Here is a 382,932-nt window from a genome sequence, read left to right as displayed (position 1 = left end):
GGGCGACGAGGGTGCGGACGGCCTCTCGGACGGAGGAGCGGGATACTCCTAGGTCGGTGCACAGCTGGGACTCCGTGGGCAACGCGTCACCCATCTGCAGACCGGAGCGCAGGATGTAGTTCTTGATCTCCGCCATCGTGGCTTCCGCCTGGGTAGTGGGCGACGCCATCAGCGTGGAGTAGGGGCCATGAGGGATGATCGGCTCATCGACTGTGGGCGTGAGGTTCATCTCTTTTCCTGCAGTGGTGGGTGCTTGCGGTGCGGAGGCTCTGTTCATGATGCTGCTCTTCTTGGTGTCGGCCACGGTTCTTGCCCTGTCAATCATTGTTGGTCACTACGATGTGATTCCGCTCGTCGAACGACTCGCCCCAGCGGTGGGGCGGCAGTCCGCGAACGCCTTGTCTGCGAGGTCGTGAGTGGTCTGGACGCCCTGACCTCTGCTACAGTCATCCTACCAACGTCAGACATAAGACGTCAGACATCAGGAGAGAATCAATGGCGATCACGACTCCGGCCGGCTCCAGCCGCCGGGACTTCATCAGGCTGACCGGCACCCTCGGAATGGCTGCTGGTCTGGCTGCCAGCCTTGCGGCCTGCGGCGGTAAGGGCAAGACCGCAGGTGGCGCAAAGGCCAGTGGTATGGCTACCGATCAGGAAGTCACTCACAAGGACGGTGTCATCACCGCAGGTATTTCCTACGAGCTGGGCACCAACGGCTACGACCCGATGACGACGTCGTCGGCTCTGACGGTCGCTGCCAACTGGCACACCCTGGAGGGGCTCACCGAGCTTCACCCGGCCACCCGCGAGGTGTACGCGGCTCTGGCGGCGGAGATGCCCAAGAAGGTGGACGACACCACCTATGAGGTCGCGCTGCGTAAGGACGCGAAGTTCTCCGACGGCTCGGCCGTGACTGCCGACGACGTCGTCTTCTCCTTCACGCGCGTCCTCGACCCGGCCAACAAGTCGCTGTACTCGCAGTTCCTTCCCTTCATCGACAAGGTGGAGGCCAAGGACGCAGGCACGGTGACCATCAAGCTCAAGTACGCCTTCTCCCTGGTGGCCGAGCGTCTGAGCGTCGTCAAGATCGTCCCCAAGGCGGTTGTCGAGGCGGACGCCAAGAAGTTCGACATGAACCCCGTCGGAAGCGGTCCGTACAAGATGACCGACAACGGTGCCGCCAGCCAGAAGCTCGTCTTCGAACGCAACGACAAGTACAACGGTCCTCGCCCGGCGCTGGCCAAGTCCATGACCTGGCAGGTCCTGCCTGACGACACCACTCGCACCAACGCGATGACCTCTGGCTCCGTGCAGGCCATCGACGCCGTCCCGGCGGCCAACCTCAAGACGCTCAAGGACCCGGTCAAGGTGGCGGCGCAGCAGGGCTTCGGACTGCTCTTCGCCATGTTCAACAACACCACCTTCTCCAATGTCAAGGCGCGCCAGGCGGTGCTCTACGCGCTGGACTACGCCAAGATCTGCGACACCGGCATGGCCGGTCTGGCGACGCCGGCTACCTGCTTCGTTCAGGACGGGCACCCCGCGTACAAGAAGGCCAAAACGGTCTACTCCAAGGACGCGGCCAAGGCCAAGTCGCTCCTGTCGGAGGCCGGCATCACGACCATCAACCTGCTGTGCACGGACCACGGCTGGTTCTCCGCCGTCAGGCCCATCATCCGTGAGAACCTCGAGGCCCTGGGCGTGACGGTCAAGTACGACGAGAAGAAGTCTGCGGACACCTACTCCTTCATCGACTCCGGGCAGGGGGCGTGGGACGTGCTCATCGCTCCTGGGGACCCCTCGGTCTTCGGCAATGACGCGGACCTGCTCATGCGCTGGTGGTACAGCGGTGACGTGTGGACCGAGAGTCGGATGCACTGGAAGGGCTCGGAGAGCCAGGTCGCGGTCCAGAAGCTGCTCGATGAGGCGGTCAAGCTGGAGGGTGACAAGCAGGTCTCCAAGTGGCAGGAGATCTTCGACAAGCTCTCTGAGGACGTTCCGCTCTACCCGATCTTCCACCGCAAGGCTCCGACGGCCTACGACTCGACGACGTTGGAGAACTTCAAGCCGATCGCGCTGACCGGCCTGTCCTTCGTGGGGACGGGTTCGACCAAGTCCTGAGACTCGCGTGCGGGCGGTGTGGCAGTCGCTGGAGGTTGCTGCACCGCCCGTGTCGTGCTCGGGGTGTCAGTGTGTCCGAGGCGAAAGCAACGGACTTGCAATCTGACGTCAGACGTCAGACAATCGGAATGGCGGCTGGCTCTGCGGCTGCCACGTGACCCAGCCGCCCTCCAAAGGCGGCAGGACGCTAACGCAAAGGAGCATTTCAGTGTCCAACCTCATCCGCCTGATCGGACGGCGCTTGGTCGCGCTGCCGGTCATGGTGCTGGGCGTGACGCTGCTCGTCTTCATCGTCATGTCGTTCTCCTCGGCAGACCCGGCGCGTCTTGCGCTGGGTGAGTCGGCCACGCCAGACGCCCTCGAGCAGTACCGAGCCGCCCATCATCTCAACGACCCTCTTCTCAAGCGGTTCTGGGAGTACCTCCTGGGCCTCATCCATGGTGATCTCGGCACCTCCTTCACTGGAGCCAAGATCTCCGACATGGTGGCCGCGGCCTTCCCGATCACGCTCCAGCTGACCTTCATTGGAATCTTCGTGGCCGTCATCCTGGCTACGATCCTGGGAATCATCGCAGCCCTCTACCGCGACAAGTGGCAGGACCAGGTCATCCGCGTCATCTCCATCGCGTGCCTGGCCACCCCGTCCTTCTGGCTCGCCCTGCTGCTCATCCAGTGGTTCTCCGACATTCCGGGCGGAACGGGGGCCTTCCCCGCGCTGGTATCCGAGTGGGTTCCCTTCAGCGAGGATCCCGGAACGTACCTCAACCAGATCTTCCTGCCGGCACTGGCCATCGCGGTTCCCAACACCGGTTCGCTCACCCGCGTGGTGCGTACTGCCATGGTTGAGGAGCTCGACCGCGACTACGTGCGCACCGCTATCGGCGGCGGTGTTCCCAAGAACGTCGTCGTGGCCCGCAACGTGCTGCGCAACGCGCTCATCACGCCGCTGACTGTGCTGGGCCTGCGCATCGGCTACGCCATGGGAGGCGCCGTCGTCATCGAGATGATCTTCAACATCAAGGGGATGGGACAGCTCATCTTCCAGGGCATCACCCGTAACGACGTGAACATCGTCCAGGGCGTCTCCATCACGGTGGCACTGGCCTTCATCATCATCAACATCGTCGTTGACATGCTCTACGTCCTCGTCAACCCACGAATTAGGAGCATCTGATGCTGCACCGCTCCACACTGGATAAGGCCTCGCGGCCCGGGCTGCGCTTCCAGGGCTGGAAGGCGCTGCCTGTCGGCTCCAAGATCGCCATCATCGTGCTGGGCCTCATCGCCCTGATCGCCATCCTGGCTCCCGTCATCGCCCCCTACTCTCCCGGTGCTACCGGGCTGGCGGAGACCAAGACGACCTCCTACATCGAGGGCGTCGGTGAGGTGACCTCCTCCGATCCGGTCGTCGCCCCCTCCGCGTCCCACCTGTTCGGGACGGACGGCACCGGTCGTGACATCTTCTCCCGCGCCGTCTACGGCGCCAGGGTCTCGCTGGTCGTGGGCCTGACGGCCACGGGCCTGGCCCTGGTGGTAGCCTCGGTCCTCGGGGCCGTCGCCGCCACGTCGCGCAAGTGGATCGCTGAGACCCTCATGCGCGTGCTCGACGTCGTCATGTCCTTCCCCGGCATCGCTCTGGCGGCCGTCCTCGTCTCGGCGATGTCGACCCGCCTGCCGATGCTGCCGGTCATCATCGTCTCCATCGGCATCCTCTACATCCCCCAGCTCACCCGCGTGGTGCGTGCCAACATCATCTCCCAGTTCGGGGAGGACTATGTGGCCGCCTCCAAGGTGATGGGGGCGCCGGTGCCGTGGATCCTGCTCAAGCACGTGGCCCGCAACTGCATCGCCCCGATCATGGTCTTCGCAACCGTCCTGGTGGCCGACGCGATCGTCTTCGAGGCCTCGCTGTCCTTCATCGGTGCGGGCATCAAGTCCGTCAACACCCCGACCTGGGGCAACATGCTCTCCGAGGGCAAGGAGCTGCTCCTGTCGGGCCACTGGTGGCCGACCTTCTTCCCCGGCCTGCTCATCCTCATCACCACCCTGTGCCTCAACGTCCTGTCCGAGGGACTGACCGATGCGATGGCCTCGCCGCGCATCAAGGCCAAGCCCGATGTTCAGGCCGATGAGGAGGCCATGGAGGCTCAGGAGACCCTGAACGCCTGGGACGACGCCGCTGAGGCGGTGGTCGCCAACGCCTCCGTCGCCGACGGGGACGACGCCACGAATGGGTTCAGCTCACTGACCGGCGTCGCCGCCCCGGCAACCGAGGATGTTCCTCTGTCTGAGCGGCTCAGCTCCCTGCGGGTGGCCGAGCTCGCCCGGCGAGACCGCCTGGTTTACGAGGACACCGGCGAGGACCCGGTTCTGGAGGTCAAGAACCTCACGATCGCCTTCCCCGAGCAGCATGGTGAGGTCAACATCGTCGATGGCGTCTCCTTCTCCGTGCGTCCGGGCGAGACCATGGGCCTGGTGGGGGAGTCCGGCTGCGGTAAGTCCATCAGCTCGATGGCCGTCATGGGGCTGCTGCCTCCCTCGGCCCGTATCTCCGGTGAGATCCTCTTCAAGGGACGCAACATCCTTGAGATGACGCCGGCCGAGCACAACGCGCTGCGTGGTCACGAGATGAGCATGGTCTACCAGGATGCTCTGTCCTCACTGAACCCCTCCATGCTCATCCGCACCCAGATGGCCCAGCTCAGTGCGCGCGGAGGCACTCGCAGTGCCGAGGAGCTGCTCGAGCTGGTGGGACTCGACCCCAAGCGCACGCTGCGCAGCTACCCGCACGAGCTCTCCGGCGGCCAGCGTCAGCGCGTCCTCATCGCCATGGCGCTGACCCGAGACCCCTCCCTGGTCCTGGCCGACGAGCCGACGACCGCGCTGGACGTGACCGTTCAGAAGCAGGTCATCGACCTGCTCAACGAGCTGCGTGAGAAGCTCGGCTTCGCGATGGTCTTCGTCTCGCACGACCTGGCCCTCGTGGCCAAGCTGGCACACCGGATCACCGTGATGTACGCGGGCCAGGTGGTTGAGCAGGCGCCCACCAGCGAGCTGCTGGCCAACCCGGTTCACGAGTACACCCGGGGCCTCCTCGGCGCGGTGCTCTCCATCGAGTCCGGCTCCAAGCGACTCCACCAGGTGCGAGGGGTCGTCCCCTCACCCAGCGAGTTCGTCAAGGGCGACCGGTTCGCTCCGCGATCGTCCCACCCGACGGTTGGACTTGAGACCCGTCCGGTGCTCAAGCCCGTGCCGGGCACGACGGAGCACAGCTACGCCATCACCCCCGAGCTCGAGGCTCTGCTCGCGAAGGAGAAGCACTGATGTCCCCCAACACGTCTGCATCGTCCTCATGGAGCAAGGACCAGCCGGTCGTCGAGCTCAGGAATGTCAATGTCATCCACAAGTCCCGCACCGGTGGCCTGTTCCACCCGGACACGGTTCACGCGGTCAACGACGTCTCGCTGAGCGTCAAGCGCGGAGAGACGCTGGGACTCGTGGGGGAGTCGGGTTGCGGCAAGTCCACCACGGCCCGAGTCATGGTGGGTCTGCAGCCGGTCACCTCCGGTGAGGTCATCTTCAAGGGGCGTCCCTTGGGGCGCTCGGCCTCGGACCGTCGCGATCTGGGACGCAGCATCTCGGTGGTCTTCCAGGACCCGGCCACGGCCCTCAACCCGCGCATGATCGTGCACGACGCGCTCATCGACCCGCTCAACGTCCACGGAATCGGGTCGCCCAAGGAGCGTGAGGCCAAGGTGCGCGACCTGCTCCACCTGGTCGGGCTGCCCCCCAGCGCACTCAACGTGCTGCCTCGGCAGATCTCCGGTGGTCAGCGCCAGCGCGTCGCCATCGCCCGAGCGCTCGCCCTGGACCCCGACATCATCGTGGCCGACGAGCCCACCTCCGCCCTGGACGTCTCGGTGCGCGCCCAGGTGCTCAACCTCCTCCAGGACCTCAAGGCATCCTTGGGACTGGGGCTGGTGTTCATCAGTCACGACATCAACACGGTGCGCTACGTCTCGGACCGGATCGCCGTCATGTACTTCGGCAAGATCCTCGAGCTCAACACCACTGAGGAGATCTTCAACAATCCTCAGGAGGAGTACACGCGCACTCTGCTGTCGGCAGTGCCCTCGCTGCTCGATGTCTGAGTAGCCGGCTCCGGCCGCTGCCGGCGCCAGCACCTCCAGGTGAGGGGCGGACCCACTCGGGTCCGCCCCTCACCGGTACATACGGTCGCTAGGAGACCCGGGCACCGGGGTGGCGTCAACCGGGAGCATCTGCAACAATACCTCGTGACGTCAGATGTCAGACGTCCGATAACCTTTCAATGAAGAGAGTCACCACAATGGACAACCGTTTCACCGGCGTCATCCCGCCGGTCGTCACCCCTTTCACCGCCGCGGGCGAGGTTGACTTCGACAGCCTGGACAAGGTCGTCGAGCACCTCATCGCCGGTGGTGTCAACGGCCTGTTCGCCCTGGGATCATCCGGAGAGGTCGCCTACCTCACCGACGCCCAGCGCGACGCCGTCATCGAGCGAGTCGTCAAGACCGCGGCAGGACGCGTCCCGGTGCTTGCCGGTGCCATCGACACCACCGCCCACCGGGTCATCGACCAGGCTCGTCGGGCGGCCGCCCTCGGTGCCGAGGCGATCGTGGCCACCTGCCCGTTCTACGCGCTCAACGACGCCGAGGAGATCAAGGCTCACTTCCGCGCCATCGCCGCGGCCATTGACGTGCCCGTCTTCGCCTACGACGTCCCTGTGCGCCTCGGTGGCGCCAAGCTCGGTTGCGAGCTGCTCGTCGAGCTGGGCAAGGAGGGCGTCCTGGCCGGTGTCAAGGACTCCTCCGGCAACGACGTCGCCTTCCGCAGGCTGGTGGCCGCCAACGAGGCCGCGGGCCACCCCCTGGCCCTTCTGACCGGCCACGAGTGCGTCGTCGACGGCATGCTGCTGCTGGGCGCCGACGGCCTCGTCCCCGGATACGGCAACGTGGACCCGGTCCGTTACGCCGAGATGTGGAAGGCCTCCCGCGAGGGGTCGTGGGACGAGGTGCGCCGCCTTCAGGACGAGGTCTGCGCCGGCTTCGAGATCGTCTTCGTGCCCCAGGGGCGCTCGGCTGACGCGACCGGCATCGGCGCCTTCAAGACCGCCATGGAGGCGATCGGGATCATCGCCACCAACGAGATGGCCTTCCCTGTCAAGGCTCTCGAGGGGGAGACCAAGGAGCGGGTCCTGGAGATCGTCAAGGCTCAGGGCCTCATCTGACGTCCCGGCGGCTGCATGCCCGGTGCTCGAGTCATCGAACGGTCCGGGCATGCAGCCACCATGGCAGGGGCGAGGCGCTGAGACTCGCTCCAGGCGGCCTCCTGCGGCTGCCCCCTCATTCATTCTTCACCCCGGTGCGCCAGCGCCCAGCATCCCGTCGGAGAGCCTCATGAGTCAGGATGTCCTCCCATCCACCCCCCTTGCCCCATCATCATCGTCGTCCGGTCAGGCCCCGCTCGTCGTCGGACTCGACCTGGGGGGCACCAAGATGGCTGCCGCGCTGGTCGACTCCGGCGGAACCCTGCAAGGACCGGTGAGCTCCTGCCCGACCCCGGCTCACGAGGGGCCTGCCGCCATGCTCGATGCCATCAGCGGCCTGATCTCGACGGTCGTCGAGACCGGAACGCACCAGGAGCCCGGCAAAGCCGCGGCGATCACGGCGGTCGGGATCGGCACGGCCGGCGTCGTCGACGTCGAGCGAGGGACCATCCTGTCAGCCACTGACGCCATCACCGGATGGGCCGGCACGCAGGTCGCCGCTGGCGTTCGCGAGCGGCTCGCCGCCCAGGGGCTGGGTGAGCTGCCGATCCACGTCGAGAACGACGTCGACGCCTATGCCGCCGGAGAGGCCTGGCTCGGTGCCGGCACCGGGGCCGAGGTCGTCCTCATGGTGGCGGTGGGCACCGGGGTCGGCGGAGCCCTCGTCCTCGATGGGCGAACCCGCAGAGGCGCCCACCACGTGGCCGGCGAGATCGGCCACGTCCCCGTCCCCGGGGCCCAGGGCGAGCTCTGCACCTGCGGCAGGACGGGGCACCTGGAGGGCATCACCGCCGGACCCCAGATCCACCGCCGCTACCTGGCCAAGGGGGGAGACCCCGACGTCCCCGACGCCCGCGGGGTCGAGGAGCGCGCCGCTGCCGGGGATGACATTGCCGCGGAGGTCTACCGCGACTCGGCCACCTGCTTGGGCAGGGCACTGGCAGGACTGGTCACCGTGATCGACCCCGACGTCGTCGTCGTCTCCGGCGGCCTGGCCCGCGCCGGTGACCTGTGGTGGGAGCCCCTGCGGCAGACCTTCGCCGCAGAGATCATCGACCCCCTGGCCCCCATCAAGATTCTTCCCGCCACCCTGGGGACCACCGCGCCGATCGTCGGTGCGGCACGCGGCGCCCTCGCCCTGGCCGCCAGCAACGACAACCACCGCCCCTAGCCTCACGCCTCGGGCTCCATCAGACAGGACACACCTATGACCGAGCAGTCACCCTCACAGCCGTCAACGCAGACGCAGGCCGCCTCCGCGGGGATGCACCCCGTTCTGGAACGCCTCAAGGGAGGACTCATCGCCTCCGCCCAGGCCTACCCGGGAGAGCCCATGCGCGACCCCCGCACCATGGACCAGGTGGCCCAGGCCTGCGTCGCCGGCGGCGCCGTCGGCATCCGCGCACAGGGGCTGGCGGACCTGGCCCTCATCTGCCAGCACGTCGACGTCCCCGTCATTGGCCTGTGGAAGGACGGCCACGACGGCGTCTTCATCACCCCGACCCTCACCCACGCCATCGCCGTGGCCGCCACCGGAAGCCAGATCGTGGCACTGGACGGCACCCGGCGCCCCCGCCCCGACGGGCTGAGCCTGGCCCAGACCGTCGAGGGGCTGCGAGCGGCCCGCCCCGAGGTCCTCATCATGGCCGACTGCGGCTCCCTGGATGACGCCAAGGCCGCACAGGACGCGGGGGTGGACATCCTGGGGACCACCCTGGCCGGCTACACCGGGGAGCGTCCCAAGACCGACGGGCCCGACCTCGAGCTCGTCGACCAGGTCGCCGGCATCGCGGAGGTCCCGCTGGTGGTGGAGGGCAGGGTCCACACGCCCGCGCAGGCGGCCGCCGCCATGGAGCACGGCGCCTTCGCCGTCGTCGTCGGAACCGCCATCACCCACCCGACGACCATCACCTCGTGGTTCGCCAGCGCGCTGCCCGGTGCCCTGTGGAAGGAATGAGCGGAAGGGCGCAAGGAAACGGCGTCGTTCCGCGACTCGCTCCGTGTGTGACGGATGTGACTGTTGTGGTGCAAATGTGCGAATTGTTACTCGCTACCCAGCGCGACACTCCGGTCCGACCTGACAAACCCAAGGTTTTATGCGTAGCGTTGCCAGAAGTGGCACCACACAAGGGTGTCCGTCCACGATCGAGAGGGAAGACATGTCCGTCAACCGCACCGAGCTCATCGCCGCCATCGCCGAGAAGGCCGGCCTGACCAAGACCGACGCCGACGCCTTCCTGGGAGCCTTCCAGGATGTCCTCGTTGAGAACGTCGCCAAGGGTGAGGCCGTGAAGATCACCGGCCTCATGGGTATCGAGCGCGTCGAGCGTGCCGCACGCACTGGCCGCAACCCCCGCACCGGTGAGGAGATTCAGATCCCCGCCGGCTACGGTGTCAAGGTCACCGTCGGCTCCTCGCTGAAGAAGGCTGTCGCCGAGTGATACGTGGGGCCGCGCCCCTAATGTCCTGATTCCGGCCCGTTGCCGCCCGGTCGAGGCGTGGCAACGGGCCGAATCGTGTTCTCTTGCGGTTCCCTCCTCATCGGGCTGATGAAGTTCAGGGCGGTTCTCCGGGAGGATGTCGGGATCAGTGATCTCCTCCCTGCGGCGGAGGGCTGAATAGGATAAGGCTTTTACAGTGGAAACATGTCTGCTTCCACATTCGCGGTGAGCTCGCCCGACGGCACAGACGCGGTTGGCGCACTGGCCGGGGCCTCGCCCGCTCCTGCCTCCGTTCCGGCACTTCAGATGAGGGGGCTGGTCAAGGCCTTCGATCGCAAAGTCGCGGTGGATCGGTTGAGCCTCGACATTCCCGTGTCCAGCTTCTACGGCATCGTCGGCCCCAATGGAGCGGGCAAGACGACCAGCCTGTCGATGGCCACCGGCCTGCTGCGACCCGACGCCGGTCAGGTACTCGTTCATGGCGTCGACGTGTGGACGCAGCCTCAGCGGGCCAAGACCCTTCTGGGGGTCCTGCCCGACGGGCTGCGCACCTTCGACCGTCTCAACGGTCTTGAGCTCGTCACCTACTCCGGACTCCTGCGTGGGCTCGAGCGCGACGTCGTCGTGCCCCGGGCGACCGAGCTGGTCAAGGTACTGGGGCTGTGGGATGCCGGAACCACCCTGGTCGCCGACTACTCGGCGGGTATGCGCAAGAAGATCCACCTGGCCTGCGCCATGGTGCACTCGCCCTCCATCCTGGTCCTGGACGAGCCCTTCGAGGCCGTCGACCCGATCTCCGCCCAGACGATCCAGGCGATCCTGCGGGACTACGCCGCCGCCGGCGGCACGGTGGTCATCTCCAGCCACGTCATGGCCACGGTGCAGCGCCTGTGCGACCACGTGGCCATCATCAATGCCGGCAGGGTCGTCGCCGCAGGCACGACGGAGCAGGTCGCCGCCGGCGCGGACCTTGAGCAGCGCTTCACCGAGCTGGTGGGGGGCCACGTGCGAACGGAGGGGCTGTCATGGTTGCGACCCTCGTCAAGCTGAAGTGGCGTCTGACCCTCAACGCGCTGACCAAGAACATCTGGGCCATCATCGGGACCGTGTTCGGGGCCCTCTACGGTATCGGGGCGCTCGTCATGGTGCTGGTAGGCGCCGTCGGGCTGGGGCTCAAGGCCGCCCCTGACGTCATCGGGCTGGTTCTCGGGGCTCTCGGGGCGCTGCTGGTGGCCGGTTGGGCCGTGGTGCCACTGCTCGTCACCGGGGTCGACTCCACCCTGGACCCCCGCGCCATGGCGGCTTGGGCCGCTCCGTCCAGAGGGCTGGCGCTCGGCCTGGTGGCCGCCGGCGCCCTGGGGATCCCCGGTTGCATCACGGCTGCCGTCTGCCTCATCCCGGTTCTCACCTGGCTGCTGGCGGGCCAGCTCGCGGCGGCGCTCCTGGCGCTGCTGTGCGCTCCGGCCGCCCTGGCCGCCTGCGTCCTGCTGTCCCGGATCATCGTGACGGCCGCAGGCATCTCCTCCTCGCGCCGTGGGCGTGAGACGACGGCGATCATCGCCTTTGTCGCCTTCTTGGTGGTGACGCAGGCACCGAATCTCATCCCCCGGATCCTCGGGGACGATCCCACCGGCTTTCTTCAACAGCTCCGGACCCTGGCCAAGGTCATGGGCCTGAGCCCCTTCGGGTGGGCCTTCGCCGCCCCGGGACTCATGGCCACCGGTTCCGTGCTGCCGGCACTGGCGCTGGCGGTCGGAGCATGGATGCTCCCCGTGGTCCTGCTGCCCCTGTGGCAGCGTGTGGTGGGCAAGGTGATGACCTCTCCGGGAACGTCGCACACCCGGACGCGGGCCTACGCAGCCGGTAGTGCGGACTCCGAGGCGCGGAATCAGGGCCTGCCCGACGTGCTGCCATGGGCCCGCAGGCTCGGCGCCGCCCTGCCCGCGCCCGCCGCCGCCGTGGCGGCCCGCAGCCTGCGCTACTGGCGCACCGATCCCAGGTACCTGGTTCAGTTCCTGTCCGCCCTGCTCCTTCCCGTTGTGATCGTTCTGGGGCCTGCTCTCAACTCCAGTCGGTTCTCCGGCAGCGTCAACGGCCAGCCGGTCGACATCAGCTTCGCCCTCGGGCATGCACCGGCCCCGCTGCTGTTCATGGCTCCCGCCCTGGCCGTCTTCATGGGATGGGCGATCCACGATGACCTCGGCCTGGACTCCACCGCCCTGTGGAGTCATATCAGCGCCGGGATCCGTGGGGCCCACGACCGTCTGGGGCGGGTGGTCGGGGCGGCCGTGTGGCAGGTTCCCGCGCTGGTCGTCATCGACCTGCTCATGGTCGCGTGGACAGGGCGATGGGAGGCGCTGCCCGCCGTCACCGGCGCCTGCCTGGCGCTCTACGGCTGTGCGCTGGCCTGGTCCTGCCTCGCCAGCGTCCTGCTGCCCTACGAGACGCTCGCCCCCGGGGACAGCCCCATGCGTTCACGGACCTCGGGGACGGCCTTCCTGGCCGCGCTCATTCAGATGGCGGCGATCCTGCTTCTGCTGGCCGTGTGCTCCCCGGTCCTGGGTGTGGCGGTCTACGGCGTCGTCCAGGGGGCGCCGGTGTGGGGCTGGGCGGCGCTCGTCGCGGGGGTCGTGTGGTGCGGTCTGCTGCTGTGGGGCGGAGTCGTCTTCGGCGGGCGGGTGCTGGATCGGCGAGGACCTCAGGTTCTTGCGACGATCCGCACCTGGCCGGGACACTCCCAGCCGGTGTGATCGCCCTGGTCACACCACAACGGGATGATTGATTCTGATGATTCGGGGTAGGATTGCTTTAAAGTCGCTCACTCAGTGAGCGGCTCTCAGAGATCTGTGAACCCCATACCACCAGTTTTTGTGTCAGAGAGGACATCACCGTGCAGCTTGTCATTCTGGATTCCGCGCAGGCGATCGCGCAGCGGGCGGCCGACGAGATCGAGGCGCTGCTCAAGGACAAACCAGCAGCCGTGCTGGGAACTGCGACGGGCTCCTCGCCTCTGCCCCTGTACGACGAGCTCACTGCTCGCTGCGCCGCCGGCCGCCTCAGCTTCGCCGAGGTCACCGGATTCATGCTCGACGAGTACGTCGGCCTGCCCGCAGGCCACCCGGAGCGCTACGCCACCTTCATGGAGACCAACCTGCGCTCCCGCGTCGACATGCGCCCCGGCGCCCTCCACGGCCCGGACGCGCTGAGCGAGGACCTCGAGGCCGCCTGCCGGGACTACGAGGCGCAGATGGCTGCGGCCGGATACTGCGACCTGCAGATCCTCGGCATCGGCTCCGACGGGCACATCGGGTTCAACGAGCCCGGCGGCGCCCTCGACTCGCGCACGCACCTGGGCGAGCTCCACGAGCAGACCCGCCGGGACAACGCCCGCTTCTTCGGCGGCGACGTCGAGGCCGTGCCCACCCAGTGCATCACCCAGGGGCTGGCCACCATCATGGAGGCCCGCAAACTGGTCCTCATCGCCACCGGCGAGGGCAAGGCCGAGGCCATCGCCCAGCTCGTCGAGGGAGAGGTCAGCGCCCAGTGGCCGGCGACCGTCATGCAGCGTCACGACGACGCCCTCGTGCTGGTCGATCCCGCCGCCGCCAGCCGGCTCACCTCGACGCACTGACGACGGCGCAGGCTCTCCTCAAGGGAGAGCCTGCCCACAGGGGTGGGGCGGGCGACTGCCGGTGCGCGCTGTCCGACCTACACTGGGCGGCATGACAGACGTCCTCGCCAGTGCCGATCCCGGATCGTCCGGAGCCCCGACAGACCCGGCCGCCGAGCCCACCCAGGGCGTCGGTACGGCTGTCCTGGAGCGCGAGGAGCTCCAGTCGACCGATGACGGCGACGCCGACCGCTTCGCCCACTACGTCCGCAAGGACAAGATCGCCGCGGCCGCTGTCACCGGGCGTCCCGTCGTCGCCCTGTGCGGCAAGGTGTGGACGCCCGGGCGCGACCCGTCGAAGTACCCGGTGTGCCCCACTTGCAAGTCCATCTACGAGGAGATGCGCAACGGGGAGGGCTCCGGCGACGGCAAGGGGCCTCGCTTCCCCCGCTTCCCGTTCGGGCGAGGCGGTCGGTGAACGCCGCCCGCGGCGGCCAGGCGACCCATCCCACCCCGACGCGAGCCTCGACGTCGGCGGCCCAGAACCTCTCCCCGGCCTACCCGCGCCGCGCCGCCTGGGGAACAGCAGGTTCACTGCGCGCCTGGCAGGCCGCTGCGCTCGGGCAGTACCTGGAGACGATGCCCCAGGACTTCCTGGCGGTGGCCACCCCTGGGGCCGGCAAGACGACCTTCGCGCTGCGGGTGGCCACCGAGCTGCTCAGCTCCGGAGACGTCCACAAAGTGACGATCGTCTGCCCCACTGAGCACCTCAAGTACCAGTGGGCCGAGGCCGCCGCCCGCGTCGGCATCCATATCGACCCCTCCTACTCCAACTCCCAAGGGGCACTCGGCTCGCGCTTCGACGGCGTCGCCCTGACCTACGCCCAGGTGGCAGCCAACGCCAACCTGCACCGCGCCCGCACCGACCAGGCCCGCACCCTGGTCATCCTCGACGAGATCCACCACGGGGGAGACGCCCTGAGCTGGGGAGACGCGATCCGGGAGGCCTTCACTCCGGCACGGAGGCGACTGGCCCTGACTGGAACGCCCTTCCGCTCCGACACCTCCCCGATCCCCTTCGTGCGGTACAAGGAGGACGCCTCCGGGGCGAAACGCTCCCAGGCGGACTACTCCTACGGCTACTCCGACGCCCTGCGCGACGGAGTCGTGCGCCCGGTGATGTTCATGTCCTACTCGGGGCAGATGCGGTGGCGCACCAAGGCCGGCGACGAGGTCGCGGCGCGCCTGGGCGAGCCCCTCACCAAGGACCTGGAGTCCCAGGCCTGGCGCACCGCGCTCGACCCGGCGGGGGAGTGGATCCCCGCGGTCCTGGCCGCCGCCGACCAGCGCCTGACCGAGGTGCGCCGCCAGGTCCCCGACGCCGGAGCCCTCGTCATCGCCTCCGACCAGGCCAAGGCCCGCGCCTACGCCAAGCAGCTGCGCGCCATCACCGGCGAGGCCCCCACCGTGGTCCTCTCCGACGACAACGGCGCCTCCAGCCGCATCGAGGCCTTCTCCGCCTCCACCGACCGCTGGCTGGTGGCCGTGCGCATGGTCTCCGAGGGAGTGGACGTGCCCCGCCTGGCCGTGGGCGTCTACGCCACCTCCACCTCCACCCCGCTGTTCTTCGCCCAGGCCGTGGGGCGCTTCGTGCGCTCGCGGGCGAGGGGGGAGACCGCCTCGGTGTTCCTTCCCTCGGTCACGCCGCTGCTGGCCCTGGCCGGGGAGATGGAGGTCGCCCGCGACCACGTCCTGAGCCGCCCCGACTCTGCGGCGCAGGAGGACGCCCTGTTCAGCCCCGAGGACCGGCTCCTCGCCGAGGCCAACAAGACTGAGAACGCCTCGGCCGAGCTGCTGCCGGGCTTCGAGGCCATGGATAGCCAGGCCGAGTTCGACCGCGTGCTGTTCGACGGCGGCGAGTTCGGCACCGGTGCCATGGTGGGCAGTATCGAGGAGCAGGAGTACCTGGGGCTGCCCGGTCTGCTGGAGCCCGAGCAGGTGACCGCCCTGCTGCGCCAGCGCCAGGACAAGCAGATCGCCTCCCAGAAGAAGCAGGCCGCCGCTGAGGCGCAGAGGCGGAAGAACTCAGGCGTCGACGACGCCCGGCGGCGGGCAGCGGCCCGTAAGGAGCTCTCCCAGCTGGTGGCCGCCTGGGCCCGCCGCTCGAGCCAGCCCCACGGCGTCGTCCACAACGAGCTCAGGCGCGTGTGCGGGGGACCGGAGGTCGCGGCGGCCTCCACCGAGGAGATCGAGAAGCGCATCCAGACCCTGCGGCGCTGGTTCGTCGGCAAGCGCTGACAACGCTGATAAGGCTGAGGACACAACGCCGACAACGCTGATAACGCCGATAACTCTGACAACGCTGACAAGGAGCGCCGGCCAGGGGCGGGATGCGCCCCTGGCCGCCGGTCAGCGTCGGGTGGCGCCTCGCCCGTCGAGGTCGACGTGACGGGTCGGCAGCGCCGACTCGCCGTCGCTCAGACGCCAGGCGTCGTAGGGGAGCTCGGCGCGCGACGCCCGGTGCCGCTCCGCCGCGGCGCTCAAGGCCTCCTTGCCGCGGTGCTCCTCGATGATCCGGCCCTCATCGACCAGGAGCACCTGAAGCGGCCGGGCACCGGCCTGGCTCAACGCCGACATCCCCTCGTCCTGCGAGCTGGAGGCGACCACCAGCTCCTCGGCGGCCGTGCCCTCGGGACTGAGGATGCGGCCGGCCCACTTGCGGCCGCCCACGGTGGACTTGCCGCCCGAGGAGAACTTGGCGACCTCCTCCATGGTGCCGTCGGCGCCCTCGCGCTCCACCAGCTTGTAGACGAGCGCCGCGGTCGGGCGCCCCGAGCCCGTGACGAGCTTGGTGCCTACACCGTAGGAGTCCACGGGGGCTGCCCCCAGTGCCGCGATGGCGTGCTCATCGAGGTCGTTGGTGACGGTGATTCTCGTCGAGGTCGCCCCCAGGGCGTCGAGCTGGGCGCGCACCTTGAAGGCCTCGGCCACCAGGTCACCGGAGTCCAGGCGTACCGCCCCGAGCTCACCGCCCGCGGCGCGGGCCGCCTTGACCGCCCGCTCCACGCCGGTGGCGATGTCGTAGGTGTCCACCAGGATCGTGGTGCTCGGTCCGAGGCTGGCCACCTGCGCCGCGAAGGCCTCCTCCTCGGTGTCGTGCAGGAGGGTGAAGGAGTGGGCCGAGGTCCCCACGGTGGGAATGCCGTAGAGGAGCCCCGCCTCCAGGTTGCTCGTCCCCACGAAACCGCCGATGACGGAGGCCCTGGCGGCGGCGACGGCTGCCTGCTCGTGGGCTCGGCGTGCCCCGAAGTCCACGCAGGGGCGCCCGTGGGCGGCGATGGTCATGCGGGAGGCGGCTGCGGCGACGGCGCAGTCGTAGTTGTAGATCGACAGGGCCAGGGTCTCCAGGATGCAGGCCTCGGCGAAGGTGCCCTCCACGGTCAGCAGCGGGGAGCCGGCGAAGTAGCACTCGCCCTCGGCGTAGCCGCGGATCGTCCCGGTGAAGCGGTAGTCGCGCAGGAAGTCCAGGGTCTCGTCGTTGACGACCCCGGTGCGGTGCAGGAAGTCGATCTGGGCGGGGGTGAACGTGAAGGCCTCGATGGCGTCCAGCAGCCGGCCGGTGCCCGCCACGACGCCGAAGCGGCGTGACCCGGGGAGCCTGCGGCCGAAGAGCTCGAAGACGCTGCGCCGTGAGGCGGCCCCCGATGCCAGTGCTCCCTGCAGCATCGTGAGCTCGTACATGTCGGTCAGCAGGGAGGTTGAGGCCGTGGACACGTCCATGTGGGCGGCGGTGGAATCGGCAGAGGGCACGTAGCTGTTCACGGGAACAGCCTATCGCGGCTCACCGCTACCCTGGTGGTATGAGCACCTCGTTGCCCGTTGCGGAACCGGAGATCCTGGAGGAGTCGCGCGTCCGTGCCCAGCGCCTGTGGTGCACCGTGGTCCACGACGACCCGGTCAACACGATGAGCTATGTGACCTGGGTGTTCCACTCCTACTTCGGTTTCTCGCTGCCTGTGGCCGAGGCGCGGATGATGCAGGTGCACACCACCGGCCGCGCCGTGGTCTCCCAGGGAGCCCGCGAGCGCATGGAGGTCGATGTCACGGCGATGCACGGATACGGCCTGCGCGCCACCATCGAGCCCATGGGCGACGACGCCGACGCCGGGGCTGACGACTCTTCAGGAGGGCGCTGATGCGAGCCTTCCGCCGAGTCCCCGAGGGGCTGGTCTGCGGTCTTGACGACTGGGAGCGCGAGCTCCTGGCCAGGCTGGCCCTGGAGGTGAGGGCCCTTCTCCAAGCGGATGCTCCCCCCACTCCGGGGCCCGGCCAGTCCGAGACCTCCTCTTCGTCGCGCCCCGACCCGGTGCGCCCGGGGGAGAGCGAGCGGGACCGCGAGGTCCTGGAGGCCCTGGACTTCGACCTCGATCCGCCGACCAACCGCGTTCACTCCGGCCGCCCGAACACGGACCCCGTTATCGCCGTCCTGCTCCCGCAGGCCTCGGAGGATCCCATCACCGCGATGGAGGTCAGCAGCCTGACTCGTGCGCGCCTGCGGGGTGACAAGGTCGACCGCCTGGCGAGCCTGGCCGCCGAGCTGCGGGCGCCGTCGGGCCCTGAGGGGACGGTGCTCGTGGCCCCGGGCCAGGAGTCCGACTGGCTGGGGGCGAGCAATGACATCCGGCTCGTGCTGGCCCAGCGTCTGGGCATCGAGTCGGCTCAGGACGCCGAGCACGTCCACGCAACCGCCTTCCAGGAGGCCCCCGAGGAGGAGACCTCTCGCGAGCAGTGGTACCGGGGGACGGCGCTCGTCTACGACATGGTCACCTGGTGGCAGGAATCACTGGTATCCGCGCTGTTCGGGGGCACAGGGCCCGCATAGTCTCGCGGTGTGAATGATGCTCCGATCGGGATGTTCGACTCTGGGGTCGGTGGCCTCACCGTCGCCCGTTCTGTCCTCGACCAGCTGCCCCATGAGCAGGTGCTCTACATCGGGGACACCGCCAACAGTCCCTACGGTCCCAGGGACATCGCCGAGGTCCGGTCGCTGGCTCTGGGCATCATGGACGAGCTCGTGGACCGAGGGGTCAAGCTGCTCGTCATCGCCTGCAACACCGCCTCGGCGGCCGTCCTGCACGATGCGCGGGAGCGCTACACCCTGGGGCGGGGCGTCCCGGTCATCGAGGTCATCCACCCGGCGGCACGTACCGCGGCCCGAGTGACCCGCAACGGCAAGGTGGGGCTGATCGCCACCCGTGGGACGGTCGACTCGCGCGCCTATGACGATGCCCTCCAGGCCGTTCCCGGCGTCGAGCTCGTCTCACAGGCCTGCCCGCGCTTCGTCGAGCTGGCCGAGCGGGGGGTGACCACCGGCCCCGAGGTGCTCGACGTCGCCGAGGAGTACCTGGCCCCCATCAAGGCCGCCGGTGTGGACACCCTCATCCTCGGCTGCACCCACTACCCGCTGCTGGTGGGGCCGATCTCCTATGTCATGGGGCGAGACGTGACCCTGGTGACCTCTTCGGACGAGACCGCCAAGGACGTCTACCGGGCACTGGCCGGCAAGAACCTTCTGCGCGGGCCGGAGGCCCCCGAACCGCGCCATGACTTCGCCTCCACCGGCGACCCGGAGGCCTTCTCCGTCCTGGCCCGGCGCTTCCTGGGCCCCGAGGTCACCGCCGTTGAGCATGTCGCCTTCGCCCCTGGGGCAGCCGGCGCCCCTGCCGGGCTGCCCCACCCTCCCTCACCTCCCACCTCCCACCAAGGATCTGCATGAGACTCACGATTATCGGCTGCTCCGGCTCCATGTCGGGCCCCCAGTCCTCGGCCTCCTCCTACCTGGTGCAGGCCGAAGGAGTCGACGCCGACGGCGCGGTGCGCACCTACTCGATCGTGCTGGACCTCGGGCCCGGGTCGATGGGGCAGCTGCTGCGCCACCTCGATCCCGCCGAGCTCGACGCCATTGCGATCTCCCACTGCCACGCCGACCACATGGTGGACCTGGTGGGCATGCACGTCTACCGGCGCTGGCTGCCCACCGGGGCTCTCGGGCCGGTGGCCTGCCTGGGGCCCTCGGAGCTGCTGGAGCGTCTCCAGGGGGTCGACGGCGTCCCGCCCAGTGAGCGCTACGCCACGGAGTTCGGCTTCGTCACCGCCGTGCCCGGCAGGTCCTACAGCGTGGGCCCCCTGGTGATCTCCCCCTTCGAGGCGCTCCACCCCGTGGAGGCCTACGGCTACCGGATCGAGGGCCCCAGCGAGGAGGACCCCTCCCGTCGGGTCAGCCTGGCCTTCACCGGGGACACGGACATCTGCCAGACGATGAGCGACATGGCTCAGGGAGTGGACCTCCTCCTGGCCGAGGCGGCCTTCGTCGAGGGCCGCGACACCGTGGGCGGCATGCACATGACGGGGCGTCGCGCCGGCGAGCTTGCCGCCCAGGCCGGTGCGGGGCACCTGGTCCTCACCCACATCCAGCCCTGGACGGATCCGGCTGTGCCCCTCAAGGAGGCCGCAGCCGTCTACTCCGGCCCGTTGGAGGCGGCGACGGCGGATGCCGTCTGGGAGCTGTGAGCGCTGACGGGCACGATCGCCCCGCCCCGCGCAGAACGGTCTCCTTCACTCCGGCTCTTCCCGACGGGGTGGACTGCCCCTGGACCCGGGGGAGACGGACTCGCTGGTGGCTGGTGGTTCCCGCCGACCTGGTGGCGGCGGCCCTCGTGGCCCTGTTCGGTGCCGCCTCCACCCGCAGCCTGGGGGAGGTTCCCGCCTCCCTGTGGCAGGCGGGCGTGGCCCTCCTCGTCGCTTGGGGCGTGACCTGGCTCGTGCAACGCTCCCGCCCCGATCACCTGGAGATGGCGCTGCCCGAGGGGCTCATCGTCGTGGGGATCAGCTGGGTGGTCTGGACCGCGTTGCGCCAGGCGGCATCCGCATTCGACAACGTGTCCGCCATGGCCTCCTGGGCGGTGATGACCGGGGCCTTCCTCCTGGTGTTCCTGGGCGGATGGAGATGGCTCTACGGCTACGTGCGGGCCCACGACTCCCTGACCCCCAAGCCCGTGGCGCGGCGCCTCGCCGAGCAGGAGAGGGAGGGCACCTAGCCCCGCGGTGGTCGGCCCGGACTGGTTCCGGTATCAGGTCGCTTGTCTTTATGGAATGACAACCCGGTCATTCGTACCTTGGCGCCATGCAGCACTGCGCCAACCGACGTCGACCGCATCGGTGGGTCGGCGTCCTGATCGCCGTCTGCCTCATCCTGGGAGGAACGGTGGGCGGTTCGGTCGTCTACCTCCACAGGCACGAGGGGCGGGCTCCGCGCGGAACCATCCTCATGGGCCAGGACGTGACCGGAATGGACCGGTCGACCCTGACCGCGCTCGTGCTTCAGCGGGCCGCGTCGGCGTCACTGACGCTGACAGTCGACGGAACCCCCACCACCATTCCGCTGGCCCAGATCGCCCAGGTCGATGCCCGAGCCACCGTGGAGGCCGCCGTGTCCGGGGCGGGGTCACTGGTGACCCACCTGCACGGCGTCGTGGGGACACGGCAGGTGGCGGTGCGGTACGTGGTCAACAAGGAGGCCCGCGCCGCACTGGTGTCGCAGCTGAGCAGCACGCTGCGCGACCACGTCGTCGAGCCGGCCGTGACCTGGAATGAGGGCAGCGGCGGCTTCACCGCCTCATCGGGACGATCCGGCAACGCCATCGACCCCGCTGATCTCGACTCGGCGCTCGACGTCGCCGCACGCGAGCTGGCGAAGAACCACACCGCGCCGGTGTCGATCCGCCGGGCCGAGCCCACGGTGAGCGCCCAGGAGGCGAGTACGGTCGCACAATCGGCAATCGCGCTGCTGGACGCCGAACTCCAGCTGACGGTCGACGGCGCAGCGCACGCCGCCTCCAAGGCTCAGAAGGCCTCATGGATCGACTTCCCCGTCAAGGAGGGCCGCATCGTGCCGACGGTCTCCCAGGAGAGAGTCAGGTCCTGGGTGACCTCACTGAGCACGCCGGAGGAGCGCACACCGGTCAACGCCATCAACGACGTCGACTCAGCCGGCACGGTGCTCCAGCTCGCCCGCCCGGGCAAGGCCGGAAGGAAGGCCGGCAACATCGAGCCGGTGACGACAGCGCTCGTTCAGGGGCTCGGTCAGGGCCGGAGTGTCAGCCAGCAGATCAGCTGGAACGAGCTGCCCCACTCCACCGAGAACCGGGTGGTGCCCAACGGGCCGGAGCGCTTCGCCTACCAGGCCAAGGCGGGGGAGAAGTGGGTCGATGTCAACCTCACCGACTCAACGCTGACCGCCTACGAGGGCCAGAAGGTCGTCTACGGGCCGATTCTCATCAACCACGGCGGTGTCGGGCACGAGACCGTCACCGGCACCTACAAGATCTATCTGCGCTACCAGGCGCAGGACATGGGCTGCACCCCCGAGTGGCCCTACTGCGAACGAGGGGTCCCGTGGGTGAGCTACTGGCACGACAGCTACGCTCTCCACGGCGCCCCCTGGGTCAAGGAGTTCGGTATCGGGACGGATGAGTCCTCGCACGGCTGCATCAATATCCCGGTGCCGGATGCTCAGGCGATCTGGCAGTGGTCCGAAATCGGTACTACCGTGGTGACGCACTACTGACGGCGTTTCAGTGGCGGCGCCCTCGCGGGCTCAGCCGGCCAGGACCTCGGCCAGGACTGGCGCCAGGGCGCGGAAGGCCTGTCCCCGGTGGGAGATGGCGTGCTTCTCCTCAGGCGTCATCTGGGCGGTGGTGCGGCCCCGACCGCCCGGATCATCCTCCTGGACGGGCACGAAGATCGGGTCGTAGCCGAAGCCCCCCTCACCCTGAGGAGCCTGGATCAGGCGCCCCTCCATGGAGCGCTCGATGGTCGTGACCTGCTCCGCCTGCCCGCCGGAGGCCGGCTGGACCAGGACCGCGGCGCAGGTGAAGCGGGCGCCGCGGTGTGGGTCGGCGACGTCGGCCAACTGGTCCAGGAGCAGTTGAAGGTTCGCGGTGTCGTCCCCGTGCCGGCCGCTCCAGCGCGCCGAGAAGATCCCCGGCGCCCCACCCAGGACATCGACGCACAGGCCCGAGTCATCGGCGACCGCGGGCAGGCCCGTGGCCCGGGCCAGGGCGCGGGCCTTGAGCAGGGCGTTGTCGGCGAAGGACAGGCCATCCTCCACCGGCTCAGGCGCCTGGAGCGATGCGGCCGAGATGACGGATTCGGGCACCAGCCCGGGCACGAGCGGCGTCAGGATCTGTCGCAGCTCGGCCAGCTTGCCGGCGTTGTGGGTGGCCAGGACGAGGCGGGCTCCAGCGGGCACCTGGACCCGGTTCGTGAGCGGGGCGCCGTCGGCGTCTGATGAGGCACTCATGGCTCAGGCCTGCGTGGACTGGTGCGAGGAGTCCGCCGAGGACACGGTGAAGGGCTCACCGCTGGGGCCGGCCAGGGCCTGGCGCTGGAGCGCCGCCAGGCGGCTGTTGCCGGTAGCGGCCAGGTCGAGCAGCTCTCCGAGCTCGGAGCGATCGAAGGGGGCGTGCTCGGCGGTGCCCTGAACCTCGATGAAGCGCCCGTCCCCGGTCTGGACGACGTTCATGTCGGTCTGGGCGCGCACGTCCTCCTCGTAGGGCAGGTCGAGGCAGGGAACGCCGTCGATGATCCCCACCGAGATGGCCGACAGGGAGTCGGAGAGCACCGGCTTGCCGGGGCGGGCCTTGATGAGGCCTCGCTGCGTGCCCCAGGCGACGGCGTCGGTCAGGGCCACGTAGGCGCCGGTGATCGCCGCGGTGCGGGTGCCGCCGTCGGCCTGCAGCACGTCGCAGTCCAGGGCGATCGTGTTCTCACCCAGTGCGGCGACGTCGATGATGCCGCGCAGGCTGCGGCCGATGAGGCGAGAGATCTCGTGGGTGCGGCCACCGACCTTGCCCCGCACGGACTCCCGGCCGGAGCGCTCCGAGCCGGCCCGGGGGAGCATGGCGTACTCGGCGGTCACCCAGCCCTCGCCACTGCCCTTGCGCCAGCGCGGGACGCCCTCAGTGAAGGAGGCGGCGCACAGGACCCGGGTGCGCCCGAAGGTCACCAGGACCGATCCCTCGGCGTGGTCGAGCCAGTGGCGGGTCATGGTCACGGGGCGCAGCTCGTCGACGGCGCGGCCGTCCTTGCGGGTGAAGGGGGCAGTTGTCATGGGCTCAGGCTACCCGGCGGCCATCCGGTATCGGGGCGGCTCAGCACCGCGGGATGCTTCATGTCTGTAGTCCGCACCGGTGGTCAGGCGGTAGCGTTCGTTGAGATATCTGCTTGCGGCCGTGAGCCGACGGAGACACAGAGGAGAGCACCTATGACCTATGTCAACATCACCGCACTGACCTTCCCCGAGGGAGCCCAGGCCGAGATCGAGAAGCGCTTCGCCGCCCGGAAGCGAGGCGTTGACACCTCACAGGGCTTTCAGGGCTTCGAGCTGCTGCGCCCGCTGGTCGGAGAGGACCGCTACTTCGTGGTGACCCGCTGGGACAGGCGCGAGGACTACGAGCGCTGGAGCGCGGCGCGGCCCGCCGGCGGGCACGAGGACGACAAGCGCCGGGGCATGAGCGTGGAGGTCCTCGGCTTCGAGGTCGTCCAGCACGAGGAGTGACTCAGGACGTCGCCGGGCGTAAGTGCGGTGATGGGGAGGGAAGCGATCACTGCGTCATAGCCCGGCGCCTCCGCCTCCCGGGACTGGAGGCGGTAATCAACTCTTCGGGTGAATTTCTGGTCGGATATGGCCCCTCACCATCGTGAGGTCACTAGGGTGGGGGTGCGTATCCGTCGTACCGATGAGGAGTAAGGAGACGAGTCACGTGGGAGTCGATACCGGACGAGTTCGCCAGATGAGCGAGCAGCTGCGCAGCACCGGGATGCTCGTTATTCCGGAGTCTCCGATGCGTCTCTGGGGAAGCCTTCTGGGCTGCATCGGCTTCACCGCGCTGGGGGTTGGGATCATTCTGATCGCGAATCAGTCGAGCTCCCCGCTCCTCTATATGCTGGCTGGTATCGCCTGTATCGGTTTCTTCGGCATCATCGGTATCCCCGGCATGATGAGGAAGATCATCCTCCGCAGTCGACTGGTGGTGACGCCTGAAGGGCTGCGCCTGGAACGGCGCAACATCGTCAATGAGTCCGCACGCTGGTCGGATATCGCCGAGTTCTTCGGGCAGGAAGTCACTCCCGACAGTGGCACACAAGCACAGCTGGTGATCGGCTACACCCTGACGCCGTTGGGACAGCAGATGCGCCGTCAGGACGCGACCACCGCCCAGCTGGGCCAGCAGATCAATGAGGTTGCCGACCGTGGGATGGGCAGGGAGGAGCGCGTCTACCTTCCTGGCACCTTGGAGGGCAGTAAGGAGGACCTGCTGGTCCTGCTTCAACAGGCGCACCAGTTCTACGGCGCACCGGGTGGTGTCTAGTCCCCTCGGCTGCTGGGAGACCGCTCCCGGCTTTGTCCACCACGCATTGCGCCTGCGGCCCGACGGGTGAAGGGCGGCTCAGGGAGCCGGGGAGGGGGCCGTGACGAAGACCGACGCCGGTACCCCGCACCGGGAGTAGACGAGCTGGCAGGAGTGGCAGGGGCCGAAGGCCTTGGTCGGGGTCTGGATCTTCACCCGGGTGACGGTCTCGGGGAGGCGATCGACGCCGAACTCGGCGGCGCTCTGCTCGAGCATCTTGTAGGCGGCATCGACCTGGTAGGACCACCGCCCGAAGGAGCCGCCGCCGCGGATGGCGTGGTCGAGCCAGGCCTCGTACCAGGAGATGAAATTCGGGGCCACGCGGGTGAAGCCGTCGTCGCAGGCCCGTGAGTCCAGCCAGACGCTGCCGTCGTAGGGACTCATGCGCCACTCGGCGCCGCAACCGGCGTCGGCCAGGTGGATGCCTCCGTCATCGGCCGGGTAGACGTCCAGCCCGTAGCCGGGGCCGGCGCCCGAGCCCGCGATGGTGCTGAGGAACCAGCGCAGGTCCTCCGGCAGGGAGAGTCCCGCAGGAAGGCTCGGTGGCCCCAGCCTCATGCCGTGGTGGCGGCTGCCGAGCCAGCCGGCTTCGCTGCCGGGATCGTAGGAGGTCGCGGCGATGAGGTTCAGGGTGTGCTGGAGCCCGTCCCTGGTCAGGGGTGGTGCGGGTTCCAAGGGCATGAGTATCGACCACTCCCGGAGCATGCGATGGCCACCGGGCTCAGGCGGGATCGCGTCCAGGACGCTGCGTCCCGCGGGCCAGTCGGCGCCGGCGAGCTTGAGCTCGGTGATCGAGTGGGGGCCAATGCCCGCATAGCAGCCCAGTGCCACCGGCTCATTGGAGCGAGTGGCGGGAATCAAGGGACTGGCGAGTACCCGGTCGGTCAGGGCGCGGGGGCCACCCAGCCGCCGGCGGTAGGCCTCCACCTCCTCGATCGGCATGTTCATGCTGCGGTCGAGATGCCCGGTGGTCACCCGGTAGCGTCTGCCTCCCACCGTGGCTTCGAATAGCTCGACGTCGGGATTGTCAGAATCAATGAGGTCCGGGCGGCCGACTCCGGTCAGCAGGACAGGGCCGAAGGCACAGGCCCAGTTGCAGCCGGCAGTGACCACCGACGCCAGCTGGCTGGAGCCGTAGCCGCTGGCCGTGACCAGGACCGGTCTGCCCCCGAAGGCGCCTCCACTGATCTGAAGGAAGAGGAACGCGCCGTATGGCTCGTGGTCCTGAATCTCGTCAATGAAGCACTCGATGGTGGGCAGGCCCTCGCCCAACCGGACCGTCTGGGCATCGTCGATGGTCTCGGTCGTGGCGCCGCGGAAGTGTCTGGCGATCGTCTGCGCCAGCATGACGTCGAGTGCGGGGGTGCCCGAATCGAAGGAGTTCTCTTTCATCGATGCCTCGGAACAAGTCAGTGGAAGCGGCAGGTGTCGGAGCATGCGAAGAAAACGATCCCGTTCGTCAGAGCACGCAGGCTCTGGCGTCCTAGGAATCTGAAATCTGTGCGCGAGAAGGGACTCGAACCCTCACGCCCGAAGGCACCAGGACCTAAACCTGGGGCGTCTACCAATTCCGCCACTCGCGCTGTGCGGCGCCTACTCTACCGACCCGGGTCCCGGATAGCAGAATGCGGCGACCGCTGCTGTGCTCATATCAGTCCACTCAGTCCACGCCCAGTGCGGCGCGCAGCCGCTTGACGTGACCGGTGGCTCGCACGTTGTACTGGGCCAGCGTCACGGTCCCGTCAGGGGCCACGACCACGGTCGAGCGGATGACACCGGTGTAGACCTTGCCGTAGTTCTTCTTCTCGCCCCACACGCCCCAGGCCTCCATGACGGCGTGGTCGGCGTCCGACAGTAGTGGGAAGGGCAGGTCGTGGCGGTCGGAGAACTTGGCCTGCGCGCTCTCAGGGTCGGGGGAGATGCCGACGACGGCATAGCCGGCCGCCTCGAGTGCTTCCAAGGAGTCCCTGAAGTCGCACGCCTCCTTGGTGCATCCCGGAGTGCAGGCCTTGGGGTAGAAGTAGACGATGACGCCCTTGTCCGTGCTGGCGCAAAGGTCGCCAAGGGTCACGGTGCGGCCGTTCTGATCGGGCAGGGCGAACTCCGGGGCTCGGTCACCGGCGGCGAGCTGGGTCATGGGTCCTCCTCGGGCTCCTGGGCGGATGCGTTTATCCTCGCATCGCCTCCGGTACCTGTGGCAGTGGATTCGAGGACTTACTTTCGTGATCTGGCAGACGTTCAGCACGTCAGTCGCCCGGGACCTCTGACCCGGCTCCGGGTGGGACCTCCGGGTCAGGCGGCCTGGGCGAGCACTCGCCGTGAGGCCTGCTGCGCCGCCTCCAGGCGCTCCAGCGCCCGCTCGAGGCGCGAGGGGGAGGCGGTTGCCCCCAGAGAGGCGAGCTCCGCGCGGGCGGCGAAGAGCTCCCTGATGGCGGCCTCGTCGGCCAGGGCGTCAGTGGCTTCCGGCCCGGTGGCCGGAGTCGTCATGCTGGTCATGGTGTGGATGTTGCGTGTCATACGTATCTCCTCATCTTCCTTCAACGTCGTCGGCCCAATGGGGCCTGGGGTCGCAGCACGTGCCGAAGCGGGGACGTACCTGCCGAGCCGGCGTGCGCGGGTCAAGACTCCTGGCACGGCGGCCGGTTGCGCCGCTGCAGACAGTGGTCACGAGGGCGTAGGAACCGATGAAACGGTGGCATCCTGAGAGTTTCTCAGTGCGGAGGCGGTTGTCTTTGACCGTCGTCATGCGCCTCTGCTGTGCCTTCGGGATCATCCCGGGCGAAGCGCGTGCCCTTCGTGGTACACCGCCAGGGACTTGAACCCTGAACCCGCTGATTAAGAGTCAGCTGCTCTGCCAATTGAGCTAGCGGTGCTCGGTCAGTTTGTGACCAGCTCTTCCGGCCCCGAGGGCTGGAAGGCTCGTACACCGCCAGGGACTTGAACCCTGAACCCGCTGATTAAGAGTCAGCTGCTCTGCCAATTGAGCTAGCGGTGCTTTCACCACAGCGATGTCATTCGACGTGGCTCGCTGGGCGACGGAGGAATACTTTACGGATGGAGGAGGGCTTCGTCCAGTCAGGATCCGTGAAACCAGGCGATTGTGCGGCAAGTCTCAAGGATGCGGTGGGGTTGGGGGCCGCGTTGCCGCTGCGTGCTGCCCGGTGTCCCCGTTCAGTGCGATGAATGGCCCTCGCGGCCTTGCCTGCGACGGCGCACGTCGGCGGCACGGGCGCGGTCGCGTTTCGACATCGCACCGGTCGAGGAGGACCCCCTCGACGGCGCTGCCTTCGATGCGCCAGCGCCATTCCGCCCGCTGCGGCGATGGCCGCTCCGCCCGGCGGAAGTGCGCTTGGCGTCGTCGTCCTGCTCGATGCGGCCGGTGCGAGACCACTGGTGGTACTGCTTCAGCGTGGCCGCCTGCTCCTCGGTGAGACGGTGCCACAGGGGCAGGTCGAGCTTCTTTCGGTCGCGCACCCGGGTGCCGAGGGTCCAGCCCGCCAACATGACCAGTGCGACCACCATGCCGCCCCACATGCTGCTGCGGCCAGCGCGGGCGCCGGTGAGTATCGAGACGGTTCCTCCGAGCAGGCCCGCGGCAAGAATGGTCACGACGACGATGGCGGCCATGGATGCCCAGTAGCGCTGCGCGGCGGTGATGCGCGGCTTGCGGGATTGAGAAGTCACCTCGGCATTGTGACACCCTCGCGCGCGCGGGCTGAGCAGCGAGCGGGTGTCGAAAGGTTGCGGAACGGAGACCTGCTGGTCGCCCCAACCGGTAGGTAGTCATGTTCGCTGGTGCGGGCGCGGTTCAGTGTCACATGTCGGTGGCTCTCGCCGCGGTGCTGCGCGCGGTAGCGTGGGCCGCATGAGCGACCCGATCGTGACGCTGGCGACCTGCGCCGACTTCCCTCACCTTGATGACGATGACCGTGGCCTGCCGGATGCCCTGCGTGCGCGTGGCATCGAGCCGCGGGTTGCCGTATGGGACGACCCCGACGTCGACTGGAGCCAGTCCGGCACGGTCGTGCTGCGCAGCGTGCGCGACTACGCCACCAAGGGCAACTACTCCCGGTTCCTCCAGTGGGCCCGGTCAGTGCCCAGGCTCGCCAACCATCCCGACGTCGTCACCTGGAACTCGGACAAGCACTACCTCACCCGGCTCAGCGAGTGGGGGGTCCCCATGATCCCGACGATGTGGCTGGAGCCCGAGGCCGGATACTCCAAGCACCAGGTTCACACCCGCTTCCCGGCCCATGGTGACTTCGTCGTCAAGCCGGCCGTCTCCTCGGGCGGGCGCGGCACCGGGCGATACACCGCCACCGACGCCGCCTCCCGGTCTGCGGCGATCAATGACGCCATGCACCACCTGCGCCGCGGGCGCACCGTCATGGTCCAGCGCTACCTCGAGGAGGTCGACCGCAAGGGCGAGGTCTCCCTGGTCTACTTCAACGGCGTGCTGTCCCACGCGGTGGAGAAGGCCCCGATGCTCCACCCCTCCTTCAAGTCCACCGACGAGATCCACGAGGAGATCGTCACGGCGCGCGAGCCCAGTGAGCAGGAGTGGCTCTGGGGTGAGCGGGTGCGCAAGGCCATCCACACGCTGATTAAGGAGGTCTCCGGTCGCGACATCCAGCTCCTGTTCAACCGTGTCGACGTCGTCGGGGACGGTCAGGGCGGTTTCTACCTCATGGAGGTCTCGCTGATCGATGCGGGCCTCTACCTCGGGGCGGCACCGGAGGCGCTGGACAACTTCGCCGACGCCATCGCTCAGCGCATCTTCTGGTGACCGCGCGGGCGCGGGCGTCCCGAGGTGCCCGGATGTGGTAGATAGGTGCCATGCGCACGCTGCTCAACATCATCTGGGTCGTCTTCGGCGGGTTCTGGCTCTTCCTCAGCTACCTCTTCTTCGGAGTGATCGCCTGCCTGTTCATCGTCACGATCCCCGCGGGCGTCGCCTCCTTCCGTATCGCCGCCTACGTCCTGTGGCCCTTCGGGCGTGAAGTGGTTCCAGCCCTCGGGGCCGGCGCCATGAGCGGGATCAGCAACATCATCTGGTTCCTGGTCGCCGGGCTCTGGCTGGCCATCGGCCACCTCACCACCGCCGTAGCGCAGGCCATCACCATCATCGGGATCCCGCTTGCCGTGGCCAACATCAAGCTCATCCCCGTCACCTGCTTCCCCTTCGGCAAGCAGATCATCGAGACCCGTTAAGACCCCTCGGGCGCCGGACCGCCAGCGGCTCACAGACTGACGCGGCGGTTGACTCCCCAGTAGCCCACGTAGCAGACCATGAGGAAGACGGCGGTGATCGCCAGGCCGGCCCGCTGCTCGGGGTCGAAGACGATGAGCAGACACGAGGCCATGGACAGCATCAGCGCCGCGATCGAGACCCACGGATACCCGGGAGCCCGGTAGGCCAGGTCCTCAAGGCTGCGGCCCTCAGCGAGCCAGCGCCGTCGGAAGGACAGGTGGCACGCTGCAATCACCACCCAGACCAGGACGACGGCGAGACCGGAGACTGACACCAGGACCAGATAGACCGTCGAGGCCGCATAGGTCGAGGTCAGCAGCGAGGCCAGCCCGCCGACCATGGACAGGCCCATCGCCAGGGCTGGCACCCCGAAGCGATTGGTGCGTGCCAGGACCTTGGGCAGAGTGCCCTCGTTGGCCAGCGACCACAGCATGCGGGTCGAGGCGTAGAGCCCCGAGTTCGCCGCCGACAGGATCGCGGCCAGAATGACGATATTCATGAGGACCCCGGCGTAGGGCACGCCGATTCTGGACAGGACCGTCACGAAGGGACTCTCCTCGACTCCGGCCCTCTCCCACGGGATCAGCGCTGCGATGACGATGATTGAACCGATGAAGAAAATGGCCAGGCGGGCCAGGGTCGCCCGGATCGCGCGCGGAACAGTGGTGCCCGGGTCCTCGACCTCCCCGGCGGTGATGCCGATGAGCTCGGTGCCGGAGAAAGCGAAGTTGACGGCCAGGATCGTGGTGAACACCGCGCCGAAGCCGTTGGGGAAGAGACCGTCCCGGTACAGGTTGGTCAGCCCCAGGAACGAGCGGTGCCCCTCGTAGGGCAGCAGCCCGACGATCGCGGCCGTGCCCAGAGCGATGAACACGATGATGGCCGCCACCTTGATCCCGGACAGCACGGTCTCCGCCTCGGCGAAGACCCTCACCGAGACCATGTTGAGCACAAGGACCAGGACGATGAAGGCGGCCGCCCACACCCATACCGGAACGCCCGGGAACCACCCGTACATGATGATCGCTGCGCCGGTGAACTCACTTCCCAGGGCGACCGTCCACGTGAGCCAGTACAGGACGGCAGTGACGAAACCCGTGGCCGGCCCCAGGTACTGGCGGGCGTAGACATGGAAGGCGCCGGTGAAGGGCATCGCAACGCTCAGCTCTCCCAGGCACAGCATGACCAGGTAGACGATGACTGCGCCGATGGAGTAGGCCAGCACGGTCCCCAAGGGGCCGGCCTGGTGGATCGTGTTGCCGGTCGAGAGAAACAGTCCCGTGCCGATGACTCCGCCAAAGCTAATCATCATGAGGTGACGTCGGTTCATGCGGCGTTCCAGCGCGGTGACACGCCCCCGGCTGTCATGGTCTCCCCGACCTTCGGGGCCGTCGTGGTGGGGCCGAGGGGGAGGGGCGGGTGACGTATCCGATGCGGTGGCGGGGGCTCGGTGATGTGCAACCGGGTCCATGCCTGAGACGCTACCGGTGCCGTCTCGAGCCATTCGATACCGTGCCGCAATGCGAACGTCCTCGGTACCCGCCACGTCCTTCGGGCGAGAGCCGGTCCGGTTGTCTGATCTACTGGACCGAGGTCCGGTCGTCCTCGATGGAGCGATGGGGACCGAGCTCGACGCCCGCGGAGTCGACACCCGCAACGCGCTGTGGTCGGCGCGCGCGCTCACCACGGCGCCCGACGTCGTGCGCGAGGTCCACTCCGACTACCTGGATGCGGGGGCTCGCGTCATCACCACCAATACCTACCAGGCCACGCTCCCGGCGCTGGTCCGTTCCGGGGAGGATGCCGCCGGAGCAAGGCGGGTCATCGCAGCCGGCGCCCGCCTGGCCAAGGAGGCGGCCCGCCAGTTCGGCAAAGAGCACCCCGAGGAGCCGGTGCTCGTCGCCGGAGGACTCGGACCGTATGGGGCCTATCTGGCCGATGGCAGCGAGTACACCGGCGCCTACGGCATCGACATCCTTGAGGACCCCGATTTCCAGGAGGTTCACCTGCCGCGCATCGAGGTGCTGGTGGGGGAGGGGATCGACCTGTTCGCCCTGGAGACGCTTCCGCGTCTGGATGAGGCACAGGCGCTCGTCGCCATGGTCAAGGGCCTCGCCCCTCAGGCCGAGTGCTGGGTCTCCTTCCAGGTGCGCCCCGACGGCGCCACTCTTGCTGACGGTACGCCGCTGGCTGAGGCGGCGGCCTGGGTGGCGCAGGAGGAGATAGTCGTCGCGGTCGGCATCAACTGCGTGGCCCCGAGCGTCGTCGCCCGCGCGCTGCCGGTACTGCGTGCGGCGACCGGCAAGTCGCTGGTGGCCTACCCCAATGCGGGCGATCTCTACGACCCGGCGACCAAGACCTGGCAGTCCACAGGTGACGGGGCTGGACTCCCGGAGCTGGCGCCGTCGTGGATCGACGCCGGGGCCTGTCTCGTCGGCGGCTGTTGCCGCACCCGGCCGGCCCAGATCCGCCAGCTCGCCCGCGCGGTCTGCCCGTAACCGAGAGTCCTTCGACCTCGCCGCTCCGGTCAATCAGCCCGGTAACCGACTTGCCCACCATTACTCTAGTGCTAGAGTAATGGTATGTCCTCCGACGCCGACATCGTTCTCCTTTCGCTCCTTGCTGAGCAGCCGCGCCATGGTTACGACCTTGACCGGGTCATCGAGCAGCGCGGCTACCGCCAGTGGACCTCCTTGGCCTTCTCCTCCGTCTACTACCTCCTCAAGCGTCTGTCGGAGCGGGGGCTCCTCGAGCCCGACGAGGGATCTCAGGGGCGGCGCACCGTCTTCCGCGTGACCGAGGCTGGGCGCCGTGAGCTGAGACAGGCCGCCGGTGAACGTGTCCTCGCCCCGGCCCCGCCCAGTGCCGGCGTGCTCCCGGCGCTCAACGCCTATAGCCGGCTCGACGATCCTGCGCTCGCGGCCCTCCTCGCGCGTCGCGCCGAGGCGCTCCTCGGCAGGCTCGACGAGCTGCGCGCCCTGCGCACCCAGGTCGACGAGGAGCACGCCCTGGCCATCTTCGACTATGAGATCTTGCGCCAGGAAGCGGATCTCGCCTGGACCCGATCCCTCCTCAAGAAAGCAGACAGTGATGAGGACTGACATCAAGAAGGACCGCAAGGACCTGTACCTGCCGGGCAAGGCCGACTTCACGGAGGTGGACGTACCGGCCATGACCTACCTGGCCATTGACGGCCATGGCGACCCCAACGCCTCACCGGCCTACGCCACCGCGATCCAGGCGCTCTACGCGGGCGCCTACGCGATCCGCGCCGTGCTGAAGAAACGAACCGGCGATGACTTCGTCGTCGGCCCCCTGGAGGGACTGTGGACGAGCGCCGACAATGCGGCCTTCGTCGCCGGTGACAAGGGGGAGTGGGACTGGACCATGATGATCCCCCTGCCCGAGGCGGTCTCCTCGCAGGACATCGCCGAGGGGCTGGCGCAGGCGGCGCGCAAGAAGCCGGAGCTGCCCGTCTCCGCTCTCAAGGAGCTCTCCCTGAGCGAGGGCAGGTCGCTGCAGATCCTCCACGTGGGCACCTACGACGACGAGGCCCCCACCCTGGCGCGCCTGCACGACGAGATCATGCCGGGCCTCGGCCTCACCTGGAACGGGCCCCACCACGAGATCTACCTCAGCGACCCCAGGCGCGTGGCACCGGAGAGGATGAAAACCGTCCTGCGCCAGCCGGTGAGGCCCGTCGCGGAGGCCAGCGAGGCGGGCTAACCCTGCTGCGGGCCCACGGACAGAAGGTGGACGACCGCGCGTCCCTCCCGGTCGCACTCAGCCAGATCCACCAGGGCCGTCAGCCGCCAGTCGTGATCGCCGTCGGGGTCCTCCAGGACCTGCGTGGCCAGCCACACCTGCTTGCCGGAGGCCTCCAGGGCCTCGCGCAGGCGCTCACTGACCCCGGCGGCCGCCAGGGCCGTCTCATCGGGGGCCTCGTCGAGCGGCGCCAGTGAGATCGCCCGAGCCGAGGTGTCGGTGCCGATCCAGTCGTACTCGTCCCAGTAACGGCCCAGCACCTCGTCCCAGCGGTCCTCGCCCCAGCCGGAGGAGGCGTCCAGACGGCCCAGGGCCTCGACGTCGTCGCGCGCCATGAGCTCCACGCGCCGGAACATCTCCCGGCGCACCGCCACCCGGAAGGCGTGACGGTTGCGAGTGAAGGCCACCGTCCCGTCCTCGTCCGCGCCGAAGGCCCGCTCCACCCCGGATGAGTCGTCCGCGCCGGGACGGTCTCCCTCCAGCAGGCCGGCGGCCTCGCCGGCCTTGCCCGCCTGCGCCTGACCGAGCGCCTCCCACTCATCGAGCAGGGAGGAGTCGACGGCGCGCACGAGCGCCCCCAACCAGTCGATGAGCTCGACCACCTCAGGAGTGCGGTGCTCCTCGGGCACGACCTGGCGCAGCGCCCGGTAGGCGTCGGTCAGGTAGCGCAGCACCACGCCCTCGCTGCGGCCCAGCTCGTAGCGGGAGATGAGGTCGGAGAAGGTCATCGCGTTCTCCACCATCTCGCGCACCACCGACTTGGGCGCCAGCTCGTGCTCGGCGATCCACGGGTTGGCCTGCTTGTACATCTCCAGAGCAGGAGTGAGTAGCTCGGCCAGCGGCTGGGGCCAGGTGACCTCCTCCAGGGCGGCCATGCGCTCCTCGTAGTCCATCCCCTCGGCCTTCATCGCGGCGATCGCCTCACCGCGGGCGGCGCGCTGCTGGGCGTAGAGCAGCGGTCGCGGATCGTCCAGGGTGGCCTCGACGACGCTGACGACGTCGACCGTGTGCTCCGGGGCCTCCACGTTCAGCAGGTCCATGGCCGCCAGGGCGAAGGGCGCCAGAGGCTGGTTGAGGGCGAAGTCGGCCGGCAGGTCCACCGCCAGGCGCAACCGGGGGCGCCCATCGGCGGCGGCCTGGGCGCTGGAGACATGCGTGAGGACCCCCGCCGTGCGCAGGGACAAGTAGATCTCCAGGGCGCGTCGCACGTGGCGACGCCGCTGGGCCTCGGGCTCGTGGGCGCGCTCCAGCAGTTCCGCCATCGCCGCCACCGGGTCGCCGGCGCGCTCCATGAGGTTGAGCACCATGGTGGTGGTGACCTGGAACTGGCTGGTCAGTGTCTCCGGGGCCGCGTCGCGTAGCCGCTCGAAGGTCTTGTCCGTCCAGTTGACTCGCCCCTCGGGGGCCTTCTTGCGCACGATCTTGCGGCGCTTGCGCTCGTCGTCGCCGGCCTTGGCCAGCGCCTTGGCGTTCTCGATGACGTGCTCGGGGGCCTGGACGGAGACGTAGCCGCGGGTGTCGAAGCCGGCGCGCCCGGCTCTCCCGGCGATCTGGTGGAACTCGCGGGCGGTGAGGTGGCGCTCCTTGGAGCCGTCGAACTTCACCAGGGAGGTCATGACCACCGAGCGGATCGGCACATTGATCCCCACCCCGAGCGTGTCCGTGCCGCAGATGACGGACAGCAGGCCCTCGCGGGCCAGGCGCTCCACCAGCCGCCGGTAGCGCGGCAGCATGCCCGCATGGTGCACGCCGATCCCGGCGCGCAGCAGCCGCGAGAGCGTGGCCCCGAAACCTCCCCCGAAGCGGAAGTCGCCGAGCGCCTTCACGATCTCGGCCTTACGGGACTTGGACGCCAGATCCACGCTCAGCAGGGAGGTCGCCCGCTCCACCGCCTCCTTCTGGGAGAAGTGGACGACATAGACCGGCGCCTTGTCCTGCCCCACCAGGCGCTGAAGCAGCTCACCGATCGGCTCGACGACGTACTCCATCTCCAACGGAACCGGCCGCACGGCGTCGTCGACGACGGCGACCTCGCGGCCCGTGCGCTCGCGCAGGTCCCGCACGAAGAAGGAGACGTCGCCCAGTGTGGCCGACAGCAGCACCATCTGCGCCTGGGGCAGCTCCAGGAGGGGCACCTGCCAGGCCCAGCCGCGCTGCGGGTCGGCGTAGTAGTGGAACTCGTCCATGATGACGCAGTCCACGTCCATGTCCTCGCCCTCGCGCAGGGACTGGTTGGCCAGGATCTCCGCGGTGCAGCAGATGATCGGGGCGGCGGCGTTGATGGAGGTGTCCCCGGTGACCATGCCGACGTTATCGGCCCCGAACAGGCGCACCAGCTCGAAGAACTTCTCACTGACCAGGGCCTTGAGGGGGGCCGTGTAGTAGGAGCGGCCCCCGCGGGCCAGGGAGGCGGTGTGGGCGGCCAGCGCGATCATCGACTTGCCCGAGCCGGTCGGGGTGGCGGCGATGACGTGGCGGTCCTCCAGGATCTCCGACAGCGCCTCGTCCTGGTGCGGGTAGAGGGGACGGCCGGTCGTCTCCGCCCAGCTTGAGAAGGCCAGGTAGACCTCCTCGGGCTCGGGGACGCGCTCGGGATCGTCAGCCGGAATGAGGGCATCGAGCATCGCGTTCAGTGCAGGGGCCGTCATGGCGACATGCTCTCATGGAGGTGCCGCGATGGCGGGGCAAGACCCCAGGAGGCAGGCATACAGTGTGAGTGCCCCACACCGGCCGACCGTCGCCGCGCCGGCGTTCACGAACATACCAACAAGTGACATCCGGCTGCTCCCAGGAGGAGACTATGACGCGAACCGTGCCCACCTACCAGCGGACCTACCCCGTCTCACCGGACGGGAACCCGTTCGTCCACAACGACCTCGGCCTCTACACCCAGAACCACCCCGTGCCGCCGGCCGATATTGCCGATCGCAGGGCCTACCTCGTGGGCTCGGGCATCGGTGCCCTGCTGGCCGCGGCCTTCCTCATCCGTGACGGGCGCATGCCGGGGTGCAACATCACCGTCCTGGAGCAGCTCGCCGTCCCCGGAGGCTCATTCGACGGCGCCGGGGACACTGACAAGGGCTTCATTGCCCGCGGGGGCAGGGAGATGGGCCAGCACTTTGAGTGCTTCTGGGACATCATGCGTGAGATCCCGGCGCTGGAGATGCCCGAGCCCTACACCGTCCTCGACGAGTTCCGCACGGTTAACGAGAACGACCCCAACATCGACCCCTGCCGGGTGATCCACCACCGCGGGCGTCGTCGGGACACCTACAAGATGGGGCTGAACAAGAAGGGCCAGCGTGCAGTCATCAAGCTGCTGATGGCCAAGGAGGAGGCGACCTACGGCAAGACCATTGAGGACTGGTTCGACGCCGATTTCCTCGCCTCGAACTTCTACACGCTGTTCAAGACCATGTTCGCCTTCCAGCAGTATGAGTCCCTCACCGAGATGAAGCGGTACATGCACCGCTTCCTTCAGTACTTCCCCGGGTTCTCCGATCTGTCCTGCCTGCGCTTCTCCCGTTATAACCAGTTCGAGTCCTTCGTCCTGCCGCTGACCCGGTGGCTGAAGGACAAGGGCGTGGTCTTCCAGTACGACACCTGTGTCGACGACCTGGAGATGATCATCACCTCCGGGCGCAAGGTGGTCACCGGTATTCGTTTCCATCGAACCGACGGGCAGGAGGGAACCATCGACGTCGCCGAGAAGGATCTTGTCCTGGCCACCATCGGCTCGTGCACCGAGTCCACCGGCTACGGCGATATGGACACCGTTCCTCCCTTCCTCACCGACCAGCCCGGAGGCGCCTGGACACTGTGGCGTAACCTCGCGAAGAAGTCAGCGGTCTTCGGCCGCCCTGACGTGTTCTGCTCCGACCCCCACAAGACCGTGTGGGAATCCGCCTCCTTCAGCTTCATCGGCGCCGACCACCCCTTCCTGAAGAGGATCCATGAGCTCACCGGCAACGATCCCCTGTCGGGCCGCACGGTCACCGGAGGCATCATCACCGCGGAGGACTCAGGCTGGTGCCTGTCACTGACCATGAATCGTCAGCCCCAGTTCCGGGCTCAACCGAAGGACTGGGGCGTGGCCTGGGCCTACGGTCTCTATCCGCACGCCCTGGGAAACTGCGTGCGTAAGCCGATGATCGAGTGCACCGGTGAGGAGGTCCTGAAGGAGTACTGCTACCACTTCGGCCTGATCGGTCAGTTCGAGGAGATCAAGAGGCGCACCAAGGTTCGCCTGGCGACGATGCCCTACATCACCTCCTTCTTCATGCCTCGACGTGCTGGGGACAGGCCCGAGGTGATTCCGGATGGCTGTGTCAATCTCGGTCTTCTCGGGCAGTTCGTTGAGACGCCCGATGACTGCGTCTTCACAACCGAGGGATCGGCACGCACGGCGATGATGGCCGTCTACGGGCTGCTCGACCTCGACCGAGACGTTCCTCCGATCTGGCCCGCTCAGTATGACGTCCGTGCACTGCTGGCGGCTGCGAAAACGATGAATGACGGCAAGCTCCCCGGCGAGAAGGTCCTGAACCGGTTCCTGCGAGGCACGTACTACGAAGACATCCTTCCCTGATCGGGCCGGGCGGGGACGGCTCGGCAGGACGGCGGTCAAGGGCTCGCTGTGAAGGGGGCGCGGTCGGCCTGTGGCATGCTGGGCACCTACCGTCCGTCCAGTCTGCCGTAGGAAAACGATGGACCCTCGTGCCCGCATCGAGGCCTTCCTCGCCGGCTACGCCGCTGCCCATGCCGAGGTCAAGCCGCTCTTCGACAACAAGGAGAAGGGGACGTCACTTGCTGCTTTCGATGCCTGGAGGGAGAAGCTGCGTGAGATCGACGTCGCGCACAGGAATGGCGAGTTCTACCGCCAGTACGCCCTCAGCTTCGGTAGTTCTCCCGAGTTCAGCCCGGATGCCGTTGAGATCGAGAAGATCGAGGTCTACGGCAACATGGCGAGGGCGAGGCTCGCACGAGACTCCCGTGCCTATGGGGACCCCATGATCGAGATGATGCTGGTTCGCGTCGGCGACGACTGGCGGATCGATACCATTGACGACTACGACGAGGAGCCGAGCTCCCCACTGGTGGATAAGGACGTGCTCGAAGCCTGGAAGGCCGCCGCCGACAAGACGAGTCCCATGGAGGCCCAGCACAAGGAGGACATGCCCGACCCCGCGGCCGTGTTCTCCGCATCCTGGGCCTGCGAGGCGCTCAGCGAGGACTACGTCGAGGACTTCCTCAGCGACACCATGGAGTGGCGCGAGGAGGACGGGGATGAGAACGACCCGGAGACCTACGCCGCCGTACACGCCAGGGCCGTCGCCGAGGTGTACCGCAATGCTGAGGTTGGACCGGTCGAGATTCAGGAGATCGGTCAGTTCCCGCACGGCAGCTACCTGGCGGTGGGAGACCCCTTCGGAGAGATGTGCCTGTGCGCCCTCAGGATCGATCCCGGCGTGGCGCGGGCTCAGGCCCTGCTCACCACGCTGGGTGGCGAGCGGTGCGTGGCCGCGCTGCGCGTCATCCTCGCGGACCGCGAGCCGGTGCAGTGGAAACATGCGATCGTCGTGGAGAGGCCGGTGCGCTCCATGGACTTCTGCTCGTGGCATGAGCTGTCCACCAGGTCGGGCAACGGCACCATCGCCGACGCCGACGCCTACTTCGGCATGACCCACCGGCAGTACTCCAGGGTGGAGCGGCAGGTGGAACAGACCTTCCTCATGGATCCGGGGTCGGGGCCCATCGGAGCCTCGACCTCGGCCGGCCGGCATCCCGGCGCCGCTCAGGCCTACTGGGGCCTGGATGAGGACGGCCGGCCCGTCCAGCTGGTGCTCGACCACCAGGAGCTCTGGGCGCCCGCCGACCCGCCCGAGGCCCCGGCCGGGGCCTGAGCCGTGCGACGTCGGCCCGCGCCCGCATCCTGAGGAACGACCGCACTATGTCCCGGGCGGCGATTCATGAGAGCATGCGGGCCGTCCCCACCTGTCGCGACACCGTGAAAGGCTGAATCTCCCATGGATGCCCTCGCCGCTCAGCTCGAGGCCGTCTCGGACTGGATCACGCTCCACATCACCATGTGGGTGCTCGTCGGTACCGGGATCCTGCTGACCGTCCGCACCGGTTTCGTGCAGCTCCGCCGCCTGCCGGACATGTTCCGCCAGGTGGCCGGGTCGCGTTCCGGGGCTCAAGGAGGCATCTCCTCCTTCCAGGCCTTCACGATCTCCCTGGCCGCCCGCGTGGGCATCGGCAATGTCTTCGGAGTGGCCGCCGCCCTCATCCTGGGCGGCCCCGGTGCGATCTTCTGGATGTGGGTGGTCGCCCTGGTCGGGATGGCCACCGCCTTCTTCGAGGCGACCCTGGCCCAGATGTTCAAGGTCCGCCACACCGACGGCTCCTTCCGCGGCGGGCCCGCCTACTACATGGCGCGCGGGATGCGCAGCCGCTCCCTGGGTGTCGCCTTCGCGGGACTGACGATCTTCACCTGCGGCTTCTCCATCATCATGGTCCAGTCCAACGCCGTCGCCGGGGTTATCGGCCCTGACTCCCCGCTGCACCTGCCCCCGAGCGCCGCCGCCGCGGTGCTGGTGGGGCTGTCCGCCCTGGTCATCCTGGGGGGAGTGCGCCGGGTCGCCCGCGTCACCGAGTGGATGGCGCCCATCATGGCCCTGGTCTATGTGGTCATGGCCGTTGTCATCGTCGCCCTCCACATCACCCAGCTCCCGGGGATTATGGTCACGATCATCTCCTCGGCCTTTGGACCGGCGCCCTTCGCCGGAGGGATGACCGGCGGCATCATCGCCGCCCTGACCAACGGGACCCGCCGCGGCCTGTTCTCCAATGAGGCAGGACAGGGCACCGCCCCCTTCGCCGCCGCCACCGCCACCGTGGCCCACCCGGTTCAGCAGGGGCTCATTCAGTCCCTCGGCGTGTTCGTCGACACCATCATCGTGTGCACCGCGACCGCCTTCATCATCCTGGTCTCCGGCATCTACAGCCCCGCCCTCGTCCAGGCCGGCACGCTGACCCCCAAGGCCGCGGGCACCTTGACCTCCGACGCCGTCGCCGCCACCCTCGGCAACTGGACGGCCGTCCCCATGGCCATCGTCATCTTCGTCCTGGCCTTCTCCTCCATCATCGCCGCGGCCACCTACTCCGAGGTCTCCATGACCTTCATCTCCGAGCGGCCCGAGTGGCGCTGGCTGCCCCGGCTCGTCTCGGTGGTCTCCACCGGGCTGGGGGCGCTCGCCTCTCTGACCGTCGTATGGAACACCGTCGACATCACCATGGCCGTCATGACCCTGACCAACCTGGTCGCCCTCATCTGGCTCGCCCGCTGGGGAGTGGGGGCACTCAGGGACTGGGACGCACAGCGCGCGGCGGGACGAGTCGCGCCCCTGTTCAGCGGCGTGGGCAACCCCTACCTGCCCGGCGACCTCCCCGGTGACGTCTGGACCGGCGAGAGGACCCACCTGGCCGAGGCGGACAGCACCGCTGACGACGGCGTTCCCGCAGCCACCCCGGCCAGCAGCCAGCCCGCCGCCTCGACAGGAGCCGACGCATGAACCTCACCAGTATCGAGAACCTGCTTAACTCCGTCGACGACTTCTTCTACACCTATCTTCTGACCGCCCTGCTCATCCTGGCCGGCATCTACCTGACCGCACGTAGCCGTCTGGTTCAGCTGCGCCACTTCGGCACCATGATCAACTCGCTGTCCGGGTCCCGATCCGGTGCGCAGGGCGGTATCTCCTCCTTCCAGGCCTTCGCCGTAGGACTGGCCGCGCGCGTCGGCATCGGCAACATCGCCGGAGTCGCCCTGGCCATTGTGGCCGGCGGGCCCGGTGCCCTGCTCTGGATGTGGGTCGTCGCCCTCATCGGCATGGCCACCAGTTTCGTGGAGTCCACACTCGCCCAGATCTTCAAGGAGCGCGGCCGGGACTTCACCTTCCGCGGGGGCCCGGCCTACTACATCAAGAACGGTCTGGGCTCGCCCCTGTGGGGCAAGATCTTCGCCGCCATCTGCATCGTCTCAGTCGGCGTGACGGTGGTCATGGTGCAGACGAACTCACTGGCCCAGGTCATCACCGCCACCGTCCCCAGCGTCTCGGCCTGGATGGTCGGGGTCTTCCTCGTCCTGCTGACTGCCCCCGTGGTCCTGGGCGGGGTCCGGCTCGTGGCCCGCGTCGCGGAGTGGCTGGCCCCCATCATGGCGCTGGCCTATGTGCTCATGGCCTTGGTGGTCATCATCCTCAACATTGGCAGGCTCCCGGAGGTCCTGGGGAGCGTCTTCGAAGGGGCCTTCGGTCTCAACCAGGCCCTGTTCGGCACCGCCGGAGGAGTCCTCGCGGCGCTGCTCAACGGCGTGCGCCGCGGGCTGTTCTCCAACGAGGCCGGGCTCGGCACCGTCCCCAATGCCGCCGGCACCGCGACCGTCGCCCACCCTGTGCGACAGGGCCTCATCCAGTCCTTCGGCGTCTTCGTCGACACGATCCTCGTGTGCACGGCCACCGGCCTGCTCATCCTCCTGACCACCGAGACCTATCACCCCGGCGACGGCTCCCTGGTCGGAGCGATCCTCACCCAGCAGGCCGTTGCCGAGCACCTGGGTGCCTGGACCACCTGGCCCATGGTGGTGCTCATCTTCGTCCTGGTCTTCTCCACGGTGCTCGGCTGCTACTCCTACGCCCAGGTCAACGTCAACTTCCTGGGCGGAGAGCGCCGGTCCGAGCAGATCTTCGGGATCGTCCTGACCGCTGCGGCCTTCGGTGGCACCGTCCTGACCCTGCCCGTCGTCTGGGCCCTGTCCGACATCGCCCTGGGGCTCCTGGGCGTGCTCAACCTCGTCGTCATCATCCGGCTGGCCCCCTGGGTCATCGGAGCCCTGCGGGACTTCGAGTCCCAGCGTGCCCGGGGCATCACCGAGCCCGCCTTCGTGGGCCACGGCAACTCCCTCCTGCCCGGAGACGTGGTCCCCGGCATCTGGGAGCCCGACGACGTGGCGAAGCGGGGCTGATTCTCATGGCACCTCTGGGGCGCATCTCATGGATGGGCCAGGTCGATGCCGTCCTGGCCTCCGTCTCCGACATGCTCTACTCCTGGGGCCTCATGTGGCTCCTCATCGGGGCGGGCGTCTTCTTCACCGTCAGGACTCGGGGCGTCCAGGTGCGGCACACCGACGCGATCGCCGCCTCAGTGATCGGCTCCCGCGACGGCAGCCACGGCGGCATCACCTCCTTCCAGGCCTTCGCCGTCGGACTGGCCTGCCGGGTGGGGACCGGCAATATCGTCGGGGTCGCCTTGGCGCTCATCCTGGGCGGGCCCGGAGCCGTGCTGTGGATGTGGCTCGTGGCGATTCTTGGAACCGCCACCGCCTTCAGCGAGGCCACGCTCGCCCAGCTGTTCAAGGTGCGTCGCCCCGACGGCACCTTCCGCGGTGGTCCCGCCTACTACATCTCGCGAGGACTGGGGCTGCGGATCCTGGGCGGGGTGTTCGCCGTCGTCTTCCTCATCGCCAACGGCCTGGTCATGCCCATGGTGCAGGCCAACGCCATCACCGCCTCCCTGCAGGGGGCCGGAGGGCTCTCACCGAGTCTGGGAGCCGTCCTCGTCGTGGCCCTGACCGCGCCGGTCCTCCTGGGAGGCCTGCGCGCCATGGCCCGCGTGGCGGAGTACCTGGCCCCGTTCATGGCGCTGGCCTACCTGGTGCTGGTTCTGGCCATCCTCCTGACCCACCCCGTCCAGGCCCTCGAGGCGGTGCGCTCCATCATCGAGGGCGCCTTCGGCCTGCGCCAGGGGCTGGGCGGCCTGGCCGGCGGGGTGACCGCCGCGCTGCTCAACGGCGTGCGCCGCGGCCTGTTCTCCAATGAGGCGGGACTCGGAGGGGCCGCCTGCGCCGCGGGCTCGGCCACCGTGAGCCACCCCGTCCAGCAGGGATTCATCCAGGCCTTCGGGGTCGTGGTGGACACCCTGTTCGTCTGCACCGCGACGGCGCTGGCGATCCTGGTCGCCGGTGCGGACGTCCTCCAGCCCGGGGCGAGCGCCAAGGAGAGTGCGGGAACCCTGACCCAGGACGCCATCGCCCACCTCGTGGGGGAGTGGAGCCGCTGGCCCATGGCGCTGCTCGTCGTCGTCCTGGCCTACACCACCATCATCGGGGCCTTCTCCTACGCCCAGGTCTGCCTCGACTACCTCACCGATCGTCCCTGGGTCGCGCGTGCGCTGCAGATCGGCGCCGTCATCTGCGCCGGCATCGGCAGCGTGCAGCAGCTGACCACCGTGTGGACCCTCGCGGACGTGCTCCTGGGGCTGGGCGCCATCATCAACCTCGTGGCGCTGGTGCTCCTGAGCCGATGGGTCGTCGGAGCGCTCAGGGACTGGGAGGCCAGGCGGGGCACGTCAACGGCGGAGGGCGACAAGTCGGTCTTCCGCAGGGACTCCGAGTACCTTCCGGCGCCTCTGCCGGAAGGCGCCTGGGAGGGGGGCAGGTAACCGGTAGATGGGCGGTGTCGCGCACAACGCACCACGCGCCTCGCGCACGTGCGGCAGCGATGCCACAGGGCCGTCACCGAATCGAAACACTGTATCCGTAGCCTTCGCGAATACGGTGCCCTCCCTCCCGAAGGAGGGGGACGTGGGCAGGACGTGTATCCCGGACCGCTCCCGTGCTGGTTCGCGCGCCCGACGCCCACCTCGCCCGCGCCGTCGTCCCACCCCTACGGAGGATCTCACGTGCAACCGGTTCTGGCTTCCCTGACCAGTGCGGCATCCAGCGCAGGCAACAGCTGGACCGCATCCTTGGAGCGCTTCTTCAACGATGGCGCCAAGATCCTCGATGATGCCGCCGGGTACCTGTTCCTCTACCTGCTCGCCTGGCTGCTCGTGCTGGGGGGCCTGTACTTCACTGTGCGGACCGGATTCGTGCAGCTGCGGCTCTTCCCCTACATGGTGCGGGCCATCACCTCCTCCCGTGACAGCAAGGAGGGCGGGATCTCCTCCTTCCAGGCCTTCGCCGTCGGGCTGGCCTCCCGCGTGGGCACCGGCAACATCGTGGGTGTGGCCATCGCCATCACCATGGGTGGCCCCGGTGCCGTGTTCTGGATGTGGATCGTGGCGCTGGTGGGTATGGCCACCGGATTCATCGAGGCCACCCTCGCCCAGCTCTACAAGGTCACCCACCCCGACGGCACCTTCCGCGGCGGCCCGGCCTACTACATCCAGCGCGGCCTGGGCTCCAAGCCCGCCGCCAAGCTCTTCGCCGTCGTCATCACCTTCGTCTTCGGCTTCGCCTACGAGGCCACCCAGGCCAACACCATCGCCGCCACGATGGAGAGCACCTTCCACGTCGAGCCGTGGATGACTGCCGTTGCTCTGGTCGTCATCACCACGCCGATCATCTTCAAGGGCATCAAGTCGGTCGCTGCCGTCTCGGAGTGGCTCGTGCCGATCATGACGGTGGTCTACGCCCTCATCGCCGTGGCCATCCTGGTGCTGCACGTCACCGCGATCCCGGGAGCGATCTTCTCCATCTTCGAGGGCGCCTTCGGAGTCGACCAGGCCTTCGCCGGGACCGCCGGGGGATTCACCGCCGCACTTCTCAACGGCACCCGCCGAGGCCTGTTCTCCAACGAGGCCGGTGAGGGATCGGTCCCCAACATCGCAGCCACCGCCACCGTCCCCCACCCTGTCCAGCAGGGATTTGTGCAGTCCCTGGGCGTCTTCGTCGACACGATCGTGGTCTGCACTGTCACCGCCCTCATCGTCCTGCTCTCCGGGGTCTACGACCCGGTGGCCGCTCAATCCGCCCCAGAGGTTGCCAATGGCGCCGCCAACACCCTGACCTCGGCATCGGTCACCAACGTCCTCGGTGGCTGGGCGCAGTACCTCATGGCCGTCATCATCTTCGTCTTCGCCTACTCCTCGCTCCTGGGTAACTACACCTACGCACAGGTCAACATGGACTACCTCCAGGGCAAGCAGCACAAGCACTACGCCCTGCGGGCCATGATTATCGTGGCCACCGCCGTCGGTTCCCTGTCCACCCTCACCTTCGTGTGGAGCCTGTCCGACCTCGTCATGGGGGCCATGACCGTCATCAACATGGTCTCCATCCTCGCCCTGGGAGGCTGGGCCTTCGGGGCCCTGCGCGACTGGGAGGCCCAGCGCCGCGCCGTCGAGGCCGGTGAGAAGGACGAGATCCGCTTCATCGCCACCGACAACCCCTACCTGCCCGGCACGCTTCCCGGGGACATCTGGGCCGTTGACGGTGCCGCCCATGCCGCCATCACGGAGCGTCGCGCCGCGCTCGAGGAGGCCTCGGGCAGCTGAGCCCAACAGCGCTAGGCTGAGGCCCATGAAGATCGCGCGCTTCTCCACCGGTGACGAGCCCCGCTACGGCATCGTCCAGGGCCTGCCCGAGCATGAGGTCGCCTCGGGCGAGTCCGAGGGGCACCTCCTGGTCCTCAAGGGAGACCCCCTCTACTCCCTGCCCGAGGCCACCGGGGAGGTCGTCGAGCTGGGCGAGGTCCGGCTCCTGTCGCCGGTCATCCCGCGCTCCAAGGTTGTGGGGATCGGGAAGAACTACGGGGGCCACATCGCCGAGATGGGTGAGGACGAGCCGCCGCGCGAACCGGTGGTCTTCCTCAAGCCCAACACCTCCGTCATCGGACCGGACGCTCCCATCGTCCTGCCCGCCTGGAGCGAGGAGGTTCACTACGAGGCCGAACTCGCCGTCGTCATCAAGACCCTCGCCAAGGACGTCCCCGTGGAGCACGCCGACGACGTCATCCTGGGGTACACGGTCGCCAACGACGTCTCGGCCCGCGACCGCCAGCGCGCCGAGCCGCAGTGGGTGCGGGCCAAAGCCTTCGACACCTCCTGCCCCCTGGGGCCGTGGATCGAGGTCCCCGAGCCCGGCCGCGAGCCGCTCTTCTCACCCGGAGACGCGGTGGTGCGAGCCCGGGTCGACGGCCGCCTCGTCCAGGAGGGGTGCACCGCTGACATGATCCGCTCGATTCCCGAGCTGGTTGCTTACGTATCGACGATCTTCACTCTTCTTCCCGGTGACGTCATTCTCACCGGCACGCCGGCGGGAGTCGGCGAGATCCGAGCCGGTCAGCGCGTCGAGGTCGAGGTCGAGGGCATCGGCTCCTTCTCCAACCCGGTGGTTCGCCGCTGAGTCGACGCGGCTAGCCCCACGGAGCTTAAGTCCTTGTCCCGACGACGACGGGCGGGACTCCCGGGGCGTGTCCTGAGAATCCCGCCCATCGGCGAGTGCTGGTGCTGCTCCTCGGCTGTTGCTGCTCGGTCGTGGGGAGCCGAGGCAGGCTCAGGTGTCCTTGGGTGAGCCGCCTGAGCCCTTCTCGTCGCTCTTCTTGTCGTCGCTCTTGGAGTCCTTGCCCGCACCATCGCCGGATGCGCCCTCATCCATGTCGGCCGGGCCCGGGTCGGTGACGGTCGTGTCCTTCATGAGATCGTCAAGAACAGCGGTGGAGTACTTGTCCTTGGGACAGATGAGAGTCGCGGTGAGCATGGTCGGCCTCTTGATGGTCGAGAATGCCCTGATGAACTCAGTGGCTTGGTATTCCTTGCCGTCCTTGCCGGTGTAGGTCCAGTCCAGCCTCTTGGTCTCAATGGCGTTTCCAGAGGCGTCTTTGACGGAGGTCGAATCATCCTGTGCGGGTTTGAAGCTCACGTGGGTGACACCCTGAGAGAACTTCTGCTGCTCGTTCGCCGCGTGGGTATCTGTGTCCTCGCGGTCAGTGGAGAGCTGTCCGTTGAGGAGGTTCTGCGTCGTCACGAACTGGCAGCCGTCGTCGCTGACCAGCTCATTGACTCCTCCGGTATCGCGCTTCGTGTTGGTCCAGCCCGGTGCTGACACGATGATGTGCCAACCGGCTGCTCCTCCATTGACCTCCGTACCCTTCGTACTGCCGGAGTCGGAGGGCTTGTCCGAGGACTGCGACGAGCTCTTGCCTGATGAGGTGCTGGAGCGCGCGGGGCCGGACTCGTCCTGACATGCAGCGAGAACCGGGATCGCCAGGGCGAGACTGAGACCGGCGACAAGGGGAAGCCTGAGAGCCGATCGGCGGCGGCTGGTGGAACGTGCCGCGGGATGTGGGGACGGGGACATGAGGCCTCCAAGGAACGATGAGTCGGGAGTCTTCCCGAACGGATTGGAGATGTCATCACCTCTGGTGGGAGCCGCGAGAACTTCCTGGCGGCGACATCATGATCTCACGGGTGCCACGTTAATTCGCCTGTGTGCGCAGAGCGATGGGGCAAGTTCCCCATCCCTCGTAGTCGAGGTCGAATACTCCAGGTGAGGGACCCCCTCATAGTGTCCCCGTGTCCGATGATGAATTCGGGCAGCACATGATCGTCAGCACATGTTGACGCAAGAAAAGGAAGTCGTGACCATGAGGACACTGCCTGCTCGGCATAGTGCCGCAGGGGCCTCAGTGCTGGTCATGGCCGCTGGAACGTTCACGGTGCCGGCGGCGGCCAGCGTGGCCGGGGGACCCCGCCCGAGGGGCCCGACCTGTTCCCTGGGTGGCGTCAGAGGGGACTATCCTGGCCTCATCATGCCTGAACTCAGTGATCACTCATCCGCTTTCCGTCCTGAGCCCACCAGCGCCTCCGGTATCCCGGAGCAGGGCTCATCGTCCGTGCGCGTACGTTTCTGCCCCTCACCCACGGGAACCCCTCACGTGGGCATGGTGCGCACCTGCCTGTTCAACTGGGCTTACGCCCGCCACACCGGCGGAACCTTCGTCTTCAGGATCGAGGACACCGACGCCGCCCGTGACTCCGAGGAGTCCTTCGACGCCATCCTGGACTCCCTGACCTGGTTGGGCCTGGACTGGGACGAGGGCGTGGGTAAAGGGGGCCCTCATGAGCCCTACCGCCAGTCCCAGCGCATGGACCTGTACAAGGAGGTGGCCGCCGAGCTGCTGTCGGCGGGCTACCTGTACGAGTCCTTCTCCACCCCCGAGGAGATCGAGGCGCGCCACCGTGAGCGTGGCAAGGACCCCAAGCTCGGCTACGACGGCTTCGACCGTAATCTGACCCAGGAGCAGAAGGACGCCTTCCGCGCCGAGGGTCGCCTGCCCGTCCTGCGGATGCGGATGCCGGACGACGACATCACCTTCACCGACCTGGTCCGCGGCCCCATCACCTTCAAGGCCGGCAGCGTGCCGGACTACGTCGTCGTGCGCGCGGGCGGTGAGCCCCTCTACACCCTGGTCAACCCCGTTGACGACGCCGCGATGGGCATCACCCACGTTCTGCGCGGTGAGGACCTGCTGTCCTCCACCCCGCGGCAGGTGGTCCTCTACCGGGCCCTCATGGACATCGGTCGGGCTCAGGTCATTCCCGAGTTCGGGCACCTGCCTTACGTCATGGGGGAGGGCAACCGGAAGCTGTCCAAGCGGGACCCCCAGTCCAACCTCCTCATCCACCGCTACCGCGGCATGATCCCCGAGGGTCTCCTCAACTACCTGGCCCTCCTGGGGTGGTCACTGAGCGCGGACCGCGACGTCTTCTCAGCCGCAGAGATGATCGAGGCCTTCGACGTCCATGACGTCAACCCCAACCCGGCCCGCTTCGACCCCAAGAAGTGCGAGGCCATCAACGCCGAGCAGGTGCGTGCGCTGGGGGAGACCGACTTCCGGGACCGGCTGGTGCCCTACCTCGTCGACGCCTACCCCGACCCGACCGGTGAGACCGCTCAGGTGCCACTGGTCTCAGCGGAGGCCTTCGACAAGCTCACGGCGCGCGAGCAGGAGATCCTCAACGCGGCGGCCCCCCTTATTCAGACGCGGATCCAGCTGCTGCGAGAGAGCCGCGACATGCTCGGCTTCCTCTTCGTGTCCGACGACGATCTCGTCGTCGACGACAAGGCTCTGTCCAAGCTCAAGGCATCGGCCGGAGACGTGCTGGATGCGGGCATCAGCGCCCTGGAGGGGCTCAACCCTGAGCAGTGGGACAAGGATCATCTGGAGGAGGCCCTCAAGACCGCCATCGTCGAGGGGCGGGGCATGCCCGACGGCGAGGGGATCAAACCGCGTCTGGCTTACGGCCCGTTGCGTGTCGCGGTGACCGGGCGACAGGTCTCTCCGCCCCTGTTCGAGTCCATGGAGATCCTCGGACGCAGCTCCACCCTGGCCAGGCTGAAGGCTCTTCGGGCCCGGCTCGGGTGAGACTGCACGACGAACTGAGCCGGTGGGGCCGGGGCGCGGCGTTGAGCGTGTGCGTCCCGGCCCCACCGGCCAGTGAATGCGGAGCTGAGTACAGGACCGCACCAGCCGTCCCGCTCTTCTGTGGGCCGCGCCGGCCGATTACATGGCTCCAGCGTCGATTCCCTGGAGCCGGATGCCTCCCAGAATCGTGTGCCACTGATCCAGCCCGATGAGGGAGCCCTGGGGGCACAGCAGCATGACCTCGACAGCGAACCCCTTCTCTCCCACTCGCCTGTCGAAGCGATACCCATCCATGGGAGTGTTGGGGGCGTCCGAGAAGTTGACCGTCACGGAGAAGGTCTCCTCATAGCCCGGGAGGGTCCCGCTGTCGTCCCGGACGGCCTCCACCGGGTTCGGGCCCTGTGTCGTCTGATAACCGGAAAAGATCGTCTGCTGACTCTTGAGAGCCGCCTTGGACTGAATGTCGTCCCCGACTCCTCGGAGGCTGTAGTACCTCTCCTCGGCGCTCGTGGAAACATAGCCGAAGCAGGCGGGGTTGGCGTTAACCGTGTATCCGTCAATAGTCCCGTTAGGGCCGGCCGAGTCCTTCTTGATGCGCTCGTCGTCGTGCGTCCAGACCGACGAGTCCTCACTGGAAACCGTCACACTCGGTGCCGTCCATGTCGTTGCCGAGGGGGAGGGCGTCGACGCCGAGGCGGTTGGGCTCGGTGACTTGGACGGTGTGGGTGAGCTGGATTCGCTGGCCTCGGCACTGGCCTCGGCGGAGGCGTCTGCTGGCTCGACCTTCAGCTGTCCCTTGTGGGCCGGGCCGCAGGCGCTCAGCGCCAGACTGGCTGCGAGGCACATCCCCAGGGCCAGGCGACGAGCTCTGGAGGGGGTACGGGCGAGGAGCATCTGGTGGTGGTGCGGTGCTGGATGAGGCAATGCGGCTCTCCTGGTGGTGAGGAAGGAGGAAGGGTGGTGGTGTGGCTCGGTACTGGAACTCATCTATCCCATGACCCCAGCATCGAGTCCCGCCACTCGTGTCGAGGACAGGAACTGATGCCATGCATCGGTGGAGGCGAGCTCGTCGGTATGGTTTCGACGGGAGTCGGCCCTGAGGTCACCACGAAAGAGGTGTGGTTGGACATCGTCTGCCGTACCTTGATGGAAGAGATTGCGTTGTCTCCACCCCTTTTTCTTTCGCTGTCGATCGACGGATCTGCGTCGTAGAAAATAATGGCTGGACATCCTCCTGCGTCGAAGTCGTAGGCCTGGCCGATTTCTGTCGACGTCGTGACCGGTTGCTTGAGTATGTCGTCCTGCCGGAGCCACGTGCCGGCCCGGTCGTGGGAGATCGTGACGTTCGGGGCCGTCCGGGCGGTTGCGGAAGGTGTTGCCGACGGCGTCGAGGGCGGTGTTGTGGACGGCGCTGGTGAGCCGGAGGGGACGGTCTTGGTAGAGGCGCCGGTGGGTTCGACGCTCAGCTGTCCTTCGTGTGCGGGGCCGCAGGCGCCCAGGGGGAGGGCGGCGATCCGGGTCGGTCCAAGGGCGCGGAGGCGAGTGTTGCAGGGGCCGTGACCTAGGCGGTGACGGTGCCGCAGGTGGGTGGGCATATTGCCTCCCAGAAGGGTGGGGTGGGCAGGAACTAGATGGGAGTGTAGGGGATGCCTCTGGAGCTCCGCTTGGTTGTGAGCGCTCAGGAGGGGCTGCGGTGCTGGTTGCCAGGGTCCTGTGAGGCGGCGAGTGGGAGGATGGAGGGGGACGATCCCGAGACGTCCGTTGTGTGTCGGTCTTCACCTCCTAGCGATTTGATGGGCTGAGGGCGGGCGTGTAGATTACTGCCCGCTGCCTCGGACGTGATCCGTTCCGGGGTGAAGCCCCTTGGGGTATGGTGTAATTGGCAACACGACTGATTCTGGTTCAGTTATTCTAGGTTCGAGTCCTGGTACCCCAGCGGATCTCATGATCTGTGGCCCCCATCGTTTAGTGGCCTANNGAATCCGGCTGGGGGTACGAGGGTCCGGTTGCCGATTGCGGTATTCGGACTGTCATATGCCCCCATCGTTTAGTGGCCTAGGACACCGCCCTCTCACGGCGGCGGCGCCGGTTCGAATCCGGCTGGGGGTACGGATCAAGCAGTCCGATCAGGTCTGCTGGTTCACAACTCCATAGCATGCCCCCATCGTTTAGTGGCCTANNGAATCCGGCTGGGGGTACGAGGAACAGGCGCCCGCTCCACCGCACGGTGGAGCGGGCGCCTTGTGTACTCGCCCATCTGTTCGCCCCATGCCGCCGCGGTGAACCGCGCTCATGCCGGTGAGGGTTCCTCAGCCGTCCATCAGGCGGAGGCCAGCAGGTCGCTGCCCGTCGTGACGGTGAGCCCTCGCTCCAGCAGTGAGCGCAAGCCTCCTTCCAGGGCGGAGAACAGGCCCTCGGAGGGCTGCGTGCGCCCGTCGTGGCACAGCACCACCGATCCGGCGCCGGCAACGTCCTTGACAGCGTCGGCGGCCGCCGCCGATGGCGTGTGAACGCTCCACAGCAGCAGGTCCATCCTCTTGAGCGAGGCAACCATCATGGCCGGCGCGTCAACCCGGCCGTAGGGAGGCCGCCACAGGCGCGGAGATGGGGCGCCTGCCGCCACGATCGCCTCACACGTGCGGTCCACCGAGTCGCTCAGCTCGGAGAAGCTCACACCGTAGACATCCGTGTGCACCCAGTTATGGACCCCGACCTCGTGTCCTTCGGCGACCTGTCGCGCGATCAGCTCGGGGTGGGCCTGCACCGCGGAGCCCAGAACGAAGAAGGTGGCCCGCACGTGCAGCCTCGCCAGCATGTCGAGCACCCGTGGAGTCCAACGGGGGTCCGGCCCGTCGTCGAAGGTCAGCGCCAGCTTTCCGGACTTCCCGTCGGTCTGGAAGACCACTCGCGTACCGAGCGCGCTGCCGGGGCCCGCCGGGCGAGGGGCGGTTCTGGCGGTGGGGGAGAGGTGGGTCTCCCGCCAGTGAGTTGCTCCTGCGCCGGCGCCCGCGCCGAGCACGCCCGCCGTCGTTGCCAGGGCGGCTCTTCCCAGGAAGCCTCGCCGGCTCTCACGAGGAGCGGGACTCGGCTGTGACTCGGTTGACGAAGAGGGAGCGGTGTCCCTGGCTCCGTCATCCGGCAGGCTCGTGGTCGTCACCGGCATATCGTAGAGCGAACCCGGCAAGCCCCTGAAGTCGCCGTCGGAACGTTGCAGAACCACGACGGCGTCGAACTGCCTCGCGCCGTATCAATCGATATCCGAGACATCCTCGGTAGGATGCCCGCGTGACGAACTTTCCCGCGCTGAAGACCCCCGGCCCCCTCGCTGATGGCGCCATGCGCATCACTCCCCTGGGGGGCCTGGGCGAGGTCGGCCGCAACATGACCGTCTTCGAGCTGGACGGCAAGCTGCTCATCGTTGACTGCGGTGTGCTCTTCCCCGAGGAGGACCAGCCGGGCGTCGACCTCATCCTTCCCGACTTCTCCTCCATCGAGCACCGCATCGACGACGTCGTCGCCCTGGTCCTGACTCACGGGCACGAGGACCACATCGGGGGTGTGCCCTACCTGCTGCGCCTGCGTGACGACATCCCCCTGGTGGGAAGCGAGCTCACGCTGGCCTTCGTGGAGGCCAAGCTCAAGGAGCACCGTATCCGCCCGGTGCTGCGCCAGGTCATCGAGCACGAGGAGGTCTCCTACGGCCCCTTTGACCTGGAGTTCGTGGCCGTCAACCACTCCATCCCCGACGCCATGGCCGTCATGATCCGCACCGATGCCGGCAACGTGCTGGCCACCGGTGACTTCAAGATGGACTCCCTGCCCATCGACGGGCGCATCACGGACCTGCGCTCCTTCGCCCGTTTCGGTGAGGAGGGCGTGGACCTGTTCTGCGTGGACTCCACCAACGCCGAGGTCCCGGGCATGGTGGGCCACGAGGGCGAGATCGGCCAGGTCCTGGACAACGTCTTCGCCGACTCCGACGGGCAGATCGTCGTGGCCTCCTTCGCCAGCCACGTCCACCGCGTCCAGCAGGTCCTCGATGCCGCCGCCCTGCACGACAGGCGGGTCGCCCTCGTGGGGCGCTCCATGGTGCGCAACATGGGGATCGCCGCCGAGCGCGGCTACCTCAAGGTCCCCGCCGGCGTCCTCATCGATGCCCGGGACATCACCTCGCTGCCCCCGCACGAGAGAGTCCTCATGGTCACCGGCTCTCAGGGAGAGCCCATGGCGGCCCTGTCCCGGATGGCCCACTCCGAGCACCGCAGCGTCACCATCGAGCCCGGGGACACCGTCATCTTCGCCTCCTCCCTCATCCCCGGCAACGAGAACTCCGTCTTCCGGGTCATCAACCAGCTCATGAGGCTGGGGGCACGCGTGGTCCACCAGGGCAACGCCAAGGTCCACGTCTCCGGGCACGCCTCCTCCGAGGAGCTGCTCCACGTCTACAACATCGTCCAGCCCCGCAACGTCATGCCCATTCACGGTGAGATTCGTCATCTGGTGGCCAATGGTGGGCTCGCCGTCAAGACGGGAATCGCCCCGGAACGGGTCATGCTGTGTGAGGACGGCGTGGCCGTCGACCTGGAGGGTGGAGTGGCCCGTATCGCCGGCCAGGTGCCCTGCGGCTACATCTACGTCGACGGCTCCTCGGTGGGGGAGATCGACGAGGCTGAGCTCAAGGACCGCCGCATCCTGGCGGAGGAGGGCTTCGTCTCGGTCTACGCCGTGGTGGAGACCACGACTGGCACGATCCTGGCCGGCCCCCACATCCAGGCGCGGGGCGTGGCGGAGGACGACTCGGTCTTCGAGGAGATCCTTCCCGATGTGACCGAGGCCCTGTCGGCTGCGCTGGAGACCGGGAAGGCGGACGCCTACTCCCTCCAGCAGGTCATGCGCCGCACCCTGGGGCGCTGGATCGGGCGCCGCCTCAGGCGCCGTCCCATGATCGTCCCGGTCGTCATCGAGGCATAGCGGGAGGGCGCTTACTGCATGACTCTCTTCCGGCCCGCGTGCTTCATATCCACCGGATCCATCCTCATTGACATCCCCCTCCACGTCAGCCGTGTGCCGACGCCGGGAGGGGCGATCACCGGGGCGTCGTCGGGTCCGGTCGTCGGTGGCGGGTACACCGTGGTCTCGGCCGCAGCCCGGCAGGGTGTACCCACGGCCCTGGCCGCCACCCTGGGAACCGGACCCAACTCCGCGCGGGTGCGCGAGTCGATGCGGCTGGACCGGGTGGAGCTGCTCGTCGAGGAGCTCGTCGGGGACATCGGCACCTGCACCACGCTCATCGAGCCCTCCGGCCGACGCACCTTCATCACCACCGCGGGTGTTGAGGGCGAGCCTCAGCGTGAGGATCTCGAGAGCATCGACCTGAGGGCCGGGGACTGGGTCTACGCCACGGGCTACGACCTGGCCCACTACACGAGCCGCGGCATCCTGGCCGACTGGCTCCTGTCGATCCCCGACGGCGTCGGGCTGGTGATCGACCTCGGCCCGGTCCAGCCCGACATCCCCGACCAGGTGCTCCTTCCGCTGCTGAGGAGGGCGACGATACTGACCGGGAACGACCTGGAGATGGGGCGCCTCGAGAAGCGACTGGGCGGCACCGGTGCCATCCGGCAGGCCTGCCCTGAAGCACTGATCGTCCACCGAACCGGCATGAACGGCTGTGTTCTCCACCCGGTGGGCGGCGAGCCGATCGAGGTACCCGGTTTCGTGCGTGAGGTCGTGGACACGACGGGAGCGGGAGACACGCATACCGGTGTCCTGGTCGCCGGCCTCCTGGGCGGGCTCGACGTCGTCGAGGCGGCCAGGCGAGCCAACGCGGCCGCCGCCCACGCCGTGGCCCGCAGTGGCCCGGCCCAGGCCCCGCTGTGCGAGGAGATCGATGAGTTCCTCCGCGCCGACGATGAGAGGTCCTGACGGGGGCCCGGGGCGCGCCCGCCTCTGCCCTCAGGGGATGAGTCCCCGTACCGGGCCGCGGCACCGAGAAGGTGACGTGTCTCCGGCCGGGGCGGGCGGCGTGGCAAGGTCAATGACACCGAGAATCCGATAGTTTCTAGGGCATCATGGCCAATCGTCGCACCACGAGAACAGCTGCGCCTTCACCGGGAACCGGCAGAGGACGTAATCGAGGCGGTTCCGCTCCAGGAACCGCACCCTTCTCCGCGCCCGGAACCGGGCCCTCGGGCGGACGCTACCGCCGTACCGGCTGGGCCTTCCTCATCCTGGCCCTCGCAGCGGTGCTGGCACTGCGCGAGTGGTTCGGGATCTCCGGTGCCGCAGGCGATCTCCTGCACCACATCGCCGCGGGTCCCGTTGGCGTCCTGGGTGTCTTCGTACCCCCGCTCCTGGCGGCGCTGGGCATCGCCATGCTGCGGGTCCACAGCCTGGGGGCGGTGCACGCACGGGTCTCCGTGGGCTGCCTGGGGCTGCTGACCGCTCTGACCGGAATGATCCAGGTCGGCAGCGGCAACCCGGTCCTCAAGGGCAACATCGACGGCCTGGAGAGGGCCGGAGGGCTGCTGGGGTGGCTGGTGGGCTACCCGCTGGCGGCACTGTTCTCCTCCGTGGGGGCCTTCATCCTGTTCCTCCTCCTGACCGCGTTCTCCGCACTGGTCCTGTCCGGCAAGACCGTTGCCGAGATCCGTGACCTACTGGATCAGTACCGGGCCGCGGACGGTGACGGAGCCTCCCAGGGCGCCGATGGATCGGGTGACTCCCTGGCCCGGCGCCTGCTGGGGCGGGTCCGCGGAGGCTCTGAGCGGGCCGGCGCCTCGGGCGCGGACTCGGATCAGACGGCGCTCCTGGACTCCTATGACGGCGACGAGCCCTTCCGCTCCGCCCTGGAGGTGGAGGAGTCGGCCTCACGTAAACGGGGCAGTGGCCGCCGTAAGCGCTCGGCCGACCGGCAGGCCCAGCAGACGACGATCACCGAGCTCTTCGAGCCGGGCGCCGATCACGGGTCCTACTCCAAGGGCGAGGACTTCGTCATCCCGGACGTGGGCGAGGAGACTGATGTCATCGCCTCCCCGGCGCCCTCAGCCTCCTCTCCCGCCCGGAGCAGGCCCGCCGGCCCGGCAGGTGGCTCCGTGGCCTCCGGCCCGGCCGCAGGAGGGCAGCGCAAACCCTCATCCGCCAAGCGCAGCGCACCGCAGTCGCCCTCCGGTTTCGACGCCGTCACTGAGGAGACCCCCGAGGTCGCGCTGGAGGAGCCCGACCTCGCCGACCAGATCGCCATGAGCGACATGGCTCTGCCCGACGGATCGACCTACACCCTGCCCGATGACGCGCTGCTCGGTCCCGGCCCGGGCCACTCCACCCGCACCCCCGCCAACGACGCCATTGTGGAGTCCCTGCAGAACGTCTTCGCCGAGTTCAACGTGGACGCCACGGTCACCGGCTACACGCGCGGCCCCCAGGTCACCCGCTACGAGGTTCACCGGGGCCGGGGGGTCAACGTCTCCCGGATCACGGGGCTGGAGAAGAACATCGCCTACGCGGTGGCCTCCGACGAGATCCGTCTGCTCACCCCTATTCCGGGTAAGAGCGCCATCGGAATCGAGATCCCCAACAGCGACCGGGAGATGGTCAAGCTCGGCGACGTCCTGCGCTCCCAGGCCGCGCGAAAGCAGGCGCACCCGCTGGTGGTCGGGCTGGGCAAGAACGTCGAGGGCGACTACGTCGTCACCAACCTGGCCAAGACCCCGCACCTGCTGGTGGCCGGGCAGACCGGTTCGGGTAAGTCCTCCTTCGTCAACTCGATGATTACCTCGATCATGATGCGTGCCACCCCCGAGGAGGTGCGCATGGTGCTGGTGGACCCCAAGCGGGTGGAGCTGACCATCTACGAGGGCATCCCCCACCTCATCACCCCGATCATCACCTCCCCGAAGAAGGCGGCAGAGGCCCTGGAGTGGGTGGTGCGCGAGATGGACGCCCGCTACGACGACCTGGCCTCCTTCGGCTTCAAGCACATTGACGACTTCAACAAGGCGGTGCGCGCAGGCGAGGTCCAGCCCCTGCCGGGATCCCAGCGAGAGCTGAGCCCCTACCCCTACCTCCTGGTCGTCGTCGACGAGCTCGCCGACCTCATGATGACCGCCCCCAAGGACGTGGAGGCCTCCATCCAGCGCATCACCCAGCTGGCCCGCGCTGCCGGGATCCACCTCGTGCTGGCCACCCAGCGTCCCGTCGCCCAGGTGGTCACCGGCCTCATCAAGTCCAACGTCCCCTCGCGCCTGGCCTTCGCCACGGCCTCCCAACTGGACTCCCGGGTCATCCTCGACCAGAACGGGGCCGAGACGCTCACCGGCCAGGGTGACGCCCTCTACCTGGGCCCGGGCGCCTCCACGCCAGTGCGTATCCAGGGCTCGTGGGTCACCGAGTCCGAGATCCGCTCCGTCGTCGAGCACGTCAAGTCCCAGCTGACGCCCGAGTACCGCGAGGACGTCGTCGTCCCGGAGGTCAAGAAGCAGATCGACGAGGAGATCGGTGATGACATGGACCTGCTCCTGCAGGCCGCCGAGCTCATCATCTCCAGCCAGTTCGGCTCCACCTCCATGCTCCAGCGCAAGCTGCGGGTCGGCTTCGCCAAGGCCGGACGCCTCATGGACCTGCTCGAGTCCCGTGAGGTCGTCGGCCCCTCGGAGGGGTCCAAGGCCCGCGATGTCCTCGTCCAGCCCGAGCAGCTCGAGGAGACCCTGGCCTGGATCAAGGGCGAGGGGGGTGCGCCGGGAAGCGCGGAGAGCCCCGAGGCCCCTGACGCGTCTCAAGGCGAGCCCGACTCCGAGGCCCCCTCGGCTCCTGCCGCGAACGAGCCCCGTACTGCGGTCATGCCGTCGAACCGCTACAGCACGGACCCCTTGGAGGTCGCCTCCAGCCTGCCGGAGTCGGAGTCTTGGGACGACACCTCCGCCGATGAGGACTCCGAGGACGCCTGGTCGCTCACTGGCCGCGGCTCATCGTGGTGAGGCGGAGGCCGACGCCGCGCCCTGCGGGGCCGGGTGTGCCCCTGCCCGTGTGATGACCTTTTCCCGACTGGGAATCGTCGGAGCCGGTCCGGTGGGCTTGGGCGGTGTGGTGGCCATGGTCGAGGTGTCCTTGACCTGAGAGGTCAGCAGGCTCCAGCGCCGGTCGATCTGCTCTTTGCTCAGCCCCAGGCCGGCAGGCTGCTCGCCGTTGTGAAGCGCCGCCAGGTCCCTGATCTTGTGGCCGCCGGCGAGATCCATGGTGAACGGGTGCCAGTTCAACTTGTCCACGCTCACTGAGCCGTCGGCGTGGGAGGTGACGTCGGCCCAGACCAGCTGACCGACATCGGACAGCGGGGCGCAGCAGTCCTCATCCTGGTTCGAGATGTAGTTGCCGGCCGAGTACGACACCCACATCCCCTTGCCCCCGACTCCTCCGGAGAGCTTCTCGGCGGGCTGAGGCACATGGGGATGAGCGCCGAAGAAGATGTCGACCTGCCCGGTGTCGGCCAGGGACTGGGCGTAGGAGACCTGCTTGTCGTTGGGCGTGGTCTCGTACTCCTCACCGAGCTGGGAATGGACGACGACGAGATCGGCACCCGCCGCACGGGCCGACTTCGCCGCCTTCGTGATGGCGCCGACGTCGTTGAGCGACACGGAGTATCCGGTGGGATCCTCCAGGCCGTTGAGGTCCATGGTCGTGGAGATCTGGGCGACGGTCACGGTACGCCCGCCCCGCTCCAGCTCGTAGAGCGCGAAGGGCACCGAGGCGTCCTGCTGGCTCCGGTAGGTGCCCGCGTGGCCCAACCCGTGAGCGTCCAGCGCGTCCAAGGTGGCCACGACGCCGGCCTCCCCCCGGTCCGCGGCGTGGTTGGAGGCGGTCGCGCAGCCGTCCCAGCCGGATCTCGCCAAGGCGGCCACAACCTCGGTAGAGGTGCCGAAGGCGGGGTAGCCCGAGTAGACCCCGTCCGGAGCGACAGGCACCTCCATCCCGCACAGGGCCAGATCCAGGCCCTCGACCCAGGGGGTCTCAGCGGCGATGTTGGCGGTGATATCCCCTGAGCCTGCCGGAGTGGACTCCATCACCGGCATATGCATGAGGACGTCGCCGGCGTAACCCACGGTGAAGTGGACGTCCTGCGAGCCGCCGACGCTGGCGGAGGCGGACGGAGTCGGCGATTGAGCCGGCACAGCCTGATCGGAACTCGTCGAGCAACCGTTCATGGCGACGGATGCGGTGAGAACGACGGCGGTCAGCAGGCCAGGACCCCGTGACCTGCGGGTGAGGCCGGCGGAGTCCGGTGAAGTTGAGGGGAGAAGAGTGGAGGGGTGCATGATGATGAACGTATGAAGTGAACCTTAAGAGTGTGTGCGCGGTTCGTGCTCGTTCCAGTGGTGCAGGGGAGGCTCCCGGATGTCGGCGTGAACCGTGGGTGAGAACGGATCTTATGCCGCGTGTCGTCTGCAATGGGGCATAGCGCGTAGGGTGCAGGCATTCGGATGCGAGGCCGTTGAAAAGATGGATCGAGGTTTCTGCGTCGGTGGGAGGTCGTCCGCGACTAGGCTGGACCTGATGAACGCCCCGACCGCCCCGGATGGCGCCGCACCGTCAGAGCAGGCGCCGCTGCTCAACATCGCCAACGTCCTGACGGTGCTGCGCCTGCTGCTCGTGCCCGTCTTCATCTGGCTCGCCCTGCTGCCCGGGGACCGGGCCAGGCTCGCCGCAGTCGTGGTCTTCGTCGTCGCGGCCTTCACGGACCGCCTGGACGGCCAGCTGGCGCGCTCGTGGGGGCTGGTGACCTCCTTCGGCAAGATCGCCGACCCGATCGCGGACAAGGCGCTGACTCTGTCCGCCTTCGTTCTGCTGAGCGTCAACCAACGACTGTGGTGGTGGGTCACCATCCTCATCATCGTGCGTGAGCTCGGCATCACGGTTATGCGCTTCTTCATGCTGCGCCGTGCCGTCATGGCGGCCTCGCGCGGCGGCAAGATCAAGACGGCGCTGCAGATGGTGGGGCTGGTCGGGCTGCTCACGCCGTGGTCCATGCTCATGCTGCCCGCGGGGCCGGCCGCGTTCCTGACCAAGGCGGCCTACGTCATCGTGGCTGCGGCGCTCATCGTCACAGTGGTGACCGGCCTGGACTACGTCCGCGAGGCGATGCTGCTGAGCCGTCAGAACGGGCGGGGCGGCCGGTGACCGCCCGGGGGCCGTGGTGATCGAGGGGGCGTCCGGCGCCGAGGACCGTGTCCGCGTGGCGAGGGCTCTCCTGCAGTCCGCAGAGGAGCGCGGAATGACTCTGGCGATCGCCGAGTCGTTGACGGGTGGGCAGGTTGCCTCCAGTCTGGTGGAGGTTCCCGGCGCCTCCCGTGTGCTCGTGGGGGCGGTCGTGGCCTACGCCACCCGGATCAAGGCGCAGGTCCTCAGGGTCGATGCTGCGCACCTGGAGCTAACCGGGCCGGTGGACCGCGATGTCGCCCTGCAGATGGCGCATGGAGTGCGTCGGCTCCTCGGGACCGATCTGGGACTGGCGACCACCGGGGTGGCCGGGCCGGGGCCGGCCGACGGACATCCGGCCGGAACGGTCCATATCGCCGTCGTCGCTCCTTGGGGGCAGAGGCACCGCGAGCTGCACCTGAGCGGTGATCGCTCGCAGATCCGGTGCGCCACCGTGATGGAGGTGTGTGAGCTGGCCATCGGCTTCCTACAGAAGGACGAGTGTGGGCCGCAGCCCTGATTGCTTCTCAATGACGACTGACCAACTACAGACCGCAGACTAAGACGTATTTCAGATTTCTCTCAGGAATGCCGGTAGAGTGGTTCTCAACGTCACCGGAGCCGGAGAGCTGGCCCCACGTGGCGGGAATGAATCCACGACGTGAATGGTTGTGCTAGACGATGAACAACACGACTCACCCCCGCACCACTCGCCCGATCAACAACCGGATGCCGATGCGCCAGGGACCCGGGGCAGGGTACGGTGTGTCCGTGGACACCCCGAAGCACGAGAATGTCGTCCTACGCCGCGAGATCGGAGAAGTCCTGCGCGGCGTCCGACAGCACCAGGGACGCACACTGCGCGAGGTCTCCTCGCAGGCCCGTGTCTCCCTGGGGTACCTCTCCGAGGTCGAGCGCGGCCAGAAGGAGGCCTCCTCCGAGCTGCTCGCCTCCATCTGCCAGGCGCTTGACGCCCCCCTGTCCATGGTGCTGCGTGAGGTCTCCGACCGCATCGCCCTGACCGAGGGCGTCATGATTCCGGACACGGTTCCCGATGAGCTCGTGCGTCAGCAGGGGGTCGCCCTGCGGTGACCATCCGCTGACGCTCCGCGTGCGCCGCTCTTGTGGCGCGCAGATCGTTGCCAGTGAGCCGACCTTCCCGGCGGTGGGGCCACAATGAGTGGACTCGCCGCCGGGTTGCCTGTTGACAAAGGGGGAGTGGTGAAGCACTCGGAGTTCTGGAACGCCGTCGAGACGGTCTTCGGTCCGGCCTACGGCCGGTCACTGGCCCAGGATCTGGTTCTTCCAGGGCTGGGGGTGACCTGCGTGCAGGCGCTCGACGACGGTGTGGCCCCGGAGCAGGTCTGGGGCCTGCTGTGCGAGGAGACCGAGCGCTCGGATGCCGAGCGATGGATCTTCCGCTCGGATCCGCGTCGCTGAGCCCAGGTGACGAGGGCGGATGCGGGGGACAGGTGTGGAGCCGCCGACACGCGCGTGACGATGATGTCACGATCGAACAGGTGTTCGGGTACTGTTCTCCACGAACGACGACGACGCCCCCTGAGTCCACAGGGCTGATGCGGGGCGGAGATAGATGTCAGTGGTCAGGCATACCGTCGTTGGTGAGCCCCGGAGAGGGGACCTCGCCGAAGTTGACCAGCCATGCCCGCCGCGGCTGCGCGCCGCCCTGAGAACCGAGGTAGAACAATGCCTGCTGCCAGCCAGACCCAGGACCGCTCCAAGGCCCTGGCCACAGCCCTCGCCCAGATCGACAAGAGCTTCGGTAAGGGATCCGTCATGCGCCTGGGGGACGAGTCCCGTCCTCCGGTCTCCGTCATCCCGACGGGGTCGGTCGCCCTCGACGTGGCTCTGGGAGTCGGAGGGCTCCCGAGGGGACGCATCGTCGAGGTCTACGGGCCGGAGTCCTCCGGAAAGACCACCGTCGCCCTGCACGCCGTGGCCAGCGCGCAGAGGGCCGGCGGGAACGCGGCCTTCATCGACGCCGAGCACGCCCTCGACCCGGTCTACGCCAAGGCCCTGGGCGTCGACATCGACAACCTCCTGGTCTCACAGCCGGACACCGGGGAGCAGGCCCTGGAGATCACCGACATGCTGGTGCGCTCAGGCGGCCTGGACATCATCGTCATCGACTCCGTGGCGGCCCTGGTCCCCAAGGCTGAGATCGAGGGGGAGATGGGGGACTCCCACGTCGGTCTCCAGGCCCGCCTCATGAGCCAGGCGCTGCGCAAGATCACCGGTGCGCTGTCCTCCACCGGCACCACGGCCATCTTCATCAACCAGCTGCGCGAGAAGATCGGTGTGTTCTTCGGCAACCCGGAGACCACCACCGGAGGGAAGGCCCTGAAGTTCTACGCCTCCGTGCGCCTGGATGTACGCCGTATCGGCGGCCTCAAGGACGGGGACCAGCCTGTGGGCAACCGCACCCGGGTCAAGGTCGTCAAGAACAAGATGGCGCCGCCCTTCAAGCAGGCCGAGTTCGACATCCTCTACGGCCAGGGCATCTCCCGCGAGGGCAGCCTGCTGGACCTGGGAGTGGACAACGGCGTGGTGCGCAAGTCAGGGGCCTGGTTCACCTATGGGGAGGACCAGCTTGGTCAAGGCAAGGAGAATGCCCGCAACTTCCTCAAGGACAACCCGCAGCTGGCTGCCGAGATCGAGGAGAAGATCCTCGCCGCCCTGGGCATCGGTGAGCCCGGCCGCAAGGCCCGGGAGGCTGAGGAGCTCGCTGCTGCCGAGGCCGCCGTGGCCGCGGCAGCCGTCCCGGTGGAGAGCGCTGACACCGCCGCCACGAGCGCGGTCAAGACCGCCCGAGGGCGCGGGAAGAAGGCCACCTCCACTGCTAAGACCTCCAAGAGCGTGAAGACTCCCAAGGAGGCGTCGGCGGATGAGTCGGACACCATCTTCGGTGAGGAGGCCGGCGGGTTCTGATGCCCTGGCTCATCCCTGACGCCCATGCGCAGGCGGTCGAGGCGGCGCGGGAGATCGTCCTGCGCCGCCTGGACCGCAGCGCGGCTCCTCGCGCCGCCCTGGCCGAGCTCCTCGAGCGCAAGGAGGTGGACCCCCGTGTAGCCTCCGAGGTTCTTGACCGTCTGGAGGCCGCCGGAGTCATTGACGACACCGCCTACGCGGCCCGCCTCGCGCGCACCCGCTTCGCGGAGAAGGGGGCGGCCAGGCGAGCGATCGCCGAGGAGCTGCGGCGCAAGGGGCTGGGGGAGTCGGACGTCGCCGAGGCCCTCGAGCAGATCAACTCCGAGGACGAGGACTCAGCGGCGCTGGCGCTGGCTCGCAAGAAGCTCTCCGCCACCGGCCACCTGCCCTGGGAGGTGCGCCGGCGTCGCACCGCGGCCGTGCTGGGGCGCAAGGGCTACAGCCGGGACGTGACCATGCGGGCCATCGCTGCTGCTCACGCTGAGGAATTGGAATGAGGACGGGACTGCTTGTGGGGCGTCAAGAGCCTGAGGCCTGTGTGCCGGCCGACTAGGCTTCGTCCATGACCCAGGTGATTGCGGCCACTGACGGCTCAGACGCTCCGATCGACCTCCACGCGCTGGCGGCATCAGCGGGAATAGCTGCTGAGCACGTCATTCCCTATGGCCGCGATGTGGCCAAGATCGACCTGCGGGCGCTGGAATCCAGCCAGCACGTGAGCGGCGGTGGGGCGAGTACCTCTCGCTACGTCGTCGTCACTGCGATCACGCCGACGCCTTTCGGGGAGGGCAAGACCACCACGGCCATCGGACTGGCCCAGGGGCTCGCTCGCCTGGGAGAGCAGGCGGTTCTCACCCTGCGCCAGTCGGCCATGGGCCCCACCTTCGGCATCAAGGGCGGAGCCGGAGGATCCGGTGGCGCCCGCATCCTGCCGGCAGAGCGGATGAACCTGCACCTGACCGGCGACTTCCACGCCATCACCGCCGCCCACAACCTCCTGTCGGCGATGATCGACAACCACCTGCACCACGGCAATGAGCTCGACATTGACGAGCGCACCATCACCTGGCCCCGGGTGCTGGACGTCAACGACCGCGCCCTACGCCATATCGTCTCCGGCCTGGGGGCCAAGATCGATGGAGTCACCCGGCAGGCCTCCTTCGACATCACCCCGGCCAGCGAGCTCATGGTCATCATGTCGCTGGCCACGGACCTGGCCGACCTGCGCAGGCGCCTGGGGCGCATCGTTATCGGCCGAAGCCGCAGCGGCGAGTGGATCAGCGCCGAGGACCTCAAGGCGGCCGGGGCCATGTGTGCCGTCCTGCGCGACGCGCTCGAGCCCAATCTCCTGCGCACCGGCGAGGGCACCCCAGTCCTGGTCCACACCGGCCCCTTCGGCAACATCGCCACCGGATGCTCCTCGGTCATCGCCGACCGCGTCGCCGCGGCAGGAGCTCGCGACGGCGGCTACATCCTCACCGAGGCCGGCTTCGGATCCGACATGGGCCTGGAGCGCTTCATCGACCTCAAGTGCGCCGTCTCCGGGATGCACCCGAGCGTCGCCGTCGTCGTGGTCACCATCAGGGCGCTCAAGGCCCACAGCGGACGCCACCGCCTCGTCAGCGGCAAGGACCTGCCCGAGGAGATGCTCCAGGAGAACGTCGATGACGTGCGCGACGGCGCCGCCAACCTGCTCAAGCACCTGCAGATCGTGCGGGGCTTCGGCATCACCCCGGTCGTGGCCGTCAACGTCTTCCCCACCGACCACGATGCCGAGATCGAGGAGGTGACGCGTATCGCCGGTGACGCCGGAGCCCGGGTCGCGGTCTGCCACCCCGTCACCAGGGGAGGCGAGGGCTGCCTCGACCTGGCCGGAGCCGTCGTCGAGGCCTGCCAGGAGGCGGGAGAGCCGGCCAGCAGCCGACCCGCCTACGAGCCGCAGGACGACCTGCGCACCAAGATCTCCAAGCTCGCCGACCTCTACGGCGCCGACGGCGTGGACTACACCCCCGCCGCGAGCAGACTGCTGGAAGCCTACGAGCAGGCAGGCTTCGGCCACCTGCCCGTCATCGTCGCCAAGACCCCGCTGTCCCTGTCCGCTGAACCCGGCCGCAAGGGCGTGCCCACCGGGTGGCGCCTGCCGGTGCGCGAGGTGCGCCTGGCCGCGGGGGCCGGCTACGTCTACGCGATCTGCGGCAGCCTGTCGACCATGCCGGGGCTGCCGAGCCGGCCCGCCGCCGAGCGCATCGACGTCGACCTCGACACCGGCCAGATCGTGGGGCTGCGCTGACGACGCACGGGCCCCCGAGAACCCACTGTGACGGGAACCATGCCTAGGAACTAGGTCCCAACGTGGTGCCGGACTAAGGGCACCCTTAGATTGTGCCCATGAGTCGTCGCACCACCATTGCCCTGTCGACCGCCGGCCTCCTGGCCGCCGGAGCCGCCCTCGCACTGGCCGTACGTCCGGCCCGCCACGACGTCCCCGACGTCGCCGCCGGCACGGGCAGTCGCCGTCCGCCCCGCGTCGTCATCGCCGGTGGCGGCTACGTCGGCTTCTGTGTCGCCCGGGCCCTTCGCGCCCAGCTCAACCTCGACCAGGTCGAGATCGCCATCATCGACTCGCGCGCCTACATGACCTACCAGCCCTTCCTGCCGGAGGTCGCGGCCGGCTCCATCCAGCCGCGCCACGTCGTCGCCCCCCACCGCCGTAACCTCGACGGCGTCACCATCATCACCGGCGCCGTCACCGCCATCGACCACGCGGGCCGCACCGTCACCGTGCGTCCCCCGACCCCTCAGTCCACGCACGAGCGGGTCGAGCCCTACACCCTGACCTATGACCACCTCGTCATCGCCCTGGGCGCTGAGGCCCGCACCCTGCCGATTCCCGGCCTGGCGGAGCAGGCCATGGGCTTCAAGCAGGTCGAGGAGGCTACCGCCCTGCGCAACCGGGTCCTCACCCGCATCGAGGACGCCGCCTCCACCTGGGACACCGAGCGCCGCAGGCGCCTGCTCACCTTCGTCTTCGTCGGAGGAGGCTTCGCGGGCGTCGAGGCCATTGCCGAGCTGGAGGACATGGCACGCGCGACCGTGCGCACTATCCCTTCCATCGAGCAGCGCGACGTCCGCTTCGTCCTCGTCGAGGGCTCGCGCCGCATCCTGCCCGAGCTCACCGAGGAGCTCTCCGGCTACGGGCTCCAGCAGCTGCGCGAGCGTGGCATCGACGTGCGGCTCAACACCTTCCTCAGCTCCTGCGTCGACGGCCACGTCGTCCTGTCCGACGGCACCGAGTTCGACGCCGACACCATCGTGTGGACCGCCGGCGTCAAGGCCGCCCCGGTGCTGCAGACCGCCTCCGACCTGCCCATCGATGCCCGCGGCCGTGTCACCGCGCTGCCCACCCTCCAGGTGGCGCGCGACGGCGCGCCGGTCGAGGGAGCCTGGGCCGCCGGCGACTGCGCCGCCGTTCCTGACCTGACCTCCGAGGACCCCGAGGCCACTTGCGCCCCCACCGCCCAGCACGCGGTGCGTCAGGCCAAGCTGCTGGCCGACAACCTCGTGGCCGTCCTCGCCGCCGGGGACGAGAACGGTGTGCCTCTGAAGTCCTACGCGCACGCGAACTTGGGCACCGTGGCCTCCCTGGGCATCGGCAAGGGCGTCGCCCGCATCATGGGCCGGGACCTGCGCGGCTTCACCGCCTGGACCGCTCACCGCGGCTATCACGTCTACGCGATGCCGACCCTCAACCGGAAGGTGCGCATCATGATGGACTGGCTGGCCGCCGTCGTCTTCCGTCGCGACCTGGCCTCCTTCGGCTCCATCGCCGAGCCCGGCGCGGCCTTTGCCACGGCGGCCCGTCACGACGCCGACCTCGCTGCCCGCCGCAAGGCCGCCGACAGCGGGTCCTGAGTGCTCAGCCGTCGACGACGGCGTCGAACTTGTCTGCGTAGTCCTGGGCGCTGAGCAGATCTCCCTCAGCGCTGACCGTCACCGTGAACAGCCAGCCGGCACCGTAGGGGTCCTCGTTGATGGTGCCCGGCTCGTCGACGACCGCCTCGTTGACGGCGACGACGGTGCCGCTCACGGGCGAGACGAGGTCCGAGACGGACTTGGTCGATTCGAGCTCGCCGCAGGGCTCGCCCGCCTCGACCTGGGCGCCGACCTCGGGCAGGTCGACGAAGACGACCTCACCGAGGGCGTCGGCGGCGACGGTGGTGATGCCCACGCGTGCGGGCTCACCGTCCTCCAGCCACTCGTGGTCGATGCTGTAGCGCAGGTGAGCGCGCACGCTCTGGGCCATGATGGGGTCCTTCCTGTCAGGAGGTGGTGGGTGGTGCGGGACGCCTTATCGGGTCCGCTTGTAGAAGGGGGAGTCGACGACCGTGACCTCCAGCGGCCTGCCGCGCACGTCAGCGACGAGCGCCGTGCCCACGGGCCAGGCGGGGGCGTCCTCACGCCAGGGACGCAGGAGCGCCAGGGCCACGGGGTGACCCAGGGTGGGTGACAGCAGGCCGGAGGTCACGGTACCGAGCACCTCGCCGTCGTCGCCCAGCACCGGCGCACCGGCCCGGGCCGCACGCCGCCCCTCAGCGATCAGGGGAACCAGCACCGAGGTTCCCTCGGTGCCCTCCTGCTCGGCCCGGGCGGCCAGGGCGTCACGTCCGATGAAGTCGCCCTTGTTGAGCCGCACCACCATGCCCAGGCCGGCGTCGTAGGGCGTCATCCCCTCGTGGAGCTCGTGCCCGTACAAGGGCATCCCGGCCTCCAGTCGCAGGGAGTCGCGCGCCGCCAGCCCGCAGGGGGTCAGCGCCGGCACCGGCTCGCCGTCGATGACGGTGGGCTCCAGGGCCGCCGCGGCGCTGGTGATGACCGTCCACAGGTCCACGGCGTCCTCCGCGCCGCAGAACAGCTCGAAGCCGTCCTCACCCGTGTAGCCGGTACGGGCCAGCAGCACCGAGTGCCCCGCCGCCGTCGCCCTGACGGCAGCGTAGAAGCGCAGGCGCTCCAAGAGCGTGGGACCGCACAGCACATCCGGTCCGCAGTCTTCCTCCTCCGAGCCCTCAAGGGGCCTGAGGGCGCCGGGCATGGCGGCACCGGACTCGACGACGCCGACGAGCACCTCCTGCGCCCGCGGCCCCTGGACGGCGATGAGGCAGGTGCGCAGAGAGATGTCCTCGACCGCGCAGTCGAAGCCCGCGCAACGGGCGACCAGCTCGGCGGCGACGCGCTCGCGGTTGCCGGCGTTGGGCACCACGAGGTACTCCTCGTCGCCCACGTGGTAGACGATGAGGTCGTCGATGACCCCGCCGGAGGGCGAGACGATCATCGTGTAGCGGGCGCGCCCCACCGCCACGGCCGACAGGGCCCCCACGAGCGCGTGGTCCAGGGCGGCCCCCGCCTCGGGGCCGGCGACCTTGACCTCACCCATGTGGGACAGGTCGAAGATCCCCGCGCTGCGGCGCACCGCGTGGTGCTCGGCCAGGTCAGAGGTGTAGCGCAACGGCATCTGCCAGCCGCCGAAGTCGGTGAAGGACGCGCCCAGGGCCGTGTGCACGCGGTGCAGGGGCGTGGTGCGCAGGACGGCTGCGCTGGTCTCGGTGTGCTTGCTCATCGCTGTCTCCTCGTCAGACGTGGTCTCGGCTCAGGCCTCGTGCGCCTCGAAGGCATCGGGTGGCGGGCAGGTGCACATCAGGTGGCGGTCGCCCCACGCGTTGTCCACCCGCGAGACCGGGGGGAAGTACTTGTCCGTCTCCATGCCCGCCAGTGGGAAGGCCGCGGTGGCGCGCGAGTAGGGCCGCTGCCAGGGCTCGGCCGTGACGGCCGCCAGCGTGTGCGGCGAGCGGCGCAGCACTGAGTCCTCCAGCGCCACGGCCCCTGAGGCGACCTCGTCGATCTCGGCACGGATCGAGCGCATGGCCGCGATGAAGCGGTCCAGCTCTGCCAGGGGCTCGGACTCGGTGGGCTCGACCATGAGCGTGCCGGCCACGGGGAAGGAGAGGGTCGGCGCGTGGAACCCGTAGTCGATGAGCCTCTTGGCCACGTCCTCGGCGGTCACGCCGGTGGCGGCGGTGAGCGCACGCAGGTCGAGGACGCACTCGTGCGCCACGTGCCCGCGGTGGGTGTACAGGGTGGGGAAGACGTCGGCGAGCGCCTGCGAGAGGTAGCTCGCGTGGGCCAGCGCCGTGAGGGTGGCCCGGCGCAGATCGGCGTCGGTGAGCGTGGCCAGGTACGTCCAGGCCAGCGGCATGACCCCCGCCGAGCCGAAGCGGGCCCCCATGGCCGCTGCTCCGCCGAAGCCCCGGTCATGGTCCTCGTCCGTCGGGAGGGCCGATCCGGCGGGGCCGGCCGGAAGGTAGGGGGCCAGGTGCTCCTTGACGACGACGGGGCCCACGCCCGGACCGCCGCCGCCGTGAGGGATGGCGAAGGTCTTGTGCAGGTTGAGGTGGGACACATCGCCACCGAGGTCACCCGGGCGCAGCAGCCCCGTGAGGGCGTTGAGGTTGGCGCCGTCGATGTAGACCTGGCCACCGGCGTCGTGGACGAGGGCGGTGACCTCAGTGACCTGCGGCTCGAAGACGCCGTGGGTGGACGGGTACGTGAGCATGATGGCCGCGACGCGCTGACCGTACTCGGCCAGGAGCTCGCGCAGATGGTCGACGTCGATGGATCCGTCCTCGGCGGTGGCGACCACCGTGACGCTGAAGCCGGCGCCGGCGGCCGAGGCGGCGTTCGTGCCGTGGGCGCTGGCGGGTACCAGGACGAGGTCGCGTTGCTGCTGCCCGGTGGCCCGGAGGTAGCCGCGCACCGCCAGCAGGCCGGCGAGCTCGCCCTGGGCGCCGGAGGCCGGCTGCAGGCTGCACCGGTCGTAGCCGGTCAGCCGCGCCAGCCGGTCGGCGAGACCGTCCAGCAGCAGGCGCCAGCCGCGCGTCTGGGACGTGGGGGCGTAGGGGTGGATGCCGGCGAGCCCTGGGCTGAGCCACACGGCCGACTGCGCGGCCGCGTTGAGCTTGAGGGTGCACGAGCCCAGCGGGATCATCGTCCGGTCGAGGGCGAGGTCGCGGTCCGCCAGCCGCCGGATGTAGCGCACGAGGGCGGTCTCGCTGCGGTGGCGGTGGAAGCTCGGGTGGGTCAGGAAGGTGCTCGTGCGCGCCAGTGACGCGGGCAGAGGGAACCGGGGGGCGCCGTCGGTGCCCGGGGCGGGATCCTGCGCGGCGCGGGGCAGGGCGTCGGCGAGCGCCCGCAGGACCGTGGTGACGTCGTCATCGGTGGTGGTCTCGTTGACACTCACGCCCACGTGGTCGGCATCGAGCAGGCGCAGGTTGTAGCCCAGCGCCTCAGCACGCTCGATGGCCCGGCGGGCGGCGCCGGGCAGGCGCACGCTCACCGTGTCGAAGAACTCCTCGTGCTCGAGGCCGAGCCCGAGCGCGCAGGCGCCGACGGCCAGGTGCTCGGCCCGGCGGTGCACGTGCTCGGCGATGGACACCAGGCCCTCGGGACCGTGGTAGACCGCGTAGAAGGCCGCGACGACCGCCAGCAGGGCCTGCGCGGTGCAGATATTCGAGGTGGCCTTCTCCCGGCGAATGTGCTGCTCGCGGGTCTGCAGGGCCAGGCGGTAGGCCTCACGGCCCTCGGTGTCCCGGGAGACGCCGACGACGCGTCCCGGCAGCTGGCGCCGCAGCGCCTCGGTGACGGACATGAAGCCCGGGTGGGGGCCTCCGAAGAACAGGGGCACCCCCAGGCGCTGCGCGGTACCGACGGCGATGTCCGCGCCGACGGCGCCCGGCTCGGTCAGCAGCGTCAGGGCCAGCGGGTCGGCATCGACTGCCACCAGGCCGCCGCGGGCGTGGACGGCCGCGATGGCACCGGCGAGGTCCTGGACGAGTCCGCGGCTGGTGGTGTGGGCGAGGACCGCCCCGGTCAGGGGCGCGCCGTCGTCGGTGATCGTGGAGAGGCAGGCGACCTTGACGTCGATGCCCAGGGCCTCGGCCCGGGCCGAGGCCACCTCGATGAGCTGGGGGTGCAGGCCGGAGTCGAGGAGCACGGGGGCGTCGGGGCCGCGGTGCGCGCGCGCCATGAGCAGGACGGCCTCGGCCACGGCCGTGGCCTCGTCCAGCAGGGAGGTGCAGGCCACCGGCAGGCCGGTGAGATCGGCCACGACGGTCTGGAACAGCAGCTGGGCCTCCAGGCGCCCCTGGCTGATCTCCGCCTGGTAGGGGGTGTAGGCGGTGGTCCAAGCGGGATTGGACAGGACGTCGCGCACGATGACGGCGGGGGTGATGGTGGGGTGGTAGCCGCGCCCGATCATCTCGGTGTGCGGGTCGTTGAGGGCGGCCAGGGACCTGAGCGCGCCGACGGCCTCATCCTCGCTCAGCCCGCCGACGACGGCATCGGGTCGCTCGGGCTGCTGCGGGGGGTCGAGGACGGGCAGGGTGGTGGGAACCACCCGGACGGCCAGGTCCTCCAGGCTCCGAGCACCGATGCTGGTCAGGACCGTGTCCAGGTCCGCTCCCGTCGTGCCCAGGTGCCGGTCCAGGAAGCGCGGGGGTGTGTGGGGCGCCGTCATAGCCCTCCCTCTCATCGTGTGGCGCGTCACATCCTAGTGAAGGAGTCCGCATCCGCGCAGCAGAATGGAAGCGGCGCTCCGTGAGGCACAGGTCGAGGACCGTCAGCCGTGCATCTGGTCACGACACTGCGCCAGGGCTGGGGCGGGGCCCCGCCGCCACCTACACTGCTCGGCGATGACCACGCTGACCACCTCCGCCCCCGTTCTCGACGCCCGAGGCGGCCTGCCGCGTACCTACCACGTGCGCACGCTCGGCTGCCAGATGAACGTCCACGACTCCGAGCACATGGCGGGACTGCTGGAGAGGGCCGGCTACCTGCGCGTCGAGGACGTGCCCGAGGCCGCCGCCCGCGCCACCGACGCCGGTGACGGCGGGGCCGACGTCGTCATCATCAACACCTGTTCGGTGCGTGAGAACGCCGCCACCCGGCTCTTCGGCAACCTGGGCCAGCTCGCCGCCGTCAAGCGCGAGCGCCCCGGCATGCAGATCGCCGTGGCCGGGTGCCTGGCCCAGCAGATGGGGGAGGGGATCGTCGAGCGGGCCCCCTGGGTCGACGTCGTCTTCGGCACCCACAACCTCGACGTCCTGCCCGCCCTGCTCGAGCGCGCCCGGCACAACTCCGCGGCCGCCGTCGAGCTCGAGGAGTCCCTCAAGGTCTTCCCCTCCACCCTGCCCACCCGCCGCGAGTCCTCCTACGCCGCCTGGGTCTCCATCGCCGTGGGCTGCAACAACACCTGCACCTTCTGCATCGTGCCCTCCCTGCGCGGCAAGCAGCGCGACCGCCGCCCCGGCGACGTCCTGGCCGAGGTCGAGGCCGTCGCCGCGCAGGGCGCCATCGAGGTGACCCTCCTGGGGCAGAACGTCAACTCCTACGGGGTCGGCTTCGGGGACCGCGGCGCCTTCGCCAAGCTGCTGCGGGCGGCCGGCTCAGTCGAGGGCATCGAGCGCGTGCGCTTCACCAGCCCCCACCCCGCCGCCTTCACCGACGACGTCATCGACGCCATGGCCACCACCGAGGCCGTCATGCCCAGCCTGCACATGCCCCTGCAGTCCGGCTCGGACCGGGTGCTGCGCGCCATGCGCCGCTCCTACCGCACCCAGCGCTTCCTGGGCATCCTGGACAAGGTCCGCGCCGTCATGCCCGAGGCCGCCATCACCACCGACATCATCGTCGGCTTCCCCGGCGAGACCGAGGAGGACTTCCAGGCCACCCTCGACGTCGTCGAGCAGGCCCGCTTCGCCTCGGCCTACACCTTCGAGTACTCCCCGCGCCCGGGCACTCCCGCCGCCGACCGCGACGACCAGGTCCCCACCGAGGTCGTCAAGGACCGTTACCGGCGGCTCGACGCGCTCGTGCGCCGCATCGCCCACGAGGAGAACGAGCGCCAGGAGGGGCGCGTCGTGGAGGTGCTCGTCGCCGAGGGCGAGGGGCGCCGGGATGCGGTCACCGCCCGCATCTCCGGTCGTGCCGCCGACAACCGCCTCGTCCACGTCGCCCTGCCCGAGGACCTGGCCGAGGACGACTACGCCGGCGGGGCCCCGCGCCCCGGCGACATGGTCACCGTGCGCGTCACCCACGGCGCCCCTCACAACCTCATCGCCGACTCCGCCCGCTGCGGACGCGAGCTGGACCCGCGCGCCGCGGCCGCCAACGAGGCCCTCAAGCCCGGCGACCGCCTCTGGCTCGACGACGGCCCCGCCCTGTTCCAGGTGCGACGCACCCGCGCCGGAGACGCCTGGGAGCGCCGCCAGGCCGAGGCCTGCGCCACGCCCGAGCCCGACACCGCCCCGGTGAGCCTGGGCCTGCCCACCCTCCGCGTGGGCGCACCGGCCTGAGGCGGACCACGGCTGATTGCGCTGACGGTGGAGCGGGCCGGGCTGCGCTGGGGAGCACCCCGCAGGCCCCGCTAGGCTGGGAAGCATGCCCAGCTTCGACGCCAGCTCTGCTGCCGCCGCCACGGTCCCCAGGCCCGTGGACGTCGACCGTATCCACGAGTGCGTCAAACGACTGGGACTGCGCTACTTCATCGACGACGAGGGCGACATTGGCATCCCCTGGCGCTACGTCACCGTCCACGCCATCTTCCAGGACACCAGGGCCGTCCAGATGCGCGGAATCTGGCACCGCATCGCCGACACTGAGCACCTGACTCAGTTGCGTGCCCTGGTCGAGGACTGGAACACCACCCGCATCGGCCCCAAGGCCTACCTCACCGTCGCCGACGGCGGAGTCGTGCGTCTTCACGGTGAGTACACCTACCCCCTCGAGGCGGGAATGACGGACCGACAGCTCGAGGACTTCGTCTTCGGCGGCTGCCGGCTTATCGTCGCCCTCATGCACGAGGCCGAGGAGCAGTTCCCCGACGAGCTGCGCGGAAGCCTGGAGCCGTGATGCCCAGACTGCAACGCCTCACCGACTTCATCGCGCGCCTCCTGGGCAAGGAGTGGGACGTGCGGGCGCTGGACCGTCAGCGCAGCAGCCGGCCGGGCGACTCCCACGCCGGGCCCGACGAGGTCCCGCCCATCTCGCCGTACGTCACAGGTCACGTGGAACCCTCAGCCTCAGGCGAGTCAGCCGACTCAACCACCCCGGCCGACTCCGGCGGCACATCGGAGCCGGCCAGGACAACTGCGTCGGCGCAGACCCTGGACGCCTCACGCAGCTGGTCGAGCACATCGGGCCGGTCGGAGGAGGAGCCGGCAGCGGGAGGACAAGGCGCCGGCCGCTCTTCGGACCTGGAGCCGGCCGACGAGGAGCCCCAGGGGCTGACCCTGGCCCGGATCGAGTCCATGCTCACCGGCCCGATGGAGTACAACGTCCAGCTGACCGAGGACCGCGAGCACCCTTGTCTCCTGGGAACCTGGGACTCCTTCCCCTTCGTCATCGAGATCCCTGAGGGGCATGACGGCTGGCTCCTGGTCTCCGGGGACTGGGAGGAGGCAGCCCCCGCCTCCCAGAGGGACGAGATCGCTGCCAGCGTCAACGACTGGAACCGGGACAAGTTCTTCCCCACCGTCGGCGTCATCGACACCCCCATCGGTCCGCTGGTGCGCGCCACCTACCTCACCGACCTGTCCGCCGGGGCTACCGATGCCCAGCTGCGTCTCCACCTGGACACGGCGTTGTCCGCCTGCACCCAGGCGCTCAGCCTCGTGGGTCCTCTCCTGCCGGAGATCTGAGCCCCATGAGCCCCAAGGCTGCCAGCGCCCCCTGCCTGCCCAGACTCGTCGTCGTGGGCCCCACCGCCACCGGCAAGTCGGCCCTGGCCCTCGACCTCGCCGAGAAGATACGAGCCGACGAGCCGGCGACCCGCGCCGAGATCATCAACGCCGACGCCTCCCTGCTCTACCGCGGCATGGACATCGGCACCGCCAAACCCAGCCCCGCCGAGAGGGCCCGCGTCCCCCACCACCAGATCGACGTCCTCACCGTCAGAGACCGGGCATCCGTGGCGGCCTTCCAGCGCAGCGCCCGCGGCGACATCGACGCCGTCGAGTCACGGGGCTACCTGCCGATCATCGCCGGAGGCTCCGGCCTGTACGTGCGGGCCCTGACCGACGACCTCGACTTCCCCGGCACCGACCCGGCCGTCCGCAGCCGCCTGAGTGAGCGCGCCGAGCGGGAGGGGACCGCCGCCCTCCGCGCCGAGCTGGCCCGGCTCGACCCGGTCGCCGCCGAGCGCGTGGAGGCCTCCAACATCCGCAGGATCGTGCGGGCCCTGGAGGTCATCGAGATCACCGGCCGTCCCTTCTCCGCCTCCCTGCCCCGCTACGAGGACATCGCCCCCACCGTCCACATCGCCCTGCGCTGCGAGCGCCGGCTCCTGGATCAGCGCATCAACGAGCGGGCCCGCGCCATGTTCGACGGCGGCCTCGTCGAGGAGGTGGAGGCCCTCGTCGACCAGGGCATCCGGGAGGGGGAGACCGCCCCGCGCGCCATCGGCTACGCCCAGGCGCTCGCGGTCATCGACGGGACCATGAGTGTGCCCGAGGCGGTCGACTCCACCGCCCTGGCCACCCGCCAGCTCGCCTCCCGCCAGATCAAGTGGTTCCGGCGTGACCCACGGCTGCACTGGATCGACGTCGCCCTCACCGAGACCGGGCAGTGCACCGACTCCGAGCGCTCCCGGTTGACCCGGCAGGCATGGGAGCTCGTCTGCACGCGTCGTGGCGTCGCTTAGGCTAGGGACCATGCCGCACTCGACAGGTCTTCGCGGTCGTGAGCTCATCAAGGGCCACGCGACCCTCAACGACTTCCTCATGCTGGTCGACCCCGGCTGCGAGGTCGCCATCAGCGGCGCCGACATCGCGGCGGTCTGCGACCGCCACCGCGGTATCGGTGCCGACGGCTTCGTGCGCGTCGTACGGACCACCGCCCTGCCCGGAGCCGGAGCCTTCGCCGCCTCCGTGCCCGAGGCCGAGTGGTTCATGGACTACTACCGCGCCGACGGAACCGTGGCCGAGATGTGCGGCAACGCCGCACGCCTGTTCGCCCACGTCCTGGACCGTGAGGGGCTGTGCCCCATCGCCGACGGCGAGTCGGTCACCATCGGCACACGCGGCGGGGCCCGCACCATCACCCGCCTGGGCGAGCTGTGGACCGTGGACATGGGGCCGGCCCGCCTGACCAGCCCCGAGGAGGCCGACGACGAGGGCTGGGACACGGCCGTCGTCGTCCCTGGCCTGGACGGGCCGCGGGCCGCCCTGAGCGTGGAGATCGCCGGCCCCCACACCGTCGTCGCCCTGGGGGAGGAGGGCGAGCTCGAGGCGGCCGCCTTCGCCGGGCTCACCGACTCCGCGGACCCGGTCGCCTACGAGCCCGCCCCCGAGGTCGGCACCAATCTTGAGCTCGTCGTGCCGCTGGGGGAGGAGACCGACCCCGACACCCACTCTTCGGTGGGTGTCGCCCGTATGCGTGTCCTGGAGCGCGGTGTGGGGGAGTCCCTCTCCTACGGAGCGGGGTGCTGCGCCGTCGCCGTTGCCCTGCACGCCTGGACCGGTCCGGGCGCTCCCGAGGACTACCGACTGCTCGTTCCCGGCGGAGAGATCGGGGTCCACGTGGGCGCCGACCCCCTGGGTGAGGACAGCAGCGTGCTGCTGACCGGCCCGGCCACGATCACCGGGCGGATCACCGTCGCCTGAGGCCCCTCAGCCCCGCCGCCATCCGCACTGCTCCCGGACGTCGCACCGACGCCGCATCCGAGAAGAGAAACCGACCACCACTATGAGCCAGCCATCCACACGCACCGCCGTCGGCGCCATCCTGCCGACCGGCCTGATGCTCTTCGCCCTGTTCTTCGGGGCAGGCAACCTCATCTTCCCGCCCCTGCTGGGGGCCGCCTCCGGCAGGTCCTTCATTCCGGTCATGGTGGGCTTCCTCGCCACCGGGGTGCTCATGCCACTCATCACCGTTGTCGCCGTCTCCACCTCCGGTGAGGGGATCCTGGGCCTGGCTCGCAGAGTGGGACCCCGATTCGGCACCGTCATGCCGCTGGCGGTCTACCTGGCGATCGGCCCGCTGTACGCCATCGCCCGTGTCACCACGGTCGCCTACGAGCTGGCGACCCGCCCGGTACTCGAGCTGCTGGGAATTCAGGACTCCCGCCTGGCCCTGCTGGTGCACGTGACGGTGTTCATGGGGGTGTCCTTCAGCATCGCCCGCAGCCCGAGCCGCCTGGCCGACCGCGTCGGGCGCTGGCTCACTCCCGCCCTGCTGGCCCTACTGGCCCTGCTGTGCGGGGTCACCATCGCGATGTCCCCCAGGGTGGAGCGCGAGGCCATCGAGCCCTACGCGAGTGATCCTCTGACCAATGGGCTGACTCAGGGCTACCTCACCATGGACGTCCTGGCGGCCACCGTCTTCGGCATCGTCGTCATCACCTCTCTGCGCGAACGCGGCCTGACCTCTCCCCGCGCCCTGGTGCGCGGCACGGTCCTGTCCGGTGGTATCGCCGCTGTGCTCCTGGGGCTGGTGTACGTCGGCCTGGCCGTCCTGGGGACGCGTACCCGCGGGCAGATCACCGTCGACACCAAGGACGGCACCGCGCTGCTGCGCAACGCGGCCTCCTCGACGCTGGGGACCTCGGGAGTGGTCATCTTCGCCGCCATCGTCATCCTGGCCTGCCTGACCACCGCCGTGGGCCTGATGGCCTCCTGGGCCGGCTACGCCTACACCGCCTGGCCGGCCGTCTCCTTCAACCGGCAGCTCGCCGCCTGCGCGATCGTTTCCTTCACCCTGGCCAACCTGGGCCTGAGCGCCATCCTCAAGATCGCGGGACCCTTGCTGTTCCTGCTCTACCCCCTGGCCATCGCCCTGGTCGCCGTGACCCTGGTCGACGCTGTGGCACCGGGACGGCTCAAGGCCGCCTACCTGTGGTGCGTGAGCACGGCCGGGATTCTCGGATCCGTGCCGGCCATCACCGCCGCCGGTTGGGATGGCCCCAGCAGGCTGCTGGCCAGCACCGGCCTGTGGAGCGACTCCACCGGATGGATCCCTCCGGCACTCCTCGCCCTGGGGATCGGCATCCTCCTGGACATCCGCTCCGGAGCCTGGTCCACGCCCGCCCCCGGGGAGCCTCCCAGCCGGGTCCAGCAGGACGTCGAGCACGCCGCGGCCTCACAGCTGTGAGCGGTCCGGCACGCGATAGCCTCACGACGTGCCCACGACTCGCCCCCGCGACCCAGCCCAGACGCCGCCTCCGAACCATGAGCGGCTTCTGCCGACACTGCTCATCCCCGCCTTTGTCACGCTGCTGGCCGTCTCCTCGGTCAATGTCATCCTGCCGGCGGTCTCCCACAGCCTGAGCGCCGGCACCGCCGGGCTCCAGCTCGTCGTCTCCGGTTACGCCCTCGTCTTCGGGGTCGTCCTGGTCCCGGCCGGCCGTGCCGGCGACGTCATGGGGCGGGGGCGGCTCTTCGTCATCGGCATGCTCCTGTTCGGTGCCGGTTCGCTCGCCTCTGGCCTGGCTCCCGACGTCGCCACCCTCAACCTGGCCCGGGTCGTCATGGGAATCGGCTCAGGGCTGCTCAACCCGCAGGTGACCGGCATGATCCAGCAGTACTACTCCGGTGAGGCCCGAGGACGCGCCTTCGGGCTCTTCGGCGCCGTCATCGGGGTCTCGGTGGCGCTGGGGCCGGTGCTCAGCGGCGGGTTCATCGGCTGGCTCGGGGACGACTGGGGCTGGCGCGCCTCCTTCCTCATCAACGTCCCCCTCACCCTGGCTGGCGTCTGGGCCGCGCGCCGCTACCTGCCGGCCTCCGCCTGGCAGCGGGGGAGCGACACAGGTCAGACGGAACAGGCGGACAGCCCTGACGCCGCCGGGAGTGCCGGTGCCGGGGCCGCCCACCGCGGCCGGGTCGATCTCGACCCGGTGGGGATGGGGCTGCTCGCCGTCGGCACGCTGCTCATCATGATCCCCTTCATGGAGGCCTCGGCCGGCACCTGGATCTGGGGCCTGGAGGTCGCCGGCATCGGCGTCATCGGCGCCTGGGTGGCCTGGGAGAAGCGCTACCGGGCCAGGGGCGGTGCCCCCATGGTGGACCTCAGTCTGCTGGCTATTCCCTCCTTCGCCTACGGGAGCCTGGCCATCGCCGTGTACTTCCTGGGCTACACCAGCGTGTGGATCATCGTGGCCCAGTACGTCCAGGCCGGCCTGGGATCCACCGCCCTGGCCAGCGGTCTCATCGGAGTCCCCTCCGCCCTGGCGGGATCGATCACTGCCGCCGTCGCCGGCCGCCGGGTGATCCGGGTGGGACGGGTCATGGTGCTCGGCGGCATGGTGCTGGGCATGGTGGGGCTGCTGGCGAGCATCGGCATCATGTACATGCACGCGCGCGCGGGGTGGAGCCCCTGGTGGCTGACTCTCACGCTGCTGGTGCTCGGAGTGGGGCAGGGCCTCGTGGTCTCCCCGAACCAGACCCTCTCCCTGGCCGACGTCCCCCTGGAGTACGCCGGGGCCGCGGGCGGCATCCTCCAGACCGGTGAGCGCATCGGGGCCTCCATCGGCATCGCCGTCATCACGGGCCTGACCTTCCGCGTCTCGCACTCCTCGGGCTGGGAGGTTGCCGCTCAAGCCGGCCTGCTGGCCGTCGTGGCCACCATCGCCGTGGCCGCGGGGGTTGCCGCCATCGACCTGCGCCTGGCGCCCCGCCGTCGTGTCAGCGGCGCACCCGCAGGACCCTGAAGCCCTTTGAGGAGGCCGTTCGGCTCACGTCCCAGCCCTGGTCCCTCAGCCAGGCCGCCAGGGAGTCGGCTCCCAGGTTCTTGAGCACCACCAGCCAGGCCTCGCCGTCGTTGGACAGCAGCGCCAGCCAGTCCAGCAGCAGGGCGTGCAGGGCCTCCTTGCCGATGCGCACCGGTGGGTTGGACCAGATGAGGTCCACCGTTCTGGAGCTCTCTCGCAGCTCGGCCAGCAGCGCGTCGGCCGGGGCGGTCCGCACGTTGTCCAGGCCTGCGGCAGCGGCGTTGCGAGCGGTCAGGGCCAGGGAGCGCTCGTTGACATCAGTGGCCAGGACCCGCGCCTGCGGAGCGGCCCCGGCCAGGGCCAGCGTGATCGGGCCCCAGCCGCATCCCAGGTCGAGGAAGGTCCCGGTCTCGGGCGGATCGGCGACGTGGTCGAGGAGGACCTGTGTGCCCTTGTCGAGGCGGTCGGCGCTGAAGACGCCCGAGGCCGTGACCACCGTGTGCTCGACGCCGCGGATCGAGAACCGGTGAGTGCGTTCCTCAGCCTCGACGGCGGGGGAGGCGGTGAAGTAGTGCTCGCTCACACCCGTCAGGCTACCCGCGTACTCTGACGGGCATGACCGCCCCGCCCAGCTCCTCGAGCAGTCCGTCGATCGGGGCGCTCCTGGGCTCGCGGGCGGGGCACCTGGCGATGGCGGTGCTCGTCGTCGAGCTGCTGGCGGGCATGCAGGTCTACCTCAACCAGACGGTTCTGCCGCTGCTGGCCACCGAGATGGGCGCCCGCAACACCTACGGTCTGGTGACCGCCGCGGCCCAGGTCCCCGCCTTCCTCACGATGCCGCTGGGCGGGGCCATGCTCACCCGGTGGCGGCCGGCCCGCCTCATGACCGCGCTCACCGTCCTGCTGGTGGTCGGCGCCGTCGTCGGAGCCCTCGCCCCGAACGTGGGGGTGTACGTCCTCGGGGAGATCCTGCGGGGGCTGGCAGCCGGGGCTCTGGCGACCGCGACCATGGGGGTCATGGTTGCCGGCCTGCCCGATGCCTGGAGACGACTGTGCCTGGCGGCGGGCTCGGGCATGTGGGTCGTGGCGGCCCTGGCCGGCCCCGTCTACGCCTCCGGCGTCAGCGCCTCCTGGGGCTGGCGCTGGGCCCTCGTGGCCTACCTGCCCGTGCTCATCGCGGCCCGGGCCGTCATGGCCACCCAGATCCGCGACCTCAGCCTGGATGAGGAGACGGGGCGCGACGAGGCGGTGCCATGGCTGCCCGCCCTGGCTATGGCCGCGGGCGTGGCGCTCATCGGTGCGCTGCGCGCCTCCAACCCCTGGTTCTGGCCCGGCGTCGCCATCGGCACCGCCCTGGTGCTCTGGTCCTGCTCACGCGTCCTGCCGGCCGGGACCCTGCGCCTGGTACCCGGCCGGCGCGCGGGCATCGCCACCTTGCTGTGGGTGTGCGCCTTCTTCCTGACCCTGGACTTCCTGGTGGCCCCCAGCGCCCACGACGTCTTGGGCATGACCCCGACCCAGACCGGCTGGGCGCTGACCGCCGGCGGCGTCGGCTGGTCGGTCGTCGCGATCGCCTGCGGGGCCCGCCCGGCGCGAGAACCGGAGGCCTACCGACGCCGCACTACGCTGGCCGCGGTCTTCTTCGTGGTCGGAGCCACGCTGATGGTGATCACGGTCCTGGGCCGACCGCACTGGTGGGGGCTGCCCGTGGGATACGGCGTGGCCAGCATCGGCATGGGCCTGACCCACCTGGACACCATGAACCGAATCGTCACCGATCCCGCCCGGCCCGACGGCATCACCCACGCCCAGGCCGCCACCGCCGTGACGATCGCCGGTGCGGCCGGCGGTGCCGTCCTGGGGACGGCCGCCACGGCCTTCGTCGCCCCCACGGCAGCCGGTGTCGAGACGGACCGGCTGTGGCCGACGCTCGTCATGCTCGCCGTGGGGCTCCTCCTCACCCCGCTTCTGGCCCGACGCGCCGCTTGAGCGCGCAGGTGGCCTCGCGCGCCCGCGGGCAGTAGCATCGCCCCCATGTGGATCCTTCGTATGCGCTGAAACGGCGGCCGGCGCCGCTCCCCGCCAGAACCATCGCGCCCCATCGGAGGGGCGCAGGCATACGACAAAGGACATTTTGTGACCCAGCACCACTCCACCACCCCCTCCACCCCCGAGGACGCAGCAGACTTGCGCGACACCCGCGACGCCCATGAGGGCCGTGACGTCCGTGACGTTCACGACGTCCATGACGTTGTGGCCCGGGTCCTGTCCCGGACCGGAACCGCCCTGGCCTCCACCGCCGCCCAGCACGAGCACGCTGATGGCTACGAGGACGGCCTCGACGACGGCGCCCTGGAGCGGGAGGCCCGCGCCGCCCGCCGCCGTGTGGCTGGCCTGTCCACCGAGCTGGAGGACGTCAGCGAGGTCGAGTACCGACAGGTCCGCCTGGAGAAGGTCGTCCTGGTCGGCCTGGAGCTGCCCCGGCCCCACGGCCCGGCCACCGGCGCACCGGGCGGAAGCGGCCAGGTGCGCGACACCCAGGACGCCGACACCTCCCTGCGCGAGCTGGCCGCCCTGGCCCAGACCGCCGGCAGCGAGGTCCTCGACGCCCTCATCCAGAAGCGAGACCACCCCGATCCCGCCACCTACCTGGGCAGCGGCAAGGCGCGCGAGCTGGCCGACGTCGTGGCCGCGGCCGGAGCCGACACGGTGATCGTCGACGGCGAGCTCGCCCCCTCCCAGCGCCGCGCCCTGGAGGACGTCGTCGGCGTCAAGGTCGTCGACCGCACCGCCCTCATCCTGGACATCTTCGCCCAGCACGCCAAGTCCCGTGAGGGTAAGGCCCAGGTCGAGCTCGCCCAGCTCGAGTACCTCCTGCCGCGCCTGCGCGGATGGGGCGAGTCCATGTCCCGACAGGCCGGAGGCCGCGTGGCCGCCGGTCAGGGCATCGGCTCGCGCGGCCCCGGAGAGACCAAGATCGAGCTCGACCGGCGCCGCATCCGCCAGCGCATGGCCCGCCTGCGCCGCGAGATCCAGGCCATGGCGCCCTCACGCGAGACCAAACGGGGCTCGCGCCGACGCGGGGCCATCCCCTCGGTGGCGATCGCCGGCTACACCAACGCCGGCAAGTCCTCCCTCATGAACCGCCTCACCGAGGCCGGCATCATGGTTGAGGACGCCCTGTTCGCCACCCTCGACCCCACCGTCCGGCGGGCCGAGACCTCCGAAGGACGCACCTACACCCTCACCGACACCGTCGGTTTCGTGCGCAACCTGCCCCACGAGCTTATCGAAGCCTTCCGCTCCACCCTGGAGGAGGTCGCCGGGGCCGACCTCGTGCTGCACGTCGTCGATGCCGCCCACCCCGACCCCCTCAGCCAGGTGGCGGCCGTGCGCACCGTCCTGTCCGAAATCCCCGGAGCCCTGGACGTGCCCGAGCTCATTGTCCTGAACAAGACCGACCTTGCCGACGCCGTCACCCTGGCCGCGCTGCGCACCGGCCTGCCCGGGGCGGTCGCGGTCTCGGCCCGCACCGGGGAGGGGATCGAGGAGCTGCGCGCCCGCATCGAGCAGATGCTGCCCCACCCGCAGGTGAGCATCGACGTCGTCGTGCCCTACTCCCGCGGGGACCTCGTCTCCCGGGTCCACGCCGAGGGCGAGATCGACACGGTCGACTACGTCGAGTCGGGCACTCACGTCGTCGCGCGCGTCGGCGCCGCCCTGGCGGCCGAGATCGAGGGCGCCGCCGCAGGCGTCACCGTCGACTGAGAGGCGCCGTGACCCCGAGCGAGCCGAGCCGGACGGAGCGGCCTGACACTGATGGCGCCGGCGACCGCCGGGTCCTGGACGTCCTGGACGCCGCGGTGAGTTCCATGGGAGGAAGCCCCCGCCAGGGGCAGACCACCATGGCCCGGGAGGTCGCCCAGACCCTGGCCGACGGCACCCACCTGCTGGTGCAGGCCGGCACCGGGACGGGAAAGTCGCTGGGCTACCTGGTGCCCGCCATGGTCCACGCTGTGCAGGCCGGGGCCCGGGTCGTGGTCTCCACCGCCACCCTGGCCCTGCAACGGCAGATCCTCACCAAGGACGCACCCCTGGCAGCCGACGCCGTCGAGCAGGTCACCGGCACCCGCCCCGAGGTGGCCCTGCTCAAGGGCTGGCAGAACTACCTGTGCCGGCACCGGCTGGACGGCGGCTACCCGCAGGAGGAGGACGAGTCCGCCCTCTTCGGCGTCGGGGAGGCCATCGCCCAGCCGGCCGCCGGGCACGGGAGCGACGCGAGCCTGGGCGAGCAGGTGGTCCGCCTGCGCGAGTGGGCGGCCAGGACGGACACCGGCGACCGCGACGACCTCGTCCCCGGCGTCTTTCAGCGTGCCTGGGCCCAGGTCTCCGTCTCGCGGGCCGAGTGCCTGGGGCAGTCCTGCCCCCTGAAGTCCGAGTGCTTCCCCGAGCTGGCGCGCGCCGCCGCCTCCCGGGCCGATCTCGTGGTGACCAACCACGCCATGCTCGGCGTGGTCGTGGCCGGCAACCCCGGGGTCCTGCCCGACCACCAGGTCCTCATCGTCGACGAGGCCCACGAGCTGGCCGACCGCATCCGCTCCCAGGGCACCATCGCCCTGTCGGCGGCCGCCGTGGCGCGCACCGCCGCCACCGCCCGCAAGCACGCCTCCGTGCTGGTCAGCGAGCTGGAGTCCGCGGGCCAGACCCTCCAGCTCGCGCTGGCTGAGCTGCCCGACGGCCGCCTGGAGGCGCCCCTGCCCACCGCCCTGCACGACGCGCTCGTGCTCCTGGACGGCGCCGCCCGCCAGGTCGCCTCCGACGTGCGCGACCAGGCCCGCGCCCTGGGGCGCGACCGCTCCAGCGAGGCCGCCGGGGGCCTGGCGGTCGCCCGCACCGCTGTCGCGGACCTGGTCGACGCCCTGGACCGCATGACCTCGGACTCGGTGGCCCAGGGACGCGACGTGGCCTGGATCGAGCGTCCCCGCATGGGCGCCGAGCCCCCACGCCTCCTCCTGGCCCCCATCGAGGTCGCCGGATCGGTGGCCGGCCACCTGCTCAACGGCCGCGCCAGCGTCATGACGTCGGCGACCCTCGCCCTGGGGGACAGCTTCGATCCCATGGCCCGCTCCCTGGGACTGACCCTGGCCGAGCAGCCCTGGAGAGGCCTCGACGTCGGCTCCCCCTTCGACTACCCCCGTCAGGGCATCCTCTATGTGGCCGCCCACCTGCCCCGCCCCGGCTCCGGCATTTCCGAGGCGGCCCTGGATGAGATGCTCGCCCTGGTCGAGGCCTCCGAAGGCGGCATGCTGGGCCTGTTCTCCTCCCGGCGCGCCGCCCAAGAGGCCGCCGAGGTGCTGCGCGGAGCCACCGACCTGCCCGTCTACGCCCAGGGCGACGACCAGCTGCCCACCCTGGTGCGGGCCTTCGCCGAGGACGAGGCGGCCTGCCTGGTGGGCACCCTCTCGCTGTGGCAGGGCGTGGACGTGCCCGGGCGCACCTGCCGCCTCGTCGTCATCGACCGCATCCCCTTCCCCCGGCCCGACGACCCGGTCGCCCAGGCCCGCACCGACGCCGTCGTGGCCTCCGGCGGCAATGGCTTCATGAGCGTATCGGCCACCCACGCGGCCCTGCTCCTGGCCCAGGGGGCGGGGCGTCTCATCCGCCGCAGCCAGGACCGCGGCGTCGTCGCCGTCCTGGACTCGCGTCTGCGCACGGCGCGCTATGGGGGCTTCCTCACCCGCTCCATGCCCGCCCTGTGGCCGACGACGAAGCCCGATGTAGTCCGTGCCGCTCTGAGGCGTCTTGCTCTCCGTTCCGATGCCCCGGGGGAGGAGTGAACCCGTCGGCTGGGCCTTTGGGTATGTGCCCCTCGGGAGGATATGCACGTAGGCTTGGCGCGAGCGGGTGCTCGCGCCCCTGCGGTCCTGCCCAGCAGATCCCATTGAGGAGAAGAACGTGTCAGACCACATCACCACTACCGCTGAAGGCTCCTACCCCACCAACCGTTCCGGCCGCCCCTCCAAAGTCGCTGTCATCGGTGCCGGGGCCGTCGGCTCCACCCTCGCCTACGCCTGCGTGACCAAGGGCGTTGCCCGCGAGGTCGTGCTGCAGGACATCGTCAAGGAGAAGGTCGAGGCCGAGGCCCTCGACATCGCCCAGGGAATCCAGTTTACCTCCGCCGGCTCCGTCTCCGGCTCCGACGACCCCGAGATCTGCCGCGACGCGGACGTCATCGCCATCACCGCCGGCGCCAAGCAGAAGCCCGGCCAGTCCCGCCTCGAGCTGGCTGGCGCCACCGTCGGCATCATGGAGAAGATCCTCCCCAAGCTGGTCGAGGTCGCTCCCAACGCCATCTTCGTCCTCGTGGCCAACCCGGTGGACGTGGTGACCTACTGCGCCAAGAAGATCACCGGTCTGCCCGAGAACCAGGTCTTCGGCTCCGGCACGGTGCTGGACACCGCCCGGATGCGGTACCTCATCTCCCTGGAGACCGGCACGGCCGTCCAGAACATCCACGGCTACATCGCCGGTGAGCACGGCGACTCCGAGGTGCCCCTGTGGTCCTCCACCGAGATCGGCGGTGTGCCGATCACCCAGTGGGGCACCACCCTCGACGGCGGCGTGTTCGACGAGTCCAAGCGTGAGCGCATCGCCCACGACGTGGTCCGCTCCGCCTACCGCATCATCGAGGGTAAGGGCGCCACCAACTACGCCGTCGGCCTGGCCGTGCAGCGCATCATCGGCGCCGTCCTCAATGACGAGCAGCGGGTGCTCACCATCTCCCCGCTGCTGGACAACTGGCACGGCATCTCCGACGTGTGCATGGCCGTCCCCACGATCGTGGGACGTGAGGGCGCCGGGCGTCGCCTCGAGCTGCCCCTGACCCCCGAGGAGAAGGAGCGCCTGACCGCCTCCGCCGACCGCCTGCGCGAGGTCGCGCGCGGCCTGGGCTACTGAGCCACTGGTCTGAAACGCGGAAGGACCGCCCCGGTCAACGGGGCGGTCCTTCCGTCATGCGGGCCTGGCGTGCCTACAGGGCGCGCAGCACCGTCACCACCTTGCCCATGATCGTGGCCCGGTCTCCGTCGATCGGGGCGTAGCTGGAGTTGCGGGGAAGCAGCCACTGGTGGCCGTCGCGTCGCGAGAGCACCTTGACCGTGGCCGAGGCACCGTCGACGTCCTCGATCATGGCCGCCACGATCTCACCGTTGGCCGCGTCGGGCTGGGAGCGCACCACCACCCAGTCACCGTCACAGATGGCGGCCTCGATCATCGAGTCCCCGTGCACCTCCAGCATGAAGAGCTCGCCCTCGCCGGTCAGGCGGCGAGGCAGGGCCATGACATCGGTGACCTCCTGCTCCGCCAGGATCGGGGCACCGGCGGCAATCCTTCCCACCAGCGGAACGGCGACCGCCTCCCCGTCCTCGACGCCGGGGACACTGGGGGAGTCAAGTGAGGTGACGTGAGCGCTGCCGGGGGTGGCCGCGCGGCCGCTCGGTGCGCTGTCGGCGCAGACGACCTCCATCGCCCGAGGCCGATTCGGGTCTCGGCGCACCAGGCCCAGGCGCTCGAGCTTGTCCAGCTGGTGCTTGACGGAGGAGGGGCTGGTCAAGCCCACCTGCTCACCGATCTCACGCAGTGAGGGCGGGTAGCCGTGGGTGGCGATGGCCGCGCGGACGGCCTCATAGACCGCGCGGGCGCGCTTGTCGAGGTCGTTGATGACCTCCGTGACCGCCGCTGCGCTGATCTGCTCAGCATCGCCGGCTCCGGCGTGCGGCATCGGGGTCGATGAGTCGCCCTGGCGTGCTGTGGTGCTCATGGTCCTGGCCCTCCCTGCCGGACGGCCCTCAGGCCCGGGGGCGTCAAGGGCTCGGAATAGATGTCGGTGGTCCGTGATCGTCTTGGACATGACCAGCCTACCGGCGACGCGACCACGATTCAAACACATGTTCGAAGACATGCTGGACGTGTTGCCTCTCAGGCGCTAATGTATCGAACAAGCGTTCGTCGAACATGTGTTCAGGAGGTTGCCGTGAGTGCCATCGCCATCCCGCTCCCGTCCCGTCAGGCTTCTCGGGCTCGGAGTGATGAGCCCGTCGCCGGGCCGGCCAGTGGCCGGGCCGGCGGGCAGTCCTCCCGTCGGCCTCGGTTGAGGCTGGTCACTGACGACTTCGTCCCCGAGGCTCCTGTGGGGCGTAGTGTCGAGGGCGCGCAGCGCCCCGGGGTCGCATCCGCTCGTGTCGCGGCGCTGCCGGCAGCGCCGCCAATGCGTCGCCCCGCGGCGCCTGCTGCACTGCGGGGTCGTCGCTCGGAGCTGGAGAGGCTGGCCCCGCAGCACCCGGCGGTGCGTGCCGCTGGGCTGCGACGTAGCGCCCTGCAGGAGGAGGGCCGGAGAGGCGGCGCCGCTCAGCGTCCCGGCAAGGGGGAGCCCGTCCCGTCCCGCCCGCAGGAGGCGGTGGAGACGGAGGTGCGCTCCCCAGGTGGACTGCGGCTTCTTCGTGGCGGTCTTGCGGTCATCGCCGCGGCCCTCGTGCTCGCATGCAGCGGACTGGCCATCGGGGCCCTGGCGGGCATGGCCTGGGCGGGCCCCGCTACGGCGGTTGCGCAGGTGCAGGCGGATACCACCACCACGGTGGTTCGTCCCGGTCAGTCCCTGTGGGACATCGCCGAGGCGAGCGGGACCGCGGACGTCCCGGGGATGGTGGCCCAGATCGCCGAACTCAATGACCTGAAGGGAACGACCATCCGTGCCGGGCAGACGCTGGAGATCCCTGCGGCGTGAGAACTCGTGCACGGATCGCACCGTGAGGCGGGCTTGCGGGGCGGCCCGCCGGGCGTTTACTCTCCGATGGACTGACACGTAGTCCAGTGAGTTCGGAGGTTGTAGGCGTGCACTGCCCCTTCTGTCGTCATGACGGCTCGCGCGTTGTCGACTCCCGGACCGCTGAGGACGGCACCTCCATCCGTCGTCGCCGTGAGTGTCAGCAGTGCGGGCGCCGATTCACCACATTGGAGACCGCCAGCCTGTCGGTCCGCAAGCGCTCCGGCGTCGTCGAGCCCTTCCGCCGGGACAAGGTCGTGGTCGGAGTCAGGCGCGCCTGCCAGGGGCGCCCCGTGTCCGACGATCAGCTCGCGCTCCTGGCGCACCAGGTTGAGGAGGCCATCCGCGCCGGAGGCCAGGCGCTCGTCGACTCCCACGACGTCGGACTGGCGATCCTGGGCCCCCTGCGTGAGCTGGATCAGATCGCCTACCTGCGCTTCGCCTCGGTCTACTCCTCCTTCGACTCCCTGGAGGACTTCGAGAAGGCCATCGCCGAACTGCGCAGCGCCGAGGCGACCTGCTGACGTCACCGGCCGACGAGGGCCTGCGCGGTGTGAGGGTTCCGTCAGGGACGTACGCCCAAGCAGGACGTGGCAGACTTGAAGCCATGCGCGTCCTCATCGTCTCCGACTGCTATGCGCCCAGGCTGGGCGGCATCGAGACTCAGGTGCGGGATCTCGCCCGCAACCTGAAGCTGGCCGGCCACGAGCCCGCCGTCGTCACCGCCACGCCCGTCGGTGACGGTCGTGGCCGCAGCGTCGAAAGGGCTGACGGCTTCCCTGTCTACCGCACCACCGCGCATCTGCCCAGTGAGCTGCCCGTTCATCCTCGAGCCGGCCGCGAGCTCGACGACCTCCTGTCCCGCCTGCGCCCCGACGTCGTTCACGCCCACGTCGGCGTCGTCTCACCCTTCGCCTGGTCCGGCATCGCCGCCGCCCGACGAGCGCGGCTCCCGCTGGCCGTCACCTTCCACTGCGTCCTGGGACCCTGGGCGCGCGTGGCGGGAGCGCTGGGGCCCGTCAGTCCCGTGCGGCTGTGGCAGCGCGGCGGCGCCGACCTGACGGCCGTGTCCTCCATGCTCGCCGCCCAGGTCCGCCGCGCCGGCGCTGGCGACCCCGTCACCGTTCTACCCAATGGCATCACCGTCGAGGACTGGCACCTGGAGCGCCCCGGCCCCCAGGAACGACGGCCTCACCGGCCGGTCACGGTCGTGGCCTCTCTGCGATGGGTTGAGCGCAAGCGCCCCCTGCAGGTCGTGCGCGCCTTCGCTCAGGCGGTCAGGAGCACCCCCGGCACCGATGCGATCCTCAAGATCTACGGGGACGGCCCGCTGCGTGAGCGACTCACCCGGGAGGTTGCCGAGTCCGGCCTGGCCGACCGCATCGAGCTCGTGGGGCGCGTCGAGCGCACTGAGCTCGCCCAGGCCTTCACACGCGCAGACATCTACCTGCAGACCTCGCCCGCCGAGTCCTTCGGCATCTCCACCCTGGAGGCCCGCAGTGCGGGGCTGGCCGTCGTCGCTATGCGCTCCAGCGGGGTGCGCGACTTCATCGCCGACGGCGTCGATGGCCTTCTTGCCGACGATGACGCCGATCTGGGCCGCGAGCTCGCCAGCCTCCTGGGGGACGACGAGCTGCTCGAGCGCATCAAGACCCACAACTATGAGAACGTCCCCTTGCCCGAGTGGGGCACTGTGGTGCAGATGCACGTCGATGCCTACCGGCGTGCCATCGCCCTGGTCGGTGCCTGAGGGCCTGAGGGGCGGTGGGGTGCCGCAGTCACCGCGAGGGTGGGAATGAGGTGCGACCTCCGTCAGACGGTACTGGTGTCGGTGAGCACCTCGGAGAGCCGACGCGCCGCGGCCATGACCACGTGTCCGTGAACCCGGCCGGGCTGACGCCCCATCCGCTCGATGGGTCCTGAGATCGAGATCGCGGCCACGACCTTGCCTCCGGGACCGCGTACCGGCGCCGAGACGGAGGCGACCCCGGGCTCGCGCTCCCCAACTGACTGAGCCCACCCCCGACGTCGGACCGCTGAGAGCATGGTGGCGGTGAAGCGGGCTCCTACCAGGCCCCGGTGCAGGCGGTCGGGCTCCTCCCAGGCGAGAAGCACCTGGGCCGCCGAGCCGCCCTGCATGGACATGGTGGCGCCCACGGGAATGGAGTCACGCAGCCCGATCGGGCGCTCGGCATTGGCCACGCAGATGCGCACGTCCCCCTGGCGGCGGTAGAGCTGCGCCGACTCGTGGGTCTTGTCGCGCAGAGCCGCCAGCACCGGCCCGGCGGCGGACAGGAGATGGTCCTCTCCTGCGGCGCTGGCCAGCTCGGTGAGCCTGGGGCCCAGAATGAAGCGTCCCTGGGAGTCGCGGGTGACCAGGCGGTGGAACTCCAGGGCGACCGCGATGCGGTGAGCCGTGGGGCGGGCCAGGTGTGTGGTGGACACGAGCTGGGCCAGGGTCGCCGGCCCCGACTCCAGTGCGCTCATCACGAGGGCCGCCTTGTCGATGACGCCGACGCCGCTGCTGTCGTTCTCCGGGGAGTTCTCTGAGGGGCTGTCCATAATCTGATACTGGCATTTCAAGGTATGAGATTTCAAGTTAGGGTCCGCCAGGGAAGCGGCGCAGTGTCAGCATCCTTCAGGCCAAGGCTATGGCCTCGGATGCGGCGCGGCCCCGCCTCGTGCGGTCTGCGCGAGTCAGTGGCGTCGTCGGGCGCTGCTGAGTGCGGGCGGATCGGGAACACTGTTGCTGAGAGGATGAAGTCGATGGGAATGACTCTCGCCGAGAAGGTCTGGCGCGATCATGTGGTGTCCAAGGGTAGCGATGGCGCCCCCGACCTGCTGTACATCGACCTTCACCTGGTCCACGAGGTCACCAGCCCCCAGGCCTTCGAGGGGCTGCGACTGGCCGGGCGCCCGGTGCGTCGTCCCGACCTGACGATCGCCACCGAGGACCACAACACCCCCACTGTGGACATCGACCTGCCGATCGCCGACGTCACCAGCCGTGCTCAGATCGAGACCCTGCGCGCTAACTGCGCCGAGTTCGGGGTACGGCTGCACTCCCTGGGGGATGCCGACCAGGGGATCGTCCACGCCGTCGGTCCGCAGCTGGGCCTGACCCAGCCCGGCATGACCGTGGTCTGCGGTGACTCCCACACCTCCACTCACGGCGCCTTCGGGGCCCTCGCCTTCGGTATCGGTACCTCCCAGGTCGAGCACGTCCTGGCCACCCAGACCCTGCCCATCGCCCCCTTCAAGACGATGAGCGTCACCATTGACGGGGACCTGCCCTCGGGCAGCGGGGCCAAGGACATCATCCTGGCCATCATCGCCAAGATCGGCACCAACGGGGCCCAGGGGCACGTCATCGAGTACCGCGGGCGGGCCATCGAGCAGCTCTCGATGGAGGCCCGGATGACGATCTGCAACATGAGCATCGAGGGTGGGGCCCGGGCCGGCATGATCGCCCCGGATCAGACCACCTTCGACTACCTCAAGGGCCGTCCTCACGCCCCCGTCGGCGAGGACTGGGACGCCGCCGTGCAGTACTGGTCCAGCCTGCGCACCGATCCCGACGCCGTCTTCGACACCGAGGTGGTGCTGCAGGCCGAGGACATCGAGCCCTTCGTCACCTGGGGAACCAATCCCGGACAGGGTCTGCCGCTGTCCGCGCGGGTCCCCGACCCCGAGGACATCGCCGACGCCACCGAGCGGCTGGCCGCCGAACGGGCCCTGGAGTACATGGACCTCGTTCCGGGAACGCCTCTGCGCGACATCAAGGTCGACACCGTCTTCATCGGCTCGTGCACCAACGGCCGTATCGAGGACCTGCGGGCCGCCGCCGAGGTGGTGCGCGGGCGCAAGAAGGCCGAGGGGCTGCGCATGCTCGTGGTACCGGCCTCGGCCCGAGTGCGTCTGCAGGCCGAGGCCGAGGGCCTGGACCGGGTCTTCACGAGCTTCGGTGCCGAGTGGCGCAACGCCGGTTGCTCCATGTGCCTGGCCATGAACCCCGACAAGCTCTCCTCCGGGGAGCGTGCGGCCTCCACCTCCAACCGCAACTTCGAGGGGCGTCAAGGAAAGGGTGGACGAACCCACCTCGTCTCGCCTGTCGTCGCCGCGGCCACCGCCGTGCGCGGGGCGCTGTCGGCCCCGGGAGACCTGCCGCCGCGTCCTGAGGCCACGCAGGACTCGGGCGATATCCCGACGGTCCCGGCGATTGCGCCGGTCTCCGCCGCGCCTGAGGCAACCGTCCAGTAGGGGCCGGCGTGCAGGAGATGAAGGCATACAGGCGAGGACAGGCCCGGTAGGGCCGAGTAGAGGCAAGGAGCTCAACGACCGTGGACAAGTTCATCCGACACACCGGCATCGGCGCCCCGTTGCGGCGCAGCGCCGTCGACACCGACCAGATCATCCCGGCGGTGTATCTCAAGCGCATCACCCGCACGGGCTTCGACGACGCCCTGTTCGCCTCCTGGAGGGCCGGTGAGCCCGACTTCATCCTCAACCAGGAGGCCTACAAGCGGGCCTCGGTGCTCGTCGCCGGTCCTGACTTCGGTACGGGCTCCTCGCGGGAGCATGCCGTGTGGGCGCTCAAGGACTACGGCTTCAAGGTCGTCCTGGCGCCCCGCTTCGCCGACATCTTCCGCGGCAATGCAGGCAAGCAGGGGCTGGTGGCCGGCGTGGTCTCCCAGGAGGACTGCGAGCAGCTGTGGAAGATCCTCGAGACCGAGCCGGGCACCGAGGTGACGGTGGACCTGGAGAACCGCACGGTCGAGGCCGGTTCCTTCCGGTGTGCCTTCTCCATCGACGACTACGTGCGCTGGATTCTCATGGAGGGACTCGACGATATCTCCCTGACCCTCACCCAGGAAGACGCCATTCGAGCCTACGAGGAGGCCCGCCCGGCCTTCAAGCCGCGCACCCTGCCGGCCAAGCACCTGCCGGCCCAGGAGGTCGTCTCGGCGCGGGCCGCGGATATGCCCCGGCCCTGAGTGGGGCCGGGAGAGCCGGCAACGGGAGCACGGACAAGCTCGTCCTGCGAGTTTCATCGATATTGGCACGGAGTTGGGTGGGATTAATCGGCGCTTTCTGTGAGTCGAAGGCCACCTGATACGGTCCTGAAAAAGGTCCTGGGAGCCCCTTCGGTGCGCTTATGCTGGGACGGCCTCGCGCGCCTGCGCGGGGATGGGTGAGCGGCTCACGCGCGCGGCACGCCCAGATGACGTCATGGAGGTGTGCATGGTCGACGGTCTGCTCCAGGTCGAGGGTGGTCGCCCGCTGACTGGTGAGATCACCGTCCGCGGAGCCAAGAACCTGGTTCCCAAGGCGATGGTGGCGGCGCTGCTGGGGTCGACTCCCTCAGTGCTGCGCAACGTCCCGCTCATTCGTGACGTCGACGTGGTCTCGGGGCTGCTGAGCCTGCACGGCGTGAGCATCGACTACGACCAGCGCGAAGGCGTCCTCCAGCTGGACCCGTCCAAGGTCGAGTCGGCCCACATGGCCGACATTGACGCGCACGCCGGCTCCTCGCGCATCCCGATCCTCTTCTGCGGTCCGCTCCTGCACCGCCTGGGGGAGGCCTTCATCCCCGACCTGGGCGGGTGCCGCATCGGTGACCGCCCCATCGACTTCCACCTGGAGATCCTGCGCCAGTTCGGCGCCGCGGTCGACAAGCAGGCCCAGGGCATCCGGCTCACCGCGCCACACGGTCTCAAGGGAACCGTCATCGAGCTTCCCTACCCCTCGGTCGGAGCCACCGAGCAGACCCTGCTCACCGCTGTGCGCGCGCACGGACTGACCGAGCTGCGCAATGCCGCCGTCGAGCCCGAGATCATGGACCTGGTCGACGTCCTGCAGAAGATGGGCGCCATCATCTCGGTGGACACCGACCGCACCATCCACGTCGAGGGCGTCGACGAGCTGTGCGGCTACACCCACTCGGCCCTGCCGGACCGTATCGAGGCCGCCTCCTGGGCCTCGGCCGCCCTGGCCACTCGCGGGGACGTGTTCGTGCGTGGAGCCCACCAGAGCCACATGACCACCTTCCTCAACACCTTCCGCAAGGTGGGGGGCGCCTTCGACGTCACCGATGAGGGCATCCGCTTCTACCACCCCGGCGGTGACCTGAAGTCGATCGTGGTGGAGACCAACGTCCACCCCGGCTTCATGACCGACTGGCAGCAGCCCCTCGTCGTGGCGCTCACCCAGGCCCAGGGCCTGTCCATCGTCCACGAGACCGTCTACGAGAACCGCTTCGGCTTCACCGGTGCCCTGTGCAAGATGGGGGCCACCATCCAGGTCTACCGCGAGTGCCTGGGCGGTACCGAGTGCCGCTTCGGCCAGCGCAACTTCTACCACTCCGCGGTCATCTCCGGGCCCACGCCGCTGACCGGTGCCGACATCGTCGTGCCCGACCTGCGCGGCGGCTTCTCCCACCTCATCGCGGCCCTGACCGCCGAGGGCACCAGCCGGGTCGAGGGCGTCAACCTCATCGACCGCGGCTACGAGCACTTCATGTCCAAGCTGGAGTCCCTCAACGCCGCCGTCACCCGCCTGGCCTGAGGCAGGCCGGTCCCTGCCCGAGGATTCGCGAGGCCAGGGCAGTGCGGGCCGAGGGCCCGGCTCGGACGGCCGCGTTCAGAGCGCTGAAGCGGATAGAGTTCACCCGTGCCTGCAACACGTCCCATGACCCCGTTCTACCGCTTCGCCGCGCGCGGGGCGATCATCCCGTTCCTCAAGATGGTCTCCCGGCAGTCGGTGAGCGGCCTGGAGAACATCCCCCGCGAGGGCGGCTTCATCGCCGTGGCGAACCACCTGACCGACCTCGACTCGCTCACGGCCATGCGAGCCCTGGTCGATGCCGATGTCCCCGTCTACTCGCTGGCCAAGTCCACCCTGTTCAAGGTGCCGGTGCTCGGCTCCATCCTGCGGGCCGGCGGCCAGATCCCGGTCCAGCGGGGCACCCAGAACGCGGCCACGGCCCTCAAGGCCGCCAGTGAGGTCCTGGCCGACGGCGGCGCCATCATGATCTTCCCCGAGGGCACGCTCTCCCGCGACCCCCTCAAGTGGCCGATGGTGGCCAAGACCGGGGCGGCCCGGCTCGCCATGACCAGCGGCGCTCCCGTCCTGCCCATGGGGCAGTGGGGCGCTCACGAGATCCTGGACACTTACGGGCGTTCCTTCCACCCCTTCCCCCGCAAGGACGTGCGCGTCACCATCGGTGAGCTCATGGACCTGTCCCACTTCGGGCAGGACACCCAGGACCGCGAGGCCGTGCGCGCCTGCACCGCCGAGATCATGCGTGCCATCACCTCCCTGGTGGAGGAGCTCCGCGGGGAGAAGGCCCCCCGTCCCTTCGACATGCACTACGACGGCGACCCCGGTAAGGGGAAGATCGGCGTGCGCCGCCCCGACCCGTTGCCTGAGGCCGACACTCGGGAGGAGGGGCAGTGAACGGCGTCGAACCCGCATCGAGTGCGCCGCTGCGCCCGGCCGCGGCCGTCATCGGTTCAGGAGCCTGGGGCACCACCTTCGCCAGCCTCCTGGCCCAGGCCGGTACGCCCACGACGATCTGGGCCCGGCGCCGGGAGGTGGCCGAGGAGATCAATGCCGGCACCAACGAGCGCTACGTCCCCGGTCACCGTCTGCCGCAGGGCCTGAATGCGACCACCGACCTGGCCCAGGCCGTCACGGGGGCGAGCATTGTCGTCGTGGCCGTGCCCTCCCAGGAGGCCCGGAGGGTCCTGGAGCCCCTCAGGGGCGCCCTGGCCGACGACGCCGTGGCCGTCTCCCTCATGAAGGGCATCGAGCTGGGTACCGGGCTGCGCATGAGCGAGGTCCTGGCTGAGGCCCTGGGCATCGACTCCTCCCGCGTTGTGGTCGTCTCCGGCCCCAACCTCGCCGACGAGATCGCTGCGGGCCAGCCCACCGCCACCGTCGTGGCCGCCGACGACGAGCAGGTCGCCGCCCGGATCGCCTCACTGTGCGCCACCGGCACCTTCCGTCCCTACACCAACACCGACGTCCTGGGCGTCGAGCTGTGCGGGGCGGTCAAGAACGTCATCGCCCTGGCCGTCGGCGCGGCCGCGGGCCGGGGCCTGGGGGACAACTCCAAGGCCACGATCATCACCCGGGGCCTGGTGGAGATCACCCGGCTGGGCCTCAAGCTCGGGGCTCGCCCGGAGACCTTCTCCGGGCTGGCCGGCATGGGGGACCTGGTGGCCACCTGCTCCTCGCCCTTGAGCCGCAACCAGACCTTCGGCCGCCACCTCGGCGAGGGGATGAGCGTGGCCGAGGCCGCTGCGGCCTCCCGGGGCGTGGCCGAGGGCGCCAAGTCGGCCCGCGCCGTCCTGGACCTGGCCCGGGCCCACGGCGTGGACATGCCCATCACCGCCGGGGTCGTCACCGTCGTCGAGGGCGCCGCCAGCGTTGCGCAGGTCACTGACGCGCTGTTGGCTCGTCCCCGCAAGTCCGAGGGCGTGCACGCGGCACCGTCGCAGGCCTAGCCTCCCAGGGGTGTGGAGGCCTGCTTTATCCCGGGTTCGTTGTGCATTATCAGTATGTCGGGCGCAGCGCGGTAGCGTGGGACCTATGACAGCCCTCCAGGAAACCGGCCCCTCCGTGCCCAGTTCTGACAAGTCCACCGTGCGTGTTGCCGTCGTCTTCGGCGGACGCAGCGGTGAGCACACGATCTCCTGCGCCACCGCCGCCGGTGTCCTGTCAGCCATCGACCGCGACCGCTACGAGGTCCTTCCGGTGGGCATCACCCCCGAGGGCCAGTGGCTGCTCGTCGAGGATGATCCGGCCGCCCTCGAGCTCAGCGACAACCGCCCCCCGGTGACCATCACCGCCGAGGGCCTGGGACGCGGGAGACTCACCGCACCCCTGGGAGGCGGCGAGCTCACGGTGCTCGGCCCCACGGGGCCTGAGATCCTGGGGCGGGTCGATGTCGTCTTGCCGCTGCTGCACGGGCCCTACGGCGAGGACGGGACCATCCAGGGCATGCTGGAGATGATGGGCATTCCCTACGTCGGCTGCGGGGTGCTGGCCAGTGCCGCGGGCATGGACAAGCAGGTCACCAAGGTGCTCCTGGGGGCCGCGGGCATCGCCACGGCGCCGCACGTCGTCGTCGGCCCCCATGCCTGGAAGCGCGACCCCGAGGCGATCCTGGAGGCCTGCCGGTCCCTGACCTACCCCCTGTTCGTCAAGCCCGCCCGCGCCGGCTCCTCCCTGGGCATCAGCAAGGTCGACCGCCCCGAGGACCTGGCCGGGGCCATCGAGGCGGCCCGCGCGGTCGACCCCAAGGTCCTCGTGGAGAGCGGCATCGTGGGACGCGAGGTCGAGGTCGCCGTCCTTCAGGGCCGCGGCGACGACGCCCCCCGGGTGGCCGAGCCCGGCGAGATCGCCATGGACGCCTCCCAGGGCGCAGGCGAGTTCTACGACTACGAGACCAAGTACCTGGCCCACGACGCCGTGGCCATGGTGTGCCCGGCGCGCATCGGCCCCGAGGCGCGCGATCTCCTCATGGACACCGCCGCCCGGGCCTTCGAGGCGCTCGGCTGCGAGGGACTGGCCCGGGTCGACTTCTTCCTCACTGATGCTGGTGAGGCAGTGGTCAACGAGATCAACACGATGCCCGGATTCACCCCCTTCTCCATGTACCCCTACATGTGGCAGGTCTCCGGCCTGGGCTATACCGAGCTGGTCTCCGAGCTCATTGAGCTGGCCGTGGCCCGCTCCACCGATGTCAACCGCTGAGCCGGCCCCGGCCGGCGCAGAGGCAGCGGGGCAGGGCGCACGGGTCGGTGACCTCAGCGAGGAGGAGCTCCTCGCCGTCATCACCCCCCTCCTGCCCCGGGGGCCGCAGACCCCCGTCGGCACGGGGGACGACTGCGCGGTCCTGTCCTTCCCAGACTCGCGCACGGCCGTGAGCACCGACGTCCTGGTCGAGGGGCGTCACTTCCGCACCGACTGGTCCACGGGCCGCGACGTCGGGGCCAGGGCCGCGGCCCAGAACCTGGCCGACGCCGCCGCCATGGGGGCCAGGCCCGTCGCGCTGGTCGTCGGCCTGGTCTTGCCTGCGTCCACCCCGGTCGGCTGGGTACGGGACTTCGCCCGGGGACTGGCCCAGGGCTGTGAGCCCTGCGGGGCGGGCGTCGTGGGCGGTGACCTCAGTTCCGGTGACTCGCTGATCGTGTCCGTCACGGTCCTGGGCGACCTCGAGGGCAGAGCCCCGGTTCTGCGAAGCGGAGCCCGGCACGGCGACGCCGTGGTGCACGTCGGAACCCTGGGGCGTAGCGCGGCGGGGCTCGCCCTGCTCAGTGCGGGCTCTGACTGCGCATCAGGTTCGGGAGCCGTTGTTCCTTCAGGTCAGGAGTACCCGCAGGCTTGGGCCTGCATCGAGGCCTTCCGTGCCCCCGCCCCGCCCCTGGCTGCGGGCCGCGACCTGGCACGGGCCGGCGCCACCTCCATGCTGGACGTCTCCGACGGGCTGCTGCGGGATGCCGGTCGGATCGCCCGTGCCAGCGGCGTCGTCATCGACCTCGACGATCCTGGCGACCTGCCGGACGCGTCCTTCCTCGAGCCGGTGGCTGCGCTCGTGAGCGGCTGTGACGGATCGGCCGCTCACGCCCTGGCTCGCAGCTGGCTGCTCACCGGGGGAGAGGACCACGGACTGCTTGCCACCGTCCCGGCGCACGCTCTTGATCGGCTGCCCGCCGGCGCTCGGGTGATCGGCCGGGTCCTGAGTCCGCAGTCCTCACCGGCCCGGGTACTGGGGCACCGACCGGGTGTCCTGCTGGCAGGAGAACCCGCGCGGGAGCACACCGGCTGGGACCACTTCTCTCACGCCTGACGGGCCGTCACCCGTTGAGGGACATGGGGTGCGACAAAGGCCGCCGACTGCTTGCGCAGCGGCGGCCTCGTGCTCGAAGGACTCGAGATGATGCGCTCAGATGTTGCGCGTCACCTTCCCGGCCTTGAGGCAGGACGTGCACACGTTGAGGCGCTTGGGGGCGCCGTTGACGAGAGCACGCACACGCTGGATGTTGGGGTTCCACCGGCGGTTGGTCCGCACGTGGGAGTGCGAGACGCTCTTGCCGAAGATGGGGCCCTTGCCGCAAACGTCGCACACAGCAGCCACGGTCTCACTCCTGATCTTCAATGCTTCAACGCTCAGGCTGATGCCTGGCGCCAGGTCTTACCGCCCAGGCGCGGGGCGCCGGGCAACCCGAACACAATAGCGGACCCGTGTGCGGCGCCCCAAGCCGCCTTGGCGTGCGTTCGGGCACATGCTGCTCTGTATGGAACCCGAGGAGTAAGGGTAGAGTGAGTCGATAGTGTGTTGTATCTCACTGATCAAAGAACGTGTGTCTCAGGTGGGTGTGGTGGTAGCGGCCTGACCAGCGTGCCGGTGGCCTGAGTGCCCTTTCGGCTCTGCGTCGCTGAGAGCACGGTCCTTGTCCGTGCGCCTCGCTCCGGTGGGAGGAATGTGCCTGGGACGGTACTCTAAAACCACATATCAAACCGAAGGCTCGGCCCAGCCATGAACCAGGCTCGCTGAACGCCTGCACATATGCAGATCATGCAATGGAACAGAAGGTGTTCACAGCGTGACACACATGGTGTGCTGGTCGTAGCCGGGACCCAGGGGAGGCGAAGATGGCGCAGTCTCAAGGACATCGCCCCGTTACCCCTGTCTCAGGGGCCCATGTGCTGCAGGGGGCCGCAGTGCGGCGTTGGATCGCGCTGGCGGAGATCGTTGCCGATCAGACCCGGGATCTGGTCGATGTCCTCAATGTCTTCCCCGTGCCGGACGCGGATACCGGAACCAACGTCCTGCTCACCCTGCGCTCGGCCTCCGACGCCCTCCATCGCCTGGGCCGGGCCGCTGATGCCGCCCAGGTGGCCCGGGCCGCAGCTGACGGCGCCGTCCGGGGAGCCCGCGGGAACTCGGGTCTTCTGGTCTCCCAGGCCCTGGCCGCCTTCGCAGATGTCTGCGCCGAGGCCCCCGACCCCACCGGCCTGCGTCCCGTCGAGCTTGTCCACGTCTACGAGGCCATGGCGGACACCACCTGGGCCGCGGTCTCCCGTCCGGTCTCGGGGACCCTGCTGTCGGTCGCCCGGGACGCGGCCACGGCGGCCCGCTCCGCCCTGGAGGAGGCGACGGCGAGCTCGCCCGCCACCCTGAGCCTCATCGCCGCCGCCGCCGCCTTCGGCGCCCAGGAGTCCGTTGTGGAGACCTCCGGCCTCGGACACGGCCCGGTGGATGCCGGGGGAGCGGCCTTCATGCTGCTGCTGACCTGTCTGTCGGACACCATCGACGCGATGCAGGACGCCGGCCGCGGGGCGACTGAGGCCCCAGAGCTGCGCCAGGGCCACGAGGACGCCGACGAGCACGCCCCCTACACCGCCGTCGCCCGCCAGATGCTCACCGACCTGGCCGCCGGCGGGGTTCCGCACAGCGTCGGTCCCGAGCCCTTGGGCATGTCCACCGGCGAGTTCGAGGTGATGTATCTGCTGGAGGCGACTGCAGTCCAGGCCGGTCAGCTGCGTCGGGATCTGGAGCGCATCGGCGACTCGGTGGGCGTCGTCGGCACCCCGGACGCCCTGGGGGTGGGCCTCTACCAGGTCCACGTCCACACTGACACTCCGCGTGCCGCTCTGCCGCACGCGGGCCGTGCCCGGCAGATCTGCATCCACCACCTCCACCCCACAGCCCTGGTGAGCCCCACGGACGAGCCGCCCTCTCCGTGGGAGGCGTTCGACTCGGACCCCACGGGGCACGTGGTCTCCTTCGAGCGCCTGGCCGCGCGCCGGGCCGAGCGCAAGGCGCAGTCGGTGCGCATGCATCCCTCCCAGGCGGCCGCTCCCCGTCCCGCACCGGCGCAGGCCCCGCATCTGGCCGTGCGCTCACGGCAGTCCGGTGTCGGTGTCATCGCCTGTACCCGGGCTCCCGGGCTCATCGAGCAGCTCGCCCGCTCCGACGCCGCCGTCGTCCTCAACCCGGACCGGGAGGGGATCGCCCGTGCCGCAGCGGACCTGGGGTCCTCCCAGGTCATCGTGCTGCCCTGTGACGCCGCCTGCACCGAGGCGGCCCACGATGCCGCCCGCTTCCTGGCGGCCCGCTCCGCCGTCTCCACCGTCCGCCCTCCGGTGGGTACCACCCGCAAGACGGGCGCCGCTCGAGAGACCGCCCGCGCCGGGGTGTCCTCGGAGCGTTATGAGGCCGAGGGCATTCAGCTCCTCGTATGCGACACCGACGACGAGGCCCGGGTCCTGGCCGCCGCGGTGGCCCTTGCCGGCAGGGGCGAGGAGGCAGAGCTGGCCGAGCTGGCCCGCCGCGCCTGGAGCGCCGCCGCGGGGTTGCGCACCATCGCCCTCAACGGGGCCCAGGCCGACGGTGAGGCCGTGGCTCGCGCCGTGGCCTCGGCGCTGCGGCCCTCCGATGAGCTGCTCACCGTCATCACCGGCCGCAATGCCGGCCGCGACGTCGGTGCCCTGGCCGCCAGCGCGGCGGTGGGGGCCCGGGGGCACGTGGTCGGCGAGGACGTGGAGGTCGCTGTCCATGCCGGCGGCCAGGAGCACCCCGACGTCCTCATCGCCATCGAGTAGCCCTCTCTGCGTGCTGCCATGCCTCGAGGCGCCCGCATATGCAAGCGCCTCGGGTCATGAAGGGCTCCCAGGCTTCTTCGTCATAGGGTGGGGCCGTGTCCGGCTCGTCTGATCGCTCACCCTGCACGCCCCGTCCTGGCAGCGTCGGCCTGCTCGAGCGTCCCGTGACCCGGCTCGTGGGCAAGCGCACGGCCGCACAGCTCGCCAAGCAGGGGGTGGAGACCGGGGCGGATCTGCTGCGCCTGCTGCCCCGGCGCTACGACACCTGGGGGGAGCTGACCGATATGCGCACCCTCGTCGAGGGCGAGCAGGCCACCATCCAGGCCCAGGTCGTGCGCGCCTCCTCCCGGCGCACCCGCTCCGGACGGGTCCCGGCCCTCATGGAGGCCACCGTCACCGACGGCGCCTCCACCATGGACCTCGTCCAGTTCGGTGCGGCCGGCCAGATGCGCGCCCGAGCCGCTCAGCTGGCCCCCGGAACCACCGTCCTGCTCAGCGGCAAGGTGGGACTCCACCGTGGACGCAAGCAGCTGTCCAACCCGCGCCTGTACGTCCTCGACGAGCTCGATGAGGACGAGCGCGCGGCCCTGCTGGCCCGACCCATGCCCATCTACCCCGGCACGGAGGCCCTCCCGTCCTGGCTGGTGGCCAAGGCGGTGCGCAGCGTCCTGGACCAGCTGGAGCCGGGCGACGTCGCCGACCCCCTCCCCGAGGAGCTGCGGCGCGAGGCGGAGCTGGTCGACGCCTACACCGCCTACCGCTGGGTGCACCGGCCCGAGGACTCCGGGCAGTGGAAAGCTGCCCGGAAACGGCTGCGCCACGAGGAGGCCCTCATCCTGCAGGTCGCCCTGGCCCAGCGTCGAGCCCATCATGAGGCGACATGCACCGCGGTCGCCTGGCCCGTCCCGGAGGCGGAGGGCTCCCTGAGAGTGGACCTCGACGCCCGCCTGCCCTACGACCTGACCGCCGGGCAGAAGCGGGTCGGTGAGGAGATCTCCGCCGACCTGGCCCGCACCGTTCCCATGCAGCGCCTTCTTCAGGGCGACGTGGGAAGCGGTAAGACCCTCGTGGCCTTGCGCGCCATGCTCCAGGTGGTCGGAGGTGGCGGGCAGGCCGCCCTCCTGGCCCCCACCGAGGTCCTCGCCGCCCAGCACCACTCCTCACTGGAGGCGGTCCTGGGGCCCATGGCCCGCCTCGGGATGCTTGGCGGCGCCGAACGCGCCACCTGCGTCCACCTGCTGACCGGCTCCACCCTCGCCGCTCAGCGCCGTCGGATCCTCACCGATCTGGCCGCCGGTGAGCCGGCGATCGTCGTGGGTACCCACGCCCTGCTGTCCGACACGGTGCAGATCCCCTTCCTCGGCCTGGTCGTCGTCGATGAGCAGCACCGTTTCGGCGTCGCCCAGCGCGACGCCCTGCGCGAGCGCGGCGGTCTGATCGACCCGGCCACTGGACAGACCCACACGCCCCACCTCCTGGTCATGACCGCCACCCCGATCCCGCGCACCATCGCCATGACGGTCTTCGGAGACCTGGCCACCTCCGTCCTGGACGAGCTGCCCGCCGGGCGCAGCGCTGTACCCACTCACCTCGTCCCGTGGTCGCGCACCTCCTGGGTGGAGGGCATCTGGCGGCGTGCCGCCAAGGAGGTCGCCTCCGGGGGGCGGGTCTACGTCGTGTGCCCACGGATCGAGGTCGACGACGAGCCCCGGCAGGCGCCGATGGACGGCGCGGCGGCTGTCGAGACCGATGACGGGCCGAAGCAGGAGGCGCTCGCGGAGCAGGGGAACAGTTCGCATCCCGACCGCCCGCTGGCCGCCGTCGAGGACTGGAGGCAGCGACTGGCCGGCGAGCCCGCTCTGGGGGGCATCGGCGTCGGGGTCCTCACTGGACGCATGAGTGGTGAGGACAAGGCGGCCGCCATGGCCGACTTCGCCTCGGGCAACACCCCGGTCCTGGTGTCCACCACCGTCATCGAGGTGGGGGTGGACGTACCCGAGGCCTCGATGATGGTCATCCTGGACGCCGAGCGCTTCGGACTGTCCCAGCTCCACCAGCTGCGCGGGCGGGTCGGGCGTGGCAGCAGGCCGTCCCTGTGCGTGGCGGTCACCGGTGCGGAGGTCGGCTCCATCGCCTTCCACCGGCTCAAGGCCTTCGCCTCCACCACGGACGGATTCGCGCTGGCCGAGGCCGACCTCGAGCTGCGCAGCGAAGGTGACGTCCTGGGGGCCTCGCAGTCGGGGCGCACCTCCGGGCTGGACCTGCTGCGCGTGACCCGCGATGCCCGCCTCATCGCCACCGCGAGGCGTCAGGCCGAGCGGATCGTGGCCGCCGATCCTCAGCTGAGCGACCACCGGGCCCTGGCCGCAGCGATTGTCGAGCGTCTCGATGAGGAGTCCCAGGCCTTCCTCGAAAGAGCCTGAGGCACCAGGGTGAGGGCCGAGGAGCGTCCCCGGCTCAGGCCGGTTCGGCGAACCAGATCGTGGTCTCGCCGTACCGCTTGTCCGCGAAGCGCTCCAGCCCCGCCGGCCAGGTGGGTTCCGGTGAGCGCGTCGAACGCTCGACGACGACGACGGCGCGCGGCGCCAGCCACGGATCCTCGCTGCGGACCAGGGCAGTGAGGATCGCGGTGAGCTCCTCCTCGCTCAGCTCGTAGGGAGGATCGATCAGCACCAGGTCCGCCGGAGCGCCCGCCGGGCCTGCCAGGAAGGCGGCCGCCTTCGCGGTCACCGCCGATACCCCACTCAGGCCCAGTGAGCGGATGTTGCGTCGGCAGGTCTGCGACGCACCGCGCGAGGAGTCCACGAGCGTGACCTCGCCGGCTCCCCGGCTCGCGGCCTCCAGGCCCAAGGCGCCGGAACCTGCGCACAGATCCAGCACCCGGGCGCCGTCGAGCACCCCGTAGTGATCCAGGCGGGCGAAAAGAGCCTCGCGGACGCGCTCGGAGGTGGGGCGCGTCCCGGACCGGGGCACCTCGATCCTGCGTCCGCCCACGGTTCCGGCCACGATCCTCGTCATGGGGAAGACCCTACCCGGCCGGCAGGCCGCGTCCCCTGTGGCCGCGGCGCTCAGCCCTCCTCGGCTGGGGCGTGCTGACCGTAGCCGGTGTCCCGGATCTTGCACGCGACCGCCTCGATCTGCTCGTCGGTGAGGATCTTGGGGGTGCCGACGGCGAGCGTGCGCAGATAGAGCTCGCAGACCCACTCCAGTTCCTGGGCCAGGACGTAGGTGGAGGCCAGGTCCGGGCCGGTCACCACGGATCCGTGGTTGCTCATGAGGGCCGCGGTGCGTCCCTTGAGGGCCTTGGCGACAGTGGCGGCCAGCTCGGGGGAGCCGTAGATGGCGTAGTCGGCCACTCGCACGTCGCTGCCGCCGAACATGCAGATGTAGTAGTGCACGGCCGGGAGCGCGCTTACGCCCTCGAGGCTGGCCACGGTAGTGGCCGCATAGGAGTGGGTGTGCACGACCGACATCTGTCCGGTCGCCCGCAGCGCGGTCAGGTGCAGGTCCAGCTCGCTGGCGGGCTTGAGCGGCCCCTCGACCTGCTTGCCGGTGGCGTACTCGACCACGGCGACCAGGTCGGGGCGCATCTCCTGGTAGGGCAGCCCCGAGGGGGTGATGGCGACCAGGTCCCCCTCCCGAACGGACAAGTTGCCGGCGGTGCCGATGACCAGGCCGTCGTCGGACAAGTGGGAGCAGGCATCGGCGATCTGCTGTCGAGCGTCGTTGAGAAGCATGATGGGCTCTTTCCCCGGGGCGTACCGCTGCGCGCCCCGTTGCGTCAGAAGTGGTACCGAGGCATCGTCTCATGTTGGCGCTCTCATGTCTACGATTTCGCGTTTCTGTTTTCATGCTTGACATGACCGTTCGGTCAGGGGCATCCTATGTTTGCGCTCACATCGACGTGGGTCCTGGTCATCGTCGCCCAGTGAAAGGAAACTTGCCATGTCCGCTGCGTCCTACCCCGCCATCGGAATCCGTCCCCTCATTGACGGACGTCGTCGTGGCGTGAGGGAGTCCCTCGAGGACAAGACCGCTCAGCTGGCCAAGGATGTCGCCGAGCTCATCTCCTCGCGCCTGACTTACCCCGACGGCAGCCCGGTGCGCTGCGTCATCTCCGAGACCGCGATCGGAGGCGTGGCCGAGGCCAACCGCTGCAAGGAGCAGTTCCGCACCGAGAACGTGTGCGCCGACCTGACCGTCACCGCCTCCTGGAACTACATCACCGAGGTCCTCGACCTCGACCCCTCCATCCCGCACGCCATCTGGGGCTTCAACGGCACCGAGCGCCCCGGGGCCGTGACCCTGGCCGCCGCGGCCGCCGCCTACAACATGCTGGGCATCCCCTGCTTCGGCATCTACGGCCACGACGTGCAGGACGCCGACGACTCGGGCCTGACCGACGACGTCGTCGAGAACATCCTGCGCTACGCTCGCGCCGCCCTGGGGGTCGGCCTCATGAAGGGGCGCAGCTACCTCTCGATCGGAACCGTCTCCATGGGGATCGCCGGCTGCCGCGTTCCCGAGCAGTTCTTCGTCGACTACCTGGGCATGAGGGCCGAGTACATCGACATGATCGAGATCGACCGCCGTATCGCCCACGGCATCTACGACCACCAGGAGTACGAGACCGCCCTGGCCTGGGCCCGGGAGCACCTCACCATCGGGGAGAACCGCAACCCCGAGGCCAACCGCTTCACCCAGGAGGAGTATGACGAGCAGTTCGACTACTGCATCAAGATGCTCCTCATCGGCCGCGACCTCATGGAGGGCAACCCCGCCCTGGCCGAGCTGGGCTTCGTCGAGGAGGCCGAGGGGCACGACGCCATCGCGGCGGGCTTCCAGGGGCAGCGTCAGTGGACCGACTACAAGCCCAACGGCGACATCCTCGAGACCTTCCTCAACACCACCTTCGACTGGAACGGCAAGCGGCCCGAGAAGGTCTTCGCCACGGAGGGTGACGCCGGCAACGCCGTGGCCATGCTCTTCAACTCCGTCCTGACTCACCGTCCCCAGCTCTTCAGCGACGTGCGCACCTACTGGAGTCCCGAGGCCGTTGAGCGGGTCACCGGCTACAAGCTCGAGGGACGCGCCGAGAACGGCTTCATCGACCTGCGCAACTCCGGGGCCACCACCCTCAACGCCACCGGCGAGGAGAAGGACGCCGAGGGCAACCCCATCATCAAGCACTGGTGGGAGATCACCGAGGCGGACATCGAGGCGGATCTGAAGGCCTCCACCTTCCACGCCGCCACCCGCGAGTACTTCCCCGGAGGCGGCTTCTCCACGCACTTCACCACCGCCGGCGGCATGCCCGTCACCGCGACCCGCCTGAACTTCGTGGCCGGCCAGGGACCGGTCCTCCAGATCTCCGAGGGCTGGACCGTGGAGCTGCCCGACGATGTGCGCGACCAGATCGTCAACCGCACCGACCCGACCTGGCCGACGACCTTCTTCGTCCCGCGCCTGACCGGCCAGGGCGCCTTCACCTCCGTCTACGACTGGATGGCCAACTGGGGCGCCAACCACACGGCCACCGGCTATGGGCACTTCGGCGCCGACCTCATCACCCTGGCCTCGATGCTGCGCATCCCCGTCTACATGCACAACGTCGAGCGTGAGAGGATCCTGCGCCCCAAGGCCTGGGTGCCCTTCGGCACCGCCGAGCCCGAGAGCGCCGACTTCCGGGCCTGCGCCACCTTCGGTCCTCTCTACCGCTGACGGGGCGCCGCCATGACGAGCACCGACGAGCACCACGCCCTGGCCCTCGACCTCGGCTCCAGCTCCGTGAGAGCGGTCCTGGGAAGCTACCGGCAGGGCACCATCAGCACCGAGGAGGTCTTCCGCCTCCACCACCAGGCGGTGGACGACCACGGCACCCTCACCTGGGACCTCGAGCGCATCATGGACGGTGTTCGTCGGAGCATCGTCATGGCGACGCAGCGCCTGGGGCGGGCCCCCGACTCCATCGGCATCGACACCTGGGGGGTCGACTACGGCCTGCTCGACGCCCACGGAGAGCTGCTGCGCGCCCCGCGTGCCTACCGGGACCGGCGCATGGCCCGCTGGGCCGCGGACCTGGACCGGGCCCTCCCTGTGGAGGCCGCCTGGCGGGAGACCGGCATCCTGCCCCAGCAGATCAACACGGTCTACCAGCTCTACGCGGACCTGAGGCAGGAGCCCGACCTCATCGATCGGGTGGATCGCTTCCTGCCCCTGCCCGACCTCGTGGCCCACCTGCTCGGGGCTCCCGTGCAGGCGGGGCGGGCGATCGCCTCGACCACGGGGCTCGCCTCACCGGGGGCGCGAGAGTGGTCGGCTCGCGTGCTCCAGGCCACCGGGATTCCTGAGGGGTGGATGCCCCCGCTCGTCGACGACGCCACGGTGGCCGGGACGACCCCGGAGGGGATCACCATCGTGCGTCCCGGCGGGCACGACACCGCCTGCGCCGTCCATGCGCTCGGTCTGGCTGGTGACGAGGTGCGCCTGTTCATCTCCTCAGGATCCTGGAGCCTCATCGGGGCGGCGGTTCCCAGCCCCGTCCTGGACGCAGCGGCGCTGTGGGCCGGACTGACCAACGAGGTGCGCACTGACGGAGGCATCCGGCTGCTGCGCAACCTCACCGGCTTCTGGCTGCTCCAGGAGTGCCAGCGAGCCTGGAACGAGCCCGACACCGGTGCGCTGGTCGAGGCGGCGGGAGACTGCGCCTCCCTCGGGGTCGTCATCGACCCCGATGATGAGCTCTTCGCCAGTCCCGGCGACATGCCGGCCAAGATCGCCCAGTGGTGCCGCAGTCACTACAAGGTGGCTCCCGAGGGGCCGGCGCAGACGGTCCGGCTCATCCTCGAGTCGCTCGCCTGCGCCCACGCCGCCTACGCCCAGGGGCTGCAGGACGTCGTCGGCGACCAGCTGGACCCGGCGGCACCGATCCACCTGGTGGGAGGCGGGGCTCGCAACAGCCTCCTGCCGGCCATGACGGCGGCGGCCTGCCACCGCCAGGTCATCGTGGGCACGCCGGAGGCCAGTGCCCTGGGCAACATCCTCGCCCAGCTCGAGGCCGCCGAGGTCCTCGGCCCGAGTGCTCGCGGTGAGGTGCTGCGCCGCAGCATCGGCTCCGTGGAGGTCGAGGCCTCCGGGACCATCGCCGATCCCGGCGCCTTCGACGCCATGCGGGAACGGCTGGGCAACGCCACCGCCGACTGACCGCCAGGCACGTCGAGCGTAACCACACATTGAACTGAACACCCACCACACGAAAGGAGCAACGATGCTCCGCAACATTCCCGCCAACCTGTCACCCGAACTCGTCAAGATCCTGCTCGAGATGGGCCATGGGGATGAGATTCTCCTGGCCGATGCGAACTTCCCCGGGCACCACCTCCACCCCACTACAGTGCGAGCCGACGGCTTGGGGATCCCCGACCTGCTGCGGTCCATCCTCACGCTCATGCCCCTGGACCGCTACAGCAGCTACCAGGTGGCCCTCATGGAGACGGTGGGCGATGACCCTCGGCCTCCGGTGTGGGACGTCTACGAGGAGATCTGGAACGAGGCCGAGAAGGATGCCGGACCGGTGAGCGTCAAGACGATTGAGCGCATGGCCTTCTACGACTACACCCCCAGCGTCTACGCCGTTGTCCTCACCGGGGAGACCGCCCTGTACGGCAATCTCATTCTCAAGAAGGGCGTGCTGTGATGACTGCGATCCGTGAGTCCGTGGCTGAGGAGGCTCCCGTTCGGGAGGGGCCGGCCAAGCGGGGGTTCCTGTATCCCGGCATGGTGCTGCCCTTCTGTCTGCTGGTCTCCTGCTTCGCCGCCTGGGGCCTGGCCGGAAACATGACCGATCCTCTGGTCAAGGTCTTCCGCTCCGTGTTCTCCATGAACAACTTCCAGTCCTCCTTGGTGCAGTCCGCCTACTACGGGGCCTACTTCTGCCTGGCGATCCCGGCGGCCTTCATCAACAGCCGCCTGGGCTACAAGGGCGGCGTCCTCATCGGGCTGGTGCTGGCGGGAACCGGCGGGCTCCTGTTCATCCCCGCGGCCTACGTCATGACCTACTCGGTGTTCCTGACCGCCCTGTTCACCCTGGCTGCCGGCCTGTCCATTCTGGAGACCAGTGCCAACCCCTTCGTCATGTCGATGGGGCCGGAGCGCAATGCCACTCGGCGCCTCAACTTCGCGCAGGCATTCAACCCCATCGGCTCCAATCTGGGGGTGCTGCTGGCCGCCCTACTCATCCTGCCCAAGGTGAACCCGGCCACCGCCGAGCAGCGCAAGGCCATGAGCCACGAGGTGCTGCTGGCCACCCAGAGCGCAGAGCTCAAGGCGGTCATGGGTCCCTATGTCGCCCTCGGGCTCCTCTACATCCTGCTGGCCGTCATGATCGGCCGGGTCAAGGTCGTGGAAAGGCCGGTGGAATCGGCTGCGGGTGACAGCGGCGGGCCGGGCAGGCTCGCGCGCCTGCTGCGCAATAAGCGCTACAGCTTCGGGGTGGTGGCGCAGTACTTCAACGTCTCCGCCCAGACCTGTATCTGGACCTACACCCTGCACTACGTCACAGATGCCCTGGGGGTGTCGGACAAGATCGCCGGATACTGGTTGCAGGCGAGTCTCATCGTCTTCCTGGTCTTCCGGTTCCTCATGGTGGGTCTCATGGGGCGGTATGACGCACGAAAGCTGCTTCTGTTCATGTGCTCCCTCGGGGTCGGCCTGTCCCTGTTCGCCATGGTGAGCGTCAACATTCTGGGGGTGCTGGCCATTGTCTCCCTGTCGGCGTGCATCTCCCTGCTGTTCCCCACTATCTACGGCGAGGCCCTCCTTGGGCTGGGGGAGGACACTAAGTTCGGGGCCGCTGGCCTGGTTATGGCCATCATCGGCGGAGCCACCATGCCTCTGGTGCAGAGCTACATCATGGACAAGACGTCTCCTGCGGTGTCTTACATCACGGTAGCCGGGTGCTTTGTGGTGGTGGCCGCCTACGGGGTCTACACGCTGCGCACGCCCAGGCCCGTCAGCGCCTCCTGACGGTCGCCTCTTACCTCGGAGCTCTGTGCGCCCACTCAGTACGAGCCGGGCGTGCAGAGCTTCGCAGGCCCAGTGGGTCCAGTGGGCCCGCCTGGAAAGGTGATCGCCGGCGCTAGGCCTTGGTTGATGTCGCCCTGACGACGAGCGTTGGCTCCAGGCGGACACTGCGGGCGGGGGCGCCCTCGACGATCTCGTCGGACAGGCTCAGTGCGGCCCGTCCCAGGGCGTCGAAGTCCTGCGTGACGCTGGACAGGGACGGGGTCGCCCAACGTGCCAGGGGGATGTCATCGAAGCCGACGACGGCGACGTCGTCGGGGATCCTCACGCCGGCGGCGAGCAGCTCATGGCACAGCCCCAGGGCGATGTCATCGTTGGCGGCGAAGACGGCGTCGGGCAGACCGCTGTCGAGCAGGCGCCTGGCGACCTTGGCCCCGGCCTCTCCCGTCCAGGCGTCCGTGCCCACCCAGCGACCGAGGATCCCGGCCTGCGCGCACACCGACTGGTAGGCGGCCAGCCGCTCCGAGGCGTCCTGCCAGGACAGGTCCCCGGTGACATGCAGCAGGCGGCTGCGCCCCTGAGCCAGAAGATGCTCGGTTGCCAGCCTGGCTCCCAGGGCCTGGTCGATGGAGACGGTGGCCAGCTCGGCGAACTCGTGCTGACCCGCGATGATGACCACGACCGGACCGCGGTGGCGCTGGGAGGAGAGGATGGTCAGGACGTCGGCGCGCTGGGCCAGGACCACGATGGTCGCCACGCGGTGACCGTGCAGGTGAGCCAGTGCCTGTCGCACGGACTCCGGGTCGCTTCCCTCGGCAGTGGCCAGGACGAAGGTGTCCCCCCGCTCGCGCACCGCCCTGGCGATCGCGGAGAAGGTGGAGGCCATCCCGTGCGACAGCCCGGCAGTCAGCAGGATTCCCACCGCCCCGGAGGAGCCCGAGGCCAGTGAGCGGGCGGCGAGGTTCGGCTCGTAACCCAGTGCCTGAACGGCCGCCAGAACCTTCTGACGTGTCTCGGGACGGACCGACGGGTGGTTGTTGAGTACGCGGGAGACGGTCTGCGCTGAGACTCCGACTGCCTCGGCCACGTCACTGAGGGTCACGCGTGTGGACACAAGGGAAATATAGCAGCGCCGCCCCAGGACTCCGGGGTGCCGCGTTGGCGTGCTGGCGAGGGTGGTGCGGCGCGCGTCCCGCACGGCGGTGGGCCCAACCAGTAGCGTGACCGTATGAGCCTGGCCGTCTACCCCGGAAGCTTCGATCCCCTCACCCTGGGGCACGTCGACATCGCCGACCGTGCGACCACGCTCTTCGACGTCGTCGTCATCGGGATCGCCCACAACGCCGCCAAGGCCGGGCGCCACCTGCTCGACGCCCACGAACGCCTCCGCCTGGCCAGGGAGGCCACCTCCCACCTGCCCGGAGTCGAGGTGGACATCGTCCCCGGGCTCCTGGCCGACTACTGCAGCCGGCGCGGTGCGAGCGCCATCATCAAGGGCCTGCGCAACGGCAGCGACCTGGACGCCGAGCTGCCCATGGCCCTGCTCAACCGCGACATGGGGGCGCCCGAGACGGTCTTCCTGCCCGCGTCCGCCGCCTACGCGCACATCTCCTCCTCCCTCGTCAAGGACGTCGCCGGCTATGGCCGGGACGTCTCCGCCCTCGTCCCGCCCGCTGTGGCCCACGCCCTGGCGGTCCGGCTGGCTCAGGCCCCCGGGTCTGCGGCTCACGACGGCGTCGACTCAGGACTCGTCCCGCCCGGGACCCCGCCAAGCCGCTTCGTCGGCGCCGACCACACTCGAGAGGACCTACCGTGACGACCAGCCGCGATGCCGGAGACGACCTGCTGCGCATCCTCGATGAGCTCGACGAGCTCATCAGCAACGCCCGATCCATGCCGATGAGCGCCTCGGCGATCGTCAACCGGGAGAACGCCCTGCACCTCATCGACCGGGCTCGTGACGCGGTCCCGAGCGCCGTTCGCCGTGCCGAGAAGATCGTCGCCGATGCCGACGCCGTCCTGGCTGAGGGGCGGGCCGAGTCCGAACGGCTCGTCCAGTACGCCCAGGAGGAGTCCGAGCGGCTCGTGGCCGGGGAGAACATCGTGCGCATGGCCAATGACCGGGCTGACAGCATCGTGGCCGCGGCGGAGGACAAGGCCGCCTCCCTGCGTCACGGGGCCGATGAGTACTCCGACCGCACCCTGGCCTCCCTGGAGGCCGAGGTCGCCAAGGTCGCCGAGCAGATCCGTGCCGGCCGTGAGGTCCTGGCCGGCCGCCTGGGGGACGGCGCGGGCCAGCCGATGGAGATCCAGGAGCCCGTGCGCCGTCGCTCGGGCTGGTCCGTGGACCCCTCCGCCCACTGAACCAGAGGCGCCGCAGCCCCACCGGGTACGCTCGCGTCAGACACCTCGTCCATCACCCCGCCCACCAGCCGCCCAGCACCATGTGCATCACCTGGTGCATCACCTGGTACATCACCTGGGCATCACGCGGACATCATGCCGCTTGGGCCCCTCGGTCATCGCTGGATGCGGCGCGGTCAACCCGCTGTGGAGGAAACCATGTCAGGACTCGTCGTCGACATCGTCGACCTGCCCCGTGCCACCGGCTCGGTCAAGAACCTGCAGATCCGTACCCCCGCCCCCGCCGACCTGGGCACCGAGGTCATCGGCGTGCCCGAGGGCAGTGACCTCGCCCTCGACGTCACCCTGACCTCCATGGACGACGGCGTCCTGGCGCAGGCCGACGCCGACCTGCACGTCCACGGCGAGTGCGTGCGCTGCCTGCGCGACCTCGATGAGGACCGCAGCGTGAGGATCGACGAGCTCTACCTCTTCCCCGAGGTCATCGAGGCCCAGCGGGCCGAAGGCGATGAGGAGGCAGAGGACCTCCTGGCGGTGGGGGAGACCACGCTGGACCTCGAGCCGGCACTGCGCGACGCCCTGGTGCCCACGCTGCCCTTCCAGCCCCTGTGCCGCCCCGACTGCCCCGGACTGTGCCCCGACTGCGGCAAGCGGCTCGAGGACCTGCCCGCCGACCACCATCACGAGGTCCTTGACCCGCGCTGGTCCGCCCTGGCCGGCCTGCTGGAGACCGAGACCGGTCAGGAGGGCGAGCAGGACGCGCCCACGAGCGGGGAGGAACAGGCCTGATGGCCAAGCGCCGCAGCGCCCCGCCCGCGCGCACCGACACCGAGGCCCTCGTCTACCGCTGGGGGCCGAGCATCGATGCCGACCTGCTCGACCTGGCCCTGACCCACCGCTCCTACGCCCACGAGAACGGCGGCCTGCCCACCAACGAGCGCCTGGAGTTCCTGGGCGACTCCGTCCTGGGCATCATCGTCACCGAGTACCTTTACCGCACCCACCCGGAGGTCCCCGAGGGCCAGCTCGCCAAAATGCGTGCGGCCACCGTCTCCGAGCCGGCCCTGGCCGCCGTCGCCCGCGACCTGGGACTGGGGGAGTTCATCAAGCTCGGCAAGGGCGAGGCGCTCTCGGGCGGGCGGGACAAGGACTCCATCCTGTCCGACACGGTCGAGGCCCTCATCGGCGCCACCTACCTCACCCACGGCCTGGAGGAGACCCGCACTGTCGTCACCCGGCTCGTCTCCCGCTTCCTGGACTCTGCCCGCACCCGCGGCGCGGGCTTGGACTGGAAGACGAGCCTCCAGGAGCTCACCGCCGTCCACCAGCTCGGCAACCCCGCCTACGAGGTCACCGGAACCGGCCCCGATCACCAGCGGGTCTTCACCGCCAGTGCCATCGTTGACGGCGAGGTCCTGGGGCAGGGCACCGGCAGCTCGAAGAAGGTCGCCGAGCATGACGCCGCCGAGGCCGCCTACGCCGCCATCCTGGCTGCCCGGGGCGACGGCGGCCTCAACCTGCCCGGAGTCAACGAGGCCCTGCGCGCCGACCTGCTCACCGGGCAGGGCTCCCAGACGATCTGATGCCAGAGCTGCCCGAGGTCGAGGTGGTGCGCGCCGGTCTCGCCCGGCACGTGGCCGGACGCACCGTCACCCGCGTCGAGGTTCTCGATCCGCGTCCGCTGCGCCGCCAGGACGGGGGAGCACAGGCCTTCGTCGACCAGCTCACCGGGCGCACCCTGACCGCGGCCGTCCGCCGCGGGAAGTTCCTGTGGTTGCCCCTGGATGACGGACGCGCCCTGTCGGCCCACCTGGGCATGAGCGGCCAGCTGCTCGTGCGCGGCACCACCGTCGCGACCGCTCCTGACGCTGCCCCGGAGTCCCACCGTGCCGCGGCCTTCCTGGCCGATCCGGATACTCTGCCCGGCGGGCGCCCAGCGGACCTGAGTGCTACCGAGCAGCCCCGCTACGTGCGGGACATCTCCACCTCCGCCCGCCACCTGCGAGTGCGCCTCCACCTCAGCACCGGCCTCGGCGGCGACAACGGCGCCGATGGTGACGACGGTGACGGCGCGGCGGTCCTCGACCTGGTCGACCAGCGCATGCTCGGTGGCCTGCACGTCGTCGACCTGACCCCCACCGCTGACGGCGCTCCCGGCGGAACGGGCGACCCGCGGCCGCTGCTGCCCGCCGACGCCACCCATATCGCCCGTGACCTGCTCGACCCGGCCCTGGAGCTGACCGGCCCCACCGGCGTCGTCGCCCGGCTGCGCGCCTCGAGGCGCGCCATCAAGACCCAGCTGCTCGACCAGGGACTCGTCTCGGGCATCGGCAACATCTACGCCGACGAGGGCTTGTGGGAGGCCGGGGTGCACGGCCTGCGTCCGGGAACCGGTCTCGGCCCGCGGGTGGTGGCCCGGATCCTCGAGTCCACCGCTGAGGTCATGCGCCGGGCCCTTGAGGTCGGTGGCACGAGCTTCGATGCCCTCTACGTCGATGTCGAGGGTGCCGCCGGGTTCTTCGCCCGCGAGCTGGGCGCCTACGGGCGCCAGGGACTGGAGTGTCGCCGCTGCAAGGCCACCATGGTGCGTGAGACTCTGGGAGGGCGTTCTCACACCTACTGTCCCCGTTGCCAGACCCGTCCGCGCCGGCACCGGTAGGCGCCGCCAGTGCTCGCAGGCAGCCTCCACAACAGCATCACCGCAGCATCGCCACAGCGCTGCCAGGGTTGTGACGTAGGTTTCCATACCCTGGTAATGTCATGAGTATGGCACACACCCCATCGTCGGAGATCGTTCGCGTCATGATCGTGGACGACCACGAGATCGTCCGTCGCGGCATCGCCGAGATCATTGACCGCGCTGATGGGCTCGACGTCGTCGCCGAGGCGGGATCTCGGGCTGAGGCGGTGCGTCGGGCCGAGCTGGTCCGCCCCGATGTCATCCTCGTGGACCTCCAGTTGCCCGACGGCACCGGCATCGAGCTCATGCAGGAGCTGAGGGACTCCGTGCCCCAGGCCCTGCCGATCGTGCTGACCTCCTTCGACGACGACGAGGCCCTGGCCGAGGCCCTGGCGGCAGGTGCCCGGGCCTACCTGCTCAAGACGGTCCACGGTGCCGAGATCAGCGACGTCGTGCGGGCCGTCGCCTCCGGGCGCGTCCTGCTCGACGAGCGCACCGTGACGCGCCGCCGGGCGGACCACGACGACCCCACCGCCGACCTGACCAATGCCGAGCGCAAGGTCCTCGACCTCATCGGCGACGGCCTGTCCAACCGGGAGATCGGTGAGCGGCTCGGAGTCGCCGAGAAGACGGTCAAGAACCACATCACCTCCCTGCTGGCCAAGATGGGTCTGCAGCGACGCACCCAGGTCGCCGCCTGGGTCGCCGGTCAGCGAGCCTCAGGCTGGCGCAACAGCTGACGGGTCCTTCTGCGCGCTGAGCCCGCCACTGAGGGGCGCACGCGGACTCAGCGCACCCGGCCGCCCCCGTCCAAGGGCACTCGCCAGGTGAAGCAGGTGCCGCGTCGCTCGCCGTCGGAGCGGGCCCGTGGACCAATGACGAAGCTGCCGCCGTGGCGGCGGGCCCGCTCGGCCATGTTGGCCGTCCCCGAACGGCGCGTCACTGAGGGATTCACCCCGACGCCGTCGTCACGGCAGACGATCTCCACCACCGGGCTGCCCCGGAAGGGCTCGGCGTCGCCCGAGGCGTGACCCTCGTCGTCGCCGGGGCCGCAGCACTGCTCCGAGCCCGGCTGCACCCCCTCGATCTTGACGTCCACCGTCACCGAGGAGGCGTGGGCGTGACGGGCCACGTTGCTCAGTCCCTCACGCACGACGGCGACCATGTCGTCGGCGATGTCCGGTGCCACGGCGGCGTCGACCGAGCCGATGAGCCGGTCCTCCTCGTCGCGGTCCACCTGGGCCAGACCCCGGCCGTCGACGCTCAGCAGCAGCGAGGGGGCGTAGCCCAGGGCGTTGCGGGCCAGGGAGGCCTCGCGCCGCAGCCGCTCGATCACCCCGACCTCCTCATCGCGATCGCGTAGGGAACGCACGATGGAGCGGATCTGGCCCACGGAGTCGTCCACCGCCTCCAGGGCGGTGCTCAGCACGGAGCACACCGCATCCAGGTCCGCCTGCGCGCTGGAGGCCAGCCGTTCCCGGGCCGCAGAGATCTGCATCCCGGTGGCGAAGAGCTGCTGGATGGCCAGGTCGTGCAGATCCCGGCCGATCCGGGCCCGCTCATCGAGCAGCGTGGCCATCTCCTCGGCGTGCTGGGCGTCGGCCAGCTCGAAGGCCATGGTGGCCTGCCCCGCCACGAGCTCGGCGATCTCCAGGTCCTGGGCGGTGAAGGGCGCCGCGCCGGGGGAGCGCAGCAGCAGCATCACCCCCACGCCCCGCCCCCGGTGGATCATGGGGGCGTAGAGGGCCGGCCCGAACTGGGCCAGCTGGGGGACCATCAGGTCGCCGTCGCCCCAGGCGTCCTCCAGGGAGTCCACGACCAGGCCGGTCTGATGGGCCAGGGTGGTCAGGGCCCGACCCTCGGGCGGGAAGAAGGTGCCGATCAGCTCCCTGGCGTGCTCGCCGTCGGCGATCTCGCAGATCCAGCGCTCCCCGATGCTGGGCAGGATGAGGGCGGCGGTGTCGGCGTGAGCGACCTGGCGGACACGGTGGGCGATGAGCGTCAGTGCGTCATCCTCCTCGGCGCCCGAGAGCAGCAGCGTCGTCAGCTCCTGGGAGACCACCATCCACTGCTCGCGGTCACGGGCCTCGCGGTACAGGCGGGCGTTCTCCACGGCGACGGCTGCGGCCTGGGCCAGGGTCAGGACGGCGTCGGCGTCCGAGCGGGTGAAGCCCCCCGGCTTGTCACACAGGTAGAGATGTCCGTAGACCTGGCCGTGAAGGCGCAGCGGGGCCGAGAGCAGACTGCCGGTCTCCTCACCCTCGATGGCACCGGTGAAGGCCGATGCCCTGCCCAGGTCGTTGTCGATGACCATCCCGGTGCCCTCGAGCCCACTGAGCAGGGACTCAGAGGAGGCGTGTGAAGTACCGGCGGTATCGGGGGCGCCGGCCATCTGGGCGAGCTCATCGAGGGTCGCCGTGGGCACCCCGCTGCACAGACCGGTGCCCGAGCTCGCGCCGGAGGGATCGGGCGAGAGGGGGCCGGCCGGGTCAACATCCATGTCCGCGTGGTTGAGCACGGCGATGGTTCCCCACGAGGCACCCGTGATGGAGCAGGCCGACTCCACCAGACGGCGCAGCGCGTCGGGGACCCGCAGGGAGCTGGTGAGGCTCAGGGCCGCCTGGATGAGGGCGACAGTCGCCTCGTCCAGGCTCGGCTGAAGGGCCGACACCCGGCGGCCACGGGTGGAGACCAGCTGGTCGGCGTGGACGGCGTAGGCCAGACGCCCCGCCGCGGCGTTCTCCTCCGAAGCGGGCGCCAGCGCCTCCTCACGTCGCGCCGGGGGGCCGTCGAGCTCCTCCAGGGCGTCCTCGGGCACACCGGGGAAGCCAAGACTCTCGCCGAGAGTGTCTGCTGCGTGCTGCGGGTGGGGTGTCGTCATCGTGCTCAGCTCGTTCAGCTCGTACCGGATACGTGGTCCTGCTGCCTGTCCTGATCCTCCTGGGAGAGCGACCACCGGTAGGTCTCGGAGACGTCCTGGAGCTCGCGGTGGCTGCCTCGGTGCAGGATAGTCGCCGGGGCCTGCTCGCCGGTGGCCTGCGGCCGGTGTCCCATGACGAGGACCTCGTCGGCGTGCTCCAGGGCGCTGAGGCGATGGGTGACCAGGAGAGTGCCGCGGCCCTGGTCGCCCGCTGTCAGCAGGTCGGTCACGAGCCGGTCCGCGGTGAGGGCATCGAGATGCTCACCGGGCTCGTCCAGCAGCATCAGGGGAGCCGGAGCCGCCAGGGCCCGGGCGAGCAGGAGCCGACGCCGCTCCCCACCTGACAGTGTGGTGGCATCGGTGCCGATGATGGTCTCAACTCCCTTGGGAAGAGCCTCGAGCCACCTCCCCAGGCCGGCCCGGCTCAGCAGCTCGCCGGCCTCGGCGGGGGTGACGTCCCCGCGCGCCACGCGCAGGTTCTCCAGGACGCTGGTGTGGAAGATGTGCGCGTCCTCCGCGGTCAGGCACACCCGGGCCGCCACCTCTGAGTGGGCCGCCTGCCACGGGGGGACGCCGTCGAGCGTCAGCGTGCCGCCCCGAGGCTCCAGCAGCCCCGCCAGCGTGGCCAGCAGTGTCGACTTGCCGATCCCCGACGGCCCCACGATCGCCACTCGGCGACCGACCCGCAGATCCAGGTCGATGCCCTCGGCCACCACCGGGCCGCCCGGCCAGCCCACCGCCAGCCCCCTTGCCTTGAGGTACGGGCCCTGGGCGGAGGGCTCGGGCAGCTCCAGAGGCGCGGAGGACGTCGCGGAGCCGCTGGCGGCACTGGCTTCAGCGGCCTCGATGAGCTCCACGATGCGGCAGGCGGCGCCGGCCGACCTGACCAGCTGCACGCTGGCCGGGCCGAGCGCGGAGGTGGCCTCGAAGGCGGCCAGTGGAACCAGGACGATCACTGCCAGCCAGACCGGGGCCAGCTGCCCGGAGGACACGGCGCTCACCCCCACCACCAGGTTTCCCAGGACCGCCAGGCCCATGGCGGCCACGTCCACGGCCGCCGCGATCGCGGCCGGTACCGCGGCCCGGTCCCGCAGACGGGTCAGGCTCTCCTCCCGGGAGACGACCTGGCGCATCGAGTCGGCCAGACGCCCGGAGACGGACAGCTCGGGGGCCCCCTCCAGGACCGCCAGCACCTCCGCGGACAGCTCAGTGGCCTGCCTCTGACGGGCCTGCTCGGCGATTCTCGCCGAACGGATGGTGGCCAACGGGCCCACCAGTCCCGACAGCAGCAGACAGGCCAGCAGGATGAGGCCCGCCGGCCAGTAGACCACGCCGACGCCGAGACATGTGGCTGCGCCCAGGACGGCGGCGACCGCCGCCGGCAGATAGGCGCGCACCACGAGATCCCCGACCGCGTCGATGTCGCTGCCCACTCGCGCCAGGACGTCGCCGCGGCGCAGGCCCGCAACCGTGTCGGTGCGGGCTGAGGCCAGGGACTCATAGAGGCGGGTGCGCAGCGCGCCCATGCCTCTCAGGGCGGTGTCATGGGAGACGAGCCTCTCGCAGTAGCGCAGCACGGAGCGTGAGATGCCGAAGAGCCGCACCGCCACCGGCGCAACCCCCAGTGCGACGACGTCGGGCATCTGTGAGGCCCGCGCAATGAGCCAGGCCGCTACCCCGGACAGGGACACTGCCGAGGCCATACCCGCCGCCCCGGCGACTACGGCCAGGATGAAGCGTGAGCGGTCCAGGTTCAGCAGGCCCACCGCCCGGCGCAGGGAGCGTCGCTCATCAGCGGACAGCGCGGGGGAGAGGGCGGAGGTTGTCGGATGTGCGGGGTTCACGGGGGTCTCAGGGGGCTCAGGGATCAATGTGCTTGCCGTGCTCACCGGGCCTCCTCCTGCGCCGTCGCCGCCTCATGGGCAGATACCTGGTCAGGTACCCGGTCAGGTGTCCGGTCAGGTGCGAGGTCCGCCGGCGGTACCGGTTGGCTCGTCACGGCGATGGTCTGCTCGGCCAGGGCCATGAGCGCAGGACGGTGCGCAATGACCACCACCGTGCGCCCCGAGGCGTGCAGCGCACGGACGGCGTCCAGGACGTGGGCCTCACTGGCCGCGTCCAGGTGTGCGGTCGGCTCATCCATGACCACCAGGGGTGCCGTCGAGCACAGGGCACGGGTCAGGGCCAGACGCTGGCGCTGCCCCACGGACAGTCCCACACCTGCACTGCCCACCGGGGTCCGCCACCCCTGCGGCAGGCCGTCCACGACCTCATCGAAGCCCGTGGCCCGGGCCGCCTCGACCAGTACGTCGGGTACGTCCTCTGCCGCCGCGGCTCCCGGCTCGGCATGACCCAGGACGTTGTCCAGCACCGTGCCCGGGGTGATGGTGGGGCGCTGGGGCACCCAGGCGATCTGCTCCCACCAGGTGGCCGGATCGATCTGGGCGAGGTCGATGACGCCGCTGGGGGCGCCGCCGTCCGGCACGATCCTCACCCGCCCCCGGTCAGGGGGCAGCAGGCCGAGCAGGACCTGCGTCGTCGTCGTCTTGCCCGCACCTGACGGGCCGGTCAGCGCCACCAGGCTGCCCGGCCGGATCGAGGCACTGAGCCCGGCGGGGGCCCACGCGCCCCGGGAGGCGACGGACACCTCATCGAGCTCGATTGTCGACGAGCGCAGGTCGGGGGCCGACAGGTCGCCGTGCTCGGGCACCGGGGTCTGAAGAACTTCGAAGACGGCGTTCGCCGCCGCCACCCCGTTGGCCGAGGCGTGGAACTGGAAACCCACCTGCCGCAGCGGCTGATAGACCTCAGGGGCCACCATGAGGACGAGCAGACCGGTGAACAGGTCCATGCGTCCGGCCACGAGCCGGAACCCGATCTGGACGGCGATGATCGCCACCGACAGCGTCGTGATGAACTCCAGGACCGCCCCCGACAGGAAGGCGACCCGCAAGGTCGACATGGTGGTGCGCCGGTAGGAGCGGCTCAAGGAGCGCACCTGCTCGACCGGTCCCCGCTCGCGCCCGAGGGCCTTGAGCGTGGGCAGGCCCGAGATGAGATCGAGCACCTGATCGCCCAGGACCTGCATGGTCTTGAGACGTTCCTGGGAGACGGACTGAGTCATCCTGCCGATGAGGATCATGAAGATCGGAATGAGGGGCAAGGTGCACACCACGGCCACCGCGGCCGACCAGTCCTGGGTGAGGAGCACCAGCACCGTGGCCGGTGTCACCGTCGAGGCCAGCACCAGCTGGGGAAGGTAGCGGGTGAAGTAGGGCTCGAGGTCGTCCAGCGCGCGAGTCAGAAGAGTGGCCGTCTGCGTCCCGTGAATCGCCTGCCACCGGGGGCCTAGTCGGGCCGCGTGCTCCAGAACCAGACGACGCAGCTCAACGATGGTCTCCGTGGCGGACCGGTGGGCATGAACCTCCTGGAGCAGGACCACCAGGGCCCTGGCCGCCAGGACCCCGCCCAGAGCCACCGCCAGTGGCCTGACGGCAGACGGTGCGGCCCCCTCGGAGATGACTGAGGAGACCGCACCGGAGATGAGGAAGGCCTGAACCACCACCAGCACGGCGGTCACCATTCCGGTGACGGCGGTGGCGGCGATGTATCGGCGGGCGGAGCGTGCGTAACGCATCAGCCGGGGATCGAGGGGCTTCACCTGCTCAAGGATAGGGGAGTAGGTCCAAGGGCCCGGAGACCCCCGGCCGATGCGTGGCGCTGTCCGTCAGTACCCGAAGTGCGCCTCGGGCTGGGTCGAGTCGCGCACCAGCGTGGGGTGCAGCCCGCCCTCGTCGGGATTGATGCTCTCAACGTTGATGCGCGAGGCGAAGACCTTGTAGCTCCAGATCGTGTAGGCCAGGACCCCGGGGACGAATACCGCCGCGGCGACGCTCATGATGAGCAGTGTCGTGTCGGCGCTCGCGGCCTGCTGGATCGTCAGCGAGTAGGCCGGGTCCACCGAGGAGCGCATGACGTTGGGGGCCATCGCGGCGAAGATGAAGACGACGGCGAAGGCGATCCCAACGAAGTGCAGGGCGAAGGCCCGTCCCTCGCTCCCGGAACGTCCCATGAGCAGGGAGCCGATCAGTCCGGCGGCGGCGATGACCAGCGGAATCCAGGACAGAGCGCTGCCCGAGTAGGCCAGCTGCGCCCACAGGGCCCAGGCGGCGGTGACCGCGGTGGCCGCCGGGGCGAGCCGGCGCGACATCCCCAGCGCGCGCTGCGACAGGTCACCCGTGGTCTTGAGGGCTACGAAGAGCGCACCGTGGTTGAGGAAGAGCAGGCAGGTGACGGCTCCGCCCAGCAGAGTGAAGGGAGTCACCATGGTGAGCAGGCCCCCGGTGATCTGGTGGGCGGCACCGGGCACCAGGGAGTCTGCCGGCACCTGGGCGGCCGGGACGACGGCGCCGTTGGAGATCTGGACGACCTCGATGTGCATGCCCTGAACCAGGTTCGCGAAGGCCACGCCCCACAGGATGGAGGGCAGCCAGGCGCTGATCGTGTGGACCCAGTCCCAGCGGTCGCGCCAGGTCTGGGAGTTGACCTTGGGGCGCCACTCGATGGCGCACACGCGCACGATGAGGCACAGCAGAATGATGAACAGGACGATGTAGGCCCCGGAGAACAGGGTGGAGTACCACTCGGGGAAGGCGGCGAAGGTCGCGCCGCCGGCAGTCAGCAGCCATACCTCGTTGCCGTCCCAGTGGGGGCCGATCGTGGCCAGTGTCGCGCGCCGCTCGCGCTCGTCGCGGCCCAGGATCTTCAGAATCATGCCGACGCCGAAGTCGAAGCCCTCCAGGGTGAGGTAGCCGATCCACAGGACGGCGATGAGGATGAACCAGAGGATGCTCAGTGTCATGGGTTTTCTACCTTCCTCGGCTCAGTAGGCGAAGGACAGGGCCGGGGCGGCCTCGGAGGAGTCATTGGAGTCGTCGCTGGAGTCCGTCTCCTTGCCGTCCTGGTCGGTCTGCTCAGACGTGCCGGTCTTGTCCGGCACCGGGGTGCGCACCCCTTCGCGGATGTAGCGGCGCAGCAGGACGAACCAGACCACTCCGAGCGCGGCGTACAGCAGGGTGAAGATGACCATGGAGGCCAGCACCGTGCCCGAGGAGACCACGGAGGAGACGCCGTCGGCGGTGAGCATGTAGACCTGGGAGACCGGATCGGACAGGTTGGGGACGATGACCCAGGGCTGGCGGCCCATCTCACGGAAGATCCACCCGAAGGAGCAGGCGATGAAGGGCAGCCACATGGTGGCCAGTGCCGCCTTGCCCAGAACCGGGCGGGAGATGAGCCTGTTGGAGCGGGTCAGCCACAGGGCCAGGGCCCCCAGGCCCATGGAGGCCATGCCCAGCCCGATCATGAGGCGGAAGGACCAGAAGTTGACCATGATGTTGGGGCTGTAGTCGACGGCGTTGCCGCGCGCGTCGGTGGTGCCGTACTGCTTGGCGTAGGTGTCGCCGGCCTCCTTGAGCCCAGTGAGCTTGGCGTTGAAGTCGTTGGTGGCCATGAAGGAGTAGACACCGGGAACCGAGATGAACCGGACCATGCCGTCCTCGTTCTTGCAGTCCCCGAAGGCGGCCACGGTGAAGGGGGCTCCGGCCTCGGTGTGGCACAGACCCTCGGCAGCGGCCATCTTGGCCGGCTGGTACTCGGCGACCAGCTGACCCTGCATGTGGCCCGTGCCGGCGGTGACCAGACCCGCGGCCACCATGGTGATGGCCCCGAAACGGGCGACCCGCCGCCACAGCTCACGCGCCTCGAAGTCCTGCTTGGCCTGGGCGGCCTTGACCATCCACCACACGGACACGCCCATGACGACGGCCGCGGCCACCAGCAGAGCCGAGGAGATGACGTGCAGCACAGTGGCCCACACCAGCTCGTTGGACAGGAGCTTGAGGAAGCCGCTCACGCCATCGAGCTCGGCGCGCCCCGTCTTGGGGTTGACGACGGCGCCCACCGGGTGCTGCATCCAGGAGTTGGCGGTGAGGATGAAGAAGGCGGAGAAGTTCGTGCCGGCGGCCACAGCCCACATGCACAGGTTGTGCAGCCTGGGAGACAGACGGTCCCATCCGAAGATCCACAGGCCCAGGAAGACGGACTCCATGAAGAAGGCCAGCAGGGCCTCGAAGGCGAGGGGGGCACCGAAGATGTTGCCGACGAACCTGGAGTACTCCGACCAGTTCATGCCGAACTGGAACTCTTGAACGATGCCGGTGGCCACGCCGAGCGCGAAGTTAATCAGCAGGATCTTGCCGAAGAACTTGGTAGCCACGAGCCACTGCTTGTTACCGGTCCTGCGCCACAGCGTCTCCATGAGAGCCACCAGAGGGGACAGCCCGATGGTCAGCGGAACCAGGATGAAGTGGTAGACAGTGGTGATACCGAACTGCCAGCGCGCTAGATCCAGAGAGTCCAGCGCCATAGGAGAGATGGCCATCCGCGCCACCTTTCGGAGATGGTGATGAGATCGATAGGTTGCTCTGTAGATCGTCCTACAGGTCAATAGGAGTATTATAAGGCAACCATGACGTCATGTCGTGAAACGTGTGGCGTGTGAAGGTGTCGCAGTATGCGGTCCGACCGGTTCTTTTCTTGTGGGCGCCTCGCTGACGAGGCGATGTCGCGGCGCTTTATCGGGCAAGCGGTGCAGGTGTGGTTGTCGCAGAACGGGGATGAAAGTCCGTGACACGTTGGTGGGGCTTGCTGCGTGTCTGGTCGAGGGGTGGGTGCCTGCTGGGGGCGTGATGAGGGCAACGTGAACGCAGATCGAGGGCGCCATGAGTCGCACAAGCGCATCTCGGCGTTTGTGTGGGATACTTCGAGTCGGCGTCGGGTGCCTCGTACCAGTACCTGAAGCCGCGCCTTACGACCGTCCCTGTCCGAGGACCTTGCGCCGCCTGAGATGCGCCGCTGCGAGCCCGGTCTGAGTGGACGTCAGGTGAGGTGTGCGCCCTCGCGGGTGCGCTCAAGACTTTTTCGCTGCTCCCGCTAGGGGGCACAACCGCGCTGACGCGTCGAGGGTACGGCGACGGCGTCGGCCCCGGAGAGTGCAAGCCCCATGGCACGTCGCACCACATCAGAATCAACAGAATCCTTCGAGCACGGCGACGGTGAGGCCGTGAGCTCCCCGGCTCCGCGCCGCCGCCGCAGGGTCACCGCGGCCGCGGCCGCCCCCGCACAGGCCCCCGTTGCCGAGCAGCCCGGTTCGGCGGGGAGTTCGGAGACCGTCACCATCTCCGGCCTTGAGGAACCCGGTGTGCAGCAGGCCCCGGCAGTTCCTGTGGCTGAGCCGGTCCCGCCGCGTCGGCGCCGGAAGGTTGTCGCGGCCTCCGCCGCTCCTGAGGAGGCTCCCGCCGCCGAGGCCCGTGTCGCCGTCGAGGCCGACGAGCCTGACGAGCTGGGCGTGACCGAGGATGCATCGAGCGGCGAAGCCGCGCAGGAGGATCTCGAGGACCAGGTCGAGGGGGCGGCTGAGATCGACGAGACCGACGACGAGGAAGCCGACCAGCCCCACGAAGGCGACGAGCCCGCCGGCACGAACCTCGATGAGGAGGAGGACCTCCAGGTCCCCCGGCTTCCTGCCGCCTCGCTCCTGTTCCAGGCCCCCGACCCCAGCCGGGCCCGTCGGCGTCGTCGGGTCACCGCGGCGAGCGCCGCTCCCCAGGAGGCGCCGACTGCCTCGCGTCACCAGGGAGCCAAGGACGAGGCGGATGAGGGGGGCTCCGACGCGCGGACCGGTGCCCAGGGACATGACGAGGATGCTGAGTCCGAGTCCTCCCGTGCCGACCGCAGTGGCGGTCGCGGCCGTCGGCGTCGGCGGGCTGCCGCCGGTACCGGGGCCCCGCAGGAGCGCCGCGAGGGCTCCTCCCACGACGAGGCCGACGCCGAGCCCGCCGAGGTCTCAGAGGCCGATGGCACTGACAGTGCTGACGGGACCGATGAGGCCCGGGCCGATTCTTCGGAGGATGCCCGCGAGGGCGGGGCCCGCCGCAAGCGGCGCCGTGGTGGGCGCGGTCGGCGCTCGCGCTCGCGTGGCGAAGACCCGACGCGCGCCGACGCCGATGATGAGTCGCAGGCCGCGGAGGATGACAGCGCCGATGAGGCTCCCTCGCGTGAGACCTCCTCCGATGCCGCTGCGGAGAGCGCCACGAGTACCGTGTCCGGATCGCGCCGCCGGCGACGTCGCTCCCGTACCCGCTCGGACAGTGGTGACCTGCGTGACGAGGTGACCGCCCTCAAGGGGTCCACCCGCCTGGAGGCCAAACGTCAGCGCCGCCGCGAGGGCAGGGCGGCCGGGCGCCGTCGTCCCATCGTCACCGAGGCCGAGTTCCTGGCCCGTCGCGAGTCCGTGGACCGGCAGATGATCGTGCGCGAGTCCGACGGCCTCAACCAGATCGCCGTCCTGGAGGACGGGCTCCTCGTGGAGCACTACGTCTCCCGGCACACCCAGACCTCCATGGTCGGCAATGTCTACGTCGGCCGGGTTCAGAACGTCCTGCCCTCCATGGAGGCCGCCTTCGTGGATCTGGGCAAGGGGCGCAACGCCGTCCTCTACGCCGGCGAGGTCAACTGGGACGCCGCCGGCTTGGAGGGCAGGCCCCGCCGTATCGAGGACGCCCTCTCCAGCGGCGACACCGTCCTGGTCCAGGTCACCAAGGACCCCATCGGCCACAAGGGCGCCCGGCTCACCAGCCAGATCACCCTGGCGGGCCGATACCTGGTCCTGGTCCCCGGCGGCACCATGACAGGTATCTCGCGCAAGCTGCCGGATACCGAGCGCAGCCGCCTGAAGAAGATCCTCAAGCGGATCGTGCCCGACTCGGCCGGAGTCATCGTGCGCACCGCCGCGGAGGGGGCCACCCAGGAGCAGCTGACCGCCGACGTCGAGCGCCTCGTGGCCCAGTGGGAGGCCATCGACAAGAAGGCGTCCTCCGTCATGAAGGGCAGCGGCAAGGCCCCCGTCCTGCTCAAGGGTGAGCCCGAGCTCGCCGTGAGAGTCATCCGCGACGTCTTCAACGAAGACTTCCGCAAGCTCGTCGTCTCCGGGGACAACACCTGGTCCACGGTCTCGCAGTACATCGACGAGGTCAGCCCGGATCTGTCCGAGCGCCTCGAGCACTGGGTCGGACCCGAGGACGTCTTCGCCGCCCACCGCGTCGACGAGCAGCTCGCCAAGGGCTTCGACCGCAAGGTCTGGCTCCCCAGCGGCGGCACCCTGGTCATCGACCGCACCGAGGCGATGACCGTCATCGACGTCAACACCGGGCGCTTCACCGGCGCGGGGGGCACGCTGGAGGAGACCGTCACCCGCAACAACCTGGAGGCCGCCGAAGAGATCGTCCGCCAGCTGCGCCTGCGCGACATCGGCGGCATGGTCGTCATCGACTTCGTCGACATGGTCCTGGAGTCCAACCGGGACCTCGTGCTGCGCCGGCTCGTGGAGTGCCTGGGGCGCGACCGGACACGCCACCAGGTCACCGAGGTCACCTCGCTGGGACTGGTCCAGATGACCCGCAAACGGGTGGGGCAGGGCCTGGTCGAGGCCTTCTCCACCACCTGCGAGCACTGCAAGGGCCGGGGCTTCATCGTTCACGACGAGCCCGTGGAGAACCAGCAGGTCGACATGTCGGCCTCCGCCTCGCGCGGGGGCGGGCGCTCGCGCGGACGCAAGAACCGTGAGGAGCAGGCTGCCGGCGGGGGCAAGAAGGAGACTAAGCAGGACTCTCAGGAGACCAAGGGCTCCAAGAGCCCCAAGGGCTCCGGTCGCGGCAAGGCGTCGGCAGGGCGCGACGTCGCCGCATCGCCAGAACCCGGAGCCGACGACGAGGCTCGGGCGGCAGTGCGCGGCGCCCTGGCTCAGATCGCGGCCGCCGCCGAGCAGGCTCACAAGGACAGCCAGCAGGAGGGACAGGAGTCTCATGAGGATCAGGGGGCCGTTGAGGCCCCGGAGGCCGGCGTGAGTGACACCGCCGACGCTGCGGCGCAGACCGCGGAGAACGGGCAGCCCGCCGATGGCCAGGATGCTTCGGATGTCCCGGTCGAGGACAAGCCGGTCAAGAGCCGGTCGAGGAAGGCGGCTGACAAGAAGCCGGCGAAGAAGTCCAGTGAGAAGAAGAGCGACAAGGCGGACAAGAAGTCGGGGAGGAAGACCGGCAAGAAGGCCGAGAAGAAGGCTGTCGCGACCTCCGAGGACCCCGCTGAGCCGCAGCCCGGCGAGGCGCCGTCTGAGCCGGCCGAGGACAAGCCGGCGAGGAGGACGCGACGGCGGGCCGCGGCCAAGAGCGCCGCGCCCTCACCGGAGAATTCTTCAGACACCCCGGAGGAGTCGGCCTGACGACGTCTCCGTGCCCAAGAACACAGGGGACGGGGCGGATCGGAGGTTGGTGCTGGCGACATGATCGCCTAGAGTTATCTGCCGGTGCTTCTTGCGCCATTGCCCAGACAGGGCCCTCCCGGCGAGGCCGATCCCGGTCTTGCAGCGAGTGAGAGCCTTTCGAAGAATCTACAGAGATGAGCATTCAAGTGGTCTACGCGATCGTCAAGGCCGGCGGCCGTCAGGAGAAGGTCTCCGTCGGCGACGTCGTGGTTGTCGACAAGCTTGCTGGTGAGATCGGCGACGAGGTCACCCTCGCCCCCGTCATGCTGGTGGACGGCGACAAGGTGACCACCTCTGCCGCCGATCTGGCCAAGTCCTCCGTCACCGCCGAGATCATCGGCGACGAGAAGGGCCCCAAGATCAACATCCTCAAGTTCAAGAACAAGACCGGCTTCCGCAAGCGCCAGGGCCACCGCGCTCAGCTGACGGCCGTCAAGGTCACCGCCATCAAGTGACCGCCCCGGCGTCAGCCAGTACGCGGGCATCCTGAACGCACACGCTCGAGAAGAAAGAAGCCTTCAACCATGGCACACAAGAAGGGTCTTGGTTCCTCCCGTAACGGCCGCGACTCCAACGCGCAGCGCCTCGGCGTCAAGCGCTTCGGCGGCCAGTTCGTCAAGGCCGGCGAGATCATCGTCCGCCAGCGCGGCACCCACTTCCACCCGGGCCGTAACGTCGGCCGCGGCAACGACGACACCCTGTTCGCCACCGCCGCCGGTAACGTCGAGTTCGGCACCTTCCGCGGTCGCCGGGTCGTCAACGTCGTGCTCCCCGAGGCCTGAGCCCCGAGCACATCACCACGTCGCGAGAGGGCGGACGGCACCTGCCGTCCGCCCTCTCGCGCTATCCCGGACTCACAGGAGACCCCATGCCCAGCTTCATTGACCGAGTGGTCCTCCACGTGGCCGGCGGCGACGGCGGCAACGGTTGCACCTCCGTGCACCGTGAGAAGTTCAAGCCCCTGGCCGGGCCCGACGGCGGCGACGGCGGTCATGGCGGTGACGTCGTCCTGACGGTCGACCCCCGGGTGACGACCCTGCTGAGCTACCACCGCTCCCCGCACCAGCGGGCCGGCAACGGCACCCCCGGCATGGGGGACTGGCGCCGCGGTACCGACGGCAAGAACCTCGTCCTGCCCGTTCCTGAGGGCACCGTCGTCAAGGACTCGCGCGGTCAGGTCATCGCCGACCTCGTGGGGGAGGGCACCAGCGTCGTCGTCGCCCAGGGCGGCACCGGCGGACGCGGCAACTTCTCCCTGGCCTCCTCCAAGCGCAAGGCCCCCGGCTTCCACCTCCTGGGAGAGCCCGGTCAGACCCAGGACATCACCTTGGAGCTCAAGACCATCGCCGACGTCGCCCTGGTGGGCTACCCCAGCGCCGGCAAGTCCTCCCTCATCGCCGCCATGAGCGCCGCCCGCCCCAAGATCGCCGACTACCCCTTCACGACCCTCGTCCCCAACCTCGGGGTCGTCGAGGCCGGCGACGTGCGCTACACCATCGCCGACGTCCCCGGACTCATCCCCGGAGCCTCCCAGGGCAAAGGTCTGGGACTTGACTTCCTGCGGCACATCGAGCGCTGCGCCGTCATCGTCCACGTCCTGGACTGCGCCACCCTCGAGCCGGGGCGCGACCCCCTCTCCGACCTGGACACCATTGAGGCCGAGCTCGCTGCCTACTCCGAGCGCCTCGGCGAGCAGGAGGACAACCCCTCCCTCACCGGCCGGGTCCCCCTCATGGAGCGCCCCCGCATCGTGGTGCTCAACAAGGTCGATGTCCCCGACGCCGCGGAGCTCGCCGAGTTCGTGCGCGCCGACATCGAGGCCCGGGGACTGCCCGTTCACATCATCTCCGCGGTCGCGCACACGGGGCTGCGCCCCCTGTCCTTCGCCCTGGCCAGTGAGGTCGAGCGGGCCCGGAAGGCCGCTCCTGCCATGTCCCAGCGCGACGGCGAGCCCGGTGGGACTGACGGTTCGGGTGAGCCGCGCCCCATCATCCGGCCCGCGGCGGTCGGGCGCCGGGAGAAGGAGAGCGTCGCCCAGGTGCGTCTGCTGGCCCATCCCAGCGAGGGGCAGGTCTACCAGGTCCGCGGGCAGCGTCCCGAGCGCTGGGTGCGTCAGACCGACTTCACCAATGACGAGGCCGTCGGCTACCTCGCCGACCGCCTGGCCGCGGCCGGGGTCGAGGACGAGCTTGTCAAGGCCGGCGCCCACGCCGGCGACACCGTCCTCATCGGCGAGGTCGATGGGGGAGTGCTCTTCACCTGGGAGCCCACGATGACCACCGGGCCCGAGCTGCTGGGCGCCAGAGGGACCGACCTGCGCCTGGAGACCAGTCGGCGTCGGACCAACGTGGAGCGGCGCAGCCAGTACCACGAGATGATGGATGCCAAGGAGGCCGCGCGCCAGCAGCTGCGCGACGAGGCCGCCGAGGGCCTGTGGACCGATGCCGCCTCCTGGCACGGGGACGACGAGGACCGAGGCGCGAACCCATGACTCCAGCAGCAACCGATGCCGGCTCCGAGGGCGGGCAGAAGCGCCCGGAACGCCTGCCTGAGGGTGCCCGCGTGGTGGTCAAGGTCGGCTCCTCCTCCCTGACACGCGCCGACGGCGGGCTCGATCTCAACCGCATCGATATCCTCGCCGGCCTCATCGCCGGTATGCGCAGTCGCGGCCACGATGTCGTCCTGGTCTCCTCCGGGGCCGTCGCCTCAGGGCTGGTGCCCCTGGGGCTGAGCCGGCGCCCCGACGAGCTCAGCCTCCTGCAGGCGGCCGCCTCCGTGGGACAGGGGCGGCTCGCCGCCCGCTGGGAGACCGCGATGAGCGCCTACGGACTGGTGACCGCCCAGGTCCTCCTGACCGCCCACGACGTCGCCATCCGCAGCCACTACCGCACGGTGCGCGCTACCTTCGACTCCCTGCTCTCACTGGGAGCCGTCCCCATCATCAACGAGAACGACGCGGTGGCCACCAGCGAGTTCAGCCTCGGTGACAACGACCGGCTGGCCGCTCTCGTGGCCCACCTGGTGACCGCCGACGTCCTGGTGCTACTCACCGACGTCGACGGCCTGTGGACCGCGCGCCCCGGAACCCCCGGCGCCACTCCCATCCGCCACGTGCGCTCCTCGGCGGACCTGGCGGGGGTCAGTGTCTCCGGGCGCGGTTCCTTCGTGGGAACCGGCGGCATGACCACCAAGCTCCAGGCCGCCACCATCGCCTGCGCCTCGGGCACCACCACCCTCATCGCCCGGGCCGACGACGCCGCAGCGCTCCTGGGCCAGGAACAGGTTCCCGCAGACCTGGGCACCTGGTTCGAGCCCACCGGTCCCCACCGCCCCAGCCGCCGGCTGTGGATGGCCCACGCCTCCCAGCCCGACGGGCGCGTTCTCATCGACGCCGGGGCGGCCCGGGCCCTGACCGTGGGGAAGAAGTCGCTCCTGCTGCCGGGCCTGAACGGCCTCGACGGCGACTTCGAGCCGGGTTCCGTCGTCGACGTCGTCGGCCCCGAGGGCGTCCTGGCCCGGGGGATATGCCGCTACGCCGCAGCCGAGTTGCGCGAGGTCCTGGCGGCCCGGGCCGAGGGCGCCCCCGCCCCCGACCACGTGGCTCCCGTGATCCACCGCGACGATCTGGCCGAGCTGCCCCGCATCGCCGGGGTCTGAGGACACCATCGGCCTCGTCTTCTAAGGTGTCCCCATGAACGACGTTGAGGCCCACGAGCTCGTCACCGCAACCGCCCGCTCCGCCCGCGTGGCGCAACGGAGCCTGGCCAGGGCCCCACGCGCCGTCAAGGACGCCGCCCTGGAGGCCATGGCCCACAGCCTGATCGAGCACGGCGAAGCGATCCTCGCGGCCAACGCCGCCGACCTGGAGCGCGGACGCCAAGGCGGGATGAAGCCCGGCCTCCTCGACCGCCTGGCCCTGGACAGTGGGCGGCTGTCGGCCATCGCCGACTCCCTGCGCGAGGTGGCCGCCCTGCCCGACCCCGTGGGCCAGGTCGTTGACGGCTCGGTCATGCCCAACGGGCTGCGAGTGCGCCGGGTCCGGGTGCCACTGGGCGTCGTCGGCATGATCTACGAGGCCCGCCCCAACGTCACCGTCGACACCGCCGCCCTGGCCGTCAAGTCCGGCAACGCCATCATCCTGCGCGGGGGCAGTGCCGCCCAGGACTCCAACGCCGCCATCGTCGCGGCCCTGCGCAGCGCCCTGGAGGCGCAGGAACTGCCCGCAGATCTCGTCACCAGCGTCGATGCCGCCGGTCGGGACGGAGCCCGCGCCCTCATGCGCGCCCACGGCCTGGTCGACGCCCTGGTGCCGCGGGGAGGGGCCGGGCTCATCCGCACCGTCGTCGAGCAGTCCACCGTCCCCGTCATCGAGACCGGATCGGGCAACTGCCACGTCTACGTCGACGCCAGCGCCGACCTGGAGGCCGCGGTGGACATCATCGTCAACGCCAAGACCCAGCGCGTCGGCGTGTGCAACGCCGCCGAGACGCTCCTGGTCCACGCCGACGTCGCCGCCACCTACCTGCCGGCTGCCGCCCGCGCCCTGTGGGACAAGGACACCGTCCTGCACGCTGACCCCACCGCCCACCGGATCCTGACCGAGGCTGCGACGACCGCTGGACGTGATGTCCTCCTGACACAGGCCACTGAGGCCGACTGGGACACCGAGTACGGCTCGCTGGACCTGGCCGTGCGCGTCGTGAAGAGCCTGGAGGAGGCCATCGACCACATCCGTGCCCACACCACCGGACACACCGAGGCGGTCCTCGCCCAGGACGTGAGCGTCATCAACGACTTCATCGCCGGCATGGACTCGGCGGCCGTCATGGTCAACGCCTCGACCCGCTTCACCGACGGCGGACAGCTGGGCCTGGGGGCCGAGCTGGGCATCTCCACCCAGAAGCTCCACGCCCGCGGCCCCATGGGACTGAGCGAGCTGACGACGACGACCTGGATCGTCGAGGGAGACGGCCACATCCGTCCCTGACCCCTCGCGCCCGCGAGTGATACCGGGCGCCGCGGAGTTGTGCTGATTGCGACAAGCCCGCGGATCAGTTCTGTCACTCCCCGGCGTCGTGCTCCGGTGCTTTGTCCTCTTATTCATGTTACGGTCGACAAAAGTCGGGCAGGTCCCGTCAAGCCAGAGCCGGGCAGAAGGGGGACGCTGGAATGGCGAGTCTGCTGCATCGTTTCGGACGTGGCCGCGTCGTGGCCACCACCGTTGTCATCGTGACCGCGGGTCTCCTGCTCGCAGTCACCCGCATGGTCTTCTCCCACCCCGCCGAGTCCGCGAAGGAACCGGGAATCGTCCTGACGGCAACCCCACGGGTCACCTCGTCCCAGTCCTCTGTGACGGCCACGCAGAGCTCGACTGCCGGCGGCGGTGCCGGCTCCACCCGGCACGAGTCCGGCGACTCCGCGGCGGACTCCTGGACCTCATCGGACTCCTCGACGCAGGGGCACGCGCCTCAGGCGGTGGAGCCCGACCCGCCTGTCGCCGTCGACCACGGCCATCGCCAGCCGGCCCCCGCCGCACCGGCTGCCCCGGCCGGGACCACCGCACCGGCCGCCCCCGGACGCACCGATGTGGACGATGATGACGACGACAAGAAGCCGGCCAGGAACGGTGTGAAGGAAGCCGATGACGACGACCGCGACGATGACTGAGCGGACGGCTGACGAGACGGCCGGCGCCGCGGATCAGATGAGCCGGTAGCCCATGCCGCGCACGGTCTCCACCCGCTGCCTTCCCAGCTTGTTGCGCAGGTAGGAGACATAGACCTCCACCACGTTGGAGCCGGGGTCGAAGTCCAGCCCCCACACGGCGCTCAGCAGCTGCTCGCGGCTGAGGACCTGACCGGGGTGGCGCATGAAGGTCTCGGCCAGGGCGAACTCCCTGGCGGAGAGCTCCACGGTCCTGCCCTCCAGTGTCAGGGTGCGGGTGCGCAGGTCCAGAACCATGTCGCGGTGGGTCAGGCGCATCTGGTCAGGGCCGGTGGCATCCGGGCGCAGCCGTACCCGAATGCGGGCCAGGAGCTCTTCGAAGGAGAAGGGCTTGGGCATGTAGTCGTCCGCGCCGCCCTCCAGGCCGGCGACGCGGTCGGCCACCGAGGAGCGCGCCGTGAGCATGATGACCGGCGTTCCCACTCCTTGGCCGCGTAGCTGCTGGAGCACCTCGAAGCCGTCGATGTCGGGCAGGCCCACATCCAGGATGATGAGGTCGAAGTCCTCCTGGACCGCCAGGGCCACGGCCTGCCCGCCCTCGGCGGTGGTGTGGGGGGTGAACCCGGCCGCCTTGAGACCCTTGGTGAGGAAGGCGACGATGCGGGGCTCGTCCTCAACGATGAGGATGCGGCTCATGGTGAGTGACTCCTTCGGGAGGCTGTCGGGGGCTGAGCGGGGAGCGAGTCCCCGGCAGGTGCGAGGGCGTCGCCTCGGGAGGAGGCCACGGCGGTGGGGGGCCTGAGAGGGATCACCATGGTGAACACCGATCCTCGGCCCACCTCAGAGAGTATGTCCAGCCTCCCGCCGTGAGCTGCGACGATTGTCTCGACGATACTGAGCCCCAGTCCCGTTCCAGAGGCGAGCTTCTGAGCACCGGCGGTGCGCTTGAACCGCTGGCGCACCAGGTCGATGTCCTCAGGGGCGATCCCGATGCCTTCGTCCCTGACCCACATCTGCAGGTGGCCGTCGCGAACGGCCGAGCCCAGGGACACGGTGGAGCAGTGCTCGGAGTACCTCACCGCGTTGGCCACCAGCTGGAGCCAGGCCTGGGTGATCCGGGTGGGGTCGACCATGGCCCGGGTGAAGGCCGCCGACTCCATCTTCCAGCGGCGCTCACCCAGGGCGAGGGACTTGTCGAAGACCAGCTCGGTCAGCTCGGCGACATCCGTGTCCGCCGGGGTGACGAAGTCGCTCTGGACGCTCTTGGCCAGCAGGATCAGGTCGCCCACGAGCATCCCCATCCGGTCGAGCTCGTCAAGGGCCAGCAGCTGGGTCTGGCGCACGTCCTCGGGGTCCGCGGGGTCGGTGAGCTCGAGGTGACCGCGGACCACGGCGATCGGGGTGCGCAGCTCGTGGCCGACGTCGTCCAGCAGGTTGCGCTGGGCCTCCACCGAGGTCTGGACCCGGTCGAGCATCCGGTTGACGGCCGCGGCCAGGGCCGTCAGGTCATCCCGGCCCTTGACCGGTACCCGGGTGGTCAGGTCCTCCTCGCCGATGGACTCGGTGGCTCGGCGCAGCTGCTCGATGGGGCGCAGGAGCCGCTCGACGGCGAACCAGGCCAGACCCGTCACCAGGGCGACGGTGAACACGGCCGCGGCCGCGTAGAAGGCCATGGTGCGCCGGAGCTGGGACTCGGCGACCTTGAGATCGATGACGTGCACGAGTGCGCCGCGCTGGGCGCCGCCCTGCAACGGGACAACGAGGACCCGGTAGCTCGAGGTGGGGGTGCGCACCGTCTCGATGACGGACTCCGAGGCGGCGGCCTGGGAGGAGACCCGAGTGAGCAGCTCCTTGTCCTGCTCGGGGCGGAAGGAGACGTTGTCTGCGGAGACCCAGGTCAGCTTCGTACTGGCATCGGTGCCCACGAAGCCGAGCTCGGCCTCACCGCGCCCCTCGGCAGTGCGCTGGATGTGGGTGCGCAGAACCGCGGAGACGTCCTCCAGGGGCTGACCGCTGGAGGGGTCCTGCCTGTCGGCGGCCAGCTGGCGGATCCGGTCGCGGCTGTGCTCGAGCCGGTTGGTGGCGTCGGCCGACACGCTGGAGAGCCCCAGCGCCCACACGATCGCCCCGCACATGACCAGCGCGATGCCGGCCACCAGCACGATCGCCCACATGACGCGGGTTCCGATGGTGACGGTACGAGTGGGCAGCAGTGAGGTCACCTCGCCATTGTGCCCGGATCCACTGGGCTCCGCCCCATGGATCCGGGCATGGGCGGAGCCGGGAGCGGCCCGATTCAGCGTCCCACTCCCGCGTAGGTCCACCCGGCCTCACGCCAGGTCACCGGGTCCAGGGCGTTGCGTCCGTCGATGATGACGCGTTCGGCGACGCCGGTGGCGGCCTCAACGGGGTCGAGGGCCACGAACTGGTCCCACTCGGTCAGCAGCAGGACGAGCTCGGCTCCCTTGAGCGCGGCGCGGGGGTCGTCCTCCAGGGTGAGGTGGGGGTGGGAGCGGGCCACCACGGGCAGGGCCTGTGGGTCGCAGACGGTGACCTCGGCCCCGAGGTCGGCCAGACGGGAGGCGACGTCCAGGGCGGGGGAGTCGCGTACGTCGTCGCTCAGGGGCTTGAAGGCCGCCCCCAGGATGGTGATCGCCCGACCGGACAGGTCGCCGCCCACGTGGGTGCGGGCCAGCTCGACGATCCGGTCGCGCTGCTCGCGGTTGATGGAGTCGACCCGGCCCAGCAGGTCCGCCAAGTGCACGGCGCCGTGGAGGTCGGCGCTGGCCCGCAGCGCCCGGATGTCCTTGGGCAGGCAGCCTCCGCCGAAGCCGACGCCGGCCTGGAGGAATCGCCGACCGATGCGCGGGTCGTGGCCGATGGCGTCGGCCAGGACGGTGACGTCGGCCCCGGCGGTGTCGCACAGGTGGGCCATGGCGTTGATGAAGCTGATCTTGGTGGCCAGGAAGGAGTTCGCCGCGGTCTTGACCAGCTCGGCGGTGGGGTAGTCGGTGACGATCCGGGGGATGCCCTCCTCCAGCAGGTCCTGGTAGACGGCGTCGAGCACGGCCTGGGCCTCCTGGGCGTCGGCGGGATCGGCAGGGACCCCGTAGACGATGCGGTCGGGGTGGAGGGTGTCGGCCACGGCGAAGCCCTCACGCAGGAACTCGGGGTTCCACAGCACCAGGGCGCGTCCGGCCAGGCGCTCGGCCACCCGCTGGACGGTACCCACCGGGACGGTGGACTTGCCCACCACCAGGCTGCGCCCACCCTCGGGCAGGGCGTCGTGAAGCATGTCGACCACGCTCCACAGCTGGCTCAGGTCGGCCTCCCCACCAGTGGTGGACTGCGGGGTCCCCACGGCGATGAAATGGACGTCGGCCTCGGCCAGCTCGGCCGGCGTCGGCGTTGAGGTGAAGCGCAGGTCTCCCTGCTGGGCCCCGGTGACCAGCAGCTCGGGCAGCCCGGGCTCATAGAAGGGGGCGTGGCCCTGGGAGAGGGCCTCGACCTGCTCGGGTCGCGTATCGATCCCCAGGACGTGATGTCCCAGGTGGGCCATGGCAGCGGCATGGACGGCACCGAGGTATCCGCAGCCGATGACGGTGAGCTTAAGAGGGGTGGTCATGAGTCGTTCCAATCGTTGGTGAGGTCCAGGGACATGAAGGGGGAGGCGTCTCCCAGGCAGTGGCGCACCCAGATCGGCAGCCACCGGTGGGCGGCGGGCCGGAAGGCGTGGACGAAGACGAGCCGCAGCGCTGAGGAGCGGTAGTAGGTCTCCAGGCGCTGCTCCGTCACGGGCAGTGCGCGGGCCAGGTCGTCGAGCAGCCCGCGGACCCGGGCGTGGGCCTCGGGGCCGATCCGGCCGCGAACCGCCATGAGATCCGCGTGGGCCCAGAGGTTGCCCAGGTCAAGGGCCGCCTCGGCCATGGCCGCGGTATCCAGGTCGAGCAGGGACAGGTCGGTTCCGTCCCACAGGAGCTGGCCGTCGTGGAGGTCGCGGTGGGTGATGACGTGCACCCCGCTCGCCTCTGTCAGGCTCAGGCAGGTGTCCACCACCTGCTCGTGCAGAAGATCCTGCTGGTCGATGAGGCCGCAGCGGCGGGCGGAGGCCAGCCAGCGCTGCAGCACCTGGGCCTCCTGACGCGGCCCGTGGGCGGGCAGGTCCGCCTCACGATCGCCCAGGAGCGACCAGGCCTCCGTGAGCCGTTGCCACCCGGGCAGGCCGGCGTCACCGAGCTCGTCGAGACTGCGGCCCGGCAGCAGCTCGAGGTCAACGACGTCGTCCCCGTTGCCGAGGATCCTGGGGGTGCTCAGACCGGTGACCCGCAGCACCGAGGCGGCGGTCGTGTGGGCCCGCACCAGGGAGGCGGCCTTGTGGGGCCGCACCATCTTGCGGACCCGGGAGGTCTCCATGACGACGGCGCGGCGGCCGGCGCGGTGGACGACGAGTCTCCCGGTCAGCTGCCTGGACAGGGCCGGCAGGGCCGGGTCACTGGCGTAGGGCAGCAGGTCGGGGGCGCCCCCCACGGTGACGTGCCCGGCGCGCAGACGGCCCTGGCCGTCGACGCACTCGATGCTCACGCTCGCCGGCTCCGATTCCCGGCCGGCGGGCCAGGCCCGTCGCAGCCCGGGGATGGCCCGCAGCGTGCTGAGCATGTCGGCCGCCTCCGTCGTCTGTGTCATCTCAGTCCTTGGTGTTGTGCTCGTCGTGTCCGTCATGCCCAGCTGGCCTCCTTCTCCGGCGACCGGGCGATGCGCTCGATGGCGGCCAGGTCCGCGCCGATGCGCTCACGCCAGGACGGGTGGGCCCGTCGCAGGGGGTCGGCCAGTCGCGCCAGCCGGGACAGTGCGATCGCCCACCCCAGTTCCTCGTCGCTCGGTACCAGCCGGTGCACGGCGTAACCCTCCAGCAGCGCATGCCGCTGACAGGACGGTGCCTCCGCCAGGTAGGAGCCCAGGTCCGTCGCCGCCGGCGCCAGGCACACCCGGTCGAAGTCGGTCAGCCAGATCCGCCCGGTCGAGTACTCGTAGAGCACCTGGTCGGGGGAGGCATCACCGTGGGTGAGAACCGGTGTCCCGGGGAGGTGGGAGGGCAGCATGTCGCTCACCGCCCGTACCCGGCGTGCCAGCTCAGGGGCCAGGACATCGAGCTGACGAGCGTGGACCTCGGCCAGCTCCCGGGAGCCGGCAGGCTGATGCGGCAGCCGGTCGATGAGGTCCGCCGGCAGCTGCCCGGCGCAGGAGTGCAGTTCGGCCAGCAGAGCCCCCACACGCCTGGTGGCCTCCTTCAGGCCCTGAGCAGTGGCCGGACCATCAACGTTGTCCGCATAGACGTCAGCCAGGTTCGTGTCTCCGCACCACTGCTGCACGCTGACGCGGCCCTCGCACTGGGCCACGGCCTGTGAGTCGAGCAGACCGGGGACCGGGAGGAGCCCGGACAGGGTGCGGTGGACGTCGTCGGCAGGTCCCCCGCCGCCGGTTCGCAGCCGCAGAACCGTGGAGCCGTCCCGGAGGACCAGGCGCCGTGAGGGGTTGTAGCGCAGCACGTCCCGGGCCTCCCAGCTGCCCAGCACCCCCAGCTCCGTGGCCTGGGCGAGAGGCTCAGCCAGCTTGGGGTCGGTGAGGACCGCACCGCACTGCAGCAGCAGGCCCTCGTCCAGGGACCGGGTGACGGGGGGCTGCAGCCCCAGGGAGGCGGCCAGGCGCTCGGCCTGAGCGGCCTTGGAGTGCGAGACCGGCCAGAGCAGGCGGGCCCAGCCCGCGGTGAGCCCGGTGCTCCGGTCCGTCAGGGAGACCAGGACCGAGACCTCAGGCTTGATGCGCAGCCTGGCGGCCCGCACCGGGCGCCCGAGGAGCTTACTGAGCCGATCGGCGTCGAGGACCGCGGCGACGGCGTCGGCCGTGGTCGTCGCGTTGATGAGCGAAGGAGTCATGATCCGCTCCCCACCAGGGTGAAGGAGTCCGCCAGGTGGCTGTTCGCCCACCGACGGAAGTCGGCCGAGGAGTCCATGAGGTCCTGAGGGCTGCCCTCCAGGTGGATGCGCCCGTCCTGGATCCACACCACCTGGTCGGCGCGCATGGCGGCCTGCGGGTCGTGGGTGACGGTCAGGGTCGTGCGTCCGGCCACCAGCTCATCGATCGCCTCCAGCACTGCCGACGTCGAGGCCGGATCCAGTCCGGTGGTCGCCTCATCCAGGATGACGATCGGCGAGTCACGCAGTAGCGCCCGAGCGATGGCGATGCGCTGGCGCTGGCCGCCGGAGAGGGTGCCTCCTCGCTCGCCCACGGTCGTGTCGTAGCCGCCGGGCATCTGGGTGATGAACTCGTGGGCGTGGGCCGCACGTGCGGCCGCCTCCACCTCCTCGTCGGAGGCATTGGGCCGGCCCAGACGGATGTTCTCCCGGATCGTGCCGGTCAGCAGCACCGCCTCCTGGTGCAGGACCGAGGCCTGCGAGCGCAGGAAGCGCAGATCGAGCTCGTTCAGGCTGTGCCCGTCCAGGCTCACCGTGCCCGACGTCGGATCCAGGGCCCGCACTACCAGGGACACCAGGGTGGACTTGCCCGAGCCCGACGGCCCCACGAGGGCCACGTGCTCTCCGGGGACCACTGTCAGGTTCACCCCGTGCAGCACCGGGCGGCCCTCGTAGGCGGCGTGCACGTGGTCGAAGTGGATCATGCCGTGGACCCGGTCCAGCACGATGGCGTCAGCAGGGGAGACGATGTCGGGCTTGACCGCCATGAGGTCGGCTACCCGCTCACCCGAGGCCGTCGCCCGTGCGATGCGGCCGGTGTACTTGGCCATGTCCCGAAGCGGCTTCATGGTGGTGCGCAGGTAGGTCGTGAAGAGCACCAGATCCCCTGGGGACATGGCGCCGTTCAGGACCCGGATGCCCCCGCCGACCATGACCACGGCGGTGGCCACGCCGACGATGACGTCCGTGGAGCGCTCCAGGCGCGCGGCGATACGGCGCGAGCGCACCCCCTCACTGAGGGACACCGTGTTGGCGCCTGTGAAACGCTCATGCAGCAGTGGCTCCAGACCGTAGGCCTGGACCACCTTGATGGCGCCGAGCGCCTCCTGGGCGGTGTTGGCCAGGTTCCCCTCGGACTTGCGGCTGCGCAGGGAGGCCGCGGAGATCCGCCGCGAGTTGCCCGAGGAGGCGAGCATGAAGGCCACCACCGCCAGGAGCACGATCATGGCCAGCAGCGGGTCCAGGAACACCATGACTACGACCATGACCAGCAGGGTCAAGGTGTTGGCGGCCATCGGCAGGCCGGCGGTGACAGCCACCTCCTGCATGCGGTTGACGTCGGCGATGAGTCGCTGAACCGTGTCCGCGCTGCGGTTGCGGGCGTGGAACTGCTGGGACAGGCCCTGGACGTGGTGGAAGGCCCGGCTGCGCAGGGAGGCCGCGGTGCGCGAGCCCACCAGGGCGAAGGCCACGGTGGCCAGGTAGTTGCACACCGCCCGCCCGGCCACGATCGCCAGCAGGGCGATACCGAGACCCACCAGGGAGGAGACCGTGGCGGGGGCGCTGCCCGTGTGGCGGCCCAGCGCCGCCACCAGTGAGTCGATGGTGACCTTCAGCGGCCAGGGCTCCAGCACCCGGAAGACCACCTCCGCCAGAAGCACCGCGGTGCCGCCGGCCATGAGGCGCCACTGCGGTGCGGCATCAGGGCCCACCAGCCGCAGGGTCTGTCGCATGGGGGAGTGGCGCATTCGACTGCGCCCGTGACGACGAGGAAGCGGAGCCATTACCGCCCACCACCCTCAGCGATGCCGGCCAGCCCCAGGATCCGGGTGACGACCCGATTCCAGGAGTGGCGCTCCTCAGCCAGAAGACGACCGTTACGCCCCATCCGGGCCCGCCGCTGGGGGGAGGCCGCCAGATCATCCAGGGCCGCGGCCAGCGCCGTGGGGTCCGAGGGCGCCACGAGCACGCCGTGGCGCTGCGATCCCTCCTCAAGCAGCTGGGGGATCTGACCGACGTCGGAGGCCACGACCGCCAGCCCCGCGGCCAGGTACTCCAGGACCTTCATGGGGGAGAAGTACTGCTGCTCCAGACCCCCCAGATCCGGATAGGGAGCCACCCCGATCGCTGAACCCGCCATGTGAGTGGGAATCTCCTCAGGGGCGACCGCCCCACGGAAGTCCGCCTCCACCCCCAGGCGCTCGGCCTGCGCACGGAGCGTCTCCATCTCGGGTCCGTCGCCGATGATCCGCAGGCTCCACCGCTGACGCGCCAGGGCCGCCGCCGTGATGAGGTCGGCCACCCCGTGCCAGGGCTTGAGCGTCCCCACGAAGGTGACGACCACCCGCTCGGGGTCCGCCGGCTGAGGCTGGATGCGGCGCACGCTCACACCGTTGGGAACCGTGTGGACCCTGGCGGCAACAGCCTCCGCGTCCGGCACATCGGCGGTGCGACGGCGAACCCAGTCGGCCACCGGGTCCGAGACGCACACCGTGACCCGAGCCGCCCCGACCTGACGGCGCAGCGCCTGCTCAGCGCCGGAGGCGTCCACCAGCGAGCGGTGACGATGCTGCTCGTCAATCAGTGGAGCGTTGACCTCCAGGACCCCCGGCACCTCGGTGGCCGCCGTGATGTCGGCCAGAGCCGTGGAGAACAGGGAGTAGCGCTCGTAAACCAGGTCAGCGCCGTCGGTGATGACCCGCGAAGCAATCCTCTGGGCGGCACGCACCTGCGCCTGCTCCCGCTCAGCGGGGGAGACGTCGGTGACCGCCTCCAGGTGCAGTTCGAGATTGGTCAGGTCGGCGGGCACGTGCTCGCCTGAGCGCAGGGCGTAGAGCACCACCTCGTGGCCGGCGGCCCGCAGCTCGCGAACGACCTCCTGAATGTGTACCGAGGCGCCCTTGGTCCCGAACACCGGGATGCCCGGGTCGCAGCAGATGTAGGCGATGCGCATCAGGCGGCTCCTTCCTGATCGGCCAGGCGCATGCCGGAAGCCGGGACGGGACCCGACTGCCAGGCGGCCAGCACCGCGGCCTGGGCCCGAGAGTCGAACTGCTCCTCAATCAGTGCTCGCGCACCGCGGGACAGCGCAACGATGTCCACCTCGCCCTGTGCGATCCCGCGCAGGGCCACGGCCAGCGAGGCCGGGTCACCCGGGGGAAGGAGAATCCCGGTGACGCCGTCGTGAACCACCTCCGGAAGTCCCGACACCGCCGTGGCCACCACCGGCGTCCCGCAGGCCATCGCCTCCAGGACCACCGTGGGCAGACCGTCGATATTGCCGTCGGCCGCCTCGATGCACGGCGCCGCGAACACGTCCGAGCGCGCCAGCAGCTCTCGCACCTCCGCCTGCGTGAGCGGCCCCAGCAGACGGATCCTGTCGGCCAGCCCCAGGCGCTCGATCTGCTCGGTCAGGCGCTCACGCTCATCGCCGTCACCGGCCAGCTCCACCTCGACATCGATCCCCGAGCTCACCAGGATCCTCACCGCCTCGACCAGATCGGCGAAGCCCTTCTTGGGCACCAGGCGACCCACGGCGCACACCCGCAGCGGCTCTGCCCTCGTGGCGGACACCGGCTGCGGGGCACGGTAGGAGAAGCGATCCAGCTCCAGGGCGTTGTAACGCAGCGACACCGTGGCCCCCGTGCCCGCCAGGACGGTGCCCAGGTAGTCCTCGTTGTAACGGCTGATGGCGATGACCCGCTGGGCATCGGCGCAGATCCGGCGCAGCCACACCGGGTCCACCGACTCGTGGAAGATGTCCTTGGCGTGGGTGGTCACGGTGTAGGGAATACCGGTGACGGCCGAGGCGATCCACGCCACCCGTCCCGCCAGGGACGCGAAGTGCGCGTGCAGGTGGGTGATGGAGTCCCGGCGCGCCTGGCGCGCCAGCTCCACTCCCTGGGCCACCACGTCGCCGGGCAGCTCGGCCAGGACCGGCATGATGGCGGCGAAGCGCTCGCGGTCCTCCTGGCGGGTCAGGCCCTCGGTGAGCTGGCTCCACAGGTCGATGGCCCGCTGCGGCCGGCCCACCCAGTTGACGCGGGCGGCGACCCGGGCGATCTCGGGGTGGAAGCGCGCGTCCGTTGTGGGACGCAGCGCATAGATGCTCAGGTCCTCGCCCTGGGCCTCGCGGGCCAGGATCTCGGTGACGATGAAGGTCTCCGAGAAGCGGGGGTAGACCTTGAGGACGTATCCGATACGGGGGGCGCCCTGGTGGGGCTGGTGGGTGTCGAGTGGGGGATTCATGCGGGGATCTCCATCCTGGTGAGGCTGGTGGCGTGGCTGGTGAGGTAGGTCGGGCTCGTGGTAGGAGCGTCATGTCGGTGGTCCATGAGCTCGGCGGCCAGCAGGGGGACCGTGGCCAGGCCGTCCAGACGCAGACGACGTCGCCCCGTCAGCTGGCGACGGGCGGCCTCCTGGTCGCCCAGCAGTTCGGAGAGCCGGTCCTCCAGCGCTGCGGCACTCAGATCCGTGACTCTCAGGAGGTCGACGGCGCCCGCCTTCTTCAGGCCGGAGGCCCGGATGAACTGCTCCAGACGAGGCGTCTCGCGCGGGACGAGGAGGGCCGGGGTCTCGGAGGCGAGGATCTCGGTGACCGTGTTGTAGCCGGCCATCGCGATGACCGCTGCGGCCTGCTGGATGTGACGACTCATGCCGGGCCAGGACCGGCGCACCACGGTGCGGGGACCGGCCGCCTGAGCGACCTGGTGGAACAGGGCGGCGTCGAGCTGGGGGCCGGTGACCACGACATGCCGGTAGCCGTCAGGGACGCGTACCTGCGCGGCGGCACGCAGCAGGTTGATGCCGTCGGAGCCGCCACCGGCGGTCGTCAGGATGAAGGGCTCGGGGTCCAGGGCGTTACCGGCCAACGCGGGTGAGGCCTCGGAGCCGTCCCTGGGCTCGGCGATGTCGCGACCGTGGGCGAGGTAACCGGTGTAGTGCATCCGCTCCTCCAGCGCAGGCGGGGCCTCGCCGGTGGCGCTCAGGTCGTGGACCGCGGCGTCCCCGTAGACCCAGACCTCGTCGATGAGCCGGCGCAGCGTGTCGGCCTCGCCGAGCTCATCCCATTCGCGCTGCACGGTTGCGGGGGTGTCCAGGACCTCGCGCAGACCGAGCACCACGCGCGCGGAGGGGTGAGTGCGGCGCAGGTGAGTCAGGGGCTCGCGCAGCTCCTGGTGCACCCCGTAGGCGTGTCGGTCGATGATGAGCAGATCCGGGGCGAAGGTGCTCAGGACGCCGTTCAGCAGGGCGCTACGGACCTCGCCCAGGTCCTCGTGGGTGATGCGCAGGCGCTGGGGCTGGTAGATGCCCTTAGACTTCTTGATCCCCGGCAGCACCAGCCAGTCGAAGCCGTCGGGGAGGCGGTACTCCTGGCCCGGGGCCAGACCGGTGATGACCAGGCCGGTGACGTCACGGCCGGTGAGCCCCGGCAGTGCCCGGGCCAGGTGGTGGGCCAGAGCGAGGTTGCGGCGAAGGTGTCCCAGCCCCTTGGCATCGTGGCTGTAGAGGGCCACGCGTAGGGGAGCGCTCGTCATGATCGTCTCTCTTCTCCCGGTGTCGGTTCTGGATCGTTCTGAAACGATCCTGACCGGCCAGAAGAAGATGACGATTAGGGGTGGATGAGAAAGCTCTCAGGTTTGTCGGATGCTAGACCAGCTGCACCTGGACTCCGGCTCGCCGCAGGGCCTCGACCTGGTCGGCGCAGGCGCCGTCGTCGGTGATGACCGTGTCGATCCTGGAGGTGGGGCAGATGAGGGCGAAGGCCGTGCTGCCGAGCTTGGAGCTGTCACACACGATGACGACGTGCTCGGCGGCCTCAACCAGTGCGGCGTTGATGGCCGCCTCCCCGTCGTGCTGCGCGTAGGCGCCCCTCTCATCAAGTCCCTCGACTCCCAGGAAGAGCGTGCCCACACTGATCGAGGGAAGGATGAGAGAGGCCAGAGGGCCGGTGAGCTCGAAGGACCGGGCTCGCGCGATCCCCCCGGTGACGACGACGCGCACGCACTGGCGCACGGCCATCTCGTTGGCGATGTTGACGGCGTTGGTGACCAGGGTGACCGGCACCTCCGGATCGGTCAGCGCCGGCAGGAGCGCGATCTCGCGCGCGACCTCAGTGGTCGTGGTGCCGCCGTTGAGACCGATGGAGTCGCCCGGGTGCACCAGAGCAGCCGCCGCCTTGGCGATACGGGTCTTCTCATCGGCCATCTTGGAGGTGCGGTAGCGCAGAGGAGGCTCGGTGGAGGTGGGGTTGGCAATGGCGCCGCCGCGGGTACGGCTGACCAGCTGCTGGTCAGCCAGGTGGTCGAGGTCGCGTCGCGCGGTGGCCGCTGAGACCCCCAGCCGCGTGATGATGTCGTCGATATGGACGCTGCCCTCGTCCATGACGATGTCGAGGATGGCCGAATGGCGATCATGCCGAGACATCTCGATCCTCCTGGGGGTCAAGGGGGTGGTGCGGGACGGAGAGGGGATGGGCTGGGAGGGGGTGCACGGTTGATTTGTGCATCAACCACTTGCCGTATTCTAGTGACCGTGCGGCAGGTAGTCGGTGTACCGATGTCAGCATAGTTCAGGGATGTCCCCAGTTGCCTCCTGAGGGCGACACATCGCGATGTAAACCTTGCTACTGTCGTCGACATCAATCACGTCATTGTGTGGAGTGGTGACCCCGTGGGCTCGCCATCCCGCCTCCGAGAACAGAGAAGATATGGGTTGTCCCGCTGACCTTGCCGAGCCCCTCCGCCGTGGGGAGGGCGTCGTCGCCATAGGGGTCGATGTCAGTGCCGACGCCGTCACCGCGGTTGTCGCTGACGGCCGGGGGAGTGTCATCTCCTCCGTGGAGCGGCCGGTCCCCAGACAGTGCCGTGCAGACGCCGATCGGCTGGCCCAGGAGATCGGGAGCGCGATCCAGTCCTTGTGCGCGGGCCTCGCCGATGACCTCAGTGGTGAGGTGTCCGGGGCGGCGGCCCTCGTCGTCGGAGTCAGTGTGCCCGGTGTTGTCGACGAGGACGAGGGGCGTGTGCGCCGCAGCGAGACTCTTGGGTTGCAGGACGCCCCGTTGGTGAGTCTGGTGAGACGGTCGCTGTCGTCTCAGGCCTCCGGGTCACCCGGACTCTCCGGAGGCCTTGAGGTGAGGCTCTATCAGGATGCCGGTTGCGGCGCCTGGGCCGAGAGCCAGTGGGGTGCGGCCGGGAGGAACTGCCTCTATCTGGCGGTCGGTGAGCGGATCTCCTCCGCCGTCCTGCTGGGCGGCGCCCCGGTGCTCGGTGAGGGCTGGGCCGGTCAGGTCGGTCGGATCCTGGTTCCCGATCCGGACTGGAGCGGGGAGAGGGCCCGCCTGGAGGATGTCGCCTCCGTGTGCGCAATGGTCAGGCGGCACACCGCCGGCATGCTCGATGACTCTGCCGGCTCCCTCGGCTCCGCCGCGCCGGAGCCGGGCGGCTGCGAGGACGCTTCCGATGAGTCATTCGCCCAGTGCGCCACGGGGCTGGAGTCCCTCCTGGGCGCGATCGCCTCGGGGGACCGGGAGGCGCGCCGCGTCTGGGACACCGGCCTGGACTGCCTGGCTGAGCTCATTGCTCAGGGTGTGGGCCTGCTCGGACCCCTCGACGTCGTCGTCAACTCCGAGCTGATGCGGGCGGACGAGGCTGCGTTCCTGGAGCCTCTGCGAGGCCGAGTGGCGGATCTCGTGGGCGACCTGCCGGCACCGCGACTGGTGGCGGCCCGGCTCGGGGCGACCGCGCCGGCGCTGGGGGCGGCGGGGCGCGCACTGGCCGACTGGAAGTAGCCTGACAGCAGCCCGAATGTCGCCTCGCGTCTCTGCGCCCTTGGCTGATAACTCGCTTATGGCGTTGCGGAGACCCACAATGGGGGCAGGCCGTGGCAGTATGTTCGCCAACTGTAGTTGTCCAAGCCGGTTGAGGAGAACCAAACGTGTCCCCCAGGAGAGAAGCGAGGCGCAGCGCGTGACCCTGTCTGCTCGTCCGCTTCGCATCGGCATCATGGGTGGAACCTTTGATCCGATCCACCATGGGCACCTGGTCGCAGCCAGTGAGGTGCAGAACGTCTTCGCTCTCGACGAGGTCATCTTCGTGCCCACCTGGGCCCAGCCCTTCAAGAAGGAGCGCAAGGTCTCCCCGGCTGAGCACCGGTACCTCATGACGGTGATCGCCACGGCCTCCAACCCGAGGTTCACGGTCTCCCGGGTCGATATCGACCGAGGTGGGACGACTTACACGATCGACACCCTGCATGACATCGCGGCCGAGTACCCGGGCGCGGAGCTGTACTTCATCACTGGAGCCGACGCGCTGGCGCAGATCCTCACCTGGAAGGACAGTGAGGGGATCTTCGACCTGGCTCATCTGGTGGGGGTGACGCGTCCCGGGCACGTACTCAGTGACTCCGGGGTTCCCCGTGACCGGATCTCGCTGGTCGAGGTGCCGGCCATGGCGATCTCGTCGACTGACTGCCGCCAGCGGGTCGGGGAGGGGTCTCCGGTGTGGTACCTGGTCCCTGACGGTGTCGTGCAGTACATACGCAAGTACGGGCTCTATCGTATGGCCTTGCGGCCGGCGTCGGCGACGTCGATGACGGCGAGAGTGGCCCGCGAGCAGTCCCTGAGGAAGGAGAACGACGGTGAGCACTGAGCAGACCGGCGTCAATGCCCCCACGTCCGAGGAGCCGACGCCAGATGAGCACGCTCCACGCGGTAGTCGTCGTGCGATCCGGCAGGCGGAGCGCGCCGCGGAGCGCGAGGCGATCCTGACCGGTCAGCAGCCGCTCCTGACCCGGCGTGAGATGCGGCGTCTGCGCGAGGAGGCCAAGGCGCTCAGGGCTGCCGTCGAGGCGGGCGAGATCACCCCTGAGCAGGCGCAGGCGCTCCAGGATCCTCTTGCCGATCCCTCGTCGGTCACCTCCCGTTCCTCCGCCACCTCCGGTGACGAGGCCGAGTCCGCGCCGGTGGAGCCGGCCGAGCCCACCGCCCTGGACGGGGGTGACTATCTCGAGCAGGGCGGGCAGAACCCGCCCCTGAGCATGTCCGTCCCCGAGGGGTCGGCCGCCTCTGCTCCGAGCTGGCGCTCGCTGTCGGCGGCCGAGGCCGTGGCGATCTCCGAGATCGAGACGGGCCTGATGGAGGCCGTCGACCTGCCGGTGGCCACCCTTGACTACGACGCTCACTGGGCCGCGAACGCCAGCTCCGAGCCGGCGCCGGTCCCCACCCGCTTCTCACTCAAGGACCGTCTTGAAGGAGGCTCCGTCGCCGAGGCGGAGGAGCCGGAGAGCCCACAGGACAATGAGCCTCAGGGCGCCGTCGAGGTGAGTGGCGGCGCTGAGACCGAGGAGCCCGCCACCAGCCCCTACGACTACCGGGAGGGTCTCGAGCCGGTGGCTCAGGACGACGCGGACGCCTCCTCGCAGTCCTCCTCGGCGGTCGAGGCCGTGAGCGCCGCCTCCGCTGTTCCCGCCATCTCCGCAACCGCCCCCGGTGCTGCCGACGTCGCCGCCTACGGGCAGGCCGGGGCCATGCGGAGCGCCGAGACCTCCCGCAGCGGGGTCAGCGCCGGCTCGGCGTCCTCCGCCGGCTCGGTGCGCCGACCCATCGTGCGGATTCCGGCCGCTGCGCAGGGTGTGCGCACCGTGAACGCCTCCACGGGAGAGCTCAGCTCGGTCCAGCCCGTGGACAGCTCGCCGTCCGCCCAGGAGGCCGCCGACGTGCAGGATGTCTACGGCGCTCCCTCCATCGAGGAACCGATGGTGCAGGACGACGCCGAGGTCGAGGTCGACATTGAGGCACAGACCATGGTGGTGTCGACGTCGGCGCCCTCGACTCAGGGGGCACAGGACTCCGAGTTCGGTGCGCCCGGGGCCCCGCAGTGGAGGTCGCTGCATCAGCCCCCGCAGGCGGGTAGCTTCCAGGAGGCGATCGTTGACGGAACGGCCGAGACCGCAGCCGTCTCCGGCGAGGCCGTCAGCCCCTACGCCTTCTACAGCGACGAGGCCGAGAACGGCAACGGTCCGATGGGGGCCTCCGAGTGGGACTCCGTGGCGGCCCCGGCTGCCGAGGTCCCTGAGGAGCCTTACCTGGCTCCCGTCAACGAGGTGACCGGAAGGGTTCCCACCCCGGATCACGTCCTGCCGATGGAGCAGCCCGGCGCCTCCTCGCGCACCGGCAAGATCCTCATGGCCGCGCTCATCATCGTCCTGCTGCTGATTATCATCGCTGTTGTCCTGGCGCTGCTGATCTCCAACGGCAAGCTCGGCGGTGGTACGAGCGCCATGGCAGCCAGCATCGGTGCGGGGGAGTGGATCCGTCAGCTCGTTTGATGGAGGTGGGCACGGTACAGTCGCCGCTGCCGCATGATGTCCGACTGACCCTCCCGAAGGAGATCCGTGTCCGCCACTGAACACGCCACCGGCCTGGCGATCGCTGCCGCTCGCGCGGCGGCCGATAAGAAGGCTGAGCACCTCGCCGCCATCGACGTCTCCGAGCGACTGGGACTCACCGACGTCTTCCTGCTGGCCTCCGGGGCGAACGACCGCCACGTCCACGCCATCGTCGATGCGGTCGATGAGGCCATGCACCGAGCCGGGGCCAAGCGCCGTACCCGGGAGGGCTTCGCCGACGCCCACTGGGTCCTGGTGGACTACGGCGACGTCGTCGTTCACGTCCTGCAGAACGAGGACCGGGAGTTCTACTCGCTCGAACGCCTGTGGAAGGACTGCCCCGCCATCGAGCTGCCGGCGGACCTGGCGCATGAGGGCAGCCAGGACGGTGATTCCCTCGGCGGTCGGGAGACCACCGCGTCATGACGGATCTCATTCTGTGGCGCCACGGTCAGACCGACTACAACAGTCAAGGGCGTATTCAGGGCCAGGTTGACGTCCCTCTTAATGAGACCGGTCGTGACCAGGCTCGGCGTGCCGCCGAGGACATCGCGGCCCTGGGGCCCACTCGCATCGTCTCCTCCCCGCTGGTTCGGGCTCGGGGCACGGCCGAGGCGCTGGCGTCGCTGACCGGACTGAGCGTCGAGATCGATGAGGGTCTGGCGGAGAAGTCCTTCGGGGACTGGGAGGGCCTCAAGGCCGCTGACATCAAGGAGCAGTGGCCGGAGCACTACGCCACCTGGCGGGCCGGGGGAGACCTCCCTCAGTTCCGGATCGAGGGGCGCCGCCAAACCGCCGAGAGAGTGGGGGAGGCGCTCAAGGCCATCGTCGCAGGTTCCCAGAAGGACGACATCATCGTGGCCGTCTCCCACGGAGCGGCTACCAACCTGGGGGCCACCTACCTGCTGGGGATGGATGCTCAGCAGTGGTTCGGCCTGCGTGGCATGAGCAACTGCTGCTACGCACTCCTGCGGACCAACAAACGGCCTCCGGGCTGGGCGGTGGTGACGTGGAATGCCGGACCACCGGTGGACTCCAGTCCGCTGGGCAGAATCCTGGGCTGAGCAGGTGAGGTAGCGCACGTGGTGCGGATTTGCCCTGACGGGTCCGAACTTCATACAGTTATCCGCGTCGCCGCACGCGAGCGACGCCCGAACGGGGCTATGGCGCAGTTGGTAGCGCGCTTCCATGGCATGGAAGAGGTCGGGGGTTCGAATCCCCCTAGCTCCACGATCCCCTCGGAGTGAACGCCGGGTGGGACACCCGTCACGGGGCTATGGCGCAGTTGGTAGCGCGCTTCCATGGCATGGAAGAGGTCGGGGGTTCGAATCCCCCTAGCTCCACCACACCAGCGATATAGAGGCCCCGCCATGAGGCGAGGGCCATTTTATTTTTCCGCCCGCCGTTGCCGCGTGCGGCACAATGTGGGGATGGCTACTGCTGTGCTCATCAAGGCGCTAGGCGCCTTCTTCGCGATCATGAACCCCTTTGTCAACCTGCCCCTGTTCCTGAGCCTCACCCAGGAACAGGATGCTGCGACCCAGCGGCGTACAGCAGTTCGTACCACGATCTCTTCCACCGTCATGTGCACTGTCGTCCTGCTCCTGGGTGCGACGATCCTGAGATTCTTCGGCATTGGCGTCGACGATTTCCGGATTGCAGGCGGAATCGTCCTGCTCATCATCTCCTTGTCCATGCTCAACGGCAGCGGCTCCAGCGCTCACGAGGGCAGTGCGCAGGAGAAGACGCAGCACAACATCGTTGCCGGTGGTGGGAACGACGTCTCCTTCTACCCCATGACCTTCCCCATCCTCGTGGGGCCGGGAACGATCGCAACCATCATCGTCATCCAGTCCCAGGCCCAGGGACTGGGCGGGCATGCGGCGGTTGCAGCTGCCCTGGCAGCCGTCCTTGCGGCGCTCGGGATCGTTCTCTACTTCTCAGCCAGCATTGGTGCTCGCCTGTCCATGACGATGCGCACCATCATGACCCGCCTCATGGGCATGATCCTGGCCTCGATCGCGGTGCAGATGATCGTCGTTGGGATCCAGCACCTCTTCCCCGGGCTGGCTCGCTGAGACGCGCTCCACGTGCGGGTTTCAGCAAGGAACTGGCCCATCGGGCACTCTGAGGGTAGCCTCACCTTCAGATGTTGCCCGGAGCACCCGCCCCCACGTGCGGCAACACGGTAGGAAGGTAAGCGTGTGACGTCCGTTCAGGTTCCCGACATCATGCAGCGTGCCCGGCGCACGGCCCGGCGTCTTCTGGCCGGCAGTGGGAGCGCGGCGGTAACGGCCTACCGCATCGACCCCTCCGCGCCGGCCGCCTTCGTCGCTCATGCCTTGCGTGCCGATGGCCGAATCCTCGTTGCCGCATGTCCTCCCCAGGGCACCCCGTTGGCCATCGCGCCCGACGACGTTGCCGTCGACATCCGACTCGATGTCACTCTCGACGCCGCCGAGCCAGGTGTGCGCATCACGGCTGCCACCGCTCACCTGCTGGGGAGCCTGACCTGGGTCGAGGGCGAGGACCGCGCCCTGCTGCTGGCCTCCTCTCGGGCTTCCGCCTGCCACTGCGCCATCGTCGGGGAGGATCCGCTCGAGCGGGTCCGGGAGATCGCCGCGGGTCCCGGCGGCCGGCTGGGCGTCATCACCTGTGAACGGGTCATGCTTCACTGCGTCTCCGGGGTCTCCAGCCACGACATCGAGGAGATCCTCGACATCGACTCGGCCGATGCCGCTGCGGCGCCCTCGGCCTCCTGGAGTTCCCCGGAGATCATGGACGCCCACGAGGCGGTCAGCGCCGTCGGTCAGCTCGGTCTGCGGGCTGTGTGCGAGGCCGTGCGCGAGGGACAGATGCCCGGATGGATCTGCTCCTCCCGCCCCGCCGTCGGGGTGTGCCCGACGCTGTGGGACAGGACCCTGTGCGTCGACGTCGATGCTCACGGGGTGACCCTCATGTCCATCACCGGTGAGGAGGTCACCACACTCGTGGTCTCCTTCGGGCAGGCACTGGCCGACGCCGGCGAGGTGGGGCCGGCCCTGGAGCAGCTGGCCTCTCACGCTCTGCCGCAGCGCCTGACTCGGCCCTGAGGCTGTCAGCTCAGCTGCGGCTGCGACCAGCTGGCCGCGAATACCGAAACGGGGGATACCACCATGTGGTGGCATCCCCCGTTGGCCCCCAGCCGCTCGAGCTGGAGAGCCTTCCGGTCAGCGGACCTCGTAGGTCGTGCAGGCGGCGGTGTCGCCCCCGACGGTCACGGCCTCGGCCGTGCACATGAGGTCCTTGTTGTGGACGCACTCGAGACGCTGGCAGGCACCCACGTGGCCCTCTGCCACCGGCAGGCCGCCGCGGGCGTCGAGGCTGATGAAGGTGTCGCAGGCCGGTGCGCCGTTGTCGCCACCAACGGTGATGGCGAAGGCGGTGCAGCCGCCGTTGTTGAAGGCGCAGGAGGTGGTGGTGCAGGAGGAGATCTTGGTGACGGACATGATGCTTTTCCTTTCGAGCGGATGTGCGCTGCGGACATGAATAACGTAAATCCGCATCCGCTCCCCGGCAACGAAGGACAGCCTGCCCTGCCTCGCAGCATGTCGAGGAACGTTGAAATGACGCCGTTTTAGCGGCCAAGGAGGAGGTGCTCGGGTCTGTTTGCGGCCCTCGGGGAAAGTCGGGGTTGTGTGCCGTCGATTTTCGTTATTCCTCGCAGGTAAGGCAGTCCTGCGCGAGTGCGGTCGAGGACTTTCCGCTGCACGGAGGGCACTGACGTCAAGGGCGGGGTGAGCTGTGCCCGCCCCGCCTCAGGGGAGTCGCTGTTGCCCGGATCGTCCGGAGAGATCGGCGAGATCGAAGGCCGTGCGCCGATCAGCTGTGCGCGGCGGCCACGGCCAGGCGCAGAGAGTCCGTGAAACGTGTCTCGCGCTCGGCGGCGCTCATGTCGCTGGAGTGGTCCAGCAGGTGGTCGGAGACGGTCAGGATCGCCAGCGCCTGTTTGTCGTACTCGGCCGCGACGCCGTAGAGGGCGGCGGCCTCCATCTCCACTCCCAGGACCCCGTACCTCGCCAGCGCCTCGGTCTGTCCCTGGGGGGTGAAGTAGAAGTGGTCCCGCGACATAACGGTGCCCAGGTGGATTGCTCCTCCAGCCTGAGCCCCCTCGGGCTGCGCGGCCTGGTACGCGGCCGCGGCCAGCCGGAAGTCCGCCACGGCGCTGAAGTTGACGCCCGGGATGCGCAGCTGGTTCATGGAGGAGTCCGTGTGGGCGCCAGTGGCCACGATGACGTCGCCGACCTTGACCTTCGGGGACAGGGCGCCGGCAGTGCCCACCCGAATGATCCGCTCCACCCCGAACTGGCTGAACAGCTCGGTGGCATAGATCGTGAAGGAGGGCTGCCCCATCCCTGAGCCCATGACGCTCAGCGGCCTGCCGTTCACGGTCCCGGTGAAGCCCAGCATCCCGCGCACGTCGGTGACCAGGCGGGCATCATCCATGAGGAGCGCAGCAATGCGCTGGGCCCGTTTGGGGTCGCCGGGCATGAGGACGGCGGGGGCGAAGTCTCCGGGCTCTGCAGCGATGTGAGGGGTGGCCATGGGGGTCCTCTCGGGGTGGTGAATCAGGTGTGAACAGTAGTGTTCAGTGTGGCATGGATCGCGTGAGAAAAGACAGGCGACCACCCTGACAACTGTCCGTATCGTGGACGTCAGACGACACATCGTGGTCGCTCGACTAGCGTCCAACGACAAAAGGGCCTGCGACCAGTCCGCAGGAAGAGGTGGCCCCTGGGTCGCCTCCATTCGTCATATCACGGAAGGTACTCATGTCCTCCAAGACAGGGGAGAGCGAGTCTCTTCAGGCTCCCCCGCGCGAGCAGTGGAGCGGGCAGCTCGGCTTCCTCATCGCCGCCATCGGCTCGGCGATCGGCCTGGGAAACATCTGGCGCTTCCCAGGGGTGGCCTACACCAACGGCGGCGGCGCCTTCGTCGTCCCCTACGTCATCGCGCTGCTGGCGGCCGGGCTGCCGATCCTCTTCCTCGACTACGCCCTGGGGCATCGCTTCCGGGGCTCGCCACCGGCGGTCTTCCGGCGCCTGTCCACCAGGCTCGAGTGGCTGGGATGGTTCCAGGTCTTCATCTGCTTCGTCATCATGACCTATTACGCGGTGGTCGTGGCCTGGTCCCTGCGCTACATGTTCTTCTCCGTCAACATCGCCTGGGGTGACGACGCGGCGGGCTTCTTCCAGCACTACATTGGGATGGACCGGCTCGGCTCCGAGGTTGCCTACTCGCCGTCAGTCGTCATGGGCGTGGCCCTGCCGCTGCTGTTCGTGTGGGGCTTCGGCCTGGTGGTGACCGCCCTGGGCGTGAGTGGGGGTGTGGAGAAGGCCAACAAGATCTTCCTGCCGCTGCTGGTCATCATGTTTGCCGGCCTCGTGGTGCGCGCCCTCCTGCTCCCGGGCGCGGGGGAGGGGCTCAATGCCCTGTTCACGCCCAAGTGGTCCGCCCTGCTGGACTACCAGGTGTGGATGGCGGCCTTCGGGCAGATCTTCTTCTCCCTGTCCGTGGGCTTCGGCATCATGCTCACCTACGCCTCCTACCTCCAGCGGCGCCGCTCCAACCTGGTGGGAACCGGCCTCGTGGCGGGCTTCGCCAACTCCTCCTTCGAGCTGTTCGCAGGGATCGGCGTCTTCGCGACCCTCGGCTTCATGGCGCACACGCAGCACGTCGGGATCAGCGAGATGAAGATCACCGGGCCCTCCCTGTCCTTCATCACCTTCCCCACCGTCATCGCCCAGATGCCCGGAGGCGCGCTCTTCGGGGTGCTCTTCTTCGCCTCCTTCTCCATGGCGGGGCTGACCTCCTTCATCTCTATCATCCAGGTGGTCGCCGCCGGCGTGGGGGAGAAGCTCGACCTGACGCCGAAGAAGGCCTCTCTCGTCGTCGGCGTCCCGGCCGCCGTCCTGTCCTTCGTCCTATTCGCCACCAGCTCGGGCCTGCCGGACCTCGACGTGGTGGACGCCTTCATCAACAACATCGGCGTGGTCGTCTCGGCCATCATCATGTGCGTGGTGGTCGCCTGGCTGCTGCGGCGCACGAAGCTGCTTCAGGACCACCTCAACGCCGTCTCCGAGTCCCGGATGATCGGCCTGTGGTGGAGGGTCCTCGTCGGCGCCGTCGTCCCCGTCCTGCTGGGGTACATGTTCATCCAGACCCTGTGGACGTACCTGTCCGAAGGATATGAGTCGGAGGCCTACTCCAGCGGCTTCGTCATGGTCTTCGGATGGGGGATGCTGCTGGTGGTTGCCTTGGGCACCGCCGTCATGAGCCTCATCCCCTGGAGGACCCCGGTGGACGAGTTCGAGGCCCTCACGCTGGAGGCCGCTTCCCAGGAGGAGGACTGAGATGACCGGAATCGCCGTGCTCATCATGCTGCTCGCCATCGTCATCATCTGGGGCGGTCTGGCGGTCTCCATCACCGCGCTCATCTCGCGCGGACGCCGCGAGGACCGCGACGCCCGGGCCGAGGCCTCGGCGCGGGCCCGCGAGCACATGCTTCACCCCGAGGAGACCGACTGACCGGTGCGGTCCGCTGAGAAACGCGGACGTGACCGCTTGAGAAGAGAGACTGACTCCACCACCCGTCTGGGGCCCGGTTCGGCCGGTTTCCAGGCGGGTGGGACACAATACGCCTATGACTCAGACTGATGTGAGCCCCCGGGCGCTGCCCCGCCTGGTGGCCTTCGACCTCGACGACACGCTGGCGCCCTCCAAGTCGGCCATGCCACCGGCCATGGCCACAGCGCTCAGGCGGCTGCTCGACGTCGTCCCCGTCTGCATCATCTCCGGTGGGCAGGTGGGGCAGTTCCGCGACCAGGTCCTGGCCCACCTCGACGCCGACGCCGATGAGTTCTCCCGGCTTCACCTCATGCCCACCTGCGGAACGCGCTACTACACCTACGACCCCTCCCGTGCCCAGAGCGATGAGGACGCTTGGACGCTGGTCTACGCCAACGACCTCACCCCTGAGCAGATCCGCACCGGTTTTGAGATCGTCGAGGCCCAGGCGCGACGCCTCGGTCTGTGGGAGGAGCAGACCTGGGGGGCGATCCTGGAGGACCGCGGCAGCCAGATCACCTTCTCCGCGCTGGGGCAGGAGGCCCCCCTGGACGCCAAACGCGCGTGGGATCCCACGGGTGAGAAGAAGGCCGCTCTGCGTGACGCCGTCGCCCCGCTCCTTCCGGACCTGGAGGTTCGCTCAGGCGGTTCCACAAGTGTCGACATCACCCTCAAAGGGGTGGACAAGGCCTACGGCATGAAGCGCTTGGCGGAGATGACCGGTATCGCGTTGGAGGAGATGATCTTCGTCGGCGACCGCCTGGACCCGGAGGGCAACGACTACCCCGTCAAGGCCTTGGGCGTTCCCTGCCAGGCCGTGAGCGGCTGGCAGGACACCGTTGCCTACGTCACCTCCCTGGCGAGTCTGATCGCCTCTGACGTGCACGGCGGTGAGGACCCGGCCGCCCAGGTCTCGCTGGGTGCTCGGCTCTGAGGCGAGCGGTGGTACAGACATCTTTAGGCCCTGACACCGGAGCCGACGCCGATACCGGCACCGCCGAGCGAGCAGGAGACCTGTGGGACGGTCTGCTGACGGCCGTGCGACGCTGCTGCGCCCTGGTCGTCACGGTGCTGCTGTCGCCGCGCCTGTGGTGGCGTCGTCGTCGCCCCGGCACCCGCACGGTGATCGGAACAGCGGCCATGATCCTGGCCTCCAGCTTCGTCTCCCTCCTGCTGGGTCTGTCCACGGCGACGGCCTCGTCACCGGTCGGCCCGCATGAGGCGACCTGGTCGACGACCCTGGACTCCACTGTCACGCTGGACCTCGGGCCGCTGGGAACGGCCTCGCTGGAGTCCCCGGCAGGAATGCTCGGCGTCAAGGTGGTTCTGGGGGAGATCCCGGGCGATCCGACACCCGATACGGCCAATGCCGCCAGCGTGGGCCAGTCCCTGTCCTCCGACGCGACCTCCTACCTCTCACTGGTCTCCCACCCCGACCTGACGATCCGGCAGGGCCTCTACGCACTGGCCGGCGACGCCCTGCGCCGGGCCGGGGTCGTTGAGGCGATCTTCCTGTGCTGTGTGGCCGCCTGGCGCCTGGCGCCGACCAAGCCCTGGCGCGAGACCGTCCGAGCCGGCGCCTCACACCGCTGGGCCACCACCGTGGCGGCCTGTGCGACCGTGGCCACCGCGGCCTCCCTCCTGGTGCCGGCCATGCGCACGGCCACCTCGCCCGGCTCCACCCTGTCCGTCCTGGAGGGGACGCCGCTGGCCCAGGCCCGTTTCTCGGGACGCATCGCTGACGTCGTCACCGCCTACGGGTCCAAGGCGCGTACCTTCGTGGAGACGAACAAGGGCTTCTACGCCAAGGCGGACACCAACCTGCGGGCCGCATGGAAGGCCGCCGAGCAGACTGAGGGCCTGGTGGACGTCACCGCCGTCGACGGCAAGGTGGATACCGAGAGCCTTCAGAGCCGGGTCAGGGCCTCCTCCGCGAAGACCCTGGTGGATGCCGGCCCCGACCCGGAGCCCGGCACCGCCCCGCAGCCCTCTGAGAGCCCACGGGCCACCGCGACGCCCTCGATCTCGGTGACCGGGGCCCGATCAGTGCCAGAGCGGGGACGCAAGACCGCCGTGCTCACCACGGACCTGCACTGCAACCTCGACGTCATCGCCTTCTCCGGGGTCCTCGACCAGCTCTCGGGTGCCGACATCCACATGGACGACGGCGACCTGACCATGACCGGCTCGGACCCGGAGCGGGTGTGCGTCGACGCGCTGACCCAGGCGGTCCCGAGCTCGACGAAGAAGGTCGCCACGATCGGCAACCACGACTCCGACGCCACGGCCGCCCGCCTGCGTTCCCAGGGGTGGACCGTCACCAACGGCTCGGTCCAGACGGTCGCCGGGATCACCTTCCTGGGGCACGACGACGCCGAGCGCACAACAGCTGCGGGCACCAAGCCCCGCAACGGGGAGACCACCGAGAAGATCGCCTCCCGCCTGGCCACGACCAGCTGCGGGAGCACGCAGGTCGACGTCGTCCTCATTCATCAGCCCGCCACTTTCGACACGCTCACCAAGGAGGGCTGCGCGCCGCTGCTCCTGGCCGGGCACGTCCACGCCGAACGGGGGATGACCACGACGATCAGCCCCCGAACCGGTCTGCCCGTCACCGGGATCATCTCGGGCGCGGGTAAGGGCGGCACGTCCCTGGGATCGGTCACCGAGGACGCCTTCCTCCACGTCATGTCCTTCGACTCCGCCGGCGCGCTGGTGGCCTGGCGCGCCGTCATCCTCCACTCCGACGCCTCGGTGACGGTGGGGGCCTGGCGGTCCGTGCCGGGTCTCGCCGCGGGACAGACGACAGCCACGATGGCTTCAACCCCGAGCCCGACGGCGTCGGCCACCCCGGTGCCGACACCGACCGGAGCCCCGCAGAGCACGAGGCCCGAGGATGGCTCTGCGCCACAGGAGGGGGCAGAGCCCCAGGGGGAGAGCGAATCCTCGGACGGGTAGGACAGAGGTGACCGTCTGTGGCTACGCTCTCGTCCTGATAACCCTACGAGGCCCAGAAGAACTGCTGACGCACCACCGGTGAGGAGACTGACGATGTCGCGCATGCCCACAGATGCCGAGATCGATGAGATGAGCGAGGAAGAGCTCGAGGCCTACCTGGGCTCCGGCCCCGCTCAAGAGCTCGACCGGCGCGCTCGTCGTGATACCGGCGAGGGCTCGTCCGCGCGCCCAGCTTGGCTGCGGCGCTCCGGGGCCGAGCGGGGATTCGGCTGGCTGCTCACCGTGTGCGCACTGATCGGGATCCTTGCCTGCTGGGAGCTCATCACCGCCCAGCTCAACCTGCTGCGCAACCCGTACGCGGAGCTCGTCTGCGACGTCAGCCCCCTGGTGTCCTGCGGCGACTCCCTCAACGTGTGGCAGGGAAACCTGCTGGGGGTGCCCAACTCCTTCGTCGGGGCCATCGCCTTCGGGGCCCTGGCCGCGATCGGCCTGGTACTGCTCAGCGGTGCGCGCCTGCCGCGCTGGATGTGGTGGGGGCTCAGCGCCGGCAGCCTCGGCGGGATCGCCTTCGTCATCTGGTTCCTGTCCGTATCCATCATGACCTTCGGCAAGCTCTGCCCCTTCTGCATGGTCATCTGGTCCGTCACCATCCCGGTGGCCGCTCACTCCTGGGCCTGGGCCGCGGCCGGCGGGCACCTGGGGCTGCGTGACAACCTGGCGCTGGACGTGCTCAAGGCCCGCTGGTGGATCACGGCGGCGATGTACCTGGTGGTGGTTCTCACCATCGTCATCGCTTTCGGCGGCCAGCTGGCGAGGCTGTTCGGGTGACTGCGCCCAAGGAGCGGAGGGCTCCAAGCGGGTCTGGTGGGAAGTCCTCGGTGGCGGGGGACTCGACCGTCACGCAGGACTATCTCAAGGTTGTGTGGGCCGCGTGCGAGTGGGGCGGCGCGGGCGCCTCTGTCACCGGCCTGGCCAAACGCATGGAGGTGGCCCCCTCGACCGCCTCGGAGAACGTGGCTCGCCTCGTGGAGGAGGGGCTGCTCGTCCACGAGCCCTACAAGGCCGTCACCCTCTCCGAGGAGGGGCGACGTCGGGCCATGGGCATGATCCGCCGTCACCGCATCCTGGAGACCTACCTGGTCACTCGGCTCGGCTTCGGCTGGGATGAGGTGCATGCTGAGGCCGAGGAGCTCGAGCACGCCGTCTCTGAGCGGCTGCTGGAGAGGCTCGATGCGGTCCTGGGGCACCCCACCCGTGATCCGCATGGGGACCCGATCCCCACGGCCGACGGCCGCCTCATCGTGCCCCACCTGGTGGGCCTGGAGACGTTGCCGGTGGGCTCCGACGGCGTCGTCGGACGGATTCAGGACGACACCGAGACGCTGCGCCGCCTGGAGCGGGCCGGCATCGGGCTGGACAGCCGGGTGCGGATCCGCGATCGGGGCACCGTGGCACCGGCCGTGGAGGGCGGCGGCCGCAGGCGGGCGACCGTCATCACCCTGCTGGACGACGACGCCTCACGCGGTGCAGCGTCCAAGGGTGCTCCGGAGGCCGTCATCCCTGACGGCTCCCTGTGGCTGCTGGCCTGACCTGAAGCTGTCACTACCCTATTTTGTGCAAAGTTGTGACTTAAGTCATGTTGCATTAAGTTGGATCTCGGGCATTTCGTCGATTATATTTCTAGCCATCACGACCGGTTCCGCTTCCGTCAAGGAAGTCCAGGGCCGGTCTTCGTTTTATCTCGATGATGAGTCAAGGTGGCAATGGTGGTTGAACAGCCCAAGAGCTTTAAAACTTATGAGGAGCAGGTAGATCTCCTTATAGGGCGGGGAATGTGTGTTGCAGATCGTGAGCGAGCCATCGAGAAATTGCGTCGGGTCAACTACTATCGCCTATCGGGGTACTGGTATCCGTTCCGTATGCGTAGGCCGGATGGGGGTGGTCGATCTGATCGTTTTCTTCCTGGCTCTGCTTTTGATGATGTGGTTGCTCTCTATGATTTTGATGCACGACTTAGGGTGGCGGTCCTCGCTGCGCTGGCGCCAGTTGAACTGTCGATGCGAGCCTTGGTTGGGCATGCGTTGGGTGAGATAGACCCGTGCATCCATCTTAATGCAGATTTGTTAGGTCCTGTCGCAAGAGGGGAGCGCTCGTCAGAATACAAAGAGTGGCTGAAGAGGTATAACGAAAAGTTGGATACTTCTCGTGAGGACTTTGTGCAGCACCACAAGGAGAGATATGGTGGAACCCTTCCGATATGGGTGGCGGTTGAGTTGTTGGACTGGGGGATGTTGACGCATCTTTATTCAATGTCACCTCGCGTTGCTCAGGTGAAGGTTGCTGATGCTGTCAATCTCACTTCTCCTCAGTTGGAATCTTGGCTAAAAGCCCTGAATATCGTGAGAAACATCGCGGCACATCATGGACGTATGTATAATCGAGTTTATGGTAAAACGCCTAGGTTGCCGAGAAGGGAAACGCATCCCGAGGTGCTATTCTGTGTCGATGCAATGAATCGAATTTTTGGTCAGGCTACTTTGATTCAATATCTACTGAGAGTTCTTAAGGCGGGTAATCTTAAAATACTACCTTCGGTGTTCAGGACGTTTCCCGAAAACGAGGTTGTTCCTTTTTGGAGCACGGGCGCTCCTGATGGTTGGGTTCAGGGTGGACTATGGAAATTGTAGGACATCTAGTGTGTTGTGAGGTGTAGTTGGTGGTGTGAACTTGAATTGTCGGACTATTGCTATCGAAACTACTCAAAGTCAGGGTGTTGCGTACTTGTCGACTTGATAGGCTCCTGTGCGTTCATCGTGGCTCGAGCGAGAGAGTGACTCATGGGGCAGCAATAGGCAGTTCCTGGCGACACCGTTTCTTCCAAAGCGAGGCAGACACTTCCGCCTACGCCATCAGAGAGCACGTTCTCATCCATGATGAGGAGTGGACAGTATGGATGGTGGCCCGGCGACTCCCGGCCTGCACCTTGAGGTGACGGGGGGGCTCGGCCCTGGTTCGCGACCAGGAGGCCATCTTCTTCACGGCCATCGAGCACGTTGAACGGCTCGATCCCGCTCAGGTCCAGTTCGTTCCGGATTAGTTGGCGCGGTATCTGTGCACTCGCCTGTGGCTCGACGTCGTGCCGACTCGTGCCCGTGAGCGACTGCTCGTCTGCTGACAAACCTGGATGGATCCGGGCGCGGCTGGGGGACAATGCTGCCATGAGCACGATTTTCACCAAGATCATCGCCGGCGAGATCCCCGGCCGTTTCGTGTGGGCGGACGAGGTCTGTGTCGCCTTCGCCACCATTGAGCCGCACACCGACGGGCACGTCCTCGTGGTCCCGCGGCTCGAGGTCGACTCCTACGTGGACGCGCCCGATGACGTGGTGGCGCACCTGGCCGTGGTCGCCAAGCGCATTGGAGCTGCACAGGTGCGCGTCTTCGAGGCGCCCCGCGCCGGGCTCGTCGTGGCCGGTTACGGCGTCGACCACCTGCACCTGCACGTGCTGCCGATCCGCTGCGAGGAGGACCTGTCCTTCTCCTCGGCCCGCCACCCCGAGGCCCCCGAACTCGATGCCGCCATGGAGCGCCTGCGGGCCGGCCTTGTCGAGGACGGCTGGGGCGAGTTCGTGCCCGCGCAGATGGACAGCGCGGCGCTCGCGTAGCCCCGACGCTACCCGCTTCGTCCTCGTCAGAAGGGTGGGGCTTGGTCGATGAGGGGCGCTAGTCCCAGGGAGTGGGCGGCCCTCGGAAGAGGGGTGGTCTCGTAGTCTCCCGCCTTTTCGCCGGGTAGGGGGCCTCGGGTCACGAGGCGGGCACTGCCGCTGCTGGGCTGGGTACGGTCGAGGGCGGTGTTGAGTCGGTCGATGAGCTCAGGGCCGATCTGCTGGCTCAGGTCGGCCGGGACGACGGTGCTGGGAACAAGGTGCTGGTGGGGGCCGACCTTGTGGGGCAGGCGGTCGATGGTGCCGTCTGGGTGGCGCCGATAGCCGGTCTTGTCCGGGGTGTGCCAAGACAAGACCCCGCTGTCACGGTCTCTGGTGAGTGCCCATCCGGGAGTGTGCTTGAGTCGGTGATGGGCCTGACAGAGCACCACGAGGTTGTCCAGGCTGGTGGTCCCGCCCTGGCTCCAGGCGGTGAGGTGGTCGATGTCGCAGCGGGAGGCCGGAGTCTGGCAGGTGGGGAAAACACATGTTTTGTCGCGGGCTCTTACGAGGTCCGCAAGTCCCACCGGAGGCCGGTACCTGGTGCGGCCGACGTCCAGGACGGTGCCGCTGGCGGGGTCGGTCACCAGGCGCCTCCAGGTCCCGCCGGCGGCCAGGGCCCAGGCGGTCATGGCCGGTACCGCTGCGCTGCGCGTCTCGATCCTCACCTCAGCGACCTGTACTGGTGTGGCGGAAAACGGGGAGACGACCTGGGCGGTGGGCTGGATGGTGGGAGCAACCGGGGCGAGTTCAGGCAGACTCCTCCCTCTAGGCCCGGGCAGACTTCTCCCACCGGGGGTGGGCAGATTTCTCCCGCCGCTCGGGGAGTCTGCGCTGTTGAGAGGCTCGGACGCGGCGGTGGAGCATTCGCCAGGGCCGGCTCCACCTGGATCAAGACAGCGGGGGTCGTCGGGGCTCTCGCTGTCCCCAGGACCACAGCCCCCAGAAATGCCGTCCCGGAGCCGGTTGTCTTCGGATGAGGTGCCGGGGCTGCCGCCTCCGGGATCGACGCCGCCGGTGGGGCCCTCTTCCGGCAGAGCCAGACCAACCAGGCTGCTCAGAGGAACGGTGACGTTGACGTTGATACGGATGCCTTCTGGCAGAGGAAGGTGACCGGTGGCTGAAGGGGTCCACCACGGGCTGTTCGATCCCACCAGGCCGCTCAAAGCGCCCAGGAGCCCTTCCAGAGGTACCCCGTCAGGCAGCAGCCGCCCCGGGGAAGGGGGCTCAAGAGGAACCGAGGACGAGAGCACTGAACCCGGCTCACTCAAACCACCACCACCACAGATACCGTCATCACCGCTGGCACCGATGCCGCTGCCGCAGATGCCGCCGCCGAGGCTGTACCCTCCGTGATTGTCGTTGTCGGTACCGTCGTCGCCACCGCTGCTGCCGTCGTGATTTGTGCTTGCGGGGGGTGGTGGGGGCTTGCGCGGGCATATGGTAGGCGGCCTGCTGGCTGGTGCGCAGTGTTGAGAGGGTCATCGCGGTGATGGCATCGGCTCTAAGCTGACCCAGGGTGCGCTTCTCGCCGCAGGCCCGCGCCGAAGCGGCGATCGCGTCCAGAGTGGCGTCCAGCAGCAGGGCGTCCATAGTCGGCAGCAGAAGCCGGACTTGGCAGAGGCCCTCTCCCGCAGGCCGGGGGCGCGACACACACCGCCGCTCGGTATTGTTCTGGCTCCGCTCAGCGTGGCCGTCAGGGTCGATCTCCATCAGGGCACGATCCAGATCCCGCCCCACCTGCGACACGCTCCGCCTAGGCGCCTGAGGCAGAACCTTGTCCTGGACTGCGAGCGCCACCGGAGTGGGTACGTCTTCCAGGCGGCGGGTCACCAGGAACGCCTTCGCCGAGTCCAGGACCCCGCAGCGTTCCATGGCCTCGACCGGGGCGAAGCCCATGCTCATGAGGGCCTGGCCGTGATCCACCATCTGACCGGCCCGAGTCCGAGAGATGCCCAGGCGGGTGGAGAGCAGACAGGTGGCATTGAACCGCCGCTCCTCATAACCCACCACCGGAGAGACCTCACCATGCGGGCCCCACTGGCCCGGGTGACTCGACAACTCAGGGCACCCTGTCAGGCAGGCCGCCGCCAGAGCCTCGCCCCAGGTGGCCCAGGCCGCCAGACGGCGGCAGGCCGCGGCCAGTTCCCCCAAACCCGAGGCCCCCAGGCCGATCAGTCCCGACGTGCCGACCTCCTCCACGCCCATCGTCCGGCGCTGCTCGGAGGCGGCCACCAGCGCCACGTCAGTACCCGACTCATTGGTGAAGAGAGGCGGCACTGCATCCCCGTCAGCGGTGGAGCACTCGTCGTCGGCGTCCTGGGCAGCCACCAGCAGGCGGGCCAGCAGCCCCTCCACCACACCGGCCAGCGCCTGGCCCGCACCCAGGGAGGCCAACAGGCCTGCCGTCTCCTCTGCCGAGACCTGCGGTATCGACGTGGGAGCCCCGCCAGGCGCACCCAGCATCCCGACCGCATCACCGGCCGGGACGCGAGGAAGCACACCACCTTCGAACATATGTACAGTATAGCAAGTGGTGCCCGTGCCCCGCACGCTGAAGCAGACTCCAGAATCACTGGAACAGCAACGATTAGCCGCATATCTGGGGCCTTCATCGACGGCGCCTTGTCCTCTCGGAGCCGGCGTGAGGGCCCGCCGAGACCGCTCGAACCTTGCTGGGCTCTACCGACGTGACCGGTCTCGCCCGCCCGTGGGGCGGACGCCGCCGGGCCCCACTGCTGGCGGGCGATAGGCTGTGCCCCAGCACCAGGAAGCACGAGTAGGAAAAGAGCGCTGCCGCGATGTCAGAGAGAACCGCACCGGTCGAGTCCGACACCCCCTTCCGCTACACGGCGGAGCTGGCGGACTCCATCGAGACCGCCTGGCAGGACCGCTGGGAGGCCGAGGGCACCTTCAACGCCGACAACCCAGTCGGCGCTCTGGCCGGACCCGGGGCGGACAAGGAGAAGTTCTTCCTGCTGGACATGTTCCCCTACCCCTCCGGCAAGGGCCTGCACGTGGGCCACCCGCTGGGCTACATCGCCACCGACGTCGTCGCCCGCTTCACCCGGATGACCGGCAAGAACGTCCTGTACACGATGGGCTACGACGCCTTCGGCCTGCCCGCCGAGCAGTACGCCGTCACCACCGGCCAGCACCCGCGCATCTCCACCGAGGCCAACATCGCCAACATGCGCCGCCAGCTGCGTCGCCTGGGCCTGTCCCACGACCCGCGCCGCTCCCTGGCCACGATCGACGTCGACTACGTGCGCTGGACCCAGTGGATCTTCCTGCAGGTCTTCAACTCCTGGTTCGACCCCGAGGCCCCGCGCCGCGACGGCCGCGGCAAGGGTGCGGCCCGGCCGGTGACCGAGCTGCGCGACAAACTCGCCTCCGGCCAGGTCCCCGTTCCCGACGGCCGCGACTGGGACGCTCTGAGCGCCGCCGAGCAGGCCGAGGTCATCGACTCCTTCCGCCTGGCCTACGTCTCCAGCGCCCCTGTCAACTGGTGCCCCGGCCTGGGCACGGTGCTGGCCAACGAGGAGGTCACCTCCGAGGGCCGCTCCGAGCGGGGCAACTACCCGGTCTTCAAGCGCAACCTGCGCCAGTGGATGATGCGCATCACCGCCTACGGCGACCGCCTCGCCGAAGACCTGGACACCGTGGACTGGCCCGAGAAGGTCAAGCTCATGCAGCGCAACTGGATCGGACGCTCCGAGGGCGCCGAGGTGACCTTCACCGTGCCCGGGGCCGGACAAGGCGCCCAGCAGGACGCGTCGCTGAGCGTCTACACCACCCGCCCCGACACCCTCTTCGGCGCCACCTTCATGGTGGTGGCTCCCGAGCACCCCATGCTGGGTGGCCTGCAGGCCTCCGGCTCGGTGCGCACCGAGGCCCAGATCGCTGACGACGCCGCGGCCCTGACCGTCCCGGCCGCCTGGCCCGAGGGCACCAAGGAGGCTTGGACCGGCGGCTACGCGACCCCCGCCGAGGCCGTGGCCGCCTACCGCGCCCAGGCCGCGGCGACGTCGGACACCGACCGCACCGACGAGGGCCGGGTCAAGACCGGCGTCTTCACCGGCTTCTTCGGCATCAACCCCGTCAACGGGGCGAAGGTGCCGGTCTTCGTGGCCGACTACGTCCTCATGGGCTACGGGACCGGCGCCATCATGGCCGTGCCCGCCCACGACGAGCGCGACTACGCCTTCGCCACCAAGTACGACATTGACATCATCCAGACCATCGGCCCGGCCGACGACCCCCACGGCGTCGACCTGAGTGCCCAGGCCTACACCGGTGACGGTGTGGTCGTGAACTCCGCCCAGGGCGACCTGGACATCAATGGCATGGGCAAGGACGAGGCCAAGGCCACCATGATCGGCTGGCTGGAGGCCAAGGGCGCCGGCCGCGGCGCGGTCACCTACCGCCTGCGCGACTGGCTCTTCTCCCGCCAGCGCTACTGGGGTGAGCCCTTCCCGATCGTGTGGGACGAGGACGGCGGCGTCCACGCCCTGCCCGAGTCGATGCTGCCGGTCGAGCTGCCCGAGGTCACCGACTACTCGCCGCGCTCCTACGACCCCGACGACGCCGACTCCTCCCCGGAGCCGCCGCTGGGCAAGGCCACCGAGTGGGTCGAGGTCGAGCTCGACCTGGGCGACGGCCCCCGGAGGTACTACCGCGAGACCAACACGATGCCGCAGTGGGCCGGCTCGTGCTGGTACGAGATGCGCTACATCGACCCCACCGATGACAAGGCGCTCGTCGACCCGGCTAACGAGGCCTACTGGATGGGGCCGCGCCCGCAGGCCGGCAACGTCTCCGGCGGCACCGACCTGTACGTCGGCGGTGTCGAGCATGCCGTCCTGCACTTGCTTTACGCGCGCTTCTGGCACAAGGTCCTGTTCGACCTGGGCCACGTCTCCTCCTCCGAGCCCTACCACCGCCTCTTCAACCAGGGCTACGTCCAGGCCTACGCCTACACCGATGCTCGCGGCCAGTACGTGCCCGCCGACGAGGTCGAGGAGGTCACCGCCGAGGACGGCTCCACCAGCTACCTCTGGCAGGGGCAGCCGGTGCGCCGCGAGTACGGCAAGATGGGCAAGTCCCTGAAGAACATCGTCACACCCGACGACATGTACGAGGCCTACGGCGCCGACACCTTCCGCGTCTACGAGATGAGCATGGGGCCGCTGGACGCCGACCGCCCGTGGGACACCCGCGCCGTCGCCGGCAGCCAGCGCTTCCTGCAGCGCCTGTGGCGCAACGTCGTCGACGAGACCACCGGCGAGCTGACGGTGACCGAGCAGAGCGCCGACGAGGAGACCCGCCGGCTCGTGGCCAAGACGATCGTGGGCGTGCGCGAGGACTACGAGGGGATGCGCCTGAACACGGCCATCGCCAAGCTCATCGTCCTCAACAACCACCTCACCGGGCTCGGGGAGGTCCCGCGCGAGGCCGTCGAGGCCCTCGTCCTCATGACGGCGCCTGTGGCTCCGCACATCGCCGAGGAGATCTGGAAGCGCCTGGGCCACGAGCACTCCCTGGCCCACGAGGACTTCCCGGTCGTGACCGACGAGGCGCTGCTGGCCGCCGAGAAGGTCACCTGCGTCATCCAGGTCAAGGGCAAGGTCCGCGACCGCCTCGAAGTCGACCCCGACATCTCCGAGGCCGAGCTCGAGAAACTGGCCCTGGAGGCCCCCGGCGTCATCCGCACCCTGGACGGGCGCGGCGTGCGCAAGGTGATCGTGCGCGCCCCCAAGCTGGTGAGCATCGTCCCCGAGTAACCGCGGCGGGCTCCCCGACGGCGCCGCTCACGGCCGCGCCGCGGTAGCCCAGCAGTAGCACGAGGGGCTGCACCAATCCGAGATGGTTGGTGCAGCCCCTTCGCTCAGCATGAGCCGGTTCTCAGCGGCGCCTGAGGGTGCCGAAGATGGAGCGCGTGATCTCGCGGGTGATCTGGCGACCCACCGAGCCGATGGTCTTCTCGACCTCCCGCTTGCGGCGCTCGGCGGCCCTCTCCGCCTCGCGCTGGCGACGCTGGGCCTCCTTGACGGCCTCGCGCTCCAGGCGCTCGGCCTCCTTCTGACGCTGAGCCGCCTGGCGGGCGGCCTCCTTCTCCAGGGCCTTCTGCGCGGCGGCGTCGGCCTTGGCCTGCTCCTTGGCGGCCTGCTCGGCGGCGCGAGCGGCCTCGGCGGCCTCGGCGTCGGCCTGGACCCGCTGGGCCAGCAGCTCGTAGGCGGACTCGTTGTCCACACTCGTGGCGTACTTGGGTTTCAGCGGTGAGGAGGTCAGTACCTGGCTGACGGTGCCGTCCTGGGCCGGCCCCATGACGGCGGCGGGGACGTTGATGACCACCGGGGCCACCGGCGCCGGGCGCCCCTTCTCGTCCAGCACGCTGACGACGGCCTGGCCGGTGCCCAGCGACGTGAGCACCCGGCTGAGGTCCACCGGGCTGACCGGGAAGGTGGAGACCGCCTTCTTGAGGTTGGCGGCGTCGGCCGGGGTGTGGGCGCGCAGCGCGTGCTGCACCCGGCTGCCGAGCTGGGCCAGGACCTCGTCGGGGACGTCCGTGGGGGACTGGGTGATGAAGACGATGCCCACGCCCTTGGAGCGGATGAGCCGCACCGTGCGCACCACGGCCTCCAGGAAGGCCTTCGAGGCGCCGGAGAACAGCAGGTGCGCCTCGTCGAAGAAGAACACCATGGTGGGCTTGTCCGGGTCGCCGACCTCCGGCAGGGTCTCGAAGAGTTCGGCGAGCAGCCACATGAGGAAGGTGGAGAACAGCGTGCCCTGGGACTGGATGTCGGCCAGCTCCAGGGCGGAGATGATGCCGCGCCCATCGGGGGAGACCCGCATGAGGTCACGCACGTCGAGCGCCGGCTCACCGAAGAAGGCCTCGCCGCCGGCCGCCTCCAGGGCGGCGATCTCCCGCAGGATGACCCCGGCCGTGGCCGCGGAGACCCCGCCGATGGTCTTGAGCTCCTCCTTACCGGCCTCCGTGTTCGTCAGGTAGTCGACGACGGCGCGCAGGTCCTTCAGGTCCAGCAGGGCCAGCCCCTGGCTGTCGGCCCAGTGGAAGACCAGCTGGAGGGCGGAGGCCTGCGTGTCGTTCAGGCCCAGGACCCGCGAGAGCAGGATCGGCCCGAACTCGGTGACCGTCGTGCGGATCGGGGTGCCGCTGATGCCGGCGCCGGAGTCCGACCCGCCGAGGTTGAACAGCTCGATGGGGAAGGACTGGCCCGTCCAGTCCTGACCGGTGGAGGCGATGCGGGAGGCGATCTTGTCGTTGGAGGCTCCGGCCTCGGCCAGTCCGGTCAGGTCCCCCTTGACGTCGGCCAGGAACACCGGGACGCCGGCGGCGGACAGCCCCTCGGCCAGGAGCTGGAGCGTGCGGGTCTTACCGGTTCCGGTCGCCCCGGCCACCAGTGCGTGCCGGTTGAGCAGTCCCAGCGGGATGCCCACCGACAGGTCCTTGACCGCCGCGGGCTCGCCGCCCGAGAGCGTGTCGAGGTAGGTGCCCACCGGCAGGGTGGGGGAGGAGAAGCTGTAGCCGGAACGCACCTGGGCGGTGTAGCCGGTCTCCTCGGCCTCCTGACTGCCCGATGCCTGCTCGGCTGCAGCGGCGGTCTCAGCCTGCGCGGGGGCCGGCTCCTGAACTGGCTCCTGCACCGGTTGCTGGGGCTGTTCGGCGGCCGCAGCCGGTTCGTCGGAGGGAGCGGCGTCGGCTGCCTGAGCGGGGGTCTCGCCCGATGCGTCAGTAGTGCGGGGCTCACCGGCCTGCTCCACGGCCGAGGCCGGGGTGGAGGCGATGGCGGCGTCAAGGGCCGCCTGGGCGGCGGCTGCCTTGGCTGCGGCGGCTTCGGCGGCGGCCTGGGCGGCCTCGGCCTTGAGGCGTGCGATCTCAGCGGAATCGGTCATGGAGCCATCGTAAACGCCGAACCTGCCAGTGCGCTGACCTGGGCGTGCCAGTGGAGCCGGCGCCGTTTCTGACCGCGAGAGAAGCAGGAGCCCGGCTAACAAGGTACCCTCGGGCCTCAATGGCGTTGAGATAGTACGTCTGATCCCGCACCTGCCCGCCCCAGTGCCGCGAGGTTTACACGCCCCATGCTGCCCCCTGCGTCGTCGTTTCCGAAAGAACCGCCCCTGACGGGCCGGCTGCTGGTGCACCCGAACCACAGGAACAGGTGAACGCTGTGCGGATCGCCTTCTTCATTGACGACTACCTGCCCTCCGTCCACGGCGTGGCAACCTCCACAGCCACCTTCCGTGCCGCCCTGGAGCGCATGGGACACGAGGTCTACGTGGTGGCCCCCAAGGCCGAGGGCTATGAGGAGACCGACGACCACGTCATCCGCCTGTCCTCCTCGCGCTACTACGTCTTCGACAGCCGCGAGGTCGCCACCATCTATCCGGGCCTGGCCCGGCGCTTCGACGCTTACGACTTCGACATCGTCCACAGCCAGACCCAGTTCAGCCTGGGGGTCCTGGCGCACTGGGTGGCCAAGCGCCAGAACATCCCCCACGTCACCACCATCCACACCCTCTACACCGAGCTCATCGACGACTACCCGCTGGCCGTGCTCTCGGGCCTGCTGGCCCTGTCCGTCGCCTTCCCCGTGGCGCTCAAGTCGCAGCCTGTCCTGCCGCGCGTTCACCGGGAGACCATCAAGCACCTCAACAAGCGCGACATGAAGACGGCCCTGTCCCGTCAGGGGTGGCGCCTGACGGCGGCCTTCGCCAACAAGTGCGACGCTTGCCTGTCGCCCTCCCAGCACCTGGCCCGGATCCTCATCGACGACGGCGGACTGACCACCCCCTGCATGGTGCTGCCCAACGGGCTGGACTCCACCCGCTACCGCAGTGCCCGCGCGGCCGACTCACCGATCCCCAAGGCCCCCGGCGAGAAGATCATCATCTGCGTGGCCCGCCTCAGCCCGGAGAAGCGGCAGATGACGCTCGTTGAGGCCATGCCCCACCTGTCCGGCCTGCCGGTCAAGCTGGTGCTCGTGGGCCCGGGCCCCTCCCAGGAGGAGCTGGGGCGGCGAGCCGAGGAGCTCGGGGTGGCTGACCGGGTGATCCTGACCGGCAAGTGCTCGCCGGAGGAGGTCGCCGTCCTGCTCAAGCAGGCCGACGTTTTCTCCCTGGCCTCCTACCACTTCGACAACCAGCCCATGGTGTTCCTGGAGGCCGCTGCCTGCGGGCTGCCGATCGTCTACTGCGACGAGCGGATGACCGAGTGCCTCACCGAGCGCAACGCGATTCTCACCGACGGCATCGAGGGGGAGGACTTCGCCCGGGTCTTCGCCTCCCTGCTGTCCGACGACGCCCGGCTCGCCGCGCTGTCCGAGGGGGCCCTGGAGGTGGCTCAGCAGTTCGACTCCGAGACGATGACCAGGCGGCTCATCAACCTCTACGAGGATCTCCTGGTCTCGTATCGCTGACGGCCGGCCCTGGAGAGCAGCCGTGGCGCCTTGCCGGTCAGTGGGCGGCTTGCCGATAAGGTATGCGGCATGTCGCTCGCCGTCGTCACCGACTCCGCCGCCTGCCTGACGGAGCCCCTGCTGCGTGAGCGCGCGATCGAGGTGGTGCCGCTGCACGCCATCCCCGCTGACAACGGTGAGTCCGCCACCACCTCACGGCCCAGTGTCCAGGAGCTGGTGGACGCCTACCGGCGTGCGGCCAGCAGGGCCGAGGAGGTCCTGGCCATCCACATCTCCTCGGCCCTGTCCGGCACCGTGGACAACGCCCGCATCGCCGCCGCCCAGCTCGAGGCCGAGTACCGGGACCAGCCCAACGGCCCGGGCCCGAGCGCGGGGCGCCGACGCCCGCAGTGGCTGCGCGTGGTCGACTCCGGCACCAGCTCCGGCGCCCTGGGGCTCGCGGTACTGGCAGCCTCCGGCGCCCACGACGCCCGTCGCGGCGCCGCCCTGGCTCAGGCCAGCACCGCCCGCTCCTGCCAGCTCTTCGTCGTCGACGACCTGGGACGCCTGGCCCGCTCGGGAAGGATCGACCGCACCACGGCCCGCCTGGACGGTGTCCTGGGAATCCGCCCGGTCCTGGCCCTGACCCGCGACGGAATCCGGACGCTGGAGACCGTGCGCGGAGCGGCCCGCGCCAGGCGCCACCTCATCGCGCAGGCCGTCCGCGTCGCCGGCGGGACCGTCCTGTCCGGCCCCAGGCACCCCGCAGACCCGGTGCGCCTGGTCATTCAAGGCGACGACGCCTCCAAGCTGGCACTGCTCGAGACCGATCTGCGCCAGGCCATGGAGGAGGCAGGAGCCAAGGTCTCCGAGGTCCTCCCCCTCCCGGTCGACGAGGCGACGAGCACCCACGTGGGCCCCGGCGCCCTCGGCATCGCCGTCGCCCCGGACCTGAAGACCCATTGAGCCAGGCCTGACGACGCGGCCCGGTTGCCACAGGCCGCCAGGCGCCAGTGCTCTCCACAGGGCAGACGGCCTCACCATGCGCCCCATGGGTCCGGTCCCTACCGTCGAGGACATGGGAGCCAGACGGAGCGACGCGCACAGGTCCCTGGACGACCTTGTGCGTCTGGCCTGCTCAACCGACCCCGAGGAGCCGGTGCGCCGGCCACGTCGCCTCGCGATCGCGCCCCGGGCGGCGATCATCGCCGGCTCCGCCCTCCTCATCCTGGCTCTCGCCCTGGCCCTGAGAGCCGTGCTGGTCTCCGCCGGCACCGGCGGCCACGAGGCTCCGGCCGCAGCGGCAGGGGCATCGGCTCCAATGCGGCCCCCACCCACAGGGGCGGCCGCGAGTCCAGCCATGAAACCGGCCATGGTGCCGACCACGGGACCGGCAGCAGGACCAGGTGGCTTGAGCACGACATCGGGCAGCGTCGTCGTCCACGTCACCGGGGCGGTGAGCAGGCCGGGGGTGGTGACCCTACCTCCGGGAAGCCGCGTCACCGACGCCATCAACGCCGTCGGAGGAGCCAGCGCGGAGGCAGACACCCAGCAGCTCAACCTCGCCCGGGTCCTGATCGACGGCGAGCAGATCCGGGTCCCGCGCATCGGCGAGGTCCTGCCCGATCCTGCACCCCAAACCGGTGGGGACGCCGCCTCCGGTGCGCGAACCGCCCCGGGAAAGTCCGGCGACGGCGGCGCATCCGGGACGATCAACATCAACACGGCCTCCGCAACCGACTTGGAGAAGCTGCCCGGAATCGGCCCGGCCCTGGCCCAACGCATCGTTGAGTACCGCGACTCCCACGGGCCCTTCGCCAGCGTTGACGCCCTCACCGACGTCCCCGGCATCGGCAAGGCCAAGCTCGAGGGCCTGCGAGAACAGGCCACCGTATGAACGAGGACCACGGGGGCAATGGTGGGGGCAGTCCCAGGGCCCCCTGGGACGACCCCGCGCTGTATGCGCACCTGCGCCAGGAGCAGGAGCGCAACCGGTACCCAGACGGAGGTCAGCACGCCACCTCCTCCAAGGCCCCCGAGGCCCTCGACCTGCGCCTGCTCGCCCCAGTGCTGGCCTGCTGGGCCGGCGCCGGGTGGGCCGTTGGACGTGAGGCGGCAGACGCCTGGAGGCAGGTCCTGCTCCTGGCCTCCGGGTGCACCGCCCTGGCTGCGCTGCTCGTGGTTCTTGTCCTGCGCTTCCGGCCACCGCGCCACCGGGCCGACCCGCGTCCCGGCGCCCCCGAGCACGACCCCGGAGCGATGGGGACCCTCAGCGCCAGCCTGCTCGTGTGCGCCCTGTGCGCCGCGACGGTCCTGACCATCAGCGCCGTCCACCTGTGGGCCCGCCAGCGCGACCCGCTGACCGCGGCAGTGGCCACTGGGCAGCCGGTCACCCTCATCGGCACCGTCTCCCAGCAGCCGCGAGTCTCAGCCACCAGCCGCTCCACCCTGGTCATCACCACCCTCGACGTCGAGCAAGTGGACACGCGGGCCTCCACCCTGAGCGCCACCGTCCTGGGCGACACGCAGTGGCTGAGCCTGCCCATGGGGACCCGCGTCCGCGTGCGCACGCGCCTGAGGCCCACCGAGCCCGGCCGCGCCGAGGCGGCCATCATCCCCAAGCGCACCGGTCTGACCGTCCTTGGCCCACCGAGCGGGATACTCGGGGCCGTCACCTCCGTCCGCGCCGGTCTCGCCCAGGCCGTCGGCGCCCCGGGCATCGGGGCCCCGGTCGCCGCAGGAGCGGGGGAGGAGACAGGTCTCTGGCCGCCGGGAGCCCGCAGCCTCGTACCCGGTGTCGCCCTGGGCGACGACCACGCCCTGCCGGCCCCGTTGCGCGAGGACATGCGCACCGTCTCCATGACGCACCTGACCGCCGTCTCCGGGCAGCACGTCGCCATCATCCTGGGACTGGGCCTGGAAGCCCTCGGGGCGCTGCCCCGGCGGTGGCGGGCACTGCTCGGCGCAGTCATGCTCACCCTCCTCGTCATCCTGGTGCGCCCCTCAGGCTCCGTGCTGCGCGCCGCCACCATGGGGGCCGTCATGCTGCTGGGCGTCGTTGCCGGCAGACGCGCCGCCTCCGTGCCCGCCCTGTGCGCCGGAGCCATCGTCCTGCTGCTCATCGACCCCTGGCAGTCCCGCGACTACGGCTTCGCACTGTCCGTGGCGGCCACCGCCGGGATCGTCATCGGCTCCAAGCCAGTCGCGGCCCACCTCTCACGCCGCCTGCCCAGGTGGCTGGCCACCGCCGTGGCCCTGCCGCTGGTGGCCCAGGCTGCCTGCGGGCCGATCCTCATCCTCCTTCAGCCCTCGGTGGGGGCCTGGTCGGTGCCCGCCAACCTGCTCAGTGAACCGGCCGCCGTCATCGCCACCATCAGCGGGCTCCTGGCGGCGCTGATCGCACCGGCCTGGCCCGCGGCCGCCACCGTCACCGCCTGGCCGGCGCTCGCGGCCTGCTCCTGGATGGTGCTCGTCGCCGGCTTCTTCGCCCACCTGCCCGGCGCCGCCCTGCCCTGGCCTGGCGGCCTCGCGGGCGCCCTGGCACTGGGGGCCTGTGAGATCGGGGTCCTGATCCTGGTGGCTCCCCGCGCCCGCCGCGCCCTGCTGGAGAAAGCCGGGCGGTTGACGCGGCCTGCTCGTGGCAGGCTTGCCCCATGGCAGCGACCCGCACCCCCCGCTCCCGGGGCCCGCGCAAGGCACCGGCTGGACTGCGCTGGGACCAGGCCCAGCTGGCGCCGATCGTCCTCATCCGCGCCGGCGAGGAGGTCCTCGCCGACCGAGCGGTGAGGAGCCTCCTGGCGCTGGCCAAGGCCAAGGACCCCACCACCGAGATCACGCGCCTGGAGGCCGCCACCTACGAGCCCCACCAGCTCGACACCCTCGTGTCGCCCTCCCTGTTCGGTGAGCCCCGGCTCGTCTACGTCCCCGCGCTGGAGCAGATGACTGACGCCCTGCTGAGCGACCTCATCGCCTACGTGGGCGCCGCCGACCCCGAGGTCAGCGTCATCCTGCGCCACAACGGGGGCCAGCGGGGCAAGCGCCTGCTGGACGCCATCAAGGCCTCGCCCTACCCGACCATTCAGTGCGAGGCCGTCAAGAGCGCCAAGGACAAGTCCTCCCTGGTCGTGGCCGACGTGCGCCGCGCCGGACGAAGCATCGCCCCCGAGGCCGTCGGTGCCCTCGTCGACGCCCTGGGCAGCGACCTGCGCGAGCTGTGCTCCGCCGTCGACCAGCTCCTCGCCGACACCCAGGGCACCATCAGCGTCGACCACGTGCGCACCTACTACGCCGGGCGCATCGAGGCCACCGGCTTCACCGTGGCCGACGCCGCCGCGGCCGGCAACACCCCGGCCGCCATCACGGCCCTGCGCCACGCCGTGGCCACCGGCACCGACCCGGTGGCCATCGTCGCGGCCCTGGCCATGAAGGTGCGCCAGCTCGCCCGGGTCGCGGCCGCCGGGGGCAGACGCATGAGCCCCGCCGAGCTGGGCATGGCCCCCTGGCAGGTGGACCGGGCCCGCCGCGAGCTCCAGGGCTGGTCCGACGACGCCCTGGCCACCTCGATCCTGGCCGTGGCCCGGGCCGACGCCGAGGCCAAGGGGGCCAGCCGCGACCCCGTCTACGCCGTCGAGCGGGCGGTCCTGACGATCTGCAACGCCCGCCGCGCCGGCAGTCGCCGGCGCTGAGTCGTTCTCAGCCCCGCATGGCGGCCAGCGTGAGCGCCGTGGACATCGCCGCGCACGCCGCCTCGTAGCCCTTGTCCTCCTGCGATCCCGGTCCTCCGCAGCGGGCCAGTGCCTGGGCCTCGTCGTCGCAGGTGAGCACGCCGAAGCCCACCGGCACCCCGGTGTCCAGCGCCACCCGGCTCAGCCCGTCGGTCGCGGCCCGGCACACGTAGTCGAAGTGCGGGGTGCCGCCGCGGATGACGACGCCCAGCGCGACGACCGCCTCGGCACCGCCCCGGGCGGCGGCCGCGGCGAGGACCGGTAGCTCGAAGGAGCCCACCGCCCGGACGACGCTCGCCTGGGCTCCGGCCTCCTCGACGGCGCGCAGCGCCCCGGCGACCAGGCCCCCCATGATGCGCTCGTGCCACTGGGCGGCCACGACTGTCACCCTCATGCCCCGTGCGTGAGGTGCGCTCTGCTCAGGTGCCCCGGATCCGCTCATCGTTCCTCTCCTTCGTTGTGGTCGCTCGTGTGCCAGGTGTCGTCGTCGGCCCTCGTCTCACCGGGAGGTGAGTCCGTGTCGGCCCCGGTGCGGTCGAGCCCGCTGAGCAGATGGCCCATGCGGTCGCGCTTGGTGCGCAGGTAGTCGAGGTTCTCCCCGTTGGCGAAGGTCGGTGTCGGCGTCATGGAGCGGACACCGACGCCGTAGCGCTCCAGGCCGGCCACCTTGTCCGGGTTGTTCGTCATGAGCTCGACCGAGCGCACTCCCAGATGCCGCAGCACCTGGGCGGCGGTGGCGTAGCTGCGGGCGTCGGCCGGCAGCCCCAGCGCGACGTTGGCGTCGAGGGTGTCCATACCCTCCTCCTGCAGCGCGTAGGCGCGGAGCTTGTCGATGAGCCCGATGCCGCGCCCCTCATGGTCGGAGGCGTAGACGAGGACCCCGCGGCCACGGGCACTGATCGCCTCCATGGCGGCGCGCAGCTGCGGCCCGCAGTCACAGCGCAGGGAGGACAGGACGTCGCCGGTCAGGCAGGCGGAGTGGACTCGGGTGAGGACCTCCTCGCCGTCAGCGATGCGGCCGCACACCAGTGCGAGGTACTCGGTGCCGTCAACCCTGCTGCGCAGGGCGTGGGCGGTGAACTCCCCGTGCGCGGTGGGCAGGTGCGCCGAGACGACCTCCTCGACGAGCTCCTCGTGCAGCCACCGGTAGCGCTCCAGGTCACTGATCGAGATCATGGGCATGGCGTGGGCGTCGGCGAGCTCACGCAGCTGGTGCCGCCGCGCCATGGTGCCGTCGTCGTTGATGACCTCCACGAGGACCCCCACGGGCCGGTTGCCCGACAGGCGCATGAGGTCAACGGCGGCCTCCGTGTGACCGCGGCGCGTGAGGATCCCGCCCTCGCGCGCCCGCAGGGGGAAGACGTGGCCGGGGCGGACGAGGTCGTCGGGAGCTGAGCCCGGGTCCGCCAGGACGCGGACGGTGCGAGCCCGGTCGGCGGCGCTCACACCCGTGGTGATGCCGGTGCGGGCGTCGGCGCTCAGGGTGAAGGCCGTCCTCTTGGGATCGGTGTTGTGCTCGGTCATCATGGGGATGCCCAGGCGGTCGAGTTCCTGGCCCGCCATGGGTGCGCAGATGATGCCGGTCGAGTGCCGGATCGCGAAGGCCAGTTGCTCGGTCGTGGCGCTCTGCGCGGGCAGGATGAGGTCCCCCTCGTTCTCCCGGCTCTCATCGTCGACGACGATGACCGTCCGGCCCTCGCGCAGGGCGGCGAGAGCGTCCTCGACGCGGTCCATGCGCGTGCCCGGGGATGCGCTCCTGGTGCTCAGCATGCCTGCTGCCCCTCCTGGCTCGGGCGGGCGCCCAGAAGACGCTCGGCGTACTTGGCCATGACGTCGACTTCGAGGTTGACCCGTTCTCCGGGTCGCCTCGAGCCCAGGGTCGTGCGTCGCAGCGTCTCGGGAATGAGCCCGACGCTGAGCGATGCCCCCGCACCCGGCACAGGGGCGACGTCGAGGGTGCTGGGGGCGTCGACGACGTCGACGACTGTCAGCGACACCCCGTCGAGGGCGACCGATCCCTTGACGGCCACGTAACGGGCGATCTCCTGCGGCAGGCCGATGCGTAGGAGGTCCCAGTGCTCACCGCGGTGGTGGTCGAGGACCTCGGCGGTGGCATCGACGTGCCCCTGGACGATGTGCCCGCCGAGCCGGTCACTGGCGCGCAGGGCGCGCTCGAGGTTGACCGGGTCTCCCGGCGCCTGAGAGCCCAGGGTGGTGCGCGTGAGAGTCTCGGCCATGAGGTCGGCGGTGAAGGTGCTCCCGTGCACGGCGGTGACCGTCAGGCAGCACCCGTTGACGCTGACGGAGTCGCCCAGGCTCACGTCCTGGGTGACGGTGGGCGCCTCGACCGTCAGCCGGGCGCTGTCCTCGACGGTCTCGAGCCGGACGACGCGTCCGAGCTCCTCGACGATTCCGGTGAACATCAGTGACTCTCCTCGGTGTGGATGTGGGCAGTGGGAACGTCGTCGGCCTCCAGATCACCGCAGAAGCGGACGGCGAGCTCGTCACCTGCGCCGAGGACCTCGACGCGGGGGTGACTCAGCCTCAGGGCATCGCTGATCGTCGCCGCCCCGAAGTCGGCGAGGGCGGCCGCTCCCGCGCCCAGAAGCGTGGGGGCCGTGTAGGCGATGACCTGGTCGACGAGACCGGCGCGCAGGAATGCGGTCGCGAGGGTCGGGCCTCCTTCGAGCAGGACATGGCGGATCTCGCGCCCGGCGAGGACGGCCAGGACGGCGCGCGGATCGTGGTCGGGCAGGAGGAGGTAGTGATCGTCGGCGAGCACCCTGGAGGTGGGAGGCAGGCTCCTGGAGCCGACGACGACGCGCAGCGGCTGGAGGTGGGCCGGCGCGTGCTGACCCGCCTCATCGCGGACGGTGAGGGCGGGGTCGTCGGCGAGGGCGGTGCCGGTGCCCACCATGATGGCGTCGCACTGGCGGCGCAGGCGGTGGGCGTCGTGGCGGGCCGCCACCGGGGTGATCCACTGGCTGGTGCCGTCAGCAGCGGCGATACGGCCGTCGAGGGTGGCGGCGAGCTTCCACGTCACCATGGGGCGCCCGCGGGTCACGGCCAGGAGCCACGGGCGGTTGAGACGCGCGGCCTCCTGGGCGCACAGCCCGCGCCGTACCCGCACGCCGGCGGCCTCCAGCGCCGCCGCGCCGCCCCCGGCCTGCTCGGTCGGGTCGTCCTGGGCGTAGATGACCTCGGCCACGCCGGCGTCGAGGAGCGCCTGGACGCACGGGCCGGTGCGGCCCTGGTGGTTGCACGGTTCGAGGGTGACCAGGACGCTCGCTCCTCGGGCGGAGGCGCCCGTCGCGGCGAGGTTCGCCAGTGCGTCGACCTCGGCGTGGGCGCTGCCGGCGCCACGGTGATGGCCCTCGGCGAGGACGTCGCCGTCGGGGGAGAGGATGACGCAGCCGACCCGGGGGTTGGGGCCGGGCGGGGCGTCGGGGGAGGCCGCGGCCCGTAGGGCGCGCTGCATCGCGGCCGTCTGCACGGTGGTGAACGAGGTCATCCGGTCCTCTCCCTCGGGTGCGCTGGGGAGAGACACCGCCATGGTCGACCGCCGGGTGCACGGCAGCGGGCGAGGCATGGTGTGTCCCGTGTGCGCTTCCCATCCGGACTCTCACCGTCGGTCCAGGAGTTCCACCTGGTCAGCCGGTCGCTGGATGCGACCGGGTCGCGGACTGTCACCGCCGGTTCGGACTTTCACCGACCCCAGAGCACACGAGCTCATCTCGTTGGGGAGAATGTACCGCGCGCGAGTGCGTTCAGTCACCTCTGCGCACCTATGTGACCATCCACACCTCGGCAGGGTGTCCGGGTGCGGGCGCACCGCAGGAGGGTGGCCCGCACCGGGCCTCACTTCTTGCGGTACAGGGACTTAGTGGCGTAGACGGGCTCGTTGGTGACCTGGACTCCCAGGGCGCGGAAGATGCCCTCGTCCACCGAGCCCAGGATCGTGGAGGTGTGAACGTCGCAGCCCCGCAGCGTCTCGAGCTGGTCGAGAGCCTTGCGGGCGTTGTCATCCCCGTTGGCGGACACGGCCAGGGCGATGAGCACCTCGTCGGTGTGCAGGCGCGGGTTGCGGCTTCCCAGCCTCTGGGTCTTGAGCTTCTGGATGGGTTCGATGGAGGCCGGGGCCAGCAGGTTGACGTCATCATCGATCCCGGCCAGGAGCTTGAGAGCGTTGAGCAGCATCGCCGAGGAGCACCCCAGCAGGGCGGAGGTCTTGCCCGTCACGATGCGCCCGTCGGGCAGCTCGATCGCCGAGGCCGGCTCGCCGGTGGCCTCAGCCACCTCCAGTGTGGGCCGCACGACAGGGCGGTCCTCCTTGCTCACCCCCACCTTGGCCATGAGCAGCGCGATCCGCTGGGACTGGACGGGGGCGATGACCTCGCGCTTCTCGGTCACCAGGGCCCGGTAGTAGCGGCGGATGATCTCCTGGCAGGCGGCCTGCCGGCAGGCATCATCATCGCTGATGCAGTTGCCGGCCATGTTGACACCCATGTCCGTAGGAGAGGCGTAGGGCGAGGAGCCCAGGATCTCCTCGAACAGGCGGCTCAGGACCGGGAAGACCTCGACGTCGCGGTTGTAGTTGACGGTCTGGACGCCGTGGGCCGCCAGGTGGAAGGGGTCGATCATGTTGACGTCGTCGAGGTCGGCGGTGGCGGCCTCGTAGGCGATGTTGACCGGGTGGTCCAGGGGCAGGTTCCAGATCGGGAAGGTCTCGAACTTCGCGTAGCCCGAGGAGATGCCCCGCTGGTGGTCGTGGTAGATCTGGGACAGGCAGGTGGCCATCTTGCCGCTGCCCGGGCCGGGGGCGGTGACGACCACGAGGTCCCGCCTGGTCTCGATGTACTCGTTGCGCCCGTAGCCCTCCGCCGAGACGATGCGGGCGACGTCACCGGGGTAGCCGGGGATGGGGAAGTGGCGGTAGACGGTGATGCCCAGCGCCTCGAGCTTGCGCTTGAAGTCCTGGGCCTGGCGGTTGTCATCAGTCCACTGGGTCACGACGACGCTGCCCACGTAGAGCCCGTAGCTGCGGAAGGCGTCGATGTGGCGCAGCAGGTCGTCCTCGTAGGGGATGCCCAGGTCCGCGCGGACCTTGTTGCGGGCGAGGTGCTTGGCGTTGACCGCCATGACGATCTCGACCTCGTCGGCCAGCTCGGCGAGCATGACGATCTTGTTGTCCGGGGTGAAGCCCGGCAGCACGCGCGAGGCGTGCATGTCGTCGATGAGCTTGCCGCCGAACTCTAGATAGAGCTTGCCGCCGAACTGGGCGCGGCGCTCCGCGATGTGGCTGGACTGCATCCGCAGGTACTTGTCGCGGTCGAATCCGATGCGCAATGGGCTCTCCTTGAAGCGGTCTGATGAACGGGTGAAGGTGATGGGAAAAAGGGGAGGGCGCCTCCCCGGTGGGAGGCGCCCTTCAGATGCTCACTGCTGCGGTGGCCTCAGAGGGAGGCGACGCGCTTGGCGAGCTTGGACTTGCGGTTGGCGGCCTGGTTCTTGTGGATGACGCCCTTGGAGACGGCCTTGTCCAGCTTGCGGGAGGCGGCCTTGAGGTGCTCGAGCGCGGCGTCCTTGTCGCCGGCCTCGACGGCCTCGCGCACGCGGCGCACGTAGGTCTTGAGCTCGGACTTGACGGACTTGTTGCGCAGGCGGGCCTTCTCGTTGGTCTTGATGCGCTTGATCTGGGACTTGATGTTCGCCACGGTGAAACTTTCTCGCGTCTGATTGGTCAATGGCCGGAGAGAGGGTTCGCGCCACGGGTTGACATGAGGTGGTGGGGCACCTGGCTGACCCGGTCGCCGGACCCCGCAGCCGGCCAGGCCAGAGGTCCAGTAGGCGACTGTATCATTCAGGATCCCCATGCCCCCAGGCACGAAGCGGCCTCCAGGCGTGAGGTGCATCGCCCCACGAGCCTCCGCGACCAGGCGGTGCTGCGGAGGCGATCAGGAGTGGTGGTGGCGCAGGGCGGCCACGACGCCGTCGAAGACCTCGCGGTTCATCGTGGCCCCCTCGCGGCGCACGGAGGTCGGCTCCACCAGGAGCAGGCGGTCCAGGCGCACCTCACTGGGACGGTCCTGCCGGTCCCAGTCGCCAGTGCCGACGTCGTACCAGAAGCGGCCCCAGCGCGCCTCCTGGGCGGCGTCGCGGTCGTGGTCCTTGCTCGTCATCTGGGCCACGACCAGGCGGCTCTCGTGGCGAGCCAAAACCAGGACGGGCCGGTCTTTGCCCTGAGCGGGATCCTCCTCGAAGGGAACCCAGGCCCACACCACCTCACCGGGGTCGGCGTCGCCGTCCGGGTCGGGGGAGTAGCTGAAGTCGGGCAGCCCCAGGGCGGAGACGTCGTAGACGCTGACGCCTCGCGACGAGGGGGCTGTCGCACCCGCCCCGGCATCGCTGTCATGGGAGCGGGGCCGGGTCGGTGCCGGCTTCGCCGCCGATGACTTGGGGGCGCGGGACTGCACGGTCTCGGCCGAACCGGATGGCCTGCTCTCCGACGTGCCGGACGGCGTCGAGGACTTCTGGGAAAGGGCGTCGCTGACGGCGTCGGAGGCAGCGCGTCCGAGCAGGGTGAGGATCCGGTTGAGAAGGCTGGCCATGGGCGTCACCCTACCGCCGGGCGGGACGCGCCGGCTGCCGCAGGCTCACGACGGCGACCAGCGCCACCGGTGGTCCTGCTCCCTCATGCGGGAGGGGAGGATCACTGGTGGCGCTGGCGAATGGGGTGATGGTGCGGTGCGCCCGCAAGTCTCACGTCGTGGAGGTACTAGTTCCCAGTACGCGTCACGGGGGTGCAGAGCGTGTGGGTCCCGGCCTCGGTGCCGCCGTAGCTGCCGGCGACGTCGATCTGCATGGTCAGTCCCTGGGAGGGGTCCTGGGGGTTGCAGGTGGCCAGGGCATTCCAGGTGTCAGCGGTGACCGCCTCGGCGTTGACCTGGTAGGTGCTGGTGAAGGTCATCGTGGCTGATGAGTTGGCATCCAGGCTGTTACTGGTGGGCAGGGGCATGGAGCCGTCATCCTGGAGGACGTAGTTGTTCGGGCCGACCCACCGCGGGGTGCCGGTACCCGTGACGCTCTTGAGGGTGAAACCGGAGGGGATCCGGGGGCGCAGGACGATATCGGAGCTGCTTCCCCCGGCGTCGGTGGTGTTGGTGAAGGTGATGGTGTAGCCGACCTCGACCTCGTAGGTGCCGGTGGGGGCGGCCTCGACCAGGAGATCCGTGGGATGAGTCTCCACCTCAACCACCGGCCGGTCCTTGGTGTAGTCACTGGAGAAGGTCTGGTTGCCGGTGGTCAGCGCGGCTTTGACCCGGTTGCGCCCCACGACGCCGGTCAGGTCGACCTGGCAGGTGATCTCCTTGCCCTGGGGGACCTTCGCTGTACCGCTGGAGACGGAGAGGTTCTCGGCCGGTCCCGTGGCGGAGACGACCTTGCCTCCGAAGGCGGTCAGGTCGCAGGTCAGGGCGGTCACCTGGGCCTGTCCTCTGGACCGGGAGGCGGAGATGGTGAAGTCGGACAGGGGCGTGGTGGAGTCGTTCCTCGCCGTCATGGTGAAGCGGGAGGTGTCCTTGGCGGCGCCGTCAACCGCTACCTCCTTGGTGGACACGGTGGCGTGAGCCTCGCTGGCGGCCGGCTTGTTCGCCGTGACAGTGGGCCGAAGAACCGCGTTGCGCGTCGAGACCTCGATCGTGGGCGCGAAATGGTAGCTGCGCGCGTCCGCACCGGGAGCCGCCACCGTGGTCCCCAGGTCCAGGTCGAAGTAGCTGCTCTTGTCCCAGTAGGTGTAGAAGTTAACCTCATAGGTCAGGCTCAGGTGCTCAGGAGTGCAGGAAACGGCTCTGACCGAGCCGATGGACTCGTTCAGCAGTGGGTTGTACAGCTCGGAGATGGAGCTCAGCTCGGATTCCGCCTCCAAGGCCGGGGGCTCGCCGCCGCCGTTGTCGATGTAGAAGGAGCTCGTCCCGGTCACCTCGTCACCGCTCTGGGAGGGGCAGGACCAGGTCCACTGGCCCGGCACGGAGTCGGCCTCAATGGTGACATTCGTGGAGCTCTTCGGGGCGATGGTCGATGGAATGCGAACCCTCCAGCTCAGGCAGCCATTGGCATTGCCGGAGCCGTGGCAGCCGACGCCGGCCGTGTGGTAAAGCCCCTCCACAGTGATGTCGGTATCAGCGGAGGCTGGGGCTGCGACGGCTGCGGCGGCGAGCAGGGGAAGAGCCAGGGCGATGCGCAGGAGGCGCCGCCAGGGACGAGAGGGTGGGGAGGATGGGAAGTGCATGAGCATGCCTTTCAGTGAGGTGAATGGAGTAAGGAACGAATCGCGTCTTCAACGGGCTGCTGGGGAGGGTGAATTCGGGGTGGCGGAGTGCTTCTTACTGTGTTGATTCCCGTTGTGGGAGAAAGCCATATGAAGGTCGGATAGGCGAGGTGCTCACCTATCCGACCTTCATCCAGGCGGGCTGATCGACCTGAGCTCGTGCTCAGTTCTTCGTGCGCGTCACGACGGTGCAGGCCGAGTAGGTGCCGGGCTCAACCCCGTCGCTGCCGACGACGTCGATCTGAGTGGTCAGTCCCTTGGAGGGGTCCTTGGGATCGCAGGTGCTCAGGGCCTTCCAGGTCTCCTCGGTGACCGCCGCGGCATTGACCTCGTAGAAGGAGGTGAAGGTCATCATGGTCGACGAGTGGGCGTACAGGGTGTCGCCTGTGGACAGGGGCATGGAGCCATCGGGCTGGAGCGCGTAGTCGTCCGGGCTGATCCACCACGGGACACCACTGCCCCACACGTACTTGAGGGTGAAGCCGGCCGGGACCGGGGGATGCAGGACGATATTGGAGGTCTGTCCCACGGCGTCGGTGTTGTTGGTGAAGGTGACGCTGTAGCCGACCTCGACCTCGTAGGTGCCGGTGGGGGCGGCCTCGACCAGGAGATCCGTGGGATGAGTCTCCACCTCAACCACCGGCCGGTCCTTGGTGTAGTCACTGGAGAAGGTCTGTCCGCCGGTGGTGAGGGCGGCCTTGACCGTGTTGCGTCCCGTGACGCCGCTCAGGTCGACCTGGCAGGTGATCTCCTTGCCCTGGGGGACCTTCGCTGTACCGCTGGAGACGGAGAGGTTCTCGGCCGGTCCCGTGGCGGAGACGACCTTGCCTCCGAAAGACGTCAGGTCGCAGGTCAGGGCGGTCACCTGGGCCTGTCCTCTGGTCCGGGAGGCGGAGATGGTGAAGTCGGACAGGGGTGTGGTGGAGTCGTTCCTCGCCGTCATGGTGAAGCGGGAGGTGTCCTTGGCGGCGCCGTCAACCGCTACCTCCTTGGTGGACACGGTGGCGTGAGCCGCGCTGGCAGCCGGCTTCTTGGCTGTCGCGTTGGGCGTGAGAACCAGGCTGCCCGTGGAGGTCGTGATCTTCGGGCTGAAGGTGTAGCTGCGTGCGTCCGCGCCGGGCGCCACCACCGTGGTCCCCAGGTCCAGGTCGAGATAGGAGCTCTGGTCCCGGGCGGCGCCGAAGTTGACCTCATAGGTCAGGCTCAGGTGCTCAGGGGTACAGGAAGCGGCTGTGACCGAGCCGGCGCTGTCCCCGTGCTGGTTGTAGTACAGGTGGTCGAAGAAACCCAGGCCGGAGTCGGCCAGCTTCGAAACGGGCTCGCCCTTGCCACCGTCGATGTAGAAGGCACTGGTCCCGGCCACCCTGTCACCGTCCGGAGAGGGACAGGACCAGGTCCACTGACCCGGCACGGAGTCGGCCTCAATGGTGACGGTGGTCGATGAGTTCGGGGCGATGGTCGAGGGGACTCGCACACCCCAGCTCAGGCAGCCCTCAGCACTGTCGGAGCCGTGACAGCCGGCGCCGGCGGGATGATAGCGCCCCTCCACGGTGATTCCTGGGCTCGGGGCGGCGGTTGGGGCGGCTGCGCTCACCGGAGCGGCGACGGCACCGACGGTGAGCAGGGGAAGAGCCATGGCGACGCCCAGGAGGCGTCGCCGCAGCCCAGCGGGAAGAGAAGGTGGGGTGTGCACGAGCACGCCTTTCTCCGAGGGGATCGGGAAGGGAACCAATTGCCTCATTAATATATCGTCAAGAAGGACATTATCAAAAGGTTGGAATACTCCCCACGTGCGATCTATTTCCCGTTAGGGATGGCGAAGACGAAGGTCGGGTAGGCGACGACTTTCGCCTACCCGACCTTCGTCCTTCTGTCTTCCGTGCCTCTAACGGGGCACTGCGTTCTCAGCAGGCTTCTTCACGGTTGCTGTGATCTTCTGAGGGGTGTTGTCTGCGGAGGTCGTGACGGTCGGTGAGAAGGAGTAGGTGTGCTCGCCCGATCCCGGGGTCACCGTGGTCGTTCCAAAGCTCAGATCGAGGTACGAGCCCTCCGAGCGCACCAGGTAATCGATCTTGTAGGTGATGCTCAGATGCTCCGGGGTGCACGTGATGGCGTCGACCTGTCCGGCGCTGTCCCCGTATATTCCGTAATAGAGATGCGCGAAGTATCTGAGGTCTGACTCGCTCAGCTTCCTGGTCCCATTTCCGGTCGGGGAGTCGTAGAACGATGCCGTACCGGCGACCCGGTCGCTCGCGAGGCAGTTCCACACCCACTGACCGGGGGCGGAGTCGGCCTCAATGGTGACGGTGAGGTCCTTCTTCGGTGCGATGGTCGAGGGGACGCGCAGGCCCCAGGTGAGGCAGTCGGCGCTGGTGTCCGAACCCTGGCAGCCGGTGCCGCTCGAGTTGTAGATTCCGGAGGCGATGACGCTCTCCGTGCCGGGGGCGGCCTGTGCCGGCGAGGTGAGTAGGCCGGCGACGAGTAGGGGAAGGGCTGCGGCGACGCCGGTGAAGCGTCGCCAGGATGAAGCTGGTCGTCGTTGTCGCAGATGCATGAGCAACCTCTTTTCCGGGGTAGCCGGGACGGAAATGACTGCCCAGTTAATATAACGTGGTGCGCGTCACTCGTAAAGAGGGGTTACTGCCCCTGACTCTCAGCCATCACCCTGCAGGTGACCGGTTCAGTGCGGGCGCGTGGCCTCCTTCATCGTGGCGGTGAAGGTGACCAGGTCACTGCGCAGCGCTCCGAGCGCGTAGTGGCGGCGCTCCTCATGACCGCCTGCGCCGTTGCTGGCGGAGGTCGCCGCCACGATCTCGGGGGCGTAGCGCTCCACGATCTTGACCGTGGCCGATCCACTGATGGCGCCGTCGGCACCGGCTGCGATGGCCTCGGCGACCTGCTCGGGCGTGGAGATGCCGAAGCCCAGCATCACTGGTGCGGCGGCGTCGGCGCGCAGGCGTTCCACCGACTCGGCGAGCCCCACGGTGGAGGAGGCCCGCTCGGTGCCGGTCACCCCCACCCGGGAGACGGCGTAGACGTAACCGCGTGAGGCCGCCGCCACTGCGTCCAGAGTCTCGGCCGCGGCCGACGGCGGGGCGATGTAGACGGCGTCGACACCGGCCTCCTCGGCGGCCCGGCTGAAGGGGGCCGACTCGCGGATCGGGACGTCGGGCAGCAGCACCGAGTCGATGCCGGCCTGCGCGCACTCGGAGTAGAAGCGCTCCAGGCCCATGGCGAAGGGCACGTTGCCGTAGATGAGCATGCCGATGGGCAGCCACGGGTGGCGCCGGCGCACCCGCCGAACCACCTCCAGGCAGTCCTGGAAACCCACATCCGCGGCCAGGGCCCGCACATGCGCCTTCTGGATCGTGGGGCCGTCGGCGACCGGGTCGGTGAAGGGCACACCGAGCTCGAGGGCGTCGGCTCCACCGGCGATGAGCGCCTCGATGACGGCCTCGCTGGTGTCCGGGTCGGGGTCACCGACCATGACGAAGGGGACGAAAGCGCCCTCACCGCGCTCCCTGAGGGCGGCGAACATCGCGGGATAACGACTCATCTCAGAACTCCTCATCCGGGCCGGCGTCCGGGCTGGTGCCCCTGGCGGCGTTCAGACCTGCGTATTCGGTGCGCTTGCCCATCTGCTCCACCATGCGCGAGGCCCTGGCCACGGCGCCGTCAGTGGAGAAGGAGCCGCCCAGCCTCGCCTGCACCTGGTCGAGATCCTTGTCCCCACGGCCCGACAGGCACACCAGCAGGATCGGGGGCTCCTCGCCGTCGGGCACCTGGCGGGCCATGGCCAGGGCCTGAGCCAGGGCGTGGGCCGACTCCACCGCGGGGATGATCCCCTCGTGGCGCGACAGCAGGCGGAATGCCTCGATCGCCTCGTCGTCACTGATGCCCACGTAGCGGGCCCGGCCGGTGTCCGACAGCCAGGCGTGCTCGGGACCCACACCCGGGTAGTCCAGGCCCGCCGACACCGAGAACGACTCCTCGACCTGCCCCTCCGAGGTCCGCATGAGATAGCTGCGCGCCCCGTGGAGGATCCCCACCAGCCCCTTGTTGATGGGGGCGCCGTGGCGGGACGTGTCCAGACCCTCACCGGCCGGCTCAACCCCGATGAGCTCGACCCCGGGGTCATCGATGAACTCTGCGAACATGCCAATCGCGTTGGAGCCACCGCCCACGCAGGCGATGACCGAGTCCGGCAGCCGCCCCGTCAGGCCCAGGACCTGGGCGCGGGCCTCCCGGGAGATGACCCGGTGGTACTCGCGCACGATCGTGGGGAAGGGGTGCGGGCCGGCAGCCGTGCCCAGCAGGTAGTGGGTGTCGGCGAAGGAGGCCGTCCAGTCGCGCAGCGCCTCGTTGACGGCGTCCTTGAGCGTGCCCGCACCACTGTCCACCGGGACCACCGTGGCGCCCATGAGCTCCATGCGCTCGACATTGGGCGCCTGACGCACGACGTCGGTGGCACCCATGTAGATGGTGCAGTCCAGACCCAGCAGGGCGCAGACCATGGCGGTGGCCGTCCCGTGCTGGCCGGCGCCGGTCTCGGCGATGATGCGCCGCTTACCCATCCGCTTGGCCAGGAGGGCCTGCCCCAGAACCTGGTTGCCCTTGTGAGCGCCACCATGGACCAGGTCCTCGCGCTTGAGCAGGATGCGGGCGTTGCCCTCCAACGGCAGGTTGCGCAGCTCGGTGACCGCCGTGGGACGCCCCAGGTAGCGGGTCATGAACGTCTCCAGCTCGGCGGCGAAGGCCGGATCGGCCTGGGCGTCGATGAAGGCGTCCTCGAGCTGGTCCAGGGCCGGGATGAGCAGCTCGGGCACGAACTGGCCCCCGTAGGGGCCGAAGAAGGCCGGCAGGCGCGGGTGGTGCCCCGTCTCCTGGCCGTCCCGGTCCAGGGTCGACGACGACGTGTCCTCACCCTGAGGCAGCGGTACCGCGGTGGCCAGCTCCCGCGCGGCCTCGGCCGGATCCGGGGCTCCGGACAGGGACGAGCCCACCAGGAGGGCGTCCACCAGGCCCGATAGGCGCCGCACGTCCTCGGGAGCGCCGACCCCCGACTCACCCACAAGCACCACCCCGGCCGGGGCCAGGGGAGCCATCTCCTCGGTGCGCGCCAGATCCGTGTCCAAGGTGCGCAGGTCGCGGTTGTTGATGCCGATGACCTCCGCCCCCAGGGCCGAGGCACGATGCATCTCCTGAGGCGTGGAGACCTCCGTGAGCACCTCCATGCCCAGGCTGTGAGCCAGCTCGGCCAGCTCGCGATAGACGTCGTCGGGCACCACCGAGAGCATGAGCAGGACCGCGTCCGCCCCCAGGCTGCGAGCCGCCAGCACCTGGACCTCATCGACGATGAAGTCCTTGCACAGGACGGGCACGTCCACCACCTCGCGCACAGCGGCCAGGTCGTCGAAGGAGCCGTTGAAACGATCGGGCTCGGTGAGCACTGAGACCGCGGCCGCGTAGGGCGCGTACTGGGCGGCCAGCGAGGCCGGGTCGTAGTTGGAGCGGATGGTGCCGCGTGAGGGCGAGGCCGCCTTGCACTCCATGATGAGGGCCGGCTGTGGGCTGCGGCCCTGGCCGCTACGGGTGCGCAGGGCGGCCGCGAAGGAGCGCTGGGAGTGCTCCAGGTCCTCGGCTCTCAGGTGCCCGAAACGGGCGCGCAGCTCATCAATGCGCTCGCGGCGTGCCTGGACGATCGAGTCCAGGACGGTGCCTGTGGCGATGAGACGCGCCTCGACCGGCTCACGGTGGGTGCGCTCGCCAGGGCCTGCGCCATCGGGTGACGCGGCGGGGACGGGGGCGGTGTCGGGGGTGGTCACGGCTTCTCCTCAGGCCGTCTCAGTGGCGAGGTCACTGGCTTTGGTCATGGACTCCAGGTGGCGGGCCACGCCACCGGAAAGGATCTGCTCCAAGGCCGCCGCAGTGCCGTCGGCGAGGCTGTCGGCCTGGCCGGTGAGGTACAGCAGGGCACCGGCATTGACGGCGATGGCGTCGCGGTGGGCGGGCCGTCCCTCGCCCGAGACGGCCTCGCGCAGCAGGCGGGCGTTGTCGGCCGGCTCCCCGCCCAGCAGGTCGGCCAGCTCGTAGGCGGGCACTCCCAGATCCGTGGGCGTGACCTCGTAGGCCCGCACCCCGTCGGGCGTCGCCTCACGCATGAGGGTGGGCCCGTGGACGGCGATCTCGTCCAGGCCCGAGCCGTGGACCACGAGCGCGCGCTCGCGCCCCAGCTGGACCATCGCCTCAGCGATCATGTCCAGCATGCCCGGGTCCCACACGCCCATGAGCTGGAAGGTCAGGTGGGCCGGGTTCACCAGCGGCCCCAGGACATTGAAAATCGTGGGTGTGGCCAGCGCCTTGCGCACCGGGGCAACATGCCGCATCGCCGGGTGGTAGGCCTGGGCGAACAGGAAGGTGAAGTGGTCACGGGCCAACAGCTCGACCGCGGTGGCCGGCTCCACATCCAGCGGCAGCCCCAGCTTGGCGATGACGTCGGCCGCCCCCGTCTTGGAGGACACGGCCCGGTTGCCGTGCTTGGCCACCGCGACCCCCATCGAGGCGGCCACCAGGCCCGCCCCCGTGGAGATGTTGATCGTGCCCACGCCGTCGCCCCCGGTGCCCACGACGTCCACCAGCGGGAAGGACACCGACGGGAAGTCCCGAGCCACCTGGCGGAAGGCGCTCGCGGCCCCGGCGACCTCCTGGGGCTCCTCACCACGGGTGTGCAGCGCCGCCAGCAGCGCCGCCGTCTCCACCTCGGACAGCTCGCCGGCGCCCAGGGCCGCGAAGACCGCGGAGGCCTGCTCGCGGCTCAGGCGCCGTCCCTGCACCACCTCTCGCAGCAGCTCGTGCGCCTCCTGCGCCGTGGCGGCAGGCGCGGCCTGCGCAGCGGCCGGGGCCGCGCTGTTGGTCTGACTCATCGGTCTGTAGCTCCTTCGCAGGTGGTTGAGGCTGGTCGAGCGCCCGGGGGTGATTCTGCCCGAACGGCGGCTCCGACGTCGGTATGTGCGGGCCGACGGGGCGCAGGTGTGGCTCAGGGGGTCCGGGCCAGGCCGGTGGTGACGGCCTTGAGCAGGGCCGGGCCCTGCGGGGTGAGGATCGACTCGGGGTGGAACTGCAGCCCGACCGCGGGCAGCGACCGGTGCCGGGCCGCCATGACGATGCCTCCGCTTGGGTCCTCATCTGTCGGGGTAGTCCGGGCAAGGCTGACAAGTGTCTCAGGAAGTGTGCGCGTGCCCAGGGAGTGGTAGCGGGCCACGTCCAGCGGACCGCCGTCGAGGACCGCGAAGGCCTCGTCCGCGCGTCCCGCCTCAGTGACCTCGAGGCGGTCGGAGCGGCCGTGGACCGGGCCGACCGGGGCGACCCGCCCGCCACAGGCCTCGACCAGGGCCTGGAACCCCAGGCAGATGCCCAGCGTGGGGATCGCCTCATCCAGGGCGGTGGCGATGAGGTCCATGAGGCAGCCCGACGTCGCCGGGTAGCCCGGCCCGGGGGACAGGCACAGGACCGGGCGCCGCCCTGCCTGGCGCTCGGCCTCGGTGGGCTCCAGGGCGGTGAGCACCCGGGAAGCCGGTACGTTGTTGCGGTAGACCTCGATCTGGGAGCCGAGGGTCGCGAACTGGTCGACGAGGTTGTAGACGAAGGAGTCGCGGTTGTCGAGCAGAACCACTCGAGCCGGTGCCGATGCCTCGGCACGACTCCCGGTGGCCTGCGCGGTGCTCTGGCTGCTGGTGAGGGGCATGGCTCAGGCCTCCTTGCTGGTCCGGCTGCCGGTCCGGCTGTCGGTTTGGCTGCTGGTCTGGTCGATGACGAGGGCGGCGCCCTGCGCGGCGGCGACCGCCTCCAGGACGGCGCGGGCCTTGTGGACGGTCTCGGCGGCCTCGGCGGCCGGGGAGGAGGCCGCCACGACACCGGCCCCGGCCTGGACCAGGGCGGTGCCGGCGGACACGAAGCCGGAGCGGATGACGATGCAGGTGTCCAGCTCCCCGTCACCGCGGATGTACCCCACCGAGCCGCCGTAGGAGCCGCGACGCACGCCCTCGGCCTGGCGGATGAGCTCGGCGGCCCGCAGCTTGGGGGCCCCGGTGAGGGTGCCCATCGTCATGGAGGCGCGGAAGGCGTCCAGGGCGTCGAGGTCCTCAGCCAGCTCGCCGGAGACCTCGGAGACCAGGTGCATCACCCGGCTGTAGCGGTCCACGCGCAGCAGGTCCTGCACACTGCGGGTGCCCGGACGGCTGACCCGGGCGACGTCGTTACGGGCCAGGTCCACGAGCATGACGTGCTCGGCGACCTCCTTGGCGTCGGTGCGCAGCTCCAGCTCCAAGCGGGTGTCTCGCTCATGGTCCACCGAGCCGTCGGGGTGCAGCCCGCGCGGCCGGGTCCCGGCGATGGGGCGGATGGCGACCCGGCCGCTGCGCACCGAGTACAGCAGCGCCGACTCCGGGGAGGCGCCGAAGAGCTCGAAGTCCGGGGCGGCCAGGTAGAACATGTAGGGGCTGGGGTTGGCGTGGCGCAGCACGTGGTAGGCGGCCAGCGCATCGGGGCAGTCAATGGTGAAGCCGCGCGAGGGCACCACCTGGTAGACGTCGCCGTCGGCGATGTATCCGCGCATCTCCTCCACGACCGCCTCGAAGTCGGCGTCGGAGACGGTGGGCACCGCGTGCAGGACGGGGGAGTCGGGGCCACCGGCCGGTGCCTCAATGGCTGTGTCGGCAGCTGCGTTGGCGGCTGTGTCGGCGCTGTCGGCCGGGTCCTCGATCCCGTCGATGGCAGCGGCCAACGCCTCCATGCGCCGCTCCAGGTCGGCGGCATCGACCGAGGCCCCCACCAGGGTCGCCTCCTGGGTGGGGTGGTCGACGACCAGGATGATGCGCGCGTCGTAGAAGAGGTAGTCCGGGCAGGTGTTGGCGCCCTGGGCCACCTCGGGCATGGACTCGAAGGTGGACAGGTAGTCGAAGGCGAAGGCCCCCGCCTCCAGCGGCAGGTGGGGGTGGTCGACCTCGGCCCGGGCCAGGAGGCGCAGCGGCTCGATCGTGGACAGGGCGGTGAGCCGCTCGCGCTCCTCGACGGTCGGGTCGTCGTCGCAGATCGTGGGCAGGGTCAGAGTCAGCCGGCCGGGGCGGCGGTCGGTGACGTGCTCGGCCAGCCCCGCCTCAAGACGCGCCAGAGCCGCCAGACCATCGGCCCCGGGGCCCCCTCCGTCGACGGCGTCCAGCGCCTCAGACATCACGGTTCCGCCCCAGCACGTCAGCCTGGCCGAGGCCTCCAGGACGGCGACCGTGGTACGGGAGGCCTTGGTCGTGATGTCGGCGCTCTCCAGCAAGACGCAGTCCACCGGGCGCACGGAGCCGCCCTGCGCGGCCGGGCCCGCAGTGGTGCGCAGCAGACCGGAGCGAGTCAGCTGCTCCAGCAGGGCACCTCCGTCGGCGTGGTAGCGCACTGAGCGTGTCAGCACAGTGGGTGAGACGGTGGGCGAGACGGCTGACGGTGCGGCCTCGGGGGCAGTTTCTGGCACGGAGTCTGGCACGGTGGGTGACATGGGGCCTCTTTCCTGAGATCGGGGTTCAGGCGGGCCTCTCACTCATGCGTCGGGCGGGCCCGCGGTGAGCGAGCCGGAAGGTCCTAACGCGTCAGGATGATGGCGGCTCGCCTTGAGGGGAGCCACCACCACTGGCGGTCACGGAACGCTGTCATGGCACCGAGGGTAGAACGAGGTCGTGACGTGACCAAATCGTCGGCCGGAGATGAGACGCCTGCCCGCACCTGTCGTGTGGTGTGCACAGGAATCGGTGCGGCTCAGGTGCTCGTCCGTGTCAGTTGCCCAGGCGGAGGGTTCTTCTACCGGAGGTGGCGCTGGGCTTGCTGCTGGGTTTGGCGCTCTTGCTGCTCGCCTCGGCGACGGCGGAGGCCGCGTTGACGATGCCGGCGCCGCAGGACTTCTGGTCGCACGTGGACAAGGGGGTGGCCGTGTTCTGCAGGATGGTGACGATCTCCGTGGTCTTCAGATTGGGGTTGGCGGACAGCATCAGCGCGATGGTGCCGGAGACGTGGGGAGCCGCCTGACTGGTGCCCACCATGTCGGAGTAGCCGATGCTCCGAGGCACTGTCGGCGACTCATCGGTCGTGGACAGGATCTTCGGGCTGTTCCTGTCGCTGTCTCCACCGGGGGCGGAGATCTCGACGGTGTCACCGTAGTTCGAGAAGGACGAGCGGGTCCCGGTGCTCGTCGTGGCACCGACGGTGATGACGTTCTCGCAGCTGGCAGGGGCGGCGTTTCTGGCGTCCTCATTATTGTTGCCGGCGGCCGCCACGACGATGGAGCCGCGTTCGACGGCAGCATTGATGGCCTTCTGGTAGAAGCGAGGGCAGACGCGGGCGCCGCCCAGGCTCAAGTTGAGGATCTGGGCGGGGTTCTTGTTGGTCGGTGCGCCGTTGACCTTGCCGCCCGAGGCCCAGGTGATGGCGTCGACGATATTGGCGCTCTCGCCACCGCAACGACCCAGGGCGCGGACGGGCACGATCTTGGCGTCCGGGGCGACACCTGCCACACCATCGCCGTTGTTCGTGCGCGCCGCAATGGTCCCGGCAACATGGGAGCCGTGCCAGGACGACGGCCGGCCCCTATCGGCTCCGTTCGGGGCGGGGCACTCACCCGGTTCGTTCCAGTCACCCTCGTCGTAGGGATCGGCGTCGTAGCCGTCGTTGTCACGGGCTCTCTCGGCGTCGGAGATGAAGTCGTAGCCGGGCAGGAGCTGACCCTCGAGGTCCGGGTGGTCGGTCAGGACGCCGTTATCGATGACGGCGACCGTGACGCCCTTGCCGGTGGACTGCGACCAGGCGTTGGTGGCGTTGATCCCGTAGGAGCCCGAGGTCATGTCCCACTGCTCGGAGAAGTAGGGGTCGTTGGGGACATTGCTGTCCTGGGTGGAGGTATTGCCCAGGGCGGTGACGTGCAGATCGGGCTCGACGGCCTCGATACCGTCGGCGGCCTCGAGCGTGGAGATGAACTCCTTGACCTGATCCACGGTGAGCTTGTCACTCAGCTTCACGGCAGCCGTGCTCATGGCGTGAGCGGTCACGCTCTCCAGCTTGACCGAGAACTTGCCCGCGGCGGCGGTCAGCGCCTCCTTGTCCTTGGCGGGCAGGGAGTTGAGGACGTTCTCTCCGTAGGCCTTCGCGGAGGCGATGACCTTGCCCGCCGCCGAGTTCTCGGCGTAAGAGATGATGAAGCGGTCACTGGGCTCGGTGACCTTCGCCGCGTTGCCGTGGGCCGAGGCCGATGCCGCAGCGGTGGCTTTGTGTCCGCCGAGGACTCCGGCGCGAACCAGGCCGACGGCGATGAGACAGACTGTCGCGACGGAGGCGACGACGATGAGCAGGACGCGTTTTCTGCTGAGGGTCATGGTGGGGAGGCTTTCGGTAGGGACGTCTCGGGACAGGAAGTGCACAGGAACCCCGAATGCGACGATTCTGGCATGAGACGGCGGAAAACTCCCACCGGTGAGTGTGGGGAGGCCTCCCCAGCGGGTTCTGGGGACGGAGCTGCCCGGGTCAGACGCGCTCGCGGCGCCCGCCGCCCCGGCCTGCGCGCATGACCCGACTGCGGCGAATGACCACGGCGAGCGCCAGGGCCGTGAGCATCAGGAGGCAGATGAGACGCCCTGTCGGCCCGGTGAGCCAGGCCGTCAGGATTGCCATGCCGATAGTCGTGTAGACGGCGGCCCAGGCGATCGCCCCGGCGGCCGTGGCCGCCACGTAGCGGCGCAGCGGCATGCGGGCCACTCCCGCGGAGAGCTGGATGACGCTCTGGATGCCGACGGTCAGGAAGGACACCGGCACGGCCAGCACGCCCCAGCGCGCCGACCACGCCTGGGCGCGGGCGTACACGGGGGACTCGAGCAGCGAGACCCACCGGGTGCGCGCGGTCCCCGCCGTGATGCCCCGGCCGATCCAGTACATGGTGTGCGAACGCATCATGGCCAGACACCAGAAGAACAGGAAGACCCAGGGATAGGGCAGGGAGTGGATCCGTTCCAGCATGCGAGGAAGGCTAACCTAAGTCGATCGGTGCCCGGTGGCGGGCTCGCCTATGCCCGTGCTTACGCCTGCGCCCGCGGGAGGCATGGGGAACCGGCGCGTGGCCGCACCTCACACTGTGGGTTGGCCCGGCGGGCTGGGGCGGCGGGCCGCCGTCGTGGGAGACTTGGACTAGACCCATGCCGGATATGAGGAAGAGCCAGGAACCGATCTCCGTGTCACCGATCCCCACACCAGAGCAGATGACCAGCGTCCAGCCCGCCGCCACCGAGCAGGCCCGGCTGCGTAACTTCTGCATCATCGCGCACATCGACCACGGCAAGTCCACCCTGGCCGACCGCATGCTCCAGGCCACCGGCGTCGTCCAGCCCCGCGACATGCGCGCCCAGTACCTGGACCGCATGGACATCGAGCGCGAGCGCGGCATCACCATCAAGTCCCAGGCCGTGCGCATGCCCTGGGCCATCGAAGGTGACGACGGCGTCACGCGCGCCTACGCCCTCAACATGATCGACACCCCCGGGCACGTCGACTTCTCCTACGAGGTCAACCGCTCCCTGGCGGCCTGCGAGGGCGCGGTCCTCCTGGTCGACGCCGCCCAGGGCATCCAGGCCCAGACCCTGGCCAACCTCTACATGGCCATCGAGGGGGACCTGACCATCATCCCGGTCCTCAACAAGATCGACCTGCCCGCCGCCGAGCCGGAGAAGCACGCCGAGGAGATCGCCTCCCTCATCGGCTGCGACGTCGACGACGTCCTCAAGGTCTCGGGCAAGACCGGCCAGGGCGTGCCCGAGCTGCTCGACCGGATCGTCGAGACCGTCCCACCCCCGCACGGCGACCCCGAGGCCCCGGCCCGCGCCATGATCTTCGACTCCGTCTACGACACCTACCGCGGCGTGGTCACCTACGTGCGCGTCGTCGACGGCGCCCTCAAGCCCCGCGAGCGCATCGAGATGCTCTCCACCAAGGCCGTCCACGACCTGCTGGAGATCGGCGTCATCAGCCCCGAGCCCACGCCGTCGGCCGGGCTGGGGGCCGGCGAGGTCGGCTACCTCATCACCGGGGTCAAGGACGTGCGCCAGTCCAAGGTCGGTGACACGGTCACCTCCGCGGCGGCGCCAGCCGACGAGCCCCTGTCGGGCTACCAGGACCCCAAGCCCATGGTCTTCTCCGGCCTGTTCCCGGTGGACGGCTCGGACTTCCCGGCCCTGCGCGACGCCCTGGACAAGCTCAAGCTCAACGACGCCGCCCTGACCTACGAGCCGGAGACCTCCGTGGCCCTGGGCTTCGGCTTCCGCTGCGGCTACCTGGGCCTGCTGCACCTGGAGATCATCCGCGAGCGCCTGGAGCGCGAGTTCAACCTGGACATCATCTCCACCGCACCCTCCGTGGTCTACGAGGTGACGATGGAGGACCGCAGCACGCACACGGTGACCAACCCCAGCGAGTTCCCCGAGGGCAAGGTCTCCTCCGTCTCCGAGCCGGTGGTGCGGGCCACGATCCTGACCCCCAGCGAGTTCGTGGGCACGGTCATGGAGCTGTGCCAGTCGCGTCGCGGCACCATGCAGGGCATGGACTACCTCTCCGAGTCCCGCGTGGAGATGCACTACGTGCTGCCACTGGCGGAGATCGTCTTCGACTTCTTCGACGCTCTGAAGTCGCGTACCCGTGGCTACGCCTCCCTGGACTACGAGGCGGACGGCTCCCAGGACGCCAACCTGGTCAAGGTCGACATCCTGCTCAACGGGGACAAGGTGGACGCCTTCAGCGCCATCGTCCACCGCGACTCGGCCTACTCCTACGGCGTCATGATGACCAAGCGTCTCAAGGACCTCATCCCGCGTCAGCAGTTCGAGGTCCCCGTGCAGGCGGCCATCGGCACCCGCGTCATCGCCCGCGAGACCATCCGGGCCCTGCGCAAGGACATGCTCGCCAAGTGCTACGGCGGTGACATCACCCGTAAGCGCAAACTGCTGGAGAAGCAGAAGGAGGGCAAGAAGCGCATGAAGGCCATCGGCCGGGTCGAGGTGCCTCAGGAGGCCTTCATCGCGGCCCTTGGCGCGGACACTCCCACCGGTGCCAAGCCGGGCAAGTAGCGCCGCCGGCAGGCACGAGCAGGATCGAGCAGGGCTGAGTAGGACCGAGCAGGACTAGGACGGCGCCGGCGGACGACGGAAGGACGGCTGCGGACATGAGTGACACGAGCAGGCAGACCACGGTTGACGCTGCCCTGAGCGACGACGGCTCCGGCCTGGTTCTGACCCGGGAGCTGGCCCGGGTGCTGGGTGAGCCCCACGCCGGTGCGGACGGGCGCCACCAGGACGAGCCCTCACCGTTCCACGACGGCGACCTGGTGGGAACCGTCGGCGCGGTGTGCACCGTCAAGGGGCTGCGGCCCGACGCCGGAGCGGCGGGCGTCTCGGCGATCCACAAGGGCGCCGTCGACGGGCCGGTTGAGGTGAGCCGGACCGGGATCGTCACCGACAGGCACGGGGACCGTGCCCACCACGGGGGCAGTGATAAGGCCCTCTACGTCATGAGCGCCGCTGAGCAGCGTCACTGGTCCGAGGTCCTGGGCGGTATCGAGCCGGGGCGGCTGGGGGAGAATCTCCTCATCGAGGGCGACATCGACGACGTGGAGATCGGCGCGATCCTGTCCATCGGCGACCCGAGCAACGCAGGACTGCGGGTCAGGGTGACCGGCGTGCGCAACCCGTGTGCCACCTTCGCCCGCGGTGTGGGCCGTGCGGACTGGGTGGAGGTCTTCTCGGCGCGCAACCGGGTGGGCGTCTACCTGGCGGTGCTCACCGAGGGGACGGTGCAGGCCGGCGACGAGGTGCGCGTGGTCTCCTCCCCGGGGCACCGGGTCACCTGCAGGCGCTGGTTCGCCCACCACGACCCGCGCGACGCCCAGGGACTGCTCAACTCCGAGATCTTCGGCAACTGCGTCATCGCCGACTTCACCAAGAAGTACGTGCGGGCCGCCGCCCACGAGCAGGTCGGCTGACGGCGCCGCTGGGTGCCCGACGACCCCGGGCAGACGGTTTCGAGACCTCACAGAAGTAAAGGACGCAAGGCTCCGCATGGCTCAGCACCACCCGCCCCGCTCCCACGCCATCCACTCCAGGGTGCGCTCCTTCTCGCGCGCCGGCGGCAGGCTGCGTCCCGTCCAGGCCGAGGCCCTGGCCCAGCTTGGCCCCCGCTACGTGGTCGATGTGCCGCGGGCCGACGCCGTGCGCACCGTGTCCCCGAGCTTCCGCCTCGATCCGGAGAAGGTCTTCGGACACATGGGCCAGGTGCGGCCGCTGATCGTCGAGGTCGGCTCGGGCAGCGGTGAGGCCCTCCTGGCGCATGCAGCCGCCCACCCGGGGGTGGACTACCTGGCGGTGGAGGTCTGGGAGACCGCCATCGCCCGCCTGGTGACCTCGATCCACCGTCAGGGCCTGCACAACGTGCGCGTCGTCCCCGCCGACGCCTCCCAGCTGCTGGCCACGGCCCTGCCGGTGTCCTGCGCCAGTGAGGTGTGGGTGTTCTTCCCCGACCCCTGGCGCAAGCCCCGCCACCGCAAGCGCCGTCTGGTGACCACGGCCTTCGCCGACTCGGTGGCCCGGGTGCTGCGTCCCGGAGGGGTGTGGCGCCTGGCCACCGACTGGGCGGACTACGCCTGGCAGATGCGCGACGTCATCGAGGCCGTGGCGGCGCTGCCCACCGGCCTGCGCCCGGACATCACCCTGCCCTACTTCCGGCACGACGACGCCGGTGCTCGCCCCGACCTGGGGGCCGAGACCGCCGAGGAGGACAGCCTGGGCAACGGCCTGGACCCCGGATCCCCGGCGGGCGTGCGCGGCGGGTGGTCACCCCGTTACGAGGGTCGGGTCATGACCCGCTTCGAGCAGCGGGGCCTGGATGCCGGGCGCACGATCCGCGACCTGACCGCCGTGCGCACCGAGGCGGCCTGGATCCCCGAGCGCGGCGCCTCCATGCTGGATCACCTCGAGGCCGAGGGGCAGGTCTGGAACCACCTGGAGTCCCAGCCCTGGCGCCTGCGTGAGGGACGCGGCGACGGCCTGCTGCACCCGGCGGACCGGTCGTGAGCGCAGCTGCCAGGCTGCCCCGCCGCGCCTGGCTCATGGCCATCGTCGTCGGCTTCCTCGGGTTCTGCGCGGTCCTGCGGGCACCGGTCGGCGTCATCCCGCCCCTGCTGACGCGCCTGGGGCAGGACCTGGGGATGGGGGAGGTGGCACGCGGCGCACTGACCTCCGTGCCGATCCTGTGCTTCGGGCTGCTCACCCCACTGGCCTCGATGGTGGTACGCCGCGTCGGCATCAACACCGCGGGCCTGCTCACCCTGGTCATGGCTCTGGCCGGGGCACTGCTGCGCTCGGCCGGCACCACCTGGGCGGCCTTCGCCGGAACCGTCATCATCGGGGCGGGGCTGACGGTGGGCAACCTGGTGGCGCCCATGGTCATCGGCCGCGACTTCTGGCACCGCACCTCACTCATGACGGGCCTGTACTCCTCGACCTGCAATGTCATCGTCACCGCGGCCACAGCCCTGGCCGTACCGCTGGCCCTCCTCATCGGCTGGCAGGGCTCGGCCGCCGCCTGGACTGCCATCCCGGTGCTGCTGGCCGGTGCCATGTGGCTGTGGGTCTTCCCGCCCGGCAGCCAGGCGCCCCGGCAGAGCCTGCGGGAGCGGTCAGGCATGACCTCCTGGGTGACGGAGCGCTCCCTGGCCCGTCCGACGTCGTCGACCGGTGCCGCCGTCTGGAAACGCCCCCTGACCTGGGTGATGGCGGTGGCCTTCGCGGCCCAGACCTTCTCCTACTATGCGATCTCGGGGTGGCTGCCCACGGCCCTGGTCGACGAGCTCTCCATGAGCGAGTCCGGTGCGGGCGTCGCTGCCTCCGTGTTCTCCCTGCTGGGAATCGTGGGCCCCCTCCTGGTCCCGGTCATGTTCGAGGCGCTGGGGTGGCCGGCCAGCAGGGTCCTGGGCGTCATCTGCGCCTGCTGGCTCATGCTGCCGATCTGCCTGACAGTGGCCCCCACCTACTGGCTGGTGCCTTGCATGCTCTCCGGTATTGCGCAGGGCGCCTTCTTCGCCGCCCTGTTCACCCTGGTCATCCGCCGCTCGTCGTCGGTCGACGAGAACCGCCAAACCACCGCGGTCATCCAGACGACCGGCTACTGCCTGGCCGCCACGGGGCCGGTGGTCATGGGCTGGGTCCATGAGCACAGCGGCGGCTGGGTGGCTCCTTTCGCCATGGTCGTGGGGGTACTGGTGCTTATGACCGTGTGCGCCCAGATCGCGGCCCGCGCCGGCGACTCCGGCAGGCCTGAGCCGGCCATTCCCGCCGGCGTCCTGTCCGGCGACGACGAGCAGGCCGAGCAAGGCGGCGACCAGTGAGCCCGACCCAGCCAGTGGGGGAGCCCCTGCCGGGGATGGGGGAGCTGCCGGCGCAGGCGGCAGCCTCCGCACCGGACGGCAATGAGCGCCCGTTCTCGGTGTACCTGCACGTGCCCTACTGCCGAGTGCGTTGCGGCTACTGCGACTTCAACACCTACACGAACCTGACCATGGGGCAGGGCGCCTCGGCCGAGGACTTCGTGGGAACCCTCGCCGGCGAGCTGCGCGCCGCCCGCCGCGCCATGGACAAGGCGGGCCTGCCGGTGCGCGCTGCGCAGACCGTCTTCGTGGGCGGAGGAACCCCCACCATGCTGCCCGCCGCCGACCTGGTGAGCATGCTGGAGCTGGTGCGCGAGTGCTTCGGGCTTGCTGCCGACGCGGAGGTGACCACGGAGGCCAACCCGGACTCCGTGGACGAGGCCGGCCTGGCAGCCCTGGCCGAAGGCGGCTTCACCCGGGTCTCCTTCGGGATGCAGTCGGCCGTGCCCCACGTGCTGAAGGTCCTGGAGCGCACCCACGAGCCCGCCCGGGTGCCCCGCGTGGTGGAGTGGGCACGACGGGCGGGCCTCAGTACCTCCCTGGACCTCATCTACGGGGCGCCGGGGGAGTCCGCTGAGGACTGGCAGCGCTCCCTGGACGCGGTGACCCGCATCGGCCCGGACCACGTGAGCGCCTACGCCCTGGTCATCGAGGAGGGCACTCGCATGTGGGGGCAGGTCCGTCGCGGAGAGCTGCCCATGCCCGAGGACGACGACGAGGCCACCAAGTACGAGATGGCCGACGCCGCCCTGGGGCAGGCCGGCTACGAGTGGTACGAAATCTCCAACTGGGCTCAGCCCGGCTCCGAGTGCCGCCACAACCAGGCCTACTGGCTCGACTGGGACTGGTGGGGCGCCGGGCCCGGAGCCCACTCCCACCTGGGGGACGTGCGCCTGTGGAACACCAAGCACCCGGTCGCCTGGGCCGGGCAGATCGCCACTGGTCACCTGCCCGTGGCCGGACACGAGGTCATTGACGCCGACTCCCGCGAGCTGGAGCGGATCATGCTGGGCATCCGCCTGCGTGAGGGCATCGAGCTGGCGAGCCTCGGGAACCGGCCGGACTGCCCCTCAGCAGACCGGCCTGATAGGGGCCGAGCCACCCCACCGCACCTGGTGCCCGTCGTGGCCGGCCTCGTCGGCGATGGACTCCTCGACGCCGGCGCGGCACTGAGAGGCCGGGCGGTCCTCACCCTGCGCGGCCGTCTCATGGCCGACACCGTCACCCGCGCCCTGACCCAGTGAGCCCGAAGCCGATCCGAACTTCTGGTAGGTTGGGGTTTCGATCTGCTATCGAAGGTATTCTGACTGCGCTTTCCATCTGGCTCAAGCGCGTACTTGCGGCTCTCATTATTCTAGGGCTGATCGGAGCAGTTCTTAATCGTTTTTCGCAGCCCGGTGGAAACTGCGGGAGAGCCAGAAGATGCGGCAGTAAGTGGTGTCGCGTGGCGCGTCGAGGGCATCTCCTGGGCGCCACCACGGAGGTCGTCCTCGCGCTCCGCTTCAGTAGGATGAAGGTCCTTGCTGTGAGTAGGCAGGTGCGGGCCGCTCACGATCTACCCCTGCTGATGTCTTGATATTTTCAGTGTAGTGCCAGGGAGTTGTGGCAATCTGACGGGATGACTACTCCACAGTATCCAGGTTACCCAGACGACGGTTCCCAGGCTGGTGGTGTCCCTCAGGGAGCAGGTATCCCCGGCTATGGGCCGCAACCAGGCTACGACCCCCAGGCCGGGAGCGTTCCGGGCTACGGGGCACAGCCCGGCTACGGGGCTGGCCCCGACCCTCAACAGCAACCCGGCTATGGCCCTCAGCCCGGGGCGACGCAGGGATACGGTCCTCAACCCGCTGCCGGTCCGGACTACGCCTCCCAGCCGGGGGCCGTCCCGGGCTACGGTCCCCAGCCCGGTATGGGCACCGGTGGAGGGATGCCTCCTTATCCTCCAGGTGCGATGGGAGGGGCGCCGCTGAGCGTCGGTGACGGCATGTCCTGGGCGTGGTCCAAGTTCAAGGAGAATGCGCTCATTCTCGTTGTGGGTATGGGCCTGTGGACTGTTCTTTCCAGCTTCACTGTAGAGGCCCACTACACTGTCAACGGAGAGGAGCACGGCTTCGGCCTGGGAGTTCCCTTCGGAACCTATATCGCCTTAGCCATTGGTCTCTTCGCTAGTATCGTGACCACTCACATGGCGATCAAGGTGGCCACCGGGAGACCCTTGGCCTGGGGCGACCTGTTCACTTTCCCGAACTTCGGTGCGAGCCTTCTCGCGGCTTTTCTCACGTGGCTCGCCACGTCCGTGGGCTCCCTCCTGTGTGTTGTTCCAGGCATTATCGCGGCCTTCCTCTTCCACTACTCGGTGTACTTCACTGTGGACAAGGGGATGGACGGCATCGCCGGAATGAAGGCGTCCTGGGCCACTCTGTCCAGTCATGTCGGAGAGCTCTTCCCCTTCGCTCTGACCGGTGTTGGCCTCTACATTCTCGGCGCGATCACACTGATCGGCTGGCTGGTGACGGTCCCGCTGGTGATGTTGCTCTCCGCCTACTCCTACGTGCGCATCCAGGGCTACGACGTCGTTCGCTGACCTCATCCCCCCCAGTCTCCTTCGCGCCCCGCCAGCTCCAGCCGGCGGGGCGCGAACTCGTTGCGAGCTGGAGGGCGCACCCGCTCGGCTAGAGTGAGGCCGACGTCGCTCAACGCCGTCGTCGAGAACGATCCTTCCCCTCCCAAGGTTATCCGTGCCCCTGAGCCCCACCATCCCTGACCCGCGTGACGCGGACGAGCGCCCCGCCCTCATCCTGGCCAACCTCGGCACGCCAGCGGCCCCCACGGCCAGAGCCGTCCGGCCCTTCCTGCGGGAGTTCCTCTCCGATCGCCGGATCGTTGAGACGCACCCCCTCCTGTGGCGCCCCGTCCTGGAAGGCATCATCCTGCGGGTGCGACCTCGCGCGTCGGCGGCGAAGTACGCCACCATCTGGCGCCCCGGCGAGGAGACCAGCCGCTCGGGCTCCCCGCTCATGCACTACAGCGAGCGCCAGGGCGAGCTGCTCCAAGACGAGCTCGGCGAATCGGTCCAGGTCCGTATCGCCATGCGCTACGGGCAGCCGGCCCTGCGCCGCGTCATGGGTGAGCTCATGGAGGCCGGCTGCCGCAGGATCGCCCTCATCCCGCTCTACCCGCAGTACGCCGCCTCCTCGGCCGGCACCGTCGTCGATGAGGCCGCCCGCTTCATCCTGGCCTCCCGCAACCAGCCCGAGCTGCGCACCATCCGCTCCTTCGAGACGGCGCCCGCCTACATCGAGGCCCTCGCCACCGCCCTGGAGCAGCACTGGCAGGTCCACGGCCGTCCCGACCCGGCCGCCGGCGAGCGCCTCCTGCTGTCCTTCCACTCCATCCCCCAGGCCATGCATGACGCCGGAGACCCTTACCGCTCCGAGTGCGAGCGCACCGCCCAGCTCCTCTCAGGGCGACTCGACCTGCCCGAGGGCCTCGCCCAGCTCACCTTCCAGTCCGTCTTCGGGCCCGCCGCCTGGATCGGGCCGGCCACCATCGACACCGTCGAAGAGCTGGGCCGCGCCGGCTGCCCCCGCCTCGACGTCATCTGCCCCGGCTTCGTCTCGGACTGCCTGGAGACTCTCGAGGAGATCAACCAGCTCAACCGCGAGACCTTCACCACTGCCGGGGGCGGCAGATTCCACTACGTCCCCTGGGGCAACGACTCCGACGGCGTCGTCGCCACCCTGGCTCAGCAGGCCAGAAAGGTACTGGCCGGCTGGATCTGAGGCCGGCGCGGTCCCGCGGCCGCAGCAGGCCGGAAAGTCAGTCTCAGCACGAGAGACCACAGGCCCTCACCGGGGAAACTGATGCCCGGGACGGTATGGTGACGCGAACAGTCCCGATTCTGTGAGGAAAATGCCGTGCATCTTGAGTGGTGGTCCGTCCTGCCCTTTGCGGGCATGCTCGCCTGTATCGCCGTCCTACCGCTGATCCCGGCCACGGCCCACTGGTGGGAGAAGCACTCCAGCCAGCTGATCGTCGCCGTGGGCCTGGGGGTGCCGGTGGCCGCATGGATGTGGGTTGCCCTGGGCTGGACGTCCGTCTTCGCCGCCGTGGTGGAGTACGTCCAGTTCATCTGCCTGCTGCTGGCCCTGTTCGTCGTCTCCGGAGGTATCTTCCTCAAGGGCGACATCCGGGCCACGCCCCGCAACAACACGATCTTCCTGGCCATCGGCGGAGTCATCGCCTCCTTCGTGGGTACCACCGGTGCCGCCATGCTCCTCATCCGGCCCCTGCTGGCCACCAACAAGGAACGCCACTACCGGGTGCACACGGTGCTGTACACGATCTTCATGGTGGCCAACTGCGGTGGGCTCCTCACGCCCCTGGGCGACCCGCCCCTGTTCCTGGGCTTCCTGCGCGGGGTGCCCTTCACCTGGACCTTCAACCTCCTGCGTGAGTACCTCTTCGTCAACGCCATGCTGCTGGCGAGCTACTACGCCCTGGACTCCTACTACTACTCCCAGGAGCCCGCCAAGGCCGTGCACGACGACGACACCGAGATCGAGCCCCTGGGCCTCAAGGGCTCGCTCAACTTCGTCTTCTTCGCCGCCATCATCGCCGCCGTCGCCTTCGCCCCCTCCGTTGACGTCCACGCCATCGAGGAGGGTCACGCCGCCCTGGGCGACTGGATCCCCGTTCGCGAGTTCATCATGCTCGCCTCCGCGGCCGGCTCCTACTTCCTGGGCAGCCGCGAGGTCCGCTTCAAGGACAACCAGTTCACCTGGGGGCCCATCGCCGAGGTCGCCATCCTGTTCATCGGCATCTTCCTCACCATGATCCCGGCCCTGCACTACCTCGACGAGGTGGCCGGCTCGCTGCCGCTCAACGAGGTCACCTTCTTCGTCTTCACCGGTGGCCTCTCCTCCGTCCTGGACAACGCCCCCACCTACGCGACCTTCTTCGAGATGGCCGGCAAGGTCTCCCACCCCGGCGGCGCCGACGTTGCCGGGATTCCCGAGCTTTACCTCGTGTCCATCTCGCTGGGCGCCGTCCTGTGCGGAGCCATCACCTACATCGGCAACGGCCCGAACTTCATGGTCAAGTCTGTCGCAGAGTCCGACGGCGTTGAGATGCCCAGCTTCGGCGGTTACGTGGGGCGCTCCATGAAGCACCTGGTGCCGATCATCGCCGCCATGGTCCTGCTCTTCATCGCCCCGGGCCTCCTGTGGAAGGCCCTGGGCGGAGTGCTCACCGTGGGGCTGCTGGCGCTCGACGCCCGTCTGCTGTCCCAGTCCCGCCGCCTGGCACTGGCCGACCAGGCCGAGGCCGCTGAGGGCTGAAGCGCCTGTCGGACTGGAGGGGGACCGGCGCCTGCTGTGAGAGCCGGATGAAGTCTCCGCCTGTTCGTACCTTATGTTGCGCGTTCGTACCCTCTACCCCTCGAACGCGCGCCGTAAGGTACGACCGCGACGTCGGTGTCCACTTCTACTTCCATGGCCCTATGAGGTCCCCCGAGAGGGGTGAGCTGAGGACCCAGGCTCGTCAGTGCGTTCCCGGGGCGGTGACGAAGTCGATGAGCTCCTCCATGCGGCCCAGCAGGCTCGGCTCGAGGTCCTTGTAGGAGCGCACCGTCGCCAGGATGCGCTGCCAGCCCCGGGCGACGTCAGCCTGGTCGGCGTGCGGCCAGCCCAGTGCCTCCAGGGTGCCGTGCTTGATGTCGGTGCCCCGCGGGATGTCCGGCCAGCGCTCCAGCCCCACCCGGGCCGGCTTGACCGCCTGCCACACGTCCACATACGGGTGCCCCAGGACCAGCACGTTCTCCCCGCCGGGCATCTCGGACACCCGCTGGGCGATCCGCGACTCCTTGGAACCGGCCACCAGGTGGTCCACCAGGACGCCGGCCCGCCGCTCGGGGGCCGGACCGAAGTCGGCCATAACCTCCTCAAGGTTGTCGACGCCGTCGAGCATGAGGACGACGACGCCCTCGTGGCGCAGGTCGTCACCCCAGACCTTCTCCACCAGCTCGGCGTCGTGCTTGCCCTCCACCCAGATGCGCGAGGCGCGCGCCACCTTGGCCCGCTCACCCTCAACCGCGTAGGAGCCCGAGGCCGTCAGCCGCCTGCCGGCGGCGCTCACCGCGCCGGTGGGCTTGCGCTTGCGTGCCACGGGCGGGTCCAGGATCACCGGGCGGCCCTCGATCCAGAAACCCGGCCCCAGAGCGAAGCCGCGGCGCACACCGTGGCGGTCCTCCAGGACCACGACGTGCTGGCCGCCCGACTTCTCCACCGCCACCGCGGCCCCGACGAAGCCGGTCTGGCGGTCCTCAACCACCAGTCCCGGCGTCACCGGCACGTGCACCGACTCCGGGCGTATGGCGCCGGGCCCCGTGCGGTGCGGGTTGACCGACAGCACGTCCCCGCCATAGCGGTCACTCGACGAGGGCCTGCGGGCAGTGGGTGTGCTCGCAGCCGCCCCGCCTCGCGAGCGTGAAGCGGCCGGGGCGCCCTGCGCCTGCTGCTTCTGCTCCGCCTCGGCGCGAGCCCTCAGGGCGGCGCGGCGGGCGGCGGTCGATCCGGGAACGGGGGAGCGGTACGGGGCGGGCGTGTTCACCCTCGGCACGGTAGGGGAAACTCACGGTCCACCGGCGGTGGACCCGCCGGACCACAGCGTAGGATGGCACTCACGTGGGGTGAGTGCTAATCGCTGGCCGCACCCCACCGGTGTGCGGGCGGCCTGTCGCCTAACGCCAGCACTGATCGCGTTTCGGCACTGATGAGGGGAGGAGGACCCGTGGCCAACGATCGACGTCTCAAGGTCCTGTCCGCCATCGTCACCGACTACGTGCGCACGCGCGAGCCCGTCGGGTCCAAGGCCCTCGTGGAGCGCTACCGCCTGGGCGTGTCCCCGGCGACCATCCGCAACGACATGGCGGCCCTGGAGGATGAGGGCTACATCCACCAGCCGCACACCTCCGCCGGGCGCGTACCCACCCAGAAGGGCTACCGGCTCTTCGTCGACGAGGTCGCCCGCATCAAGCCCCTCTCGGCACCCGAGCGAGCCGCCATCACCGCGCTCCTGTCCGGAGCGGTCGACCTGGAGCAGGTCGTGGCCCGCACCGTGCGGGCCCTGGCCCAGCTGACCGGCCAGCTCGCCGTCGTCGAGTACCCGAGCCTGCGGTACGCGGCGCTCCAGCACCTCGAGCTCGTGGCCCTGGGGCCCGAGCGCGTCCTGCTGGTCATCATCACCGACACCGGCCGCGTCGACCAGCGCACCGTGACCCTCAGGTCCCGGGGTTCCCTGAGCGCGCGCCATGACGGGGGCTTCGACATCGCCGACGTCGTCGACCCCCTCGTCCTGGAGCGCCTGCGCACCCGGCTCAACGGCGCCCTCGCGGGCCGCCGCGCCGCCGACGTCGCCCCGATCCTGGCGGCCCTGGCCGAGCAGGCGTCCGCCGACGAGCGCTTCCTGCTCGAGGCCGTCTCCGACGAGCTCATCACCGCCCTGCGCCCCGACGCGGAGGAGCGGCTCGTCGTCGCTGGGACCGCGAACCTGGCTCGCGCCACCCCCGACTTCTCCTCCCTGGGGCCCCTCCTGGACGCCGTCGAGGAGCAGGTGGTGCTGCTTCGCCTGTTCACCGCCGACAACGGCGCCCCGGCCGGCGAGAACCGGATGCGCGTGAGCATCGGCTCGGAGAACAACGACGACGCCCTGGCCGAGGCCTCCGTCGTCACCACCACCTACGGGCCGGGCACCGGTGAGGCCGTCGCCCACCTCGGGGTCATCGGCCCTACCCGTATGGACTACCCGGCCACCATGACCGCCGTCCGGGCCGTGGCCCGCTACCTGTCCCGGTTCCTGTCCCCACCGGAGACCTGAGAACCGGCCTGCCCGACCCGCCCCAAGCGGCCCGGCCGGGCACGCCCCCAGACCACCACCGCAGAAGTCGTAGCCGTAAAGGAAGAACGCAGTGAGCAACTACTACGAGGTCCTCGGCGTCAGCCGCGACGCCAGCCCCGAGGAGATCAAGAAGGCCTACCGCAAGAAGGCCCGCCAGCTGCACCCCGACGTCGCCGGCCCCGGCCACGAGGACGAGTTCAAGGAGGTCTCCTCCGCCTACGAGGTCCTCTCCGACCCCGACAAGCGCCAAATGTACGACCTGGGCGGGGAGGACGCCGTGCGAGGCGGCGGCGGATTCGGCGGAGGGTTCGCCGGAGCCGACTTCGGCGACCTGGGCGGCATCTTCCAGTCCTTCTTCGGCGGGGGAGCGGCCAGCCGCGGACCGGCCTCCCGGGCCCGCCGCGGCCAGGATGCCCTCGTTGCCGTGGACGTGGAGCTCGCCGACGTCGCCTTCGGAGCGACCCGGTCGGTCCCCATCGACACCTACGTCACCTGCACCGCCTGCGACGGCTCCTGCTGCGCACCGGGCACCGAGCCGGTCACCTGCTCCCAGTGCAACGGGGTCGGCAACGTCCAGCGCATGACCCGCACCCTGCTGGGACAGGTGATGACCTCCTCGCCCTGCCCGGGCTGCCAGGGCTACGGCACCGTCATCGTCACCCCCTGCAAGGACTGCTCCGGCGAGGGCCGCACCCGGGTGCGCCAGGACCTGGAGGTCTCCATCCCCGCCGGGGTGTCCACCGGGACCCGGATCCGCATGTCCGGGCGCGGCGAGGCCGGCCCGGCCGGTGGCCCCAACGGCGACCTCTACCTGGAGATCCACGAGAAGCCGCACGAGTTCCTCGAGCGTGACGGCGACGACCTCTACACCGAGCTGCGCGTGCCCATGACCGCGGCCGCCCTGGGTGCCGTCTTCCCGCTGCAGACCCTCGACGGCGAGCAGAACGTCACCGTCAAGGCCGGCAGCCAGCCCGGCGACGAGGTCGTCCTCGACGGCCTGGGCGTGGGGCGCCTGCGCCGCAAGGGCCGCGGGGACCTGCACGTGTCCATCGTCGTGGAGACCCCCACGCGCCTGGACGACCGTCAGCGCGAGCTGCTGGCCGAGCTGGCCCGCCTGCGCGGGGAGGACGACGTCGAGCCCGTGCGCGACTCGAGTGTCATGGGCAAGCTCAAGGAGCGCTTCTCCGGGCGCTAAGCAGGCGACCCGTAGCTAAGCGTTCTGAGGCGTCTCGGGCCAGTAGTGGGAGTCGGGGGTGGCCCGGGCCCCGAAGATCGCCTGGCCGACCCGCACGCAGGTGGAGCCGCCCTCGATGGCGGCCTCGAAGTCCCCGCTCATTCCCATCGACAGCAGTCCGTCGCCGACGGTGCCCGCTTCGAGCGCGGCGTCGCGCAGCCGGCGCATGACGCTGAAGCACTCGCGCACCCGTGCCTCGTCACTGGTGTTGGCGGCCAGGGTCATGAGCCCACGCACCCGCAGCGAGGAGTAGGCCGGTAGCGCTGCGAGGAAGTCTGCGACGTCGTCGGGCTCCAGCCCGAACTTACTGGGCTCGCCCGAGGAGTTGACCTGCACGTAGACGTCCAGGCCCCGCCCGGCCGCCTGGAGGCGCCGGTCAAGGGCCTCGGCCAGGCGCAGGGAGTCCAGGGCCTGGAACTCGTCAGCGAAGGCGGCCACGTTCTTGGCCTTGTTCGTCTGCAGGTGGCCGATGACCGACCAGGAAATGCCCAGGTCCGCCAGGTTCTCACTCTTGCGCTGGGCCTCCTGGACCTTGTTCTCACCCATCTGGGTGATGCCCGCGGCGAAGGCGGTGCGCAGGCGCTCCTCCGGGACGGTCTTGGACACCGGCAGCAGACGGATCTCGGCGGCGTCGCGGCCGGCGCGCTTCGCGGCGGCGTCAATCCGGGCGCGGATGGCGGCCAGGTTGCGGCGGAAGTCCTCCACCGTGACGGCGGTGGTGTAGGCGGGGGATGGGGACGACTGAGGGGTATGGGCGGCTGAAGGCTCGGTCATGGTCACTGACGCTAGCACCGCCGGCGGACACCGGTTCGATACGGCCCGTAGGCTGGAGCCGTGACCGCACCCGTCTTCCTCTTCACGCCCGAGACCATCGAGCCCGCCGACGCCGTCGCCTCGGCCACCTTCGGCACCGTCCTCATGCTCACGGGACCCGAGGCCCGCCATGCCGTGACCGTCAAGCGCCTGCGTGCCCAGGAGCGCGTGGACCTCGTTGACGGCGCGGGCCTGCGTCTGTTGTGCGAGGTGACCGGGGCTGGCGTCGGCGGAGCCAAGGACCGTCTGGCCGTGCGGGTCCTGGAGCGCGTTGAGGAGCCCGAGCCGCCGCTGCGGCTCACCCTCGTTCAGGCCCTGGCCAAGGGCGGGCGCGACGAGCAGGCCGTGGAGACCGCCACCGAGGTCGGGGTGGAACTGGTGCTGCCCTGGCAGTCCGAGCGCTGCGTGTCCGTGTGGCAGGGGGCCAAGCAGGCCAAGGGACGCCAGCGCTGGCAGGCCACCGCCCTCCAGGCCGCCAAGCAGGCCCGGCGGGCCCGCGTCCCCGAGGTCGGGGAGGTGCGGGACACCCGCAGGCTGGCCGACTGGGTGGGGCAGACTGTTCGCGGCGGGGGAGTGGTGCTGGTCCTGCACGAGGAGGCCAGAACCCCGATCAGCACCGCCATGGAGTCGGTGCGCCTGCCCGCGCCCGGAGAGGCACCGCGGGCGCTAGCCGTCGTCGTGGGTCCGGAGGGCGGCATCAGCCCCGAGGAGACGGCGGCCCTGGAGGCCGCCGGGGCGACGACGGTGCGGCTGGGCCCCCACGTCATGCGCACCGCCTCAGCCGGCCCCGTCGCCCTGGCCGTCCTCGCCCACGCCAGCGGCCTGTGGGAGTGAAACGCGCGAGTGCGTTGCTCGAGTCCTGACCAGGGAATGGAATGAGCCGCCTTCACAAGGGTATGACCGTCATACATACTATGAGTATGACTGGCATGACGACGATCAAGGTGGAGCGCAGCACGAGGGACGGCTTGCGGGCCCTGGCGTCAGAGCGCGGGGTGACCATGGATACCGCGCTCAAGGAGCTGCTGGAGGAGGCGGCCCGTGAGCGCCGCTTCGCCGAGGTGCGGCGTGCAATGGAGGTGCATCCGCCGGACGAGACCTACCTCAACGAGCTCCGTGACTGGGAGTCGGAAGCATGGAGCTAGCAGTCCCGGTTGAGCCGGGCGAGGTGTGGTGGGCACTTCCCGACCCTGCTGTCGGGCGAGAGCAGTCCGGGCGCCGTCCGGTCCTCATCGTGTCCAATGAACGATTCCATCGAACGGTGACGACGCTTGTCGTCGTAGTTCCTGTGACAACGAAGGATCGGGGCTGGCCGAATCACGTGGAGCTCAATGCGGGAGCAGGGATGGAGCAGCGGTCGTTTGCCATGACCGAACAGGTGCGCACGATCTCACGTCAGCGTCTCGCCAAAAAGATCGGAGTCGTGGAGGGATCTGTCCTTCGGGACGTGCGCGAATGGCTGCTCGACTACATCAGATAGCACGCGCTGAGAGGTCGCAGAAACAATGATGCTGGCGGCACCTGCCTGCGTGCGGAGGGTCGCGCGGCGGTTGGGAGCCGTAGCGCGGCTGCTTCCCAATGGGGCGGCTTGCGGGCATGCTCTGACTATGAGCGAGACGAGTGAGCGATGAGCCCGAGGGGGCGGCGGCCGGCGGGCAGTCCGGACACGCGCGAGGCCATCCTGGCGGCGGCCCGCACCACATTCGCCCGCGACGGCTACCAGACCTCCCTGCGCGGCATCGCGCGCGACGCTGGCGTCGACCCGGCCCTGGTCCACCACTACTTCCCGGACCGAGCCACACTCTTCGCGAAGGCCGTCATCGAGTCGACCGCCGGGGTCGACGCCAACCTCATGCACCGGGCGGCCTCCATCACCGAGCTCGAGCCCGAGCAGCTGGGGGAGGGGATCGTGCGCGCCGTCATCAGCCTGTGGGACGAGGCTGGGGCGGACCGCTTCACGGCGGTCATCCATGCCGCGCTCGGCCAGGGCGGCGACGTCGAGCCCTTCCGCGACTTCATCGCCACCGGAATCCTCGCGCCGATTGTCACCCACTTCTGCCCCGACCGCCCCCAGCTGCGCGCCCAGCTCATCGCCAGCCAGATCATCGGACTCGGCCTGGCCCGCTGGGTCGCCCGCATGGACCACATCGCCGGCCTCGACGTCGAGGCGCTAGCTGCGCTCGTCGGCCCCACTATCCAGCGCTACGCCTTCGACGACCTGCCCGACGTCACTGATCCCGCCTGATCACTGAGATCGGCTCGGTCTCCGAGCCGAGTTTTGTCCGTTTGGGACGGCTTTGAAGCTGTGATTCTGGCCTGGGGCTCAGCTAAGCCACCCTGACCTGCACGGATGGGAACCGCTCTGGCTGAAGGGGTATTCAAAGTCGTCCCATGTGGACAGTTTCCAGCCCCAGGCTCTGGACAGGGGGTCGCCGTCAACCTATATTCATCACATGATGAAAAGCGATGAAGGAGAAGCGCCCCGGGAGTCGGGGGCCAGCAACCAATCGCACGACTCCAGTCGAGACATCACGGCCTCTGCCTCCTCGGCGCAGCCGGCCGTCACCGCGACGGACCTGCGCGTGACCCGCGGGCGCAAGGAGATCCTCCACGGCCTGAACCTGAACCTGGCGCCCGGCACCATCACCGGCCTGCTCGGCCCCTCGGGCTGCGGCAAGACCACCCTCATGCGCACCGTCGTCGGCGTCCAGCGCTACCACGGGCAGCTCGAGGTTCTCGGGCACGCCCCCGGAGTCGCCGCCGTGCGCGGTCGGGTCGGCTACGTCACCCAGGACCAGGCCGTCTACAGAGACCTGACCGCCCGCCAGAACCTGCGCTACTTCGCCTCCCTGGCCGGCAGCCGGGCCCGCGACCTGGACGAGGTCCTCGACGTCGTCGGGCTCACCTCCCTGGCCGACCGACCCGTGTCCACCTACTCCGGCGGCGAGGCCGGGCGCGTGAGCCTGGCCTGCGCGCTCGTGGCTGACCCCGACCTGCTCGTCATGGATGAGCCGACCGTCGGTCTGGACCCGGTCACCCGCGAGGAGCTATGGACCACCTTCCACGCCCTGGCCGAGCGCGGCGCCACCCTCCTGGTCTCCAGTCACGTCATGGACGAGGCCTTCCGCTGCGACCAGGTCCTCCTCATGCGCCAGGGCTGCATCCTGGCCGCCACCACGGCCAAGGATCTCCTGGCCAGCACCGGGGCGGATACGGTCGACGCCGCCTTCCTGGCCGTCATCGCCGACTCTGAGAGCCGGCCCGAGCAGAAAGGAGGGCAGCGCTGATGCACCTGCGCACCTACCTGGCCACCACTCGCCGCATCCTCACCCAGCTGCGCGCCGACCGGCGCACGGTCGGACTCATCGCGATCGTGCCCGCGGCGCTGCTGACCCTGCTGTACTTCGTCTACCGCGACTATCCCGGCGCGGACCTGATCTTCAACCACATCGCCGTCTCCATGATGGCGATCCTGCCGACGACGGTCATGTTCCTGGTCACCAGCGTCGCCATGCTGCGCGAGCGCGTGAGTGGGACCCTGGAGCGGTTGTGGACCACTCCGATCCACCGGGCCGACCTCCTGTTCGGCTACGCCACAGCCTTTGCGCTGACCGCTGTCATCCAGTCCCTCATCCTGTGCGCTGTGGCCGCCTGGGGCCTGGACGTGGACATCTCCGCCTCCTGGGGATGGGTGGTGCTCACCGCGCTGATCGACGCCTTCGTCGGGGTGTCCCTGGGACTGCTGGTCTCGGCCTTTGCGCGCACCGAGTTCCAGGCCGTCCAGTTCATGCCGGTGGTCATCGCGCCCCAGCTGTTCCTGTGCGGGCTCCTGGTCAGCCGCGACCAGCTGCCGCGTGCCCTGGAGGTGGTCGGTGACGCCCTGCCCATGAGCTGGGCGGTCGACGCCGTCACCGAGCTCACGTTGGCCAGCGAGCCCTCCGACGATTTTTTCCGATACCTGGCCTACCTGATCTGCTTCGGTCTGGTGGTCCTGGGGGTGGCGGCCTCCACCGTGCCGCGCAAGACCCGCTGAGCCGGGAACAGTTCGCAATGGCGGGCGCGAGGACGAGGACCTTCGTGCCCGCCGTGCGGTAGTGCAGGTGGGGTTAGGGTTGCCTTATGTGGATCGTCTTCGCCTGCGGCTCAGCGCTTTTTGCCGGCATCACCGCCGTCCTGGCCAAGGAGGGGATCCGCACCACCGACTCGACCGTGGCGACGGCGCTGCGCACTGTTGTGGTGCTGGCGGGCGCCTGGGGCATGGTGTTTATCGTTGGCTCGCAGGCCGAGCTGGCCCGCCTCGATGCCCGCAGCACCGGCCTGCTGGTGCTCTCGGGGCTGGCGACCGGGGCCTCCTGGCTGTGCTACTTCAAGGCGCTCCAGCTCGGCAACGTCAGCAAGGTCGTGCCGATCGACAAGCTGAGCACAGTGCTGACGGTGCTGCTGGCCCTCATGTTCCTGGGGGAGCGAGTGAGCCTCATCGGTGCGTTCGGAGTGGCTCTGATCGCGGTCGGGACGTTGTTGATGCTCGACGCCGATGACCTGCGCGGCCTGCCCCGGGCCGTGCGCGACGGCGGAGGCTGGCTGCTCTATGCGCTCGGCTCAGCCTTCTTCGCCGCACTCACCGCGATCCTCGGTAAGGCCGGCATCACCGGGGTGGAGTCCAACCTCGGTACCGCGATCCGCACCGGGGTGGTCCTGGTGATGGCCTGGGTGATGGTGGCCGTCACCGGCAAGCTCCGGGAAGTCCGTGCCGTGCCGCGTGGTGAACTCGGCTTCGTCCTGGCCTCCGGGGCCGCGACCTGTGCCTCCTGGCTCTGCTACTACCGGGCCCTCCAGGACGGTCCTGCAAGCGTGGTCGTCCCCATCGACAAGCTGAGCGTCCTGGTCACCGTCCTCTTCTCCGCCCTCGTCCTGCGAGAGGCCGTCAGCAGGCGGTACCTTGCCGGGATGGCGCTGCTCGTTGGTGGGACGCTGGCCATGCTGATCCGTTGAGGGCACCAGCTGTTGGACGATGACTGGCACCGTCGTCACTGTGCCCGCAGTGGGTTTCAGGCAGCTGGCATGGGTGGAGTACCGGGCTCTACTGCTTGCGCATGTATGCGATGGTGAACTCCTTGACCTGGCGGAAGTACTGCTGACGCAGGCGCAGATCGAGCCAGTCGGTATCGAAGGGCTGGAATACGTCCAGTCCGCGTCCCAACATGATGATCCAGTCCGTGTCGGTAGTGATCGAGCGGTCATGGATAGTGTCGTTGAATGAATACTCGAACTTGATGCCGGCGACGGCCGAGTTGGTGCGGATCGTCTCTAGTTTCTCCTGCTGCTTGGTTGCATAGTCCGGATCTTTATCGCATTTGGTGGTCAGGTGGACGGTGATTTCCTTTGTGGTGTCGGTGTATTTGGCGATGGTCTCAATGAGCTCCATCAGGTTGCGCGCCTGGTAGGGCTGGCGGATATACGGGTCAACGACATCGATACGGGTAGCTCCGCGCACATATGGGCCAATATACCGGTCGAAAGTGAAGCCGCGCCTACCTTCGGCGAGCTCGAGACGCTGTTCTTTCAGTTCTGGTCTCGAGTTCTGCTTCTTGGGAGCCACGTCAACGGTGCTGTTGGCGCCGTTGGTTGGAGTGGTCTTATCAGCGGATTCGGAGCGGGCCGCGCCTGCTTCGGTACCCGGGTGGTATAGCTCTGGATACTCGTCTTCCTCCAGAGTAGTCACCTTATGGGTCTGTCCCGCGTGGGTGTATTCGAAGTTGACCGCCGTCATGGTGTCATCGATGCGGATGAGCTGGTCCTTGACGCGTTTACGCCCTTCGAGTGCGATCCGAAGCTGGGCACCGATCTCATCTGGGCTGGCCTGCCCGGAGGGATGGATGAGCTTCATGAGGCCGGAGAAGGTCTTGTGGATGCCATCTCGATCACGAGTGGACAGGTCGTCCGATAGCGCGAAATAGCGTTCATAGTGGTGCGAGTAGTCGATGTCGCGCAAAGAGCGGAGGACCTCGGCCAGGTAGTCGACGACGAAGCCGTAGCCGCCGGAGAACATCTCGCCACGAATCTGCTCGAACTCCCAACCGGGCACGTAGCAGTGGATGCGGTCCAGGAAAGCAGGATCATGGTACTGCTCGGGAAGCTCCTCGAACAGGTCGGAGTTCTTGAGCATATAGGGCACAGTATGGGAGGTGTTGCCAACGAACACCATGGATGCTTCCGCGCCGAGTGTCTCGACACCGCGGGAGAAGGACTTGTTGGCCATGTAGTTCTTCATGATGTCAACGAGTGCGCGGTCGGCACGTTTTTTCTTTCCGGCGAACTCGTCAAAGGCAACGCAGTCCCAGTAGCCGACCAGCCCGATTCTCCCGGAGGCGTTGTTCACGAAGAGTTTCGGGACGGTCACCTCGCCCCCGGAGATCAACATGCCGTGAGGTGAGAACTCGGAGTAGATGTGCGACTTGCCGGTTCCCTTGGGGCCGAGCTCCACCAGGTTGTAGTTGCGCTCAACGAAAGGAATCAGCCGCACCAGGTGAAGGAGCTTGGCGCGGGGGCCGAACATGGCGGGGTTGAAACCGATGGACTGAATGAGTAGGTCGATCCACTCCTCGGTGCTGAACTGTTCCCGGGTGTGAGTATAGGAGTCCAGGTCCAGGCGTGAGAGCTGGATGGGCTTGAGTGAGTGCAACCGCCAGGGAACGTCTTTTGAGTTGCCCGAGTAGGCGTAGACGATGTCGCAGATGCACCAGACACCGCCGGTCAGGAGCTTGGGGTGGTTGCGTACCGTTTCTGCACTGACCTCCACCCTGCTGATGCCCAGGTTGGAGAACTCGGCCTCATAGATGTCCAGCCTCTCATTGAGGGAGACGGAGACCTTGTCAATGATGCGGTGCCGGCCCTTCTCCCGGATGCGCGACTGGATGAGTCGGTTCTCCCCTCGGTGCACGTAGTGGTCCCGGAGGATGGTTCGGACGTGCTCGATGCCGGAACGGATAGTGGCCTCATCGTCCGTGGCCGCGTACTGGCCTAGCAGGTACTCCAGGACGTAAGTGGGCACGATGGCGTTGCCCTTGACGGTCTTGACAAGGTCCTTGCGGACGACGACGCCGGGGAAGGCCGCTGCGATCTTGCGGTCCAGCGGCGTGGGGGAGATGTGTTGTAGCTGGTCAGCCAGCTCGAGCTCGGTGGGTTCCGGGGTTGTCATGGTTGCATCCTAGAAGTCGAAGTCCGCACCAAAGTCGCTGGTGAAGGTTCGTGAGAGGGTGAAATGAGCTTTTTCGCTATAGGGGCGGCGTTGCGAACCGACCAGTTCGTGCAGCCGCAGCTCGATGGTCTTGCCGTTGAAAGCGTCCGCATCCCTACTCAGCGTCAGCGTGAGCGGGAAGAACCGGTCCCTGGCTTCTGGCGAGGCCTGTGAGCAGTCCACTGTGACTTCGTCGGAGATCAGTGTGTTGCCTGCATACAGTCCTGCGACCAGGCGGCGCGCCTTGACCTTCTCTCTGACCGGCTCTTGTTGGAACAGCATGATGGTGATCTGCCCGGTGGTGATCTTGTCAGTTTCGGTGACGATCTTGACGGGAGTTTTGCGAATGTCCGAGGAACGTCCCTTGTTGACGGCGATGACAGGTACCACGACCTCCTGCAGAGAAGCGCCACCGTGCACGAAACGCGTACCGGAGCCGGTGGTGCGGATTCGGTGGATGGAGGCGGGCACTTGAGCCTCGATGTCTCCAACCATCTGAAGCTGCTGGGATGAGAAGGTGATGAATGCGGGGTCTCGCTTGAGGCCGTGCCCCAGCGCGAAGCGATGATTCACATGCAGCAGGGTGTCACCGTGCGGTTTGACAGATAGATAGTCCTGCCCCTCTAAACGGCTTTCCTGGTACAGAAAGCCGTGATCGGCGGTGATGAGGACGTTGTTGACGTTGGCGTTCGCCAGCTTCTTCACCAGCCTGACCAGCTCTTCGATGGCGACCTCACAGGCGCGGAAGGTGTCTGACTCGGTGGCCTGCTTGTCTCCGGTGTTGTCGATCTGGTTGTGGTAGACGTAGAGCAGCTGGTGGCTCTTGACTAAATCGCGGGCGTCAACTGGCTTCATGTCGAGGAGGTCATTGGCCTGGATCGCGGTACCCCCTGCTGACGTGAGTATCCTGCTGCGGTTCTCGGTTCCCGCACTGGGATTACCGTCCACCTCCACTAACCCGTCGTCGGCAAAGGCAAGGGACTTATGCGGCAATAGTGCTGCCATGCCGAGCTGGGTGTAGGAGGGCAGCACCGAAAGCATGGCTGACGGCCTGGCCGTGAAGCGGTCCTCCTGGCTGACACGTCGTGCCAGCTCCTCGCCCACCTCGTAGCGCAGCGCGTCAGAGATGATGACGACGATCTTCTTGCCCTTGTCCAGCCAAGGCCTGCTGACCTGATCAGTGAAGAAAGACGTGGCAGAAGGAACCGAATCGACCTCCCACCGTTCCAAACCCTCGATGTGCCTGCGCCACTCCTGCCCGAGCGGCGTGAGGAAGTCTCTGATGTAAGCTGCTTCTACCGCCGTCTTCAGTATGCCGAGAGCAGAGTCCGGCTCGTAGAGGTTGAGGCTTCGGTTGAACCGCCGATAGGCCTGGTCAATGGTGAACCAGTGCTGGGTGTAGCGCTCGAAGCCATCCTGCAGGGAGGACATGTTCCAAGACCCGGCGTCGATACGAGTCAGCAGGGTTGACGCCGCGCTGACAGCCTCGTAACCGGCCTTGAACTTGCTGTGCCACGGCAACGCAGCACGACTCTGCACGGCCTCCTGTACTTCCTTGTCCGTCAAGCTGCGCTCTTGTACCTGCTGCGCCAGACGCCGGACGATTTCCTGGTCCACCAGAGGGAATGTCCGCCGGCTCAGCAGCTCTGGCAGGTCGAAGTCGGCGACACGCTCCGCAATGCCTAGCAACTCTGCCGCACGACGAGCCAAACGCCGGTAGGACTCGGCGAACCGGAAGTCGTTGTGCCACGTGCTGAAGTCGCGGCGGATGTTGGCGTACTGTTCGGCCCCTAAGTCCGCACGGGTGGGGGCGAACTCTTCCCACGCCCGGTTGAATAGCCACGCCACGAAGTCATCGACGTTGGGCTCTTCCTCGGGGGCGTATCCGTAGATGTTGCGCGTCCCTTTCCAGTGAAACTCGGCGAGTCCCAGGCGAGTGATCGTATCGATGCCGGTGGACTCCCCGTCCGCGTTCTCCATCAGCAGTGCCCGCCAGAGCGCCTCCAACGAGCGCTCCTCAGTGCCCAGCACAACGGCGACCATGGAGGCGGCGATGGCGGCAGCGTCGTCATCCGGGCGCAGGCGGGCCTTGAGCTCGTCGCGGCGCTGCCCGCTGTCGAAAAAGAGCGGGTACTGAGCGACGACGCTACGCAGCGCCGATCCGCCCCCGAGCTCCTGCACCAGGAGCGAGGTGTGGTCCGCGGTGAAGGTCCCGTAAGCGAGCTCCATGTCCTTGAGCCAGTTGTCGGTGACGGTTTCCGGGGTGTCTGGCTCGCGGAAGCGGTAGAGCAGGAACTTGCGCTTCGATTCGGTCAGTAAGACCCGGCGCTTCAGGGCGAACTCGTTGTTTTCCACCCGCAGCACGGTGACGTCCGGGAGGGAGAAGGTATCCAGCGAGTCGGTGTATCTGCCTTCGGGGTCCGACCAGATGACGATCCGCCCGGCTTCGCCGGGACGCTCGAAGCGCTCGCTGAGCTGGCGCAGGATGGCTGTCATGGTGTTCATTCGGAGTCTTCCGTGAGGTGGCGCAGGTAGGCTCGGCCCTCGTCCGTCAGGATGTACCGCTGTGCTTTGCTGCGGGGCTTGTCCGGTACCGTCATGGCGAGCAGCCCTCGGTTCACCAGTGGAACCACGTGACGCGTGTAGTTCTGTGACAGGGGCTTCAGGTCAGCGGCTTCCAGGAGAGCGTTTCGGTGAACCGGCCCCTGAGCGGCTGCCCGCATCATAACCACATCATACCTACCGACATTGCTATGTGTGTAGGTATGTTCTGGGTGGTTATGATCCTCTGGCTTCTGCGCCTCGCTTTCCGGTTCTCGAGCGCCGTGCGCGGTAGCCTGCTGTGGATCGTGGTTGGGTATGTAGATCGTCACCCTCACTCGGTCCTGGATCTCTTCGATGATGGGCTCGGGCAGGCCGGCTTCGGCCACTTGCTCGAAGACACGCTGGACGCCGGTGCCCCACTGCTCCATGATCCCGGCCTCACGGAAGATGCGCGCGAGGGCGGGGTTGCGCAGGCGGGATACGCGTCGCATCGTGTCGATGGTCATGCCTGGCAACAGCAAACCCGGGCTGTCCACCTGAATGCGGTCGTCGTAGAAGCCGACCCTGATGGGCGTGCCGCGTTCCGCGTAGGAGGCGTGCACAAGGGCGTTGACGATCACTTCGCGGATCGGCTCGATGGGGATTGAGTAGATGTCGCGGCGCCGCACCTCGCCGAACACCGCGGTCTTGTAGGCGTGTTTGAGCAAGAACTCCACGGCACAGTCGACTGCGAGTGGCATGGGGCCGTGAATCTCGGTCTGGTCGAAGATGTCTGTGCCGTGCGGGCCGCGCAGGCGGCCGCACTGGACCCAGGCGGAGGGGTGAAAGCGTGTGGGATCGGGGCAGGCTGCGAGGATGCCCGCATTGGTGGGGACGATCTGGTCTCCCTGTTGGACGGCGAGGCCGAGTGCCAGAAGGTCGGCGACGGACGTGCTGCGTCCGCGCAGCTTGGAAAGGACCTCCAGATCCAGATCCTCAAATATGGCGCGTGGCTCGGGCAGGCCTTCGAAAGCGATGCCGCGGGCATTGCGCTCTAACTCGGCAACGAGTGCCGGGTCTGCTTGCCGTGTGGTGGAACCGAGGCGTACGTAGACGCCGGCTTCCGGTCCCAGACAGGTGATGTGGTGCGGGCGACGAGTGCTGAGCGGCACGTCGACAATGAGGACCGTCTTGTCTCTCAATGTCACTAGGTCGATGGCAGGCACCAGCTGGGGCGAGATTCGGTCGTCGATGAGGCTGGCGATGCGTTCCTCCTCGGCGAGCGGGTCATCGACGCCGACGACCGTACCGTCGTCTGTGACCCCGATGACGAGCCGCCCGCCCGCCGAGTTCGCAAAGGCAACGATCGTCCGCAGCGGACCGTCGGGCGACGACAGATCGCGTTTGACCTCGAGGGTCTTACTCTCGTGGTCTGCAAGGCGCCCATCTGCTCCGAGCGAAAAATATTCTCTCATGCCGGAGCTTCTTCTGCTGTCGAGGACGAAGTGCCCAGCAATACCTCCGGATCATGTCCGAGTGCTTGGCACATTGAAGTGAAATGCTCACTGTCCACATGGTCCATAAACGTGAACAGTGCATGCAGAAAAGGCACTGACTCACTCGGTTCAAGCGGCTTCGTCGGGTCTGCCTCCTCTAGGTGCGAGTTTGCGTGAGCGTACCGCACAACCATCGTGCGCACCGAGTCATCCAGTCCTGGACGCGCATCAAGGGCGGCACGTACGGAGTTGTGCAGTTTTCCCATGTTTGCGGGTGTGCGGAAACTCAAAAAGCCTTCCAACAGCTTACGGGCCGTGTTGGGCACCAGGGCGGCTGCTTCCATCTGGGCTATCGAGTCGAGGTCTCTGTCAGATTCTTTAAGAGTAGTTGCGACCTGGTCGAAGAGGAAATGGTACTGAGAACGCAGCTTCTTCCGTCGATCATCGTCGAGTTCCCAAACCTCGAATACAGGCCTACGTCGACCATGGTCGTCTACGTGAGCGCAAATCCGATAAGCCTTGTACCCTCCCTCACGTCGGCTCTTTGGTACGGCTTCCATCTGGATGAGCCACTGACGGAAGAACTCAAAGTTGTGGGTTAAAACAAAAACCTGGCTGGCATAGGTGTTGACGACTAGCTCCGACCATATGTGAGCGGAGGCACCGAAAAGAATGCCTTGATCGAGGCTGGAGACCGGGTCGTCGATGACGACGATCGGAGGATCCCCCGCGATCTTGTCCTTTCTGACACTCGAGAGGAAGTACAACAGGGCAATGGCGGTCTGTTCCCCCTCACTGAGATGGGTGGCGGGCGCTCCGGCTCGTTTGATGGCGTAGTGCTTCGCTCCGTGGGCACTAAAAGTCAGTTCATTGCGACCCAAGAGGCCAGTCAGGCCCTTGGTGAGTTCCTCGGCTCCTGGGACGGGGTCGCCATCCACGTTTTCCAGAGTGGTAATCTGCCGTTCGAGGTCCTCCACCGTGTCCTTTTGGTGATTTATCTCCACCCTCTGCAGCTTAAGGTTTTCTTTGAGTTGTTTATATTCATCTAAGAAGCTCCTCGCGTGGTAGTGTTTAACGCGTTCGGCTGCCTCGATCGCCTCGGCATCATGGTGGTCGATCCTTGCCTGATGCATGCCGACAATCGAATTGAGAGCAGAAACGCTCGGAGCTGTCAGAACGAGGTTCGAACTGAGGGCTGGAATACTAAAGGGATTCTCTCTCTTCTCTTTCAAGGCTGACACAATGCAGTGGATTGTGTCGGCGTAGACCTTGTGTTCTGCCTCATAGGTTTCTCGGGAGCTCAGCAGTTTCTCATGCAAGTCCTCATATATCTCAGATCGGGCGGGAAATGCGTCCAGGTAACCCTTTGACGTTGCCTCCGAGTTTTGTAGGCGGAATATGAGGTTGTCGATGCCGTTCTGGAGCTTTTTGAACGACTCGTCGAAATGCGCGTTAAGGGCTTTGAGTCGATCGGAGGTAAGTTCCTGACCGCAGAACAGACACTTTTCCAAGTGGTTGTGAAGAATGATGCCTTCCTGAACCCACTTGGACCGGTCTGAGTGTCCCACCAGTTCTCCGATGAGCATGTTGCTCAAGATGTTTGCCGATAGTAGTGCACGTGCGTCTTCAAGAACCTCCTGTTCCAGCAAAGTTCCCCGAGGTTGGAGGGGAACTGGCCGCATCGCATGACCTGTTGCAATTTTACGATCAACAAGCAGATTCGTTGTATCGGCCGCCAAGACTGTCGGGTCGCTATCGAAACTGTCGAGAAGTCTCTTGACATTTCTCCGGTCGTAACTGCGCGGGTTGAAGCCGGGTGCGCCAGAAAGGTCAGTTGTGACCTGCCTTGCTATATCACTAGATCGGTTATTTATGGTATTATTTGTTGTTGTCCAAGTGGTGTTCGCGGTAGCGAGTTTCTGTCGTGCCTCATCAAGTTGAGGGCGTAGCTCTTCGAGCTTTTCTGCAGCGTCTGCGAGTTTTTTACCTATAGTCAGGAGTGCCTCAGGAGATGGCCCGTTTGGTTCCTCAAACCGAAGGCTTCTGTGAACGAAATCTTTATTGAATACTCGCACTCGACTCCAAAATTCACGATCGTCCAAGCCGATTTGGAAAAAAGAGTTCCCTGCATCGTGGGTCGCAAGCAGCTGCAAGCCGGCACTGGCCTCGTCATTGCCATCGCCGCGGGACTCGGATTCGGCAGTTGCGTTCGCAGCACAGCCTGCCAGGAGGCTCGCGAAGGTGCTCTTGCCGCTTCCATTCTGGCCGTAAATGAGATTGACCCGGGCGAACTCAACGCCACCGTCTGGCTGCCAGTTCTGGAAGATACGGTAGTTCTTGATCCTCTCGACTTTGCGGATCAAAGTTTTAGTCATTTGAAGCCATCCTCGGAGGTGAGCTGGTTGGTCGGCCAGGTCCAGGTCTGGACGTCGCGTCGTTTCTTCTCGATGGCGGGGATCTTCTGGAGCGCTTGACCGAAGCGGAGGTAGTTGACCAAGACGCCGTCATCAAGATCGATAGACAGTCGACGAGATGCGTGGGGGAACAGAGTATCCCTTTCGTAGTCCTCGCACTCGGTCAGCGCCTTGCGGTAGGCGTCAGCGCGCTTCTGGTCGGCGGCCGTCTTGGATCGCTCCAGGTGGCCGATCTCAGTGCGCAGCTTTGCCTGGAACTCCCTCAGGTAGTCACCGAGCACCGTGTTCAGCGTGTCCGGCGTGTAGCGGTGCAGGTAGATCAGAGCCTGGAAGGAGGCCTTATTGTCGGGTCGGGAGGAGACCATCCAGTAGATCGGCCGGTTGGAGTAACGACGGCAATGGTCTCTATAGAAGTCCTTCACAAAGTACTGTCGCAGCGACTTACCCAATGAGTCTTCAATCAGACGCAGGTTTGCCTCAAGGTGCTCCTTGCCGAAAGCGGCTGCGAGGAAGGAGCGGAATCGAGTGACAATGTCGTCTGCAAACCATTCGCCGGATGTGATGGGGATGACTCCGTCCTTATCGGGGGTGAAACTCGGTCGTGGAACCATGTCGAGAAAGTCCTGAATGGTGTCGCCCTGATCGGCGAGCACGAGGCCAGGAGTGTCAAGGCTGTAACGGCCGAACAGACAGCCGACGCCGTAGGAGATGAGATCGCGGACGGCATCCGCCGTGAAGAGGCGGCGATACTCCTCGTCCGTGCGCGTGGCGCCCTTGTTGGGTACGTAGCGGAAGTAGGGGTTGGAGGTCAGCGAGACCCGGCTCAGCGGAACTTCAATGGGAACCTCATCCCGAAGGCCGTAGACCTCAGCCCAATAGCGGTTGTTTTCGGTCTCAAGCTCCTGGGCCTCATGCGCAGCGCTGAGAGAGTCCTGCCACCAGCGCTCCAGTGCGTCTGCTAACGAGCCTCCCAGGTGAGCATGCTTGACGAGCGGGTTGAACTTGAAGTCCCATGAGGTCTCGTAGGTGTTCCAGTCGTTTCGGAACTCTTGGACAAGCTGTTTCGCAGTCGACAGCAAACTGTCATTACACTGTTGGTCGATGATTGGTAGTTGAGAAATCTGGCCCACTTCGTAGTTTAGAGTGGGTGCAAGAACCGTCAACATTCGTTCTGCGATTTGTGAGTTACAGAACGACAAGAGAGCGAGCCTCGTATCTTCGATATTGGAAAACACTGAGGTGCCGGCGACGTCGAACACAAAACCTTGTGGATATAGTCGGAATGCGGGCGTGCCGCTGCTAATTTTTGACCATGAAACCGAAGTGTTGAAATAGGCCTCCATGTTCTTCGCTACCCACTCGTAATTGCCATTTAAGTATGGGTACTTGTTGATGATTGTATTTCGAATTTCCAGTCCGTCGGCAAACCAATTGACGATGAGGGTCTGATTTCCGTACCATTTTCTGAATTCTCCTCCTTTGTTGTAAGGGAACCAGGTGAGTTGCGACGAGTTTGCGTTGTCTCTGGTGTACCCGATGCCGATTGACGAAATAGGCGCCTCCCACCATGACCGAGTAAACCGTGCATTGTTAGTTGTCGCCAGGCCCTGCTTTGGAGCGGCGACCTCGCCAAGTGGCTTGCCCTCGGTGAAGGCGCGCGTCATGGCTGGCGACAGCCAGTAGGCGAGTCGTGCTCCAGGGAGCGCAAGCAGTGTGTGAGGGCGAGCGGAGAACCGAAGGTCGGAAGCGCCTGTCAGGGCGTCCCTGAGCAGGTGCTCCTTCTCGGCCTCGGAGTTGCCGGGTACTGCCCGGACATACTCGCAGACCTCGCCAGTGCTGCGCGCGTGCTCCAGAACGAAGGCCGTCGTGGAGACAACTTCCCCGCCGATCGAGTCGAAGGCCCGTTCGCCCAGATGCAGCATGGTCGTTGGTGGGGCGTCACGCAGGATGTGACGGCGCAGCTTCTCAAAGGAGCCGAGGAACATCCATGCCTGCATGGTGATCATGGCGACCAGGCCGTGCTCGGCGTCGGCAAGCTGCAGGCACCGCTCGATGAAGGCTGCGAACAGGTCGGATTTCGCCTGTGGGTGGTGCTTCTTCAGCCAGGTGGACAGCATCGATCCCATGTTTCTGCTGCCCATGTACGGTGGGTTCGTCGCCACCACCGCGTAGGACCGGGTCAGGTACTCCGCCTGCACCACTACCTGCTCAGCGCGAGAGTTCAGACCCGAGACGTCCAGGGTGTCAGTCATGATCGAGGTTAATCGCTCTTTTGCGCCGAGCAGCGCTGCGGCGTCCGGGGCGATGAGGGAGCCCAGCACATCGGCGTGAATGAAACTCTGCCAGAAGTACCGGTCTGCCTGAGTAACGGCTTCGGTGCCAGCAAGTTGGTCGAGTTCCGTTGCATTGAACTCCACTGGCTCGATGACCTGGATGTTTGGTAGCACGGGGTCGCGTAGGAAGCGACGCTGACGTGCCCGAGCCTTCATCATCAGTGCGAAGGCGGCCAGTGCTGCGGCGCGTGGGTCGATCTCCGTGCCGAATACGTTGTGCGTGAGAATCTGTGTGGGAATCTCTGAGGGTGCGTAGCCCTCTTCCTCATAGATGGCGTAGAGAAGATCGAAGGCGTAGGTAAGCATGTGACCTGAGCCGCAGCACGGGTCCATGACCGTCAGTTGCTCCGGCTCCGTGATCCGGAGGAAGTCGGTCTCGCTACTGGAGGGCTCGACGTAGTAGTCCATCTTCTCGATCAGACGAGAGGTCGGATGGTTCAGCATCCACAGGCGGCCGACCGAGTTCTCCACCAGATAGCGCACGATCCAGTCCGGGGTGAACAACTGTGTCGCCGCTGGAATCTCAGCCGCGCCGGCTTTCTGGTTCTTTCGGAAGCCGGCGAAGACCTCGGCCTTACGCTCAGCGATGTAGAACTGGTACAGCCAGCCAATGACCTCCACGTCCCGGCACATCTCTGCGGTCAGCGCTCTGACCGCCTGCGCGCGCACAGAGCTGTCGGCCAGCATGTCCGCGGGCATGAGCAAGGTGGTGTAGTCACCGTCGGGGGCGAACATGAACGGCATCATCCGGTTCCAGGCGGCGCAGTATGCGCGCAGGAGCAGCCCATAGGCCTCCTCTTGCGGAGCTGGACTCGTGATCGTGCCGTTCAGTAGGCCGGTGATGCGCTCAGTCGGGCTGAAGACCTGCTGATCGAACTCGCCCCTCTTGGCGGCGGCAAGCACCGCCGGCTGGCCCACTGTTGCCCCGCCGTCCGGGGAAACCAACGCTGGGGACGTGTAGCCGTTGGCATCCATGAACCGTAGCGCAACAATCCGGTTGAACCAGACATAGGCCTGTTCCTCCACGACCCGCCGTCGGCCGGCCGCGTCACCGCCGTGATGGCGGATGCGCTTCTCCAGTGCCTTGATCGCACTCGGGAACTCCTCGCGCGCCGTCGATGCCGGGGAGAGTACTGCCGTGAGGCGAGCCTCAACCTCCGCCATGAGCTGGGACCGGGCTGAGGCGGCGAAGGCCTCCAAGGTCCGGGTATCAATCACAGGGACACCTGCTTTCCAGAGTCGACCGCTTGGAGGAGGATGCCCCGCAACTCATCGATGTAGGCATCAACATCGGCGGGGGTGCGCAGCATGCGCTTACGCGGATGGGGCAACTGCCTGAGCGGAACCACTATCGGTGCAGGGGGAGTTGGTGTGCTGGTCTCGGCATTGTTCTCCGCTGTGCGGCGGTCTGCCTCCAGAGCCGCTAGCAGCTCGTCATAGCTCTCCTCGTCAAACTCACGGGCGAGCTGGCGAATCACTGGCACCGAGACAGCCTCAACCACCTGCTGCGTGGCCACGTCAATTCTGCGGTTAACCTTCGTGTGAGTGGCGTCGGTGGCATGTTCCCAGGCGGCACTGCGGCGCAGATCGTTCGCGCGCTCGCCGATGAGATCGGATGCCTCAGCCCGCTCGTCTGCCAGGATCCGGTCCGTGGCGGCGCGCAGCTCGCCGGCGGCGTCCTTCAGATGCCTCATCCGCTGCCCTCGGAAGATGTTCTGATCGGCCAGCAGCGACTCGACTCTGCTCGCCTCATCCGTCTTCAGATAGCGGAGAGTGTCCTTGCGCTCGGACAACAGGTGCACGGCTTCGTCGTAGATGGTCTTCTGACTGCCGTTCAGGAACTGGGTGACGGGATCGATCACATCCTGCTTCGCGTCCAACAGATCGTCGGTGTGGGCGGAGAACTGGTCCAGATACCACTCGGATTCGCGCCCCATCACCTCCCGGATCAGCGTCAACGGTGCATTCAGTGCAGCCAGGAAGGGGTAAATGTTGACGAAGGTGTCCTGTTGTTGTTTCAGCGTCCGATACTCATCCTCGAACCGTGTCCTCACGTCGTCGGCCAGCTCCAAAGGATCATTCGGAAGCTGACCAGTGGCGAAAAACTCCCGGGCAAAGTTTCGCAGTCCACTGACCCGGGCAGCGTCGAAGCTGCGCTGCGGGGCCACCGCGATCGCCTCGTGCTTCTTCTTACCGACGGGCAGCACGGCGGGAAGCTCCGTACGCTTCACAGTGCTCCCATCGAGCGTCATGGACACCCGTGAGGTAGCGGCCAAGCGTGCGAGGGCACACAGGATACTCGGCAAGGTCCACCCATAGGGCTTGCCCTCGAAGTAGGAGACGACCTGCTTGACGGTGGTCCTCACACCCAGCGCGCGCTGGGAGGACAGCCAGGTGTGGATCTCCTCGGCCAGAGGCTGAAGCGTATCCGTACTCCGGTCCAGCAGAGCCGGATCATCGCTCGCCACCCGGGCGATGTCCGACTCCGAGTACTGGATGGAACCGAGCAACGACAGATACGGGTAGGTGCGCGTGATCAGCTGTTCCAGACCCTCCTGCACACGCTGCACCGGATCCGAGGAGGACACGGCAATCGACGCCCCACCGATGATCAGTTCAGCGTCGCTGATGGCCTGCTTGACGCGTGCGGTCAGCTCCTTGCGTCGTTTGCTGTTCTGCCGCTTCTTGGAATCGAGAATATGGCTCTGAGAATCGGTCAGAGACGAGCCCGCACGCAGCCGGACGTACTTATCCGTCTGAACATGCAACCGCAGATCCTGATACATCCGAGCATCGTCTGCCAGCACCACCCTGAGCTCGTCACGCCCCATGGACTGGGCCACAACGACCTCACGAGACAAGCCCAGGGCGGAGGAGATGTAGTGCACCGCCAGCAGCTGCGCCCGGCTGTAGGAGATCTCATCCAGCAGCAACTGGTACTTGAAGTCCCGACCCGTGACCGAATGACGCACTGAGGTACCCCGGACCACGTCCTGATTGATGACGGAGGCCAAGAGCTTGGAGATCTCCGTGGAGTCGACGTCGGTGCTCTTGATCTCGTTCTCGATGTCCTGTTCCTCATTGGTCAGGTACTCGTAGACCGAGCCATTGCGCTGGACATAGGTCTGTTGCTCCAGGAGGTCGAGTGCCTGGGAAACCTGCCTGTTCAGCTCGGTGAGGTCCTGGCCGAAACGGTTGTACAGGAGCACAGTCAGGTTGCGTGGGGTGGCGGAGAAGTCACCCACATACTTCACCAGGAACAGCGCCTTGAGCAGTCGGACCGCCACGTCCCGCACCGGCCCCTCCGGAAGCTGCGACTCTGCCGTCGCAATGTTGCGAGTAGCGGCGGACTTCACCGCCTGCCGGATTCCGGTGAACATGGCGTCAAAGGACACGACTGCGCCGACCGTGGACTCCTTCAAATGTGTGGCGACATCTTGCACCACCCCCAGCATCGAGCGCTCGCCCACCGAGGCGTGCCGGCCCTCGAACACGTTGTGCTCAGACAGCCCCACCAAGGCCGTCTGGAAGAAGGGGAACTGGTAGGGCACAAACGGGTAGACCTGCGTGAACCTGTCCCGAGTGTCGTAGTTGCGGTACGTCTTGGAGCCATCGACGAAATCGAACAGGGCGCGGAAACTTGTGTGGAACTCGTCGTACAGCGGATCGAGAGCGGCCTCGGCGTCGGCGTTCTTACTGAGCAGACGCTTCTTGACCACCTCCTCCACGTCGTGGCTCGTCAGCTTCATGCGTGTGGCGAAGCGGGCCTGGATCTTGGAGAAGTCGTTGCCCTGGGTCCTAGTCCGATCCCCGATGACGCTATCCATGTCCTCCTGGCTGGTGACACACACCCAAGCGCGCCCGTTGCAGCGCGTGCTCAGCGTCTCCACAATCGTCTGCAGGTTCAGCATGAGCTTGGTGTTGGAGCCGATGAACTGGCCAACCTCGTCCACCATGAACAACAGGCGATGCCCCTCAGGCTGAGCCTCCAGCCACTGGGCGACCTCATCGGCGAAGTCCTCAATGGATAGGGAGTACTGCTCCTCATAGCGGGACAGGATGCTCTCGGAAGTCGGCTCGCCGGTCACCTCTGAGAACGCCCTTGTGACGTTGTGCTCCTGGAGAATCCCTTCTTCCCGGCCCTGTTCCCACGGGACGCCGGCGATCTGGGAGAAAACCTGCTGGAAGTCCTCAAGCAGACCGCGCCGATCCAGGTCTCGCTCGAAGCGGGCCACCGACGGCTCGCCCGCGTAGTAGCCCCGTGCCTCGTTGAACACCTTCACGAACACCTGCAGGAGGGCGTCGGTCTGGTTCTTATCGATCAGGGGCGCCTTCTGATCGATGTTGAACAGCAGGGAGGTGGCCGGGATGTGCTCAACCTGAGTGAGCTTGCCCTGCAGGAAGGCATCCTTCTCTGCCTCGGCCTTCTTCTTGAAGGCGTCCGTTGCGTCCTTCCTGGCGCTGAGCCGTCCGGGCACATCACCCAGCAGGAAGGCCAGCATCTTGAGCAGGTGCGACTTACCGGAACCAAAGAAACCCGAGATCCACACACCGTTGCCGCCGTTGTAGACGGGATCAGTGTAGGTCTCCAACAGCTCGGACAGGGCTGCCGCTGTCTCTCCGGTGAGGACGTATTCGTCAATCTCGGTGGCGAGATGCTTGGCGTCGTCGGCCTTGATGACTCCCTCGATGGCGCGGGAGACGTCCTTGGCAAAGAGATCACCAATCATCATCTGGCTCATGCTGGCTCCTGTTCCAGAACGTTCTTGGCACGGTAGTACTGGTCATCCGTCAAGAGGTTGAACAGCACCAGAGATGACCCCAATGACGCCGTCTGCGAGTACTCGCCTGGAAAAAGCATGAGCACAGGGAAGTCAGGGACGGCGACTTGCAGGTTGTTCAGAACGTTGTGTGAGCGGATAAAGGGGAACACTCGCCCGATTCCGGTCAGCACGAGCAGGTCGACGCCAGCCTCGGCCTCGATACGACGCTCGATAGCGGGGACGATGTGCTGCTCCGGATCAAGCATGCGCTGCAAGTCCCGGCGGAAGGCAGAGCGGCTGCGGGTGGGCTCGATCTGCTCCAGGCGTTCCAGCATGTTGCCGCCGCGCCCTTCAAGCAGCTCAACGGCCAGCTCAAAGAGATCCACCACGAGGACGTTCAGACCGCGTGTGGTACGCAGCCTGTCAACGATACGGCTATTCGCCGACTGCACCTCAAGCTCCTGCTCGGGCGGGTAGGGCCAGATGAAGAATGGCACCTCGTTGCCCAGCCCCTCCATGCGTAGGAACCGGTCAGACGAGAGCACAGCGAGCACATGCTGCTCAACAGAAGCGATGTCATCGTCGCTCACAGGCCGCCTCCTACAGGGAAGAAACGTCGATCGCTGGGCGTGCGCGCATCCAGGAGCGCCGACACTTCCGCCGACAGCAGCGGGGAGATAATCGTGGCGTCATCGGCGAGCATGCCGCTCTGGCGCAACGCCAGAAACAGGTTGGTGCGCAGTTTGTTACGAGTTGAGGGCCTGGTCTCCTCCAACTCCGCGTGCCACAGGGCCTTGGAGTCCCAGAATCGCTCGAAGTCGGCCGGAAGCAGCTGCGAGACCCCCAGCAGGAAGTGGTCGCGCACCACATCCTGAGCGAACTCCGCCACGAATGCATAATGCCGGCACATCGCTGCCCACATCAGATGCAGACGTTCCGGCCCTGGAGCGGTGACCAGATAGGCTATTTCGGTATCGCTGAGCACAGACAACCGCTGAATGAGCTCGCGGGTGAGCCTGACCGCCGTCGAGCGGGTACGTGCATGCAGCAGGTTGTCGGCATCCAACGCCTTCCGGACTGCTGCCCAGTCACACAGTTCCAGATACAGGGGAGCAGCGACCATGGCCTCCGTCGCCAGGAGACCGCCCAACGCGAAGGACAGCCGGTACGGCTCAGAGATCGTCACTACGGCGCTAAGATCGCCGGTCACTACAACACCACCCGCTTCGCACTTCCTGATCGCGTGCTTCGCTGCCGCTGAACAATGGGGCAACCCTAGCCGATCCGGACGGAGCCATTGGAACGCACCACATCGACCGGCCTCGGTATGTCACTTCCCCTGAACGCAGCGGTGGGGATGAGTCCGGTTGCCACAACACCGACTGGTCCGCCGCGCCCTGGCCGGTAGCATGGGCCCCGAGATGACGAATACGCCCATCACACCAGCAGCCGCGACCGCGGCGACCACCTCTCCGGCCACTGTCGACTCCGCTTCCGCCGCGGGCCCCGCCGGTGCGGCCACCTCCGCCGAACCGGTGGACGTCACGCGCACCCTCACCCTTCCCGAGGACGTCGCCCCGGTGACCCTCCTGGGCGCCCGGGACGAGGTCCTGCGCGCCATCGAGAAGGGTTTCACCGACGTCGACATTCACGTGCGCGGCACCGCCGTCACCGTCTCCGGTCCCGCCGCCCGCGTCGACACCGTCGTCGTCCTGCTCTCCGAGCTCATCGACGTCGCCCGCACCGGCACACCCCTGACCGCGGACGCCGTCGAGCGCGCCGTCGGCCTGCTGGAGACCTCCACCCGCCCCACCGAGGTCCTCACCGACGACATCCTCACCTCCCACGGCCGCACCATCCGCCCCAAGTCGCTCGGCCAGAAGGCCTACACCGACGCCATCGAGGAATCCACGATCACCTTCGGCATCGGCCCCGCCGGCACCGGCAAGACCTACCTGGCCATGGCCAAGGCCGTCGACGCCCTGGCCCGCAAGCGCGTCTCGCGCATCATCCTCACCCGCCCCGCCGTCGAGGCCGGCGAGAACCTCGGCTTCCTGCCCGGCAGCCTCACCGACAAGATCGATCCCTATCTGCGTCCCCTCTACGACGCCCTCCACGACATGCTCGAGCCCGAGGCCCTGCCCCGCCTCATGGCCGCCGGCACCATTGAGGTCGCGCCCCTGGCCTACATGCGCGGACGCACCCTCAACGACGCCTTCGTCATCCTCGACGAGGCCCAGAACACCAGCCCCGAGCAGATGAAGATGTTCCTCACCCGCCTCGGCTTCGGCTCACGCATGGTCGTCACCGGAGACATCTCCCAGGTCGACCTGCCCGGCGGACGCGAGTCCGGCCTCATCGTCGTGCGCAAGATCCTCGCCGGCGTCGACGGCATCAGCTTCTGCGAGCTCGGATCGGCCGACGTCGTACGCCACCGCCTCGTGGGCCGCATCATTGAGGCCTACGCCCGCCACGACGCCGAGGTCGCCGCCCAGGACGCCGCCGCCCGACCCGCCGGACCGCCTGGCCGCAGCGGCCGCAACAGCCAGTACCGTCGGGGGAGCAGCAACCGCCCCGCCCGGCCTTACTCGGAGAGGAACCCGCATGACCACTGAGGTCATCAACGAGACCACCACCGTCATCGACGCCGCCGAGTTCGCGGCCCTCGCCGACCACGTCCTGACCGCCATGCACGTCAGCCCCGCCGCCGAGCTCAACATCATGTTCATCGACCCCGAGCCCATGGAAGAGCTCCACGTGCGCTGGCTCGACCTGCCCGGCCCCACCGACGTCATGAGCTTCCCCATGGACGAGTTGCGTCCCGGCTCAGCCGACTCGCCCACCCCCGCCGGCACCCTGGGCGACATCGTCCTGTGCCCGCAGGTTGCCGCCAAGCAGGCCCTGGCCGCCGGCCACTCCGCGGTCGAGGAGATGCTCCTGCTCACCGTCCACGGCATCCTCCACCTCCTGGGCTACGACCACGCTGAGCCCGAGGAGAAGAAGGAGATGTTCGACCTCCAGCGCCGCCTCCTGCTGACCTTCCTGGCCGAGCGCGGCAAGTGAGCCCCGCGTGACCGGCATCCCCACCGCCGCGCTCATCGCCTGCGCGGTGATCGTCCTGGCCCTGGGTGCCCTCCTGTCAGCCGGCGAGTCCGCCCTGCTGCGCTTCACCCGCGCCGCCGCCGACGACCTCATCGAAGAGGGCCGCCGCGGAGCCACCCGGGTCCGCCGCCTGGCCGAGCACCGCACCCGGGTCCTGGGCGCCCTCAGCGTCGCCCGCGTCGCCGTCGACATGCTCGCCGCCGTCCTCATCACCCTGGCCGCCTCCGGGCTCGTGCGCGCCTGGTGGCAGGTCCTGGCCCTGGCCCTGCTGGCCAACATCATCCTGCTGGGCGTCGTCGTCGGCTTCTCCCCACGCACCTACGGCCGGCGCAACCCCGCCGGCACCCTGCTCGCCCTGGGCGGCCTGCTCACCTGGGTCGACGTCCTGGCCGCCCCCCAGCGCCGCCTCGTCTCCCGCACCCGCCGCCCCGAGTCCGCCCCCACCGACGCCGAGACCCGCGAGGCCGTCAACGAGGACCTGCGCGAGATGATCGACGAGATCGGCGAGACCGACACCATCGAGGACGAGGACCGCGAGATGATGCGCTCGGTCGTCGAGCTCGGCCAGACCCTCGTGCGCGAGGTCATGGTCCCGCGCACCGACATGGTCACCATCGACGCCCACAAGCCCGCCTCCGCCGCCATGCGCCTGTTCATCCGCTCCGGCTACTCGCGCGTCCCCGTCATCGGGGAGGACGCCGACGACGTGCGCGGCATCCTCTACCTCAAGGACGTCCTGCGCCGCCTGGCCGCCCACCCCGAGCACGAAGCCCTCGCCGTGGCCGGCTTCACCCGGGACGCCGAGTACGTCCCCGAGATGAAGCCCGCCGACGACCTCCTGCGCGAGATGCAGACCGGCCGCTTCCACATGGCCCTGGCCGTCGACGAGTACGGCGGCACCGCCGGGCTCGTCACCATGGAGGACCTCCTGGAGGAGGTCGTCGGCGAGCTCACCGACGAGCACGACCCCGAGCTGCCCGAGGTCATCGAAGTCGCCCCCGGCACCTACCGCGTCCCCGCCCGACTCGCCCTGGACGAGCTCGGCGAGCTCTTCGACCTCGAGATCGACGACGACGACGTCGACACCGTCGGCGGCCTGCTCACCAAAGCCATCGGCCGCGTCCCCCTGCCCGGCGCCGCCGGAGACACCCAGGGCGTCCACCTCCAGGCCGAGGAGGCCACCGGCCGCCGCCGCCAGGTCTCCACTATTCTCGCCTCGCGCACCCCCGCCCCCGAAGAGGACACCGATGACTGACACCGCCGACCAGACCGCCCCCGCAGCCCGCGACGACCAGCCCCAGGCCCCCGGGGAGACTCCCGAGGAGCTGCTGGCCGAGCCCCTCGAGATGCCCGCGCCCGGCCCCGCCCCGGTCGGCTTCCGCTTCCCCACCGACGCCGAGCTCATGGACGGCCCCAACCCGCTCACCGACCCCGACGACGAGGAAGGCGGCGAGGACGAGTCCGGCGACGACTCCGACGGCGCTGACGACTCCGACGGCTCCGGCGCCATCCGGCTGGACGCGGACGGCTTCCCGATCCTGGACGAGGACGACGACGCGGACGAGAGCGCCGACGCAGCTGACACCGCCGACTCTGCGGATTCGGCCCGGGTCGAGATCGTCGTCCCCGACTTCCCCGAGGACTTCCGCGCCGGCTTCGCCTGCATCGTGGGCCGTCCCAATGCCGGCAAGTCCACCCTCACCAACGCCATGGTCGGCGCCAAGATCGCCATCACCTCCGGGCGCCCCCAGACCACCCGCCACAACGTGCGCGGCGTCATCCACAAGGAGAACGCGCAGATCGTCCTGGTCGACACCCCCGGCCTCCACCGCCCCCGCACCCTGCTGGGCAAGCGCCTCAACGACCTGGTGCGCGAGACCCTCACCGACGTCGACGTCGTCGTCTTCTGCATCCCCGCCAATGAGAAGATCGGCCCCGGCGACCGCTTCATCACCCGCGACCTCGCCGAGCTGCGCACCCCCGTGGTCGCAGTCGTCACCAAGGCCGACACCGTCACCCGTGAGGCCCTGGCCGCCCAGCTCCTGGCCGTCAGCGAGCTGGGGGAGTGGGCCGACATCGTCCCGGTCTCGGCCCAGCGCAACGAGCAGATCGACGTCCTCGAGGAGGTCCTTTTCAAGTACATGCCCCTGTCCCCGCCGCTGTACCCCACCGGCGAGATCACCGACGAGCCCCAGCAGGTCATGATCGCCGAGCTCGTGCGCGAGGCCGCCCTGGAGGGCGTGCGCGACGAGCTGCCCCACTCCCTGGCCGTCGTCGTCGACGAGATCGCCGACCCCGACGACGAGCGAGAGGTCGGACACATCAAGGGCGCCGGGGGCCGCCTCCAGGTGCGCGTGAGCCTCGTCGTCGAGCGCGACTCCCAGAAGGCCATCATCATCGGCAAGGGCGGACGGCGCCTCAAGGAGGTGGGCGTCACCGCCCGCAAGGGCATCGAGAAGCTGCTGGGACGCAAGGTCTACCTCGACCTGCACGTGCGCACCGCCAAGGACTGGCAGTCCGACCCCAAAGCCCTGGCCCGCCTCGGCTTCTGATCCGCTCAACACTGCCAGCGCAGCGGTGCGGACGGCATCTAGGACCAAGGGAACTTGCGACACGTGGCGACTTGGTGTCTGAATCGGTCGCGCACAAGGGGTGCCGTAGCGCACACTTGGAGGGTCCGACGTCATATCGACCTGGAGGCCACACGCATGACGAACACCGCCGTTCCCAGTCAGCCCCGTACCAACGCAGACAACGCAGGACGCCGCTGCCCCGACGACCTGTGGGCGCTGGGCGAGAAAGCCGTCGCCCGAGCACGCCGGTGGGCTGACGAGTCGGCATCCGAGCCAGTACCGCGCTCAGCCAAGCTCCTTTCCCGCATCCTCTCCGACCCCGAGGGCCTGACCTTCACCACCCGCTTCGTCGACGACGTCGTGCGTCCCACCGACCTCGACGTCGCCAGCACCGCCCTCAAGCGCCTGTCGGCAGGGCGCACCGACTTCCTGCCGCCCGCCCTGGCCGGAGCCATGGGGCTGGGATCGGCCGCCTCCCGCCTCGCCCCGCGCACCGTCACCGCGGTCGCCCGGCGAGTCTTCCGGGAGATCGTCGGCGACCTCGTCGTCGACGCCACCGACAAGGGACTCGGGCCCGCCCTCGCCCGCCTGCGCAAGGGCGGCAACCGACTCAACGTCAACCTCCTGGGCGAGGCCGTCCTGGGGGAGAAGGAGGCCTCCCGCCGACTGGCCGAGGTCTCCCGCCTGGTCACCCGCGAGGACGTCGACTACGTCTCGGTCAAGGTCTCCGCCGTCACCGGCCCCCACAACCCCTGGGGCTTCGAGGAGGTCGTCGCCCACGGCGTCCAGGCTCTCCTGCCCCTCTACCGCCTGGCCCGCGACCACGGCACCTTCCTCAACCTGGACATGGAGGACTACAAGGATCTCGACCTGACCATCGCGGTCTTCACCGCGATCCTCGACCAGGAGGACATGCGCGGCTACGAGGCCGGCATCGTTCTGCAGGCCTACCTGCCCGACTCCCTGGGCGCCATGCAGCGCCTCCAGGAGTGGGCCGCCAAGCGTGTCGCCTCCGGCGGCTCACGCGTCAAGGTCCGCATCGTCAAGGGCGCCAACCTGTCCATGGAGAAGGTCGACGCCGAGATCCACGGCTGGGAGCTGACCACCTGGCCCTCCAAGCAGGCCACCGACACCAACTACAAGCGCATGCTCTCCTGGGCGATGACGCCCGAGCGCACCCGCAACATCCGCCTGGGCGTGGCCGGCCAGAACCTCTTCGACATCGCCTTCGCCTTCGAGCTGCGCGCCGCGCGCGGCGTTGAGGACAGCGTCGAGTTCGAGATGCTCTCCGGCATGGCCACCGGCATCCAGGAGGTCGTGCGCCGCGACACCGGCCACCTCCTGCTGTACGTGCCCGTCGTCGATCCCCACGAGTTCGACGTCGCCATCTCCTACCTGGTGCGCCGCCTGGAGGAGAACGCGGCACCGGAGAACTTCATGTCCGGCGTCTTCGACCTGGCCAGCAACGAGCAGGTCTTCGCCCGCGAACGGGACCGCTTCCTGGCGGCCCTGTCCGACCTCGACCCGGACGCCCCGGTGCCGGTGCCCAACCGCACCCAGAACCGGCTCGCCGAGCGGGAGGCGGGCATCCCCGAGGAGACCGGGACGGTGGCCGAGCGCGCCAGGAGGTCCTTCGTCTCCGAGTCCGACTCCGACCCGGCCTTGGCCGCCAACCGCCAGTGGGCCCGGGACATCGCTGCCGCCATCCCGGGATCCACGCGGGGAGTGGCCGAGGTGGAGGCGGGCGCCGCCCGCCTGGCCACGAACGCCGATGTGGACTCCCTGGTGGCCTCGACGGCCGAGGCCGCCGGCGTCTGGCAGTCCCTGGACCCGGAGGAGCGGGCCGCCGCCCTGCACCGTGTCGGCGACGTCCTGGCCGCCCGGCGCGCCGAGCTCATCGAGGTAGCAGGCTCCGAGGCCGGCAAGACCATCGACCAGTCCGACCCCGAGGTCAGTGAGGCCATCGACTTCTGCCACCACTACGCCGAGTCCTCGCTGCTCCTGCACGACCCGGAGTACATGGTCGGGGCCCGCTTCGCCCCGGTGGACGTCACCGTGGTCGCCTCGCCCTGGAACTTCCCGGTGGCCATTCCCACCGGGGGAGTGGCCGCGGCCCTGGCGGCCGGCAGCGCCGTCATCCTCAAGCCCGCCCCGCCGGCCCGACGCTGCGCTGCCGAGCTCGTGCGCGCCTTCCACGACGCCGGGATCCCCGAGGATCTCGTGGTGCTCGCCCCGCTGGAGGACGGAGAGGTCTCACGCCACCTGGTGACCCACAAGGACGTCGACCGCGTGGTCCTCACCGGCTCCTACGACACGGCCCGCCTCTTCCGCTCCTGGAAGCCGGACATGCACCTGCTGGGGGAGACCAGCGGCAAGAACGCCATCATCGTTACCCCCTCGGCCGACCCCGACATCGCCGTGCGCGACGCCGTCTACTCGGCCTTCGCCCACGCCGGCCAGAAGTGCTCGGCCTCCTCCCTGCTGGTCCTGGTCTCCTCGGCCGGAAACTCCGAGCGCATCGCCCGCCAGCTCGTGGACGCCACCGCCTCCCTGCGGGTGCGCCTGCCGCTGTCGCTGGACTCCCAGATGGGTCCCGTCGTCGTGCCCGATGACGAGAAGGCCGTGCGCGGCCTGACCACCCTGGGGGTCGGCGAGCACTGGGTCCTCAAGCCCCGCTACCTCGGCGACGGTCTGTGGACCCCGGGTATTCGCGCCGGGGTCGTGCCCGGCAGCGAGTTCCACCTCACCGAGTACTTCGCGCCCGTTATCGGTGTCATGCGGGTGGACACGCTTGAGGAGGCCATCGAGGCGGTCAACGCCGTCGACTACGGGCTCACCTCCGGTCTCCAGACCCTCGACGCGGCCGAGCTGGCCGTCTGGCTCGACTCGATCCAGGCCGGCAACATCTACGTCAACCGTGGTATCACCGGGGCCATCGTGCGCCGCCAGCCCTTCGGTGGCTGGAAGCGCTCGGCCATCGGCTCGACGACGAAGGCCGGCGGCCCCTCCTACCTGCTGGGACTGGGTGACGTGGAGCCCGCAGACGGCCAGGGCGTGAAGGAACTGGCGGACCAGGGCACTGCGGCGCTGGATCCGCGCGTGGCGAGCCTGTGCGACGCCGTCACCGGCCAGCTGGGCGAGGCCGACCTGGCCGGGCTGCGCCGCGCACTGGTGGCCGACGCCTCCGCCTGGAGGAGCGCCTACGGTGCCAACCGCGACGTCACGGCGCTGGCCTGCGAGCGCAACGTCCTGCGCTACCGGCCCACTGATGTGCTCGTGCGCGCCGGGGCGGGAACCGAGCTGGCCGACGTGACGCGCGTCATGGCGGCCGGTGTGCGGGCCGGTGGGTTCGTCAGCCTGTCCGTGGCCGACCGTCTGCCCCAGCCGTTGCAGAACGCGCTGCAGGCCGCTGGCGTCCAGGTGGCGGTTGAGGACCAGGGCGCTTGGGACGCCCGCCTGGCTGAGCTCGCCGCTTCCGGCGGGCTGGGAACGCGCGTGCGCATCCTCGGCCCGCGTGAGGAGACCTCGGACGCCCGCTGGAGCCACGCCAGCCGGGTGACCGGTGGGAGCCCCGACATCGCCCTGTACACGGGTGCCGTGACGGCCTGCCCGCACTCCGAGCTGCTGCCCTTCCTGCGTGAGCAGGCGGTGGCCATCACCAACCACCGCTTCGGCACCCCGCTGGACCTGGCCGAGGGCCTCCTGTAGGGCGGTCTGCGCCAAGGCGAAGACACGTAGCCGAACCGAGTAATCGGGTGGTGCCCTCCCCATCTGGGGAGGGCACCACCCGATTACGAGTTGCCTGATGAGCCTCGTCGCTCCCTTGCCCCTGGCGATGCTACCCGAGTAGCATGCAGGTATGAAGTTAAGCGTGAGTTTGTCGGAGAGTGACCTCATTCTGCTGGACCGATGCGTGGAGCGTGACGGTTTGGCATCGAGGTCAGCCGGCATTCAGAACGCCATCCGCCTGCTCGGTAAAGCCGATCTTCAGGATGCTTACGCAGAGGCATGGTCCTCCTGGGATGCCTCCGAGGATGCAACCGTCTGGGATAGTGCGGTCGCTGACGGGATTGATGGAGGTGGGGGTGCTACGAGGTGAAATCCGCCTTGTCGATTTCGAGCCTTCTGTTGGCAGTGAGGCAAACAAGCGTCGACCTGCGCTCATAGTGAGTAACGACCATGCCAATGCGGCGGCCGCGCGTCTTGGTCGCGGTGTTGTGACAGTGGTCCCATTGACGAGCTTAACTTCGCGAGTTCTTCCTTTTCAGGTCTTCCTTCCCTCGGAGGCAACTGGCTTGCCCAAGGACTCCAAGGCTCAGGCGGAGCAAGTTCGATCGATTGCTGTGGAGAGAGTTGGTGAGGTTGTCGGCTGGTTACCCGGTGGCCTGATGAAGATGGTCAATGAGGCTCTGATCCTCCATCTCTCCTTGTGATGGTGTCTTACGTCAGGCGGGGGAACTCCTCCAGGGAGAAGACCGACTCCACGGGCACGTCGAAGTAGCGGGCGATGCGCAGGGCCAGGTGCAGCGAGGGGGCGTACTCCCCGCGCTCGAGGTAGCCCACCGTCTGGTAGTGGACGCCGAGGGCCTCGGCCAGCTCACGGCGGCTCACTCGCCGGTCGGCGCGTAGGACCGCGATCCGGTTGTGGACGACGTCGTCGGACATGGTCACAGACCGGTCTGGGAACGAATGGTGGACTGCACGCGCGCCAGACTACCGATCGTCTCCTTGCGGAAGCTGCGCCGCACGATGAACGAGGCTCCCGCGAAGCCGAGAACCGTCCATGCCGCCAGGACCCCGATGGCGAGCACCGGTGAGAAGGCTCGGCCCACCTCCCACGAGGGGTCCCCCACCAGTGCCCAGCGGGTCAAGTGCCCCGACCAGTACGTCGGCAGCGCCAGCTGAACCGCCTGCAGCCAGGAGGGGAGTCGGTCCATGGGCATGAAGAAACCGCTCGTCCCGATGAGGGCGAACATGGGCAGGTAGGAGGCCATGAAGCTGTAGACGCCGCGGACGAAGGCGCCCACGAGGAAGCCCAGTGGGGCTGTCGCAACGGCTGACAGCACCATGAGCGGCAGGCAGGCCAGCACCTGGGACGTACTCAGGGGCAGCGCCTCAACGAACAGGGCTCCCCCGAGAAGAATGGCGCCCTGGAAGACGAGGGTCTGAGCGACTGAGGACATTGTCTTACCGATCGCCCACGTCAGCGGACCGTGGGGCAGGACGCGCACCCGCAGCAGGGCGCCACCGATACGGTCGACGTAGGCCTCGCCGGCGATCTGAAAGGTGATGAAGCAGCTGATCGTGCCAATGCTGCCGGCGAGGAACATGGGGCCGAAGGCCGCGTGGGCCGCGGTTGCGACCTGGCTGTTCTTGCCGACGATCACGATGGCGCTCACGGAGGCAAGCAGTGCGATGCCTGCCCCGACAACGCCTGCTCGCAGGTCCAGGGCGGCCTGGCGACGGGCTGCGCGTAGAACTGCCAGGAAGGTGCGAGTGCTCATGACTGGGGCTCCTTGCTGCTGACGAGGGAGAGGTAGGTCTCCTCCAGGGTGGGGCGGGTGATGGTGAGCCCGGTGATGGCGTCGAGGTCGAGCTCCTTGACGAAGCGCTCGGGGCAGTGGGTGGAGTGGACGTGGTGGGTCCCGTCCTGGACCCAGGTGATCTCGGCGCCGCGATCGAGGCGCTCACGCAGCGCCGTGACCGTGCCGTCGGCGAGGATCCGTCCCTCGTTCATGATGAGCACGCGTGAGGCCAGGTGCTCGGCCTCAGTCAGGTCGTGGGTGGTCATGACGATGGTGGCGTCGTCGTCGACCCGGGCCAGAATGAGATCGTGCAGTCGCGCCTTGGAGACCGGGTCGAGTCCGGTCGTCGGCTCGTCCAGGACGAGGAGCTCGGGTGCGGCCATGAGGGCGGCCGCGAAGTCAATGGTGCGTCGCTGCCCGCCGGAGAGCCTCGACAGCCGGGAGTCGGCCTTCTCGCTGAGGCCGACGGCGTCGAGCGCCTCGTCGACGCTGCTCACCCGGCTTGCCGCCGTCAGCTGGACTGAGCGGATCCACTCCAGCTGGTCCCTCACCCTCCACTTGGCGTGGTCGGTCCAGCTCTGCTGCACCAGCCCGACCCTCGCCCAGAAGTCGGCGCCCGCCCGGCGCGGATCGGTGCCGAGCACGCGCACCCTGCCGGCGGTCGGGGTCAGAGAGCCCAGCAGGTTCTCCACGAGGGTCGTCTTGCCCACGCCGTTGGGACCGAGCAGGCAGACGACCTCTCCGGCCTCGACCGATAGATCGACGCCGCGCAGCACCGGGGTGTCCCCGTAGGAGAACTCGAGGTTCTCCGTGGTGATGACTGGAGCCATCGCACAAACCCTCCTGAGTAGAAGCGCAACTGAATGTAGTAGAGATGCTACATCATGGTGTTGGTGTGCGTCAGAGTACGAGACATGGCCCGCGGGGGAGCCCCTTCATCCTCCGTCTCACTCTGCGGTCCCATGCGACCCCCTTACCTGACGATGGGTCCTCATCGGGGTAGGGTCTACGGCGTGCGAGCGACTCCAGGCCACCAGGTGAGCCTCCTGCTTAGTCGCCGCGGCGGGGCCTGACAGGCCGGCACCCCGACCGCGGCTGACTCGTTCTGCTCGGCCACGTTCGCGGCCATGTTCCTCAGGAGTCAGACGAGTCTTCCGGGAACCGCCGTCGGAACCACGAAGCATCTGATCCCAGGAGAAACCCGATGCGCAACGCCCGCCCCGCCCCCCAGCAGCCCTCCGGTATGCCGTTCGCCAAGTACCGGCCCTTCCTCGACGTCGTCTCCATCGACCTGCCCGACCGCACCTGGCCGGACAAGCGCATCACCGCCGCCCCCCGCTGGCTGAGCACCGACCTGCGCGACGGCAACCAGTCCCTCATCGAGCCCATGGGCCCCCAGGCCAAGCGCGCCATCTTCGACCTGCTCGTGAGCATGGGCTTCAAGGAGATCGAGATCGGCTTCCCAGCCGCCTCCCAGACCGACTTCGACTTCGTGCGCTCCCTGGTGGACGACGGCGCGTTCCCCGAGGACGTCACCATCTCCGTGCTCACCCAGTCACGCGGCGAGCTCATCGACCGCACCCTGGACGCCTGCATCGGCATCCCACGGGCCACCGTCCACCTCTACAACGCCCTGTCGCCCCTGTTCCGCAACGTCGTCTTCCGCATGGACCGCGACCAGATCCGCGAGCTCGCCGTCGACGGCACCCGCCAGATCATGGCCCGCGCCGAGAAGGTCCTCGACGAGGACACGATCTTCGGCTACGAGTACTCCCCGGAGATCTTCGTCGACACCGAGCTCGACTACAGCCTCGAGGTCTGCCAGGCCGTCATGGACGTGTGGCAGCCCGAGGAGGACCGCGAGATCATCCTCAACCTGCCCGCCACCGTCGAGCGCGCCACCCCCAACGTCTACGCCGACCAGATCGAGTGGATGAGCCGCCACCTGCCCCGGCGCGAGTCCGTGTGCCTGTCCCTGCACAACCACAACGACCGCGGCTCGGGCGTGGCCGCCGCCGAGCTCGGCCTCATGGCCGGCGCGGACCGCGTCGAGGGCTGCCTGTTCGGCCACGGCGAGCGCACCGGCAACGTGGACCTGGTGACCCTGGCCCTCAACCTCTTCAGCCAGGGCGTCGACCCCATGCTCGACCTGTCCGACATCGACGAGGTCCGCCGCACCGTCGAGCGGGCCACCGGTATGGACGTGCCCCCGCGCACCCCCTACGCCGGCGAGCTCGTCTACACCTCCTTCTCCGGCTCCCACCAGGACGCCATCAAGAAGGGCTTCGCCGCGCGCAGCACTCAGGTCAGCGCCAAGAAGGCCGAGGGGCTGACCGACGCCGAGGCGCAGATCGCCGTCCCCTGGGCCATGCCCTACCTGCCCATCGACCCCCACGACGTGGGCCGCTCCTACGAGGCCGTCGTGCGCGTCAACTCCCAGTCCGGCAAGGGCGGGGTCGCCTACCTGCTGGGCACCACCCGCAAGCTTGAGCTACCCCGCCGCCTCCAGATCGAGTTCTCCCGCATCGTCCAGCGCCACACCGACACCTACGGCGGCGAGGTCGACGGCGACCGCCTGTGGTCGATCTTCGCCGACGAGTACCTGCCCGCCGCGGCCGCCCCCGAGGCCGAGCTCAGCCGCTGGGGCCGCTTCGAGCTGCGTGGGGCCACCCTGACCTCCACCGGTGATGACGAGGACTCCACCCTCACCGTCACCCTGGTCGACGGCGGGGGGGAGAAGCACCTGACTGCCTCCGGCAACGGCCCCCTGGACGCCTTCGTCACCGCCCTGGAGAGCACGGGCCTCAGCGTGCGGATCCTCGACTACGTCGAGCACGCCCTGAGCGAGGGACGCGACGCGAAGGCCGCCAGCTACGTCGAGTGCGAGGTCGACGGCCAGGTCCTGTGGGGCGTGGGCATCGACCCCTCCATCACCACCTCCTCCTTCAAGGCCGTTATCTCCGCCATCAATCGCGCCCTGCGCTGAGAGGGCGTGAGAGACTGCGCCCGTGACGAGCAGGCTGTACCGGGATGAGGCAATCATCCTGCGCACCTACAAGCTGGGCGAGGCCGACCGCATCATCGTGATGCTCACCCGCCATCACGGACAGGTGCGCGCCGTGGCCAAGGGGGTGCGCCGCACCACCTCCCGCTTCGGTGCCCGCCTGGAACCCTTCTCCATGACCGACGTTCAGCTCCACGCCGGACGCACCCTCGACGTCGTCACCCAGGCAGAGATCATCGACCCCTTCGGCCGGGCCGTCAGCGCCGACTACGCCATGTTCACCTGCGCCTCGACCATGGTGGAGACCGCTGAGCGCCTCAGCGCCGACGACGGAGACCTGGGCACCGAGGCCAGCCCCCAGCAGTACCTGCTGCTGGCCGGGGCCCTGGCCGCCATGTCCCACCGCCGCCACGCCCCCGGGCTCATCCTGGACTCCTACCTGCTGCGGGCCCTGGCCCTGGGGGGCTGGGCGCCCTCGTGCTACGACTGCGCCCTGTGCGGCGCCCCCGGACCCCACCGGGCCTTCCACATCCAGGCCGGTGGGGCGGTGTGCGAGTCCTGCCGCTCAGCCGGCGCCGTCGAGGTCGAGCCGGCCACGATGGCGCTCCTGGGGGCCCTCCTCTCCGGGGACTGGGCCGTGGCCGACGCCTCCGGTCAGCGCGAGCGCTCGCAGGCCTCCGGGCTCGTCTCGGCCTACACGACCTGGTACCTGGAGCGGCGCCTGCGCTCCCTCGCACTGGTGGAAAGGGCATAACCATGACAGATGTCGCCAGAGACATGACGGTCGAGGCCGCTCCGCCCCTGCACCGGCCCGGCCTGACCCCACCCGTGTTGCCGGCCGCCTCCCTGCCCCAGCACGTCGCCGTCGTCATGGACGGCAACGGGCGCTGGGCCAACGCCCGCGGCCTGCCCCGCACCGAGGGCCACCGGGTGGGGGAGGCCAATATGCTCGACGTCGCCGCCGGCGCCATCGAGATCGGCGTCAAAGAGCTGAGCGTCTACGCCTTCTCCACCGAGAACTGGCGGCGCTCACCCGGCGAGGTCCGCTTCATCATGGGCTTCGCCCGCAAGGTCCTGCGCGTCCAGCGCGATGTCCTCAACTCCTGGAACGTCAGGCTGCGCTGGATCGGACGCACCCCGCGCCTGTGGAAGTCCGTCCTGCACGAGTTGCGGGAGGCCGAGCGCGTCACCGCGCACAACACGGGCCTAGTCCTCAACCTGTGCATCAACTACGGCGGGCGGGCCGAGATCGCCGACGCCACCCGAGCCATCGCCGAGGACGTCGCCGCCGGCCGCCTCAAGGCCTCCTCCATCAACGAGAAGACCATCCAGCGTTACCTCTACTCACCTACCATGCGGGACGTGGACCTGTTCATCCGCACTGGCGACGAGCAGCGCACCTCCAACTTCCTCATGTGGTCCTCCTCCTACGCCGAGCTCTACTTCTCACCCCTGGCCTGGCCCGACTTCAACCGCACCGAGCTGTGGAAGGCCTGCGAGGCCTACGCCGGGCGCGAGCGCCGCTACGGCGGGGCCGTGGACAAGGTGCTGCACGAGGAACCCACCGGCGCCGAGGTCCGGGAGGCCGATGAGGCTGACGAGTCACCGCGCCCCGACGGGCAGTAGAGAACTGTCTTGTCTTTCTCCTTCTGAGAAGTGCGAGTGTCATGGCTGTCGGAGGCACTCACTCGGAGGGACTCCGGGGTGGGACGGTTGGCCTGGAGTCGATGGTGGGCCGATGGAAGAGGTCTCACGGGGCGCCAGTGTCCATGACGCTGACATTAGCCCTGCTCAGGCGTCGTAGGCTGGGGGGTAATCCGCAGAATTCCAACGATTTACGCTGGCTGCTTCCATGGCGAAACCGTTGATGTCAGCGCTATGGACACTTGGTTGCTGGTGGGTTCGACTCCGCGGGGTCAGCGCGACACCGGCTCCAGCCCGAGTTGGCTTACTCCACGAGGGTGGGGATCTACTGGCCAAGGGTTGTGCATACTGCACGAACCCCCGACCTACGTGGAGTACCCCCGGCCCTCTTTCAGTGGCTCCCGACCCTCGTTCAGTACACGCCAGGCACCACCCAAGCAACTGCGAAACCCGGCTCGGACACCGGGGCGATCAGACCTGCTCAGTCCTGTGAGGAGTCCTGGGCCGAGCACGTGGCGCACAGGCCGAAGAACTCCGCCGTGTGCTCCATCTGGGTGAAGCCCTGCCGGGCCGAGACCCGCTGAATCCACTCCTCCAGCCCACCGCCGGAAACCTCCACGGTGTAGCCGCAGCGGCGGCACACGATGTGGTGGTGGTGCTCCTGCTCCTCACAGGCCCGGTAGAGGACCTCACCCTCGGCGCTGCGCACCTGGTCCACCGCTCCGGACTCCGCCAGCGTCTGCAGGTTGCGGTAGACGGTGGCCAGGCCCACCTTAGTGCCCTCGGCCTCCAGGGCGGCATGGATCTGCTGGGCCGAGCGGAACTCGTCAGTGCGGGCGAGGATGTCGGCGACGGCGGCGCGCTGGCGCGTGGCGCGGGGACGCTGCGCCGTGCTGCTTGCGCTCATGATCTGCCTCCTGAGGTGATGTGGTGCCGTCGCGAGCGGCTGACGAGCTGCAGCAGTCCGGACAGGAGGGCGACGACGGCGTAGCCCCCCACTAGGAGTACCACGATCATGGCGCCGGGAGAGGCCGCCACCAGGTAGGTGATCGTCAGACCTGACACACAGGCCACCACGCCCAGCCCCATCGCCAGGTACATGGTGCGGGCGAAGGAGTGCGACACGAGCTGGGCGATGGCCACCGGCACGATCATGACCGCCGAGACCAGCAGGGCGCCCACCACCCGCATGGACACCGAGACCGTCAGCGCCGCCACTACCGCGACCAGCACGTTGAGGGCGCCGGTGGGCAGGCCGCAGGCGTGGGCGAACTCCTCGTCGTGGCACAACGCGAACAGTGGGCCGCGCAGCCCCAGCCCCACCAGGAGCACCAGGGTGGCCAGGGCGATGGTGAACCAGGCGTCGGAGACCGAGACCGTGGAGATCGAGCCGAACAGGTAGGAGTTGAGATTCGTCGTCGTCCCGCCGGCGACGCGAATGAGGATGACGCCCCCGGCGATGCCCCCGTAGAACAGGATTGCCAGGGCCACGTCTCCCCGGGTCCGGCCGTTGGCGCGGATGACCTCGATCATCACGGCTCCCAGCACGCTGATGAGGATCGCCCCGGGGACGGCCCAGGCGTCGTGAGGAGTGACGTTGACGGCGGCCCCGGCCAGCCAGCCCAGGGCGATGCCGGTCAGGGCGATGTGCCCGATCCCGTCGCCCAGCAGTGCCAGGCCCCGCTGAACCAGGTAGGTGCCCACCACCGGGGCGGCCAGCCCCACCAGGACCGCCACGATGAAGGCCCGCTGGATGAGGGGACTGGCAAGCATGTCGGAGACGAACTCGATCATGGGCGGGTGCTCCTACTACCGGAATGAGGGCGCGTGTCAGGCAGCCGATGGTCGAGGACGGGGGCGTGGTGGGCCGGAGGGCCGCCGGCGTCCGGGTGGTGGTCGCCGTCGGCGCCGTAGTCGGAGTGCGCGCGGTGCGGGTTGCCCTGGGGCGCGCCGGTCCCGCTGTCGCGCAGATGAGCGACCTCGCCGGCCGGGCCGTCGGCGACGAGCCGGCCGTCCTGCAGGAGGATCGCCCGCTGGACGACGTCGGCGAGCTCACCCATCTCGTGCAGCACCGTCACCAGGGTCAGCCCCTGCGCGCGCAGCCCCTGAAGAATCTCGGCCAGGGACTCGCGGCTGGCGCGGTCGATGCCGGCCAGAGGCTCATCGAGGATGAGCAGCTCGGGGGAGCGGACCAGGGCCCGGGCGATGAGGACCCGCTGGGCCTGCCCGCCGGAGAAGACCTGGACGTGGTCCGCGGCCCGGTGGGCCAGCCCGACGGCGTCCAGGGCGGCCATGGCCTTGCGTTTGGCGGCCCGGCCCCGGTCGGCCCAGGGCCGGCGCGGCCCCAGGAGCCCGGAGCGCACCACCTCCAGGGCGGTGGCCGGGACGCCGGAGCCGGCACCGATCCGCTGGGGGACGTAGCCGACCCGCTCCCAGGGGACCCTGTGCCGGCGCGAGGTGGGGGTGCCCAGGAGCTCGATGCTGCCGCCGGACAGGGGCACCAGGCCCAGAACGGCCTTGACGAGGGTGGACTTGCCCGAGCCGTTGGCGCCCAGGATCGCCACGGACTCGCCGCCGCCCACGGCCAGGCTCACGTCGTCCAGGATGAGGGAGGAGCCCAGGACGACGCTGAGCTCACGGACCTTGATGGCGAGCGCGGACGACGCCGCCCGGGGGGAACCGGACGGCGTCGTCACAGACGCTGGTGAAGGTGGAGATGATGAGGTCATACGGTTGCGATCATGCCAATCTGAGGGGGCGTCATCTGCTCGGGAACCTGGGCTCGGCGGCCGGGCCCTGAGGCTACTTGCACACCATGGCGGACTTGAGCCGCTCCAGGTTGGTGGTCATGGCGTCGGTGTAGTCGCCTCGCTCGGGCTTGGACTCCAGGGGGCTGAGGACGCTCGTCTCCGCCCCGGTCTCCGCGGCGATCGCCTTGGCGGGGGCGTCGGAGACCAGCTCCTCAGTGAAGATCGTCTTGACCCCCGTCTTCTCGACCACCGACTTGATGTTGGCCATCTCGGCGGGGCTGGGCTCGGTCTCCGGGTCGATGCCGGAGATGGAGGCCTGGGTCAGGCCGTAGCGCTCGGCCATGTAGCCGAAGGCGGCGTGGGAGGTGATGAAGGTCTTGTGCTGGCAGCTGGTAAAGCCCTGCTTGTACTGGTTGTCCACTCCGGTCAGCGCCGTCTTGAGCTTGTCCAGGCCCGCCTTGTAGTCGTTGGCGTTGGCCGGGTCGATCTTGGCGAAGGAGGTCTCAAGAGCCTCGGCCACCTTGATCATGCGGTCCGGGTCGAGCCAGAAGTGCGGGTCGAGGTCGCCGTCGTGCCCCTCACCGCCCTCGGCGTGCTCATCGTGGCCGTGCTCGTCGTGCTCGGCCTCGCTGGCCTGCGCGGTGGCGGCACTGGCCGAGGCGCCGTCGGAGGCCTCCTCGCCGTGCTCGTGCTCCTCCTCAACCCCCTCGTGGTGGACGAGGTTGGCCGGCTTGCTCAGGTCCACCACGGTGGGGCCGGAACCGACCTCCTTGACGGCCTTGTCCAGGGAGGGCTGGAAGCCGGGGACGTAGGCGATGAGGTCGGCCTTGCCCAGCTCGGCGGTCTCCTTGCCGGAGAGCTCGAAGTCGTGCGGCTCGACGTTGGAGGGGGTCACGGTGGAGACCTTGACGAGCTTGCCGCCAATGGACTCGGCCAGGTACTGGATCGGGTAGAAGGACGTGGAGACCGTCAGGGTCTTGCCCGGGGCGATCGTGTGCGGCGCCGATGCGTCTGACGAGCTCTCGCTCTTCAGGGCGCTGCACGCGCTCATGCCGGCAGCCAGCATCAGGGTGGCTCCGAGCGCCACGACGCGGTGGAGACGACGGGAACGAGCCTGTGAAACATTCATGCGAATCATTCTCATACTCTGTCGGTCCTGCGTCAAACTCGGGGTGAGTCCGCGTGTGCGCTGCTGAGAGCCGGTTTGGACGGCAGTCGGCAGGGCCCCCCGGGCGCGTGCGCGCGTCGGTGGTTGCGACGGGCCCCTCACCGACGCTCGGCCCCTGTCCGCCTAGACTGTCACCACTCGTCCCCACCAACCAGGCGGGACCACGACCACTCCTGAAGGAGCATCCGTTGGCATCCACCCCTTCACGCCTCGACGCCGTCATCAACCTCGCCAAGCGGCGCGGCTTCGTCTTCCCCTGCGGCGAGATCTACGGCGGAACCCGCTCGGCCTGGGACTACGGGCCGCTGGGCGTCGAGCTCAAGGAGAACATCAAGCGCCAGTGGTGGCAGTACATGGTCCGCTCGCGCGACGACGTCGTCGGGCTGGACTCCTCCGTCATCCTGCCGCGTGAGACCTGGGTCGCCTCCGGTCACGTCGGCGCCTTCACCGACCCGCTCGTGGAGTCCCTGCACACCCACAAGCGCTACCGCGCCGACCAGCTCATCGAGGACTACGCCGCCCGCAAGGGCCTCGACCCCGAGAACGTCACCCTCGACATGGTTCCCGACCCGGTCACCGGCCAGCCGGGTTCCTGGACCGAGCCGCGCGAGTTCTCCGGCCTGCTCAAGACCTACCTGGGGCCGGTCGACGACGAGTCCGGCCTGCACTACCTGCGCCCCGAGACCGCCCAGGGCATCTTCATCAACTTCGCCAACGTCATGAGCGCGGCCCGCAAGAAGCCGCCCTTCGGCATCGGCCAGGTGGGCAAGTCCTTCCGCAATGAGATCACGCCGGGCAACTTCATCTTCCGCACCCGCGAGTTCGAGCAGATGGAGCTGGAGTTCTTCTGCGAGCCGGGCACCGACGAGGAGTGGCACCAGTACTGGATCGACTACCGCAAGGCCTGGTACACCGATCTGGGCATCAGCGAGGACAACCTGCGCCTCTACGAGCACCCCGCCGAGAAGCTCTCCCACTACTCCAAGCGCACCGTGGACCTGGAGTACCGCTTCGGCTTCGCCGGCTCGGAGTGGGGCGAGCTCGAGGGCATCGCCAACCGCACCGACTTCGACCTGTCCACCCACGCCGAGCACTCCGGCAAGGACATGTCCTACTTCGACCAGACCCGCTCCGAGCGCTGGACCCCCTACGTCATCGAGCCCTCCGCCGGCCTGACCCGCTCGCTCATGGCCTTCCTCGTGGAGGCCTACACCGAGGACGAGGCCCCCAACACCAAGGGCGGGGTGGACAAGCGCATCGTGCTCAAGCTCGACGCGCGCATCGCCCCGGTCAAGGCGGCCGTCCTGCCGCTGAGCCGCAAGGAGGAGCTGACCGGACCGGCCAAGGAACTGGCCGCCCGCCTGCGCCGCTCCTGGAACGTGGAGTACGACGACGCCGGCGCCGTCGGCCGTCGCTACCGCCGCCAGGACGAGGTCGGCACGCCCTTCTGCCTGACCTACGACTTCGACTCGCCCGAGGACGGGGCCGTCACCGTGCGCGAGCGCGACACGATGGCCCAGGAGCGCATCCCGCTCGAGGGCGTCGAGCGCTACCTGGCTGAGCGCCTCATCGGCTGCTGACCAGCACCGAGCAGGCCGGCAGCCTCACTGAAGTCTCGCCGGCCCGGCCACCATCCGGGTCCCGCCCCGTGTCCCTGGCTCACCTCAGGGACACGGGGCGGGCATGATGGGACGGTGAGCACCAACTCGACCTCCCCGAGCAATGAGTCCGTCCCCGCCGAGAGCCTTCCCGAGCCGCCGGCCGAGGAGGGGCGGGACAGCAGGGGCCACGGCCGTCACAGCAGCAGCGGCCACAGTCACTCCCACTCCGGGCCCCTGGACCTGGATGCGGGGGAGGTCCGCCGGGTGCGGATCGTGCTCGGCGCCATCGTCGGCGCCCTGGTCCTGGCCACCGTCGTCGGGCTGTTCGTGCTCTGGCCCGGCAAGAGCTCACTGATCGGCTCGCGCTCCTTCACTGCAGAGGGCGGCTCGGTGGGCAAGGCCACCATCACCTCCACGGACCTGTCGGGCTGTCAGAGCTCGGTGAGCGCCCTGACGGAGGTCAACGGCGTCAAACCGGAGGAGTTCGCCAAGGGCCACGTGTGCGCCCGCATCACCGAGGGGGAGGGCAAGGGCCTGGTCATGCCGGTCCAGCTGGTGGGTGAGCCGCGCAAGCTCGCCCACGCCGGTGACCGGCTCGTCGTCCTCTACTCGCCTCAGGCCATCCTGTCCGGCTCCCCCTACTCCTTCATCGACTACCAGCGTCAGCTCCCGGTCGGCGCCCTGGCGGTCGTCTACCTCGTGCTCGTCGTCGCCGTGGCCGGGCGCAAGGGCGTCCTGAGCGTCCTGGGCCTGCTGGTGGCCACCGGCGTACTCGCCTTCTTCATGATCCCGGCGCTCCTGGCCGGTTCCCACCCACTGGCAGTGACCCTGGTCGGATCGATGGCGATGATGCTGGCGGCCGTCTACGTGGCTCACGGCGTGTCCATCCGCACCACGACCGCCCTGCTGGGAACGGTGGCAGGCATCGTGCTGACCGTGCTGCTGGCCCTGTGGGGGACCGACGCCGCCCATCTGACCGGCGACGTCGACGAGACCGCTCGTCTGCTGGCCTCGCGCACGCATATCGATCTGCAGACGCTGCTGACCTGCGGCATGGTCATCGCCGGGCTCGGCGTCCTCAACGACGTCACCATCACCCAGGCCTCCTCGGTGTGGGAGCTGCACGCCGCCAACCCGCTGCTATCGCGCACGCGCCTGTTCACCGGCGGGATGAGGATCGGCCGGGACCACATCGCCTCAACGGTCTACACCCTGGCCTTCGCCTACGCGGGCACGGCGCTGCCCCTCATCCTGGCCGCCGCCCTCATGGACCGGGCCGTGCTGGACACGATGCTCTCGGGTGAGATCGCCGAGGAGATCGTGCGCACCCTCATCTCCTCCATCGGTCTGGTCCTGGCGATCCCGGCGACCACGGCGATCGCGGCGGCCCTGTGTCGCGTCACGCCGGTCCTCGAGGAGTAGACGAGCAGCCGATGGCCGGTCTCAAGGACCCGGCGGGCCGCCGTCTCAGCCGCCGGAGACGTCGGACTCGGCCTGGCTGAGCATCTCGCGGTGGGCCGCGTCCAGGGTGGGGGAGTCCAGCCAGCCGTCGGGAAGACGGGGAGTCTTGGGGCTGCCGGCCCGCCCTCGGGGGCCCTCGACGATGTCGCCGGGGTAGTCCACGACCTCGGGCAGGCGCGAGCGCATCCGCGCCAGGCCTGCGTCGAGCTCGTCCAGGCTCCGGATCCCCATGAGGTCGGCGCGCGCCGCGCCGCCGACCGGGTAGCCCTTGAGGTACCAGCCCACGTGCTTGCGCAGGTCGCGCACCCCTCGGTCCTCACCCATCTCCTCGGCCAGCATTCGCCCGTGGCGACGGATGACCTCGATGACGGCGTCCAGGTCCGGGCGGGTGCGCGTCGGCGAGCCGTGCATGGCCGCCACGATGTCGGCGAACAGCCAGGGCCGTCCCTGGCAGCCGCGGCCCACGACGACGCCGTCGCAGCCGGTGGCCTCCATCATGCGCACCGCGTCGTCGCCCAGCCAGATGTCACCGTTGCCGAGCACCGGCAGGTCGGTGGCCTCCTTGAGTCGGGCGATCTCCTTCCAGCGGGCCTGGCCCGAGTAGTGCTGGCGCGCGCTGCGGGCGTGCAGGGCCACGGCGGCGATCCCGGCGTTGTCGGCGGCTCGGGCGGCGTCGAGGAAGGTCTCGTGCTCCTCGTCGATGCCCAGGCGCATCTTCATGGTCACCGGCACCTGCCGCGCCCGCCCGACGGCGCGGACGGCGGCCTCACTGGCGCGCACCGCCTCGGTGAGGATCGCCGCCAGCAGGTCACGCTTCCACGGCAGCGCCGCCCCGCCGCCCTTGCGGGTCACCTTGGGGACCGGGCAGCCGAAGTTCAAGTCGATGTGGTCGGCCAGATCCTCCTCCACCAGGATCCGCACCGCGGCCCCCACCGTGGCCGGATCGACCCCGTAGAGCTGGATGGAACGCACCCTCTCAGCCGGATCGGTGCGCACCATCGCCAGAGTGCGCTCGTTGCGCTCCACCAGGGCGCGGGTGGTGACCATCTCCGTGACGTACAGGCCCGCCGGGGCCAGCAGGCCGCCGTCAGGCGTGGGCAGTGGACCGGGACAGGAGGGCCTCAGCGACTCCGGCAGGGCCGCCTCGGCCATCTCCCGGCACAGGCGGCGGAAGGAGGCGTTGGTGACTCCGGCCATGGGGGCGAGCTCGACCGGGGTGGGGACCACCAGTGGCCCGATGCGCAGTGGCGCGGGCGTTCGGCCCGAGGCGCAGGCGTGGGGGAGGCGGGGGGAGGTCTCACTCATCGTCACCCCGACATGCTGACACACGGTGGGTGTCAGGGCCGTGACCGGCCCCGCCCTGCGACCCCGAAGAGACACAGGTATAGACCACTTGTGAAGGAAGTAACAGGGATGGATCAGTATCAGCGTATGACGAATCGCTGATGGCGAGTGCTGATGCGCGTTACCTTGTGTGCTTGTGCTGATGAACGAAGAGACCGAGCCGTCGATATCACGTTCCGTCGTCGTGACCGGAGCCTCCCGGGGAATCGGGGAGGCGGTTACGAAGGCGTTCCTGGCACAGGGCGACCGGGTGGCGGGCATCTCCCGCTCCGGTGAGGCCCCCGACGGCGCCCTGGCCCTGGCCGCCGACGTCACCGACCCCGACGCCCTGGCCGACGCCCTGGCCTCCGCCACTGAGGCGCACGGCCCCATCGAGGTCCTCGTGGCCTCGGCCGGCATCAACCGGGAGTCACTGGCGGCCCGCACCTCCTCCCAGATGTGGGACGAGGTCATCTCCGCGGACCTGACCGGCACCTTCAACACCGTGCGCGCCGTGACACCAGCCATGATGCGGGCCCGCAAGGGGCGCATCGTCCTGGTCTCCTCGGCCATCGCCGCACGCGGAGGCGTGGGCCTGTCGGCCTACGGCGCCGCCAAGGGCGGTGTGGAGGGGCTGACCCGCTCCCTGGCCCGTGAGCTCGCACCGCGCGGCATCACCGTCAACGCCGTCGCCCCCGGCTTCGTCACCACGGCGATGACCGCCTCCCTGCCCGACCACATCCGCACCGCCTACCTCGAGCAGATCCCCCTGGGGCGCTTCGCCGACGTCACCGACATCGCCGGCCCCGTCCTCTTCCTGGCCTCACCCGCGGCCGCCTACGTCACCGGCGCGATCCTCGGCGTCGACGGCGGCCTGGGCATGGGGCGCTAGGCGCACGGCGGGGAGCGAGACGTCGTCGGGACCGTATCCGGGCAGCGCCGTGGTGCCGTAGGGTAGAGACGTGACAACGGATCCCATGCGCCGGCTCGTGCTCGTCCGACACTCCAAGGCCTCTCACGACGCCGTCACCGACCTGGAACGTCCTCTGACCCCCAAGGGCACCGCCCTGGCCGGCCTGCTGGCCAAAGAGCTGCGCAAGCGCCTGGAGACCACCGACCTGCTCCTGGTCTCCCCGGCGGCCCGGGCCCGCGAGACCGCCCGCCCCATCCGCGACCGCCTCGAGCCCACCGACACCCTCGTGCGCGAGGAGATCTACAACCTGGGCCCCAACGGCATCCTCAAGGTCCTGGCCGAGGACGGTGCTGACGCCAGGACGGTCGTCGTCGTCGGCCACGAGCCCACGATCTCCGTGCTCGCCCACATCCTCCACGACACCGACGACGACCTGGCCTCCCAGATCTCCTTCGGGGTGCCCACGGCCACCGCCGTCATCATCGACGTCCCCGGCACCTGGGCGGACCTGGAGCCCAAGGGCGCCCGCATCCGGGAGATCTTCACCGCCCGCAAGCGCGACTGAGGCCGGATCTCCCCGAAACCGCAGCCGGTCAACCCCCGATCAGCTGCAGGACGGCGCGCAGGTCACGCACGTGGATGGCCGCGTCGGCCTGCTCAACGACCACCGGCTTGGCGCAGAACGCCACCCCCAACCCCGCGGCCTCCAGCATGCCCAGGTCGTTGGCCCCGTCACCCACTGCGATGGTGCGCTCCATGGGCACACCGTCCTGCCGGGCCCAGGTGAGCAGGCAGCGGACCTTCTCCTGACGGTCCACGATCCGCCCCAGAACCCGGCCGGTGAGACGGCCCTCCTCCAACTCCAGGCGGTTGGCCGCCACGTGGTCGATGCCCAGCCGCTCGGCCAGAGGCACCACGACCTCCTCGAACCCGCCCGAGACGACCCCCACCCGGCAGCCGCGTGCGTGCAGCGCCTCAACGAGCTCGGCCGCGCCCTGAGTGGGACGCACCTCGGCCAGGACCTCCACGAAGACCTCCTGGGGGACACCGGCCAGCGTCGCCACCCGCTCGCGCAGGGAGGCCGCGAAGTCCAGCTCCCCGCGCATCGCCCGGGCCGTGACCTCAGTGACCAGCTCACGGGTCCCGGCGCGCTCGGCGATGAGCTCGATGACCTCCTGCTCGATGAGGGTGGAGTCCACGTCCATGACCAGCAGGCCGGGGCCCTCAGTCACTAAGGGGCCCTCGCTCAGCGCCCCGCTGAGCTCCGCGGAGTCGCCGGCACGGTGTCGAGAGGTGTCACTCATGGCTCCATGCTAGTGGGCGAGCCGGCAGGCGAAGACTGCGCGCCGCCGCCCGGAGGCTCGGGCGACGGCGCGCACTGCAAAGGCGGTGAGCCTGCGGTCAGCGGGTGACGATCTGTCCCTTGGCCACCACCGTGATGCCGGACTCGGTCACGGTGAAGCCCCGCTCGCGGTCGTGCTCGGGGTCGATCCCCACCATGGCGCCTTCCTCGACCTTGACGTACTTGTCCAGGATCGCGCGGTTGACCACGGTGTTACGGCCCACCTCGGCCCCGTCCATGATGACGGACTCGCGCACCGAGGACCAGGAGTTGACGCGCACACCGGGGGACAGGACCGAGGAGATCACCTCACCACCGGAGACGATGACGCCCGGCGAGACGATCGAGTCGACCGCGTGCCCCAGACGCTCGTGGTGGCCGTAGACGAACTTGGCCGGAGGCATCGCGGCCTGGTAGCCGGCGAACAGCGGCCAGCGGTCGTTGTACAGGTTGAACACGGGGGTCACTGAGATGAGGTCCTGGTGCGCCTCGAAGAAGGCGTCCACCGTACCCACGTCGCGCCAGTAGTCGCGGTCGCGCTCGGAGGAGCCCGGCACGTCGTTGTCCTTGAAGTCGTAGACGCCGGCCGCCCCCTGGTTGACGAACCAGGGCACGATGCTGCCGCCCATGTCGTGCTTGGAGGTCTCGTCGGCGGCGTCAACCGTCACGGCCTCCAGGAGCGCGTTGGCGTCCATGATGTAGTTGCCCATCGAGGCCAGGACCTCATCGGGGGAGTCCGGCAGACCGGGGGTCTCCGTGGGCTTCTCCACGAAGGCCTTGATCCTGCCGCGGTCGGACGGGTCGGTCTCGATGACGCCGAACTGGTCCGCCAGGGATCGGGGCTGACGGATACCCGCGACAGTGCAGGGCAGACCAGAGGCGATGTGGTGGTCCAGCATCTGGGAGAAGTCCATGCGGTAGATGTTGTCCGCACCGGTGATGACCACATAGTCCGGCCGCTCGTCGTCGAGCAGGTTGAGGGACTGGTAGATCGCGTCGGCGCTCCCCAGGAACCAGTGCTTGCCCACGCGCTGCTGGGCCGGCACCGGCGCGATGTAGTTGCCCAGCATGTCGGACATGCGCCACGTCTTGGAGATGTGACGGTCCAGCGAGTGGGACTTGTACTGGGTGAGCACCACGACCTTGAGGAAGCCGGAGTTAATCATGTTGGACAGGGAGAAGTCGATGAGGCGGTAGATGCCGCCGAAGGGCACGGCGGGCTTGGCGCGATCGACGGTCAGGGGCATGAGGCGCTTGCCCTCGCCACCGGCGAGGACGATTGCGAGAACACGAGGTTGAGCCATGTGGCCCACCTTACGTTGCTCGAGGGGCCTGCGGGGCCAAATGGGTCACATTCGGGGTAGGTTCTCCGCCGAATCCTTGCCTGAGGCGTCGTTCAGGACGATCGAGCACCGGGCGACTCGTCCTGATCCGGTCCCCGACGCCTCACGTGCGAGTCGCCCCGCCTCCACTGCGGAGCGGATGCCGTCGGCCCTTCGCAGGAGAGTCGGTGGAAACCACCGGCGCTGAACGATCCCACCGGGCCCCGTGTGCGTATAACGTCGGGTGTGGCGCCCGCCCCACCGCAGGCGCCCGTCCTGCGCCGAGGAAGGCGCGGTCAGTCCATCCATCAGACAGAGGAGAGGCACACCCATGAGGGTCGACCTGCTGACCAAGGAGTACCCACCCTTCATCTACGGCGGCGCCGGAGTCCACGTCAACGAGCTCGCCAAGGTCCTGCGCCCCCTGGCCGACGTCCGCGTCCACGCCTTCGGCGGCCCCCGCGAGCCCGGCACCGAGGGCGCCGACGACGGCGTCACCGGCTACCCCGAGATCGCCGAGCTCGACGGCGCCAACGCCGCTCTGCGCACCTTCGGAGTCGACCTGGAGATGGCCCAGGGCGCCGAGGGAACCGACCTCGTCCACTCCCACACCTGGTACGCCAACCTCGCCGGGCACCTGGCCGGTCTGCTTCACGGCGTCCCCCACGTCATCAGCGCCCACTCCCTGGAGCCCCTGCGCCCCTGGAAGGCCGAGCAGCTCGGCGGCGGCTACGCCCTGTCCTCCTGGGCGGAGAAGACCGCCTACGAGGCCGCCTCCGGGATCATCGCAGTCTCCAACGGCATGCGCGAGGACATCCTGCGCTGCTACCCGGCCGTCGACCCCGAGCGCGTCAAGGTTGTCCACAACGGCATCGACCTCGAGGCCTGGAAGCACCCGCAGGGCCAGGAGGCCGACGCCCAGGCCGCCGCCACCCTCAAGCGCCTGGGCATCGACCCCGACCGCCCCACCATCGTCTTCGTCGGACGCATCACCCGGCAGAAGGGCCTGCCGCACCTGCTGCGCGCCTGCGAGCAGCTGCCCGCGGACGTCCAGGTCATCCTGTGCGCCGGCGCCCCCGACACCCCCGAGATCAAGGCCGAGGTCGAGGGCCTCGTGGCCCACCTGCGCGACAAGCGCACCGGCGTGGTCTGGATCGAGGAGATGCTGCCGCGCCCCGAGCTCATCGCCGTGCTGGCCGCCTCCGACGTCTTCGTGTGCCCCTCCGTCTACGAGCCCCTGGGCATCGTCAACCTCGAGGCCATGGCCGTGGGCCTGCCGGTCGTCGGCTCAGCCACCGGCGGCATCCCAGACGTCATCGTCGACGGCGAGACCGGCCTGCTCGTGCCCATCGAGCAGGTCCAGGACGGCACCGGCACCCCCATCGACCCGGCCCGCTTCGAGGCCGACCTGGCCGAGCGCCTCACCACCCTGGTCACCGACACCGAGGCGGCCAAGGCCATGGGGCAGGCCGCCCGACACCGCGTCGAGGAGCACTTCGCCTGGCAGGCCATCGCCCAGCGCACCATGGACGTCTACAACTGGGTCCTGGCTCAGGGGTGAACGGGACGGCTCCCGCTCGGTGACCCCACCGATACGCCACCGAGTGGTGCGCCCCCTCTACCGGGCCCACCACTCGGTGGCCGCAGCGGCACCGTGACGCGCCACCGCCAGCAGCGGGCGCAGGACGTCGGCCCGCCGCTGCGCCTGCAGGGCGGTCGTGGCCGCACCGTCGTCGTCCAGGGCCAGCTCGCACATCCCCGCCAGGCGCAAGGAGCGCTCCAACAGCTCCCGATCACGGCGCGCCAGCCACGGCGGGACGAGGCGCGGATCCACCACCGCGGTGAGCAGGTCATTGAGGGCGTCGGCCATCTCCGGGCGCTCGCGGGCCAGGTCGAGCTCGATGAGCGCCTCGATGGCCTCCTCGGTGGCGGTGTGCACCTGCCTGCGAGCGTGCGCCGCATCCAGCGGAGGCAGCGGGGAACTGAGAGGCTCGGCGTGCCAGGACACCGAGGTGCCGGAGTCCTCAGGAACCAGCAGCACCCGGCCGGCTGCCCCCTCCAGCACGACGCCCTCCTCGATGTCGGGCAGGAGCCCCCAGGTACCGGTGCCACCGGCCGGTGAGGGCAGGACCGCGCTCACCCGACTCAGGGGGCGGGCGGAGGCGAGCCACCGTTCCAGGCTGACGCGTCCTGAATCGTCGTCGGCGGCAGCAGTCGGTGTGTCCGAGCCCCCGGTGACGACGCTGCCGATGACGTCATGGGCGCCGTCGGGGCCTTCAACGAGCGACAGGCCGTGGGAGGAGGGCGATGGCGCCCACAGGGCCAGCACGATGCTGACCGGCGGGTTGAGGGGATCCATGGGGGCCAACCATAGTGAATGGTGGTGGGGCGAGCCCCGAAGGGGAGCGGTCACCATGTGGGGCGCGGCTCTCGTCGCGCATCTTCCCTGTGTGAACTCTCCGTCACGATAGGATCACCTCATGACCAGTGTCCTCCACCTCGACGATGTCTCACTGCACCGCGGCAGCCACCAGATCCTCAGTCACGTCAGCTGGACCGTGGACGAGGGGCAGCACTGGGTGCTGCTGGGATCCAACGGCGCGGGCAAGACCACGATCGCCAGGATCGCCTCGGCCAGGCTCTTCCCCTCCTCCGGCACGGTCGACATCCTCTCCGAGCGGCTCGGGCGCGTGGACGTCTCCGAGCTCCACCCCCGTATCGGCCTGTTGTCCTCGGCTCTGGCCGCCAACGTCCAGAACGGCGAGAAGGTGCTCGGCGTGGTCCTGTCGGCCTCCTACGGGCGCATTGGGCGCTGGCGCGAGGAGTACGACGACTTCGACCTCGAGCGCGCTCACGCCCTGCTGGGCGCCCTGGGGGCCGCTCACCTGGTCGACCGGTCGTGGGGAACGCTGTCATCGGGGGAGCGCAAGCGCGTCGAGCTGGCTCGCGCTCTGATGCCGGACCCGGAGATACTCTTCCTCGACGAGCCCGCCTCGGGGCTGGACCTGGCCGGCCGCGAGCAGCTCCTGGCTGCGCTCACCGAGATCATCTCCTCGCCCGACTCGCCCTCCATGGTCCTGGTGACCCACCACCTGGAGGAGATCCCGGAGGGCTTCACCCACGCGCTCACGCTGCGTGAGGGAAAGGTCGTGGGCTCCGGCCCGCTTCAGGAGGTCCTCACCGCGGACACGATCAGCACGACCTTCGGTATGCCGCTGGAGGTCACCTACGACCGCGGTCGCTACGCGGCCAGGGGGCTCCCTGCCGGCCACGGCAGGCGCGTCGCCGAGGCCAAGGGCTGACCACCGGTTCCGGGAGGGAAGGCCGCTGCGGGCCGCATCGATCCCTGATCGTCCCCGACCGGCACCCGACCACATACTCACCGACCGCGTTCATCAGGAGGTTCGCATGGAATGGCTGTTCTGGGTCGCAGGGGCGCTGCTCCTCGTCGTCATCGAGACGATGACAGCGGATCTTACCTTCCTCATGATCGCCGGAGGTGCGCTGGGAGGAGGGCTGACATCCTTCCTCGGCGGACCCGTGTGGGCGCAGGTCGTGGTCTTCGCCTGCGTCTCCACCCTGCTTCTCTTCGCCGTGCGCCCCTGGGCCAAGCGTCGCCTGGCCGCCGCCACGCCGCAGATGAAGACCAACGTCGAGGCCCTCATCGGTCGGTCTGCCGTCACCATTACTCCTGTCGACCGTGAAGGCGGGCGGGTGCGCCTGGGCGGCGAGGAGTGGAGCGCCCGCCTGGCTCCCGCCGTCCAGGGAGGCGTCACCCGTCTGGAGGCCGGGGTGAGTGTGACCGTGGCCCAGATCGACGGGGCCGTGGCCGTGGTCGCCCCGGTGACGACCTCCACCGCCGCTCCCGCGTCCTGACGCTGCCCGCGCCGGCCCCAACCGTTCTGACCACCCGTTCAACCCTGCAGGAGGAACCTCGTGCCCTTCGTCTCCATCATCTTGCTTCTCGTGGCCGTCCTGGTCATCGTCGCCATCTTCCGGGCAGTGCGGATCGTCAAGCAGAGCACTGCGATCATCGTTGAGCGCCTGGGGCGCTTCCAGGCGGCCTACGGCGCTGGAATGCACTTCCTGGTGCCCTTCATCGACCGGGTGCGCAACATCATGGACCTGCGTGAGCAGGTCGTCTCCTTCCCGCCTCAGCCCGTCATCACCTCCGACAACCTCGTCGTGAGCATCGACTCGGTGGTCTACTACCAGATCACCGACCCCATGCGCGCCACCTACGAGATCTCCAACTACCTGCAGGCCATTGAGCAGCTGACGGTCACCACGCTGCGTAACGTCGTCGGCTCCATGGATCTGGAGCAGACGCTGACCAGCCGCGACCAGATCAACGGCCAGCTGCGCGGCGTCCTGGACCAGGCCACCGGCCGCTGGGGAATCCGCGTCAACAGCGTGGAGCTGAAGTCCATCGACCCGCCGGCCTCCATCCAGGGCTCCATGGAGCAGCAGATGCGCGCCGAGCGTGACCGCCGCGCCGCGATCCTGACCGCCGAGGGTGTCAAGCAGTCCCAGATCCTCACGGCCGAGGGTGACAAACAATCCGCGATCCTGCGCGCCGAGGGTCAGGCGCAGTCCGCGATCCTCAAGGCGCAGGGTGAGTCGCGCGCCATCCTTCAGGTCTTCGACGCCATCCACCGTGGTAACGCCGACTCCAAGCTGCTGGCCTACCAGTACCTCCAGACCCTGCCCAAGATCGCCAACGGCTCCTCCTCCAAGATGTGGATCGTGCCCACGGAGTTCACGGCGGCGCTCGACGGCATCGCCGGCGCCCTGGGCGGTGGCAAGGACGGTGGCCCCGGCGGCTCGGACGACTCCGACGACGACGCCGCCCGTCTCGGTGTCGACCTCTCGGGCAGCGAGCTCGACCTGGGGATCGCCTCGGATCTGGCCAGCACCAGTCTCCAGGCCCCCGAGGAGGCCCTCGCCCAGGCCCGTGGTGAGGTCGAGTCGGCCTCCCAGGAGGCCAGTGAGGAGCCCGCACCCAAGGCAGGCGTCTCCCCGAAGGCTCCCGCGGATGAGGCCGACGGCGAGGCCACGGTGAGCGTTCCGACCTCCGACGGCCTCGAGGGGTCTCACGCCGGGCACGGCAGCCACGTGTCCGACCCCGAGGAGGCCCGGCCCGGTTCCGTGCCTCCTCGCGGCGGTTACGGCATCCAGGCCCAGCCCGGCTACGGCACGCCTCCCGGCGCGCCCCAGGGCCCCTACGGAGCCTGAGCCGGCCACCCTCACACCCCTGGCGAACCTGACGAGGGCCCGGGGACACTCGCTGCGGCGGGAGGAGTGGGCGATCCACGATGATCGGCCTATTCTTCCCGCCGTACTGCTGTACTGGACCGGGAAAGCCCCAGAAGGTGACGACGCGATGATTATTGAGCTGGCCGACGGCGCCGATGAGCGCCTGGCGGACTATACCAGGCTGACGGACGTGGCGCTGCGTCGTCGGCTGGAGACTCAGCGGGGGCTGTACATGGCCGAGTCCTCCAAGGTCATCACGCGCGCCGTGGCCGCCGGGCACGCCCCGCGCTCCTTCCTCATGGCCCCGCGCCACCTGGAGGAGATGCGCCCGGTCATCGCCTCCGCGGCCGGCTGCGCAGGCAGCGACGACGGCGGCGAGGTCCCCGTGTTCGTCGCCCCCGAGGAGGTCCTTGAGTCCATCACGGGATTCCACCTGCACCGCGGGGCCCTGGCCGCCATGAACCGGCCCGAGCTCGCCGGAGTTCCCGAGCTGCTTGCGGCCGCCCGTGGGGGAGCGGGGGCCAGGCGGGTCGCGATCCTGGAGGACCTGGTGGACCACACGAACGTGGGGGCCGCCTTCCGCAGCGCGGCCGCCCTGGGGATCGATGCCGTCCTGGTCACTCCGCGCTGCGCGGACCCCCTCTACCGGCGCAGCGTGCGCGTCTCCATGGGCACCGTCTTCCAGGTCCCCTGGACCCGGATCGAGCGCTGGCCCGCCATGGACGAGCTCCACGCACAGGGCTTCACCGTGGCCGCCCTGGCACTGTCGGACACTTCCGTGGCACTGGATGAGTTTGCGGCCTCAGCGGCCTGTATGGCCCCGGACTCGCGGGTCGCCGTCGTCCTGGGCACGGAGGGCGACGGGCTGTCCCACCGGACCATCACCGCGGCCGACGAGGTGGTGCGCATCCCCATGGCCGGGGGAGTGGACTCCCTCAACGTGGCGGCCGCCGCGGCTGTGGCCTTCTGGGCGCTGCGCCTGCCCTGACCTGGAGTTGCAAGTCCGGTGCCGCAGGTTCGCGCTGGACGATGGCAGGAGAGCAATACGGTGGGGCCGGATCCGTCCATGGACGGATCCGGCCCCCACCGCTGTGTCAGCGGCCGATCAGGTTGGCGGCGTCATGCCAGGCTCAGGCCTCAGGCGCGGTGACCTTGATGAGGGCCTCGCCGGGCTCCACCGAGTCGCCGCCGACGACCTCGACCGAGGCGAAGGAGGCGGTGTTGGTGACGAGCACCGGCGTGGTCAGCGGGTAACCGGCCTGCTCGATGACGGAACGGTCCACGCGGACGAGCTCCTGGCCCGCGCTGACGCGGTCGCCCTGGGAGACCTTGACGTCGAAGCCCTGGCCCTCCAGGTTGACGGTGTCCAGACCCACGTGGATGAGGATCTCCACGCCGCTGTCCAGGGTGATGCCGAAGGCGTGCCCCGAGGACGGGGCCACGACGACGGTGCCGTCCGCCGGAGCCGTGACGACGATGTCGCCCTGGGGCTCCAGACCCACGCCCTGACCGACGGCGCCCGAGGAGAACACCGGGTCGGGAACCTTGTCCAGGTCCATGGTCGTGGCCTTGAGCGGCGAGGCGATCTCAGTGACCGCACCGGGAACCAGGGCCGGCTTGGGCGTGGGGGCCTTCGCAGTCCGGTCGCCCTCCTCCACAGGAGCGGCAGCCGCAGTGGCGCCGGCCTTGGGCGTCTCAGCGGCCTTGGCCGGAGCGGAGGCAGTGGTGTTGCCTCCCTTGGTGACGCCGGCTGCGGCGAGCGCCTCGGCCCGCTCCTCCTTGGTGCGGTAGCCGAAGGTGACGATGAGGAAGAAGGAGGTGGCGAAGGCCGCGGCGACGGAGATGCCGTAGAGCCACATGGGGTTGAAGACCGGGATGGTCAGCAGCGAGGTGAAGGCGAAGGTCGTGGTCGTGACGCCCTCGATGCCTCCCAGCATGCTGCCGATGCCCTGAACGAGGCCACCGACGGCACAACCGACGAGCATGAACGGGTAGATGCGCTTGAAGCGCAGGTGGATACCGTAGAGGCTCGGCTCGGAGATACCACCGAGCAGACCGGCGAAGAGGGCACCGGTGGCGGTCTGGCGCATCTCATTGTCCTTGTCGCGGACGGACCACACGAGGACTGCCGCGGTGGCACCGAAGCAGGCGAAGTTCCAGGCGCCCATGGGGCCCTGGATGAAGTCGGTGTGGTTCGTGGCCGCCGAGGCGATGTTGGCCAGCATGAGGGCGTTGAGCGGCCAGTGCAGGCCCAGCGGCACCAGGAAGGGGTACACCATGGGGATGAGGATCGCGAAGATGATCGGGGCGTGAGAGTTCAGCCAGAACAGGGCCGTGCCCAGGCCGGTACCGATCCACACGCCCAGGGGGCCGATGAGGAAGGCCGTCACCGGCATCATGATGACGAAGGACAGGAAGGGCACGAAGACCATCTGCACGTTGGACGGAACGACCTTGACCAGTCCCTTGTAGACCAGTGCCAGGATGGCCACCATCATGAGGGGGACGAAGACCTGACCGCCGTAGTTGTTGAGCTGCATGGGCAGCCCAGCGATATGGGCCGTGCACAGATCGGAATTGACGGAGGCGTTGTGGACGCAGTCAATAACGCCCTTCTCCTGGAGCGCCTTATCACTCAGGAAGATGTACTCCGGCGTCAGCAGCGCCGCCATGATCGCTGTGCCGACCCACGGGTCGATCTTGAGCTTCTTGGAGGCGTTGTAGGCCACCATGACCGGCAGGAAGTAGAAGACGGCACGGAACATGGCGTCGACGAACAGCAGCGTGGTGGGCTTCTGGTCGTTGGGCACGTGGGTGTCGATGAGGCCGAAGGCCTCACAGATGGCCTCACCCGCGATGATGAGGGAGGCGCCCAGCAGCGCAGGCAGCAGGGGACGGAAGGAGTCGGACAGGTACTCGAAGAAGGCGTCGACGTAGGCGTTCTTGCCGCGGGCCTTGGCCCGGGCGGCGGCCTTGACGTCCGCATCGGACTGGCCCGAGCCGGAGGAGCCGCCCTGGTTCTTCATGGCCGGCAGGCTGTTGATCTCGTCGTACACGCTCTGCACCGCACCACCGATGACGATCTGGTAGCGGTCCCCGGACTGGGGAACGGCGCCCATGACGCCCGGGATGGCCTCGACGGCCGCCTTGTCGATGCCGGAGGCGTCCTTGAGCTCGAAGCGCAGTCGGGTGGCGCAGTGGGTGAAATGGATGATGTTCTCGGCGCCGCCCACGGCGTCGAGGATTGCCTCAGGAGTTGAGGTCGTGGTTGCCATTCGGGCCCTTTCCTACTGAGCGAGGGTAACGAGGACGGAGGATGCACCCCAGTGCTCTCCGAGTCTCCGACTGGCTCGCTCTCGGTGGTGGGGATCTGACACCTCGTGCGCCGCGCGGGCGCAAAAAGGTGGTTGAGGAAGAGGGTACTGTCTCACGGCTCAGAACAAAAAGGGAACAGTCCGTCTGGATGGCGCCCGCACCTGGCCCAAGACGAACAATGGCTAAGAATCTGCGCGATCCCGGTATCCACTGGTCGGTGTTTGCGCGGTTGAGGCGGGTAGTGCGCACAGGTGCTGGGGCCAGTGGGTGCACCACGGGAGCGGGTTTTGCACGCTTGAGGCACACCGACCCCGTCTCACGCGAAGGAGCTCGACATGAGCGCGCAGACCTCCCTGGCCGCACAGCCGGCACCGCCGGTCCTCCCGAACATCCCGGTTCGCCCGCCCACCACGACTCCGCCTCCCGTCCCGGCCCCGACCGCCGCGCCCGCTGTGCCGCGGCTCTACGGTCCACCGGGATGGACGGTGCGCATCGGCCTGTGGCGCCTGCTGGAGCCCTGGCTCGACACCCCGCGCTGCCTGCCGGGGGAGAGCCCGCTGCGACTGGATGCCAGGGGCGCCCCGGAGAGCGACTACGTGCCCTTCCGCGGCATGGACGCCGCCACCGCAGCCGACCTGCTGAACCGGCTGCCGGCTGCTGCACTGAGCGACCGCCAGAACCTCGCCCCGAGCCTCAAGACGATGCTGACCGCCTGCGCCGGAGCGGACGGGCAGGTGCGCCTGTGCGGCTACGGCATCGGCCCCCAGCGGGAGGACGAGCGGCTGAGCGCTGAGGCCCTGTGGGTCGCCGACACCGACCTGCAGGGCTACGAGGTCCTCGCCGAGCACAGCCGGGACTGCCAGTGCTCCGCGCTGTGGGAGCGGGTCAAGGCGCGCTACGGGCTCGACGCCGGCTGCATTCCCGACGACATCGTGCGTACCCGGCCCGAGTGGGCCGGCGGCGCGGTCGGCTGGTGGATGTGGTGGGACTGATAGGCCCGTTGCGGCGGGCAGTACCGGTGGGCCCGTACGATGGCGCGCGTGATTAATGTCCAGGACCTCACCATGCGCATCGGTGCTCGCCAGCTCGTCGCTCACGCCGGCTTCCGGGTCGACAAGGGGATGCGCATCGGCCTCGTGGGTCGTAACGGCGCCGGCAAGACCACGATGACCAAGCTGCTCGCCGCCGCCTCCGTGGCCCAGGGCGCCGGCCGTGCCGTCAACGACGCCGACGAGCGCCACGGGCTGGAGGCCGTCGAGCACGAGGGCACCATCACTTGCACGAGCTCGGTGGGCTACCTGCCCCAGGACACCAAGGTCGGGGACTTGAGCGAGATCGCCCGTGACCGGATCCTCTCGGCCCGCGGCATCGACGCGCTCCTGGCCCGCATCCGCAAGGCCGAGGAGCGCATCGCCGTCACCGAGGGTGAGGCTCAGGCCAAGGCCCTGGACCGCTACACGCGCCTGGACCACGAGTTCACCATGGCCGGTGGCTATGCCGCCGCCTCCGAGGCCGCCCGCATCAGTGCCGCGCTGGGCCTGCCCGACCGCATCCTGGACCAGCCCATCGGCACGCTCTCAGGTGGCCAGCGCCGTCGGGTCGAGCTCTCCCGGGTCCTGTTCCAGCAGCCCGACACGCTCCTGCTCGATGAGCCCACCAACCACCTCGACCACGACTCGATCCTGTGGCTGCGCGACCATCTGCGCACCTACGCCGGGGGCTTCATCGTCATCAGCCACGACGTCGAGCTCCTGCGCGACACCGTCAACCAGGTCATGTACCTCGACGCCGGCCGCGGGGTCCTCGACGTCTACCACCTGGGCTGGGACGCCTACCTCAAGCAGCGCGCCGACGACGAGCACCGGCGCCGTCGGGAACGCGCCAACGCCGAGAAGAAGGCCGCCGCCCTGCGCGCCCAGGGGGAGAAGATGCGGGCCAAGGCCACCAAGGCCGTGGCCGCCCAGCAGATGCTCAAGCGGGCCGAGCGTCTCATGGCCGACCTGGAGGACGAGGCGGCTGTGGAGAAGGTCGCCCACCTGCGCTTCCCCGACCCCGCCCCCTGCGGCAAGACCCCGCTGCGCGCCGCCGGGCTGTCCAAGGCCTATGGCTCCCTGGAGGTCTTCGCAGGCGTCGACCTGGCCATCGACCGAGGCAGCCGGGTCGTGGTCCTGGGTCTCAACGGCGCCGGCAAGACCACGCTCCTGCGCCTGCTCGGCGGGGTGGAGGAGCCCGACTCCGGAGAGGTCATCCCCGGCCACGGCCTCAAGATCGGCTACTACGCCCAGGAGCACGAGACCATCGACACCGCGGCGAGCGTCGTGGAGAACCTGCGCCGCGCCGCCCCCGGCATGGACGACACCCAGGTGCGCAGCGTCCTGGGCTCCTTCCTCTTCTCGGGCGCGGACGCCGACAAGCCCGCCCGGGTCCTCTCCGGCGGGGAGAAGACCCGCCTGGCCCTGGCCATGCTCGTGGTCTCCAGTGCCAACGTCCTCCTGCTCGACGAGCCGACGAACAACCTTGACCCCGCCAGCCGCGAGGAGATCCTCGGGGCGCTGGGCACCTTCGCCGGCGCCGTCGTCCTGGTCACCCACGACGAGGGCGCCGTCGAGGCCCTCAACCCCGACCGGGTCCTCCTGCTTCCCGACGGCGACGAGGACCTGTGGGGGCCGGAGTACCTCGAGCTGGTGGCCCTGGCCTGAGGGGCAGACCGCGCCCTCCCGACCCGGGTGCGACGTCGTCGGACACAGTGAGTCCCCTCACCACGGCTCTGCGGTGCGGACCGCGTAGGGTTGTCACCAGGAACAAGGCATCGAGCTGGAGCGTTGGCTCCAGTGGATCCTTCAGGCGCTCGTCACGAGAGCCACCGCAGGACCTTCAGCGGCTCCGCACGAGGCGCCGCAGACGAACGTAGGCACACCAGATCAGGAGATGACCATGGCAGAGACCGCCCTGACCGAGACCACTGACACCCAGACCCCCGAGCACGAGGTCATCCTCACCGAGACCGCCGCCGCGAAGGTCGCCAGCCTCCTGGCTCAGGAGGGGCGCGACGACCTGCGCCTGCGCGTGGCCGTCCAGCCCGGTGGCTGCTCCGGACTGGTCTACCAGCTCTACTTCGACGAGCGTCTCCTGGACGGCGACGCCGTGCGCGCCTTCCCCACGGGCAGCGGCGAGATGGCTAGCGTTGAAGTGGTTGTCGACCGCATGAGCGTGCCCTACCTGTCGGGCGCCACCATCGACTTCGCCGACACCATCGAGAAGCAGGGCTTCACCATCGACAACCCCAACGCCGCCGGAAGCTGCGCCTGCGGCGAGTCCTTCCACTGATCCCTCCCGCGCAGGCCCCTCCCTCACTCAAGGAGCTCATGTGCGCCGCACATCCCTGACCCTGACCGCCCTGGCCGCGGCCGCCTGCCTCACGCTGGCCGGCTGCTCGGGGTCGTCCAAGAACGCCTCCGCCACGCCGTCGGCCCAGGCGTCCCCGACCCTGACCCGCTCGATCATCGACTGCGCTCAGGAGGCCGGAACGATCGAGACCGACTCCGAGGCGCTTCCGGCGATCGGAGGCGATGCGGGAGCCGAGCCGACCGTCACCTGGAGTGAGGGGAAGCAGGCGCCTGCCAACCTCGTCTCCAAGACACTCACCGCCGCGGAAGGCCCGGCGGTGTCCTCGGGCGACGTCGTCACCGTCAACTACGTGGGCTGGAAGTGGGGGTCAACGGAGGCTTTCGACTCCTCCTTCAAGAAGGGTGCCCCGGTCACCTTCGGCCTGACCGGGGTCATCCCCGGATGGACCTGCGGCCTGGCCGGGCACAAGGTCGGTGAGCGCGTCCAGCTGTCGATCCCGGGCAAGCTCGCCTACGGCGAGACCGCCGATCCGGCTCGCCCGAACTCGCCGACCGGGCCGCTCGTCTTCGTCGTCGACATCACTGCTCGCATCACGGGCGATGAGCTGACCCCGTCCACGAAGGACGCCACGATCGACTCCGCGGAGGTCAAGAAGCTCACTGATCGCGGCGTGACGATCTCCGGCGACCTGGGCGCCCCCGCAGCCGGACTTGCGGGCCCCAAGGCCGAGGAGCCTCTGCAGCCGGAGGTCTTCGTCGTCGCCCGCGGAAAGGGCGCGGCCATCAAGGAGACCGACACCGTGGCCGTGCAGATGTCGCGCACCTCGTGGGACGGCACGACGAGGAGCTCGACCTGGGAGGATCACGCCCCCAGCGCAATGCCAGCCGGACAGATCCGTGCGGCCGGGCTGCCGGCGGGTTCCAGGATCGTGCTGCTGGCCCCGGGTAACTCCAACGGAGGGAAGCGTGAGTCGGCGTACGTCTTCGTGATCGACGTCGAGAAGGTGATCTGAGCGCGGAGCCGCTCAGGCAACCATTCGCGATAAGGCTTGTGGCCCGCACCCCGTGAAGGGGAGCGGGCCACAAGCCTGCGCGGCGCGTGTCTGCCGGCCGGCGTCAGCGGACGATGAGGCCCTGGGCCTTGGCGACGGCGTCGGTCAGGCGCTCGGAGACGTCCTGCCAGTTGGCGATGTTCCAGACGGCCTTGACGTAGTCGGCCTTGACATTGAGGTAGTCGAGGTAGAAGGCGTGCTCCCACATGTCCACCATGAACAGCGGGATGGTGCCCACGGGCACGTTGCCCTGCTGGTCGAAGAGCTGGAAGGTGACGAGCTTTCCGGAGAGGGAGTCGTAGGCGAGCACGGCCCAGCCCGAGCCCTGGATGCCCATGGCGGTGGCGGTGAACTGCGCCTGGAACTTCTCGAAGGAGCCGAAGGAGTCCTTGATGGCCTCGGCGAGCTCGCCCTCGGGCTGGCCCCCGCCGTTGGGGGAGAGGTTCTTCCAGAAGATGGAGTGGTTGGTGTGGCCGCCCAGGTTGAAGGCCAGGTTCTTCTCCCACAGGTTGATGGCGGCCAGGTCGCCGGACTCGCGGGCGGCGGCCAGGGCCTCCAGGGCGGCGTTGGCGCCGGCGACGTAGGCGGCGTGGTGCTTGTCGTGGTGGAGCTCCATGATCTTGCCGGAGATGTGGGGCTCCAGGGCGGCGTAGTCGTAGGGGAGCTCGGGAAGGGTGTACACGGCCATCAAGGACTGCCTTTCGGTGGGTGAGGTGGCTTCAGTCCCGCCTCAGCAGGGCTCGTTAGGACTGAAGTCCTGAACATGGTTCATGCTAGACGTGGCGTCGGAAGAGGGATAGTGAGCCCGCGTGTGATTACACTGACCGCGGAAACACTGCCGTCCGTACCCGTCCACGAAGGATCCGCTATGACTGACCAGGCTGCTTCCGCCCGTCTCGAGCTTCTCGTCTTCTCCGACGACGCCACCGTGCGTCAGGAGGTCATCGACGGTGTCGGACGCCGACCGGCCAAGGGCCTGCCACTGGTGAGCTGGACCGAGGCGGCCACCGCCGAGGGCGTGCGCATGGCCATCAAGGACCGCGAGAAGGAGGGCCAGGCGCCCTTCGACGCACTGGTCCTGGACGCTGAGGCCAAGAAGCTCGGCGGCATGGGACTGGCCCACGAGCTGTTCACCGAGCTCGACGAGCGTCCCGCCGTCGTCCTGCTGACCGCCCGTCCCCAGGATGACTGGCTGGCCGCCTGGGCCAAGGCGGAGGTCGTCGTGCCCCGCCCCCTGGACCCGCTGAGCCTCCAGGAGGGCGTCGCCAAGGCCCTCACCGCGCGCCGCGGCACCGTCACCCCCGCCGGCTGAGCCAGACGTCGGCCGCGCTGAGGCGAACTGCTCACGCGCGGCGCTTTCATTCCTGCGAGGCCAGGACCTTGCGGTGGCGGGCAGCCGCACCGATTGGCCACGTGAGCACCGCGGGGTCGCCGTCGACCTCCACGATGCGGGCGCCCTCGTCCAGGACCCAGTCGGCAAGCAGGCTCGTCTCCTCGATGCTCGCCACCTCACCGACGCGGCCGGGCCGCTCAACGACCCGGGCGCTGGCGCGCAGCAGCTCGACGGCGGGGCGCGGGTCGGCACCGGGCGCGGTCGTCATGGAGCCAGCTAGCACGCCCCAGCGCACCACCACCAGCTCCCAGCCCCCGACCTCGCGGCGGCGGGCCGCCATGAGGTGCGGACAGGCCAGCAGGGGCCGCACTCGCTCGGCCCGGTCCACCGCCCGCAGCAGGCAGCGCAGGCGGCCCGTCCAGGTACCGGCATCCTCATAGCGTTCGGCCCGGGACAGTGCCGCGATGCGTTCCAGCAGGGGAGCGGCCACCAGGTCGATCTCGCCCGACAGGCAGGCCAGCACCTCGGCCGGCTCAGCCGGGACGTCGTCGTGGCGTACCCGCCGCAGCTCGCGCCCGTCCCAGCGGCCCAGACGCAGCACCGACTCGGCGGCGCGCAGGGCCTCCTGGCCCCTGCCGCGCGAGGCGAAGGGACCCACCGCGCGGCCGACCTCCTCCGTGGGCAGCACGGTGGTGAGCGCCAACCGTGGCTCGGCCCCCTGGCTCGGGCCCTGGGTCAGGTGGAGCCAGGGCCGGCGCCGCGGGGCCCGGGAGCGGCGGTTGACCGGTGGGTCGAGCTCGGCGATCATCCGCAGCTCGCGCACCCGCGCCTCAATGAGCGTGGGTGTGGCGATGTGCCGCACGCTCACGGTGGTGTCCAGCATCTGCGCCACCTTGCGGCGCTTCTCCGCGGCGGTGAAGTAGGAGCGCACCCGGCGCTTGAGGTCCACGGCGCTGCCCACGTAGAGCACCTGGTCGGCCGCCGAGCGGAACTGGTAGACGCCGGGGCCGCTGGGCAGGGCGTCGGCCAGGCGGCTCTTGGCGCGGCGCCCGGCCGGGACCGGGTCGGAGGCGGTGGCCAGGTCCTCCAGGTGCGTGACGCCGAGCGGCGCCATGACCTCCAGGGCGCCGTGCAGCACGTCCACGGTGGCGCGCGCGTCATCCAGGGCCCGGTGCGTGGGACGGGTCTGGGAGCCCACGAAGGCGGCCAGTGTCCCCAGCTTGTGGTTGGGCACCTCGCTGCGGGTCCAGGCCTTGCGGGCCAGCGCCAGCGTGTCCAGCACGCGGGGCTCGGGCCACTCCAGGCCCAGGGCCGCTGCGGCGCCACGTAGGTGACCGACGTCGAAGCGGGCGTTGTGGGCCACGAGGACGACGTCGTCGGCCAGCAGATCCGCCCAGTCCAGGAAGGCCTCCACGCAGGCGCGCACGCCGGGGGCGCCGGCCACCATGGCGTTCGTGATGCCGGTGAGCATGGTGATCTGGGCGGGGATGGCCACACCGGGGTTGACCAGGGTGGAGAAGTCGGCCAGCACCTGCCCACCGCGCACCTTGACGGCCCCGATCTCAGTGAGCGCATGCGCGCCGGGCGCGCCGCCCGTGGTCTCCAGGTCCACCACGACGAAGGTCGCCCGTTCCAGGGGCGTGCCCATGTCGGCGAAGGACACCTGGGTCCCGATGGTGCTCACGGTCGCAGGCTAGAGGATCGCAGTGACATGCATCCTCGCCGGCAGTCGGGAAGTCGGTGCGAGCAGGGTGGGAAGCACCCTAGAATCATCCCCATACCCGAGCGGCACCGGCCGGCTCCGGTGCCGTCCGTCTCCGATGGTGCCCGACCGTGTGGTGGCCGCCCAGCCAGCAGTTCACAGGAGGCCCCGCGTGGGATACGGACCCATCAAGGCAACAGTCGGCCCGGCCCTGGAGATGCTCTACCAGCCCTGGATCCGCGGCGAGGAGAACATTCCCGCCGAGGGCGCGGCGATCCTGGCCTCCAACCACCTGGCGGTCATCGACTCCTTCTTTCTGCCGCTGCTGGTGGACCGCGAGGTCGCCTTCATCGGCAAGGCCGACTACTTCACCGGCAAGGGCGTCAAGGGCTGGGCGGTGAAGAACTTCATGAAGACCGTGGGCACCATCCCCGTGGACCGCTCCGGCGGCAAGGCCTCCCAGGCGGCGCTCCAGGCCGGCATCGACCGCCTGCGCTCGGGGCAGCTCTTCGGCATCTACCCCGAGGGCACGCGCAGCCCCGACGGACGCCTCTACCGCGGCAAGACCGGCGTGGCCCGCATCGCCCTGGCCACCGGAGCCCCCGTAGTGCCCGTGGCCATGATCGGCTCCAACCTGGCCCAGCCGATCGGCAAGTCCATCCCCTCCACCCGCCACCGCGTGGGCATCGTCATCGGCGAGCCGCTGGACTTCTCCCGCTACAAGGGCCTGGAGAACGACCGCTTCGTGCTGCGCTCCATCACCGACGAGATCATGTACGCCCTCATGGCCCTCTCCGGCCAGGAGTACGTGGACCTCTATGCCGCCGACGTCAAGAAGGCCATGGACTCGGAGAAGAAGACCGCCGATGAGGTCGTCACCGAGATGCTCGCCGCCCAGGCGCAGGCCCGCCCGTCGGCCGCCCCCGTGGCCGCGCCCGGTGGCCGCCCCGCCCCCGAGGTCTCCGTGCCCGAGCCGCCCGAGGACAAGAGCGGCAAGGACAAGAAGAAGGACAAGGCCGCCGACGACGAGGCCGAGCCCGGCGCCGAGTAGGAGTTGTGGGGACTGGGCGACTATCTCTGCTCCGTGATTCTGTCCGGTTGGTCCCTGTCAGCGGCTACCGATGGCACGTAGACTGACGCCCGGTGCGGCCCGCGCCGCCCGATCAGGCCGGGGCACTGACCCCGAGTACCCACAACCCGAAAGGTTCCTGATGTCGATTCGTCGCGTCGCCCTGCTCACCGCTGGCGGTTTCGCCCCCTGTCTGTCCGCCGCCGTCGGCGACCTCATCGAGCGCTACACGCAGGTCGCTCCCGAGGTCGAGATCATCGCCTACCAGTACGGCTACCACGGCCTGCTCACCGGCAACTACATCGTCATCGACGAAGAGGGCCGCAAGAACGCCGGCATCCTGCGCGACTTCGGCGGGTCCCCGATCGGCAACTCTCGCGTCAAGCTCACCAACGCCAAGAACCTCGTCGAGCGCGGCCTGGTTGAGGAGGGCGTCAACCCCCTGGAGTTCGCCGCCGAGCAGCTGCGCAAGGACGGCGTCGACGTCTTGCACACCATCGGTGGCGACGACACCAACACCACCGCCGCCGACCTGGCCGCCTACCTCCACGAGAACGACTACGAGCTCACCGTCGTCGGCCTGCCCAAGACCATCGACAACGACGTGGTTCCGATCCGCCAGTCCCTGGGCGCCTGGACCGCGGCCGACGAGGGCGCCGGCTTCGCCTTCAACGTCATCGGCGAGCACCGCTCCAACCCCCGCATGCTCATCGTCCACGAGTGCATGGGCCGTAACTGCGGCTACCTCACCGCCGAGACCGCCCGCCGCTACCACGACCTGCTCCAGACCAAGCAGTGGGCCCCCTCCCTCGGCCTGACCAAGGAGCGCTGGGACGTCCACGCCGTCTTCCTCCCCGAGGTGAAGCTCGACATCGCCGCCGAGGCCGAGCGCCTCAAGGCCATCATGGACGAGCAGGGCAACGTCAACATCTTCCTGTCCGAGGGCGCCGGCGTCCCCGAGATCATCGCGGAGATGGAGGCCGCCGGCCAGGAGGTCCAGCGCGACCCCTTCGGCCACGTCAAGCTCGACACCATCAACCCCGGCCAGTGGTTCGCCAAGCAGTTCGCTGAGCTCATCGGTGCCGAGAAGGTCATGGTCCAGAAGTCCGGCTACTACTCGCGCGCCGCCCACGCCAACGCCGAGGACCTCGCCCTCATCAAGAAGATGTGCAACCTGGCCGTCGACTGCGCCCTGCGCGGCGAGTCCGGCGTCATCGGCCAGGACGAGGAGAACAACGACGAGCTCACCGCGATCGCCTTCCCGCGCATCGCCGGCGCCAAGCCCTTCGACATCACTCAGGCCTGGTTCACCGACCTCATGGCAGAGCTGGGTCAGAAGGTCGAGCCTGCCGAAGCTGCCCCCGAGCACTGAGGCTGAGCCCGCACCCTGCCGCGGCCGGTGCCGTCCTCGTGACGGCACCGGCCGCTTCTCTGTGCTCGCCTGTGCCCCGGAGGGTGGTGCCGGCGACCCCATGTGTCACGTTTGGCGACTATTCAACCCGCCTACTGCGCTCCTGGAACGGAGGCCTTCGCATCCGTGCAGGTCACAGCGTTGCAACCGGTCCGTGCGCGCTCTGTTGCAGCCCTAAAAGTCGCCCACAGTGACACAATTCGTCCCCCAACCCCCGTGTTTCGCGATGCGGCGCCGAACCCGGGCAATCTCCCGACTGGCCTATGCTGACGGGCGTGATGAACGAGCTCTCCGCCGCCCGCACGGACGCCCAGACCCCGGCATGGCGCCACCTGCCCGCCCTCCAGCAGCCCGCCTACCCTGATGAGGCCGCGCTTGCCGACGTGGTGGCGGACCTGCGCCGCCGGCCCCCGCTCGTCTTCGCCGGAGAGGTCGACTCTCTGCGCAATCTCATCGCCCAGGCCAGCGCCGGGGAGGCCTTCGTCCTCATGGGCGGGGACTGCGCCGAGTCCTTCACCCACAACACGGCCGACAACATCCGCCTCAAGGTCCAGACCATCCTCCAGATGGCCGCGGTCCTCACCTATGGCGCCTCCACGCCCGTGGTCAAGATCGGCCGCATGGCCGGCCAGTACGCCAAGCCCCGCAGCTCGGACACCGAGACCCGCGGAGAGGTCACCCTGCCCGCCTTCCGCGGCGACTCCGTCAACGGCCACGAGTTCACCCCCGAGGCCCGCATCCCCGACCCCACCCGCATGCTGGACGCCTACCTGCGCTCGGGCACCACCCTCAACCTCATCCGCGCCTTCACGATGGGCGGTTACGCGGACCTGCGCGAGGTCCACTCCTGGAACCGCGGCTTCACCGCCAACCCCGCCTACAAGCGCTTCGAGTCCTTCGCCGAGGAGCTTGACCGGGCCATGCGCTTCATGGAGGCCGCCGGCGTGGACTTCGAGGCCCTGCGCCAGGTCGACTTCTACGCCGCCCACGAGGCCCTCCTCCTGGAGTACGAGGACGCCATGATCCGCGAGGACTCCCGCTCCGGGCGCCTCTACGACACCTCCGCCCACATGCTCTGGGTGGGGGAGCGTACCCGGGAGGCCGACGGCGCCCACGTCGCCATCCTCGCCGGCGTCCACAACCCCGTGGGCGTCAAGGTCGGCCCCACCACGTCCCCCGACGACCTCTCCCGGCTCATGGACCGCCTCAACCCCGAGGGCCTGCCCGGACGCCTGTCCCTCATCACCCGCATGGGCGCCGACCGCATCCGCGAGGCCCTGCCGCCGCTGGTGGAGGCGGTGCGCGCCGACGGGCGCCCCGTCACCTGGATCGCCGACCCCATGCACGGCAACACCATCACCTCGGACAACGGCTACAAGACCCGCCGCTTCGAGACGATCCTCGACGAGATCCGCGGCTTCTTCGAGGTGCACCGCACCCTGGGCACCGCCCCGGGCGGCATCCACGTCGAGCTCACCGGCGACGACGTCACCGAGGTCCTCGGCGGCGGCGAGCACATTGACGAGGCCGGTCTGGCCGAGCACTACGAGACCCTCGTCGACCCGCGACTCAACCACCAGCAGTCCCTCGAGGTCGCCTTCGAGATCGCCGAGATGCTCAAGGGCTGAGAACACTCGCTGAGCGCCCGCCTGCAGAGCAGGCGAAACGTGGCCCGGTCCGCTGAAGCGGCACCGGGCCACATTCGTCAGAAGATGTTGATGGTGACCTTGGAGTCCGGCTTAACGCTGGAGCCCGGCGCAGGATCAGTGGAGCGCACCGTCCCGAAGGGACCACCCAGGCGCTTATTGACCTCCACCTTGAGCCCGGCGTCCTCCAGGACCTTCTTGGCCTCGTCCTGGCTCTTACCGGTCACATCCGGCACCGTCACCTTCTCCGGCCCCTTGGAGACCGTCAGGTCCACCGAGTCGCCCTTGTAGTAGCCCGAAGCCCCGGCGATGGGGGAGGAGGAGATGATGTTCCCCTTGGCCACGGAGTCTGAGTAGCCCTTGCTGACCTTGCCCTTCTTCAGCCCGGCGTCCTCCAGGACCTTCTTGGCCTCGTCCTCGCTCATACCGGTCACGTCGGGGATCGTGGCCGGCTCCTTGCCCTTGGAGACCACGAGAGAGACCTTCTCGGTGTGCTTGATGACCTTGCCGGCCTTGGGGTCGCAGGAGATGACCTTGCCCGACTCCACGCTGGCGGAGTACTCCTCCGTGACGTCCCCCAGGGTCAGGCCGGCCGCCGTGATCGCGGCCGTGGCCTGGTCCTTAGTCTTCCTGACGACGTCGGGAACGGTCTTGGTCTCCACGCCTCGGGAGACGGTGGCGGTCACGGCCTGGCCGAGCCCCACCTTCTGGCCCGCCTTCGGCTGGCAGGAGACGATGCTGCCGGCCGGGACCGTGTCGGAGTAGACGCGCTCGGGCGTGCCCCAGTCGAGCCCCTGCTTCTCCAGGGCGAGCTGCGCCTGGTCCTCAGACATGCCAATGATGTTGGGCACGGAAACTCGTCTGCCGGGACCGGCCGTCAGGTACCAGGTGGCGCTCGCACCGGTCCCAGCCACAGCCAGCAGCCCGATGACGAGTGCACGACGGCGACTGAAGCCGCCGTTACTCTTCTTCGGGGTGGGGACGGCAGTGGTCTTCTGAGCGTCGGCCGCCAGGGCCTTGCGGGAGAGCGCACGTGTTCTCCCCTTGGAGTCCGGGCCGATCGAACCAATGGGAAGGGAGACGGTGCGCATCCCGGCGTGCGGCGAGGCCTCCTCGGCGGAGGAGTCGTCGGCGTCGTCCTGGGGCTCGTTGTCGATGGCGGAGCGGGCGGCCTGAGCGTTGGCCGTCATGACCTGCTGGGTCCGGATGGAGCCGGTCCCGCCCCCGCGGCGTACGGAGAGCTCGGAGTCGGTGAGCTCGTCGACGACGTTGCGCAGCAGCGCCAACGCCTCGTCGGCGTCGGCCGGGCGCTCCTGCGGCTCACGGCGAGTCATGGTGGCCACGAGCTCGTCGACGTCGGCCGGCATGTCGGGCACCAGCTTGGAGGGCAGGGGCACGTCCTCGTGGACGTTACGGAAGGCGATCTGAATGGGGGAGTCCGCGGTGAAGGGCTGCTGACCGGTGAGGAGCTCGTAGAGGACCACCCCGGCGGAGAAGACATCGGCGCGAGAGGTGGAGTCCCCGGAGGTGATGAGCTCTGGCGCCAGGTAGGCGACCGTGCCCAGCACGTTGCCCGTTGTCGTCTGCGTCACCTCCGTGACCGCTCGGGCCAGACCGAAGTCGGCCACCTTGGCCACCGAGCCATCCGAGGGCAGCAGGACGTTCTCCGGCTTGATGTCGCGGTGGACTAGGCCGGCCCGGTGAGCGGCACCGAGCGGGCGCAGCAGCTGGGCCACCAGCCCCAGGGCCTCCTTGACCGACAGCGGTCCCGCCGTAATGAGGTCGCGCAGCGTGGGCCCCTCGACGTACTCCATGACGAGGTAGGCCACCCCGTCCAGGCTGCCCTGGTCGAAGACGGCCACCACGCCCGGGTTGGACAGGCGTGCCGCGGCCCGCGCCTCACGGCGGAAGCGCGAGACGAAGTCGGGGGAGTCGGCCAGGTGGGCGTGCATGAGTTTGAGCGCCACGGTCCGGTCCAGGCGACGGTCATGAGCGCGGTAGACGGTGGCCATCCCGCCACGCGCTAGACGGTCGACGATCTCGTAGCGAGAGTCGACCAACCGACCAATGAGGGGATCTGTGACCACGCCGCGATTCTACGATGCCGGTGGGATGGTCACAGCCGCCGGTCGGATCAGGCGGGTAGTACTGCCCACCTGTTGGGTCGCTCCGTTGCCCGTGCCGGATCAGGAGACTCGGTGCGTCAGCAGGTCCGCCAGCACCGCCAGGTCCTCCAGGGATGCGGCGCTCACCACGTCCTCGTCCCCGAGGCGCTCCAGCGCCCGGTTCCCGGCCTCGCGGTGCGCGGCGACGATCTCCTCGTGGGCAGCGCGCGCGCCGCAGTCCTCGATGAGAGCGGCGACCTCGCCGATCTGATCCTCCGTGGCCTCGGGATTGGCCAGGACACTGCCGAGCAGCCGGCGGCCGGCATCGTCGCACCGCCCCCAGGTCAGGGCCAGCAGCACTGTGCGCTTGCCCTCGCGCAGATCGTCGCCGGCCGGCTTGCCGGTGGCCTGCGGTGAGCCGAAGACCCCCAGCTCGTCGTCGCGCAGCTGGAAGGCGATGCCGACGTCCTCGCCGAAGGCGGCCAGGTGCTCGGCGGTGGCCCCGCTCGGGTCAAGGCCGGCCAGGAGGGCGCCGATCAGTAGCGGGTGGCGCACCGAGTAGCGGGCCGACTTGTGCCGAACCACCGACAGAGCGTCGTCCTGCATGAGCCTGGCTGCGGCGCCCGGCTCCCGGTCCCAGGGAAGGGGCAGGTTCTCGCTGCGCACGTCGAGGAACTGGCCCAGGGCCACCTCGGTGGTCATGGCGTCGAAGGCGGACCGGGCGTGCCGCACAGCACTGCCTCGGGTCTGGCTGGAGGTACGCGACGGCGCCAGTGCGCTCATCTCCTCACCTGCCAGGGACAGCAGGAGGTCGCCGAGCAGGATGGCGCCATTGGCCCCGAAGGTCTGCGGGCGCCCCAGCCAGCCCTGGGCCTCGTGGTCCCGGGCGAAGAACCGGTGCGCCGCGGGCAGGCCCCGACGCGTGTCGGCGCCGTCCATGAGGTCGTCGTGGACCAGGGCACTGGCCTGGTAGAGCTCCAGCGCCGCACCCAGGTGGACGGCGTCGGAAGCGGTCAGGTACTCGGAACGCCGCTCCGGGGTGCTCAGGATCGCGCAGCCGACGGCCCCCAGGACGGCGCGCATGCGCTTGCCCCCACTCAGGACGCTCCCGGCGGCCTCGAGCAGCTCAGGGGCGGCCTGGCCCAGGTCCTCCCAGCGCCGGTGGCAGTCCTCCAGGACCTGGGTCAGACGGTGCTCGACGGCGGGACGGATACGGCCCAGGGCCGCAGGCAACGCACTCATGACCGCCAGAGTAGTCCCAGCTCAGACGTCAGGAGGGCCGGCGATGCTCCCGACGGCAGGTTTGCCGCGGCGCGACGCCGAGTGCGGACAAGGTGAGGGCATACTAAGTCGCCCGTGCGGTGATCCTGGGGAATAAACGCTACAATTCTGGGGTTGTCTGCTGTGCCGGAGCGGGTTCCCATACCCCGTCACCGGCTGTCCGCCCGCTCACGCGAAAGGAACTCCGTGGCTTCTTCCACAGTGACGCGCTCCAGCACCGAGCTCACTGACGACGTCGACGAGACCCCGCTCGACGACGAGGACTTCGACCTCGACGACGAAGGAGACGACGACGCCGACGACGCCGACTATGGCGACGAGGACTCCTCTGACGAGGAGGAGGACCAGGACGACGACTCCGAGGCGCAGGCCGTCCAGGAGGATGACGGCCCGGCCCCCGAGCTGCGCGACTACTACCTGGACGTGAGCCTGGAGGAGAACGGCGACGGCTCCAAGCGCAGCCCCTTCAACAACCCCGCCTCTCTCAAGGGGGTCCGCCTGGCCCCGGGGGCGACTCTCTTCGTGCGCTCGCGCACGGTCGTGGAGAACCTCGAGATCGCCGGCCACGGCACCCTGGAGGAGCCCATCACACTGGCCCCCTACGGCCACGGACCGGTGCCCCGCTTCGTCATCGGCGACTCCGCCCCCATGGTGGCGCGCGACTACCTCGCTCAGAACGGCTACATCTTCCGCGGATGGGTCATCAAGGGCATCAAGATGCAGCCCTCCATCGCAGCCCTGACCGGTGAGCTCGAGCGCATGCGCCGGGAGGAGGCGGAGAAAGCCGCCTCCAAGAAGTCCGGTAAGCGCGGCAAGTCCCAGGACAAGGACGGCTCCTTCACCGTCTCCGACTCCGATGAGGGCGACGAGCCCGCCCAGCGGGTCGTCACCGCCGGCGCCACCGCGGACCCGGTCAAGGACTACCTCAAGCAGATCGGTAAGGTCGCGCTGCTGAACGCCGAGCAGGAGGTCGAGCTCGCCAAGCGCATCGAGGCCGGTCTCTACGCCGAGCACCGCCTGGCCGAGGAGGGCAACGACCTGCCGGCCAAGCTGCGTCGCGAGCTGCACTGGGTGGCTCAGGACGGCCAGAGGGCCAAGAACCACCTGCTGGAGGCCAACCTGCGACTGGTGGTCTCCCTGGCCAAGCGCTACACGGGCCGCGGCATGCTCTTCCTGGACCTCATCCAGGAGGGCAACCTGGGCCTCATCCGCGCCGTGGAGAAGTTCGACTACACCAAGGGCTTCAAGTTCTCCACCTACGCCACCTGGTGGATCCGCCAGGCCATTACCCGCGCGATGGCGGACCAGGCCCGCACCATCCGCATCCCGGTGCACATGGTCGAGGTCATCAACAAGCTCGCCCGCGTGCAGCGCCAGATGCTCCAGGACCTGGGACGTGAGCCCACCCCGGAGGAGCTGGCCGTCGAGCTGGACATGACTCCGGAGAAGGTCGTCGAGGTCCAGAAGTACGGGCGCGAGCCGATTTCCCTGCACACGCCCCTGGGTGAGGACGGCGACTCCGAGTTCGGTGACCTCATTGAGGACTCCGAGGCCGTGGTCCCGGCCGACGCGGTGAGCTTCACCCTCCTCCAGGAGCAGCTGCACGCCGTGCTCGACACCCTCTCCGAGCGCGAGGCCGGCGTGGTCTCCATGCGCTTCGGCCTAACCGACGGCCAGCCCAAGACCCTCGACGAGATCGGCAAGGTCTACGGAGTCACCCGCGAGCGCATCCGCCAGATCGAGTCCAAGACCATGTCCAAGCTGCGCCACCCCTCGCGCAGCCAGGTCTTGCGCGACTACCTGGACTGAGCGGACCAGCAGTACCGGCTCGCTCACCTCAACGGCGTCGGCCCCGGAACCATCAGGGTTCCGGGGCCGACGCCGTCGGTGCTAGTGTCTCGATCGTGACACGGGGTGCCACATGGCTGAGAACACACCCGTCGAACCTGTCCAGCTAGTACTGACGAAGGGATGTCACATGCACTGGGGCATGTCTACCCCAGCGGCGCTTGAGGCGGTACGCCGCCACGCCCCGCTGGTCTCCTGCATCACCAACGCGGTGGTCACCAACATCACGGCTAACGTTCTCCTGGCTCTGGGCGCGGCGCCGGCCATGGTGGACATCACGGGAGAGGCGGGCCCTTTTGCCCGCGTCGCCTCCACGCTGCTCATCAACCTCGGCACGCCTCAGCCCGAGCAGCGGGACGCCGCCCGCGAGGCCGTGGCTGCGGCGGCTGACGCGGGCACGCCGTGGGTCCTCGATCCGGTGGCCATCGGCATGCTGACGCACCGCACTGCGCTGGCCCATGAGCTCCTCAGCCGGGGACCGAGCGTCGTACGGGGCAATGCCTCGGAGATCCTGGCTCTGGCCGGTGACGGCAGCGGCGGGCGGGGCGTCGAGACCGCCGACGACGTCGCCGCGGCGCTCGATCCGGCCTGTGACCTAGCCCGCAGCCACGGCTGCGTCGTCGCCGTCTCCGGGCCCGTCGACCTGGTCACCGACGGCGAGAGCGTCGTCCACATTCAGGGTGGCTCCGCGCTACTGACTCGGATGACCGGCGGGGGCTGCGCTCTGGGTGCGGTGGTCGCGGCCTTTCTTGGGGTGGGGCGGAAGGAGGGTCTGGATGACGTGAGCGCCGTTGTCGCTGCGCACGCCGTCTACAGCGCTGCTGCCGAGCGCGCGGAGTCCCGATCAACCGGCCCCGGATCCTTCTCGCCGGCCTTCCTCGACGCTCTGTATGCCCTTGAGGTGCAGGACCTGCAAAACGTCAGTGTCAGTGCTACCGGGGCGACCACCGCCGCGCAGGGAGTGCCGGCATGAGGGTCGCGCCGGACCTGTCGGTTTACCTCATTACCGATGAGAGCCAGTGCCGCTCGCGCGGCAGAGACGTCCTGGCCACCGTTGAGGCCGCTGTCAACGGCGGAGTCACCTGCGTCCAGCTGCGCGCCAAGGGGGCCGACGGCGGACTCTTCCTGACTCAGGTACTGGAGGTGGCCGAGGTGGTCGGTGATCAGGTTCCCGTCATCGTCAACGACCGCGTCGACGTCTTCCTGGCGGCGCGCGATCAGGGAGCGTCCGTGGCTGGGGTACACCTCGGCCAGTCAGATCTGCCCGCCCACATCGCACGCCGTCTCGTCGGGGAGGACGCCTACCTCGGGCTGTCGGCCGCGACTCCCGACGAGCTGCGCACCGCCCAGGAGCAGGGCGCCTGCGACCACGTCGGCATCGGCGTCGTTCACCCCACCGCCACCAAGGCCGACGCCCCGAAGAGCCTGGGGGTGAACGGCGTAGCGCGCATGGCCGCCCTGACCGATCTGCCTGCTGTGGCCATTGGCGGCATTACGGCCAGCGATCTGCCGGCACTCCGGGCGGGTGGTCTGGCCGGTGCCGCCGTCGTATCAGCCATCTGCACGGCCGAGGACCCCAGGAGCGTCGCCGCCGACCTACACCGTGCCTGGGACGAAGGAGGTCGGCGATGAGCCAGCAGCGTTCGGCAACCGTGACCGCCTTGACCATCGCCGGCTCAGATCCCAGCGGTGGCGCCGGCATTCAGGCCGACATGAAGGCCATGAGCGCCCTCGGCGCCTACGCGATGAGTGTCATCACGGCGTTGACTGCCCAGTCGACGCGCGGTGTGGCCGGTGTGCACGCCGTGCCGGTCGACTTCGTCCGTCTCCAGATGGACACGCTGCTGGAGGACATCGTCCCCGATGCCACGAAGATCGGGATGCTTGCCACCGTCGAGCTGGCCGACGCGGTGGGGGAGTACCTGCCTGGACTCACCCACACGGTGCTCGACCCGGTCATGGTGGCCACCTCCGGGGACCGCCTTCTCGACGAGCAGGCCGTCGGCGCCGTGCGCCGTCTGTGCGCCAAAGCCGATCTCATCACTCCTAACCTCTACGAGGCGGCCGTCCTGCTGGGGGAGGAGCCCGCGGCGACCCTCGGTGAGCTGCGCAGCCAGGCGCGCCGCCTGAGGGAACTGGGCGCCCGAAGGGTGCTGATCAAAGGCGGCCACCTCACCGGAGGCGCAGACAACTCGGGCGACGTCGATGACGCCATCGACGTCTACGTCGATGCTGACGCCGTCGAGATCCTGCACGGTCGCAGGGTCGCCACGAGCAACACCCATGGCACGGGCTGCACGCTGTCCTCAGCGATCGCCTCGCTGCGACCGCGCCGGGCGACCTGGCTGGAGGCGGTGCGGGACGCCAAGAACTACCTCACCGGTGCCGTCGAGCACGCCGACGCCCTGGGCGTTGGACACGGGCACGGGCCCGTCCACCATTTTTACCGAGCCGGAACGATAACCGGATGGTAGATTGTGTCGTTGTCGTCGACGACCGGAGGTCATTGCGGTGCACCTGCTGAAACGAGGAGGAGTGTGTATCCGCTACCGAACAGCGCCTCCGCCTCCACAGGATTCAAACCTATGACAGATGCATCCATTTCTTTCCGCGTTAGGGTCATGCTCGCTGCGGTCCTCATGCTAGCGGTAACAGGGCTTCTTCCGCTGTCGCCACTGGCCACCTCGGCCCATGCTGCCGAGCCCGCACAGGCCGGAGGTGCAGCGTCCAGCGCGTCCTCGACAGCGGTGACCGCGCCCACCAGCTTCGGTAAGAGCGCCGAGCCGATCCCCGAGGAACGACCTGCGGCCGAGGTGAGTCACGAGGCCGACCAGAACGTGGTGAACTACTGGACGCACGAGCGCATGGCCGCCGCCAGGCCCCTGGATACCGATGCGGCCGATGATCTCGCCCAGGAGCGACCGGCGGCCGCTGAGGGCGATGGGGACAGCTCCAGCTCGACCGATCCGGCCGGAATGACCGAACCCGTCGCTCCGGCCGCCGACGGGGGCGCGACCCTGCCGGCCAGGGCCAAGGGAAAGCTGTTCTTCAACGGCTACGAGGCGGACAACGCCTACTGCAGCGCCTCCGTCCTCAACACGCCCTCCAAGAGCGTCGTCATCACCGCTGCCCACTGCGTTTACAGCTCGAAGAAAGGATGGGCCAAGAACGCGGTCTTCGTCCCCGACTACGACCGCACCCAGGCCGATCCGGACCCGGTGGGAGTCTGGACGGCCCGGTCGATGCGCACCTTTGACAGCTGGCGAGCCGACCAGGCCGACTATCGCAATGACGTCGCCTACGTGACGCTCAATGACGGCGGGGACGCGAATAAGCCGGTCGTCGACGTCGTCGGCGGCCACGGGCTGGCCTGGGGAGGCAGCTACGTCTTCCGCGCCACGATCTTCGGCTACCCCTCCAACAAGACGAACCCGGACGGTCGCGGCACCATCCACTCCTGTGTCAAAACCACGGAGGAGTCGGAGGGCAAGGTGCGGACCGAGGGCTGCGACTTCGGCTTCGGCGGCTCGGGAGGGCCGTGGCTCTACCGCTATAACGAGTCCACCGGACTCGGCTACGTGCGGTCGTTGACCTCGCTGTGGCGGCCTCTGGGCGGCGTGAACCGCGGCCCCTACTTCACCGAGGCGGTCAAGACCATGCTGGATGCCACCGCCGGGGACTGATGCGGTGGGGCCTCAGCCTCGGCTGTCGTCTGGAGCCGACGGTGTGGTCCGCAGTGGAACCGATTGCTGCGGCGTCGTTGTCGTAGACTCCGTTTTGACGGCCAGAAGAGTCATGGCGAGTACGAGTGCCGCGACCAGCGTCACCGAGGCGATCACCACGGCCGCCCACGCCGGCAGCCGATACTGGCTCGAGCTGCGCAGTTGCGTGACGCCCATGACGAGGGCGATGAAGGACAGCGGTACCCCGATGAAGGGAAGCGGGATCAGTAGCACCGCGCCTGCGGCCGCAGCAGTCAGGGCGCTGACAGTCAGAGAGCGGCCGAGGCCGGCCTTGGCCTTTAGCTGTTGGTCCACGGCGATTCTCCTCTCACTCGTCTCCTCGACTCGTGTCAGTAGGCCGCTGCCCATGATGGAAGCCGTCCCTGCCGAGCGCCAGGGTGAGGCCTGAATCTTCCAGATGAAGCCTTCAGAGATTCTTCCGCGATCGTGACCGCTCCCACCAGGCACCTCTGCATGTGAGACTTAGGACTGAGTCAGGTGGTGTACAGCCCGGGATCGTAAACTGGACACCGGGAGACTCCCTCGCTCAGGAGCACTGAGATGGTTGACGCACGCACAGCTCTCGCCCAGTCCGACACCCTTCGCCTCATCTGGCCCCAGTGGCAGGGGGCGGGAGAGACCTCGGTGCGCGGCCTGCTGCCCGAGCTGCCCTACGGGGAGGCGCGGCGCGTCTATGCACTGGGAACCCGGGTGCTGACGGCGCTCCTGCCCGAGCACGCCGGTCCCACGGAGATCGTCCCCGTCAGCGATGAACCCACTGGCGAGGAGGTTCTCGTCACTAACGGCATGGAGTCGCGTGCCCAGATCCTGGCCGGGATTCGTGACGCCCGCGAGGCGATCGCCCGGCACGACGCTCCCAGGATCCTCACCCTGGGCGGGGACTGCGCTGTTTCCGTCGTCCCCTTCACCGAGCTCGCCGCCCGTTACGGAGACGACCTGGCCGTCGTCTGGATCGACTCCCACCCCGACATCGGCACCTCGCACTCCCAGTACCCCGGCTACCACGCCATGGCGGTCTCCCACATTATCGGTACTGGTGACGTCGAGGTGATGGAGGAGCTGGCGGCCTTTGTCTCCCCGAGTCGACTGACCCTGGCGGGCCTGCACTCCTGGACCGAGGACGGCTACCCCAACATCGCCACGTGGGGGCTGCACGCCTTCGGCCCGGCCGACCTGGGCGACTCGACGGAGCCCCTGCTGAGGTGGCTGGAGGCCACCGGCTGCAGCCGCGTAGCAGTCCATCTGGATGTCGACACCGTGGACGCCGATGAGGTCCGGCTGAGGCTGGGCTACGATCGCGGCGGCCTGAGCGTGACTCAGACCAACCGCGTGATCAGGGATCTAGGGCGGGCGGCCGACGTCGTCGGCCTGACGATCTCCGAGTACGTGCCCCGGCAGGTCGTCGCCCTCACCCATCTCCTGGAGGGGCTGCCGCTTCTCTGAGTGATCGGGGCGGGCCGGGCGAGCTTCGCCCGCCAGGGCGACTGGCGTCAGCTGGTGACGACCTTGGCCCCGGTGGTCTTCTTGGCGGCGTCGAGGGTCCCCAGTTCGGTGACGCTGGAGAAGCCGGCGTTGCGCATGACGGCGCTGGCCATCTTGGGCTGGTCGGCGGAGCCGTAGAGCTGGTACTGGGAGCTGTGGTCCAGGCTCGAGATCTGGCTGGAGAAATCACCTGAGGAGAAGTCGTAGTTAACGGCCCCCTCGAGGTGCCCTTTCTTGAACTCCTCAGCCGAACGCAGGTCGATGATGACGGGACCGGATGCCTTCGCGCCCGCCGAGGCGGTGTTGGCAGAGGAGGAGGCGCTGGAGCCAGCAGAACCGGAGCATCCTGAAAGCGCGATCGCGCTGCAAACGACGAGCAGAGCAGAGGCGGTTATGACGCGGAGAGGACGTTTCACAGGCAGTTCCTTGAGGGGTCACGCGGCTTCGTCGAGCCTGGATGGGGCGGGATGCTTCAATCAGCGCAAGGCTCTGTCCCGGGGGATTCGGGGAGGGAACACGAGCAGGGCCTCAGGAACGAGGATATGCAGCATCCGGTAGAAAAAGACTGTGAAACTCAGTGAACTTCAATGCCGACCTCAGTGAAAAAGTCCACGTTGGTCGGGCTGTTGGTCGGGCTGTCGGCCGGGCTGGCCGGCGGCCTCAACTGCCGGAGGTCAGGGTCGAGGTCTCGTCCTGGAACAGCAGGGCGACCTCTTTGAGCTTGTCTGCGTGCTTGCGAGCATGGTGGCCGCAGAAGAAGAGCTCGCCGGTCAGCATGACGACTCGGACGTAGGCCTGCGCGTCGCAGACGTCGCAGCGGTCGGCTGTGGTCAGCGGGCGCTCGGTGGAGTCGGCGGCAGGAGTGGCCTGCTCGTCCAGGGTGGTCACCGCCTGCGCGGCGGTTGAGGTTCCGGTTGTGCTCATGGACTGCATTGCATCATGGCGTAGGCGCTCCCACCCGTCAGGGGCGGCCGTTTCCGCCTGAGGCGCACGCGCTTTCGCCCACGGCGCACCGGCGTCATGGCGCACATCACCACGGAGCCGACCGATCGGGTGAATGCTGGAAGACGGCCAAGGCGGACGTGGCTGGCTGTCAACGCGCAGGACTCGGGAGGGAGCAGTCGGGATGTCGGTGGTGCAGGAGTTTCGCGACCGTGAGATTGCGCGTCTGGAGCGCTCGGGCTGGGCGACCAACACGGCCCTTCGTCAGCGGCTGGAGGCCGTAGGGCTGCGGCCGCCCGCCGAGGTCGTCGCCGAGTGCCTGGGCGAGGGCGCAGGAGACGGAGGCGGTGCCGGTGCCCGCTGGGCGCGGGCCGAGCACGCAGTGGCCCGCTTAAGGGAGCACTTCGCCTCATTCCGCTTCTCCAACGACGTCGACTACGGGCTCCTGGCGGTCCCGGCCAGTAACCGACTCGACACCCGCGGGGCCATGGACCTGAACATCCGCCGCGGTCAGCAGCCCGATCTGGCCGAGGACTTCGTCGACCCGGCCCTGGGGGAGGGGGTCGACCTCGCCGGGGCCACCGGCACTGCCGGGAGCACGCTGGGCAAGGACGGCTGGATGGTGGTGGCCGGCGTCGTCGGCCAGTACGGGATCTCGGCGGGAAGCCATGAGGACGTCGTCGCCGCCCCGGCGGAGCTCTTCGAGGTAGACGGCGTCGACACCCGTGCCCTCATGACCCGTCAGATCTGGGGAGCCCGCCTCCTGCAGTGCCCGCCCGGACTCGTCCCCGACTCCGACTACGCCGAGCGATGGACCTTCACGCTCTTGCCCGGCGAGGGGCTGGTGGACGGGCGGGCCGTCTCCGGCACCGTGCTCAAGAGGCGGGTGCGCTTCCGGCTGGGCAAGGCCGACCGTGGGATCGGCAGCGCGCGGGTGAGCCCCGCCCTCCCGCTGGCATAGGGGCCCAACGGCCTCGGGCGTGGGCGCATGACGTATGACGCCACACGCGCAGCGCGGCGGGGCACAAGGCACCGGCGGCACTGATCGGCTAGATTCCCAGCGTGCCCTCATCTGAGAACAAGACCAGCCGGGGCGACTACTCCGCCCGCCACCTCTCCGTCCTGGAGGGGCTCGAGGCCGTGCGCAAGCGCCCGGGAATGTACATCGGCTCCACCGACCAGCGCGGTCTCATGCACTGCGTGTGGGAGATCGTCGACAACGCCGTCGATGAGGCCCTCGAGGGGCACGGCGACGACATCTCGGTGACCGTCCACGATGACGGCTCCATCGAGGTGCGTGACAACGGGCGCGGCGTGCCCGTGGACATCGAGCCTTCATCCGGCCTGACCGGCGTCGAGCTCGTCTACACCAAGCTGCACGCCGGTGGGAAGTTCGGCGGTGGCTCCTACGGCGCCGCCGGCGGTCTGCACGGCGTGGGGGCGTCCGTCGTCAACGCCCTGGCCGAGCGCATGGACGTCGAGGTCGACCGCGGCGGCAAGACCTACGCCATGAGCTTCCACCGCGGCGAGCCCGGCATCTTCGACGACTCCGCCGGGCGCGGCCCCTCCTCGCCCTTCACCGGGTTCACGAAGTCCTCCGAGCTGCGCGTCATCGGCAAGGTGCGCCGCGGCGTGACCGGAACCCGGGTCCGCTACTGGGCCGACCCCCAGATCTTCCCCAAGCCCACTGAGTACGACGCCGCAGCCCTGCGCGCCCGCCTGCGCCAGACCAGCTTCCTCGTTCCGGGCCTCACCCTGCGCCTGGAGGACAAGCGCCCCGAGGCCGAGGCCATCGCGGCCTCCACCACGCCGGCCGCCGACGCCGGCGAGACCGACGACGCCGTCCACGAGGTCACCCTGCGGGCGGCCGCCAAGAACGCCACCGAGAACCGTGGCGACCTGTTCGACACCGGTGATGACGACGGCGTCGAGGTCTTCCAGGCCCTGGGCGGCACTGCCGACTTCGTCGACTTCCTGGCCTCCGACGGCTCGGTCACCGACACCTTCCGCCTCACCGGTGAGGGCACCTACACCGAGACCGTCCAGCAGCTCGACCGCGCCAGCGGGCACCTGCGCCCCGTGGAGGTCGAGCGCACCTGCATGGTCGACGTCGCCCTGCGCTGGGGGATCGGCTACGACACCACGGAACGCTCCTTCGTCAACATCATCGCCACCCCCATGGGCGGCACCCACCTGACCGGATTCGAGCAGGCCCTCACCAAGGTGCTGCGCAAGCGCATCGAGGCCGACTCCCGGGCCCTGAAGCTCACCGCCAAGGATGGCCGCGTCGAGAAGGACGACATCATGGCGGGCCTGACCGCCGTCATCACCGTGCGCGTCCCCGAGCCCCAGTTCGAGGGCCAGACCAAGGAGGTCCTGGGTACCGGGCCCGTGCGTCAGATCGTCTCCAAGGTGGTCGAGCGCGAGCTCACCTCCCTGCTGACCTCCTCCAAGCGGGACCTCAAGACCCAGGCGCGCGCCCTGGAGGAGAAGATCGTCGGTGAGATGCGTGCCCGCGTCTCGGCGCGCCTGCACAAGGAGATCACCCGCCGCAAGACCGCCCTGGAGACCTCCTCCCTGCCGGCCAAGCTCGCCGACTGCCGCAGTGACGATGTCGCCGCCTCCGAGCTGTTCATCGTCGAGGGTGACTCCGCCCTGGGGACCGCCAAGAACGCCCGCGACTCCGAGTTCCAGGCGCTCCTGCCGATCCGCGGCAAGATCCTCAACGTGCAGAAGGCCTCCCAGGCCGACATGCTGCGCAACGTCGAGTGCTCGGCCATCATCCAGGTGGTCGGCGCCGGCAGCGGACGCACCTTTGACCTGGAGGCCGCCCGCTACGGCAAGGTCATCCTTATGACCGACGCCGACGTCGACGGCGCTCACATCCGCACCCTCCTGCTGACCCTCTTCTTCCGCTACATGCGCCCCATGATCGAGGCGGGCCGGGTCTTCGCCGCCGTCCCGCCCCTGCACCGCATCGAGGTCTCCGGCTCGGGGCGGCGCAAGAAGGAGATCATCTACACCTACTCCGATGAGGAGCTCGTCACCACCTTGCGCCGCCTGGAGCGCGCGGGCCGCAGCTTCAAGGAGCCGCAGCGCTACAAGGGCCTGGGGGAGATGGATGCCCACCAGCTCGCTGAGACCACCATGGAGCCTCAGCACCGGACCCTGCGGCGCATCACCCTGGGGGATGAGGCCCAGATCATGGAGGCCGAGTCCGTGTTCGAGCTCCTCATGGGCTCATCGGTTGAGCCCCGACGCGACTTCATCGTCGAAGGCGCCCGTGATGTGGATCGCGAGCGCATTGACGCCTGACTCCCGCGTCAGGTCTCGGCCGCTCCTTCAGGTAAGGTCGGTAACCTTCGTGTCACGGCCCGCCGAAGGTCGAGGCGCGTCGTTCACTGACTGATCGTCATTCTTCGTCCTCATGAGGGAGGTGTGCTGATGGCACCCGGTTACGGCATCCGCCGGGCGGGATCCTCACCCTGGCCCATCCTGCGCCCTGGGCCCCGTTCGTCCCTGTCACGGGAGTTGACCTGGCGGCCGCTGGGTCCGGAGGACAACCACGAGCTGGCCGCGCTCATCGCTCGGGCCGAGGATGTCGACAACCCTCCCTACCGCACCAGTGAGCAGGAGACGGCCGAGTACTTCCTCGACCCCACCTACTCCGGGGTCGCCGGGCGCGACACCGATGGCGTCATGCGCGCCTTCGGGCTGGTACGCCTGCGCCCGGCCGGGGAGATCTACGCCTCCATGACCGGCACCGTGGACCCGGCAGTGCGCAACCGCGGCATCGGACGCGCTCTGCTGCACTGGCAGGCCGAGCGGGCCCGCCACCTCGTGGGGGCCGAGCGGGCCGGCTCCGTGCCGGGCAAGGGCTCGGCCCAGGTCCCCGCCCACGTGGTCACCACTGTCATGGCGGACGACGAGCGCATGCAGGGGCACCTGGCGGACATGGGTTTTGAGCCGATGCGCTGGTACCGGGAGGTGCGCCGATTCCTCGGTGACGAGATCCCCGAGGTGGACCTGGACGGCTTCATCACCATCGACCCGTGGACCCCCGAGATCGACGACGACGTCCGGCGCGCCTACAACCAGGCCATGGCCGAGACCTGGGAGACGGAGAACGTCACCCCCGAGGACTGGACTGCCGGCAGCGCCTACTTCGCCCCGCAGTGGAGCTTCGTGGCCATGGATCGCTCCGGGGACCGGGCCCGCGTTGCTGGGTACCTGCGCTCGGGCCGCTACGAGCAGGACTGGCAGGCCCTGGGCTGGCGGGAGGGCTACACCGACGTGCTCGGGGTCCTCAGCGACTACCGCCACCGGCAGATCGGGCCCGCGCTGTTGGTGGCCGCCATGCGCGCCTACGCCGCCGACGGCATGGAGTACGCCGCCGCCGGCGTCGACACCGACAACCCCAGTGGCGCCGTGGACCTGTATGAGTCCCTGGGCTACGTGCCCACCCGCGGCACCATCCTCTACGCCCTCGACGTCTGAGTGGGGCGTTCGTCTCCCGGGCGGTTCACCCGTGCAGGTGGGCCACGGCTCCGGCCACCACAGTGGCCACTGGGCGAACGCCCGTCAGCTCCTCGGCCCCCAAGCGCAGGGGGTCCTCGGCCAGGAGCACCAGGTCGGCCTGAGAACCCACCGCCACCGAGCCGGCCCCGTTGACGCTGGCCGCCAGCGCCTCCTCGGCCGTCAGCCGCTGATCCGGCGACCACACCGAGCCGTCCGGTGTCCGGCGCCCCACGGCCGCCGACATGGCCAACCACGGGTCCAGGGGCGCCACCGGCGCGTCCGATCCCAGCTGAAGCAGGGCCCCGGCGGCCACCATGTCTGCGAAGGCGTAGGTGCGCCCCTCCAGTCCCGGCCACACCCGGCCCACGGCCGCCCAGTCGTCAATGAGGTGGGCGGGCTGAACCGACAGCTCGATGCCGCAGCCCACGAGGCGCCTGAGCGCCCCGTCAGGCTCAGCGAGGGCGTCGGCCGGCAGCAGCTGGGCGTGCTCCAGGCGCCCGGCGGCACCCGAGTGCGCGAAGGCCGCGGCGACGTCGTTGACCGCCGCGTCCCCGATGGCGTGGATGGCCATCTCATAACCCTGCCGGGAGGCGTGGGCCATGAGGTCGGTGAGCTCGGCCCGGTCGATGTTGACCACGCCGCAGGCGTGCTCCAGGCCCAGCTCGGCGGGATAGGGCTCGCACATGTGTGCGCTGCCCGAGCCCATCGAGCCGTCTGCGATCACCTTGAGCGGCCCCTGCACCAGCACCGGGGAACCGTCGGGCAGGCGGGGTGAGCCTGCCAGCGCGGTCCCGGTGCGCAGGCCCTTGGCGATCCACCGTTCCAGCTTGTCGCGGTAGACCCCGATGCGGATGCGGGGCAGCACCTGGGGGAGTACGCCCTCGTCCGCCATGGCCCGCAGGCGCCGCGGCCAGTCATCGGGATCTTCCGACCAGCTCATGTCCACCACTCCGGTGATGCCTCGGGACAGCATGTCGGCCAGGACCTGTCGGTAGCCGGACTCCCGCAGCTCGCGTGTCCCCGGGACCTCATCGAGGCGGTCGAGTAGGGCGAACCACGGGTCCTCCTTCATCGGTGCTCCCGGGTCCTGGGCGCTGGCCCCCGGCAGGCCGAAGACACGCAGTGCCGCCGAGTTCAGCCACCCGGAGTGCACGTCCCCGGAGATGAGCAGCGTGGGAACCTCCCCGGTGACGGCGTCGAGCTCGGCCACCGTGGGCACCCGGGGCCAGTTGGACAGGCGGTGCCCGAAGCCCTGGATCGTGGCTGGCCGCGAACCGGCCGGATGATCCCGCAGCGCCTGGGCCACCAGCTCTAGGGCCTCCTCGGCGCTGCGGGTGGCCAGCGTGTCGATGCGTGCCGAGCGCGCCGCCTCCATGTCCAGGTGGGCGTGAGCGTCCCACAGGCCGGGAATGAGGAAGGAGCCCTTGGCATCAAGGACCCGTGTCCCGGGAGCACTCAGCCCCAGTCCCACCTCGACGACCCGGCCCGCCTTGATACGCACATCCACGGGCTCACCCGGGGGCGGCGGCGCGGCCAAGGCGCCGGGGTGAGGGTCACCTCGGCGCAGCGCCCCCAGTTCGGTGCGGGACCGGAAAGGGACGATGCGCGCATCCCTGATGAGCAGGTCTGCGGAGGGTTGATCGGCCATGCGCCACTGTAGGCACAGCCGCCCTGCTCGTGGGCGGATCCCCGAGACGCTGCTGCGACCGGCCCCGTCAGCCGATTCCGATGATGGGGGCCGGTAGCGGTGAGCCGGAGCCGTCACGCCGCTCATCGGGCTCCGGCAGTGCGACCGGCTTGCCGCCCTCGCGCAGCGCCCGCGGCGGGGCCACCCCCACCCAGGCCACCATCAGCTCGTCCTCGCCGCGCAGGAACCGGTGCGAACGGACCCCGCCCGTGGCCCGGCCCTTCGCCGGGTAGCGATCCAAGGGGGTGACCTTGACACTGCCCCCGCCGGTGCCCGGGAGCGAGCCCTCGGAGCCCGCCACCGTCACCACCACGGCCTCGGCCAGGAGCTCCTCAGGAACCGCCGCGCCGGCGATGACTCGGGCGCCCTCGTGCAGCGAGATCCCCGCCATGCCGCCGGCGCCCCGGCCCTGCGGACGCACCTTGGCGGCCTGGAACCGCAGCAGCTGGGCGTCGGAGGTCACCAGTGCCAGGAAGTCCGTGTCCGCCGCGGTGCCGGCGAAGACCACCCGGTCGCCCTCGGACAGGGAGATGACCTCCCAGCTCTCGGCGTTCCTGGGCTCATCGCCGGGCTTGACCCGCTTGATGACGCCCTCAGCCGTGGCCAGGACGATGGGCGGGTTGTCGGCCGACCCCACCGGGACCAGCCCCACCACCTTCTCCTCCGGCTCGATGTCCACCAGCTGGCGAACCTGAGTCGCACCGGCCAGCCCCGGGGCCCCCTCGGTGCGGGGTACCTCCGCGGTGGAGACGACGTCGAGCAGCACCAGCCGCCCGGTGTCGGTGACCGCGCCGATGCGCCCACGCGCCGTGGTGGCCACCTGGGAGGTCAGGGCGTCGTGGGGCTGGCGCCCACCGGTGCGGGCCACCGGCTCGGTGCCGGCAGTGCGCGCCACCAGTCCGGTGGCCGACAGCAGCACCCGGCACGGGTCGTCGGGGACGGTCAGCGGCACCGGGGAGGCGCTGGGCATGAGCGTCATCGGCTGAGCGGCGCCACCGGCCCGCTTCGCACCCCGACCTGAGGCGGAGGCGTCGTCCGCAGTCTCTGCAGCGGCCGACGACGTCACGCGCTCACCGGAGGCCTCCAGCAGCACCGTGCGCCGCGGGGTGCCGAACTGCTCGGCCACGGCCGCCAGTTCACGGGAGACCACGCGCCGCAGCAGCACGTCGTCGGCCAGGATCGCCTCGAGGGCCTCGATCTCGCGGGCCAGCTCGTCGCGCTCCTTCTCCAGCTCGATGACCGAGAACTTCGTGAGCCGGCGCAGCTGGAGCTCAAGGATGTATCCGGCCTGCGGCTCGGTGAGGTCGAAGACCTGCATGAGCCGGGTGCGCGCCGTGGCGGCGTCGTCGGAGGAGCGGATGACGGCGATGACCTCATCGATGTCGAGGATCGCGATGAGCAGGCCGTCCACCAGGTGGGCGCGCTCACGACGCTTGCCCAGGCGGAACCGGGTGCGCCGGGTGACCACCGTGAGGCGGTGGCGCACGAACACCTCCAGCAGCTCGCGCAGCCCCAGGGTGTGGGGCTGCCCGTCCACGAGGGAGACGTTGTTGATGCCGAAGGAGTCCTCCAGCGGCGTGTGCTTGTAGAGCTGGGCCAGGACCGCCTCGGGGTTGTAGCCGTTCTTGACGCTGATGACCAGACGGGTGCCGTGCTTGCGGTCGGTGAGGTCGGCGACGTCGGTGATGCCCTGGAGCTTCTTGGAGCCCACCGCCTCCTTGATGCGGGCGATGACCTTCTCCGGTCCCACCATGTAGGGCAGCTCGGTGACCACGATGCCTTTGCGGCGCGGGGAGACGGACTCCACGTGAGCGGTGGCCCGTGTGAGGAACTTGCCGCGCCCCGTGCGGTAGGCCTCCCGGATTCCGTCCAGGCCCACGATCATGCCACCGGCGGGCAGGTCCGGCCCCGGCACGAAGGCCATGAGGTCCTCCAGAGTCGCCTCCGGGTGAGTCAGCAGGTGCCGGGCGGCGGCCACCACCTCCACGAGGTTGTGCGGCGGCATGTTCGTGGCCATACCCACCGCGATGCCCGCCGCGCCATTGACCAGCAGGTTCGGGAAGGCCGCCGGCAGCACCTCGGGCTCGGTGAGTGTGTAGTCGTAGTTGGGGGCGAAGTCGACCGTGTCCTCATCCAGGTCCGCCGTCAGCGCCAGGGCCGAGGCGGCCAGGCGCGCCTCGGTGTAGCGGGGGGCCGCCGGCCCATCGTCCAGAGAGCCGAAGTTGCCGTGGCCGTCAATGAGCGGCAGGCGCATCGTGAAGGGCTGGGCCAGGCGCACCAGCGCCTCATAGATCGCGGTGTCCCCGTGGGGGTGGAGCCGACCCATGACATCGCCCACGACCCGGGAGGACTTCACGTGCGGACGATCCGGGCGCAGCCCCATCCGGTCCATCTGGAACAGGATGCGGCGCTGAACCGGCTTGAGCCCGTCGCGGGCGTCAGGCAGGGCGCGCGCGTAGATGACGGAGTAGGCGTACTCCAGGAAGCTGGTGCGCATCTCCGTGGACAGGTCGAGATCGACGATCTCCCCGTCGGTCGGGGGAGGAGTCCGGGTGGTGGCAGACTTCGGCATGGGCGCATTGTCCGAGGAATCGGGCCGAAAACAAACCACGACACCCGGGCGTGACAGGTCAGACGCGCCCGCAGGCAGCGATCGGCCCACCTCGAGCAAGGGCACACCGGTGCTCGACGGCGAAGGGGCGGACGATGGCACAATGGCGACCATGACGACCCACTCAGGCCGCAGCTCGGCCACCGGTCCCGCCTCGCGCGAGGCGTCCCAGGAGGCCTTCGCAGACCTGGTGCAGCAGGTGGAGCTCGCCGGCTACTACCCCGAGCTGGTGCTCGACACCCTCCGCCTGGCTACGGGCGAGGAGGAAATCCTCTCCGGCATGGTCCAAGCCGAGACCACCTTCGCCGAGGCGGTCCACCGCCACCTGACCGTCCTGGCCCTGACCGCCAGCCGTCTCATCATCGTCCACGTTGACGACACCCCTCGCGACGACGGCAGCCCCGGCGCCCTGGCCACCAGCGAGGCCGTCCCGCTCAGCCGTATCCGCTCCATGGCCCTGACCCGCGGCGTGGCCGACCCTGCCCGGGGCGGAGGAACCCTCACCGAGATGACGATCGCGGTCTCCTGGGGCTCGGTGCGCCGTATCGACATGGAGCCGGCCACCTGCGGCGACCCCGACTGCCAGGCCGACCACGGCATGACCGGTGTGTCCGTGCCCGACGACGTCGTCATCCGCGTGGCCGCGGGCGTGGAGGGCGCCGCCGCCCTGGCCCGCGCCGAGACCTTCGCCGGCCGGCTCTCACAGATGGCGGCCCGCGCCGCCGCCCTGTGACGGGGCCGGGGATGGGAGGCCAGACCGCCGGCAGGCAGCCCGCATCGGCACCCGCCCCCGACTGTCCGCAGGATCCGGCGCTCCGCTACGTCCTGGCGGTGGGCGCCGTCAGTGCCGGACTGAGCCTGGCTGACACCGAGCACGACGGCGATACCGGCCGTGATGCCGACCTCAGCCCCACCGGTGGCCCCGCTGAACCAGTCGTCTCCGATGCCCGGGCACGCGCGGTCGCCCGCAGCTGGGGGATCGAGCCGGCCGGTGAGCCCGGGGAGGCCGGTGGCGGCCCGGGAACCGTCGTCGTCCTCGTGGACGGTCTGGGCCTGGAGATGCTTCGTCAGCGTCGCGGGCACACCCCCACCCTGCGCCAATGGCTGGCACAGCGCGAGGCCGCCACTGCCGCCGCCGACGCAGGAATCCTCACCTGCCGGCCCTCAACGACGGCTGCGGCCCTGACCATGCTGGGCACCTCCGCCCTGCCCGGCACCACCGGCATGGTCGGCTACTCGGTGCTCAACCCCCGCCTGGGGCCCTCTCTCGACGCCTCCGTCCTCCCCGGTCCCGACCAGGTCCTCAGCCTCATCACCTGGAAGGGGAACAACGTCCCCAGCCCCAGGTCCTGGCAGGACGTGCCCACGATCTTCGAACGGCTCCCGGCCGAGAGCGCGGTGAGCATCGGACCGAGCCGGTTTGCCGGCTCCGGCCTGACCGAGGCCGCCCTACGAGGCGCCTCGCACCTGGGGGCCGACCGGCTGGAGGACCGGCCCGGCCTGGCTGCCGGAGCCCTGCGCCGCGGCACCCCGCTGATCTACCTCTACGTCGGCGAGTTGGACAAGACCGGTCACAAGCACGGGTGGCTCAGTGAGCAGTGGCTGGCCCAGCTCGAGCGCCTCGACGCCGCCATGGCCGAGCTGGCCCGCCGTGTTCCCGCCGGAACCAGGATTCTCCTCAGCGCCGACCATGGCATGGTCGACACCGATCCCGATCACCGTGTCGACCTGAGCGCCCACCGCGATCTCGTTCGCGACGTCGTCGCCGTGGCCGGTGAGCCCAGGCTGACGCACCTGCACGTTGCCGACGGCGACGTGGACCTGGCCGCCGAGGTGGCCCAGCGCTATCGCCACGTCCTGGGGGATCGGGCGATGTGGATCGGGACCAGGGAACAGGCCGGCGAGCACCTGGGTGTCCTTGGCGCGCGAGCACGGGGCGTCGTCGGGGACGTTGTCGTGGCCATGGCCGAGAACTGGGTCCTCGTGGACCCCCGGGTCCACTCCGAGTCTGCCATCGCCATGCCCGGCGTCCACGGCTCCTTCACCCCGGCCGAGACCGAGGTGCCGCTGCTCATCACCGAGGCCTGAGGATTGGGCTACTCGGGCCTGGCACCGAAGACGATCTCGTCCCAGGAGGGCACGGAGCGCCGCGAGCGACGGCGGGACTTCTTCTTGGCCGGAGGCGTCCTGGGCATGTCGGGCAGGGGCTCCTGCGTACCCGCCGCCGAGGCGGCAGACGGGCCGGGGGAGGCCTTGGCCAGGACCTCGGAGCGCGACGGCATGGGGATCTCCGGCACCGGTTCGGTGGGGCTGTCCGCCCCCAGCGGTGCCCGACGTCCCACGGGGATGCGCTCCACCGCGGGGCTCGGGGCAGACGGCGCCGCCGAGGGGGCGCTGGAGGCCGTCACCAGCCGGGTTCCGGCCGGGTGGTTGCCGGTGTGCAGACGTCTGCGCTCCGACATCGAGTAGACCTGCGCACTCAGGCCCGCGTTCTGCTCCAAGGACTCATCGTCGGCCCTGGAACCGGCCTCGGCGCGGCGCTCCTCCATGCCCCGGGCCGGGGGTGAGGGGACCTCGGGGCTCTCGGGGCTGCTGGTGTAGTCGATGCCGTGGGGATCGGTGAAGGCGTCCTCATCCGCGTTACCCTCACCGGCGAAGCCGCTCAGGTCGTCGTCCTGGGGCATCTCCACCTCGACGCGCCGGCCCCGGCTGGAGGCCAGGTCGGCCAGCAGCGCGTCGGTGTCATCGGCCGACATGGCGCCACTGGTGGGGCGACCGTACTCCCGAACCGGCAGCATCCCGGCGGGCATCTCGACGGCCAGCCCAGTGGGCTCGCCGGAGGCCGCAGCCGGGGCGGAGGCCGCCGAGACCGCGCTGCCGGCCGCTGAGCCCGCGGCCGCGGGGGAGTGCCCCGACTGGGCCGACGGCGCAGAGGCTGAGGCCCCAGGGGCCTTGGAGTCCTGGTCGAAGACGGCCGGGCGCTTGGATCCGGCTCCGGCCTCGGTGAGCCAGCGCGCCTCGTCGTCCAGGGCGTGAACCGCGCGGGCGGTCAGGTCCAGTGACCAGCGCGCCTGCTTCTCCTCGGCGGACTGCACGAAGGTCACCATGATGAGCCAGGGGTCGCGGCCCTCGCGCAGCGCGTCCCACTCCAGGCTGGATGGGTCGACGCCGCGTGTGGCCAGGCGGTCCACCACCAGCTCGCCGAGCAGGGGGGAGTCCTTCTCCCAGCCGATCCGGCAGGACTGGGCTTGCGAGACGGCCCACTGGCGCTCGGCGAGCACCGGTCCCTCGAAACGGCGCACGTGTTCCACGTCCATGCCCGTGCTGATGGCGACCTCGGCGGCGGTCGCACCGGCGCGCATGTAGGCCTGGAGCTGCCGGGGGCGCAGGGGCGCCGGCGCCTCGGCGACCGTCCCCGACGGGGGCAGGATCGCTCCGCGGTCACGGCGTACCGCGGCCCTGAGGGCGTCATCGACGACGATGCTGTAACGCTCGCCGTCCTCGTCGGTCATGACAATCGTGTCACCGTTGGCACCCAGCAGCTCGAGTTCGACCATGGGCGGGGCCTCCTTCATCCCGTGTCAGCACGATATGCTCCACTGTGCCTCACAGCCTGCCATCCGCAGGCGCCCAGCCGTGGGAGGCGCAGCGGTGTGCCACATGTGAACCACGTGTGAATACCCTCGTGAAATCCCCTGGGTCGGGTGCACCGCAAACCAATCGTGCTCCTTCGTCGGGCGATTTGGCTTGACGACCCACCTGGCGGTGCTATTGTGCGCGTGCCTTCCGGGACGAGGGCGCCGAATCCTCGGCGCGACGCCGGCGCGCGTGCACGGCTCAGCTCCCGCCTTGTGAAGGTCACCCGAGAGCCGTCGACAGAAAGAGTGACGAGGCCATGGCGACCGACTACGACGCCCCGCGCAAGAATGATGACGAGCCCGAGGCCGATTCCATCGAAGAGCTGACCTCGCGGCAGAAGGACCAGTCGTCCGCCGCGATCGAGGAGGACGAGAATGAGGCCGCCGAGGGCTTTGAGCTTCCCGGGGCGGACCTGTCCCGTGAGGAGCTGAGCGTTCACGTCGTTCCGCAGCTCGAGGACGAGTTCACCTGCTCGGAGTGCTTCCTCGTCCATCACCGCAGCCAGCTGGCCTTCGTCGACGAGGCGACCGGTCTTCCGGTGTGCGCCGACTGCGCCGGCTGACGCTCCCACCCAACTCAGGAGATCCCCATGGGACTGTTCTCGCGCCGTCGTGACGACGCAACCACCGATTCTGACGAGTCCGTCCTCGGGCGCGACCTCGGCGACGACGACCTCGACGAGGCCACCCCCGGCCCCTGGGACCTCAGTGAGCTGCCCGAGGACCAGGAGGAGGTGCCTCGCATCGACCTGGGGGCGCTGCAGGTCCCGGCCGTTGACGGGATGCAGCTGCGTCTGGAGCAGGCGCCCGACGGCACCGTCACCGCCGTCGTCCTGGCGCTGGGCGGCTCGGCGCTCGAGCTGCGGGCCTTCGCCGCGCCGCGCACCGCGGGCATCTGGGACGAGCTGCGCGGCGACATCGCCAACGAGCTCGCCGGGAACGGCGCCCGCTACGAGGAGAGCGACGGGGAGCACGGCACTGAGCTGATCGCGCACCTGCCCATGCGCGGTCCCGACGGCACGATGGCGACCGGCACGATCCGGTTCCTGGGGATCGACGGCCCCCGCTGGTTCCTGCGCGGCGTCCTTCAGGGGCCCGCCGCCTCCTCCGAGCACTCCGCCCAGGCGCTGCGGGAGGTGCTGCGCGGAATCGTCGTCGTGCGCGACGGCCAGGCCCGTCCGCCCCGTGAGATCCTGCCCCTGCATGCGCCCGGAGCCGCAGCCGGCCCTGAGGCCGAGGACCTGCCAGGCATCGACCCGCTGGCACCCGGCCCGACCATCGCCGAAGTGCGTTAAATGGGGGTGCTGTCGGCGCGGGTGAAGCGGCTCTACGAATCACTGCGCACCAGCCGCGAGCACTTGGAGGCCGAGGATGAGGAGCGCTCCGCCAGCCGACGGGGCACCGATCCGATCGGCTCGCTGACCTCGCGCCAGCGGACCTGCGTCTCCGGTGTGCTTCAGGCGGTCACCTACCGCTCGAGCCAGGACAAGCCCATCCTCGTCGGGCAGCTCTACGACGGCACCGGCAGCATTGACCTGGTGTGGTGGGGCCGGCGACGCATCCCCGGCATCAAGCCAGGGGCCCATCTTCTCGCTGAGGGGCGGGTCGCCGACGGCACCCACCGTCAGCAGATCCACAACCCCGCCTATCGCCTGCTGGGGCCGGGGCAGTAGCAACCGGCAGCCACCTGCGGGAAGGACCATCGAATGAGCAGCCGTTCCACTGGAACCACCCGTACGGGCCTGGGGGCCATTGACTCCAAGCACTTCGACGCCATCGCGGCCGTGGGCGGGTGGCGCGGCATCCTGGAGTCCGTCGTACCCACCCTCATGTTCGTCCTGGTCATGGCGGTGCGCCCCGCCGCCCTGGTGGCCGCCCTGCTCGCCTCCCTGGCCATCAGCGCCATCTGCCTCGTGGCCCGCCTGGCGCAGCGCCAGTCCCCGGCTCAGGTCGTCGGCGGGGCCGTGCTGGTCCTCGTCTCGGCCCTGTGGGCCTGGCGCAGCGGCGACGCCTCCAACTTCTACGCCACCGGCCTTATGATTAATGCGGCCTGGCTGGTCGCCTGCCTGGTCTCCCTGCTCATCGGCTGGCCGATCGTGGGAGCCCTCATGACTCTCTGGCACCGCGTCATCGACGAGTCGGCCCACGGCGAGGGCAGTCAGGCGAGCAGGGACTCGGGTCGTGCCGAGACTCCACAGGCCGACGACGACCCCGCCGCCCGCCCCTCGGCCTGGCGCACCGAGCCGGCCCTGCGCCATGTTCGGCGCCGCTACCACGCGGGCACCTGGGTCCTGACGCTCATGTTCGCCCTGCGGCTCGTCGTCGAGGTGCCCCTCTACCTGGCCGGCGCCCATGCGGTGTCCTACCTCGGGGCGGCCCGCCTCGTTCTGGGCGTGCCGCTGTACGCCGTGACTCTGTGGTTCATTTGGCTGCTGGTGGCCCCCAGCCGGATCGCCCAGGCCCAGGCGGCTGCGCAGCGGTAGCGCTGCCTCCCACCGTCACGTGAAGATGAGGGGCAGCTCCTTCAGGCTGGACTCTCCCTCCCGCGCCGTGAGGAAGATGAGCTCGTCGCCGCGCTCGAAGCGCTCGTCGCGGTCCGGTGTGATGGGGCGGTAGTCGCGCAGAATCGCCGCCAGCACCGTGTGGGGCGGCAGCTCGATGTCGGTGACGAGCTCGCCGATGACCGGTGAGTCCTCCGGCAGGGTCAGCTCGTGCATGGAGGCGCCCGACTGGTGGAAGTGGAAGATGCTCACCAGGCTGCCGACACTGACGGCCTCCTCCACCAGGGCCGTCATGAAGCGCGGGGTGGACACGGCCACGTCCACGCCCCAGGTCTCATCGAAGAGCCACTCGCTCTTGGGGTTGTTGACGCGCGCGACTGTGCGGGGCACCCCGTACTCGGTCTTGGCCAGCAGGGAGATGACCAGGTTGGCCTTGTCATCCCCGGTGGCGGCCACGATGACGTCGCAGGTCTCGGCCCCGGCGCGCTCCAGGGCATCAATGTCGCAGGCGTCGGCCAGCTGCCAGTCGGCCTGCGGGACTGAGGCGATGCGCATGGCCTCGGTGGAACGGTCGACGAGGGTGACCTCGTGGCCGTGGCTGATGAGCTCGCGGGCGATGGAACGGCCCACGGAACCGGCTCCGGCGATGACGATCTGCATGGCTCAGGCCTCCTGGGTCGGGGCGTGTGACAGGGCGCGGCGGACCTGGCCGATACGGTCGGTGCTCACCGCCAGGTGCAGTCGGTCGTGCTCCTGGATGACGGTGACGGCCTCGGGCAGCAGCGCCGTGGCATCGCGTGAGATCCAGGCCACCCGCACCCTGAGGCGGTCCTCCAGTACCCCGATCGTCGTACCGACCCACTGCGGGGAGGCGTTGGGCTGGATGAGAGCGACCGTGCCCGAGGGGTCCTCCAGCTCGCGGGCGCTGGAGCCCGGCAGGATGCGGCGCATCATCTGGTCGGCCGTCTGACGCACGGTGGCCACGGTGGGGATGCCCAGGCGCTCGTAGACGTCGGCCCGCCGCGAGTCATAGATCCGGGCGACGACGTTGTCCACGCCGAAGCTCTCCCTGGCTACCCGTGCAGCCACGATGTTGGAGTTGTCCCCGTTGGACACGGCGACGAAGGCGTAGGCCTCGTCGATGCCCGCCTGCTCCAGGGCGTCGCGGTCGTAACCGACCCCCTTGACCTTGCGGCCGTTGAAGTCCGAGGGCAGGCGGCGGAAGGCATCCGCGGAGCGGTCGATGACGGACACCGAGTGCCCCATACGGTCGAGCTGAACAGCCATGGACGCTCCGACGCGGCCACAGCCCATGATGACGAAGTGCACGAGGAGGACGGTACTCCGTTGTCGGGCCGCGGACGTAACATCTGGAGACGTGCGTGACTTCGCAGACCGCATCAAGCGGCTTCTCGTCGGCCGTCCTGTTCCCAGCGGAGCTCTGGGGGAGACGCTCCTGCCCAAGAGGATCGCCCTTCCGGTATTCGCCTCCGACGCCCTGTCCTCCGTGGGCTACGCCCCCGATGAGGTGCTCATCACCCTGGCCGTGGCGGGCGTTGCGGCCACCTCCCTGTCGCCGTGGGTGGCCCTGGCCGTCGTCGGCGTCCTGGCCGTCGTCGTGGCCTCCTACCGCCAGACCGTCCACGCCTATCCCTCGGGCGGCGGCGACTACGAGGTGGTCTCGGCCAATCTCGGCTCCCACGCCGGGCTTCTGGTGGCCTCGGCCCTGCTGAGCGACTATGTCCTGACCGTTGCGGTCTCGGTGTCCTCGGGAACCTCTTACCTCGCGGCCGCCCTGCCCGCCCTGGTCCCCTACAAGGTGGAGATCGCCGTCGCGGTCGTCACCGTCCTGGCCGTGCTCAACATGCGCGGCTCACGCGAGTCGGGCCGGGCCTTCGCCATTCCCACCTACCTGTACATGGGCGTCATCGGCATCATGGCCGTCGTCGGGCTCGTCCAGGAGCTGACCGGGACTCTCGGGCGGGCCGAGTCGGCCGGCTTCGACGTCGTCACCCACGCCGGCTGGGAGCAGGGCCTGACCGGCCTGGCCGGGGGCTTCCTGGTTCTGCGGGCGTTCTCCTCGGGGTGCGCGGCCCTGACCGGTGTGGAGGCGATCTCCAACGGCGTGCCCAGCTTCCAGCGCCCCAAGTCCCGCAACGCCGCCACGACGCTGCTGCTCCTGGGGGTGATCGCCGCGCTGATGCTCATGAGCGTCATCCACCTGGCCGGCGCCGTCGGCGTGCGCATGGTGGAGGACCCGGCCCACCAGCTCCTGCGCAACGGCGTCCCGGTCGGGGACGGCTACCACCAGGACCCCGCGATCGGACAGATCGCCGCCACCGTCTTCTCCGGCTTCCGCCCGATGTTCTACCTGGTCGCCACCGTCACCGGGCTGATCCTGGTGCTGGCCGCCAACACCGCCTTCAACGGGTTCCCGGTGTTGGCCAGCGTCCTGGCCCGTGACGAGTTCCTGCCCCGCCAGCTGTCCCAGCGCGGTGACCGCCTGGCCTTCTCCAACGGCATCATCGTCCTGTGGCTGGGGGCCGTGGCCTTCCTCATCGGCTTTGAGGCCAATACGACCCGCCTCATCCAGCTCTACATCGTGGGCGTGTTCATCTCCTTCTCGCTGTCCCAGGTGGGCATGGTGCGTCACTGGACCCGCGAGCTGACCATCGCCACCGAGCCCAGGGACCGCTCGCGCATGTATCGCGCCCGCATCATCAACTCCATCGGCGTGCTGGGCACCGGGACGGTCCTGGTCATCGTCCTGCTCACCAAGCTCACCCGGGGAGCCTGGATCACCCTGACGATCATGGCGCTGCTCTACCTGGTGATGAACCGGATCCGCCGCCACTACCGCCGAGTCAGCGAGGAGGTGGCCATCTCCGACCTCCACGACGCCCGCGTCCTGCCGGCCCACGTCCACGCCATCGTCCTGGCCTCCCGCCTCCACCAGCCCACGCTGCGGGCCCTGACCTACGCCCAGTCGACCCACCCCACCGTCCTGGAGGCCCTGACGGTGGACACCGGCGACGGCGGCGCCGAGCGTCTCCTGGACGCCTGGGAGGAGGCCGACATCGCCGTGCCTCTGACGGTCCTGGACTCCCCCTACCGGGACATCACTCGCCCGGTCATCAACTATGTGCGCTCGGTGCGCCGCGAGTCCCCCCGCGACCTCATCGTCGTCTTCCTGCCCGAGTACATCGTGCGCCACTGGTGGGAGCAGATCCTCCACAACCAGACCGCCCTGCGCCTCAAGACCGTCCTGCTGTTCACCCCGGGCGTCGTCGTGGCCTCCGTGCCCTGGCAGCTGGGACTTCCCGGACAACGGCACATCCACCACGGCGTGCGCGCCCGCACCGCCGAGGGCATCATCGACGCCGACGTCGCCATGCGCCGTCACGTCGACAGCCATCTCAGTCACCTCAGCCACCTCGACCAGCACAGCCCCGCCGGCACCGGCGGCGTCGGTGCCGACCCCCAGGAGAATCGATGACCCCCCAGCCCAGCCGGAGCGCAGACCAGCCCGCCCCCAGCCGTGGTGAGCCGCGCGAGCTGACCCTGGCGGTGGGGGCTCCCGCGCACGGCGGGCACTGCGTGGCCCGCCCCGTGGACGATCCGAGTGGTCGCGTCATCTTCGTGCGCCACACCCTGCCCGGTGAGACGGTGCGGGCCCGCCTGACCGAGATGACCTCGCGGACCTGGCGTGCCGATGCCGTTGAGATCCTCCAGGCCTCCCCGGACCGCGTCGAGTCCGTCTGGCCCGAGGCCGGCCCGGCCGGCGTGGGTGGGGGAGAGCTCGCCCATGTGGCCCTGGACGCCCAGCGCACCTGGAAGCGCTGGGTCCTGGCCGACTGCCTGCGCCGGATCGGCGGGCAGGAGGTGGCCGACGCCGTTGCTGCCCTGCCCGAGGCCTCCGCCGCAGCCGCCGTGCCGATCGAGCCCATGCCCACCGACGCCGCGGCCCAGGTCTCCAACAGCGCCCGGCGGCGTGCCCTGGCCGGAACCGCCACCCGCACCCGCGTGAGCCTGACGGTCGGTGAGGACGGCAGGCCCGGCATGCACGCCTTCCGCTCCGGGACGGTCCTGCCCCTGCGCCGCCTGCCCCTGGCGGTTGAGGCCATCACCGAGATTGGGCTGCTGGAGCGCTCCCGCTGGCGCGCCCACTACCGGCCCGGCATGCGTATCGAGGCCATCGCCCCCAGCGGCGGTGAGCCCGTCGTCCTGCTCGACGATCGGCTCCTGACCGCCCAGGCCCGCAGCACCGGGAGGCGCCGAGTCCGGGAGGTCGTGGACGCCTCCGCCCTGGGGCTGGGGGAGCTGACCTACTCCGTCCACGCCGAGGGCTTCTGGCAGGTCCACGTCGACGCCCCTCGGGTGCTCGTCGAGCGCGTCGTGCGCGGTGCCCTGGGGGAGGACCTCGAGGGCACCGCGGGCAGCCGCGTCCTGGAGCTCTATTCGGGGGCCGGCCTGTTCACCCTGCCGCTGGCCGCCCTGGTGGGCAGCGGCGGCGAGGTCGTGTCCCTGGAGGGCAATGAGCAGGCCGTTCGCGACGCCCGCCGCACCCTGCACGACCACCCCGCTGCACGCCTGGCCTCGGGCCGCGTGGGCGCCCGCTCGGTGCGCGAGCTCGCCGGCTCCTTCACCGGTGGCCGCCCCGACGTCGTCGTTCTCGACCCGCCGAGGCAAGGGGCTGGGCGTGAGGTCATCGAGGCTGTCGGCGCCCTGGGGGCCGAGCGGATCGTCCTAGTGGCCTGCGACCCGGCGGCCCTGGCCCGGGACCTGGGAACCCTCCTGCGCTCGGGCTACACGCTGGGCTCCATGAGCGCGCTGGACATGTTCCCGCACACTCACCACTTCGAGACGATCGCGGTGCTCGAGCGCTCCTGAACGGGTGGTCAGTGGGGTTGCGTGCGGCCGGCGTCACCAAATGCGTCCCCGGGGCGCCCGCCCACACACCGAGTTTGGTCAGCCTTCCCTACGTATTGACAACGGATGACACGCCGTGGGCTACGGTCCACTCCGGAGCATCCGCGCAGCTCTCCACCTGACTGTCACCGCAGGTCCGCGTGACAGACCCGAGGTGGTGCAGCGGGCCGGATCGGTACGACAACTGGAAGTGAGTCCCGGTGACCAGCCTCAACACCTTCGCCTCCCGCAGCACCCTCGACGTCGACGGCCGCGACTACGAGATTTACCGCCTCGACGCCGTCCCCAGCCTGGAGCGCCTGCCCTACAGCCTCAAGGTGCTGGCCGAGAACCTGCTGCGCACCGAGGACGGCGCCAACATCACCGCCGACCACGTGCGCGCCCTGGCCACCTGGGACCCGGCCGCCGAGCCCGACACGGAGATCCAGTTCACCCCGGCCCGCGTCGTCATGCAGGACTTCACCGGCGTGCCCTGCATCGTGGACCTGGCCACCATGCGCGAGGCGGTCTCCGAGCTCGGCGGTGACCCCGAGGTCATCAACCCCCTCAACCCCGCTGAGATGGTCATCGACCACTCCGTGCAGATCGACTCCTTCGGCCTGCCCGGATCCCTGGAGCGCAACAAGGAGCGCGAGTACGAGCGCAACGCCGAGCGCTACCAGTTCCTGCGCTGGGGACAGGGAGCGCTGTCCAACTTCCGCGTCGTCCCCCCGGGTACGGGCATCGTCCACCAGGTCAACATCGAGTACCTGGCCCGCATCGTCTTCACCCACGAAGCCGACGGCGTCACCCAGGCCTACCCCGACACCTGCGTGGGCACCGACTCCCACACCACCATGGTCAACGGCCTGGGCGTCCTGGGCTGGGGCGTGGGCGGCATCGAGGCCGAGGCCGCCATGCTGGGCCAGCCCGTCTCCATGCTCATCCCCAAGGTGGTGGGCTTCAAGCTCTCCGGCGCCATCCCCGCCGGCGCTACCGCCACCGACGTGGTCCTGACCATCACCGAGATGCTGCGCGCCCACGGCGTGGTGGGCAAGTTCGTCGAGTTCTACGGCGAGGGCGTCGCCGAGGTACCGCTGGCCAACCGCGCCACCATCGGCAACATGAGCCCCGAGTTCGGCTCCACCGCCGCGATCTTCCCGATCGACGAGGTCACCCTGGACTACCTGCGCCTGACCGGCCGCTCCGAGGAACGCGTGCGCCTGGTCGAGGCCTACACCAAGGCCCAGGGAATGTGGCACGACCCGGCCCGCGAGCCCGTCTACTCCGAGTACCTCGAGCTGGACCTGTCCACCGTGGTGCCCTCCATCGCCGGCCCCAAGCGCCCCCAGGACCGTATCGTCCTGTCACGGGCCAAGGAGTCCTTCCAGGAGGTCCTGCCCACCTACGCCTCCCAACCATCCAAGCCGACGCCGGTGACCCTGGCCGACGGCACCGACACCGAGCTGGACCACGGGCACGTCGCCATCGCCTCGATCACCTCGTGCACCAACACCTCCAACCCCTCGGTGATGATGGCCGCCGGCCTGCTGGCCCGCAACGCCGTCGCCCGGGGCCTGCGCTCCAAGCCCTGGGTGAAGACCTCCACCGCCCCGGGCAGCCAGGTCGTCACCGACTACTACGAGAAGGCCGGGTTGTGGCCCGCCCTCAACGAGCTGGGCTTCAACGTCGTCGGCTACGGCTGCGCCACCTGCATCGGCAATTCCGGGCCTCTGCCGGCCGAGGTATCCCAGGCGGTCAACGACGCCGACCTCGCCGTGGTCTCAGTGCTCTCGGGCAACCGCAACTTCGAGGGGCGCATCAACCCCGACGTCAAGATGAACTACCTGGCCTCCCCGCCCCTGGTCATCGCCTATGCCCTGGCCGGGACCATGGACATCGACTTCGCCACCGAGCCGCTGGGCCAGGACCCCGAGGGCCGCGACGTCTTCCTGTCCGACATCTGGCCCGACCCCACCGAGGTCCAGGCCGTCATCGACGCCACCATCGACCGCGAGATGTACACGCGCGACTACGCCGACGTCTTCGCCGGTGACGAGCGCTGGCAGGGCCTGGACACCCCCGAGGGGGATACCTTCGCCTGGGACGAGGAGTCCACCTACGTGCGCAAGGCCCCCTTCTTCGAGGGCCTGTCCATGGAGCTCACCCCGGTCACCGACATCAAGGACGCCCGGGTGCTCGCCCTGCTGGGGGACTCGGTGACCACCGACCACATCTCCCCGGCCGGCGCCATCAAGGCCGACTCCCCGGCCGGGCGCTACTTGGCCGAGCACGGCGTGGCCCGCGCGGACTTCAACTCCTACGGCTCGCGCCGCGGCAACCACGAGGTCATGATCCGCGGCACCTTCGCCAACATCCGCCTGCGCAACCGGCTGCTCGACGACGTCGAGGGCGGCTACACCCGCAACTTCCTCACCGGTGAGCAGGAGTCGATCTTCGACGCCTCCCAGGCCTACCAGGACGCTGGCATCCCGCTGGTGGTCCTGGGCGGCAAGGAGTACGGCTCGGGCTCCTCACGCGACTGGGCGGCCAAGGGCACGGCCCTGCTGGGCGTCAAGGCCGTCATCGCCGAATCCTTCGAGCGCATCCACCGCTCCAACCTCATCGGCATGGGCGTGGTTCCCCTCCAGTTCCCGGCCGGACAGAGCGCCGAGTCTCTCGGCCTGGACGGCACCGAGACCTTCTCCATCACGGGCCTGACCGCGCTCAACGAGGGCACCACCCCACGCACCGTCGCGGTCACGGCACAGAAGGCCGACGGCTCGGCGGTCTCCTTCGACGCTGTCGTGCGCATCGACACCCCCGGCGAAGCCGACTACTTCCGCCACGGCGGCATCCTGCAGTACGTGCTGCGCCAGCTCGCCAGCTCCTGAGACCTCGTGCGTTGACAACGCGGGGCGATCGCAGATCAGCGATCGCCCCGCGTTGTTGTTGATGGGCGCGATGGTGAGAGCCTCCTTGGCCTGAGATCAGGTCTGGAAGGGCTGCTTGCCCACAGAGGTTATTGTCGGTAGCTTAATGGCTATGAGTATTAGCCAACTTGAGGTGCCGGGCGGCACCATCGCTTACGAGGTGCACGAGCCTGTCGGTACAAGTGATGGATCGGATGTACCGAGTCGGCCGCTTGTCGTCTGCTCGCCGGCCATGGGGGACGTGCGGGACGTCTACGCGCCGCTGGCGCAGTCCCTGAACGAGGCGGGGTTTCGTGTCGTCACTGCGGATCTGCGCGGTCACGGGGACAGCTCGGCGACCTTCACCGCCTACGGCGATGAGGCCACCGCAGCCGACCTCATTGCCCTGATTGAGGTTCTCGACGCCGGTCCCGCCATCCTTGTGGGTGCCTCCATGTCCGGAGCCGCTGCAGTGATCGCCGCCGGGCGTCGCCCTGACCTGGTGTGTGGGCTCGTCCTCGTCTGCCCCTTCTTGCGTGGGCCGCAGAGTCGAGTCCGGACGCTCGTGCAGCGCACCATGCTTGGGGCTGCTTTGATGCGCCCTTGGGGGTCTGCTGTGTGGAACAGCTACTCCGCCAGATTGTGGCCCGGTCTACCTGATGCCCAGCAGCGGGCCACGCGTCTGACGGGCCTGCTGTGCCGTCCGGGGCGCTGGCGCGCCTTCTGGGCGACGACTCGTACTGATCACCGCGTTGTCTCCCCGTGGCTGGACAAGGTGGATTGTCCCGCCCTCGTGGTTATGGGGAAGGAGGATCCAGATTGGAAGGAGCCTGCGGCTGAGGCCGCCTGGGTAGCAAGCGCTGTTGGTGGAGGTGGGGGAGAGGTTGTCATCGTTCCCGGTGCGGGGCACGCCCCGATGCTGGAACGTCCCGGCCTCGTTGGGCCACAGGTGGTCGACTTCGCCTGGCGTATGATCGCCGGCAATGCTGAGGCAAGGCCGGCGGGGGGAGAGGCGAGGAGCGCACGATGCCACGAGCAGGGCTGAGCGCCGAACGCGTGGTGGAACGAGCCGCGCAGATCGTTGACGAGCACGGCCTTGAGGAACTGTCCCTGAGCCGGCTGGCTGCCGATCTGGGAGTCGCGCCGCCGAGCCTGTACAAGCATGTCTCCGGTATGAGCGACCTGGTCCGAGGAGTCTCCGTGCGGGCGGTGGACGAGCTCGCCGACCGTCTGGCAGCCTCCGTCATGGGGTTGGCCGGGCCTGATGCCCTGCGAGCCCTTGCCGACGCCTATCGAGGCTTCGCCCACGCGCACCCCGGGCTCTATCCGATGACCCAAGTCCCCGCCGAGGCCTCGGACAGGAGCCTGAGTCCGCTACGGTCATCCGCTGCGCAACGCACGGTTGCCATCGTCACCGCGGCGCTGGGCGGCTACCGCATCCCCGATGATCGGATCATCGACGCTGTGCGAATGACCCGGGCGTCACTCCATGGCTTCGTGGATATTGAGGTCCACGGTGGCTTCGCCATGAATGCCTCCATTGACGTGAGTTTTGTCACACTCGTTGATTCTCTGGATGCAGCCCTGGTTGCTCTCGGCGAGCAGTAGGGCTGCCAGGTATCAGTGAGGACGAAAGGATAAGTCGCCTCAATGACCGGTTGGGAGGGGAGGGCTGCGTGATGATTCCCCGGCTGCTGTCTGCGATTCGCTGAGACCTTGGGCAGTCGCCCCGGAATAGCGGCCCTTCGCTTCCCGTTGCCCTGGCGTTCAGATCATGCCGAGCGGCGACCGCCGAAGGAGATGCGTACTCATGTCACAGTCCACCGTCAACAGCGACGCGACCAACCAGACAGACGTTCCGGTCGAGGAGGTCGACCTTCTCGTCGTCGGAGGCGGCAAGGCGGGCAAGTCCCTGGCGATGCTGCGCGCCAAGGCCGGTGACAAGGTCGTCATGGTGGAGCGGGACAAGGTGGGCGGCACCTGCATCAACGTCGCCTGCATCCCCACCAAGACCCTCATCTCCGCCGCCCGTGTCCTCCGTGAGGTCCAGGGCTCGCAGGCCTACGGTGTCACCCTGCCCGAGCAGGACGGCGGCGCCGACGCTCTGGCCCAAGCCCGCATCGAGCTGGCCTCCTTCCGCGCCCGCAAGGAGGCCGTCGTGGGCGGCATGGTGACCGCCCACGAGAAGATGTTCCCCGCCTCCGGCATGGACTTCGTCAAGGGCACCGCCCGCTTCGTGGGGGAGCGCACCGTCGAGATCGCCCTGAACGACGGCGGCCTGCGGCGCGTGCGCGGCGCCAAGGTCCTCATCAACACCGGCACCACGCCGTCGGTCCCCCCGATCGAGGGCCTGTCCGACGTGCGCTACTGGACCAGCGAGGACCTGCTCACCCTGCCCGAGCTGCCCAGTAGCCTCATCGTCCTGGGCGGCGGCGTCATCGGCGTCGAGATGGCCTCCCTCATGGGGCTCCTCGGTGTCCCGGTCACCATCGTCCACGCCGGGCCGCACATCCTGGACCGCGAGGACGAGGACGTCGCCGCTGAGGTAACCGCCGGCCTGGAGGCCCTGGGGGTCACGGTCCTGACTGGTGCACTCGCCTCGAAGGTCGCCGCCGCGGCCGACGGGAACGGTGTCGTCGTCACCACCGCCGACGGGCATGAGGTGAGCGGATCCCACCTGCTCGTCGCCCTGGGCCGCACCCCCGTCACCGCCGGCCTCGGCCTGGAGACCGCGGGCGTGGAGCTGACCGAGCGCGGCTTCGTGCGCGTCGACGACCACCTGCGCACCACCGCCGAGAACGTCTACGCCGCCGGTGACGTGGCCGGAACGCCCCAGTTCACCCACGCCTCCTGGAACGACTTCCGTGTCCTGCGCGACCTCTTCGCCGGCAAGGAGGCCTCCACCACTGGGCGCCTCATCCCCTGGGCCGTCTTCACCACGCCCGAGCTCGGGCACGTGGGGCTGAGCGAGGCCGAGGCCCGCGAGGCCGGCTACGAGGTGCGCGTCGCCAAGACCCCGACGGCGGCCGTCCCGCGCGCCAAGACCCTGGGCCGCACCGAGGGCTTCTTCAAGGTCATCATCGACTCCCGCACCGACCTGATCCTGGGTGCTGCCATCATCGGCGCCGAGGCCAGCGAGGTCGTCACCAGCATCCAGATGGCGATGCTGGGTGACCTGACGTGGCAGCAGGTGCGCGACGCCGTCATCACCCACCCCACCATGAGCGAGGGACTCAACATCGTCCTGGACTCCCTGGGCTGAGAGCCTGAGGACTGGCCCCGCCTGAACGGTTCGACCGACCCGTTCAGGCGGGGCGTACTCCCAGGTCCTCAACCAGCTCGGCCCCCGGCAGCGCCACCAGCAGTGCCCCGGGCACCAGGAGCTTGGAGTGGCGCACGCCCGAGCCGATGAGCACGGTGGCCCGGTCCGCCACGGCGCCGTCGACGAAGAGGTGCCAGTCCTCGGGCAGGCCGACCGGGGTGATTCCGCCGTACTCCATGCCACTCATCTCCACGGCCCGCTCCACCGGCAGGAACGAGGCCTTGCGCACGTCGATGCGCTTCTTGACGACGTGGTTGACGTCGGCGAAGTCGGTGGCGCGCACGACGCAGGCGGCGATGCGCTCCTGGCCGGTCCGCTTACCGGCCACGAGCACGCAGTTCCCAGTCGCCTCAGGATCCAGGGCGTAGTGCGCATTGAGGGCGTCGGTGTCGGAGTGGGACGGATCAATGGGCACCACCTGCGCCTGACGGGCCAGATCCGCGCCCTCGGGTGAGGCCGCCTCCAGCGCCCGCAGCGCGGCGGCCACGGGCTCGGCGAGCAGGTCAGTACGCTCCAGCGCCGGCTGCCAGCCGATCTCTGCGGCGAAGACCTCAGCCGGATCACGAAGCTCAGTCATTCCTTCTCATCCTTTCGACGACGTCGAGCGTCTCTCGATGCGCTCCACCAGACAGATCCTGACCCCGGGCCACTGCTCCGGGGTGATGGCGAACATGGCCGTGTCGCGCGTGCGCCCCTCCTCGCCGAGCGCCAGGGAGGGCTGCCAGGCGTGCAGGACCCCTTCGAAGGTCGCCCCCAGCGCTGCGATCGCGCCGCGAGCCACCTCATTGCGTGCATCGGTCTTGATGTCCACGCGGTCCACGCCCCAGTCCTCGAGGGCCTGCGCCAGCAGCAGGAGCTTGGCAGCCGGGTTGACGGCGGTGCCACGAACAGTGGGGGAGAGCCAGGAGGAACCGACCTCGACGGCGAAGAGCCGCCCGTCCGGCATCCACCGGGGCGTCAGGTAGGCGGTGTGCCCGACGACGCGGCCGGTGGCGACCTCCACCTGGGCGAAGGGCGCGTAGGTACCCGTGTCCCGGCGGGCCAGGCTGCGGGACACGTAGTCCTCGACCGTCTCCGGCGTCGGCACCGTGGCGAAGGGGCTGGTCGCGGCCCCCTCGGCGGCCATCTGCAGCCCCGGCACGTGCTCAGGCGTCAGCGGCTCCAGACGCACGATGCCGCCTTCCAGCACGCCACAGGTCAGGACGGGGGAGGTGGCATGTGACTCAGTGGTGCTCATGGCGTCGATCATGGCAGCCGTGGCGCAGTCGCCGCCGGGACGCCTCAGCATGTGGTCTCATTGTCCCCGTGCTGCACGTCATCTTCGAATCTTGACTACACGTCAAGTGTTGCGAACTGTATTTTTGATACGTAAAGTATCTTATATAAAGGTGCGAGTATTTGCCGGCATGATGACGGGATGGAATCACGGCCGGCAGTCGGTGCAGTCGTGTTGGGTGATCTGCTCTTGCTGATTTAAAGCATGCAATTGATGCATTCATTTTATTCTTTGGCGACTGTAGGCTGAGAGAGTGGCTGACGTTATCTATCGTGATCCTTTGGGGGTGGAGGGGCTCTATGGTATTACTTGATGGAGATTTGCTGCTGCGTGCCTCCCACCTGGTTCGCTCCTTCGGGAAAAAGGACAAAACCTTCGTCGCCGTGGAGGATGTGTCCCTGGACGTCGGGGCGGGGCAGGTCCATGGTCTGCTGGGGCCCAACGGTGCCGGTAAGACGACGACGGTGCGGATGTGTGCCACGCTGCTGGCTCCGACGTCGGGTGAGGTCTGGGTCGATGGCATCGACGCGGTGCGCCATCCGGAGCGGGCCAGGTCCCGGCTGGGCCTGGTCTTGGGTGGTGAGCTGGGGTTCTACCCGCGGGCTACGGCACGCGACAACCTGCTGTTCTTCGCCGATATTCAGGGCCTTGACGTCCGACGGCGACACAGCGCGGTCATGGACGCCCTGGAGCGTGTGGGGCTGGCCGAGGCGGCGTCCCGCAAGGCGGGCGAGCTGTCTCGAGGGATGCGGCAGCGTCTGCACCTGGCCCGGGCGCTGCTCGGGTCGCCGGCTCTCCTGCTGCTGGATGAGCCCACCACCGGCTTGGACCCGGACGTGGCGCTGCAGGTACGCGATCTGGTGCGTGAGCTGGCGCAGCGGGGAACGGGGGTGCTATTGACCTCGCACTCGATGCCGGAGGTCGAGGAGCTGGCCGACATCATCTCGGTGATCGGGGCGGGCCGGATCGTCGTGCGCGGCGGCGTGGGTGACGTGTCCGCCTTGGCCGGGGTGAGTGCCACCACGACTTTCACGTTACCGGCCCGCCACGGGGGCGCCGTCGAGGCGCTTCGCAGTGGTCTGGGCTCGCTGGCGACGGTGAAGCAGCGCGCCTCCTCGGCCCGGTGGGCCGTGACCATCTACTGGGCTTCCGAGGCTGCCGGCACTACCGACGCCGACGAGCGGGTTCGCCAGGTCCTGGCCGAAGCCGGCGTGGGAGCGCCTTCGGACCTGCTGACACGGCCAGTCTCCCTGGAGGAGGCCTACCTGGCCCTGGCCGACAGGCTCGCCCGATGAGGCGTCAGGTGAGGATGACGGTCTTTCACGTCCGTCAGTTCGTGTCGGTTCCCTACTTCATCCAGCTCATGGTCATGACCACGACATCCACCACGCTGGTGCAGTTCCTGGCGGCCTCGGCCTGGGGCGGGATCACCCCGACGCAGGGCTGGGTGCGCGGGGGCGTCGTGGGGATGTGGACGACGACGACCTGCGCGGCGGGGATCATCGGATTCGAGCGGTACAAGGGCACGCTGGTCCATCTGGTCATGGCTCCGGTGGGGGCGCTTAGGTCGTTGGCGGCCGTGGTGTGCGCGGCGGCGTCCTTCGGCCTGGTCGCCTTCCCGGTGGCGTGGTGCACGTGGGCGCTGCTGTCGACGTCAGTCTCCTTCACGGGGCCGGGGTGGGAGGTCTGGGCGCGCCTGACCGCAGGGGCCCTCATGCTGCTGGTCGGCTGCCTTGCCCTGAGTCTGGTCATCGCGGCGCTGTTCGTGCTCACCCCCAACGCGATCCAGTACGAGGGGCTGCTGCTGGTGCCGGTGCTCGTGGTCTCAGGCATCGTGTTCACCTCGACGACGCCGCCTGCCTGGCTGGCTGTGGTGAGTCGGTTCCTGCCGTTGTCGGTACCCTTCGAGCTGCTGCTGGGCCGGGCGACGTCGGCAGTGGCGCTGTGCGCTTGGCTGGTGTGCACGGCCGCGTGGCTGGGGCTTGCTGCCTTCCTCGGCCGGCGGGCGCTGCGTCTGGCGACACGGACCGGCACCTTGGAGGTGGTCTGATGCGCGCCCGGGCTCTGGCCTTCGCCCACCGGTTCTCCTCAGGGGTGCGTGTCTCGTGGGCCTCGTCGACGGCCTTCGCGACTTTGGGTACGGCCGTGGTCACGCTGCTGGTGCTGCCGCTGCTGGACGTGCTCTTCGATGTCCTCATGGGCTCGGACCTCTCCGCGCCTGACCTGGTGCGCACCGGATACGCAGCGGCCCTGGTGGCACTGGCCGTCTCGGTGGCCTCCGGAGTGGTGGGTACCGTGGCCACGGACCGGATGCTGGGCGTCTTCCAGGAGGTCCATACCCGCAGGCGCCTCGACGTCGCCTACTGGCTGTCCGTCGCCGTCGTGCCGGCGCTCCTGGCCGCCTCGACCGCCATCGTCGCGATCGGCGTCGTCTTCGCGCTCTCACCGCTGCACGACGTTGGAGCGCTGGGGCGTGTCATCACACTGGCAGCACCGACCATCGTGTGCGGGCTGCTCATGGGGATCATGGCCGCCGGTGTCGGAGTCAACCTGCCCGATCCCTATCTGGGTGCCACGATCATCGCCACGTTCCTGCCGCTGCTGACCGGCGTCATCGTACCGCTCGAGCAGTGCCCTACCTGGTTGCAGGCTCTGGCCCACCTGGTTCCGCTCAGCGGCACCCTGACGGTCCTGGACGCACCGGCAGCCGCCGTTCCGGCCCTGCTGGGCCGCGACCTCGCGGTCGCCGCCGTATGGGCCGGGATCGGGCTGGCCGTCACCCGTCGCGCCGTCACCCGACTCCGTCAGGGCCAACGCACCGACATCATCTGAGTCTGAGGAGGAGGTCTGCCTCAGCATGTGGTCTCATTGTCCCCGTGCTGCACGTCATCTTCTTCGAGCCGCGCATCCCGGGCAACACCGGGGCGGCGATCCGCCTGAGCGCCAACACCGGCTCCATGCTCCACCTCGTGGACCCCCTGTTCGACATGGACGACGCCAAGCTGCGTCGCGCCGGCCTGGACTACCACGACCTGGCCAACACGCGCGTCCACGCCACCTGGCAGGAGTGCCTCGAGCAGATCCCCGGGCGTATCTACGCCTTCACCTCCCACACCGACCGTCTCTACACCCAGGTCGACTGGCGCGACGACGACGCCCTCCTGTTCGGCCCCGAGCCCACCGGCCTGCCCCAGGAGATCCTCGACCACCCGCGGGTGAGTGCCCACCTGCGCATCCCCATGGTAGAGGGCAACCGCTCCCTCAACCTGGCCAACTCCGCCGCCATCGGCCTGTACGAAGCCTGGCGGTCCCTGGGCTTCGCCGGAGGAGCCTGAGCCCCCGCTGCACGCTCCTTCTCAGAGCATGCCGGCGGGGCGGATCGCCAGATCCTCCACCACCGCGTCCATCGGGGTGTTGACGGCCAGGCGAACGGCCGCCGCCACCGACTGCGGTGCCATATGGTCCGCAGCCCGGTAGGCGGGAGTGGCCATGATCCCCTCGGTGCGCAGGCGCGCCGCATTGAAGGCGTGCAACCGCTCCTGCATGGGGGTGTCCACCCGGCCCGGGTAGATCGAGGTGACCCGCACCTTGCCGGCCTCCTCCTGGCGCAGCGTGTCAGCCAGGGACTTCAGCCCCGCCTTGGAGGCGGAGTAGAGGGCGTTGCCCGAACGCGGGCTCACTCCGGCGCCGGAGTTGATGAACACCGTCAGTCCGCGGGCCTCCCGCAGTGCCGGCAGCAGCAGGCTCGTCAGGTAGGCCGTCGCCACCAGGTTGAGGTTGAGAACCGCCCGCCAACGCGTGGGCGTGATCTTGTCAACAGCGCCCGGTGCCTCCATGCCGGCGCTGTGCACCAGCACGTCGAGGCTCTCGATGTCGATCCGGCTGACCAGCCTGGCCAGGGCCGTGTCATCGGTCAGGTCGACCGGGCAGATGAGAACCGCCGTCTGAGACTCCTCCTCCAGCGCGAGCGCCAGCTCCTCCAGGTCATTGACCGAGCGGGCCAGCAGGATGAGGTTGTGGTCCCGGGCCAGGTCCCTGGCCACGGCCAGTCCGATCCCGGAGGTCGCCCCGGTGATGAGGGCGATGGGGCGGCGCTGGTGGCGGCCGGAACCGGCGCGCGTGAAACCATGAGCAGGGGTGAAGGGGACGGACTCCCCCTGACGACGACGCCGGCCCGCCTTGGAGGACGAGGCGTCGACCTGGGCGATCTGCGGGCTCACTGGCCGTCCCTGAGGAAGGCGGCGACCCCGGGCTCCCCGGGTACGGAGTAGGTGGCGGTGAGCGTGGCCCGAGCGATGCAGTGCGGCGCCAGGGTGAAGGCCGCCATGGCGGGACTGGCGTCGTCATCCAGGCCCAGCGTGTCCACGTCCAGGGCGGAGACGGTGAAGACGTAGCGGTGGTCGCCGTCGCCCGCCGGCGGGTAGGGACCGAACCAGGCGTGGTCGCCGGAGTCCCCGGCCAGGTGGAAGGCGGCGCCATCGAGCTGAAGGTCGCTGGCCCCCGCACCCCGCTCCAGCGAGGTGACCGAGGCGTCCAGGTCCACGATGGTCCAGTGCCACCAGCCCGACATGGTCGGAGCGTCCGGGTCGAAGCAGGACACGACGAAGGACTGCGTCTGCTCGGGGAAGCCCGACCAGCTCAGGGCCGGGGAGACGTTGTCATGGATGCCGGTGAAGATGTCCGGGATCCGCCCCTGCTCGGTCAGGTCCGCAGAGGTCAGGGTGAAGGAGGGGACTGAGGGCAGAAAGCCGGTAGGGGCCGGCGGGCGGGGGCGAGTGAGGTCGGCTGTCATAGGTGTACCTCCAGGCAGGTGACGGGTAGGGAAGGTGGCCTTCCATGAGGGCACAGCCCCAACTGTAGACGCCCCTGCGCAGACCCGTCCCTGTGGATCTCCTGTGGGGGACCTCCGTGTGCTCATCTCTCCCTGAGGCCCCTTGTTGCCTACGCCCCCGATTGATGTCGCAGCGCAGCGCTATCCTGAAACCCACCCATCGAACATACGTACAGAGGAAGGGGGTGTCATGAGAGTCTCGACTACGCGCGCGCCAGCGGAGGCTCAGAACCGCCTCGACCGGGCCCGACTCGCCCTGAGGCTGGCCGAGGAACGCACCGGACTGCGCGACTCAGCAGCCCTGACGGTGCAGCGCGCCCTGTCCTCGGCGTCAACCAGCGCCCTGCTGAGCGCATCAGCCGACTCGCCTCAGGCCGGCTCCTCCGCATTCCCCGCACCTCCTGCGGCGCTCTCGGCCTGGCAGGACTCCGGTGTCCTCACCCTCCACGGATCCACCACCCTCCTCCTGGCCGCCCTCGCCCTGCGCCAGGGCGCCACCGGCTGGTGCGGCGTCATCGGGGGAGATGAGCTGGGCTGGTGCGCAGCCACTGAGGTCGGCCTCGACCTCAAACGGGTCCTCACCGTTCCAGCACCCCTCCTCGACGACGCCTCCATCCTGACGGTCACCTCCACGCTGCTCGACGGCGTCGACACCCTCCTCATCGGCGCCACCGTCGCCGAAGGCCTGCGTCCCCAGCACCGCAGGCGCCTGCTATCCCGAGCGCGAGAACGCGGCCACCTCATTCTGACCTCCGCCCGCTGGGAAGGCGCCCGCATCCTCCGAGCCGATGCCCTGGCCCCCGACACCGGAATCCGGAACACGCCTCCCGCCCAGGCCCCGGTGGAGGCCCCCAGCAAGCCCTCCGCCGACGGCGTCGTCATCCCCATCGGGCGAGGGGCCTCGCCCGCTCCGGTGCGAGCCATCGAGATGCCGGCCGGATATCTGCGACGCCTCACCTGGACCCTGGCCGACCCGCAGCGCCCACGGCTCGCCCCCACCGAAGAGCTCACGCTCTCACTGTCCGCCGAAGGGCTGCGCACAGGCTCCCGCAACGCCGTCGACACCGCCGACCCGACCTCCCACCCGCAGGAGGTGGCCGGATGAACCCGCCACAACCGCCCTCGCCGTCCGGTCCACCCGCCTCCAGATTCGTGGCCATCTGGGTCCCCGACTGGCCCGTCGTCGCCCTCACCATGGAGGCCCGCCAGCGGCATCGACACCCCCGAGCGCACCAAGGAGCCCCCCACCTGCCGGACCCGGCCACCGAACCCGTCGCCGTCGTCGGCGCTCGCGGAGTCCTCGCCGCCTCAGCCCCGGCCCGCCGCGCCGGCATCACCACCGGCATGCGACTGCGCACCGCCCGCTCCCTGTGTCCCGAGCTCACCGTCCTGCCTCCCCAGGAGGAACGCCAAGCACGTGCCTTCGAAATCGTCATGGAGGCCCTCACCTCCCTCTTGGCGGACCCCATGGTGGCCCGCCCCGGACTGGCCTTGTCCCACGTCAGAGGGCCCGCAGCCTGGATCGGCGGAGAAGAACCCCTCGCCTCAGCCCTCGTGGAGACCGTCACCCAGGAGGCCGACGTCGAGTGCCAGGTCGGCATCGCTGACTCCCTGCCCGGAGCCGTCCTGGCCTCCCGTCAAGGAATCATCGTCGAACCGGGACGAACCCCGGAGTTCCTCGCCCCCTGGCCCCTGGACGCACTCCTGACCTGCCTGCCCCTCAGCCGCCTGAGGTGCGACGCCCGCCCCCTGCTGGAGAGCTTCTCCCGACTCGGCCTGCGCACCTTGGCGGACCTGGCAGCCCTGCCCCGAAAAGACGTCACCGCCCGCTTCGGCCCCCTGGGGAGCAGGCTCCACCACCTGGCCGCCGGCACCCACCACGAGGTCCCCGCCATGCCCCGGCCGGCCCAGGACATCACCGTCACCTCCGACCTCGACCCTCCCGTCGAACGCGCCGACACCGCAGCCTTCGCCGCCCGCCACCTCGCCGAGAACCTGGCGGCCCGCCTGCTGTCCGCAGGCCTTTCCGTCGGACGCCTCTGCGTTGCTGCCCGCTGCGAGGACGGCACCGACCTGTCCCGAAGCTGGATGCTGGAGGACACCCCCACCCCCGCCGAGCTCACCGACCGCGTGCGCTGGCAGCTCGAGGGATGGCTCTCCGGACGCTCCGGGCGCCCACCCTCCTCCGGTCTGACCCACCTGAGCCTGACCGCCCTCGAGCTGAGCCCCGCCACGACCTCCCAGACGGGACTGTGGCAAGCGCCGGGCCACCAGGCCCAGTCGCGCGCTCGCCGTGCCGCCGAACGCGTGGAGTCACTCCTGGGGGCCGGAAGCATCCAGGTTCCCAGGATTGTTCCCGGGCGCGACCCGCGCTCGCGGGTTCGCCTCATCCCCTGGGGTGAGAGCGAAGGTGTAGGGGAGTCCACGGATGATGAGATGGCGCCCTGGAGCGGCGCTCTGCCCGAGCCCTCACCCTCCATCGTCCTGCCCCGACCGGTTCCCGCGCGCCTCACCGACATTGAGGGGAGAGAGCTCGGCGTCGACATCCACGGTCAGCTCGACGGTGTCCCCGGCTTCCTCAGTGTCGACGACGGCGTGGATGGCGTTGATGAGGGTGCTGTGGGGACTGTGCCCCAGATGGAGTCCGTGCTCCTGTGGGCCGGGCCTTGGCCGGTCGACGAGGGGTGGTGGACCTCCCAGGGGCCTTCGCGACGCGCCTACCTCCAGGTGGTCACCGACGTCGGGCCGCCCCGCCTGCTGGTGCGATCAGGTCGATGGTGGCTCGATGCCCTCTACTCCTGAGGAGCTGTCCGATGGCGTGGCCGCAAGGGATGGGGGCTGGCGCCGTCGTCCCTTCAGCCACAGGAGCGCCAGCGTCACCAGGCACAGCCAGGCCAGCCCCAGGGACCAGCCGGCCAGCACGTCGGTCATCCAGTGATAGCCCAGGTAGACACGGGATGCCCCCACCAGCAGGGTCGACCCCGCCGCCGCCATGATCGCCAAGGTCCGGTACAGGGTCACCGCAGTGGATGTCAGAACCATTCCCGCCAGCATGCCGGCGAAGACGGCCGTGTTGAAGGAGTGCCCCGAGGGGAAGGAGGTGGTCGAGGCGGGCTCGCCTAGAAGGGTGTCGGTTGAGGGGCGTGCACGCCTGAAGAACTCTTTGAGCGCCACCGTCAACAGGCTGGAGCCGATCATCGTGAGGCTCAGAACCAGTGCGCGCACGCGGTGGCCCCTCATGAAGAGGAGGACGGCACAGATCGCGGTCAGGATCGTCAGCCCCACGGTGGAGCCCAGGGCGGTGAACACCTGCATGATGACGGTCAAGGCCGGGAGGCGCTCGTCCACGGCCCAGGTGGTGACGCTCTGGTCATGAGGCGCCAGCCCCGTCCCGGAGCTCGTGGTCAGGGCCAGCCAGGAGAACAGCGACAGCGTGATGACGGCGGTTGCGGCCAGCGTGCCGGCCTGCCTGGTGCGCCAGGTGTGAGGCAGGTGGTCGAGTGAGAGCATGAGGGGGAGGTTATCCGGGCTGGTCTGGATGAGGCTATGCGTGCGCCATGGAGTGGCTGAGCGGCGTCGTCACGTCTTGCCCGCGCCCGGGGCGCTCGGCGGGTAGCATCCGGCCCGAGTGATTCGATCCGGCTCAGGAGGACCCGCGTGGCCAAGCTCTACTTCCGCTACGGCGCCATGAACTCCGGTAAGTCCACGGGGCTGCTCCAGACCGCCTACAACTACGAGGAGCGCGATCAGCGCGTCCTGCTCCTCAAGGCGGTGGTCGACACCAAGGGTGAGGACTCAGTGGTCTCCCGGCTCGGGGTGTCGCGCCGCGTTGACCTCCTCGTCGACGCCGACGACGACCTGCGCGCCCTGGTGCACCGGCGGGCCCTGAGCGGTGCGCGGCCCGTCCGCGACGAGGACGGCGTCCCGCGAGAGGCGGCGGCGACCTTGCGTGAGGTTCTTGACTGCGTGCTCATCGACGAGGCTCAGTTCCTCACGGCCCTTCAGGTGGACCAGCTCATGGAGATCGCGCTGATCGACGACGTGCCCGTCCTGGCCTACGGGATCCGCACCGACTTCCGCACAGTCAGCTTTCCCGGGTCGCGCAGGCTGCTGGAGATCGCCCACTCCTTGGAGGAGCTCAAGACCATCTGCCGCTGTGGGCGCAAGGCCATCTTCAATGCCCGCAAGGTGGGGGAGTCCTTCGTCTTCGACGGCGATCAGGTGGCCATCGACTCCGGGGACGTCACGTACGAGTCGCTGTGCGGCCAGTGCTACCTCGCCGCCGGTGGGAGGCTTCCCGACCGGTGAGCCTCGCTCCGGGACTGAGCTTGTGCTGGCGGGAGTACAAGGCTGACCGAGGGCGATGGGGAGCGAGGAGACGGCCTTCGTTCCGAGATGATCCTTGTATTCTGGGTATTACAAGCATTATCGTGAAACTGTGAATGTCTCCTACGCACTCATCGCAGACATCATCCGCTCGCGCGAGCTCCCTGATCGCAGGCGTGCTCAGCGCGTCATTCACGAGACTCTGGAGCGGGCCGCTGAAGGTCTGGCGCTGACGCAGCGCCCGTACGCCACGGTCGGCGACGAGCTGCAGGCGGTCTCGGCGACCCTCGCCGACGCTCTCGCTCTCACCATGCGTACACACCTTCTTCTGCCTGATGGGTTGGGCCTGCGCTTCGGAATCGGAGTCGGAGCGATCTCCGAGGTGGAGGGGGCGGCGGGAAGCGGTGCAGACGGTGCGCCAGGACGTCCGATCCAGGACGGCTCGGCATGGTGGGCCGCACGCGAAGCCATCGAGAAGGCTCATCATCTCCAGGATGCGGGGAGGTCCTTCATTCGCACCTGGCTGCGCATCCACCCGGATGCGGTCGGCGGATCCGGAGGGGAGTGGAGTGAGCGTGAGAGGGTCGTCAACTCCGTCCTCATTCTGCGCGACCAGACGATATTCCGCTTTCAGCCCCGTCAGCGCCGCATTATGGCTGGACTCCTCATGGGGGTGACCCAGATTGAGATCGCCCGTCAGGAGAAGGTGAGTCAGCAAGCCGTCTCTGAATTCGCTCGCAGTGCCGGTTCCTCCTTGCTGGAGGTTCAAAAGCTTCTCGACGGGTTGAGTGGGGGAGGTGAAGGAGAGTGACGGCCCTTCTTGTTCTTCTGTTTGCCGTCGCTTCCGTGGTTGGTGCCTCCGGCCGGGTGAGTGAGGGATTGTCTCGGAGGTCCGCCAGGGTGAGACTTCTGGTGGGAGCGTCTGCAGTCGTTGCTCTTGGCATCCTTGTCGGGTGGCCCGTTCTTCATCTCGGGGCAGGAGGCGTCGTCGTCAGCGTTCTGGTAGCCACTGCATGGTTGTGCTGCGGCTTGGTTTCGCGGGCCCGGTGGGAGAAGTCGCTGAGGATCCGTCAGTGGGTGCGAGTGGGTCGGGGCGCCTCCGAGAACGGTACGGATCGGCCGGAACCGCTCATTCGCCTTGCTTGCGCGAGTCTGTTGCTCCTCGCCGTGGCGCTCTGCGTCGTCGCGTCGCAGCCGCTTGGGTCTCGGGCTGCCAAGATGAGCGCCGTCGTCGGAGTCGTTGTCCTCCTGACTGTTTCCGCCAATCGAGTCGTCGCCGACATTCTTGCTGTTGCGCGCCACTCCACGCAGGGAAATGGGGAAGTTGTTGCTGCAGGTTGCGAGCCCTCGCAGGAGAGCGGAAAGCGGGATGAGATGGAGGGATCGATGCGCGGCGGTCGCTGGATAGGTCCGCTTGAGCGAATCCTCATTCTCCTGCTCGCCTCCGTTGAGGCGCCCGCTGCTATTGCCGCAATTGTTGCCGCCAAGGGCGTGATTCGATTTCCCGAGATCAGCCAGGATAAAGCGGGGCAGAAGGCTGAGGAGTTCCTCATCGGCTCCTTCGCCTCCTGGATTCTGGCGGTCTTGGGCGCCGTGACCATTCACCTCGCCTGAGCCGCGTCACGTCGGGGAGGGGGTGGGGTTGGGTGAGCGGGTTCGGGTAGGTGGGGCCGGGTCGGCCTGAGCCGGCCCCACTCGATCCGAACCCCCTAAACCGGGTCACCCGAGCCGAGCGCCTCGAACCTGCATCCTTGAACTGGTCCGCCCGAACCAGCTCTCCCGCCCCCATATCCCCGCACCCAGCCCTCCCGAACCTATGTCCGTGAACTAGGCCGCCCGGACCGGACTTCCCGGGCCGGCTTACCCAAACCGGTTAGCCGGTTCAGGTGGGCGAGTTCGGGACGTGAGGCAAGGGCCGGTCCCACCCCGTCTCCGTGTGCCTGGGGCCAGGAAGGTCGGCGCCGTCGGGTTTTCGTTGCTGTTCCAGTGATTCTGGGGTCCGTTTCGGCGTGCGGGTGGTGGAGGCTCGGGCTATACTGTACATATGTTCGAAGGTGGTGTGCTTCCTCGTGTCCCGGCCGGTGGTGTGGCCGGGGTGCTGGGTGCGCCTGGCGGGGACGTGTCGGCGGAGGCCGTGACCTGCCCTGAGAGCGTGGCGGGCCTGCTGGGGTCCTTGGCCGCTGGCGGAGCGCTGGCCGGTGTGGTGGAGGGGCTGCTGGCCCGGCTGCTGGTCACCGCCCAGGACCACGACGACGACAGCGACGGTGGCGGCGATGGAAGTGGTGACGGTGAGGGTTGCGCTGCTGATGGTGATGCGGCGCCGGCCCTGCTCACCGGCGAGTCGGGTGCTGACGCGACGTTGGTGGCTGCGGCTGAGGGACACAGGGTCGTGTCTCTGGAGGAGGCTGGTGCTACTGGGTTGCTTGGTCTGGGGGCGCGGGGTCTGGGGGAGCTGGCGGCGGCCTGTCGCCGGCTGGTGGCGTGGGCGTCTTGGGGTGAGGCCCTGGCGGCGGCGTGCCTGACCGGGTGCGCCGAGTTGTCGACCCACCCGGGGCAGTGGGGTCCGGATGGTCGGGTCTCGTCGGTGGTGGGGTTCGAGGAGCGCAGGTTCAACGCCACCTGCCTGCTGTCGGCCCGCCTGGGGGTATCCCGGAGCCGGGCCGGGCAGATCGTGGATCACGGTAGCGCCCTGATGGACATGGGTTTCGGGCCGGTTGAGGCCATGGAGCGGTGCGGGGTGCTGGATGCAGCCAAGGCGTCCCTGGTGACTCGCCGCCTGGAGGGGGTGCCGGCCCCGGTGGCGCTGGCCGTTCAGGAGCGGGTCCTGCCTCAGGCGCCCAGGCGTAGCGTGTCCCAGGTAGGACGCGACATTGAGCGGGCCCTAATGGAGGTCGACCCCGCCGGGCATGCTGAGCGGGTGCGGGTCAATGTCTCCCGGCGGTGCGTGTCACGCCCCAGGCCGGTCGGTGAAGGCATGTCCCAGGTCCGGCTGGTGCTGCCGACCATGGACGCTTTGTTGCTGGACGCCACCTTGGATGCGATCGCCGCCAGCGCGTGGGCCTGCGGTGAGCAGCGCACCCTGGCCCAGCTGCGGGCCGACGCACTCGGCGCGATGGCCCTGTCCACACTACGCACCAGCCAGCAGACCGCCTTCACCCAGCCTTCCCCGAAGGAAGCCGAGCATGACGGCGAAGCCCAGGCCGAGGCCAACCTCTCCGGGCCGGCTACCCAGGCACGGCTGCTGCCTGACGGGGTGCCTCTGGAAGGGCTCCTGGGGGCCTTGAGCTCCCTGGTGGGCTCAGCCAGCCCGTGGTGGACCCCCTCAGGCACCGGACACCTCCCCCTCCTAGAGGGCATCCACATCGACGTCCAGGTCACCGTCCCCCTGACCAGCCTGACCGACCCAGGTGGCCTGGCTCAGCCAGAAGACGCCACCGACCACACCCCAGCTGCTCACGGTCCCTGCGGCAGCGAACCCGCCACCAGCATCGGAGGCAACCGGCTCCAGGACAGCGATCACGGGGGCTATGTGCCCGAGGGCTGTGCTCCTAAGTGTGGTGTTCCCGAGAGCGCTGAGCGCCCCGAAGGTCCCTGCCATCCGAAGTCCGGCAGAGCCAGCCCAGACAAGAGCCCCACCATTGTCACGCCCGACCCTCTCAATGACGCAGCATCCCCGCATGACCGGAGAGGCCTGCCCACCACTGATGGGAGGAGTCTGCCCGGCTCCAGTGGTAGGAGTCTGCCTGTACCCGCCCCGGCTACTCCCGCCTTCTCGTGCTCGGCTGCTCACGACTCCTCGCCTGCCGCGTCGTTGTCCACTGCTCTCATCGCCCAGCCGGCCGCCTCGCCGGCTGAGGTCGCGGAGGTGCGCATCGGGGCGCGCAGCGCGTCGGTGCCGGCCCTGACCGCCTGGGCCCTGGCCGCCGGCGGGACCTGGAGGCGCCTGGTCACCGACCCGGCAAGCGGCACCGTCGTAGACGTGGGACGCACCCGCTACCGGCCCCCAGCCGGCCTGGCCGACCTGGTACGCGCCCGCGACCGAGCCTGCGTCTTCCCCACCTGCCAGACCCCCGCCGAACGCTGCGATATCGACCACCTCACCGCCTGGAGCCAAGGCGGAACCACCAGCCTGAACAACCTCACCACTCTGTGCCAGGCCCACCACCGCCTCAAGCACACCCCCGGCTGGGCACTCACCAGAGACCAGACCACCGGAACCCTGTCCTGGCACACCCCCGACAAGACCGTCTACCAGCGCCACCCAGACGGCACCATCACCCGCCTACCCCACAAGACCGGACCCCACCAGCACCACGCCCCCAGCACCGTCATACCAACCGACCTAAGCCAACAGATCAACCCCGACATCCTCAACCGCCTCAACCGCGCCCTTGACACAGCACTCGACAACCACACCCACGACCACGCCCGTTTCGGCACCAACACCAACGGCAGCACCAGCCCCCGCCTCGAGACCCGCGGCCCCCAACCCGGCCAGCAACCCGGAACCTACGAACCCACCCCCTACCCCAAAGCCGCCCACACCCTCCAACTCGCACCCCTCATCGACCAAGCCCCACCCTTCTAACGCTCCAGGCGCCACCAATAGTCATGACCGGACGACACCGCTATGCCGAGCTCCACGCCCACTCCGCCTACTCCTTCCTCGACGGGGCCAACGAGCCCGATGACCTGGCCTCGGCCGCCGTCGAGCTCGGGTTGGAGGCCCTCGCCCTGACCGATCACGACGGCGTCCCCGGCATCGTCAAGCACGCCCAAGCAGGCCGCGCCCATGGCCTACCCACCATTCACGGCACCGAGCTCACCCTGGCCGACGGCTCCCACTTACCCGTCCTGGCTCGCAACCCCACCGGCTACCGCCAGCTGGTGACCGCCATCTCCCGGCACAACCTGGACGCAGGGCAACGCCGAGAACCGGCCCACGACCTGCCCACACTCGCCTCGGCTCTCCGCTCCGAGTCCACCGGCCAGACCGAGGCAGCGGCGGGGACCTGCCTCGTCCTCACCGGTACCGCCAACGGCCCTTTGCGTCGGGCCCTGGGGGATCCACGTCGACCCGACACCTGGGACCTGAAGGCGGCAGACACCTGCTTGGGCCGCCTTACCGAGCTCTTCGCCGCGCCTGACCGAGGACGTCCCTTCGGTGCCGGCCCCACGACCATCGCTCACCGGCAGGTTGAAGGGGACGCCGCAATCGGCCTGGCCGTTGAGCTTACTCTGGACGGAGGCCCCACCGACGCCGCCCTCACCGACGCCCTGACCCGGCTGGCCCACGACCACCGGCTGCCTCTCGTGGCCACCGGTGCAGTGCGCTGCGCCCACCCGGCCGACGCCCGTCTCGCCGACGTGCTCACCTCCACCCGCCTGGTCACCGACCTGGAAGGCGCCCGCGGTCACCTGACCCCCATTGGCCGCTGGCTACGAGGAGCCCAGGACATGGCGCTGCTCCACCGGCGCAGTCCCGGAGCCGTCGACCTGGCCGCCGAGCTCGCCGCAGACCTCGCCTTCGACCTGTCCCTCATCGCCCCCGACCTCCCCGACGCCGATGTCCCGGAGGGCCACACACCTGCCAGCTGGTTGCGTGAGCTCACCCGCCAAGGCGCCACCCGCCGCTACGGCACCCCGCAGGAGCACCCCCGGGCCTGGGAGGTGCTCAACCACGAGCTCGAGGTCATCGAGTCCCTGGGATTCCCCGGCTACTTCCTCATCGTGCACGCCATCGTCGAGTTCTGCGCACAGTCGGGAATCCTGTGCCAGGGGAGAGGCTCGGCGGCCAACTCCGCAGTCTGCTACGCTCTGGGCATCACAGCCGTCGACGCCGTCAGGCACCAGATGCTCTTCGAGCGCTTCTTGTCCCCGGGGCGAGCCGGCTACCCCGACATCGACCTCGACATCGAGGCCTGCCGCCGCGAAGAGGTCATCCAACACGTCTACTCCCGCTACGGCAGAGAACGTGCCGCCCAGGTCGCCAACGTCATCTCCTACCGCCCCCGATCCGCAGTCCGTGACGCCGCCCGGGCCCTCGGCCACCCCGCCGGAGTACAGGACGCCTGGGCCAAGCAGATGGAGCGGTGGACCTCAGTGCGCCCCGGAGGACTGACCGGGCAGAACGACGAGGTCCCCGAGCCGGTCCTCGACATCGCGGAGAAGCTGCTGAGACTGCCCCGCCACCTGGGGGTCCACCCCGGAGGCATGGTCCTGTGCGGCCGCCCCGTCACCGAGGTCTGCCCGGTGCGCTGGGCCGCCATGGACAACCGCTCGGTCCTCCAATGGGACAAGGACGACTGCGCCGAGGCCGGGCTGGTCAAGTTCGACCTCCTGGGCCTGGGAGCGCTCACCGCCCTGCGCCTGGCCTTCACCACGCTGGCACAACGGGGGCAGACCGTTCCCGACGCCGTGACGGAAGGAGAACTGCGCACCTCCCAGTCCGGCCGTCCCTGGGGGCTGCACACCCTGCCCGAAGAGGACCCGGCCGTCTACCGACTGCTCACGGCCGCGGACACGGTCGGAGTCTTCCAGGTCGAGTCGCGTGCCCAGATGGCCACCCTGCCCCGACTCCGGCCCCAGACCTTCTACGACATCGTCGTCGAGGTCGCCCTCATCCGCCCCGGCCCCATCCAGGGCGACGCCGTCAACCCCTACATCCGCCGCAGGCTGGGGCGCGAGGAGGTCACCTACCTGCATGACTCCCTCAAACCCGCCCTGACCAAGACCTTGGGAGTGCCGCTCTTCCAGGAGCAGCTCATGCAGATCGCCGTCGACGCCGCAGGCTTCAGCCCCGCCGAGGCCGACAGCCTGCGTCAGGCCATGGGAGCCAAACGATCCATAGAGCGCATGGACGCCCTCCGTGACAAGCTCATAGCCGGAATGAGGTCCCGGGGTATTGACGCGCCCACAGCGGAGACGATCTACAGCAAGTTGAGGTCGTTCGCCGAGTTCGGCTTCCCCGAGTCCCACGCCTTCTCCTTCGCCTACCTGGTCTACGCCTCAGCCTGGCTCAAGGCGCGCAAGCCAGAGGACTTCTACGCCGGGGTCCTGGCAGCCCAGCCCATGGGCTTCTGGTCCCCGCAGTCACTGGTTGCCGACGCTCGCCGCCACGGTGTGCGCGTCCTACCCGCAGACATCAACCGCTCACTGGCGCAGGCCACCGTCGAGCAGCGGGAAGACCACCAGGGCGCCGGCCCATCAGACCAGTGGGAGCCGCTGAGGCCCCATCCCGCTGCCCCGTCCTCCCTGGACATCCACGATGATCTCGCAGTGCGCCTGGGCCTGGCCCCGATCAAGGGGCTGGGGGAGCGGGCCGCGCAGGCCATCGTCACCGAGCGCCGTGCCCACGGCCCCTACCAGGACCTGGCCGATCTTGCACGACGCGTGAGTCTGAGCCGCTCCCGCCTTGAGTCACTGGCCGTCTCAGGAGCCCTGGACAGTCTAGGCGTGGAGCGCCGTCAGGCCCTGTGGGCTGCCGGAGTCCTCTCCGATGAGCACGGCCGACGTCGTGGCGCCTCCCGTCAGGGGCCGGAAGTGTGGTGCCAGCCCACGCTTCCGGGAACCGCCGTCGGCTCCCAGGCCCCAACCTTGCCGACCATGACCGACCGCGAGCGCCAGGCCGCCGACCTGAGCCTGACCGGAGTGTCCACGCAGGGCTCGCCCCTGAGGCTGCTGCGAGCCTCACTGACCGCCGACGGTGTGCTCAGCGCAGCCGACCTGGCGGATCAGGAGCATGGGAGCCGGGTGCGCGTCGCCGGCGTCGTCACCCACCGGCAGCGCCCCCACACTGCTTCCGGCATGATCTTCCTCAACCTGGAGGACGAGACTGGTCTGCTCAACGTCGCCTGCCGAGCCGGTATGTGGCGCCGCTACCGGAGCATCGGCAGACGCGCCGTCGCTCTCATCGTGCGCGGCACCGTGGAGAAGGGCGACGGAGTCGTCGCGCTCATGGCCGATCGTCTCCAGGTCCTTCCCGGTGTCCCGGGCACCGGCAGCCGGGACTGGTGCTGACAGCGGCGCCCCTCACTCCTTACGGGAGGAGTAGGCGGGCAGCTCGCCAGTGACCGGGGCGTCCTTGGTGTGCAGCTCGGAGTAGACGGACCAGAGCACGCTGATGAGCGGGACCGCGACGATCGCGCCGAGCAGGCCGGCGGCGTAGGTCCCCAAGGCGACACCGATGATGACCACCACAGGGTGCAGAGAGACCTGGCGACCCATGATGAGGGGCTGGAGAATGTGCCCCTCGATCTGGCCGATCCCGGCCACTCCCACGCCGACAACGATCATGGTGACGAAGCCGCCGGAGGCCAGGGCCACCACCATGGCCACGAGCATCGCCAGAGGTGCGCCGATGATCGGGATGAAGGCACCAATGAACACGAGCACCGCCAGGGGTGCTGCCAACGGGATCCCCACCAGCTGGAGGAAGATCCCGGCCATGATGGCGTCGGTGAGCGCCACCAGCACAGTGCCGCGGGCGTACCCGGCGAAGGTGTACCAGCCGGCGCCCGCAGCCCGGTGGGTCGACTCCCGCATCGTGGCAGGCAGCTCGTTGAGGAACCAGCGCCACATCCTGCCCCCGGAGGCCAGGAAGAAGATCGTGACGAACAGTGCCAGGGCCAGGACCGTGAGCACATCAACGACCGCACTGGCGTTGGACAGCAGCTCCGAGGCCAGGGACGGGGCATTGGACTGCAGATAGTGCTGCCCCTGGCGCAGCCAGAGCTGGAGCTGGTGATAGATCTGCTGCTGCGTCAGGTGCAGCGGCCCATTCTCCAGGAAGTCCATGATGGTGTTGAGGCCATCGCCGAACTGGGACGCGAGGGAGCTCCACTGGCTGGTGACCGAGGTGACCACGTACGTGACCAGTCCGGCGATCGCACCGATGGTGGTGAGAAGTGCCAGGAAGGTCGCCGGGTAGCGGGGCATGATCTTGGCGAAGAGGTTGACCATCGGCTGGAGGATCGAGGTGAACACCAGTGCCATGAACAGGCCAATGAAGACCGGGATCACCTGCGAGGTGGCGTAGAAGATCAGGCCGATGACAATGATGATGCCCAGTCCCAGCCAGGCCCCCATGCCACCCCGCACCAGCCAGGCGGGCAGGGAGTCCATGACCGAGGAACGGGTTGTGACCGTCTCAGGGAAGGAGACCGAGGGGGCCACGCGCACATGAGTGGTGGACACCGGGGGAGCGGCCGGCCTGCTCTCCGCCTCCTCCGGAGTCGACTTCCAGTGCAGCTGGTAGTCGCGGTCCGCCTGCCTGCGCCTCTCCGCCCAGTCGATCCCCCGGTCCAGCGCCGTACGGGCGCTTTTGAGCCGGCTCAGCAAGCCACTGCTGCTGAGCGTCTCTCGAGCGGACTTCTTCCCTGAGCCGGGTCCCTGAACCGCCTGATGGGAGTCGGAGGTCTGGGAGGACTCGGGAATCTCGGGCGGCGCGTCCTGTGTCGGCTCCTGTGACGGAGAGCTGTTGGTTGCCATGGGGTGAACGATCAGTCCTTCGCTGGATAACGGGCTGACGAAACACGCCCAGCCTACTAGCGTGGCCCCATGACCGCCCCGAATGTCGGCAATCCGACGCTCCCCGCCGTGACGAACCAGCTGCGTCTGCCCCGCACCGCCGCGTTAGGGCCAGGACGGGGAGGACAGCAGAGGCTCCTCATCGACGCCCCGGCCGGGGCCGCAGAGATCTACCTCCACGGCGCCACCGTGACCTCCTGGGTGCCGCGCGGCGGCTCGGAGGTCATCTTCACCTCCCGGCAGGCGGTCTTCGACGGCGCTACCGCCATCCGTGGAGGAATCCCCCTGTGCCTGCCGGAGTTCGGGGTGGGCATCAACGGTGACGCCGTACCGAAGCACGGGTGGGCCCGTATCGCCCCCTGGCGGCTGCTGACAGTCACCAGCACCGACGGCGGCGGTGTCCGCGCTCTTCTCAGCGTCAGTCGCGACCGCCTGACAGCGCTCTACGAGGTCGAGGTCGGTAAGACGCTGCGCCTGGGACTCAGCCTGCGCAACGAGGGGAGTGAGCCCCGCACGGTGGAGGCGGCCGCGCACACCTATCTCTCAGTCCACGACGTCACCGCCAGCCGCATCAGCGGGCTCGCAGGCGCCCCTTACAGCGACAACCTGGCTCGCAGCCCGCAGGAGGCCCACCACGTCCAGGAGGGCGATGTGACGATCCATGGCCCCGTGGACCGCATCTATGACTCCGCCGAGCCGATTACCGTCACTGATCCCGGGCATCAGCGCATCATCGGCATCGACAAGCGCAACGCGCCCTCGACGATCGTGTGGAACCCCTGGTCCACGCACAGCGCCCCGCTGCCGGACATGGCCGACGACGAGTTCCCTGCGATGGTGTGCGTTGAAAGCGGGGCGGTACGAGAGCATGCGCCCACCATCGAGCCCGGGGCAAGCTGGTCCATGCAGGTGACCGTGAGCGTCGAGAACACCGCAGTGTGATGGGAAGCACTTGAACGTGGCTTGGTGGCCTCGGTGGCCGCCATGCTAAGTTTCTCTGCGTCGCCAGGACGAGGACCTGGCCAGGCCGCTGAAAGGCGGATGAGACAACACAAGTCCGAGTGGCGGAATAGGTAGACGCGCTAGCTTGAGGTGCTAGTGCCTTATTAAACGGGCGTGGGGGTTCAAGTCCCCCCTCGGACACCACCAACAGATGATCCCCGGAACCGGAAGGTTCCGGGGATCATGCGTTGTCCTTCAGGGGGCTTCGCTCAGCCCCACTCGGGACGGTAGAGGTCAGGTCGGGAACGCATGCAGCACATGATGAGCGGAACGATCCCCAGTCCAATGAAGTAGAAAAGCAGGAACAGCTCTGACTTTCCGGTGTCATGGAGACGGCGGGCCGTCACTGCGAGCGCCGGGGTAATGAGTACGATCTCGTAGAAAAACAATAGACCTAAGATCACGTACACTGCTGCAGGTGTATCAGGAACGGGCGTCAGTGCTGACGGAATACTGATGATGGTTATCAGCGTGTAGAGACCAGAGGGGATGGCTATCTGGAGCAGTAGAAATGACCACCAGAACTCCGACTGGGAGGCGTATCCGCTGAACTGGGCGTAGCGCTGGAAGAAGCGCTTGACGGCCTCTCCCAAGCGCGCACGAGGAAGGGGGGCGACGTCGGGAGCCAATGACATGGGCCCGAACTGGTTGGGATCACCATATGGCGCCTGGTCGCCGTTGGGTGCGGGATCGGTTCCGTAGGACATGAATCCTCCATGTAAGGCGGGGAGAGGAGTGGTGGGTACCGTCATGGCTCAGAATACCCGTGCTGATGGGCTTTCTGGTGTCAGGTCGGCGCACGAGTCACATCCTAAGGGTGGAGGGGGGCCCTTCCTATGCCGGGATACAGGGACACGGAATACCGGAAGAATATCAGCCTAAAATACTCGATCCCACCAAGCTGCCATGAGTCAGGCGGGGGTTCACTTTCTCCCCGAGCACCGCCAATGCAATGGTCCCCGGAACCAGGAGGTTCCGGGGACCATCTATTGTCCTTCAGGAGGCTTTACTTAGCTCCACTCGGGACGGTAGAGGTCGGGGCGGGACTCTGATGCCATCAGGATCAGGAACCAGACGGTGCCGACGCCGAACGGAATGAGCTGAATGAACCACCATGTTCCAGGCTTTCCCACATCGTGCAGGCGCCGCACCGTGAGGGCCAGGCCCGGGATAAATGTAGCTATCGCATAGGCGAAGGCGAGAAGCATGACGATGATCGCCCCGATACCGATACTGGTCCCGACATCGTCTGAGGAACCGCCCAACGCTCCACCAAGACCAACGACCATGAACAGCAGGACGTAGATGCCAAGTCCGACGAGAGCGTTGAAGAGTGCAACCCACCAGTACTCGGAGCGGGACGCATATCCGTTGAACTGGGCGTAGCGCTGGAAGAAGCGCTTGACGGCCTCACCGAAGCTTGCGCCAGGCTGCGGGGCGATGTCAGGTGTCAGAGGTGGCGGGCCGAACTGTCCGAACTGGCTGGGGGCGCCGTAGGGAGCGGGACCACCGGGATAGGGTGCGGGACCGCCGTATGGCGCCTGGTCGCCATAGGGTGCGGGGCCGGTTCCGTAGGACATGAATCCTCCATGTAAGACGGGGCAGGGAGTAAACGGGTGCCGTCATGGTTGAGAGCACCCGGACTGATGCGCTTTCTGGTGTCAGATCGGCGTACGAGTCACAGCCTAAGGGCAGAGGGGAGGGCTCGTCACCTCGATTCCCTCTCGCTGCGGTGGGGAGTACTCCCTATACCGGGCCACGGAACACCCGCCTCGGTAGACTGAGTCCCCATGCACTCCGCCACTTCACTGAGCACCCCTCCAAGGACACGGCACAGTCCCGTGCTCATACGTGCACGCGCCGGGGTCTGTCTGGTGTTCCTGGCCAATGGCCTGGGATTCGCCAACCTGGTTCCGCGTTTCCCAGAGATCGTGGCGGGACTGGGGCTGAGCAAAAGCGACTTCGGGCAGGCTGTGGCAGCAGCCAGCTTCGGTGCTCTGGTGGCGGGGCTGGCCGCGTCATGGCTCATCTCCCGCCTGACCTCGGCCAAGGTCGCCAGCATGGGCATGCTCGTGGTTGCCCTGGCGCTCCTCGGAGCGGGGCTGGCCCGTTCATGGCTCGTCCTGGCGGTCTGCCTGCTGGTTGTGGGCGGGACGGACTCCATTGTCGATGTCGCGCAGAACGCTCACGGACTGCGGGTCCAGCGCCGTTGGGGCGCCTCCATCGTGACGAGCTTCCACGCCTCGTGGTCGCTGGGGGCGGTCCTGGGGGCAGCCATGGGTCAGGCCATGGCTGGAGCCGGAGTGGGGCTGGGAACCCACATGGTGCTGACGGCGGTGGTGTTGCTCGTCCTCTCGGTAGGCCCCCTGCTCGCAGGCTGGTTCCTCCCCGGCCATGATCGTGATGATCGCACCCCCGATCAGAACAAGAAGCTCGACGACGCCCCCGAGATGAGGCCGGCGACATCGCCTCGTCGAGTCCGACCGGTCACGATCCTCGTGCTCTTCGTCGTCGGACTGCTATGCGCGGCCTCGATGTTCCCCGAGGACGTCGCCATGAACTGGTCCTCCCTGTTCCTGTCCGAACAGGGCGCCGGTGCCGGTCACGTCGGGCTGGGGCTGGTGGCCCTTCAAGGAACGATGATCGTGGGGCGTCTGGTGGGCGACCGCATCATCGACGCTGTCGGTCAGCGGGCCGTGATCGCCTGGGGTGGAGCACTGGTCACCCTCGGAATGAGTATCGCCCTCCTGGTCTCCTCCGTACCCGGGACACTGCTGGGGATGGCGATCTCCGGGGCGGGGTGCGCCGTCGCCGTCCCCGTGACCTATTCCGCCGCCGACGACGTTGAAGGGCTTCTTCCCGGGCTGGGACTGACCATCGTGTCCTGGCTGGCCCGTCTGGCGGGTCTCCTGGCGCCACCGGTTGTCGGCCGGCTCGCTGACGATCACGGACTGTGGGTGGTTCTGGCCTACGGCCTACTGGGTGGCCTCATCATGGTCTCCTGCTGGCCGGTCCTGCGCCGCAGGCCTGCGCAGACTCAGCGGCCGGGCTGACGCGAGGGCTCAGACCAGTCCTGCCTGATGGCGCAGCTCGCTGTCCTTCTTCCGAGTCCAGAGTCTGCCGATCGCGACGGTGGCGAGTGCCGCAGCGATAGCGACGAGTGCAAGGACCGAGTTCCATATCAGTGCGTGAGTGTGAGCATCCTGCGAGGAGGAGCCGGCCGAGAACGCAGTCTGATTCAGCATCACGGAGGCGAAGATGGCGAGAACAGCCACAACGAACTCAACCAGGAACACGATCGCAGCAAGGTTCCAGTGGCGCTCGCGCCGGCGCGCATCGCACCACGCGGGCAAGGAGGGGGCGTCGACATCCTCCCAGCTGAGTTCCCGCGGCTCTTCTCCTCCGGGCATCATGCGGGGATACGAGACGAGGAGCCGGTCGCACTGCTTGGAGGCGTGGGAGAGGAGCGCGCCGAAAACGCTGACGCCGAGGAGCAGGGGAATGAGCGTGAGCTGTCCGGCGGCTATGAACAGCAGGAAGATCACGATCCCCACGAGCAGGAAGACTGAGGCGAAGACGGTCATGCCGACCAGGGCGCGCCGCCCCTGCCTGACGCGCTTGTCGACGTCGTAGGCATCCGGCCACGGGGGACCCATGCGCCCGTCACGAGTGACGCCACGCGCGAGGGACCCTCCGTTCGGGTGAGTGATGAGATCTCGGCGCAGGCCCGCCTCAATGTCCAGGGGACGCGAGGAGCCGGGCTCCTGCCCTGCCAGCTGGGTCAGAGTCTGACGCAACAGCCCCCACTGCTCCTCGGCCACGAACCTCGGAGTGCGCAGGGCCCATGCGCCGCGAGCGCAGGTGACCGCGACGGCGAGTGCCACGAGGGCGAAGATGCTGGGAAGAACTGTGAAGACCTTCTGGATACCGGCGAAAGGGTCGCTCGGGGGTGCGATGGAGGGGCTTCGGTGGAAGGAGATGGCGAGGTACAGGCCGATTCCCGCCAGTCCCAGTGAGGCGGCGGTCTGCAGCAGTCGCAGCAGCATGCCCCCACTGAGCTGAACGGACAGCGCCGCCGTGCCCGGGTCGTAGGCGGCGATAGTGTGGTCTACGGTTTGCCGCACCTGCTGCTCACTTGCCGCGCTAGCCGGAATGGACAAACGTTCCTTGACGAGCGCAAGGCCGGTCGGAGACCTTAGACCAGACTCGAAGCTCGGAATGTCATGGTGCTCCACGTAGCCGCGATGAGCTGAGTCGAAGGTGCTTCTCGTGTGCATGCTCTCCACGCGGGCGGGGACCCGCTGCTCGACCGTGATGACATCACCGCGTCTGCGTACCCGCACCGAGGGCAGCATCCAGCGGGGGATGGCGGGACCATGGCGGTGGCTCTCAGGCGTGGGGGCGGTAGTCACTCAGGCTCTTCTCGTTGGGGGACATCACCCTCGAGCATAGGCCCATGAAATGACCCGGGAGAGGAATTCGAGCGGCTCCTCACGAGTGAGGCGAGGCGGAGGCGTTAGCATCGGCCTCCATGGACTCCTTTGAGATGACCGTTGCTGCTGACGGCGACCTGCCCGCACTGGTCCTGTCGGTCCCCACCGGCGACGACCTCAACCGCATCACCGAGATCTGCCAGGACGCGGACATTCAGGAGTGGACCTTCGTCCCCCGCAACTATCAGCGCAGTGACGCGCAGTTCTTCGTCGAGCAGGTCGTGGCCAAGGGCTGGAGCGAGGGACGCGAGCTCACCTGGGCGATCCGCGAGGCTGATGCCGGTGCCCCTCCGGACCTAGTGGGCATGCTCGGCATCACCCTGAGCGGCCCTGAGAACGCTCGGACCGGCGAGGTCGGCTACTGGCTCGCTGCTGCAGCGCGTGGGCGCGGAACCATGACTCGCGCCGTCGCCGCCCTCATCGATATGGCCTTCGACCCGAAGGGCCCCTTGGGCCTGTCCGCTCTGCGGTGGCGCTGCGAGATCCATGAGACGAGCCACGGCCCGGTGCCCAACTGGGCCTCCTGGAAGGTCGCCTGGTCCCTCGGCTTCCAGCGGGAAGGGCAAGTGCGCCGCTTCCTGCCCAACGATGGTCGGCTCCATGACGGCTGGATCGCTACCCTGCTGCCCGGCGACCCGCGCGAGCCGCGAGCTCCCTGGGACGGCCCTGTTGAGGCAGACGGCGTGCTTCCTCTGGTGGCTCACGACGGCGTCGGAGAGAGGGAGGGTGACGACCCCGAGGCTCTGGTGCGCCGCTTCCACCACGTCTACGGACTTCCCGTCCAGACCGACGGCGCCAGCCTCGAGCGTGAGAGTCTCGACATGCGCATGAGTCTCATCGCCGAGGAGTTCGCCGAGCTCGTCGGCGCCGTCTACGGGCAGGCCGCACGCGCCGAGATCGAGTCGAGCTACCGTCGCGCCGTGGCCGCTGACGACGGTACTCGCGACACCGTCGAGACCGCCGATGCCCTGGCGGACCTCATCTACGTCATCTACGGCATGGCCCTGGAGACTGGGATCGACCTGGCATCCGTGCTCGCCGAGGTACAGCGCTCCAACATGTCCAAGCTGGGTGCCGACGGCAAGCCGGTCTACCGCAAGGACGGCAAGGTCCTCAAGGGGCCGGACTACTTCCCTCCGAATGTGGAGGCTGTGCTGCGCCGTCGCCGCCTGCGCTGAGAGGAGCCCTGCGACGCGACCACAACTATACTGTGCGTGTAGTACAGTTCTGGCCGTGTCTCGTACTCCTGGACTTCGCGCCTGGGCGGCCCTGGCCGTCCTGACCCTGGCCGTGACCCTGCTGGCCATCGACTCCACGGTGCTGGCTCTGGCCATCCCCTCGCTGAGTGCGGACCTGAGTCCAACGGCCAGCCAACTGCTGTGGATCGGTGACATCTACTCCTTCACCCTGGCGGGTCTGCTGGTGACCATGGGCAATGTCGCCGACCGCATCGGTCGGCGACGCCTCCTGCTCATCGGGACGTTCGGCTTCGGAACGACCAGCATCATGGCGGCCTTCGCTCCCAGCGCGGGAGCCCTTATCGCCGCCCGAGCCCTGTTGGGCGTCGGCGGTGCCACGATCATGCCCTCCACCCTCTCCCTCATCCGCAACATCTTCCCCGACGCCCGCCACCGCACCACCGCCAGTGCGATCTGGTCCGCCGGCAGCTCGGGTGGCACCGCCCTGGGGCCCCTGGTGGGCGGAGTCCTGCTCGAGCGCTTCTGGTGGGGCAGCGTCTTCCTCATCAATGTCCCGGTCATGGCGGCCGTCATCGTCACGGGCCTGTGGCTCCTGCCGGAGTCCAAGAACGATCAGGGAGCCCCGGTGGACCTGGCCTCCGCGGTCCTGTCGGTCCTGGCCATCGTGCCGATCACCTACGCCGTCAAGTCCTTCGCGCACGACGGCCTCACCGTCGTTGCGATCGCGGCACTGGTGGGCGGTTTGGCCGCCGGCTGGCTGTTCATCAGGCGTCAGCGCACGCTGGCCACGCCGCTGATCGACGTCGAGCTCTTCCGGCGCCCCGCATTCACCTGGGCCATCGCGGCCACCGTCCTGGCGATCTTCGCGTTGGCCGGCCTGCTGTACTTCTTCTCCCAGTACCTCCAGCTCGTCCGGGGCTACTCCACACTCCGAGCCGGCTTGACTGAGCTGCCCGCGTCGTTGGCCTCCATCGTTGTGGTCGCGGTCGTCGCCGCGGTGGTGCGCCGGCTCGGCAACGGTCGGGCGCTCGGAAGCGGCCTGCTGGTGGCCGCGGTGGGGCTGGTCGTGGTCGCGCTGGGGGAGTCCTACGGTGGGATCGTGGTCATCGGCGTCGGTCTGCTCGTCATCGGCGCAGGTATCGGCCTGGCCTTCACGGTCTCCACCGGAGCGGTCCTGGGAGCGGTGCCGGCGGACCGGGCAGGAGCGGCCTCGGCCATCTCCGAGACCGGTCTCGAGCTGGGTGTCGCCCTGGGGATCGCGGTGCTCGGCACGATTCAGGACGTCGGCTACCGGCTGCTGCTCGGACCCGCCCCCTCCAGTCTTCCGCAGCGGGTGGCCGAGGCTGCCGAGCAGTCCCTGGCCACCCTGGCGGGTGCCATCGACCTGAGCAACCCCGGGCAGGCCGAGCTGATGGTCCAGGCCCGGGAGGCGTTTACCTGCGCCATGCAGGCCACGGCCGTTATCGCCGCCGTCATCCTCCTGGGTGCGGGCGTTATGGCCGCCCGCCATGTTCCGGCCACGAGCGAGACGAGTGAGGAGTCCGCATGAGAACCTCGAAACGGGACCGCATCATCACCGGGGCGCTCGAGCTCGCCCACCGAGACGGCTTCGATGCGCTCACCTTCGACGCCCTGGCCGAGCACGTCGGACTGACTCGAGGCGGTGTCATCTACCACTTCCGCACCAAGACCGAGCTCTTGGAGGGGATCGCTGTGGCCTTCCAGGAACGGTGGCGGGCCGAGGCGCTGGAAGCACTGGGCAAGCCCCTGGAGGAGGCGAACCGCACCGAGCGCATCGAGGCCCTGGCGCGCTCTGTCCTCGATGGCGAGATCCTCCCCGGAGAGGTCAGCTTCATACTCTCGTCCACGCCGCAGGCCGAGACGATCAAGAACGCCTGGGACATGCTGCGTGACGAGTGGATCGGCGAGGTGGACGAACTCAGCGCGATGCAGCGCGTGGCGCTGCTGGCCGTGGACGGATGGTGGGCGAACCGCGCTGTCGACAGCCGTAGCCGCAATCCTGATGAGCCCGCCATCGCCGAGCTCATCGTGTCTCTGGCTCGCGGTGAGGCCAGCGATGACGGACGGCAGTGACAGCTCCCCTAGAAGCGGGGAATGTTACGCATGTTCGATGTCGCCATGCTCACGGCCTCACCCGCACCTCGATTAAGGACGATCTTGCTCATTGCTGTGGCGAAGCCGATCAGTTGCTCACCCGTGATCTCTGGAGGAAGCGACAGAGCGTTGGGGTCGGTGATGACCTCGACCAGTGCTGGGCCATTGAAGTCGAAGGCCTTCTGAAAAGCTCTGCGCAAGTCTCGTGGATCGTCAACGCGTTCGGCATGGAAACCGATCGACTGTGCTACTCCAGCGTAGTTGACGTCGTGGACATCAGTGCCGAAGTCGGGCAGACCATTGACCAACATCTCGAGCTTCACCATACCCAGGGTCGAGTTGTTGAAGACCATGACCTTGATCGGCAGGTTGTGCATACGGGCGGTCACGAGTTCTCCCATGAGCATGGACAGGCCGCCGTCGCCGGACACGGAGATCACCTGGCGATGGGGGTGGGAGACCTGTGCGCCGATGGCATGGGGGAGAGCGTTTGCCATGGATCCGTGCAGGAAGGAGCCGATGAGACGGCGCGTACCCAGCGGGTCGATGTAGCGTGCGGTCCACACGTTGCACATTCCGGTGTCCGCAGTGAAGATCGCGTCCCTGGCGGCGACCTCGTTGAGCACGTGGGCGGCATACTCGGGGTGAATGGGTTTGATCCTGTCCGCCTTGCGCGTATAGGCGCCAATGGGTGCCTTCATGATCTTGGCATGCTTCTTGAGCTGAGCCTTGAGAAAAGCGTCGGAGCGGCGTTTCTTAATATGCGGAATGAGAGCTTCGATGAACGGGATGACGTCTGAGTGAATCGGGTGAGAGACGTCGGTGCGCCGCCCCAGCTTCTCAGCGTGATTGTCCACCTGGACCGTCACGGTGTCCGGTAGGAACTGATCGTAAGGGAAGTCGGTTCCCAGTAGGAGCAGTACGTCGGCATCCTTCATGCCCTCGGCGGCGGCCCCGTATCCCAGAAGGCCCGTCATACCGACGTCGTAGGGATTGTCATACTGGATGAAGTCCTTGCCGCGCAACGAATGACCGATCGGTGCTTTGAGCAGGTCGGCCAGTGCGATGACTTCGTCATGAGCGCCCTTGACGCCGGCACCGGCGAAAATCGCCACCTTCCGAGATTTGTTGAGTAAGGCGGATACCTCGGCCACGTCTGCAGGGTTGGGTGACAGGGTGGCCGGTCTGGCCTTGGAATACTCGGGGATGGCGGCAGTGGCCTTCTCGTCGGAGACATCTCCCGGCAATGAGATCACGCTCACGCCGCTCAGGCTGACAGCGTGGCGGATTGCGGCGTTGACGACACGAGGGGCCTGCTTGGGGGTGGAGATGAGCTCTGAGTAGACCGAGCACTCGTTGAACAGACGATCCGGGTGGGTCTCCTGGAAGTAGGACTGGCCAATCTGGACGCTGGGGATGTGCGAGGCGATCGCCAGCACCGGGGCGCCCGAGCGCTGTGCGTCGTATAGGCCGTTAATCAGGTGAAGGTTGCCCGGACCGCAGGAGCCAGCGCACACGGAGAGCTCGCCGGTCAGCTGCGCCTCAGCCGCAGCAGCGAAGGCGGCGGCCTCCTCATGGCGTACATGGACCCAGTCGATCCCACCCTTGGCGGAACCGCCAGTCTTACGGACGGCGTCGACGATCGGATTGAGGGAGTCTCCTACGATGCCATATATCCTGCGGACACCGGCATCGACGAGCTGGGCCACGAGCTGTTCTGCGACATTCATGCGTCTCTCCCTGGAGATCCTGGATTCGAGTGACCCCATCAGGCTACGCCCAGTGCGACCATAGTCCTAGAATTGATGGCCTGTTGTGAACGAGAAGACCATCAGTGCATGGCACGATGGGCCCATGAGCGAGACCACCGACGGCACCGACCTCCCGGAGTCGAACGTCTTCGCCAAGCCATGGCCCCTCGATCTCGGCCTGCCCGGCTTCACGGCCGTGGACCACGCCGACATTGAACCGGCCATCCGCGCCGGGATGGCTGCCGAGCGCCAGGAGTGGGAGGCGATCGCCACCAACGAGGAGGCACCCACGATCGCCAACACCGTCGACGCGTTGGAGCGATCCGGCGAGCTATTGGAGCGGGCGCTGACGGTGTTGGACGCTCTGACCTCGGCCACCGACTGCCCGGACCTCGATGAGCTCGAGGAGGCCCTGGCCCCCGAGCTGGCGGCCCACTCCGACGCCTATCACCTCGACTCCCGTCTCTACCGCCGCTTCAAGGCGCTCGACGAGCTCGTGTCCCAAGCCCCTGAGGGGCAGATCGCACGCGATGCCGATGGCGCCGCTATTGACGCTGAAGCCTCCCGCCTCATCCGCCTGACCGTCGAGGAGTTCGAACGTAACGGCGTCGGCCTGGACGAAGCGGATACGCAGGCGCTCAAGAAGATCAACGCCCGCGTCAACGCGCTCAAGATGCGTTTCTCCGTCCTGGTCACCGAGGCCATGCATGCCGCCGGGGTCACGAATGTCACGGTGCCGCCGGCCCTGGCCACCATCCGGCCCCACGGCGCCAGGCTCGCCCTGCTGGAGACCTCCATGAGCCGAGGGCTGGGGGAGCAGGGCGCCTTCGGCGACACCCGCGGCATCGTTCTGGAACTCGCCCGGCTGCGCGCCGAGCGGGCCGTCCTCCTGGGGTTCCCGCACCACGCCGCCCTCGTGGCCGCGGAGTCGGCCGCCCGCACCACCGAGGCGGTCTCAGAGCTGCTCGCCCGGCTCACTGCGCCCGCCATGGACAACGCCCGCGCTGACGCCCAGGTCTACGCCGCCCGCATGGACCTGGACCCGCAGACCCAGGCCGGTGAGACCTTTGGGCCCGCCGACTGGCCCCTCTACGAGGCCGCTGAGCGCAAGGAGCGCTTCGGCGTCGACGACGAGGTGCTGGCCCCCTACCTGGAGCTGTGGAGCGTGGTCACCAAGGGGGTCTTCTACGCCGCCAACCGCCTCTACGGCATCACCTTCCACGAGCGCGAGGACCTGGCCGAGCACATGTACGCCCCGGGCGTGAAGGTCTGGGAGGTGCGCGACGGTGAGGACTCCCAGGCGCCGGTCCTGGGTCTGTTCGTCGGCGACTACTACGCCCGGGCGGGCAAGTCCGGCGGCGCCTGGATGGACAGCCTCGTCACCGGCTCAACGCTCACCGGCCGCAAGCCGGTCGTCATCAACTGCTGCAACATCGAGCAGCCGTCCTCCGGTCCGGCCCTGCTGACCTGGGACGAGGTCGTCACGTGCTTCCACGAGTTCGGGCACGCTCTGCACGCCCTGTTCTCCCAGGCCCGCTACCCCTCGGCCTCCGGAACGGCCGTGCCCCGCGACGTCGTCGAGTTCCCCAGCCAGCTCAACGAGAAGTGGGCGCTTCACCCCGAGGTGCTGTCCTCCTACGCGTGCCACGTGGATACCGGCGAGCCCATGCCCTCCGACCTCGCCGAGCAGCTGCGCGGCCAGGGCACCTTCGGTCAGGGCTACGCCACCACCGAGTACCTGGGGGCGGCTCTGCTCGACCAGGCCTGGCACACCCTGGCCCCCGACGAGGTCCCCGGAGACGTTGCCGAGGTGGATGACTTCGAGCATCGGGCCCTGGCCCAGGCCGGAGTCGATGACGCGCTCGTGCCTCCCCGCTACCGCTCCACCTACTTCTCCCACGTCTTCGCCGGGGGCTACAGCGCCGCCTACTACGCCTACATCTGGAGCGAGGTCATGGACGCCGATGCCATCGAGTGGTTCACCACTGATGGCGCGATCGACGGCGATCTCGGCCTGAATCGTCGGGCCGGAGAGATCTTCCGTCGCGAGTTCCTCTCCCGTGGCGACTGTCGAGACCCTCTGGTCTCCTATCGGGCCTTCACCGGGCGTGAACCCGGCATCCTGCCTCTTCTTCAACGTCGCGGACTGGCCTGATAGGCGCAGTTCGCTTCTTCACCCTCTCATCACCGGAAGGAACATAATATGGCTCGCGTCACCATCGTCGGCGGTGGATACGGTGGCATCACCGCCGCCAAGGCCCTCGACGACGTCGCCGAGGTCACCCTCGTGGAGCAGAAGGACACCTTCGTCAGCCACGCCGCGGCGCTGCGCGCTGCGGTCGACCGTGACTGGGCGGAGAAGATCTTCCTGCCCTACGACAAGCTCCTCACCAACGGGCGCGTCGTTCACGGAACGGCGCTGACCGTGCGAGGCACCACCGTCGAGGTCTCCGGTCACGGGCAGATCGAGGCCGACTACCTGGTGCTGGCCACCGGGACCGCCTACCCCTTCCCCGCCAAGCACATGGAGTCCTCCTCCGTCATCGCCAAGGCCCGTATCGAGCGCGTCCACTCCAACCTCGAGCAGTCCTCGCGAGTGCTCATCGTGGGCGCCGGCGCCGTCGGTATCGAGCTGGCCGGTGAGATCACCTCGGCCTTCCCGCAGGTCAAGGTGACCATGCTGGAGGCCGCCGACAGGATCCTGCCGGCCGGTGACTACAAGCCGGAGATTCGTGAGGCCATCGCCGACCAGCTCGCCCAGCGCGGGGTGGAGATCCTCACCGGTGACGCCCTCAGCTTCCTGCCCCCGGTCGACGTCGGTGTGCTCTCGCCCTTCCGGGTCACCACCCAGGGCGGGCGCCAGCTCGAGGCCGACATGTGGTTCCGCGCCTACGGCTCGGCGGCCGCCACCGGATTCCTCAGCGAGGACTATGACGAGGTGCGCCACTACGACGGCACGATCCGCGTCGACGAGTACCTGCGCGTGGTGGACCACCCCGGTGTCTGGGCTATCGGAGACATCACCGACGTGCGCGAGTCCAAGCGCGCCGACGCCGCCCGTGCCCATGCCCGAGTGGTCGCCAGCAACATCGCCGACATGATCGCGGGCCGTGAGCCCTCCGCGACCTACACGCCCGGAACCGAGCGGATCATCCTTCCCCTGGGGCCCGACGGCGGTGCCTCCCAGATCCTGCGCGACGGTGTGCGCGTGGTCGTCGGCCCCGAGGAGACCAGCAAGATCAAGGGAGAGGACCTCTTCCTGGGCTTCATCCGTCAGGAGCTGGGAGTCGAGTCGAAGGCCTGATCGGGTCGACGTGGCCGGGCAACGCCGTTCACCTGTGCGCTGCGCGGGGGATAGCCGGTAGTGTGTCCCACATGACGAACGATCCGCGGTCCGCGCTCAACCGACTCATTGCCGCCTTCGAGGCGCACCTGGATGCTGCCGCGACCGGTGACGAGCTCTCCCCGGCCGTGGTCGCGGCCGAGAACGCCCTCCAGGACGCCTTCTTCACCTACGACGACTCGCTGTTCACCGCATACGGCATCGAGCTCCCCTTCGAGGCCTTCGACTCCGATGGCGACGATGAGGACGACGATGACGATGATGAGGACTACGGCGACGGCGAGTACGACGAGGATGATGACGACTACGACGACAGCGATGATGACGAGGACTACGACGACGAGGACTGACTGAGGTCCCTGACTGGACGGACGACATTCCGAAGTCCATCTCTCAACGGTGGGGTCCACGCAGTTTGAGTGGGCCCCACCGCTTTGTCCTGGGTATGATACGGTTAAATACCGTAGGTAAGCCTTCCCTCAGTAGTTGTGTGCCTGTGACCTGTACTCGGTTGTCGCCCACGAAGATAGGAATCCTGATGCCCATGTCTCCGTCCCGCCGTCAGCTGCTCTCCACGACCGCGGCCACAGCCGGTCTGCTGGCTCTGTCCGCCTGTGGTTCGAAGTCGTCGAGCTCGTCAGGCACCGGGGCCGGCGCCGCTTCTGCCGGATCGAGCGCAGAGGCGGTGACGTACCCGGTCACCGTGAAGCATGCCCAAGGGGAGACCACGATCAAGGCGGCGCCCCAGCGCGTCGTCGTTCTCGACTACGGTGTCCTGGACTCCATGGCCGCACTGGGGCTGGCCGACCTCGTCGTCGGCATCCCCAAGACCGGTGGCAACCTGCCCAAGTCCCTGTCCCAGTTCCAGGACGATAAGTACAAGGATGTGGGCGGACTTAAGGAGCCCAAGCAGGAGGCCATCGCCGAGGTCGGGCCGGACCTGGTGATTGTGGCGAACCGGACCGCCAAGTCCTATGAGGACTTCTCAAGCAAGTTCACCACCATCGACATGACTGTCAAGCCGCGGGGTGCGAGTGCGACGGCGGCCGCGAGCCCCGATCAGGGTGGCCAGGGCGGCAACAGAGACAAGGGCAAGAAGAACGAGCCCTCCGCGTCGATGACGGAGATCCTCACCAGCCACTCCACGATCCTCGGCTCGATCTTCGGCAAGAAGAGCGCGGCGCAGGCCAAGGTCAAGGAGTTCACCGATGCTGCGGCTCAGGTGGCCACGGTGGCCAAGAACGCCGGCAAGGGCCTGTGCCTTCTCACCACCGGCGGCAAGGTGAGTGCCTTCGGCAAGGGCTCCCGCTTTGACGTCATCTTTGACGAGTTCGGTGTCACCCCCGCTGTTGAGAACATCGAGGCGGCGACCCACGGCGAGGCCGTCTCCTTCGAGTTCATCGGGCAGGCCAACCCTGATGTCCTCTTCGTCCTGGACCGCGACGCTACCATCGGGCAAGAGGGCTCCTCGGCCAAGGAGATTCTCGACAACGAGCTGGTCACCGCCACCAATGCCTGGAAGAACAACAAGGTCTACTACCTTGACGGCCCCGACTGGTACCTCCTGGGCGCCGGTTTCGGAGTCAGTCTGCGCATGGCCAAGGAGATCAAGGGCGATTTGTCCGCATGAGCCCCAGGAACCCCGTTGCGGCCTGGGGGTGCAGGTCGCAACGGTCAGGCCTGTCGCTCCTGGTCGGTGGCCTTCTGCTTCTGCTCGTCCTGGGACTCGTGTCGGTGTGTATCGGAGTGGCGGACTTCGATCCGGTGGATCTGGTTCGCACCGGTTCGCAGGGCCGCTCCATGCGCCTCTTCATGGTCTCGAGAGTGCCGCGCACCCTGGCGGCCGTGCTCGCCGGTTCGGGCATCGCTGTGGCGGGCGCCGTCATGCAGATGAGTGTGCGCAACCGTTTCGTGTCCCCGACCACGGCAGGCACGACTCAGTTCGCCGTCGTCGGGCTGCTGCTGGTGGCTCTCTTCGCACCGGGCACCAGTGTTCTGGTGAAGATGCTGGTGGCCTCGGCATGCGCGGTAGCGGGCTCGGCCGTCTTCCTGTGGCTCCTGCGACTGCTGCCCCACCGGCGCACGTCCGATGACGTCACGGTCCCCCTGATCGGCCTCATGCTCGGTGGCGTGGTCGGAGCGGGTACCACCTTCGTGGCCTGGCGCTACGACCTGCTGCAGTCACTAGGGGCCTGGACGGCCGGCGACCTGTCCCGGGTGCTGGCCGGCCGCTATGAGCTGCTCTGGCTGGTGGCGCTCATCGTCCTGCTGCTCTATCTCGCCGCCGACCGCCTCACTGTGGCGAGCCTTGGGGCGGAGACGGCCACCGGGCTCGGGCTGAGCTATCACCGCACCATCAACCTCACGATCATGGCTGCGGCCGTCATGACGGCGGTCAGCGTTGTCGTGGTCGGGAGCCTGCCCTTCCTCGGGCTCGTGGTACCCAACATCGTCTCCCGGCTCATGGGGGACAATCTGCGCCGGAGTCTTCCGATCATTGCCGTCGGTGGTGCTGTTCTGACGCTGGGGTGCGACGTCGTCGGACGTGTGGTCCGCTACCCCTACGAGGTTCCGCTGTCCGTCATCATGGGGGTCGTCGGCGCCGGCGTCTTCACCGTGCTCATCCTGCGAGGTGTGGAACGTGGCTGACGTGCTGTCCGGACGTCGTCGCCGGGAGAACCGGCGTTCCATCCTCCGCCTGGTGGTCGTCCTGCTCCTGGTGCTGGTGGCCAGCGGCGTCTTCCTGGTCATCAACGCCTTCGACCCGCTTCTGGTCCTGCCCTACCGGCTGCCCTCCCTCGGGGCGATGCTGTGTGTGGGATGGGCCAGTGGCGTGTCCACCGTCATGTTCCAGACGGTCACCGGCAACCGGATCCTCACGCCCTCCGTTCTCGGTCTGGATGCGCTCTACGCCCTGCTGCAGGTGGTTCTTCTTCTCGTGCTGGGGGCGGCGGGACTCTCCTCGCTGCCGGACCTGGGTGCGTTCGTCCTGACACTTCTGGTGATGATCGGTGTGTCCGTGGCGCTCATGGGTGCCGTGCTCGGTGCCAGGCGCTCGGTGACCACATTGGTGCTGCTGGGCATCGTGCTGGGAACCTTCCTGCGCTCAGGGACCACCTTCATCCAGCGGCTTCTGGATCCCAATGACTTCCTCATCCTTCAGGACCGGCTCTTCGCCTCCTTCGGCTCGATCAACCCCGATCTGCTGGTGCTCTCGCTGGTCCTGACCGCCGCCGTGTCGATTCTGGCGATCCGGGAGCTGCGGGCGCTCGATGTCGTGGCTCTCGGGCCCGATGTCGCCACCGCACTCGGAGTCGATCACCGTCGTATCAGCCGGCGTGTGATGGTCATGGTGGCCGTGCTGGTATCCGTGTCCACGGCCCTGGTCGGGCCGATCATGTTCCTGGGCCTCCTCGTTGCCCACCTGGCCTACTGGGCCGCCGGTACCAACCGCCATGTGGTCACCGTGCCCATGGCGGCACTCGTCGCCATGCTCGTCCTGGTGACCGGACACACAGTGCTGGCTCATGTCCTGGACGCCGACAACGTCCTGTCCGTCATCATCGAGTTCGTCGGCGGGCTCACCCTCATCGCCCTCATCATCAGCTCCAGGAGACGTTCATGATCGCAGTTCGTAGCCTTACCAAGTCCTACGGTGAGCGTCAGGTGCTCTCCGACGTCGATCTCGACCTTCCGGCCGGCGGAGTCATCGGGCTGGTTGGTGCCAACGGGGCTGGTAAGTCCACGCTGTTGTCCGTGATCGCCAGACTCCTGGGAGCCGACGCCGGCACGGTGGAAGTCGGTGGTCTGAACGTCGCCACCGCCCCGGGACGCCAGCTCGCCACCGTTCTGTCCGTCCTCAAGCAGGACAACCACCTCGCCGTGCGACTGACTGTGCGTGACCTCGTGGGATTCGGCCGCTATCCGCACAACCGGGGACGTCCCACCGAGCACGATGAGACGATCGTCGATCAGGCCCTGGAGTGGATGGACCTGACAGAGCTGGCCGACCGCTACCTCGACGAGATGTCCGGTGGGCAGCGCCAGCGGGCCTTTGTCGCCATGGTGCTGGCCCAGGAGACTCCCTATATGCTCCTGGACGAGCCCCTCAACAACCTGGACATGGTCCACTCGGTAGCCATGATGCGTCGTCTACGCGCTGCCGCCCACGAGCTCGAGCGCACGGTGGTGGTTGTCATGCATGACATCAATATGGCCGCCGCATGGTCGGACCGGATCGTCGCCATGCGTGAGGGCCGGGTCGTCCTTCAAGGAACCCCCGAGGAGACCATGACCCGAGACTGTCTGAGCGAGGTCTTCGGCATGGATGTACCGGTCCATGAGATCGACGGCAGGCGCATCGCCCTCGTCTGGGGCTGATACTCGCCAGGGGGCCGCTTCACAGCAGTGCCGGGAGCTTTAGAAGCGCTCGGGGTAGCCGAGCTGGACGGAGGTGACCTCGTCCAGGGCGTGGCGGATCTGAACCGGAAGCTCCAGGTCGTCGGCCGCCAGGACTCCCTGAAGCTGAGCCGGAGTGCGGGCACCCACAATGGTTGAGGCGATCCCTGGGGCGTCGCGGGCCCAGGCGAGCGCGACCTCGGCCGGCTTACGGTCCAGGCCCGAGGCGGCAGTGGCCACGGCCTCAACCACACCCCGGTGTGCGTCTCCCAGGTAGGGGGACACGTAGGAGCGCAGGTGTGGGGAGGCGGCCCGCGAGTCCGGTGGAATCGTCGCCCGATACTTGCCGGTGAGCACGCCCCGACCCAGGGGGGCGTAGCCGAGGATGCCGAAGCCCAGGGCCTGCGAGGCGGGCCGCAGCTCGCGCTCGATACCTCGGGAGAGCAGCGAGTGCTCCACCTCGACGGCCGCTAGCCCCGGGCCCCGGCCGCACTCGCTGAGCAGATCATGCATGCGCACCGAAGCCCAGGCGGGGTGGTTGGCGATGCCCACGTACCGGGTGCGCCCGGAGGAGACGGCCAGGCTCAGTGCGTGGGCCGTCTCCTCCAGGGAGGTGCTGGGATCGGGCACCTGGACCAGCAGGAGGTCCAGGTGATCGGTGCCCAAGCGGGCCAGGCTGGTGTCGAGCGTGTCCAGCAGCGAGCCGCGGGAGGCGTCAGCCACCGAGGACCGCTCCCCGGTTCGCCAGGTGCGCACTCCGGCCTTGGAGACCAGGACGAGGTCCTGGCGATCCACGTGCTCGCGCAGGAGCGCCCCGATCACCTCCTCGCTGACGCCCTCGCCGTAGGAGGCGGCGGTGTCCACAAGCGTGCCCCCGGCATCGAGGAAGATGTCGAGTTGTTCCTTGGCCTCGAGCTCATCGGTGTCCCGGCCCCAGGTCATCGTGCCCAGGCCCACGGAGGACACACGCAGGCCGGTCCGGCCGAGTCTCCTGTGCTCCATAGGCCTAACCGTAGCGGCTCGACTTACTTGCGTACGGTGATGGTCCAGGCCGCGTCGCCGGTGCGCTCGAACTCGGTGACGGTGTAGCCGTTGTCGGCGGCCCAAGCCGGCAGTGTCTGAGTCCCCTGGGTGCAGTCGAAGCCGATGACGAGCTCGTCGCCGACGCTGAGCTCCTCCATGGCCTCTTCGGCCTCGATGACGGGGAAGGGGCAGACCTGACCGGTGGTCTCCAGAACAGTGCGCATGAGTGACTCCTTGAAGCGATGTGATGAGGTTGCGGGGGCGGTTGGGAAAGCGGGATGGTTGCGGGGGTTCTGGCGAGGCCTCAGACGGTGGCGGGCACGCGTGAGGCCGCCCGCTCGGCGCGACGACGCTGCCGGGGACGGATGAGGAGGAACCAGGCGGCCACCCCGACCCCCAGCACCTGGAAGACCAGTGCGATCCAGCCCTGCCATGACAGGAGCGAGGTCTGCACCAGGGCGTTGCCGATGGAGCAGCCACCGGCCCAGGCGGCGCCGATCCCCATGAGGACACCGCCGGCGATGGAGCGCTGGATGACCTGGGCGCTGGGCACACGGACACGGAACTCGCCGGAGGCCTTGGCCGCGATGTAGGAGCCGAGCAGGATGCCCAGGACCAGCAGCACGCCCCAGTCGAGTCGCTTGACGTCCCCGGTGACGATGAGGTTCACCAGGTTCGACGACGGCGTCGTGATCCCCAGCCCGTCCGGGCGCCCCGAGGCCCAGGACGTGGGCCAGGCGATGACGGCGACGACGCCCACGAGGAATCCGGTGGCCAGAGGGTTCCACTGCTTCTCCAGCAGCAGGTGAGCCAGGCCCGTGCGCTGGGCGGGCAGCTGGATCTGAGCGGCACGGCTGCGCTCCAGAACGATGAAGCGGTGCACAACGAGCCCGGTGACGGCGGCCAGGATGACGACGCCGCCCCAGCTCGGCAGACCGATGGTGGCCGGGATGGTGGTCAGGTTGGTGACCCACAGTCCTTTGACCCAGCTTGTCACCCCCGACAGGAGTCCCGTCTTCGACGCGGCCGCCGTGGTGGCATAGGCCACGAGCGCGAACCAGGAACCGACCAGGCCCTCGCCGGCGCGGTAGTAGGTCCCGGTGGCGCAGCCGCCGGCCAGGACGATCCCGACTCCGAACAGGAAGGAACCGACAACGGTGGCAACCACCGACAGCTTGGGGATCTCAGGGGTGATGGAGCCTGCTGAGGTCAGGACGGCGACTCCGACCGCCTGAACGGCGATGGCCAGCAGGAAGGCTGTGAACCAGCGCCAGGAGCGGGAGACCCACAGGTCCCGGAAGGCACCGGTGATGCAGAAACGGCCCCGTTGGAGGATGAAACCGAGGACGGCTCCAACGATGAGCCCAGTGAGGATGGTGGGTGACGGCACGGTGCGGTCCTTGTCCGGCTGCTGCTGTCAGGTGCAAGCAGCCTGCGTGGGGACCGGTGACGCAGCACAGGTGGAAAGACAGAGACAGGCCACGTCATCCGGTGGGGGAGTGAGGTGGAGGCCTGGCTGGACGTGGCTAATGGGGGCGCCGTCTCAGGGGCGCCGGGAGCCGGGGAGAACGATCTGTCTGAGACCGCCTCAGAACGTCCGAACCAGGCAGCGCATACACACGCCGGCTCCGCGCGAGGCGGTGCGGGCTGCGTGGGCCTGGAGGACGTTCATGTGCTTCTCCATGAGGATCTGGGAAGTGCGTGGTGACGGTTGTCAGCCGCCACGGACTGTAATCGACGGCCTCTGGCCGTGGCAATTCCTGAACAGTGGCCGAGATCAGGCAGCGGTGCGGCGTGCGGTCAGGAGGCGGGCGATCCCGTCATCGGGCACCTGCGGCGTGGTGCCGCCGAAGAGCGGGCACTGGGCCTGGAAGGCGCACCAGTCGCACAGCCGGGAGCGGCGGGGGCGGAAGGAGCCGGTGCGAGCGCAGTCTTCGACTTCGTCCCACAGGTGCGCCAGGCGTGTCTCGGTGCGTTCCAGCTCGGCCAGGCGAGGATCATGAGTCAGGACCCGCCCGTCCTTGAGGTAGACCAGCTGGAGGCGGGCCGGCGCCCGGCCGCGCAGGCGCCACAGCACCAGCGCGTAGAAGCGCATCTGGAACAGCGCCTCCTCCATGAAACGCGTGCCGGGGCTGCGCCCGGTCTTGTAGTCGACCACTCTCATGGCGCCGTCGGGTGCCACGTCCAGACGGTCCACGAAGCCCCGCAGGAGCAGGCCGTCGCCGGTCTCGGTCTGGACGAAGAGCTCGCGCTCGGCCGGCTCCAGGCGCTGGGGGTTCTCCAGGGTGAAGTAGGTGCCGATGAGTCCGCGGGCCTCCTCCAGCCAGGTCTCCACCTGGTCGGCGTCCTCGAACAGGTCCATGACCTCCGGGTTCTTCTCCTGGTGAGCGGCCCACTGGCCGGGCAGGAGCTCGAGGGCCGCTTCCGGGAGGCGTTCCGAGGCCGGAAGATCGTAGAGACGCTCCAGCACGCCGTGGACCACGGTGCCCTTGTGCGTCGCCAGTGAACCGGGCTCGGGGAGGCGGTCGACCGTGCGCAGACGGAACATGAGCGGGCACTGCATGAAGTCCTTGGCCCGAGAGGGGGACAGGGCCGCGCGGCGTCCGCCGCCCGCGCCCGCTCCCGGACGGCCACTGGCACCCGGACCGGTGGGCCTGACGCCGGTCTGAGGCGATGAGCTGGATGCGGTGAGCGGCTCGTGGGGCATGGGGACGACGCTACCGCGAGGAGGTGACGCGGCGTCGGATCTGGCCGGAGGGCGCGGCCTTCCTCCACAGGCCGCGTCCGTGGGGAGAGACATCCGCGGCTGTGGCCGCCGAATGGATGCGGCACCCCGCTGCCGACGGCGTTAGGCTCGCGCCCATGCCTGCCTCCACATCGACCGGCGAGTGGGTGGTCGCCCGCGTCGGCGGCGCCCCCGTCGTCATCTCGCCGACCTCTCTCCTGCTCGGCTTGCTCATCGCCGGCAGCTGGTACCCGCTGGTCTCCTCGGCCCTGGGTGGCTTCGGCACCACAACGGTGCTGCTGGTGGTGGTCTCCACGGTCCTGGGCGTTGCGGCCTCGGTGCTCCTGCACGAGCTGGCCCACGGGCTGTCCGGAACTCTCATGGGCAGGCGACCCACCCGTTACGAGCTCTACCTGTGGGGCGGGCGCACATCCTTCGGACCCGCACGCGAGTGGACCGCGTGGAAGGACCTGGTCACCTCCCTGTCAGGACCGGTCACCAACCTGCTCATCTGGGGCATCGGAACGTGGGTGCAGGACTTCGTCAGTCTGCCGGTTCCCGTCGCCTTCACCATATGGGCCGTGACCCTGGTCAACCTGGCCCTGGCTATTTTCAACGCCCTGCCGGGTCTTCCCCTCGACGGCGGCTACGCCCTGGCCGCGCTCGTGGTCCAGGTGACCGGCAGCCGCAGACTCGGTCTCAAAGTGGCCGGTTGGGGAGGGCTGGCGGTGGTCGGCGGTGTCGTGTGGTGGTGGATCCTGCGCCCCCTCGTGCTTGACGGTCGCCAGCCCGACGCCTTCAACCTCATCCTGGTCGTCATGGTGGGCTGGTCGATCGTGGCCTCCAGCTGGCAGGTCCTCGAGCTCGGGGGAGGAGCCCGGGCCGCCTCGAAGCTGGACCTGCGCGAGCTGGCCAGGCCCCTGCGCGTCGTCGGACCCGAGACATCTGTGTCCCAGGTGCGTGAAGCGCTGGCGCAAGGAGCCGCACTCGTCCTCGTCACTGACGGGCCCGAGCTGGTGGGCACGATCGACGCGGCCGCCCTCAAGGAGCTCGGGCTGTCGGACGCAGCAGGCTCGACCCCCACGCTCGGGGTGAGCGCCAGGCAGATCTGCACGGTGCTGCCGGCCGCGGCGGTGACCACCGACCTGACCGGCCAGGCGGCCGCCGATGCCATGAAACGAGCCCGGGAGGTCTCACGCTGGCTGGTGCTCGTGGAGGCGGGGAGCCTGGCCGGCGCGGTCCCCACCGGTGCGCGCTGAGAGGCAACGGTGACTGAGGCGACCGCGACGACCAAACCGCCCGACCAGGTCACCGGAACATGATGCTCACCGGTTCCGACACCACTGCGGATGCTAACCTTCACCTAGGATGAAATGCCTCCGGGCATCGGAATCAGCGTCATCTTTGAAGGTGAAACCATGAGCGACGTCAACCCTCAGGACCTCTCTCAAGAGATTCTGGCTGCGCCGGCCAAGGCATCGATCTTCCTCACGGTGACTGTACGGAGCGGGGGCGAGTCCGCGGTCATCGATCTGCTGACCGCTGTGTCCGGGCTGACCCGGGCGGTGGGTTTCCGTTACCCCGAGACGATGCTCAGCTGCGTCGTCGGTATTGGGGCAGGCATGTGGGACCGTCTCTTCGACGTGCCTCGGCCTGAGTATCTGCACGATTTCGAGGCACTTCAGGGAGGAAAGCACAGTGCCCCCTCGACGCCGGGAGACCTGTTCTTCCACCTGCGCGCCTCGACTCTCGACATGTGCTTCGAGCTGGCGCGCCAGATCATGCGCCGACTGGGCCCTGCGGTCAGTACCTACGATGAGGTTCACGCCTTCCGCTACCTCGATAATCGGGACCCTCTGGGCTTCGTCGACGGCACTGAGAGTCCGCGGGGGCAGGCGGCCGTTGCCGCGGCGCTCATCAACGAGGGCGCGTGGGTTGGCGGCAGCTACATCATTGAGCAGAAGTACGTCCACAACCTCACCGCTTGGGACTCATTGAGTGTCGAGGAGCAGGAACACGTCATCGGTCGCACCAAGCTCGATGACACCCAGCTCCCCGATGATGAGCAGCCCACCAATAGCCACGTCACCATGAACACCATTGAGGACGCCGACGGCAACGAGCTCCAGATCGTGCGGGACAATCTCGCCTTCGGCGAGGCCTCCGGGGAGCAGGGCACGTTCTTCATGAGCTACGCCGCAGACCCACGCGTCACTGAGCTCATGCTCCGGCGCATGTTCCTGGGGGAGCCAGAGGGCAACTACGACCGCATCCTCGACTTCTCCACGCCTCTGACAGGATGTCTCTTCTTCGCTCCGCCGGCCGCCTTCCTCGACGACGCCGACCAGTACGCCAAGCCTTCTGTCCGACCTGAGGCGGGACCGCAGGACCCGACCCAGCCCGCCACTGAGCTGAGCGCCGCCAAGGACCTAGGGTTCAACGCATCTTCTGAGGCGCCGCGTGACCAGACACCAGACGACCACAGCAATGGTGCGGGCTTCACTGCCGCACCGTCCGATGGATCCCTCGGGATCGGAAACCTGAAAGGCCGAGTATGAACAATCTGCATCGACAGCTGGCCCCCATCTCCGAGGCTGCCTGGGGCGAGATCGACCAAGAGGCGCGGCGCACCTTCATCCGCTGGATCGCTGGACGACGCGTCGTCGACGTCGTTGGACCCGACGGAGAGGAACTCGCGGCAGTACGCACCGGTCACCAGGTATGTGTGGACACCCCCTTCGAAGGCGTCCAGGCCCACCAGCGTCAGGTCCGCCAGATCGTCGAGCTGAGGGTTCCCTTCCGGGTCAGCCGCGAGGCCGTCGACGCCGTCGACCGCGGAGCCCAGGACTCCGACTGGCAGCCTGTGAAGGACGCCGTTGCTCAGATCGCCAGGGCCGAGGACGGCATTGTCTTCGACGGGCTGGCGAGCGCAGGCATCGAGGGACTGGTTCCCTCAAGCTCCAACCCTGCCGTATCGCTCCCACAGCCGAAGGATCTTCCTGATGCCGTTGCCGCTGCCCTCAAGGAGCTCCGCCTCGCCGGAGTTGAAGGCCCCTACGCCCTCCTGCTCTCCGCCGAGCTGTGGACCGCCGTTGCGGAGACCACTGATGACGGTTACCCCATTCGCAAGCACATCGATCGTCTCTTGGAGGGTGAGGTCCTGTGGGCTCCCGCCATCCAGGGAGCTGTCCTGCTGAGCACGCGGGGCGGCGACTACGAGCTGCACCTCGGCCAGGACCTCTCCATCGGATATCTCTCACACGATGCCGAGTCGATTGAGCTCTATCTCCAAGAGACGCTCACATTCCTCCCGTACACCTCTGAGGCGAGTGTCGTGCTGACGCACTGAGGTCGCACACCGGTCCTACACTCGCCCTGATGAGCGAGCAGACTGAGCACACGGTGAACTCACCCACGGAGTCCTCCCAGCGCCCCGCCCCCCAGGAGAACCTGGGGCAGGCCGGTCGCCGTGGCCCCTTCCGCTACGGCGAACGCATCCAGGTCACCGACACCAAGGGCCGCAAGAACACCTTCCTGCTCGACCCTCACGGCTACTTCCAGTCCGTTCGCGGCTCCTTCCACCACCGAGACGTCGTCGGCATGGACGAGGGCAGCGTCATCGAGACCGACACCGGTCACGAGCTGCTCCTGCTGCGCCCGCTCCTGGCCGACTACGTCCTGTCCATGCCCCGCGGCGCCCAGGTGGTCTACCCCAAGGACTCCGGTCAGGTCATCGCCATGGGGGACATCTTCCCCGGCGCCCGCGTCCTGGAGGCCGGCGTCGGCTCCGGCGCGCTGACCATGAACCTGCTCTCCGCCATCGGGGAGGGCGGCCACCTGCTGTCCATCGAGCGCCGTGAGGACTTCGCCCAGATCGCCGCCTCCAACGTCGACGCCTGGTTCGGCCGCCACCATCCCGCCTGGGAGCTGCGCACCGGGGACTTCGCCGACGTCGTTGCCGCCCAGGTGGAACCCGGCAGCATCGACCGGGTGGTCCTGGACATGCTCGCCCCCTGGGAGAACGTCGAGGCCGCCTCCCAAGCCCTGGCCCCGGGCGGGCTATTCCTGGCCTACGTGGCCACCGTCACTCAGCTCTCCCGCACCGTGGAGGCCCTGCGTCACAGCGGCTTGTTCACCGAGCCGGAGTCCTGGGAGTCCATGGTGCGCACCTGGAACGTCGACGGGCTCGCCGTGCGCCCCGACCACCGCATGGTGGCGCACACCGGCTTCCTGCTGACCGCTCGTCGCCTGGCCGCAGGCTTCCGGCCCTTGACCCGCAAGCGCCCGCCCGCCCGCGGCGCCTACGACGAGGGCGGCTACTGGCTGCCCGACGACGTCAAGGAGCGCACCAGCACTGACAAGAAGGTCCGCCGCGTTCTGCGAGACTGCCGGGCCAAGCAGCCCTCCGACGCCACACCCGTTCTCAGCGGGAGCGCGGACGACAGCCAGGACGGCGCCAACCATGTCTGAGACGACTGCCGCCGACGCCGGCACACCCCAGCCACTGGGGATGCCGGCCACGGACTTCACCAGCCACCAGCTGCGTGAGGCCCGCGCCCGGGCCGTCAGCCTGGCGGCCAAGAACGAGCGCCTGGTGGCCGCTCTGGGCACCGCCCGCGAGCGCATCGCCGAGCTCGGCCAGCAGCTCGACGCCGTCACTCACCCCCCGGTCACGCTGGGACTGCTCACCGGCCTTCCCCGCACGAGGGGTGCCGCAGGTGACACTGGCGATGCCGCCGATGCCGCCGGCGCCGCCCAGCCCCGTGAGGTCGCCGTGAGCCTGTCGGGCCGCCAAATGCTCCTGCACGTCCACCCCGGCGTCGATGACACCGAGCTGCAAGTCGGGCGGCGCGTGGCCGTCAACGACCAGATGCTCGTCGTCGCCACCCTCCCCGAGCCCCGCACCGGTGAGGCCGTCACCCTCGAGGAGAGGCTCGATGACGCCCGGGTCCTGGTGACCACCGGCGCAGGAGGCACTCGGATCCTCACCCTGTCCTCGGCTCTTGGCCGCATCGCCGGGACCGGTGAGGGGATCAAGCCCGGTGACACCCTGGCCGCCGACCTGCGCGCCGACGTCGCCACGGCTCTCATCGAGCGCACCAGCGTCGAGCAACTGGTCGTGGCCGAGACACCCGATGTCTCCTGGGCGGACATCGGTGGCCTGGGACCGCAGATCGAGCAGATCCGCGATGCCCTCGAGCTGCCCTTCACCCACCCCGAGCTGTTCCACGCCTACGGTCTGCGCGCCCCCAAGGGACTGCTGCTCTACGGCCCGCCCGGCTGCGGCAAGACCCTCATCGCCAAGGCCGTGGCCACCTCGCTGGCTGATTCGCCCAGCGCCTCGGGCATCACGGGACGCCCGCCCGCGTTCCTCAACATCAAGGGTCCTGAGCTTCTGAGCAAGTTCGTCGGCGAGACCGAGCGCCAGATTCGCGCCATCTTCGACCAGGCCCGCAAGGCCGCCGCCGAGGACCGGCCGGTGGTCATCTTCTTCGATGAGATGGAGGCCCTCTTCCGCACCCGTGGCACCGGCGTGTCCTCCGACGTCGAGACCATGATCGTGCCCCAGGTCCTGGCGGAGATCGACGGCGTGGAGTCCCTGCGCAACGTCGTCATCATCGGGGCCTCCAATCGCGAGGACATGATCGATCCCGCTATCCTGCGTCCCGGGCGCCTGGACGTGAAGATCCGCATCAACCGGCCCGATGCGGCCGCTGCCGAGGAGATCCTCGCCCGGCACCTCACCGCGAACCTCCCCCTGGATCCGGCCGAGCTCGCCGCCCACGGGGGAGACCGCGAGGCCACCGCCGCCTCCTTGCGCCGAGTCGTCGTTGAGGCCCTCTACGCCCGCAACGAGGCCACCGCCGTCCTGGAGATCACCGAGGCCCATACGGTCAGTGGCGCCTCCACCCGCGTCCTTCACCTGGCCGACCTGACCAGCGGCGCCATGCTGGCCGCCATCGTCTCGCGCGCCAAGACCGCCTCCATCAAGGACGAGCTCGCCGGGGGAGTGGGCGGGCTGAGTGCAGCCAGGCTCCGCTCGGCCGTCGAGACCGAGGCGCGGCAGAACGAGGAGATCACCGGCGCGACCACCCCCGAGGGGTGGGCCCGGCTCATCGGCACCCGCACCTCGCAGATCCTCAGCGTGCGCAGACTCGGCAAGGAGAGCACATGAACGATGTCGGCTTTCAGCCCGGTCCGGTGACGCGACCCGTCGGCCTGGAGACCGAGTTCGGGGTCCTGCGCCCGGGCGACGCCTACGCCAACCCCGTGGTCCTGTCCACCCGCGTGGTGGAGGCCTATTGCGCAGGCTCCGGCGTGCCCACCGTGCGGTGGGACTACGAGGGAGAGGATCCCCTGGCCGACCTGCGCGGCGGCAGGCTCCGGCGCTCCGCCGCCCACCCCAGCCAGCTCACCGACGACCCCGCCCGCCCTGCGCCCTCGGGCGATGCACCGTCGGCCGATGCGGGGGAGACGGCAGACCCTCCGCCGGCCCCCTGGGGGTCGCGCGCTCGCCCCAGTGCCGCCGAGGCAGCCCTGCCCCGGGCCACGACTGCGGTCCTGGTCAACGGCGCCCGCTTCTACGTCGACCATGCCCACCCCGAGTACTCCTCACCCGAGGTCCTCACACCCCGCGACGCCCTGATCTGGGACCGCGCCGGTGAGGTGGTCGCCCGGCGCGCCATGACGGCCCTGGGTGACGAGGGCGATCAGGATGGGACACCGGTGGAGATCGTCCTGTACAAGAACAACGTGGATGGCAAGGGTGCGGCCTACGGCTCCCACGAGAACTACCTCGTGCGGCGCGATGTGCCCTTCGAGGAGCTGGCCGCGGTCCTGACCCCCTTCCTCGTCACCAGGCCCGTCATCGCCGGTGCCGGCCGGGTCGGGATCGGGCAGCGCAGTGAGCACCCCGGATTCCAGGTCAGCCAGCGCGCCGACTACGTCGAGTCCGAGATCGGCCTGCAGACCACGTTCAACCGCCCCATCATCAACACCCGCGACGAACCGCACGCCGACAACGCCCGCTGGCGCAGGCTTCACGTCATCAACGGTGACGCCAACCGCTTCGACGTTCCCATCTACCTCAAGGTCGCCACCACCGACCTGCTTCTGTGGTTCCTGGAGCAGGCGTGCACCGAGGGCTCCGGCCGGTTCAAGGAGGCTCTGGCCCGCGTCAAGGACCTGGCCATCATCGGCGATCCTGTCGAGGAGCACTGGGCCCTCTCCCACGACCCCACCCTGTCTCACGAGCTGCGAACCCAGGCCGGGGCCTTGACCGCCCTGGCGATTCAACGCGCCTTCCTCGATGCCGTCAGCCCCGCTGTCACCCGTGTCGAGGACGCCCGGGCTCATCGCGCCCTGGCTCTGTGGAGGCAGGTCCTCGACGCCCTGGAGCAGTGGCGCCATGACGGATCCGGCCCTGCTGCCCAGATGGTGGAGTGGGTTGCCAAGTACGAGCTCTGCGAGGGACTGCGCCGCAGGTCGGGAACCGGCTGGGACGACCCCCGTCTGGCCGCTCTCGACATCCAGTGGGCCGACCTGCGACCGGGACGATCCGTCGTCGACAAGCTCGACGCCGCCGGCAGGATCCACCGGCTGGTCACCGACGCGGAGATCCAAAACGCGGTCGACACGCCCCCCGAGGGCACGCGCGCCGCTATCCGGGGAACCGCCATCCGCCGTCACCGGCAGGTCGTGGGAGCCTCCTGGACCTGCCTGCTCCTCGACGTGCCGGGTGCCCCCGCTCTGGCGCGTCTGCGCCTGCCAGACGACGTGGTCGTCGGCTCTGATGAGACGGCGACCATCCTGGAGGAAATTGGTCGCCGGGCAGATCCTGAGAGACACTGAGCCTCACAGTGCGCTCACCAGCGGTGAGCAGCTGGGCAGGACGAATGAAGGAGCAACACATGACGCCGCAGCACGCCAGTCAGTCCCATGGGCAGGTCCGTCGCACCGGCGTCGAGACCACTGCAGCCGACGCCGACCAGGCCATCAGCACCGGTACATCCGCGTCGGCCGAGCAGGCCAGTGACGTTGACAGCATCCTCGACGAGATCGACTCGGTCATCGAGACCAATGCCGCGGCCTTCGTCCAGGGCTTCGTTCAGAAGGGCGGCCAGTGAGCATGAGCAGCTCACGGCCCTTGGCGCGGCGCATCATCGGGGTGGAGACCGAGTACGGCATCACCTGCGCCCCCACCACTGACGGCCCTCCTCCCATGGACGCCGACCACGCTGCTCGTGAGCTCTTCGAACCCGTGGTCCAGCGCTCTCGCTCCTCGAACGTCTTCACTCGCGGGGGCGCTCGCCTCTACCTGGACGTGGGCTCCCACCCCGAGTTCGCCACCGCCGAGTGCGACCGCCTCGAGGACGTGCTCGCTCAGGACCGCGCCGGTGAGCTCGTCATGGCCGATCTCGTCGAGCAGGCCAATGCGCGCCTGGCAGCCTCGGGTGTCCCCGGGCGGATCCACCTGCTGAAGAACAACCGCGACGCTGAGGGCAACGGCTTCGGGTGCCACGAGAACTACCTCGTGCGGCGTCGTGGAGACTTCTGGAACGACGCCCGCACTCTCGTACCCCACCTGGTGACCCGGCAGATCCTCGTCGGCGCCGGTCATATCACCGCAGACGGAGACACTCGGCCCGCCGCCGACGGGCTGAGGGGCTATGTCTTCTCCCAGCGGGCCGACCAGATGTGGGACGCCGTCTCCTCAGCCACGACCCGGGCCAGGCCGCTGATCAACACCCGAGACGAACCGCATGCCGATGCCGAGCGTTACCGGCGCATGCACGTCATCGTCGGGGACTCCAACATCGCTCAGGGATCCACCCTGCTCAAAGTGGCGGCCATGGACCTGCTCCTGGACTACCTGGAGCACGGGGGAGACCTCGGCGACCTGGCCCTGGCCGACCCCATGAGGGCCATTCGCGACACCTGCCATGACATGACTGGAGGGGTTCTCCTGGAACGGTCTGACGGGCGGACCATCACGCCGTTGGAGATGCAGGCCGAGCACCTCGGGCGTCTCCGTGACCACGTTGCGCAGGACATCGAGGTCACTGCTCTGCACGAAGCCGCACTGGAACTGTGGGAACGAGGACTCCAGGCCCTGCGCCTGCAGCAGCCCGATATCGTGGACACGGAGCTGGACTGGGCGGTCAAGCAGCGGCTGCTGACCCGTTACTGCCAGCGGCACGACACCGATCTGACCGATCCCCGGGTGAGCCGCCTGGCCCTGGCCTACCACGACGTCTCTCCCGGCCAGGGACTGCGACAGCGTCTGGAGGACGCTGGTCTCCTGCACCGATTCGTTGACGAGGCGACCTGCCGCCGGGCGGTGGATACCCCACCTGCGACCACGCGTGCGCGCCTGCGTGGCGCCGTCGTCGGCCGGGCCGAGGACCTGCGCCGTGACGTGAGTGTTGACTGGGTGCGGGTTCGGCTCGACGACGGCGTCTGCTCACCTGTTACGCTGAATGATCCCTTCTGTGCCGTAGACGAGCGCATCGATGCACTCCTGGAGAGCATGGAGCACTCGGCAACCGACCTTCCCAACGGGGTGTGAACGGTGAGGCTCACGGCACTGGTCAGGCGACAGACGGAAGACGCAACATGAGTACTACCTCCCCTCTGGACCCCGAAGCGGGCATGCCCCTGACACGGCGTCAGCGCCGTGCGCTCGAACGTGCTCAGCAGGCCCAGCAGGAGGCAGTGACCCAGGACCTGCCGGCACTGTCTCAACCTGCTGTGCAGACACGCCCTGCCGGTACTGTGTCCCCCGGCACGCGAACCACAACCGGCACACCGGCGCCGCGCACTGAGCTGCAACCGCAGCCGCAGCGTCAGCCACGGACCCTGCCACAGCCTCAGGAGCTGGGTAGCAGTCATGATCGTCGCAACGCGCACAGGCCGTCCGCACGAACTGATCGACGCGATCACCCTCATGAGCCCGGGTACCGACAGGACGAGGTGGTCGCCGAGACCCAGGAGCCCGAACCGACGCAGCGGCAACGTACTCTGGGCGGTCCGCTGGGGCGTATGCCGCGGGGGCCCCTGGCGGTCGCCCTCATCGGTGTTGTCGTCCTTGCCATGATCCTGGTGCCGCTGGCTGTCAACAAGCTCGTCTCCGGAAGGAACGGAGCGGGCACCAGCACCGCGGCTCAGTCAACCGTGTTGGATGGCAACGCACCCCTCAGTCAGCTGCTGACGGTCAGCGGACGGGTCGGATCAGGGGTGGCCCCCTCCGTCGAGCTGAACGGCGACGCCTCTCTGTCAGCCCCCAGCTCGGTACTGACCGACGTCGTCCAGACCGGGCAGGGGCGCGCTGTCTCCGCGGGGACGCCTGTGATCCTGCAGGTCTCACAGTTCTCCGGTCTCAACGGGAGCAACACGACGGGTAACGAGGCGGGGTATAAGCTCTGGCAGGGCCTGCTCGGTCCCGAGGTGGGCGACTACATCAACGCGGCGGTCTCCGGCCAGCGCGAAGGCGCACGCGTCGTTCTGCGCGAACCGGCCCAGGAGGAGGACGGCTCCCGGACGACGAAGATCACCGTTGTCGACCTGTTACCCACCACTGCGACAGGGGAGACGAAGCAGCCGGCGGAAGGCACCCCCACCGTGACTGAGGGACCGGACGGCTCCATCACCGTCAGCAGCGCCGGACTTCCTGCGCCGACTCGAGCCTCCACAGAGATTCTCATCAAGGGCACCGGCCCCCAGATCGGTTCCCAGGATCGGCTTATTGCTCGTACCACGATGGTCAGCTGGGCCTCGGGACAACCCCTCGACAAATCGACCTTCGGGCACCAGGAGCCGCCCAAGCAGCTCGACATGAGCAATGCGCTGGTGGGAGTCTCCCAGAACCTGGTTGACATCACGGTCGGCTCCCGGGTGGTCCTCTCGCTGCCCGCTGAGCAGGCGCAGGGGAAGGAACCAGTCGTCGTGGTGATCGACGTCCTGGCCAAGGACCCTGCTCAGCCTTCCGGAGCGTCCGGGGGTCGTGCGGGCAGTGAGTCGAGCGCCATTCCCGGCTCCTCCGCCGGCCCAACATCCAAGGAGCATTCATGAGCGTTGCCATCCGCATCATTCCCTGCCTGGACGTCAAGGACGGTCGGGTCGTCAAAGGTGTCAACTTCCAGGGCCTCAAGGACGCCGGAGACCCCGTGGAGCTGGCCTCCCGCTACTGCGCTCAGGGGGCCGATGAGATCACCTTCCTCGATGTCTCGGCCTCCCATGAGGGGCGTTCCACCATGTTGGACGTGGTCCGCCGTACTGCCGAGCAGGTCTTCGTGCCGCTGACCGTCGGCGGGGGAGTGCGCTCAGTCGATGACGTGGACCTGCTGCTGAAGGCGGGGGCGGACAAAGTCAGTATCAACACCGCGGCCATCGAAGCCCCCTCGCTGTTGACGGAGGTGGCGCGGCGTTTCGGCAACCAGGTGGTCGTCCTGTCCGTGGATGCGCGTCGGTGCCCCTCCGGCGTCTCGACGGCCTCCGGCTTCGAGGTCACCACGCACGGAGGACGAACCTCCACCGGTATCGATGCCGTCGCCTGGGCGATGAGAGGAGCCGAGCTCGGCGCCGGGGAGATTCTTCTGAACTCCATGGATGCCGACGGGGTCACTCAAGGATTCGACACCGAGATGATCGACGCTGTTCGCCGACAGGTCCGAGTGCCTCTCATCGCTTCCGGCGGTGCGGGATGCCCACAAGACTTCGTCACCGCGGCCGATCACGGTGCCGACGCCGTTCTGGCAGCCTCAGTGTTCCACTACGGAGTGATGACCATCGCTGAGGCCAAGAATGCTCTGCGAGACGCGGGCCACCCGGTGCGTTGACGAGTATTTTCTGCTCCTGAAACATTCTCGCGGGAGTTGCCGGAATTCCCGCTATCGTTGTGGGTTTTCTGGGGATGCAGGCGGCGAATGAGGGGCGTGCCACCAACAAAGGTATGTCCATTGCGGGTATCGCCTTGGGGGGGCCTCTCCATCGTGCTGCTGATCGTTTCCTATGCTACTGGTCTGAATGAGCGGCTCATGAGTGGGTTCGAGTCCTAAGGTCCTCACCTCCCGCCTTCGCCCCGCAGCGCAGACAGCCGGCAAAGCTCCTGCGCAGCGGAGCGAAGGGTTGTGGGAGCATGTCCATCCGGGCCGATGGGGTGTTCTCCCCGTTGAGATGAGGTTGTTCCCAGGGTGTGATACGTGTTCTCGTGTAGACTCAATGCTGCGCTTCACACCAGGGAAGGAATAATGAGCGATTTGAATCCTTATCCGGCGGATCCTTATCATCAAGGATTTGCTGGTACCCCTTATCCGGCCGACTTCGATGGTGTCTCCCAGTCTGCGTCGGCCGTGTCGTCGACCCAGAGTGGTTACTACAGCGCGGACGATCTTGGCGATCAGTCACCCCGCTTCCCGGCGGCACCGGGAGGCCAGATGGTTCCTTATCCGGGGGATGGCCAGCAGCCGTACAGCCAGGCCTATGGGCAGCCCTACAGTCAGCAGTATCCCTATCCGCCGCCTTCTTATGGCCCGTACCCACCATATGGTCAGGGTGTGTACTGGAGGGCGCCTTACGATCCGCGTCGACATGAGGCGAACGCCCTCGGTGGGTGGGCGCTCGGGCTCGGTATTGCGAGTATCGTTGCGAGTTGCTTGTCTTTCGGCCTGATCTTGGGCATATCGGCGATCGTCGTCGGAGTCCTGGGAATGCGTGCCGCCAATGAGGGGCGTGCCTCGAACAAGGGGCTGTCGATAGCCGGAGTGGTGACAGGCGCCATTGGCGCTGTCATCGGCGCTTGCTACCTTATGCTGTTTATAGTGATGTTGTCTCAATGAACTGTATGCCTGAAAACTGTTGCGCGACTGCGTCGACGAAGCACGAGCGTCCCGGTGGGCGCGCGGGACACGGAAGGCGGATCGGACTGGGCCTTCTGATGGTTCTGCCTTCCCTTCCCGGTGGCCTCATCGTGCTGCGCGCACTGACTCTGCCTCGCAATTCTCCGGGGCTTCCCGACCTCTGCCCGCTTCACCGCACCACCGGGCTGTGGTGCCCACTATGCGGAGGCACCCGGGCGACCCGGGAGCTCATGCACGGCGACCTGGGGGCAGCCATGGGTTACAACCCCTTTGCGCTCGTGCTGGAGGTGGTGGTCATTGCGCTGGTGGCGCGCTGGTTGTTCGCGTGGCTCCGAGGCCAGCGGCGGCCGCTCGTCACCGGTAGGGAGGGCATCCTTCTCGGGGTGGCGCTGGCCGTTTTCGCGGTGGTACGCAATCTGCCAGGCATGTGGGTCTACTTCGGCCCTCTGCTCGGCCCTCCGGGCTGAGCGGCACCCGGCGTGCATAATGCGGTTGTGACTCTCGATTCTCAGATCTCTGCGCGCCTGAAGCGCAATGCGGACGGCCTGGTCTGCGCCGTCGTCCAGCAGCACGACTCACGTGAGGTCCTCATGGTGGGGTGGATGGACGACGAGGCGCTTCGGCGCACCCTGGAAGAGGGACGAGTGACCTTCTGGTCGCGGTCCCGGCGTGAGTACTGGCGCAAGGGTGATACGTCCGGACACGCGCAGTACGTCAAGTCCGTTCATCTGGACTGCGACGGCGACGCCCTCTTGATCGAGGTCGATCAGGTTGGAGCCGCCTGCCACACCGGTGAGCGCACCTGCTTCCTGGCCGGCGGTGATCTGGGAGCGCATGTGGGAGAGCGACCCAACTGACCGCTCCGCGGCCAGTACGGTTTGGCGATTTGCAACAGACGGCCTCGGGCCGTCACGATGGATACGAACAGGCGCCCCTCCGGAGCGCCGGCAAGTGAGATCGGGGAGGTGCGCGATGACCTCGTTCGAGGCGATGGTGGCAGAGGCCAAGGCGGCCGCCGACCGCCGCGCTTCGCTGATTCCCCTGGCCCGCCTCAAAGAGGCCTCCCGCCTGGTTCCCGGTGCTATCAGCGCCCTGTCCAGCCTGCGCACCGATGACCGGGCGGTCACCGTGATCGCCGAGGTGAAGCGCTCCACAGCCACGTTCGCGGATCTCAGCGGCGTCGGGGATCCGGGGATGCTGGCCTGCTTCTACGCCGCCGGCGGCGCCGCCTGCGTCTCAGTGGTCACCGGGCCGAGCGCTACGCGAGGCTCCCTCAAGGACCTGGACGCCGTCAGGGCCTCAGTGGATCTTCCCGTCCTCGCCAACGACCTGGTGGTCACGCCCTACCAGGTGCACGAGGCCCGGGCTCACGGCGCCGATCTGCTCATGCTCGATGCCCGCCTCGAGACCCTGGTGCTCGAGGGACTCATCGAGAGGGTCCACTCCCTGGGGATGGGCGCCGTCGTCGAGGTCCGTACCCGCCGTGAGGCGCTGACCGCGGTCGATGCGGGGGCCTGCATCGTGGCCATCGACACCCGCGATCCCGACACCCTGGCCGTCGACTGCAGCCTGTTCGATCAGGTCACTGACGTTCTGCCGACGCAGGTCGTACGGATTGCGGCCGGAGGAGTCAGAGGTCCGCACGATGTCATGAGCTTCGCGCGCTGCGGGGCCGATGTCGTCCTCGTCGGTGAGGCCATCATCCGCTCCACCGACCCCCAGCAGTTCGTTGCCGAGCTGGTCGCCGCCGGCGCCCACCCGGCACTGATCCCCTCCGCCCACCGAGAGGTTCTCTGAGTGCCTGTCGCCACCCTTTCCGCCATGATGTCAACGATGCCCGCGATGCCAACGTTGTCGGCGATGCCGTTCACGGCCGCGCTGAGAGCGGGCATACCGAGCCCTTCCTCGGCCGTGTGGTACCTCGGCCCCATCCCGGTGCGGGCCTATGCGTTGTGCATCCTCACCGGAGTCTTCGTGGCCGTGTGGTGGTCGGACCGGCGCTATCGGGCCCGGGGAGGCCGACCGGAGCTGGTCCTCGACGTCGCCATCGTGGCCGTGCCGGCTGGAATCGTGGGAGCTCGTCTCTACCACGTGGTCACCTCGCCCGACGACTACTTCGGCCCCAACGGCGACCTGGCCCGTATCCCACAGACATGGCAGGGGGGCCTGGGAATCTGGGGAGGTATCGCCGGCGGGGTCCTGGCCGGGGTTCTTCTTCTGCGCCATCGTGGCCTGCGGGTGGCTCCGCTGGCCGACGCCGTCGCCCCGACGCTGTTGGTCGCTCAGGCGATCGGTCGCCTGGGGAACTGGTTCAACCAGGAGCTCTACGGCGCCCCGACGACGCTGCCCTGGGGACTGCGGATCGACGACGCCCACCTGCCGGCGGGCTCCACCTACCCGCCCGGCACCCTGTTTCATCCGACCTTCCTCTATGAGGCCCTGTGGAACCTGGCCGGAGCGGTCCTCCTGGTGTGGATCGGCAGAAGAATGGTCGCCCGCAGCGGGGTCACGGGCGGCAGGCTGCTGTGGATCTACCTCATGGTCTACACCGCAGGCCGGGTGTGGATTGAGATACTGCGCATCGACGAGGCCGAGACGGTCCTCGGCCTGCGACTGAACGTGTGGACCTCCATCGTCATCTTCCTCGTCGGCGCCATTGGACTGGTCCTCTCCTCGCGACGCCCCTTGAGCGACGCCATCGACAGGCCGGGGCGCAGGGCGAGGAAGGACGGGTCAGCGGCCGATGAGGACGACTCCGCCGAGGATACCGCCGCCGAGCATGACTCGACTGATGAGGACGCCTCACCCGCAGAACCCGCTGCCGCGGAGTCGGCCCGCCCGGACCAGGCGAGTTCGTAGCGACCGAATCGGGGACCCGCCCGCCACTCCGGCGGGAGACAAATGGGTGAGGATGGTCGCAACCTGACGACTGACGAGATTCCTCCTCGTGCGCAGGGCCCGGTGTCCCGTATTCTGAACCCATGCGTAGAGCCAAGATCGTATGTACCCTCGGACCCGCTACCGACTCCCCCGAGCAGGTGCAAGCGCTCGTGGACGCCGGCATGAACGTCGCGCGCATCAACCGCTCCCACGGTCGCGCCGAGGACCAGGAGGAGGTCATCGGCCGCATCCGTGAGGCCGCAGCCGCTTCCGGCCGCGCCGTCGCCATCCTCGTCGACCTCCAGGGCCCCAAGATCCGCCTGGGGCGGTTCGTGGACGACCAGAAGGTCATGCTCAACAAGGGCGACGAGTTCACCATCACCATTGACGACGTCCTGGGCACTGTCAAGCGCGCCTCCACCACCTTCAAGGGACTTCCCGGCGACTGCCGCCCCGGTGACCGGCTCCTCATCGACGACGGCAACGTCGCGGTGCGCGTCGTGGCCGTCACCGACACCGACGTCGTCACCAAGGTCGAGGTGCCCGGCTACGTCTCCAACAACAAGGGCATCAACCTGCCCGGCGTCGCCGTCTCCGTGCCGGCCCTCAGCGAGAAGGACCGCGAGGACCTGCGCTGGGCCCTCAAGATCGGTGCCGACCTCATCGCCCTGTCCTTCGTGCGCGACGCCGATGACATCAAGGACGTCCACGAGATCATGGACGAGGTCGGCGTGCGCATCCCGGTCATCGCCAAGATCGAGAAGCCCCAGGCGGTGGAGAACCTCTTCGACATCGTCTCCACCTTCGACGGCATCATGGTGGCCCGTGGCGACCTCGGTGTGGAAATGCCCCTGGAGGCCGTCCCGCTGGTGCAGAAGCGGGCCATCGAGCTGGCCCGCCGCCAGGCCAAGCCGGTCATCGTGGCCACCCAGGTCCTGGAGTCCATGATCCAGAACCCGCGGCCCACGCGGGCCGAGGCCTCCGACTGCGCCAACGCCATTCTCGACGGCGCCGACGCCGTCATGCTCTCCGGTGAGACCTCCGTGGGCGCCTACCCCATCGAGGCCGTGCGCACCATGGCCAGCATCATTGAGAACGTCGAGGAGCACGGAGGGGAGCGCATCCCCGGCCTGGGCTCCTACCCGCAGACACGCGGTGGGGCACTGACCCGCGCCGCCGCGGAGATGGGCGAGCACCTCGACGTCACCTACCTGGTGACCTTCACCCAGTCCGGTGACACCGCCCGGCGCCTGTCTCGTCTGCGCTCGCCGCTTCCGCTGCTGGCCTTCACCCCGCTGCGTGAGACGCGCAACCAGCTCGCCGTCTCCTGGGGCGTGCAGTGCTACGAGGTGCCCGAGGTCCAGCACACTGACGAGATGGTGGCCCAGGTCGATGAGATCCTTCAGGACAAGCATCTGGCCCAGCCCGGGGACACCGTCGTCATCGTGGCCGGAATGCCTCCGGGCACGCCCGGCTCGACCAACTCGATCCGTGTCCACACCGTCGGTGAGACGGGCGACTACAAGGTCTGAGCACCGGTTCTGATCCGTCGAGGGGTCTCCCACCTATCACCGGGAGGCCCCTCGATCCGGTTCAGGGCGACGGGTTCCGGCATCTGCTTGCTGCTGATGAATCGGTGGGGGCAGGACACCGCAGAGTGGAGCTCTGCGGTCACAGCCTCATCGCCGTAGCCACCACTGGGGAGTCAGATCGGCAAGAGTCATGGTCTTCCCGGCAGCGAAGTCGATCATCACCTCGATGTCCCCGAACCGGCTCGGCATCAGCTGCGTCATCATTTCTCGACATGCTCCACACGGCGGACCGGTACGGCCGTCGCGCATGATCGTCAGAACCCGTCGAATCGCATCCTCACCGTTGGTCATCATGTTGAGGATCGCGTTGCGCTCGGCACAGATTCCCAGGGTGCAGGCGGTATCCACGCAGACGCCCGTATAGATTCTTCCCGAGGACGACTCCACTGCAGCTGCGACACCGCCCGCCTCGATGTACGAGGACACGTGACGAGGACGTTGAACAGCTTTGGCCGCTTCGTACAGTGAGACCCACGTGGTGCTCAAGGTGCTCTCCATCTGACTGGTCTGTCCTGAGGCGGGGCTGGGTAGGGACTTGTTGGTACCTCCGGTGGGACTCGAACCCACAACACTCCGATTTTGAGTCGGATGCCTCTGCCAATTGGGCTACGGAGGCACGCCGTCCGCTCTGCGGGGGCGCTAACAGCGAGATCATACTAGGATCACAGCCGTGAGCAATGAGTCCAGCACCACCAAGTCCCGCCGGGTGCTCGTCGCTGAGGACGAGACCCTCATCCGCCTTGACATCGTCGAGACTCTCACCGACGCCGGCTACGAGATCGTCGCGGAGGCCGCAGATGGTGAGGAGGCCGTCCGCCTGGCTGATGAGCATGACCCCGATCTGTGCGTTCTTGACGTCAAGATGCCGGTGACCGACGGCATCACCGCGGCGGAGAGGATTCTCGAGAAGCATAACTGCGCCGTCGTCATGCTGACCGCCTTCTCCCAGACCGAGCTCGTCGAACGAGCCAGCGCCGCCGGCGCCATGGCCTACGTCGTCAAGCCCTTCACCCCGGCGGACCTCATCCCGGCACTTGAGATCGCCATGTCCCGGCACGAGGAGATCCTCTCCCTGGAGAGTGAGATTTCTGACCTCACCGAGCGCTTCGAGACCCGCAAGCGCGTCGACCGGGCCAAGGGGCTGCTCATGGAGCGCATGGGACTGAGCGAGCCGGAGGCTTTCCGCTGGCTGCAGAAGACCTCCATGAACCGGCGTCTGACCATGCGCGAGGTGGCCGACGCCGTCATCGAGCAGGTCGGTTCGGCCAAGAAGGACTAAGCACCCACTGATAGCCCAGGGCGGCGCAGCGCCTCAGGTGAACAGGCTGCGCAGTGTCCCGACGGCGATGGTGCGCTCATCGTCGTCAGTGACCGTTACCTGGTAGACCACGGTACGACGGCCGCGGTGCAGGGGG

The 382,932-nt window shown here is 68.9% G+C and carries 320 protein-coding genes, 9 tRNA genes, 1 pseudogene and 2 riboswitches (1 of these 332 cut by a window edge); of the genes and pseudogenes, 216 read left to right on the top strand and 114 right to left on the bottom strand.

Annotated elements, in window-relative coordinates; genetic code table 11:
- Positions 1–325, bottom strand: a 325-nt coding sequence (locus tag FK267_RS10815) for a FadR/GntR family transcriptional regulator (protein WP_141407167.1), incomplete at its 3' end; no start/stop codon positions are given.
- A gap of 170 nt (positions 326–495) precedes the next feature.
- Between FK267_RS10815 and FK267_RS10810 the strand changes: the two genes are divergently transcribed.
- From FK267_RS10810 to FK267_RS10750, 13 genes are all read left to right on the top strand, one after another.
- Complete coding sequence (locus FK267_RS10810) at positions 496–2,121, top strand: ABC transporter substrate-binding protein (RefSeq protein WP_141407166.1); 1,626 nt, start codon at positions 496–498, stop codon at positions 2,119–2,121.
- Between the two features lie 208 nt (positions 2,122–2,329).
- Entirely contained in the window at positions 2,330–3,295 is a 966-nt protein-coding gene (locus FK267_RS10805; protein ID WP_004565289.1) for an ABC transporter permease, read from the top strand.
- Positions 3,295–5,445, top strand: a complete 2,151-nt coding sequence (locus tag FK267_RS10800) for a dipeptide/oligopeptide/nickel ABC transporter permease/ATP-binding protein (RefSeq protein ID WP_141407165.1) — start codon at positions 3,295–3,297, stop codon at positions 5,443–5,445. Before FK267_RS10805 ends, FK267_RS10800 begins: the two co-directional genes overlap by 1 nt.
- Positions 5,445–6,272, top strand: a complete 828-nt coding sequence (locus tag FK267_RS10795) for an ATP-binding cassette domain-containing protein (protein ID WP_075379571.1) — start codon at positions 5,445–5,447, stop codon at positions 6,270–6,272. Before FK267_RS10800 ends, FK267_RS10795 begins: the two co-directional genes overlap by 1 nt.
- A gap of 197 nt (positions 6,273–6,469) precedes the next feature.
- Positions 6,470–7,390 carry a dihydrodipicolinate synthase family protein gene (locus FK267_RS10790; RefSeq protein ID WP_141407164.1) on the top strand — a complete coding sequence of 307 codons (921 nt, stop codon included), beginning with the start codon at positions 6,470–6,472 and terminating at the stop codon, positions 7,388–7,390.
- Between the two features lie 169 nt (positions 7,391–7,559).
- Entirely contained in the window at positions 7,560–8,600 is a 1,041-nt protein-coding gene (locus FK267_RS10785) for an ROK family protein (RefSeq protein ID WP_141407163.1), read from the top strand.
- A gap of 36 nt (positions 8,601–8,636) precedes the next feature.
- Positions 8,637–9,386 carry an N-acetylmannosamine-6-phosphate 2-epimerase gene (locus FK267_RS10780; protein ID WP_198498091.1) on the top strand — a complete coding sequence of 250 codons (750 nt, stop codon included), beginning with the start codon at positions 8,637–8,639 and terminating at the stop codon, positions 9,384–9,386.
- A 202-nt stretch (positions 9,387–9,588) separates the two neighbouring features.
- Complete coding sequence (locus tag FK267_RS10775; RefSeq protein ID WP_003783064.1) at positions 9,589–9,870, top strand: HU family DNA-binding protein; 282 nt, start codon at positions 9,589–9,591, stop codon at positions 9,868–9,870.
- Between the two features lie 204 nt (positions 9,871–10,074).
- The gene (locus FK267_RS10770; RefSeq protein WP_029316630.1) at positions 10,075–10,920 is read left to right on the top strand and encodes an ABC transporter ATP-binding protein; all 846 of its coding nucleotides are present in this window, start codon (positions 10,075–10,077) and stop codon (positions 10,918–10,920) included.
- Positions 10,896–12,620 (top strand): transporter, encoded by a 1,725-nt coding sequence (locus tag FK267_RS10765; protein ID WP_075379568.1) that lies wholly within the window; start codon positions 10,896–10,898, stop codon positions 12,618–12,620. The genes FK267_RS10770 and FK267_RS10765 overlap by 25 nt, the downstream gene beginning before the upstream one ends.
- Before the next feature lie 140 nt (positions 12,621–12,760).
- Entirely contained in the window at positions 12,761–13,501 is a 741-nt protein-coding gene (gene nagB, locus FK267_RS10760; RefSeq protein ID WP_065361579.1) for a glucosamine-6-phosphate deaminase, read from the top strand.
- Between the two features lie 91 nt (positions 13,502–13,592).
- Entirely contained in the window at positions 13,593–13,958 is a 366-nt protein-coding gene (locus FK267_RS10755; RefSeq protein ID WP_075379567.1) for a DUF3039 domain-containing protein, read from the top strand.
- Entirely contained in the window at positions 13,955–15,778 is a 1,824-nt protein-coding gene (locus FK267_RS10750; protein WP_075379566.1) for a DEAD/DEAH box helicase, read from the top strand. Before FK267_RS10755 ends, FK267_RS10750 begins: the two co-directional genes overlap by 4 nt.
- Positions 15,779–15,889: 111 nt before the next feature.
- On the opposite strand, the gene FK267_RS10745 is transcribed toward FK267_RS10750, so the two are convergent.
- Entirely contained in the window at positions 15,890–17,260 is a 1,371-nt protein-coding gene (locus tag FK267_RS10745; RefSeq protein ID WP_141407206.1) for a nicotinate phosphoribosyltransferase, read from the bottom strand.
- A gap of 80 nt (positions 17,261–17,340) precedes the next feature.
- On the opposite strand from FK267_RS10745, the gene clpS reads away from it, so the two are divergent.
- The 6 genes from clpS to FK267_RS10715 all read left to right on the top strand — a co-directional run bounded on the left by clpS (position 17,341) and on the right by FK267_RS10715 (position 22,106).
- Positions 17,341–17,676, top strand: a complete 336-nt coding sequence (gene clpS, locus FK267_RS10740) for an ATP-dependent Clp protease adapter ClpS (protein WP_075379565.1) — start codon at positions 17,341–17,343, stop codon at positions 17,674–17,676.
- Entirely contained in the window at positions 17,676–18,362 is a 687-nt protein-coding gene (locus tag FK267_RS10735) for a DUF2017 family protein (protein WP_141407162.1), read from the top strand. The genes clpS and FK267_RS10735 overlap by 1 nt, the downstream gene beginning before the upstream one ends.
- A gap of 30 nt (positions 18,363–18,392) precedes the next feature.
- Complete coding sequence (gene murI / locus FK267_RS10730; protein WP_020991609.1) at positions 18,393–19,256, top strand: glutamate racemase; 864 nt, start codon at positions 18,393–18,395, stop codon at positions 19,254–19,256.
- The gene (locus FK267_RS10725; RefSeq protein ID WP_004565270.1) at positions 19,253–20,050 is read left to right on the top strand and encodes an MBL fold metallo-hydrolase; all 798 of its coding nucleotides are present in this window, start codon (positions 19,253–19,255) and stop codon (positions 20,048–20,050) included. Before murI ends, FK267_RS10725 begins: the two co-directional genes overlap by 4 nt.
- A complete protein-coding gene (locus FK267_RS10720) occupies positions 20,047–20,577 on the top strand; it encodes a DUF3054 domain-containing protein (RefSeq protein WP_232622400.1) in 531 nt (176 codons plus the stop codon). The genes FK267_RS10725 and FK267_RS10720 overlap by 4 nt, the downstream gene beginning before the upstream one ends.
- Positions 20,578–20,663: 86 nt before the next feature.
- Positions 20,664–22,106, top strand: coding sequence for a L,D-transpeptidase (locus FK267_RS10715; protein WP_141407161.1), 1,443 nt, complete (start codon positions 20,664–20,666; stop codon positions 22,104–22,106).
- Between the two features lie 30 nt (positions 22,107–22,136).
- On the opposite strand, the gene rdgB is transcribed toward FK267_RS10715, so the two are convergent.
- Together rdgB and rph are read right to left on the bottom strand one after the other, a co-directional pair.
- On the bottom strand, positions 22,137–22,841 hold the full coding sequence (gene rdgB / locus FK267_RS10710; protein WP_141407160.1) for an RdgB/HAM1 family non-canonical purine NTP pyrophosphatase: 705 nt from the start codon (positions 22,839–22,841) through the stop codon (positions 22,137–22,139).
- A 3-nt stretch (positions 22,842–22,844) separates the two neighbouring features.
- Positions 22,845–23,651 (bottom strand): ribonuclease PH, encoded by an 807-nt coding sequence (gene rph, locus FK267_RS10705; RefSeq protein ID WP_141407159.1) that lies wholly within the window; start codon positions 23,649–23,651, stop codon positions 22,845–22,847.
- A 153-nt stretch (positions 23,652–23,804) separates the two neighbouring features.
- Here rph and FK267_RS10700 point away from each other — a divergent pair, with 153 nt between their 5' ends.
- The gene (locus tag FK267_RS10700) at positions 23,805–24,098 is read left to right on the top strand and encodes an antibiotic biosynthesis monooxygenase family protein (RefSeq protein ID WP_004565265.1); all 294 of its coding nucleotides are present in this window, start codon (positions 23,805–23,807) and stop codon (positions 24,096–24,098) included.
- Between the two features lie 235 nt (positions 24,099–24,333).
- Positions 24,334–24,912: an STM3941 family protein gene (locus FK267_RS10695; protein WP_232211282.1), complete on the top strand. Its 579-nt coding sequence runs from the start codon at positions 24,334–24,336 to the stop codon at positions 24,910–24,912.
- Positions 24,913–24,990: 78 nt separating this feature from the next.
- On the opposite strand, the gene FK267_RS10690 is transcribed toward FK267_RS10695, so the two are convergent.
- The 7 genes from FK267_RS10690 to FK267_RS10660 form a co-directional block, all read right to left on the bottom strand.
- Complete coding sequence (locus tag FK267_RS10690) at positions 24,991–26,343, bottom strand: SMI1/KNR4 family protein (RefSeq protein WP_141407158.1); 1,353 nt, start codon at positions 26,341–26,343, stop codon at positions 24,991–24,993.
- A 109-nt stretch (positions 26,344–26,452) separates the two neighbouring features.
- Positions 26,453–26,534, bottom strand: a tRNA-Leu gene (locus FK267_RS10685).
- A gap of 77 nt (positions 26,535–26,611) precedes the next feature.
- Positions 26,612–27,088, bottom strand: a complete 477-nt coding sequence (gene bcp / locus FK267_RS10680; RefSeq protein ID WP_141407157.1) for a thioredoxin-dependent thiol peroxidase — start codon at positions 27,086–27,088, stop codon at positions 26,612–26,614.
- 155 nt (positions 27,089–27,243) lie between these two features.
- Entirely contained in the window at positions 27,244–27,468 is a 225-nt protein-coding gene (locus FK267_RS10675) for a hypothetical protein (RefSeq protein WP_198498090.1), read from the bottom strand.
- Between the two features lie 280 nt (positions 27,469–27,748).
- A tRNA-Lys gene (locus FK267_RS10670) sits at positions 27,749–27,824 on the bottom strand.
- 49 nt (positions 27,825–27,873) lie between these two features.
- A tRNA-Lys gene (locus tag FK267_RS10665) sits at positions 27,874–27,946 on the bottom strand.
- Positions 27,947–28,122: 176 nt separating this feature from the next.
- Positions 28,123–28,635 (bottom strand): hypothetical protein, encoded by a 513-nt coding sequence (locus FK267_RS10660; RefSeq protein WP_141407156.1) that lies wholly within the window; start codon positions 28,633–28,635, stop codon positions 28,123–28,125.
- Positions 28,636–28,816: 181 nt separating this feature from the next.
- Between FK267_RS10660 and FK267_RS10655 the strand changes: the two genes are divergently transcribed.
- On the top strand, positions 28,817–29,737 hold the full coding sequence (locus FK267_RS10655; RefSeq protein ID WP_004565259.1) for an ATP-grasp domain-containing protein: 921 nt from the start codon (positions 28,817–28,819) through the stop codon (positions 29,735–29,737).
- Positions 29,738–29,787: 50 nt separating this feature from the next.
- Positions 29,788–30,162, top strand: a complete 375-nt coding sequence (locus FK267_RS10650; RefSeq protein ID WP_141407155.1) for a YccF domain-containing protein — start codon at positions 29,788–29,790, stop codon at positions 30,160–30,162.
- Between the two features lie 29 nt (positions 30,163–30,191).
- On the opposite strand, the gene FK267_RS10645 is transcribed toward FK267_RS10650, so the two are convergent.
- Entirely contained in the window at positions 30,192–31,532 is a 1,341-nt protein-coding gene (locus FK267_RS10645) for an amino acid permease (RefSeq protein ID WP_141407154.1), read from the bottom strand.
- Positions 31,533–31,722: 190 nt separating this feature from the next.
- Between FK267_RS10645 and mmuM the strand changes: the two genes are divergently transcribed.
- The 3 genes from mmuM to FK267_RS10630 all read left to right on the top strand — a co-directional run bounded on the left by mmuM (position 31,723) and on the right by FK267_RS10630 (position 33,928).
- Entirely contained in the window at positions 31,723–32,700 is a 978-nt protein-coding gene (gene mmuM / locus FK267_RS10640; protein ID WP_141407153.1) for a homocysteine S-methyltransferase, read from the top strand.
- A gap of 84 nt (positions 32,701–32,784) precedes the next feature.
- On the top strand, positions 32,785–33,303 hold the full coding sequence (locus FK267_RS10635; RefSeq protein WP_141407152.1) for a PadR family transcriptional regulator: 519 nt from the start codon (positions 32,785–32,787) through the stop codon (positions 33,301–33,303).
- Positions 33,293–33,928 carry a GyrI-like domain-containing protein gene (locus FK267_RS10630; protein WP_141407151.1) on the top strand — a complete coding sequence of 212 codons (636 nt, stop codon included), beginning with the start codon at positions 33,293–33,295 and terminating at the stop codon, positions 33,926–33,928. The genes FK267_RS10635 and FK267_RS10630 overlap by 11 nt, the downstream gene beginning before the upstream one ends.
- Here the strand turns inward: FK267_RS10630 and FK267_RS10625 are convergent.
- The gene (locus FK267_RS10625) at positions 33,925–36,615 is read right to left on the bottom strand and encodes a DEAD/DEAH box helicase (RefSeq protein ID WP_141407150.1); all 2,691 of its coding nucleotides are present in this window, start codon (positions 36,613–36,615) and stop codon (positions 33,925–33,927) included. The genes FK267_RS10630 and FK267_RS10625 overlap by 4 nt on opposite strands.
- A 152-nt stretch (positions 36,616–36,767) precedes the next feature.
- Here FK267_RS10625 and FK267_RS10620 point away from each other — a divergent pair, with 152 nt between their 5' ends.
- The 7 genes from FK267_RS10620 (at position 36,768) to FK267_RS10590 (ending at position 47,153) form a co-directional block, all read left to right on the top strand.
- Positions 36,768–38,555, top strand: coding sequence for an oleate hydratase (locus FK267_RS10620; protein ID WP_070509951.1), 1,788 nt, complete (start codon positions 36,768–36,770; stop codon positions 38,553–38,555).
- Between the two features lie 118 nt (positions 38,556–38,673).
- Positions 38,674–39,870 (top strand): DUF4241 domain-containing protein, encoded by a 1,197-nt coding sequence (locus FK267_RS10615; RefSeq protein ID WP_141407149.1) that lies wholly within the window; start codon positions 38,674–38,676, stop codon positions 39,868–39,870.
- Between the two features lie 123 nt (positions 39,871–39,993).
- Positions 39,994–41,541 (top strand): alanine/glycine:cation symporter family protein, encoded by a 1,548-nt coding sequence (locus tag FK267_RS10610; RefSeq protein WP_141407148.1) that lies wholly within the window; start codon positions 39,994–39,996, stop codon positions 41,539–41,541.
- Positions 41,538–42,992, top strand: coding sequence for an alanine/glycine:cation symporter family protein (locus tag FK267_RS10605; protein ID WP_141407147.1), 1,455 nt, complete (start codon positions 41,538–41,540; stop codon positions 42,990–42,992). The genes FK267_RS10610 and FK267_RS10605 overlap by 4 nt, the downstream gene beginning before the upstream one ends.
- Positions 42,993–42,997: 5 nt before the next feature.
- Complete coding sequence (locus FK267_RS10600) at positions 42,998–44,467, top strand: alanine/glycine:cation symporter family protein (RefSeq protein ID WP_141407146.1); 1,470 nt, start codon at positions 42,998–43,000, stop codon at positions 44,465–44,467.
- Between the two features lie 240 nt (positions 44,468–44,707).
- Positions 44,708–46,303: an alanine/glycine:cation symporter family protein gene (locus tag FK267_RS10595; RefSeq protein ID WP_141407145.1), complete on the top strand. Its 1,596-nt coding sequence runs from the start codon at positions 44,708–44,710 to the stop codon at positions 46,301–46,303.
- A gap of 25 nt (positions 46,304–46,328) precedes the next feature.
- The gene (locus FK267_RS10590) at positions 46,329–47,153 is read left to right on the top strand and encodes a fumarylacetoacetate hydrolase family protein (protein ID WP_070509962.1); all 825 of its coding nucleotides are present in this window, start codon (positions 46,329–46,331) and stop codon (positions 47,151–47,153) included.
- Between the two features lie 150 nt (positions 47,154–47,303).
- Here the strand turns inward: FK267_RS10590 and FK267_RS10585 are convergent, their stop codons facing one another.
- Complete coding sequence (locus FK267_RS10585; RefSeq protein WP_141407144.1) at positions 47,304–48,107, bottom strand: hypothetical protein; 804 nt, start codon at positions 48,105–48,107, stop codon at positions 47,304–47,306.
- A 451-nt stretch (positions 48,108–48,558) separates the two neighbouring features.
- Between FK267_RS10585 and gltX the strand changes: the two genes are divergently transcribed.
- Positions 48,559–50,175, top strand: a complete 1,617-nt coding sequence (gene gltX, locus FK267_RS10580) for a glutamate--tRNA ligase (RefSeq protein WP_141407143.1) — start codon at positions 48,559–48,561, stop codon at positions 50,173–50,175.
- Positions 50,176–50,313: 138 nt separating this feature from the next.
- Here the strand turns inward: gltX and FK267_RS10575 are convergent, their stop codons facing one another.
- Positions 50,314–51,099 carry a serine/arginine repetitive matrix protein 1 gene (locus FK267_RS10575; RefSeq protein ID WP_232211281.1) on the bottom strand — a complete coding sequence of 262 codons (786 nt, stop codon included), beginning with the start codon at positions 51,097–51,099 and terminating at the stop codon, positions 50,314–50,316.
- Between the two features lie 940 nt (positions 51,100–52,039).
- On the opposite strand from FK267_RS10575, the gene FK267_RS10565 reads away from it, so the two are divergent.
- Positions 52,040–52,111: transfer RNA gene (locus FK267_RS10565), tRNA-Gln, on the top strand.
- A gap of 100 nt (positions 52,112–52,211) precedes the next feature.
- Positions 52,212–52,284, top strand: a tRNA-Glu gene (locus FK267_RS10560).
- 211 nt (positions 52,285–52,495) lie between these two features.
- Here FK267_RS10560 and FK267_RS10555 read toward each other — a convergent pair.
- A complete protein-coding gene (locus FK267_RS10555; RefSeq protein WP_232622399.1) occupies positions 52,496–53,338 on the bottom strand; it encodes a polysaccharide deacetylase family protein in 843 nt (280 codons plus the stop codon).
- A 173-nt stretch (positions 53,339–53,511) separates the two neighbouring features.
- Here FK267_RS10555 and FK267_RS10550 point away from each other — a divergent pair, with 173 nt between their 5' ends.
- The 3 genes from FK267_RS10550 to FK267_RS10540 all read left to right on the top strand — a co-directional run bounded on the left by FK267_RS10550 (position 53,512) and on the right by FK267_RS10540 (position 59,150).
- Positions 53,512–55,146: a ribonuclease J gene (locus FK267_RS10550; protein WP_043537763.1), complete on the top strand. Its 1,635-nt coding sequence runs from the start codon at positions 53,512–53,514 to the stop codon at positions 55,144–55,146.
- A gap of 18 nt (positions 55,147–55,164) precedes the next feature.
- Positions 55,165–56,100, top strand: coding sequence for a PfkB family carbohydrate kinase (locus tag FK267_RS10545; RefSeq protein WP_075378257.1), 936 nt, complete (start codon positions 55,165–55,167; stop codon positions 56,098–56,100).
- 146 nt (positions 56,101–56,246) lie between these two features.
- Positions 56,247–59,150, top strand: coding sequence for an FtsK/SpoIIIE family DNA translocase (locus tag FK267_RS10540; RefSeq protein ID WP_141407141.1), 2,904 nt, complete (start codon positions 56,247–56,249; stop codon positions 59,148–59,150).
- Here the strand turns inward: FK267_RS10540 and FK267_RS10535 are convergent.
- Positions 59,139–60,482 (bottom strand): CapA family protein, encoded by a 1,344-nt coding sequence (locus FK267_RS10535; RefSeq protein ID WP_141407140.1) that lies wholly within the window; start codon positions 60,480–60,482, stop codon positions 59,139–59,141. The two genes, FK267_RS10540 and FK267_RS10535, sit on opposite strands and share 12 nt — an antisense overlap.
- A 238-nt stretch (positions 60,483–60,720) precedes the next feature.
- Here FK267_RS10535 and pgsA point away from each other — a divergent pair, with 238 nt between their 5' ends.
- The 8 genes from pgsA (at position 60,721) to FK267_RS10495 (ending at position 68,223) form a co-directional block, all read left to right on the top strand.
- Positions 60,721–61,344 carry a CDP-diacylglycerol--glycerol-3-phosphate 3-phosphatidyltransferase gene (pgsA, locus tag FK267_RS10530; protein WP_141407139.1) on the top strand — a complete coding sequence of 208 codons (624 nt, stop codon included), beginning with the start codon at positions 60,721–60,723 and terminating at the stop codon, positions 61,342–61,344.
- A 16-nt stretch (positions 61,345–61,360) separates the two neighbouring features.
- A complete protein-coding gene (locus tag FK267_RS10525; RefSeq protein WP_141407138.1) occupies positions 61,361–61,882 on the top strand; it encodes a CinA family protein in 522 nt (173 codons plus the stop codon).
- Positions 61,883–62,043: 161 nt separating this feature from the next.
- The gene (locus tag FK267_RS10520; protein ID WP_004565236.1) at positions 62,044–62,454 is read left to right on the top strand and encodes a helix-turn-helix domain-containing protein; all 411 of its coding nucleotides are present in this window, start codon (positions 62,044–62,046) and stop codon (positions 62,452–62,454) included.
- 129 nt (positions 62,455–62,583) lie between these two features.
- A complete protein-coding gene (locus tag FK267_RS10515; RefSeq protein WP_075374468.1) occupies positions 62,584–62,802 on the top strand; it encodes a DUF3046 domain-containing protein in 219 nt (72 codons plus the stop codon).
- A gap of 267 nt (positions 62,803–63,069) precedes the next feature.
- A complete protein-coding gene (recA, locus tag FK267_RS10510; RefSeq protein WP_075378254.1) occupies positions 63,070–64,311 on the top strand; it encodes a recombinase RecA in 1,242 nt (413 codons plus the stop codon).
- Positions 64,311–64,808, top strand: coding sequence for a regulatory protein RecX (locus tag FK267_RS10505; protein ID WP_141407137.1), 498 nt, complete (start codon positions 64,311–64,313; stop codon positions 64,806–64,808). Before recA ends, FK267_RS10505 begins: the two co-directional genes overlap by 1 nt.
- Positions 64,809–64,873: 65 nt before the next feature.
- A complete protein-coding gene (locus tag FK267_RS10500) occupies positions 64,874–66,601 on the top strand; it encodes a formate--tetrahydrofolate ligase (protein WP_141407136.1) in 1,728 nt (575 codons plus the stop codon).
- A 98-nt stretch (positions 66,602–66,699) separates the two neighbouring features.
- Positions 66,700–68,223 carry an NAD(P)/FAD-dependent oxidoreductase gene (locus FK267_RS10495; RefSeq protein ID WP_141407135.1) on the top strand — a complete coding sequence of 508 codons (1,524 nt, stop codon included), beginning with the start codon at positions 66,700–66,702 and terminating at the stop codon, positions 68,221–68,223.
- A gap of 4 nt (positions 68,224–68,227) precedes the next feature.
- Here the strand turns inward: FK267_RS10495 and gcvH are convergent, their stop codons facing one another.
- From gcvH to gcvP, 3 genes are read right to left on the bottom strand one after another with little or no spacing between them, the layout of a single operon-like run.
- Entirely contained in the window at positions 68,228–68,614 is a 387-nt protein-coding gene (gcvH, locus tag FK267_RS10490; protein ID WP_060956458.1) for a glycine cleavage system protein GcvH, read from the bottom strand.
- A 45-nt stretch (positions 68,615–68,659) separates the two neighbouring features.
- On the bottom strand, positions 68,660–69,925 hold the full coding sequence (locus FK267_RS10485) for a glycine cleavage system aminomethyltransferase GcvT (RefSeq protein WP_141407134.1): 1,266 nt from the start codon (positions 69,923–69,925) through the stop codon (positions 68,660–68,662).
- A 30-nt stretch (positions 69,926–69,955) separates the two neighbouring features.
- Positions 69,956–72,877, bottom strand: coding sequence for an aminomethyl-transferring glycine dehydrogenase (gene gcvP / locus FK267_RS10480; RefSeq protein WP_141407133.1), 2,922 nt, complete (start codon positions 72,875–72,877; stop codon positions 69,956–69,958).
- Positions 72,878–73,052: 175 nt separating this feature from the next.
- On the opposite strand from gcvP, the gene miaB reads away from it, so the two are divergent.
- From miaB to FK267_RS10445, 7 genes are all read left to right on the top strand, one after another.
- Positions 73,053–74,714, top strand: coding sequence for a tRNA (N6-isopentenyl adenosine(37)-C2)-methylthiotransferase MiaB (gene miaB / locus FK267_RS10475; protein WP_141407132.1), 1,662 nt, complete (start codon positions 73,053–73,055; stop codon positions 74,712–74,714).
- A gap of 85 nt (positions 74,715–74,799) precedes the next feature.
- Positions 74,800–75,270, top strand: coding sequence for a YbjN domain-containing protein (locus FK267_RS10470; RefSeq protein ID WP_004565218.1), 471 nt, complete (start codon positions 74,800–74,802; stop codon positions 75,268–75,270).
- Positions 75,270–76,058 (top strand): type III secretion system chaperone family protein, encoded by a 789-nt coding sequence (locus FK267_RS10465; RefSeq protein WP_141407131.1) that lies wholly within the window; start codon positions 75,270–75,272, stop codon positions 76,056–76,058. The genes FK267_RS10470 and FK267_RS10465 overlap by 1 nt, the downstream gene beginning before the upstream one ends.
- Before the next feature lie 5 nt (positions 76,059–76,063).
- Positions 76,064–77,059 carry a tRNA (adenosine(37)-N6)-dimethylallyltransferase MiaA gene (gene miaA / locus FK267_RS10460; RefSeq protein WP_141407130.1) on the top strand — a complete coding sequence of 332 codons (996 nt, stop codon included), beginning with the start codon at positions 76,064–76,066 and terminating at the stop codon, positions 77,057–77,059.
- A gap of 10 nt (positions 77,060–77,069) precedes the next feature.
- The gene (locus FK267_RS10455; RefSeq protein ID WP_141407129.1) at positions 77,070–78,020 is read left to right on the top strand and encodes a diaminopimelate epimerase; all 951 of its coding nucleotides are present in this window, start codon (positions 77,070–77,072) and stop codon (positions 78,018–78,020) included.
- Between the two features lie 82 nt (positions 78,021–78,102).
- The gene (gene brnQ / locus FK267_RS10450; protein WP_141407128.1) at positions 78,103–79,506 is read left to right on the top strand and encodes a branched-chain amino acid transport system II carrier protein; all 1,404 of its coding nucleotides are present in this window, start codon (positions 78,103–78,105) and stop codon (positions 79,504–79,506) included.
- A 28-nt stretch (positions 79,507–79,534) separates the two neighbouring features.
- Positions 79,535–81,061, top strand: coding sequence for an MFS transporter (locus tag FK267_RS10445; RefSeq protein ID WP_141407127.1), 1,527 nt, complete (start codon positions 79,535–79,537; stop codon positions 81,059–81,061).
- On the opposite strand, the gene FK267_RS10440 is transcribed toward FK267_RS10445, so the two are convergent.
- The gene (locus FK267_RS10440; protein ID WP_141407126.1) at positions 81,036–81,644 is read right to left on the bottom strand and encodes a class I SAM-dependent methyltransferase; all 609 of its coding nucleotides are present in this window, start codon (positions 81,642–81,644) and stop codon (positions 81,036–81,038) included. The two genes, FK267_RS10445 and FK267_RS10440, sit on opposite strands and share 26 nt — an antisense overlap.
- A gap of 32 nt (positions 81,645–81,676) precedes the next feature.
- Between FK267_RS10440 and FK267_RS10435 the strand changes: the two genes are divergently transcribed.
- From FK267_RS10435 to FK267_RS10420, 4 genes are all read left to right on the top strand, one after another.
- Positions 81,677–83,050, top strand: a complete 1,374-nt coding sequence (locus FK267_RS10435) for an MFS transporter (RefSeq protein WP_141407125.1) — start codon at positions 81,677–81,679, stop codon at positions 83,048–83,050.
- Between the two features lie 147 nt (positions 83,051–83,197).
- Positions 83,198–84,829 (top strand): GTPase HflX, encoded by a 1,632-nt coding sequence (gene hflX, locus FK267_RS10430; protein ID WP_141407124.1) that lies wholly within the window; start codon positions 83,198–83,200, stop codon positions 84,827–84,829.
- Positions 84,830–84,933: 104 nt separating this feature from the next.
- On the top strand, positions 84,934–86,898 hold the full coding sequence (locus FK267_RS10425; RefSeq protein WP_373693146.1) for an ATP-dependent DNA helicase: 1,965 nt from the start codon (positions 84,934–84,936) through the stop codon (positions 86,896–86,898).
- 118 nt (positions 86,899–87,016) lie between these two features.
- The gene (locus tag FK267_RS10420; RefSeq protein ID WP_075378235.1) at positions 87,017–88,018 is read left to right on the top strand and encodes an L-lactate dehydrogenase; all 1,002 of its coding nucleotides are present in this window, start codon (positions 87,017–87,019) and stop codon (positions 88,016–88,018) included.
- A 73-nt stretch (positions 88,019–88,091) separates the two neighbouring features.
- Here FK267_RS10420 and lexA read toward each other — a convergent pair whose 3' ends face one another.
- Positions 88,092–88,880, bottom strand: coding sequence for a transcriptional repressor LexA (lexA, locus tag FK267_RS10415; protein ID WP_141407122.1), 789 nt, complete (start codon positions 88,878–88,880; stop codon positions 88,092–88,094).
- A gap of 213 nt (positions 88,881–89,093) precedes the next feature.
- Here lexA and FK267_RS10410 point away from each other — a divergent pair, with 213 nt between their 5' ends.
- The 3 genes from FK267_RS10410 to FK267_RS10400 all read left to right on the top strand — a co-directional run bounded on the left by FK267_RS10410 (position 89,094) and on the right by FK267_RS10400 (position 91,632).
- Positions 89,094–89,843, top strand: coding sequence for a LysM peptidoglycan-binding domain-containing protein (locus FK267_RS10410; RefSeq protein WP_141407121.1), 750 nt, complete (start codon positions 89,094–89,096; stop codon positions 89,841–89,843).
- A gap of 107 nt (positions 89,844–89,950) precedes the next feature.
- Positions 89,951–90,406, top strand: coding sequence for a transcriptional regulator NrdR (nrdR, locus tag FK267_RS10405; protein ID WP_020991593.1), 456 nt, complete (start codon positions 89,951–89,953; stop codon positions 90,404–90,406).
- 83 nt (positions 90,407–90,489) lie between these two features.
- Positions 90,490–91,632 carry a glycosyltransferase gene (locus FK267_RS10400; protein WP_141407120.1) on the top strand — a complete coding sequence of 381 codons (1,143 nt, stop codon included), beginning with the start codon at positions 90,490–90,492 and terminating at the stop codon, positions 91,630–91,632.
- Between the two features lie 62 nt (positions 91,633–91,694).
- Here the strand turns inward: FK267_RS10400 and FK267_RS10395 are convergent, their stop codons facing one another.
- Positions 91,695–92,444 (bottom strand): IclR family transcriptional regulator, encoded by a 750-nt coding sequence (locus FK267_RS10395; RefSeq protein WP_004565203.1) that lies wholly within the window; start codon positions 92,442–92,444, stop codon positions 91,695–91,697.
- 204 nt (positions 92,445–92,648) lie between these two features.
- Between FK267_RS10395 and leuC the strand changes: the two genes are divergently transcribed.
- The 7 genes from leuC to FK267_RS10360 all read left to right on the top strand — a co-directional run bounded on the left by leuC (position 92,649) and on the right by FK267_RS10360 (position 100,737).
- Entirely contained in the window at positions 92,649–94,142 is a 1,494-nt protein-coding gene (gene leuC, locus FK267_RS10390; protein WP_075378230.1) for a 3-isopropylmalate dehydratase large subunit, read from the top strand.
- An 80-nt stretch (positions 94,143–94,222) separates the two neighbouring features.
- Positions 94,223–94,876: a 3-isopropylmalate dehydratase small subunit gene (gene leuD / locus FK267_RS10385; RefSeq protein ID WP_004565201.1), complete on the top strand. Its 654-nt coding sequence runs from the start codon at positions 94,223–94,225 to the stop codon at positions 94,874–94,876.
- A gap of 247 nt (positions 94,877–95,123) precedes the next feature.
- The gene (murA, locus tag FK267_RS10380) at positions 95,124–96,446 is read left to right on the top strand and encodes a UDP-N-acetylglucosamine 1-carboxyvinyltransferase (RefSeq protein ID WP_141407119.1); all 1,323 of its coding nucleotides are present in this window, start codon (positions 95,124–95,126) and stop codon (positions 96,444–96,446) included.
- 123 nt (positions 96,447–96,569) lie between these two features.
- Positions 96,570–97,337: a lysophospholipid acyltransferase family protein gene (locus tag FK267_RS10375; protein ID WP_141407203.1), complete on the top strand. Its 768-nt coding sequence runs from the start codon at positions 96,570–96,572 to the stop codon at positions 97,335–97,337.
- Positions 97,334–98,389, top strand: coding sequence for an NAD(P)H-dependent glycerol-3-phosphate dehydrogenase (locus FK267_RS10370; RefSeq protein WP_070512470.1), 1,056 nt, complete (start codon positions 97,334–97,336; stop codon positions 98,387–98,389). Before FK267_RS10375 ends, FK267_RS10370 begins: the two co-directional genes overlap by 4 nt.
- 85 nt (positions 98,390–98,474) lie before the next feature.
- Complete coding sequence (locus FK267_RS10365) at positions 98,475–99,641, top strand: D-alanine--D-alanine ligase family protein (RefSeq protein WP_020991592.1); 1,167 nt, start codon at positions 98,475–98,477, stop codon at positions 99,639–99,641.
- Positions 99,628–100,737, top strand: a complete 1,110-nt coding sequence (locus tag FK267_RS10360; protein WP_141407118.1) for a thiamine-phosphate kinase — start codon at positions 99,628–99,630, stop codon at positions 100,735–100,737. Before FK267_RS10365 ends, FK267_RS10360 begins: the two co-directional genes overlap by 14 nt.
- A 96-nt stretch (positions 100,738–100,833) precedes the next feature.
- Here the strand turns inward: FK267_RS10360 and rpmB are convergent, their stop codons facing one another.
- On the bottom strand, positions 100,834–101,025 hold the full coding sequence (rpmB, locus tag FK267_RS10355) for a 50S ribosomal protein L28 (RefSeq protein WP_003785965.1): 192 nt from the start codon (positions 101,023–101,025) through the stop codon (positions 100,834–100,836).
- 518 nt (positions 101,026–101,543) lie between these two features.
- Here rpmB and FK267_RS10350 point away from each other — a divergent pair.
- Together FK267_RS10350 and FK267_RS10345 are read left to right on the top strand one after the other, a co-directional pair.
- Positions 101,544–103,496 (top strand): DAK2 domain-containing protein, encoded by a 1,953-nt coding sequence (locus tag FK267_RS10350; RefSeq protein WP_141407117.1) that lies wholly within the window; start codon positions 101,544–101,546, stop codon positions 103,494–103,496.
- 164 nt (positions 103,497–103,660) lie between these two features.
- Complete coding sequence (locus FK267_RS10345) at positions 103,661–105,919, top strand: ATP-dependent DNA helicase RecG (RefSeq protein ID WP_141407202.1); 2,259 nt, start codon at positions 103,661–103,663, stop codon at positions 105,917–105,919.
- A 34-nt stretch (positions 105,920–105,953) separates the two neighbouring features.
- Here the strand turns inward: FK267_RS10345 and rsmD are convergent, their stop codons facing one another.
- Positions 105,954–106,514 (bottom strand): 16S rRNA (guanine(966)-N(2))-methyltransferase RsmD, encoded by a 561-nt coding sequence (gene rsmD, locus FK267_RS10340; protein ID WP_141407116.1) that lies wholly within the window; start codon positions 106,512–106,514, stop codon positions 105,954–105,956.
- Between the two features lie 50 nt (positions 106,515–106,564).
- Entirely contained in the window at positions 106,565–107,233 is a 669-nt protein-coding gene (locus FK267_RS10335) for a class II aldolase/adducin family protein (protein WP_141407115.1), read from the bottom strand.
- 208 nt (positions 107,234–107,441) lie between these two features.
- Between FK267_RS10335 and FK267_RS10330 the strand changes: the two genes are divergently transcribed.
- From FK267_RS10330 to fucP, 4 genes are all read left to right on the top strand, one after another.
- Positions 107,442–109,217: an L-fucose isomerase gene (locus tag FK267_RS10330; protein ID WP_141407114.1), complete on the top strand. Its 1,776-nt coding sequence runs from the start codon at positions 107,442–107,444 to the stop codon at positions 109,215–109,217.
- A 12-nt stretch (positions 109,218–109,229) separates the two neighbouring features.
- Positions 109,230–110,699, top strand: coding sequence for a rhamnulokinase (locus tag FK267_RS10325; protein ID WP_141407113.1), 1,470 nt, complete (start codon positions 109,230–109,232; stop codon positions 110,697–110,699).
- A gap of 64 nt (positions 110,700–110,763) precedes the next feature.
- A complete protein-coding gene (locus FK267_RS10320) occupies positions 110,764–111,192 on the top strand; it encodes an RbsD/FucU family protein (RefSeq protein WP_141407112.1) in 429 nt (142 codons plus the stop codon).
- On the top strand, positions 111,192–112,520 hold the full coding sequence (gene fucP, locus FK267_RS10315; RefSeq protein ID WP_141407111.1) for an L-fucose:H+ symporter permease: 1,329 nt from the start codon (positions 111,192–111,194) through the stop codon (positions 112,518–112,520). The genes FK267_RS10320 and fucP overlap by 1 nt, the downstream gene beginning before the upstream one ends.
- A gap of 112 nt (positions 112,521–112,632) precedes the next feature.
- Here fucP and FK267_RS10310 read toward each other — a convergent pair whose 3' ends face one another.
- On the bottom strand, positions 112,633–113,631 hold the full coding sequence (locus tag FK267_RS10310) for a LacI family DNA-binding transcriptional regulator (RefSeq protein ID WP_141407110.1): 999 nt from the start codon (positions 113,629–113,631) through the stop codon (positions 112,633–112,635).
- A 114-nt stretch (positions 113,632–113,745) separates the two neighbouring features.
- Here FK267_RS10310 and coaD point away from each other — a divergent pair, with 114 nt between their 5' ends.
- From coaD to FK267_RS10280, 6 genes are all read left to right on the top strand, one after another.
- Entirely contained in the window at positions 113,746–114,333 is a 588-nt protein-coding gene (gene coaD / locus FK267_RS10305) for a pantetheine-phosphate adenylyltransferase (RefSeq protein ID WP_141407109.1), read from the top strand.
- A complete protein-coding gene (locus FK267_RS10300; RefSeq protein WP_141407108.1) occupies positions 114,330–114,881 on the top strand; it encodes an ATP synthase subunit B family protein in 552 nt (183 codons plus the stop codon). Before coaD ends, FK267_RS10300 begins: the two co-directional genes overlap by 4 nt.
- A gap of 198 nt (positions 114,882–115,079) precedes the next feature.
- Positions 115,080–115,670 carry a YceD family protein gene (locus FK267_RS10295; protein WP_004565184.1) on the top strand — a complete coding sequence of 197 codons (591 nt, stop codon included), beginning with the start codon at positions 115,080–115,082 and terminating at the stop codon, positions 115,668–115,670.
- The gene (gene rnc / locus FK267_RS10290) at positions 115,670–116,464 is read left to right on the top strand and encodes a ribonuclease III (protein ID WP_075378225.1); all 795 of its coding nucleotides are present in this window, start codon (positions 115,670–115,672) and stop codon (positions 116,462–116,464) included. The genes FK267_RS10295 and rnc overlap by 1 nt, the downstream gene beginning before the upstream one ends.
- On the top strand, positions 116,464–117,540 hold the full coding sequence (gene mutM / locus FK267_RS10285) for a bifunctional DNA-formamidopyrimidine glycosylase/DNA-(apurinic or apyrimidinic site) lyase (protein ID WP_141407107.1): 1,077 nt from the start codon (positions 116,464–116,466) through the stop codon (positions 117,538–117,540). Before rnc ends, mutM begins: the two co-directional genes overlap by 1 nt.
- Positions 117,541–117,641: 101 nt before the next feature.
- Entirely contained in the window at positions 117,642–118,301 is a 660-nt protein-coding gene (locus tag FK267_RS10280) for a response regulator (RefSeq protein ID WP_020991587.1), read from the top strand.
- Between the two features lie 47 nt (positions 118,302–118,348).
- Here the strand turns inward: FK267_RS10280 and FK267_RS10275 are convergent, their stop codons facing one another.
- The 5 genes from FK267_RS10275 to FK267_RS10255 form a co-directional block, all read right to left on the bottom strand.
- Positions 118,349–120,442, bottom strand: a complete 2,094-nt coding sequence (locus FK267_RS10275) for a GAF domain-containing sensor histidine kinase (RefSeq protein WP_075378223.1) — start codon at positions 120,440–120,442, stop codon at positions 118,349–118,351.
- 14 nt (positions 120,443–120,456) lie between these two features.
- Positions 120,457–122,370 (bottom strand): thiol reductant ABC exporter subunit CydC, encoded by a 1,914-nt coding sequence (cydC, locus tag FK267_RS10270; protein ID WP_141407106.1) that lies wholly within the window; start codon positions 122,368–122,370, stop codon positions 120,457–120,459.
- Positions 122,367–124,142, bottom strand: coding sequence for a thiol reductant ABC exporter subunit CydD (gene cydD, locus FK267_RS10265; protein WP_198498089.1), 1,776 nt, complete (start codon positions 124,140–124,142; stop codon positions 122,367–122,369). Before cydD ends, cydC begins: the two co-directional genes overlap by 4 nt.
- A 66-nt stretch (positions 124,143–124,208) precedes the next feature.
- Complete coding sequence (gene cydB / locus FK267_RS10260) at positions 124,209–125,342, bottom strand: cytochrome d ubiquinol oxidase subunit II (protein WP_141407105.1); 1,134 nt, start codon at positions 125,340–125,342, stop codon at positions 124,209–124,211.
- Between the two features lie 21 nt (positions 125,343–125,363).
- Positions 125,364–126,923: a cytochrome ubiquinol oxidase subunit I gene (locus FK267_RS10255; protein ID WP_075415048.1), complete on the bottom strand. Its 1,560-nt coding sequence runs from the start codon at positions 126,921–126,923 to the stop codon at positions 125,364–125,366.
- Between the two features lie 621 nt (positions 126,924–127,544).
- On the opposite strand from FK267_RS10255, the gene FK267_RS10250 reads away from it, so the two are divergent.
- The 7 genes from FK267_RS10250 (at position 127,545) to FK267_RS10220 (ending at position 136,529) form a co-directional block, all read left to right on the top strand.
- Complete coding sequence (locus FK267_RS10250; RefSeq protein ID WP_141407104.1) at positions 127,545–130,820, top strand: Rne/Rng family ribonuclease; 3,276 nt, start codon at positions 127,545–127,547, stop codon at positions 130,818–130,820.
- A 176-nt stretch (positions 130,821–130,996) separates the two neighbouring features.
- Positions 130,997–131,317 carry a 50S ribosomal protein L21 gene (gene rplU, locus FK267_RS10245; protein ID WP_004565174.1) on the top strand — a complete coding sequence of 107 codons (321 nt, stop codon included), beginning with the start codon at positions 130,997–130,999 and terminating at the stop codon, positions 131,315–131,317.
- A gap of 69 nt (positions 131,318–131,386) precedes the next feature.
- The gene (rpmA, locus tag FK267_RS10240) at positions 131,387–131,644 is read left to right on the top strand and encodes a 50S ribosomal protein L27 (protein WP_003785909.1); all 258 of its coding nucleotides are present in this window, start codon (positions 131,387–131,389) and stop codon (positions 131,642–131,644) included.
- A gap of 86 nt (positions 131,645–131,730) precedes the next feature.
- Positions 131,731–133,353: a GTPase ObgE gene (gene obgE / locus FK267_RS10235; protein WP_075374417.1), complete on the top strand. Its 1,623-nt coding sequence runs from the start codon at positions 131,731–131,733 to the stop codon at positions 133,351–133,353.
- On the top strand, positions 133,350–134,519 hold the full coding sequence (gene proB, locus FK267_RS10230; RefSeq protein WP_232622397.1) for a glutamate 5-kinase: 1,170 nt from the start codon (positions 133,350–133,352) through the stop codon (positions 134,517–134,519). Before obgE ends, proB begins: the two co-directional genes overlap by 4 nt.
- Positions 134,520–134,553: 34 nt before the next feature.
- Positions 134,554–135,849: a glutamate-5-semialdehyde dehydrogenase gene (locus FK267_RS10225; RefSeq protein ID WP_141407103.1), complete on the top strand. Its 1,296-nt coding sequence runs from the start codon at positions 134,554–134,556 to the stop codon at positions 135,847–135,849.
- A 182-nt stretch (positions 135,850–136,031) separates the two neighbouring features.
- Positions 136,032–136,529, top strand: coding sequence for a ubiquitin carboxyl-hydrolase (locus FK267_RS10220; protein WP_141407102.1), 498 nt, complete (start codon positions 136,032–136,034; stop codon positions 136,527–136,529).
- Positions 136,530–136,562: 33 nt separating this feature from the next.
- Here the strand turns inward: FK267_RS10220 and FK267_RS10215 are convergent, their stop codons facing one another.
- The 10 genes from FK267_RS10215 to FK267_RS10170 form a co-directional block, all read right to left on the bottom strand.
- Positions 136,563–137,222: a response regulator transcription factor gene (locus FK267_RS10215; protein WP_009405416.1), complete on the bottom strand. Its 660-nt coding sequence runs from the start codon at positions 137,220–137,222 to the stop codon at positions 136,563–136,565.
- The gene (locus FK267_RS10210) at positions 137,219–138,748 is read right to left on the bottom strand and encodes a sensor histidine kinase (RefSeq protein WP_141407101.1); all 1,530 of its coding nucleotides are present in this window, start codon (positions 138,746–138,748) and stop codon (positions 137,219–137,221) included. The genes FK267_RS10215 and FK267_RS10210 overlap by 4 nt, the downstream gene beginning before the upstream one ends.
- Before the next feature lie 74 nt (positions 138,749–138,822).
- Positions 138,823–140,151 (bottom strand): UDP-glucose dehydrogenase family protein, encoded by a 1,329-nt coding sequence (locus FK267_RS10205; protein ID WP_141407100.1) that lies wholly within the window; start codon positions 140,149–140,151, stop codon positions 138,823–138,825.
- Entirely contained in the window at positions 140,148–141,209 is a 1,062-nt protein-coding gene (locus FK267_RS10200; RefSeq protein WP_141407099.1) for a phosphotransferase, read from the bottom strand. Before FK267_RS10200 ends, FK267_RS10205 begins: the two co-directional genes overlap by 4 nt.
- A gap of 32 nt (positions 141,210–141,241) precedes the next feature.
- On the bottom strand, positions 141,242–142,459 hold the full coding sequence (locus FK267_RS10195) for an aminoglycoside phosphotransferase family protein (protein ID WP_141407098.1): 1,218 nt from the start codon (positions 142,457–142,459) through the stop codon (positions 141,242–141,244).
- Positions 142,456–144,231, bottom strand: coding sequence for an ABC transporter ATP-binding protein (locus tag FK267_RS10190; protein ID WP_141407097.1), 1,776 nt, complete (start codon positions 144,229–144,231; stop codon positions 142,456–142,458). The genes FK267_RS10195 and FK267_RS10190 overlap by 4 nt, the downstream gene beginning before the upstream one ends.
- A 50-nt stretch (positions 144,232–144,281) precedes the next feature.
- A complete protein-coding gene (locus FK267_RS10185) occupies positions 144,282–145,451 on the bottom strand; it encodes a glycosyltransferase family 4 protein (RefSeq protein WP_141407096.1) in 1,170 nt (389 codons plus the stop codon).
- Complete coding sequence (locus tag FK267_RS10180; protein WP_141407095.1) at positions 145,451–146,746, bottom strand: glycosyltransferase; 1,296 nt, start codon at positions 146,744–146,746, stop codon at positions 145,451–145,453. Before FK267_RS10180 ends, FK267_RS10185 begins: the two co-directional genes overlap by 1 nt.
- On the bottom strand, positions 146,743–148,035 hold the full coding sequence (locus tag FK267_RS10175; RefSeq protein WP_141407094.1) for a glycosyltransferase family protein: 1,293 nt from the start codon (positions 148,033–148,035) through the stop codon (positions 146,743–146,745). The genes FK267_RS10180 and FK267_RS10175 overlap by 4 nt, the downstream gene beginning before the upstream one ends.
- A gap of 112 nt (positions 148,036–148,147) precedes the next feature.
- Positions 148,148–148,924: a DeoR/GlpR family DNA-binding transcription regulator gene (locus tag FK267_RS10170; RefSeq protein ID WP_141407093.1), complete on the bottom strand. Its 777-nt coding sequence runs from the start codon at positions 148,922–148,924 to the stop codon at positions 148,148–148,150.
- 283 nt (positions 148,925–149,207) lie between these two features.
- Between FK267_RS10170 and FK267_RS10165 the strand changes: the two genes are divergently transcribed.
- The 9 genes from FK267_RS10165 (at position 149,208) to FK267_RS10125 (ending at position 155,979) form a co-directional block, all read left to right on the top strand.
- Positions 149,208–150,287: an ROK family protein gene (locus tag FK267_RS10165; RefSeq protein WP_070512522.1), complete on the top strand. Its 1,080-nt coding sequence runs from the start codon at positions 149,208–149,210 to the stop codon at positions 150,285–150,287.
- A 178-nt stretch (positions 150,288–150,465) separates the two neighbouring features.
- The gene (gene nadD / locus FK267_RS10160) at positions 150,466–151,149 is read left to right on the top strand and encodes a nicotinate-nucleotide adenylyltransferase (RefSeq protein ID WP_004565158.1); all 684 of its coding nucleotides are present in this window, start codon (positions 150,466–150,468) and stop codon (positions 151,147–151,149) included.
- Positions 151,139–152,827, top strand: a complete 1,689-nt coding sequence (locus FK267_RS10155) for a hypothetical protein (RefSeq protein ID WP_141407092.1) — start codon at positions 151,139–151,141, stop codon at positions 152,825–152,827. Before nadD ends, FK267_RS10155 begins: the two co-directional genes overlap by 11 nt.
- 66 nt (positions 152,828–152,893) lie before the next feature.
- Complete coding sequence (gene rsfS / locus FK267_RS10150; protein WP_004565156.1) at positions 152,894–153,313, top strand: ribosome silencing factor; 420 nt, start codon at positions 152,894–152,896, stop codon at positions 153,311–153,313.
- Positions 153,310–153,951, top strand: coding sequence for a histidine phosphatase family protein (locus tag FK267_RS10145; protein WP_075374611.1), 642 nt, complete (start codon positions 153,310–153,312; stop codon positions 153,949–153,951). The genes rsfS and FK267_RS10145 overlap by 4 nt, the downstream gene beginning before the upstream one ends.
- 93 nt (positions 153,952–154,044) lie before the next feature.
- Positions 154,045–154,117, top strand: a tRNA-Ala gene (locus FK267_RS10140).
- Positions 154,118–154,157: 40 nt separating this feature from the next.
- Positions 154,158–154,233: transfer RNA gene (locus FK267_RS10135), tRNA-Ala, on the top strand.
- 84 nt (positions 154,234–154,317) lie between these two features.
- Complete coding sequence (locus FK267_RS10130) at positions 154,318–154,965, top strand: MarC family protein (RefSeq protein WP_141407091.1); 648 nt, start codon at positions 154,318–154,320, stop codon at positions 154,963–154,965.
- Between the two features lie 126 nt (positions 154,966–155,091).
- Positions 155,092–155,979, top strand: coding sequence for a hypothetical protein (locus FK267_RS10125; protein WP_141407090.1), 888 nt, complete (start codon positions 155,092–155,094; stop codon positions 155,977–155,979).
- A 117-nt stretch (positions 155,980–156,096) separates the two neighbouring features.
- On the opposite strand, the gene FK267_RS10120 is transcribed toward FK267_RS10125, so the two are convergent.
- Entirely contained in the window at positions 156,097–156,375 is a 279-nt protein-coding gene (locus FK267_RS10120; protein WP_004565152.1) for a DUF1540 domain-containing protein, read from the bottom strand.
- 373 nt (positions 156,376–156,748) lie between these two features.
- Entirely contained in the window at positions 156,749–157,471 is a 723-nt protein-coding gene (gene deoD / locus FK267_RS10115; RefSeq protein ID WP_141407089.1) for a purine-nucleoside phosphorylase, read from the bottom strand.
- Between the two features lie 227 nt (positions 157,472–157,698).
- On the opposite strand from deoD, the gene FK267_RS10110 reads away from it, so the two are divergent.
- From FK267_RS10110 to FK267_RS10075, 8 genes are all read left to right on the top strand, one after another.
- Positions 157,699–159,279 (top strand): sodium-dependent transporter, encoded by a 1,581-nt coding sequence (locus FK267_RS10110; protein ID WP_141407088.1) that lies wholly within the window; start codon positions 157,699–157,701, stop codon positions 159,277–159,279.
- Position 159,280: 1 nt separating this feature from the next.
- The gene (locus FK267_RS10105; RefSeq protein ID WP_010614985.1) at positions 159,281–159,454 is read left to right on the top strand and encodes a methionine/alanine import family NSS transporter small subunit; all 174 of its coding nucleotides are present in this window, start codon (positions 159,281–159,283) and stop codon (positions 159,452–159,454) included.
- Positions 159,455–159,569: 115 nt separating this feature from the next.
- Positions 159,570–160,427 carry an HAD hydrolase family protein gene (locus FK267_RS10100; protein ID WP_141407087.1) on the top strand — a complete coding sequence of 286 codons (858 nt, stop codon included), beginning with the start codon at positions 159,570–159,572 and terminating at the stop codon, positions 160,425–160,427.
- A gap of 8 nt (positions 160,428–160,435) precedes the next feature.
- Complete coding sequence (locus FK267_RS10095) at positions 160,436–162,451, top strand: metallophosphoesterase family protein (RefSeq protein WP_141407086.1); 2,016 nt, start codon at positions 160,436–160,438, stop codon at positions 162,449–162,451.
- A 93-nt stretch (positions 162,452–162,544) separates the two neighbouring features.
- A complete protein-coding gene (locus tag FK267_RS10090) occupies positions 162,545–163,279 on the top strand; it encodes a vitamin K epoxide reductase family protein (protein WP_141407085.1) in 735 nt (244 codons plus the stop codon).
- Entirely contained in the window at positions 163,276–164,040 is a 765-nt protein-coding gene (locus FK267_RS10085; protein ID WP_141407084.1) for a metal-dependent transcriptional regulator, read from the top strand. The genes FK267_RS10090 and FK267_RS10085 overlap by 4 nt, the downstream gene beginning before the upstream one ends.
- Positions 164,041–164,214: 174 nt before the next feature.
- Positions 164,215–165,138, top strand: coding sequence for an Abi family protein (locus tag FK267_RS10080; RefSeq protein ID WP_075390765.1), 924 nt, complete (start codon positions 164,215–164,217; stop codon positions 165,136–165,138).
- A gap of 531 nt (positions 165,139–165,669) precedes the next feature.
- Positions 165,670–166,116 (top strand): HIT family protein, encoded by a 447-nt coding sequence (locus FK267_RS10075; protein ID WP_075378203.1) that lies wholly within the window; start codon positions 165,670–165,672, stop codon positions 166,114–166,116.
- Positions 166,117–166,142: 26 nt separating this feature from the next.
- Here the strand turns inward: FK267_RS10075 and FK267_RS10070 are convergent.
- A pseudogene (locus FK267_RS10070) lies at positions 166,143–168,552 on the bottom strand (HNH endonuclease signature motif containing protein).
- A 404-nt stretch (positions 168,553–168,956) separates the two neighbouring features.
- Here FK267_RS10070 and FK267_RS10065 point away from each other — a divergent pair.
- Positions 168,957–171,938 carry a leucine--tRNA ligase gene (locus tag FK267_RS10065; RefSeq protein WP_141407083.1) on the top strand — a complete coding sequence of 994 codons (2,982 nt, stop codon included), beginning with the start codon at positions 168,957–168,959 and terminating at the stop codon, positions 171,936–171,938.
- Between the two features lie 121 nt (positions 171,939–172,059).
- Here the strand turns inward: FK267_RS10065 and FK267_RS10060 are convergent, their stop codons facing one another.
- Positions 172,060–174,072, bottom strand: coding sequence for a helicase HerA-like domain-containing protein (locus FK267_RS10060; protein WP_141407082.1), 2,013 nt, complete (start codon positions 174,070–174,072; stop codon positions 172,060–172,062).
- A 266-nt stretch (positions 174,073–174,338) separates the two neighbouring features.
- On the opposite strand from FK267_RS10060, the gene FK267_RS10055 reads away from it, so the two are divergent.
- The 5 genes from FK267_RS10055 to holA all read left to right on the top strand — a co-directional run bounded on the left by FK267_RS10055 (position 174,339) and on the right by holA (position 180,259).
- Entirely contained in the window at positions 174,339–175,595 is a 1,257-nt protein-coding gene (locus FK267_RS10055) for a glycosyltransferase (RefSeq protein WP_070512558.1), read from the top strand.
- 69 nt (positions 175,596–175,664) lie between these two features.
- Positions 175,665–176,540, top strand: a complete 876-nt coding sequence (locus tag FK267_RS10050; protein WP_141407081.1) for a DegV family protein — start codon at positions 175,665–175,667, stop codon at positions 176,538–176,540.
- A gap of 157 nt (positions 176,541–176,697) precedes the next feature.
- Complete coding sequence (locus FK267_RS10045) at positions 176,698–177,471, top strand: ComEA family DNA-binding protein (RefSeq protein WP_141407199.1); 774 nt, start codon at positions 176,698–176,700, stop codon at positions 177,469–177,471.
- Positions 177,468–179,360: a ComEC/Rec2 family competence protein gene (locus tag FK267_RS10040; RefSeq protein WP_141407080.1), complete on the top strand. Its 1,893-nt coding sequence runs from the start codon at positions 177,468–177,470 to the stop codon at positions 179,358–179,360. The genes FK267_RS10045 and FK267_RS10040 overlap by 4 nt, the downstream gene beginning before the upstream one ends.
- On the top strand, positions 179,357–180,259 hold the full coding sequence (holA, locus tag FK267_RS10035; protein WP_232622604.1) for a DNA polymerase III subunit delta: 903 nt from the start codon (positions 179,357–179,359) through the stop codon (positions 180,257–180,259). The genes FK267_RS10040 and holA overlap by 4 nt, the downstream gene beginning before the upstream one ends.
- A 7-nt stretch (positions 180,260–180,266) precedes the next feature.
- On the opposite strand, the gene ribH is transcribed toward holA, so the two are convergent.
- The 17 genes from ribH to FK267_RS09950 form a co-directional block, all read right to left on the bottom strand.
- Positions 180,267–180,740 (bottom strand): 6,7-dimethyl-8-ribityllumazine synthase, encoded by a 474-nt coding sequence (gene ribH, locus FK267_RS10030; protein ID WP_141407079.1) that lies wholly within the window; start codon positions 180,738–180,740, stop codon positions 180,267–180,269.
- Positions 180,737–182,068: a bifunctional 3,4-dihydroxy-2-butanone-4-phosphate synthase/GTP cyclohydrolase II gene (locus FK267_RS10025; RefSeq protein ID WP_141407078.1), complete on the bottom strand. Its 1,332-nt coding sequence runs from the start codon at positions 182,066–182,068 to the stop codon at positions 180,737–180,739. Before FK267_RS10025 ends, ribH begins: the two co-directional genes overlap by 4 nt.
- Positions 182,062–182,721: a riboflavin synthase gene (locus FK267_RS10020; protein WP_141407077.1), complete on the bottom strand. Its 660-nt coding sequence runs from the start codon at positions 182,719–182,721 to the stop codon at positions 182,062–182,064. The genes FK267_RS10025 and FK267_RS10020 overlap by 7 nt, the downstream gene beginning before the upstream one ends.
- Positions 182,721–183,809 carry a bifunctional diaminohydroxyphosphoribosylaminopyrimidine deaminase/5-amino-6-(5-phosphoribosylamino)uracil reductase RibD gene (ribD, locus tag FK267_RS10015; RefSeq protein WP_141407076.1) on the bottom strand — a complete coding sequence of 363 codons (1,089 nt, stop codon included), beginning with the start codon at positions 183,807–183,809 and terminating at the stop codon, positions 182,721–182,723. Before ribD ends, FK267_RS10020 begins: the two co-directional genes overlap by 1 nt.
- Positions 183,810–183,895: 86 nt before the next feature.
- Positions 183,896–184,025, bottom strand: a riboswitch (FMN riboswitch).
- Between the two features lie 131 nt (positions 184,026–184,156).
- The gene (locus FK267_RS10010) at positions 184,157–185,644 is read right to left on the bottom strand and encodes a DUF1846 domain-containing protein (protein ID WP_141407075.1); all 1,488 of its coding nucleotides are present in this window, start codon (positions 185,642–185,644) and stop codon (positions 184,157–184,159) included.
- 107 nt (positions 185,645–185,751) lie between these two features.
- Complete coding sequence (rpsT, locus tag FK267_RS10005; protein WP_009396927.1) at positions 185,752–186,012, bottom strand: 30S ribosomal protein S20; 261 nt, start codon at positions 186,010–186,012, stop codon at positions 185,752–185,754.
- Positions 186,013–186,252: 240 nt separating this feature from the next.
- Positions 186,253–186,906 carry a type II toxin-antitoxin system PemK/MazF family toxin gene (locus FK267_RS10000; RefSeq protein WP_141407074.1) on the bottom strand — a complete coding sequence of 218 codons (654 nt, stop codon included), beginning with the start codon at positions 186,904–186,906 and terminating at the stop codon, positions 186,253–186,255.
- A gap of 167 nt (positions 186,907–187,073) precedes the next feature.
- Complete coding sequence (locus tag FK267_RS09995; RefSeq protein WP_141407073.1) at positions 187,074–188,585, bottom strand: hypothetical protein; 1,512 nt, start codon at positions 188,583–188,585, stop codon at positions 187,074–187,076.
- A gap of 202 nt (positions 188,586–188,787) precedes the next feature.
- Complete coding sequence (locus FK267_RS09990) at positions 188,788–190,365, bottom strand: hypothetical protein (protein ID WP_141407072.1); 1,578 nt, start codon at positions 190,363–190,365, stop codon at positions 188,788–188,790.
- A 144-nt stretch (positions 190,366–190,509) separates the two neighbouring features.
- Positions 190,510–191,178 carry a hypothetical protein gene (locus tag FK267_RS09985; RefSeq protein ID WP_075378190.1) on the bottom strand — a complete coding sequence of 223 codons (669 nt, stop codon included), beginning with the start codon at positions 191,176–191,178 and terminating at the stop codon, positions 190,510–190,512.
- Between the two features lie 126 nt (positions 191,179–191,304).
- Positions 191,305–192,180, bottom strand: a complete 876-nt coding sequence (trpA, locus tag FK267_RS09980) for a tryptophan synthase subunit alpha (protein WP_141407071.1) — start codon at positions 192,178–192,180, stop codon at positions 191,305–191,307.
- 1 nt (position 192,181) lies between these two features.
- A complete protein-coding gene (gene trpB, locus FK267_RS09975; RefSeq protein WP_141407070.1) occupies positions 192,182–194,449 on the bottom strand; it encodes a tryptophan synthase subunit beta in 2,268 nt (755 codons plus the stop codon).
- 9 nt (positions 194,450–194,458) lie between these two features.
- Entirely contained in the window at positions 194,459–195,547 is a 1,089-nt protein-coding gene (trpD, locus tag FK267_RS09970; RefSeq protein WP_141407069.1) for an anthranilate phosphoribosyltransferase, read from the bottom strand.
- 113 nt (positions 195,548–195,660) lie between these two features.
- Positions 195,661–196,368 (bottom strand): anthranilate synthase component II, encoded by a 708-nt coding sequence (locus tag FK267_RS09965; protein WP_198498160.1) that lies wholly within the window; start codon positions 196,366–196,368, stop codon positions 195,661–195,663.
- A gap of 3 nt (positions 196,369–196,371) precedes the next feature.
- A complete protein-coding gene (locus tag FK267_RS09960) occupies positions 196,372–198,165 on the bottom strand; it encodes an anthranilate synthase component 1 (RefSeq protein WP_141407068.1) in 1,794 nt (597 codons plus the stop codon).
- 274 nt (positions 198,166–198,439) lie between these two features.
- Positions 198,440–200,029 (bottom strand): S8 family peptidase, encoded by a 1,590-nt coding sequence (locus tag FK267_RS09955; protein ID WP_141407067.1) that lies wholly within the window; start codon positions 200,027–200,029, stop codon positions 198,440–198,442.
- Positions 200,030–200,177: 148 nt separating this feature from the next.
- Entirely contained in the window at positions 200,178–200,666 is a 489-nt protein-coding gene (locus FK267_RS09950; RefSeq protein WP_075378184.1) for a VTT domain-containing protein, read from the bottom strand.
- Positions 200,667–200,842: 176 nt separating this feature from the next.
- Here FK267_RS09950 and lepA point away from each other — a divergent pair, with 176 nt between their 5' ends.
- From lepA to FK267_RS09910, 8 genes are all read left to right on the top strand, one after another.
- Entirely contained in the window at positions 200,843–202,762 is a 1,920-nt protein-coding gene (gene lepA / locus FK267_RS09945; RefSeq protein WP_051349153.1) for a translation elongation factor 4, read from the top strand.
- A 95-nt stretch (positions 202,763–202,857) separates the two neighbouring features.
- Entirely contained in the window at positions 202,858–203,673 is an 816-nt protein-coding gene (locus FK267_RS09940) for an MOSC domain-containing protein (RefSeq protein ID WP_141407066.1), read from the top strand.
- A gap of 76 nt (positions 203,674–203,749) precedes the next feature.
- A complete protein-coding gene (gene trmB / locus FK267_RS09935) occupies positions 203,750–204,760 on the top strand; it encodes a tRNA (guanosine(46)-N7)-methyltransferase TrmB (protein ID WP_141407065.1) in 1,011 nt (336 codons plus the stop codon).
- Positions 204,757–206,073, top strand: coding sequence for an MFS transporter (locus FK267_RS09930; RefSeq protein WP_141407064.1), 1,317 nt, complete (start codon positions 204,757–204,759; stop codon positions 206,071–206,073). Before trmB ends, FK267_RS09930 begins: the two co-directional genes overlap by 4 nt.
- Before the next feature lie 35 nt (positions 206,074–206,108).
- The gene (hemW, locus tag FK267_RS09925) at positions 206,109–207,356 is read left to right on the top strand and encodes a radical SAM family heme chaperone HemW (protein ID WP_232622603.1); all 1,248 of its coding nucleotides are present in this window, start codon (positions 206,109–206,111) and stop codon (positions 207,354–207,356) included.
- A gap of 665 nt (positions 207,357–208,021) precedes the next feature.
- On the top strand, positions 208,022–208,696 hold the full coding sequence (locus tag FK267_RS09920; RefSeq protein WP_249039345.1) for a hypothetical protein: 675 nt from the start codon (positions 208,022–208,024) through the stop codon (positions 208,694–208,696).
- Positions 208,697–208,850: 154 nt separating this feature from the next.
- Entirely contained in the window at positions 208,851–209,894 is a 1,044-nt protein-coding gene (gene hemH / locus FK267_RS09915; RefSeq protein WP_141407062.1) for a ferrochelatase, read from the top strand.
- 135 nt (positions 209,895–210,029) lie between these two features.
- Positions 210,030–211,451, top strand: a complete 1,422-nt coding sequence (locus tag FK267_RS09910) for a sodium:proton antiporter (protein ID WP_141407061.1) — start codon at positions 210,030–210,032, stop codon at positions 211,449–211,451.
- 202 nt (positions 211,452–211,653) lie between these two features.
- On the opposite strand, the gene FK267_RS09905 is transcribed toward FK267_RS09910, so the two are convergent.
- On the bottom strand, positions 211,654–212,730 hold the full coding sequence (locus FK267_RS09905; protein WP_141407060.1) for a DUF3097 domain-containing protein: 1,077 nt from the start codon (positions 212,728–212,730) through the stop codon (positions 211,654–211,656).
- A 171-nt stretch (positions 212,731–212,901) separates the two neighbouring features.
- Here FK267_RS09905 and hrcA point away from each other — a divergent pair, with 171 nt between their 5' ends.
- Positions 212,902–213,987: a heat-inducible transcriptional repressor HrcA gene (hrcA, locus tag FK267_RS09900; protein ID WP_075378173.1), complete on the top strand. Its 1,086-nt coding sequence runs from the start codon at positions 212,902–212,904 to the stop codon at positions 213,985–213,987.
- Between the two features lie 91 nt (positions 213,988–214,078).
- Complete coding sequence (dnaJ, locus tag FK267_RS09895; RefSeq protein WP_141407059.1) at positions 214,079–215,203, top strand: molecular chaperone DnaJ; 1,125 nt, start codon at positions 214,079–214,081, stop codon at positions 215,201–215,203.
- A gap of 15 nt (positions 215,204–215,218) precedes the next feature.
- Here dnaJ and FK267_RS09890 read toward each other — a convergent pair whose 3' ends face one another.
- Positions 215,219–216,016 (bottom strand): YggS family pyridoxal phosphate-dependent enzyme, encoded by a 798-nt coding sequence (locus FK267_RS09890; RefSeq protein ID WP_141407058.1) that lies wholly within the window; start codon positions 216,014–216,016, stop codon positions 215,219–215,221.
- Positions 216,017–216,076: 60 nt separating this feature from the next.
- Here FK267_RS09890 and FK267_RS09885 point away from each other — a divergent pair, with 60 nt between their 5' ends.
- From FK267_RS09885 to FK267_RS09855, 7 genes are all read left to right on the top strand, one after another.
- Positions 216,077–216,889 (top strand): 16S rRNA (uracil(1498)-N(3))-methyltransferase, encoded by an 813-nt coding sequence (locus FK267_RS09885; protein WP_075378170.1) that lies wholly within the window; start codon positions 216,077–216,079, stop codon positions 216,887–216,889.
- Between the two features lie 86 nt (positions 216,890–216,975).
- Complete coding sequence (locus FK267_RS09880; protein ID WP_232622597.1) at positions 216,976–217,200, top strand: hypothetical protein; 225 nt, start codon at positions 216,976–216,978, stop codon at positions 217,198–217,200.
- Positions 217,191–217,535, top strand: a complete 345-nt coding sequence (locus tag FK267_RS09875; protein ID WP_232622596.1) for a type II toxin-antitoxin system PemK/MazF family toxin — start codon at positions 217,191–217,193, stop codon at positions 217,533–217,535. The genes FK267_RS09880 and FK267_RS09875 overlap by 10 nt, the downstream gene beginning before the upstream one ends.
- Positions 217,536–217,682: 147 nt before the next feature.
- The gene (locus tag FK267_RS09870) at positions 217,683–218,300 is read left to right on the top strand and encodes a TetR/AcrR family transcriptional regulator (protein ID WP_141407057.1); all 618 of its coding nucleotides are present in this window, start codon (positions 217,683–217,685) and stop codon (positions 218,298–218,300) included.
- 208 nt (positions 218,301–218,508) lie between these two features.
- Entirely contained in the window at positions 218,509–219,342 is an 834-nt protein-coding gene (locus FK267_RS09865) for an ABC transporter ATP-binding protein (protein ID WP_198498159.1), read from the top strand.
- The gene (locus FK267_RS09860) at positions 219,342–220,088 is read left to right on the top strand and encodes an ABC transporter permease (protein WP_075378166.1); all 747 of its coding nucleotides are present in this window, start codon (positions 219,342–219,344) and stop codon (positions 220,086–220,088) included. Before FK267_RS09865 ends, FK267_RS09860 begins: the two co-directional genes overlap by 1 nt.
- Before the next feature lie 86 nt (positions 220,089–220,174).
- Positions 220,175–221,047 (top strand): EamA family transporter, encoded by an 873-nt coding sequence (locus tag FK267_RS09855; protein WP_141407056.1) that lies wholly within the window; start codon positions 220,175–220,177, stop codon positions 221,045–221,047.
- Between the two features lie 88 nt (positions 221,048–221,135).
- Here the strand turns inward: FK267_RS09855 and brxL are convergent, their stop codons facing one another.
- The 8 genes from brxL to FK267_RS09815 are packed head-to-tail and all read right to left on the bottom strand — an operon-like array spanning position 221,136 to position 238,031.
- The gene (gene brxL, locus FK267_RS09850) at positions 221,136–223,253 is read right to left on the bottom strand and encodes a BREX system Lon protease-like protein BrxL (protein ID WP_141407055.1); all 2,118 of its coding nucleotides are present in this window, start codon (positions 223,251–223,253) and stop codon (positions 221,136–221,138) included.
- Positions 223,254–223,262: 9 nt separating this feature from the next.
- A complete protein-coding gene (gene pglZ, locus FK267_RS09845) occupies positions 223,263–225,788 on the bottom strand; it encodes a BREX-1 system phosphatase PglZ type A (RefSeq protein WP_170198626.1) in 2,526 nt (841 codons plus the stop codon).
- A gap of 5 nt (positions 225,789–225,793) precedes the next feature.
- A complete protein-coding gene (locus FK267_RS09840; RefSeq protein WP_141407053.1) occupies positions 225,794–227,290 on the bottom strand; it encodes an AlbA family DNA-binding domain-containing protein in 1,497 nt (498 codons plus the stop codon).
- Positions 227,287–229,686 (bottom strand): AAA family ATPase, encoded by a 2,400-nt coding sequence (locus FK267_RS09835; RefSeq protein ID WP_141407052.1) that lies wholly within the window; start codon positions 229,684–229,686, stop codon positions 227,287–227,289. The genes FK267_RS09840 and FK267_RS09835 overlap by 4 nt, the downstream gene beginning before the upstream one ends.
- Entirely contained in the window at positions 229,683–233,276 is a 3,594-nt protein-coding gene (gene pglX, locus FK267_RS09830; protein WP_198498158.1) for a BREX-1 system adenine-specific DNA-methyltransferase PglX, read from the bottom strand. Before pglX ends, FK267_RS09835 begins: the two co-directional genes overlap by 4 nt.
- A complete protein-coding gene (gene brxC / locus FK267_RS09825) occupies positions 233,273–236,800 on the bottom strand; it encodes a BREX system P-loop protein BrxC (protein WP_232622595.1) in 3,528 nt (1,175 codons plus the stop codon). The genes pglX and brxC overlap by 4 nt, the downstream gene beginning before the upstream one ends.
- Positions 236,797–237,411 carry a DUF1788 domain-containing protein gene (locus FK267_RS09820; protein WP_198498157.1) on the bottom strand — a complete coding sequence of 205 codons (615 nt, stop codon included), beginning with the start codon at positions 237,409–237,411 and terminating at the stop codon, positions 236,797–236,799. Before FK267_RS09820 ends, brxC begins: the two co-directional genes overlap by 4 nt.
- The gene (locus tag FK267_RS09815; protein WP_232622594.1) at positions 237,408–238,031 is read right to left on the bottom strand and encodes a DUF1819 family protein; all 624 of its coding nucleotides are present in this window, start codon (positions 238,029–238,031) and stop codon (positions 237,408–237,410) included. The genes FK267_RS09820 and FK267_RS09815 overlap by 4 nt, the downstream gene beginning before the upstream one ends.
- A gap of 211 nt (positions 238,032–238,242) precedes the next feature.
- Between FK267_RS09815 and FK267_RS09810 the strand changes: the two genes are divergently transcribed.
- The 7 genes from FK267_RS09810 to FK267_RS09780 all read left to right on the top strand — a co-directional run bounded on the left by FK267_RS09810 (position 238,243) and on the right by FK267_RS09780 (position 246,929).
- Positions 238,243–239,436, top strand: a complete 1,194-nt coding sequence (locus FK267_RS09810) for a PhoH family protein (RefSeq protein ID WP_198498156.1) — start codon at positions 238,243–238,245, stop codon at positions 239,434–239,436.
- Positions 239,426–239,884: an rRNA maturation RNase YbeY gene (gene ybeY / locus FK267_RS09805; RefSeq protein ID WP_004565094.1), complete on the top strand. Its 459-nt coding sequence runs from the start codon at positions 239,426–239,428 to the stop codon at positions 239,882–239,884. The genes FK267_RS09810 and ybeY overlap by 11 nt, the downstream gene beginning before the upstream one ends.
- Before the next feature lie 7 nt (positions 239,885–239,891).
- Positions 239,892–241,178, top strand: coding sequence for a hemolysin family protein (locus FK267_RS09800; RefSeq protein WP_141407051.1), 1,287 nt, complete (start codon positions 239,892–239,894; stop codon positions 241,176–241,178).
- The gene (gene era / locus FK267_RS09795) at positions 241,171–242,475 is read left to right on the top strand and encodes a GTPase Era (RefSeq protein ID WP_141407050.1); all 1,305 of its coding nucleotides are present in this window, start codon (positions 241,171–241,173) and stop codon (positions 242,473–242,475) included. Before FK267_RS09800 ends, era begins: the two co-directional genes overlap by 8 nt.
- A 156-nt stretch (positions 242,476–242,631) precedes the next feature.
- Positions 242,632–246,204: a proline dehydrogenase family protein gene (locus FK267_RS09790; RefSeq protein WP_141407049.1), complete on the top strand. Its 3,573-nt coding sequence runs from the start codon at positions 242,632–242,634 to the stop codon at positions 246,202–246,204.
- A gap of 151 nt (positions 246,205–246,355) precedes the next feature.
- A complete protein-coding gene (locus tag FK267_RS09785) occupies positions 246,356–246,595 on the top strand; it encodes an antitoxin (protein ID WP_075371852.1) in 240 nt (79 codons plus the stop codon).
- The gene (locus FK267_RS09780) at positions 246,489–246,929 is read left to right on the top strand and encodes a type II toxin-antitoxin system PemK/MazF family toxin (RefSeq protein ID WP_309313442.1); all 441 of its coding nucleotides are present in this window, start codon (positions 246,489–246,491) and stop codon (positions 246,927–246,929) included. Before FK267_RS09785 ends, FK267_RS09780 begins: the two co-directional genes overlap by 107 nt.
- Positions 246,930–246,936: 7 nt before the next feature.
- On the opposite strand, the gene FK267_RS09775 is transcribed toward FK267_RS09780, so the two are convergent.
- From FK267_RS09775 to FK267_RS09765, 3 genes are read right to left on the bottom strand one after another with little or no spacing between them, the layout of a single operon-like run.
- Entirely contained in the window at positions 246,937–247,161 is a 225-nt protein-coding gene (locus tag FK267_RS09775) for a helix-turn-helix transcriptional regulator (RefSeq protein WP_020991564.1), read from the bottom strand.
- A gap of 2 nt (positions 247,162–247,163) precedes the next feature.
- On the bottom strand, positions 247,164–248,000 hold the full coding sequence (locus tag FK267_RS09770; RefSeq protein ID WP_141407047.1) for an ABC transporter permease: 837 nt from the start codon (positions 247,998–248,000) through the stop codon (positions 247,164–247,166).
- Complete coding sequence (locus tag FK267_RS09765; protein WP_141407046.1) at positions 247,997–248,851, bottom strand: ABC transporter ATP-binding protein; 855 nt, start codon at positions 248,849–248,851, stop codon at positions 247,997–247,999. The genes FK267_RS09770 and FK267_RS09765 overlap by 4 nt, the downstream gene beginning before the upstream one ends.
- Positions 248,852–249,225: 374 nt before the next feature.
- On the opposite strand from FK267_RS09765, the gene leuA reads away from it, so the two are divergent.
- The 3 genes from leuA to uppS are packed head-to-tail and all read left to right on the top strand — an operon-like array spanning position 249,226 to position 252,651.
- Entirely contained in the window at positions 249,226–251,007 is a 1,782-nt protein-coding gene (gene leuA / locus FK267_RS09760; protein ID WP_141407045.1) for a 2-isopropylmalate synthase, read from the top strand.
- A gap of 22 nt (positions 251,008–251,029) precedes the next feature.
- Positions 251,030–251,779, top strand: coding sequence for a DNA repair protein RecO (recO, locus tag FK267_RS09755; RefSeq protein WP_009747607.1), 750 nt, complete (start codon positions 251,030–251,032; stop codon positions 251,777–251,779).
- A gap of 2 nt (positions 251,780–251,781) precedes the next feature.
- Positions 251,782–252,651: a polyprenyl diphosphate synthase gene (gene uppS, locus FK267_RS09750; RefSeq protein WP_141407044.1), complete on the top strand. Its 870-nt coding sequence runs from the start codon at positions 251,782–251,784 to the stop codon at positions 252,649–252,651.
- 499 nt (positions 252,652–253,150) lie between these two features.
- On the opposite strand, the gene FK267_RS09745 is transcribed toward uppS, so the two are convergent.
- The 4 genes from FK267_RS09745 to FK267_RS09730 form a co-directional block, all read right to left on the bottom strand.
- Entirely contained in the window at positions 253,151–253,576 is a 426-nt protein-coding gene (locus FK267_RS09745) for a Fur family transcriptional regulator (protein ID WP_070512659.1), read from the bottom strand.
- Positions 253,573–254,463 (bottom strand): metal ABC transporter permease, encoded by an 891-nt coding sequence (locus FK267_RS09740; protein ID WP_141407043.1) that lies wholly within the window; start codon positions 254,461–254,463, stop codon positions 253,573–253,575. Before FK267_RS09740 ends, FK267_RS09745 begins: the two co-directional genes overlap by 4 nt.
- Positions 254,460–255,398, bottom strand: coding sequence for a metal ABC transporter ATP-binding protein (locus tag FK267_RS09735; RefSeq protein ID WP_141407042.1), 939 nt, complete (start codon positions 255,396–255,398; stop codon positions 254,460–254,462). Before FK267_RS09735 ends, FK267_RS09740 begins: the two co-directional genes overlap by 4 nt.
- A 73-nt stretch (positions 255,399–255,471) precedes the next feature.
- Entirely contained in the window at positions 255,472–256,548 is a 1,077-nt protein-coding gene (locus FK267_RS09730) for a metal ABC transporter substrate-binding protein (protein ID WP_141407041.1), read from the bottom strand.
- 227 nt (positions 256,549–256,775) lie between these two features.
- On the opposite strand from FK267_RS09730, the gene FK267_RS09725 reads away from it, so the two are divergent.
- Entirely contained in the window at positions 256,776–258,167 is a 1,392-nt protein-coding gene (locus FK267_RS09725; RefSeq protein ID WP_060958027.1) for a glycine--tRNA ligase, read from the top strand.
- A gap of 114 nt (positions 258,168–258,281) precedes the next feature.
- Positions 258,282–259,610 carry a YibE/F family protein gene (locus tag FK267_RS09720; RefSeq protein ID WP_141407040.1) on the top strand — a complete coding sequence of 443 codons (1,329 nt, stop codon included), beginning with the start codon at positions 258,282–258,284 and terminating at the stop codon, positions 259,608–259,610.
- Between the two features lie 45 nt (positions 259,611–259,655).
- Here FK267_RS09720 and dusB read toward each other — a convergent pair whose 3' ends face one another.
- Positions 259,656–260,954: a tRNA dihydrouridine synthase DusB gene (gene dusB, locus FK267_RS09715; RefSeq protein WP_141407190.1), complete on the bottom strand. Its 1,299-nt coding sequence runs from the start codon at positions 260,952–260,954 to the stop codon at positions 259,656–259,658.
- 181 nt (positions 260,955–261,135) lie between these two features.
- On the opposite strand from dusB, the gene FK267_RS09710 reads away from it, so the two are divergent.
- A complete protein-coding gene (locus tag FK267_RS09710) occupies positions 261,136–261,864 on the top strand; it encodes an SDR family oxidoreductase (RefSeq protein WP_176747033.1) in 729 nt (242 codons plus the stop codon).
- Between the two features lie 85 nt (positions 261,865–261,949).
- The gene (locus FK267_RS09705) at positions 261,950–262,450 is read left to right on the top strand and encodes a SixA phosphatase family protein (protein WP_009406005.1); all 501 of its coding nucleotides are present in this window, start codon (positions 261,950–261,952) and stop codon (positions 262,448–262,450) included.
- 28 nt (positions 262,451–262,478) lie between these two features.
- On the opposite strand, the gene serB is transcribed toward FK267_RS09705, so the two are convergent.
- The gene (gene serB, locus FK267_RS09700) at positions 262,479–263,189 is read right to left on the bottom strand and encodes a phosphoserine phosphatase SerB (protein WP_141407039.1); all 711 of its coding nucleotides are present in this window, start codon (positions 263,187–263,189) and stop codon (positions 262,479–262,481) included.
- A gap of 97 nt (positions 263,190–263,286) precedes the next feature.
- On the bottom strand, positions 263,287–264,531 hold the full coding sequence (gene glgC / locus FK267_RS09695; RefSeq protein ID WP_141407038.1) for a glucose-1-phosphate adenylyltransferase: 1,245 nt from the start codon (positions 264,529–264,531) through the stop codon (positions 263,287–263,289).
- A gap of 349 nt (positions 264,532–264,880) precedes the next feature.
- Between glgC and glgA the strand changes: the two genes are divergently transcribed.
- Complete coding sequence (gene glgA / locus FK267_RS09690) at positions 264,881–266,110, top strand: glycogen synthase (RefSeq protein ID WP_141407037.1); 1,230 nt, start codon at positions 264,881–264,883, stop codon at positions 266,108–266,110.
- Positions 266,111–266,167: 57 nt separating this feature from the next.
- On the opposite strand, the gene FK267_RS09685 is transcribed toward glgA, so the two are convergent.
- Entirely contained in the window at positions 266,168–266,908 is a 741-nt protein-coding gene (locus FK267_RS09685) for a hypothetical protein (protein WP_141407036.1), read from the bottom strand.
- A 121-nt stretch (positions 266,909–267,029) separates the two neighbouring features.
- On the opposite strand from FK267_RS09685, the gene FK267_RS09680 reads away from it, so the two are divergent.
- The 4 genes from FK267_RS09680 (at position 267,030) to FK267_RS09665 (ending at position 270,793) form a co-directional block, all read left to right on the top strand.
- Positions 267,030–267,851, top strand: a complete 822-nt coding sequence (locus tag FK267_RS09680; protein WP_141407035.1) for an ABC transporter ATP-binding protein — start codon at positions 267,030–267,032, stop codon at positions 267,849–267,851.
- Positions 267,852–267,957: 106 nt separating this feature from the next.
- Entirely contained in the window at positions 267,958–268,425 is a 468-nt protein-coding gene (locus FK267_RS09675) for an NfeD family protein (protein ID WP_075374684.1), read from the top strand.
- A 60-nt stretch (positions 268,426–268,485) separates the two neighbouring features.
- Positions 268,486–269,784 (top strand): SPFH domain-containing protein, encoded by a 1,299-nt coding sequence (locus FK267_RS09670; RefSeq protein WP_141407034.1) that lies wholly within the window; start codon positions 268,486–268,488, stop codon positions 269,782–269,784.
- 148 nt (positions 269,785–269,932) lie between these two features.
- The gene (locus tag FK267_RS09665) at positions 269,933–270,793 is read left to right on the top strand and encodes a TrmH family RNA methyltransferase (RefSeq protein WP_141407033.1); all 861 of its coding nucleotides are present in this window, start codon (positions 269,933–269,935) and stop codon (positions 270,791–270,793) included.
- Positions 270,794–270,935: 142 nt separating this feature from the next.
- Here FK267_RS09665 and FK267_RS09660 read toward each other — a convergent pair whose 3' ends face one another.
- On the bottom strand, positions 270,936–273,080 hold the full coding sequence (locus tag FK267_RS09660) for a glucose PTS transporter subunit IIA (RefSeq protein WP_141407032.1): 2,145 nt from the start codon (positions 273,078–273,080) through the stop codon (positions 270,936–270,938).
- A 375-nt stretch (positions 273,081–273,455) separates the two neighbouring features.
- Between FK267_RS09660 and FK267_RS09655 the strand changes: the two genes are divergently transcribed.
- The 4 genes from FK267_RS09655 to FK267_RS09640 all read left to right on the top strand — a co-directional run bounded on the left by FK267_RS09655 (position 273,456) and on the right by FK267_RS09640 (position 277,480).
- Positions 273,456–274,112: a hypothetical protein gene (locus FK267_RS09655; protein WP_141407031.1), complete on the top strand. Its 657-nt coding sequence runs from the start codon at positions 273,456–273,458 to the stop codon at positions 274,110–274,112.
- A gap of 48 nt (positions 274,113–274,160) precedes the next feature.
- On the top strand, positions 274,161–275,819 hold the full coding sequence (locus FK267_RS09650) for an ABC-F family ATP-binding cassette domain-containing protein (RefSeq protein ID WP_176747172.1): 1,659 nt from the start codon (positions 274,161–274,163) through the stop codon (positions 275,817–275,819).
- Between the two features lie 235 nt (positions 275,820–276,054).
- On the top strand, positions 276,055–276,447 hold the full coding sequence (locus tag FK267_RS09645; protein ID WP_141407030.1) for a HesB/IscA family protein: 393 nt from the start codon (positions 276,055–276,057) through the stop codon (positions 276,445–276,447).
- 40 nt (positions 276,448–276,487) lie between these two features.
- Complete coding sequence (locus FK267_RS09640; RefSeq protein ID WP_141407029.1) at positions 276,488–277,480, top strand: FKBP-type peptidyl-prolyl cis-trans isomerase; 993 nt, start codon at positions 276,488–276,490, stop codon at positions 277,478–277,480.
- 103 nt (positions 277,481–277,583) lie between these two features.
- Here the strand turns inward: FK267_RS09640 and FK267_RS09635 are convergent, their stop codons facing one another.
- Positions 277,584–278,207, bottom strand: a complete 624-nt coding sequence (locus tag FK267_RS09635; RefSeq protein ID WP_075414202.1) for a superoxide dismutase — start codon at positions 278,205–278,207, stop codon at positions 277,584–277,586.
- A gap of 180 nt (positions 278,208–278,387) precedes the next feature.
- On the opposite strand from FK267_RS09635, the gene FK267_RS09630 reads away from it, so the two are divergent.
- The gene (locus tag FK267_RS09630) at positions 278,388–278,831 is read left to right on the top strand and encodes a hypothetical protein (protein ID WP_004565060.1); all 444 of its coding nucleotides are present in this window, start codon (positions 278,388–278,390) and stop codon (positions 278,829–278,831) included.
- 46 nt (positions 278,832–278,877) lie between these two features.
- Here FK267_RS09630 and FK267_RS09625 read toward each other — a convergent pair whose 3' ends face one another.
- A complete protein-coding gene (locus tag FK267_RS09625) occupies positions 278,878–280,536 on the bottom strand; it encodes a DEDD exonuclease domain-containing protein (RefSeq protein WP_282958438.1) in 1,659 nt (552 codons plus the stop codon).
- A 190-nt stretch (positions 280,537–280,726) separates the two neighbouring features.
- Here FK267_RS09625 and FK267_RS09620 point away from each other — a divergent pair, with 190 nt between their 5' ends.
- The 3 genes from FK267_RS09620 (at position 280,727) to FK267_RS09610 (ending at position 284,662) form a co-directional block, all read left to right on the top strand.
- On the top strand, positions 280,727–281,605 hold the full coding sequence (locus FK267_RS09620) for a lysophospholipid acyltransferase family protein (RefSeq protein ID WP_070510158.1): 879 nt from the start codon (positions 280,727–280,729) through the stop codon (positions 281,603–281,605).
- A 160-nt stretch (positions 281,606–281,765) separates the two neighbouring features.
- Positions 281,766–282,995, top strand: coding sequence for a pyrophosphate--fructose-6-phosphate 1-phosphotransferase (locus FK267_RS09615; protein ID WP_075378136.1), 1,230 nt, complete (start codon positions 281,766–281,768; stop codon positions 282,993–282,995).
- Between the two features lie 317 nt (positions 282,996–283,312).
- On the top strand, positions 283,313–284,662 hold the full coding sequence (locus tag FK267_RS09610; RefSeq protein ID WP_232622601.1) for a class II 3-deoxy-7-phosphoheptulonate synthase: 1,350 nt from the start codon (positions 283,313–283,315) through the stop codon (positions 284,660–284,662).
- A 77-nt stretch (positions 284,663–284,739) separates the two neighbouring features.
- Here the strand turns inward: FK267_RS09610 and pknB are convergent, their stop codons facing one another.
- Positions 284,740–286,767: a Stk1 family PASTA domain-containing Ser/Thr kinase gene (pknB, locus tag FK267_RS09605; RefSeq protein ID WP_101587103.1), complete on the bottom strand. Its 2,028-nt coding sequence runs from the start codon at positions 286,765–286,767 to the stop codon at positions 284,740–284,742.
- Between the two features lie 99 nt (positions 286,768–286,866).
- Positions 286,867–288,027 carry a polyprenyl synthetase family protein gene (locus FK267_RS09600; protein WP_101587106.1) on the bottom strand — a complete coding sequence of 387 codons (1,161 nt, stop codon included), beginning with the start codon at positions 288,025–288,027 and terminating at the stop codon, positions 286,867–286,869.
- 225 nt (positions 288,028–288,252) lie between these two features.
- Here FK267_RS09600 and FK267_RS09595 point away from each other — a divergent pair, with 225 nt between their 5' ends.
- The 5 genes from FK267_RS09595 to FK267_RS09575 all read left to right on the top strand — a co-directional run bounded on the left by FK267_RS09595 (position 288,253) and on the right by FK267_RS09575 (position 293,597).
- Positions 288,253–289,875 (top strand): RNA polymerase sigma factor, encoded by a 1,623-nt coding sequence (locus FK267_RS09595; RefSeq protein ID WP_075378132.1) that lies wholly within the window; start codon positions 288,253–288,255, stop codon positions 289,873–289,875.
- 91 nt (positions 289,876–289,966) lie between these two features.
- A riboswitch (TPP riboswitch) is annotated at positions 289,967–290,055 on the top strand.
- Between the two features lies 1 nt (position 290,056).
- Complete coding sequence (gene thiM, locus FK267_RS09590) at positions 290,057–290,887, top strand: hydroxyethylthiazole kinase (protein ID WP_075378260.1); 831 nt, start codon at positions 290,057–290,059, stop codon at positions 290,885–290,887.
- Positions 290,884–291,546 (top strand): thiamine phosphate synthase, encoded by a 663-nt coding sequence (gene thiE, locus FK267_RS09585; RefSeq protein ID WP_075378131.1) that lies wholly within the window; start codon positions 290,884–290,886, stop codon positions 291,544–291,546. The genes thiM and thiE overlap by 4 nt, the downstream gene beginning before the upstream one ends.
- Positions 291,543–292,388, top strand: a complete 846-nt coding sequence (gene thiD / locus FK267_RS09580; RefSeq protein ID WP_075378130.1) for a bifunctional hydroxymethylpyrimidine kinase/phosphomethylpyrimidine kinase — start codon at positions 291,543–291,545, stop codon at positions 292,386–292,388. Before thiE ends, thiD begins: the two co-directional genes overlap by 4 nt.
- Before the next feature lie 111 nt (positions 292,389–292,499).
- Positions 292,500–293,597 carry a trypsin-like serine peptidase gene (locus FK267_RS09575; protein WP_081379320.1) on the top strand — a complete coding sequence of 366 codons (1,098 nt, stop codon included), beginning with the start codon at positions 292,500–292,502 and terminating at the stop codon, positions 293,595–293,597.
- Between the two features lie 12 nt (positions 293,598–293,609).
- Here FK267_RS09575 and FK267_RS09570 read toward each other — a convergent pair whose 3' ends face one another.
- Positions 293,610–293,951 carry a hypothetical protein gene (locus FK267_RS09570; RefSeq protein WP_141407028.1) on the bottom strand — a complete coding sequence of 114 codons (342 nt, stop codon included), beginning with the start codon at positions 293,949–293,951 and terminating at the stop codon, positions 293,610–293,612.
- Between the two features lie 246 nt (positions 293,952–294,197).
- On the opposite strand from FK267_RS09570, the gene FK267_RS09565 reads away from it, so the two are divergent.
- Positions 294,198–295,100, top strand: coding sequence for an arginase family protein (locus tag FK267_RS09565; RefSeq protein WP_141407027.1), 903 nt, complete (start codon positions 294,198–294,200; stop codon positions 295,098–295,100).
- 47 nt (positions 295,101–295,147) lie between these two features.
- Here FK267_RS09565 and FK267_RS09560 read toward each other — a convergent pair whose 3' ends face one another.
- Positions 295,148–295,555, bottom strand: a complete 408-nt coding sequence (locus FK267_RS09560) for a rhodanese-like domain-containing protein (protein WP_141407026.1) — start codon at positions 295,553–295,555, stop codon at positions 295,148–295,150.
- Between the two features lie 244 nt (positions 295,556–295,799).
- Positions 295,800–296,072: a DUF7455 domain-containing protein gene (locus FK267_RS09555; RefSeq protein WP_010615084.1), complete on the bottom strand. Its 273-nt coding sequence runs from the start codon at positions 296,070–296,072 to the stop codon at positions 295,800–295,802.
- 193 nt (positions 296,073–296,265) lie between these two features.
- Between FK267_RS09555 and FK267_RS09550 the strand changes: the two genes are divergently transcribed.
- The 3 genes from FK267_RS09550 (at position 296,266) to FK267_RS09540 (ending at position 300,578) form a co-directional block, all read left to right on the top strand.
- On the top strand, positions 296,266–297,042 hold the full coding sequence (locus FK267_RS09550) for a hypothetical protein (RefSeq protein ID WP_141407025.1): 777 nt from the start codon (positions 296,266–296,268) through the stop codon (positions 297,040–297,042).
- Positions 297,043–297,143: 101 nt separating this feature from the next.
- Positions 297,144–299,396, top strand: a complete 2,253-nt coding sequence (locus tag FK267_RS09545; protein WP_141407024.1) for a DNA gyrase/topoisomerase IV subunit B — start codon at positions 297,144–297,146, stop codon at positions 299,394–299,396.
- A gap of 129 nt (positions 299,397–299,525) precedes the next feature.
- Positions 299,526–300,578 carry a GNAT family N-acetyltransferase gene (locus tag FK267_RS09540; protein ID WP_141407023.1) on the top strand — a complete coding sequence of 351 codons (1,053 nt, stop codon included), beginning with the start codon at positions 299,526–299,528 and terminating at the stop codon, positions 300,576–300,578.
- A 25-nt stretch (positions 300,579–300,603) separates the two neighbouring features.
- Here FK267_RS09540 and FK267_RS09535 read toward each other — a convergent pair whose 3' ends face one another.
- Both FK267_RS09535 and FK267_RS09530 read right to left on the bottom strand, forming a co-directional pair.
- Positions 300,604–302,247 (bottom strand): amidohydrolase, encoded by a 1,644-nt coding sequence (locus FK267_RS09535; RefSeq protein WP_198498155.1) that lies wholly within the window; start codon positions 302,245–302,247, stop codon positions 300,604–300,606.
- 67 nt (positions 302,248–302,314) lie between these two features.
- Positions 302,315–304,858 carry a DNA gyrase/topoisomerase IV subunit A gene (locus FK267_RS09530; protein WP_141407022.1) on the bottom strand — a complete coding sequence of 848 codons (2,544 nt, stop codon included), beginning with the start codon at positions 304,856–304,858 and terminating at the stop codon, positions 302,315–302,317.
- Between the two features lie 151 nt (positions 304,859–305,009).
- On the opposite strand from FK267_RS09530, the gene FK267_RS09525 reads away from it, so the two are divergent.
- Both FK267_RS09525 and FK267_RS09520 read left to right on the top strand, forming a co-directional pair.
- Positions 305,010–305,630, top strand: coding sequence for a DUF5998 family protein (locus FK267_RS09525; protein ID WP_198498154.1), 621 nt, complete (start codon positions 305,010–305,012; stop codon positions 305,628–305,630).
- 11 nt (positions 305,631–305,641) lie between these two features.
- A complete protein-coding gene (locus FK267_RS09520; protein ID WP_141407021.1) occupies positions 305,642–306,985 on the top strand; it encodes an alkaline phosphatase family protein in 1,344 nt (447 codons plus the stop codon).
- Positions 306,986–306,993: 8 nt separating this feature from the next.
- Here the strand turns inward: FK267_RS09520 and sepH are convergent, their stop codons facing one another.
- Complete coding sequence (sepH, locus tag FK267_RS09515; RefSeq protein WP_428839589.1) at positions 306,994–308,454, bottom strand: septation protein SepH; 1,461 nt, start codon at positions 308,452–308,454, stop codon at positions 306,994–306,996.
- Positions 308,455–308,792: 338 nt separating this feature from the next.
- Here sepH and FK267_RS09510 point away from each other — a divergent pair, with 338 nt between their 5' ends.
- The 4 genes from FK267_RS09510 to FK267_RS09495 are packed head-to-tail and all read left to right on the top strand — an operon-like array spanning position 308,793 to position 311,018.
- Positions 308,793–309,098 carry a DUF4193 domain-containing protein gene (locus tag FK267_RS09510; protein ID WP_004565030.1) on the top strand — a complete coding sequence of 102 codons (306 nt, stop codon included), beginning with the start codon at positions 308,793–308,795 and terminating at the stop codon, positions 309,096–309,098.
- 27 nt (positions 309,099–309,125) lie between these two features.
- Positions 309,126–309,830, top strand: a complete 705-nt coding sequence (locus tag FK267_RS09505) for a DUF3710 domain-containing protein (protein ID WP_141407020.1) — start codon at positions 309,126–309,128, stop codon at positions 309,828–309,830.
- Positions 309,831–310,208 (top strand): OB-fold nucleic acid binding domain-containing protein, encoded by a 378-nt coding sequence (locus FK267_RS09500; protein WP_060957999.1) that lies wholly within the window; start codon positions 309,831–309,833, stop codon positions 310,206–310,208.
- Between the two features lie 33 nt (positions 310,209–310,241).
- Positions 310,242–311,018, top strand: a complete 777-nt coding sequence (locus FK267_RS09495) for a DUF3159 domain-containing protein (protein WP_141407019.1) — start codon at positions 310,242–310,244, stop codon at positions 311,016–311,018.
- A 15-nt stretch (positions 311,019–311,033) separates the two neighbouring features.
- Here the strand turns inward: FK267_RS09495 and FK267_RS09490 are convergent, their stop codons facing one another.
- A complete protein-coding gene (locus tag FK267_RS09490; protein ID WP_004565026.1) occupies positions 311,034–311,696 on the bottom strand; it encodes a potassium channel family protein in 663 nt (220 codons plus the stop codon).
- A 3-nt stretch (positions 311,697–311,699) separates the two neighbouring features.
- On the bottom strand, positions 311,700–312,323 hold the full coding sequence (locus tag FK267_RS09485) for a potassium channel family protein (protein WP_232622593.1): 624 nt from the start codon (positions 312,321–312,323) through the stop codon (positions 311,700–311,702).
- A 91-nt stretch (positions 312,324–312,414) separates the two neighbouring features.
- Here FK267_RS09485 and FK267_RS09480 point away from each other — a divergent pair, with 91 nt between their 5' ends.
- From FK267_RS09480 to FK267_RS09455, 6 genes are all read left to right on the top strand, one after another.
- Positions 312,415–314,532 carry an APC family permease gene (locus FK267_RS09480; RefSeq protein ID WP_141407017.1) on the top strand — a complete coding sequence of 706 codons (2,118 nt, stop codon included), beginning with the start codon at positions 312,415–312,417 and terminating at the stop codon, positions 314,530–314,532.
- Positions 314,529–315,926, top strand: a complete 1,398-nt coding sequence (locus FK267_RS09475) for a class I SAM-dependent RNA methyltransferase (RefSeq protein ID WP_141407016.1) — start codon at positions 314,529–314,531, stop codon at positions 315,924–315,926. The genes FK267_RS09480 and FK267_RS09475 overlap by 4 nt, the downstream gene beginning before the upstream one ends.
- Positions 315,927–316,165: 239 nt before the next feature.
- Positions 316,166–318,838 (top strand): aconitate hydratase AcnA, encoded by a 2,673-nt coding sequence (acnA, locus tag FK267_RS09470; protein WP_141407015.1) that lies wholly within the window; start codon positions 316,166–316,168, stop codon positions 318,836–318,838.
- A gap of 151 nt (positions 318,839–318,989) precedes the next feature.
- Positions 318,990–319,901: an alpha/beta fold hydrolase gene (locus FK267_RS09465; RefSeq protein ID WP_081379421.1), complete on the top strand. Its 912-nt coding sequence runs from the start codon at positions 318,990–318,992 to the stop codon at positions 319,899–319,901.
- A complete protein-coding gene (locus FK267_RS09460) occupies positions 319,883–320,464 on the top strand; it encodes a TetR/AcrR family transcriptional regulator (RefSeq protein WP_141407014.1) in 582 nt (193 codons plus the stop codon). Before FK267_RS09465 ends, FK267_RS09460 begins: the two co-directional genes overlap by 19 nt.
- Before the next feature lie 202 nt (positions 320,465–320,666).
- Complete coding sequence (locus FK267_RS09455; protein ID WP_141407013.1) at positions 320,667–322,118, top strand: dihydrolipoyl dehydrogenase family protein; 1,452 nt, start codon at positions 320,667–320,669, stop codon at positions 322,116–322,118.
- 43 nt (positions 322,119–322,161) lie between these two features.
- Here the strand turns inward: FK267_RS09455 and FK267_RS09450 are convergent, their stop codons facing one another.
- Positions 322,162–322,755 carry a YbaK/EbsC family protein gene (locus FK267_RS09450; protein WP_141407012.1) on the bottom strand — a complete coding sequence of 198 codons (594 nt, stop codon included), beginning with the start codon at positions 322,753–322,755 and terminating at the stop codon, positions 322,162–322,164.
- A gap of 6 nt (positions 322,756–322,761) precedes the next feature.
- Positions 322,762–323,415 (bottom strand): GNAT family N-acetyltransferase, encoded by a 654-nt coding sequence (locus tag FK267_RS09445; RefSeq protein ID WP_141407186.1) that lies wholly within the window; start codon positions 323,413–323,415, stop codon positions 322,762–322,764.
- A 338-nt stretch (positions 323,416–323,753) separates the two neighbouring features.
- On the opposite strand from FK267_RS09445, the gene FK267_RS09440 reads away from it, so the two are divergent.
- From FK267_RS09440 to FK267_RS09425, 4 genes are read left to right on the top strand one after another with little or no spacing between them, the layout of a single operon-like run.
- Positions 323,754–324,749, top strand: coding sequence for an ABC transporter ATP-binding protein (locus tag FK267_RS09440; RefSeq protein WP_075379340.1), 996 nt, complete (start codon positions 323,754–323,756; stop codon positions 324,747–324,749).
- A gap of 14 nt (positions 324,750–324,763) precedes the next feature.
- A complete protein-coding gene (locus FK267_RS09435; protein ID WP_232622592.1) occupies positions 324,764–325,504 on the top strand; it encodes an ABC transporter permease in 741 nt (246 codons plus the stop codon).
- Positions 325,504–326,286: an ABC transporter permease gene (locus FK267_RS09430; protein ID WP_075379338.1), complete on the top strand. Its 783-nt coding sequence runs from the start codon at positions 325,504–325,506 to the stop codon at positions 326,284–326,286. The genes FK267_RS09435 and FK267_RS09430 overlap by 1 nt, the downstream gene beginning before the upstream one ends.
- 44 nt (positions 326,287–326,330) lie before the next feature.
- On the top strand, positions 326,331–326,789 hold the full coding sequence (locus FK267_RS09425) for a tRNA (cytidine(34)-2'-O)-methyltransferase (RefSeq protein WP_065362145.1): 459 nt from the start codon (positions 326,331–326,333) through the stop codon (positions 326,787–326,789).
- A 21-nt stretch (positions 326,790–326,810) separates the two neighbouring features.
- Here FK267_RS09425 and FK267_RS09420 read toward each other — a convergent pair whose 3' ends face one another.
- Positions 326,811–327,674, bottom strand: a complete 864-nt coding sequence (locus tag FK267_RS09420) for an SDR family oxidoreductase (protein WP_075375020.1) — start codon at positions 327,672–327,674, stop codon at positions 326,811–326,813.
- Positions 327,671–328,246 carry a YbhB/YbcL family Raf kinase inhibitor-like protein gene (locus FK267_RS09415; RefSeq protein WP_075379337.1) on the bottom strand — a complete coding sequence of 192 codons (576 nt, stop codon included), beginning with the start codon at positions 328,244–328,246 and terminating at the stop codon, positions 327,671–327,673. Before FK267_RS09415 ends, FK267_RS09420 begins: the two co-directional genes overlap by 4 nt.
- Positions 328,247–328,475: 229 nt before the next feature.
- Between FK267_RS09415 and FK267_RS09410 the strand changes: the two genes are divergently transcribed.
- Both FK267_RS09410 and FK267_RS09405 read left to right on the top strand, forming a co-directional pair.
- A complete protein-coding gene (locus FK267_RS09410) occupies positions 328,476–329,390 on the top strand; it encodes a hypothetical protein (RefSeq protein ID WP_075379336.1) in 915 nt (304 codons plus the stop codon).
- Positions 329,387–331,087, top strand: coding sequence for a DNA polymerase Y family protein (locus FK267_RS09405; RefSeq protein ID WP_141407011.1), 1,701 nt, complete (start codon positions 329,387–329,389; stop codon positions 331,085–331,087). Before FK267_RS09410 ends, FK267_RS09405 begins: the two co-directional genes overlap by 4 nt.
- Here the strand turns inward: FK267_RS09405 and FK267_RS09400 are convergent.
- Positions 331,052–331,795 (bottom strand): phosphatase PAP2 family protein, encoded by a 744-nt coding sequence (locus FK267_RS09400; protein ID WP_141407010.1) that lies wholly within the window; start codon positions 331,793–331,795, stop codon positions 331,052–331,054. The two genes, FK267_RS09405 and FK267_RS09400, sit on opposite strands and share 36 nt — an antisense overlap.
- Before the next feature lie 147 nt (positions 331,796–331,942).
- Between FK267_RS09400 and FK267_RS09395 the strand changes: the two genes are divergently transcribed.
- The 5 genes from FK267_RS09395 (at position 331,943) to FK267_RS09375 (ending at position 340,630) form a co-directional block, all read left to right on the top strand.
- Entirely contained in the window at positions 331,943–332,593 is a 651-nt protein-coding gene (locus FK267_RS09395; RefSeq protein ID WP_141407009.1) for a thymidine kinase, read from the top strand.
- Positions 332,594–332,723: 130 nt separating this feature from the next.
- Complete coding sequence (locus FK267_RS09390) at positions 332,724–333,422, top strand: SatD family protein (protein WP_101558255.1); 699 nt, start codon at positions 332,724–332,726, stop codon at positions 333,420–333,422.
- The gene (locus FK267_RS09385; RefSeq protein ID WP_141407008.1) at positions 333,419–334,225 is read left to right on the top strand and encodes a hypothetical protein; all 807 of its coding nucleotides are present in this window, start codon (positions 333,419–333,421) and stop codon (positions 334,223–334,225) included. The genes FK267_RS09390 and FK267_RS09385 overlap by 4 nt, the downstream gene beginning before the upstream one ends.
- 430 nt (positions 334,226–334,655) lie before the next feature.
- Entirely contained in the window at positions 334,656–337,199 is a 2,544-nt protein-coding gene (locus FK267_RS09380; RefSeq protein WP_141407007.1) for an HNH endonuclease signature motif containing protein, read from the top strand.
- A gap of 23 nt (positions 337,200–337,222) precedes the next feature.
- Positions 337,223–340,630 (top strand): error-prone DNA polymerase, encoded by a 3,408-nt coding sequence (locus FK267_RS09375; protein ID WP_141407006.1) that lies wholly within the window; start codon positions 337,223–337,225, stop codon positions 340,628–340,630.
- Positions 340,631–340,642: 12 nt separating this feature from the next.
- On the opposite strand, the gene FK267_RS09370 is transcribed toward FK267_RS09375, so the two are convergent.
- A complete protein-coding gene (locus tag FK267_RS09370) occupies positions 340,643–342,100 on the bottom strand; it encodes an AI-2E family transporter (RefSeq protein ID WP_075379329.1) in 1,458 nt (485 codons plus the stop codon).
- 69 nt (positions 342,101–342,169) lie between these two features.
- On the opposite strand from FK267_RS09370, the gene FK267_RS09365 reads away from it, so the two are divergent.
- Both FK267_RS09365 and FK267_RS09360 read left to right on the top strand, forming a co-directional pair.
- Positions 342,170–343,081: a D-hexose-6-phosphate mutarotase gene (locus FK267_RS09365; RefSeq protein WP_075379328.1), complete on the top strand. Its 912-nt coding sequence runs from the start codon at positions 342,170–342,172 to the stop codon at positions 343,079–343,081.
- Between the two features lie 113 nt (positions 343,082–343,194).
- Positions 343,195–343,285: transfer RNA gene (locus FK267_RS09360), tRNA-Leu, on the top strand.
- A gap of 65 nt (positions 343,286–343,350) precedes the next feature.
- Here FK267_RS09360 and FK267_RS09355 read toward each other — a convergent pair.
- A complete protein-coding gene (locus tag FK267_RS09355) occupies positions 343,351–343,848 on the bottom strand; it encodes a DUF805 domain-containing protein (protein WP_141407005.1) in 498 nt (165 codons plus the stop codon).
- A 303-nt stretch (positions 343,849–344,151) separates the two neighbouring features.
- Positions 344,152–344,721, bottom strand: coding sequence for a DUF805 domain-containing protein (locus FK267_RS09350; RefSeq protein WP_141407004.1), 570 nt, complete (start codon positions 344,719–344,721; stop codon positions 344,152–344,154).
- Positions 344,722–344,931: 210 nt separating this feature from the next.
- Between FK267_RS09350 and FK267_RS09345 the strand changes: the two genes are divergently transcribed.
- The gene (locus FK267_RS09345) at positions 344,932–346,194 is read left to right on the top strand and encodes an MFS transporter (protein WP_141407003.1); all 1,263 of its coding nucleotides are present in this window, start codon (positions 344,932–344,934) and stop codon (positions 346,192–346,194) included.
- A 9-nt stretch (positions 346,195–346,203) separates the two neighbouring features.
- Here the strand turns inward: FK267_RS09345 and FK267_RS09340 are convergent, their stop codons facing one another.
- On the bottom strand, positions 346,204–347,553 hold the full coding sequence (locus tag FK267_RS09340; protein WP_141407002.1) for a hypothetical protein: 1,350 nt from the start codon (positions 347,551–347,553) through the stop codon (positions 346,204–346,206).
- 119 nt (positions 347,554–347,672) lie between these two features.
- On the opposite strand from FK267_RS09340, the gene FK267_RS09335 reads away from it, so the two are divergent.
- The 3 genes from FK267_RS09335 to FK267_RS09325 are packed head-to-tail and all read left to right on the top strand — an operon-like array spanning position 347,673 to position 350,927.
- A complete protein-coding gene (locus tag FK267_RS09335) occupies positions 347,673–348,812 on the top strand; it encodes a bifunctional GNAT family N-acetyltransferase/nucleoside triphosphate pyrophosphohydrolase family protein (RefSeq protein ID WP_141407001.1) in 1,140 nt (379 codons plus the stop codon).
- Between the two features lie 55 nt (positions 348,813–348,867).
- A complete protein-coding gene (locus FK267_RS09330; RefSeq protein WP_141407000.1) occupies positions 348,868–350,382 on the top strand; it encodes an MFS transporter in 1,515 nt (504 codons plus the stop codon).
- On the top strand, positions 350,379–350,927 hold the full coding sequence (locus FK267_RS09325; protein WP_075379321.1) for a TetR/AcrR family transcriptional regulator: 549 nt from the start codon (positions 350,379–350,381) through the stop codon (positions 350,925–350,927). Before FK267_RS09330 ends, FK267_RS09325 begins: the two co-directional genes overlap by 4 nt.
- 8 nt (positions 350,928–350,935) lie before the next feature.
- Here the strand turns inward: FK267_RS09325 and FK267_RS09320 are convergent, their stop codons facing one another.
- Positions 350,936–352,678 (bottom strand): pyruvate dehydrogenase, encoded by a 1,743-nt coding sequence (locus FK267_RS09320; protein WP_075379320.1) that lies wholly within the window; start codon positions 352,676–352,678, stop codon positions 350,936–350,938.
- A gap of 124 nt (positions 352,679–352,802) precedes the next feature.
- On the opposite strand from FK267_RS09320, the gene FK267_RS09315 reads away from it, so the two are divergent.
- The 7 genes from FK267_RS09315 to FK267_RS09285 all read left to right on the top strand — a co-directional run bounded on the left by FK267_RS09315 (position 352,803) and on the right by FK267_RS09285 (position 360,422).
- On the top strand, positions 352,803–354,854 hold the full coding sequence (locus FK267_RS09315; RefSeq protein ID WP_075379364.1) for a M3 family metallopeptidase: 2,052 nt from the start codon (positions 352,803–352,805) through the stop codon (positions 354,852–354,854).
- Between the two features lie 48 nt (positions 354,855–354,902).
- A complete protein-coding gene (locus FK267_RS09310; RefSeq protein WP_141406999.1) occupies positions 354,903–356,003 on the top strand; it encodes an NAD(P)/FAD-dependent oxidoreductase in 1,101 nt (366 codons plus the stop codon).
- A 71-nt stretch (positions 356,004–356,074) separates the two neighbouring features.
- Positions 356,075–356,392: a DNA primase gene (locus FK267_RS09305; RefSeq protein ID WP_075379318.1), complete on the top strand. Its 318-nt coding sequence runs from the start codon at positions 356,075–356,077 to the stop codon at positions 356,390–356,392.
- A 194-nt stretch (positions 356,393–356,586) separates the two neighbouring features.
- Positions 356,587–357,672, top strand: a complete 1,086-nt coding sequence (locus FK267_RS09300; RefSeq protein ID WP_232622591.1) for a siderophore ABC transporter substrate-binding protein — start codon at positions 356,587–356,589, stop codon at positions 357,670–357,672.
- Positions 357,669–358,691 (top strand): ABC transporter permease, encoded by a 1,023-nt coding sequence (locus FK267_RS09295; RefSeq protein ID WP_141406997.1) that lies wholly within the window; start codon positions 357,669–357,671, stop codon positions 358,689–358,691. Before FK267_RS09300 ends, FK267_RS09295 begins: the two co-directional genes overlap by 4 nt.
- The gene (locus FK267_RS09290; protein WP_141406996.1) at positions 358,684–359,667 is read left to right on the top strand and encodes an iron chelate uptake ABC transporter family permease subunit; all 984 of its coding nucleotides are present in this window, start codon (positions 358,684–358,686) and stop codon (positions 359,665–359,667) included. Before FK267_RS09295 ends, FK267_RS09290 begins: the two co-directional genes overlap by 8 nt.
- Positions 359,664–360,422, top strand: a complete 759-nt coding sequence (locus tag FK267_RS09285; protein ID WP_141406995.1) for an iron ABC transporter ATP-binding protein — start codon at positions 359,664–359,666, stop codon at positions 360,420–360,422. Before FK267_RS09290 ends, FK267_RS09285 begins: the two co-directional genes overlap by 4 nt.
- Before the next feature lie 39 nt (positions 360,423–360,461).
- Here FK267_RS09285 and FK267_RS09280 read toward each other — a convergent pair whose 3' ends face one another.
- The 4 genes from FK267_RS09280 to FK267_RS09265 all read right to left on the bottom strand — a co-directional run bounded on the left by FK267_RS09280 (position 360,462) and on the right by FK267_RS09265 (position 364,170).
- Positions 360,462–361,442, bottom strand: a complete 981-nt coding sequence (locus FK267_RS09280) for an aldo/keto reductase (protein WP_075379315.1) — start codon at positions 361,440–361,442, stop codon at positions 360,462–360,464.
- 23 nt (positions 361,443–361,465) lie between these two features.
- Entirely contained in the window at positions 361,466–361,687 is a 222-nt protein-coding gene (locus tag FK267_RS09275) for a sulfurtransferase TusA family protein (protein ID WP_010615135.1), read from the bottom strand.
- Between the two features lie 80 nt (positions 361,688–361,767).
- A complete protein-coding gene (locus FK267_RS09270) occupies positions 361,768–362,853 on the bottom strand; it encodes a YeeE/YedE family protein (protein ID WP_141406994.1) in 1,086 nt (361 codons plus the stop codon).
- A gap of 387 nt (positions 362,854–363,240) precedes the next feature.
- The gene (locus tag FK267_RS09265; protein ID WP_232622590.1) at positions 363,241–364,170 is read right to left on the bottom strand and encodes a RecB family exonuclease; all 930 of its coding nucleotides are present in this window, start codon (positions 364,168–364,170) and stop codon (positions 363,241–363,243) included.
- 155 nt (positions 364,171–364,325) lie between these two features.
- On the opposite strand from FK267_RS09265, the gene FK267_RS09260 reads away from it, so the two are divergent.
- The 16 genes from FK267_RS09260 to pyk all read left to right on the top strand — a co-directional run bounded on the left by FK267_RS09260 (position 364,326) and on the right by pyk (position 381,457).
- On the top strand, positions 364,326–365,447 hold the full coding sequence (locus tag FK267_RS09260; RefSeq protein WP_141406993.1) for a zinc metalloprotease: 1,122 nt from the start codon (positions 364,326–364,328) through the stop codon (positions 365,445–365,447).
- A gap of 159 nt (positions 365,448–365,606) precedes the next feature.
- The gene (locus FK267_RS09255; RefSeq protein WP_141406992.1) at positions 365,607–366,746 is read left to right on the top strand and encodes a Dyp-type peroxidase; all 1,140 of its coding nucleotides are present in this window, start codon (positions 365,607–365,609) and stop codon (positions 366,744–366,746) included.
- Positions 366,743–367,537 carry a family 1 encapsulin nanocompartment shell protein gene (locus tag FK267_RS09250; RefSeq protein WP_010615140.1) on the top strand — a complete coding sequence of 265 codons (795 nt, stop codon included), beginning with the start codon at positions 366,743–366,745 and terminating at the stop codon, positions 367,535–367,537. The genes FK267_RS09255 and FK267_RS09250 overlap by 4 nt, the downstream gene beginning before the upstream one ends.
- Before the next feature lie 29 nt (positions 367,538–367,566).
- A complete protein-coding gene (locus FK267_RS09245; RefSeq protein WP_141406991.1) occupies positions 367,567–368,658 on the top strand; it encodes a tRNA (adenine-N1)-methyltransferase in 1,092 nt (363 codons plus the stop codon).
- A complete protein-coding gene (gene arc, locus FK267_RS09240; RefSeq protein WP_075379312.1) occupies positions 368,651–370,363 on the top strand; it encodes a proteasome ATPase in 1,713 nt (570 codons plus the stop codon). The genes FK267_RS09245 and arc overlap by 8 nt, the downstream gene beginning before the upstream one ends.
- Positions 370,360–372,039 carry a proteasome accessory factor PafA2 family protein gene (locus FK267_RS09235; protein WP_075379311.1) on the top strand — a complete coding sequence of 560 codons (1,680 nt, stop codon included), beginning with the start codon at positions 370,360–370,362 and terminating at the stop codon, positions 372,037–372,039. Before arc ends, FK267_RS09235 begins: the two co-directional genes overlap by 4 nt.
- Positions 372,040–372,098: 59 nt before the next feature.
- Positions 372,099–372,314: a ubiquitin-like protein Pup gene (locus tag FK267_RS09230; protein ID WP_010615145.1), complete on the top strand. Its 216-nt coding sequence runs from the start codon at positions 372,099–372,101 to the stop codon at positions 372,312–372,314.
- 2 nt (positions 372,315–372,316) lie between these two features.
- Positions 372,317–373,756 carry a Pup--protein ligase gene (pafA, locus tag FK267_RS09225; protein WP_141406990.1) on the top strand — a complete coding sequence of 480 codons (1,440 nt, stop codon included), beginning with the start codon at positions 372,317–372,319 and terminating at the stop codon, positions 373,754–373,756.
- Between the two features lie 404 nt (positions 373,757–374,160).
- Positions 374,161–375,258 (top strand): hypothetical protein, encoded by a 1,098-nt coding sequence (locus FK267_RS09220; protein WP_249039344.1) that lies wholly within the window; start codon positions 374,161–374,163, stop codon positions 375,256–375,258.
- Positions 375,255–376,025 (top strand): imidazole glycerol phosphate synthase subunit HisF, encoded by a 771-nt coding sequence (gene hisF, locus FK267_RS09215; RefSeq protein WP_075379309.1) that lies wholly within the window; start codon positions 375,255–375,257, stop codon positions 376,023–376,025. The genes FK267_RS09220 and hisF overlap by 4 nt, the downstream gene beginning before the upstream one ends.
- 411 nt (positions 376,026–376,436) lie before the next feature.
- Positions 376,437–377,024, top strand: a complete 588-nt coding sequence (locus FK267_RS09205) for a DUF4190 domain-containing protein (protein ID WP_232622589.1) — start codon at positions 376,437–376,439, stop codon at positions 377,022–377,024.
- Between the two features lie 98 nt (positions 377,025–377,122).
- Positions 377,123–377,512 (top strand): DUF2752 domain-containing protein, encoded by a 390-nt coding sequence (locus tag FK267_RS09200; RefSeq protein WP_075379307.1) that lies wholly within the window; start codon positions 377,123–377,125, stop codon positions 377,510–377,512.
- Positions 377,513–377,539: 27 nt separating this feature from the next.
- The gene (gene hisI / locus FK267_RS09195; protein ID WP_178389502.1) at positions 377,540–377,902 is read left to right on the top strand and encodes a phosphoribosyl-AMP cyclohydrolase; all 363 of its coding nucleotides are present in this window, start codon (positions 377,540–377,542) and stop codon (positions 377,900–377,902) included.
- Between the two features lie 115 nt (positions 377,903–378,017).
- Entirely contained in the window at positions 378,018–378,842 is an 825-nt protein-coding gene (locus tag FK267_RS09190) for an indole-3-glycerol phosphate synthase TrpC (protein WP_075379305.1), read from the top strand.
- A gap of 27 nt (positions 378,843–378,869) precedes the next feature.
- Positions 378,870–379,904 carry a prolipoprotein diacylglyceryl transferase gene (gene lgt, locus FK267_RS09185; RefSeq protein ID WP_428839590.1) on the top strand — a complete coding sequence of 345 codons (1,035 nt, stop codon included), beginning with the start codon at positions 378,870–378,872 and terminating at the stop codon, positions 379,902–379,904.
- Between the two features lie 122 nt (positions 379,905–380,026).
- On the top strand, positions 380,027–381,457 hold the full coding sequence (pyk, locus tag FK267_RS09180) for a pyruvate kinase (RefSeq protein WP_101587222.1): 1,431 nt from the start codon (positions 380,027–380,029) through the stop codon (positions 381,455–381,457).
- A gap of 147 nt (positions 381,458–381,604) precedes the next feature.
- On the opposite strand, the gene FK267_RS09175 is transcribed toward pyk, so the two are convergent.
- On the bottom strand, positions 381,605–382,015 hold the full coding sequence (locus FK267_RS09175) for a cytidine deaminase family protein (RefSeq protein ID WP_070511471.1): 411 nt from the start codon (positions 382,013–382,015) through the stop codon (positions 381,605–381,607).
- A 41-nt stretch (positions 382,016–382,056) separates the two neighbouring features.
- Positions 382,057–382,133, bottom strand: a tRNA-Leu gene (locus tag FK267_RS09170).
- A 54-nt stretch (positions 382,134–382,187) separates the two neighbouring features.
- Between FK267_RS09170 and FK267_RS09165 the strand changes: the two genes are divergently transcribed.
- The gene (locus FK267_RS09165; protein WP_009405613.1) at positions 382,188–382,796 is read left to right on the top strand and encodes an ANTAR domain-containing response regulator; all 609 of its coding nucleotides are present in this window, start codon (positions 382,188–382,190) and stop codon (positions 382,794–382,796) included.
- Between the two features lie 33 nt (positions 382,797–382,829).
- Here FK267_RS09165 and FK267_RS09160 read toward each other — a convergent pair whose 3' ends face one another.
- On the bottom strand, positions 382,830–382,932 hold the end of the coding sequence (locus FK267_RS09160) for a PaaI family thioesterase (RefSeq protein WP_009406027.1). Its footprint extends 536 nt past the window's final position; only the last 103 of its 639 coding nucleotides appear in the window; its start codon lies beyond the right edge, outside the window — the gene reads right to left on this strand; its stop codon occupies positions 382,830–382,832.

This window comes from Actinomyces oris (assembly GCF_006546825.1).
Taxonomy (GTDB): Bacteria; Actinomycetota; Actinomycetes; order Actinomycetales; family Actinomycetaceae; genus Actinomyces; species Actinomyces oris.
Note: the sequence above shows the minus strand (reverse complement) of the source record. Positions and strands in the feature narration are given on the sequence as shown.

Excerpts from the sequence above, each read along its gene's own strand:
- FK267_RS09615 (WP_075378136.1), top strand. The coding sequence starts at position 281,766 with ATGTCGATTCGTCGCGTCGCCCTGCTCACCGCTGGCGGTTTCGCCCCC.
- FK267_RS09710 (WP_176747033.1), top strand. The coding sequence starts at position 261,136 with ATGAACGAAGAGACCGAGCCGTCGATATCACGTTCCGTCGTCGTGACC.
- lepA (WP_051349153.1), top strand. The coding sequence starts at position 200,843 with ATGCCGGATATGAGGAAGAGCCAGGAACCGATCTCCGTGTCACCGATC.
- FK267_RS10105 (WP_010614985.1), top strand. The coding sequence starts at position 159,281 with ATGACCGGAATCGCCGTGCTCATCATGCTGCTCGCCATCGTCATCATC.
- FK267_RS09860 (WP_075378166.1), top strand. The coding sequence starts at position 219,342 with ATGCACCTGCGCACCTACCTGGCCACCACTCGCCGCATCCTCACCCAG.
- FK267_RS10185 (WP_141407096.1), bottom strand. The coding sequence starts at position 145,451 with ATGCGCATCGCCTACATCTGCTGCGACCCGGGCATCCCGGTGTTCGGG.
- FK267_RS09550 (WP_141407025.1), top strand. The coding sequence starts at position 296,266 with ATGTCGGTGGTGCAGGAGTTTCGCGACCGTGAGATTGCGCGTCTGGAG.
- FK267_RS09275 (WP_010615135.1), bottom strand. The coding sequence starts at position 361,687 with ATGCGCACTGTTCTGGAGACCACCGGTCAGGTCTGCCCCTTCCCCGTC.
- FK267_RS09870 (WP_141407057.1), top strand. The coding sequence starts at position 217,683 with ATGAGCCCGAGGGGGCGGCGGCCGGCGGGCAGTCCGGACACGCGCGAG.
- FK267_RS10620 (WP_070509951.1), top strand. The coding sequence starts at position 36,768 with ATGACGCGAACCGTGCCCACCTACCAGCGGACCTACCCCGTCTCACCG.
- FK267_RS10255 (WP_075415048.1), bottom strand. The coding sequence starts at position 126,923 with ATGGCCATCTCTCCTATGGCGCTGGACTCTCTGGATCTAGCGCGCTGG.
- FK267_RS10775 (WP_003783064.1), top strand. The coding sequence starts at position 9,589 with ATGTCCGTCAACCGCACCGAGCTCATCGCCGCCATCGCCGAGAAGGCC.
- FK267_RS10170 (WP_141407093.1), bottom strand. The coding sequence starts at position 148,924 with ATGTCTCGGCATGATCGCCATTCGGCCATCCTCGACATCGTCATGGAC.
- FK267_RS09535 (WP_198498155.1), bottom strand. The coding sequence starts at position 302,247 with ATGGCCGATCAACCCTCCGCAGACCTGCTCATCAGGGATGCGCGCATC.
- FK267_RS10600 (WP_141407146.1), top strand. The coding sequence starts at position 42,998 with ATGGCACCTCTGGGGCGCATCTCATGGATGGGCCAGGTCGATGCCGTC.
- FK267_RS09190 (WP_075379305.1), top strand. The coding sequence starts at position 378,018 with ATGACCTCGTTCGAGGCGATGGTGGCAGAGGCCAAGGCGGCCGCCGAC.
- FK267_RS09565 (WP_141407027.1), top strand. The coding sequence starts at position 294,198 with ATGGTTGACGCACGCACAGCTCTCGCCCAGTCCGACACCCTTCGCCTC.
- miaB (WP_141407132.1), top strand. The coding sequence starts at position 73,053 with ATGACCACGCTGACCACCTCCGCCCCCGTTCTCGACGCCCGAGGCGGC.
- FK267_RS10000 (WP_141407074.1), bottom strand. The coding sequence starts at position 186,906 with ATGGCCAGCCTTCTCAACCGGATCCTCACCCTGCTCGGACGCGCTGCC.
- mmuM (WP_141407153.1), top strand. The coding sequence starts at position 31,723 with ATGCGAACGTCCTCGGTACCCGCCACGTCCTTCGGGCGAGAGCCGGTC.
- FK267_RS10075 (WP_075378203.1), top strand. The coding sequence starts at position 165,670 with ATGAGCACGATTTTCACCAAGATCATCGCCGGCGAGATCCCCGGCCGT.
- FK267_RS10540 (WP_141407141.1), top strand. The coding sequence starts at position 56,247 with ATGGCCAATCGTCGCACCACGAGAACAGCTGCGCCTTCACCGGGAACC.
- FK267_RS10695 (WP_232211282.1), top strand. The coding sequence starts at position 24,334 with ATGAGCGAGCAGCTGCGCAGCACCGGGATGCTCGTTATTCCGGAGTCT.
- rdgB (WP_141407160.1), bottom strand. The coding sequence starts at position 22,841 with ATGAGTGCCTCATCAGACGCCGACGGCGCCCCGCTCACGAACCGGGTC.
- FK267_RS10190 (WP_141407097.1), bottom strand. The coding sequence starts at position 144,231 with ATGCGACAGACCCTGCGGCTGGTGGGCCCTGATGCCGCACCGCAGTGG.
- FK267_RS09875 (WP_232622596.1), top strand. The coding sequence starts at position 217,191 with ATGGAGCTAGCAGTCCCGGTTGAGCCGGGCGAGGTGTGGTGGGCACTT.
- FK267_RS09600 (WP_101587106.1), bottom strand. The coding sequence starts at position 288,027 with ATGAGTGCGTTGCCTGCGGCCCTGGGCCGTATCCGTCCCGCCGTCGAG.
- FK267_RS09450 (WP_141407012.1), bottom strand. The coding sequence starts at position 322,755 with ATGACTGAGCTTCGTGATCCGGCTGAGGTCTTCGCCGCAGAGATCGGC.
- FK267_RS09790 (WP_141407049.1), top strand. The coding sequence starts at position 242,632 with ATGACGAACACCGCCGTTCCCAGTCAGCCCCGTACCAACGCAGACAAC.
- FK267_RS10330 (WP_141407114.1), top strand. The coding sequence starts at position 107,442 with ATGTCCGCTGCGTCCTACCCCGCCATCGGAATCCGTCCCCTCATTGAC.
- FK267_RS09990 (WP_141407072.1), bottom strand. The coding sequence starts at position 190,365 with ATGAGGCAATTGGTTCCCTTCCCGATCCCCTCGGAGAAAGGCGTGCTC.
- FK267_RS10360 (WP_141407118.1), top strand. The coding sequence starts at position 99,628 with ATGTCAACCGCTGAGCCGGCCCCGGCCGGCGCAGAGGCAGCGGGGCAG.
- FK267_RS10495 (WP_141407135.1), top strand. The coding sequence starts at position 66,700 with ATGAGTCGTCGCACCACCATTGCCCTGTCGACCGCCGGCCTCCTGGCC.
- FK267_RS09285 (WP_141406995.1), top strand. The coding sequence starts at position 359,664 with ATGATCGCAGTTCGTAGCCTTACCAAGTCCTACGGTGAGCGTCAGGTG.
- FK267_RS09305 (WP_075379318.1), top strand. The coding sequence starts at position 356,075 with ATGACGAACGATCCGCGGTCCGCGCTCAACCGACTCATTGCCGCCTTC.
- FK267_RS09355 (WP_141407005.1), bottom strand. The coding sequence starts at position 343,848 with ATGTCCTACGGAACCGATCCCGCACCCAACGGCGACCAGGCGCCATAT.
- FK267_RS10635 (WP_141407152.1), top strand. The coding sequence starts at position 32,785 with ATGTCCTCCGACGCCGACATCGTTCTCCTTTCGCTCCTTGCTGAGCAG.
- gltX (WP_141407143.1), top strand. The coding sequence starts at position 48,559 with ATGCCTGAACTCAGTGATCACTCATCCGCTTTCCGTCCTGAGCCCACC.
- recA (WP_075378254.1), top strand. The coding sequence starts at position 63,070 with ATGCCTGCTGCCAGCCAGACCCAGGACCGCTCCAAGGCCCTGGCCACA.
- FK267_RS09365 (WP_075379328.1), top strand. The coding sequence starts at position 342,170 with ATGACCGCCCCGAATGTCGGCAATCCGACGCTCCCCGCCGTGACGAAC.
- sepH (WP_428839589.1), bottom strand. The coding sequence starts at position 308,454 with ATGGTCGAACTCGAGCTGCTGGGTGCCAACGGTGACACGATTGTCATG.
- FK267_RS09635 (WP_075414202.1), bottom strand. The coding sequence starts at position 278,207 with ATGGCCGTGTACACCCTTCCCGAGCTCCCCTACGACTACGCCGCCCTG.
- FK267_RS09430 (WP_075379338.1), top strand. The coding sequence starts at position 325,504 with ATGCGCGCCCGGGCTCTGGCCTTCGCCCACCGGTTCTCCTCAGGGGTG.
- FK267_RS09675 (WP_075374684.1), top strand. The coding sequence starts at position 267,958 with ATGGAATGGCTGTTCTGGGTCGCAGGGGCGCTGCTCCTCGTCGTCATC.
- FK267_RS09995 (WP_141407073.1), bottom strand. The coding sequence starts at position 188,585 with ATGCACTTCCCATCCTCCCCACCCTCTCGTCCCTGGCGGCGCCTCCTG.
- serB (WP_141407039.1), bottom strand. The coding sequence starts at position 263,189 with ATGAGTGACACCTCTCGACACCGTGCCGGCGACTCCGCGGAGCTCAGC.
- FK267_RS10630 (WP_141407151.1), top strand. The coding sequence starts at position 33,293 with ATGAGGACTGACATCAAGAAGGACCGCAAGGACCTGTACCTGCCGGGC.
- FK267_RS10325 (WP_141407113.1), top strand. The coding sequence starts at position 109,230 with ATGACGAGCACCGACGAGCACCACGCCCTGGCCCTCGACCTCGGCTCC.
- FK267_RS10365 (WP_020991592.1), top strand. The coding sequence starts at position 98,475 with ATGACAGCCCTCCAGGAAACCGGCCCCTCCGTGCCCAGTTCTGACAAG.
- FK267_RS10470 (WP_004565218.1), top strand. The coding sequence starts at position 74,800 with ATGCCCAGCTTCGACGCCAGCTCTGCTGCCGCCGCCACGGTCCCCAGG.
- FK267_RS09865 (WP_198498159.1), top strand. The coding sequence starts at position 218,509 with ATGATGAAAAGCGATGAAGGAGAAGCGCCCCGGGAGTCGGGGGCCAGC.
- FK267_RS09745 (WP_070512659.1), bottom strand. The coding sequence starts at position 253,576 with ATGAGCGCAAGCAGCACGGCGCAGCGTCCCCGCGCCACGCGCCAGCGC.
- FK267_RS10400 (WP_141407120.1), top strand. The coding sequence starts at position 90,490 with ATGCGCGTCCTCATCGTCTCCGACTGCTATGCGCCCAGGCTGGGCGGC.
- ribD (WP_141407076.1), bottom strand. The coding sequence starts at position 183,809 with ATGACCTCGTTCACCACCGTGCAGACGGCCGCGATGCAGCGCGCCCTA.
- pglZ (WP_170198626.1), bottom strand. The coding sequence starts at position 225,788 with ATGACAGCCATCCTGCGCCAGCTCAGCGAGCGCTTCGAGCGTCCCGGC.
- FK267_RS09460 (WP_141407014.1), top strand. The coding sequence starts at position 319,883 with ATGCCACGAGCAGGGCTGAGCGCCGAACGCGTGGTGGAACGAGCCGCG.
- FK267_RS10040 (WP_141407080.1), top strand. The coding sequence starts at position 177,468 with ATGAACGAGGACCACGGGGGCAATGGTGGGGGCAGTCCCAGGGCCCCC.
- FK267_RS09495 (WP_141407019.1), top strand. The coding sequence starts at position 310,242 with ATGAGCAGCCGTTCCACTGGAACCACCCGTACGGGCCTGGGGGCCATT.
- FK267_RS10785 (WP_141407163.1), top strand. The coding sequence starts at position 7,560 with ATGAGTCAGGATGTCCTCCCATCCACCCCCCTTGCCCCATCATCATCG.
- FK267_RS10205 (WP_141407100.1), bottom strand. The coding sequence starts at position 140,151 with ATGACCACCCCTCTTAAGCTCACCGTCATCGGCTGCGGATACCTCGGT.
- FK267_RS10770 (WP_029316630.1), top strand. The coding sequence starts at position 10,075 with ATGTCTGCTTCCACATTCGCGGTGAGCTCGCCCGACGGCACAGACGCG.
- FK267_RS09245 (WP_141406991.1), top strand. The coding sequence starts at position 367,567 with ATGAGCGAGCAGACTGAGCACACGGTGAACTCACCCACGGAGTCCTCC.
- FK267_RS10615 (WP_141407149.1), top strand. The coding sequence starts at position 38,674 with ATGGACCCTCGTGCCCGCATCGAGGCCTTCCTCGCCGGCTACGCCGCT.
- gcvP (WP_141407133.1), bottom strand. The coding sequence starts at position 72,877 with ATGACGGCGCCCCACACACCCCCGCGCTTCCTGGACCGGCACCTGGGC.
- FK267_RS09235 (WP_075379311.1), top strand. The coding sequence starts at position 370,360 with ATGAACGATGTCGGCTTTCAGCCCGGTCCGGTGACGCGACCCGTCGGC.
- FK267_RS10130 (WP_141407091.1), top strand. The coding sequence starts at position 154,318 with ATGGCTACTGCTGTGCTCATCAAGGCGCTAGGCGCCTTCTTCGCGATC.
- mutM (WP_141407107.1), top strand. The coding sequence starts at position 116,464 with ATGCCAGAGCTGCCCGAGGTCGAGGTGGTGCGCGCCGGTCTCGCCCGG.
- FK267_RS09485 (WP_232622593.1), bottom strand. The coding sequence starts at position 312,323 with ATGGCTGTTCAGCTCGACCGTATGGGGCACTCGGTGTCCGTCATCGAC.
- FK267_RS10645 (WP_141407154.1), bottom strand. The coding sequence starts at position 31,532 with ATGAACCGACGTCACCTCATGATGATTAGCTTTGGCGGAGTCATCGGC.
- FK267_RS09350 (WP_141407004.1), bottom strand. The coding sequence starts at position 344,721 with ATGTCCTACGGAACCGGCCCCGCACCCTATGGCGACCAGGCGCCATAC.
- rplU (WP_004565174.1), top strand. The coding sequence starts at position 130,997 with ATGAGCATTCAAGTGGTCTACGCGATCGTCAAGGCCGGCGGCCGTCAG.
- ribH (WP_141407079.1), bottom strand. The coding sequence starts at position 180,740 with ATGAGCGGATCCGGGGCACCTGAGCAGAGCGCACCTCACGCACGGGGC.
- leuA (WP_141407045.1), top strand. The coding sequence starts at position 249,226 with ATGCGCAACGCCCGCCCCGCCCCCCAGCAGCCCTCCGGTATGCCGTTC.
- pafA (WP_141406990.1), top strand. The coding sequence starts at position 372,317 with ATGAGCAGCTCACGGCCCTTGGCGCGGCGCATCATCGGGGTGGAGACC.
- glgA (WP_141407037.1), top strand. The coding sequence starts at position 264,881 with ATGAGGGTCGACCTGCTGACCAAGGAGTACCCACCCTTCATCTACGGC.
- FK267_RS09265 (WP_232622590.1), bottom strand. The coding sequence starts at position 364,170 with ATGCCCCACGAGCCGCTCACCGCATCCAGCTCATCGCCTCAGACCGGC.
- FK267_RS10590 (WP_070509962.1), top strand. The coding sequence starts at position 46,329 with ATGAAGATCGCGCGCTTCTCCACCGGTGACGAGCCCCGCTACGGCATC.
- FK267_RS10025 (WP_141407078.1), bottom strand. The coding sequence starts at position 182,068 with ATGCTGAGCACCAGGAGCGCATCCCCGGGCACGCGCATGGACCGCGTC.
- FK267_RS09200 (WP_075379307.1), top strand. The coding sequence starts at position 377,123 with ATGGTTCTGCCTTCCCTTCCCGGTGGCCTCATCGTGCTGCGCGCACTG.
- FK267_RS09685 (WP_141407036.1), bottom strand. The coding sequence starts at position 266,908 with ATGGATCCCCTCAACCCGCCGGTCAGCATCGTGCTGGCCCTGTGGGCG.
- FK267_RS09575 (WP_081379320.1), top strand. The coding sequence starts at position 292,500 with ATGACAGATGCATCCATTTCTTTCCGCGTTAGGGTCATGCTCGCTGCG.
- brxL (WP_141407055.1), bottom strand. The coding sequence starts at position 223,253 with ATGACAACCCCGGAACCCACCGAGCTCGAGCTGGCTGACCAGCTACAA.
- FK267_RS09955 (WP_141407067.1), bottom strand. The coding sequence starts at position 200,029 with ATGACCCTCAGCAGAAAACGCGTCCTGCTCATCGTCGTCGCCTCCGTC.
- dusB (WP_141407190.1), bottom strand. The coding sequence starts at position 260,954 with ATGAGTGAGACCTCCCCCCGCCTCCCCCACGCCTGCGCCTCGGGCCGA.
- rpmA (WP_003785909.1), top strand. The coding sequence starts at position 131,387 with ATGGCACACAAGAAGGGTCTTGGTTCCTCCCGTAACGGCCGCGACTCC.
- FK267_RS09630 (WP_004565060.1), top strand. The coding sequence starts at position 278,388 with ATGACTGACCAGGCTGCTTCCGCCCGTCTCGAGCTTCTCGTCTTCTCC.
- era (WP_141407050.1), top strand. The coding sequence starts at position 241,171 with ATGACTGACACCGCCGACCAGACCGCCCCCGCAGCCCGCGACGACCAG.
- hemW (WP_232622603.1), top strand. The coding sequence starts at position 206,109 with ATGGGGGAGCTGCCGGCGCAGGCGGCAGCCTCCGCACCGGACGGCAAT.
- FK267_RS10435 (WP_141407125.1), top strand. The coding sequence starts at position 81,677 with ATGACCGCCCCGCCCAGCTCCTCGAGCAGTCCGTCGATCGGGGCGCTC.
- FK267_RS10195 (WP_141407098.1), bottom strand. The coding sequence starts at position 142,459 with ATGACTCCTTCGCTCATCAACGCGACGACCACGGCCGACGCCGTCGCC.
- ybeY (WP_004565094.1), top strand. The coding sequence starts at position 239,426 with ATGACCACTGAGGTCATCAACGAGACCACCACCGTCATCGACGCCGCC.
- FK267_RS10465 (WP_141407131.1), top strand. The coding sequence starts at position 75,270 with ATGCCCAGACTGCAACGCCTCACCGACTTCATCGCGCGCCTCCTGGGC.
- FK267_RS10120 (WP_004565152.1), bottom strand. The coding sequence starts at position 156,375 with ATGTCCGTCACCAAGATCTCCTCCTGCACCACCACCTCCTGCGCCTTC.
- FK267_RS09410 (WP_075379336.1), top strand. The coding sequence starts at position 328,476 with ATGAGAGTCTCGACTACGCGCGCGCCAGCGGAGGCTCAGAACCGCCTC.
- FK267_RS09260 (WP_141406993.1), top strand. The coding sequence starts at position 364,326 with ATGCCTGCCTCCACATCGACCGGCGAGTGGGTGGTCGCCCGCGTCGGC.
- FK267_RS10725 (WP_004565270.1), top strand. The coding sequence starts at position 19,253 with ATGAGACTCACGATTATCGGCTGCTCCGGCTCCATGTCGGGCCCCCAG.
- FK267_RS09880 (WP_232622597.1), top strand. The coding sequence starts at position 216,976 with ATGACTGGCATGACGACGATCAAGGTGGAGCGCAGCACGAGGGACGGC.
- pyk (WP_101587222.1), top strand. The coding sequence starts at position 380,027 with ATGCGTAGAGCCAAGATCGTATGTACCCTCGGACCCGCTACCGACTCC.
- FK267_RS10220 (WP_141407102.1), top strand. The coding sequence starts at position 136,032 with ATGGCGAGTCTGCTGCATCGTTTCGGACGTGGCCGCGTCGTGGCCACC.
- FK267_RS09320 (WP_075379320.1), bottom strand. The coding sequence starts at position 352,678 with ATGAATGTCGCAGAACAGCTCGTGGCCCAGCTCGTCGATGCCGGTGTC.
- FK267_RS09965 (WP_198498160.1), bottom strand. The coding sequence starts at position 196,368 with ATGCCCCTCACCAGCAGCCAGAGCACCGCGCAGGCCACCGGGAGTCGT.
- FK267_RS10145 (WP_075374611.1), top strand. The coding sequence starts at position 153,310 with ATGACGGATCTCATTCTGTGGCGCCACGGTCAGACCGACTACAACAGT.
- FK267_RS09765 (WP_141407046.1), bottom strand. The coding sequence starts at position 248,851 with ATGGCTCCAGTCATCACCACGGAGAACCTCGAGTTCTCCTACGGGGAC.
- FK267_RS10735 (WP_141407162.1), top strand. The coding sequence starts at position 17,676 with ATGCGAGCCTTCCGCCGAGTCCCCGAGGGGCTGGTCTGCGGTCTTGAC.
- FK267_RS09730 (WP_141407041.1), bottom strand. The coding sequence starts at position 256,548 with ATGAATGTTTCACAGGCTCGTTCCCGTCGTCTCCACCGCGTCGTGGCG.
- FK267_RS10280 (WP_020991587.1), top strand. The coding sequence starts at position 117,642 with ATGAGTATGGCACACACCCCATCGTCGGAGATCGTTCGCGTCATGATC.
- FK267_RS10675 (WP_198498090.1), bottom strand. The coding sequence starts at position 27,468 with ATGACACGCAACATCCACACCATGACCAGCATGACGACTCCGGCCACC.
- murA (WP_141407119.1), top strand. The coding sequence starts at position 95,124 with ATGGTCGACGGTCTGCTCCAGGTCGAGGGTGGTCGCCCGCTGACTGGT.
- FK267_RS10715 (WP_141407161.1), top strand. The coding sequence starts at position 20,664 with ATGCAGCACTGCGCCAACCGACGTCGACCGCATCGGTGGGTCGGCGTC.
- obgE (WP_075374417.1), top strand. The coding sequence starts at position 131,731 with ATGCCCAGCTTCATTGACCGAGTGGTCCTCCACGTGGCCGGCGGCGAC.
- trmB (WP_141407065.1), top strand. The coding sequence starts at position 203,750 with ATGGCTCAGCACCACCCGCCCCGCTCCCACGCCATCCACTCCAGGGTG.
- FK267_RS09555 (WP_010615084.1), bottom strand. The coding sequence starts at position 296,072 with ATGCAGTCCATGAGCACAACCGGAACCTCAACCGCCGCGCAGGCGGTG.
- FK267_RS09465 (WP_081379421.1), top strand. The coding sequence starts at position 318,990 with ATGAGTATTAGCCAACTTGAGGTGCCGGGCGGCACCATCGCTTACGAG.
- FK267_RS09325 (WP_075379321.1), top strand. The coding sequence starts at position 350,379 with ATGAGAACCTCGAAACGGGACCGCATCATCACCGGGGCGCTCGAGCTC.
- FK267_RS09175 (WP_070511471.1), bottom strand. The coding sequence starts at position 382,015 with ATGGAGAGCACCTTGAGCACCACGTGGGTCTCACTGTACGAAGCGGCC.
- FK267_RS09680 (WP_141407035.1), top strand. The coding sequence starts at position 267,030 with ATGACCAGTGTCCTCCACCTCGACGATGTCTCACTGCACCGCGGCAGC.
- FK267_RS10690 (WP_141407158.1), bottom strand. The coding sequence starts at position 26,343 with ATGAAAGAGAACTCCTTCGATTCGGGCACCCCCGCACTCGACGTCATG.
- FK267_RS09780 (WP_309313442.1), top strand. The coding sequence starts at position 246,489 with ATGCTTACGCAGAGGCATGGTCCTCCTGGGATGCCTCCGAGGATGCAA.
- FK267_RS10780 (WP_198498091.1), top strand. The coding sequence starts at position 8,637 with ATGACCGAGCAGTCACCCTCACAGCCGTCAACGCAGACGCAGGCCGCC.
- FK267_RS10810 (WP_141407166.1), top strand. The coding sequence starts at position 496 with ATGGCGATCACGACTCCGGCCGGCTCCAGCCGCCGGGACTTCATCAGG.
- FK267_RS10765 (WP_075379568.1), top strand. The coding sequence starts at position 10,896 with ATGGTTGCGACCCTCGTCAAGCTGAAGTGGCGTCTGACCCTCAACGCG.
- leuC (WP_075378230.1), top strand. The coding sequence starts at position 92,649 with ATGGGAATGACTCTCGCCGAGAAGGTCTGGCGCGATCATGTGGTGTCC.
- FK267_RS09785 (WP_075371852.1), top strand. The coding sequence starts at position 246,356 with ATGAAGTTAAGCGTGAGTTTGTCGGAGAGTGACCTCATTCTGCTGGAC.
- FK267_RS10605 (WP_141407147.1), top strand. The coding sequence starts at position 41,538 with ATGAACCTCACCAGTATCGAGAACCTGCTTAACTCCGTCGACGACTTC.
- FK267_RS09920 (WP_249039345.1), top strand. The coding sequence starts at position 208,022 with ATGGGCACCGGTGGAGGGATGCCTCCTTATCCTCCAGGTGCGATGGGA.
- FK267_RS10610 (WP_141407148.1), top strand. The coding sequence starts at position 39,994 with ATGGATGCCCTCGCCGCTCAGCTCGAGGCCGTCTCGGACTGGATCACG.
- FK267_RS10585 (WP_141407144.1), bottom strand. The coding sequence starts at position 48,107 with ATGTCCCCGTCCCCACATCCCGCGGCACGTTCCACCAGCCGCCGCCGA.
- thiE (WP_075378131.1), top strand. The coding sequence starts at position 290,884 with ATGAGGGTCGCGCCGGACCTGTCGGTTTACCTCATTACCGATGAGAGC.
- FK267_RS10425 (WP_373693146.1), top strand. The coding sequence starts at position 84,934 with ATGGGAGGAAGCCCCCGCCAGGGGCAGACCACCATGGCCCGGGAGGTC.
- FK267_RS10745 (WP_141407206.1), bottom strand. The coding sequence starts at position 17,260 with ATGGACGTGTCCACGGCCTCAACCTCCCTGCTGACCGACATGTACGAG.
- FK267_RS09230 (WP_010615145.1), top strand. The coding sequence starts at position 372,099 with ATGACGCCGCAGCACGCCAGTCAGTCCCATGGGCAGGTCCGTCGCACC.
- FK267_RS10175 (WP_141407094.1), bottom strand. The coding sequence starts at position 148,035 with ATGACGAGCGCTCCCCTACGCGTGGCCCTCTACAGCCACGATGCCAAG.
- thiM (WP_075378260.1), top strand. The coding sequence starts at position 290,057 with ATGTCTACCCCAGCGGCGCTTGAGGCGGTACGCCGCCACGCCCCGCTG.
- FK267_RS09610 (WP_232622601.1), top strand. The coding sequence starts at position 283,313 with ATGAACGAGCTCTCCGCCGCCCGCACGGACGCCCAGACCCCGGCATGG.
- FK267_RS09370 (WP_075379329.1), bottom strand. The coding sequence starts at position 342,100 with ATGGCAACCAACAGCTCTCCGTCACAGGAGCCGACACAGGACGCGCCG.
- FK267_RS10060 (WP_141407082.1), bottom strand. The coding sequence starts at position 174,072 with ATGACCGATTCCGCTGAGATCGCACGCCTCAAGGCCGAGGCCGCCCAG.
- FK267_RS09960 (WP_141407068.1), bottom strand. The coding sequence starts at position 198,165 with ATGTCACCCACCGTGCCAGACTCCGTGCCAGAAACTGCCCCCGAGGCC.
- FK267_RS09380 (WP_141407007.1), top strand. The coding sequence starts at position 334,656 with ATGTTCGAAGGTGGTGTGCTTCCTCGTGTCCCGGCCGGTGGTGTGGCC.
- FK267_RS09705 (WP_009406005.1), top strand. The coding sequence starts at position 261,950 with ATGCGCCGGCTCGTGCTCGTCCGACACTCCAAGGCCTCTCACGACGCC.
- FK267_RS10500 (WP_141407136.1), top strand. The coding sequence starts at position 64,874 with ATGACCCAGGTGATTGCGGCCACTGACGGCTCAGACGCTCCGATCGAC.
- FK267_RS09810 (WP_198498156.1), top strand. The coding sequence starts at position 238,243 with ATGACGAATACGCCCATCACACCAGCAGCCGCGACCGCGGCGACCACC.
- FK267_RS09645 (WP_141407030.1), top strand. The coding sequence starts at position 276,055 with ATGGCAGAGACCGCCCTGACCGAGACCACTGACACCCAGACCCCCGAG.
- trpA (WP_141407071.1), bottom strand. The coding sequence starts at position 192,180 with ATGAGTCGTTATCCCGCGATGTTCGCCGCCCTCAGGGAGCGCGGTGAG.
- brxC (WP_232622595.1), bottom strand. The coding sequence starts at position 236,800 with ATGAGCCAGATGATGATTGGTGATCTCTTTGCCAAGGACGTCTCCCGC.
- FK267_RS10655 (WP_004565259.1), top strand. The coding sequence starts at position 28,817 with ATGAGCGACCCGATCGTGACGCTGGCGACCTGCGCCGACTTCCCTCAC.
- FK267_RS09510 (WP_004565030.1), top strand. The coding sequence starts at position 308,793 with ATGGCGACCGACTACGACGCCCCGCGCAAGAATGATGACGAGCCCGAG.
- FK267_RS10700 (WP_004565265.1), top strand. The coding sequence starts at position 23,805 with ATGACCTATGTCAACATCACCGCACTGACCTTCCCCGAGGGAGCCCAG.
- FK267_RS09475 (WP_141407016.1), top strand. The coding sequence starts at position 314,529 with ATGACCCCCCAGCCCAGCCGGAGCGCAGACCAGCCCGCCCCCAGCCGT.
- FK267_RS10535 (WP_141407140.1), bottom strand. The coding sequence starts at position 60,482 with ATGCACCCCTCCACTCTTCTCCCCTCAACTTCACCGGACTCCGCCGGC.
- FK267_RS10225 (WP_141407103.1), top strand. The coding sequence starts at position 134,554 with ATGAACGACGTTGAGGCCCACGAGCTCGTCACCGCAACCGCCCGCTCC.
- coaD (WP_141407109.1), top strand. The coding sequence starts at position 113,746 with ATGAGCCTGGCCGTCTACCCCGGAAGCTTCGATCCCCTCACCCTGGGG.
- FK267_RS09335 (WP_141407001.1), top strand. The coding sequence starts at position 347,673 with ATGGACTCCTTTGAGATGACCGTTGCTGCTGACGGCGACCTGCCCGCA.
- lgt (WP_428839590.1), top strand. The coding sequence starts at position 378,870 with ATGTCAACGATGCCCGCGATGCCAACGTTGTCGGCGATGCCGTTCACG.
- miaA (WP_141407130.1), top strand. The coding sequence starts at position 76,064 with ATGAGCCCCAAGGCTGCCAGCGCCCCCTGCCTGCCCAGACTCGTCGTC.
- FK267_RS10795 (WP_075379571.1), top strand. The coding sequence starts at position 5,445 with ATGTCCCCCAACACGTCTGCATCGTCCTCATGGAGCAAGGACCAGCCG.
- FK267_RS10505 (WP_141407137.1), top strand. The coding sequence starts at position 64,311 with ATGCCCTGGCTCATCCCTGACGCCCATGCGCAGGCGGTCGAGGCGGCG.
- brnQ (WP_141407128.1), top strand. The coding sequence starts at position 78,103 with ATGAGCCAGCCATCCACACGCACCGCCGTCGGCGCCATCCTGCCGACC.
- FK267_RS09315 (WP_075379364.1), top strand. The coding sequence starts at position 352,803 with ATGAGCGAGACCACCGACGGCACCGACCTCCCGGAGTCGAACGTCTTC.
- FK267_RS09890 (WP_141407058.1), bottom strand. The coding sequence starts at position 216,016 with ATGACCGAGCCTTCAGCCGCCCATACCCCTCAGTCGTCCCCATCCCCC.
- FK267_RS10165 (WP_070512522.1), top strand. The coding sequence starts at position 149,208 with ATGGGTTGTCCCGCTGACCTTGCCGAGCCCCTCCGCCGTGGGGAGGGC.
- FK267_RS09455 (WP_141407013.1), top strand. The coding sequence starts at position 320,667 with ATGTCACAGTCCACCGTCAACAGCGACGCGACCAACCAGACAGACGTT.
- FK267_RS10650 (WP_141407155.1), top strand. The coding sequence starts at position 29,788 with ATGCGCACGCTGCTCAACATCATCTGGGTCGTCTTCGGCGGGTTCTGG.
- FK267_RS09500 (WP_060957999.1), top strand. The coding sequence starts at position 309,831 with ATGGGGGTGCTGTCGGCGCGGGTGAAGCGGCTCTACGAATCACTGCGC.
- rnc (WP_075378225.1), top strand. The coding sequence starts at position 115,670 with ATGGCCAAGCGCCGCAGCGCCCCGCCCGCGCGCACCGACACCGAGGCC.
- FK267_RS09300 (WP_232622591.1), top strand. The coding sequence starts at position 356,587 with ATGTCTCCGTCCCGCCGTCAGCTGCTCTCCACGACCGCGGCCACAGCC.
- FK267_RS10110 (WP_141407088.1), top strand. The coding sequence starts at position 157,699 with ATGTCCTCCAAGACAGGGGAGAGCGAGTCTCTTCAGGCTCCCCCGCGC.
- FK267_RS09280 (WP_075379315.1), bottom strand. The coding sequence starts at position 361,442 with ATGGAGCACAGGAGACTCGGCCGGACCGGCCTGCGTGTGTCCTCCGTG.
- FK267_RS09985 (WP_075378190.1), bottom strand. The coding sequence starts at position 191,178 with ATGCATCTGCGACAACGACGACCAGCTTCATCCTGGCGACGCTTCACC.
- FK267_RS09740 (WP_141407043.1), bottom strand. The coding sequence starts at position 254,463 with ATGATCGAGTTCGTCTCCGACATGCTTGCCAGTCCCCTCATCCAGCGG.
- FK267_RS09940 (WP_141407066.1), top strand. The coding sequence starts at position 202,858 with ATGAGTGACACGAGCAGGCAGACCACGGTTGACGCTGCCCTGAGCGAC.
- FK267_RS10065 (WP_141407083.1), top strand. The coding sequence starts at position 168,957 with ATGTCAGAGAGAACCGCACCGGTCGAGTCCGACACCCCCTTCCGCTAC.
- FK267_RS10295 (WP_004565184.1), top strand. The coding sequence starts at position 115,080 with ATGTCAGGACTCGTCGTCGACATCGTCGACCTGCCCCGTGCCACCGGC.
- FK267_RS10520 (WP_004565236.1), top strand. The coding sequence starts at position 62,044 with ATGAACAACACGACTCACCCCCGCACCACTCGCCCGATCAACAACCGG.
- FK267_RS10250 (WP_141407104.1), top strand. The coding sequence starts at position 127,545 with ATGGCACGTCGCACCACATCAGAATCAACAGAATCCTTCGAGCACGGC.
- FK267_RS09655 (WP_141407031.1), top strand. The coding sequence starts at position 273,456 with ATGAGCGCGCAGACCTCCCTGGCCGCACAGCCGGCACCGCCGGTCCTC.
- fucP (WP_141407111.1), top strand. The coding sequence starts at position 111,192 with ATGACTGCGATCCGTGAGTCCGTGGCTGAGGAGGCTCCCGTTCGGGAG.
- FK267_RS10080 (WP_075390765.1), top strand. The coding sequence starts at position 164,215 with ATGGTGGTTGAACAGCCCAAGAGCTTTAAAACTTATGAGGAGCAGGTA.
- FK267_RS10395 (WP_004565203.1), bottom strand. The coding sequence starts at position 92,444 with ATGGACAGCCCCTCAGAGAACTCCCCGGAGAACGACAGCAGCGGCGTC.
- FK267_RS10550 (WP_043537763.1), top strand. The coding sequence starts at position 53,512 with ATGCGCATCACTCCCCTGGGGGGCCTGGGCGAGGTCGGCCGCAACATG.
- FK267_RS09660 (WP_141407032.1), bottom strand. The coding sequence starts at position 273,080 with ATGGCAACCACGACCTCAACTCCTGAGGCAATCCTCGACGCCGTGGGC.
- FK267_RS09400 (WP_141407010.1), bottom strand. The coding sequence starts at position 331,795 with ATGCTCTCACTCGACCACCTGCCTCACACCTGGCGCACCAGGCAGGCC.
- FK267_RS09445 (WP_141407186.1), bottom strand. The coding sequence starts at position 323,415 with ATGAGCACCACTGAGTCACATGCCACCTCCCCCGTCCTGACCTGTGGC.
- murI (WP_020991609.1), top strand. The coding sequence starts at position 18,393 with ATGTTCGACTCTGGGGTCGGTGGCCTCACCGTCGCCCGTTCTGTCCTC.
- arc (WP_075379312.1), top strand. The coding sequence starts at position 368,651 with ATGTCTGAGACGACTGCCGCCGACGCCGGCACACCCCAGCCACTGGGG.
- FK267_RS10335 (WP_141407115.1), bottom strand. The coding sequence starts at position 107,233 with ATGCTTCTCAACGACGCTCGACAGCAGATCGCCGATGCCTGCTCCCAC.
- FK267_RS09345 (WP_141407003.1), top strand. The coding sequence starts at position 344,932 with ATGCACTCCGCCACTTCACTGAGCACCCCTCCAAGGACACGGCACAGT.
- FK267_RS09520 (WP_141407021.1), top strand. The coding sequence starts at position 305,642 with ATGGGAGGCCAGACCGCCGGCAGGCAGCCCGCATCGGCACCCGCCCCC.
- FK267_RS10050 (WP_141407081.1), top strand. The coding sequence starts at position 175,665 with ATGTCGCTCGCCGTCGTCACCGACTCCGCCGCCTGCCTGACGGAGCCC.
- FK267_RS09250 (WP_010615140.1), top strand. The coding sequence starts at position 366,743 with ATGAACAATCTGCATCGACAGCTGGCCCCCATCTCCGAGGCTGCCTGG.
- FK267_RS10545 (WP_075378257.1), top strand. The coding sequence starts at position 55,165 with ATGACTCTCTTCCGGCCCGCGTGCTTCATATCCACCGGATCCATCCTC.
- FK267_RS09770 (WP_141407047.1), bottom strand. The coding sequence starts at position 248,000 with ATGAGCACTCGCACCTTCCTGGCAGTTCTACGCGCAGCCCGTCGCCAG.
- FK267_RS10215 (WP_009405416.1), bottom strand. The coding sequence starts at position 137,222 with ATGAGCCGCATCCTCATCGTTGAGGACGAGCCCCGCATCGTCGCCTTC.
- FK267_RS09665 (WP_141407033.1), top strand. The coding sequence starts at position 269,933 with ATGATTATTGAGCTGGCCGACGGCGCCGATGAGCGCCTGGCGGACTAT.
- FK267_RS09530 (WP_141407022.1), bottom strand. The coding sequence starts at position 304,858 with ATGCCGAAGTCTGCCACCACCCGGACTCCTCCCCCGACCGACGGGGAG.
- FK267_RS09735 (WP_141407042.1), bottom strand. The coding sequence starts at position 255,398 with ATGACCTCATCATCTCCACCTTCACCAGCGTCTGTGACGACGCCGTCC.
- FK267_RS10625 (WP_141407150.1), bottom strand. The coding sequence starts at position 36,615 with ATGACGGCCCCTGCACTGAACGCGATGCTCGATGCCCTCATTCCGGCT.
- thiD (WP_075378130.1), top strand. The coding sequence starts at position 291,543 with ATGAGCCAGCAGCGTTCGGCAACCGTGACCGCCTTGACCATCGCCGGC.
- FK267_RS10020 (WP_141407077.1), bottom strand. The coding sequence starts at position 182,721 with ATGTTCACCGGAATCGTCGAGGAGCTCGGACGCGTCGTCCGGCTCGAG.
- pgsA (WP_141407139.1), top strand. The coding sequence starts at position 60,721 with ATGAACGCCCCGACCGCCCCGGATGGCGCCGCACCGTCAGAGCAGGCG.
- bcp (WP_141407157.1), bottom strand. The coding sequence starts at position 27,088 with ATGACCCAGCTCGCCGCCGGTGACCGAGCCCCGGAGTTCGCCCTGCCC.
- FK267_RS09205 (WP_232622589.1), top strand. The coding sequence starts at position 376,437 with ATGAGCGATTTGAATCCTTATCCGGCGGATCCTTATCATCAAGGATTT.
- FK267_RS09255 (WP_141406992.1), top strand. The coding sequence starts at position 365,607 with ATGAGCGACGTCAACCCTCAGGACCTCTCTCAAGAGATTCTGGCTGCG.
- FK267_RS10485 (WP_141407134.1), bottom strand. The coding sequence starts at position 69,925 with ATGAGCAAGCACACCGAGACCAGCGCAGCCGTCCTGCGCACCACGCCC.
- FK267_RS10455 (WP_141407129.1), top strand. The coding sequence starts at position 77,070 with ATGCCGCACTCGACAGGTCTTCGCGGTCGTGAGCTCATCAAGGGCCAC.
- lexA (WP_141407122.1), bottom strand. The coding sequence starts at position 88,880 with ATGAGCACCACAGCACGCCAGGGCGACTCATCGACCCCGATGCCGCAC.
- FK267_RS09440 (WP_075379340.1), top strand. The coding sequence starts at position 323,754 with ATGGTATTACTTGATGGAGATTTGCTGCTGCGTGCCTCCCACCTGGTT.
- FK267_RS09855 (WP_141407056.1), top strand. The coding sequence starts at position 220,175 with ATGTGGATCGTCTTCGCCTGCGGCTCAGCGCTTTTTGCCGGCATCACC.
- FK267_RS09835 (WP_141407052.1), bottom strand. The coding sequence starts at position 229,686 with ATGACTAAAACTTTGATCCGCAAAGTCGAGAGGATCAAGAACTACCGT.
- FK267_RS09950 (WP_075378184.1), bottom strand. The coding sequence starts at position 200,666 with ATGCTGGAACGGATCCACTCCCTGCCCTATCCCTGGGTCTTCCTGTTC.
- FK267_RS09540 (WP_141407023.1), top strand. The coding sequence starts at position 299,526 with ATGGCACCCGGTTACGGCATCCGCCGGGCGGGATCCTCACCCTGGCCC.
- FK267_RS10200 (WP_141407099.1), bottom strand. The coding sequence starts at position 141,209 with ATGACACAGACGACGGAGGCGGCCGACATGCTCAGCACGCTGCGGGCC.
- FK267_RS09415 (WP_075379337.1), bottom strand. The coding sequence starts at position 328,246 with ATGACAGCCGACCTCACTCGCCCCCGCCCGCCGGCCCCTACCGGCTTT.
- FK267_RS09490 (WP_004565026.1), bottom strand. The coding sequence starts at position 311,696 with ATGCAGATCGTCATCGCCGGAGCCGGTTCCGTGGGCCGTTCCATCGCC.
- FK267_RS10090 (WP_141407085.1), top strand. The coding sequence starts at position 162,545 with ATGTCGCGCATGCCCACAGATGCCGAGATCGATGAGATGAGCGAGGAA.
- FK267_RS10350 (WP_141407117.1), top strand. The coding sequence starts at position 101,544 with ATGGCGCAGTCTCAAGGACATCGCCCCGTTACCCCTGTCTCAGGGGCC.
- FK267_RS09525 (WP_198498154.1), top strand. The coding sequence starts at position 305,010 with ATGACGACCCACTCAGGCCGCAGCTCGGCCACCGGTCCCGCCTCGCGC.
- uppS (WP_141407044.1), top strand. The coding sequence starts at position 251,782 with ATGACAGATGTCGCCAGAGACATGACGGTCGAGGCCGCTCCGCCCCTG.
- clpS (WP_075379565.1), top strand. The coding sequence starts at position 17,341 with ATGAGCACCTCGTTGCCCGTTGCGGAACCGGAGATCCTGGAGGAGTCG.
- FK267_RS10555 (WP_232622399.1), bottom strand. The coding sequence starts at position 53,338 with ATGCCGGTGACGACCACGAGCCTGCCGGATGACGGAGCCAGGGACACC.
- FK267_RS10275 (WP_075378223.1), bottom strand. The coding sequence starts at position 120,442 with ATGACGACACCCCACCCGCAGCACGCAGCAGACACTCTCGGCGAGAGT.
- FK267_RS09505 (WP_141407020.1), top strand. The coding sequence starts at position 309,126 with ATGGGACTGTTCTCGCGCCGTCGTGACGACGCAACCACCGATTCTGAC.
- FK267_RS10800 (WP_141407165.1), top strand. The coding sequence starts at position 3,295 with ATGCTGCACCGCTCCACACTGGATAAGGCCTCGCGGCCCGGGCTGCGC.
- FK267_RS09840 (WP_141407053.1), bottom strand. The coding sequence starts at position 227,290 with ATGAGAGAATATTTTTCGCTCGGAGCAGATGGGCGCCTTGCAGACCAC.
- hisF (WP_075379309.1), top strand. The coding sequence starts at position 375,255 with ATGAGCGTTGCCATCCGCATCATTCCCTGCCTGGACGTCAAGGACGGT.
- gcvH (WP_060956458.1), bottom strand. The coding sequence starts at position 68,614 with ATGGCCCAGAGCGTGCGCGCTCACCTGCGCTACAGCATCGACCACGAG.
- rsmD (WP_141407116.1), bottom strand. The coding sequence starts at position 106,514 with ATGACGAGGATCGTGGCCGGAACCGTGGGCGGACGCAGGATCGAGGTG.
- FK267_RS10375 (WP_141407203.1), top strand. The coding sequence starts at position 96,570 with ATGACCCCGTTCTACCGCTTCGCCGCGCGCGGGGCGATCATCCCGTTC.
- cydB (WP_141407105.1), bottom strand. The coding sequence starts at position 125,342 with ATGACACTGAGCATCCTCTGGTTCATCCTCATCGCCGTCCTGTGGATC.
- FK267_RS10790 (WP_141407164.1), top strand. The coding sequence starts at position 6,470 with ATGGACAACCGTTTCACCGGCGTCATCCCGCCGGTCGTCACCCCTTTC.
- FK267_RS09375 (WP_141407006.1), top strand. The coding sequence starts at position 337,223 with ATGACCGGACGACACCGCTATGCCGAGCTCCACGCCCACTCCGCCTAC.
- FK267_RS10100 (WP_141407087.1), top strand. The coding sequence starts at position 159,570 with ATGACTCAGACTGATGTGAGCCCCCGGGCGCTGCCCCGCCTGGTGGCC.
- FK267_RS09310 (WP_141406999.1), top strand. The coding sequence starts at position 354,903 with ATGGCTCGCGTCACCATCGTCGGCGGTGGATACGGTGGCATCACCGCC.
- FK267_RS10755 (WP_075379567.1), top strand. The coding sequence starts at position 13,593 with ATGACAGACGTCCTCGCCAGTGCCGATCCCGGATCGTCCGGAGCCCCG.
- FK267_RS09775 (WP_020991564.1), bottom strand. The coding sequence starts at position 247,161 with ATGTCCGACGACGTCGTCCACAACCGGATCGCGGTCCTACGCGCCGAC.
- deoD (WP_141407089.1), bottom strand. The coding sequence starts at position 157,471 with ATGGCCACCCCTCACATCGCTGCAGAGCCCGGAGACTTCGCCCCCGCC.
- rph (WP_141407159.1), bottom strand. The coding sequence starts at position 23,651 with ATGACAACTGCCCCCTTCACCCGCAAGGACGGCCGCGCCGTCGACGAG.
- FK267_RS09405 (WP_141407011.1), top strand. The coding sequence starts at position 329,387 with ATGAACCCGCCACAACCGCCCTCGCCGTCCGGTCCACCCGCCTCCAGA.
- trpD (WP_141407069.1), bottom strand. The coding sequence starts at position 195,547 with ATGAGTCAGACCAACAGCGCGGCCCCGGCCGCTGCGCAGGCCGCGCCT.
- FK267_RS10320 (WP_141407112.1), top strand. The coding sequence starts at position 110,764 with ATGCTCCGCAACATTCCCGCCAACCTGTCACCCGAACTCGTCAAGATC.
- glgC (WP_141407038.1), bottom strand. The coding sequence starts at position 264,531 with ATGGCTCAACCTCGTGTTCTCGCAATCGTCCTCGCCGGTGGCGAGGGC.
- FK267_RS09295 (WP_141406997.1), top strand. The coding sequence starts at position 357,669 with ATGAGCCCCAGGAACCCCGTTGCGGCCTGGGGGTGCAGGTCGCAACGG.
- proB (WP_232622397.1), top strand. The coding sequence starts at position 133,350 with ATGACTCCAGCAGCAACCGATGCCGGCTCCGAGGGCGGGCAGAAGCGC.
- FK267_RS10180 (WP_141407095.1), bottom strand. The coding sequence starts at position 146,746 with ATGAATCCCCCACTCGACACCCACCAGCCCCACCAGGGCGCCCCCCGT.
- FK267_RS09435 (WP_232622592.1), top strand. The coding sequence starts at position 324,764 with ATGACGGTCTTTCACGTCCGTCAGTTCGTGTCGGTTCCCTACTTCATC.